Source organism: Terrabacter sp. RAF57 (genome assembly GCF_052113925.1).
GTDB lineage: Bacteria > Actinomycetota > Actinomycetes > Actinomycetales > Dermatophilaceae > Terrabacter.
Map to the genome: position 1 here is coordinate 115,343 of NZ_JBFRDT010000003.1, position 361,994 is coordinate 477,336.

339 protein-coding genes, 2 tRNA genes, 1 pseudogene and 3 riboswitches (1 of these 345 cut by a window edge) are annotated in these 361,994 nt (G+C 71.6%); of the genes and pseudogenes, 116 read left to right on the top strand and 226 right to left on the bottom strand.

Going from position 1 to position 361,994, the window contains the following annotated elements; genetic code table 11:
- The 9 genes from AB4Y83_RS05495 to AB4Y83_RS05535 form a co-directional block, all read left to right on the top strand.
- Positions 1 to 92 carry the end of a small basic family protein gene (locus tag AB4Y83_RS05495; RefSeq protein WP_256795581.1) on the top strand. The gene continues 241 nt to the left of window position 1, outside the view, so only the last 92 of its 333 coding nucleotides appear in the window; its start codon lies beyond the left edge, outside the window; the stop codon is at positions 90 to 92.
- Positions 93 to 376: 284 nt separating this feature from the next.
- Positions 377 to 1,225 (top strand): DUF881 domain-containing protein, encoded by an 849-nt coding sequence (locus AB4Y83_RS05500; protein ID WP_442296249.1) that lies wholly within the window; start codon positions 377 to 379, stop codon positions 1,223 to 1,225.
- A gap of 187 nt (positions 1,226 to 1,412) precedes the next feature.
- On the top strand, positions 1,413 to 1,802 hold the full coding sequence (gene gcvH, locus AB4Y83_RS05505) for a glycine cleavage system protein GcvH (RefSeq protein WP_442273441.1): 390 nt from the start codon (positions 1,413 to 1,415) through the stop codon (positions 1,800 to 1,802).
- A gap of 106 nt (positions 1,803 to 1,908) precedes the next feature.
- Positions 1,909 to 2,379 (top strand): FHA domain-containing protein, encoded by a 471-nt coding sequence (locus tag AB4Y83_RS05510; RefSeq protein WP_056777143.1) that lies wholly within the window; start codon positions 1,909 to 1,911, stop codon positions 2,377 to 2,379.
- Positions 2,376 to 3,101 carry a transcriptional regulator FtsR gene (gene ftsR, locus AB4Y83_RS05515; protein WP_442296250.1) on the top strand — a complete coding sequence of 242 codons (726 nt, stop codon included), beginning with the start codon at positions 2,376 to 2,378 and terminating at the stop codon, positions 3,099 to 3,101. Before AB4Y83_RS05510 ends, ftsR begins: the two co-directional genes overlap by 4 nt.
- A 40-nt stretch (positions 3,102 to 3,141) precedes the next feature.
- Positions 3,142 to 3,660 carry a bifunctional nuclease family protein gene (locus AB4Y83_RS05520; protein ID WP_442273443.1) on the top strand — a complete coding sequence of 173 codons (519 nt, stop codon included), beginning with the start codon at positions 3,142 to 3,144 and terminating at the stop codon, positions 3,658 to 3,660.
- A 214-nt stretch (positions 3,661 to 3,874) separates the two neighbouring features.
- Positions 3,875 to 4,459 (top strand): MerR family transcriptional regulator, encoded by a 585-nt coding sequence (locus tag AB4Y83_RS05525; protein ID WP_442296251.1) that lies wholly within the window; start codon positions 3,875 to 3,877, stop codon positions 4,457 to 4,459.
- A gap of 109 nt (positions 4,460 to 4,568) precedes the next feature.
- Positions 4,569 to 4,668: riboswitch (glycine riboswitch) on the top strand.
- A 76-nt stretch (positions 4,669 to 4,744) separates the two neighbouring features.
- Complete coding sequence (gene gcvP, locus AB4Y83_RS05530; protein WP_442296252.1) at positions 4,745 to 7,672, top strand: aminomethyl-transferring glycine dehydrogenase; 2,928 nt, start codon at positions 4,745 to 4,747, stop codon at positions 7,670 to 7,672.
- A gap of 106 nt (positions 7,673 to 7,778) precedes the next feature.
- The gene (locus AB4Y83_RS05535; protein WP_442296253.1) at positions 7,779 to 9,266 is read left to right on the top strand and encodes a glutamate--cysteine ligase; all 1,488 of its coding nucleotides are present in this window, start codon (positions 7,779 to 7,781) and stop codon (positions 9,264 to 9,266) included.
- An 87-nt stretch (positions 9,267 to 9,353) separates the two neighbouring features.
- Here AB4Y83_RS05535 and AB4Y83_RS05540 read toward each other — a convergent pair whose 3' ends face one another.
- Positions 9,354 to 9,980, bottom strand: a complete 627-nt coding sequence (locus tag AB4Y83_RS05540; protein WP_056777132.1) for a histidine phosphatase family protein — start codon at positions 9,978 to 9,980, stop codon at positions 9,354 to 9,356.
- A 72-nt stretch (positions 9,981 to 10,052) separates the two neighbouring features.
- Between AB4Y83_RS05540 and AB4Y83_RS05545 the strand changes: the two genes are divergently transcribed.
- Both AB4Y83_RS05545 and AB4Y83_RS05550 read left to right on the top strand, forming a co-directional pair.
- Complete coding sequence (locus AB4Y83_RS05545) at positions 10,053 to 10,925, top strand: PhzF family phenazine biosynthesis protein (RefSeq protein ID WP_442273448.1); 873 nt, start codon at positions 10,053 to 10,055, stop codon at positions 10,923 to 10,925.
- Between the two features lies 1 nt (position 10,926).
- Entirely contained in the window at positions 10,927 to 11,466 is a 540-nt protein-coding gene (locus AB4Y83_RS05550; RefSeq protein WP_442273449.1) for a DUF1697 domain-containing protein, read from the top strand.
- Positions 11,467 to 11,476: 10 nt separating this feature from the next.
- Here the strand turns inward: AB4Y83_RS05550 and AB4Y83_RS05555 are convergent, their stop codons facing one another.
- Positions 11,477 to 12,238 (bottom strand): TrmH family RNA methyltransferase, encoded by a 762-nt coding sequence (locus tag AB4Y83_RS05555; protein ID WP_442296254.1) that lies wholly within the window; start codon positions 12,236 to 12,238, stop codon positions 11,477 to 11,479.
- A 108-nt stretch (positions 12,239 to 12,346) separates the two neighbouring features.
- On the opposite strand from AB4Y83_RS05555, the gene AB4Y83_RS05560 reads away from it, so the two are divergent.
- The 3 genes from AB4Y83_RS05560 (at position 12,347) to AB4Y83_RS05570 (ending at position 15,386) form a co-directional block, all read left to right on the top strand.
- Positions 12,347 to 13,441, top strand: coding sequence for an LLM class flavin-dependent oxidoreductase (locus tag AB4Y83_RS05560; protein WP_442273451.1), 1,095 nt, complete (start codon positions 12,347 to 12,349; stop codon positions 13,439 to 13,441).
- Positions 13,438 to 14,061, top strand: coding sequence for a CE1759 family FMN reductase (locus tag AB4Y83_RS05565; protein ID WP_442296255.1), 624 nt, complete (start codon positions 13,438 to 13,440; stop codon positions 14,059 to 14,061). The genes AB4Y83_RS05560 and AB4Y83_RS05565 overlap by 4 nt, the downstream gene beginning before the upstream one ends.
- A gap of 140 nt (positions 14,062 to 14,201) precedes the next feature.
- On the top strand, positions 14,202 to 15,386 hold the full coding sequence (locus tag AB4Y83_RS05570) for a WXG100 family type VII secretion target (RefSeq protein WP_442296256.1): 1,185 nt from the start codon (positions 14,202 to 14,204) through the stop codon (positions 15,384 to 15,386).
- Positions 15,387 to 15,416: 30 nt separating this feature from the next.
- Here the strand turns inward: AB4Y83_RS05570 and lhgO are convergent, their stop codons facing one another.
- Together lhgO and AB4Y83_RS05580 are read right to left on the bottom strand one after the other, a co-directional pair.
- Complete coding sequence (lhgO, locus tag AB4Y83_RS05575) at positions 15,417 to 16,616, bottom strand: L-2-hydroxyglutarate oxidase (RefSeq protein ID WP_442296257.1); 1,200 nt, start codon at positions 16,614 to 16,616, stop codon at positions 15,417 to 15,419.
- A gap of 7 nt (positions 16,617 to 16,623) precedes the next feature.
- Complete coding sequence (locus tag AB4Y83_RS05580; RefSeq protein WP_442296258.1) at positions 16,624 to 17,031, bottom strand: GNAT family N-acetyltransferase; 408 nt, start codon at positions 17,029 to 17,031, stop codon at positions 16,624 to 16,626.
- A 25-nt stretch (positions 17,032 to 17,056) separates the two neighbouring features.
- Between AB4Y83_RS05580 and AB4Y83_RS05585 the strand changes: the two genes are divergently transcribed.
- The 3 genes from AB4Y83_RS05585 to AB4Y83_RS05595 all read left to right on the top strand — a co-directional run bounded on the left by AB4Y83_RS05585 (position 17,057) and on the right by AB4Y83_RS05595 (position 20,949).
- On the top strand, positions 17,057 to 17,677 hold the full coding sequence (locus tag AB4Y83_RS05585) for an L-threonylcarbamoyladenylate synthase (RefSeq protein WP_442273456.1): 621 nt from the start codon (positions 17,057 to 17,059) through the stop codon (positions 17,675 to 17,677).
- Between the two features lie 63 nt (positions 17,678 to 17,740).
- On the top strand, positions 17,741 to 19,702 hold the full coding sequence (locus AB4Y83_RS05590; RefSeq protein WP_442296259.1) for an alpha-amylase family protein: 1,962 nt from the start codon (positions 17,741 to 17,743) through the stop codon (positions 19,700 to 19,702).
- A gap of 59 nt (positions 19,703 to 19,761) precedes the next feature.
- Complete coding sequence (locus AB4Y83_RS05595) at positions 19,762 to 20,949, top strand: Fic family protein (RefSeq protein WP_442296260.1); 1,188 nt, start codon at positions 19,762 to 19,764, stop codon at positions 20,947 to 20,949.
- A gap of 66 nt (positions 20,950 to 21,015) precedes the next feature.
- Here the strand turns inward: AB4Y83_RS05595 and AB4Y83_RS05600 are convergent, their stop codons facing one another.
- The 4 genes from AB4Y83_RS05600 to AB4Y83_RS05615 are packed head-to-tail and all read right to left on the bottom strand — an operon-like array spanning position 21,016 to position 24,080.
- The gene (locus AB4Y83_RS05600) at positions 21,016 to 21,240 is read right to left on the bottom strand and encodes a hypothetical protein (protein WP_442273459.1); all 225 of its coding nucleotides are present in this window, start codon (positions 21,238 to 21,240) and stop codon (positions 21,016 to 21,018) included.
- Positions 21,204 to 22,355, bottom strand: a complete 1,152-nt coding sequence (locus tag AB4Y83_RS05605) for a DUF2332 domain-containing protein (RefSeq protein ID WP_442296261.1) — start codon at positions 22,353 to 22,355, stop codon at positions 21,204 to 21,206. The genes AB4Y83_RS05600 and AB4Y83_RS05605 overlap by 37 nt, the downstream gene beginning before the upstream one ends.
- Positions 22,348 to 22,881 (bottom strand): mycothiol transferase, encoded by a 534-nt coding sequence (locus AB4Y83_RS05610; protein ID WP_442296262.1) that lies wholly within the window; start codon positions 22,879 to 22,881, stop codon positions 22,348 to 22,350. The genes AB4Y83_RS05605 and AB4Y83_RS05610 overlap by 8 nt, the downstream gene beginning before the upstream one ends.
- A complete protein-coding gene (locus AB4Y83_RS05615; RefSeq protein WP_442273462.1) occupies positions 22,878 to 24,080 on the bottom strand; it encodes a methyltransferase domain-containing protein in 1,203 nt (400 codons plus the stop codon). The genes AB4Y83_RS05610 and AB4Y83_RS05615 overlap by 4 nt, the downstream gene beginning before the upstream one ends.
- 283 nt (positions 24,081 to 24,363) lie before the next feature.
- Here AB4Y83_RS05615 and helR point away from each other — a divergent pair, with 283 nt between their 5' ends.
- Entirely contained in the window at positions 24,364 to 26,544 is a 2,181-nt protein-coding gene (helR, locus tag AB4Y83_RS05620; protein WP_442296263.1) for an RNA polymerase recycling motor ATPase HelR, read from the top strand.
- Here the strand turns inward: helR and AB4Y83_RS05625 are convergent.
- Positions 26,531 to 27,067, bottom strand: a complete 537-nt coding sequence (locus AB4Y83_RS05625; RefSeq protein WP_442296264.1) for a MarR family winged helix-turn-helix transcriptional regulator — start codon at positions 27,065 to 27,067, stop codon at positions 26,531 to 26,533. The genes helR and AB4Y83_RS05625 overlap by 14 nt on opposite strands.
- 76 nt (positions 27,068 to 27,143) lie before the next feature.
- On the opposite strand from AB4Y83_RS05625, the gene AB4Y83_RS05630 reads away from it, so the two are divergent.
- From AB4Y83_RS05630 to AB4Y83_RS05640, 3 genes are all read left to right on the top strand, one after another.
- Positions 27,144 to 27,674, top strand: coding sequence for a hypothetical protein (locus AB4Y83_RS05630; protein ID WP_442296265.1), 531 nt, complete (start codon positions 27,144 to 27,146; stop codon positions 27,672 to 27,674).
- Positions 27,675 to 27,892: 218 nt separating this feature from the next.
- A complete protein-coding gene (locus AB4Y83_RS05635; RefSeq protein ID WP_442296266.1) occupies positions 27,893 to 29,269 on the top strand; it encodes an MFS transporter in 1,377 nt (458 codons plus the stop codon).
- Between the two features lie 119 nt (positions 29,270 to 29,388).
- Entirely contained in the window at positions 29,389 to 29,751 is a 363-nt protein-coding gene (locus AB4Y83_RS05640) for an RNA polymerase-binding protein RbpA (RefSeq protein WP_028785601.1), read from the top strand.
- A gap of 283 nt (positions 29,752 to 30,034) precedes the next feature.
- Here the strand turns inward: AB4Y83_RS05640 and AB4Y83_RS05645 are convergent, their stop codons facing one another.
- Genes AB4Y83_RS05645 through AB4Y83_RS05675 form a run of 7 tightly spaced genes read right to left on the bottom strand, consistent with a single transcriptional unit; the run spans position 30,035 to position 37,005 of the window.
- On the bottom strand, positions 30,035 to 30,550 hold the full coding sequence (locus AB4Y83_RS05645) for an FxsA family protein (RefSeq protein WP_442296267.1): 516 nt from the start codon (positions 30,548 to 30,550) through the stop codon (positions 30,035 to 30,037).
- A gap of 53 nt (positions 30,551 to 30,603) precedes the next feature.
- Positions 30,604 to 31,395, bottom strand: a complete 792-nt coding sequence (locus AB4Y83_RS05650) for a polyprenol monophosphomannose synthase (protein ID WP_442296268.1) — start codon at positions 31,393 to 31,395, stop codon at positions 30,604 to 30,606.
- Positions 31,376 to 32,962, bottom strand: coding sequence for an apolipoprotein N-acyltransferase (lnt, locus tag AB4Y83_RS05655; protein WP_442296269.1), 1,587 nt, complete (start codon positions 32,960 to 32,962; stop codon positions 31,376 to 31,378). The genes AB4Y83_RS05650 and lnt overlap by 20 nt, the downstream gene beginning before the upstream one ends.
- A 38-nt stretch (positions 32,963 to 33,000) precedes the next feature.
- Positions 33,001 to 33,477: a hotdog domain-containing protein gene (locus AB4Y83_RS05660; protein ID WP_442273470.1), complete on the bottom strand. Its 477-nt coding sequence runs from the start codon at positions 33,475 to 33,477 to the stop codon at positions 33,001 to 33,003.
- A complete protein-coding gene (locus AB4Y83_RS05665) occupies positions 33,474 to 34,271 on the bottom strand; it encodes an OAM dimerization domain-containing protein (RefSeq protein ID WP_442273471.1) in 798 nt (265 codons plus the stop codon). The genes AB4Y83_RS05660 and AB4Y83_RS05665 overlap by 4 nt, the downstream gene beginning before the upstream one ends.
- On the bottom strand, positions 34,268 to 35,881 hold the full coding sequence (locus AB4Y83_RS05670) for a lysine 5,6-aminomutase subunit alpha (protein WP_442296270.1): 1,614 nt from the start codon (positions 35,879 to 35,881) through the stop codon (positions 34,268 to 34,270). The genes AB4Y83_RS05665 and AB4Y83_RS05670 overlap by 4 nt, the downstream gene beginning before the upstream one ends.
- Positions 35,878 to 37,005 (bottom strand): L-erythro-3,5-diaminohexanoate dehydrogenase, encoded by a 1,128-nt coding sequence (locus AB4Y83_RS05675; RefSeq protein ID WP_442296271.1) that lies wholly within the window; start codon positions 37,003 to 37,005, stop codon positions 35,878 to 35,880. The genes AB4Y83_RS05670 and AB4Y83_RS05675 overlap by 4 nt, the downstream gene beginning before the upstream one ends.
- Before the next feature lie 136 nt (positions 37,006 to 37,141).
- Between AB4Y83_RS05675 and AB4Y83_RS05680 the strand changes: the two genes are divergently transcribed.
- From AB4Y83_RS05680 to AB4Y83_RS05700, 5 genes are all read left to right on the top strand, one after another.
- A complete protein-coding gene (locus AB4Y83_RS05680; RefSeq protein ID WP_442296272.1) occupies positions 37,142 to 38,587 on the top strand; it encodes a KamA family radical SAM protein in 1,446 nt (481 codons plus the stop codon).
- A 160-nt stretch (positions 38,588 to 38,747) separates the two neighbouring features.
- Positions 38,748 to 39,482: a VOC family protein gene (locus tag AB4Y83_RS05685; RefSeq protein ID WP_442296273.1), complete on the top strand. Its 735-nt coding sequence runs from the start codon at positions 38,748 to 38,750 to the stop codon at positions 39,480 to 39,482.
- Positions 39,479 to 40,099: a TetR/AcrR family transcriptional regulator gene (locus AB4Y83_RS05690; RefSeq protein ID WP_442273475.1), complete on the top strand. Its 621-nt coding sequence runs from the start codon at positions 39,479 to 39,481 to the stop codon at positions 40,097 to 40,099. Before AB4Y83_RS05685 ends, AB4Y83_RS05690 begins: the two co-directional genes overlap by 4 nt.
- On the top strand, positions 40,099 to 40,596 hold the full coding sequence (ybaK, locus tag AB4Y83_RS05695) for a Cys-tRNA(Pro) deacylase (RefSeq protein WP_442273476.1): 498 nt from the start codon (positions 40,099 to 40,101) through the stop codon (positions 40,594 to 40,596). The genes AB4Y83_RS05690 and ybaK overlap by 1 nt, the downstream gene beginning before the upstream one ends.
- Positions 40,593 to 41,894 (top strand): multidrug effflux MFS transporter, encoded by a 1,302-nt coding sequence (locus tag AB4Y83_RS05700; protein WP_442296274.1) that lies wholly within the window; start codon positions 40,593 to 40,595, stop codon positions 41,892 to 41,894. Before ybaK ends, AB4Y83_RS05700 begins: the two co-directional genes overlap by 4 nt.
- Before the next feature lie 110 nt (positions 41,895 to 42,004).
- On the opposite strand, the gene AB4Y83_RS05705 is transcribed toward AB4Y83_RS05700, so the two are convergent.
- Positions 42,005 to 42,463 (bottom strand): Lrp/AsnC family transcriptional regulator, encoded by a 459-nt coding sequence (locus tag AB4Y83_RS05705; protein ID WP_442273478.1) that lies wholly within the window; start codon positions 42,461 to 42,463, stop codon positions 42,005 to 42,007.
- A gap of 43 nt (positions 42,464 to 42,506) precedes the next feature.
- Entirely contained in the window at positions 42,507 to 43,289 is a 783-nt protein-coding gene (locus AB4Y83_RS05710; protein ID WP_442273479.1) for an SGNH/GDSL hydrolase family protein, read from the bottom strand.
- Positions 43,290 to 43,425: 136 nt separating this feature from the next.
- Here AB4Y83_RS05710 and AB4Y83_RS05715 point away from each other — a divergent pair, with 136 nt between their 5' ends.
- Together AB4Y83_RS05715 and AB4Y83_RS05720 are read left to right on the top strand one after the other, a co-directional pair.
- Positions 43,426 to 44,346, top strand: coding sequence for a 5'-3' exonuclease (locus AB4Y83_RS05715; RefSeq protein WP_442273735.1), 921 nt, complete (start codon positions 43,426 to 43,428; stop codon positions 44,344 to 44,346).
- A 131-nt stretch (positions 44,347 to 44,477) separates the two neighbouring features.
- Positions 44,478 to 44,702: a hypothetical protein gene (locus AB4Y83_RS05720; protein ID WP_056777046.1), complete on the top strand. Its 225-nt coding sequence runs from the start codon at positions 44,478 to 44,480 to the stop codon at positions 44,700 to 44,702.
- Between the two features lie 209 nt (positions 44,703 to 44,911).
- On the opposite strand, the gene AB4Y83_RS05725 is transcribed toward AB4Y83_RS05720, so the two are convergent.
- The 7 genes from AB4Y83_RS05725 to AB4Y83_RS05755 form a co-directional block, all read right to left on the bottom strand.
- Entirely contained in the window at positions 44,912 to 45,112 is a 201-nt protein-coding gene (locus AB4Y83_RS05725) for a cold-shock protein (RefSeq protein WP_020144233.1), read from the bottom strand.
- Between the two features lie 233 nt (positions 45,113 to 45,345).
- Positions 45,346 to 48,225, bottom strand: coding sequence for a DEAD/DEAH box helicase (locus tag AB4Y83_RS05730; RefSeq protein WP_442273480.1), 2,880 nt, complete (start codon positions 48,223 to 48,225; stop codon positions 45,346 to 45,348).
- On the bottom strand, positions 48,222 to 49,127 hold the full coding sequence (locus AB4Y83_RS05735) for a diacylglycerol/lipid kinase family protein (RefSeq protein ID WP_442273481.1): 906 nt from the start codon (positions 49,125 to 49,127) through the stop codon (positions 48,222 to 48,224). Before AB4Y83_RS05735 ends, AB4Y83_RS05730 begins: the two co-directional genes overlap by 4 nt.
- A gap of 9 nt (positions 49,128 to 49,136) precedes the next feature.
- The gene (tatC, locus tag AB4Y83_RS05740; RefSeq protein ID WP_442273482.1) at positions 49,137 to 49,943 is read right to left on the bottom strand and encodes a twin-arginine translocase subunit TatC; all 807 of its coding nucleotides are present in this window, start codon (positions 49,941 to 49,943) and stop codon (positions 49,137 to 49,139) included.
- Positions 49,944 to 49,982: 39 nt separating this feature from the next.
- The gene (tatA, locus tag AB4Y83_RS05745; protein WP_442296275.1) at positions 49,983 to 50,348 is read right to left on the bottom strand and encodes a Sec-independent protein translocase subunit TatA; all 366 of its coding nucleotides are present in this window, start codon (positions 50,346 to 50,348) and stop codon (positions 49,983 to 49,985) included.
- 203 nt (positions 50,349 to 50,551) lie between these two features.
- Positions 50,552 to 51,544, bottom strand: a complete 993-nt coding sequence (locus AB4Y83_RS05750; protein ID WP_442273484.1) for a helix-turn-helix transcriptional regulator — start codon at positions 51,542 to 51,544, stop codon at positions 50,552 to 50,554.
- Positions 51,541 to 52,572 carry a helix-turn-helix transcriptional regulator gene (locus tag AB4Y83_RS05755; protein ID WP_442273485.1) on the bottom strand — a complete coding sequence of 344 codons (1,032 nt, stop codon included), beginning with the start codon at positions 52,570 to 52,572 and terminating at the stop codon, positions 51,541 to 51,543. Before AB4Y83_RS05755 ends, AB4Y83_RS05750 begins: the two co-directional genes overlap by 4 nt.
- A gap of 78 nt (positions 52,573 to 52,650) precedes the next feature.
- Between AB4Y83_RS05755 and AB4Y83_RS05760 the strand changes: the two genes are divergently transcribed.
- Entirely contained in the window at positions 52,651 to 53,763 is a 1,113-nt protein-coding gene (locus AB4Y83_RS05760) for a DUF3866 family protein (RefSeq protein ID WP_442273486.1), read from the top strand.
- An 85-nt stretch (positions 53,764 to 53,848) separates the two neighbouring features.
- Here AB4Y83_RS05760 and AB4Y83_RS05765 read toward each other — a convergent pair whose 3' ends face one another.
- The 3 genes from AB4Y83_RS05765 to pafA all read right to left on the bottom strand — a co-directional run bounded on the left by AB4Y83_RS05765 (position 53,849) and on the right by pafA (position 56,812).
- A complete protein-coding gene (locus tag AB4Y83_RS05765) occupies positions 53,849 to 54,235 on the bottom strand; it encodes an FKBP-type peptidyl-prolyl cis-trans isomerase (protein WP_442296276.1) in 387 nt (128 codons plus the stop codon).
- Between the two features lie 55 nt (positions 54,236 to 54,290).
- Positions 54,291 to 55,286, bottom strand: a complete 996-nt coding sequence (locus AB4Y83_RS05770) for an FKBP-type peptidyl-prolyl cis-trans isomerase (protein WP_442296277.1) — start codon at positions 55,284 to 55,286, stop codon at positions 54,291 to 54,293.
- 134 nt (positions 55,287 to 55,420) lie between these two features.
- A complete protein-coding gene (gene pafA / locus AB4Y83_RS05775) occupies positions 55,421 to 56,812 on the bottom strand; it encodes a Pup--protein ligase (protein ID WP_442296278.1) in 1,392 nt (463 codons plus the stop codon).
- Positions 56,813 to 57,108: 296 nt separating this feature from the next.
- Between pafA and AB4Y83_RS05780 the strand changes: the two genes are divergently transcribed.
- On the top strand, positions 57,109 to 58,335 hold the full coding sequence (locus tag AB4Y83_RS05780; protein ID WP_442296279.1) for a hypothetical protein: 1,227 nt from the start codon (positions 57,109 to 57,111) through the stop codon (positions 58,333 to 58,335).
- 111 nt (positions 58,336 to 58,446) lie between these two features.
- Here the strand turns inward: AB4Y83_RS05780 and prcA are convergent, their stop codons facing one another.
- From prcA to AB4Y83_RS05805, 5 genes are all read right to left on the bottom strand, one after another.
- Positions 58,447 to 59,277: a proteasome subunit alpha gene (gene prcA, locus AB4Y83_RS05785; protein ID WP_442296280.1), complete on the bottom strand. Its 831-nt coding sequence runs from the start codon at positions 59,275 to 59,277 to the stop codon at positions 58,447 to 58,449.
- Entirely contained in the window at positions 59,274 to 60,107 is an 834-nt protein-coding gene (gene prcB / locus AB4Y83_RS05790) for a proteasome subunit beta (protein ID WP_442296281.1), read from the bottom strand. Before prcB ends, prcA begins: the two co-directional genes overlap by 4 nt.
- Entirely contained in the window at positions 60,104 to 60,310 is a 207-nt protein-coding gene (locus AB4Y83_RS05795; RefSeq protein ID WP_056756869.1) for a ubiquitin-like protein Pup, read from the bottom strand. Before AB4Y83_RS05795 ends, prcB begins: the two co-directional genes overlap by 4 nt.
- A gap of 606 nt (positions 60,311 to 60,916) precedes the next feature.
- Entirely contained in the window at positions 60,917 to 62,437 is a 1,521-nt protein-coding gene (dop, locus tag AB4Y83_RS05800; RefSeq protein ID WP_442296282.1) for a depupylase/deamidase Dop, read from the bottom strand.
- A gap of 78 nt (positions 62,438 to 62,515) precedes the next feature.
- The gene (locus AB4Y83_RS05805; protein ID WP_442296283.1) at positions 62,516 to 65,098 is read right to left on the bottom strand and encodes a lysylphosphatidylglycerol synthase domain-containing protein; all 2,583 of its coding nucleotides are present in this window, start codon (positions 65,096 to 65,098) and stop codon (positions 62,516 to 62,518) included.
- A 105-nt stretch (positions 65,099 to 65,203) separates the two neighbouring features.
- On the opposite strand from AB4Y83_RS05805, the gene AB4Y83_RS05810 reads away from it, so the two are divergent.
- The 3 genes from AB4Y83_RS05810 to AB4Y83_RS05820 are packed head-to-tail and all read left to right on the top strand — an operon-like array spanning position 65,204 to position 67,627.
- Positions 65,204 to 66,202: an alpha/beta hydrolase gene (locus AB4Y83_RS05810; RefSeq protein WP_442273494.1), complete on the top strand. Its 999-nt coding sequence runs from the start codon at positions 65,204 to 65,206 to the stop codon at positions 66,200 to 66,202.
- A gap of 40 nt (positions 66,203 to 66,242) precedes the next feature.
- Complete coding sequence (locus tag AB4Y83_RS05815) at positions 66,243 to 67,232, top strand: ribose-phosphate diphosphokinase (RefSeq protein ID WP_442273495.1); 990 nt, start codon at positions 66,243 to 66,245, stop codon at positions 67,230 to 67,232.
- Positions 67,229 to 67,627: a DUF3054 domain-containing protein gene (locus AB4Y83_RS05820; protein WP_442273496.1), complete on the top strand. Its 399-nt coding sequence runs from the start codon at positions 67,229 to 67,231 to the stop codon at positions 67,625 to 67,627. The genes AB4Y83_RS05815 and AB4Y83_RS05820 overlap by 4 nt, the downstream gene beginning before the upstream one ends.
- A gap of 74 nt (positions 67,628 to 67,701) precedes the next feature.
- On the opposite strand, the gene arc is transcribed toward AB4Y83_RS05820, so the two are convergent.
- From arc to AB4Y83_RS05840, 4 genes are all read right to left on the bottom strand, one after another.
- Positions 67,702 to 69,465 carry a proteasome ATPase gene (gene arc, locus AB4Y83_RS05825; protein WP_442273497.1) on the bottom strand — a complete coding sequence of 588 codons (1,764 nt, stop codon included), beginning with the start codon at positions 69,463 to 69,465 and terminating at the stop codon, positions 67,702 to 67,704.
- 56 nt (positions 69,466 to 69,521) lie between these two features.
- The gene (locus AB4Y83_RS05830) at positions 69,522 to 70,694 is read right to left on the bottom strand and encodes a tRNA (adenine-N1)-methyltransferase (protein ID WP_442273498.1); all 1,173 of its coding nucleotides are present in this window, start codon (positions 70,692 to 70,694) and stop codon (positions 69,522 to 69,524) included.
- 11 nt (positions 70,695 to 70,705) lie between these two features.
- Positions 70,706 to 71,191, bottom strand: a complete 486-nt coding sequence (locus AB4Y83_RS05835; RefSeq protein WP_442273499.1) for a single-stranded DNA-binding protein — start codon at positions 71,189 to 71,191, stop codon at positions 70,706 to 70,708.
- A 238-nt stretch (positions 71,192 to 71,429) separates the two neighbouring features.
- Entirely contained in the window at positions 71,430 to 72,575 is a 1,146-nt protein-coding gene (locus AB4Y83_RS05840) for a site-2 protease family protein (protein ID WP_442273500.1), read from the bottom strand.
- Between the two features lie 105 nt (positions 72,576 to 72,680).
- On the opposite strand from AB4Y83_RS05840, the gene AB4Y83_RS05845 reads away from it, so the two are divergent.
- Positions 72,681 to 73,520, top strand: coding sequence for a RecB family exonuclease (locus AB4Y83_RS05845; protein ID WP_056776992.1), 840 nt, complete (start codon positions 72,681 to 72,683; stop codon positions 73,518 to 73,520).
- A gap of 82 nt (positions 73,521 to 73,602) precedes the next feature.
- On the opposite strand, the gene AB4Y83_RS05850 is transcribed toward AB4Y83_RS05845, so the two are convergent.
- A complete protein-coding gene (locus AB4Y83_RS05850; protein WP_442273501.1) occupies positions 73,603 to 74,985 on the bottom strand; it encodes an aspartate aminotransferase family protein in 1,383 nt (460 codons plus the stop codon).
- A gap of 17 nt (positions 74,986 to 75,002) precedes the next feature.
- On the bottom strand, positions 75,003 to 76,505 hold the full coding sequence (locus AB4Y83_RS05855) for a CoA-acylating methylmalonate-semialdehyde dehydrogenase (protein ID WP_442273502.1): 1,503 nt from the start codon (positions 76,503 to 76,505) through the stop codon (positions 75,003 to 75,005).
- A 60-nt stretch (positions 76,506 to 76,565) separates the two neighbouring features.
- Between AB4Y83_RS05855 and AB4Y83_RS05860 the strand changes: the two genes are divergently transcribed.
- The 3 genes from AB4Y83_RS05860 (at position 76,566) to AB4Y83_RS05870 (ending at position 79,604) form a co-directional block, all read left to right on the top strand.
- Positions 76,566 to 77,918, top strand: a complete 1,353-nt coding sequence (locus tag AB4Y83_RS05860; RefSeq protein ID WP_442273503.1) for an aminotransferase-like domain-containing protein — start codon at positions 76,566 to 76,568, stop codon at positions 77,916 to 77,918.
- A 133-nt stretch (positions 77,919 to 78,051) separates the two neighbouring features.
- Positions 78,052 to 78,375, top strand: a complete 324-nt coding sequence (locus AB4Y83_RS05865; RefSeq protein WP_442273504.1) for a YciI family protein — start codon at positions 78,052 to 78,054, stop codon at positions 78,373 to 78,375.
- Positions 78,372 to 79,604 carry an RNA polymerase sigma factor gene (locus tag AB4Y83_RS05870; RefSeq protein ID WP_442296284.1) on the top strand — a complete coding sequence of 411 codons (1,233 nt, stop codon included), beginning with the start codon at positions 78,372 to 78,374 and terminating at the stop codon, positions 79,602 to 79,604. Before AB4Y83_RS05865 ends, AB4Y83_RS05870 begins: the two co-directional genes overlap by 4 nt.
- Here AB4Y83_RS05870 and AB4Y83_RS05875 read toward each other — a convergent pair.
- Positions 79,601 to 80,068, bottom strand: coding sequence for a DUF1905 domain-containing protein (locus AB4Y83_RS05875; RefSeq protein WP_442273506.1), 468 nt, complete (start codon positions 80,066 to 80,068; stop codon positions 79,601 to 79,603). The two genes, AB4Y83_RS05870 and AB4Y83_RS05875, sit on opposite strands and share 4 nt — an antisense overlap.
- A gap of 4 nt (positions 80,069 to 80,072) precedes the next feature.
- Positions 80,073 to 80,450 carry a DUF5997 family protein gene (locus AB4Y83_RS05880; RefSeq protein WP_442273507.1) on the bottom strand — a complete coding sequence of 126 codons (378 nt, stop codon included), beginning with the start codon at positions 80,448 to 80,450 and terminating at the stop codon, positions 80,073 to 80,075.
- A 176-nt stretch (positions 80,451 to 80,626) separates the two neighbouring features.
- Here AB4Y83_RS05880 and AB4Y83_RS05885 point away from each other — a divergent pair, with 176 nt between their 5' ends.
- Together AB4Y83_RS05885 and AB4Y83_RS05890 are read left to right on the top strand one after the other, a co-directional pair.
- Entirely contained in the window at positions 80,627 to 81,430 is an 804-nt protein-coding gene (locus AB4Y83_RS05885; RefSeq protein ID WP_442273508.1) for a LysR substrate-binding domain-containing protein, read from the top strand.
- A gap of 96 nt (positions 81,431 to 81,526) precedes the next feature.
- The gene (locus AB4Y83_RS05890) at positions 81,527 to 81,775 is read left to right on the top strand and encodes a hypothetical protein (RefSeq protein ID WP_442273509.1); all 249 of its coding nucleotides are present in this window, start codon (positions 81,527 to 81,529) and stop codon (positions 81,773 to 81,775) included.
- Here the strand turns inward: AB4Y83_RS05890 and AB4Y83_RS05895 are convergent.
- Together AB4Y83_RS05895 and metH are read right to left on the bottom strand one after the other, a co-directional pair.
- On the bottom strand, positions 81,738 to 82,445 hold the full coding sequence (locus AB4Y83_RS05895) for an HAD family hydrolase (RefSeq protein WP_442273510.1): 708 nt from the start codon (positions 82,443 to 82,445) through the stop codon (positions 81,738 to 81,740). The two genes, AB4Y83_RS05890 and AB4Y83_RS05895, sit on opposite strands and share 38 nt — an antisense overlap.
- Before the next feature lie 4 nt (positions 82,446 to 82,449).
- Positions 82,450 to 86,232 carry a methionine synthase gene (gene metH / locus AB4Y83_RS05900; RefSeq protein WP_442296285.1) on the bottom strand — a complete coding sequence of 1,261 codons (3,783 nt, stop codon included), beginning with the start codon at positions 86,230 to 86,232 and terminating at the stop codon, positions 82,450 to 82,452.
- Positions 86,233 to 86,469: 237 nt separating this feature from the next.
- On the opposite strand from metH, the gene AB4Y83_RS05905 reads away from it, so the two are divergent.
- Positions 86,470 to 87,324: a PAC2 family protein gene (locus AB4Y83_RS05905; RefSeq protein WP_056777770.1), complete on the top strand. Its 855-nt coding sequence runs from the start codon at positions 86,470 to 86,472 to the stop codon at positions 87,322 to 87,324.
- A gap of 53 nt (positions 87,325 to 87,377) precedes the next feature.
- Here the strand turns inward: AB4Y83_RS05905 and mshC are convergent, their stop codons facing one another.
- From mshC to AB4Y83_RS05925, 4 genes are all read right to left on the bottom strand, one after another.
- Positions 87,378 to 88,634: a cysteine--1-D-myo-inosityl 2-amino-2-deoxy-alpha-D-glucopyranoside ligase gene (gene mshC / locus AB4Y83_RS05910; protein WP_442273512.1), complete on the bottom strand. Its 1,257-nt coding sequence runs from the start codon at positions 88,632 to 88,634 to the stop codon at positions 87,378 to 87,380.
- Positions 88,635 to 88,719: 85 nt separating this feature from the next.
- Positions 88,720 to 89,529, bottom strand: a complete 810-nt coding sequence (locus tag AB4Y83_RS05915) for an SCO1664 family protein (protein WP_442296286.1) — start codon at positions 89,527 to 89,529, stop codon at positions 88,720 to 88,722.
- Complete coding sequence (locus tag AB4Y83_RS05920; protein WP_442273514.1) at positions 89,513 to 90,058, bottom strand: DUF3090 domain-containing protein; 546 nt, start codon at positions 90,056 to 90,058, stop codon at positions 89,513 to 89,515. The genes AB4Y83_RS05915 and AB4Y83_RS05920 overlap by 17 nt, the downstream gene beginning before the upstream one ends.
- Positions 90,059 to 90,068: 10 nt before the next feature.
- Positions 90,069 to 90,800: an MSMEG_4193 family putative phosphomutase gene (locus AB4Y83_RS05925; protein ID WP_442296287.1), complete on the bottom strand. Its 732-nt coding sequence runs from the start codon at positions 90,798 to 90,800 to the stop codon at positions 90,069 to 90,071.
- A gap of 91 nt (positions 90,801 to 90,891) precedes the next feature.
- Between AB4Y83_RS05925 and corA the strand changes: the two genes are divergently transcribed.
- Complete coding sequence (gene corA / locus AB4Y83_RS05930; RefSeq protein WP_442273516.1) at positions 90,892 to 91,893, top strand: magnesium/cobalt transporter CorA; 1,002 nt, start codon at positions 90,892 to 90,894, stop codon at positions 91,891 to 91,893.
- A gap of 59 nt (positions 91,894 to 91,952) precedes the next feature.
- On the opposite strand, the gene AB4Y83_RS05935 is transcribed toward corA, so the two are convergent.
- Together AB4Y83_RS05935 and AB4Y83_RS05940 are read right to left on the bottom strand one after the other, a co-directional pair.
- Positions 91,953 to 92,813: an undecaprenyl-diphosphate phosphatase gene (locus tag AB4Y83_RS05935; RefSeq protein WP_056776949.1), complete on the bottom strand. Its 861-nt coding sequence runs from the start codon at positions 92,811 to 92,813 to the stop codon at positions 91,953 to 91,955.
- Positions 92,814 to 92,953: 140 nt separating this feature from the next.
- Positions 92,954 to 94,051, bottom strand: coding sequence for an LLM class F420-dependent oxidoreductase (locus tag AB4Y83_RS05940; RefSeq protein ID WP_442273518.1), 1,098 nt, complete (start codon positions 94,049 to 94,051; stop codon positions 92,954 to 92,956).
- A gap of 75 nt (positions 94,052 to 94,126) precedes the next feature.
- On the opposite strand from AB4Y83_RS05940, the gene AB4Y83_RS05945 reads away from it, so the two are divergent.
- Entirely contained in the window at positions 94,127 to 95,062 is a 936-nt protein-coding gene (locus AB4Y83_RS05945) for an aldo/keto reductase (RefSeq protein WP_056776944.1), read from the top strand.
- 60 nt (positions 95,063 to 95,122) lie between these two features.
- Here the strand turns inward: AB4Y83_RS05945 and AB4Y83_RS05950 are convergent, their stop codons facing one another.
- Together AB4Y83_RS05950 and AB4Y83_RS05955 are read right to left on the bottom strand one after the other, a co-directional pair.
- Positions 95,123 to 95,536 (bottom strand): hypothetical protein, encoded by a 414-nt coding sequence (locus AB4Y83_RS05950; protein WP_442296288.1) that lies wholly within the window; start codon positions 95,534 to 95,536, stop codon positions 95,123 to 95,125.
- 142 nt (positions 95,537 to 95,678) lie between these two features.
- A pseudogene (locus AB4Y83_RS05955) lies at positions 95,679 to 96,431 on the bottom strand (hypothetical protein); the annotation flags it as partial.
- Positions 96,432 to 96,473: 42 nt separating this feature from the next.
- Between AB4Y83_RS05955 and AB4Y83_RS05960 the strand changes: the two are divergent.
- Positions 96,474 to 96,659 (top strand): DUF5703 family protein, encoded by a 186-nt coding sequence (locus tag AB4Y83_RS05960; RefSeq protein ID WP_034770947.1) that lies wholly within the window; start codon positions 96,474 to 96,476, stop codon positions 96,657 to 96,659.
- A 20-nt stretch (positions 96,660 to 96,679) separates the two neighbouring features.
- Here AB4Y83_RS05960 and AB4Y83_RS05965 read toward each other — a convergent pair whose 3' ends face one another.
- Positions 96,680 to 98,038 (bottom strand): M20/M25/M40 family metallo-hydrolase, encoded by a 1,359-nt coding sequence (locus tag AB4Y83_RS05965; RefSeq protein WP_442296289.1) that lies wholly within the window; start codon positions 98,036 to 98,038, stop codon positions 96,680 to 96,682.
- A 121-nt stretch (positions 98,039 to 98,159) separates the two neighbouring features.
- Between AB4Y83_RS05965 and AB4Y83_RS05970 the strand changes: the two genes are divergently transcribed.
- From AB4Y83_RS05970 to AB4Y83_RS06000, 7 genes are all read left to right on the top strand, one after another.
- Positions 98,160 to 98,246: transfer RNA gene (locus AB4Y83_RS05970), tRNA-Leu, on the top strand.
- A 121-nt stretch (positions 98,247 to 98,367) separates the two neighbouring features.
- Positions 98,368 to 98,913: a MarR family winged helix-turn-helix transcriptional regulator gene (locus tag AB4Y83_RS05975; protein ID WP_442296290.1), complete on the top strand. Its 546-nt coding sequence runs from the start codon at positions 98,368 to 98,370 to the stop codon at positions 98,911 to 98,913.
- Positions 98,910 to 99,719 (top strand): ABC transporter ATP-binding protein, encoded by an 810-nt coding sequence (locus tag AB4Y83_RS05980; RefSeq protein ID WP_442296291.1) that lies wholly within the window; start codon positions 98,910 to 98,912, stop codon positions 99,717 to 99,719. Before AB4Y83_RS05975 ends, AB4Y83_RS05980 begins: the two co-directional genes overlap by 4 nt.
- Positions 99,679 to 100,500, top strand: a complete 822-nt coding sequence (locus tag AB4Y83_RS05985; protein ID WP_056776926.1) for an ABC transporter permease — start codon at positions 99,679 to 99,681, stop codon at positions 100,498 to 100,500. The genes AB4Y83_RS05980 and AB4Y83_RS05985 overlap by 41 nt, the downstream gene beginning before the upstream one ends.
- A gap of 47 nt (positions 100,501 to 100,547) precedes the next feature.
- Positions 100,548 to 101,816 (top strand): MFS transporter, encoded by a 1,269-nt coding sequence (locus AB4Y83_RS05990; protein WP_442273525.1) that lies wholly within the window; start codon positions 100,548 to 100,550, stop codon positions 101,814 to 101,816.
- 4 nt (positions 101,817 to 101,820) lie between these two features.
- Positions 101,821 to 102,591 (top strand): HipA family kinase, encoded by a 771-nt coding sequence (locus AB4Y83_RS05995; RefSeq protein ID WP_442296292.1) that lies wholly within the window; start codon positions 101,821 to 101,823, stop codon positions 102,589 to 102,591.
- Positions 102,588 to 102,965, top strand: coding sequence for a DUF3037 domain-containing protein (locus tag AB4Y83_RS06000; RefSeq protein ID WP_442296293.1), 378 nt, complete (start codon positions 102,588 to 102,590; stop codon positions 102,963 to 102,965). The genes AB4Y83_RS05995 and AB4Y83_RS06000 overlap by 4 nt, the downstream gene beginning before the upstream one ends.
- Positions 102,966 to 102,992: 27 nt before the next feature.
- Here AB4Y83_RS06000 and AB4Y83_RS06005 read toward each other — a convergent pair whose 3' ends face one another.
- The 5 genes from AB4Y83_RS06005 to AB4Y83_RS06025 form a co-directional block, all read right to left on the bottom strand.
- A complete protein-coding gene (locus AB4Y83_RS06005; RefSeq protein WP_442296294.1) occupies positions 102,993 to 103,811 on the bottom strand; it encodes a TrmH family RNA methyltransferase in 819 nt (272 codons plus the stop codon).
- Between the two features lie 98 nt (positions 103,812 to 103,909).
- On the bottom strand, positions 103,910 to 104,680 hold the full coding sequence (locus AB4Y83_RS06010) for a sulfite exporter TauE/SafE family protein (RefSeq protein WP_256795493.1): 771 nt from the start codon (positions 104,678 to 104,680) through the stop codon (positions 103,910 to 103,912).
- Between the two features lie 59 nt (positions 104,681 to 104,739).
- A complete protein-coding gene (locus AB4Y83_RS06015; RefSeq protein ID WP_256795492.1) occupies positions 104,740 to 105,906 on the bottom strand; it encodes an SPFH domain-containing protein in 1,167 nt (388 codons plus the stop codon).
- Between the two features lie 123 nt (positions 105,907 to 106,029).
- A complete protein-coding gene (locus AB4Y83_RS06020) occupies positions 106,030 to 106,479 on the bottom strand; it encodes an NfeD family protein (protein ID WP_369793513.1) in 450 nt (149 codons plus the stop codon).
- A gap of 130 nt (positions 106,480 to 106,609) precedes the next feature.
- Positions 106,610 to 107,395: an ABC transporter ATP-binding protein gene (locus tag AB4Y83_RS06025; RefSeq protein WP_056776906.1), complete on the bottom strand. Its 786-nt coding sequence runs from the start codon at positions 107,393 to 107,395 to the stop codon at positions 106,610 to 106,612.
- A gap of 60 nt (positions 107,396 to 107,455) precedes the next feature.
- Here AB4Y83_RS06025 and AB4Y83_RS06030 point away from each other — a divergent pair, with 60 nt between their 5' ends.
- The gene (locus AB4Y83_RS06030) at positions 107,456 to 108,220 is read left to right on the top strand and encodes a hypothetical protein (protein ID WP_442273531.1); all 765 of its coding nucleotides are present in this window, start codon (positions 107,456 to 107,458) and stop codon (positions 108,218 to 108,220) included.
- A gap of 24 nt (positions 108,221 to 108,244) precedes the next feature.
- Here the strand turns inward: AB4Y83_RS06030 and AB4Y83_RS06035 are convergent, their stop codons facing one another.
- Positions 108,245 to 108,661 (bottom strand): pilus assembly protein CpaE, encoded by a 417-nt coding sequence (locus AB4Y83_RS06035; RefSeq protein WP_442273532.1) that lies wholly within the window; start codon positions 108,659 to 108,661, stop codon positions 108,245 to 108,247.
- Positions 108,662 to 108,716: 55 nt separating this feature from the next.
- Between AB4Y83_RS06035 and AB4Y83_RS06040 the strand changes: the two genes are divergently transcribed.
- Positions 108,717 to 109,451 carry a PIG-L deacetylase family protein gene (locus tag AB4Y83_RS06040; RefSeq protein ID WP_056827023.1) on the top strand — a complete coding sequence of 245 codons (735 nt, stop codon included), beginning with the start codon at positions 108,717 to 108,719 and terminating at the stop codon, positions 109,449 to 109,451.
- Between the two features lie 22 nt (positions 109,452 to 109,473).
- Here AB4Y83_RS06040 and AB4Y83_RS06045 read toward each other — a convergent pair whose 3' ends face one another.
- The 3 genes from AB4Y83_RS06045 to glgA form a co-directional block, all read right to left on the bottom strand.
- On the bottom strand, positions 109,474 to 111,195 hold the full coding sequence (locus tag AB4Y83_RS06045) for an alpha/beta hydrolase (RefSeq protein ID WP_442296295.1): 1,722 nt from the start codon (positions 111,193 to 111,195) through the stop codon (positions 109,474 to 109,476).
- Between the two features lie 112 nt (positions 111,196 to 111,307).
- On the bottom strand, positions 111,308 to 111,883 hold the full coding sequence (locus tag AB4Y83_RS06050; protein ID WP_442273535.1) for a 1-acyl-sn-glycerol-3-phosphate acyltransferase: 576 nt from the start codon (positions 111,881 to 111,883) through the stop codon (positions 111,308 to 111,310).
- A 62-nt stretch (positions 111,884 to 111,945) separates the two neighbouring features.
- Entirely contained in the window at positions 111,946 to 113,148 is a 1,203-nt protein-coding gene (gene glgA / locus AB4Y83_RS06055) for a glycogen synthase (RefSeq protein ID WP_442296296.1), read from the bottom strand.
- 102 nt (positions 113,149 to 113,250) lie between these two features.
- Between glgA and glgC the strand changes: the two genes are divergently transcribed.
- The 6 genes from glgC to cphA all read left to right on the top strand — a co-directional run bounded on the left by glgC (position 113,251) and on the right by cphA (position 121,419).
- Positions 113,251 to 114,510 (top strand): glucose-1-phosphate adenylyltransferase, encoded by a 1,260-nt coding sequence (glgC, locus tag AB4Y83_RS06060; RefSeq protein ID WP_442296297.1) that lies wholly within the window; start codon positions 113,251 to 113,253, stop codon positions 114,508 to 114,510.
- Positions 114,511 to 114,555: 45 nt separating this feature from the next.
- A complete protein-coding gene (locus AB4Y83_RS06065; protein WP_442296298.1) occupies positions 114,556 to 115,413 on the top strand; it encodes an LLM class F420-dependent oxidoreductase in 858 nt (285 codons plus the stop codon).
- 1 nt (position 115,414) lies between these two features.
- Positions 115,415 to 116,146, top strand: coding sequence for a ZIP family metal transporter (locus tag AB4Y83_RS06070; RefSeq protein ID WP_056827021.1), 732 nt, complete (start codon positions 115,415 to 115,417; stop codon positions 116,144 to 116,146).
- Positions 116,147 to 116,256: 110 nt separating this feature from the next.
- Complete coding sequence (serB, locus tag AB4Y83_RS06075; RefSeq protein WP_442296299.1) at positions 116,257 to 117,504, top strand: phosphoserine phosphatase SerB; 1,248 nt, start codon at positions 116,257 to 116,259, stop codon at positions 117,502 to 117,504.
- Positions 117,505 to 117,513: 9 nt separating this feature from the next.
- The gene (locus tag AB4Y83_RS06080) at positions 117,514 to 118,434 is read left to right on the top strand and encodes a cyanophycinase (RefSeq protein WP_442296300.1); all 921 of its coding nucleotides are present in this window, start codon (positions 117,514 to 117,516) and stop codon (positions 118,432 to 118,434) included.
- 93 nt (positions 118,435 to 118,527) lie between these two features.
- Positions 118,528 to 121,419, top strand: coding sequence for a cyanophycin synthetase (gene cphA / locus AB4Y83_RS06085; protein WP_442296301.1), 2,892 nt, complete (start codon positions 118,528 to 118,530; stop codon positions 121,417 to 121,419).
- A gap of 221 nt (positions 121,420 to 121,640) precedes the next feature.
- Here the strand turns inward: cphA and AB4Y83_RS06090 are convergent, their stop codons facing one another.
- The 3 genes from AB4Y83_RS06090 to AB4Y83_RS06100 form a co-directional block, all read right to left on the bottom strand.
- Positions 121,641 to 123,902, bottom strand: coding sequence for a tetratricopeptide repeat protein (locus AB4Y83_RS06090; protein ID WP_442273543.1), 2,262 nt, complete (start codon positions 123,900 to 123,902; stop codon positions 121,641 to 121,643).
- Between the two features lie 39 nt (positions 123,903 to 123,941).
- On the bottom strand, positions 123,942 to 124,703 hold the full coding sequence (fabI, locus tag AB4Y83_RS06095) for an enoyl-ACP reductase FabI (protein WP_442273544.1): 762 nt from the start codon (positions 124,701 to 124,703) through the stop codon (positions 123,942 to 123,944).
- An 81-nt stretch (positions 124,704 to 124,784) separates the two neighbouring features.
- Positions 124,785 to 125,504 carry a beta-ketoacyl-ACP reductase gene (locus tag AB4Y83_RS06100; protein WP_020144159.1) on the bottom strand — a complete coding sequence of 240 codons (720 nt, stop codon included), beginning with the start codon at positions 125,502 to 125,504 and terminating at the stop codon, positions 124,785 to 124,787.
- A 119-nt stretch (positions 125,505 to 125,623) separates the two neighbouring features.
- Here AB4Y83_RS06100 and AB4Y83_RS06105 point away from each other — a divergent pair, with 119 nt between their 5' ends.
- From AB4Y83_RS06105 to AB4Y83_RS06140, 8 genes are all read left to right on the top strand, one after another.
- A complete protein-coding gene (locus AB4Y83_RS06105) occupies positions 125,624 to 125,914 on the top strand; it encodes a DUF3099 domain-containing protein (protein ID WP_056757006.1) in 291 nt (96 codons plus the stop codon).
- Positions 125,911 to 126,159, top strand: coding sequence for a hypothetical protein (locus AB4Y83_RS06110; protein WP_442273545.1), 249 nt, complete (start codon positions 125,911 to 125,913; stop codon positions 126,157 to 126,159). The genes AB4Y83_RS06105 and AB4Y83_RS06110 overlap by 4 nt, the downstream gene beginning before the upstream one ends.
- 231 nt (positions 126,160 to 126,390) lie before the next feature.
- Positions 126,391 to 126,627: an acyl carrier protein gene (locus tag AB4Y83_RS06115; protein WP_442273546.1), complete on the top strand. Its 237-nt coding sequence runs from the start codon at positions 126,391 to 126,393 to the stop codon at positions 126,625 to 126,627.
- A gap of 25 nt (positions 126,628 to 126,652) precedes the next feature.
- On the top strand, positions 126,653 to 128,311 hold the full coding sequence (locus tag AB4Y83_RS06120; protein ID WP_442296302.1) for an HAD-IIIC family phosphatase: 1,659 nt from the start codon (positions 126,653 to 126,655) through the stop codon (positions 128,309 to 128,311).
- Positions 128,304 to 129,518, top strand: coding sequence for an MBOAT family O-acyltransferase (locus tag AB4Y83_RS06125; protein ID WP_442273548.1), 1,215 nt, complete (start codon positions 128,304 to 128,306; stop codon positions 129,516 to 129,518). The genes AB4Y83_RS06120 and AB4Y83_RS06125 overlap by 8 nt, the downstream gene beginning before the upstream one ends.
- Positions 129,515 to 130,705 (top strand): hypothetical protein, encoded by a 1,191-nt coding sequence (locus AB4Y83_RS06130; protein ID WP_442273549.1) that lies wholly within the window; start codon positions 129,515 to 129,517, stop codon positions 130,703 to 130,705. The genes AB4Y83_RS06125 and AB4Y83_RS06130 overlap by 4 nt, the downstream gene beginning before the upstream one ends.
- A complete protein-coding gene (locus AB4Y83_RS06135) occupies positions 130,702 to 130,917 on the top strand; it encodes a hypothetical protein (RefSeq protein ID WP_442296303.1) in 216 nt (71 codons plus the stop codon). The genes AB4Y83_RS06130 and AB4Y83_RS06135 overlap by 4 nt, the downstream gene beginning before the upstream one ends.
- The gene (locus tag AB4Y83_RS06140) at positions 130,917 to 131,348 is read left to right on the top strand and encodes a VOC family protein (RefSeq protein WP_442296304.1); all 432 of its coding nucleotides are present in this window, start codon (positions 130,917 to 130,919) and stop codon (positions 131,346 to 131,348) included. The genes AB4Y83_RS06135 and AB4Y83_RS06140 overlap by 1 nt, the downstream gene beginning before the upstream one ends.
- 3 nt (positions 131,349 to 131,351) lie before the next feature.
- Here the strand turns inward: AB4Y83_RS06140 and AB4Y83_RS06145 are convergent, their stop codons facing one another.
- The 4 genes from AB4Y83_RS06145 to AB4Y83_RS06160 all read right to left on the bottom strand — a co-directional run bounded on the left by AB4Y83_RS06145 (position 131,352) and on the right by AB4Y83_RS06160 (position 134,715).
- Positions 131,352 to 132,266 (bottom strand): class I SAM-dependent methyltransferase, encoded by a 915-nt coding sequence (locus tag AB4Y83_RS06145; RefSeq protein WP_442296305.1) that lies wholly within the window; start codon positions 132,264 to 132,266, stop codon positions 131,352 to 131,354.
- Between the two features lie 92 nt (positions 132,267 to 132,358).
- Positions 132,359 to 133,381, bottom strand: coding sequence for a GTP 3',8-cyclase MoaA (moaA, locus tag AB4Y83_RS06150; protein ID WP_056827012.1), 1,023 nt, complete (start codon positions 133,379 to 133,381; stop codon positions 132,359 to 132,361).
- A gap of 221 nt (positions 133,382 to 133,602) precedes the next feature.
- On the bottom strand, positions 133,603 to 133,959 hold the full coding sequence (locus AB4Y83_RS06155; RefSeq protein WP_442273553.1) for a nuclear transport factor 2 family protein: 357 nt from the start codon (positions 133,957 to 133,959) through the stop codon (positions 133,603 to 133,605).
- Between the two features lie 201 nt (positions 133,960 to 134,160).
- Complete coding sequence (locus AB4Y83_RS06160; RefSeq protein WP_442296306.1) at positions 134,161 to 134,715, bottom strand: hypothetical protein; 555 nt, start codon at positions 134,713 to 134,715, stop codon at positions 134,161 to 134,163.
- A 225-nt stretch (positions 134,716 to 134,940) separates the two neighbouring features.
- On the opposite strand from AB4Y83_RS06160, the gene AB4Y83_RS06165 reads away from it, so the two are divergent.
- The 5 genes from AB4Y83_RS06165 (at position 134,941) to AB4Y83_RS06185 (ending at position 138,946) form a co-directional block, all read left to right on the top strand.
- Complete coding sequence (locus AB4Y83_RS06165) at positions 134,941 to 135,615, top strand: winged helix-turn-helix domain-containing protein (RefSeq protein ID WP_442273555.1); 675 nt, start codon at positions 134,941 to 134,943, stop codon at positions 135,613 to 135,615.
- Entirely contained in the window at positions 135,612 to 136,949 is a 1,338-nt protein-coding gene (locus AB4Y83_RS06170) for an MFS transporter (protein ID WP_442296307.1), read from the top strand. The genes AB4Y83_RS06165 and AB4Y83_RS06170 overlap by 4 nt, the downstream gene beginning before the upstream one ends.
- A gap of 157 nt (positions 136,950 to 137,106) precedes the next feature.
- Positions 137,107 to 137,907 carry an SURF1 family cytochrome oxidase biogenesis protein gene (locus AB4Y83_RS06175; RefSeq protein ID WP_442296308.1) on the top strand — a complete coding sequence of 267 codons (801 nt, stop codon included), beginning with the start codon at positions 137,107 to 137,109 and terminating at the stop codon, positions 137,905 to 137,907.
- Between the two features lie 84 nt (positions 137,908 to 137,991).
- Entirely contained in the window at positions 137,992 to 138,357 is a 366-nt protein-coding gene (locus tag AB4Y83_RS06180) for a VOC family protein (protein WP_442273558.1), read from the top strand.
- 19 nt (positions 138,358 to 138,376) lie between these two features.
- Positions 138,377 to 138,946 (top strand): hypothetical protein, encoded by a 570-nt coding sequence (locus AB4Y83_RS06185; RefSeq protein WP_442296309.1) that lies wholly within the window; start codon positions 138,377 to 138,379, stop codon positions 138,944 to 138,946.
- A 14-nt stretch (positions 138,947 to 138,960) separates the two neighbouring features.
- Here AB4Y83_RS06185 and AB4Y83_RS06190 read toward each other — a convergent pair whose 3' ends face one another.
- From AB4Y83_RS06190 to AB4Y83_RS06225, 8 genes are all read right to left on the bottom strand, one after another.
- The gene (locus AB4Y83_RS06190; protein ID WP_442296310.1) at positions 138,961 to 140,871 is read right to left on the bottom strand and encodes an ABC transporter ATP-binding protein; all 1,911 of its coding nucleotides are present in this window, start codon (positions 140,869 to 140,871) and stop codon (positions 138,961 to 138,963) included.
- Positions 140,872 to 140,979: 108 nt separating this feature from the next.
- Positions 140,980 to 141,753, bottom strand: coding sequence for an enoyl-CoA hydratase/isomerase family protein (locus tag AB4Y83_RS06195; RefSeq protein ID WP_442296311.1), 774 nt, complete (start codon positions 141,751 to 141,753; stop codon positions 140,980 to 140,982).
- 40 nt (positions 141,754 to 141,793) lie between these two features.
- Positions 141,794 to 142,006, bottom strand: coding sequence for a hypothetical protein (locus AB4Y83_RS06200; RefSeq protein ID WP_442273561.1), 213 nt, complete (start codon positions 142,004 to 142,006; stop codon positions 141,794 to 141,796).
- A 90-nt stretch (positions 142,007 to 142,096) separates the two neighbouring features.
- Positions 142,097 to 142,810 carry a hypothetical protein gene (locus tag AB4Y83_RS06205; protein WP_442273562.1) on the bottom strand — a complete coding sequence of 238 codons (714 nt, stop codon included), beginning with the start codon at positions 142,808 to 142,810 and terminating at the stop codon, positions 142,097 to 142,099.
- Between the two features lie 45 nt (positions 142,811 to 142,855).
- Positions 142,856 to 144,454: an ABC-F family ATP-binding cassette domain-containing protein gene (locus AB4Y83_RS06210; RefSeq protein WP_442296312.1), complete on the bottom strand. Its 1,599-nt coding sequence runs from the start codon at positions 144,452 to 144,454 to the stop codon at positions 142,856 to 142,858.
- Positions 144,455 to 144,483: 29 nt separating this feature from the next.
- On the bottom strand, positions 144,484 to 144,804 hold the full coding sequence (locus AB4Y83_RS06215) for a hypothetical protein (protein ID WP_442296313.1): 321 nt from the start codon (positions 144,802 to 144,804) through the stop codon (positions 144,484 to 144,486).
- Entirely contained in the window at positions 144,801 to 145,973 is a 1,173-nt protein-coding gene (locus AB4Y83_RS06220; protein WP_442296314.1) for a MerR family transcriptional regulator, read from the bottom strand. Before AB4Y83_RS06220 ends, AB4Y83_RS06215 begins: the two co-directional genes overlap by 4 nt.
- A gap of 42 nt (positions 145,974 to 146,015) precedes the next feature.
- Positions 146,016 to 147,479, bottom strand: coding sequence for an MFS transporter (locus AB4Y83_RS06225; RefSeq protein ID WP_442296315.1), 1,464 nt, complete (start codon positions 147,477 to 147,479; stop codon positions 146,016 to 146,018).
- 57 nt (positions 147,480 to 147,536) lie between these two features.
- Here AB4Y83_RS06225 and AB4Y83_RS06230 point away from each other — a divergent pair, with 57 nt between their 5' ends.
- The 4 genes from AB4Y83_RS06230 to AB4Y83_RS06245 all read left to right on the top strand — a co-directional run bounded on the left by AB4Y83_RS06230 (position 147,537) and on the right by AB4Y83_RS06245 (position 153,052).
- On the top strand, positions 147,537 to 148,052 hold the full coding sequence (locus AB4Y83_RS06230; RefSeq protein ID WP_442273567.1) for a winged helix-turn-helix transcriptional regulator: 516 nt from the start codon (positions 147,537 to 147,539) through the stop codon (positions 148,050 to 148,052).
- A gap of 45 nt (positions 148,053 to 148,097) precedes the next feature.
- Positions 148,098 to 150,791, top strand: a complete 2,694-nt coding sequence (locus AB4Y83_RS06235) for an MGH1-like glycoside hydrolase domain-containing protein (RefSeq protein WP_442296316.1) — start codon at positions 148,098 to 148,100, stop codon at positions 150,789 to 150,791.
- 110 nt (positions 150,792 to 150,901) lie between these two features.
- On the top strand, positions 150,902 to 152,020 hold the full coding sequence (locus tag AB4Y83_RS06240; RefSeq protein ID WP_442296317.1) for a lipid II:glycine glycyltransferase FemX: 1,119 nt from the start codon (positions 150,902 to 150,904) through the stop codon (positions 152,018 to 152,020).
- Positions 152,021 to 152,026: 6 nt separating this feature from the next.
- The gene (locus AB4Y83_RS06245) at positions 152,027 to 153,052 is read left to right on the top strand and encodes an alanine racemase (RefSeq protein WP_442296318.1); all 1,026 of its coding nucleotides are present in this window, start codon (positions 152,027 to 152,029) and stop codon (positions 153,050 to 153,052) included.
- A gap of 95 nt (positions 153,053 to 153,147) precedes the next feature.
- On the opposite strand, the gene map is transcribed toward AB4Y83_RS06245, so the two are convergent.
- On the bottom strand, positions 153,148 to 153,930 hold the full coding sequence (gene map, locus AB4Y83_RS06250; protein WP_442296319.1) for a type I methionyl aminopeptidase: 783 nt from the start codon (positions 153,928 to 153,930) through the stop codon (positions 153,148 to 153,150).
- A 75-nt stretch (positions 153,931 to 154,005) separates the two neighbouring features.
- Between map and AB4Y83_RS06255 the strand changes: the two genes are divergently transcribed.
- Both AB4Y83_RS06255 and AB4Y83_RS06260 read left to right on the top strand, forming a co-directional pair.
- Positions 154,006 to 154,308 (top strand): helix-turn-helix domain-containing protein, encoded by a 303-nt coding sequence (locus AB4Y83_RS06255; RefSeq protein WP_056776796.1) that lies wholly within the window; start codon positions 154,006 to 154,008, stop codon positions 154,306 to 154,308.
- A gap of 41 nt (positions 154,309 to 154,349) precedes the next feature.
- Positions 154,350 to 154,703: a VOC family protein gene (locus AB4Y83_RS06260; RefSeq protein WP_442296320.1), complete on the top strand. Its 354-nt coding sequence runs from the start codon at positions 154,350 to 154,352 to the stop codon at positions 154,701 to 154,703.
- A 19-nt stretch (positions 154,704 to 154,722) separates the two neighbouring features.
- On the opposite strand, the gene AB4Y83_RS06265 is transcribed toward AB4Y83_RS06260, so the two are convergent.
- Entirely contained in the window at positions 154,723 to 155,481 is a 759-nt protein-coding gene (locus AB4Y83_RS06265) for a DinB family protein (RefSeq protein ID WP_442296321.1), read from the bottom strand.
- Positions 155,482 to 155,631: 150 nt separating this feature from the next.
- Here AB4Y83_RS06265 and AB4Y83_RS06270 point away from each other — a divergent pair, with 150 nt between their 5' ends.
- A complete protein-coding gene (locus AB4Y83_RS06270) occupies positions 155,632 to 156,615 on the top strand; it encodes a helix-turn-helix transcriptional regulator (RefSeq protein WP_442296322.1) in 984 nt (327 codons plus the stop codon).
- Between the two features lie 127 nt (positions 156,616 to 156,742).
- Positions 156,743 to 157,699 (top strand): KPN_02809 family neutral zinc metallopeptidase, encoded by a 957-nt coding sequence (gene ypfJ / locus AB4Y83_RS06275; RefSeq protein ID WP_056826993.1) that lies wholly within the window; start codon positions 156,743 to 156,745, stop codon positions 157,697 to 157,699.
- Here the strand turns inward: ypfJ and AB4Y83_RS06280 are convergent.
- Genes AB4Y83_RS06280 through AB4Y83_RS06325 form a run of 10 tightly spaced genes read right to left on the bottom strand, consistent with a single transcriptional unit; the run spans position 157,692 to position 166,418 of the window.
- A complete protein-coding gene (locus AB4Y83_RS06280; protein WP_442296323.1) occupies positions 157,692 to 158,318 on the bottom strand; it encodes an acVLRF1 family peptidyl-tRNA hydrolase in 627 nt (208 codons plus the stop codon). The two genes, ypfJ and AB4Y83_RS06280, sit on opposite strands and share 8 nt — an antisense overlap.
- Before the next feature lie 19 nt (positions 158,319 to 158,337).
- The gene (locus tag AB4Y83_RS06285) at positions 158,338 to 158,664 is read right to left on the bottom strand and encodes a metal-sulfur cluster assembly factor (protein ID WP_020144129.1); all 327 of its coding nucleotides are present in this window, start codon (positions 158,662 to 158,664) and stop codon (positions 158,338 to 158,340) included.
- A complete protein-coding gene (gene sufU / locus AB4Y83_RS06290; RefSeq protein WP_442273576.1) occupies positions 158,661 to 159,143 on the bottom strand; it encodes a Fe-S cluster assembly sulfur transfer protein SufU in 483 nt (160 codons plus the stop codon). Before sufU ends, AB4Y83_RS06285 begins: the two co-directional genes overlap by 4 nt.
- Positions 159,143 to 160,447 carry a SufS family cysteine desulfurase gene (locus AB4Y83_RS06295; protein ID WP_442273577.1) on the bottom strand — a complete coding sequence of 435 codons (1,305 nt, stop codon included), beginning with the start codon at positions 160,445 to 160,447 and terminating at the stop codon, positions 159,143 to 159,145. The genes sufU and AB4Y83_RS06295 overlap by 1 nt, the downstream gene beginning before the upstream one ends.
- Positions 160,448 to 160,452: 5 nt before the next feature.
- Positions 160,453 to 161,229, bottom strand: a complete 777-nt coding sequence (gene sufC / locus AB4Y83_RS06300; protein WP_020144126.1) for a Fe-S cluster assembly ATPase SufC — start codon at positions 161,227 to 161,229, stop codon at positions 160,453 to 160,455.
- Between the two features lie 3 nt (positions 161,230 to 161,232).
- Positions 161,233 to 162,516 (bottom strand): Fe-S cluster assembly protein SufD, encoded by a 1,284-nt coding sequence (sufD, locus tag AB4Y83_RS06305; RefSeq protein ID WP_442273737.1) that lies wholly within the window; start codon positions 162,514 to 162,516, stop codon positions 161,233 to 161,235.
- A gap of 8 nt (positions 162,517 to 162,524) precedes the next feature.
- Positions 162,525 to 163,946 (bottom strand): Fe-S cluster assembly protein SufB, encoded by a 1,422-nt coding sequence (gene sufB, locus AB4Y83_RS06310; protein ID WP_020144124.1) that lies wholly within the window; start codon positions 163,944 to 163,946, stop codon positions 162,525 to 162,527.
- Entirely contained in the window at positions 163,943 to 164,767 is an 825-nt protein-coding gene (locus AB4Y83_RS06315) for a helix-turn-helix transcriptional regulator (protein WP_442296324.1), read from the bottom strand. Before AB4Y83_RS06315 ends, sufB begins: the two co-directional genes overlap by 4 nt.
- A 44-nt stretch (positions 164,768 to 164,811) precedes the next feature.
- Positions 164,812 to 165,756, bottom strand: a complete 945-nt coding sequence (locus tag AB4Y83_RS06320; protein ID WP_442296325.1) for a CDP-alcohol phosphatidyltransferase family protein — start codon at positions 165,754 to 165,756, stop codon at positions 164,812 to 164,814.
- Entirely contained in the window at positions 165,753 to 166,418 is a 666-nt protein-coding gene (locus AB4Y83_RS06325) for a phosphatidylserine decarboxylase (protein WP_442273579.1), read from the bottom strand. The genes AB4Y83_RS06320 and AB4Y83_RS06325 overlap by 4 nt, the downstream gene beginning before the upstream one ends.
- 138 nt (positions 166,419 to 166,556) lie before the next feature.
- Here AB4Y83_RS06325 and AB4Y83_RS06330 point away from each other — a divergent pair, with 138 nt between their 5' ends.
- The 7 genes from AB4Y83_RS06330 to AB4Y83_RS06360 all read left to right on the top strand — a co-directional run bounded on the left by AB4Y83_RS06330 (position 166,557) and on the right by AB4Y83_RS06360 (position 172,580).
- Positions 166,557 to 167,267 (top strand): ABC transporter ATP-binding protein, encoded by a 711-nt coding sequence (locus AB4Y83_RS06330; RefSeq protein WP_442296326.1) that lies wholly within the window; start codon positions 166,557 to 166,559, stop codon positions 167,265 to 167,267.
- Complete coding sequence (locus AB4Y83_RS06335) at positions 167,264 to 168,043, top strand: ABC transporter permease (RefSeq protein ID WP_442296327.1); 780 nt, start codon at positions 167,264 to 167,266, stop codon at positions 168,041 to 168,043. Before AB4Y83_RS06330 ends, AB4Y83_RS06335 begins: the two co-directional genes overlap by 4 nt.
- A gap of 135 nt (positions 168,044 to 168,178) precedes the next feature.
- Positions 168,179 to 168,661: a DUF2231 domain-containing protein gene (locus AB4Y83_RS06340; protein WP_056776754.1), complete on the top strand. Its 483-nt coding sequence runs from the start codon at positions 168,179 to 168,181 to the stop codon at positions 168,659 to 168,661.
- A gap of 142 nt (positions 168,662 to 168,803) precedes the next feature.
- The gene (locus AB4Y83_RS06345) at positions 168,804 to 169,733 is read left to right on the top strand and encodes a COX15/CtaA family protein (protein WP_442273738.1); all 930 of its coding nucleotides are present in this window, start codon (positions 168,804 to 168,806) and stop codon (positions 169,731 to 169,733) included.
- A 76-nt stretch (positions 169,734 to 169,809) separates the two neighbouring features.
- Positions 169,810 to 170,520 carry a response regulator transcription factor gene (locus AB4Y83_RS06350; protein ID WP_056826987.1) on the top strand — a complete coding sequence of 237 codons (711 nt, stop codon included), beginning with the start codon at positions 169,810 to 169,812 and terminating at the stop codon, positions 170,518 to 170,520.
- On the top strand, positions 170,517 to 171,557 hold the full coding sequence (locus AB4Y83_RS06355; RefSeq protein ID WP_442296328.1) for a sensor histidine kinase: 1,041 nt from the start codon (positions 170,517 to 170,519) through the stop codon (positions 171,555 to 171,557). The genes AB4Y83_RS06350 and AB4Y83_RS06355 overlap by 4 nt, the downstream gene beginning before the upstream one ends.
- A gap of 9 nt (positions 171,558 to 171,566) precedes the next feature.
- On the top strand, positions 171,567 to 172,580 hold the full coding sequence (locus tag AB4Y83_RS06360; RefSeq protein ID WP_442296329.1) for an NUDIX hydrolase: 1,014 nt from the start codon (positions 171,567 to 171,569) through the stop codon (positions 172,578 to 172,580).
- A gap of 40 nt (positions 172,581 to 172,620) precedes the next feature.
- Here AB4Y83_RS06360 and AB4Y83_RS06365 read toward each other — a convergent pair whose 3' ends face one another.
- Positions 172,621 to 173,595: a heme o synthase gene (locus tag AB4Y83_RS06365; protein WP_442273584.1), complete on the bottom strand. Its 975-nt coding sequence runs from the start codon at positions 173,593 to 173,595 to the stop codon at positions 172,621 to 172,623.
- Positions 173,596 to 173,784: 189 nt separating this feature from the next.
- On the opposite strand from AB4Y83_RS06365, the gene tkt reads away from it, so the two are divergent.
- From tkt to pgl, 6 genes are read left to right on the top strand one after another with little or no spacing between them, the layout of a single operon-like run.
- Positions 173,785 to 176,148, top strand: a complete 2,364-nt coding sequence (tkt, locus tag AB4Y83_RS06370) for a transketolase (protein ID WP_442296330.1) — start codon at positions 173,785 to 173,787, stop codon at positions 176,146 to 176,148.
- Positions 176,149 to 176,153: 5 nt separating this feature from the next.
- The gene (gene tal, locus AB4Y83_RS06375; protein WP_442296331.1) at positions 176,154 to 177,266 is read left to right on the top strand and encodes a transaldolase; all 1,113 of its coding nucleotides are present in this window, start codon (positions 176,154 to 176,156) and stop codon (positions 177,264 to 177,266) included.
- On the top strand, positions 177,263 to 178,903 hold the full coding sequence (locus tag AB4Y83_RS06380) for a glucose-6-phosphate isomerase (RefSeq protein ID WP_442296332.1): 1,641 nt from the start codon (positions 177,263 to 177,265) through the stop codon (positions 178,901 to 178,903). The genes tal and AB4Y83_RS06380 overlap by 4 nt, the downstream gene beginning before the upstream one ends.
- Entirely contained in the window at positions 178,900 to 180,441 is a 1,542-nt protein-coding gene (zwf, locus tag AB4Y83_RS06385) for a glucose-6-phosphate dehydrogenase (RefSeq protein WP_442273588.1), read from the top strand. The genes AB4Y83_RS06380 and zwf overlap by 4 nt, the downstream gene beginning before the upstream one ends.
- Positions 180,438 to 181,865 (top strand): glucose-6-phosphate dehydrogenase assembly protein OpcA, encoded by a 1,428-nt coding sequence (gene opcA / locus AB4Y83_RS06390; RefSeq protein WP_442296333.1) that lies wholly within the window; start codon positions 180,438 to 180,440, stop codon positions 181,863 to 181,865. The genes zwf and opcA overlap by 4 nt, the downstream gene beginning before the upstream one ends.
- On the top strand, positions 181,862 to 182,596 hold the full coding sequence (gene pgl, locus AB4Y83_RS06395) for a 6-phosphogluconolactonase (RefSeq protein ID WP_442273590.1): 735 nt from the start codon (positions 181,862 to 181,864) through the stop codon (positions 182,594 to 182,596). The genes opcA and pgl overlap by 4 nt, the downstream gene beginning before the upstream one ends.
- 133 nt (positions 182,597 to 182,729) lie before the next feature.
- Here the strand turns inward: pgl and AB4Y83_RS06400 are convergent, their stop codons facing one another.
- From AB4Y83_RS06400 to uvrA, 11 genes are all read right to left on the bottom strand, one after another.
- Entirely contained in the window at positions 182,730 to 183,080 is a 351-nt protein-coding gene (locus AB4Y83_RS06400) for an RNA polymerase-binding protein RbpA (RefSeq protein WP_081633871.1), read from the bottom strand.
- Positions 183,081 to 183,092: 12 nt separating this feature from the next.
- Positions 183,093 to 183,338: a preprotein translocase subunit SecG gene (gene secG, locus AB4Y83_RS06405; RefSeq protein WP_020144105.1), complete on the bottom strand. Its 246-nt coding sequence runs from the start codon at positions 183,336 to 183,338 to the stop codon at positions 183,093 to 183,095.
- 146 nt (positions 183,339 to 183,484) lie between these two features.
- On the bottom strand, positions 183,485 to 184,297 hold the full coding sequence (gene tpiA, locus AB4Y83_RS06410) for a triose-phosphate isomerase (protein WP_442296334.1): 813 nt from the start codon (positions 184,295 to 184,297) through the stop codon (positions 183,485 to 183,487).
- Positions 184,297 to 185,505, bottom strand: coding sequence for a phosphoglycerate kinase (locus tag AB4Y83_RS06415; protein ID WP_442296335.1), 1,209 nt, complete (start codon positions 185,503 to 185,505; stop codon positions 184,297 to 184,299). Before AB4Y83_RS06415 ends, tpiA begins: the two co-directional genes overlap by 1 nt.
- A gap of 104 nt (positions 185,506 to 185,609) precedes the next feature.
- Complete coding sequence (gene gap, locus AB4Y83_RS06420) at positions 185,610 to 186,614, bottom strand: type I glyceraldehyde-3-phosphate dehydrogenase (protein ID WP_056776721.1); 1,005 nt, start codon at positions 186,612 to 186,614, stop codon at positions 185,610 to 185,612.
- A 199-nt stretch (positions 186,615 to 186,813) separates the two neighbouring features.
- Positions 186,814 to 187,794 (bottom strand): DNA-binding protein WhiA, encoded by a 981-nt coding sequence (gene whiA / locus AB4Y83_RS06425; protein ID WP_028785583.1) that lies wholly within the window; start codon positions 187,792 to 187,794, stop codon positions 186,814 to 186,816.
- A gap of 78 nt (positions 187,795 to 187,872) precedes the next feature.
- Complete coding sequence (locus tag AB4Y83_RS06430; protein WP_056777740.1) at positions 187,873 to 188,841, bottom strand: gluconeogenesis factor YvcK family protein; 969 nt, start codon at positions 188,839 to 188,841, stop codon at positions 187,873 to 187,875.
- 14 nt (positions 188,842 to 188,855) lie between these two features.
- The gene (gene rapZ, locus AB4Y83_RS06435; RefSeq protein ID WP_056776719.1) at positions 188,856 to 189,773 is read right to left on the bottom strand and encodes an RNase adapter RapZ; all 918 of its coding nucleotides are present in this window, start codon (positions 189,771 to 189,773) and stop codon (positions 188,856 to 188,858) included.
- Positions 189,770 to 191,821 carry an excinuclease ABC subunit UvrC gene (gene uvrC, locus AB4Y83_RS06440; RefSeq protein ID WP_442296336.1) on the bottom strand — a complete coding sequence of 684 codons (2,052 nt, stop codon included), beginning with the start codon at positions 191,819 to 191,821 and terminating at the stop codon, positions 189,770 to 189,772. The genes rapZ and uvrC overlap by 4 nt, the downstream gene beginning before the upstream one ends.
- Before the next feature lie 164 nt (positions 191,822 to 191,985).
- Complete coding sequence (locus AB4Y83_RS06445; RefSeq protein ID WP_442296337.1) at positions 191,986 to 192,549, bottom strand: Rieske (2Fe-2S) protein; 564 nt, start codon at positions 192,547 to 192,549, stop codon at positions 191,986 to 191,988.
- On the bottom strand, positions 192,546 to 195,695 hold the full coding sequence (gene uvrA, locus AB4Y83_RS06450; protein ID WP_442296338.1) for an excinuclease ABC subunit UvrA: 3,150 nt from the start codon (positions 195,693 to 195,695) through the stop codon (positions 192,546 to 192,548). The genes AB4Y83_RS06445 and uvrA overlap by 4 nt, the downstream gene beginning before the upstream one ends.
- Before the next feature lie 127 nt (positions 195,696 to 195,822).
- Here uvrA and AB4Y83_RS06455 point away from each other — a divergent pair, with 127 nt between their 5' ends.
- Genes AB4Y83_RS06455 through AB4Y83_RS06465 form a run of 3 tightly spaced genes read left to right on the top strand, consistent with a single transcriptional unit; the run spans position 195,823 to position 199,060 of the window.
- Positions 195,823 to 197,673, top strand: a complete 1,851-nt coding sequence (locus AB4Y83_RS06455; RefSeq protein WP_442296339.1) for a glycoside hydrolase family 15 protein — start codon at positions 195,823 to 195,825, stop codon at positions 197,671 to 197,673.
- A complete protein-coding gene (locus AB4Y83_RS06460; protein ID WP_442296340.1) occupies positions 197,670 to 198,371 on the top strand; it encodes a maleylpyruvate isomerase family mycothiol-dependent enzyme in 702 nt (233 codons plus the stop codon). The genes AB4Y83_RS06455 and AB4Y83_RS06460 overlap by 4 nt, the downstream gene beginning before the upstream one ends.
- 2 nt (positions 198,372 to 198,373) lie before the next feature.
- Entirely contained in the window at positions 198,374 to 199,060 is a 687-nt protein-coding gene (locus AB4Y83_RS06465; protein WP_442296341.1) for an MBL fold metallo-hydrolase, read from the top strand.
- An 86-nt stretch (positions 199,061 to 199,146) separates the two neighbouring features.
- On the opposite strand, the gene AB4Y83_RS06470 is transcribed toward AB4Y83_RS06465, so the two are convergent.
- The 3 genes from AB4Y83_RS06470 to AB4Y83_RS06480 all read right to left on the bottom strand — a co-directional run bounded on the left by AB4Y83_RS06470 (position 199,147) and on the right by AB4Y83_RS06480 (position 202,723).
- A complete protein-coding gene (locus AB4Y83_RS06470) occupies positions 199,147 to 200,550 on the bottom strand; it encodes an ATP-binding protein (protein WP_442296342.1) in 1,404 nt (467 codons plus the stop codon).
- A 19-nt stretch (positions 200,551 to 200,569) separates the two neighbouring features.
- Positions 200,570 to 202,228, bottom strand: coding sequence for an FAD-dependent oxidoreductase (locus AB4Y83_RS06475; protein ID WP_442296343.1), 1,659 nt, complete (start codon positions 202,226 to 202,228; stop codon positions 200,570 to 200,572).
- A 177-nt stretch (positions 202,229 to 202,405) separates the two neighbouring features.
- Entirely contained in the window at positions 202,406 to 202,723 is a 318-nt protein-coding gene (locus tag AB4Y83_RS06480) for a hypothetical protein (protein ID WP_056776698.1), read from the bottom strand.
- Positions 202,724 to 202,861: 138 nt separating this feature from the next.
- Between AB4Y83_RS06480 and AB4Y83_RS06485 the strand changes: the two genes are divergently transcribed.
- Genes AB4Y83_RS06485 through AB4Y83_RS06505 form a run of 5 tightly spaced genes read left to right on the top strand, consistent with a single transcriptional unit; the run spans position 202,862 to position 207,734 of the window.
- Complete coding sequence (locus tag AB4Y83_RS06485) at positions 202,862 to 204,040, top strand: C39 family peptidase (RefSeq protein ID WP_442296344.1); 1,179 nt, start codon at positions 202,862 to 202,864, stop codon at positions 204,038 to 204,040.
- Positions 204,040 to 204,603, top strand: coding sequence for a hypothetical protein (locus AB4Y83_RS06490; protein WP_442296345.1), 564 nt, complete (start codon positions 204,040 to 204,042; stop codon positions 204,601 to 204,603). The genes AB4Y83_RS06485 and AB4Y83_RS06490 overlap by 1 nt, the downstream gene beginning before the upstream one ends.
- Before the next feature lie 33 nt (positions 204,604 to 204,636).
- Entirely contained in the window at positions 204,637 to 205,431 is a 795-nt protein-coding gene (locus tag AB4Y83_RS06495) for a C40 family peptidase (RefSeq protein WP_442296346.1), read from the top strand.
- On the top strand, positions 205,428 to 206,303 hold the full coding sequence (locus AB4Y83_RS06500; RefSeq protein ID WP_442273606.1) for an EamA family transporter: 876 nt from the start codon (positions 205,428 to 205,430) through the stop codon (positions 206,301 to 206,303). Before AB4Y83_RS06495 ends, AB4Y83_RS06500 begins: the two co-directional genes overlap by 4 nt.
- A gap of 57 nt (positions 206,304 to 206,360) precedes the next feature.
- Entirely contained in the window at positions 206,361 to 207,734 is a 1,374-nt protein-coding gene (locus AB4Y83_RS06505; RefSeq protein WP_442296347.1) for an MFS transporter, read from the top strand.
- A 251-nt stretch (positions 207,735 to 207,985) separates the two neighbouring features.
- On the opposite strand, the gene AB4Y83_RS06510 is transcribed toward AB4Y83_RS06505, so the two are convergent.
- Positions 207,986 to 208,915, bottom strand: a complete 930-nt coding sequence (locus AB4Y83_RS06510) for a hypothetical protein (RefSeq protein ID WP_442296348.1) — start codon at positions 208,913 to 208,915, stop codon at positions 207,986 to 207,988.
- Positions 208,916 to 209,172: 257 nt separating this feature from the next.
- Between AB4Y83_RS06510 and AB4Y83_RS06515 the strand changes: the two genes are divergently transcribed.
- Complete coding sequence (locus AB4Y83_RS06515) at positions 209,173 to 209,610, top strand: VOC family protein (protein WP_442273609.1); 438 nt, start codon at positions 209,173 to 209,175, stop codon at positions 209,608 to 209,610.
- 120 nt (positions 209,611 to 209,730) lie between these two features.
- On the opposite strand, the gene AB4Y83_RS06520 is transcribed toward AB4Y83_RS06515, so the two are convergent.
- The 24 genes from AB4Y83_RS06520 to rpsA all read right to left on the bottom strand — a co-directional run bounded on the left by AB4Y83_RS06520 (position 209,731) and on the right by rpsA (position 235,504).
- Complete coding sequence (locus tag AB4Y83_RS06520; protein ID WP_442296349.1) at positions 209,731 to 210,846, bottom strand: TerC family protein; 1,116 nt, start codon at positions 210,844 to 210,846, stop codon at positions 209,731 to 209,733.
- Positions 210,847 to 211,068: 222 nt separating this feature from the next.
- Entirely contained in the window at positions 211,069 to 211,437 is a 369-nt protein-coding gene (locus tag AB4Y83_RS06525; RefSeq protein WP_442296350.1) for an MmcQ/YjbR family DNA-binding protein, read from the bottom strand.
- Positions 211,438 to 211,501: 64 nt separating this feature from the next.
- On the bottom strand, positions 211,502 to 213,616 hold the full coding sequence (gene uvrB, locus AB4Y83_RS06530) for an excinuclease ABC subunit UvrB (RefSeq protein ID WP_442273612.1): 2,115 nt from the start codon (positions 213,614 to 213,616) through the stop codon (positions 211,502 to 211,504).
- Between the two features lie 40 nt (positions 213,617 to 213,656).
- The gene (locus AB4Y83_RS06535) at positions 213,657 to 214,040 is read right to left on the bottom strand and encodes a YciI family protein (RefSeq protein ID WP_056776671.1); all 384 of its coding nucleotides are present in this window, start codon (positions 214,038 to 214,040) and stop codon (positions 213,657 to 213,659) included.
- A gap of 77 nt (positions 214,041 to 214,117) precedes the next feature.
- Positions 214,118 to 215,167 carry a lipoate--protein ligase family protein gene (locus tag AB4Y83_RS06540; RefSeq protein ID WP_442273613.1) on the bottom strand — a complete coding sequence of 350 codons (1,050 nt, stop codon included), beginning with the start codon at positions 215,165 to 215,167 and terminating at the stop codon, positions 214,118 to 214,120.
- A 44-nt stretch (positions 215,168 to 215,211) separates the two neighbouring features.
- A complete protein-coding gene (gene coaE, locus AB4Y83_RS06545) occupies positions 215,212 to 216,420 on the bottom strand; it encodes a dephospho-CoA kinase (protein ID WP_442296351.1) in 1,209 nt (402 codons plus the stop codon).
- 8 nt (positions 216,421 to 216,428) lie between these two features.
- On the bottom strand, positions 216,429 to 216,890 hold the full coding sequence (locus tag AB4Y83_RS06550; protein ID WP_442296352.1) for a PPOX class F420-dependent oxidoreductase: 462 nt from the start codon (positions 216,888 to 216,890) through the stop codon (positions 216,429 to 216,431).
- Between the two features lie 2 nt (positions 216,891 to 216,892).
- Positions 216,893 to 217,555: a TetR/AcrR family transcriptional regulator gene (locus AB4Y83_RS06555; RefSeq protein ID WP_442296353.1), complete on the bottom strand. Its 663-nt coding sequence runs from the start codon at positions 217,553 to 217,555 to the stop codon at positions 216,893 to 216,895.
- 249 nt (positions 217,556 to 217,804) lie between these two features.
- Complete coding sequence (locus tag AB4Y83_RS06560; protein WP_442273617.1) at positions 217,805 to 218,686, bottom strand: glycerophosphodiester phosphodiesterase family protein; 882 nt, start codon at positions 218,684 to 218,686, stop codon at positions 217,805 to 217,807.
- Positions 218,687 to 218,688: 2 nt separating this feature from the next.
- On the bottom strand, positions 218,689 to 219,804 hold the full coding sequence (locus AB4Y83_RS06565) for an ABC transporter ATP-binding protein (protein WP_442296354.1): 1,116 nt from the start codon (positions 219,802 to 219,804) through the stop codon (positions 218,689 to 218,691).
- 155 nt (positions 219,805 to 219,959) lie between these two features.
- Positions 219,960 to 221,261: an ABC transporter substrate-binding protein gene (locus AB4Y83_RS06570; RefSeq protein WP_442296355.1), complete on the bottom strand. Its 1,302-nt coding sequence runs from the start codon at positions 221,259 to 221,261 to the stop codon at positions 219,960 to 219,962.
- 68 nt (positions 221,262 to 221,329) lie between these two features.
- A complete protein-coding gene (locus AB4Y83_RS06575) occupies positions 221,330 to 222,262 on the bottom strand; it encodes a carbohydrate ABC transporter permease (protein WP_442273620.1) in 933 nt (310 codons plus the stop codon).
- On the bottom strand, positions 222,259 to 223,221 hold the full coding sequence (locus AB4Y83_RS06580; protein WP_442296356.1) for a carbohydrate ABC transporter permease: 963 nt from the start codon (positions 223,219 to 223,221) through the stop codon (positions 222,259 to 222,261). Before AB4Y83_RS06580 ends, AB4Y83_RS06575 begins: the two co-directional genes overlap by 4 nt.
- A 46-nt stretch (positions 223,222 to 223,267) precedes the next feature.
- Entirely contained in the window at positions 223,268 to 224,326 is a 1,059-nt protein-coding gene (locus tag AB4Y83_RS06585; protein WP_442296357.1) for an LLM class flavin-dependent oxidoreductase, read from the bottom strand.
- Complete coding sequence (locus AB4Y83_RS06590) at positions 224,323 to 225,093, bottom strand: DUF1684 domain-containing protein (protein ID WP_442296358.1); 771 nt, start codon at positions 225,091 to 225,093, stop codon at positions 224,323 to 224,325. Before AB4Y83_RS06590 ends, AB4Y83_RS06585 begins: the two co-directional genes overlap by 4 nt.
- On the bottom strand, positions 225,090 to 226,226 hold the full coding sequence (locus tag AB4Y83_RS06595) for an LLM class flavin-dependent oxidoreductase (protein WP_442296359.1): 1,137 nt from the start codon (positions 226,224 to 226,226) through the stop codon (positions 225,090 to 225,092). Before AB4Y83_RS06595 ends, AB4Y83_RS06590 begins: the two co-directional genes overlap by 4 nt.
- On the bottom strand, positions 226,216 to 228,156 hold the full coding sequence (locus tag AB4Y83_RS06600) for an FAD/NAD(P)-binding protein (protein WP_442296360.1): 1,941 nt from the start codon (positions 228,154 to 228,156) through the stop codon (positions 226,216 to 226,218). The genes AB4Y83_RS06595 and AB4Y83_RS06600 overlap by 11 nt, the downstream gene beginning before the upstream one ends.
- Complete coding sequence (ssuE, locus tag AB4Y83_RS06605; RefSeq protein WP_442296361.1) at positions 228,153 to 229,325, bottom strand: NADPH-dependent FMN reductase; 1,173 nt, start codon at positions 229,323 to 229,325, stop codon at positions 228,153 to 228,155. The genes AB4Y83_RS06600 and ssuE overlap by 4 nt, the downstream gene beginning before the upstream one ends.
- 9 nt (positions 229,326 to 229,334) lie before the next feature.
- A complete protein-coding gene (locus tag AB4Y83_RS06610; protein ID WP_442296362.1) occupies positions 229,335 to 230,366 on the bottom strand; it encodes an ABC transporter substrate-binding protein in 1,032 nt (343 codons plus the stop codon).
- A 29-nt stretch (positions 230,367 to 230,395) separates the two neighbouring features.
- Positions 230,396 to 231,400 (bottom strand): ABC transporter substrate-binding protein, encoded by a 1,005-nt coding sequence (locus AB4Y83_RS06615; RefSeq protein ID WP_442296363.1) that lies wholly within the window; start codon positions 231,398 to 231,400, stop codon positions 230,396 to 230,398.
- An 83-nt stretch (positions 231,401 to 231,483) separates the two neighbouring features.
- Positions 231,484 to 232,245 carry an amino acid ABC transporter ATP-binding protein gene (locus tag AB4Y83_RS06620; RefSeq protein WP_442296364.1) on the bottom strand — a complete coding sequence of 254 codons (762 nt, stop codon included), beginning with the start codon at positions 232,243 to 232,245 and terminating at the stop codon, positions 231,484 to 231,486.
- Entirely contained in the window at positions 232,242 to 233,321 is a 1,080-nt protein-coding gene (locus AB4Y83_RS06625; protein WP_442273630.1) for an amino acid ABC transporter permease, read from the bottom strand. The genes AB4Y83_RS06620 and AB4Y83_RS06625 overlap by 4 nt, the downstream gene beginning before the upstream one ends.
- A gap of 157 nt (positions 233,322 to 233,478) precedes the next feature.
- Positions 233,479 to 233,562, bottom strand: a complete 84-nt coding sequence (locus AB4Y83_RS06630) for a putative leader peptide (protein ID WP_369791901.1) — start codon at positions 233,560 to 233,562, stop codon at positions 233,479 to 233,481.
- Positions 233,563 to 233,595: 33 nt separating this feature from the next.
- Positions 233,596 to 233,708: riboswitch (SAM riboswitch) on the bottom strand.
- A gap of 284 nt (positions 233,709 to 233,992) precedes the next feature.
- A complete protein-coding gene (gene rpsA, locus AB4Y83_RS06635; RefSeq protein WP_442273631.1) occupies positions 233,993 to 235,504 on the bottom strand; it encodes a 30S ribosomal protein S1 in 1,512 nt (503 codons plus the stop codon).
- A gap of 172 nt (positions 235,505 to 235,676) precedes the next feature.
- Between rpsA and AB4Y83_RS06640 the strand changes: the two genes are divergently transcribed.
- Positions 235,677 to 236,498 carry a class I SAM-dependent methyltransferase gene (locus tag AB4Y83_RS06640; protein ID WP_442273632.1) on the top strand — a complete coding sequence of 274 codons (822 nt, stop codon included), beginning with the start codon at positions 235,677 to 235,679 and terminating at the stop codon, positions 236,496 to 236,498.
- A gap of 88 nt (positions 236,499 to 236,586) precedes the next feature.
- Here AB4Y83_RS06640 and AB4Y83_RS06645 read toward each other — a convergent pair whose 3' ends face one another.
- The 3 genes from AB4Y83_RS06645 to polA form a co-directional block, all read right to left on the bottom strand.
- Entirely contained in the window at positions 236,587 to 239,277 is a 2,691-nt protein-coding gene (locus AB4Y83_RS06645) for a hypothetical protein (protein WP_442296365.1), read from the bottom strand.
- Positions 239,274 to 239,888 (bottom strand): hypothetical protein, encoded by a 615-nt coding sequence (locus AB4Y83_RS06650; RefSeq protein WP_442296366.1) that lies wholly within the window; start codon positions 239,886 to 239,888, stop codon positions 239,274 to 239,276. The genes AB4Y83_RS06645 and AB4Y83_RS06650 overlap by 4 nt, the downstream gene beginning before the upstream one ends.
- 196 nt (positions 239,889 to 240,084) lie before the next feature.
- Positions 240,085 to 242,760 (bottom strand): DNA polymerase I, encoded by a 2,676-nt coding sequence (polA, locus tag AB4Y83_RS06655; protein ID WP_442296367.1) that lies wholly within the window; start codon positions 242,758 to 242,760, stop codon positions 240,085 to 240,087.
- 77 nt (positions 242,761 to 242,837) lie between these two features.
- Here polA and AB4Y83_RS06660 point away from each other — a divergent pair, with 77 nt between their 5' ends.
- Positions 242,838 to 243,275, top strand: a complete 438-nt coding sequence (locus tag AB4Y83_RS06660; protein WP_442273636.1) for a PaaI family thioesterase — start codon at positions 242,838 to 242,840, stop codon at positions 243,273 to 243,275.
- Positions 243,276 to 243,304: 29 nt separating this feature from the next.
- Here AB4Y83_RS06660 and AB4Y83_RS06665 read toward each other — a convergent pair whose 3' ends face one another.
- The 22 genes from AB4Y83_RS06665 to AB4Y83_RS06770 all read right to left on the bottom strand — a co-directional run bounded on the left by AB4Y83_RS06665 (position 243,305) and on the right by AB4Y83_RS06770 (position 270,099).
- On the bottom strand, positions 243,305 to 243,886 hold the full coding sequence (locus tag AB4Y83_RS06665; RefSeq protein ID WP_442296368.1) for a GNAT family N-acetyltransferase: 582 nt from the start codon (positions 243,884 to 243,886) through the stop codon (positions 243,305 to 243,307).
- A gap of 193 nt (positions 243,887 to 244,079) precedes the next feature.
- Positions 244,080 to 244,799 carry an ABC transporter ATP-binding protein gene (locus tag AB4Y83_RS06670; RefSeq protein WP_256795171.1) on the bottom strand — a complete coding sequence of 240 codons (720 nt, stop codon included), beginning with the start codon at positions 244,797 to 244,799 and terminating at the stop codon, positions 244,080 to 244,082.
- Positions 244,789 to 245,793 (bottom strand): ABC transporter ATP-binding protein, encoded by a 1,005-nt coding sequence (locus tag AB4Y83_RS06675; RefSeq protein ID WP_442296369.1) that lies wholly within the window; start codon positions 245,791 to 245,793, stop codon positions 244,789 to 244,791. Before AB4Y83_RS06675 ends, AB4Y83_RS06670 begins: the two co-directional genes overlap by 11 nt.
- Positions 245,786 to 246,934, bottom strand: a complete 1,149-nt coding sequence (locus AB4Y83_RS06680; RefSeq protein WP_442273639.1) for a branched-chain amino acid ABC transporter permease — start codon at positions 246,932 to 246,934, stop codon at positions 245,786 to 245,788. The genes AB4Y83_RS06675 and AB4Y83_RS06680 overlap by 8 nt, the downstream gene beginning before the upstream one ends.
- On the bottom strand, positions 246,931 to 247,920 hold the full coding sequence (locus tag AB4Y83_RS06685) for a branched-chain amino acid ABC transporter permease (protein ID WP_442273640.1): 990 nt from the start codon (positions 247,918 to 247,920) through the stop codon (positions 246,931 to 246,933). Before AB4Y83_RS06685 ends, AB4Y83_RS06680 begins: the two co-directional genes overlap by 4 nt.
- A 112-nt stretch (positions 247,921 to 248,032) precedes the next feature.
- Positions 248,033 to 249,175 carry a branched-chain amino acid ABC transporter substrate-binding protein gene (locus AB4Y83_RS06690; RefSeq protein WP_442273641.1) on the bottom strand — a complete coding sequence of 381 codons (1,143 nt, stop codon included), beginning with the start codon at positions 249,173 to 249,175 and terminating at the stop codon, positions 248,033 to 248,035.
- A gap of 151 nt (positions 249,176 to 249,326) precedes the next feature.
- On the bottom strand, positions 249,327 to 250,028 hold the full coding sequence (locus AB4Y83_RS06695) for an ANTAR domain-containing response regulator (protein WP_442296370.1): 702 nt from the start codon (positions 250,026 to 250,028) through the stop codon (positions 249,327 to 249,329).
- A gap of 103 nt (positions 250,029 to 250,131) precedes the next feature.
- Positions 250,132 to 250,214 (bottom strand) — tRNA-Leu (locus AB4Y83_RS06700).
- A gap of 137 nt (positions 250,215 to 250,351) precedes the next feature.
- Entirely contained in the window at positions 250,352 to 251,809 is a 1,458-nt protein-coding gene (gene pyk, locus AB4Y83_RS06705; RefSeq protein WP_442273643.1) for a pyruvate kinase, read from the bottom strand.
- A gap of 186 nt (positions 251,810 to 251,995) precedes the next feature.
- Complete coding sequence (locus AB4Y83_RS06710; protein ID WP_442273644.1) at positions 251,996 to 253,453, bottom strand: glutamate synthase subunit beta; 1,458 nt, start codon at positions 253,451 to 253,453, stop codon at positions 251,996 to 251,998.
- Positions 253,446 to 258,011, bottom strand: a complete 4,566-nt coding sequence (gltB, locus tag AB4Y83_RS06715; protein ID WP_442296371.1) for a glutamate synthase large subunit — start codon at positions 258,009 to 258,011, stop codon at positions 253,446 to 253,448. Before gltB ends, AB4Y83_RS06710 begins: the two co-directional genes overlap by 8 nt.
- Positions 258,012 to 258,213: 202 nt before the next feature.
- Positions 258,214 to 259,290, bottom strand: a complete 1,077-nt coding sequence (gene lgt / locus AB4Y83_RS06720; RefSeq protein ID WP_442296372.1) for a prolipoprotein diacylglyceryl transferase — start codon at positions 259,288 to 259,290, stop codon at positions 258,214 to 258,216.
- The gene (gene trpA / locus AB4Y83_RS06725) at positions 259,287 to 260,087 is read right to left on the bottom strand and encodes a tryptophan synthase subunit alpha (protein WP_442296373.1); all 801 of its coding nucleotides are present in this window, start codon (positions 260,085 to 260,087) and stop codon (positions 259,287 to 259,289) included. Before trpA ends, lgt begins: the two co-directional genes overlap by 4 nt.
- Positions 260,084 to 261,343 (bottom strand): tryptophan synthase subunit beta, encoded by a 1,260-nt coding sequence (gene trpB, locus AB4Y83_RS06730; protein ID WP_442273648.1) that lies wholly within the window; start codon positions 261,341 to 261,343, stop codon positions 260,084 to 260,086. The genes trpA and trpB overlap by 4 nt, the downstream gene beginning before the upstream one ends.
- A 2-nt stretch (positions 261,344 to 261,345) precedes the next feature.
- Entirely contained in the window at positions 261,346 to 262,173 is an 828-nt protein-coding gene (gene trpC, locus AB4Y83_RS06735; protein ID WP_442296374.1) for an indole-3-glycerol phosphate synthase TrpC, read from the bottom strand.
- 5 nt (positions 262,174 to 262,178) lie between these two features.
- Entirely contained in the window at positions 262,179 to 262,448 is a 270-nt protein-coding gene (locus AB4Y83_RS06740) for an HGxxPAAW family protein (RefSeq protein WP_442273650.1), read from the bottom strand.
- A 58-nt stretch (positions 262,449 to 262,506) separates the two neighbouring features.
- Positions 262,507 to 263,124 carry a Trp biosynthesis-associated membrane protein gene (locus tag AB4Y83_RS06745; RefSeq protein WP_442296375.1) on the bottom strand — a complete coding sequence of 206 codons (618 nt, stop codon included), beginning with the start codon at positions 263,122 to 263,124 and terminating at the stop codon, positions 262,507 to 262,509.
- Positions 263,121 to 264,704: an anthranilate synthase component I gene (locus AB4Y83_RS06750; RefSeq protein ID WP_442296376.1), complete on the bottom strand. Its 1,584-nt coding sequence runs from the start codon at positions 264,702 to 264,704 to the stop codon at positions 263,121 to 263,123. The genes AB4Y83_RS06745 and AB4Y83_RS06750 overlap by 4 nt, the downstream gene beginning before the upstream one ends.
- 180 nt (positions 264,705 to 264,884) lie before the next feature.
- On the bottom strand, positions 264,885 to 265,295 hold the full coding sequence (gene hisI / locus AB4Y83_RS06755) for a phosphoribosyl-AMP cyclohydrolase (protein ID WP_442273653.1): 411 nt from the start codon (positions 265,293 to 265,295) through the stop codon (positions 264,885 to 264,887).
- A gap of 49 nt (positions 265,296 to 265,344) precedes the next feature.
- Entirely contained in the window at positions 265,345 to 267,156 is a 1,812-nt protein-coding gene (locus tag AB4Y83_RS06760; protein ID WP_442296377.1) for an ABC transporter ATP-binding protein, read from the bottom strand.
- A complete protein-coding gene (locus AB4Y83_RS06765) occupies positions 267,153 to 269,018 on the bottom strand; it encodes an ABC transporter ATP-binding protein (protein WP_442296378.1) in 1,866 nt (621 codons plus the stop codon). The genes AB4Y83_RS06760 and AB4Y83_RS06765 overlap by 4 nt, the downstream gene beginning before the upstream one ends.
- 49 nt (positions 269,019 to 269,067) lie before the next feature.
- Positions 269,068 to 270,099, bottom strand: coding sequence for a GNAT family N-acetyltransferase (locus tag AB4Y83_RS06770; RefSeq protein WP_442296379.1), 1,032 nt, complete (start codon positions 270,097 to 270,099; stop codon positions 269,068 to 269,070).
- Positions 270,100 to 270,175: 76 nt separating this feature from the next.
- Here AB4Y83_RS06770 and AB4Y83_RS06775 point away from each other — a divergent pair, with 76 nt between their 5' ends.
- Complete coding sequence (locus AB4Y83_RS06775; RefSeq protein WP_442273657.1) at positions 270,176 to 270,817, top strand: TIGR03085 family metal-binding protein; 642 nt, start codon at positions 270,176 to 270,178, stop codon at positions 270,815 to 270,817.
- A 25-nt stretch (positions 270,818 to 270,842) separates the two neighbouring features.
- Here AB4Y83_RS06775 and hisF read toward each other — a convergent pair whose 3' ends face one another.
- Positions 270,843 to 271,616 carry an imidazole glycerol phosphate synthase subunit HisF gene (gene hisF, locus AB4Y83_RS06780; protein WP_442296380.1) on the bottom strand — a complete coding sequence of 258 codons (774 nt, stop codon included), beginning with the start codon at positions 271,614 to 271,616 and terminating at the stop codon, positions 270,843 to 270,845.
- A 54-nt stretch (positions 271,617 to 271,670) separates the two neighbouring features.
- Between hisF and AB4Y83_RS06785 the strand changes: the two genes are divergently transcribed.
- From AB4Y83_RS06785 to AB4Y83_RS06800, 4 genes are all read left to right on the top strand, one after another.
- Positions 271,671 to 272,258 (top strand): uridine kinase family protein, encoded by a 588-nt coding sequence (locus AB4Y83_RS06785; protein ID WP_442273659.1) that lies wholly within the window; start codon positions 271,671 to 271,673, stop codon positions 272,256 to 272,258.
- 2 nt (positions 272,259 to 272,260) lie between these two features.
- Complete coding sequence (locus AB4Y83_RS06790) at positions 272,261 to 273,457, top strand: MFS transporter (RefSeq protein ID WP_442296381.1); 1,197 nt, start codon at positions 272,261 to 272,263, stop codon at positions 273,455 to 273,457.
- A 175-nt stretch (positions 273,458 to 273,632) separates the two neighbouring features.
- Positions 273,633 to 277,505: an IPT/TIG domain-containing protein gene (locus AB4Y83_RS06795; RefSeq protein WP_442296382.1), complete on the top strand. Its 3,873-nt coding sequence runs from the start codon at positions 273,633 to 273,635 to the stop codon at positions 277,503 to 277,505.
- 71 nt (positions 277,506 to 277,576) lie between these two features.
- A complete protein-coding gene (locus AB4Y83_RS06800; protein ID WP_442296383.1) occupies positions 277,577 to 278,068 on the top strand; it encodes a group II truncated hemoglobin in 492 nt (163 codons plus the stop codon).
- Here AB4Y83_RS06800 and AB4Y83_RS06805 read toward each other — a convergent pair.
- The 9 genes from AB4Y83_RS06805 to pnuC are packed head-to-tail and all read right to left on the bottom strand — an operon-like array spanning position 278,056 to position 284,443.
- Positions 278,056 to 278,607, bottom strand: coding sequence for a flavin reductase family protein (locus AB4Y83_RS06805; protein WP_056776542.1), 552 nt, complete (start codon positions 278,605 to 278,607; stop codon positions 278,056 to 278,058). The genes AB4Y83_RS06800 and AB4Y83_RS06805 overlap by 13 nt on opposite strands.
- Positions 278,604 to 279,116, bottom strand: coding sequence for a PH domain-containing protein (locus tag AB4Y83_RS06810; protein ID WP_056827038.1), 513 nt, complete (start codon positions 279,114 to 279,116; stop codon positions 278,604 to 278,606). Before AB4Y83_RS06810 ends, AB4Y83_RS06805 begins: the two co-directional genes overlap by 4 nt.
- A 29-nt stretch (positions 279,117 to 279,145) precedes the next feature.
- Complete coding sequence (gene hisG / locus AB4Y83_RS06815) at positions 279,146 to 279,991, bottom strand: ATP phosphoribosyltransferase (protein ID WP_056776539.1); 846 nt, start codon at positions 279,989 to 279,991, stop codon at positions 279,146 to 279,148.
- Positions 279,992 to 280,005: 14 nt separating this feature from the next.
- Positions 280,006 to 280,269, bottom strand: coding sequence for a phosphoribosyl-ATP diphosphatase (locus AB4Y83_RS06820; RefSeq protein WP_442296384.1), 264 nt, complete (start codon positions 280,267 to 280,269; stop codon positions 280,006 to 280,008).
- 44 nt (positions 280,270 to 280,313) lie between these two features.
- Positions 280,314 to 280,784, bottom strand: coding sequence for a 6,7-dimethyl-8-ribityllumazine synthase (gene ribH / locus AB4Y83_RS06825; protein ID WP_442296385.1), 471 nt, complete (start codon positions 280,782 to 280,784; stop codon positions 280,314 to 280,316).
- The gene (gene ribB, locus AB4Y83_RS06830; protein ID WP_442296386.1) at positions 280,781 to 282,022 is read right to left on the bottom strand and encodes a 3,4-dihydroxy-2-butanone-4-phosphate synthase; all 1,242 of its coding nucleotides are present in this window, start codon (positions 282,020 to 282,022) and stop codon (positions 280,781 to 280,783) included. The genes ribH and ribB overlap by 4 nt, the downstream gene beginning before the upstream one ends.
- Positions 282,019 to 282,636 (bottom strand): riboflavin synthase, encoded by a 618-nt coding sequence (locus tag AB4Y83_RS06835; protein ID WP_442273666.1) that lies wholly within the window; start codon positions 282,634 to 282,636, stop codon positions 282,019 to 282,021. The genes ribB and AB4Y83_RS06835 overlap by 4 nt, the downstream gene beginning before the upstream one ends.
- A 10-nt stretch (positions 282,637 to 282,646) precedes the next feature.
- Complete coding sequence (gene ribD, locus AB4Y83_RS06840) at positions 282,647 to 283,681, bottom strand: bifunctional diaminohydroxyphosphoribosylaminopyrimidine deaminase/5-amino-6-(5-phosphoribosylamino)uracil reductase RibD (protein ID WP_442273667.1); 1,035 nt, start codon at positions 283,679 to 283,681, stop codon at positions 282,647 to 282,649.
- A gap of 3 nt (positions 283,682 to 283,684) precedes the next feature.
- Positions 283,685 to 284,443: a nicotinamide riboside transporter PnuC gene (gene pnuC / locus AB4Y83_RS06845; RefSeq protein ID WP_056776522.1), complete on the bottom strand. Its 759-nt coding sequence runs from the start codon at positions 284,441 to 284,443 to the stop codon at positions 283,685 to 283,687.
- A gap of 116 nt (positions 284,444 to 284,559) precedes the next feature.
- A riboswitch (FMN riboswitch) is annotated at positions 284,560 to 284,688 on the bottom strand.
- 271 nt (positions 284,689 to 284,959) lie between these two features.
- Between pnuC and AB4Y83_RS06850 the strand changes: the two genes are divergently transcribed.
- Complete coding sequence (locus AB4Y83_RS06850) at positions 284,960 to 285,319, top strand: YciI family protein (protein ID WP_056776520.1); 360 nt, start codon at positions 284,960 to 284,962, stop codon at positions 285,317 to 285,319.
- A 22-nt stretch (positions 285,320 to 285,341) separates the two neighbouring features.
- Here AB4Y83_RS06850 and rpe read toward each other — a convergent pair whose 3' ends face one another.
- From rpe to pyrR, 24 genes are all read right to left on the bottom strand, one after another.
- A complete protein-coding gene (rpe, locus tag AB4Y83_RS06855) occupies positions 285,342 to 285,998 on the bottom strand; it encodes a ribulose-phosphate 3-epimerase (protein WP_442273668.1) in 657 nt (218 codons plus the stop codon).
- A gap of 121 nt (positions 285,999 to 286,119) precedes the next feature.
- Positions 286,120 to 286,527, bottom strand: coding sequence for a hypothetical protein (locus AB4Y83_RS06860; protein WP_442273669.1), 408 nt, complete (start codon positions 286,525 to 286,527; stop codon positions 286,120 to 286,122).
- Between the two features lie 47 nt (positions 286,528 to 286,574).
- A complete protein-coding gene (locus AB4Y83_RS06865) occupies positions 286,575 to 288,110 on the bottom strand; it encodes an RsmB/NOP family class I SAM-dependent RNA methyltransferase (RefSeq protein ID WP_442296387.1) in 1,536 nt (511 codons plus the stop codon).
- On the bottom strand, positions 288,103 to 289,050 hold the full coding sequence (gene fmt, locus AB4Y83_RS06870) for a methionyl-tRNA formyltransferase (RefSeq protein ID WP_442273671.1): 948 nt from the start codon (positions 289,048 to 289,050) through the stop codon (positions 288,103 to 288,105). Before fmt ends, AB4Y83_RS06865 begins: the two co-directional genes overlap by 8 nt.
- Position 289,051: 1 nt before the next feature.
- Positions 289,052 to 289,597 (bottom strand): peptide deformylase, encoded by a 546-nt coding sequence (def, locus tag AB4Y83_RS06875; RefSeq protein ID WP_020144002.1) that lies wholly within the window; start codon positions 289,595 to 289,597, stop codon positions 289,052 to 289,054.
- 39 nt (positions 289,598 to 289,636) lie between these two features.
- Positions 289,637 to 291,007, bottom strand: coding sequence for an MFS transporter (locus AB4Y83_RS06880; protein ID WP_442273672.1), 1,371 nt, complete (start codon positions 291,005 to 291,007; stop codon positions 289,637 to 289,639).
- The gene (locus AB4Y83_RS06885; RefSeq protein WP_442296388.1) at positions 291,004 to 291,540 is read right to left on the bottom strand and encodes an ArsR/SmtB family transcription factor; all 537 of its coding nucleotides are present in this window, start codon (positions 291,538 to 291,540) and stop codon (positions 291,004 to 291,006) included. The genes AB4Y83_RS06880 and AB4Y83_RS06885 overlap by 4 nt, the downstream gene beginning before the upstream one ends.
- A gap of 79 nt (positions 291,541 to 291,619) precedes the next feature.
- A complete protein-coding gene (locus tag AB4Y83_RS06890; protein WP_442296389.1) occupies positions 291,620 to 292,162 on the bottom strand; it encodes a dihydrofolate reductase family protein in 543 nt (180 codons plus the stop codon).
- 50 nt (positions 292,163 to 292,212) lie between these two features.
- Positions 292,213 to 293,481, bottom strand: a complete 1,269-nt coding sequence (locus AB4Y83_RS06895; protein ID WP_442296390.1) for a saccharopine dehydrogenase family protein — start codon at positions 293,479 to 293,481, stop codon at positions 292,213 to 292,215.
- A gap of 55 nt (positions 293,482 to 293,536) precedes the next feature.
- Complete coding sequence (locus AB4Y83_RS06900; RefSeq protein ID WP_442296391.1) at positions 293,537 to 295,573, bottom strand: primosomal protein N'; 2,037 nt, start codon at positions 295,571 to 295,573, stop codon at positions 293,537 to 293,539.
- Positions 295,574 to 295,589: 16 nt separating this feature from the next.
- Entirely contained in the window at positions 295,590 to 296,813 is a 1,224-nt protein-coding gene (metK, locus tag AB4Y83_RS06905; protein ID WP_056776501.1) for a methionine adenosyltransferase, read from the bottom strand.
- 94 nt (positions 296,814 to 296,907) lie between these two features.
- Complete coding sequence (gene coaBC / locus AB4Y83_RS06910; protein WP_442273677.1) at positions 296,908 to 298,146, bottom strand: bifunctional phosphopantothenoylcysteine decarboxylase/phosphopantothenate--cysteine ligase CoaBC; 1,239 nt, start codon at positions 298,144 to 298,146, stop codon at positions 296,908 to 296,910.
- Positions 298,147 to 298,172: 26 nt separating this feature from the next.
- Positions 298,173 to 298,436: a DNA-directed RNA polymerase subunit omega gene (rpoZ, locus tag AB4Y83_RS06915; protein WP_020143994.1), complete on the bottom strand. Its 264-nt coding sequence runs from the start codon at positions 298,434 to 298,436 to the stop codon at positions 298,173 to 298,175.
- Positions 298,437 to 298,537: 101 nt separating this feature from the next.
- Positions 298,538 to 299,158 carry a guanylate kinase gene (gmk, locus tag AB4Y83_RS06920; protein ID WP_442273678.1) on the bottom strand — a complete coding sequence of 207 codons (621 nt, stop codon included), beginning with the start codon at positions 299,156 to 299,158 and terminating at the stop codon, positions 298,538 to 298,540.
- Positions 299,158 to 299,475, bottom strand: coding sequence for an integration host factor, actinobacterial type (gene mihF, locus AB4Y83_RS06925; RefSeq protein WP_020143992.1), 318 nt, complete (start codon positions 299,473 to 299,475; stop codon positions 299,158 to 299,160). The genes gmk and mihF overlap by 1 nt, the downstream gene beginning before the upstream one ends.
- A 189-nt stretch (positions 299,476 to 299,664) precedes the next feature.
- Entirely contained in the window at positions 299,665 to 300,051 is a 387-nt protein-coding gene (locus tag AB4Y83_RS06930; protein WP_442273679.1) for a hypothetical protein, read from the bottom strand.
- A 66-nt stretch (positions 300,052 to 300,117) separates the two neighbouring features.
- A complete protein-coding gene (gene pyrF / locus AB4Y83_RS06935) occupies positions 300,118 to 300,960 on the bottom strand; it encodes an orotidine-5'-phosphate decarboxylase (RefSeq protein ID WP_442273680.1) in 843 nt (280 codons plus the stop codon).
- Positions 300,961 to 300,990: 30 nt separating this feature from the next.
- Positions 300,991 to 301,941 (bottom strand): dihydroorotate dehydrogenase, encoded by a 951-nt coding sequence (locus AB4Y83_RS06940; protein ID WP_056826934.1) that lies wholly within the window; start codon positions 301,939 to 301,941, stop codon positions 300,991 to 300,993.
- Entirely contained in the window at positions 301,941 to 302,831 is an 891-nt protein-coding gene (locus tag AB4Y83_RS06945) for a dihydroorotate dehydrogenase electron transfer subunit (RefSeq protein ID WP_442296392.1), read from the bottom strand. The genes AB4Y83_RS06940 and AB4Y83_RS06945 overlap by 1 nt, the downstream gene beginning before the upstream one ends.
- Positions 302,828 to 306,196 (bottom strand): carbamoyl-phosphate synthase large subunit, encoded by a 3,369-nt coding sequence (gene carB, locus AB4Y83_RS06950; RefSeq protein WP_442296393.1) that lies wholly within the window; start codon positions 306,194 to 306,196, stop codon positions 302,828 to 302,830. Before carB ends, AB4Y83_RS06945 begins: the two co-directional genes overlap by 4 nt.
- A complete protein-coding gene (gene carA / locus AB4Y83_RS06955; RefSeq protein ID WP_442273683.1) occupies positions 306,196 to 307,407 on the bottom strand; it encodes a glutamine-hydrolyzing carbamoyl-phosphate synthase small subunit in 1,212 nt (403 codons plus the stop codon). Before carA ends, carB begins: the two co-directional genes overlap by 1 nt.
- Entirely contained in the window at positions 307,404 to 308,741 is a 1,338-nt protein-coding gene (locus AB4Y83_RS06960) for a dihydroorotase (protein ID WP_442296394.1), read from the bottom strand. Before AB4Y83_RS06960 ends, carA begins: the two co-directional genes overlap by 4 nt.
- Positions 308,738 to 309,736 carry an aspartate carbamoyltransferase catalytic subunit gene (locus AB4Y83_RS06965; RefSeq protein ID WP_056776472.1) on the bottom strand — a complete coding sequence of 333 codons (999 nt, stop codon included), beginning with the start codon at positions 309,734 to 309,736 and terminating at the stop codon, positions 308,738 to 308,740. The genes AB4Y83_RS06960 and AB4Y83_RS06965 overlap by 4 nt, the downstream gene beginning before the upstream one ends.
- Positions 309,733 to 310,335, bottom strand: a complete 603-nt coding sequence (gene pyrR / locus AB4Y83_RS06970; RefSeq protein ID WP_056776468.1) for a bifunctional pyr operon transcriptional regulator/uracil phosphoribosyltransferase PyrR — start codon at positions 310,333 to 310,335, stop codon at positions 309,733 to 309,735. Before pyrR ends, AB4Y83_RS06965 begins: the two co-directional genes overlap by 4 nt.
- Positions 310,336 to 310,522: 187 nt before the next feature.
- On the opposite strand from pyrR, the gene AB4Y83_RS06975 reads away from it, so the two are divergent.
- Positions 310,523 to 311,626 (top strand): DNA glycosylase AlkZ-like family protein, encoded by a 1,104-nt coding sequence (locus tag AB4Y83_RS06975; RefSeq protein ID WP_442296395.1) that lies wholly within the window; start codon positions 310,523 to 310,525, stop codon positions 311,624 to 311,626.
- Positions 311,627 to 311,725: 99 nt separating this feature from the next.
- On the opposite strand, the gene nusB is transcribed toward AB4Y83_RS06975, so the two are convergent.
- Together nusB and efp are read right to left on the bottom strand one after the other, a co-directional pair.
- Positions 311,726 to 312,139, bottom strand: a complete 414-nt coding sequence (gene nusB, locus AB4Y83_RS06980; RefSeq protein WP_442296396.1) for a transcription antitermination factor NusB — start codon at positions 312,137 to 312,139, stop codon at positions 311,726 to 311,728.
- 16 nt (positions 312,140 to 312,155) lie between these two features.
- A complete protein-coding gene (gene efp / locus AB4Y83_RS06985; RefSeq protein ID WP_020143980.1) occupies positions 312,156 to 312,719 on the bottom strand; it encodes an elongation factor P in 564 nt (187 codons plus the stop codon).
- A 274-nt stretch (positions 312,720 to 312,993) separates the two neighbouring features.
- On the opposite strand from efp, the gene AB4Y83_RS06990 reads away from it, so the two are divergent.
- A complete protein-coding gene (locus AB4Y83_RS06990) occupies positions 312,994 to 315,030 on the top strand; it encodes a HelD family protein (RefSeq protein ID WP_442296397.1) in 2,037 nt (678 codons plus the stop codon).
- 7 nt (positions 315,031 to 315,037) lie between these two features.
- Here the strand turns inward: AB4Y83_RS06990 and AB4Y83_RS06995 are convergent, their stop codons facing one another.
- From AB4Y83_RS06995 to AB4Y83_RS07080, 18 genes are all read right to left on the bottom strand, one after another.
- Positions 315,038 to 315,331, bottom strand: coding sequence for a hypothetical protein (locus AB4Y83_RS06995; protein ID WP_442273689.1), 294 nt, complete (start codon positions 315,329 to 315,331; stop codon positions 315,038 to 315,040).
- A 37-nt stretch (positions 315,332 to 315,368) separates the two neighbouring features.
- The gene (locus AB4Y83_RS07000; protein WP_442296398.1) at positions 315,369 to 316,301 is read right to left on the bottom strand and encodes an intradiol ring-cleavage dioxygenase; all 933 of its coding nucleotides are present in this window, start codon (positions 316,299 to 316,301) and stop codon (positions 315,369 to 315,371) included.
- Positions 316,302 to 316,438: 137 nt separating this feature from the next.
- The gene (locus AB4Y83_RS07005; RefSeq protein ID WP_442296399.1) at positions 316,439 to 316,966 is read right to left on the bottom strand and encodes a hypothetical protein; all 528 of its coding nucleotides are present in this window, start codon (positions 316,964 to 316,966) and stop codon (positions 316,439 to 316,441) included.
- A gap of 87 nt (positions 316,967 to 317,053) precedes the next feature.
- A complete protein-coding gene (gene aroQ, locus AB4Y83_RS07010) occupies positions 317,054 to 317,491 on the bottom strand; it encodes a type II 3-dehydroquinate dehydratase (protein ID WP_442273692.1) in 438 nt (145 codons plus the stop codon).
- A 10-nt stretch (positions 317,492 to 317,501) separates the two neighbouring features.
- Positions 317,502 to 318,629 carry a 3-dehydroquinate synthase gene (aroB, locus tag AB4Y83_RS07015; protein WP_442296400.1) on the bottom strand — a complete coding sequence of 376 codons (1,128 nt, stop codon included), beginning with the start codon at positions 318,627 to 318,629 and terminating at the stop codon, positions 317,502 to 317,504.
- Complete coding sequence (locus tag AB4Y83_RS07020; RefSeq protein WP_056826926.1) at positions 318,626 to 319,156, bottom strand: shikimate kinase; 531 nt, start codon at positions 319,154 to 319,156, stop codon at positions 318,626 to 318,628. Before AB4Y83_RS07020 ends, aroB begins: the two co-directional genes overlap by 4 nt.
- Positions 319,150 to 320,370 (bottom strand): chorismate synthase, encoded by a 1,221-nt coding sequence (aroC, locus tag AB4Y83_RS07025; RefSeq protein ID WP_056776446.1) that lies wholly within the window; start codon positions 320,368 to 320,370, stop codon positions 319,150 to 319,152. The genes AB4Y83_RS07020 and aroC overlap by 7 nt, the downstream gene beginning before the upstream one ends.
- A 92-nt stretch (positions 320,371 to 320,462) precedes the next feature.
- The gene (locus AB4Y83_RS07030; protein WP_442296401.1) at positions 320,463 to 321,164 is read right to left on the bottom strand and encodes a prepilin peptidase; all 702 of its coding nucleotides are present in this window, start codon (positions 321,162 to 321,164) and stop codon (positions 320,463 to 320,465) included.
- A gap of 8 nt (positions 321,165 to 321,172) precedes the next feature.
- On the bottom strand, positions 321,173 to 322,033 hold the full coding sequence (locus AB4Y83_RS07035) for a shikimate dehydrogenase (protein ID WP_442273697.1): 861 nt from the start codon (positions 322,031 to 322,033) through the stop codon (positions 321,173 to 321,175).
- On the bottom strand, positions 322,027 to 323,250 hold the full coding sequence (gene mltG / locus AB4Y83_RS07040; RefSeq protein WP_442273698.1) for an endolytic transglycosylase MltG: 1,224 nt from the start codon (positions 323,248 to 323,250) through the stop codon (positions 322,027 to 322,029). The genes AB4Y83_RS07035 and mltG overlap by 7 nt, the downstream gene beginning before the upstream one ends.
- Positions 323,247 to 323,753: a Holliday junction resolvase RuvX gene (ruvX, locus tag AB4Y83_RS07045; protein ID WP_442273699.1), complete on the bottom strand. Its 507-nt coding sequence runs from the start codon at positions 323,751 to 323,753 to the stop codon at positions 323,247 to 323,249. Before ruvX ends, mltG begins: the two co-directional genes overlap by 4 nt.
- A 1-nt stretch (position 323,754) precedes the next feature.
- On the bottom strand, positions 323,755 to 326,427 hold the full coding sequence (gene alaS, locus AB4Y83_RS07050; protein WP_442296402.1) for an alanine--tRNA ligase: 2,673 nt from the start codon (positions 326,425 to 326,427) through the stop codon (positions 323,755 to 323,757).
- Positions 326,428 to 326,781: 354 nt separating this feature from the next.
- Positions 326,782 to 327,834, bottom strand: coding sequence for an ABC transporter ATP-binding protein (locus AB4Y83_RS07055; protein WP_056776430.1), 1,053 nt, complete (start codon positions 327,832 to 327,834; stop codon positions 326,782 to 326,784).
- The gene (locus AB4Y83_RS07060; RefSeq protein WP_442273701.1) at positions 327,831 to 328,901 is read right to left on the bottom strand and encodes an ABC transporter ATP-binding protein; all 1,071 of its coding nucleotides are present in this window, start codon (positions 328,899 to 328,901) and stop codon (positions 327,831 to 327,833) included. The genes AB4Y83_RS07055 and AB4Y83_RS07060 overlap by 4 nt, the downstream gene beginning before the upstream one ends.
- The gene (locus tag AB4Y83_RS07065; protein WP_442296403.1) at positions 328,898 to 329,884 is read right to left on the bottom strand and encodes an ABC transporter permease; all 987 of its coding nucleotides are present in this window, start codon (positions 329,882 to 329,884) and stop codon (positions 328,898 to 328,900) included. Before AB4Y83_RS07065 ends, AB4Y83_RS07060 begins: the two co-directional genes overlap by 4 nt.
- A gap of 113 nt (positions 329,885 to 329,997) precedes the next feature.
- Entirely contained in the window at positions 329,998 to 331,752 is a 1,755-nt protein-coding gene (locus tag AB4Y83_RS07070) for an ABC transporter substrate-binding protein (protein WP_442273703.1), read from the bottom strand.
- A 94-nt stretch (positions 331,753 to 331,846) separates the two neighbouring features.
- Positions 331,847 to 332,878, bottom strand: coding sequence for an ABC transporter permease (locus AB4Y83_RS07075; protein ID WP_442273704.1), 1,032 nt, complete (start codon positions 332,876 to 332,878; stop codon positions 331,847 to 331,849).
- A gap of 270 nt (positions 332,879 to 333,148) precedes the next feature.
- On the bottom strand, positions 333,149 to 334,549 hold the full coding sequence (locus AB4Y83_RS07080) for a replication-associated recombination protein A (protein ID WP_442296404.1): 1,401 nt from the start codon (positions 334,547 to 334,549) through the stop codon (positions 333,149 to 333,151).
- A gap of 20 nt (positions 334,550 to 334,569) precedes the next feature.
- Between AB4Y83_RS07080 and AB4Y83_RS07085 the strand changes: the two genes are divergently transcribed.
- Entirely contained in the window at positions 334,570 to 336,765 is a 2,196-nt protein-coding gene (locus AB4Y83_RS07085) for an MMPL family transporter (protein WP_442296405.1), read from the top strand.
- Complete coding sequence (locus AB4Y83_RS07090) at positions 336,762 to 337,526, top strand: GNAT family N-acetyltransferase (RefSeq protein WP_442296406.1); 765 nt, start codon at positions 336,762 to 336,764, stop codon at positions 337,524 to 337,526. Before AB4Y83_RS07085 ends, AB4Y83_RS07090 begins: the two co-directional genes overlap by 4 nt.
- Before the next feature lie 25 nt (positions 337,527 to 337,551).
- Here the strand turns inward: AB4Y83_RS07090 and AB4Y83_RS07095 are convergent, their stop codons facing one another.
- The 4 genes from AB4Y83_RS07095 to aspS form a co-directional block, all read right to left on the bottom strand.
- On the bottom strand, positions 337,552 to 337,986 hold the full coding sequence (locus AB4Y83_RS07095) for a VOC family protein (RefSeq protein ID WP_442273708.1): 435 nt from the start codon (positions 337,984 to 337,986) through the stop codon (positions 337,552 to 337,554).
- 9 nt (positions 337,987 to 337,995) lie between these two features.
- Complete coding sequence (locus tag AB4Y83_RS07100; protein WP_442273739.1) at positions 337,996 to 338,451, bottom strand: helix-turn-helix domain-containing protein; 456 nt, start codon at positions 338,449 to 338,451, stop codon at positions 337,996 to 337,998.
- 33 nt (positions 338,452 to 338,484) lie between these two features.
- A complete protein-coding gene (locus tag AB4Y83_RS07105) occupies positions 338,485 to 340,194 on the bottom strand; it encodes a peptide-N4-asparagine amidase (protein ID WP_442296407.1) in 1,710 nt (569 codons plus the stop codon).
- Positions 340,195 to 340,318: 124 nt separating this feature from the next.
- Positions 340,319 to 342,148, bottom strand: a complete 1,830-nt coding sequence (gene aspS / locus AB4Y83_RS07110) for an aspartate--tRNA ligase (RefSeq protein WP_442296408.1) — start codon at positions 342,146 to 342,148, stop codon at positions 340,319 to 340,321.
- Positions 342,149 to 342,299: 151 nt separating this feature from the next.
- Between aspS and AB4Y83_RS07115 the strand changes: the two genes are divergently transcribed.
- Positions 342,300 to 343,388 carry an acyltransferase family protein gene (locus tag AB4Y83_RS07115; protein WP_442296409.1) on the top strand — a complete coding sequence of 363 codons (1,089 nt, stop codon included), beginning with the start codon at positions 342,300 to 342,302 and terminating at the stop codon, positions 343,386 to 343,388.
- A 50-nt stretch (positions 343,389 to 343,438) separates the two neighbouring features.
- On the opposite strand, the gene AB4Y83_RS07120 is transcribed toward AB4Y83_RS07115, so the two are convergent.
- Entirely contained in the window at positions 343,439 to 344,935 is a 1,497-nt protein-coding gene (locus tag AB4Y83_RS07120; RefSeq protein ID WP_442296410.1) for an MFS transporter, read from the bottom strand.
- A gap of 111 nt (positions 344,936 to 345,046) precedes the next feature.
- Between AB4Y83_RS07120 and AB4Y83_RS07125 the strand changes: the two genes are divergently transcribed.
- The gene (locus AB4Y83_RS07125; RefSeq protein WP_442273713.1) at positions 345,047 to 345,787 is read left to right on the top strand and encodes a TetR/AcrR family transcriptional regulator; all 741 of its coding nucleotides are present in this window, start codon (positions 345,047 to 345,049) and stop codon (positions 345,785 to 345,787) included.
- A gap of 22 nt (positions 345,788 to 345,809) precedes the next feature.
- Here AB4Y83_RS07125 and AB4Y83_RS07130 read toward each other — a convergent pair whose 3' ends face one another.
- Complete coding sequence (locus AB4Y83_RS07130) at positions 345,810 to 346,733, bottom strand: LysR family transcriptional regulator (RefSeq protein ID WP_442273714.1); 924 nt, start codon at positions 346,731 to 346,733, stop codon at positions 345,810 to 345,812.
- 73 nt (positions 346,734 to 346,806) lie between these two features.
- On the opposite strand from AB4Y83_RS07130, the gene AB4Y83_RS07135 reads away from it, so the two are divergent.
- The gene (locus AB4Y83_RS07135) at positions 346,807 to 347,808 is read left to right on the top strand and encodes an EamA family transporter (RefSeq protein ID WP_442273715.1); all 1,002 of its coding nucleotides are present in this window, start codon (positions 346,807 to 346,809) and stop codon (positions 347,806 to 347,808) included.
- Here the strand turns inward: AB4Y83_RS07135 and AB4Y83_RS07140 are convergent.
- The 13 genes from AB4Y83_RS07140 to AB4Y83_RS07200 all read right to left on the bottom strand — a co-directional run bounded on the left by AB4Y83_RS07140 (position 347,713) and on the right by AB4Y83_RS07200 (position 361,786).
- Positions 347,713 to 348,138: a YchJ family protein gene (locus AB4Y83_RS07140; protein WP_442296411.1), complete on the bottom strand. Its 426-nt coding sequence runs from the start codon at positions 348,136 to 348,138 to the stop codon at positions 347,713 to 347,715. The genes AB4Y83_RS07135 and AB4Y83_RS07140 overlap by 96 nt on opposite strands.
- Positions 348,135 to 348,812, bottom strand: a complete 678-nt coding sequence (locus AB4Y83_RS07145) for an NUDIX domain-containing protein (RefSeq protein WP_442273717.1) — start codon at positions 348,810 to 348,812, stop codon at positions 348,135 to 348,137. The genes AB4Y83_RS07140 and AB4Y83_RS07145 overlap by 4 nt, the downstream gene beginning before the upstream one ends.
- 7 nt (positions 348,813 to 348,819) lie before the next feature.
- On the bottom strand, positions 348,820 to 350,592 hold the full coding sequence (locus tag AB4Y83_RS07150; RefSeq protein WP_442273718.1) for a CTP synthase: 1,773 nt from the start codon (positions 350,590 to 350,592) through the stop codon (positions 348,820 to 348,822).
- Between the two features lie 11 nt (positions 350,593 to 350,603).
- A complete protein-coding gene (locus tag AB4Y83_RS07155) occupies positions 350,604 to 351,746 on the bottom strand; it encodes a glycosyltransferase family 4 protein (protein WP_442296412.1) in 1,143 nt (380 codons plus the stop codon).
- On the bottom strand, positions 351,743 to 353,464 hold the full coding sequence (locus AB4Y83_RS07160; protein WP_442296413.1) for a lipid II flippase MurJ: 1,722 nt from the start codon (positions 353,462 to 353,464) through the stop codon (positions 351,743 to 351,745). The genes AB4Y83_RS07155 and AB4Y83_RS07160 overlap by 4 nt, the downstream gene beginning before the upstream one ends.
- A gap of 68 nt (positions 353,465 to 353,532) precedes the next feature.
- Positions 353,533 to 354,408 carry a hypothetical protein gene (locus AB4Y83_RS07165; RefSeq protein WP_442296414.1) on the bottom strand — a complete coding sequence of 292 codons (876 nt, stop codon included), beginning with the start codon at positions 354,406 to 354,408 and terminating at the stop codon, positions 353,533 to 353,535.
- Complete coding sequence (locus AB4Y83_RS07170) at positions 354,405 to 355,349, bottom strand: copper transporter (protein WP_442273722.1); 945 nt, start codon at positions 355,347 to 355,349, stop codon at positions 354,405 to 354,407. The genes AB4Y83_RS07165 and AB4Y83_RS07170 overlap by 4 nt, the downstream gene beginning before the upstream one ends.
- Positions 355,346 to 356,527: a putative cytokinetic ring protein SteA gene (gene steA, locus AB4Y83_RS07175; protein ID WP_442296415.1), complete on the bottom strand. Its 1,182-nt coding sequence runs from the start codon at positions 356,525 to 356,527 to the stop codon at positions 355,346 to 355,348. Before steA ends, AB4Y83_RS07170 begins: the two co-directional genes overlap by 4 nt.
- A 144-nt stretch (positions 356,528 to 356,671) precedes the next feature.
- Positions 356,672 to 358,465 carry a DNA repair protein RecN gene (gene recN / locus AB4Y83_RS07180; RefSeq protein WP_442296416.1) on the bottom strand — a complete coding sequence of 598 codons (1,794 nt, stop codon included), beginning with the start codon at positions 358,463 to 358,465 and terminating at the stop codon, positions 356,672 to 356,674.
- 9 nt (positions 358,466 to 358,474) lie between these two features.
- A complete protein-coding gene (locus AB4Y83_RS07185; protein ID WP_442273725.1) occupies positions 358,475 to 359,422 on the bottom strand; it encodes an NAD kinase in 948 nt (315 codons plus the stop codon).
- The gene (locus tag AB4Y83_RS07190) at positions 359,419 to 360,219 is read right to left on the bottom strand and encodes a TlyA family RNA methyltransferase (protein WP_442296417.1); all 801 of its coding nucleotides are present in this window, start codon (positions 360,217 to 360,219) and stop codon (positions 359,419 to 359,421) included. Before AB4Y83_RS07190 ends, AB4Y83_RS07185 begins: the two co-directional genes overlap by 4 nt.
- A complete protein-coding gene (locus AB4Y83_RS07195; RefSeq protein WP_442296418.1) occupies positions 360,216 to 360,683 on the bottom strand; it encodes a hypothetical protein in 468 nt (155 codons plus the stop codon). The genes AB4Y83_RS07190 and AB4Y83_RS07195 overlap by 4 nt, the downstream gene beginning before the upstream one ends.
- A 41-nt stretch (positions 360,684 to 360,724) precedes the next feature.
- Positions 360,725 to 361,786: an HAD-IIA family hydrolase gene (locus AB4Y83_RS07200; RefSeq protein WP_442296419.1), complete on the bottom strand. Its 1,062-nt coding sequence runs from the start codon at positions 361,784 to 361,786 to the stop codon at positions 360,725 to 360,727.
- Positions 361,787 to 361,994: the final 208 nt, after the last annotated feature.

Below are 361,994 nucleotides of genomic sequence, written 5' to 3' on the forward strand. Positions count from 1 at the left end.
GCTCGCAGCTCTCGACCGGTGTCGTCGTCGTCCTCGGCGTGCGGATCTTCTCCAACGTGGCCTCGATCCGCCGGCACCTGTTCAAGGCCTGAGCATGGGCAAGCGCAAGAAGGGTCGTCCCGCTCCCACTCCTGTCGACCGGCCGGAGCCGCTCGTCGACGCCGCAGAGGGGAAGACCACCGACAGCGCGCCGGCTCCGGAGACGCCGACCGAACCGCTTCCTGAGTCGCTTCCTGAGTCGCTTCCTGAGTCGCTTCCTGAGTCGCTTCCTGAGTCGCTTCCTGAGCCGACTCCCGAGCCGCCGACCGAGCCCGCGCTCGAATCGCCTGCGGGACCGGCTGTGACGTCGCCCTTGGAGCCGTCAGCGCAACCAGCCGTGGCTCCGGCTCCCGTGCTCGACGCCGGTGCCGCCGAGTCACGGTCGCCCGACGCACCGTCGTCCGAGGCGCCCTCGCCCGAGATCACGCCATCGGGTGCGCCCGAGAACGGGACGAGCCGGGTGCCCGTCGAGGGGCAGGCCGCGTGGACGCGCCTGCTCAAGATGAGCCGCCCGCGCGCGACCCGGGCCAACCTGCTGGCGGCCCTGCTTGCCGTGCTCCTCGGTGCCGGCATCGCGGCCCAGGTGCAGCTGACCAACCAGCGCGGGCTCGACGAGCTGAGCCAGACCGATCTCGTCCGGGTGCTCGACGACATCTCGCTGCGCTCGTCCCGCCTCGACCAGCAGGTGCGCGAGCTCGAGTCCACCCGCGACCGGCTCAAGAACGGCACGGGCACCGCGGCCGAGGCCCTCGAGCAGGCACAGAAACGCGTCGACACCCTCGGCATCCTTGCCGGCACCCTCGCGGCCAAGGGTCCCGGCATCACGCTGCGCATCACGGACCCGACCAACGCCGTGACCGGTCCGATCGTCCTCGACATCATCCAGGAGCTCCGGGACGCGGGCGCCGAGTCGATCGACGTCGGCGGTGTCCGCGTCGTGGCCTCGTCGTTCGTCGGTGACCGGGACGGCGAGATCCTCGTCGACGGGGTGCAGGTGACCCGGCCCCTCGTGATCAAGGTGATCGGTGACTCGAAGACGCTCTCGTCGGCGATGACGATCCCCGGCGGCATCGTCGAGTCGGTGCGGCAGAAGGGCGCCGAGGCCAGCGTCACCGAGTCGAGCCTCGTCGAGATCACCTCGCTGCACCGACCGACCGAGATGACCCACGCGAAGCCCGTCGAGTGACGGCACCGGGGTGCCGGCGACGACGCGCGACCAACCGCTGCGGCACTCGGTGGGGCCCACTTCCTGCGCTCGTCGCGCGGGCATGGCATCCTCTCAGGTGCCACCGCATCACCGGCGACACCAGCGCCCAGCAGCACGCGCATCCACCGCGACCCCGACCGGGGCCGTCCACTGACGAAGGAGCGACATGAGCGACCTGGACTACCCCTCCGACCTGCGCTACACCAGCGACCACGAGTGGGTCCGCGTCGGCGAGGACGGAGTGGTCCGCATCGGCATCACGTCCTTCGCCCAGGACGCGCTGGGCGACGTCGTCTACGTGTCCCTGCCGGCCGTCGGCGACACCGTGACGCCCGGGGACTCGTGTGGCGAGGTCGAGTCGACGAAGTCGGTCAGCGACGTCTACGCCCCCCTCGAGGGCGAGGTGACGGCCACCAACGCCGCCCTGGACTCCTCACCCGAGCTGATCAACTCCGACCCCTACGGTGAGGGCTGGATGTTCGAGCTGCGCCTGGCCGACGCCTCGGCCGTCGAGGGACTCATGGACGCCTCGACGTACACCGCGTCGCTGACCTGACGCCCGACAGCAGCCTGTCCGCCGCCCTGCTGGGGCAGGCTCCGACCCGCCCGGGTCAACTAGAGTGGATGGACCCGAATCCGCCCGCACCACAGAGGAGGACCGCATGTCGAGCGACCTGCCCGACCCCGACGACATGAACGTCGAACCCCGCACCATGCGGTTCCAAGGCGTGCCGTCGCTGGACAGCGACCACGTCGACACCGTCGACGCCCGGGGCCTCACGGCCGAGGACCAGGCCACCATCGAGGCCCTGCGACCCGGGACCGCCCTGCTCGTCGTGCTCCGCGGTCCCAACACGGGCGCCCGCTTCCTGCTCGACGACCAGGAGGTGGCCGCCGGCCGACACCCGGACTCCGACATCTTCCTCGACGACGTCACCGTGTCGCGCAAGCACGCGGCGTTCGTCGCGCAGGGTGGCGGCTACGTCGTCCGCGACGCCGGCTCCCTCAACGGCACCTACGTCAACCGCGAGCGGATCGACGAGGCGCCCCTGCACCAGGGTGACGAGGTCCAGATCGGCAAGTTCCGCCTCGTCTACTACTCGTCCGGAGCGCCCCAGCAATCACCCGCATGACCGCAGCCACGGTGTCCGGCGACGGGGGAGCGCCGGCACCCCGCCGTCTGACGATCGGCAAGGTGCTGGCGGCCCTCTCCGAGGACTTCCCCGACGTCACCGCGTCGAAGATCCGCTTCCTCGAGGCCGAGGGCCTGGTGCTGCCGCACCGTACGGCCTCGGGCTACCGCACCTACACCGACGACGACGTGCGCCGGCTGCACTACATCCTGTCCGCGCAGCGCGACCGCTACTGGCCGCTCAAGGTCATCCGGGAGGCGCTCGACGCGCTCGACCGTGGTCTGTCGGATCCCGGCGGGGAGTCGGGTGGCCGGCCCCGGCCGCCCGCGCCCTCGGCGGACCCCGAGGTCCCGACGCCGCACGACCTGACGGCTCGAAGCGACGTGTCGCTCACGGGCCCGGAGCTGCGCGAGGCGACCGGCATCGACCGCGACACGATGCTCGCCCTCGAGACGTACGGACTGCTCCAGCCCGACGAGAAGGGCCACTTCGGCCACGATGCGCTGGCGATCGCCGCCGCAGCCCGGACCCTCGCCGGACACGGCCTCGAGGCGCGTCACCTGCGTCCGTTCCGCACCGCCGCCGACCGCGAGATCGGCCTCGTCGACCAGGTCCTGGCCACGCGTTCCGGGAGCGGCACGCGGGAGGAGCGAGCGGGCGAGATCGCTTCTGCCTGCATCGCGTTGCACGTCGCGCTGGTCCGCGCCGGCCTGTCCCGCTGAGGCCGTCCCCACCGTCCACGGGCCGGGGTACGGTGGAGGAGTGAGAGAGGTCGATGTCCTGGGCGTACGCGTCGAGATGCCCACGAACCAGCCGATCGTCCTGCTGCGTGAGCGGGACGGCGGGCGCTACCTGCCGATCTGGATCGGCGCGGCCGAAGCCGCGGCGATCACCTACGCCCAGCAGGGTGTCGTGCCGCCGCGACCATTGACCCACGACCTCATGCGCGACGTCCTCGCCGTGCTCGGTCACGAGCTGACCGAGGTGCGGATCGTGGCCCTCAAGGACTCCGTCTTCCACGCAGCGCTCATCATCGACGGCAAGGCCGAGGTCAGCTCGCGAGCCAGCGACGCCATCGCCCTCGCCCTGCGCACGGGCGCCAAGGTCCTCGTCGAACCGGGCATCCTCGACGAGGCGGCCATCGTCGTCTCCTCGGAGGAGGACGACGAGGTCGAGCGCTTCAAGGAGTTCCTCGACCACGTGTCCGCCGAGGACTTCGAGGGCCCCGCGCCCGAGGCAGAGCCGGGCGACCGTCCCGACCTGCCGGATCGGCCGGACTGACCGTCAGAACCAGCACTCCGGTGAGACCCTCACCTTCACGTAGTACCTGAATGTTGTCGACGGCCTCTCGACACGCCGTGGCCTCGTGCCCGTGGTGATTGACCGAACGGGGGTGGCGGCCTACCGTCAGAAGAACGACGTGACTGTAGTTATCCGGTTGTCGTCTGCGCGCACGCACCACCGCGGCTCGCAGCCTGAGCAGGAGGAGGACGGCATGGCCGCCATCGAGGACGYGCACGACGCCGGTCGGGTCATGCCCGCCGGGTCCCAGGGCCTGCTGTTCACCGACGACCTGCCCGAGCTGTCGGAGGACACCGGCTACCGCGGTCCGACCGCCTGCAAGGCGGCCGGCATCACCTACCGACAGCTTGACTACTGGGCCCGCACGGGTCTCGTCGAGCCGTCCGTTCGCAGCGCGACCGGCTCCGGCACCCAGCGCCTCTACGGCTTCCGCGACATCCTCGTGCTCAAGGTCGTCAAGCGACTGCTCGACACCGGGGTCTCGCTCCAGCAGATCCGTGTCGCCATCAGCCACCTGCGCGAGCGCGGCGTCGAGGACCTGGCGCAGATCACCCTGATGAGCGACGGCGCCTCGGTCTACGAGTGCACGTCGGCCGACGAGGTCATCGACCTCGTCCAGGGCGGCCAGGGAGTCTTCGGCATCGCCGTCGGCCGGGTGTGGCGCGAGGTCGAGGGCGAGCTCGCCCTGCTGCCGAGCGAGCGGGCCGACGACGACGCGCCGGCCGACCACCCCGACGACGAGCTGAACGCGCGCCGCCAGGCCCGGCGACTGGCCTGACCCGGGCACCTCGCCGACGACCGTTCGACAAGGCCCGACCGGACACTCCGGCCGGGCCTTGTCCGTGCCGGGACCCCGGCCACCTGCTGGTAGATTCGGGGGTGCCGATCGACCCTGCGTGGGAGAGTCCTCGGGGTGCCCAGCACCTGCGAGGCGCCGAAGGGGCAACATCCCCGGAACCTCTCAGGCGCCAGGACCACGCGGGCGAGGCAACTCTGGAGGCACCCCACGGTGCTCGACAGACGGGGAGCGTGTGTCGTCCGCTCGAACCCGTCAGGAGCCCGCATGTCGATCGACCAGCTCGTGCCCGTCACCACCGGAACGTCCACCGAGACCGTGATGGCCGACTTCGTCAGCCGTCACGTCGGCCCAGCCGGCGACGACGTGCGCCACATGCTCGAGGTCGTCGGCCAGCCGAGCCTCGACGCGATGTGCGACCGCGCCATCCCCGGCGCCATCCGGTCCGAATCGCCCCTGCGCATCGAGGCGGCCGCCAGCGAGAGCGCCGTCATCGAGGAGCTGCGCGGGTTCGCCTCTCGCAACACCGTCCTCACCTCGCTCATCGGCCTGGGCTACTACGGCACCGTGACCCCGCCGGTCGTGCGCCGCAACGTGCTCGAGAACCCTGCCTGGTACACCGCCTACACGCCCTACCAGCCCGAGATCTCCCAGGGCCGGCTCGAGGCCCTGCTCAACTTCCAGACGGTCGTCAGCGACCTGACCGGCCTCGACGTGGCGGGGTCCTCCCTCCTCGACGAGTCGACCGCCGCCGCCGAGGCGATGTCGCTCATGCGTCGCGCGAGCAAGGCGCCGGCCGACGCGGTCGTGCTCGTCGACGAGCGGCTCTTCCCGCAGACGATCGCCGTGATGCGCACCCGCGCCGAGGCGCTCGGGCTGCCCCTCGCCGTGGCCGACCTCCGAGCCGTCAGCGACGGCGACTCGCTCTCTGCAGCAGCAGGCGGGCGCGCCGTCGTGGGGGCGATGGTGCAGTACCCCGACGCCACCGGCGAGCTCGTCGACTGGGCCCCGCTGACCTCCGCCGTCCACGAGGCGAAGGGACTCGTCACGGCCTGCGCCGACCTGCTCGCCCTGACCCTGGCCAGCGCGCCGGGGGAGTGGGGGGCCGACATCGCCGTCGGCAGCGCGCAGCGTTTCGGCGTCCCGATGGGCTTCGGCGGCCCGCACGCCGGCTACATGGCCGTCCACCGCGGCCTCGGGCGCCAGATCCCCGGTCGCCTCGTCGGCGTCTCGGTCGACGCCGAGGGGCACCAGGCCTACCGCCTGGCACTCCAGACGCGTGAGCAGCACATCCGCCGCGAGAAGGCGACGTCCAACATCTGCACCGCGCAGGTGCTCCTCGCCGTCATGGCAAGCATGTATGCCGTGTGGCACGGTCCCGCGGGCCTCGTGGCCATCGCGAGGCGCATCAGCGGTCTGACGGCCGCGCTGCGTGGTGCCCTTCTCGACGGCGGGCTCGACGTCGAGACGACGGCGTTCTTCGACACCTTGACGGTCGTGCTGCCCGGTCGAGCCGACGAGGTCACGACGGCCTTCGCCGACCGGGGCATCAACGTCTGGCGCGTCGACGCCGACCGCGTGTCGCTGAGCCTCGACGAGACGTCCACGCCGGCAACGGTGCTCGCGGTCCTCGACGCCTTCGGGGTGACGCCGTCGGACGACGTCACCGCCGGCGTGAGCACGACCGGGGCACACGGCATACCCCAGGCGCAGACGCGCGCATCCGAGTTCCTCACGCACCCGGTCTTCCACGCGCACCACTCCGAGACGGCGATGCTGCGCTACCTGCGCCGTCTGTCCGACCGCGACTTCGCCCTCGACCGAGGCATGATCCCGCTCGGGTCGTGCACGATGAAGCTCAACGCCACCACCGAGATGGAGGCGGTGACCTGGCCGGAGTTCGCCAACCTGCACCCCTTCGCCCCGGCCGAGCAGACGGTGGGCATCCGCGCCCTCATCGACGACCTGTCGTCGTGGCTGTGCGAGATCACCGGCTACGACGCGGTGTCGCTCCAGCCCAACGCCGGCTCCCAGGGCGAGTTCGCGGGGCTGCTCGCGATCCACGCCTACCACCAGGCCAGGGGTGAGGGGCACCGCCGCGTCTGCCTCATCCCCGCGAGCGCGCACGGCACCAACGCGGCCTCGGCCGTCATGGCGGGCCTCAAGGTCGTCGTCGTCAAGACCGCTGCCGGCGGCACCGTCGACATGGACGACCTGCGCGCCAAGGTCGAGGCGCACCGCGACGACCTCGCCGCGATCATGGTGACCTACCCGTCGACGCACGGCGTCTACGAGGACACGATCACCGAGCTGTGCGAGCTCGTCCACGAGGCCGGCGGCCAGGTCTACGTCGACGGCGCCAACCTCAACGCCCTCGTCGGTCTCGCCCAGCCCGGCACGTTCGGCGCCGACGTCAGCCACCTCAACCTGCACAAGACCTTCTGCATCCCGCACGGTGGCGGCGGTCCCGGTGTGGGCCCGGTAGCGGTGCGCGCGCACCTCGCCCCGCACCTGCCCAACCACCCGCTCGCGGCGGAGGCCGGGCCCGAGTCCGGGGTCGGTCCCGTGTCCGCGGCCCCCTACGGCTCGGCGAGCATCCTGCCGATCTCGTGGGCCTACGTCCGGCTCATGGGCGGCGAGGGCCTGCGGCACGCCACCCAGATGGCTGTCCTCGGCGCCAACTACATCGCCGCCCGGCTGCGCGAGCACTACCCGGTGCTCTACTCCGGCCACGACGACCTCGTCGCGCACGAGTGCATCCTCGACGTGCGCCAGATCACGACCGAGACCGGCGTCACCGTCGACGACATCGCCAAGCGCCTCGTCGACTACGGATTCCACGCGCCGACGATGAGCTTTCCGGTGGCGGGCACGCTCATGGTCGAGCCCACCGAGTCCGAGAACCTCTACGAGCTCGACCGCTTCTGCGACGCGATGATCGCGATCCGCGCCGAGATCGAGGCGATCCGAGCCGGTGAGGTCGCCGTCGGCGACAGCATGCTGCGGCACGCGCCGCACACGGCCCGAGGCATCGCGGGCGAGTGGGACCACCCCTACGAGCGCACCGAGGCCGCCTTCCCCGTCGGCATCAACGCCGCCGACAAGTACTGGCCGCCGGTCAGCCGCATCGACGGCGCCTACGGCGACCGCAACCTCGTCTGCTCGTGCCCGCCGCCGGAGGCCTTCGAGGGCTGAGCGGCCCCGCGCGACACTGGTCACCACGGGGCCGAGGACCGGACCCGTGGTGACCAGTCCGTGCGCGCCTCTCGCGCCGGGACCCCGAGTGTGGTTGTCTCGGCACGTGGGAGCCGATGTCGAACAGGCCAGGTACACGCGTGAGCAGCGGCAGCAGTACCGGGAGAAGGTGCGCCGCGACCTCGACGTGTTCGAACGCATGCTCGGCAAGAGCGAGTTCGAGTTCGACCGACCGATGACGGGTCTCGAGATCGAGCTCAACCTCGTCAACGAGGACCTCGGCCCCAAGCTCGACAACAAGACGGTGCTCGAGCAGATCGCCGACGAGGACTACCAGACCGAGCTCGCGCGCTACAACATCGAGCTCAACGTCCACCCCCGACCCCTGCCCGGCGACTCGGCCATCGAGCTCGAGAAGCTCCTCCGCCAGTCGCTCAACCGCGCCTCGGAGAAGGCCGCCGAGGCGCACGCCGGGATCGTCGCCATCGGCATCCTGCCGACGGTCATGCCCGAGCACTTCGAGGGCGACTGGATCAGCGAGAACATCCGCTACGCGGCGCTCAACAACGCCGTCCTCGACGCCCGGGGCGAGGACGTCTGGCTCGAGCTCGAGGGTCCGACGGGCGAGCGCATCGCGCGCTACTCCGACAGCCTCGCGCCCGAGTCCGCCTGCACCTCGATCCAGCTGCACCTCCAGGTCCAGCCGGAGCGGTTCGCCGACCACTGGAACGCCGCCCAGGTCCTCGCCGGCCCGCAGCTCGCCCTCGGCGCCAACTCGCCCTTCTTCCTCGGGCAGCGGCTCTGGGCCGAGACGCGCATCCCGCTCTTCACCCAGGCCACCGACACCCGGTCGGTCGAGCTGAAGAACCAGGGCGTGCGGCCCCGGGTCTGGTTCGGCGAACGGTGGATCACCTCGATCTTCGACCTCTTCGAGGAGAACGTCCGCTACTTCCCGGCCCTGCTTCCCGAGCTCTACGACGAGGAGCCCGAGGAGGTCTTCGAGCGGGGCGAGGTGCCCGAGCTCCGCGAGCTGCGCCTGCACAACGGCACGGTCTACCGCTGGAACCGCCCGATCTACGACATCGTCAGCGGCCGCCCGCACCTGCGCGTCGAGAACCGCGTCCTGCCGGCGGGTCCGAGCATCGCCGACGTCATGGCCAACGCCGCGTTCTACTACGGCACGATGCGGGTGCTCGCGGAGGAGGACCGTCCGGTGTGGACCCGGATGAGCTTCTCCGCCGCCGAGTCGAACTTCGAGGAGGGCGCGCGGCTCGGCATCGACGCCCGCACCTACTGGCCCGGCCTCGGCGACGTGCCCTCCACCGAGCTCGTCCTGCGGCGCCTGCTCCCGATGGCCCACGAGGGCCTCGAGCGGTGGGGCGTCTCGGCGGCCGTGCGGGACCGCTTCCTCACGATCATCGAGCAGCGTTGCCTCACCGGTGTCAACGGCGCGTGGTGGCAGACCGAGTGCGTGGCCCGCCTCGAGGCACGCGGGCTGACGCGTGACAAGGCCCTGCGCGAGATGCTGCGTCACTACATCGAGGGCATGATGGCCAACGAGCCCGTGCACACCTGGGAGCTCCCCCGGGAGTGACCGCAGCGGCGGGTCCCACTGCGCCACCGCGCAACCCGCGTATGCCGTGTGCCCGGGGACACGGCATACAGCCTCCTCGCGCGGGGTTCAGTCGGAGAGCAGGCGCCAAGGGGAGAGGTTGTACATCCCGAGGCACCGGGTGGACCGGTGGTGCGTCAGCACGCTCATCGAGCCCGCGTCGAGGATGAGCTGCTGGCCGAACCGCGGGTCGAGCCCGAGGTAGGTCGCGGTGAGGACGCGCAGCGCGTGGCCGTGCCCGAAGAGCGCGACGTCGCCGTGCTCGAGGTCGGGCCAGACCTTGTCGATGACCTGCTGGGCCCGCGCCGACACCTGCTCGACCGTCTCACCGGGGGTGACTCCGGGCTGCACGCCGTCGACGAACACCTCCCACGGGTGGCCGATCTCGGCGCTGATCTGCTTCGTCGTGATGCCCTCGTAGGCGCCGTAGTCCCACTCGCGCAGCAGCGGCTCGACCTCGAAGTCCCCGAGGCCGGCGAGCTCAGCCGTGCGCTTGGCGCGCTGGAGGGGGGAGACGAGGACGCGCTCGAACCGGTGCTTGCGCAGCACGTCGGCGAGCTCACGTGCCGCGGCCTCGCCCTCGGGCAGGAGCGGGAGGTCTGTCGTGCCGGTGTGCTGTCCGCTCAGCGACCATTCGGTCTCGCCGTGCCGGAAGAGGTAGATGTTGCCGGGGACGACACCGTCGGGAGAGGCCATGCCGCCACAGTATCGGCGTGGCAGGCCCTTCGACCCTGCCGTCCGGGCCGGCGCTCCGGCACACTCGGGTGCATGGACCTGCCCTTCCACCTGCTCAACGTCTTCTCCATCGAGGGGGAGCCCTTCTCGGGCAACCCGCTGTGCGTCTTCCCCGAGGCGGGTGGACTCTCCGACGACGAGATGCTCGCGTGGGCGCGACAGTTCAACCTCAGCGAGTCGACCTTCGTGACGTCGATCGGCGAGGGAGCCACGACGGGTGACGCGGCCGTGCGCATCTTCACCCCCGGTCACGAGATGCCCTTCGCGGGGCACCCCACCCTCGGCACCGCGGAGGTCGTCGCGACGTTGGGCGGCGGCCTCGACAGCGTGCACCTCAGCATGCCGGCGGGACGCATCCCCGTGGGGCGCGTCGACGGGGGCTGGCGCCTTGCGGCCCGGCCTGCGACAGTGCGCGAGGTGACCTCGAGCGGCGCCGAGCTGGCCGAGGCGCTCGGCATCGACCGCATGCTCGTCGTGCGCTCGGACGCGTCCTGGGTCGATGCAGGCGTCGAGCAGCTGCTCGTGCGTCTCGACTCCGTCGACGCCGTGCGGGCCTGCGACCCCGACGCACACCTCATGGCCGTGCACATGACGTCCCCGCCGCGGGCACCGCACGTGTACGCGTGGGCGTGGACCGGGCCCAAGAGCATCGAGGCGAGGCTCTTCTACACCCAGGGTCAGGCGGTCCTCGAGGACCCAGCGACCGGGTCGGCGTGCGCCAACCTCGGTGGCTGGCTCGTCTCCCAGGGCGCCCGCGACGTCTCGGTGGTCGTCAGCCAGGGCACGGCCGTGGGACGCCCCTCGCGCCTGCTGCTCGACATCGACGCCGACGGGGCCGTCCACGTGGGGGGCCGCGTCGAGACCGTCGGCCGCGGCACCTGCTCCCTCAGCGCGGTGGGGGCCTGACGTGCCGGTGTGGATCGGGTTCCTCCGCGCCGTCAACGTCGGCAAGCGGCAGGTGCGCATGGCGTCGCTGCGCACGCTGCTCGAGGCGGAGGGCTACGAGGACGTCGAGACGCACATCCAGAGCGGCAACCTCAAGGTCCGCTCGTCCACGCGGAGTGCCGCCAAGGTCGAGGCCGACCTGCGCCGGGCCATCAGCGCCGAGTTCGGTTTCGACGTGCCTGTCGTCGTGCGCACCCCGGCGCAGCTGCGGACGCTGGCCGACGAGGCCGAGGCCCTCGACTCGCCCATCGCCGCGGACGCGAAGCGCTACGTGACGTTCATGACGGGCGACCTCGACCCCGAGGGCGTCGCCGCCCTGCACGAGTGGGACGTCGCCACCGAGGGCGCGCGCGTCGTCGGCAACGACGTCGTGCTCTTCCTCTCCGACGGCGTGCAGGCGGCCACGCTGTCGAACACCCGTATCGAGAAGCTGACGGGCGCGGTCGGGACGGCGCGCAACATCACCGTCGTCCGCGCCCTCGCCGAGAAGTGGGGCGGCTGACGCGGTCGCGTCAGAGGCGCGCGCGGCGGACGAGCTCGAAGCAGACGACCGCAGCTGCGGCCGAGACGTTGAGCGACTCGACGCCGGCGGCCATCGGGATCGACACCCACGTGTCGACGAGCTCGGCCACCTCGGGCGTCAGCCCCGCCGTCTCGCTGCCGAGGACGAACGCGACGGGCTCGGGCAGGTGGGCGGCGAAGAGGTCGTCGTCGCCGCCGGCATCGAGCCCGACGACGTGGAAGCCGGAGCGCTTGAGGTCGCTCACGGCCTCCGCCGCGGTGAACGCCTTGAGGATGGGCGCCCGGAACGCGACGCCGGCCGAGGCCTTGACGACGAGCGGGTCGAGGGAGGCGACCCCCTTGCGGGGGACGACGATGCCGTCGACGCCGGCTGCCGTGGCCGAACGCAGGATCATGCCGACGTTGGCAGGTGTCGTCACGCCGTCGAGCACGAGCACGGCGCGCAGCGAGCCGGCGTCCTCGGTGAGCGCCGCCTCGAGGGGGCGCATCCGCGGCGCGACGACGTCGGCGAAGACGCCCTGGTCCTGCCGCCCGTTGCCGGCGAGCTTCTTGACGCGCTCGGCGCTCGCGTACTGCACCTCGACGCCCTGCCGGCGAGCCGCCTGCTGGATCTCGCGCAGGCCGCTGCCACGGGCACCGTCGGCGATGACGACCTTGTCGACGAGGAGGTCACCGTCGAGGAGCACCTCGTGGACCGGATTGCGGCCGTAGACCGTGATGAAGCGGTCCTTGGGGGAGATCTCAGCGCTCACCGCGACAGGATCCCACAGCACCGGCGGCGCGCCGGACCGCCCGGGAATGGGGGAGACCCCCTCGATGTTCAGTATGATTGAATCGTCAATCAAAAGGAGCTGGGACACATGCAGTTCGGGATCTTCACCGTCGGCGACGTGACCACCGACCCCACGACGGGCCGTACGCCGACCGAGCACGAGCGGATCGAGGCCACCGTCGCCATCGCCAAGAAGGCGGAGGAGGTCGGGCTCGACGTCTTCGCGACCGGACAGCACCACAACCCGCCGTTCATCCCGTCGGCCCCGACGACGACGCTCGCGTACATCGCCGCCCAGACGGAGCGGATCGTCCTGTCGACGTCGACGACCCTCATCACGACGACGGACCCCGTGCGGATCGCGGAGGACTACGCCACCCTGCAGCACCTGAGCAACGGGCGCATGGACCTCATGATGGGCCGCGGCAACACCGGCCCGGTCTATCCGTGGTTCGGCAAGGACATCCGCGACGGGATCCCGCTCGCCATCGAGAACTACGCGCTGCTCCACCGGCTGTGGCGCGAGGACGTCGTCGACTGGCAGGGGAAGTACCGCACCCCGCTCCAGGGCTTCACCTCGACGCCGCGCCCGCTCGACGGCATACCGCCGTTCGTCTGGCACGGCTCGATCCGCAGCCCCGAGATCGCCGAGCAGGCGGCCTACTACGGCGACGGTTTCTTCTCCAACCACATCTTCTGGCCGGCCAGCCACACGAAGCAGATGGTCCAGCTCTACCGTCGCCGCTTCGAGCACTACGGCCACGGCAGCGCCGACCAGGCCATCGTCGGGCTCGGCGGGCAGGTCTTCATGCGGAAGAACAGCCAGGACGCGGTGCGCGAGTTCCGTCCGTACTTCGACAACGCCCCCGTCTACGGCCACGGTCCGTCGCTCGAGGAGTTCACGAGCCAGACCCCGCTCACCGTCGGCAGCCCGCAGGAGGTCATCGAGAGGACGCTCGGCTTCCGCGAGTACGCCGGCGACTACCAGCGACAGCTGTGGCTGCTCGACCACGCCGGCCTGCCGCTCAAGACCGTCCTCGAGCAGCTCGACATCCTCGGCGAGGAGGTCGTGCCCGTCCTGCGCAAGGAGTTCGCCGCCCTCAAGCCCGCCCACGTCCCGGACGCCCCGACCCACGCGAGCCAGCTCGCCGCCGCAACCCCCGAGAAGGAGCTCATCCCGTGACCACCTTCCACCTCGCCGTCATCACGGCCGGCGTCACGCAGCCGTCGTCGACGCGCCTGCTCGCCGACCGCCTCACCCAGGCCACCGTCCGGGCGCTCGCCCGGTACGACGTCGGCGAGGTCGTCGTCGAGGTCGTCGACGTGCGCGAGGTCGCGCACGACCTGACGAACCACGTCCTGACCGGCTTCGCCTCGCCCGACCTGCAGGTACGTCTCGACGCGATCACGGAGGCGGACGCGGTCGTCGTCGCCACCCCGGTGTATGCCGCGTCGTACAGCGGATTGTTCAAGATGCTCATCGACGTGCTCCCCAAGGACGCGCTGCGCGACACCCCGGTGCTGCTCGGCGCGACCGGCGGCACGGCCCGCCACTCCCTCGCGATCGACCACGCCCTCCGCCCGCTCTTCGCCCACCTCGGCGCGCTCGTCGCACCGGTGGCGGTCTTCGCGGCCAGCGAGGACTGGGGGAGCGTCGACGCCGGCCGTCTGGGCGACCGGATCGAGCGCGCAGGTGCCGCCTTCGCGGGCCTCGTCAGCGGTTCGCCGCGGGCCGATCGGGTCGACCCGTTCGAGCAGGTCACGCCCTTCGAGGCGATGCTCACCGACCTGCGGGCTCGATGACGGGAGCACCCGGTCGGCCCTCCGGGGCCTGACCGGGCGTCGTCACGTCCGCAGCGACGCGACACGCTGGGGAGTCCTCCCCATGGCCCCGCCGGGCGGCTCCCACCTACCGTGGGGCCCACCGTCGACAGGAGGCCGCCGTGCTCTACCGCAAGGGTGCAGACCCCGCAGTCCTGGAGGGCACCGCTCGCGAGCTCAAGGCGTGCGCCACCGAGGTGGACGGCATCCGTGCGACCGGGACCCGGGCGCTCGCGGTCATCGGCCGCTCCTGGGGTGGCGACGACGCCCAGTCGGCCCAGGAGAGCTGGCGCTCCGCGTCGGCGGCCCTGGCGGACCTCGGATCGACGCTCGAGACGATGTCGCGGCGCCTCACCGACAACGCGCGGGCGCAGCGAGGGACGAGCGGCGCCGACGGGGTGCTGCCCGGCCCGATCGGCTTCCCAGACCCGTTCCCGGGCCTGGGCGGGTCGGGCTCCGTCGGAGCCGACGCCACCGCCGAGCCGATCCCGCTCGGTGAGCAGGTGCGCGGGACGTCGCCACAGGCCATCGACCTCGAGCTCGCCCACGTGGCCGACAACGTCTACCACCCGAGCGCGGTCGACGGCTGGACCCCGCTCGACGCCGGCGCCCTCGAGGGCCTCGGCATCGACCCGGACACCCTCCACCGCCGCGACGGCTTCGACGCGGCCGTCTACCGCAACGACGAGGGCCAGTACGTCCTCGCCTTCGCCGGCACGTCCTCCCTCGCCGACTGGGGCACCAACCTCCAGCAAGGGATCGGGGCCCTCAGCGGTCAGCACCTCGCGGCGATCGCGCTCGCCCGGGGCCTCGCCGGGGCGGTGGGCAGCGAGAACCTGGTGATCACCGGTCACTCCCTCGGTGGCGGTCTCGCGAGCACCGCCTCCGTCGCCACCGACATCCCCGCCGTGACGTTCAACGCGGCGGGCGTGCACCCCAACACCGTGCTGGCCGCGGGCGCCCTCGGCACGGGGGACGCCGGCTACTCCCCGGGCCAGATCCGTAACTACCACGTGCGCGGGGAGCTGCTCACGACGCTCCAGAACCCGCTCGGCTCCTTCGTCGACCACGTGCCCTTCGTCGGCGACGACCCGCTCCCGAACGCCTTGGGCACCCAGATCGCGGTCAACCCCACCCACGGGCCCGAGATCACGGTCTCGAAGTGGGCGGGGCTCGCCGGCACCTTCGCGCCGGCCGTCGTCGGCATCGATGCCGGCCTCGACGTCATCGGTTGGTCCAAGGACGCCCATGGAGGCAACTCCGTCGTCGACGCCATGGAGGCGAGCACCTACTTCGGCAAGCAGTGACCGACGACCGCCGAGGCGGACCGCGGCCCTTCAGCCGAGGTCGAGCCGGTCGACGACGAGGTCTGCGATGGCGAGGGATGCGGTTGCTGCCGGCGACGGCGCGTTGCGGATGCACAGGACGGAGCCGACGCGACTGAAACGGAAGTCCTCGACGAGCGCACCGTCCCGATCCATCGCCTGGGCCCGGACGCCGGCAGCGGCCGGGACGACATCTGCGTCGCCGATCTCAGGAACGTAGCGCCTGACCCGCTGGACGAACGCGTGACGGCTCAGCGACCCCAGGACCTCGTGCACGCCCGTCCGCAGGTTGGCGCGGGCGAACCGCAGGAACCCGCGGGACCATACAAGCTCCCGGACGACGTCGAGGTCGACGTCCCGACGGCGGTAGCCCTCGCGAGCGGTCGCGAGCACGGCGTTCGGACCGAGCAGCACGCTGCCGTCGACGCGCCTCGTCAGATGGACCCCGAGGAACGGGTAGTGGGGGTCGGGTACCGGGTAGACGAGGCCGCGCACGAGGTGCTCGGCCGACGGCACGAGCCGGTGGTACTCGCCGCGGAACGGCACGATCGACGGGCTGGGCCCGTCGCCGGCCAGTCTCGCGAGCCGGTCGGCGTGCAGCCCACCCGCGAGGACGACGCGGTCGGCGACGAGGCGCCGCCCGTCGGCGGCACGCACCTCGACGCGAGTGCCGCGGTGGTCGAGTCCCGTGACCTCGAAGCCCGTGACGACCACGGCGCCGGCGGACGCCGCGTCCGCGAGCAGCGCCGCGGCGACGAGGGCGAAGTCGGTGATGGCCGTCGTGGGGGAGTGCAGCGCCGCGAGCCCCACGACGTGCGGCTCGACCTCACGCAGCTCACCCGGCTCGAGCCGACGCAGACCCGGCACACCATTGGTCCGGGCGCGTGCCTCGATGGTGCGGAGACCCTCGTCCTCGGCCTCGTCGAGTGCGACCACGAGCTTGCCCACCTCGTCGTACGGCAGACCCCGGTCGGCGCAGTAGCGGCGCAGCCGCCGGACGCCCTCACGCGAGAGCGCCGCCTTGGCCGAGCCGGGCGCGTAGTAGAGACCGGCATGGACGACACCACTGTTGCGGGAGGTCTGGTGCCGACCCGTCGCCATCTCCTTCTCGACGAGGGTCACCTCGGGGCGCGGCGTCGACAGGGTGAGCCTACGGGCCACTGCCGACCCGACGATGCCGCCACCCACGACGACGATGTGGGGGCGGGTCACCCGTCGCTCACCCTGCGGCCGCCGCCGCCCGCTCGGCCGCGTCGACGTCTGCCCGCGTCGGCGCGAGCACGTGGGCGGCATACGGCTCCGGGTGACGGCGGAGGTAGACCTTGATGTACGGACACAGCGCGACGATGGACCGGCCCGACGCGAGCGTGGCGTCGAGGGCGTACGCGGCGAGGCGCCCGGCGAGGCCCTGGCCTTCGTACGCCGGACTGACCTCGGTGTGGAAGAAGACGACGCGGGCGGGCACCTCGGGTGTGGCACCCGGGACGACGGCGTAGCTCGCCACCCCGATGACACGGTCCCCGTCGCGCAGCTCGAAGCGCCCGCGGTCGGGGTTGTCGGACACCTCGATGCCGTCGTGCGCGCCGTCGCCGGCGACGATCCGGCCCTCACCCGTCTGCTCGCTCATGGCCCCAGCATGGCAGGGTGGCCCCATGGCGAAGTACTTCGACGTGCACCCGGTGGACCCTCAGCCACGGGCGATCGGCCAGGCGGTCGACATCCTGCGGTCCGGCGGGCTCATCGCCTACCCCACCGACTCCTGCTTCGCGCTCGGCTGCTCCCTCGACAACCCGGAGGGCAAGGAGCGCATCATGCGGATCCGGCACCTCGACGACAAGCACCACTTCACGCTCGTCTGCTCGGACTTCGCCCAGCTGGGCCAGTTCGTGCACCTCGACAACTCGGTGTTCCGTGCCATCAAGGCCGTGACCCCCGGCCCGTACACCTTCATCCTGCCCGCGACGAAGGAGGTGCCACGACGCCTGCTGCACGCGAAGAAGAAGACCGTGGGTGTGCGCATCCCCGAGCACCCCGTCGTCCGCGAGCTGCTCAGGGCGATGGGTGAGCCGATCCTCTCGAGCACGCTGCTCATGCCCGACGACGACGAGCCGATGACCGACGGCTGGGAGATCAAGGACCGTCTCGACCACGTCATCGACGCCGTCATCGACTCGGGGGAGTGCGGCCTGGAGCCGACGACCGTCGTCGACTACTCCGACGGCCTCCCCGTCGTGACCCGCGTCGGGGCCGGGGACCCGAGCCCGTTCGAGTGACCTGCCCGCGATGACGCCAACGTGCCCCTGTCGCGCAGACGCCGGGTGCTGTTCAATCGGGCCATGAGCGACGCTGCGCACGACGTCCGACCGACGACGGAGTCGGTGAACTCGCTGCTCGCGGGGCTCGACGACCACGACCGCGAGACCATCGAGCTGAGGCTCGAGCGCTGGTCCGACGACCTCGTCGCGGCACTCATGGTCCTCTACCCCGAGCACGACGTCTCGGCGCTCGCCCTGCGCCTCGTCGAGAGCGCCGTGGCCGGCTACCAGCAGCGCTCACCCGAGCTGCGACGCCTGGACCAGCGCCGGCTGCTGCGGCCCGACTGGCTCCAGCAGCCGGACATGTTCGGCTACGCGTGCTACACCGACCGGTTCGCCGGCGACCTCGACCGCCTGCGGGGCCGAGTGGGCTACCTCCGCGACCTCGGTGTCAGCTACCTGCACCTCATGCCGCTGCTGCAGCCCCGAGAGGGGGACAACGACGGCGGCTACGCCGTCCAGGACTACCGCACCGTCCGGCCGGATCTCGGAGATGTCGAGGATCTGCGCCGGCTCGCGAGCGACCTTCGGGGGCAAGGCATCTCGCTCGTGCTGGACCTCGTGCTCAACCACGTGGCGCGCGAGCACGAGTGGGCCCGGCGTGCCCAGGCGGGGGAGTCGCACTACCGGGACTACTTCCACATCTACCCCGACCGCGTCATGCCGGACGCGTACGAGCGCACGCTGCCCGAGGTGTTCCCGGACTTCGCGCCCGGCAACTTCACGTGGGACGAGGAGCTTCGCGGCTGGGCGTGGACGACCTTCAACGAGTGGCAGTGGGACGTCAACTGGGCCAACCCCGACGTCCTCGTCGAGTACGCCGACATCGTCCTGTACCTGGCCAACCTCGGCGTCGAGGTGCTCCGGCTCGACGCCATCGCCTTCACGTGGAAGCGGCTCGGCACGAGCTGCCAGAACCAGCCGGAGGTCCACGCCGTCACGCAGGCGCTGCGCACGGTGGCGCGCATCGCGTGCCCGGCGCTCGCGTTCAAGGCCGAGGCGATCGTCGGACCGCGTGACCTCGTGCAGTACCTCGGGCAGGGCGAGCACGCCGGCCGGGTCAGCGATCTCGCCTACCACAACAGCCTCATGGTGCAGGTCTGGTCGATGCTCGCGACGGGCAGCACCGGACTCACCAAGCAGGCCCTCTCGGCGCTCCCGACGACCCCGCCGAGCGGCACGTGGATCTGCTACGTCCGGTGCCACGACGACATCGGGTGGGCCATCGACGACGGGGACGCGGCGTCAGCGGGTCTCGACGGCTATGCGCACCGCCGGTTCCTGTCGAACTGGTACTCCGGCGACCATCCCGGGTCCTGGGCGCACGGTCTCGTCTTCCAGCACAACGCTGCGACCGGCGACAAGCGGATCAGCGGCACGGCGGCATCTCTGACGGGGCTGGCCGACGCGGAGGCACGCGACGACGGGGACGGGATCGGTCAGGGACTCGCCCGCCTCTTCCTGGCCCACGCGGTCGTCGCCGGCTGGGGAGGTGTCCCCGTCGTGTGGAGCGGCGACGAGCTCGGCCTGCCGAACGACCCCGACTGGGCGCGCGAGCCCGGTCACGAGGACGACAACCGGTGGGCGCACCGGGAGCGGCTGGACTGGGCCGTCGCAGCGCGGCGCGGCGACCTCGACACCGTCTCCGGGAAGGTCTTCCAGGGCCTGCGCCATCTGGCGGGCGTGCGCGCGGGGCTGCCGCAGCTGCACGCCTCCGCGCAGACGAGGGTGATCCTCGAGACCGACGACGGGGTGCTGGCGGTCGTCCGCACGCACCCGAGCGGCTCGATGGTCTGCGTCTACAACGTCACGACGTCGTGGCAGACGGTCGAGGTGCGCCACTTCGCCGACGTCGGCATCGCGCACCCCTTCGACGCGCTCGCCGGCTACCCGGTCTTCGGTGGGGCGGACGGGCTGGCGTCCTTGAGCCCGTATGCCGCGTGGTGGATCGTCGAGGCACCCGTGGACGTCGCGCACGCCTGACGACGGAGCACTCTTGGTAAAGGTTGTGCGTTAACCTTTACCAAGGAGGTCTCATCGACATGGACACGACGTGGCCCGCGCTCGGTTCGACGACGGTCCCTTGGCAGTCCGTCGAGGGCCTGCTCGACCTGTCGCGACGCGCCCAGCGGTCCACACCGGCCACGTTCGAGGCGGCCGTCGTGCCCCCGATCGCCGGTGCCGGGCTCGTGCTGCCCGGAGACCTCGCCGCCGACCTCGACGAGGCCACCCGGCTGCTCGCCACCTTCGACGCCGGGGGAGCGGGGGAGATCGCCCCGTTCGCCTCGGTGCTGCTGCGGTCCGAGAGCGCGGCCAGCTCGCAGATCGAGAACCTCACCTCGTCCGCACGGGCCCTCGCCGAGGCCGAGATCGGCGAGGGCAACCGCGCCAACGCCGCCGTCATCCTCGGCAACGTCCGCACCATGCAGGCCGCGCTCGACCTCGCCGGGCGACTCGACGAGGACGCCGTGCTCGCGATGCACCGGGCCCTCATGGCGCAGCAGTCGCTGCACCCGGCCGGCCGCTGGCGTGAGCAACAGGTCTGGGTGGGTGGGTCCCCCCTCCACCCGGGGGAGGCGCAGTACGTACCGCCCGTGGCCTCCGACGTGCCGGCCCTGATGGCCGACCTCGTGACCTTCATGGACCGCGACGACCTGCCGCCGCTCGCGCATGCCGCCCTCGCCCACGCCCAGTTCGAGACGATCCACCCGTTCACCGACGGCAACGGCCGCACGGGTCGGGCACTGCTCCACTCGGTCCTGCTCCACACCGGCGCCATCCGTCGGGTCACCGTGCCGATCTCCGCCGGCCTCCTCGCCATCCGCGACGACTACTTCGCCGCGCTGACGGCCTACCGCGGGGGAGAGGTGGAGCCCATCCTGCGATGCGTGGCCGAGGCCGCGCGCAACGGCACCCACATCGGCGAAGGGCTCGTCGTGACACTCCGACAGGTGCGCGCCGACTGGGCGGCAAAGGTCACGGCGAGAGCCGGCTCCGCGGCCTGGTCGATGCTCGACCTGCTGCTGCGCCAGCCCGTCGTCACGGCGCGGGTCGTCGTGCGCGAGCTCGGGGTCTCGGCCCCCACGGCGCAGGCCGCCCTGCAGCGGCTCGTCGACGACGGCATCCTGCTCGAGTCGACCGGGCACCGACGCAACCGCGTCTACCGCGCCCCGACGGTGCTCCGGGCCCTCGACGCGTACGCGGCAGGGTTGGGTCGCCGCATGCGTTGATGAATTCCTTTGCGGCACAATACAATCCGCCCATAATCGACATTATGCAATCCAGATGCACTCGGGTCACAAGGCCTTCGGGACGAGCAGGATCTTGACCGCCTCGACGCGCTTGCCCTGTCCCACCGTGCCCGCGGTGGCCCCGTCCCTGACCGACAGCTGCCATCCGACGTCCTGCACGTTCGCGCGGTACTCGACGTGACCGGCGCAGGGCAGGCGAGCCGTGGACATCCGCAGGGCCTCGAGAGGCAGGGTCAGCTGGGGGATGGTGGCAGCGAGGCGTCGATCCACGCGCCGTGCGGGTGGCAGGTCCCGAGGACCGTGGGAGGGAGCGCGTGTCCGTGGCGCCAGCGCTGCAAGCCGAGCACGGTGTTCCCTTCCAGGGCGACCTCCGGCTCGTCGAGGCCCGGAACGCACCCGCGCGGCTCGGCGGTGAGCCACGACAGGTGGGAGACGGTCCCGGCCAGCTCGTCGAGGACCGCGGCCAGGTCGCGACGACGCGGTGCGGGGAGGTAGGTCATCGCCCACGAGCTGAGGACCACGACGTGCGCGCCGCCGCCGGCGTCAGTGCGCGCCAGCGTCACCGCGTCCGTCAGTCGGTCGACCATGTCGCCACGGAGCACCGTGGGAGGGTCGGGGCGGAGCAGGTCGGCAGCGGCGCGGAAGCGCTCGATGCGGCCCGGGACCTCCGGCCAGAGGCACGCCTCGAGCCAGCGCACCTCGTCGACTGACGCGAGGTCGACGGGCTCGAGATCCACGCCGACGCGGCCACGCACGGCGGGCAGCGCAGCTCCGGCCGCCGTGAGCAGCGCCCCGACGCCGGAACGGTCCTCACCCGAGCACCGGACCGCAGAGCCGCCGTCGCCCAGGAGTGCCGACCCGGTGGGCGAGGACAGCTCGACGGCGTACTGGTCGACGCCGAGCAGCAGGCCGGCGCTCGCACCGAGCTCGACGATGGCGAGCGGGACGTCGCCGGAGTCGACTGTCGCCGCAGCGAGCCCTACGGCGACATACACGGCTCGGTTCACCTCGTTGGTCTGGGTGCCGTGCGTCGCAATGAGCCGGGTCAGCTCGTCGACGTGGTCGAGGACCGTCAGCCGTACGTCGGGCCACGGGTCGCCCGTCGCGACGCTCGCCGCCCCGGTGACACTCGGATACCACCGGGCCGCAGGCAGATCCGGGTTGCGCAGGACGAGGTGGTGCAGGGCGGCGAGCCAGAGAACGGGCCGAGCCTGCCCGGGCCTGGCCGCGAGCAGCAGCGACGCGGTCTCGTCGTCGTGGGCGACGTGTCGGCAGACGGTCGAGTAGAGCGGAAGAGCGGCATACTCCGTCGCGAACTCGCTGAAGCGCCGCTGGATCCTCGCCAGCCGAATGGGGTCCGGTGACGATCGCACCGGGTCAGGCACCGGTGGCACCGTCGACGCGCTCACGCACGAGGTCGGCGTGGCCGTTGTGCCGGGCGTACTCACCAATGAGGTGGAGGTAGACGAAGCGCAGCGAGAAGGGGTCGTCGCCGGACTCGACGACGTCGTCGAGGCTGCGTCCCGCGACGGCCCGGTCGGCCAGCACCCACTCGGCGAGCAGTGCCTCGTAGTCGGCTCTGGCGGTCGCGGGGTCGAGGTCGTCGAAGTCGAGGTCCCGACCGCTCCCGAAGCCGTGCAGGGACTCGACCTCTTCGCGCGCCACCCGCTGGCGCAACCAGACCCGCTCCACCTTGCGCAGGTGGCGCAGGAGTCCGAGCAGGCTGAGGGCCGAGGGGGCGACCGACCGCTCGGCCAGCTGCTCGCCCGTCAGCCCCGAGCACGTGGACAGCAGCGTCGAGCGGTGCCAGGCGAGCATCTCGGGCAACATCTGCGCCTCGGGCGCGACGAGGGAGCCACCCGGCCGCTCGACGTCCGGCGCCGTCCAGGGAGTCTCGGGTGCACCCGTCACGTCGACACACCTCCTGACGCGTAACCGACTGACTGAGAACCTGATTCACGCTCGAGCAGGACGATGACCTCATGGTGCGACGTCTGGGGGAACATGTCGAAGAGACGCGCCTCGCGAGCCCGGTAGGACGGCATGCGACCCAGGTCACGGGCCAGGCTGTCGACGTTGCAGCTCGAGTAGGTCACGTGCGTGGCGCCGGAGCCCTCGAGCCATCGGGCCAGGTCCGGGCCGATCCCGCGACGCGGCGGGTTGACGACGACCATCGTCCGGTCGGATCCCGGCAGGTCCCGGTCGAGCGCGTCGACGTCCGTGGCGTCGCCGGCACGGAACTCCAGCCGGCCGAGGTCAGGGTGTTCGGCGCGCAACCGGGACGCACTCGTCTCGGCACTGCGCACGGCCTCGGCCGACACCTCGACGCCGAGGACGTGGGAAGCGCCTGCTCGAGCGCAGTGCAGCGCGAATCCGCCCACGCCGCAGTAGAGGTCGAGGACCGTGGTGGGGTCGACGATGCGCGTCCACGCCTGCGCCTGGTGGTAGAGGCCGGCGGCGACGGTGGTGTTGGTCTGGAAGAAGCTGTTGGGGCGCAGGTGGAGGACCACGTCGCCGACGGGCATCGCGAGGTCATCGCTCTCGGTCAGGACGATCTCGGTGTCACCTTCGAGGACGGCCTTGTGCTCCGGCTGGAGGTTCACCGTGACGACCGACACCTCAGGCAGCCGGGCCCGGAGCGACGACAGGCGAGACTCGAGCAGGGCCAGGTGACGGCGGGACCGCAGGACGAGCCGGAGCATGACGTCCCCGGTGGGGGAGAGGGTGAGGATGAGGTGCTTCAGCTCGCCGCGGCGGGAGGCCACGTCGTACGGTTCCAGGCCGATCTCGTCGACGACGGACGCGAGCCGGGGGATGAGGCGCTGGAGCGGCGGCTCGTACAGGCCGCAGCCACGCAGGTCGACGCCGTTCGCGTCGGCGTCGAGGATCCCGACGGTCACCGCGCCGGTGACGCCACCGACGACGAGCTTGGCCTTGTTGCGGAAGGCCGACTCAGCGCTGGGGTAGGGGTCGAGCCAGGCGACGTCCGGGGCCACGTCGGCGAGGACGCGTCGGCAGCGCTCGTCCTTGTCGGCGAGCTGGACGGCATACGGCACACCCATGAGGGCACAGGAGCGGCAGCGGCCGGCGTCGAAGTAGTCGCACTGCATCACGAGCAAGGCTACGGCGCAGCAGCGTGGTCCAGGACCACGGATAGAGCGCGGTCTCCGGGGAGGGCCTTCTCCAGCCAAAGTGACATAATGTCGATTATCGGCGTTATGGGGGAAGTGACGAGAGGCGCATCACCCTGAGCCGACGCAGCAAAAAGGAAGGAAGCGTCGCGCGCTTCCTTCCACTTCCAACGTATAGCGCACCGGGGGTCTTGCGGCAAGACCCCCGTCGTCACCGAGAATCACTGGCCGACACCAGAAACCTCGGGACGGAGCCCACTGCGTGAACCCGCTGACGACCAGCGCCTTCGACCTTCGCGACCACCTGGCACCCAAGGCCGACCCGGCCCTCATCGCCCACGACGACCTCCACTTCGCCGCCATCGCCGAGACCCTCGACGCGACCATCGCCGAGCTGTCCGACCGTCTCGACGTCGCCCGTCGGGCACCGGCACGCACCGGCCAGGCCGCGCTCGACCGCGACCAGGAGGTCCACCGCCTCAGCGCCCGCCTGCGGACGCTGCGCCGCTACGGCATCGACCTCTGCCTCGGGCACATCGTCCCCGAGAACGATTCTCACCCCGTCTACATCGGCCGTCTCGGGCTCACGGACGCCGCCGGGCGCCGGCTGCTCCTGGACTGGCGCTCCCCTGCAGCCGAACCGTTCTTCGGCGCCACCCACGGCAACCCCATGGGTCTCGCGAGCCGCCGCCGCTACCGCTGGACCCGGGGACGCATCAGCGACTACTGGGACGAGGTGTTCACCACGGACGGTCTCGACGGACGCGTGGCCCTCGACGACGAGTCCGCCTTCATCGCCTCGCTCGGCGCGAGCCGCTCGCCGCGCATGCGGGACGTCCTGAGCACCATCGCGGCCGACCAGGACGCCATCATCCGCGCGGGCTCCCGAGGCGCGCACGTCGTCGACGGAGGCCCGGGCACGGGCAAGACGGTGGTCGCGCTCCACCGGACGGCATACCTGCTCTACTCCGACCCGCGCCTCGGCCACCGCCGGGGCGGCGTGCTCTTCGTCGGCCCGCACGAGCCCTATCTCGCCTACGTCTCCGATGTGCTGCCCAGTCTCGGCGAAGAAGGTGTGCAGACGTGCACGCTGCGCGACCTCGTTCCCGAGGGTGACGCGGCGGCCCCGGAGACCGACCCGGAGGTGGCCCGGCTCAAGGCGTCCATGGGCCTCGTCCGGGCCATCGAGCCGGCCGTGGCGCTCTACGAGGAGCCGCCGACCCGCGGCATGGAGGTCGTGACGCCGTGGGCGGACGTGTGGCTCTCCCCCGCCGACTGGGCCGAGGCCTGCACCGCCGCTCTCGGCACGCCGCACAACGAGGCCCGCGACGACGTGTGGGAGGCGTTGCTGACGATCCTCGTCGAGCGGCACGACCTCGAGGACCGGATCGACGACGACGGCGCCGACGTCGAGCTCGAGGCCACCCCCGTCATGGTGCGCCGCTCGCTCGAGCAGAACCGGGAGCTGCGCACACGGTTCGACCGGACGTGGCCGCTCCTCGATGCCGCGGACCTCGTCGGCGACCTCTGGACCGTCCCCGCCTACCTGCGTCGGTGCGCCCCGACCCTGACGGTCGAGCAGGTGCGCCGGCTGCAGCGAGCAAAGCCGGACGCGTGGACGGTGTCGGACCTTCCCCTGCTCGACGCGGCCCGGATGCGGCTCRGCGACCCGGAGGTCTCGAGACGCCGACGACAGCGTGAGGCGGCCCTCGCGGCGGAGCGCGCCGAACGCGCCGCGGTCGTCGAGCACCTCATCGCCTCGGACGACTCCGACATGCACGTCATGTCGATGCTGCGAGGTGACGACCTCCGCAGCGCCCTCGACGACGACGGCGGGCCGACCGTCGACCCCGACCTGCTGGCCGGCCCGTTCGCCCACGTCGTCGTGGACGAGGCCCAGGAGCTGACCGACGCGGAATGGCAGATGCTCCTGTCCCGCTGCCCGTCGCGGAGTCTCACCATCGTCGGCGACCGCGCCCAGGCCCGGCACGGGTTCACGGAGACGTGGCAGGAGCGACTGAGTCGCGTGGGTCTCGACCGGGTCACCCTGTCGTCACTGACCATCAACTACCGCACTCCGGAAGAGGTCATGCTCGAGGCCGAGCCCGTCATCCGTGCCGCGCTCCCCGACGCGAACGTGCCCACCTCGATCCGCGAGAGCGGCGTGCCCGTTCAGCACGGCCCGGCCGCCGACCTCGAGGCGGTGCTCGCGACGTGGCTCGACGCGCACCCCGACGGAACGGCCTGCGTCATCGGCGCCCCCGGCCTCGAGGAGCGGGCTCGGGTGCGGTCGCTCAGTCCGACGCTGACGAAAGGCCTCGAGTTCGACCTCGTCGTACTGGTCGATCCGGACTCCTTCGGTGACGGCATCGAAGGTGCCGTCGACCGCTACGTCGCCATGACACGCGCCACCCAGCAGCTCGTCGTCCTCACTCAGGGGTGACCTCGCCCCGGAAGGCCCGGCCGCCCGGCTCGAGCACGGCGAGCCACGCGCGCAGCAGCTCCTCCAAACCGGCGCGCTGCCGAGGTTCGAGACCGGCCAGCAGGGACTCGTCGCCGGCCATGACGTCCGCGAAGATGCCATCGAGCCGGGCGAGTCCCTCCGGGGCGAGCTGCACGTGCACGGTGCGCCGGTCCGGCTCCTCCCGGACGCGCTCGACGAAGCCGAGCACCTCCATGGCCTGGACGCGCTGCGTCGTCGCCCCGGCCGTGACGCGGCAGCGCCGGGACAGCTCGCCCGCGGTGAGCCGGTACGGCGCGCCACTGCGTCTCAACGTCGCGAGGACGTCGAGGTGGCTCTGCTCGAGGCCGTGGGTGGCCAGCACGTGGGCCCGGTGGTCCATGACGATCGCGGCGAGCCGCACGACCGGCGTGATGATCCCGATCGACGACACGTCCACGTCGGGCCTCTCCCGCTGCCAGGCCTGGATGATCCGCCCGACCTGGTCACCCGACCCGCTTCCCATCCCAATACTTTAGGGCTAAACGAGAGGCCCCGCTCCGATCGACGGTGGGACGATTCCGTGAGGGAAAGGAAGCCGCATGGACCTCTCCACGTTCTATGCCGTCGTCTCGGCCACGTGCTTCACGCTCGTCGGGCTCTGGTGGTCCGCCCTGGACCGCCGGCGTGAGCTGCTCGCCGATGAGGAGACCCGTCGGCTCGTGGGCGGGGTCTACCTCACCTTCCTGCTTCCCGGCCTCATGGGCCTCTTCGCGCAGGTCGCACCCACCCAGCCCTGGCTCTGGCGCTCCACCTTCGGGCTCGTCTCCCTCGTCGGTGCCTGGTCGACCCTGCGGCTCGTCCGCGCCGACCGCGGCCCCCTCGGGTCGGACGGCTCGGGACTCCGGGGCCCCTTCCGGCGGCACCGCTGGGTGGTCGCCATGCTCTACGCCGTCATCGTCCTGGTCGCCGCTGCGCCCGAGCTGGGCGGTGCGGTCGGTCTCAGTGGGCTACAGACGGCCGCCCTCGCCGTCGTCTGCCTCGTCGTGCTCGCCCACGGTCTGGCGTGGGAGCTGCTGACGACGACACCCGACGTCCAGCAGCGCCCCCTCCCCTCCCCTGCCACCGACTGAGCAGGGGAGGTGGAGGGAGCCAGGGGCTCAGGTGGGCGTCAGGGCCGTGTCGTCGATGACGAAAGGACGTCTGTGCCAGCGCGTGACGACCTCCTGACGCCCGCGACGTCGACCGCTGAGAGGGCGTATGCCGTCCGCTGACCCCGGGCGCCCGACGCTGCGGCGTGTTTCGGCCTCTCCCCCTGCCCCTGCGCTGCCCCGTGTGGGACAGTCCTCGCATGTCGAACGCCGTCGTCAACGCCGCGCGACCGGAGACCCGGGAGCAGCGGGCCTGGTACTGGTACGACTGGGCCAACTCGGCCTACGTCACGACCACGGCGACGGTGCTCATGAGCCCGTACCTCACGTCCGTCGCGGAGCAGGCGGCCTGCCCCGGGCTGCCGGACGGCCAGGACTGCACGACGAACCTCTCGGTGCTCGGCATCCCGGTGGCGCCGGGCTCGCTGTGGTTCTTCACCGTGACCTTCACGACGATCCTGTCGGCGATCATCCTCATCTTCATCGGCGCCATCGCCGACCGCAGTCCCCGACCGACCCGGCTCTTTGCCGGCTTCGCGTGGGCGGGCGCCCTGGCGGCGAGCCTCATGTTCTTCGTCGCTGGCACGAACTGGCAGCTGGGCGCCGTCCTCGTCGTCGTGGCCGGCATCTGCCTCGGGTCCTCGCTCGTGATCTACGACTCGATCCTGTGCCGGATCGCCAACGAGAACGAACGCGACCGGGTCTCTTCGAAGGGCTGGGCGTTCGGCTACCTCGGCGGCGGCATCCTGCTCGCGCTCAACTTCGCCCTCGACTTCTTCCACGAGGACCTCGGGCTCGACCGAGCCCTGTCCACACGCATCAGCATCCTGTCCGCGGGTCTCTGGTGGGCTGGCTTCACGATCATCCCGTACCTAGGACTGCGCCACCTGACCGGCACGGTCGAGACCCCCGTCGAGCGCTCGGCCGGCATCGTCCGCGGCAGCATCGCGCAGCTGCGCAGCACCTTCCGCGACCTCGCCAACTACCCGCAGACGAAGCTGTTCCTCGTCGCATACCTCTTCTTCAACGACGGCATCCAGACGGTCATCGGCAGCTCGAGCGTCTACGGCTCCAAGGAGCTCGGCTTCTCCGAGACGACCGTGCTCGGCGTGTTCCTCTTCGTGCAGTTCGTCGCGTTCGCCGGCGCGCGGCTCTTCGGCCGGGTGGCCGCCTCGATCGGGGCGTGGCGCACGATCCTCTACGGGATCGGACTCTGGACGGTCGTCGTCGTCTTCGCCTTCCTCCTGCCGTCGAAGTCGCTCGTCATCTTCCTCGCGCTCGCCCTGCTCATCGGCCTCGTGCTCGGCGGCACGCAGGCCCTGTCGCGGTCGCTGTACAGCCAGCTCATCCCCCGCGGCCGCGAGGCGGAGTACTTCAGCCTCTACCAGGCCATGGAGCGCGGCACGAGCTGGTTCGGGACGCTCATCTTCGGCCTCGTCTACCAGTTCACCCTCAGCTACCGCTGGGCGATCATCGCGCTCATCGTCTTCTTCGCGATCGGCGGCGTGCTCCTGTCGAAGGTGCGGATGCGTGAGGGCATCGTGCAGGCCGGCAACCCGGTTCCCGCCGTCATCTGAGAAACGCCTACACTTCGCCGCCCGCCGGGGAACAAGTCAACCGTTCCGCTCGTTCAAGCGTCTGTGAGGGTAAGACACCAGCGAGGTGTCACAAGGGCATAAGTCTTGGAGGGGTCCACATGGCCGATCGAGCACTACGCGGTTCCAACCTCGGCGCGAGGAGCATGGAGTCCGACGAGAACGTCGTCCCGAGTGAGCGTCAGCTCACCGTCTACGTCTGCGCCGACGGTCACCGCACCGAGCTCCCGTTCTCGATCGAGGCCGACGTGCCTCCCACGTGGGAGTGCCGTTGCGGACTCGACGCGAAGCTGCAGGGCGGCGGACCCGAGCCGGAGGCCAAGCCGGTCAAGCACCAGCGCACGCACTGGGACATGCTCCTCGAGCGTCGTTCCATCCCCGAGCTGGAGGAGCTCCTCGAGGAGCGCCTGACGCTCCTGCGTGAGTCGCGGGGCGAGAAGCCGCGACGCCGCAAGACCGCCTGACCTCCCCAGAGCGCACCACCGAGAAGCCCGCCCCGTTCGTGGAGGCGGGCTTCTCGCATACCCGCACGCTCTGAGCCCGGCCACCACGATCGTGGAGGCGGGCTTCTCGCATACCCGCACGCTCTGAGCCCGGCCACCACGATCGTGGAGGCGGGCTTTTCGCATGCCCGCAGGCTCTGAACCCGACCCCACGATGCCGTCGTCCCGGCTCTAGGTGATCGCGACAGCGAGGTGCGTGCCGTCACCACCTCGAACCCGGGACGCAGAGGGACGAGCGCGGGGCTCAGTCCTCGTCGTCGATGATCTCGCCCTCGACGACCTCGTCACTCGTCGACGAGCGCTGCGGGCCATGGGGTGTCTGCTCCTGCTCCCAAACGGGCGTCGCGGGCTGTCCGGCCACCGTGGGCCCGGCGAAGCGCTCGGTCTGGGCGAGCAGGCGGCGTGAGATGACGGCAGCGAGCATGCTGCGCGCGACGGGCCGCGTGAACGGGAGCACGAGGACGAGGCCGAGCACGTCGGTGACGAAACCCGGCAGGACGAGCAGGCTGCCGCCGACGAGCACGACGACGCCGTCAGCGATCTCGCGGGCCGGCATCCGGCCACTGCGCACGGCCTGCTCGAGCGCGCGCCAGGCCCGGCCGCCCTCGCGACGGATCAGCCACGCCCCGAGGAGCGAGGTCGCGACGAGCAGCAGGAACGTCGGCCAGCCGCCGATGGCCTGGCCGACGGCGACGATGACGACGATCTCGATGACCGGCAGGAGCAGCAGCGCGACGACCGCCAGACGCGTCAGGCGCACTCGTCTGGCCCGTGACGGACCGCGAGACGAGCCAGTGGGACCGGTGGGGCCGCTCACGACTGGTCCCCGACGGGCTCGCGCCCACGCACCCGGCCGGCGACGGAGCGCAGCTGGCCCACGCGGTGCTCGATGCCCCACCTCGTGACGCTGGTCAGCGCCTCACGCACGATGTCCTGGCCCATCTTCGACACGCCGACCTCGCGCTCGACGAACGTGATCGGCACCTCGACGACGGTGAGCCCGGCGCGCACGGCACGCAGCGTCAGGTCGATCTGGAAGCAGTAGCCCTGAGACTCGACGCCCTGAAGCCCCATGGTCCGCAGCGCGCTCGCGCGGTAGACGCGGTAGCCCGCTGTCGCGTCGTTGACCGTCATCCCGAGCAGCACCTTGGTGTAGAGGTTCGCACCGACCGAGAGCACCTTGCGGCGAGCCGGCCAGTTGCGCACCTCGCCGCCCTTGACCCACCGTGCGCCGATGACGAGGTCTGCCTCGCCGAGCGCGGCCAACAGCGACGGGAGTTGCTCGGGGAGGTGCGAGCCGTCGGCGTCCATCTCGACGGCGGCGTCGTAGCCGCGCTCGAGGACGATGGCGAAGCCGGCGAGGTAGGCCTTGCCGAGGCCCTCCTTGGCGGAGCGGTGCACGACGTGGACCTGCGGGTCCGAGGACGCGAGGTCGTCGGCGACCTGTCCGGTGCCGTCGGGAGATCCGTCGTCGAGCACGAAGACGTCGGCGGCGGGCACGTTCGCGCGCACCCGCGCGACGATGCCGGGCAGGTTGTCCCGCTCGTTGTACGTCGGGATGAGCACGGCCACTCGGGTCACCGGCTCACGCTGCGTCGTCGTCATCCTCTTCCTTCGTTGTCTCCGGCGCTGCCGGGCGGCCGCTGCGAAGACCCAGGGCGAGCATCGTCAGCAGTGCGGCGGCGGCGACCCACTCGGGGGCCTCCCCCACCCGGGTCGCCAGCGTCGTGGCGTCCCGCAAGGGTAGTGCTCCTCTGACCACCGCCTGTGTGAACAACGACGTCACCTGGTGGGCGGTTCCGTCGGGCGTGATCAGGGCGCTCTGGCCGACCGTCGACACGTGCACGACGGAGCGGCCGAACTCCATGGCTCGCAGTCGGCTGATGGCCAGCTGCTGGGGCGACTCGGCGGTGTAGCCGAAGGTCGCGTTGTTCGTCTGGACCACGAGGACGTTGGCGCCGGTCTGCACGGCGTCGCGCATGATGTCGTCGTAGGCCACCTCGAAGCAGATGGCGAGGCCGGCCCGGATCTGCTGGCCCGAGGCCGTCGTGACGCGGAAGACGCCGGGCGCGGGGCCCTGGACGAAGTCGCGCGTGACGAGGTCGACCTCCGCGCTGAAGTTCCGCCAGAAGGACCGGTTCGGGATGTACTCGGCGAACGGCACCGGGTGGCGCTTGACGTAGCGGTCGGTGTTGCCCTTTCCGGGCTCGAAGAGCAGGGCCACGTTGGAGACGAACCCGACGGGCTCCTCGAGCAGGCCCCCGACGATGAGGGGTCGCTTCAGCGCGTCGACGGTCTCGAGGATGAGGTCCTTGGCGTCGGCGTTGCGCAGCGGGTCGATGTCCGAGGCGTTCTCGGGCCAGACGACGAGGTCCGGGGCCGGAGCGTGCCCGGCGTCGACGTCGTCCTGGGCCTTGAGCGTCGCCGCGACGTGGTTGTCGAGGACCTGGCGGCGCTCGGCGTTGAAGTCGAGACCGGGCCGCGCCACGTTGCCCTGGACGCCGAGGAACTGGGCCGTCGGGCCGTCGGTCGGCAACGGGACGGCCAGCCCCACGAGGCCGAGCACGAGCGCTCCCACGGCGGGCAGGGCGAGGCGACGGGACGGCATACGCGATCGCGGCGGGGTGGTGGCGCCGCTCCCCCGGCGCTCGGCAACCGCCGACAGCGCGTGCTGGGCGGCGAGCGCGAGCAGGCCACCGCTGAGCGCGATGACGAAGCCGACGAACGGCGCGCCACCGAGTGCCACGAGGCGACCGAACGGCGAGTCGGCCTGTCCGAAGGCCAGCTTGAGCCAGGGAAAGCCACCGTAGGGGGCGCGGGCCCGGAAGCCCTCGGCCACGACCCACACGAGCGCGAACGCCAACGGGCGGACACTCCCCCGGCGGCTCAGCCAGCCGTAGAGGCCGCCGGCCACGCCGACGAAGAGGGCCTGCAGCGTCGCGAGGGCGAGCCACGGCAGCGCGCCGACGTAGATGCCCGACCAGCTGAGCGTCGGCACGAAGAAGACGAGCCCTCCGGCGAGACCGAGCAGGAAGCCTCGACGGCCCCCGGAGCCGGCCCAGGCCCACGCCCACAGCGCGAGGGCCACCGGTGCGGCCACCCAGACGTCGTAGGTCGGGAACGCGAGGCAGAGCAGTCCGCCGCCGAGCAGGGACAGGAGGAGACGCCGCACGGGGTTCACCGTATGCCGTGCGGCCGGGACGTCAGCGCTCAGGGCACGACGACGACGCCACGAGCGGTCGTGGCGACGATCGGCGGGTCGAGCATCTCGGCCGCCGACTCCCCGCGCTCCTGGTTGCCACGCCCGACGACGCGCACCTCGAAGTCCATCTCCCGGGAGCGGGTGCCGACGCGGACGATCTCGGCCGAGATCTCGATGACGTCGCCGGCCGTGATCCGCGAACGGAACTGGACGTCGCTGTACGAGGCGAAGAGGCCCTCGTCACCGTCGGTGACGATGCACATCTCGGTGGCCACGTCGCCGAAGGCCGCCATCGAGTAGGCGCCGTCGACGAGGTTGCCGGCGTAGTGGGCGTGACCGTAGGGCACGTAACGGCGGTGCGTGATGCGCAGCCCGACCTTCGCACGGGTCAGCTTCGCCGGAGTGGCCGAGGCCGTGGCCGGCGTCGTGGGCGCGGTGGCCGAGAGGGGCTCGGGCGCCGTGGGGTCGGTGGTGGTCTCGCTCATGGCTTCTTTCCCTTCCGGAGGCTGATCTCGTGGACCAGGTAGCTGGCGACCTCGCCCGGGGTCGTGCCCCGGCCGAAGATCCGGTCGACGCCCAGGGCCTTTTCGGAGCCGTCCTCGAAGCGCGGTCCGCCGGCGATGAGGATCGGCACCTGCCCGGCCGGGTAGGCCTCGCGGAAGGCCGCGGACATCTGGGTCGTGTTGTGGATGTGGGCGTCCTTCTGGGTGACGACCTGGCTGACGAGGACGGCGTCGGCCTTCTCGGCGCGGGCCCGGGCCACGAGCTCGGGCACGAGCACCTGGGCGCCGAGGTTGACGACCTTGATCTCGCGGTAGTACTCGAGGCCCTTCTCGCCCGCGAAGCCCTTGATGTTGAGGATCGCGTCGATGCCGACGGTGTGGGCGTCGGTGCCGATGCAGGCACCGACGACGACGAGCTTGCGGCGCAGCTGCTTCTTGATCGTCAGGTTGGCGTCCTTGGCGGACAGCAGGGGGTACTCGCGCTCGACGACGTGGACGTCGTCGAGGTTGACGAGGTGCGTCGAGCTGCCGTAGACGACGAAGAAGGTGAAGTCGGGACCCATCGCCTTCGCGTGCACGAGCAGCGCCGGGTCGAGGCCCATCTTCCGGGCGAGCTGGAGCGCGGCGCCCTCGGCCTTCTTGTCGTGCGGCAGCGGCAGGGTGAACGACATCTGCACCATGCCGTCGCCGGTCGTGTCGCCGTAGGGCCGGATGATGTTTCCCTGCGGGGCCGAGGACGTGGCTGCCTGCTCGGGCTGCTGCTTCGCGGCGCTCATCGGCCGGTCTCCTTCGCCGGAGGGGTCCATGCGTCGAGGGCCGTGGTCGCCGGGTTGTCGTAGTCGTCGGCGCGCTCGCTGACCCCGTCGAGACCCTTGCCCCCCGTCGCCGGTCGCTTCATGAGTCCGAAGGTGCCGTCGGCGATGGCCGCGAGGAGCGGCGCGTCGCCGGCGGCGTCGGTGTCGGTGACGATGCGGTCGAGCAGGTCGACGGCCTCGGAGAGCACCTGGCGCGCGCGGGTCTGGATGTAGCCGTCGCGCGGCGGGTGGAAGTCCTCGGTCAGTCCGCTCGCGGCGTTCATGACGTAGCGGACGTTCTGCAGCGCGAGGTCGCGGTCGGAGAGGAACGGCGTCACGACGGCCTCGGTCATCATGCCGACGAGCAGGATGCCCTGACCGGTCATGGCCCCGACGAGGTTGAAGAAGCCGTCGAGCAGGTAGCCGCGGAAGACATCGCCCGTCATGTGCTTCGTCGGCGGCATCYACTTCAGCGGCGCGTCCGGGAAGAGCTGTCGGGCGAGCATCGCGTGGGCGAGCTCCATCCGGAAGCTGTCGGGGATCTCGGGGTTGATCTCGAAGGCGTGGCCCAGGCCCAGCTGCCAGTCCTCGAGGCCGGCCTCCTTGGCGAAGCGCTCGTTGAGCAGCTGGCTCACCGTGACCGTGTGGGCGGCCTCGACCGCGTCGGCGGTCGTGAGGTAGTTGTCCTCGCCCGTGTTGATGATGATCCCGGCACGGGCGTGGACCTGCCGCGAGAAGCGCTGGTCGACGAAGGTGCGGATCGGGTTGATGTCGCGGAAGAGGATGCCGTACATCGAGTCGTTGAGCATCATGTCGAGACGCTCCATGCCGGCGAGGGCCGCGATCTCGGGCATGCACAGGCCCGAGGCGTAGTTCGTCAGCCGGACGTAGCGACCGAGCTCCTTGCTCACGTCGTCGAGCGCCGCGCGCATGAGGCGGAAGTTCTCCTGCGTCGCGTACGTCCCGGCGAAACCTTCGCGGGTCGCGCCTTCAGGCACGTAGTCGAGGAGCGACTGACCGGTCGAGCGGATGACGGCGATGATGTCGGCGCCCTCACGCGCGGCCGCCTGGGCCTGCGGGATGTCCTCGTAGATGTCGCCGGTCGCGACGATGAGGTAGATCCACGGCTTGGTCCTCGGGTCGCCGTGACGCTTGATGAGACGGTCACGCGTGGCGCGCGAGCGGTCGATGGTGCGCAGACCCACACCGACCCCCTTGGCGGCGGCGCTGCGGGCCGCCGTGGCCTCGCGCCCCGAGGGCAGGCGGAAGGAGACGTTGCCGCTCGCCGCCTTCTGGGCGAGCCTGGTCAGGTCGGGCGCCTCGCCGCGGAGCAGGGCGTCGTAGACCGGGGTCGTGACGCCGTGTTCGAGGCCGACCTCGTCGCGGACCGCCGTCACGAGGTGGTTGACCCACGGCACGCGCTCGTGGTCCGCGCCGGCCAGACCGGCCAGGCGCAGGGTCGCGCGCTCCACTGACACCGTGGTGTGGCTGCGCGCGATCTTCACGACGGGGGCGGCTGCCTTGCGGGCGAGCGAGCGGGCCCGGCGCACGACGGCCGGGTCGAGCTCGAGCATGGCGTTGGGGCGGGTCATGCGTCAGATCCTKCCTTCTCGGTGGCGAGGCGGCCCTCGAAGAGCGCCCGCACGGCCGGGACGTCCCGGAGGAGGCGCAGCGCCGTCTCGGCGTGGCCGGGGACGTAGCCGTTGCCGACGAGCATCCGCACGTCGGCGGCGAGGCCCTCGGCCCCGAGGGCGGCCGCGGCGAAGTTCGTGGCCATGCTGAAGAAGATGATGGTGCCGCCCTGCGCGGTCGCGAGGATCGCGGGCTGCTCGCAGCCGGGCACGTCGACGCAGACCACGGTGACGTCGGCCGGTCCCCCGGCGGACTCGACGGCTGCCGCCAGGCCGAGCGGCGACCGCGCGTCGGCGAGGACGACGGCGTCGGCGAGGCCGCTCCCCTCGAGAACCGTGCGCTCGCGCTCGACCGGGACGACGCCGATGGTCCGACCGGCGCCGGCGGCGCGAGCGGCCGCCAGCGAGAGCGAGCCGGACTTGCCGGCCCCGCCGAGGACCGCCACCGTCGGCGCGACGCCGCGGGCGGCATACTCCCCCACGACGCGCTCGACGAGCGCCGGCGCGCCGCACACGTCCATGACCATGAGCGCCAGGTGCGGGTCGAGGTCGGTGGGCAGGGTGGCCGCGATGCTGCGGCCGAAGAGGATCGCGTGGCCTTCGGCCGGCACCTGCTCGGAGAGGCCGTCCCAGCGGGCCAGGCCGTCGGTGATGGCGAGCGGGGTCAGGGACAGCGAAACGAGGGTCGCGACGCGGTCGCCGACCGCGAGACCGAGCGTGCTGTCCGGTCCGACCTCCTCGACCGTGCCGATGAGCATCCCGCCCGAGCCGGTCACGGGGTTCTGCATCTTGCCGCGCGTCGCGACGATGTCGAGGACCTCGGCGCGCACGGCTCCCCCGTCGACGGTGCCGTCGGTGCCGTGCTTCTCGGCGAGCTGCCGGTAGGACGCCGCGTCGAGGTTGAGCGTCTCGACCGCGATCCGGACCTCGTCGGGCCACAGCTTCGGGCTGGCGTCGAGTCGCCGCGCCGCCTGCGGGAGGGTGATGGCGTCGCCGGTGGGCTCGAGCACACGGTGCAGGCCGACGGGCGACGACACGCGGGCGGCGTCCGTGCGATCCGGGGCGGCCGACGTCGGGTCTGACACGTTCACAAATCCTTCTGTATGTACGGACGGAAACCGGAGATCTTGCGTCAGCATAGGGGCACGTCGGCGGTATCTTCACAATTTCGTGAGCTGGACGTGTTTGAGCGAGACCGTCCCTGCCGTTACTGTTCTCCGCATGAGCAAGGTTGAGCAGCCCTACGCGTACCGGCGACGCGAGCTCGTCGAGCCCGACTGGACGCGTTTCCCGGGCTGGGCGAGCATCACCCAGGCCGACTGGGACAGCGCACAGTGGCAGCGGGTCAACTGTGTCAGGAACATCAAGCAGTTGCGAGCCCTCATGGGTGACCTGCTCGACGACCGCTTCTACGACGACCTCGCCAAGGACCAGAGCGAGCGGGCGACGATGTCGATGCTCGTCCCGCCGCAGATGCTCAACACGATGGTCCCGTCGACGGACTCGCCGATGCCGTCGGCCGGGCACGACTTCACCGAGGCCTTCTACGCCGACCCGATCCGCAACTACATGCTGCCGGTCTTCTCCGACCGCCGCACCGACTGGCCGTCACACCCGCACGCGTCGCGCGACTCGCTGCACGAGCACGACATGTGGGTCGCCGAGGGGCTGACGCACCGCTACCCCACCAAGGTGCTCGCCGAGCTGCTGCCCACCTGCCCGCAGTACTGCGGCCACTGCACCCGCATGGACCTCGTCGGCAACTCGACGCCGCAGGTCGCCAAGCTGAAGTTCGACCTCAAGCCGGTCGACCGCTACGCCGCGATGCTCGACTACCTCCGCACGTCGCCCGTCGTGCGTGACRTCGTCGTCTCCGGTGGCGACGTCGCCAACATGCCGTGGAAGAACCTCGAGGCGTTCATCGACCAGCTCCTCGACATCGAGAACATCCGCGACATCCGACTCGCGACGAAGGCCCTCATGGGGCTGCCGCAGCACTGGTTCGCCGAGGACGTCGTCGAGGGCGTGGCCCGCGTCTCGGCCAAGGCCCGCTCGCGCGGCGTCTCGCTCGCGATCCACACGCACGTCAACAACGCCCAGTCGCTGACCCCGTCCGTCGCCCGCGCCTCGAAGGCCATGCTCGACGCCGGCGTCCGCGACGTGCGCAATCAGGGTGTGCTGATGCGCGGCGTCAACGACACCACCGAGCAGCTGCTCGACCTGTGCTTCGGGCTCGCCGACGGCGCCCAGATCACGCCGTACTACTTCTACATGTGCGACATGATCCCCTTCGCCGAGCACTGGCGGCTCTCGCTCGCCGAGGCCCAGCACCTCCAGCACTCGATGATGGGCTACCTCCCCGGCTTCTCGACCCCGCGCATCGTCTGTGACGTGCCCTTCGTCGGCAAGCGCTGGGTGCACCAGGTCGAGGAGTACGACACCGAGCGCGGCATCTCCTACTGGCGCAAGAACTACCGCACGTCGATCGAGGGCGACGACACCGAGGCGATGTCGCGCGAGTACGTCTACTACGACCCGATCTACACGCTGCCCGAGGCCGGCCAGCAGTGGTGGCACCAGTCGGTCGACCACGAGTCGGTTCTCGCCGAGGCGACCGAGCAGGCTGCGACGAGCCGCGCCGCCGCCGAGTCGCAGCTGCTCGTCTGACACCGCGCACGAGCACGTATGCCGTGTGGCCCGGGACCGTCACGGTCCCGGGCCACACGTCGTCCCGGGACCGGACCGAGAACTGCGTTGTCACCCTGACCCGTCGCCACCTAGCGTGGCTCGCGTCCACGTGCATCGACCGAGCGGAGACGAGCGTCCGATGACCAGCAACCTCATCGAGCTCTGCATCGACGCGTCGGACCCGCTCCGCCTCGCAGCCTTCTGGGCGGGCCTGCTGGAGCGGGAGACCGACGCCGACGGCCTCGTGCTCGCGGGTGAGGACCCGGGGATCTCGATTCGGTTCCTGCCGGGGCGTCAGCGCAGGACCGGGCCCCACCAGATCCACCTGCACCTGACCAGCACCACGCCCGAGCAGCAGCAGTCGACGGTCGACCGGGCCCTGCGGCTCGGGGCCCGACACCTCGACATCGGCCAGACACCGGAGGAGGGGCACATCGTGCTCGCGGACCCGGAGGGCAACGAGCTCTGCGTCATCGAGGCGGGCAACACCTTCCTCGCCGACACCGCGTTCCTCGGGGAGCTCGCCTGCGACGGCACCCGCGAGGTCGGCCTCTTCTGGAGCCTGGCCCTGGACTGGCCGCTCGTCTGGGACCACGACGGGGAGACGGCCATCCAGTCGCCCCGCGGCGGCGCGAAGATCGCCTGGGGAGGGCCGCCCGTGCGTCCGAGGTCGGGGCGCAACGTCATGCACCTCCACGTGAGCCCGACGACACGCGACGACCTCGGCGCCGAGGTCGAGCGCCTCCTCTCGCTCGGGGCCACGCGGCTCGACGCCGGCCACGGGGACGCCTGCGGGGTCCCCCTCGCCGACCCCGACGGCAACGAGCTCTGCGTCATGGAGCCGCGCGAGGGCACCCGTAGACTGCGCCGGTGACTTCCCGCTCCCCCGGCACCCGCGTCCGCATGCCTCGCGCCGAGCGGGAGGCGCAGATGCTGGCGGTGGCCGAGCAGGTCTTCTCGGCCCGTGGCATCCAGGCCGCCACGATGGACGAGATCGCCGAGCTCGTCGGCGTCACCAAACCCCTCATCTACGACTACTTCGGGTCGAAGGAGGGCCTGCTGGCGGCGACGATCGAGCGGGCCCGTGGGCAGCTGCTCGCCGCCCTCATCGACTCGTGGGTGGCCCAGCCGGCCGCACCGGCCCGCGACCGGGTGCGTGGTGTCGTGCACGCGTTCTTCTCCTTCATCGACGAGCACGACCAGGCGTTCGCGCTGCTGCGCACCGAGGGAGCCCTCATCGGCGAGGCCTCGGCGTCCGTCGAACGCATCCGCCAGCAGACCGCCAAGGCGTTCGCCGAGGGCCTGCGGACGCTGCCGGCGTTCGAGCCCCTCGAGGCGCGCCGGGTCACCGTCATGGCCGAGATCCTCATCGGCGGCTGCGAGCGCCTCGCGGTCTGGCGCAGCACGCACCCGGGCACGACGGCGGACGAGGCCACCGACCTCGTCGTCACGACGATCTGGGACGGGCTCGCGTCCGTCGGCGACGCCTGATGGCCAGGCAGCGCCCGGCCGACGGTCCGTCGACGCCGGCCACCGTCGCCCTCGACCGCGCCGGCATCCCGTACTCCCGCCACCCCTACGAGCACGACCCCGCGGCGGCGAGCTACGGCCTCGAGGCGGCGGCTTCGCTCGGCGTCGAGCCCTCGCGCGTCTTCAAGACCCTGCTCGTCGACACCGGCGCGACACTGGCGGTGGGCGTCGTGCCCGTCGACGGCCAGCTCGACCTCAAGGCCGTCGCCGCGGCGCTCGGCGTCAAGAGCGTGACGATGGCCGACCCCGCAGCGGCCGAGCGCAGCACGGGCTACGTCGTCGGCGGCATCTCCCCGGTGGGGCAGAAGCGCGCGCTGCCCACGGTCCTCGACGAGACGGCATACGGCTTCGGGACGGTCTACGTCTCCGGCGGCCGACGCGGCTTCGACATCGGCCTGGCGCCCGAGGACCTCGCGTCGGTCACCCGAGCCCGTCGTGCCCGGATCGGTCGCGCATGACGCTGACCCACGAGGCGTCCCGCGACGCCCCGGCGCGAGCGCGCGTGCCGCAGCTGCAGCTCGTCCTCGTCCTCGTCCTCGCGGCGCTGACGATGGTCGGGCCGTTCACGATCGACGCGATCTTCCCGGCGTTCGAGGTGATGACCCGCGACCTCGGCGTCGACAAGGTCGCGATGCAGCAGACCGTCAGCGTCTACCTCGTCGCCTTCGCGGTCGCGAGCCTCTTCCACGGGTCACTGTCCGATGCCCTCGGTCGTCGTCCCGTCATCCTCGCCGGCTGCGCGCTGTATGCCGTCACCAGCGCCCTGTGCGCGCTGGCGCCGAGCATGCCGCTCCTGCTGTGCGCCCGCGGCGCCCAGGGCCTCGTCGCCGGCGCCGGGATGATCGTCGGGCGCACGGTGGTGCGCGACCTCTTCGACGGGGCGCACGCCCAGCGGTTCATGAGCCACATCTCGATGATCTTCGCCATCGCCCCGGCGCTCGCGCCGATCGTCGGCGGTGCCATCCTCGGCTGGGGGTCGTGGCGCACGATCTTCTGGGTGCTCGCGGGCTACGGAGTGCTCCTCGTCGTGCTGACGCTGACGTCGCTGCCCGAGACGCACCCGGCCGCTGAGCGGGTCCCGTTCCGGCCGCGGCCGTTGCTCACGTCGTTCACGTCCGCCGCGGGCGACGGCGCGGTGCTGCGCCTCAGCGCCGCCATCGCCCTCAACTTCGGCGCCCTCTTCCTCTACATCTCCTCGGCGCCCGCCATCGTCGTCGACCACCTGGGGCTCGGCGAGCGCGACTTCGGCGTGCTCTTCGTCCCRCTCGTCGTCACCATGATGATCGGCTCGTTCCTCACGGGGCGCCTGGCCGGTCGCGTGCGACAGGGGGCCTTCGTCCTCGCCGGCTTCCTCGTGGCCCTCGCCGGCGGCGTGTTCGCGGTCGCCTACCAGGCGCTCATCGACGAGCCCACGCTGCCGTGGACCGTCGTTCCCGTGGCCGCCGCTTCGCTCGGCGTGTCCCTCGTCTTCCCGATCCTCACGATCGCGCTGCTCGACCTGCGGCCGCGGGAGCGTGGCGCCGTCTCCTCGTTCCAGTCCTTCCTCAGCACGTGCGTCAACGCGCTCGTGGCCGGGGCGGTCTCACCGCTCGTGAGCGGCTCACTGACGACCCTCGCCGTCGTGGCAGGCTCCATGACGCTTGCCGCACTCGGGCTCTGGTGGTGGCATCGGAGCCTGGCGACGCGGCGGCGCGGTCTCGCCGACGTCACTGTCGTCGTGGGCTCCCCGGCCCTCGAGCCGATCGAGCAGCTCTGAACGCCCCTCCGTGCTGAACCGGACCCGGCCACCACCCTGCCGCGGACGAGAGCGTCGCCATCGTGCGCGGCGGCGTGAACACGGACCCGTCCGACCGGCTGACTCGGGGCTCAGTCGGTCTCGCGGGGCTCGGCCGAGGCGCTGCGGCCCTCCCACGGCGTCGAGAGCACCACGGTCGTGCGGGTCGAGACGCTCGCGGCTGAGCGGATGCGCGCCAGCAGGTCCTCGAGGTCGGCCGGCGTCTGCACCCGCACCTTGAGGATGTAGCTCTCGACGCCGGCGACCGAGTGGCAGTCCTCGATCTCGGTGATGTGGCGCAGCCGCTCGGGCACGTCGTCGGGATCGCTCGGGTCGAAGGGCGTCACCGAGATGAGTGCCGTGAGCGGAAGCCCGAGCGCGTCGGGTGAGACCTGCGCGGTGTAGCCGGTGACGACGCCCCGTTCCTCGAGGCGCCGGACCCGCTGGTGCACCGCCGACGTCGACAGGCCCGTCGCCCTGCCGAGGTCCGTGTAGCTCATCCTGCCGTCCGTGAGCAGCAGGCCGACGAGCCGGCGGTCGAGATCTTCCATGGCCCGAAGGTTAGTGCAGTGGACGACGGCTCGCGCGGACGTCCTAGGGGTGAAGAGGCGCGCGGATGACGGCGACGGTGGCTTCCGCGATCCGTCCGTGTCCCGCGGCGTTCGGGTGGTCGCCGTCCGGGGCGAGGTAGTGCGTCTCGTCGTAGGCGTACGTCGGGCCCTTGAACGCCGCGCGGAGGTCTACGTACCGCCATGTCGAGGCTGCGGCGCGGGACGCGACCACCGAGTTGACCTGGTCGGTGACATACGCCGCCGTGTCGACGTAGGCCTGGCCCTTTGCGGCCGCGTACTGTCCTCCGAGCCAGACGCTCCAGTAGTCCAGCAGCACGACCAGCACGGGCCGCCCCGCCGTCAGCTCCTGGATGCTGGCGGCGATCTCCTGCAGCCGACCGCTCATCGCCGAGACGGCGCCGTCGTAGCAGTGCGCGTCGTACCCGCAGGTCGGGCTGTAGAGGACGTCGTTGGCGCCGACCTCCAGCAGCAGGACGTCGGCCGTGCGGACGTGCGACCTGACCGTCTCGTCCGACCGCAGCTGCTCGAGGACGTCCGACGTCCTGTAGCCGGGGATCGAGTCGTTCGTGGTCAGGGTCTCTGTGCCGGAGACATCCTTCAGCTCGGCGCCGGTCAGCGCAGGGTACGGCGAGCAGTCACAGGCACTTCCGTAGGGAACGGAGTCACCCAAGGCGACGATCTGCCAGTCGCCGACGTGAGTCTGCGTGGCGACCGCCGAGGGAGATGCGGCCGGCGACGTCGAGGCGGTGGCGGACGGGCCCGCGGGGGTCGTGCTGTCGCCCGCCGAGCATGCCAGGAGAGGCATGCTCAGACCGGCGAGGACCAGGAGGAGTCGGGTGAGACGCGTTCGCCCCATGAGTCGACGTTACGGCACCGCCGTCGCCGCGGCGCTCGGCGCCGGGACCGGTACCCTCTCGCGTATGCCGTCCCGAGCCCCCAGGATGCTCCTGCTCGACTCAGCGTCGCTCTACTTCCGCGCTTTCTTCGGCGTGCCCGAGGTGATCGGGCCGAGCGGCGTGCCGACCAACGCTGTGCGTGGACTGCTCGACATGATCGCCTCGCTCGTCGAGCGAGGTCGCCCGACGCACCTCGTCGCCTGCTGGGACAACGACTGGCGCCCGGCGTTCCGAGTCGAGGCCATCCCGTCCTACAAGGCCCACCGCGTCGCCGAGCCCGGGCCCGACGAGCTCGCCGGCGAGACCGTGCCCGAGGCCCTCGGCGTCCAGGTACCCATCATCGTCGACGCGCTGACGGCGCTGGGCATCGCTCGGGTCGGCGTCGACGGCTACGAGGCCGACGACGTCATCGGCACGCTGGCCACCGCGTTCAGCGGCCGGATGCCCGTCGACATCGTCACGGGCGACCGCGACCTCTTCCAGCTCGTCGACGACGCGAACCAGGTACGTGTCGTCTACACGGCCCGCGGCGGCGTGCGCTCCCCCGACCTCGTCGACGAGGCGTTCCTGGCGGAGAAGTACGGCGTGGCCACCGGGCCCGCCTACGGCGACATGGCCGTCCTGCGGGGCGACACGAGCGACGGCCTGCCCGGCGTCGCGGGCATCGGCGAGAAGACCGCGGCCAAGCTCATCACGACCTACGGCACCCTCGAGGCCGTCCGGGCCGCGATCGCTGACGGCGACCCCGCCATCAAGGGCGCCCAGCGCGCCCGACTCGAGGCCGCCAGCGACTACCTCGACGCCGCCCCACGCGTCGTGGCCGTGGCCAAGGACGCCGCAGTGCCCGACGTCGACCTGGCCGCACCAAGCGCCGTGGCCGACCCTGCCCTGATGTCACGCCTGGCCGTCGAGCACGGCCTCACGTCGTCCTTCGACCGGGTCATCTCCGCCCTCGGGATCGACTGACCATGAGCACCGGCACCGGACCGTCCGACCGGTCACGGTACGGTCACCTTTCGGTCGGCCCGACGCACGCCTGAGCGTCCGAGGGCTACCCGCGGGTCACCACCAGGCCCCGGAAAGGCGCATACTGAAGGGTGCCCACCCATGGAACGCCCGACCGCCGTCGCCACCTCTCCAGCAGCCCCTTCAGGCCGGCCCCTGCGCCGGACATCGAGGAGTTCTCGGTCGGAGACCGGGTCTCCCACCTGCGTCACGGACTCGGTGTCGTCGTCTCGTGCAGCCCCGCCACGGTGACCCTGAAGTTCGAGTCCGGCGTGGTCCGCGTCAACAGCCCGTTCGAGCGTGTGACCCGGCTCTGAGCACCACCTGAGCGCGACGCTCACCCCCACGTTCGGCCGCGACTCCGGCGTGGCCCTCGGGCCCAGCTCGGGTGATCGTGGCCGTTTCGGGGTCCTCGGAGGCGCCCGGCAGGCACAGCACGACTCGAACCCGGCATGACGAAAGGCCGGTCCCCGAGGGGACCGGCCTTCGTCGTGCGGACTGTGGGTCCGACGAGATCAGCGAGCGATCAGAGAGCGCGGACGCGCATCGCCTGCGGGCCCTTGGGGCCCTGCTCGACGTCGAACTCGACGGCCTGGTTCTCCTCGAGGCTGCGGTAGCCGTTGCCCGTGATCTCCGAGTAGTGGACGAAGACGTCGGGACCCTCGGTCGGGGCGATGAAGCCGAAGCCCTTCTCCGAGTTGAACCACTTGACGGTTCCCTGTGCCATGTTTTTCTCCTTTGGGTGGAAGTGAGTCGTTGCTTGTCAGCGACCCCCGGTCGGCAGAGACGCGACCACTTTCCAGAAACCCTGAAGAAACAGTTGCGCTCGCAATGGCGTTCCTTGCGAGCGTGTGAAGACACGAGCACCAAAAACGTCGACCGGTGCCCCAACCATAGCCGACCGGGTGCTCGCGACGACAATCGTCCGGCTGCACGGGAGGCGGCTCGGGGCCTCCGCCCTCAGTCGAGCCGGTCGGCCGCCACGACCCCGCGCAGGACGCCGTCACTGGCCCGCCGCGCGGTCGTCGCCAGCTCAGGGTCCGCCGCGTCGGTCAGCTGACCCAGCAGGTCGATGACCTGCTTGCACCGACGCACGAAGTCCCCGGCCGCGAGGTCGGTCCCCCGCAGCACGTCCTCGAGGCGCTGCCCGCTCGCCCACCGGTGCATGGCCCACGCGAGGCCACCGTCCGGCATACCCGTGCGTGGGAGGGTCAGGGCGCCCTCGGCGTCCTCGAGGTCGGACCAGATCCGGATCATCCGGTCGTACGCCTCGCGCACGTCGTCGTTGGGCCAGCGAGGGGTGAGCCCGGTCTCCTCCCGTCGCGGCTCGTGCACGAGCGTCGAGACGACGGCGGCCAGCGACGGTGGGTCGAGACGACGCCAGACCCCTTCGCGCAGCGACTCGGCGGCGAGCAGGTCCTTCTCGGTGTAGAGCTGGCGCAGGCGGTCGCCGTCAGCGGTGACCGTCTGACCGCCGACGCCGAGGTAGCCCATCTCGACGAGCAGCTCGCAGATGCGGTCGAACGTCTTGGCGACGGAGTTGGTGCGGCCGTCGATCTTGCGCTGGATGCCGTCGGTCTCACGCCGGAGGCGCCACCAGCGCTCAGCCCAACGGGCGTGGTTCTCGCGGTCGGGGCAGCGGTGGCACGGGTGCGCCTTCATCTGCCGACGCAGCTCGTCGACACGGTCGTCCGTCGGGTCGCCGTCGGCCGGTCGGCGACGTGGCGGCGGGTCGTGCGGCATCGTCGCGCGCAGGGTCGCCGCCAGGTCACGACGGGCCTTGGGGTTGCGGGCGTTGAACTGCTTGGGCACGCGCATCGACCCGAGCGGCTCCAGGGGCGTCGGCGCGTCGTGCAGGGTCAGCCGGCGCAGCTGGTGGTCCTCGGTGACGACGGCGGGCGACGCCGACTCCCCCTTGCCGCCGCGGTTGGGCATGACGACGACGGCCAGGCCGCTGTGGCGTCCGGCGGGGATGCGCACGATGTCACCGATCTTCAGCGACTCCAAGGAGATCGCCGCGGCCGTACGCATCGACGCCGACCGAGCCCTGGCCCCCTCCTTCTCGACGTCGCGGATCTCGTTGCGGATCGCGGCGTACTCGGAGAAGTCGCCGAGGTGGCACGTCATGTGCTCGGCGTAGCCGGCAAGGGCCTCCTCGTTGCGGCGTACCGTGCGGACGAAGCCCACGACGGCACGGTCGGCCTGGAACTGCGCGAAGGACGTCTCGAGGATCTCGCGGGCGCTGTCGCGGCCGAACTGGCGCACGAGGTTGACGGCCATGTTGTAGGTCGGCCGGAAGCTCGAGCGCAGTGGGTACGTGCGCGTCGAGGCGAGCCCCGCGACCCCCGCAGGGTCGAGGCCACGGTTCCAGAGGACGACGGCATGACCTTCGATGTCGATGCCGCGGCGACCCGCACGTCCGGTGAGCTGGGTGTACTCGGCGGCCGAGATGTCGACGTGGTTCTCGCCGTTGAACTTCACGAGCTTCTCGAGCACGACGGTCCGCGCCGGCATGTTGATGCCGAGGGCCAGGGTCTCCGTCGCGAAGACGGCCCTGACCCGGCCGGCGGTGAACAGCTCTTCGACGATCTCGCGGAAGGTCGGCAGCATGCCGGCGTGGTGGGCGGCGAACCCACGGGAGAGACCGTCGACGAAGTCCCAGTAGCCGAGCACCGAGAGGTCCTCCTCGGCCAGGCCCTGGATGCGCTCCTCGACGAGGCGACGGTTGGCCTCACCCTCGGACTCGGGGATGAGGCGCATGCCGCTCGACAGCAGCTGCCCGACAGCGCCGTCGCAGCCCGCGCGGCTGAAGATGAAGGTGATCGCCGGCAGCAGTCCCTCGCGCTCGAGACGCTCGATGACCTCGGCGCGGGTGGCCCCGCCACCGGGACGACCACCACGGGCGAAGCCGCGTCCGCCGTCGCCGCCACCGGGCCCGCGTCCGGCCGGGGCGTCGGCGCCGCGCCGACCTCGCCCGGCCCAGTCGTCCCGTCCGCCGCGCCCCCCGCCCCCGGACCCGCCCCGCGCGCCCTTGCCGCGCGCACGGCCCTTGTCGCGACCTCCGCGCGAGCTGACCCAGTGCGAGTCCCACGCGCCCCGACCCTCAGTGCCGCGGATGGCGTGCACGAGGTCGGGGTTGACGCTCACCGAGTAGCGCCCCGGTGCGTCCACGAAGTGCTCGTCGTCCTCGCGGCCGTCGCGCTCCTCGACGAAGAGGTCGAAGAGGGTCTGGCCGACCATCATGTGCTGCCACAGAGGCACCGGACGGTGCTCCGAGACGATGACCTCGGTGTCGCCGCGCACCTCCCCGAGCCAGGCGCCGAACTCCTCGGCGTTGCTCACCGTCGCCGACAGCGACACGACGCTGACGTCCGGAGGCAGGTGGATGATGACCTCCTCCCACACCGCCCCGCGGAAACGGTCGGCGAGGTAGTGGACCTCGTCCATGACGACCCAGCCGAGCCCGCGAAGGGTCGTCGAGCCCGCATACATCATGTTGCGCAGGACCTCGGTCGTCATGACGACGATCGGGGCCTCGCCGTTGATCGAGGCGTCACCGGTCAGCAGGCCGACCCGGTCGGCGCCGTGGACGCGCACGAGGTCGGCGTACTTCTGGTTGGACAGGGCCTTGATCGGGGTCGTGTAGAACGCCTTGCGTCCCGTCGCGAGGGCCAGGTGCACCGCGAACTCGCCGACGATCGTCTTGCCGGCTCCCGTGGGAGCCGCCACGAGGACGCCACGGCCCTCCTCGACTGCCCGACAGGCCTCGGTCTGGAAGTCGTCGAGCGGGAAGTCGAGACGGGCGGCGAACTCCGCGAGCCTCGGCCACGTGGCGATCACGCGGGCACCTCCATCGGGGCCACGACGCGCAGGGCACCGGGGACGACCTCGGCGTCGATCGGTAGGTCGGCGAAGGTCTCGCCATCTGCCTGTGAGTGGATACCGCTCGCCTCCAAGCGAACTCGCCGGGCGCGATGGATCTCGACGGCCGGGTGGGTGGTGTGGGTTCCGGAGTAGACCTTGGGGAAGACCCGGAGGAACGACGGGATCGACAGCGCGTGGACGATCATGACGTCGAAGAGACCGTCGGTGACGTCGGCATCGGGACACACGCGCATGCCCCCGCCGAAGGACGTCGTGTTGGCGACGGCCACGAGCATCGCCCGCGTCTCGAGGCGGTGACCGTCGAGCTCGACGGCATACGGGATGGGTCGGAAGACCGGGAGCTCACGCATGACCGCGAGGTTGTAGCGCATCTGCCCCCGCGGCCAGGTCATGCGCTGCGCGCGCGCGTTGACGACGGCGTCGAACCCGGCGCCGAGGACGCCACCGAACCACGTCTCGCCCGCCACGCCGTGGGTCACGCGACCGAGGTCGATCTCGCGCGTCCGGCCATCGGCGAGCAGCGCGACCGCCCCGCGGGGGTCACGGACGGGTAGGCCGAGGTTGCGAGCGAAGTCGTTGCCCGTGCCGGCGGCGACGACGGCGAGGCGCGACGTCGTGCCGGCGCAGAGGTTGACCCCGAGGTGGACCATGCCGTCACCCCCGACGACGACCACCGTGCCGACGCCGTCGGCCACGGCCTCGCGGGCCCGCGTGTGGGCCTGCTGGTAGTCGCTGCCCGACACGTCRACGACGTCATGACCCGCCTCGAGGAGCAGCCGGCGCGTCTCGTCGCCCATCGCTCGGCCGACGCCCTTCCCCGAGGTGGGGTTGACGATCAGGGCGACACGCTGGGACACACCCGAACGCTACAGGGCAGAGGCCTCGTCGTCGGGGACGTCCAACCAGTCGGGCTTGTGCTCCTCCTTGCGCCGGTCGAGCAGGAAGGCGACCCCGACCGAGGCGAAGTAGAGCAGCACCATGGGACTGGCGAGGAAGAGCATGGTGTAGGCGTCGGGCGTCGGGGTCATGATCGCCGCGAAGACGAGGATGATCATGACGGCCGGGCGCCAGCCCTTGAGCATGGCCTGCGCCCGGAGCACGCCGACGAGGTTGAGCGCGACGAGGAACACCGGGAGCAGGAACGCGCACCCGAAGGCGACGATGAACTTGAGGACGAAGTTGAGGTACTGCGAGCCGTCCTGCAGGTTGTAGGCACCCTCGGGAGTGAAGCCGAGCAGCACCGCCACGGCCTTGGGCACCATGATGAAGGCGAAGAAGCACCCCGCGAGGAAGAGCGGCACGGCGGCGACGACGAAGAGCCGCGCGAGCAGCTTCTCCTTCTTCGTCAGGCCGGGGACGATGAAGCCCCAGATCTGGAAGAGCCACACCGGCGACGCGAGGATGAGCCCGACGAAGAGCGACGTCGTCAGCTGGAGCGCGAAGGCGTCCGTCATGCCGGCGAAGTTGATGTTGACGACGCCCTCGCGACCGACCTGCAGGTCACGCAGGGGCTTGGTCAGGGCGTTGATGACCTGGTCGTAGTAGATCCAGCCGAGGACCCCGCCGATGATGATGGCGATGGCGCTGATGGTGATGCGGTTGCGCAGCTCACGGAGGTGATCGCCGAGCGACATCCGCCCCTCGGGGTCGCGCTGGCGTCGCAGTGACGGCATTCAGGGAGCTCCGTGTGATGGGTTCGGGATCCGACCCACTCAGAACGTCGTGTCGCGACGGATGTCGTCGGTGCCCGACGTCGGCGTCGTCGTCGGGCTCGGGGTCGCGGCACGGAGGCGGTCGGCCTCGGCGCGGGCCTCGGCGGCCCAGCGCTCGGCATCGGCGAGACGGGCCTCGGCGGCACGGCGCTCGGCATCGGCGTCCACGACGTCACCCGGCACGGTCGTCTGCGATGCGTCGCTCGGGACGGGCTTGCCGTCCTTCTTCAGCTCGTCGACCTCGGACTTGAAGACCCGGGCGGAACGGCCGAGGCTGCGCGCCATGTCGGGGAGCTTCTTCCAGCCGAACAGGGCGATGAGCACGACCGCGATGATGATGAGTTCGGGGGCACCCAGGTTGGGCATGGTTACGTCTCCTCGTCGAAAGCCGGTCCGGATCCGAACCGTCATGGTGCAGCCTCGGTGCTGCAGGTGTCCAGCATACGTGCGCCCGGTGAACCTGGACCGTCCGCGCCCGTGAGAACGGCCAACTGACCGCTATGTGGGCACCCGTGGTCACCTGATGGACACAGGTTCCCCGGCCTGGACGCCGTCGGCGCGTCGGGTGCTCAGCCGTTCGGGCCGTAGGCCGCCAGCGCGGACCGGGCCTCGAGGGCGACGGCATCGACGAGCTCGGGCGGCTCGAGCACGCGCGCCTCTCCCCCGAGACGCAGCACGAGCCGACGCACGAGCGCGGGGTCGGCCACCTTGAGCGTGACCCGCAGCGACCCGTCCGGGCCGCGCTCCACGCCCTCGTTGGGGTAGTAGTCGGCGATCCACGCCGCCCACCGGCTCGCCTCGATGACGACGGTGACGTCGTTCTCGCCGGGGACGAAGACGTCGTCGAGGTCGCGCGGACGGGCGTCGGCCGGCGGCGTGCCGTCGAGGTCGAGCACCGACGCGTCCTCGATGCGGTCGAGCCGGAAGAGCCGGACGTCCTCGGCGCGGTGGCAGTAGCCCTCGACGTACCACTGCGCGTCGAGGTTGAGGATCCGCATGATGTCGACGTCACGCTCGGTCGACTCGTCACGCGTCGCGACGTAGTAGCGCAGGTGGACCCGACGACCGCGGGCGAAGGCGTCCTTGAGGGTCGCCATGGCTGCGTGCTGGCTCCCGTCGTCGAGGTCGAGGTCGATGCGGCCCGTGGGCTCGCCGACGGTCGTCGCGGCCGCGGCGCGGATCTTCTCGAGGGTGCGCTCGGCGACGTCGGAGCCGACGAGCGTCGACCCCAGGGCCTGCAGTCCGGCGGTGAGGGTGACGGCCTCGTCACGCGTCAGGCGCATCGGGGCCGCGATGTCGTCGGCGTTGTCGAGGTAGATGTGGCCGCTGTCCCACTGCGCGTCGATGAGCTCGGCATGGCCGTAGCCGGGGGTCCCGCAGACGAAGAGCAGCTCGAGGTCCTCGACGACCTGGTGCTCGTCGACCCCGAACTCCTGCGCCGCCTCGGCGATCGACACGCCCCGGTGCTGGAGGAGCCACGGGACCATGTCGAGCAGCCGACCGAGGCGCTGTGTGGCGGTCTCCGGCACGCGGCGTGCCGCCGTGCGTCGTGTGGCGCTCATGCGTGCTCCCCCGTCCGGACCTGCACGTCGTCGGGCCGGCCACCCTGCCCCGCCGGCACCGTCTGTGCGTCCAGCACGGCCCGGAGCGCGGACCTCACCCCGTCGACGAGCTCGGGCGGCGAGACGGCGACGGCGTGCGTGCCGAGGGCCACGACGTCGCGCTCGGTCGTGCCGCGGCGGTAGGGCACCTCGATCTCGGCCCACCGCTCGTCGACCTCGGTCGTGCGCTGGGCGTACCGGCGCAGGGTGTGGCCCCTCCCGTGCCGCACCCTCACGACAGCAGTGCCCTCGGGCTCGGGCAGCTGCGCCTCGAGGGCCACCTCGGGCACGTGGTCGGACGGGACGGCATACGAACCCGGACGTCCCTTGCGACGGACGGCGCCCTCGAAGCGGCTCAGGCGGAAGGCGCGCTCGTCGCCACGGTCGACGTCGAAGCCCGTGAGGTACCAGCGGCCGTGCCAGTTTTTCAGCGCCCACGGCTGCACGTGACGGGTCGTCAGCTCTCCGTCGTTCCTGCGGTAGTCGAAGGTGATCGGCTGCAGGGCCGACACCGCGGCGTGGACGGCCTCGAAGGCCGGCTCCTTGGTGCGGATGCGCGGCTCGGCACCCGCGGCCACGGACTCGTCGATCTCGACGCCCGAGAGGCGCAGCTTGCGCAGGCCCGCGGAGGCGGCACCCGAGATGCTCGCCGTCGACCACGCGCGGGCGGCCAGCGCCAGGGCGGCGACCTCGTCGGCCTCGAAGCTGATCGCCGGCAGCGTGGTCTCGCTCGCGTCGATGCGGTAGCCGACCTCGTCGTCGAAGAGGACGTCGAGGACCGTCGTCGTGATGGGGATGCCCATCTCGCGCAGCTCGTCCTTGTCCCGCTCGAACATCCGGTCGAAGGCCTCGTCGGAGGTCGCGGCGGCGTAGGCCGGCAGCGACTCGCGGATCTTCTGCTTCGACACCGGTCGCCGCGCGGACTTCAGCGCGAGGATGAGGTTGAGCAGCCGTTCGGTCTTGTCGGCCGAGGCAGACGCAGGGCTCATCGAGACCTTCCTGAAGGGGCGCGGCGCGTGGGGGGCAGTCCGACGCTACCCGAACATGCGATCGAATAGGGTCACCCCATGATCCAGTGGCGCCGGGGTGTCGTGGTCGAGGTGCGGTCCCGCTGGGCGGGCGCGGTCGAGTATGCCGTCCGGCTGCCGCCCGGTGACGTCGTCCGGGCGCTCGGCTACGTCGACGTCGTCGGCGACCTCACCCTCGGGACCGCCGTGCTGCTCAACACGACCGCCCTCGAGCGAGGGCTGGGCACCGGCGGGCTGGCCATCGTCGTCGCTGCCCCCGACGCGCTCCCCCGTCCCGTCGCCGACGTCACGGCCGTGCCGGGCCACGTCGTCAAGGCCCGCTACACGCCCTCCCAGACGATGGTCCTCGGCGTCGACGAGCAGGACAGCGAGCACCACGCCGTGCTGGCCGACGCCGACGACGTCGACGGTCTTCCGGTCGTCGTGGCCGACCTCCACTCGGCCCTGCCGGCGGTGCTCGCGGGTGTGCGTGACGCCGCGCCGTCCCTGCGGGTCGCCTACGTCATGAGCGACGGTGGCGCGTTGCCGATCGACTTCTCCCGGACGGTGGCCGGTCTGCGGGAGGCCGGCTGGCTCGAGGCGGCGATCACGGTCGGGCAGGCCTTCGGAGGCGACCTCGAGGCGGTGAACGTCCACACCGGCCTGCTGGCCGCGCACCATGTCGTCGGCGCCGACGTCGTCGTCGTGTCGCAGGGGCCGGGCAACCTCGGCACGGGCACGCGGTGGGGCTTCTCCGGCACGTCGGCTGGCGAGGCCGTCAACGCCGCGGGGACCCTCGGCGGCCGCCCTGTCTGCTCCTTGCGGATCTCGGAGGCCGACCCGCGCGAGCGGCACCGCGGGGTCTCACACCACAGCCTGACGGCATACGGCCGCGTGGCGCTCGTGCCCGGCGACGTGCCGGTGCCCCTGATACCCGGCGAGGTGGGCGTGCGGGTGCTCGAGCAGGCCCGGACCCTGTGCGCCGCGAGCCGGGGGCGGCTGACGCTCCACGAGGTGGCGACCGACGGGCTCGACGCGGCGCTGCGCGACACACCGGTGCCACTGCGCACCATGGGGCGCGGATACGACGACGACCGGGCCGGATTTCTCGGCGCGGCCGTCGCGGGGCGGTATGCCGCCGGGCTGGTTCGGCGCGCGTCACACCTGGACTGACGAGCGGTGCAAGCGCCGCGAGCGAGTCGAGGAGGGAAGGCGTGACGTCAGGCGCGCCCAACCCGGCGAGCGAAGCGAGCCAGTGTCATCTGACGTCGTCGAGGTCGACGACGAAGATCAGCGTCTCACCGGGCTTGATGGCAGCGCCCGCGCCACGCTCGCCGTAGGCGAGGTGGGCCGGGATCGTCAGCTTGCGCCGACCGCCGACCTTCATGCCCTCGATGCCCTTGTCCCAGCCGGGGATGACCATGCCGACGCCAAGACGGAAGTCGAGGGCGCTGCCGCGGTTCCAGGACGAGTCGAACTCCTCGCCCGTCGAGTGCGCGACGCCGACGTAGTGTGCGCTGACCGTGTCACCGGCCTTCGCCTCGCGGCCGTCACCCTCGATGATGTCCTCGACGACGAGGTCGGCGGGCGCGTCACCCTCCGGGAAGTCGATCTCGGGCTTCGTGCGGTTCGGGTCGAGTGCCATGCTGCGTGTTCCCTTTCGTCCGTGAACTCGGTCGGTGGTGCGGTCGGTACCGCGGTCAGTAGGCGTCGAGGATGTCGACGACGAAGACGAGCGTGTCGGTGCCGGAGATCTTGGGCGCGCTGCCGGCCTTGCCGTAGCCGTCCGCCGGCGGGATGACGAGCAGCACGCGGCTACCCACCTTCTTGCCCACGAGGGTCTTGTCCCAACCGGGGATGACGCCGCCGACGCCGATCGGGAAGTCCGCGGCCGCGCCACGCTGCCACGAGGAGTCGAAGACGCTGCCGTCCTTCCAGAGGACGCCGTGGTACTGGGCGCTGATGGTCTGGCCCTTCTGGACCGTCGCGCCGGCGCCCTGGATGAGCGTGGCCTGCTGCGTCGTCGTCGGGGCCGTCGTCTTGGGCACCGTGACGGTGGGCTCCTTGGTCGGGCCGTTCTTGAACTCGACGGTGGGCAGGCCTGCGGGCGCGGCCGTCTGGGTGCCGTCGACCTGCGTCAGGGGCGTGTGGACGTCCTGGATGTCGGCGACGACGACGATGGTGTCGGTGCCCTTGACGCCGAGCTGGTCGTTGCCGGCGGTGCCGAAGCCCTTCTCGGGCGGGATCGTGAAGGCGATGCGGCCACCCTTGGTGGCACCGACGAGGCCCTCGGTGAAGCCGGCGACGATGTCGGTGCGGCCGAGGCGGTAGGCCTCCGCGGACCGGCCGGCGGCATAGCCGTCGTCGATGAGCTTGCCGCTCGTGCCGTTGTAGATCTGGGCGCGCAGGCGCACGGTGTCGGCCTTGGTCGCGGCCTTGCCGGTGCCAGGGGTCAGCACCTTGTGCTCGACGGCCTTCGAGCTGATCGGCGTCGCACCGAGGGCGACCTTCGGGGCCGTCTTGAGGTCGACGGCGCCGGTGGCGGTGACGCTCTTGAGGGCAGCCGAGGCCGCGACGGTCGTCGTGGCGGAGCTTGAGGAGCCGGACGAGCTGGACCCGCAGGCGGCGAGGGTGGTCAGGCCGAGGGCAGCGATCAGGGCAACGGCCGTGCGAGCGGCCGGACGGTTGGGGCGCACAGGGGAAGACTTTCGATCGGGGCGGGCGGGTGTGGAGGTCCCGCAGGGCAAATCCCAGCCACTGTAACGCTCACCCTTGTGCGCGCCTCACAGCGCACTGACAGGTCCGCACAGCTCCGGTGGGCACCCGTGGGTCAGAGCGGGCGCTGGATCGTGGGCGACCTGTCGATGGTCTCCATGAGGCGCTCGACCCGCTCGTCCACCGAGCGGAACGGGTCCTTGCACAGCACGGTGCGCTGCGCCTGGTCGTTGAGCTTGAGGTGCACCCAGTCGACCGTGAAGTCGCGGCCGTGGGCCTGCGCGGCACGGATGAAGTCGCCGCGCAGCTTGGCCCGCGTCGTCTGCGGCGGGCGCACCTTCGCCTCGAAGATCTCGACGTCGGAGGAGACGCGGGCCGTCCGCCCGTGGCGCTGGAGCAGGTAGAAGAGGCCGCGCCGCCGGTTGATGTCGTGGTAGGCGAGGTCGATCTGCTGGATCCGCGCGTCGGTGAGCGCGAGCCCGTGCTTGGCGCGGTAGCGCTCGATGAGGCGGTACTTGATGACCCAGTCGATCTCCGTGTCGATCGCGGCGAGGTCACCCGACCCGATGGCGTCGAGGGCCCGGCCCCACAGGTCGATGACCTGCTTCGTGTCCGGGCTGTCCATGCCCTCGCGGTCGACGAACTCGATGGCCTTGTCGAGGTACTCGCGCTGCATGTCGAGGGCCGACAGCTCGCGGCCGTTGGCGAGCCGGACGGTGGCCCGTCCCGTCGGGTCGTGGCTCATCGTCCGGATCGCGCGGATGGGGTTCTCCATGGAGAGATCGCGCATGACGACGCCCGACTCGATCATCCGCAGGACGAGGTCGGCACTGCCCACCTTGAGCAGGTTGGTCGTCTCGGACATGTTGGAGTCGCCGACGATGACGTGCAGGCGGCGGTACTTCTCGGCATCGGCGTGCGGCTCGTCGCGGGTGTTGATGATGGGCCGACTGCGGGTCGTCGCCGACGACACGCCCTCCCAGATGTGGTCGGCGCGCTGGCTCACGGCGAAGCTCGCCCCGTGCGCGGTGGCGACGACCTTGCCGGCGCCGCACGTGATCTGGCGGCTGATGAGGAACGGGATGAACATGTYGGAGACGCGCTGGAAGTCGCCCGACCTGCCGTAGCAGTAGTTCTCGTGGCAGCCGTAGGAGTTGCCGGCGGAGTCGGTGTTGTTCTTGAAGACGAAGATCTCGCCCTCGACGCCGTCGTCACGCAGCCTGCCCTGGGCGTCCTCGACGAGGCCCTCGAGGATGCGCTCCCCCGCCTTGTCCTGGATGACGAGCTCGCGCACGGAGTCGCACTCGGCGGTGGCGTACTCCGGGTGGGACCCCACGTCGAGGTAGAGCCGGGCGCCGTTGCCGAGGAAGACGTTGCTCGACCGGCCCCAGGCGACGACGCGGCGGAAGAGGTAGCGAGCGACCTCGTCCGGAGTCAGCCGACGCTGGCCCTGCGTGGTGCAGGTGACGCCGTACTCGTTCTCGATCCCGAAGATCCGCCGCTCCATGAACCAACTCTAGGCGGCGGGTCCCGCGGCCGTCGGGCACGACCACCCGTCGGCGCGGCTGCTCTCGCCCACCCGGGCGCGAGTAGACATGCCGAGCCACCCGCCCGAGGCGCCGGCACGACCCTCCCAGGGGGTGCCGACGGGCGCGGGGGCGGTCCGTGTCTCGGTGTCGCGACGATCGTTCCGGCACGGTGTCCCACAGGACGACGTCTGTGATAGTCAGTCTGGTGTGGCTGTCACAATGGCTGCTGTCCCCTCTTGCCGTACCCCTCCACGATCCCCTGCATTGGACGGAAATGATCGACAGACCGCACTTCAAGTTCTCCCGCCGCGGCTACGAGCCCGAAGAGGTTGACTCCTTCATCGAGTCGCAGAACCGCACCCTGCAGGCGGCCAAGAAGGATGCCGCCGAGCGGAGCGTCGAGCTGACCAAGCTCAACGCGGCCCTCACCGACCTCCGGGGACAGCTGGGTCAGCAGTCGCGGGTCATGGCCGACCTCAAGAAGAACAGCTCGCCCGCCCCGGCTCAGACGTTCGCCGACCTCGGTGAGCGCATCGCCCAGATCCTGGCGCTCGCCGACCAGGAGGCCGGCGAGATGCGCACCCGGGCCAACGGCGAGGCCGACGAGATCCGCGAGCGCGCCAACCGGGCCGCCTCCGAGCTCAAGGCGACGACCGCGACCTACGCCGAGCAGGCCCGCGCCCGCGCCGACGAGGAGGCCGTCCGCATCATCGCGCAGGCTAACCGCGAGGCTCAGGCCATCGTGGCCGAGGCCCAGAGCGTCACCGCGGCCCAGCGGCAGGAGGCCGCGGCGGAGTACGAGTCGCACCGCCTCAAGGCCTCCACCGCCTCCGCCGAGCTCGAGGTCAAGCTCGCTGCGCGCCGTGAGTCGGCCGACGCCGAGTTCGAGGCCCGTCGCCAGCAGCAGGAGGCCGCGCTCAACGAGAGCGAGTCCCGCCTGCGTCAGCTGACCGAGCGTGCCGAGCACGACGCGCACGAGATGCGCGCCAGGGCCGAGCGCCTGCTCGAGAACGCCCAGGCCCAGTCCGACCAGATCGTGTCCGAGGCGCGCGACCACGCCTCGCGCCTGCGTGAGGAGTCCGACCGCGAGCTCGCCGCCGCGACGGCCCAGCGCGACAGCATCACCGCGCAGCTCGGCAACGTCCGTCAGATGCTCGCCACCCTCGGTGGCGGTGCCCTCATGGACACGCTCGGTGCCCCGGACAAGCCGGCGCAGCCGCCGCAGGTGGCCGACGTCCAGCAGCCGGTCCCGGCCGTCCAGCAGGCGTCGGATGCCGACGACGAGAGTGCCGAGCAGACCTCCCCCGACGCCGTCCCGTCCGAGGCCAAGCGGGCCGAGCAGGCCGACGAGGATGCTCAGCCCGCGGCCGAGGCCGACGCCGAGCAGGGCGACGAGGAGCAGGACGACCCAGCCGGCAAGAGCTCGTCGTACGGCTCGGACCAGTCGTCGTACTACCAGCGCAGCGCCTCGAGCGACCGGGTCGGCGCGCAGCGCCGCTGACGCGTCGTCGTCGACCCGGAGCCGGGGTCGCGGCACACCGCGCGACACGAAGGCCGCCCACCTCTCGGKGGGCGGCCTTCGTCGTGTGCACCTCGATGCGGTGGTCGGCTGTCAGGAAGGCGGTGTCGGGGATCCGGGACCGTCCGCGGGGCTCGCTGAGCTCGCCGAACCGCTCTCTCCCGCAACGGTCTCCGTCGACCCCGGACCGGCAGTGGCCTCGACGGCCCCAGGCGCCTCGACGGCCCCAGGCGCCTCGACGAGCAAGCGCGTCAGCAGCGGACCGACGATGCGTCGGAACGAGCGCCGGGGACGGTCGCGGTCGAGCACGGCCACCTCGAGCTGGCCCTCGTCGAGGGCGCGGCGCTCGCCGTTCTCGCCGGCGCCGAGCACGTCGACGGCCAGTCGCAGGACCTCGGCCAGGGTCATGCCCGGCCGCCACCCGGTCCCGAGCCGCTCCTCGGCGGCGTCGCTGGCGCCACCCATCGCCACGAAGCCCTGCTCGTCGGCGACCGACCCGTCGTAGGTGAGCCGGAAGATCTGGTCGGTGTCGCTGTCGACCCCGACCTCGGCCACGACGATCTCGATCTCGAACGGCTTGGACTCCTGGGTGAACACCGCCCCGAGCGTCTGGGCGTACGTGTTCGCGAGGGCCCGAGCCGTGACGTCGGTGCGGTCGTAGGAGTAGCCGCGCAGGTCGGCATACCGGATGCCGGCGACCCGCAGGCTCTCGAACTCGTTGTAGCGACCGACCGCGGCGAAGGCGATGCGGTCGTAGATCTCCGACACCTTGTGCAGGGCTCGCGAGGGGTTCTCGGCGACGAACGCGATGCCGCGGTCGTAGCCGACGACGATGACCGAGCGTCCACGCGCGATCCCCTTGCGCGCGAAGTCGGCCCGGTCCTTCATGACCTGCTCGGGCGGGACGTAGAACGGCATGCTCATCGGGCGCCTCCCGGGTTGTCACGACGGGCGGCCACGACGCGCTGCACGTGTCCCTCGAGGACGTCGGACGCGACGAACCGAGCGCCGGAGTGGTCCACCACGGCGACGGTCGGCCAGATCTGGCGGCCGAGGTCAGGGCCACCGGTGGCGGAGTCGTCGTCGGCGGCGTCGTAGAGCGCCTCGATGGCGACCGACACCGCCTGCTGCTCCTCGAGACCCGGCCGCCACAGCTTCTTCAGGGCGCCGCGGGCGAAGACGGATCCCGAGCCGGTCGAGTGGTGACCACCCTCGATGTAGCAGCCACCCGTGACGTCGTAGGAGTAGATCCGCCCGGTGGCCGACTCGAGGTCGAAGCCGGCATACGTCGGGACCACGGTGAGGCCCTGCATGGCGAGGGAGAGGTTGCCCCGGATCATCGAGGCGAGGCGGTTGGCCTTGCCCTCGAGCGACATGATGGCGCCCTCGATCTTCTCGTAGTGCTCGAGCTCGACCTGGTAGAGCCGGACGAGCTCGATCGCGATCCCGGCCGTGCCCGCGATCCCGACGACGCTGTAGTCGTCGGCGGCGAAGACCTTCTCCATGTCCCGGTTGGCGATGACGTTGCCCATCGTGGCGCGGCGGTCGCCCGCCATGACGACTCCCCCGTCGAAGAGCAGCGAGACGATGGTCGTGCCGTGCGGCGCCTCGATGCTCGCACCTGAGGGCAGGCGCCGACCCGAAGGCAGCAGCTCAGGACGGTAGGCGGAGACGAACTCGCTGAACGACGAGGATCCCGCGCTGAGGAAGGCGTCGTCGAGCCGGCGAGGCCGCCCCGTGGACCACTGGGTCACTGGCCGCCCTTCTGCACGAAACCGCGGACGAACTCCTCGGCGTTCGACTCGAGGACACCGTCGATCTCGTCGAGGACGCTGTCGATGTCGTCGGACAGGCCCTCCTTGACGGCAGCGCCGGCGGGCGCGGTCGGCGGTGCCTCCGGTGTCTCCGGCGGCTCCTCGTCACGACGCTGCGGCTTGACGTGCTCCTGACCCGGCATGGCTACCTCCCAGACGTGAACGACCTCGTCCCCCGACCCTAACCCGTGTGCGCCCCGCGGTCCGAGCACCCACCGCCGACGGTGGACACGCCTCTCCCCCGGCGCTGCTCATGACGGCGCCCGGGAACCGACGGCTGCCGGCGGGTGGCGCCGACCGACACGGTCGGCCGCGGCTCGGCGAGATGGCTCCAGGACACCCCGGGTGGGGCCCGGACGAGCTCGGACTCGCACCGTGCCTTGCGGGGCTGGGATGCGGGCGGTCGTGCTGCTCGGCCGCGACGCCGCGCACACGGCCGCTCCACCACGCGTTGCTCGAGGCCGCCGCCGAGCCGGCTCCGGGGCTCCGGGGCTCCGGACGTGCGCACGGGCTCCGGAGCAGGTATGCCGCCCACGGCACCCGGGCGGTCACGCGGGGCCACGTGCGCGCCGCGGTGGCCGGACGGCATCCGCACGCATGACGGCGCAGTCGTGCTCGTCGGGACCGACCCGGTCCGGCTGGGCCCTCTCGGGCTCACGCTGTGGGACGAGCTGCCGGTCTCGAGGACCGCGCCGTGGAGGCACTCGTGCACGCTGGGGTGCTCAGGGCCGAGTAGGCCGTGGCGTTGCCTACTCGGGCGTGGCCAGGCCGCGGAGCAGCTCGCCCACGTCGGCGCTCTGCTCGAGCAGCGTGCCGACCTGCGCCCGGGTGCCGCGCTCCGGCTCGAGGATGGGGACCCGCTGCAGACTGGCCCGACCCGGCACGTCGAAGACGACCGAGTCCCAGCTGGCCGAGAAGACCTGGCCGGTGAAGCGGCGGACGCACTCGCCGCGGAACCAGGCGCGGGTGTCCTCCGGTGGCGTCGTCTGGGCCGCCTTGACCTCCTCGGGCGTCACGAGGTCACGGAGCAGCCCGCGGTCACGCAGCCGGTGCACGAGCCCCTTCTCGGGGCGCACGTCGGCCCACTGGATGTCGATGGCCGCGAGCCGGTGGTCGTCCCAGGCGAGGCCGTCACGGGCGCGGTAGCCCTCGAGGAGCTGCAGCTTGGCGACCCAGTCGAGCAGGGGCGCACACGACATGACGTCGCGCCCGAGACCGGTGAGGACCTCCTCCCACAGGCCCATGACCTCTGCGGTCGCCTCGGCCTCGGGGTCGTCGCCGCGCCGGTCGAGCCAGACGCGGGCGGCTTCGAGGTACATCCACTGGAGGTCGAGCGCCGTGATGCTGCGTCCGTCGACGAGCTCGACGGTGGCGGTGAGCGTCGGGTCGTGCGAGACGGTCTGCAGGGCGGCGACCGGTCGGCGGACCGACCAGTCCGCGGTGAGGTGGCCGTCCTCGATCATCCCGAGCACGAGCGACGTCGTGCCGGTCTTGAGCAGGGTCGCGACGTCGAGGTGGTTCGCGTCGCCGATGATGACGTGGAGGCGCCGGTAGCGGTCGGCCACGGCGTGGGGCTCGTCGCGGGTGTTGATGATCGGGCGCTTGAGGGTCGTCTCGAGGCCGACCTCGGTCTCGAAGAAGTCGGCGCGCTGGGAGATCTGGTAGCCCGCTCCCCTGCTGTCGACGCCGATCCCGACCCGGCCGGCACCGCAGACCACCTGACGCGTCACGAAGAACGGGATGAGGTGCCGCACGATGTCGGGGAACGCGGTGCGCCGTGGCATGAGGTAGTTCTCGTGCGTGCCGTAGGACTGGCCCTTGCCGTCGGCGTTGTTCTTGTAGAGGTTGACCGGCGGCTGCCCTGGACGCGCGGCGAGCAAGCGCACCGACTCGAGCGCGATCGCGTCGCCCGCCCGGTCCCAGGTCACGGCGTCGCGCGGCAGTGTGACCTCTGGAGAGCTGTACTCGGGGTGGGCGTGGTCGACGTAGTAGCGGGCGCCGTTGGTCAGCACGACGTTGGCGAGCGTCGGGTCCTCGATGTCGGTCAGCTGGCTCGGGTCGGCGGTCTGCCGGTCGAGCTGCCAGCCGCGCGCGTCGCGCAGCGGGTCCTCGAAGGCGTAGTCCCAGCTCGACTGGTTGGACCGGATCCCCTGCGCGGCGGCGTAGACGCTGATGACCTGGCCCGACAAGAACATCGGGTTGGCCATCGGGTCGCCGGGCACGGAGATGCCGTACTCGGTCTCGAGCCCCATGATCCGCCGCACCGTCATGGCCCGACGATAACCGTCCCGACCGCGCGCGCCGCGTCCGGTCTCGTCCGGACCGAGGGCGTACGCCGTCCGACCCGGCTAGATGGCCCCGACCTTCTGCAGCCGGTTGAGCGAGAACCACCCGAACGGGATCGGCAACCAGTAGGTCGCGAGCCGGTAGAGCAGGACGGACGAGACGGCGGTGCCGCTGTCGACGCCGATGGAGATGAGCCCGAACGACATCGCGGCCTCGATGCCGCCGAGGCCACCGGGCGTCGGGACGGCCGAGCCGACGATGGCGCCGGCGAAGTAGACGACAGCGATGGATGCGACGGGCGCATCGGCACCGAAGGCCCTCGTGGCGCACACGAGCGCGGCGACGAACGACATGTCGAGCAGGAGCGCCCCGGCGAGCAGCTGGGTGAGCTTGGCCGGGTGCTGGAGGACGGCGAGGACCTGCGGGACGGCCGACTTGACCTGCGGGAGCACGCGGTCGGTGAGCAGGGCCCGGACCTTCGGCAGCGCGAGCAGCCCGAGGGCGAGGATGACGACGACGAGGATCGCCGCGACGAGCACCGGGGACGGGCTGAACGAGACCGCCGGGCCGGTGCCGGCCAGGACACCGGAGATGACGAGCAGGACGAAGTACGAGCAGAACTGGGCCACCTGCGCGACGCCGACGCTGGCACCGGCGATCGTCGGGGACAGGCCGGAGGTCTGCAGGTAGCGGGTGTTGAGCGCGATGTTGCCGACGGCGGCCGGGGCGACGAGGCCGCTGAACGCCACGGCGAGCTGCGTCATGTAGGTCCGGATGAACCTGAGGTGGATCTGGACGGCGCCGGCGAGCGCGATGGAGGCACCGGCGAAGGTGGCGGCCGCGAAGAGCAGCAGCAGGGCGGCCCAGCGCCAGTCGGCCGTGCTGACGACCTGGCCGATGTCGACCTGGGCCAGCTGCGTCAGGAGCAGGTAGCCGGCGATGCCCCCACCGAGCAGCGTGACGACGCCGCGCGCCGAGATGCGACGCAGCTGGACGGGCTCGACGGCCTCTGCCTTGGGGCGCAGGGCGACCAGCCGCTCGCGCAGCTCCCCCATGACCGACTTGGACTCCTTGAGCGCCACGCGCGCGTCGGGACTCAGCGCGACCGGCTGGAGCACGGGAACGGCCCGTAGGACGGCGTCCTCGCCGAGGGCTGCGACGGCCGAGTCCACGGTCCGCTCGGGGCCGACGGCCAGGGCCACGGTCGTGAGCAGCTGGGCGAGGTCGATGCGCAGGCTGATGTCGTCGGCCGCGACGTCCCCGCTGCCGAGCCGGGACAGGGCGACCCGCCCGTGGTCGTCGACGAGGATCGTCGACGGTCCGAGCTGCCGGTGCACGAGGCGACGTCGGTGCAAGGTGGCGGCCAGCCGCCAGATCGCGGCGAGCCGGGCGTCGTCGAGGTCCCCGTCGACCTCGGTGAGCGGGGTGCCCTGCGGCTCGTCGTAGGCGATGACGGCCGAGAAGGGACCGACCTCGGACACGGCGACGGGCCGTGGGGCGCGGATGCCGGCGTCGTGCAGGGCCAGACCCATCAGGGTCCGGTGCTCGATCTCGGAGCGCAGCGTCAGCGCGGGGGGTCGGGTGAAGCCGCTCCGCAGCCGCAGCACGCGCAGCAGGCGCCGACCCGAGGCGAGCCCGAAGGTGTCGCGGTCGATGACGTGGACGTCGAGCGTCCCGTCGTGGGTGGTCCCGATGTAACGGCGGTCACCGGCGTCGTTGGCGTCGATGAGCTCGAGGCGGGTCAGGGGCACACCGCCCGCGACGAGCACCGCGGCGACCTCCACCCCCGGTGGACGGGTGGAGTTCACGCCGAACACCAGGCGGAAGGTGAGGCCGACGATCCAGCCGAGCAGGAGCGAGCTGACGAGGGCCGCGAGGGTCATGGCCCCCGAGAGCAGGGTCGTGACGAGCGTCGCGATGACGACCACCGTCGCGATCGGCGAGATCCACTTGCGGCCGGAGATGTCGGCGACGGTGAGCAGCGCGACCATCGAGACGATGACGATGTCGAGCGGACCGGTGCGGCCCGTCGCGGTGGGTCGGGTCAGCACGTCGGTGACGAAACCGCCGTTGCCCGAGTGGACGAGCACGGCGAGGACGATGACGAGGACACCGCCGACGACGGCGGCACCGAGCGCCTGGATGAGCTGCATGGGGCGACGGCGCACGAGCAGGTCCGCGCCCACGCCGATCGGCAGGAGCAGGACGCCGATGCCGCTCATCCAGCCGAGCAGCGTGAGCAAGAGCCGGGGAAGCCCGCTCGTCGCGTCGGTGAGGTCCTGCTCGACCGCACCGCGCGTGCCCGAGGCGACATCGGCCGCGACGAGACCGAGCACGAGCAGGACGACGGCAGCGGCCAGGCGGACGCCGTCGACGGGACGGCGCACCCGTTCGGGGATGGGTGGCTCGATGACCTCGACGCCGGGCAGGCCGTCGTCTCCGGTCGTGGCTCCGGCCTCGGCTGCCGCCTCGACGACCGGCTCCGCCGCCGTCGCGTCTGCGCGCTCCTCACGCTCCCCGGCCTGCTCCTGCACGTGCTCCGCCGTCCGGCGCATGGTCTCCCCCGTGGTGTCGTCCGATGCCTCGGTGGGTCGGGAGACGGCCCCGTCCGTGGGGGGCTGCGTCCTCTCCGAGTCGCCGGGCATGGGCCAATCCTGCCCGAGGCGCGGCCCGAATGGCCGCAGCGTCGCCGTGCGGGCGTGCGTGCGCCCGGTGCGCCGACCATCAGGAAGCGGTGCGAGACTGACGCCGTGACGGTCACCGACTCGTGGGACATGCCCCTGCGCACCAAGCTGCTCGCTCGCGTGCTGAGCCGCACCCGCGACGGTTCCCGGATGCTCTCCGGTGACGAGATCGCCCGCAGCAGAGCGTGGTTCGCCCCTGCGCGGCTGCCCTTCACGTGGGTCACGGGTCCGGTACCGGCGGGGGTCGAGATCGCGGAGACGAGCTTCGCCGCCCGGGACGGCCACCCCGTCGCCGTACGCACCTACCGTCCGAAGGACGCCGCGGGTGAGGCCCTTCCCGCGATGCTGTGGTTCCACGGAGGTGGCTGGGTGCTCGGCAACACGCGGGGATACGACCCGATCTGCGCCTGGATCGCCGACCGCGCCCGGGTGGCCGTGCTCAACGTCGACTACCGCCTCGCCCCGGAGCACCGGGCACCCCAGGCCGCCCACGACTGCATCGACGCCGCCCGCTGGGCCGCGTCCGACGCCGCCGGTGACGGCGTCCGGCACACCGGTCTCGGTCTCGCGGGCGACTCGGCCGGCGGTAACCTCGCGGCCGTGGCCGCCCAGGTGCTCCGCTCCGAGGGTGGTGCCGACGTCGCCTACGAGGCCCTTGTCTACCCGGCCGTCGACGCGACGATGAGCTCGCCGTCCGTGGCCCAGCACTCGGCCGCACCGATCCTCACCCGCAGCGACATGGACGCGTTCCTCGCGCACTACCTCGGCGACGGCGACGATGCCCTCGACCCGCTCGACCCCCTCGTCTCCCCGCTGCACGCCCACGACCTCACCGGACTGCCCGCCACGCTCGTCCAGACGGCCGACCTCGACCCGCTCCGCGACGAGGGGACGGCCTACGCCGAGGCCCTCCGCGCAGCTGGCGTCGAGGTGCAGCACACCAACTACCCTCGCGTCCCGCACGGCTTCATGAGCTTTCCCGGGGCCACCCGGGTCGGCGGCGCCGCTCGCGCGGAGCTCGCCCAGTGGGTCGCCCGGCACGCGCGACCGGGAACGGTCGGATAGTCTGCGAACGCACGCGAGTCTCGTGAGGGATGGTCTCGAAGTGAACGATGTCGTCGTGTTCAGCGGCTCGGCGCACCCCACCCTGGCCGACCGGATCTGCTCCCATCTCGGGGTGACCCGGTCCCCCGTCGACATCAAACGGTTCAGCAACGACTGCCTGCAGGCACAGCTGCTCGCCAACTGCCGCCAGCGCGACGTCTACATCGTCCAGCCGCTCGTGCCGCCGACGCAGGAGCACCTCATGGAGCTGCTCCTCATGATCGACGCGGCGCGTGGCGCCTCGGCGGCTCAGATCACCGCGGTCATGCCGCACTACGCCTACGCCCGCTCGGACAAGAAGGACGCCTCGCGCATCTCCCTCGGCGGACGGCTCGTGGCCGACATGATCTCGACGGCCGGCTGCCACCGGGTCCTGACCATGGCCCTCCACGCTCCCCAGGTGCACGGCTTCTTCTCGACGCCCGTCGATCACCTGACCGCGATCGGGGTCCTCGCGGACCACTTCCGTGACAACGACCTCGACAACTCGATCGTCGTCAGCCCCGACCTCGGCAACGCCAAGGTCGCGACCCAGTTCGCCCGCCTGCTCGGGCTGCCCGTCGCGGCCGGCTCGAAGCAGCGGGTGGCCGACGACCGCGTCGTCATCGACTCGATCGTCGGCGACGTCTCGGGTCGCCGGGCGATCATCCTCGACGACGAGATCGCGACGGGCGGCTCGATGCTCGAGCTGATGGACCGCCTCAAGGACGCCGGCGCGACCGAGGCCGCGATCGTCTGCACCCACGGCCTCTTCGCCGGCAAGGCCGTCGAGCGGCTGCGTGACCACCCCTTCGTCACCGAGGTCGTCACGACCGACACCGTCCCGGCGCCCGACGGCTGGCCCGAGCTCAAGGTGCGGTCGGTGTCGGCCCTCTTCGCCGAGGCCATCAGCCGCATCCACCACGGACGCTCGGTCAGCTCGCTCTTCGAGGGCGTCGACCCCACCCACGCGCCGCCGCAGGCCAAGCTCCCCTTCGACACGCCCTCATGAGCCGACCCGTCTGGTGGCGCCGCCCTGCGGTCGCTCTGCTCCTCGACGTCGCGCTCGTCCTCGTCTTCGCGGCGGTCGGTCGGGCGAGCCACGACGAGTCGAGCCCGGTGCTCGGTGTCCTGTCGACAGCCTGGCCCTTCCTCGTCGGGACCGGCCTCGGCTGGCTCGTCGTGCGGGTGGTGCGCCGGTCATGGCCGCTCGACGTCGCCCCCGGCGTGACCGTGTGGTTCGCGACCGTCCTCGTCGGCATGCTGCTGCGGCACGCGGTCGGGTCGGGCACGGCCGTCAGCTTCGTCGTGGTCGCCTCGGTCGTGCTGGCGCTCTTCCTGCTCGGCTGGCGTGCCCTCGGGGCGTATGCCGTCCGCCGCGCCCGCTCGTCGCTGCGCCGCGCCTGACCCCACCCGTCCCAGACCGTCGAGAGGCCACGTGTGGCCGGGACGCGTCCCGGCCACACGGCATACGACTCGGGTCAGAGGTACTGGCCGGTGTTGGCCGTCGCGATGGACCGGCCCGGCTCGGTGCCGTCCTTGCCCTTGAGCAGCGTGCGGATGTAGACGATGCGCTCGCCCTTCTTGCCGCTGATCCGCGCCCAGTCGTCGGGGTTGGTCGTGTTGGGCAGGTCCTCGTTCTCCTTGAACTCGTCGACGCAGCTGTTGAGCAGGTGCTCGACGCGGATGCCCTTCTGGCCGGTCGTCAGGAAGTCCTTGATCGCGAGCTTCTTGGCCCGGTCGACGATGTTCTGGATCATCGCGCCCGAGTTGAAGTCCTTGAAGTAGAGGATCTCCTTGTCGCCGCCCTGGTAGGTCACCTCGAGGAAGCGGTTCTCCTCCATCTCGGAGTACATCCGCTCGACGGCGGCCGTGATCATCGCCTCGACGGTCGCGTCGCGGTCACCGCCGTTGACGGCGAGGTCGTGCTCGTGGAGCGGCAGCGACTCGGTGAGGTACTTGCTGAAGATGTCGCGCGCGCTCTCGGCGTCGGGGCGCTCGATCTTGATCTTGGCGTCGAGACGGCCCGGTCGCAGGATGGCGGGGTCGATCATGTCCTCGCGGTTGGAGGCGCCGATGACGATGACGTTGTCGAGGCGCTCGACGCCGTCGATCTCGGCGAGCAGCTGCGGCACGATCGTCGTCTCGACGTCGCTGGAGACGCCCGATCCGCGGGTGCGGAAGAGCGAGTCCATCTCGTCGAAGAAGACGACGACGGGCGTGCCGTCGGAGGCCTTCTCACGGGCCCGCTGGAAGATGAGCCGGATGTGCCGCTCGGTCTCGCCGACGTACTTGTTGAGCAGCTCGGGGCCCTTGATGTTGAGGAAGTAGCTCTTCTCGGTCTGCTTGCCCGTGCGAGCGGCGACCTGACGGGCGAGGGACGCGGCGACCGCCTTGGCGATGAGCGTCTTGCCACAGCCGGGAGGACCGTAGAGCAGCACGCCCTTCGGCGGCTTGAGCGCGTGCTCCTTGTAGAGCTCGGGGTGCAGGAAGGGCAGCTCGACGGCGTCCCGGATCGCCTCGATCTGGCCGGCGAGGCCACCGATGTCCTCGTACTCGACGTCGGGCACCTCCTCGAGGACGAGCTCCTCGACCTCGAGCTTGGGCACGACCTCGTGGACGAAGTTGGACCTCGGGTCGAGGGTGAGGGAGTCGCCGACGCGGAAGTGCTCGCCGAGCAGGGGCGTGGCGATGCGGCACACGCGCTCCTCGTCGCCGTGCGTCACGACGACGACGCGGTCGTCGTCGAGACGCTCCTTGACCGTGACGACCTCGCCCACGCGCTCGTAGCCGTGGACGGAGACGACGTTGAGGGCCTCGTTGAGCATGACCTCACGACCGAGACCGAGCTCCACCTGGTCGACCGACGGGCTGATCGCGACGCGCATCTTCCGGCCACCGGTGATGATGTCGATCGAGCCGTCCTCGGGCGGGTCGACGACGAGGCCGTAGGTGCTCGGCGGCTGCGCGAGACGGTCGACCTCCTTCTTCAGCGTGACGATCTGCTCGCGCGCGTCCTTGAGCGTGCGCACGAGGCGCTCGTTCTGGGACGACAGCGTCGACAGGCTCGTCTGGACGTGGGCCAGCCGCGCCTCGAGCTCACGGGTGCGCTGGGGCGAGTGTCGCGCCACCTGGCGCAGCGACTCGACCTCGGCGCGCAGGGCTGCGAGCTCGCGGTCCCCCGCTCCGGGGACTCCGGCGCCGGCGGCACCTTCGGGGTCTGGGTTGCGGACGTCATCAGACATCTCGGCCTCCTCAATCCGTCACTCGCACATAGTGACGATTCGACCCTAACCCCGTGTCAGCCGATGTCGTCGGACGTTTCAGCCAGTGATCGGCGGACGCGTCGGATCGTCTTGTCGCTCTTGACGCGTTCGCCGAGCGCCTCGGGTGTCCACGCGTCCGCAGGAATGTCCGTCGAGGCCGTCGAGCCGGCGACGGGCGTGGGGGCACCCGCTGGGGCGTCTCGGTCGTCGACGGACGTCGTGCCGGCGTCACCCGCGTCGCCGTAGGCGCCCTTGGCCGGACGACGCTTGCGCTCGGGCGGGACGACGCCGGGAGCGAGGCGACGGGTCGTGATGAGGAAGCCGGTGTGTCCGTGCATCCGGTGCTGGGGACGCACGGCGAGCCCCTCGAGGTGCCACCCGCGCACGAGCGACTCCCAGGCCGACGGCTCGGTGAAGCCGCCGTGGGCGCGGATGCCCTCGGCCACGCGGCTCAGCTGGGTCGTCGTGGCGACGTAGCAGATGAGCACGCCGCCGGGGATGAGCGCGTCGGAGACGGCGTCGAGGCACTCCCAGGGCGCGAGCATGTCGAGCACGACCCGGTCGACGGTCCCGGCCTCGGCGACGAACGGGAGCGACTCGACGAGGTCACCGACCGTGACGGTCCAGGCCGGGTGGTCACCGCCGAAGAACGCGCGGCCGTTGCCGCGGGCGATCTCCGCGAAGTCCTCGCGACGCTCGAACGACAGCAGGCGGCCGCGCTCACCGATGGCGCGCAGCAGCGACATCGACAGCGCACCGCTGCCGACGCCGGCCTCGACGACCGTCGCCCCCGGGAAGATGTCGGCCATCTGCACGATCTGGCCCGAGTCCTTCGGGTAGACGACTGCCGCGCCGCGCGGCATCGACATGACGTAGTCGCTGAGCAGCGGCCGCAGGGCGAGGTACTCGACCCCGGCGGTGTTCGTCACGACGGAGCCGTCGTGGGAGCCGATGAGGTCGTCGTGGCGCAGGAAGCCGCGGTGCGTGTGGAACTCGCGCCCGGGCTCGAGCGTGATCGTGTGCAGGCGACCCTTCGGGTCGGTCAGCTGGATGCGCTCCCCCACCTCGAAGACGCCGCGGCGGTCGTGCGCGCCGGGGACGTGGGACCGCTCCGGACCCGCGCTCGCGTCGGGCTCGGCGTCGGGCTCGGCGTCGGGCGTGGCGTGCTCGGCGTCGGGCTGCTCGGCGTCGGTCGTGGGAGCGCTCATGGGAGCACAGTCTAGGTGCCGGCGCGACCTGCTCCGGACACCCTGCGGAGGGCCGTCGCCTCCACCTCGTAGCGGCTCTGGCGACCTGCCGCGCCGCCGAAGAACCGCCGACGGAGCGCGCCCTCGACCTCGACGACGTCGCCCCCGCGCAGGCGGAGCGCGCTCCGACGGGTCGCCGCCGTCCAGCACACGACGTCGATGGTGTCGACCGTCGCCCGCCTGGGCTCGTCGGCGGTCGCGCGGCGGCGCCCGGACGGCGGCTCGCGAGGCACGACGACGCGCAGCGTCGCGATGCGGTCACCGCTCGGCAGCTCGCGCTCCTCCGCCTCGGCGCCGAGCCGCCCGCTCAGGACGACCTCGTTGCGCCCCGGCACCGACGCGGCGTCCGGCGTCGCCTCGTCGGCGGTCCCCTCGGGCGCCCGTCGACGTGGGCTCCTCGCGGACCGGGACGCGACCGCGCCAGTGCCCGTCGTCGTCTCGCTCCGGCTCGTCCTCATGGTGCCTCCCTCCGGCCCGCTCGTCGGGCCCTGCGCCAACGGTGACGCGTCCGTGCCGGGCTCGCTGCCGAGCGCGGCACCCTGTGGACGACCGGCCGAGCCGACGAGGGGGTGTGGACAGCGAACGGCATCGAGGTGCTCGCCGGGAAGACGAGCATCACGGGACATGCCTCGGGAACCGCGCCCGACGGCATACGCCGTCGGCACCGGCGTGCAGCGGCGACTTCGTGGACGCGCGTCAGCGACGACCGCGACGGGCCAGCTCGGCGCCGACGACCGCGTTGATGCGCTCCGCGCTCGCCAGGCCGCGGATGTCGCGGGTGGCCTCGTCGACGACGACGGCGAGCGAGAGCTCGCGCTCGCTCATGACCCGGATGAGGTCGGTGAGCACGGCCTCCGGCGGCAGGGCGACGACCCACGACGCGGGCTGGGCCAGCGTGACCGACGCGATCGCCGTCCGGGCCCGGCTGTCGACAGGCACGCCGGCCGCGGAGTCGGCGTCGACGACACCGAGCGGCCACCCCGTCGGGTCCGCAGCAGCCACCCACGCCCCCGAGGCCACCGCGGTCTCGACCTCGGCCACGGTCGCCGTGCCCGCGACGAGGGACAGCGGCTCGAGCACGTCGGTCGCGCGGCCGGCGGTCGCCTCGTGGATGTGACCGGCCCGGATCGCCCCCGTCGCGCCCTGCCAGAGGAAGAAGGCGATGGCGAACGGCCAGACGAGGTCGAAGATCTCGGGTGCCCGGCCCTCGGCGAGGGGACGTAGGGCGAACCACGCGACGGTCAGCACCGCGACGACGCGTCCGAGCCACCCCGCCGTGACGAGGCCGCGCCCCTTGCTGCCCGTGGCGCGCCACACGAGGGCGCTGACGATCTGGCCGCCGTCGAGGGGCAGGCCCGGGAGGAGGTTGAAGACGCCGACGAGGACGTTGGCGAAGGCGACGATGCCGAGGAGGGTCAGCGCGGTCTCGTTCGTCGTCAGGGCCCGCAGGCCCCAGACGACCCCGGCGAGCGCGAGGTTGGACAGCGGCCCGACGACGGCGACGATGGCCGTCGTGCTCGGCGAGGTGCGGGTCGCGTCGTAGACGGTGTGACCGCCCCAGACGTCAGCGACGATCCGGCTGACCGGGTGTCCCCGCCACCGGGCCGCGAAGGCGTGGGCAGCCTCGTGCACGAGCACCGAGACGAGCAGCAGCACGGCGTAGGCCGCGGCGAGCAGGTAGCCGTAGGACGCACCGCGGTCGGACCTCGACAGGTTGGGCCCGAAGACGACGACGATGAGCACGGCGATGACCGGCCAGGACCGACCGAGGTAGACCGGGGTCCCCGCGAGACTGCCGATCCGCCACCCGTGGGAGGTGTCCGGGCGGGCGGGAGTGCTCATGGGCTCGACCCTATGCCCTGCCTGACCCGCCTCCCTGTGCCGGTCCCGTGCGTGGGCTGTGGGTGCCGGCCGTGCGGTGTCGGCCCCGCGGCATACAGTCGCCCCATGGTTGCAGCGCTGTCCCCGAGTCGGGCCTCCGACTTCATGTCGTGCCCGATGCTCTATCGCTTCCGGGTCATCGACAAGCTCCCGTCGGCGCCGACGCAGGCGACCGCCCGGGGCACGCTCGTCCACGCCGTCCTCGAGCGGCTCTTCGACCTCCCCGCGACCGAGCGCACCATCGACGCCGCGGTGGGGCTCGTCCCCCAGGAGTGGGAGCGCCTCGCCGAGGAGGAGCCGGCGATGCTTGACCTGCTCGCCGAGCACGGCGGTCGCACCGACGAGTGGTTCGCCGGCGCGGCGACCCTGCTCCAGACGTGGTTCGGTCTCGAGGACCCGACGCGGCTCGAGCCGGCCGAGCGCGAGCTCTACGTCGAGACCGAGGTCGACGGGCTCGTCCTGCGCGGCTACGTCGACCGGCTCGACGTGGCCCCGGGCGGAGCGATGCGCGTCGTCGACTACAAGACGGGCCGCTCGCCTTCCGAGCACTTCGAGGCCAAGGCCCTCTTCCAGATGAAGTTCTACGCGCTCGTGCTCTGGCGCCAGCGCGGCGTCATCCCCAAGCGCCTCCAGCTCGTCTACCTCGGCAACGGCGAGATCGTCGCCTACGAGCCCGACGAGCAGGACCTGCTCGGGACCGAGCGCAAGGTCAAGGCGCTCTGGCAGGCCATCGAGCGAGCCGCGTCGACGGGTGACTGGCGTCCCAGCCCGAGCCGGCTGTGCGACTGGTGCGACCACCGCGCGCTGTGCCCGGCATGGGGTGGCACTCCCCCGCCGCTGCCCGTCGACGCCGCCCAGCGCGCCGTCGACCCCTCCGTCACCGGACTCGTCGAGCTCGACGCCTGACCCCACTCGACGACCGAGCACGTATGCCGCCGGGCGGGCCCGGCTGCATACGTGCGCCTTGGCTTCGGCCAGAGGCCAGCCTTCAGACGGTGAACTCGTCGGCGACGTCGAGAGCCTCGTCGAGCACCGCCAGCCCCTCTTCGACCTCTGCCGGGGTCGTCGTGCACGGGGGCACGACGTGGGTGCGGTTGAAGTGGGTGAACGGCCAGAGCCCGCGCTCCTTGCAGGCCACGGCGAAGGCCGCCATCGGCACGGCCGCCTCACCCGAGGCGTTGTAGGGCACGAGCGGCTCACGCGTCTCGCGGTCGCGCACGAGCTCCACGGCCCAGAAGACGCCCAGGCCGCGGACGTCGCCGACACTGGGGTGCTTCGCCGCGATCTCGCGCAGGCGCGGGCCGATGACGTCGGTGCCGAGGCTCCGGGCGTTCTCGATGATGCCTTCCTCGCGGAACGCGTTGATCGAGGCGACGGCCGAGGCGCAGGCGAGCGGGTGGCCCGAGTAGGTCAGTCCGCCCGGGAAGGCCCGCTGGTCGAAGGTCGCCCGGATCTCGTCCGAGATGACGACGCCGCCGAGCGGGACGTAGCCGGAGTTGACGCCCTTGGCGAAGGTGATGAGGTCGGGGCGGATGCCCCAGCGGTCGACGGCGAACCACTCGCCACATCGCCCGAAGCCGGCCATGACCTCGTCGGCGATGAGGATGATCCCGTGCTCGTCGCAGAGGTCACGGACGCCCTGGAGGTAGCCGTCCGGCGGGACGAGGATGCCGTTGGTGCCCACCACGGTCTCGAGGATGATCGCGGCGATCGTGTGCCCACCCTCGACCATGATCGTGTCGCGCAGGTGCGACAACGCACGGTCGCGCTCCTGCTCCTCGGACTCGGAGTGGAAGGCCGAACGATAGGTGTAGGGGCCCCAGAAGTGGACGATCCCCGACAGGCCGGGCTCCGAGGGCCAGCGCCGCGGGTCGCCGGTCAGGGTGATCGAGCCGCCGGTGGCGCCGTGGTAGCTGCGGTACGTCGCGAGCACCTTGTGCCGGCCCGTGTGCAGCCGGGCCATCCGGATCGCGTTCTCGTTGGCCTCGGCCCCACCGTTGGTGAAGAAGACCGCGGACAGCCCGTCGGGCGCGACCTCGGTGATGAGCCGGGCGGCCTCGCTGCGGGCGTCGTTGGCGAAGGACGGCGCGATCGTCGCGAGACGGGCCGCCTGCTCCTGGATCGCGGCGACGACCTTCGGGTGGTTGTAGCCGATGTTGACGTTGACGAGCTGGCTGCTGAAGTCGAGGTAGCGCTTGTCGTCGTAGTCCCAGAAGTAGGAGCCCTGGGCCCGGGCGATGGGCAGCGGGTCGATGAGTCCCTGGGCTGACCACGAGTGGAAGACGTGGTCGCGGTCGAGGGTGCGCACCTGCTGCTCCGTCATCCCGTCGAGGAGGTCGGCGATGACGCTGCGCTGGTCGAGGTCGGTCATGGGTGGGTCCTTCTCTCTCAGCGGGTGCGCGGGAAGCCGAGGTCGACGGACGAGGTGGCCGGGTCGGGCCACCGCTGCGTCACGACCTTGCCGCGCGTGTAGAAGTTGATGCCCTCGGGTCCGTACATGTGGGTGTCGCCGAAGAGCGAGTCCTTCCAGCCGCCGAAGGAGTAGTAGGCGACCGGGACGGGAATCGGCACGTTGATCCCGACCATGCCGACCTCGACCTCGTTCTGGAAGCGGCGGGCGGCGCCACCGTCGCGGGTGAAGATCGCGGTGCCGTTGGCGTACGGGTTGCGGTTGATGAGCGCCAGACCCTCGTCGTAGGTGGCGACGCGCACGACCGACAGGACCGGCCCGAAGATCTCGTCACGGTAGACGGTCATGTCCGGCGTCACGTCGTCGAGCAGGGTCATGCCGAGGAAGAAGCCGTCCTCGGGGACGTCCTGCTCGCGTCCGTCGACGACGACCGTTGCGCCGGCCTCGGCGCCGGCCGCCACGTAGCCGGCCACCTTGTCGCGGTGCTCGCGGGTGATGAGCGGACCCATGTCGGTGCCCTCCGCCGCGCCCGGCCCGACGGTGAGCTTCGGCAGGCGGCTGGAGATCGCGGAGACGAGGTCGTCGCCGACGTCACCGACGGCGACCGCGACGGACAGGGCCATGCACCGCTCACCCGCGGCGCCGTACGCGGCGGAGACGATGGCGTCGGCCGCCATGTCGATGTCGGCGTCGGGCAGCACGAGCGCGTGGTTCTTCGCGCCGCCGAGAGCCTGGACCCGCTTGCCGTTAGCGGTGCCGCGCTCGTAGATGTACTTCGCGATGGGGGTCGAGCCGACGAAGCTGACCGCCGCGATGTCGTCGTGGTCGAGGAGCGCGTCGACCGCCTCCTTGTCGCCGTGCACGACCGTGAAGACGCCGTCGGGCAGGCCGGCATCCTTCCAGAGCTCGGCGAGGAAGAGCGCGGCCGAGGGGTCCTTCTCGCTGGGCTTGAGCACGAAGCTGTTGCCGCAGGCGATGGCGTTGGCGCACATCCAGAGCGGCACCATGACGGGGAAGTTGAAGGGCGTGACGCCGGCGACGACGCCGAGTGGCTGGCGGATGCTGTAGACGTCGATACCGCTCGCGGCCTGTTCCGAGAAGCCGCCCTTGAGCAGCTGCGGCACACCGGTGGCGAACTCGACGTTCTCGAGGCCGCGGGCGATCTCGCCCACCGCGTCGGAGAGCACCTTGCCGTGCTCGGCGGTGACGATCGCGGCCAGCTCGTCGGTGCGCGTGTGCAGCAGCTCGCGGAAGGCGAAGAGGACGGCGGCCCTCCGCGACAGGGAGCTGGTGCGCCAGTCGCGTCCGGCGGCGACCGCGGTCTTGACGGCGTCGTCCACCTCGGAGGTGGAGGCGAGCGGCACCTCGCCGGTCTGGCGGCCGGTCGCCGGGTCGTGCACCGGGGCGGTGCGCCCGGAGGTGCCGGGCACGCGAGCGCCGGAGATCCAGTGGTCGATGGACGTCACGGTGGGGGTCGTCATGCACCTCACGGTACGTGCCACTTCGACCCCATACAAAGCATCGATTGCTATGTTACGAACATGCGCGCCGTCATCTCCTCCATCGAGGAGCGCCTCGACGCCCCCACCGCCAAGGGCCTCGCCCAGGCCGTGTCCCGGGCGATCCGCGACGCCACCCTCGTGCCGGGCGACCAGCTGCCCCCGATCCGCCGGGTCGCCGAGGAGCTGATGATGTCGCCGACGACCGTGAGCGCGGCCTGGCAGCTGCTCGCCCGGTCGGGGACCATCCGGTCGGACGGCCGCCGGGGCACGACCGTGGCGCCCACGGCCCGAGGCGGCGAGCGCTACACCCGGGCGCTGCGGCACGAGTCGCCGGTGAGCCTCGACCTGTCGACCGGCATCCCCGACAGCACCCTGCTGCCCCCGCTCGTGCCGGTGCTGTCCGCACTGACCGACCCGACGACGCCGAGCAGCTACCTCGACGACCCCGTGCTCGACGACCTGCGGCAGGAGCTCGTGCGCGACTGGCCGTATGCCGCCGACGACCTCCTCGTCGTCGACGGCGCGATGGACGCGCTGGACCTGCTCACCCGGGCGCTGCTGCGCCCGGGTGACCTCGTGCTCGTCGAGGACCCGGGGTTCCCTCCCCTGCTCGACCTGCTCGAGGACCGGGGGGTCGCGGTCGTCGGCGTCCCGCTCGACGAGACGGGCCTCGACCTGGACGCCGTCGAGTCCCTGCTGCCGCGCCGACCCGCGGCGGTCGTCATCCAGCCTCGAGGACAGAACCCGACCGGCGTGTCCATGTCGCCGACCCGGGCGCGACGACTCGCTGCGCTGTTCGAGGGTCGTGACTGCATCGTCATCGAGGACGACTCGAGCGGCCCGATCTCGACGTCGGCCGCGACCAGCCTCGGTCGGTGGATCCCCCACCAGGTGCTTCACATCCGCAGCTTCAGCAAGTCGCACGGTCCGGACCTGCGGATCGCCGCGCTGAGCGGCCCGGACGCGCTGCTCGCCCCGGTGCGGCACGCGCGGGCCATCGGGCAGGGCTGGACGAGCCGGCTGCTCCAGCGGGTCCTCGCCGGCCTGCTCCGCGACGAGGCCTGCGCGCGCGGGATCGCATCGGCCGGTGCCGAGTACGCCCGTCGTCGGGAGCTCGTCGTCGGTCGCCTCGCCGAGCACGGCATCGAGGTGCCCGGCACCGACGGGCTCAACATCTGGGTGCCGGTGCGCGACGAGGCCGCCGCAGTGCTCCGGCTCGCGAGCCAAGGCATCGCGGTCACCCCGGGGTCACCGTTCTCGGTCGAGCACGTCGCCGGACCCGAAGGCCACGTGCGCGTGACGACCGGGCTCGTCCGTGAGAACCACGCCGAGGTCGCCGACCTCATCGCCGAGGCGGCGAGAGCCGGGGCCTGGACAGCCCAGCACCGCTGAGCTCGGCACGGAGTCCCTGCCACCCAGCAAGAATCAGTTCCCGGCCGCGCTGTCCGATCCGGACCGAGGTGTTCGTAGCAGAGGTGAGAGCCCGCCCGCGAAGGGCGGCCCGAGGCACAGGAGATGATCCGACATGCAGTACCTCGTATCCGTGATCGACGACGGCACCGGCCCCGAGACCGCCACCGAGGAGGCCGCCGTCGACGCCTTCAACGACCGGCTCCGGTCCGAGGGGTACTGGGTCTTCGCCGGGGGCCTCGGCTCCCCGGACCCCGCCACGGTCGTCGACAACCGAGGGAGCGAGGCGGTCTTCACCGACGGGCCCTTCGTCGAGTCGAAGGAGTACCTCGTCGGCTTCTGGATCCTCGAGGCGCCGGACCTCGACGTGGTGCTCAGGCTCGCCGCCGAGGGCTCCAGGGCGTGCAACCGCAAGATCGAGGTGCGTCCGTTCCTGTGARCCCACCCGACGTCCGCGATGAGCTCACCCGGGCCCACCACGACGAGTGGGCCCGGGTCGTCGCCTCCCTGACCCGGCGGTTCGGTGATCTTGGCCTCGCCGAGGACGCTGCGGCCGAGGCGTTCGCCACCGCCGTCGAGCGGTGGCCGTCCGAGGGCACACCCCCGAACCCCGGCGCGTGGCTGACGACGACCGCCAACCGCAAGGCGATCGACCGGGTCCGGCGCGAGAGCAAGCGTGACCACAAGCACCGGGAGGCAGCCATGGTGCACGACCACCACGAGACCGAGCCGCTCGGCGTCCTCGACGACGACCGGCTCCGACTCGTCTTCACGTGCTGTCACCCCGCCCTCGCGATGGAGGCGCGGGTCGCCCTGACGCTGCGAATGGTCGGTGGCCTGACCGTGCCCGAGATCTCGAGGGCCTTCTTCGTGCAGGAGTCCGCGATGGCTCGGCGCCTCACGCGGGCCAAGGCCAAGATCGCGGCCGCGCGCATCCCGTACCGCGTGCCGACCGCGGAGGACCTGCCGGCTCGGGTGTCCGGCGTGCTCGCCGTGCTCTTCCTCGTCTTCAACGAGGGCTACCTCACCTCCGGCGCGGACACCGATCCGATCCGCCAGGACCTCACCGGCGAGGCGATCCGGCTCACCCGGATGCTCCGCGACCTCCTGCCCGACGACGGCGAGGTGGCCGGCCTCCTCGCCCTGATGCTGCTCACCGACGCCCGCCGGAGTGCCCGGGTCTCACCGGGCGGTGAGCTGGTCCCCCTCGACGAGCAGGACCGCAACGTCTGGGACCGGGCCCTGGTCGCCGAAGGCCACCGTCTCGTGCGTGAGCGGCTCGATGCGGGGGCGGCTCCGGGTCGCTACCAGATCATGGCCGCCATCAACGCCGTGCACACCTCGGCTCGCACCATGCGCGACACCGACTGGTCACAGGTCGTCGCCCTCTACGACCAGCTCCACCATCTGGAACCCTCGCCGGTGGTCGCCCTGAACCGGGCGGTCGCCCTCGCCGAGCTCGACGGACCGCAGGTGGCGCTGGCCGTCGTCGAGCCTCTCGGGGAACCCTTGTCCGGCTATCACGCCTACCATGCGGTCCGGGCCGACCTGCTGCGCCGGGTGGGTCGCGGCGAGGAGGCGCGGGCGGCCTACACTCGGGCGATCGAGCTCGCGGGCAACACGGCCGAGTCGGCCCACTTGACGCGTCGCCGCGACGAGCTGGACTAGGGCCGGCCACCGTCCCGGAGGGTCTCGACCACCTGCGACAGTCGCCGCTCGCGGGTCTCGTCGGTCCTGGCCGAGGACACGGTGAGGGCATGGGCCTTCCGCTTGCTGGCGGACAGAGCCGTCCAGGCGGCCGTGAGAGCGGGGTCGGGGTCGAGGACCGCCCGGAGCGCCTGGGGCACCTCGACCTCGCGCGGCGCGTCGTCGACCTCGAGCCGGACCTCGACCTCGTCACCGGCGCCACGCCCGGTCGCGGCCCGCGTCTCGGCGTTGAAGGACACGAGGAAGCGACCGCCCATGGAAGCGACCGAGGTCCGGTACGTGTACCCGCCGTCCACGGTCACGGATACGGGCACCCGCTTGCCGCGAGCGAAGGCCGCCATGACCTCGTCAGGGACCACGATGCCCACGTTGTTGCCGCCCGTGGCCTCGAGGGTGGTGCGGAACGTCCGGACCGTCTCGCTCATGCGATCAGGGCCGTCCGGTGTCGCGTGCCTTGAGGCGCGCGTCCTCGGCGCGGACCTGCGCGAAGATCTCGCGCTCGGCCACGAGCCAGGCGGGCATCTCGTCGATGACGGCCTTGATCTCGTCGGTCGTCAGGTGCTCTCCGACCCCGCCGCGGGTCAGGCCCGAGTTGGAGATGCCGAGTCGCCGTGCCGTCTCCTGGCGCGTGTGGGGTCCGTTGCGGCGCAGCGTCGCGAGCCACTCCGGCGGCTCGGCCTGCAACGCGTTGAGCTCGGTGCGGCTGACGACACCCTCCTGGAAGTCCGCGGGGGTCTCGGACAGCAGGACGCCGAGCTTCTTCGCGGCCGTCTGGGGTTTCATGGTCTGCGGCTTCGGCGTGGGCATGGGTCCAGCCTAGGGCGTCGCCCGACCACGTCTGCCCGCGCTCGCCCGGCCTGTCCCCGGCCCGTGGCCCGCCACGGGTGTCGCCCGGCGTTCCGGCGGTGTCCCCTCCGCACGGCGGCGACATGTCCACGTGGACTAGCCTCGGGAGCGACCTGCCCCGACCGCGAAGGCACACCATGACGGATCCGTTCCGCGTCGAGTTCGTGCCCGGCGTGACGCCGGACAAGTGGCTGCGCGTGTGGGGCCAGCGCCTGCCGGACTCTCCCCTCGAGGCGGCACCCGTCGAGGACGCCGATGCCCTGGCCCACCTGCGCGACGGGACATCGTCCATGGTGCTCCTGAGGCTGCCGGTCGACCGCGACGGTCTGCACGTCATCCCTCTCTACGAGGAGGTGCCGGTCGTCGTCGTGGCCAAGGAGCACGTCATCGCCGCGTTCGACGAGGTCGACGTCGCCGACCTCGGCGAGGAGGTCCTCATGCAGGACCCCGCGCTCGTGCCCGAGTGGACGGCCGTCGCGGCGCCAGAGATCCGAGCCCGGGCCACAGCCATGCCACCCATGACGACGAAGCAGGCGGTGTCCGTGGTGGCCACCGGCTCCGGGATCGTCGTCGTGCCGATGTCGGTCGCCCGCCTGCACCACCGCAAGGACGTCGTCCACCGCCCCGTGACCGGGGTCGCACCCTCACGGGTCGCCCTTGCCTGGAGGATCGACGACGACGACCCGCGCATCGAGGACTTCATCGGCATCGTCCGCGGCCGCACGGAGCGCAGCACCCGTGGCGGCCCGTCCGACGCGGCCTCGCCGTCCGGCTCGGACGGGCCGACCGAGCAGCGTGGCCACGCCAAGCCCGCCAAGACCTCGAAGACCGCCAAGAGCTCGGCCACGTCCCGCGCCCACGGCGCTTCCCGGCGCGCCCAGCAGACCGGGCGCAAGGGCGCGGCGCGCGGAGGTGGCCCGAAGCGCAAGGGGCGCCGGTGAGCGCCGGCCCCGCCGGCGGACCCACGGAGCGCGACGGGCTCCCTTGGCGCTGGGGCGAGTTCGGCGCATCAGCCCTCCCGGCCCACCTGGTACGCCATGCCCGCGCCGACCGGCATACGCCTCTTCGGGCGGCTGCCGCTCGTCTACCAGACGGTCCCGCTCCCGGGCGGTCCGGAGGGCAGGACGACCCTGCGCGGCGACATCGCACTCCCCCGGGCCGAGTCGGCCCTCGCGTGGGCGCGGTCGACCGCGCTCGCCTGGGGCGACCTCGTGATGATGCGGCGTCAGCTGCGGACGCTGGCGCGCCTCAGCGAGGAGAGCGCCGGCGCGACACGATCGTCGTGAGGTCGGCCGCACCGACCCCGGCGAGCGTGTCGAGGTGGACGGCGCCGTCGATCGAGGGCACGGGTACGACGTGCGGGATGGCGATCGTCGGCACCCCGGCGGCGGTCGCGGACCGCACCCCGGCAGGCGAGTCCTCGATGGCGATGCAGTCCGCCGGGTCGGCCCCGACGAGGCGGGCCGCCGCGAGGTAGGGCTCCGGGTGCGGCTTGCCGTGGCTGACCTCGTCGCCGGTCACGAGGTGGTCGAAGGCGCCCTCCGGCAGGCGCCTCACGACCGTGTCGGCGAGCGAGCGCCACGACATCGTCACGAGCAGGGACGGCACCCCGAGGGCGCCGAGCTCGAGCAGCAGCTCACGCGCTCCGGGACGCCACGGGACGCGCCGCTCGACTTGGGCGATGACCCGCTCGAGCAGGGCATCGATGATCTCGGGCACCGTCAGCGAGATCCCCGACTGGTCGATGATCAGCTGTGCCGAGACCTCGAGTGCGTTGCCGACGAGCTGGTGGGCGAAGTCGTCGTTCCAGACACCCCCGTGGCCCGCGACGAGCTCGTGCTCCGCCTGGATCCAGTAGGGCTCGGTGTCGACGAGGGTGCCGTCCATGTCCCACAGGACGGCCGCCGGCAGGGCCGGCACCGTGCGGTCGGGGTCGGCGGTGTGCGAGAGGGTCACCGGGTCAGTCCTCCGGGTCGTAGGCGAGGTTGGCGGACAGCCAGCGCTCGGCCTCGGCCAGCGTCCAGCCCTTGCGGTCGGCATAGTCCTGCACCTGGTCGCGGCCGAGCCGGCCCACGACGAAGTACTGCGACTGCGGGTATGAGAAGTACCAGCCAGAGACCGAGGCGCCGGGCGCCATGGCCATGCTCTCCGTCAGGGTCATGCCCGTGTTGGCCTCGACGTCGAGCAGGCGCCAGAGCGTCTCCTTCTCGGTGTGCTCGGGGCAGGCGGGATAACCGGGCGCCGGGCGGATGCCGGCGTACTGCTCCTTGATGAGCGCGACGTTGTCGAGGTGCTCGTCGGGCGCGTAGCCCCAGAACTCCTTGCGGACCCGCTCGTGCATGCGCTCGGCGAACGCCTCGGCGAGGCGGTCCGCGAGCGACTCGAGCAGGATCGCGTTGTAGTCGTCGAGGTCGGCCCGGAACGCCGCCACCCGCTCGGCGCCGCCGAGACCGGCCGTGACCGCGAAGCCACCGATCCAGTCCTGCGTCCCCTTCGGGGCGACGTAGTCGGCGAGCGAGCGATTGGGCACACCGGCGCGGTGGTCGCCCTGCTGGCGCAGGTGGTGCAGCACGGCGAGGGGTTCGGTGCGGGCGTCGTCGAGGTAGACCTCGACGTCGTCGCCCACGGAGTTGGCAGGGAAGAAGCCGATGACGCCGTTGGCGGTCAGCCACCGCTCCTCGATGAGCTGGTCGAGCATGGCCTGCGCGTCGTCGTAGAGCTTGCGCGCTGCCTGGCCGCTGGCCGGGTTGTTGAGGATGTCGGGGAAGCTGCCCTTCATCTCCCACGCGTTGAAGAACGGCTGCCAGTCGATGTAGCGACGCAGCTCACCGAGGGGGTAGCTGCGGAACACCTTGACGTGCTGCGAGATCCGGTGCGAGCGGGTGATCGAGGAGACGTCGTGGTCCTGCTGGAGCAGCAGGTGCGGGTGCGGCGGACGGTAACCGGACCAGTCGACCGGCGTGCGTCGCGCCCGGGCGTCCTCGAGCGCGAGCAGCGGCCGGTCCGCCTTGCCCGCGTGACGGGCCCGCAGCGAGTCGTAGTCCTCCTTGACCTTGGCCATGAGGGCGGGCCGCAGCTCGTCGCTGAGCAGGGCCGCGGCGGTCGGCACCGAGCGAGAGGCGTCCTTGACCCAGACGACCGGACCGTCGTACTTCTGGTCGACCTTGACCGCTGTGTGCGCGCGCGAGGTCGTCGCGCCACCGATGAGGAGCGGGATGGTCAGGCCCTGGCGCTGCATCTCGGCGGCGAAGCCGACCATCTCGTCGAGCGAGGGCGTGATGAGCCCCGAGAGCCCGATGATGTCGGCGTCGTGCTCGCGCGCCGCGTCGAGGATCTTCTGCGCCGGGACCATGACGCCCAGGTCGATGACCTCGTAGTTGTTGCACTGGAGCACGACCCCGACGATGTTCTTGCCAATGTCGTGGACGTCGCCCTTGACCGTGGCCATGACGATCGTGCCGTTGGTGTCCTTCTGCGTCGCCAGGGAGGGGTCGTCGATCTTCTCCTGCTCGATGAACGGGATGAGGTAGGCGACGGCCTTCTTCATGACACGCGCGCTCTTGACGACCTGCGGGAGGAACATCTTGCCGGCGCCGAAGAGGTCTCCGACGACGTTCATGCCGTCCATGAGCGGACCCTCGATCACCTCGATGGGCCGGCCGCCGCGCTCGGCGATCTCGGCGCGGAGCAGCTCGGTGTCCGCCTCGACGTGCGCGTCGATGCCCTTGACGAGCGCGTGCGTGATGCGCTCGCCCAGCGGCAGGGCGCGCCACTCCTCCTCGCTGACCTCCGCCGCMTGACCGACCTTGTTGTACTCCTCCGCGATCTCGAGCAACCGCTCCGCGGCGTCGGGGCGCCGGTTGAGCACGACGTCCTCGATGCGGTCACGCAGCTCCGCGTCGACCTCGTCGTAGACCGCCAGGGCGCCCGCGTTGACGATGCCCATGTCGAGGCCTGCGGCGATCGCGTGGTAGAGGAAGACGGCGTGGATCGCCTCGCGCACGGGGTTGTTGCCGCGGAAGCTGAACGACACGTTGGAGATGCCACCGGACACCTTGGCCCCGGGGAGGTTCTCCTTGATCCAGCGCGTCGCCTCGATGAAGTCCAGGCCGTAGGAGGCGTGCTCCTCGATGCCGGTCGCGACGGCGAAGACGTTGGGGTCGAAGATGATGTCCTCGGCCGGGAAGCCGACCTCCTCGGTGAGGAGGCGGTAGGCCCGCGAGCAGATCTGCTGGCGCCGCTCGAGCGAGTCGGCCTGGCCGTCCTCGTCGAAGGCCATGACGACCGCGGCGGCGCCGTACTTGCGGACGAGCCGGGCCTGCCGGAGGAACGGCTCCTCGCCTTCCTTGAGGGAGATCGAGTTGACGATCGCCTTGCCCTGCACGCACTTGAGCCCGGCCTCGATGACCTCCCACTTCGAGGAGTCGACCATGACGGGCACGCGGCTGATGTCGGGCTCGCTCGCGACGAGCTTGAGGAAGCGGTCCATGGCCGCGACACCGTCGATCATCCCCTCGTCCATGTTGACGTCGATGACCTGGGCGCCGTTCTCGACCTGCTGCGCGGCCACGGACAGGGCGGTGTCGTAGTCGCCGTCCTTGATGAGCGTGCGGAAGCGAGCCGAGCCGGTGATGTTGGTGCGCTCTCCGACGTTGACGAAGAGGCTGTCGTCGGTGATGGTGAACGGCTCGAGCCCGGACAGCCGCATCGCGGGAGCGTTGGTCGCGAGCTCGCGGACGGGCTTGCCGTCGACGGCCCGCGCGATGGCCGCGATGTGGTCGGGGGTCGTCCCGCAGCAGCCGCCGACGAGGTTGACGAGCCCCGCCTCGGCGAACTCGCCGACGATGCCCGCGGTCTCGTCGGGCGCCTCGTCGTACTCGCCGAAGGCGTTGGGCAGACCGGCGTTGGGGTAGCACGAGACGAACGAGTCGGCCAGACGGGCCATCTCGGCGATGTACGGGCGCATCTCCTTGGCACCGAGGGCGCAGTTGAGCCCGACGGCCAGCGGTGACACGTGCCGGATCGAGTCCCAGAACGCCTCGGTCACCTGGCCGGACAGGGTGCGCCCGGACGCGTCGGTGATGGTGCCGGAGACGACGACCGGCCAGCGGCGACCCTGCTCCTCGAAGAGCGTCTCGACGGCGAAGATCGCTGCCTTGGCGTTGAGCGTGTCGAAGATCGTCTCGATGAAGATGAGGTCGCTGCCGCCGTCGACGAGCCCGCGGGCCGCCTCGAGGTAGGCCGCGACGAGCTGGTCGTAGGAGACGTTGCGCGCGCCGGGGTCGTTGACGTCGGGTGAGATCGAGGCCGTACGCGTCGTCGGCCCGAGCGCCCCGGCGACGTAGCGCGGCCGGTCGGGCTCGCGCTCCGTCATCGCGTCGGCTTCGCGGCGGGCCAGCGCGGCGGCCTCGAAGTTCAGCTCGTAGGCGAGCTCCTCCATGCCGTAGTCGGACAGCGAGATCGCGTTGGCGTTGAAGGTGTTCGTCTCGATGATGTCGGCACCGGCCTCGAGGTACTCGCGGTGGATCCCGGCGATGATCTCTGGCGCAGTCAGCGTCAGGAGGTCGTTGTTGCCCTGGACGTCGCTCGGCCAGTCCGCGAAGCGCTCCCCGCGGTAGCCGGCCTCGTCGGGCCGGTCGCGCTGGATGGCCGTGCCCATGGCGCCGTCGAGGATCATGATGCGCTGACCGAGGGTGGCGGTCAGGCTCTCGGTGGCGTCGGGTCGCTGCTGCGACTGGGACAACGTGGCTCCTCTCGGCGGCACGGGTTTCGTGCCGAGTGACGGGACCGGCCCGATTCTACGGACCTGCCGTGTCCGGCGCGTCGCCGCCCGCACTGYGGGCACGCGACGCGTGCACACGGCATACCCCGTCCGGCTCACGCGTGGGGCGCGCCCGCCGGCGGGACTCCGGCGCATCGGTGGCGGCAGGTCCTAGGCTGGAGGTGTGGACGCGAGCGCGCCCACGGTGAAGGAGACATGGTGCTGGAGTTCGAGGATGTGCCGGAGCTGACCGATCCGGTGCTCATCGCGGCCTTCGAGGGCTGGAACGACGCCGGCGAGGCCGCCACGAGCGCGGTCCGCCACCTCGCGGAGGTCTGGGACGCGGAGGTCGTCGCGGCCTTCGATCCCGAGGACTACTACGACTTCCAGGTCAACCGCCCCCGCGTGTCGCTCGAGGAGGGTCGGCGCATGCTGGCCTGGCCCACGACGCGCATCCTCGTCGCGACCGAAACCGGCTTCGACCGCGACGTCGTGCTCGTGCAGGGCATCGAGCCGTCGATGCGCTGGCGGGCCTTCTCGATCGAGCTGCTCGAGCTCGCCGACCAGCTCGGCGTCACGACGATCGTCACCGTCGGCGCCCTGCTCGCCGACGTGCCGCACACGCGACCGATCCCGGTCACGGCCACGGCCGAGGACGAGGCGGCGATCCACCGCTTCGACGTCGAGGCCTCACGCTACGAGGGCCCCACCGGCATCGTCGGCGTGCTGACCCACGCGGCCTCCGACGCGGGCATCCCGACGGTCTCCGCGTGGGCCGCGGTGCCGCACTACGCCGGTGGCGCCCCGTCGCCCAAGGCGAGCCTCAGCCTTCTGCGCCGCATCGAGTCGCTCCTCGGCATCACCGTGCCGCACGGCGAGCTCGAGGAGAACGCCCGGGCGTGGGAGCGCGGCGTCGACGAGCTCGCGCAGTCCGACGAGGAGGTCGCCGAGTACGTCCAGTCCCTCGAGGAGGCGCAGGACACCGCCGAGCTGCCCGAGGCGAGCGGCGACGCGATCGCGCGCGAGTTCGAGCGCTACCTCCGCGGGCGCGACGACGACCAGACCGGCCGCTGACCGACCGCTGACCGGCCGCTGACCGGCCCGCCCGGGGTGTGGCGGGGTCCGGGCTAGATCCGGATGCCGAGCAGGGCGTCCAGCGCCCGGCCGAGCACACCGGGAGCACCCGGGTCGTCGCCCCCGCGGGTCAGCGACTGGCTGGCCCAGCGGTCGACGGCCTCGAGGGCCCGGGGGCTGTCGAGGTCGTCGGCGAGGGCCGCCCGGATGTCGTCGACCGTCTGGTCGGCGACGGGTCCGCCGTTGCCCGACAGCGCCTCGCGCCACGTGGCGAGCCGCTGCTGCGCCTCGACGAGCTGGCCGTCGGTCCACATCCAGTCGTGCGCGTGGTGGCGGGCGAGCAGCGCCAGCCGGATCGCCATCGGGTCGACCCCGTCGCGACGCAGCTGTGAGACGAGGACGAGGTTGCCCTTGCTCTTGCTCATCTTCTCGCCGTCGAGGCCCACCATTCCCTGGTGCACGAAGGACCCGGCGAACGACTCGGAGCCGCTGAGCGCACGACCGTGCGCCGAGCTCATCTCGTGGTGCGGGAAGACGAGGTCGGTGCCGCCACCCTGGACGTCGACGGGGATGCCGAGGTGGTCGAGCGCGATGCAGGCGCACTCGATGTGCCACCCGGGACGACCCGAGCCGAGGCTGCCGCCGTCCCACTCGGGCTCGCCCTCGCGGTGCGCGCGCCACAGCAGGGCATCGAGGCGGTTGCGCTTGCCTTGACGGTCGGGGTCGCCGCCGCGCTCGGCGAAGACCTCCATCATGCCGGCCTCGTCGAGGTGGCTGACCGAGCCGAACCGAGGGTCCCGGGCCACGTCGAAGTAGTGGTCCTGCGCACCCTCGCGGGAGGCATCCGGCGCCGGCACGGCATACGCCCAGCCGTCGGCGACGAGCTTCTCGATGGGGCCGACGAAGGTGGGGATGCTCTCGACGGCGCCGAGGTACTCGTCGGGCGGGATGACGGCCAGGGCGGTCATGTCCTCGCGGAAGAGCGCGATCTCCCGGGTCGCGAGGTCTCGCCAGTCGACGCCGTCGCGCTCGGCCCGCTCGAGCAGCGGGTCGTCGATGTCGGTGATGTTCTGGACGTAGCGCACCGCGTGCCCGCTGTCGCGCAGGACCCGACCGAGCAGGTCGAAGGTGACGTACGTCGCCGCGTGACCCATGTGGGTGGCGTCGTAGGGCGTGATGCCGCAGACGTAGAGGGTGACGAGGTCACCGCGGGCGGCGGGCACGAGCTCTCCGGATGCCGTGTCGCGGACTCGCACCTCGGGTGCACTGCCGGGAACCTTGGGGACGAACGGCATCGGCCAACTTCTCACGCGCAGACTCTATCCCGGCGCGAAGGACCCGTCGGGGCCGGTCGGACGGGGCGCGGTCGACCACGCACACGGCGACGCGCGCACCTCACAGCGGCGGCCACGGGACCGAGGGCCAGTCGGGGCTGGGAGAGGGGTGCACGCCGCGGTCGAGAAGCCGCCGGACGCGCTGGGCCAGCGCGTCCACGTCGCCCTCCGGGAGCAACGCGAGGAGCCGCTGCCGCGGCTCGTCCTCGGCGAGCGCGTCCCGCAGGCGCTTCAGGCGCAAGAGGTCGTCCTCGACGATCGGCTCCCCGGCCCAACCCCACAGCACCGTGCGCAGCTTCGGGGTCGGCGAGAACGTCACGCCGTGGTCGATGGCCCAGAGGCGTCCCTCCCGGTCCCGGAGGCAGTGCGAGCCCTTGCGGTCGGAGTTGTTGAGGGCGGCGTCGAGCACGGCGAGGGACCGCACGTCGTCGGCGCCCGAGTGCACGACGGTCACGGCCGAGCCGCCGGGTGTCTCGCCGTCGAAGACCGCGTGCCAGCCGTCGGGTGTGCGCCCCTCGGGCACGAGGTCCACGACGACGTCGTCGTCGACGGGGTCGAACGGGTCACCGATCCACAGCTGCACCGACCCGGGACCGAGCGGGCCGTCGCGCAGCACGGTCGAGGGCACGACGTGCCAGCCGCCGAGCTCCGAGACCACCTGCGCCGCCACCTCCCGGCCGGCCAGGGTGCCGTCGGGGAAGTCCCACAGCGGTCGCTCGCCCCGGACCGGCTTGTAGATGACGTGACCGCCGGGGACGCTCGCGATACGGGCGACGACAGCGAGGTTCGAGGACTCGGTGATGCGCCCGAGGACCTCGAGCTCGCCGGTCAGGTCGACCGACGGCGGGGTGCCGTCAGCGCTTGTAGCCATTGGCCCGCGGGCAGATGTGGCCCGTGGGATCGAGTGGGCTGCCGCAGAAGGGGCACGGCGGGCGGCCGGCAGCGACGAGCGCGTTGCTGCGCCGTGCGAAGGCGCGGGCCTCGGCCGGCGTCAGGGCGACCCGGATCGAGTTGCGCCCGAGCGGACCCACCTCGTCGTCGGCGTCCTCGTCGACCTCGTCGGGGTCGTGGTCGTGGCACTCGATGACGACCTTCTGCGCCTCCTCGTCCCAGGCGAGGGAGAGGGTCTGCACGTGCCAGTCCTCGTCGAACGGCGTCTGCAGCGGGTCGGTGTCCTCGGGCGCCCCACCGGGCTCGCCCGGCTCGACGGCAGCGACGGGCGCGAGCTGGTCGAGCACGTCGTTGACGCGGTCGGCGAGGATCGAGACCTGCTGCTTCTCGACGCCCACGGTGACGACGAGAGGGCCGGTGCTCGCCTGGAGGTAGAAGGCCCGCTGGCCGGCCGGGCCGACCGTCCCGGCGACGAACCGGTCAGCGGGATCGAAGTCCTGGACCGTCATGCGCTCGACCCTATCCGACACTTCCCGGTGTCCCGGCGCCCCCGCCCACGACGGCGTCGCCCTCCTCGGCGGCAGGCTTCTCGGGCGGTCGCAGCCCCGTCAGGTCGCCCCCGACGTCGTTGAGCCGCAGCACGAACGGCTTGCGGCTCGTGTAGCGCACGGCGCTCACCGAGGCCGGGTCGACGTTGATCCGCTGGAAGTCGTCGAGGTGGGCGCCGGTGGCGTGCGACAGGATCGACTTGATGACGTCACCGTGCGACACCGCGACCCAGACCGCGTCCTTGCCGTGCGTCTCGAGGATGCGTGCATCGATCTCCCGCACCGCGCGCAGCGCCCGGTCCTGCATCTCCACCATGGACTCGGCGGGGTATGCCGCCGAGTCGGGGAAGCGCGCCTCGCTCGGTCGGTCCTGCACGACCTTCCAGAGCTCCTCCTTGGCGAGCTCCGCGATGGGTCGCCCGGTCCACGCGCCGTAGCGGCACTCCCCCAGTCCCTCGTGGATGCTGCGGGCCACGTGGTCCGGGAGCGGGGCGGCCAGCAGGTCGGCGGTCTGCACGCACCGGTCGAGCGGTGAGCTCACGACCTCGACGATGGGCAGCACTGCTGCGGCGAGCCGCTGGCCGACGGAGGCGGCTTGCGCCTCCCCGGTCTCGTCGAGGAGGACCCCCGGCATCCAGCCGGCGAGCGTGCCTGCGGTGTTGGAGGTGGAGCGCCCGTGGCGCACGAAGATGACGGTGGGCACGGTCGCCACCCTAGCCCGCCCCTGCACCCTCGCCCGGCGGCATACGCCAGCCTGCGAGACGTCGGCGAGCGGACGTGGTGAAGTAGGAGATGTGATCGTGGACAAGGCCATCTACCGCAACGGGCGGCGGCAGGGTTGCGGCGACCTCAGCGATGAGCTCGACGTCTTGCGCCTCACCCAGGACGGCTTCCTCTGGATCGGTCTCAAGGACCCGACCGACCAGGAGTTCGACCTCGTCAACGAGGAGCTGCACCTGCACCCGCTCGCCGTCGAGGACGCGGTCAACGGCCACCAGCGGGCCAAGATCGAGAAGTACGAGTCGTCGGTGTTCGTCGTCCTCAAGACGCTGCGCTACATCGAGCCGACGAGCGACATCGAGACCGGTGAGGTCATGCTCTTCATCGGCGATCGCTTCGTCGTGACCGTCCGTCACGGTGAGGGCAACCCCTTGGCCGGCGTGCGCCAGCGCCTCGAGACCGAGCCCGAGCGCCTCGTCCACGGCGCCATGACCGTGCTCCACGCCGTCATGGACTCCGTCGTCGACAACTACCTCGTCGTCGACCGGGAGGTGCGCCGGGACCTCGAGCAGATCGAGGAGCAGGTGTTCGCCTCCCACCTCGGCGGTGACGCCAACACGATCTACCGCCTCAAGCGTGAGGTGCTCGAGTTCCGCCGGGCCAGCCAGCCGTTGGCCGACACCCTGACGCAGTTCATGGAACGCGCGCGGGGCCGCGGCCTCACGGAGGAGATGCTGCCCTTCTTCCGTGACGTGGCGGACCACCTGCGCCTCGTCAACGACCACGTCGAGTCCTACGACCGCCTCCTGACCGACGTGCTCTCGGCCCACCTCGCGAGCGTCTCGGTCAAGCAGAACGAGGACATGCGCCGGATCTCCGCGTGGGTGGCGATCGCAGCCGTGCCCACGATGATCGCCGGCATCTACGGCATGAACTTCGAGCACATGCCCGAGCTGACCGCGAGCGTCCATCTGGGGCACGGAGAGTTCCAGTACGGCTACTTCCTCGTGCTCGGGGTCATGGCGGCCGCGTGCATCGGCCTCTATCGCGCGTTCAAGCGCTCAGGCTGGCTCTAGCGACGCGAACGGCCGGCTCCCCCGCGGGGAAGCCGGCCGTTCGTGGTCTGCGAGGGACGTCAGGTCGCGGTGATGACACCGCCCGCGAGGACGCCGGCGAGCACCACGGCGAGCGCGATGCGGTACCAGACGAAGGGCAGCAGGGTGTTGCTCGCGACGAAGCGCAGCAGCCAGGCGATCGTCGCGTAGGCCACGACGAAGGCGACGACGACCCCGACGACCACGGGGCCGACCCCCAGCGCCGAGAGGCCGTCCTTCTCCTCCACGGCCTGGAAGAGGCCCGCGGCCGTCAGTGCCGGGATCGCGAGGAAGAAGCTGAGTCGGGTGGCCGTGACGCGGTCGATGCCGCGGGCGATACCCGCGGAGATCGTCGCGCCCGAGCGAGAGACGCCGGGGATGAGCGACAAGCACTGGACGAGTCCGATGACGACGCCGTCGACGGGACGCACCGAGTGCTCACCCCGGATCTCGCCGCGGGCCTCGTGGCCGGCGTAGATCCGCTCCGCGACGACCATGGCGATGCTCCACAGGAGCAGCGCGACGGCCACGACCCAGAGGCTGCGCAGCGCGCCCGAGATGAGGTCGCGCGCAAGGAACCCGACGATGCCGACCGGGATCGAGCCGATGACGACGGCCCACGCGAGGCCGTAGTCGGGATCCTTGCGCGCACCCGTGGACGTGAGGCCCCGGAACCAGGCGACCGCGAAGCGGACGATGTCGCGGAAGAAGTAGAGGAGGGTCGCCGCGATCGCGCCGAGCTGGATGACGGCGGTGTAGGCCGTCACGGCGGGGTCGTTCACCTCGAGCCCGAGGAGCTTCTCGGTGATGGTCAGGTGGGCGGTCGAGGAGATCGGAAGGTACTCGGTGAGGCCTTCGACGACGCCGAGGATGATGGCGTCGAGGTAGCTGAGGTCAGCCATGGGTCAGGGTGGGCCTTCTGCGCAGGAGGGACGGGACGGGTCGCCACCCGAAAGGGTGCGACGGCCGCTGGGCACAATGTCGCACCCTATCGACAACGCCGGCTGGGAGGCCTCGAGGAGGGCGGCGCGGAGACGAATCCCTAGGGAACGTCCGGGGCCGCCTCGTCCGACGCCCCGGATGGTTCGAGCCCCGCGATCCCGGCGACCACCTGCAGCGTGGCGAGGGCCTGGTCACGGGTCATGCCCCCGCCGACGGCGACGGCGAGCGTCGTGACTCCGGCCTCCTCGTAGCGACCGAGTCGTCGGGCGATCCGCTGCGGCGAGCCGAGCAGCGCCGTCTCGTCGATGAACTCGAGCGGCACGGCAGCGGCGGCCTCGCGGTGGCGGCCGGCGAGGTAGAGGTCCTGGATGCGCGCCGCGTCCTCCTCGAAGCCCATCCGGCACGCGAGCTGGTTGTAGAAGTTCTGCTCGCGCGAGCCCATGCCGCCGATGTAGAGCGCGCAGTAGTCACGCACGTGGTCCGCCGCCTCCGCGACGTCGTCGACGAGGACGACGGGCGTCGTCGCCACGACGTCGAAGCCCGTCATCGGTGCGTCGGCTGGGCCTCGCACACCCCGTCGCCGTCCCGTCTCGAGGGTGGCGAGCAGGTCGGCGGCGTGCTCGGGGCTGAAGAAGATCGCGAGCCAGCCGTCGGCGATCTCGCCGGTCAGCTCGAGGTTCTTGGGACCGACCGCCGCGAGGTAGATCGGGAGGTCGGGGCGCACGGGCCGCGCGGAGAGCTTGAGCGGCTTGCCCGGTCCGCCCGGGAGCGGGAGCGGGTAGTGCGGGCCGGCGTGGGTCACCGTGTCGCGGCGGAGCGCGGCGCGCACGATCTCGACGTAGTCGCGCGTGCGGCCGAGCGGGCTGCGGAACGGTACGCCGTGCCAGCCCTCGCTCACCTGCGGACCGGACACCCCGAGCCCGAGCCGGAACCGGCCGCCGGACATCGTGTCGATCGTCGCCGCCGTCATGGCCGTCATCGCCGGGGTCCGTCCCGGGATCTGCATGACGGCCGAGCCGAGGTCGACGTGCTCGGTCAGCGCCCCGATCCACGCGAGCATGGTCGGGCTGTCCGAGCCGTACGCCTCGGCCACCCACACGCTGTCGTAGCCGAGCCGGTCGGCGGCCTGCGCCACCGCCACCTGGTCCTGCCCCGTCGTGCCGCGTCCCCAGTAGCCGAGATTCACACCGATCCTCATGGATCGCAGGCTATCGGCGCGGTCGCCGACGTGGCGGCCGCTCGGGGTGCGGCGTCGCCCACTACCGTTCGAGGCATGCGCAGGCGTCTCGGCTCGTCCGGTCTCACGGTCACCCCTCTCGCCCTCGGGACGATGCTCTGGGGCAACGCCGTCGACCGCCACGAGGCCGGCGACCACCTGCGTGCGTTCGTCGAGGCGGGCGGCAACCTCGTCGACACGGCCTACGGCTACGGCGGCGGAGACGCCGAGACCATCCTCGGGGGCCTGCTGGACGGCACGGTCCCTCGCGACGACCTCGTCATCTGCACCAAGGCGGGCATCTCCCGGGCGGGTGGCGAGCGACGGGTCGACGTGTCGCGGCGCGGGCTCATGGCCCAGCTCGACACGTCACTGCGCCGCCTCGGCACCGACCACGTCGACCTCTGGCTCGCGCACACGTGGTCCGACGACGTGCCGCTGGCCGAGACGCTCTCCGCGCTCGAGTGGGCGGCCGCGTCGGGCCGAGCCCGCTACGTCGGCGTCTCCAACTACTCCGGCTGGCAGTCCGCGCGCGCCTTCAGCCTGCTCGAGTCGGCCCGAATCCCTCTGGTGGCCAACGAGATCGAGTACTCCTTGGTATGCCGTACGCCCGAGCACGAGGTCGTGCCGGCCGCGACGTCGCTCGGCTTCGGGCTGCTCCCGTGGTCACCGCTGGGACGCGGCGTGCTGACCGGGAAGTACCGCAACGGCATACCGTCGGGATCGCGCGCGGCGTCGAGCGACTTCCCGGGATTCGCCGAGCGCTTCCTCGACGAGCAGACCACGCGCGTCGCCGACGCGGTGGCGATGGCCGCCCGAGGCCTCGGGGCCAAGCCCGGGGAGGTTGCCCTGGCGTGGCTGCGCGACCGGCCCGGCGTGGCGGCGCCCATCGTCGGCGCCCGCACGGCAGCTCAGCTGCGCTCCGCGCTCGCAAGTCTCGAGCTTGCCCTGCCGTCGGAGATCGTCGCCGCCCTGGAGGACGTCTCGGCCTGACGCCGGGACCCTGCTCGCGACCAGGCGCGGTGACCGCTCCCGCCGGAGCGTCGCGACGGATCAGGCTCGCGTGTCGGAGCTCTCGGTCACGCCGCGTTCGGCGTGGCCCTCGTCGTCGTCGTCATCGTCCTCGTAGTCGTCGTCATCGTCATCGTCATCGTCATCGTCATCGTCGTCGTCGTCCTCGTCGTCGTCCTCGTCGTAGTCGTCCGAGTCGAGCCCGGCGTAGACGCGGCCCTCGGTCCCGTCCTCGTCCTCGTGCCCGTCGAAGTCGTCGCCGTAGATCGCGAGGGGCGTCGCGACCTCGGTCGCCTCGTAGAGTGCCTCGTCGTAGTCGTCGAAGGCCTCGGCGAGGTCCTGCGCCGCCGCCATCACCATGGGGTGGTCGGGGTCTCGGCTCGCGTTCGCGGCCTCGAGGTGGCGTTCGAGGGCGACGATCAGCTGCTCGAGGGCGGAGCGGGGGTCGACGGTCATGCCTCGACCGTAGTCGACCCGCACGACCGAACGCACCGAATCCGGGCCCGGAAACGCCCGGAAACACAGCGGTCCCGCGCAGCTGGTTCTTCTCGTCGAGCCACGCGGTGTACGTGATGGTGGCCGGCATCTTCGTCTTCTCGGCCGCGGGCAGCTGGGCCTGCATCGCCGCGGTGTCGAGCGTCAGGTCGTACTTCCACGTCTTCTCGCCGTCGACGGTGTCCTCACCGACGTACTTGACGTCCTGCACGGCCGCGCCGAACTGGTCGTACATCTTGGTCGGGTCGGCCTGGTCGAGCGACTGCGAGAGCTGCTTGCCGAGCGTCGAGCTGCTGTCGATGACGGCCCACTTGCCTGCGGCGAGGCCCGGGAAGCCCTTCATGTAGACCTTCTTGTCGACGAGGACCATGTCGAGCTTCATCGAGGGGCCCATGTCCATCGTCATCTTCATCGCCGGGTTGCTCGCGTCGACCTTCGTGTCACCGGTGATGGCGATCTTCTGGCCGGCGGCGTCCATCGCCATCGTGACGTGGGCGGTCGTGGCGTTCTTGCCCGCGGCCTTCATGGCGGCGACGAACGACGCCTTGTCCTTGTACGGCTGACCGGCGGCCGGCGCATCGCTCGTCGCGGCGGCCGAGCTGGCCTGAGTCTGCCCCGTCGCGGGTGCTGGGGTCTCGCTCTTGCCACAGGCCGCGACTCCGAGGACGGCCGGAAGGACGATGGCTGCTGCCGCGATGCGGCGGGTGTTCCATTTCATGCGTGTTGACCTCCTGGGCCCTTGACGCCGGGCTGTGCCAGGCGGTTCCCCTGCTCGCCGCGCGGACCACGCAGGTCCGGTTCGCGGCCGGATGACCCAGCGACGGTACCGCGGTCGCGTGACCGCCACGCCGCGCATACGGTCTCGGAGGGGTCACGGTTGGTGTCAGAATGGACGGCGATGACGGAGTACGAGTACCGGGTCCTCACGTTCGACCGCCACACGTCGAAGGCCCAGGCCAGACAGGCGGTGCGTGAGCACGCCGAGTACGGCCGTTGGGAGCTGTCGCGCACGGTCATCTACGAAGGTGGCGTGCGTCGGATGTGGCTGCGCCGCCGGATCATGCGCGTCGAGCGCACGGCCTGACCGACGGGGCCGCGCGACCCTCAGCAGGAGCGCAGGAAGTCCCCGAGCACCCGCGCCCCGAAGCGGAGCGACGCCGTGGGCACGCGCTCGTCGATGCCGTGGAACATCGGCGCGAAGTCGAGGTCTGCCGGCAGCCGCAGCGGCGCGAAGCCGTAGCCGCTGATCCCGAGGCGACCCAGCGCCTTGTTGTCGGTGCCGCCCGAGAGGCAGTAGGGCAGCACGACGGCCTCGGGGTCCTCACGCAGCAGCGCCTGCTTCATCGACTCGACGAGGTCACCGGAGAACGGTGCCTCGATGGCGACGTCACGGTGCACGACCTCGACCTCGACGTGCTCGCCGGCCAGCTCGCGGATCGTGGCCATGAGGGCGTCCTCGTGGCCGGGCAGGAAGCGGCAGTCGACGGCGGCCGTCGCCGTCTGCGGGATGACGTTGTGCTTGTATCCGGACTCGAGCATCGTGACGTTGGCGGTGTCGCGCAGCGTGCCCCGCACGAAGCCCTGGGCCCCGCCGAGGGTGGCGAGCAGCGGCTCGAGGTCGTCGTCGGTCGACGAGAGCCCGGTCAGGCTGCCGAGCGTGTCGAGCAGCTCACGGACCGAGGCGATGTACTCACGCGGCCACTCGTGGGCGGCGACCCGGCCGATGGCAGCGGCGAGGCGGACGATGGCGTTCTCGTCGTTGGGTACCGACCCGTGCCCGGCACGTCCGTGTGCGCGCAGCCGCAGCCAGGCGATGCCCTTCTCCGCGGTCTGGAGGAGGTACGCGCGCTGCTGGCCCCCCGGCGTCGGCACGGTGACGCTGTAGCCGCCGACCTCGCTGATCGCCTCGGTCACGCCCTCGAACCAGTGCGGGTGGTGGTCCACGAGCCAGTGGCTGCCGTAGGTGCCACCGGCCTCCTCGTCGGCGAAGAAGACGAACGTCGTGTCGCGGGCGGGCTTCGTGCGGGTGCGGGCGAAGTGACGGATGTTCGCGAGGATCATCGCGTCCATGTCCTTCATGTCGACCGCTCCGCGACCCCAGATGCAGCCGTCGCGCTCCTCCGCGGCGAAGGGGTCGACCTGCCAGTCCGCGGCGTTCGCCGGCACCACGTCGAGGTGGCCGTGGACCGCGAGCCCGGGGCGCGAGGAGTCCTCGCCCTCGAGGCGGACGACGACGGTCGCACGGCCCGGCTCGCTCTCGAGCAGGGTGCCCTCGAGGCCGACCTCGTCGAGCTGCGCCATGACGTACTCGGCCGCCTTGCGCTCCCCCGGACCCGACCCGTCACCGTAGTTGGAGGAGTCGATCCGGATGAGCTCGGCGCAGATCCGCGCGACCTCCTCCTCGGGCGTCACGGCAGTCTGTGCCGAGGTCGTCACGGTGCGGTCGGCGTCGTCGTGGCTCATGCCGATCAGCGTATGCCGCCGCCTCCCGACGCCAGCAGCCGCCCGTTTGGTCTTTTGGTCAGGCCCCGTGTAACGTTTCGCCTCGCCGCAAGGGATTCCCACGAGCCCCTTGCAACACCTTGTCGGGGTGGCGGAATGGCAGACGCGCTAGCTTGAGGTGCTAGTGCCCTTAACGGGCGTGGGGGTTCAAGTCCCCCCCTCGACACCACGAGACCCCCGGGTTCCTGCAGGCCAGGATCCGGGGGTCTTCTGCTGCCCGGGCGGCTGCGTCCGGAGGTCCACCTCCGGTTTCTCTGGTCACCCCTCTGCGACAGACGTAATCTTCGATCGTGAGCGACGAGAAGGTGGCTGGGCTGGCGGACGACCTCTACGACGTCATCGGGCTGCTCCGACGCCGGTCGCGGCGTCTCGTCGGCGCTCCGCTGCCCGAGCTCGCCCTGTCCGGCGCCCAGCTCGAGCTGCTCCGCGTCGTGCGGCGCAACCCCGGGATCACCGTGGCCGAGTCGGCCCGGGTCCTCGGTCTCGCCGCCAACACCGTCTCCACCCTCGTCGGCCAGCTGCTCGCCCTCGGGGTGCTCGTGCGTGAACGCGACACGAGCGACCGGCGTGTGGCGCGGCTCGACCTCACGCCCTCGGCCCGCGCGGGCTTGGAGCAGTGGCGCGACCGTCGCGCGCAGTCCACCGCAGTTGCGCTCGCGGGGCTCCCGGCCGCCGACCGCGCCCGCCTGGCTGCGGCGCTGCCGACCATCGCCCGCATCGCCGCGAACCTGCCGGAGGCGCACGACGTCGCCGCGCCGCACACCTCCGAGCCGGCCGTCATCGTGGCCGCGGCCCTCGACCTCTCGGACGGGTCGGCTGCCGGCGACCGACCATGACCTCGGCCATCGACATCCGGGGCCTGGGCTACAGCTTCGGGACGCACCGCGCGGTCGACGACCTCACCCTGGGCGTCGAGCCGGGTGAGTGCTTCGGCCTGCTCGGGCCCAACGGGGCCGGCAAGACGACGACGATCCGCCTGCTCAACACCCTGCTGCCACTGCAGGCCGGACAGGTCGAGATCTTCGGCCGCTCGGTGCGCACCGAGGCGATGGCCGTGCGGCGGCTGCTCGGCTACGTGCCCCAGCAGCTGTCGATCGAGGGCGCTCTCACGGGTCGCGAGAACGTCGAGTGGTTCGCCCGTCTCTTCGACGTCCCCCGGCGCGAGCGCAGGACTCGCGTCGACGAGGTGCTCGACATGGTCGACCTGCGCGGCGACGAGTCACGCCTCGCCTCGACCTATTCCGGCGGCATGGTGAGGCGTCTGGAGCTCGCCCAGGCCCTGGTCAACCGCCCAGCACTGCTCGTCCTGGACGAGCCGACGGTGGGCCTCGACCCCGTCGCCCGCGACAGCGTCTGGCTGCGGGTGGCGCAGATGCAGCGAGACCACGGCATGACCGTGCTGCTCACGACCCACTACATGGAGGAGGCGGACGCGCTGTGCGACCGCGTCGCCCTCATGCACCGCGGGGCCCTGCGCGCCCTCGGCTCCCCCGACGAGCTCAAGGCCGCCGCTGGGGAGGGTGCCAGCCTCGAGGACGTCTTCCGTCACCACACCGGCGAGGCGCTCGACGAGGTCGAGGGCGAGAAGGGAGGGCTGCGCGGTGTCCGAGCAACTCGTCGAACCGCCCGCCGTCTGGGCTGACCGGCGCAGCCGCACCGGGGTGCGGCTCCTCGTGTCGCGCATCGCGACGTTCTGCCTCGTCGAGCTCCAGAAGCTGCGCCACGACCGCAGCGAGCTGATCACCCGGGCGATCCAGCCGATCCTCTGGCTCGTCATCTTCGGCACGACGTTCAGCCAGATCCGGGCCATTCCCACCGGGGGCCTCGACTACCTCGACTTCCTCGCGCCGGGTGTCATCGCCCAGTCGGCCCTCTTCGTCTCGATCTTCTACGGCATCCAGATCATCTGGGAGCGCGATGCCGGTGTGCTCACCAAGCTCCTCGTGACGCCGACGCCGCGAGCAGCGCTCGTGGCCGGCAAGGCGTTCGCCGCCGGGGTCAGGTCCGTCGCCCAGGCCGTCATCGTCGTCGTCGTGGCCGCGCTGATGGGCGTGGCGATGACGTGGAATCCCGTGCGGCTGCTCGGCGTGGTCGTCGTCGTGATGCTCGGCGCCGCGTTCTTCTCGTGCCTGTCGCTCAGCATCGCCGGCGTCGCCCTCAAGCGCGACCGGCTGATGGGGATCGGCCAGGCGATCACGATGCCGCTCTTCTTCGCCTCGAACGCGCTCTACCCGATCGAGATGATGCCGGGCTGGCTCCAGGTCATCAGCCACGTCAACCCGCTGACCTACGAGGTGTCGGCCCTGCGCGGCCTGCTGCTGGGCACGCCGACGAACTACTGGGTCGACTTCGGGGTCCTCGCCGGCAGCGCGATCGCCGGCATCGTCTGCGCCGCGGCCCTCATCGGGCGACTCGCGCGCTGACCGCTCCCGTCGCCGGGCACCGCACGGGTGACCGTACGCTGTGCCGCGTGACCTTCCTGCGCGCCCTGTTCACCCTGCTCCGGGGGCGCGGGTTCCGTCGGCTCTTCGTCAGCCGGGTCACGTCGTCGTTCAGCGACGGCATCTTCCAGGTCGCCCTGGCCAGCCACATCCTCTTCAACCCCGAGAAGGCCGCCGACGCGCGCGGGATCGCCATCGCCTTCGCGATCGTGCTGCTGCCCTACTCGGCGCTGGGGCCGTTCGTCGGAGTGCTCCTCGACCGGTGGCCGCGCAAGCGCGTCATCGTCGTCAGCCAGGTCATCCGGGCCACGGCGATCCTCGGCGTCTCCGTCCTCGTCACCGGAGCCGAGACCGGTCCGGCGTTCTTCGGCCTCGTGCTCCTCGTCTTCTCGGTCAACCGCTTCATCCTCGCCGGGCTCTCCTCGGCCATGCCGCACGTGGTGCCGCGCGAGGACCTCGTGAGCGCGAACTCCGTCGCTCCCACGTGCGGGTCCCTGGCATACCTCCTCGGTGGCGCGGTCGGCACCGGGATCCGGGCCCTCGGCGGCAGCGATGTCGTCGACGTGCTCCTCGCCGCCGCCGGCGTCCTCCTGGCCGCCTGGGCGGCGACCCGGCTGCCGTTCATCGGCCCCGACGACACGAGCGGCGCGCCCTCGGTCGGGCAGATCACCCGGTCCGTCGTGACGGGCCTCGTCGAGGCCGTGCACACCCTGCCGCGCCGCGCACGCCTCCTGCTCGCCCTCGTCTTCATCACCCGGCTCCCGTTCGGCTTCCTCCTGCTGCAGACCCTGCTCCTCTTCCGCGGCCCGTTCGAGTCCGGCCACGGCGCGCAGGGCTTCGGCATCGCCGCCGGCGCGTCCGCCCTGGGATTCGCCTCCGCGGCCTTCGTCACCCCGTGGCTGGCCCCACGCCTGACCGCCGTGCCGTATGCCGCCCGGATGCTCGCGCTGGGCGCGGTCGTGTGCGCCGTGCTGGGACCGTTCCTCACGCCGTGGAGCATCGTCGTCGTCGGCTTCGTCGTCTCCTTCACCTCGCAGTGCGTCAAGATCACCGTCGACTCGCTCCTGCAGGCCCACGTCGACGACCACCTGCTCGGCCGCGCCTTCTCCGCCTATGACGTCGTCTACAACGCCGGCATGGTCGCGGCGGCGGCCCTCGGCGCGCTCGTCCTCCCCGAGAGCGGGCTCGCCTGGTGGCCGCTCGTGGCCTTCGCATGCCTCTACGGGGCGAGCGCGATGCTGCTCGGCCGGCTCTGGACGCGGGCCACGGTGCTCGACCACGAGCGGCCACTAGGCTGACGGCGTGCTTCCCGAGCTGACCGCCACCCGCTACGTGACGCCGCTCAAGGAGGGTGGGTCGCTGCCCGGCATCGTGGAGGCCGACGACGACGGCACCTACGTCCTGAAGTTCCGCGGCGCCGGTCAGGGGCTCAAGGTCTTGGTCGCCGAGGTGCTCGTCGCCGGGATCGCCCGGCTGCTCGAGGTGCCGGTGCCCGACCTCGCCGTGGTGCGCCTCGACCCGCGCATCGCGAAGTACGAGGCCGACGAGGAGGTCCAGGACCTGCTCACCGCCTCGGTCGGGACCAACCTCGGCGTCGACTTCCTGCCGGGTTCGCTCGGCTACGACGGCTCGAGGCCGCCCGACGCCGACCTCGCCGAGCGGATCATCTGGCTCGACGCGCTGACCGCCAACGTCGACCGCACGTGGTCCAACCCCAACCTGCTCGTCTGGCACGGACGCACGTGGGCCATCGACCACGGAGCCGCCCTCTACTTCCACCACGCGTGGCCGAGCAAGGCACCGGCCCCGGAGCGCTTCGCGGCCCAGCCGTTCGACGCGAGCCGCCACGTCCTGCGCGACGTCGCGGGCGACGTGGCCGCGCGCCACGACGAGCTGGCGGCGCTCCTCACGCCCGAGGCCATCGAGGCCGTCGTCGCCGAGGTGCCCGACGAATGGATCGAGCCCACACCCGACCTCGCCGACGCACCCGCGGTGCGCGCGGCGTACGCCCGGATGCTGCAGGCCCGCCTCGAGGGGCCACTCACCTGGGTACCCACGGGTGTCGCCGCGTGAACGCGTACCAGTACGTCCTGCTCCGGCTCGTCCCCCGCGTCGACCGGGAGGAGTTCATCAACGTCGGTGTCGTGCTCTACTCGCAGGACGCGGGCTTCCTCGACGCTGCATGGGAGCTCGACGAGCGCCGTGCGGACGCGCTGTCGCCGACGTGCGACCTCGAGGGCGTGCGCTCGATGCTCGAACGTGTCCGGGCCGTGTGCCGCGGCGAGACGGGCCGCGGCCTGCCGACCCTTGACAAGCCGGGCCAGCGGTTCGGCTGGATCATCGCACCGCGCTCGACCGTCGTGCAGCCCGGACCGGTCCACGGGGGCCTGTGCGACGACCCCGCCGTCGAGCTCGAGCGCCTGCTCGACCGGCTCGTCCGGACCTGACGGACCCGACGGGCTCGACCGGCCCGGTCAGCCCTGGGGGCGCGGGCGCAGCGCCCACATCGCGACGGCGCTGGCCGCGGCGACGTTGAGCGAGTCGACGCCGCCCGCCATGGGGATGCGCAGGGTGAGGTCGGCGTCGGCGACGGTCCGGTGAGACAGGCCGTCGCCCTCCGTGCCGACGACGAGCGCGAGCCGCTCGGGTGGACCGCTCTCGAGGTCGTCGAGCGAGACCGAGTCGTCCGACAGTGCCATGGCCGCGACGGTGAGACCGGCGTCGTGGAGCAGGGCCATGCCCTGCGGCCACGGGTCGATCCGGGTCCACGGCACCTGGAAGACCGTGCCCATGGAGACGCGGATCGAGCGGCGGTAGAGGGGGTCGGCGCACCGGGGCGTGATGAGGACGGCGTCGACCCCGAGCGCCGCGGCCGACCGGAAGATCGCACCGACGTTCGTGTGGTCGACGACGTCCTCGAGGACGATGACGCGGCGCGCGGCGGCGATGAGCGACTCGACGGTCGGCAGGGCGGGGCGCTGCATCGCAGCCAGTGCGCCGCGGTGGAGGTGGAAGCCGGTCAGCTGCTCGATGACGTCGTGCTCGGCGAAGTAGACCGGCACCCCGTCGGCCTCCGCGTCGGCGACGATGTCGGACAGGTCGTCGAGCCAGCGCCTCGCCATGAGGTAGGACCGCGGTCGGTGCCCGGCTCGCAGCGCACGGCGGATCACCTTCTGGCTCTCCGCGATGTAGAGTCCGCGCTCTGGCTCGTGCCGCCTCCGCAGCACGACGTCGGTCAGCGACACGTAGTCGGTCAGCCGCGGGTCGGTGGGGTCGGTGATCTCGATCGGCACGCCCGACAGGCTAGTGCCGGTCGCACCTTCACCCGGCATCGTGGCCCGGGGGCCGGGGCCGGGGCCGGGGCGAGGCCGGGGCGAGGCTGCGAAAGGCGTCAGGGGAACCAGACGAGCTTGACGACGGCGACGAGGCCGATCGCGATGATGAGGCCCCGCAGGACGTTCGGCGGGATGCGTCGGCCCACCCCTGCCCCGATGATGCCGCCCACGAAGGCACCGACGCCGATGAGGAGGACGATGAGCCAGTCGATGTGGTCGCGCGCGAAGAGGATGAACACCCCTGCCGCGACGACGTTGACGACGAGGGCGAGGACGTTCTTGTAGCCGTTGAGCCGCTGCAGTGGCTCGAGGCTGAGCGCGCTGAGCAGGCCCATGAGCAGGACCCCTTGGGCCGCCCCGAAGTAGCCCCCGTAGACGCCGGCGGCGAAGACCCCGGCCGCCATCGCCGGCGCGTGCCACCGGGGCACCGCCCCCTCGACCCCCTCCCGGTGGACCCTGGCCTGGATGTGCGGGCCGGCGACCACGAGCACGAGCCCGATGAGGATGAGCACCGGGACGATCGCCCGGAACGCCGCGGCGGGCAGGACGAGCAGCAGTCCAGCCCCCACGACCGAGCCGAGGAACGACATCGGCATGAGGCGGCGCAGGGTGCGCGCCTGGCCGTCGAGCTCCCTGCGGTAGCCCCACGCCCCGGTCACGCCCCCGGCGACGAGGCCGATGTTGTTCGAGACGTTGGCGACGAGCGGGTTGACCCCGAAGAAGAGCAGCGTCGGGAACGTGATGAGCGTGCCCGACCCGACGATCGTGTTGATGATGCCGGCCCCGGTCCCGGCCAGCGCGATGGCGACAGCGGACCAGAACGACACCCGGTCACCCTACAGAGGGCGACCGGGTGTCGTCGGGGCGGTGTCGCCGGAAGTGTCGGTCAGCGTCCGGTCGGGGGCTCCGGCGGTGCGCCGGGCAGGTCGTCCGCGGATGCCGGAGGCATGACCGGCGGCGTGGCGGCGGGCGGCGGGGGCACGTCGGCGCCTGAGTGCAGCGGTGGCTGCTGGCGACCCATGGGAGCGGCGTGCTCGGTCGACTCGGCGCTCGCCTGCGCGGCCTGGCCACGGGCCTCGGCCAGCGCCTTGGCGGGATCCTCGAGCACCGTCTCGGCAAAGGCGTTGTCCACGGCGTCGCCGGTGTCGACCCACTGCTCCTCGTCGTCGACCATCGGGCCCTGCTCGCTGCCGCCGAGTGCGTTGCCGATGCCCTTGAGCGCATCGGTCAGCTCGGACGGGATGATCCACATCTTGTTGGAGTCGCCGCGAGCGAGCTGCGGCAGCACCTGGAGGTACTGGTAGGCGAGCAGCTTCTGGGTGGGCTTGCCGCGATGGATCGCCGCGAACACCTGCTGGATGGCGCGGGCCTGGCCCTGGGCCTCGAGGATGCGGGCCTGCGCCGAGCCCTCGGCCCGCAGGATCTGGCTCTGCTTCTCACCCTCGGCGGTGAGGATGGCCGACTGCTTGAAGCCCTCCGCGGTGAGGATCGCGGCACGACGGTCGCGCTCCGCGCGCATCTGCTTCTCCATCGTCTCCTGGACCGAGTGCGGCGGGTCGATGGCCTTGAGCTCGACACGGTTGACGCGGATGCCCCAGTTGCCCGTGGCCTCGTCGAGGACGCCGCGCAGCTGGCCGTTGATCTGGTCGCGGCTCGTCAGTGCCTGCTCGAGGTCGAGGGATCCGATGACGTTGCGCAGCGTGGTGACCGTCAGCTGCTCGATGCCCTGGATGAAGTTGGCGATCTCGTAGACGGCGGCCTTCGCGTCGGTGACCGAGTAGTAGATGACGGTGTCGATGTTGACGACGAGGTTGTCACTGGTGATGACGGGCTGCGGCGGGAAGGTGACGACCTGCTCACGCAGGTCGATGTTCGCGCGGACCTTGTCGACGAACGGGATCAGGAAGTGGATACCTGCCGTCAGCGTCTTGTTGTAGCCGCCGAGTCGCTCGACGATCTGTGCCGTCTGCTGCGGCACGATGCGCACGGTGCGCAGCACGACCACGAACGCCACGACGACGATGAGTATCGGAATGATGAGTACCGGGTCCACGACCTTCTCGACCTTCTCCCTGTGCGGTCCGTGCTCCCCCGGGGAAGCGCGGTTGGTGCGGGCGGATCGGACGATCCGCTCGTTGGTTCGGTGGCGTCGCCGGGCGCGGGGCCGGAGGCCGGCTCAGCTCCCCACGACGCGGGCGCGGCTCACGATCGCGGTGGCGCCGTCGATGGAGTCGACGACGACCTCCTCGCCGGGCTCGATGTCGTCGCCGAGCGTGCGCGCCGACCACGTCTCGCCGGAGAGCTTGACCCGCCCTCCTGCTGGGTTGACACGGTCGATGGCGACGGCCGAGCGACCGACGTGGGCCGCAGCGCCCATGAGCTGTTGCGGCGTGCTGGCCGAGAGGCGGTTCTTGAGCCACGGACGCACGATCGCGAGGAGGGCCACGGCAACGAGGGCCGCGACGATGGCCTGCACCACGGGGGGCGCCCCGAAGGCCGCGGCGATCGATGCGCCCACGGCACCACCGGCGAGCATGAGGAAGGTGAAGTCGACCGTGACCGCCTCGATGGCGACGAGGACGAGAGCCACTGCCACCCAGACCATCCAAGCCTGTCCCTCGACCACGTGCCCCCACCCTGCCTTCGTCCACCTCGGCGACGGGCCCCGATGTCCCGTGCGTCACTCCTGTGACGTTCTCGATTCTGCCTCAGTTCCCTCTCGGGACCTACGGATCAAGGGGTCGGGACGGTTGCGATCAGGACTCGGCCCGTGCCGACCAGCGCTCGCCGTGCTGCTCGAGCACGAGGGGCAGACCGAACGTCGCGCTGAGGTTCTCGGCCGTCAGTGTCAGCGGGATGGGGCCGGCGGCGACGACCTTGCCGTCGCGGATCATGAGGACGTCGGTGAACGACGGGGGGATCTCCTCGACGTGGTGCGTCACGAGCACCATCGCGGGCGCCTCCGTGTCGGCGGCCAGGTCGGCGAGCCGGCGCACGAGGTCCTCGCGACCGCCGAGGTCGAGACCGGCGGCCGGCTCGTCGAGGAGCATCAGCTCGGGGTCGGTCATCAGCGCCCGGGCGATCTGGACGCGCTTGCGCTCGCCCTCGCTCAGCGTGCCGTAGGCCCGGTCGGCGAGGTGCTCGGCGCCGAGCGTCCTGAGCAGCTCCATGGCGCGCACGTAGTCCACGTGGTCGTACGTCTCGCGCCACCGGCCGATGATGCCGTAGGACGCCGTCACGACGACGTTGCCGACGAGCTCGTCGCCGGGGATGCGCTCGGCCATCGACGAGCTCGCGAGGCCGATGCGCGGCCGCAGCTCGAAGACGTCGACGGCGCCGAGCACCTCACCGAGGACGCCGGCGACCCCCGCGGTCGGGTGCAGCCGCGCCGCAGCGATCTGGAGCAGCGTCGTCTTGCCGGCACCGTTGGCGCCCAGCACGACCCAGCGCTCGCCCTCCTCCACCTCCCACGTGACGTCGTCGAGGAGCGTCGAGGCACCGCGACGAACGGTGACTCCGGCGAAGGCGAGGACGTCGCTCATGGCTCGACCCTATGACAAGGCCTCCGGAGCCGCCGCGGCGGCGCACCCTACGATGACGGGGTGTCCGAGCTGCCCGCGTCCGTGCGCCTCGCGCTGTGGGTGACGGCCTCGTGGCGTGGCGATCTCGCGACCACGGAGGCGTTGGCCCGGGCCTTCCCGGACCTCGACCACGTCGCCGGTGACCTGGCCCGGCTCGACGTCTGGCGGGACCTCGGCGAACGCGCCCTGTTCGTGGCGCTCCCCCGTCCCGGCGACCTGAGCCGTATGCCGCGTGGCTCGTCCGCGGCGACCGCGCACGCTGCGGACGCCGGCGAGTGCGTCTTCGTCGCGGGCATCGGCGGGGTCCTCGTGCCGACGCTCTCGGAGTTCGGCCCCGAGGGCGACGTGGGCGTCCGTGCGGACTGGACGGCCTACGAAGCGGACCCGCTCCCCCGGCACCGGATGGAGATGCTGGACCTCCGGGACATCGAGCGCGACCTCATGGGCCGCCTCCGCGACCACACGACGCGCTTCGACGAGGTGGGGGGCCACCCCTGGGGTGACGAGGCGCGCGCCGAGGCGCAGGCCGACCTCGACACGACGCTGTGGGGCATCCCGCCGGCGACGTCCGGACGCGCCCTGCGGATCATGGCCTTGTCGGCCAACCTCTCCCGCGTCGCCCACCGCAACGCCGGCCGGACCTCGCTCGGGTCGAGTGGTCTCGACGCGGTGACCACGGCGAACCGGACGCGGCTGTTGCGCGACCTCGCCGCGGACGCCGACGCAGCACTGGCCGACGCGACCAACGTCGCCGTCATGTCCATCGCCGGCTGGCGCCCCGCCTGAGTGCCGCTGCGGTCGGCCGCGCGGCTACGCCTCGGGGGCGGACGTCTCGAGCCGCGCGAGCACCGCTCGCGCGTAGGCGCGTTCGGCGTCGATGTCGGCATGGCGCTCGACCGCGCCGTCACGCCCGCGGGACGACACGGCATACCCGCCCTCGAGCTGTTCGAGCGAGACGAAGGACTCACCGAGCAGGTCACGCAGCTGGTCCTCCCTCGGGAGCCACACGGCCTTGTCCTGCTCGACGCTGTCGAGGGCCCACTCGGTCGTGCCGTTGAAGCCGATGACGTCGCCGGTCGTGAAGTGGTGGACGTCGACCGTGATCTCGCTGATCACGAAGACGTCGTCCTCCATGCCGCTGACGGCCACGACGAAGCGGTCGCCCGAGCCGGGCTTCCACGTCAGTCCCGCGTCGGAGAGCCGGCGGGCGAGCTCGAGGGTCAGCATGTTCCCCATCGTCACATCCCCCCGGGACTTCGCCAAGCAACCCTAGATTTGGTCCATGACGGAGCACCCGGACCTGCAGCCACTCGACGAGAGCACCTTCGAGACCGTTCTGTGCGTCGTGGCGCATCCCGACGACCTCGAGTACGGCACGGCCGCTGCCGTCGACCGGTGGGTGCGGGCCGGCAAGACCGTGACCTACCTGCTGGCCACCCGCGGCGAGGCGGGGATCGACACCCTGCCGCCCGAGCAGGCGGCCCCGCTGCGCGAGCAGGAGGAACGGGACGGGGCTGCCCAGGTCGGCGTCGACGTCGTGGAGTTCCTCGACGGGTTCACCGACGGGGTCGTCGAGTACGGCCTCCCGCTGCGGCGCGCCATCGCCCGCGAGATGCGGATCCGCAGGCCCGACCTCGTCATCACGTCGACGTACGCCGACCGTTTCCCGGGCGGCTTCGCCAATCAGGCCGACCACCGGGCGGTGGGTCTCGCCGTCGTCGACGCCAAGGCTGACGCGGGCAACCGCTGGATCTTCCCCGACCTCGTCGACGAGGGACACGAGCCGTGGCAGGTCGCCCGGTTGCTCATCGTGGCCGACCCCGAGCCGACGCACTTCGTCGACGTCTCGGAGCACTTCGACGCGGCGGTGGCGTCGCTGTCGGCGCACGATGCCTACCTCGCGGCGCTCGGACCGGACTACCCGAAGCCGGCCGAGCTGCTCGGCATGATCCTCGGCGGCCCCTCGGAGGTCGTCGGGGTGCCGTATGCCGTGACGGGCCGTCTCGTCGGCGGCTGACCGGCGCGGCGGGTCAGAACACCTAGCCCAGCGCTCCGACAGCCGTCCGGATGGCCGTCAGGTCGTCGGCGGTGACGCCCTCCGGACGCATCACGGCATTCCAGGCGTCGACGTACTCCGTCGTGTACTTGTGGCCGTGACCGGCAGGGACCCCCGTCGAGAACGGGAGGTCGGCCGTCACCTGCCAGAAGGTGACGAACGGCATCCAGAACATCCCCTGCAGCACGTCCTTGCCGGCCGCCTCACCGATCCAGTCGGGCTCGTTGAACACGAGGTGGGGGCTCCACCACACGATGGGGTCGGACGGGTGCATGAGGTAGAGGACGCGGGTGCCGTCCCACGGCTGGCCCTCGGGCGGGATCGAGGCGGCTGGATCGGTCGCGAACCGCACCGTGCGACCGTTCTTGTAGACCGGCTGGATCTCGGGGCTGCCCGGGTCGCGGTGGTCGCTGAACTCACGGAACAGCGTGTTGAAGTTCGGCGGCCCGGCGAAGACCGTGCCGGCGGTCCGGTTGCGCAGGTCGTACTCGCCGCTGAAGGCGGTCTCACCGCCGAACGTCCCGAGGCTCTCGCCCGACACGTACAGCTTCGGCCGGGAGTCCTGCGGCAGCCGGGACCAGCGGTCGTAGACGGCGTCGAAGAGTGCCCGTCCCGCCTCGCGGGCCTTGGACTGGTCGACGAGGAAGGAGAGCCAGGACGGCAGGTACGAGTACTGCATCCCCACCGTGGCTGCGTCGCCGCCGGTCAGGTACTCGAACGGGGCGACCAGGGCCGGGTCGACCCAGCCGCTGCCCGTCGTCGTCACGACGAGGAGGTTCGTCCGCTCGAACCCTCCGGCCCGCTCGAGGTCGTCGACGGCCAGGGCCGCCCGTTGCTCCGTGTCGTCGGCCGAGTCCAGGCCGGCGTACGCGCGGATGGGCTCCTGCGCGGGCTGGTGCACGACCTTCTCGATGTCGCTCGCGGTAGGCCCCGTCGCGGCGAACGTCCGTCCTTCCCGTCCGAGCGACTCCCACGGGATCTTCGAGCCGGGCCCGCCCGAGCGGAGCCCCGTCGTCGGCTTGACGACGCCCTCCTGCGTGATCGTGTTGCTCACCGAGAAGGCCTCGTCCATCGCGCCGACGAGCCCGTCGATGAGGACGCCGCTGACGACGAGGTAGGTCATCGTCGTGACGAGGACCCAGCCCGTCGCCCCCGCGGCCCGCCGTCCGAATCTCCGGCTCAGCAGGTCCGCGACCCAGTGGTAGACGCGTCGGATGCCGCGGCCGATGAGGAGGAACAGCGCGAAGAAGAACACCGCGACGAAGGGAGAGAGGACGACGAGGGCGATGTTGTAGTCGGTCACCCCCATGAGGCTCCGGATCTCGTGCTGCCAGTACTGGCCGAGACCGAAGAAGACGACGAGCAGCACGCCGCCGGCGATGAACAGGACGCGCCAGGACGAGGGCTTGGGCTCTCGAGGCTCCCGATCCGCGAAGGCGCGCCACAGCCATGCGCCCAGGACTCCGAGCCCGTAGCCGATGGATGCGGTGATCCCACAGACCAGACCCTGGATGAAGCCGCCACGCGGGAGCAGGGAGGGGGTGAACGACAGGGCCGCGAAAAGGACCGCGCCCCAGCACCCCGGGACGGTGAAGTGGAGCAACCCCCGGAGGCGTCCGGGGCGCCGCTCCAGCCCGTCCGCCTCGTCGACCGACCCGTGGTCGCCGGCGGTCAGCGCATCGTTGCCAGCCACGTCAGTTGCCATCTCAGCTCGTTCCGGTCAGCGGGACGGGGTGCACTCACGTGGAACGCTCCCACACGTGGCGGTCGCGAGCACGCGAAACGCCGTACGCGCGACCGGACCCGAGCCCCCGGGATCAGCGCCGGACGTCGGGTTGCGACTCCTCGCGGAGTCGAGGCTCCGTGCGTCTCTCGGGGTGTATGCCGCGCTTGTCGCGGTAGAACGCACGCACCGTGTCCATGTCGGCGACCACGTCGGCCGTGGCCCTCATGGTGGGGCCGAATCCGGCGGTGCGAGAAGGTCCGTCGATGAAGGCGAGGGCGATGGGCAGACGGGTCGACCGCCCGATCCGCCAGAAGCCGGACTTCCAGTAGCCGCCCTTCGAACGGGTGCCTTCCGCAGCCAGGATCAGCAGGAACGGCTCCCCGCTCCGGGCCTCCCGCACGAGTCCCCGCACGACCTCGCCGGGGTTGTCGCGGTCGATCGGGATGCCACCGAGCCGCAGCAGGAGCCACCCGAGCGGGCCACGGAAGAGCTCCTTCTTGATGAGGACCCGTGGTGTGACGCCGCCCCGCCACATGACGAGGAGCATCATCACGAAGTCCCAGTTGGACGTGTGCGGTGCACCGACGACGATGCCGGTGCGAGGCACGTCGCCCACCGCGGTCCACCCGATGAGGCGCAGCACGAGGCCGGCCAGTCGACTCCTCATGGCGTTTCCTCTCGGGCTGTGGCGGTGGTCCGCCTCCACCAACCTACGCGAGGCGCCGTGCGTCAGATGTCCAGGACCGAGCGGTAGACCTCCAGCGTGCGGTCGCCGATGGAGGCCCACGAGAACGAGTCGACCGCCCGCTGCCGGCCGGCGCGACCGAACGCGTGGGCCCGGTCGACGTCGGAGACGGCGTCGGTGAGCGCGGCGGCGAGGTCGGCGACGAACCGGTCGGCGTCGACCGGCGTCCCGGTGCCGTCCTGGACCTGCTCGATCGGCACGAGCCACCCGGTCTCGCCGTCGACGACGACCTCGGGGATGCCGCCGGTGGCGGTGGCGACGACGGCGAGCTCGCACGCCATCGCCTCGAGGTTGACGATGCCGAGCGGCTCGTAGACGGACGGACAGGCGAAGACGGTGCCGTGGGTCAGCAGGGCGACGACCTCGTTGCGCGGCAGCATGTCGGGGATCCAGACGACCCCCTCACGCTGCGACCGCAGCTCGTTCATGAGTCCCTCGACCTCGGCGAGGATCTCCGGCGTGTCGGGGGCACCCGCGCAGAGGACGATCTGGACGTCGGGGGGCAGCAGCGCGCAGGCCCTGAGCAGGTAGGGCAGGCCCTTCTGGCGGGTGATGCGGCCGACGAAGACGACCGACCGCTGGTCGGGGTCGACGCCGTGGCGCCGGACGATCTCGGTGGCCTCCGGGGAACGGTCGGCCGACCACAGCTGCGAGTCGATCCCGTTGTGCACCACGTGAACCCGCGCTGGATCGAGCGAGGGGTAGCTCTTGAGGATGTCCTCGCGCATGCCCGCGCTGACCGCGACGACGGCGGCAGCCGACTCGTACGCGGTGCGCTCGGCCCACGAGGACACGCGGTAGCCGCCGCCCAGCTGCTCCGCCTTCCACGGGCGCATCGGCTCGAGCGAGTGCGCGGTCACGACGTGTGGCATGCCCCCGAGGAGCGACGCGAGGTGGCCGGCCATGTTGGCGTACCAGGTGTGCGAGTGGACGAGGTCGGCTCCAACGCAGTCGCCGGCCATGCTGACGTCGACGCCGAGGGTCTGCATCGCGGCGTTACCGGTCGCGAGCTCGGGGAGATCGGCGTACGCCGTCGTCCCGTCCTCGTCACGCGCGGCGCCGAAGCAGCGCACCCGGACGTCGATGTCGCCGCGGTCGCGGAGCGCCCGGACGAGCTCTGCCACGTGAACACCCGCGCCTCCGTAGATGGCCGGCGGGTACTCCTTGCTGAGGATGTCGACGCGCACGTTCCGACCCTAGTGCTGCAGTCATCCCGCGGAGCGGAAAGCTCGGCCGATCTTGCGTGCTGAACCTGTCGGCGACCGGACGCCTGCCCTAGGGTGGCGCTCATGGCCCGACGAAGCCCAGCTGCTGGTCCGAAAGTCCTCGCGATCGTGCTCGCTGGCGGTGAGGGCAAGCGGTTGATGCCGTTGACCGCCGACCGGGCCAAACCCGCCGTGCCGTTCGCCGGCATCTACCGCCTCATCGACCTGGCCCTGTCCAACGTCGTCAACTCCGGCTACCTCCAGGTCGTCGTGCTGACGCAGTACAAGTCGCACAGCCTCGACGCTCACGTGACGAAGACGTGGCGCATGTCGACGCTCCTCGGCAACTACGTCACGACCGTCCCGGCGCAGCAGCGCGTCGACAAGAACTGGTACCTCGGCAGCGCCGACGCGATCTACCAGAGCCTCAACCTCATGCACGACGAGCGGCCCGACATCGTCGTCGTCGTCGGCGCCGACCACGTCTACCGCATGGACTTCAGCGCGATGGTCGAGCAGCACATCGAGACGGGTGCGGCCTGCACCGTCGCGGCCATCCGCCAGCCGATCTCTCTCGCCGACCAGTTCGGCGTCATCGAGGTCGACGACGCCGACCCGTCCAAGATCGCCGCCTTCCTCGAGAAGCCGAACGACCCCAAGGGCCTGCCGGACAACCCCGACGAGGTCCTTGCCTCGATGGGCAACTACGTCTTCACCGCCGCAGCCCTCGAGGCGGCTGTCATCGCCGACCACGACAACGAGGCGAGCAGCAACGACATGGGCGGCGACATCGTGCCCTACTTCGTCGGCCGCGGAGAGGCCGGCGTCTACGACTTCAAGGACAACGAGGTGCCCGGCGCCACCGACCGCGACCGCGGCTACTGGCGCGACGTGGGGACCATCGAGTCCTACTACGACGCGCACATGGACCTCATCTCGATCCACCCGGTCTTCAACCTCTACAACTACGACTGGCCGATCTACACGAGCCACAGCCCCTACCCGCCGGCGAAGTTCGTCCACGGCAGCGGYGACCGCATCGGCGAGGCCCTCAACTCGGCGGTCTCTCCGGGCGTCGTCGTGTCGGGTGCGCACATCTACGCCTCGGTGCTCTCTCCCCTCGTCAAGGTGCACTCCTACGCGAGCATCCAGGGGTCGGTCCTGCTCGACGGCGTCGAGGTGCACCGGCACGCCCAGATCCGCCGGGCCATCATCGACAAGAACGTCGTCATCCCGGAGGGCTGCCAGATCGGCATCGACCACGAGCACGACCGGGCGCGCGGCCTCCACGTCACCGAGACCGGCATCGTCGTCGTGGGCAAGGGCCAGATCGTCACCCGATGAGCACCCCGATGAGCCCCGCCCGATGACATCTGCGAGGGTCTTCCCATGACGTCCACCGCCACGAATCCCCCGGTCAGCGCGACGGACTCGCGGTCGGCGCGGGTCGGGATCCAGATCCCGCCGCAGCACGCGACGTGGGCCCAGATCCGACGCACGGCGTCGACGCTCGAGGAGATGGGTGTCGACGTCCTGCTCAACTGGGACCATTTCTTCCCGCTCAGCGGCGACCGCGGCGGCCAGCACTTCGAGTGCTGGACGATGCTCGGCGCGTGGGCCGAGTCGACCGAGTCCGTCGAGATCGGCGCCCTCGTGACGTGCAACAGCTACCGCAACCCGAGCCTGCTCGCCGACATGGCGCGCACCGTCGACCACGTGAGCGAGGGACGCCTCATCCTCGGGATCGGCTCGGGGTGGGCGCAGCTCGACTACGACGAGTACGGCTACGAGTTCGGCACCGCGGGCGGGCGTCTCGACGACCTGGCGCGCGACCTGCCGGTCATCCGCGACCGGTGGAGCCGGCTCAACCCCGCCCCGACGCGCGACATCCCCATCCTCATCGGCGGCGGCGGCGAGAAGAAGACGCTCCGGATCGTCGCCGAGCACGCGGACATCTGGCACGGCTTCGGCGGCCCCGAGGAGATCGCGCACAAGCACCGCGTCCTCGACGAGTGGTGCGCCCGCCGAGGCCGGGACCCCCTCGAGATCGAGCGGTCGGCCGGTGTCGCCTTCGTGCCGGGCCGCAACCCCGACCAGTCGGGCGACTACGCGAGCAACGCCCAGCAGCTCCACGACGTCGGGACCCGGCTGTTCACGGCGAGCGTCGCCGCGGCCGACCCCGACCTCGCCCGCGTGCGCGACCTGCTCCAGTGGCGCGACGAGGTCAACGGGGTCAGCGCGTCGTGACGTGCTGACCGCGACCTTCTGGGGACTCGTCGGTGGCGCCGCCCTGCTCGTCGGCGCGCTCCTCGGGCTCTACGCCAGAGCCTCGTACCGCGTCATCGGCCTCGTCATGGCCTTCGGCGCCGGCGTGCTCATCAGCGCGGTCGCCTTCGAGCTGACCGAGGAGGCGTTCCACTCCGCCGGCGCGGCGCCCGTCGTCGTCGGGCTCGTCAGCGGCTCGGTCGTGTTCTTCGTCGGCGACTGGTTCATCGACCGTCGAGGTGGCCACCGGCGCAAGAGCCCGACCGGAGGCCCGCAGCAGGGTGCGGGCGCGATGGCGCTCGTCCTCGGGGCCCTGCTCGACGGCATACCCGAGTCGGCGGCGATCGGCGTCAGCGTCCTCGGCGGCGGTGAGGTCGGGATCGCGATGGTCGCGGCGGTGTTCCTCTCCAACGTGCCCGAGTCGATGTCGGCGAGTGCCGGCCTCAAGCGGGCCGGGCGCTCCGCGCGCCAGATCCTGCTGCTGTGGCTCGTCGTCATGCTCGTCTCCGGCCTGGCCGCCGGTCTCGGCTACGTCCTGCTCGAAGGCGCCTCCCCCGCCGTGGTGGCCGGGATCCAGACCTTCGCGGCCGGCGCCATCATCACGATGCTCGCCGACACGATGATGCCGGAGGCCACCGAGCACGCCGGCCGCCTGGTGGGTCTCGTGACGATGCTCGGCTTCGCGCTCGCGTTCCTGCTCAGCGCCCTCGGCTGACTCCCGCACGACCCCGGCGGGGGGCATACACCCTCCGGCATGACGGACGTCACCGGCCGCATGCCGGAAGGTGACGCGGGAGCGCGCGCGCGCTCACTACCCTGACGCGGGTGACCGAAGTGAACAGCACGGACGGAACGGACATCCAGACCCTGAGCGTCACCGTGACGGGCGACGACCGACCAGGTGTGACGGGGACGCTCCTCGGGGCGCTGTCGGGAGTCGACGCGGAGGTCCTCGACATCCAGCAGGTCGTCGTGCACGGTCACCTCACCCTGACCGTCCTGCTGAGACCCGGCGCCCACGTCGACCAGCTGCGCGACGCCGCCGCCGTCGCCGCCCACCGCCTCGGCCTCGCCCTCACGGTCGTCGAGGGCACCGGCGTCAACGCGCGCTCGCGGCAGGGACGGGCGGCCGTCGTCGTCCTCGGCGCCCCGCTCAGCGCCGACGCCGTCTCGCTCGTCACGACCCGGATCGCCGACCACGGCGCCAACATCGACCGCATCCGCCGGCTCTCGCGCTACCCCATCACGACGGTCGAGTTCGACATCTCCGGCGCCGACCTGCCGTCCCTGCGCACCGAGCTCGCCCTCGTGGCGACGTCGGAAGGCATCGACATCGCCGTCGCACCCGGCGGGCTCGCCCGGCGCGGTCGGCGACTCGTCGTCCTCGACGTCGACTCGACGCTCATCCAGCAGGAGGTCATCGAGCTGCTCGCCGCCCGGAGCGGCCGAGAGGAGGAGGTGGCCGAGGTGACGGCGCGCGCGATGGCGGGCGAGCTCGACTTCGAGGAGTCCCTGCGCGCCCGGGTGGCGACCCTCGCGGGTCTGCCCGAGTCGGTCCTCGACGAGGTGCGCGAGTCGGTCCAGCTGACCCCCGGCGCCCGGACGCTCGTGCGCACACTCAAGCGGCTCGGCTTCACCGTGGGTCTCGTCAGCGGCGGGTTCATCGAGATCGTCGGCGAGCTCGCGGACGACCTCGGCATCGACCACGCCCGTGCCAACCGGCTCGAGATCGAGGACGGCCGCCTCACCGGACGTGTCGTCGGCGAGGTCGTCGACCGGGCGGGCAAGGCGCGGGCCCTGCGCGAGTTCGCCGAGCAGGAAGGCCTTCCGCTGAGCCGTACCGTGGCCATCGGCGACGGTGCCAACGACCTCGACATGCTCGACGTCGCCGGCCTCGGCGTCGCCTTCAACGCCAAGCCGATCGTCCAGGAGCAGGCCCAGACCGCGGTCAACGTGCCCTACCTCGACTCGGTGCTCTACCTGCTCGGCATCACCCGCGAGGAGATCGAGGAGGCCGATCTCGACGACGGCACGCCGACCCAGGCTCCGCCGGTCCCGCACGCCGGTCACTAGGCTGGCGCGATGCAGTCCGTGGCCCCTTCGTCCGTAACCCCGAACGCGAACGGCGTCCGCCGGACGCTGCTCATCATCGGCGGTGCCGAGGACCGGATCGGGCGGTCGGTCGTGCTCAAGCGCTTCGTGAAGCTCGCGGGCGGCCGGCGGTCGCACATCGTCCTCATCCCCACGGCGTCGTCGTACGCCGACGAGGTCTCCGAGGCCTACCGCGACGTCTTCACCCGGCTGCGGGGCGGCGACTACTCCGTCGTCCACCCCGCGACCCGCCGCGACGCCAACGACCCGGCGATGGTCGAGGCGCTCGACACCGCGACGGGCGTGTTCATCACCGGTGGCAGCCAGGTCAAGCTGGCGCAGAACATCGTCGGCACGCCTGTGGGCGACGCCGTCGTGCGCGCCTACGATCGCGGCGCCGTCGTCGCCGGCACGTCGGCCGGCGCCTCGATCATGAGCCGCTACATGATCTCGCTCGGCGAGGAGGGGCTGACGCCCAAGCAGCGGGCGAGCCAGATCTCGGCCGGCCTCGGGCTCGTCGAGGACGTCATCATCGACCAGCACTTCGACCAGCGCGGCCGCTACGGCCGGCTCATGTCGATGGTCGCCGCCTCGCCGAACCTGCTCGGCATGGGGATCGACGAGAACACCGCGGCCGAGATCCGTGGCGGCACGGTCATGTCGGTCATCGGGGCCGGCTCGATCTTCGTCGTCAACGCCCGCAACGCCATCACCGACGCCCCCGACGCGCGTCGCGGTGCGCCCCTGCTCGTTTCGGGTGCGGTCGTGCACTCGCTGCCCACGGGCAGTACGTTCGACCTGGACCACGTCGAGCTGACCGCGTTCGTCGAGCGTCATCCCGACATCGAGGGTGCGGTCGTCCCGGCCAAGGTCCGCGCGGCGCGCTCGTCGACGGGTAGCGCCGCTCACTGAGTCCCGTTCGTCCAGCCGCACCGCACGCACCGCACCAACGGTCGACGGGTATGCCGCACGGCACGTCCCGCACGACCCCGTAGGAGGAGATCCATGGCCGTCGAGGTACCCACCCCCACAGGCCCGGCCCGACCGGACCTGAAGATCCTCGAGACCCGGATCTACCGCGGCCCCAACGTCTGGTCCTACCAGCAGGCCGTCCACCTCGTCGTCGACCTCGGCAGCCTCGAGGAGTACCCCACGGTCTCGCTGCCCGGCTTCACCGACCAGCTCGTCGAGCTCGTCCCCGGGCTCGAGCGCCACACCTGCTCGCTCGGCCGACGCGGCGGGTTCATCGAGCGGCTGCGCGAGGGCACGTGGCTCGGCCACGTCGCCGAGCACGTCGCGCTTCAGCTGCAGACCCTCGCAGGCCACGACTCCCGCCGGGGCAAGACCCGTGCGGTCAAGGGCAAGCCGGGCCAGTACAACGTCGTCTACAGCTACACCGACGAGACCGTCGGGGTCGCCGCAGGCAAGCTCGCGGTGCGCCTCATCAACCACCTCGTCCAGCCCGAGGACGGCTTCGACTTCGAGACGGAGTTCAACGCCTTCCTGCGCCAGGCCGAGCGGGTCGCCTTCGGTCCCTCGACGGCCGCCATCCTCGAGGAGGCGGCCTCGCGCGACATCCCGTACATCCGCCTCAACTCCGCCTCGCTCGTCCAGCTCGGCCAGGGCGTGCACGCCCAGCGCATCCGGGCCACGATGACCTCCAAGACGGGCGCGCTCGCCGTCGACATCGCGAGCGACAAGGACCTCACGACCAAGCTCCTCGGGTCCGCCGGCCTGCCCGTGCCCAAGCAGGAGGCCGTTCGCACCCTGCGGGGAGCCGTCGAGGCAGCGCGCCGCATCGGCTTCCCGGTCGTCGTCAAGCCGCTCGACGGCAACCACGGCCGCGGCGTGTGCCTCAACCTGATGAGCGACGAGGACGTCGAGAAGGCGTACGACATCGCCAAGGCCGAGTCGCGTCGCGGCACGATCATCGTGGAGTCCTTCGTCACCGGTCGCGACTACCGCTGCCTCATCGTCGGCGGACGGATGCAGGCGATCGCCGAGCGCGTCCCCGCGCACGTCATCGGCGACGGCACCCACACGGTCGCCGAGCTCGTCGAGATCACCAACGCCGACCCGCGTCGTGGCGTCGGGCACGAGAAGGTGCTGACGAAGATCAAGGTCGACGCCAACGCGCTCGAGATCCTCGCGGGACAGGGCCACACGACCGAGTCGGTGCCGGACGAGGGCGAGATGGTCAAGCTGGCCCTGACCGGCAACATGTCGACCGGTGGCATCTCGATCGACCGCACCTTCGACGCCCACCCGGACAACGTCGAGATCGCCGAGGAGGCGGCCCGCATGGTCGGGCTCGACGTCGCCGGCATCGACTTCATCTGCCCGGACATCACCTATCCCGTGCGTGAGACGGGTGGCGCGATCTGCGAGGTCAACGCGGCTCCCGGCTTCCGCATGCACACGCACCCCACCGTCGGCGAGCCGCAGTTCATCGCCAAGCCGGTCGTCGACCTGCTCTTCCCACCGGGCGCGCAGTCACGCGTGCCGATCGTCGCCGTCACCGGCACGAACGGCAAGACGACGACGTCGCGCATGATCGCCCACATCTTCAAGGGTCTCGGACGCAAGGTCGGGATGACCTCGACCGACGGCGTCGTCATCGACGAGCGGCTCGTCATCAAGGCCGATGCCTCGGGTCCGCGCTCGGCCCGGATGGTGCTCCAGAATCCCCGCGTCGACTTCGCCGTCATGGAGGTCGCCCGGGGTGGCATCCTCCGCGAGGGCCTCGGCTACGACCGCAACGACATCGCGGTCGTCACCAACGTCGCCCCGGACCACTTGGGACTCAAGGGGATCGACACCCTGCGCCAGCTCGCCGACGTCAAGGCCGTCATCGTGGAGGCCGTGCCGCGCGACGGCTTCGCGGTGCTCAACGCCGACGACCCGAACGTGCGCAACATGCGCCGACGCTGCTCGGGCGGCATCGTCTGGTTCTCGATGGCCGAGCCCGGCAGCGAGACGCGTGAGTTCGTCGACGACTACTGCCGCCGCGGCGGCCGTGCCGTCGTGCTCGAGCCGAGCGAGCGGGGCGAGATGATCGTCATCAAGCACGGCCGGCGCAGCATGCAGCTCGCCTGGACCCACCTGCTCCCGTCGACGTTCGGTGGCGCGGCACGCTTCAACGTCGCCAACTCGCTCGCCGCCGCGGGCGCCGCCTTCGCCGCAGGAGCCCCGCTCCACGACATCCGACAGGGCCTGCGGACCTTCGCGACGACGTACTACCTCTCCCCCGGTCGCCTCAACCTCGTCCAGGTCAACAACGCCGACGTGTTCGTCGACTACTGCCACAACGCGGCCGGCATGAAGGAGCTCGGCGCCTTCGTCGACCGCTACGCCGACCAGAAGCAGCGCCAGGCCGACCTCGGCAAGACCTCGCGCATCGGCATGATCGGCGCCGCGGGCGACCGACGCGACGACGACATGCGCGAGCTCGGAGCGGTTGCGGCCCAGCACTTCGACGTCATCGTCATCCGCGAGGACGAGCGCCTGCGCGGCCGCAAGCCCGGCGAGACGGCCGAGCTCGTGGCCGAGGGCGCCCGTGCCGCGATGAAGGAGGGCGCCCGCTGCCGTCAGGTCGAGATCGTCCTCGACGAGCTCGACGCCACTCGGCACGTGCTCGCCCGCACCAACCCGGGCGACCTCGTCGTCATGTGCGTCGACCAGCACGCGCTCGTCGTCGCCGAGCTCGAGGAGCGCACCAAGCACGCCCAGGCGGGTGCCCGCATCGGCACGGCCGCGTCGGCCACGAGCGACCCCGACCTCGACCCGAGCACTCTCACCGAGACCGCCGAGGCCGAGGGCGACGAGGCCGAGGAGGAGGCGCTCGGCGCCGTCCCGTCGGAGTCGCAGCCCGACCAGGCCGACGACACCGCCATCTGACGCGGGTCGAGGCCCGCACGCGATACGGCTGGGAAGTGAGCCACGGCGCACTTCCCGGCCGCGTGGGCGTTCGAGGAGCGACACGAGTGCGCCATGGCGCGGTTGCCGACCTGGCCCAGGGCCGGAACCGGGCACAACTGCGCCGTGGCGCGGTTGCCGATGGTGCCCGGGCGCATATCCGGCAGAAGTTCGCCCTGGCGCGTCTGCAGCCGTGCTCCTGACTAGTCGGTGACGGGGGCCAGCTCGTCCGCGTACGCCCGCAGGGCCCGGCGGTAGGCCTGGGTGTCGACGTCGGTCGTCGCCTCGAGTGTCGCGCGGATGAGGTCGGCGAGGGCCTGCCGCTCCTGGCCGAGATCGGCCTGCACGAGCGCTTTGAGCATGAGCGCCGCCGTGTTGTGCGGTCGTGCCTCGAGGACGTCGGCAACGAGGCCCTGCGCCTCGGCGGTCCGGCCCACGACGCGCAGGCTGGAGGCGAGCTGGAGCTGCGCCCGGTGCCGGTGCGGCTCGCGCAGGCCACCGGCCAGCGCCTCCTCGTAGAGACCGATGGCGCCCTGCTCGTCGCCCATCGCGTCCTTGACGCCGGCGAGCTCGAAGACGAGGCGCGGGTCGCCCGGGTGGCCGTCGACGAGCTCCTGGGCGGCCGCGAGCCGCCCCGACTCGCCGTCGCCCTCCCACAGGGCCGCGATCTCCGCCTCGAGCTCGTGCTCGCCCCGCGCGGCGACGACCTTGCGGCGGATCGCGCGGGCGTCGTCGACCTTGCCGCCGTGCTCGCGGATCCAGCCGTTGACCTCGGTGCGCTCGGCGTGGCACATGAGCGCGATGACGTCGCCGTCGAGCGCGTGCGGCACGAGCGCCTCGAAGGACTCGAGCTCGGTGTCGTAGCCGGGCACGTCCAGGACGCCGACCTTGGCCAGGCCGTCGCGGAAGAGACCGAGCAGATCCTCGGGCTCGCGCCCGCGCAGGTAGTGGAGCGCGACCTTGAGGACGACCTCCTCGGCGCCGCGGCCGGCGATCTCGCCCATCGCGACGATCGCCTCGTCGGCGCGGTCGCCCGCGCAGCCGAGGCCGAGGCGCACGGCTCCGCCCGGCGCGGCGAGCCCACGGGCGACGTCGAGCAGGGCCTCGAGGCCGGCCTCGTTGTGGGCCATGTCCATGATGACCGTCGCCTTGCCGCCGCTCGGCAGCGGCAGCGAGTACGTGTTGAGCCGGCCCCAGTTGTGCTCGGGGTCCGGCGCGAAGGTCCGCAGGCCCTCGACGACCGCCGAGCGCGGGACACCGAGCCCCAGCGCGGCCGCGGCACCGGCCAGCGCGTTGGCGATGTTGTTGCGGGACAGTCCGCTCAGCGTCATGGGGACGTCGACGATCTTGACGAGGCGGTCCGGGTCACCGTTGGGCGACAGGACGACGATCTCGCCGTCGAGGACGGTGATGCCGCGGCCACCGGAGTTGATCGACTCCCAGAGGGCGGGCGACGCGGGGTCCAGGCTGAAGGCCCACGGCTTGGCCTTGATGCCGAAGCGCATGGCCCACACGCGGGGGTCGTCGCCGTTGAGCACGACCCAGCCCTGTGGCTTCGTGACGGTCGTGACGATGGCCTTGACCTCGGCCAGCTGGTCGAGGGTGTCGATGCCCTGCAGGCCGAGGTGGTCGGCGCTGACGTTGGTGACGACGCTGACGTCGTTGGCGGTGACCCCCATGCCCTTGAGGAGCATGCCGCCACGGGCGGTCTCGAGGATCCCGATCTCGAGGCCGGGCGTCTCGAGCACCCCCCGCGCACCCGCCGGGCCGGAGAAGTCGCCCTCCTCCTTCGTCTCGCCCATGACGACGACGCCGTCRGTCGAGCTCCAGGCGGTCTTGAGACCGGCGCTCATGCACATGTGCGCCATGAGGCGGGTCGTCGTCGTCTTGCCGTTGGTGCCGGTGACGGACGCGACCGGCACCGTCGGCGTCAGCACGCTGGGGCCCGGACCGTCGGGCGCGGCCAGGATGACGGCCGCGGCCGCCTCGATGACCTCGTCGGCGCTCCGGGAGCGGTCGAGCAGGCCAGCCATGACGGCACCGAACTGCTCCCCCGCGACGCGGCCGCGGGTGCGATGCACCCACGGGAAGGCGAGCACGACGTCCTCGACGGTCTGACCCGCCCGCACGCGTACGCCCAGGCGTCCGGCGCCGATCTCGGTGCCGACGCGACGCGTCACGGTGCGGATCACCCGCATGACGAACCGCTGGCGCAGAGCCGTGCCCCGCTTGCCCGGGCGGGCCGAGCGCATGCCCAGTCGGCGGGCCAGGGCCTCGGCGTCGGTGCGCTTGAGCTCGAGGAAGCCGGGCACGTGCAGGATGACCTTGATCGCCGGGCGGGCGAAGTAGAGGTTGGGCCCGTCGAGCACCCTGACCTCGTCGACCCGCACCTGTTCGGCAGGCACCGACGCGGCCTCGGGGTCGGTCGTCGTCAGGGGGCTGGACTCGGTCCCGGCGTGAGGCATGGGCAGGACTCTAGCGAGAGGATCAGTGGACCTGCGCCCTCACTGCCCCATCGCGTGGACGCCGCCGTCGACGTGGACGATCTCACCGGTCGTGGCAGGGAACCAGTCGGAGAGCAGCGCCGCACAGGCCCTCGCCGCGGGCTCCGGGTCGTTGACGTCCCAGCCGAGCGGTGCGCGGTCGTCCCAGACCTTCTCGAACTGCTCGAAGCCCGGGATGGACTTGGCCGCCGTCGTGCGGATCGGCCCGGCAGCGACGAGGTTGCAGCGCACGGCCTTGGGGCCGAGGTCGCGGGCGAGGTAGCGGTTCGTCGACTCGAAGGCGGCCTTGGCGACGCCCATCCAGTCGTAGACCGGCCATGCGAACTTCGCGTCGAAGGTGAGCCCGACGACGCTGCCGCCCTCGGACATGAGCGGCAGGGTCGCGACCGCGAGCGACTTGAGGCTGTACGCCGAGATCTGGAGGGCCGTCGAGACGTCCTCCCACGTGCCCTCGAGGAAGTTGAAGGCGCCCTGCGGCGCGAAGCCGATCGAGTGCAGCACTCCGTCGAGGCCGTCCACGTGCTCGCGCAAGCGGTCGGCGAGGGTGTCCAGGTGCTCCTGGTCGGCGACGTCGAGCTCGATGACGACGGGCGTCTCGGGCAGCCGCTTGGCGATGGTCTGGGTGATCTTCATCGTCCGGCCGAACGAGGTGAGGATGACCGTCGCACCCTCCTGCTGGGCGATCTTCGCGACGTGGAACGCGATCGAGCTGTCCATGAGGACACCGGTGATGAGGAGCTTCTTGCCTTCGAGGATTCCCATGCCTGCGACTTTCTCGTGTGGGTGGGCACGCTTGCTGCACAACGCTCGTGACGGCATACCAACGTATGCCGTGGGGTGGGCTCAGTGCCCCATGCCGAGGCCGCCGTCGACGGGGATCACCGCGCCGGTGATGTAGCCGGCGTCGTCGCTCGCGACGAAGCGCACGACCGACGCGACCTCCTCCGGGGTGGCGAAGCGACCGGCCGGGATGTTGGCGAGGTAGGCCTTCTTCTGCTCGTCGGGCAGGACGGCCGTCATCTCGGTGTCGATGAAGCCGGGCGCGACGACGTTGGCGGTGATGCCGCGGCCACCGAGCTCGCGCGAGATCGAGCGGGCGAGCCCGACGAGGCCGGCCTTGGACGCGGCGTAGTTCGTCTGGCCGGGCGACCCGTAGAGGCCGACGACGCTGCTGATGAGGACGATGCGGCCTCGGCGCTTGCGGATCATGCCGGTGGCCGCGCGACGCGCGCACCGGAAGGCGCCCGCGAGGTTCGTGTCGATGACGGAGTCGAACTCGTCGTCGCTCATCCGCATGAGCAGGGTGTCGCGGGTGATGCCGGCGTTCGCGACGAGGACCTCGACGGGGCCACCGAAGATCTCCTCGGCGGCGGTGAAGGCCGCGTCGACGGAGGCCGAGTCGGTGACCTCGCAGATGACGCCCTGCAGGCCCTCGGGCGGCTCACCGGAGCGGTGGGTGATGACGACGTTGTCGCCCGCGTCGGCGAAAGCCCTGGCGATCGCCAGGCCGATGCCGCGGTTGCCTCCGGTCACGAGCACGTTGCGCGCCTCGGTCGTTGACACTGTGCGTTCCTCCGTCCGTCCGGACTCTGCCGGGTCGCTGCCTTGCCCCGAAACCTAACGGACTACCGAACGGTAGACAGCACGGTGCCGCGGGCGTGGGACGGGCTTATGGTTGAAGGGTGCCAAGAGCCAAGAACGAACCGGTCGTCTACTCCGTCACCTCGGCGTCGACCTCCACGACGGACGACCAGGACCAGCGCGTCCGCCGCTACCTCACGATGATGGGCATCCGCATCGTGTGCTTCGGCCTGGTCTTCGTCACCTCGGGCTGGCTGCGCTGGACCGCCATCCTGGCCGCGGTCTTCATCCCCTACGTCGCCGTCGTGCTCGCGAATGCCGTGAGCCCGCGCCAGCCGGGCAGCATCCAGTCGGTCGTGCCCCGCGACGACACGCAGCGCCTCGAGCAGTGAGCGGTCCGCTCTCCCTGTCGCCCACGGGCGACGCTGACGTCGAGCACGTCTGCAGCGCCAAGGGCTGCCGTGCGACGGGCGTTCACGCGGTCATCTGGAACAACCCGAAGCTGCACGCCGCGAACCGACGCAAGGTGTGGCTGGCCTGCGACGACCACGAGAAGTCGCTCGCTGACTTCGTGGCGCTGCGGGGCTTCCTCATCGAGGTCGTCCCCGTCGAGGCCCTCACCGACGCCGACGGCTGAGTGCCGCGTCCTCCCCGGAGCGGGTCAGTGCGGGGGGGTCCAGGCTGCCCTGCAGGACCAAGCGTCCCGCCGGTCCCGGTCTCCGAGGCGTTCCAAGCCTCCGTCGCGGGCGTCGCCGTCCACCACGCGGGCGCGCGTCGAGGCAGGGCAACACACGAACCGTCTATCCGGCCTCCGTGATCCCCCGATGGTAAGTTGCGCCGAAACGCTGCCCGACCGAGGAGCTCGCACATGTCGGATCGACTGCTGGACGTCTTCTCCAAGGGGCTGAACCTCCCCGTGTCTCAGCTCAGCGACGAGACGAGTCCGTCCAACACGCCCACGTGGGACTCTCTCGCCGCGATGGAGATGGTCGTCCTTCTCGAGGACGCCTTTGACGTCCGGCTCAAGACCTCCGAGATCATGAAGATGCGCTCCATCGGCCTCGCGCGGAACGTCTTGCGCAGCAAGGGCGTCGAGGACATCTGAGTCACCGGCGACGGGCGAGCCCACCATGATCGGCATCATCGCGAGCTTCACCCCGCACCTGCTGGTCGCGCCGCTGCTCGCCGCCGCACCAGCAGGGTCCGAGGTGTGCCTGGCCGACTTCAACCAGGTGCACCAGTCGCTCCTCGACGTCGAGTCCAGCTTCGAGCAGCCGCCCGACCAGCTCGTCGTGTGCTGGCGCATCGAGGACGTCTTCGGACCGGCGCTCGTCGACTGGGTCGTGCGCGAGTCCGACCCCGTGGGGCTGCGTGAGGACGTCCGCCAGCTGGGACTGCTCGTCGGGCAGGCGGCCGCCACACACGGCATACCGGTCGTGGCGTGCACACCGCCGACGCCGACGTTCGTGTGGCTGGACCCGCTGGACGCCCGGAGCAGCGTGCGGCTCGCCGTCCTGCACGGCCAGCTCGTCCAGGCGTTCGTGGAGGGCATCGGCCAGGCGCCTGTCACCCTCGTCGACCTCGCCGCCCTGCTTCAGCTGCACGGGACCGAGCGCGCCTACGACTCCCGCAACGACCTGATGTACCACCAGCCGCTCACGCGCCCGTTCGCGCAGGCGCTCGGCACTCTCCTCGGCGAGGCCCTGGGCTCGCTCGGTCGCCCGACCCCGAAGGTGCTGGCCGTCGACGCCGACAACACGCTGTGGCTGGGCATCGTCGGCGAGGACGGACCCGACGGCGTCGTCATCGGCGACAGCTTCCCGGGCAGCGGCTACCGCGCGTTCCAGCAAGGTCTGGTCTACCAGGCCGCCCACGGCGCGCTCATCGCCCTGGTCAGCAAGAACAACGCCGCGGACATCGAGGAGATCTTCGCCCGCCGTGGCGGCGACATGGTTCTCAGCTCGGAGCACCTCGCGGCACAGCGGGTTGACTGGAACAGCAAGGCCGACAACCTCAGCGCCATCGCCGACGAGCTAGGCCTCGGCGTCGACAGTTTCGTCTTCATCGACGACAACGACGTCGAGCTCGACGAGGTACGCCAGCGCTTGCCGCATGTCGACCTCGTCAAGGTCAGCGACGAGCCGGAGGAGGTGGCCGAGATCACCCGACGACTCACCGCTTTCCGCTTCGCACGCGTCTCCGGCGAGGACCGCGTTCGCACCCAGATGATGAAGGGCGAGAGCGATCGGCGTGCCGCGGCCGCGGGCGCGCCGTCGCACGCCGACTTCCTCGCCTCTCTCGGGATCAGCGTCCACGTCTTCGAGCCGGGGCCCGCGCACGTCGGTCGCGTCACCCAGCTCATCAACAAGACGAACCAGTTCAACCTCACGACCGTGCGCCGCGACGAAGCCGCGGTAGCCGCGCTCGTGACCTCGCAGGCCCACCGGGTGTATGCCGCCGAAGTGACCGACCGTTTCGGCGGCTACGGCCTCGTCGCCGTCGCCGTGGTTGATTGCGGCATCGACGTCTGGGAGATCGAGACGCTGCTCATGAGTTGTCGCGTCCTGCGTCGGGGCGTGGAGGACGCCATCCTCCAGTGCATCGGCGACGACGCGGTGACGGCGGGGGCGTCGAAGCTGCGCGGGTCCTACCGTCCGACCCCAAAGAACGGCCAGGTCGCCGCCTTCTACCCCGACCGCGGCTTCACGGCTACGGGCGAGGGCCTCTACGAGGTATCGCTGCCGTTGTCAGTGGCGCCCGAGCACGTTGTGGTGTTGCGAGATGCTTGACGGGGATCCCTTCGCCTACTTCTCGGACCTGCTGGTCCTCATGGTGGTGGCGGTCCCGCTCTACTTCCTGCTGCCGTGGGCATGGGCACGCCGTCTCCTGCTCGGCCTGGCGGGCGCCTACCTCCTCTACCTCATCGCGCCGCGGCTGCTCGCCTTCTACGTCCTCTTCTGGCTCGGCGTCTACGTCCTGCAGCTCGCCGCGACCCGATGGCGCGACCGCCCGTCGAGCTGGGTCCTCACGACCACGCTCGTCCTGCTGACCCTGGCCCCGCTCGTCGTGTGGAAGTTGCGCCCCGAATGGGCGGTGGTCGAGTTCAACGTCGGTATGAACGGGCTCGTCGACGGGCTCAGCCCATGGGTCGGAGCCGTCGATCGGGTCCGCGACCTCATCCTGCCCATCGGGCTCAGCTTCGCCACGTTCCGGGCCATCGACCAGATCGTCAAGGTGCGCCTCGAGATCGTGCCGCCACTGCGGCCGCTCCACCAGCTCGCGTACGGCTTCTTCCCCACCGTGCTCATCATCGGTCCCGTCATCGAGTACACCGAGATCGACCGGCGCCTCGACGAGCGGGCCCGGTGGGACCCGAACGACACCCTGAGCGGGATCCTCACCATCGGCATCGGCGCGCTCAAGGTCTTCGTCCTCGCCTACCTCCTGCGCGGTAGCCAGGACGTCTTCTCCCTCTCCACGCGCAGCGGCTCGCCACTCGACTACTGGCTCGAGCTCGTGATGTTCGCCTTCTACTTCTACTTCAACTTCTCCGGCTTCTCCGACATGGCCATCGGGTCGGCCCGCATCTTCGGCTTCCGGCTCGCCCCCAACTTCAACAACCCCTACCTCAAGACGAACCCCCAGGCGTTCTGGAATGCCTGGCACATGAGCGTGACGAGGTTCGCCCAACGCAACGTCTTCGTGCCGCTCGGGGGAATGCGCGCGCGGACCCAGTACGTCGCCATCGTCGCGACGATGATGGTCATCGCCCTGTGGCACGACCTCACCATCCCCCTCGTCATCTTCGGCCTCTACCACTCCGCGGGGCTCATCGGTCATCGTTGGTGGGTGGCCCGCCACCCAGTACCCGACCATCGCGGCCTGGCACGCCGGGCGGGTGCCAACGTCCTGCTCTTCGTCTTCTACCTGCTCAGCCTGCCCCTGCTCATGGTCGAGCTCGGGTCTCTGGGCGACTTCTACGGGAGGTTGCTGTGATCCTCGCCGACCGTCTGCTCGCGTTCCTGCACGACCGGGTCGGCTTCGACGTGACCCGCTGGTCGATCGTGCGCATCGCGGCGTTCGCCGTCGCCGCCCTCGTCGTCGCCGGCATCGTCGTCGAGCCCCGCCCCGGACAGCGGGACGACCAGGCTCTCGCGACCCGGCAGGTGCGCAACGTGTCCCTGGCGTTCGGTGACCCCCGCGGCTTCGATCCGACGCCGAAGGGCAAGAACTTCAAGGTGGCCTGGATCGGCGGTTCGGAGACCCAGGCGGTCGGGCCCAAGACCCGCGCCTTCATTCCGGGACTGGTCAGCGAACGCATGGGGCGCGTCGACGGCAAGGTCGTCTCGACCGACCTCTACTACCTCGACGCGATCAGGCTCGTCGATGAGGTCAGCGCGCTGTCGTCGGCTCTCGCGAGCAAGCCCGACCTCGTGGTCATCAGCCTCAACCCCGTCTGGGTGCTCAACGATCTCGCACCGCAGCAGTGGGACTACCTCGACGGCGCACTCGCCCGGGGCAGCCTCTGGCCCCCGTCGCGATGGGTTCTCGCAGCGTCCTTCCTCAGCCCCGGTGACGTCGGGTGGCGCGTGCTGTCCGCCGCCAGCCCGCCATTGGTCGGCGACCGCTTCGAGTGGGGCCTCGACCTGACGGAGCAGACCTCCACGCTCTCGTTCCTCGACGTCGTCCAGACACCGAAGTCACGCGCCACCGGGCTCGCCGCACTCGCGGAACGCCGGCCCGTGGACTTCTGGGCCTCGCGCTTCGCCTCCAGCCGACCGACGAAGGATCTCGCGAGCATCCAGCTCAACACCATCGAGCGCGAAGTGGTGTCACGGTCGTCACTGAACACCGCCGCCCTCCAGCAGATGTTCGAGATGGTGCGCACGGCCGGCGTCCCGACGTACTTCTACGTCCACGGCATCAACCCGACGGTCTACGCACAGCCCGACGCCCGTGGCTACGTCGATCAGCTCCGTGCCCAGCTCGCCGCGGCGACGGCCGGGCAGACCACGAGCCGCGTGCGCTTCGACCCGCAGGGACTCCAGGACCGGGTGCCGCCGACGAAGTACCGCGACATCGTCCACGTCTATGACGGCCGCAACGAGGCTGCCGTCCTCAGCACCGACCTGTGCGCGCTGCTGCGCTCCACGGGCCGGCAGGCAGACTGTGAGGCACCATGAGCGACACCCCGACCCCCGAGGCGCCGGACACTGACCCGGTGGACGACGGTGGCTCCGAGACCGCCGTACCCACCGGGGGTAGCGGCCGCGCTACCCGGCTCGCGAGCCGACTGGCCGTCGAGCTGGCGATCGGACTCGGCATCGCCGCCGTGCTCGTCGTCGTGGCGTGGGCCTCGAGCAACGCGATCCGCTTCGTCTACGGCGGCTACTGATGGAGCGCGACGTCTCACAGGGCCTCGACCCGACGCCGCGACTGCACCACGTCGGCTATGTCGTCGCCGCGATGAAGGGTGCGATCAGACGCTTCGAGGAGGCCGGGGGCCGGCTCGTCGTCGGCCCGACGGACGACCCGACCCTCGGCGTCATCTGCGCACTGATCCGGCTTCCCGAGGGGGTCGACATCGAGCTCGTGTCCCCGCTCGAGGGCGCGGACTCGCCGGTCACCTCACGGCTCCAGCGCGGTGGGGGTCTCGACCACCTGTGCTTCTGGGTCGAGGACCTCGACGCCTCACTCGCCCGCGAGCTCGACAACGACGCGCTGCTGCTCGTCCCGCCGACGTATGCCGTGACGTTCGATGCCACCATCTCCTTCGTCCAGCGCCGGACCGGTCTCGTCGTCGAGCTCATGGGCGCCAAGCGGTGACGGTCAGGCGCCCGCCTTGGCCAGGACGTACGCCACGTTGATCGGCAGCTGCTCGTCGCGGGACTGATCGAGGGTCTTGCCCTCGTAGGGCAGCCGCAGCGGCTCGACGATCGAGAGCCCGCTGTCGGAGATCATCGACTCGAGCTCGTCCGTCGTGCGCCACAGGTAGATGTGGTCGACCGCCGGCGCGTTGACGCACGTCGTGACGAAGACGAACGCTCCCGGTTTCGCAAGGTCCGCGATCCGCCGGAGGAACACCTCGGGCTGCTCGACGTGCTCGAGCACCTCACCCATGACGACTGCGTCGAAGGACGACGGCGCGAGGTCGTCGGCGGTGAGGAAGTCGCGCAGCTCGACGCGCACCGGGGCGTCGGGGTGGAAGTGTTCGACGATCGTCCGGGTCTGCTCGACGCTCGCGGGCGACAGGTCGACACCCAGGAAGTCGTCGAAGGACCCGGTCTCGATGGCGGCCATGAGCAGGAACCCGTGGCCCGGACCCACCTCCAGGTAGCGGCCGCCACGGTCGCGGGGCAGCGACCGCCGCAGGAAGCGCGACATCTCGACGTGGTTGGGCCAGAGGAACGTGGTGATGGCCAGGCCGTACATGTAGCGGTCCATGTAGTCACGGTCGTGGTAGACCGACTCGGCCACGTCGGCGAACGTCGAGTGTCGGTAGTGCCCGTGCCGGCGGAAGTACTCCTGCTCGTCGAGGGTGTCCCCGAGGATCGTCAGGTAGCTCTCGGCGAGGTACTCGAGCGACAAACCCTTGGACAGGCAGAAGTGAAGGTAGCTGCCGAGGCGGTCGCGCTCGTCCTCGGTGGCTCCCTCGACCGCCTGCTCGAGGAAGCCCCGGTGGACGGGGAACTGGTCGATGACGCTGTCGACGAGCTTGCTGACCAGCTGTTGTGAGTCACTCATGGACGGTCACGCTAGCGTCGTCCGGCTCGAAATCGGGGCCGACGCGACCGCTCCACGTGCCACGCCCATAACGGGGACCGGAGCAGGTCCCGTCAGCCGCCGATGGCGGACATGGGTCGGTCGGGCTGGACGAAGTCCGGGTCGCCGATCCCGTGGCCGCGGCGCTTGCGCCACATCTCCCCCCGGATCAGGCCGAGCAGCTCGTCGTCGGTCGCGCCCTCACGCAGGGGCCCACGCAGGTCGGTCTCGGTTGTGGAGAAGAGGCAGTTGCGCACCTGTCCGTCGGCGGTGAGCCGCGTCCGGTCGCAGGCCGCGCAGAACGGCGCACTGACGCTGGCGATGATCCCGACGGTCTCGGGGCCGCCGTCGACGAGGAACCGCTCGGCGGGGGCACTCCCCCGGTCGGCGGCCGGCAGGGGCGTCAGCTCCCAGCGCTGCGACAGGCGCTCGCGGATCTCGTCGGCGGAGATCATCTGCGTGCGGTCCCAGGCGTGCTGGGCGTCGAGCGGCATCTGCTCGATGAAGCGCAGCTCGTAGCCGCGCTCGAGGCACCACGCGAGCACGTCGGCGACCGACTCGTCGTTGATGCCGCGCATCGCGACCGCGTTGACCTTGACCGGCGTCAGGCCGGCGTCCGACGCGGCCTTGAGGCCCGCCTCGACGTCGGCGAGGCGGTCGCGACGGGTCAGCTGCGTGAAGGTCTCGGAGTCGATGGTGTCGAGGCTGACGTTGACCCGGTCGAGGCCGGCCTCCTTGAGCCCGATGGCGACGCGCTCGAGGCCGACGCCGTTCGTCGTCATCGCGATCTTGGGACGCGGCTCGAGGGCCGCGATGCCGGCGACGAGCTCGACGAGCGATCGGCGCAGGAGCGGCTCGCCACCGGTGAGGCGGACCTGCGTGATGCCGTCGCGCACGAAGACGCCGATGACCCGCAGCATCTCCTCGTCCGTCAGCATCTCGGTCTTGGGCATCCACGGCAGGCCCTCGGCGGGCATGCAGTAGGTGCAGCGCAGGTTGCAGCGGTCGGTGACCGACACGCGCAGGTCGCGGGCCCGGCGCCCGAACTGGTCGGCCAGCCCTGCCGGTCGGACGCTCGGGTCGGGAAGGCGGGTCATGTGCTCCACTCTAGGCCGGGTAGCGCTGCGACCCGGTCTGCTGGTGATGCCGATGTTGCCCCACGCCTCTGAACTGCGGTGATGTGACGTCTGGCTTGTTGGTCAGGACGACGGGGCCGGACCTCCTGCGGACTCGTCGCGGACTGCACGGTGCGTCAGCCCGAGACCAACGGCGCCGCTGCCGTCATGGCCCAGCGTCCCTGAGTCCTGGTGGAGCTCTGCTACGGCGACGGGGGCATGAGCGAGGCGATGTTTCCATAGGCGCGCATCGCGTCGATCCGATCCGCCGACAGGTCGTAGGCGACGCAGAAGGGAATGCGTTCCCCGCCGTCGGTGCCGGCGCACGTTCCTTCGAGGTAGGCGACGCCCTGGGCGGACACCAGTCGACGTGTGCTCAGATCCGGCATGTGAGCGTGCAACCCGTTGATGGCCTCTTCCACGCACTCAGCACCGCGGACTACCGCGCCGCTCTGAATCGTGGTCCACGTGACGTCGTCGGTGAAGAACTGCTGGAAGCGGCCCGTACCGAGGGCTGTGAAGTAGGCGGACATCGTCTGGCTCGTGTCGTCGGTCGACATCCGGGCTCCCTGCTTCGGGAAATGATGGAAGGGCCCACTCAGTGTGCTCCGGCTACTGCTGCTCCGCCACAGTCCGCTGCGCCCGAATCCATCTGGGGGTGCCTGACCACGTACCGATCGTCGCGCGTGCGATCGCGACGGACGAGAGGCGGCGATGTGCTCGTGTCACGTCGGTCGTCCGCTGAACAGCACCGGCTGGTGCTACGGCTGCCAGTCCGCACGTGGCGCGCTGTGGTCCCCGCCTGTCAGCCGAGGGACGGAGTGTGTCGGGTTGATCTGCGCAGCCTCCAGCGACGTGTCAAACCCGAGCAGCGCCTCCGCAGCGGCCGGGGACGCAGCGGCCGTTCGCGCCGCGGCTTCGAGCACGGAAGCACCATACGTGGTGGTGTCCGCACGATGCTTGCCCGCGGGCTCGGGCGCGCGTCCAGGTGCTCCGCCCGGCCGTCGGAGAACTCGCAGCAGGTACACCGGGTCGTCGTCCTGCGCGCGGGCGGCGGCGCGGGCCAGCTCTTCCGGGTCAGCGCTCGTCGGCCGGTGCTCTTCGGGCACGTCACGACACAGGCGCCGGTACACCGCTTCACGCGTGGCGACGGGGAGCTGAGCGAACACCTCGGCGTGGACGAGGTCGAACACCTGCGGCGTCGAGACTCGGAGCAAGTACTTGTACCTGGCCATGTCCAGGGCCACCTCGGCCTCTGATCTGCTGTCGTCGGACTGGTGCGGAATCAAGCGCCGCAGCCTGCCTTGAAGGTTCATGACCGCTCCTTCAGCTCGTCGTGCCAGCCTACCCGCGCGCCTCTGACGACGGGCCTCGATCCACGGCGCGGCATCGGTGAGCTGCGCGTCCGAGCTCGGTCTCGGCCGGGTCGAGGTCATCCGCCGACCTCTCTGACTAGGAGCGGGCGCTCAGACGTGAACACGCCGAGAACTCATCGAAAGGAAAGTATTGAAAGACGCCTTTCGAAAGAGTAGTTTCATCACATGCCACCGACCCGCCGCCGCGTCACCGACGCCGACGCCCTGAAAGCGCTCGCCCACCCCCTTCGGATGGCTCTGCTGGGCGCCCTGGTCACCGAGGGGCCGCTCACTGCCAGCCAGGCGGCGGCGCTGCTCTCGGAGTCGCCGTCCAACTGCTCCTGGCACCTGCGCAAGCTCGCCGAGCACGGCTTCGTCCGCGAGGCCCGCGGCGGCACCGGCCGCAACCGGCCCTGGCAGGCGGTCAGCGACGGGCTCGAGTGGGGCGACGACGTGGAGGGCGTGACGGACCCCGACCCCACGGACCGGATGGCCGCGGACGCCCTCACCGACATGGTCCTCGAGCGGGAGCTGCAGCGCTTCCGGGCGGCCCGCGCGGCCCGAGACAGCGAGCCGGCGCCCTGGCGCGAGGCCACCGGGCTGGTGCAGTCCCAGCTCTGGCTGACGGCCGAGGAGGCGCAGGGGCTCAAGCGGGAGCTCAGCGACCTGCTGCAGCGGCACCTCGAGCGGTCCGGCCATCCCGAGCACCGACCCGACGACGCCCGGTTGGTGTCCCTGGTCGGCTGGCTGGTGCCGAGCGGCCCGCACCGTCTCCGGCCGGTCCCGGCCGACGGCGCCACGCCGCCCGAACCGTCCCGCACCACCGCACACACCCACTCGAGTGAGGAGACCACGCGATGATCCGGACCACCTTCCGCACACCCGGGTTCGGCCGGCTCTTCGCCGGTCTGACCGCCAGCATGTTCGGCGACTCGCTGATGCTGATCGTGCTGAGCATGTGGGTGAAGACCCTCACCGGCTCGAACGGAGCAGCCGGGCTGACCTTCCTGTGGATGACGGCCCCCGCCTTGCTGGCACCGCTGTTCGGGTACATCGTGGACCGGGTCGCCCGGCGCACGTTCCTGGTGGTCGCCAACGTCGCGTCGGCCGCGATGATGCTGCCGCTGCTCCTGGTGCACGACGCCGGCGACGTGTGGATCGTGTACGCCGTCGCCTTCTGCTACGGCACCTCCTTCGTCGTGGTGCCCGCCGCACTCAACGGCCTGCTCAAGGAGATGCTCGCCGAGGACGTGCTGGTGGAGGCGAACGCCTCGCTGAGCGTGACCCGCGAGGCGCTGCGTCTGGTCGGTCCGCTGCTGGGAGCCGCCACCTTCGCGTTCGTCGGGGGCGGGGCGGTGGCGATGGTCGACGCGGCCACCTTCCTGTGCGCGGCCGTGGCCATCGCCGGGCTCCGGGCGGGCGACCGGCCCGAGCCGGCAGGACAGCCGCAGCACTGGCGCGCGGAGGTCGTCGAGGGGGCGACCTTCATCCGCCGGACCCCGGTGCTCCTGCACACGACGCTCGCGCTGGCCCTGGCGCTGCTGGTGATCGGGTTCGCCGAGTCCGCGGTGTACGCCGTCGTGGAGGCCTTCGACAAGCCGGTCACCTTCGTGGGCCCGCTGCTCACCGTGCAAGGGGCCGGCGCGGTCGCCGCCGGACTCGTGGCCAGCAGGATCGTCCGACGGTTCGGCGAGCCGGCCACCGTGATCGTCGGTCTGCTGGTCACCTCCCTGGGCCTCGCCGGGGTCGTGGCGGCGCACCAGACCTGGGAGCTCATGGTGACCGTCGCGGTCCTCGGTGCCGGTCTCCCGCTGGTCATCGTCGCGTTCAACACCTTGCTCCAGAAGCGCACCCCAGGCCGGCTGATGGGGCGGGTGAGCACGTCGGTGGAGGTGCTGACCACCACCCCACAGGCCCTCTCGATCGCGACGGGTGCCGTGCTCGTGACGCTGCTGGACTACCGCACCATCTTCGCGCTGATGACCCTTGGCACGTTCGTCGCCGCCGGGTACCTCGCCCTCACGTTGCGGGGCCGGCTGACCACGACTGCGGGTTCCGAGGCGCCCACGGACCCGGACGTCGTTGCGGGCACGGTCCTGGCGAACCCGCCCACCGTCACCGCGCCGCTGCCGGACCAGGAGGTCGTCGACGAGATCAGCCGGGCGATCGGCCGGCATCCAGAACCCTCGCGCTGAGCGCCAGACTCCGGCGACCGGACGCGTGACACCGTCGACGTGCCCGTTGGCCCTCCTGGCGACACTCTGCGGACCGGGGAGGCGGCCACGTGACGTCACCGCAGGGCAGCGACGGGCCGGTACTCGGGTCCGCCCCTGGGCCGGGTACCGTCGATCCGTGCTTCGACTCTGGCTGACGCGGCGCTGGCTGCTCTGGACCCTCGTCGCGGTCCTCTTCGGGGTCGCCTGCTTCTACCTCGGCCTGTGGCAGTGGCACCGCCATGTCGAGCAGCGGACCAAGGTCGATGCCATCGCCCGCAACTATGGCGCCGCACCGGTCCCCTTCGCTCCTCCCATGGTCGAGACGCCGATCCCGGCGGAGCAGCAGTGGACCCGGGTCATGCTGACGGGCACGTATGCCACCGGCGCCGACCTGCTCGTCCGCAACCGGACGCTCGAGGCAACAGTGGGTTTCGAGGTGCTGACGCCGATGCAGACGGGCGACCTGACGCTCCTCGTCGACCGGGGCTGGGTGCCCAACGCGGATGACGCCGAGACCAGTCCCCCCGTCGACCCGCCGCCCTCCGGCCCGGTGCAGATCACCGGGTGGCTGCGCACCGGCGAAGTGAGCCTCGGCCGCGACCTGCCTCGGCCCCAGATGGCGAGCATCAACATCGCCGACGCGCGGACGCAGGTGCCGTCGCTGAGCCCGGTGGACGCGTACGTCGTCCTCGGCGCGCAGGTGCCGACCCCAGCCGCGGGCGAGCACCCGCTGCGTCTGCTGCCTCGCCCCGAGGAGGACCTGGGTCCCCACCAGGCGTATGCCTACCAGTGGTGGCTCTTCATGCCCGGCGGGGTCGTCTTCATCTTCTTCGCCATCCGGCGGGAGGCTGCGACCCGGCGCGCCGAGTCGGCCGGACCCGACGCGGCTCCGGTCAAGCCGAGGAAGGTGCGCATCTGGGACGAGGAAGACGCCTGAGGACGAGCCCTCCCCCGCGCGGACCCCTCCCGGATGAGAAGGTCGACGTCCGAGCACGCCGTCACACCTGCAGAGGAGCCACGCATGGACATGCGCCTGGAACTCGTCCCCCTCCCGACCACCGACGTCGAGGCGAGCCTGGCGTTCTACGCCGAGGGCATGGGCTTCGTCCTCGACCACGACGTCGAGCCGGGCAACGGCATGCGCGTCGTGCAGCTGACGCCGCCGGGGTCGAGCTGCTCGATCGTCATCGGCGTCGGGATGAGCGCGCCTGACGCGCCGCGCGTGCAGAACCTGCACCTCGTCGTGGATGACATCGACGAGGCGCGGGAGATGCTGACCGGCAACGGGGTCGACGTCTCAGAGGTCCAGGACATGGGGGGCGTCAAGTACGCACACCTCAGCGACCCGGACGGCAACACGTGGGCGCTCCAGCAGCTCTCGCGATGAGCGGCCCCGCGGCACGACGATGACCACGGGCGACTCCGCGCCCGACCACCTCCGGCTGCTCGCCCGCCCGACCGTCGCCGAGCGGCGGGCCCAGCTGCCCGGCGACCTCCTCGGGCCTGCCGACGTCGTCATGGACCGGGCCTTCACCGTGTCGGGCCCGCCCGAGCGGGTCTGGCCGTGGCTTCTCCAGCTCGGCAAGCGGCGCGCCGGCTGGTACCTCCCGCGGACCGTCGAGCGAGCCGTCCCGCGGTCACGCCGGGCTCTCCGTCACCTCGACCCAKCCCTCCAGACGCTCGCGGTCGGCGACGTCATCCCCGACTGGGGCGGTGCCGACGCGACCTTCACGGTCGTCGAGCTCGAACCGGCCTCACACCTGCTCTTCGCCTCCACCCGAGGCCGCACCGACCTGACGTGGTGCCTCCGGCTGCAGCGGACCGACGGCGACCGGACGCGGGTCCACCTGCGGCTCCGACTCGGCCCGGTGCGTCACCGGCGGCTGGCCCGAAGCCTCGGCGGCCTCGTGGACCTCGTCACCGTGGCCGGTCTCGCCGTCGGACTCGAGGAGCGGCTGGCGCGCGACCGCGCCTGAGCCGACGGCAGTGCTCAGACGTGGTCGAGCGCGTCGCGCTCCAGCGCCGTGAGCTCACGCTCGGCTCGCCCGGGCCGCTCGACGGTCTGGTCGTCGAACTGCGTCGCGTGGAGGTCGGCGTACAGGCCACCCGCCGCGAGCAGCTCGGAGTGCCGGCCGGTCTCGACGACGCGGCCGTGATCGAGCACGACGATGAGGTCGGCCTGGCGGATCGTCGACAGCCGGTGGGCGATGACGATCGAGGTGCGCCCCTCGAGGGCCGCGTCGAGCGCCCGCTGCACCGCGACCTCCGACTCGGAGTCGAGGTGGGCCGTCGCCTCGTCGAGCACGACGACGTCGGGCGCCTTGAGCAGCAGGCGCGCGATGGCGAGCCGCTGCTTCTCGCCGCCGCTGAGCCGGTGGCCGCGGTCGCCGACGACGGTGTCGAGACCCTCCGGGAGCTCCGCGACGAGGTCGCTGATCTGGGCGGCCCGGAGGGCCGCGTGGATCTCGTCGTCGGTGGCGTCGGGCCGGGCGTAGAGCAGGTTGGCCCGGATCGTGTCGTGGAAGAGGTGGGCCTCCTGGGTCACGACCCCGACGCGGTCGCGCAGCGAGGTCATCGTGACGTCGCGCAGGTCGACGCCACCGATGCGCACGACGCCCTCGCTCGGGTCGTAGAGCCGGGACACGAGCGACGTCAGGGTCGTCTTGCCGGCACCCGAGGGTCCGACGAGCGCGACGAGGTGGCCGGAGGGAGCCGAGACGGTGACGTCGTGGAGCACGACGCCGCTGCCGCGGCGGTCACCCGAGGCCACGGACTCGAGGGAGGCGAGCGACACCTCGTCGGCGGACGGGTAGCGGAACGCGACGTGGTCGAGCTCGACCCCGAGGGGTCCGCTGGGCAGGTCGACGGCACCGGGCCGCTCCTTGACGAGCGGCTCGAGGTCGAGCACCTCGAAGACGCGCTCGAAGGAGATGAGTGCCGTCATGATGTCGACCCGGACGTTGGACAGCGACGTGAGCGGGCCGTAGAGGCGGGCGAGCAGCGCGGCCAGGGCCAGCAGCGTGCCGACGGAGAGCGTGCCGTTGACGGCCATGACGCCGCCGAAGCCGTAGATCATCGCGGTCGCCAGCGCCGCGACGAGGGTGAGGGCGGCCATGAAGATCGTGCGGTTGAGCGCGATCTGGATGCCGATGTCGCGGACCCGGCCGGCGCGCTCGGCGTACTCGGCCCCCTCACGGGCGGGATTGCCGAAGAGCTTGACGAGCAGGGCACCGGCGACGTTGAAGCGCTCGGTCATCCGCGTGCCCATGTCGGCGTTGAGCGTCATCTGGCGGTGCGCAAGGCTCGCGAGCCGCTGGCCCATGAGCTTGGCCGGGATGAGGAAGAGCGGCACGAGCAGCAGCGAGCCCAGCGTCAGCTGCCACGACAGGGCGAGCATCGCCGCGATGACGAGCGCCACCGACACGATGTTGGAGACGACGTTGGACAGCACGGACGTGAACGCCTGCTGCGCGCCGACGACGTCGTTGTTGAGGCGGGAGACCAGTGAGCCTGTCTGCGCGCGGGTGAAGAAGGCGATCGGCTGGCGCAGCACGTGTGCGAAGACCTGGGTGCGGAGGTCGTTGATCAGACCCTCACCGATGCGCGAGGAGTACCACCGCGAGATGACCGTCAGCACGGCGTCCGCGATGGCGATCACCGCGACGACGAGCGAGAGCCGGACGACGACGGACGAGTCCTTGGGGATGACTCCGTCGTCGACGAGGCTCTTGATCAGGAGCGGCACCGTGACCACGAGCACCGAGTCGACGACGACGACCGCGAGGAAGGCGATGATCGCCCGACGGTACGGCGCGGCGTACGTCAGGACGCGGCGGCGGGTGCCCGGCGACAGGCTCCGCTCGGCCACCGACGAGTCGCGCGACATCGATCGCATCGCCATCCACGGCTGCATGCCCACGGCACAGACCTCCTTCAGTCCCTTGATCCAACCCCGAGGGACCGACAGCGATTCCCCTGGGGCGGGGATCAGCCGGGGCTGGGGCGCGACTCAGGCGCCGAAACCGCCGAGCAGCGCCTGGAGCAGCCCCGTCTGGGCCTCCCGCTCGCGGGCGAGCTGCCCGTCGCGGTCTCCGTCCATCGCGCCCCGCAGCAGCGGCTTGAGCGCTCGCAGCGCGGGTGCCGGCGCTGCGAGCAGCGCCTCGACGAGCGAGGCCGTGGCCTCCTCGAGATCGTCGGCGGGAGCGAGCGACCCGACGAGGCCGATGCTGAGCGCCTCGGGCGCAGACACCCGGCGTCCCGTCGCACAAATCTCGAGCGCCCGGGCGTAGCCGACGAGGTGGACGAGCGGCCCGGTGCCGCCGAGGTCGGGCACCAGACCGAGGCTCGTCTCGCGCATGGCGAACCACGCGTCGAGCGCCGCGACGCGCAGGTCGGCCGCGAGCGCGAGCTGGAAGCCTGCGCCGATCGCGTAGCCGTGCACCTGCGCCACGACGACGGCCGGGCACTCCGCCCATGCGGTGAAGCCCTCCTGATAGGCCGCGATCCCACGCTGGACCGCCTCCGGGCCTCCCGCGGCGAGCTGGGCCACGCTCTCCTCCCCGGGCACACCCTCCGGGGTGAACATGGCGGTGTCGATGCCGGCGGAGAAGGCGTCACCGGCCCCGCGGAGGACGACGACGCGTACGTCCTCGGGGACCGACCGCGCCTCGTCGGCGAGCGCCGCCCACAGCGACGGGGTCTGCGCGTTGCGCTTCTCCGGGTGGTCGAGCGTGAGGGTGCGGACAGGTCCGTCGGTCTCGACAACGAGGTGCGGATGCGTCATGGACGCAGGCTACCCGTGGGTCACGGCGAGGCCGTCGGGCTCAGGCCGCCACCGCCGGAACGACCGCGCGACCGACCGTCGCAGGCGGGACGACGCGCAGGACGCCCCATCCGGTCACGGACGCAGGCTGGACCAGCTCGACCCGGAAGACGCGCGCACAGTCCAGGCACGACCACGCGGAGGTGGGGTCCGGGAACGGCGTCAGGTCCTCGCCCGAGCAGTACGGGCAGGTGAGGTGGTGGTCGGTGGGCATGGGACACAGTGTCCCGATCGACCCACTCAGATACAATAACCGTCCATTATGTGAGCCCAACTATTTGCTTATGTATGCCGTCGGGCGGGCTCACTGTCCCAGGGAGCCCACCGCTCGGGCGACGACGAGCAAGGACGTGAGCAGCGCGGCCGTCGCCTCGAGACCCATGAGGGCCTTGGCCCGCGCCGACAGCGGCATCGTGTCGGTGGGGCTGAACGCGCTCGAGTTCGTCAGGGACACGTAGAGGTAGTCGACGAACTCCGGCCGCCAGTTGCTCCGGGCGCTCGAGGTCGCGGCGACCTCGGTGATCGCGTCCTGGTTCTCGTCCTGCGAGAAGCGCCAGTCGGCCGGCGGGAGCCGGTCGCGCACGACCGTGTGCCGCGCGACCGGTCCCCCACGGTCGATCTCCCAGAAGAGCAGGCCGAAGCCGATGACGTTGGTCAGCCACACCTGCATGCCGGCCAGCAGCAAGGGCATGCCGCCCGGCTCGGACGAGGTGAGGCTTCGCACGAGCATGCCGAGCGCGAAGAGGTTCGTCGCGATGACCACGCACGCGAGGGCGATGGAGACGACGCGGGACCAGCGCGTCTGACGGACCAGTCGGCGCGGGTTCGTCACGACGAGCGCGCCGAGCAGCACGAGCTCGAGGGCGGGGATGGCCAACCGTGGCCCGACGAGAAGGCTCTCCGGCAGCACGGCATACGCCAGCGCTGCCACGACGACCGCGAGCGCCGGCCACAGGCGGTTCTCGCCGGCGCTCGAGCGTGGCTCACGGCGCCGTCGTCGCCCCGCGCTCGATGTCATGGCGCCAACGTAGCCAGTGGAGCCTCGCGACGGGTGCCGACAGGCTCAGGCGAGCGAGATGAGGTCGAGGTAGTCCGGTCCCCAGAGGTCCTCGACGCCGTCGGGCAGCAGCAGGATGCGCTCGGGCTCGAGTGCCTCGACGGCCCCCTCGTCGTGGGTGACGAGCACGACGGCACCCTCGAAGGTCGACAGGGCCCCGAGGATCTCGGCCCGCGACGCCGGGTCGAGGTTGTTCGTGGGCTCGTCGAGGAGCAGCACGTTGGCCGCGGAGACGACGAGCAGGGCGAGCGACAGACGCGTCTTCTCGCCGCCCGAGAGCACGCCCGCGGGCTTGTGGACGTCGTCGCCCGAGAAGAGGAAGGAGCCGAGCACCTTGCGCACCTCGGTCTCGCCGAGCTCCGGCGCGGCCGACTTCATGTTCTCGAGGACCGTGCGACCGACGTCGAGGTTCTCGTGCTCCTGGGCGTAGTAGCCGAGGCGCAGCCCGTGACCGGGCTCGACCTCCCCGGTGTCGGGGGTGTCGACGCCGGCGAGCATCCGCAGCAGCGTCGTCTTGCCGGCACCGTTGAGGCCGAGCACCACGACCTTGCTGCCGCGGTCGATGGCGAGGTCGACGTCGGTGAAGACCTCCAGCGAGCCGTACGAGCGGGAGAGCCCCGACGCGCGCAGGGGGGTCTTGCCGCAAGCGGCCGGCTTGGGGAAGCGGAGCTTGGCCACCTTGTCCTGGACCCGCTCGCCCTCGACGCCGGCGAGGAGTCGCTCGGCGCGCTTGGCCATGTTCTGGGCCGCCGTCGCCTTGGTGGCCTTGGCGCGCATCTTGTCGGCCTGCGCCATGAGGGCGCCGGCCTTCTTCTGGGCGTTCTGCAGCTCGCGGCGGCGGCGCTTCTCATCCGTCTCGCGTGCCTGGAGGTAGGTCTTCCAGCTGACGTTGTAGACGTCGAGTGCGGAGCGGTTCGCGTCGAGGTGGTAGACCTTGTTGACGACGGCGTCGAGCATCTCGGCGTCGTGGCTGATGATGATGAGCCCGCCCTTGTAGGCACGGAGATACTCCCTCAGCCAGATGATCGAGTCGGCGTCGAGGTGGTTCGTCGGCTCGTCGAGGAGCAGGGTCTCGTTGCCGGAGAAGAGGATCCGCGACAGCTCGACGCGGCGACGCTGGCCACCCGAGAGGGTTCCGAGCGGTTGGCCGAGGATGCGCTCCTCGAGGTTGAGGGCGTTGGCGATGGACGCGGCCTCGGACTCGGCGGCATACCCGCCCTGGGCCTCGAACTCCACCTCGAGTCGGGTGTAGGCCCGCATCGCCTTGTCGCGAACCTTCTCGTCGTCACTGCCCATCCGCGCCTCGGCCTCGGACCGCTGGCGCACGATGGCGTCCAGGCCGCGGGCGGAGAGGATGCGGTCGCGGGCGAGCATCTCGAGGTCGCCGGTGCGGGGGTCCTGCGGCAGGTAGCCGACGGCGCCCGTTCGGGTCACCGTGCCCGCGGCCGGCTGGCCCTCCCCGGCGAGCACCTTGGTCAGGGTGGTCTTGCCGGCCCCGTTGCGTCCGACGAGGCCGATGCGGTCGCCCGCGTCGATCCTGAAGCTGGCGTCCTCGACGAGCAGGCGCGCCCCGGCGCGCAGCTCGATCCCGGTGGCGACGATCACGGCATTCCTCCTATCGGTGCCGCACTACGTCAGCGGCCGGACAACCCCTCCAGTCTAGGAGCCGCGAGGGGGTGCTCTCGACGCGTTATCCGTGCGGCGACCTCGTGGCACGCAGCACAGTCGCACGTACGGGAGGCGTGCATCGTGCCGACGTTCCGCTGGGTGCCGGGCTCCCAGAGCTGCTCGCGTATGCCGCCGGGCGAGGTGACGGTCGGCAGCAGCGTCGGGGTCGGGTCGGGGTCGGCCGAACCGGCGCGGCAGCACCGGCACGGCGTGTAGCCGCCGTTGCCGGACTCGTGCCACGCCTGCTGGTGGCCGCAGCCGCGGCACAGGTGGACGAGGACGCTCATGCCGGGTCGGCACCCTCTCCGTTCGAGGTGATCGCGTCAGGCACGTCCGTGACGCCGTCACCACGAACCATGGGCGCGACGGGCATGAGGACGGAGAAGCCCGCCCCGTCACCGCGGATCGCCAGGGGGCGGTGCGGACCGTCGAGCACGAGCGTCGGCCGGGCGCCCGCGACGGCGAGCGCCTCGTGGAGGAACTCGGGATCGACGACGACGGCTGCGTCACCGGCACCGGCACCACGCGGCTCGGCCACGTGGACCGAGCCGTCACGCACGACGAGGCCGACCGTCTGCGCCTCCACCGGCAAGCGAGCCTGCAGGCCGTCGGCGTCGACGGCATCCCGACCCGGCGCGGTGGCCACGATGCTGCGGCAGTCGGGGAACGAGCCGGGGACCACCGGGGTCGCGACCAGCTCACCGTCGACGAGCACGCCCACCCGCCCCGGGCGCACTTCGAGCTCGACGGCGGAGTCCGCGTCGATGCCGCCGCACCTCGCGGCGACCCGGTCGGCCCAGCCGAGCGGGACGACGGCGGCCACCGGGTTGTCCGGCGAGGCCGTCGATGGGACGACGACGGGAGCGCACCCGACGGCGAGGCGGTAGCGGTCGGTGGCGACGCACCGCACCTCGGCGCCGCACACCTCGACGAGGATCCCCGTCAGGACGCGCAGGTCAACCCCGTCGGGGGCGCCCGCAACCGGCTCCCCCGGCGCCACGGCGAACCGGACCGCGCCCAGGGCTGCGGCAAGATCACCGGCACGGACCGTGACCCGACAGGCCTCCGAGCCCGGGTGGTCGCGCTCGGCGAGGAGGGCCAGGGTGCGCACGATCTCGCGCCGGGCATCCGCCAACCCGTCGACGAGGCGCTGCTCGTGGGCGACGACGACGTCCGCGGCAGCTCCGGACGCACCCCGCGCGTCCTCGTCGAGCACGAGCGCGACCTCGGCGAGCGGCATACCGACCCGGCGCAGCGACGCGAGGAGACGGGCGGCGCGGACCTGAGCGACGGCATACCTCCGGTAGCCCGTCAGGGCGTCCACGTCGGCCGGGACGAGGACTCCCTCCCGGTCGTAGAAGCGCAGCGCGCTGGCGGTGAGGCCACTCCGACGGGCGACCTCCCCGATCGTCAGGAGGCGGTCGTCGACGGCAGCGGGCTCGGGCTCGGCGGGCATGACGAGAAGACTGGGCCCTCGACCGGGTCGAAGGTCAAGCGGTCAGTGGGTCGGGTCGGCGACGGCGTCCGCGACGGTCCGTCGTCGATCCGTCACCGACGTGGCCCCCACGACGACGGCCCCGACGAGCGAGATGCCGGCGGTAACCCATACCGCGACATTCCAACCGGCCACGAGCCCGGACACCCCCGAGCCGGTCCCCGCGTGCGCCGCGACGACGACGGCGACCACCGTGACCCCGATGGACGAGCCGAGGTAGCGGGCCGTGTTGTTCGCGCCGCTACCCATCCCGCCCCGCCCCGGCGGCACGCTCGCGACGGCCTCACGCCCGAGAGCGGCGTTGAGGACCCCACTACCCACCCCGGCGACGAGCAGCCCGGGCAGGAACCGGGCCCAGGAGGACCCGGGCGTGATCCCCGACAGCGCGAGCTGACCTGCGGCCACGACGACCAGCCCACCCGCCAGCTGCGCCCTGCCGGACCACCCGGCCGGCAGCCGCCGGGCCACGAGGGCGAACACGACGCTCGTCCCGGACCAGGCGAGGAAGAGCACGGCGGAGGTCGTCGGGGGCAGACCGAGAGCCAGGGCGAGGAAGCCGGGGAGGAACGACAGCAGCCCGATCGCGCCGGCACCGGTCGCGAGCGCAGCCGCACTCGCGGCGACGAACCGGCCGTCACGGAAGAGGGACGGGTCGACCATCGGGAAGGACGTGCGCCGCTCGGCCACCACGAACGCGGCAGCCGAGGCCGCGCCCACACCGAGCAGGACGAGGACCTCCGGCCGGCCCCACCCGCTGCGCCCTTCGACGAGCGCCGCGAGGAAGCCCGTGGTCGCAACGGCGAGCAGCGTCGCGCCCCACGCGTCGAGCGGTCGACGTTCGTGCGACCGGGTCTCGTCCAGCCGGCGTCGTGCGACCACGGCCAGCACGAGGGCCGCCACGGCGAGGACGACGTACGTGTCGCGCCACGACGCCCAGCGGTCTAAGGCGCTCGCGACGAGCGGGCCGAGGGCGATGCCGCCTCCGACACTCGCACCCCACACCCCGCTCGCGGCCGCCCGGGCCGGCCCGGGCTCGAACCAGTGGGCGACGAGGCCCAGGCTCGCCGCGATGACCGCCGCGGCGCCGATGCCCTGGCCGACCCGGGCGAGGACGAACACGAGCGTGCCTCCGGCGAGGGCGGCGGCGAGGCTCGATGCGGCAAGGACGACCAGGCCGCCCACGAGGACGCGACGCCGACCGCGGTCGTCGGCCAGGGTCCCTGCCGTCAGCAGTGCCGCCCCGAGCCCGATGCCCATCGAGCTGAGGATCCACGTGCGTCCGGGGACGTCCGACCCGAGCGCCGCGGTGACCGAGCCGACCGTGGCCAGAGGGGCCGTGAAGGCGACGAGGGCCAGGACGGTGCCCACCGCGGCCACGGCGAGCGCGCGCCGGGCCTGCTCTCCGGTTCGGGGAGCGTTCGCCCCGCGCGTCGTCGTACCGGGTGCTACCTGCCAGGTGCGGCTCATGACGTCCTCCGTGGTCTCGGTTGGTCTGTTGAACAGACCACGGCGTACCTTCATTCCATGGCGCTCGGAACGGACTACAGCGGACAGGACTGCTCGCTCGCCAAGGCACTCGAGGTCGTCGGCGAGCGGTGGTCGCTGCTGCTCGTGCGCGACGCCTTCCTCGGCGTCACCCGGTTCAGCGACTTCCGGCGCCGCCTCGACATCTCCAAGGCGGTCCTCACCCAACGGCTCGGATCGCTCGTCGAGGCCGGCGTCCTCGAGCGCCGGATGCACGGCGGACACGACTCATACGTCCTCACCCCCTCCGGCGAGGCGCTCTGGCCGGCCGTCCACGCCCTCATGCGCTGGGGGGACGCCACGACGTCCACGCGGGGGCCGCGGCGGCTCTTCCGCCACGTGTCCTGCGACGCCGACGTCGACGTGTCCGGGCGCTGCCCCGTGTGCGGAGCGACACCGCCCGCGGCCGAGCTCGAGACCCGGCCCGGACCGGGAGCCGGCACGGACCCGCCCGCCAACCCGCTGTCCGCGAGGCTCCGGGAGCCCCACCGCCTGCTGGCGCCGCTGCGCGAGTGAGGGGGCGTAACGCGGGAGACACATCGATGCAGCACGATGTTCCCCATGAACAGCCCCCTGCCCCCGGGTGAACCGCTCAGTGCGGAGCACGCGCGGCTCATCGACTCCCCCGGCCACGACTCCCCGTGGCGCCTCTGGGGCCCCTACCTCTCCGGCCGGCAGTGGGGCACGGTCCGCGAGGACTACTCGGCCGAGAGCAACGCGTGGTCGGAGTTCCCCTTCGACCAGGCCGTGTCGCGCGCCTACCGCTGGGGCGAGGACGGGCTGGGCGGCATCAGCGACCGCTTCGGCTTCCTCAACGTCTCCGTCGCCCTGTGGAACGGCAAGGACCCGATCCTCAAGGAGCGCCTCTTCGGCCTGACGAACGAGGAGGGCAACCACGGCGAGGACGCCAAGGAGTACTGGTGGGCCCTCGACGGCACCCCCACGCACTCGTGGATGCAGTGGCTCTACCGCTACCCGCAGGCCGAGTTCCCCTACGAGCAGCTGCGGCGCGAGAACCGCGAGCGCACCCGCGACGAAAGGGAGTTCGAGCTCGGCGACACCGGCATCCTCGACGACCACGAGTTCTTCGACGTGACGATGACGTATGCCAAGGCCGGGCCCGACGACATGTGCATCCGGATCTCGGCGACCAACCACGGGCCGGCTGCCGCGCCGCTCCACGTGCTGCCGACGATCTGGCTGCGCAACACCTGGTCCTGGGGCGTCGACGACCGCGTCACCGAGCTGCGCGAGATCCGCCGCAACGGACGCCCGACGCGTGGCTACCGCGCCGCCGAGGTGACGCACGGCTTCCTCGGCCGCTACGTCCTTGCCGCGTCCGGCTCCCCCACGACGCTCTTCTGCGACAACGAGACGAACGCGCGGCACGTCTTCGGCGACCAGGCGCTCGCGAACCAGTCGCGCTACCCGAAGGACTCGATCAACGAGCGGGTCGTCCACGGCCGCACCCAGGCCGTCAACCCCGACGGCTACGGCAGCAAGTGCTCGTTCTGGTACCGGTTCGACGCCGTCGAGCCGGGTGAGACCGTCACGGTCGACCTGCGCCTCGCGACCGGCGACCCCGGGCTCGAGTGGTTCGGCGAACCGTTCGAGGAGGTGCTCGGCTCCCGGTCGGCCGAGGCCGACGAGTTCTACGGGCACGTCATCGACGCCTCTCTCGCCGAGGCCGACCGCCACGTCGCGCGCCGGGCCTACGCCGGCCTCCTCTGGGGCAAGCAGCTCTACCGCTACGACGTGCGCCAGTGGGTCGACGGCGACCCCGTCGGCCCGGCGGTGGCCGAGTCGCGCAGGAAGGGCCGCAACGAGCACTGGAAGCACCTCGCCCTCGCCGACGTCATCTCGATGCCCGACGAGTGGGAGTACCCGTGGTTCGCCGCGTGGGACCTCGCGTTCCACACGATCCCGCTCGCCCACGTCGACCCGGAGTTCGCCAAGGAGCAGCTGCTCCTCATGTGCCGCGAGTGGGCCATGCACCCCAACGGCCAGCTCCCGGCGTACGAGTGGGAGTTCGGCGACGTCAACCCGCCCGTCCACGCGTGGGCGGCCTGGCACGTCTACCGCATCGACGGCTACCGCGACCGCGAGTTCCTCGTCCGCGTCTTCACCAAGCTGCTGCTCAACTTCGCGTGGTGGGTCAACCGCAAGGACGCCAACGGCTCCAACCTCTTCGAGGGCGGATTCCTCGGGATGGACAACATCGGCCTGTTCAACCGCTCCGCTCCCGTGCCGCCGGGCTTCCGCCTCGAGCAGTCCGACGCGACGAGCTGGATGGCCTTCTACTGCCAGCAGATGCTCAAGATCGCTCTCGAGCTCGCGCGCACCGACAAGGCGTGGGACGACGTCGCGACGAAGTTCCTCGAGCACTTCCTCTCGATCGCCCAGGCGATGCGGCACTTCGGGTCCAGCGACAAGTCGCTGTGGCACGAGGAGGACGGCTTCTACTACGACGTCCTCGTGCAGCCCGACGGGCGCGCGCCGCACATGCGGGTGCGCTCGATGGTCGGTCTGCTGCCGATCCTCGGTGCGACGGAGATCCCCTCGTGGGTCGTCGACGAGTGCCCCGACGTGACGAGCCGCTTCCAGTGGCTCCAGCAGCGCCGGCCCGAGCTCGTCAAGCCGATGCTCGCCCGCGAGGACGGCAAGATGCTCCTCACGCTCGTGCCGCCGAAGCGCCTGCGCCGCATCCTCGAGCGGATGTTCGACTCGGAGGAGTTCTTGTCCCCCTACGGGATCCGGTCGCTGTCGGCCGCGACGCGTCAGGCTGTGACGGCGACGCTCGGCAGCGAGACCGTCTCGATCGAGTACGAGCCGGGCGAGTCGCGCACCGGCATGTTCGGCGGCAACTCCAACTGGCGCGGGGCGGGCTGGTTCCCCACGAACGTCCTGCTCGCCGACAAGCTGCGCACCTACGGCCGCTACTTCGGTGACGACTTCCGGATCGAGATCCCGACCGGTTCGGGCGACTGGCGCACGCTCGACGAGGCGGCCGACGTCATCGACGGCGGCCTGACGGCGCTCTTCCGCCCCGTCGACGGCCGCCGCCCCTCCGACGGCAAGCGCATCGAGTCCTCGCCGGACCCGCTGTGGTCAGCTCACCCGACGTTCTCGGAGTACTTCGACGGCGACACCGGCGAGGGCCTCGGCGCGACGCACCAGACCGGGTGGACCGCCCTCGTCGCGCACCTGCTCAACCCGCGGCTGCCCCCCGACCCGCGCACCATGGGCTGGGCCTGAGCGACACGGCATACGTCCTCGCTCGGTCCGGGCGGGTCGCAGAGGGCGTATGCCGTCCGGCGGGCGAGGCGTGTCGGGTGACCCGCCGCGCTCGGGTAGCGTGAGCCAGCGTGAACGCGCCCATCTCCGTTCGTGACATCTCCGCAGCCCAGCACCTCGCCTGGCTCCGGTCCCAGCCCTCGGCGAGCTTCCTCCAGACACCGGCCTGGGCCGACGTCAAGAAGGAATGGCGCGCCGATTCGGTCGGCTGGTTCGAGGGCGAGGAGATGGTCGGCGCCGCGCTCGTGCTGCACCGCTCGCTCCCACGCCTCAAGCGGTCGCTGGCCTACGTGCCCGAGGGGCCGTGCATCGACTGGGCCTCACCTCGTCTCGTCGAGCTGCTCCGCGCGCTCCGCGACCACCTCAAGGCCAAGGGTGCCTTCGCGCTGCGGCTCGGGCCGCCCGTGGCGACGCACCGCTGGCGCACGGCCACGATCAAGGCGGCCATCGGCGACCCGGCCGTCCGTCGCTACGACGACGCGACGCCCGACGTCGTCGAGCCGGTGGGCACAGCGGTCGTCGCCGAGCTGCAGCGGCTGGGCTTCCGCCACCTCAGCCCCGACGACGGCTTCGCCGCCGGTCAGCCGGAGTACGTCTTCCAGGTGCCGCTCGCGGGCCGCACCGAGGCCGACGTGCTCGCCGGTATGAACCAGCTGTGGCGCCGCAACATCAAGAAGACCGCGAAGAACGGCGTCACGGTCCGGGTCGGGGACGCCTCCGACCTGCCGGCGTTCCACCGCACCTACGTCGAGACCGCCGAGCGCGACCGTTTCACGCCGCGTGGTCTCGCCTACTTCGAGCAGATGTACGCCGCGCTGTCGGCCGAGGACCCCGAGCGGATCCGCGTCTACCTCGCCGAGCACGAGGGCGACGTCCTCGCGGCGACGATCTTCATCCGGGTCGGCGAGCACGCCTGGTACTCCTACGGCGCGTCGACGTCGGCCAAGCGCGAGCTGCAGGGCTCGACGGCCATCCAGTGGCGGATGATGCAGGACTCGATCGCCGCCGGCGCCGGCGTCTACGACCTGCGCGGCATCACGAACACGGTCGACGAGGCCAACCCGCACATCGGGCTCATCCGCTTCAAGGTCGGCACCGGTGGCGAGGCCGTGCGGCTGGCCGGCGAGTGGGACCTGCCGCTGAACCGCTTGCTCTACAAGGCTTTCGACCTCTACATGAAGCGGCGGTGATCGGCCGTGTCCTTCGTCCTCCACGTCGACGGTGAGCGCTGGCGTGCCGGCCACGACCGTTTCGTCGCCGAGCACCCCGGCGTCGTCCCCGTCGTCAAGGGCAACGGCTACGGCTTCGGTCGAGACCTCCTCTGCGCCGAGGCCGCCCGCCTCGGCGTGCCGATGGTCGCGATCGGCACCTACGCCGAGCTGCCTTCTGCGCTGGGCGCGTTCGGCGGTGACGTGCTCGTCATGGAGCCCTACCGTGCGGCTATCCACGCCGACCTGCCCGACCTCGCGAACCGCCGCGTCGTGCACACCGTGACGACCGAGTCCGACCTCGGGAGCCTTCGCGAGGTGGTTTCGGACGCACGGGTCGTGGTCGAGGGCCTGACGTCCATGAACCGCTACGGCACGCCTGTCGCCGACGTGGCCGGTCTGGCCGGCGCCGCCGACGCGGTCGGGGTCACGCTGCACCTGCCGCTCGGGACCGGCCACGTCGAGGAGATCTCGCGCTTCATCGCCGCCGTGCCCGGCGTGCCCGGCGTGCGCACGTGGTTCGTGTCGCACGTCTCACCCGCCGAGCTCGCCACTCTCGCAGCGCGTTTCCCCGAGCACGAGTTCCGGCCGCGCATCGGCACCGACCTCTGGTACGCCGACAAGGGCTCCTACGACGTGCGCGCGCACGTGCTCGACGTGCGCCCCGTCACCAAGGGCACGCGGGTCGGCTACCGACAGCGAGCGGTCGCCGCGGGCCACCTCGTCGTCGTCAGCGGCGGCACGTCGCACGGCGTCGCCATGGAGAGCCCGTCGTCGGCCGCCACGACACGGTCGCGTGCCATCGCCGTCACCGAGGGCGTGCTCGAGGCAGCACACCGGGTGCGGTCTCCCTTCACGGTGTCGGGCGTCATGCCGCGCTTCGCCGAGCCGCCGCACATGCAGTGCAGCCTCCTCGTGCTGCCGGCCGGCGTCGCTCCCCCACGGATCGGCGACGTCGTCCCGGTCCGGATGCGCCTGACGACGACGACCCCGGACGCCGTCGTCGTCTCCTGACACAGCACAGCGACGGCAGGAGGGACGTCCCTCGGACGTCCCTCGGACGTCCCTCGGACGTCCCTCGGACGCCGACGGGTCCAGGCGGGTCGGAACTAGAGCCGCGCTGTCGTCGGGACGGTGAGGACCTCGGCGCCGTCGTCCGTGATGGCGATCGTGTGCTCGCTGTGGGCCGTGTGGCTGCCGGTGGCGCTCCGGAGCGTCCACCCGTCGGCATCGGTCACGAGCTCGGCGGTGCCGGCCATGACCCAGGGCTCGAGGGCGAGCAGGAGTCCGGGGCGCAGCGTGTAGCCGCGGCCCGGCCGCCCGGTGTTCGACACGTGCGGGTCCTGGTGCATCGTCGACCCGACGCCGTGGCCGCCGAACTGCGTGTTGATCGGGTAGCCCGCGTCGGAGAGGACCGAGCCGATGGCATACGAGAGGTCCCCCACGCGGGCGCCCGGCCGGGCCGCGGCGATGCCGGCTGCGAGCGCGCGCTCGGTGGCCTCGATCATCGCGACGCTCTCCGGAGGCCGGCACCCGCCCACGACGAAGCTGATCGCGGAGTCGGCGACGACGCCGCCCAGGTTCACGGCGAGGTCGAGCGACAGCAGGTCGCCGTCGGCGAGCGACCGGTCGTGAGGCAGCCCGTGGAGCACGGCGTCGTTGACCGAGGTGCAGATGTAGTGGCCGAACGGGCCCCGTCCGAAGGACGGTGCGTAGTCGACGTAGCAGGATGCGGCTCCCGCCTCGAGGATCATGGCCTTCGCCCAGCCGTCGATGTCCAGGAGGTTCGTGCCCACGGCAGCGCGGCCCTTCAGGTCTTGCAGGATGTCGGCGACGAGAGCTCCCGCGGCCCTCGCGCGGGGCAGCTCGGAGGGGCTGAGGATCTCGATCATGCGGCGCCTTTCGATGCGGCTGCGGTGTGACCAATAACTATCCCGGCCATGTTATCCCGGTCTAGGATCGTGGTCATGGTCAGGTTGCCGCTCACACCCGCGGAGGTCGAGCGCGGACAGCGCCTCGGCGCCCTGCTGCGTCGGGCCCGCGGGGATCGCACGATGCTCGAGACCGCGCTCGAGGCACGGATCTCCCCCGAGACCCTTCGCAAGATCGAGTCCGGCCGCGTGGCCACCCCGGCCTTCCCGACGATCGCAGCGATCGCCGAGGTCCTCGGCCTGTCCCTCGATGCGGTGTGGGCCGAGATCAGCCCGCCCGAGGCCGGCGCGGCCCCACGGGGCTCCGGTCCCGACCGTCGGGACCGCATCGCCTCGTAGGACCTCCGGCCGACGACCACCGGCCCTGCCATGCTGTGGGCATGGAACGCGTCCTCGGCATCGGCGGCTACTTCCTCAGGGCTGCGGACCCCACGGCCCTCAGCACCTGGTACCGCGAGGTCCTGGGACTGGACTTCGACGCCAACGGACTGTGGCAGCAGGAGGCCGGGCCGACCGTGTTCGCCGCGTTCCCGGCCGACACGGACTACCTCGGCGCCCGCGCCCAGCAGACGATGCTCAACGTCCGGGTCGGCGACCTGGACGCCATGCTCGCCCAGCTGCGCGCCGCCGGGGCGGAGGTCGACGCCGAGAGCCAGGACCTGGCGGGCGTCGGGCGGTTCGGCTGGGTCACGGACCCGGAGGGCAACAGGATCGAGCTGTGGCAACCCAGCTGACGACGGCTCCGGCCACCGGTCAGGCGCCCTCGCTCCCCTCGATGACGTCGAGGTCGCGCACGGCGTAGCGGTGGTGCTCCCACTCCTCCTCGAGGATCGTGTGCAGGCACGAGAGCACCGTCTCGGGGTAGTCGGGGTCGTGCGGGTTCGGTCGGTCCGACGCGAGCAGCTCGGGCGTGACGCCCGCGATGACGTCGCGCACCATCGCGACGCGGCCTGCCCGCACCTCGAGGACCTCGTCGTAGGACGGCGCGTCCTGCGCGAGCACCGTCACGTCGAAGCCGTCGTCCGCGGTCGCAACGTCGATCAACCCGTAGGGGTGGTACGGCTGCTCCTCCCCGAGGATCGCCTTGCGCAGCCACGTGTCCGTCGCCAGCACGAGGTGCCGCAGCGTCTGGGCGAACGACCACTCGCCGGCCACCGACACGTCCACCGTGCCGGACGGCAGGGTGCCGACACGCGCGAGCGTGGCGGCCCAGGTGCGCTCCAGCCGGTCCCAGGCAGTGGCGAGTCCCTCCGGATCGGTCGCCCGCCGGTCGGCACGTCCCGGGAAACGACGGTTGAGCTCGGCATCGACGAGCGGGACCACGTCGACGCCGTTGACGAGCAGGACGTTCTTGCCGTCGAAGAGCCACGGCGCATCGATCTCCACGCCCTCCGCCTGCACGCCGCGCATGACGACGCCGGAGATGTCGGCGCCGACGAAGCGCGCGCCGCGCAGGTCCGTGTCGACGAACTCCGCTCCCTGCAGGTCGTCGCTCGAGCCGAAGGTTGCCATGACGTCTCCTCGTCGTACGCCGCGCAGGACGGCTCAGACTACCGATCGAGCGCGGCTCGGGTCGGGATCGGACCCACGTCGACGAAGCTCGACCGTCGCCGCCGGGCGATATCGTCGTCCCGGACGGTCGGCGTCCGGGAGGTGAGAGGTGTGCGGTACGACACGAGTCCCACGGCGCGGGCTCTTCTCGCCCTCGAGGCCATCCAGGACAGCCCCGGCATCACGGCGGAGCGGCTCGGCGACCACCTCGGGGTCTCCGAGCGGGCCGCCCGCCGCTACGTCGCGATCCTCCGCGAGGCCGACCTGCCCATCGAGTCGGTCACCGGCCCGCACGGCGGCTACCGGGTCGGCCGTGGGCTCCGTCTGCCCCCACTGATGTTCACGGCCGCCGAGGCGCTCGGCCTCGTCATGGCCGTGCTCGAGGGCCATCGCGGCGCCGCTGACCCGACCGAGCTCGTCGGGGCCGCCCTGTCCAAGATCCTGCGCGTGCTTCCCCAGCAGGTCGCCGAACCGGTGCGGGCGGTCCGCCGGGTCACCGGGCCACCGTCGGACCCGAGCCTGCGCGTCGACCCTACCGTGACGGCCCAGCTCGTCGAGGCGTGCACGAGGTCGCGTCGGGTGCGCCTCGACTACCGCCTCGAGGACGGCCGGGAGCGGCCCATGGAGGTCGACCCCTGGGCCGTCGTCCTGCGTCACGGCCGGTGGTACCTCCTCGGGTGGTCACAGACGAGCGACGCCCAGCGCGCCCTGCGCGTCGACCGGGTCCGGTCGGTCTTCACGACGTCGGTGGCCTTCGAGCCCCCGGAGGACCTGGACGCCCTCCGGACGCTGGAGGAGCACCTCTCCCAGGGCTGGCGCCACGACGTCGACGTCCTCCTCCGGGCCGACCTCGACGAGGCCACGCGATGGATCCCGCGCAGCCTAGGACGTCTCGAGCCGGTCGACGGCGGGGTCCGGCTGAGGGCCACGACCGACGAGCCCGAGTGGTACGCCCGCCAGCTCGCCGTCACCCCGCTGACCTTCGAGGTGCTCGGGTCACCCGCGCTCGTCCAGGCCACCGAGGACCTCGCCGAGCGGCTCGTGAAGTCGGCGGGCGCCGTCGACGCCAGCCGCGATGATCCCGCCGATCGCTGACCCGGCCCCAGCGGGTACGACACCGTCACGGCGGCCTGTGCAGCAGCCGACGTCCACRGGTCCCCGCGCACTAGGGTGATCTCGACCGGACCGGGGAGGCCCCCGGTCCCAACCCGAGGAGCGGCAGATGAGCTTCAACGACAGCGCCCAGCTCGACACCTCCCAGGTGCAGAGCGGCGGCAGCGGAGGTGGCGGCGGAGGCGGAGGCTTCCCCGGCGGCATCCAGGTCGGCGGAGGCATCGGCGGCCTCATCCTGCTCGTGCTCATGCTCATCTTCGGCGGAGGCAAGATCCTCGGTGGCGGCGGTGACTCCGGCACCGGCGCCGGCGGCCTCCCGTCCCAGCAGCTCGAGAGCAGCCAGGTCGCGGCCGCGGGCCAGGTCGACCAGGGCGAGTTCTCCCAGTGCAAGACCGGCGCCGACGCCAACAAGAACGATGTCTGCCTCATCATCGCGACGGTCAACAGCGTCCAGGACTACTGGGGCAAGACGCTGCCGAAGTACCAGATGAACTACGAGCCGGTGAAGACCGTCATCTACCAGGGCCAGACCCCGTCGGGCTGCGGCACCGCCAACTCGCAGGTCGGCCCGTTCTACTGCCCGCTCGACGCCAAGGTCTACGTCGACGCGAGCTTCTTCGAGGAGCTGCAGAGCAAGTTCGGCGCCGACGGCGGCCAGCTCGCCAAGGAGTACGTCATCGCGCACGAGTACGGCCACCACGTGCAGGACCTCCTCGGCATCCTCGACCGGGCGCAGCAGGACCCCCAGGGCCCCAACTCCGGCGCCGTCCGCATCGAGCTCATGGCCGACTGCCTCGCCGGCACGTGGGTCAAGCACGCGACCGAGACGACCGACGCCGACGGCACCCCTCTGCTCAAGCCCATCACCGAGCAGGACATCACGTCCGCGCTCTCGGCCGCGTCAGCCGTCGGAGACGACCGCATCCAGAAGAAGATGCAGGGTCGCGTCACTCCCGAGAACTGGACGCACGGCTCGTCGGAGGCCCGCCAGAAGTGGTTCCTGCAGGGCTACCAGACCGGCGACCTCAACCAGTGCAACACCTTCGGCGTCGACACCGTCAGCTGACGCCACCCGGCGGCGCCTCGTCCAGCTCGATGCGCACGGCTCGGCCACGGCGCAGCGCGGTCTCGAGCACGTCGCGCTTCGGGTCGGGCAGGTCGTAGAGCTCCCGCATCGGCAGCCCCGCCAGGGCCCGCAGGGCTCCGGCGTCGAGGACCTCGCGCACGAGCGTGCGGTCCCCACCGACGACCAGAGCATGAGGTATGCCGTCCGCTCCCGTCGCCGGTGACTCGTCGTCCCCGAGGAGCACCCGTCGCGCGTGGCCGACAACGGCACCGACGAGCTCGTCGGCCTGCTTCCCCCGTCGGCGGGCGAAGCGCTGCTGGGACCAGCCGCCCGCTGCGGTGCGTGACTGCACGTGGCGCGTCCCGACCTTCGAGGCGGTGAAGGCACCGGTCGAAGCCAGCCCCACGGCATACCCACCGCGCCTGACGAGGATGACACCGAGGGGCTCGTGGGCGAACGGCGTTGCCACGACGGTGGATCCGTCGGCAGCGCGGGCGGACACGACGACGCCGCCGGGAGTGGACTCCTCGGCGGCGTCGTAGGTGCCGTGCCGCTCGGCGAAGCCCGTCATCCAGCGGTCGAACCGCCCGGGGTCGACCTCGATGACGCGCGTCGTCACGAGCGCGGGTGCTGCTGGCTCAGAGGTTGAAGCCGAGGGCGCGCAGCTGCTCGCGGCCGTCCTCGGTGATCTTGTCGGGACCCCACGGCGGCATCCACACCCAGTTGATGCGGTGCGTGGTGACGAGGCCCTCGAGCGCCTGAGCGGTCTGGTCCTCGATGACGTCGGTGAGGGGGCACGCGGCAGACGTCAGCGTCATGTCGATGACGGCGTGCGACTGGGCGTCGACGGTGATGCCGTAGACGAGGCCGAGGTCGACGACGTTGATGCCGAGCTCGGGGTCGACGACGTCGCGCATGGCCTCCTCGACGTCAGCCACGTTCGGCGGGGTGGTGGTCTGGGTCATGACGAAACTCCTTGGGGGGAGGTGGAACTCGTGGAAGAGATGTCGACACCGGCTCGGGCGAGGGCATCGGTGAAAGCGGTCCAGCCGAGCAGGGCGCACTTGACGCGCGCGGGGTACTTCGAGACGCCGGCGAAGGCGACGCCGTCACCGATGACGGTCTCGTCACCGGCTACGTGGCCTCGGGAGGTCAGCATGGCGCGCATCGCCTCGAAGGTCTCGAGGGCCTCGTCGACGCGGTGGCCGATGACCTCCTCGGCGAGGACGGATGCGCTCGCGACGGAGATCGAGCAGCCCTGCGCCTCGTAGGAGACGTCGGTCACGACGGCCTCGGCACCCGTGCCGGAGACGTCGACCCGAAGGGTCACCTCGTCCCCGCACGTCGGGTTGATGTGGTGCACCTCGGCGTCGAACGGGTCGCGCAGGCCCGCGTGGTGCGGGCGCTTGGAGTGCTCGAGGATGAGCTCCTGGTAGAGGTCCATCAGCTCGCCTCCCTCTCGGTGTCGAGCCCGAAGACGACGGGCACCCGGTCGAGCGCCGCGAGCAGCGCCTCGACCTCGGCGACGGTGTTGTGGACGGCGAACGACGCACGGGTGGTCGCGGTGGCCCCGAGAGCCCGGTGCAGCGGCCACGCGCAGTGGTGCCCCACGCGTACGGCCACGCCGGCGTCGTCGAGCACCTGGCCCACGTCGTGGGCGTGCACGCCGTCGACGACGAACGCGACGGCACCGCCGCGTGGCGTGCCGACCGCAGGACCGACGACACGCACCCACGGGCGCTCGGACAGACCGCGCTGGAGCAGGTCGACGAGAGCGGCCTCGTGGGCGTGGATGCGGTCGATGCCGAGACCCTCGATCCACCGGACGGCGGCCGCGAGCCCGACCGCCTGGGCGGCGTTGGGGACGCCGGCCTCGAACTTCTGGGGCGCCGGGGCGTAGGTCGACCGTTCCATCGTGACGAGCTCGATCATCGAGCCGCCCGTGAGGAACGGTGGCATGACCTCGAGCAGCTCGCCGCGACCCCAGAGGACGCCGACCCCCATCGGGCCGTACATCTTGTGGCCGCTGAAGGCGATGAAGTCCGCGCCGAGCGTGGCCACGTCGACCGCGAGGTGCGGCACCGACTGGCACGCGTCGACGACGACGAGCGCCCCCACGGCGTGCGCACGGGCGGCGAGGTCGGCGACCGGGTTGACCGTCCCCAGCACGTTGGACACGTGCGTGAACGCGAAGACCTTGGTGCGCTCGGTGAGCAGCTCGTCGAGCCCGGACAGGTCGAGTGCGCCGTCCGTGTCCACCGGGACCCAGCGCAGGGTCGCACCCGTGCGACGGGCGAGCTCCTGCCAGGGCACGAGATTGGCGTGGTGCTCCATCTCGGTGACGAGGATCTCGTCACCGGCACCGAGCACGAACCGCTCGTCCTTGGGGTCGTCGGTCGGGGCCGCGTTGGAGAAGGCGTACGCGACGAGGTTGAGCGCCTCGGTGGCGTTCTTCGTGAAGACCACCTCGTCGGCGGGCGCCCCGATGAACGACGCGACGGTCGCGCGGGCGGCCTCGAAGTCGTCGGTCGCCTCCTCCGCGAGCTGGTGCGCGCCGCGGTGTACCGCGGCGTTGTGCTGCTCGTAGAACGCGCGCTCGGCGTCGAGGACCGGCGTCGGCTTGTGCGACGTCGCCCCCGAGTCGAGGTAGACGAGCGGCCTGCCGTCGCGCACCGTGCGCGTGAGGATGGGGAAGTCGCCGCGGATCGCGGCGAGCTCCCCGTCCGTGAAGGGCAGGACGTCGACCATTCGGCTCAGGCCTCGACCGCCGCGGCCGGGGCCGCGGTGAGGTAGCGGTCGTAGCCCTCGTCCTCGAGGCGGTCGGCCAGCTCCGGGCCACCCTCCTCGACGACCTTGCCGTCGACGAAGACGTGCACGAAGTCGGGCTTGATGTAGCGCAGGATGCGCGTGTAGTGCGTGATGAGCAGGACGCCGAGGTCGCTCGAGTCCTTGGCCCGGTTGACGCCCTCGGAGACGATCTTGAGCGCGTCGACGTCGAGGCCGGAGTCGGTCTCGTCGAGGATGGCCACCTTCGGGCGCAGCAGCTCCATCTGGAGGATCTCGTGGCGCTTCTTCTCGCCACCGGAGAAGCCCTCGTTGACGTTGCGCTCGGCGAATGCGGGGTCCATGCGCAGGTTGCCCATGGCGGCCTTGACGTCCTTGACCCACGTACGCAGCTTGGGCGCCTCGCCGTCGATGGCCGTCTTGGCGGTGCGGAGGAAGTTGCTCACCGTGACGCCGGGGACCTCGACGGGGTACTGCATCGCGAGGAAGAGGCCGGCACGGGCGCGCTCGTCGACCTTCATGGCGAGGACGTCCTCGCCGTCGAGCGTCACGGTGCCGCCGGTGACGGTGTACTTCGGGTGGCCGGCGATGCTGTAGGCCAGCGTCGACTTGCCGGAGCCGTTGGGCCCCATGATCGCGTGCGTCTCCCCCGACTTCACGGTGAGGTCGACCCCGCGCAGGATCTCCTTGGGGCCGTCCTCGGTCTCGACCGAGACCGTCAGTCCCTTGATCTCGAGCGTGCTCATGGGTCAGTTCTCCTTGTTCGTGATGCTGGGCGTGTGCTGGGTGGGAGCGGCGTAGGCCGTCGACGCGAGCTCGTCCTCGATCGCCGCGGTGATCTCGTCGCGCAGGTCGGCGAGCGGGATCTCGCGGATGATGTCGGCGAAGAAGCCGCGCACGACGAGGCGCTTGGCCTCGTCCTCGTTGATGCCGCGCGACTGGAGGTAGAAGAGCTGCAGGTCGTCGAACCGGCCTGTCGCAGAGGCGTGTCCGGCGCCCTCGATCTCGCCGGTCTCGATCTCGAGGTTCGGCACCGAGTCGGCGCGGGCGCCGTCGGTCAGCACGAGGTTGCGGTTGAGCTCGTAGGTGTCGGTGCCCTCGGCCTCGGCGCGGATGAGCACGTCGCCGACCCACACCGTGCGGGCGGTCTCACCCTGGAGCGCACCCTTGTAGGTGGCGCGGCTCTTGCAGTGCGGTGCGTTGTGGTCGATGTACGAGCGGTGCTCGAGGTGCTGGCCGGCGTCGGCGAAGTAGACGCCGAGCAGCGTCGCGTCGCCACCCGGGCCGGCGTAGCGCACGTTGGCGTTGACCCGGACGACCTCGCCGCCGAGCGACACCGAGAGGTGCTTGAAGCGGGCGTCGCGTCCGACGAGGGCGTCGTGCTGGGCCAGGTGCTGGGCGTCGTCGGCCCAGCGCTGCACCGACACCACGGTGAGGTCGGAGCCGTCACCGGTGACGACCGAGACGAGCTGGGCGTAACGGGCCGAGCCCGTGTGCTCGACGACGACGGTCGCCTTGGAGAAGCGACCGGCGCGCACGACGAGGTGACCGTGCACGGGCTCACCGCCGTGGCCGACGAGCGACAGGCGTACGGGCTCGTCGAGCTCGGCCTCGGCCGGGATGTCGAGCAGCACGGCACCGCCCGCGGCCGCGCCGGCCACGACGGCTGCGCGGTCCTGCGGCGGCAGGATGCCGAGGGCCTGGGCCTGCTCGGAGGTGATCGTCGACGTCGTGACGTCCTCGGGGAGCGACGTGCTCCAGTCGAGGCTGCCCGTCGCGCCCTCGGCCAGCAGGCCGGCGAGCTTCTTGACGGGCGTGAAGCGCCAGTCCTCCTCGCGACCCGACGGGATCGGGAAGGCGGCGACGTCGAAGGACGCCGTGCGCTCGGCACGCGACTGGTCGGGCACGAAGGCCGCGGCGGAGTCGGTGTGGGCGGCCGCGCCGGGGGCGGCGACGGTGGTGGTGGGGGCGGCGTCGGGCACCGGGGTCTCGCTCTGCTGGGTCTCGGGGATGTCGGTGGTCGTGTCAGCCAGAAGGCTCATCAGCCGACGGCTCCTTCCATCTGCAGCTCGATGAGGCGGTTGAGCTCGAGGGCGTACTCCATGGGCAGCTCGCGCGCGATGGGCTCGATGAAGCCGCGCACGATCATGGCCATGGCCTCGTCCTCGGCCATGCCGCGCGACATGAGGTAGAAGAGCTGGTCCTCGGACACCTTCGAGACCGTGGCCTCGTGACCCATCGAGACGTCGTCCTCGCGGATGTCGACGTAGGGGTAGGTGTCGGATCGGCTGATCGTGTCGACGAGCAGGGCGTCACAACGCACGGTCGAGGCGGAGTGCGACGCGCCCTCGAGCACCTGCACGAGGCCGCGGTAGCTCGCACGGCCCCCGCCACGGGCGACCGACTTGCTGATGATCGAGCTCTTCGTGTTGGGAGCCGCGTGGACCATCTTGGAGCCGGTGTCCTGGTGCTGGCCCTCGCCGGCGAAGGCGATGGAGAGCGTCTCGCCCTTGGCGTGCTCGCCCATGAGGAAGACGGCGGGGTACTTCATCGTCACCTTGGAGCCGATGTTGCCGTCGACCCACTCCATCGTCGCGCCGGCCTCACAGGTCGCGCGCTTCGTGACGAGGTTGTAGACGTTGTTGGACCAGTTCTGGATCGTCGTGTAGCGCACGCGGGCGTTCTTCTTGACGATGATCTCGACGACGGCCGAGTGGAGCGAGTCCGACTTGTAGATCGGGGCGGTGCAGCCCTCGACGTAGTGCACGTAGGAGCCCTCGTCGGCGATGATCAGCGTCCGCTCGAACTGACCCATGTTCTCGGTGTTGATGCGGAAGTACGCCTGGAGCGGGATGTCGACGTGGACACCCTTGGGGACGTAGATGAACGAGCCCCCCGACCACACGGCGGTGTTGAGCGCGGCGAACTTGTTGTCGCCGGCCGGGATGACGGTCGCGAAGTGCTCGCGGAAGAGGTCCTCGTGCTCCTTCAGGGCCGTGTCGGTGTCGAGGAAGATGACGCCCTGGGCCTCGAGGTCCTCACGGATCTGGTGGTAGACGACCTCCGACTCGTACTGGGCTGCGACACCGGAGACGAGGCGCTGCTTCTCGGCCTCCGGGATGCCCAGACGGTCATAGGTGTTCTTGATGTCCTCGGGCAGGTCGTCCCACGTGGCGGCCTGCTTCTCGGTCGACTTCACGAAGTACTTGATGTTCTGGAAGTCGATGCCGGTGAGGTCCGAGCCCCAGGAGGGCATGGGCTTCTTGCCGAAGAGGCTGAGGCTCTTCAGGCGCAGCTTCGTCATCCACTCCGGCTCGCTCTTGCGGGCCGAGATGTCGCGCACGACGTCCTCGTTGAGCCCTCGACGCGCCGTGGACCCGGCCACGTCGCTGTCGGCCCAGCCGTACTCGTAGGTGCCGATGCCCTTGAGGCCGGGGTTCAGCTCTTCGATGTGCGTGGTCATGAGGAACCTTCCTTGACGTGCGTGAGCGTGTCGGTGGTGCTCGAACGAGGTGGGGCAGCCTCCGGGTCAACACCCGAGGGCTGCGTGGTCTTCCGGGGGCGGGAGCCGATCCCACCGGTCGGGACGAACGTCGTGCAGACGTGGTGTCCGCCCGCGAGGGTCGCGAGGCGCTGGACGTGCACCCCGAGCAACCGGGAGAACGCGTCGGTCTCGGCCTCGCAGAAGGCCGGGAACTCGGTGGCGACGTGCTGCACCGGGCAGTGGCCCTGGCACAGCTGGACGCCGGTCAGGCCCCCGGCGCCGACGGGCCGGGCGGTGGCGGCGAAGCCGTCCTCGCTCAGCGCCTCGACGAGGGCCTCGGTGCGCGCGGCGGGGTCGTCGCCGGCGGCGGCGAGCCGGGCGGCATACCGCTCCTCGAGCGCGCCGACGCGGCTGCGGGCGAAGTCGCCGACGGCCGCGGGTCCCGCATGCTCCTGGAGGTAGCGCAGCACCTCGACGGCGAGCGAGTCGTAGTCGGCCTCGAGGGCGTTGTGGCCGGCGTCGGACACGACGTAGGCGCGAGCAGGGCGTCCACGGCCGCGGCGACCACCGGTGGGCTCGTGCGGGACGACAGCGCCCTGCTCGACGAGCGCGTCGAGGTGACGACGCACGGCAGCCGGTGTCAGGTCGAGATGACGCCCGAGCTCGGCGGCCGAGATCGGGCCGTCGGCAGAGACCATGTGGAGCACCCGCGAGCGCGTGCGCGACTCGAGCGGCGAGACGTGCTGGCCGTCCTCGCCGTCCTTCGTCTCACGCGGGGTGTGCGCTCCGATAAACACCACACCATTGTGACGTAATTGGGGCTGCGACTCCAGTTAGGTCGTCCTTACCGCCAGGTAGCGCCATCGGCGTCGTCGTCCCCGTCGTCATCGTCGTCGTCGTCATCCAGGTCGGGCGGCATGATGACCGACGGCATCCGCGTGCGCGGCGGCGCGACGGCGCCCTCCCCGAACCAGCGCCTCCGCAGCGGGGCCGTGACCCAACCCAGCGGGCAGGTGAGCACGTAGCCGTATGCGAGCGCCATGCCCGTCGCGCCGGGGAAGAGCGCGAGTCCCAGCGCGATGACGATGCCGAGCGGGATCGTGATCCGCAGGTGGCGCGGCGACAGCAGGTCGCGGAAGGAGCGGAACCGGAACGACGAGGCCATGAGCGCGGCTGGGACCACCCCGGCCGCGACCGGCACGAGGGGCGCCCAGTCGTAGAGGGGCTCGCCGATGGCGAGCACCGTCGAGATGACGACGCCCGCGGCACCGGGGCTCGCGAGACCGACGAAGTAGCGCTTGTCGGCGAGGGGGTCGATGGTGACGTTGAAGCGGGCCAGCCGGTAGGCCGCGCAGGCCAGCCAGAACATCGCCCCGGCCCAGGCCCAGACCGGGTAGGCCGGCAGCGCCCAGGTGTAGACGAGCACGGCGGGTGCGATCCCGAACGAGATGAGGTCGGCGAGGGAGTCGAACTGCAGGCCGAACGGTGTGATGGCACCGACGGCGCGGGCCACCGCGCCGTCGCAGATGTCGAGGACGATCGAGATGCCGACGAGCACCGCGGCCGCGCGGAAGTGCCCCTGGAACGACAGGAGCACCGACGAGAAGCCGCACAGCATGTTGCCGAGCGTGAAGAGGCTGGGCAGGGTCGCCCGCGCACGGACGCGCGGGTTGAGCCGGTCGAGCGGGATGACCCGGGCGCCGGTGGCCGACACGAGCCGGATGCGCCGGCTCACGCGGTCGCGCCGGCGGGGCCGATCGTCGGAGGCGGGGGCCGCGTCGCCGCTCACGAGGCGTCCGCCGCCGGGAAGCGGCCCAGCACGGTCTCCCCACCGACGGCGCGCTTGCCCTTGCTGACCTCGAGCTGCACCTCCGGCGGCACGAAGACGTCCATGCGCGAGCCGAACTTCATCAGGCCCATGCGCTCGCCGGTGCCGATCTCGTCGCCGGGCTCGATGCGGGTGACGATGCGGCGCGCGAGCTGGCCGACGAGCTGGCGGTAGACGATGCGGCGCGGGCGGCCCGCGACGACGCGCTCGACGATGATCTCGCTGCGCTCGTTCTTCGTGGCGCTCTCGGCGCGGTAGGCGGCGAGGAAGCGGCCCGGCGTGTGGGTGACGTCGATGACGCGGCCGCCGTAGGGCGACCGGTTCATGTGCACGTCGAGCAGCGACAGGAAGATGCTGACCTGCTGCCACTCGCCGGGCGGGGCGATGCCCGGCTGCGGCTCCCCCACGTGCATGACGATCCCGTCGGCCGGGGCCAGCACCACGTCGGGGTCGGACACGGGCGAGCGGTCCGGGGTGCGATCCGGGTCGCGGAAGAAGAGGGTCACCCCCGCAGTGAGCAGGCCGAGGGCGGCGGTCGTGCGCGGTCGGCGGGCCAGCGCGGCGATCACCGTGGGCACGGCGGCCATCGCGGTGAAGGGCTTGGCGGCTGGGTCGATCTTCACGGGTCGGGGTCTCCGTCAGGGTCGAGTGTGGTGAGCAGGTCGAGTGGGGCGGGCGGAGCGGGACGGCGGAGGGGTACGCCGGTGGCGACCGAGGTGCGGTGACCGGGGTCGTCGGCACCGAGCCTAGACTCATGAGCCATGACCGATGCGGTGACACTGTCCGACCTCCACCGCACTTTCGGTCAGGTGGCTGCCCTCGACGGCCTGACGTGGAGGGCCCCCGCCGGCCGCATCACCGCGGTGCTCGGTCCCAACGGTGCGGGCAAGACGACCGCCATCGAGTGCGCGGTCGGTCTCGGGCGGCCCGACGGCGGCAGGGTTCGCGTCCTCGGCACCGACCCGTGGCAGGCGGACGCCGACCACCGCGCCCGCGTCGGCGTCATGCTCCAGGCCGGCGGTCTGCCCAACGGCACGAAGCCGCTGCGACTGCTCCACCACCTCTCCCGCCTCTACGCCGACCCGCTCGACGTCGATGCCGTCGCGCGGCGGCTCGGCGTCACGGACTTCGCCTCGACGACGGTGCGTCGCCTCTCGGGTGGCCAGAAGCAGCGCCTCGCCCTCGCGGCGTCGCTGCTCGGGCGTCCCGAGGTGCTCTTCCTCGACGAGCCGGCGGCCGGGCTCGACCCGCACGGACGGCTCGACGTGTGGGAGCTCGTGGCCGAGCAGCGTGACGCCGGCACGACCGTCGTCGTGACGACCCACTCGTTCGAGGAGGCCGAGCGTCTCGCGGAGCACCTCGTCATCATGAACGCGGGACGCACCGTCGCCGAGGGGACGCCGGCGTCGGTGACCGGCGGCCGCTCCCTCGAGGACGTCTACTTCAGCCTGACCCGCAAGGGAGCCGCGTGAGCACCTCAGCCACCCCGTCGACGCCGACCGCCGCTGGAGCGGCCGCTCCGCGCCGTCGGGTCCTCGCCCAGGCCGGCTTCGAGGTCGGCAGCCTGCTGCGCAACGGTGAACAGCTGCTCGTCTCGCTCGTCCTGCCCGCCCTGGCGCTCGTCGGTCTCAGCGTCACGACGTCGCCGTCGCTCGGCCCGGGCACGCGCATCGACGTGGCGACACCGGGCATCATCGCGCTCTGCGTCATCTCGGCCGCCTTCACGTCCCAGGCGATCTCGACCGGCTTCGACCGCCGCTACGCCGTGCTGCGCTACCTCGGCGTCACCCCGCTCGGGCGCGGTGGGCTCGTCGCGGCCAAGGTGGCGGCGACCCTGGCCGTCGAGGCGATCCAGATCGCCGTCATCGCCGTGCTCGGTCTCGCGCTCGGGTGGCGGCCGGAGGTCGCCGGGATCGCGTATGCCGTCCTCTTCGTCGTCCTCGGCACGTGGGCCTTCGTGGCCCTCGCCCTCCTGCTCGCCGGGACCCTGCGGGCGGAGGCGGTGCTCGCGATCGCCAACCTCGTGTGGGTGCTGCTCCTCGCGGTCGGCGGTGTCGTCGTCCCGCGGAGCGAGCTGCCGGCCGGGGTGTCGCACGTCGTGGCCTTCCTGCCGTCGGCAGGCCTGGCGGACGGGCTGAGGTCGGCCCTGGTGGACGGGACGCTGAACCTGCTCGCGCTCGGGGTCGTCCTCGCGTGGGGAGTGGTCGCAACGGTTCTCGCGGCGCGTCTCTTCCGCTTCGACGACTGAGCGGACGAAACTGGCCGCAGCACCACCGCTTCCACCGCCCGACCGCACGACCGCACGACCGCCCGACCGCACGACCGCACGACCGCACGAAGAAGCCGCACCACACCCCACGACCCCGACCGGCCTGGAGGCGACGTGTTCGACTACATCTTCGGTCTTCCGATGCACGCCCTCGTGATCCACGCGGTCGTCGTCCTCGTCCCCCTCTCGGCGCTGTGCGCGATCGCCTACGTCGTGCGCCCCGGGTGGCGGCGGCTGCTGCGCTGGCCGACGGCTGCCGGTGCCGTCATCTCGGGTGTCTCGGCGTTCGTCGCCGCCGAGAGCGGTGAGGCCCTGCAGCGCCGGGTGTCGCAGGTGCGTGCCAGCACGACGGACTTCGACCTGTTGCGCAACCACACCGAGTGGGGCGACCGCGCCAAGCTCATCTGCGTGCTCTTCATGGTCCTCACCCTCCTGGCCCTGTGGTTCGTCCGACCTCCGGAGGAGGAGTCACCGCAAGGCCACGCGTTCGACGTGCTCATCGGCACCCTCGTCGTGCTCTCCGCCGTGGCCGCGATCATTACCGTCGTGCTGGCCGGTCACGCGGGATCCCTCGTGGTCTGGAACGGCCTGGCCTGACCCCTGCCACGCGGGGCACGGTCCCGGCCGGGGAACGGCCCGTCTCAGGGTCCCGACGACACGGGGCGATGCGGGATGACCCGGCTCGGCGGCATACCCTTGCGGGGTGTCCTCCACGCCTCCCGTGACCGACGACGCCCCCGTGACCGGCGCGAGCCGTCTCGCCCGGGCCACCGGTCGCCTCCCCGCCGTCCGGCCCAGCTGGGTGCGGCCCCTGCTGCTCGCCAACCTCGTCGGCGAGGTCGGCATCGTCGTGACCGGCGGCATCGTGCGCCTCACGGGCAGCGGTCTCGGCTGCAGCACCTGGCCGGAGTGCCAGCCCGGCTCGTTCACCCCCGTCCGGACGCCCGCGAGCGAGTTCCACGACCTCGTCGAGTTCGGCAACCGCACCCTGACGAGCGTCGTCACGGTGCTCGCCCTCGCCTCGCTGTGGGTCGTGCTCACGCACTGGCCGGAGCGCCGTCGGCTGCACCGGGTCGCCTTCGGCGTCCTCGCCGGCATCCCCGCGCAGGCCGTGCTCGGCGGCATCACCGTCCTCACGGGGCTCAACCCGTGGACCGTCATGTCGCACTTCCTCCTCTCGATGGTCCTCGTCTCGTTGTCGACCATGCTCGTGCGCGGCGCCCGGGACGACGTCTCGGGCCCGGGTGAGCTCGTCGTGCACCCGCTCGCACGAACGCTCGCCCTCGGCACGAGCGCGGTCGGCGCGGTCGTGCTGCTCCTCGGCACGATCGTCACCGGCTCGGGGCCGCACTCGGGCGACGCCGACCGGCCCGCGCGCACGGGCTTCGACCCGCGGTTCGTCTCGTGGATGCACGCCGACGCCGTCATGCTCTTCTGCGGTCTCGTCATCGCGACCCTCGTCGCCGTGAGCATCACGGCGACCACCGACGAGGCCCGCCGCGCCTGGACCATGGTGCTCGTCGTCACCCTCGCGCAGGGGCTCATCGGCTACGTCCAGTACTTCACGAAGCTGCCCGAGCTGCTCGTGCTGCTCCACATGCTCGGGGCCAGCCTGCTCGTCGTCGCCCTGACCTTCGGGGTCCTCGCGACGAGGCGCCATCCGGTCTGACCGCGGTCCGTCGACGTCACCGGACCGCAAGGACTTTCGCCGTCGCCGACGACCCGTCACTGCCTAGGCTGGGGACGTGCCCACCGTCCTCGTCGTCGACGACGACCCCACCCTGCGCGAGGTGGTCTCCGGCTACCTGACCCGCGCCGGGCTCGACGTCCTCGAGGCGCAGGACGGCCATGCGGCGCTGTCCGTGGCCCGCGACCGCTCCCCCGACCTCGTCGTGCTCGACCTCACGCTCCCCGGTCTCGACGGCCTCGAGGTCTTCCGCCGGCTGCGCGCCGAGCGCGGCGACCTGCCGGTCGTCATGCTGACCGCCCGGGGCGAGGAGTCCGACCGGGTCCTCGGCCTCGAGATCGGTGCGGACGACTACGTGACCAAGCCGTTCAGCAGCCGTGAGCTCGTGCTGCGCATCCAGTCGATCCTGCGCCGTGCCGCACCGCCCGCCGCACCGCCCGCCGCGACGACGCTCGTCGACGACGACCTGCGCGTCGACACCCGACGCCACCAGGCCTGGCTCGCGGACGGTCTGCTCGCCCTGACCAGCCGCGAGTTCGACCTGCTCGCCCACCTCATGGCCCACCCGGGCACCGCGTTCTCCAGGCGCGAGCTGATGGAGCAGGTGTGGGGGTGGGAGTACGGCGACGAGTCGACGGTCACCGTCCACGTCCGCCGGCTGCGCGAGAAGGTGGAGACCGACCCCGCGCGGCCCGTCCGGCTCCAGACCGTGTGGGGTGTCGGCTACCGGTGGGACGGCGCGGCCCCCGCGACGGCGGCAGGGACGTGATCGCCGAGGCCGCCCTGCTCGCCGCGCTCGCGGCCGTCGCCGTCGGCACGGTCGGGGCGCTGGTCGTCCGGGCGCTCGCCGCCCGCTCGCTCGTCGCCGCCGCGGTGCTGGCACCTGTCGTCGTCATCCTCAGCGTCGCCCTCGGCGTGGTCGTCACGGCGCACGCGATGTTCATCAACGAGCACGACCAGGCCGTCGTCCTCGTCGTGACGGCGACCTCCCTGCCCATCGCGGCGGTCTTCGGCTGGCTCATCGCCCGGCGCGTGCAGGGGCTGATGCGCGCCTCCGCCGAGGAGGCCGCCGAGCGCGACCGCGACCGACAGGTCGAGGAGAGCCGCCGCGAGCTCGTCGCCTGGGTGTCGCACGACCTGCGCACCCCGCTCGCCGGCATCCGCGCGATGGCCGAGGCCATCGAGGACGGCCACGCGCCCGCCGACGGCAGCTATCCCGCACGCATCCGGTCCGAGGCCGACCGCATGTCCGACATGGTCGGTGGGCTCCTCGCGCTGTCGCGGCTCCAGTCCGGCACGCTGCGACTCGATCGTGCCCCCGTCGACCTCGGCGACCTCGTCTCCGACGCCCTCGCATCAGCACGCGTCCTCGCGGATCGCCGGGGGGTGCACGTGGGCGGCTCCGCCCCGGCCGAGTCCGTCACGGCCTCCGCCGACGCGGGTGAGCTGTCACGCGCTCTCGCCAACCTCGTGACGAACGCGCTGACCCACACGGACCCGGGCGGCCGGGTCGACATCTCGCTCACCGCCGACCACGACGTGGCCCGCGTCAGTGTCGCGGACGGCTGCGGCGGCATACCACCCGACGAGCTCGGCCGGCTCTTCGACCCGGGCTGGCGCGGGACGAGTGCGCGGACGCCGGCCGCGGGCGTGGGCGCCGGTCTCGGCCTCGCCGTCGCGCGCGGGATCGCCCGGGCCCACGGGGGCGACGTGACCGTGGCCAACGCAGGCCCCGGCTGCCGGTTCGAGCTGGCCCTGCCCCTCGCCGGCGCCCTCGGCGAGCCCGTGCCCGGCGGTCATCCCTAGGCTGGGGAGGTGACCGACCAGCCGACGCTCCGTGAGGGCGAGCTCGTGCTGCGACCGTGGACGATCGACGACAGCGACGAGACCCGGCCCCTCCACGACCGCGAGATCGCCCGGTGGTTCGACTTCCCCGCCGTCGAGCCACCGGCCGACGAGCACCGGATCTGGATCGAGCGCACCCACGCCGAGTGGTCCGACCGGTCCAAGGTCACCTACCTCGTGCAGTGGCGCGGGCGGGCCGCCGGGACGGTCGACGTCCGCGTGCAGGACCCCGGTGTCGGTGTCCTGTCCTGGGCGGTCTTCGCCCCCTACCGCGGACAGGGTCTCGCGTGGCGGGCCGTGCGCCTCCTCGTCGAGTGGGCCTTCGACGCACTCGACCTCGAGCGCGTCGAGGCGCACGTCAACCCCGACAACCGGGCATCCGTGCGCACCGCCCTGCGAGCCGGGCTGCGCCGGGAGGGACGGCTGCGCGGGAACGCGACCCTCGCGGGCGTGCGCCAGGACACCCTCGTGCTCGGGCGACGGCGCGACGACGCACACCCGGACACCCGTGAGGGCTTCACGGCGATGCTCGACTCGACCCTCCCGACCAAGCGCGCCATCGCCCAGGGCGTCCTGCGCTCCCCTGCGGGTCACCTGCTGCTGTGCGAGCTCGTCTACAAGCGCGAGTGGGACCTCCCCGGCGGCGTCGTCGACCGGCACGAGTCCCCCGCCGCGTGCGTCGTCCGCGAGGTCCGCGAGGAGCTCGACCTCAGCGTCACCGCCGGTCCGCTGCTCGCGGTCAACTGGCTCCCTGCCCTGCACGGATGGGGCGACGCGACGGTCTTCGTCTTCGACCTCGGCACCGTCGACGCCGACGTCGTCGAGCGGGCGCACCTGCAGCAGCGCGAGATCCTCGGCGTCCACTGGGCCGGCCCCGGGGACTGGACGGGGYGGGTCGCCGCCTACAACGAGCGGCTGCTCGACGCGCTGCACGCGCACGACGGCGGGACGCTCTACCTCGAGGACGGCCTGCCGACCCTCTGACCGCGCCACACGGCATTCGCCCTGGGTGGGGCGTCCCCGGTCAGGAGAAGAACGGCAGCGGCAGGTGCCAGATGGGGTCGAGCGCGACTCCCACGAACAGGATCGTGAGGTACGTGATCGAGAAGTGGAACAGACGCATCGGCTTGAGGACGTCCTCGGCCGCACCGGCCTTCGCCCTGGCGAGGAGGCGGTGTGCCTCGGTGAGGAAGAGCGCCCCGGCGACCACGGCAGCGGTGGTGTAGACCCAGCCGACCTGCTGGACCGGCACGAGCGCCAGTGACGTCAGCACCATGGCCCACGAGTAGGCGACGATCTGGCGGGCGACGACGACGAAGCGCTCGACGACCGGCAGCATCGGCACGTGCGCCGTGGCGTAGTCGTCCTTGTAGCGCATCGACAGCGGCCAGTAGTGCGGCGGCGTCCAGAAGAAGATGACCATGAAGAGGATGAACGCCGACCAGCTGAGCGAGTCGGTGACGGCCGACCAGCCGATGAGCACCGGCATGCAGCCTGCAGCGCCGCCCCAGACGATGTTCTGGGTCGTGCGGCGCTTGAGCAGCAGGGTGTAGCCGAAGACGTAGAAGAGCAGTGCACCGAGGGCCAGCCAGGCGCTCAGCCAGTTGACGAGCAGGCCCAGCCAGACGGTCGATCCGACGGCCAGCGCCACCCCGAACACGAGGGCGCCCCGTGGGCTGACCGTGCCCGTGACGAGAGGCCGACGACTCGTCCGGTGCATGACGGCGTCGATGTCGCGGTCGATGTAACAGTTGAGGGTGTTGGCCGCACCGGCGGACAGCGTGCCACCGACGACGGTGACGACGACGAGCCAGAGGTCCGGCACGCCCTGCTCCGCCAGGAACATCACGGGGATGGTGGTGATGAGGAGCAGCTCGATGATCCGCGGCTTCATCAGCGAGACGTACTGTCCGAGGAGGAACTTCAGCCCACTGCCGTCGGGACCGTGCAGCGCCGAGAGGTCGGCGCGGGGGTCCACCGTTGTCACTGAGATCCTCACCGCTGGTACGTCGCTCCGACCCGCTGGGTACGTGAGCATTGCGTCGCAAGTCTAGACCGTCGCCGCCGACGGCCGGCACCGCACCGGCAGATGGCCGTTCCGACCGCCGGGCGAGGTGTCGTCCCTCACAGCGCGGGCACTAGGCTCGTGGCCGTACGTGATCAACCCTTGTTGAAGGAGACCCGTTCCGTGCCCACTGCTGCGTCCAGCACCGCCACGAAGGCGAAGAAGCCCACCCGATCCGGCACCACTCGGACCGCGAAGACGAAGGGCCTGCTGGCACAGCGCGACCCGGGTCTGCCGCTTCCCGTGGCGAAGAAGGCCGGCTGGAGCGATCTCGACGTCCGCGCGGTCGACACCACGCGACTGCTCGCCGCCGACGCCGTGCAGAAGGTCGGCAACGGCCACCCCGGCACGGCCATGTCGCTCGCGCCGCTCGCATACCTGCTCTACCAGAACGTCATGACGCACGACCCGTCCGACCCGGCCTGGCTCGGGCGCGACCGGTTCGTGCTCTCCTGCGGGCACTCGAGCCTCACGCAGTACATCCAGCTCTACCTCAGCGGCTACGGCCTCTCACTCGACGACCTCAAGTCGCTGCGCACGTGGGGCTCGCTCACGCCCGGCCACCCCGAGGTCCACCACACCCCCGGCGTCGAGATCACGACCGGCCCGCTCGGTTCGGGCCTGGCCTCGGCCGTCGGCATGGCCATGGCGCAGCGTCGTCAGCGCGGCCTCTTCGATCCCGACGCCAAGCCGGGCACGAGCCCCTTCGACCACCACGTCTACGTCATCGCCTCCGACGGCGACATGCAGGAGGGCGTCTCCCACGAGGCCTGCGCCCTGGCCGGCCACCAGGAGCTCGGCAACCTCACCGTCGTCTACGACGCCAACCAGATCTCCATCGAGGACGACACCGACATCGCGTTCAGCGAGGACGTCGCGGCGCGCTTCGAGGCCTACGGCTGGCACGTCGTGGAGGTCGACTGGCGCAAGGACGCCGACGGCGCCACCTACGTCGAGGACGTCGACGCACTCCTCGCCGCGATCCGCTCGGGCGACAAGGTGACGGACAAGCCGACCCTCGTCGTGCTGCACACGATCATCGCGTGGCCCGCGCCGACGAAGCAGAACACCGGCAAGTCCCACGGCTCGGCACTCGGCGACGAGGAGATCAGCGGGACGAAGGAGCTGCTCGGCTTCGACCCGAAGAAGACCTTCGCCGTCGAGCCCGCCGTCCTCAAGCACGCCCGCGACGTCGTCAAGCGCGGCAAGGCCGCCCACCGCGAGTGGGACAAGGCGTACAAGGCGTGGCGCAAGGCCAACCCCGACCGTGCGGGCCTGCTCGACCGCATCCTCGCGGGCCAGGCTCCGGCCGGCCTCGCCAAGGCGATGCCGACCTTCCCGGCTGACGAGAAGGGCGTCGCGACCCGCGCCGCCTCCGGCAAGGTCCTCACGGCCATCGCCGACGTCATGCCCGAGCTCTGGGGCGGCTCTGCCGACCTCGCCGAGTCCAACAACACGACGATGGAGGGCCAGCCGTCCTTCATCCCGAGCTCGAAGCAGACGTCGACGTGGAAGGGCGGCCCGTTCGGTCGCACGCTGCACTTCGGCATCCGCGAGAACGGCATGGGCATGATCCTCAACGGGATCGCGCTCGAGGGCCTGACCCGCCCCTACGGCGGCACCTTCCTCGTCTTCTCCGACTACATGCGCCCCGCCGTGCGCCTCGCCGCGATCCAGCAGGCGCCCGTCACGTACGTCTGGACGCACGACTCCATCGGCCTCGGCGAGGACGGCCCGACGCACCAGCCGATCGAGCACCTCGCAGCCCTGCGCGCCATCCCCGGCCTCGACGTCGTCCGCCCCGCCGACGCCAACGAGACCGCCGCCGCCTGGGCCCAGATCCTGACGAAGACGGACGGGCCGGCCGCCCTCTGCCTCACGCGCCAGCCGGTCCCGACGTGGGACCGCTCGGCGTACGGCAAGGTGAGCGGCGTCGCCAAGGGCGCCTACGTCCTCGTCGAGGAGTCGCGTGCCGGTGACCCCGACGTCGTCGTCGTCGCGACCGGCTCCGAGGTGCAGCTGGCGGTCCAGGCCGCCGAGCGCCTCGAGAAGTCGCGCATCGCGACGCGCGTCGTCTCGATGCCCTGCCGGGAATGGTTCGAGAAGCAGACCCGTTCCTACCAGGACAAGGTTCTGCCGCCGGCAGTCCGGGCCCGCGTCAGCGTGGAGGCGGGGATCTCGATGGGCTGGCACGACGTCGTCGGCGACGCCGGGCGCATCGTCAGCATCGAGCACTTCGGTGCCTCTGCCGACCAGGCCACCCTGTACCGCGAGTTCGGCATCACCGCCGACGCCGTCGTCAAGGCCGCGAAGGACTCCATCAAGGCAGCCAAGGGCTCCGCGACGAAGGCCCCGGGGGTCACCGAGACCAACCCGGCCCGCGCCGCCCAGAGCGCCTCCACCGACGTCATGGGTGGCGACGCGCAGACCGGCAGCGGCAAGGCCGCCCACGCGGCCGCCGCATCCGCTACGAGCAAGGGGAAGTGACCAGCATGACCAACCCGAACACCCAGGCCCTCTCAGAAGCAGGCGTCTCCATCTGGCTCGACGACCTCTCCCGCGAGCTCATCGAGACCGGCCAGATCTCCGAGCTCATCACCGAGCGCAACGTCGTCGGTGTCACCTCGAATCCCTCGATCTTCCAGGCGGCGCTGTCGAAGGGCGACCGCTACAACGACGACCTGGCCGCCCTGACGAAGGCCGGCAAGGACGTCGAGGAGGTCGTCCACGAGCTGACGACGGAGGACGTCCGCGACGCGTGCGACCTCTTCCTGCCGCTCTACGAGTCGACCAAGGGTGTCGACGGCCGCGTCTCCATCGAGGTCGACCCACGCCTGGCGCACGACACCGACAAGACGGTCGAGCAGGCGAAGCAGATGCACGGTGACGTGGCCCGCCCCAACGTCCTCATCAAGATCCCCGCGACGAAGGCCGGCCTCCCGGCGATCACCGCCACCATCGCCGAGGGCATCAGCGTCAACGTGACGCTGATCTTCTCCCTCGAGCGCTACCGCGCCGTCATGAACGCCTACCTCGAGGGCCTCGAGAAGGCGCACGCCAACGGGCACGACCTGTCGACGATCCACTCGGTCGCCTCGTTCTTCGTCTCCCGCGTCGACACCGAGATCGACAAGCGGCTCGACGCCATCGGCACCGACGAGGCCCGCGCCCTCAAGGGCAAGGCCGGCCTCGCCAACGCCCGCCTCGCCTACCAGGCCTTCGAGGAGGTCTTCTCGACGCCGCGCTGGGGCTCGCTCGCCGAGGCCGGCGCCAACGTGCAGCGCCCGCTCTGGGCGTCGACCGGCGTCAAGGACCCGGCCTACCCCGACACGATGTACGTCACCGAGCTCGTCGCCGCCGACGTCGTCAACACGATGCCCGGCAAGACGCTCGAGGCGACCGCCGACCACGGCGACATCCACGGCGACACGGTGACCGGCGGCTACGAGCTGGCCGGCAACGTCCTCGACGACCTCGAGGGCGTTGGTGTCTCGTACAACGAGGTCGTCGACCTGCTCGAGACCGAGGGCGTCGACAAGTTCGAGAAGGCGTGGGGCGAGCTGTTGGACGGCGTCACCGCGGAGATGGAGAAGGTGACGGCATGAGCTCGCTGTCCGTCAGCGCAGCAGGAGCAGCGGCGGACGCGATCGCGAGGCACGTGCCGAGCCTCGTCGACGACTCCGTCGCGAGCCGCCTCTTCGCCCGGGACGCCACGCTGTGGGGTCCTGACGCCGAGTCCGAGTCGCGGGTCCGCCTGTCCTGGGTGGGCCTCCCGCGATCCTCGCGCCCCCTCGTCGGCGAGATCGCGGCGCTGCGCGACTCCTTCGCCGAGCAGGGCCTGACCCACGTCGTGCTCTGCGGCATGGGCGGCTCCTCGCTCGCGCCGGAGGTCATCTGCGCCACGGCCGGCAAGCCGCTCGTCGTGCTCGACTCGTCCGACCCCGACTACGTCCGGCGTGCCCTCGGCGACGACCTCGACCACACCGTGGTCGTCGTCTCGAGCAAGTCCGGCTCCACGGTCGAGACCGACTCCCAGCGCCGTGCCTACGAGCAGGCGTTCACCGACGCCGGCATCGACCCCGCGTCGCGCATCGTCATCGTCACCGACCCGGGCAGCCCGCTCGACAAGGAGTCCCGCGCCAAGGGCTACCGCGTCGTCAACGCCGACCCCGACGTCGGTGGCCGCTACTCGGCGCTGACCGCCTTCGGTCTCGTGCCGAGCGGCCTCGCCGGCGTCGACGTCGAGGCCCTCCTCGACGAGGCCGAGTCCGTCGCCGACCTGCTGGCCGCCGACGACGACGCCAACCCCGGTCTGCGCCTCGGCGCCGCCATGGGTGGCACCGACCCCCTGCGTGACAAGCTCGTCCTCGTCGACGACGGCTCCGGCATCGTCGGGTTCGCCGACTGGGCCGAGCAGCTCATCGCCGAGTCCACCGGCAAGAACGGCACCGGCGTCCTGCCGGTCGTCGCCGGTGGGGACGAGGACCCCGAGGTGGCCTGGCCCGCGGCCGACGTCACCGTGGCGCGTCTCGTGGACGCCGACAGCGAGGCGGCCCCGTCGGGCGACGTCGCGTCGGAGGTACGCGTGGGCGGCGCCCTGGGTGCCCAGCTGCTCCTGTGGGAGGTGGCCACCGCCGTCGCCGGGCGCCTGCTCGGCATCAACCCCTTCGACCAGCCCGACGTCGAGAGCGCCAAGAAGGCCGCCCGCGCCCTGCTCGACCAGGGAACCGGCTCGAGCACGGACCCCGCCGCGACGGACGGCGCCATAGAGATCCGCACGCTCGGTGGGTCGCGCGACTGGCTCGGCGACGCACGCACCGTGCCCGCGGCCCTCGACGCGCTCTTCGCGCAGCTCGACCGCGAGCACGGCTACGTCGCCGTCATGGCCTACCTCGACCGGCTGGCCGACGCCGACCTCGCCGAGTGCCGCGTCCCGCTCGCCCGTCGCACGGAGCGTCCGACGACGTTCGGCTGGGGCCCGCGCTTCCTGCACTCGACCGGCCAGTTCCACAAGGGCGGCCCGGCGGTGGGCGTCTACCTCCAGATCACGACGGCACCCAAGGAGGACCTCGCGATCCCCGGACGCGAGTTCACCTTCGGTGACTTCATCGCCTCGCAGGCGGGCGGCGACGCCGCGGTCCTCGCCGACCACGGACGCCCCGTCCTCCAGCTGCACCTCACCGACCACGACGCAGGTCTCGCGCAGCTGCGCGAGGCGCTGCTGGCAGGAGGCCGCGCATGAGTCCTGCGCGCATCTCGCACGGGCACAACCCGCTGCGCACCGCCGAGGACAAGCGCCTCCCCCGCATCGCCGGACCGTGCGGTCTCGTCCTCTTCGGCGTGACCGGTGACCTGGCCCGCAAGAAGCTCATGCCGGCGATCTACGACCTCGCCAACCGCGGGCTGCTGCCGCCGGGCTTCTCGCTCGTCGGTTTCGCCCGCCGTGACTGGGCGGCCCAGGACTTCGGCCAGGTCGTCCACGACGCCGTGAAGCAGCACGCCCGCACCCCCTTCAGCGAGGACGTGTGGCGCAACCTCTCCGAGGGCTTCCGTTTCGTGCCCGGCACGTTCGACGACCCGGCGGCGTTCGACCTGCTGGCCAAGACGGTCGACGAGCTCGACCAGGACCGCGGCACCGGCGGCAACCACGCCTTCTACCTCTCGATCCCCCCGGGCTTCTTCGCGACCGTGTGCGAGCAGCTCGAGCGGTGCGGCCTGACCAAGGCCGAGGGCGACAGCTGGCGACGCGTCATCATCGAGAAGCCCTTCGGGCACGACCTCAAGAGCGCCCAGGAGCTCAACGAGATCGTCGAGGGCGTCTTCCCACCTGACTCCGTCTTCCGCATCGACCACTACCTCGGCAAGGAGACGGTCCAGAACCTCCTGGCCCTCCGCTTCGCCAACCAGCTCTTCGAGCCGGTGTGGAACGCCAACTACGTCGACCACGTGCAGATCACGATGGCCGAGGACATCGGCATCGCGGGCCGCGCCGGCTACTACGATGGCATCGGCGCGGCGCGCGACGTCATCCAGAACCACCTGCTCCAGCTCCTCGCGCTCACCGCGATGGAGGAGCCGGTCTCCTTCGACGCCAAGGACCTTCGCGCCGAGAAGGAGAAGGTGCTCTCGGCCGTCCGCCTCCCTGCTGACCTCGACAAGGGCGCCGCTCGCGGGCAGTACGGCGGTGGCTGGCAGGGCGCCGAGGAGGTCGTCGGCTACCTCGAGGAGGACGGCGTCGACCCCACGTCGGTCACCGAGACCTTCGCCGCCGTGACTCTCGAGGTCGACACCCGCCGCTGGGCGGGCGTCCCGTTCTACCTGCGCACCGGCAAGCGTCTCGGCAAGCGCGTCACCGAGATCGCGGTCGTCTTCAAGCGTGCGCCGCACCTGCCCTTCGAGCACACCGCGACGGAGGAGCTCGGGCAGAACGCCATCGTCATCCGCGTGCAGCCCGACGAGGGCGTCACCATCCGCTTCGGCTCCAAGGTGCCCGGTGCGCAGATGGAGGTCCGCGACGTCACGATGGACTTCGGCTACGGCTCGTCGTTCACCGAGGCGTCGCCAGAGGCGTACGAACGCCTCATCCTCGACGTGCTGCTCGGTGACCCGCCGCTCTTCCCGCGGCACGAAGAGGTCGAGTCGTCCTGGCGGATCCTCGACCCGCTCATGAAGCACTGGGCCAAGTCCGGCAAGCCGGAGCAGTACACCGCGGGAACGTGGGGACCGCCCTCGGCCGACGAGATGCTCGAACGCGACGGACGTACGTGGAGGATGCCGTGATCCGCGACCTGACCGACACCACGACCACCGGCGTCAGCAAGACGCTGGTGCGCCTGCGCAACGAGGTCGGCGCGATGGCGCTCGGCCGCGTGCTGACGCTCGTCGTGGTCGTCGAGGACACCGACGCCGGCAACGCCATCGACGTCGCCAACCAGGCGAGCCGCCAGCACCCCTGCCGCATCATCGTCGTCATCTCCGGCGACCGCCGCGGCAAGAACCGTCTCGACGCGCAGATCCGTCTCGGCGGTGACGCCGGCGCGAGCGAGATCGTCGTGCTCCGGCTCTACGGTGCGCTGGCCAACCACGGCCCGAGCGTCGTCGTGCCGCTCCTGCTGCCCGACTCCCCCATCGTGGCCTGGTGGCCCGGTGAGGCACCGGCCGACGTCGCGAAGGACCCCATCGGCGCGATGGCCCAGCGCCGGATCACCGACGTCGCCGAGCACCGCAACCCGCGGCTCATGCTCAAGAAGCGGGCGGCGAACTACGCACCGGGCGACACCGACCTCGCGTGGACCCGCCTGACCCGCTGGCGTGGCCTGCTCGCCGCCGCGCTCGACCAGCCGCCCTACGAGCCGATCACCGGGGCCGTCGTCAGCGGCGCGCCCGACTCCCCGTCGAGCGACCTGCTCGCCGGCTGGCTCTCGCGTCGGCTCCGGGTGCCCGTGCACCGGGTCTCGACCCCGCGGGGGTCGGGCATCAGCTCGGTCCGCCTCGAGCGCAAGAGCGGCCCCATCGACCTGGTGCGTCCCGGCGACGTCGTCGCTACGCTCTCGCAGACCGGTCAGCCCGACCGCCGGATCAGCCTGCCCCGGCGCGAGCTACCGGAGTGCCTGGCCGACGAGCTGCGTCGCCTCGACCCGGACGACGCCTACGAGGACGCGCTGCTGCACGGCCTCGGGGCGCTCCAGCCGGTGCGTCTCACCGCGGCCGCAGCCGCCAAGGCAGGCAAGGCTCCGGACCCCGCCGAGTCGCGTCGCCTTGCGGCCCGCCTCGGCCGTGACGAGTCGGCGCAGGAGGCCAGCGCGATGATCACGGCTCCCCCGGCGCCCGAGCACGCCGAGACCGCCGACGTGCACGCGGCCACCGTCCGCAAGCTCGCGGGCAAGCGGACGCCCCGCGAGAAGCAAGCCGCCAAGAACCGGAAGACGGCGGCCGGGACCGAGTCGACGACCCCAGCCAGGACAGCCTCCCCGACCAAGCGAGCCACCGCCAAGCCAGCCACCGCCAAGCGGGCGACGACGAAGGCGGCCGCGACGTCGGCCACCCGGAGCGCCGCGACGAAGGGTGCATCGAAGACGGGCGCGGCCAAGAGCACGACGAAGGCCGCGTCGCGGACGACGGCGGGCACCCGCAAGGCGACGGCTCGCAAGGCCACCACGGCCACCACGGCCACGAAGGCGGCGAGCGGGACGGCGACCTCGTGACCGCCGAGCCGCGCGTCGTCGTCCACCCGGACAAGCAGTCCCTGGCCGACGCCGCCGCGGCCCGGTTCGTCACCGCGTTGGTCGACGCCCAGACCCGCAAACCCGAGGCCCAGGTGGCTCTCACCGGCGGGTCCATGGGATCGGCGATCATCGCCTCCGTCCTGACGACGCCGGGCCGCTCGGCCGTCGACTGGTCACGGGTACGCGTGTGGTGGGGCGACGAGCGCTACCTCCCGGCGGGTGACCCCGACCGCAACGACACCCAGAACGACGAGGCGGGTCTCAGCACGCTGGGACTCGACCCGGCGAAGGTGCACCGGGTGGCCGGTCCCGACGCCTCGGAGAGCGCCGAGGCCAGCGCCGAGGCCTACGCCCGCACGATCCGCGAGCACGGCCAGAAGGCGTGGGACGTCGTGCTCTTCGGCGTCGGCCCGGACGGTCACGTCGCCTCGCTCTTCCCGCACCACCCGGCCCAGCGAGTGACCGACGCGATCGCGATCGCCGTGCACGACTCGCCGAAGCCGCCGCCGGACCGGGTGAGCCTCACCTTCGAGTGCTTCGAGCGCTCCCACGAGGTGTGGTTCCTCGTGTCCGGAGCCGACAAGGCCGAGGCGGTCGAGGCCGCGCTCGTCCCGGGTGCGGACCGCTGGGACGTCCCCGCGGCCGGACCCGCGGGCACGGACGCGACCCTGTGGCTCGTCGACGCCGACGCGGCCTCGGCCCTCGACTGACCGACGCGGCCGACCGACGCGACTGACCGACGCGGCCGGCCGCGCGGCACCGGACGGCATACGAAACGACGAAGGGCCCGGGAGGATCTCCCGGGCCCTTCGTCGTCAGGTCACCCACCGGTGACCCGGGGGGTCACTGGATGAGGCCGCGCTCGCGCAGCGTGCTCAGGGCCTCGTCGAGGATGGCGGCGCCGTCGGCGTCGCTGCGACGCTCCTTCACGTAGGCCAGGTGCGTCTTGTAGGGCTCGACCTTCGGCGGGGCCGGGGGGTTGTCCTTGTCCTGGCCGGCCGGGAACCCGCAGCGCGGGCAGTCCCACGTCTCGGGCAGGACCATGCCGGGCTCCTCGGCGAAGCTCGGACGGGTCTCGTGCCCGTTGGAGCACCAGTAGGAGATGTGGACGCGAGGGGCGGCGTCGCCGCGCTCCGCCTCGCCCATCGGGCCGGCGCCGACCCGGCTTCCACGAATGGCGTTACCGCTGGCCATCTGTTCCTTCTCTCAGCTCGCGAAACGGGCCAGGAGGCCCAGACCGATGATCGCCGTCGCCCAGACGAGCGCCACGGCCACCGTGAAGCGGTCGAGGTTGCGCTCGGCGACCGATGAGCCACCGAGCGACGTGGACATGCCCCCGCCGAACATGTCGGACAGGCCGCCACCCTTGCCCTTGTGCAGCAGGATGAAGAGGGTCAGGACCATGCTGGACAGCACCAGCAGGACCTGAAGCACGATGCGAACCGCATCCACGTGGTCACTCCAAATCGTCGGGATCTCGGGGGTCGTCGGGCCGGACGGCCACTCCCCCGCGTGTTCCGGGGCTCGGGTAAGGATACCTGCCCGAGGGCCCTTCGGCCGAACGGCCCCGTGGGATCCGTCCGGCCGAAGGGAAGGTATCAGGACGTGCCGACGTGGTCGCGGTAGCGACAGATCGACGCGAACTCCGTCGGGTCGATCGACGCACCACCGACGAGGGCGCCGTCGACGTCCTCCTGGGCCATGATCGCCGCGACGTTGCCCGACTTGACGCTGCCGCCGTAGAGGACGCGTACGCCGTCGGCGACGTCGCCGCTGTAGAGCTCGGCGAGCAGCGTGCGGATGGCCGCGCAGACCTCCTGCGCGTCGTCGGGCGTGGCGACCTCGCCCGTGCCGATGGCCCAGATGGGCTCGTAGGCGATGACGACCGATGCCGCCTGCTCCTTGGTCACCCCGTCGAGGTTCTCGCGCAGCTGGGCGACGACGTGCTCGACCTGACGGCCCTCCTTGCGCACGTCGAGCGCCTCGCCGCAGCAGAGGATCGGCGTCAGGCCGTGGGCGTAGGCCGCCTTGACCTTGGCGTTGACGACGGCGTCGGTCTCGCCGTGGCCCTCGCGCCGCTCGCTGTGCCCGACGGTGACGTACGTGCAGCCGAGCTTGGCGAGGAAGGCGCCCGAGATGTCACCGGTGTAGGCACCCGAGGTGTGCGGCGACAGGTCCTGCGCGCCGTACCTGAGGTCGAGCTTGTCGCCCTCGATGAGCGTCTGGACCGAGCGCAGGTCGGTGAAGGGCGGCAGGACGGCGACCTCGACGGCCGCGTGGTCGTGCTTCGCGTCGCGCAGCGTCCAGTCGAGCTTCTGCACGAGGTGCGTCGCCTGGAGGTGGTCGAGGTTCATCTTCCAGTTGCCGGCCATGAGCGGGACGCGCCCGACCGGCTTGGTGTCCTTGGCCATCAGGCGTCGCCCTCCTCGAGCACGGTGAGTCCGGGCAGCTCCTTGCCCTCGAGGTACTCGAGGCTGGCGCCGCCGCCGGTGGAGATGTGGCCGAAGTCGGAGTCGGCGAAGCCGAGCTGGCGCACGGCCGCGGCGGAGTCGCCGCCACCGACGACGGTGAGGGCGCCCTGGGCGGTGATCTCGACGAGCGCCTGGGCCAGCGCCTTGGTGCCGGCGGCGTAGGGCTGCATCTCGAAGGCGCCCATCGGGCCGTTCCAGAAGACGGTGCGGCAGTCGGCGAGCTTCTCGGCGAAGAGCGCGCTCGACGCGGGCCCGATGTCGAGGCCCATCCGGTCGGCCGGGATGGCGTCGGCCGGGACGACCTCGTGGGCCGCGTCAGCGCTGAACGCGTCGGCGGCGACGACGTCGACCGGAAGCACGATCTCGACGCCCTCCTTCGCGGCCCGCTCGAGGTAGCCCTTGACCGTGTCGATCTGGTCAGCCTCGAGCAGGCTCTTGCCGACCTCGTGGCCCTGCGCGGCGAGGAAGGTGAAGACCATGCCGCCACCGATGAGGAGACGGTCCGCCGTGCCGAGGAGGTTGCCGATGACGCCGAGCTTGTCGGACACCTTCGCGCCACCGAGGACGACGGCATACGGGCGCTCGGGGTCCTTCGTCAGGCGGCGCAGGACGTCGACCTCGGTGGAGACGAGGTCGCCCGTGGCATGCGGCAGCAGGCGCGCGACGTCGTAGACGGAGGCCTGCTTGCGGTGCACGACCCCGAAGCCGTCGGAGACGAAGACGTCGGCGAGAGAAGCGAGCTCGCCCGCGAAGCCGGCACGCTCGTCGTCGGTCTTGCCGGTCTCGCCGGCGTTGAAGCGAAGGTTCTCGAGGAGCAGCACCTGGCCGTCCTCGAGCGCCGCTGCCTTGGCCTTGGCGTCGTCACCCACGGTGTCGTCGGCGAAGACGACGCCGGTGCCGAGCACCTCGCTGAGTCGCCGCGCGACCGGCGCGAGGGAGTACTTGGCCTCCGGGGCGCCCTTGGGGCGGCCGAGGTGGGCGCAGACGATGACGCGGGCGCCGGCGTCGGCCAGGCCCTTGATCGTCGGGGCCGAGGCACGGATGCGGCCGTCGTCGGTGATCGTCGAGCCGTCGAGCGGCACGTTGAGGTCGGACCGGACGAGGACGCGCTTGCCGCGCAGGTCCCCGAGATCGCTGGTGGTCTTCACGCGGGATGCCTCTTCGTCAGTTGGGAATGGGCGGGCACGGGTGACAAGGGTGCGGCCACCGCCCGGGGTGCTCGGGAGAGCGCCGGGGGCGGTGGCCGAGTGGCTCAGAGCGACGAGCCGACGAGCGCGACGAGGTCGACGAGCCGGTTGGAGTAGCCCCACTCGTTGTCGTACCAGCCGACGACCTTGACCTGGTTGCCGATGACCTTGGTGAGACCGGCGTCGAAGATGCACGAGGCGGGGTCGGTCTCGATGTCCTTGGAGACGATCTCGTCCTCGGTGTAGACGAGGAAGCCCTTCATCGGGCCCTCGGCCGCCGCCTTGACGGCGGCGTTGACCTCTTCGACGGTCGTCTCGCGACCGGCCTCGAAGGTCAGGTCGGTGGCCGAGCCGGTCGGCACCGGCACGCGGAGCGCGTAGCCGTCGAGCTTGCCCTTGAGCTCGGGCAGCACGAGGGCGACGGCCTTGGCGGCGCCGGTCGTGGTCGGGACGATGTTGAGGGCGGCGGCGCGGGCCCGACGGAGGTCCTTGTGCGGGGCGTCCTGGAGGTTCTGGTCCTGCGTGTAGGCGTGGATGGTCGTCATGAGGCCCTTGACGATGCCGAACTCGTCGTTGAGGGCCTTGGCCATCGGCGCGAGGCAGTTCGTCGTGCACGAGGCGTTGGAGATCACCGTGTGCGCGGCGGGGTCGTACAGCTCGTGGTTGACGCCCATCACGATCGTGATGTCCTCGTTCTTGGCCGGGGCCGAGATGATGACCTTCTTGGCGCCACCGTCGATGTGGGCCTTGGCCTTCTGGGCGTCGGTGAAGAAGCCGGTGGACTCGACGATGATGTCGGCGCCGACGCCGGCCCAGTCGATGTTGGCGGGGTCGCGCTCCTCGAAGACGCGGATGGCCTTGCCGTCGACGATGATCGACGTGTCGTCGTAGGTGACCTCACCGGGGAAACGGCCCAGGATCGAGTCGTACTTGAGCAGGTGGGCGAGGGTCTTGTTGTCCATGAGGTCGTTGGTGGCCACGACCTCGATGTCGGCTCCGGACGCCACGATGGCGCGGAAGAAGTTGCGGCCGATGCGGCCAAAGCCGTTGATACCAACGCGAACGGTCACTGCTGTGCACCTCTTCGGTGAGACTGTGTCGGACGAAAATGCCAGACCTTGGGCCGCCCCGTTGCGACCTCGATCACACCACACCCTAGTGCGTCGCCTCCGACGCCGAAGCGGCAGTCTCAGGGCTTGGTGAGCACGCGCTCAGCACGCGCCGCCCCCGCCGCGCGGGCACCCGAGCGACGGCGTCGGACGCCCCGGTTCAGCTCTCGAGCATGTCGGCCGTGAGGTTGGCGTCGGTGCCGGCGACCCCGAGCTCCTCGGCCCGCTTGTCGGCCATGGCGAGCAGGCGCCGGATGCGACCGGCCACGGCGTCCTTGGTCATCGGCGGCTTGGCCAGCTGGCCGAGCTCCTCGAGGCTGGCCTGCTTGTGCTCGAGGCGGAGCACCCCGGCCTCACGCAGGTGGTCGGGGATCTCCTCGCCGAGCAGCTCCATGGCGCGCTCGACCCGGGCCCCGGCAGCGACGGCGGCCCGTGCGGAGCGGCGCAGGTTGGCGTCGTCGAAGTTGGCCAGGCGGTTGGCCGTCGCCCGCACCTCGCGGCGCATCCGCCGCTCCTCCCACGCCATGACGGCGTCGTGGGCCCCGAGACGCGTCAGCATCGCACCGATGGCGTCGCCGTCGCGGATGACGACCCGGTCGACGCCGCGGACCTCGCGGGCCTTGGCCTGGATGCCGAGGCGGCGTGCGGCGCCGACGAGGGCGAGGGCGGCCTCGGGACCGGGGCACGTCACCTCGAGCGCCGACGAGCGCCCCGGCTCGGTGAGCGAGCCGTGCGCGAGGAACGCGCCCCGCCAGGCGGCCTCGGAGTCGCACGTCGCGGCGCTGACCACCTTGGGCGGCAGGCCGCGGACGGGACGCCCACGCGTGTCGATGAGCCCGGTCTGCCGGGCAAGGGTGGCGCCCTCCTCGACGACCCGGACGACGTAGCGGGAGCCACGACGCAGACCGCCGGCGGCGAGGACGAGCACGTCGCTCTTGTGCCCGTAGACCTCGGCGATGTTTCGGCGCAGGCGACGTGCGGCGTTCGCGGTGTCGAGCTCGGCCTCGACGACGATCTGTCCCCCGATGATGTGCAGCCCGCCGGCGAAGCGGAGCATCGTCGAGACCTCGGCCTTGCGACAGCAGGGTTTGGTCACCTCGAGGCGTGAGAGCTCGTCCTTCACCTTTGCTGTCATGGCCATGGGCGACATCCTGCCACCCTGATCAAGCACCCTCGCGCCGGAGCCCCGGCCCGCTCTGCGAACGGCAGCGCCACGAGCTCAGGAGATGACGTCGCGCAGCGCCGCCGCGAGCCGCAGCGGGTCGTGGACCCCGGGCTCGCCCCGGGCCGCCACCGGCGCGACGACGAGCTCGGCCCCGAGCTCGGCGGCCGCCGCCCGCAGCGACGCACCGTCGGGGACGACGCTCGGGTCGGCGAGCACGACGTCGAGCCGGAGGTCGGGAGCGTTGGCGGCGAAGGACGCGAGGTGGTCCTCGGCCCGGAAGTCGCGGGTCTCCCCCTTGTGCACCTCGAGGTTGAGGTTGAGCAGTCGCTTGGCCGGCGTCGAGACGAGTGCGTCGACGAGGTCGGGCACGAGCAGGTGCGGCATGACGGACGTGAACCACGACCCGGGTCCGAGCATGACCCAGTCGGCGTCGCGGACGGCGGAGAGTGCCTCGTGGCAGGGCTCCGGACACGTCGGCACGATGCCGATCGACGACACGATGCCCGGCGACGACGCGACGCGGTGCTGTCCGCGCACGTCGACCGTGGCATCGGGGCGGGCCGGGTCGTGGCCGCGGATCTCGGCCACGATCTCGAGCGGCTCGGCCGCCATCGGCAGCACCCGGCCCCGCGCGCCGAGCAGACGCCCCACGAGGTCGAGCCCCTGCACCGTGTCGCCGAGCAGCTCCCAGATCGAGACGATCATGAGGTTGCCGAGCGCGTGGCCCTTGAGGTCCCCCGTGCCGGCGAAACGGTGCTGGAGCACGTCGCGCCAGGTGTGGCCCCAGTCGCTGTCGTCGCACAGCGCCGAGAGCGCCATCCGCAGGTCGCCGGGGGGCAGCACGTCGAACTCCTCGCGGAGCCGCCCGCTCGACCCGCCGTCGTCGGCGACGGTGACGACGGCGGTGACGTTGTCGGTGAGCAGCCGCAGCGCGGTCAGCGCCGCGGCCAGGCCGTGACCACCACCGAGCGCGACGATGCGCCGGTGGTGCGAGGAACCGAGGGGCAGTCGCTGGGTCGTCACCGCAGTCGTCCCGGTCACTCCCGACCCAGGTCGCGGTGGACGACGAACGTGTCGACGCGGTCCCGGCCGCCGAGCCGCCCGCTCAGCGCCTCCGCGATCGCGACGGACCGGTGCTTGCCGCCGGTGCAGCCGACGGCCACGGTGACGTAGCGGCGCCCCTCGCGGACGTAGCCGTCGATCATCGTGTCGAGCAGGTCACCGGCGCGGTCGAGGAACTCGTCGGCGCCCTCCTGCTTCATGACGAACTCGCTGACGGGAGTGTCGCGCCCGGTCAGCGCCCGCAGCTCGGGCACCCAGTAGGGGTTGGGCAGGAAACGCATGTCGAAGACGACGTCGGCGTCGAGCGGCAGGCCGTACTTGAAGCCGAACGACATGACCGCGATGCGCAGCTGGACGCGCCGGTCGCCCGCGAAGAGCGAGGAGAGCTTGGCGCTCAGCTGGTGGACGTTGAGGCCCGAGCTGTCGATGACGACGTCAGCCGACGAGCGCAGGTCGAGGAGCAGCTCGCGCTCGCGCTGGATGCCGTCGAGGAGCCGACCCTCGCCCTGGAGCGGGTGCGGTCGGCGCACGCTCTCGAAGCGGCGGACGAGCGCCTCGTCGGTGGCGTCGAGGAAGACGAGGCTGGGACGCTCGCCGCGCTCGCGGGCCGCACCGATGGCGCCCTCGAGCTGGGCGAACCAGCCACGCGAGCGCACGTCGACGACGACGGCGACCTGCTGGAGGTGGGCCTCGGGGTGCTGGGCGCGGGCCTCGTCGCGCAGCTCGGCGAGGTGCGTGAGCAGCTGCGGTGGCAGGTTGTCGACGACGAGCCACCCGAGGTCCTCGAGGACGTTGGCGGTCGTGCTGCGTCCGGCCCCGCTCATCCCGGTGACGATGACGATCGGAGCATCGGCCAAGGGCGTCTGCGGTGTGCGCCTGGTGTCGGCGGTCATTCGAGCACTTCTCCCGTCGTGAGGTTCACGGCTGGCTCCTGGGGTGCTCCCTCAGCCAAGTGGTTGACGACGGCCGACGCAAGCGACCGGCCGAAGCCGGGTACGGCCATGATGTCCGTTGTGTCCGCCGCGCGAAGGCGTTTGACCGAACCGAAGTGGCGCAGCAGCGCCTTCTGACGGCTCGCGCCGAGCCCGGGTATGCCGTCGAGCTGGGAGGTCGTCATCGCCTTGGACCGCCGCTGCCGGTGGAAGGTGATCGCGAAGCGGTGGGCCTCGTCGCGCAGCCGCTGGAGCAGGTAGAGCCCTTCGCTCGTGCGGGGCAGGATGACCGGGTGGTCGTCGCGCGGGACCCACACCTCCTCGAGGCGCTTGGCGAGCCCGACGAGCGCGACCTCCTCGATGCCGAGCTCGTCGAGCACGGCCTGGGCGGCGTTGACCTGCGGCAGGCCGCCGTCGACGACGACGAGGCTGGGTGGGTAGGCGAACCGTCGAGGCCGTCCGGTCTCGGGGTCGATCGGACCGGAGGCGGACGGCCCGTCGTCGTCCGACGGACCCGTCGCGTCGGGGCCGGCCGCGCCGTCGGTCGCCCCGCCGACGACCCCCGTCGAGAGGTCGAGGTCGCCCGCTCCCTCGGCGTCCTCGAGGTAGCGCCGGAACCGGCGGGTCAGCACCTCGCGCATCGCGGCGGTGTCGTCGACGGTGACCGGCTCGCCGTCCTCGGTGGCCGCGCCCCGGACGATGAAGCGGCGGTACTCGCTCTTGCGGGCCAGTCCGTCCTCGAAGACGACCATCGACGCGACGACGTTGGTGCCCTGGACGTGGCTGACGTCGTAGCACTCGATGCGCAGCGGTGCGTCGTCGAGGCCGAGGTAGTCCTGCAGCTCCTGCAGCGCCTTGCTGCGCAGCGTCAGGTCGCCGGCGCGGGCCACCTTGTGCCGGGCCAGCGACTGCTCGGCGTTGCGCCGGACCGTCTCGCTCAGGGTGCGCTTGTCGCCGCGTTGCGGCACGCGGACGCTGACCGCGGAGCCGCGCACCGACGACAGCCACTCGGTGACGGCCTCGGGGTCGGCCGGCAGGCTCGGGACGAGCACCTCGCGCGGGATCGCGTCGCGCTCGGCGTCGCCGTAGACCTGCAGCAGCAGGTGCTCGACGAGGGTCGGGATGTCCTCGCTCTCCTTCTCGACGACCCAGCCCCGCTGGCCGCGGATGCGTCCACCCCGGACGTGGAAGACCTGGACCGCGGCCTCGAGGTCGTCGTCGGCGAGGGCGAAGACGTCGGCGTCGGTGGCGTCACCGAGGACGACGGCCTGCTTCTCGAGCGCCTTGGTCAGGGCCCCGATGTCGTCGCGCAGCCGGGCGGCCTGCTCGAAGTCGAGCTCCGCGGCCGCCTCCTTCATGCGCGTCTCGAGGCGCTTCGCGAAGCGCGTCGTGTTGCCCGCCATGAAGTCGCAGAAGTCCTCGGCGATGGCTCGGTGCTCCTCGGCGGTGACGCGGCCGACGCACGGGGCCGAGCACTTGTCGATGTAGCCGAGCAGGCACGGTCGACCGCTCGCCGTCGCGCGCTTGAACACGCCGGACGAGCACGTGCGCACGGGGAAGACCCGCAGCAGCAGGTCGAGGGTCTCGCGGATCGCCCAGGCATGGCCGTAGGGCCCGAAGTAGCGGGTGCCCTTGCGCTTGGCGCCGCGCATGACCTGGGCCCGCGGGAACTCCTCGCCCATCGTCACGGCGAGGAAGGGGTAGGACTTGTCGTCGCGGTACTTGACGTTGAAGCGCGGGTCGAACTCCTTGATCCAGGAGTACTCGAGCTGCAGGGCCTCGACCTCGGTGCGCACGACGGTCCACTCGACCGAGCTCGCCGTCGTGACCATCGTCGCGGTGCGCGGGTGCAGGGCCGTGATGTCCTGGAAGTAGGACGACAGCCGCGGGCGCAGCGACTTGGCCTTGCCGACGTAGATGACCCGGCCGTGCGCGTCGCGGAAACGGTAGACGCCCGGGTCGGTCGGGATCTCTCCCGGCTTGGGTCGGTAGGTCGTCGGGTCCGCCACGTTCCCACCCTATGTCGACCCGCCGACGCCGCCGCAGGGCGTCCTCGCGTATGCCGTGTCGGCGGATCCGTGACCCCGCCCGGAAGGTGCCGGGCCCGGACGCACGACGCCCGGCCGGGCGCCGAGGAGGCACCGACCGGGCGGCATACGACAGCGGGTGACGCTCAGCTGACGGTGAACGTGTCACCGGTGACGGTGATGGTCTTGGCGGTCAGGCCGGTGGGCGCCGGGCCGGACACCCGGTCGCCGGTCGTGGCGTCGAAGTGGCTCTGGTGGCAGGGGCAGATGATCTGGCCGCCCTCGACGGAGGTGACGGTGCAGCCCTGGTGGGGGCACACCGCGTCGAACGCCTTGAACGTGCCGGCCGCCGGCTGGGTGACGACGGTCTTGGTGTCCGCGAAGATCTTGCCGCCGCCGACGGGGATCTCGGACGTCGGGGTGCCACCGGCGGCGGCCGAGCTCGCCCCGGAGGACGGAGCCGCCCCAGCGCTGCTCGACGCCGATTCGGCGGGAGCCGTCGGGACGGGCGGGCTGCTGCAGGCGACGAGTGCCCCGGCCCCGACGACGACCCCGGCGACCCGGAGGACGCCGCGGCGGTCGGTGAGCACGGAGATGCGGTCGCCGAGGCTCGGCTCGGCGGTGCCGCTGGACGGGCCGGTGGGCGGAGTGTCGGAGGTGCTCGTGCTGCTGGTCGGCTCGGTGGTGCTGGAGTGCGTGCGCTCAGTCATGCGTTCCTCTTCCGGGTCGTGGTCGACCTCGTCTTGCTCACGGTGGTGCTCGACGTGGTCTTCTTCGCAGCGGCGGTGGTGGCACCTCCTCGTGCGCGTCCGCTCGCCTTCGGTGCCGTGGCTGCCTTCGTCGTCGTCTTTGCCTTCACGGTGCGCGTCGTCGATGTGCCCGCGCCGTCAGCGGGCTGTGAGCCAGCCGAGCCCGCAGAGGCCGGGGCCTTCTTCGCGCGGGTGCGGGCCGGGCCGCGGCTCGTCGTGCGGGCCGTCCGCTCGAGGATCGGCTTGAGGAACCGCCCGGTGTGGCTGGCGGCCACCTCGGCAACGTCCTCGGGCGTGCCCTCCGCGATGACCATGCCACCGCCGGAGCCGCCCTCGGGCCCCATGTCGATGATCCAGTCTGCGTTCTTGATGACGTCGAGGTTGTGCTCGATGACGATGACGGTGTTGCCCTTGTCGACGAGGCCCTGGAGCACGTCGAGGAGCTTGCGGATGTCCTCGAAGTGCAAGCCGGTGGTCGGCTCGTCGAGGACGTAGATGGTGCGTCCGGTGGAGCGCTTCTGCAGCTCGCTGGCGAGCTTGACGCGTTGGGCCTCACCACCGGAGAGGGTCGGCGCCGGCTGGCCGAGGCGCACGTAGCCCAGGCCGACGTCGTTGAGGGTCTTGAGGTGACGCGCGATCGCGGGGACCGCCTCGAAGAACGTGGCGGCCTCCTCGATCGGCATGTCGAGCACGTCCGCGATCGTCTTGCCCTTGAAGTGCACCTCCAGCGTCTCCCGGTTGTACCGGGCCCCGTGGCACACCTCGCACGGGACGTAGACGTCGGGCAGGAAGTTCATCTCGATCTTGATCGTGCCGTCGCCGGAGCACGCGTCACAGCGGCCGCCCTTGACGTTGAAGGAGAACCGGCCCGGCTGGTAGCCGCGCACCTTGGCCTCCGTCGTCTCGGCAAAGAGCTTGCGCATGTTGTCGAAGACGCCGGTGTAGGTCGCGGGGTTCGACCGGGGGGTGCGCCCGATCGGGCTCTGGTCGACGTGCACGACCTTGTCGAGATGGTCGAGGCCCGTGACGGACTTGTGCCGTCCGGGCACGTGGCGGGCACCGTTGAGCTTGTTGGCGAGGACGTTGTAGAGGATGTCGTTGACGAGCGTCGACTTGCCGGAGCCCGACACGCCGGTGACGGCCACGAGGTTGCCGAGCGGGAAGTTCACCGAGACGTTCTGGAGGTTGTTCTCGCGGGCGCCGTTGACGGTGATCTGGCGCCCGTCGTGGCCGCGGCGCACGTCCGGAGACGGGATCTCGCGACGGCCCGAGAGGTACATGCCGGTCAGCGAGTCGGGATGCTCGAGCAGTCCCTTGACGGTGCCGGAGTGCACGACGTGGCCGCCGTGCTCACCGGCACCCGGGCCGATGTCGACGACCCAGTCGGCCGTCGCGATGGTGTCCTCGTCGTGCTCGACGACGATGAGCGTGTTGCCGAGGTCACGCAGGCGCGTCAGCGTCTCGATGAGGCGGTGGTTGTCGCGCTGGTGCAGGCCGATCGAGGGCTCGTCGAGGACGTAGAGCACCCCGACGAGGCCGGAGCCGATCTGGGTCGCGAGCCGGATGCGCTGGGCCTCGCCACCGGACAAGGTGCCGGCGGGGCGGTCGAGCGAGAGGTAGTCGAGGCCGACGTCGAGCAGGAAGCCGAGCCGCGCGTCGATCTCCTTGATGACGCGCTCGGCGATCTGCTTCTCGCGCGCCGTGAAGTCGACGGTGTCGAGGAAGCCGGCCGCCTCGTTGATGGCGAGCCCGCAGACCTCGGAGATGTTCTTGCCACCGACGAGCACGGCCAAGGACTCGGGCTTGAGGCGCGCGCCCTTGCAGACCGGGCACGGGACCTCGCGCATGAAGCCCTCGTAGCGGTCGCGGCTCCACTCGGAGTCGGTCTCGGAGTGGCGGCGCTTGATGAAGGGCACGACGCCCTCGAAGCCGGTCGTGTAGGAGCGGTCGCGGCCGTAGCGGTTCTTGTACTTGACGTGGACCTTGTAGTTCTGGCCGTGCAGCAGCGCCTCCTTGGCGCGGGCCGGCAGCGCCCGGAACGGCGCGTCCATCGAGAACTTCATGTCCTCGCCGAGCGCGCCCATGACGCGCTGGAAGTACTCGGCCGAGCCCGACCCCTGCGCCCAGGGGGCGATGGCGCCCTCGGCGAGCGACAGGTCGTCGTCGGGCACGACGAGCTCGGGGTCGACCTCGAGCTCGGTGCCGATGCCGGTGCACTCGGTGCAGGCGCCGAACGGCGAGTTGAAGGAGAACGATCGCGGCTGGATCTCGTCCATGCCGAGCGGGTGGTTGTTGGGGCAGGCCATCTTCTCGGAGAAGCGGCGCTCGCGGTCCTTGTCCTTGGCGTCGCGGTCGACGAAGTCGATGATGACCACGCCGCCGGCGAGGCCGAGGGCCGTCTCGACGGAGTCGGTGAGGCGACGCTTCGAGCCGGCGTCGTCGCCCTTGGCGACGAGGCGGTCGACGACGACCTCGATCGTGTGCTTCTTCTGCTTCTCGAGGGCGGGGGGCTCGGCGAGGGACACGACCTCGCCGTCGACCCGGGCACGCGAGAAGCCCTTCGTCTGGAGCTCGGCGAAGAGGTCGACGAACTCGCCCTTGCGGCCCTGCACGACGGGCGCGAGCACCTGGAAGCGGGTGCGGTCCTCGAGGGTCAGGAGCTGGTCGACGATCTGCTGCGGCGACTGCCGGGTGACGGGCTCACCGCAGACGGGGCAGTGCGGCCGGCCCGCGCGGGCGAAGAGCAGGCGCAGGTAGTCGTAGACCTCGGTGATGGTGCCTACGGTCGAGCGAGGGTTGCGGTTGGTCGACTTCTGGTCGATGGAGACCGCGGGCGAGAGCCCCTCGATGAAGTCGACGTCGGGCTTGTCCATCTGCCCGAGGAACTGCCGGGCGTACGCCGACAGCGACTCGACGTAGCGACGCTGCCCCTCCGCGAAGATCGTGTCGAACGCGAGGCTCGACTTGCCCGACCCCGAGAGCCCGGTGAAGACGATGAGGCTGTCGCGTGGGAGGTCGACGGACACGTCGCGCAGGTTGTGCTCGCGCGCGCCGCGGACGACGAGGGAATGGGCGTTGCCGGTGGGCGTAGCAGTCACGCGCAACATGCTAGGTGGGGTGACCGACAGTCCCCCCATCGGCGGCTCAAGGCTGGACATGACTCGGACGTACCCACCCCGCCACACGCCCGGGCGACGGGAGCGCCGGACCCGGCAGGACGGCATACTCGCAGTCATGAGTGAGCCCGTGCCCACCCCGATCGAGGACTACGCCGTGCTCGGCGACCTCGGCACCGCCGCCCTCGTGAGCCGCAAGGGCTCCGTCGACTGGCTGTGCCTCCCCCGCTTCGACTCGCGCGCCTGCTTCTCGGCGCTGCTCGGCACGCCGGACCACGGTCGCTGGCTCATCACGCCGGTCGACCCGGACGCGGTCACGACCCGCCGCTACGTCGGCAACTCGTTCGTCCTCGAGACGATCCACGAGACGCCCACCGGCCGGGTCCGCGTCACCGACGTCATGCCGCTCGGCGACGGTCGCTCCGACCTCCTGCGCCGCATCGAGGGCGTCGAGGGCACGGTACGGATGGTCCACGAGTGGACGGTGCGCTTCAACTACGGCCGCACCCGCCCGTGGGTGATGCGCCACACCGAGGACCGCGAGGACCACACCGACGAGATCATCACGGCCATCGCCGGCCCCGACATGCTCGTCCTGCGCGGCGCGCGGCTCCCCCACGCCCAGGACGGCCACCACGTCGACGAGTTCGACGTCGTCGCCGGGCAGACGTTCACCTTCTCGACGACGTGGTTCCGCAGCCACGAGGAGATTCCGCCGCCGCTGCGGGTCCGCGCCCGGATCGACGAGACGATCGCGCTGAGCGAGGAGTACGCCTCCCGCAGCGACTACGCCGGCCCCTACGAGGACGCGGTCACGCGCTCGCTGCTCGTGCTGCGCGGCCTGACCCACCAGTCGACCGGTGGGATCGTCGCCGCCGCCACGACGTCGCTGCCGGAGGAGTTCGGGGGCGAGCGCAACTGGGACTACCGCTTCTGCTGGCTGCGCGACGCCGCGCTGACGCTGGAGGCCCTCCTCGGCTGCGGCTACGTCGAGGAGACCGAGCTGTGGCGGGCGTGGCTGCTGCGCGCCGTCGCCGGTGACCCCGAGGACATGCAGATCATGTACCGCGTCGACGGCGGCCGTGACCTCCCCGAGCGGGTGCTCGAGCACCTGCCCGGGTATGCCGGGTCGCGCCCCGTGCGCGTCGGCAACGCGGCCGTCGAGCAGCGCCAGACCGACGTGCTCGGCGAGGTGATGATCTCGCTCGACCACGCGCGGTCGAAGGGACTCGAGGAGAACGACGACTCCTGGCACCTGCAGCGGGCGCTCGTCAACCACCTCGCCCAGCACTGGGAGGAGGCCGACAACGGCCTCTGGGAGATCCGGGGCCCGCTGCGGCACTTCACCCACTCGCGCGTCATGGTGTGGGCCGCCTTCGACCGTGCGATCCGCGCCGTCGAGCAGCACGGCGTCGAGGGGCCCGTCGAGCACTGGCGCGAGCTGCGCGACCAGGTGCGCGAGGAGGTCATGACGAAGGGCTTCGACACCGAGCGCAACACCTTCGTCCAGCACTACGACACCACCGAGGTCGACGCGTCCCTGCTCACGCTCTCGTCGATCGGCTTCGTCGACGGTGACGACCCGCGGATGCTCGGCACCATCGCCGCCGTCGAGTCCGACCTGCTGCGCGAGGGACTCGTCATGCGCTACCGCACCGACACGGGGGTCGACGGTCTCGCGGGCGACGAGCACCCCTTCCTGGCGTGCTCCTTCTGGCTCGTGACCGCCTACGCGAAGGCGGGTATGAGGACGGAGGCCACCGAGCTGATGGACCGGCTCGTGGGCCTGACCAACGACGTCGGACTGCTCTCCGAGGAGTACGACCCGATCGCGAAGCGCATGGTGGGCAACTTCCCGCAGGCGTTCTCGCACCTGACGCTCGTCGGCGCCGCCCTCGCCCTCGCCAAGGCCTCGGGCGCGGCGTCCGACTCGGAGACGGAGAAGCAACCAGGGAGGGCCACGGCATGAGGCACGCTGACGTGACACCCGCGCTCGTCGCGGCCGAGACCGACCGGGTCGCCTCGACGGCGGCCTCCTTCCGCAACGACGCGGTGCTCGCGCCGTCGCTCTGCGCGGGCTGGTCGCGCGGCCACGTGCTCGCGCACCTCGCTCGCAACGCCGACGCCCTCGCGCGCGTGTGCGACGTCGCGCTGACCGGCACCGCCGACACGATGTACGACGACGTCGAGTCGCGTGACACCGACATCGAGCTCGGCGCCCGACGGTCGGCGCACGACCACGCGACCGACATCCGCGACACGGCGGCCCGCCTCGCCGAGCGGCTCGAGGCCCTCCGCCCCGAGCACGCCGAGGTCCGCGTCGAGCGCACCCCGGGCGGCTTCCCGATCCCGGTCGGGATGGTCCCGTTCATGCGGCTGCGCGAGGTCGTCTACCACCACGTCGACCTCGACGCCGGCTACACCTTCGCGAGCGCCCCGCCAGGGGTCGTCTCGCTCTTCCTGCGCGACGCCGCCAACCGCCTCGCGCACGACGACGCTCCCCCGTCGCTGCACGTCGTGACGGCCGAGGGAGACGAGCACGTCGTCGGTGACGGTGCGACGCGGGTGACCGGGTCAGCCGCCGACGTGCTGCTGTGGCTCGCCCGCGGACACACCGACGGCGTGACCTTCGACGGCCCCGTCCCGACCCTGCCCTTCGGAGGCTGACGATGACGCACACGCCCCCTGACGCCTACTCCGGTCACGTCACCGCGGGCGGGCCGGCCGGTGTCCGGGAGCTGCCCGACCTCACGATCCGCAAGCTCGAGGTCGGCGGCTTCGGCAACAACGCCTACCTGCTGACCTGTCGCGCCACCGGGGCACAGCTGCTCGTCGACGCGGCGGCGGAGCCCGAGCGACTGCTCGACCTCGTGTCCACCGGAGGCGGTGGCCTCGACACCGTCGTCACGACGCACCAGCACCACGACCACGTCGGTGCGCTCGCCGAGGTCGTCGCGGCGACGGGCGCCCGCACCGTCGCCGGCGCCGACGACGCTGACGCGCTGCCCGTGCCGGTCGACGAGCGCGTCGGCCAGGCCGACACCGTGTCCGTCGGCGACGTGACCCTCGACGTCGTCCACCTGCGGGGACACACGCCGGGGTCGATCGCGCTCGCCTACGCCGACCCCGCGCCAGGCGGGCACACCCACCTCTTCACCGGCGACAGCCTCTTCCCCGGCGGCATCGGCAACACGAAGAACCCCGGGCAGAGCTTCGACTCGCTCATCGAGGACGTCACGACCCGTGTCTTCGACGTCTACGACGACGACACGTGGTTCTACCCCGGCCACGGCGACGACTCCACCCTCGGCGCGGAGCGGCCGCACCTGGGCGAGTGGCGCGCCCGCGGCTGGTGACCGCCTGACCCCGGCGGGACGGCACACGCCCTCGGTGACCACCCGCTGACGACGCGATGGCGTATGCCGTCCGGCCGGGCCGGTGGTCAGGGCGCGGGAGCGTGGGCGGCGTGGACCGGGAGGCGCACGCGCATGCGGGTGTCGCCCGGCCGGGACTCGATCTCGATCGCCCCGCCGTGGCGATCGACGACGATGCGGTGGGCGATGTCGAGGCCGAGGCCGGTCCCGCGGCCGACGTCCTTGGTGGTGTAGAACGCCTCGAACGCGCGCTGCTGCACCTCCGGGCTCATCCCCGCGCCGGTGTCCGCGACCTCGACGACGACGGACTCCGCGTCCAGGCGCGTCGTGACGGTGAGGGTGCCGGCGCCGTCCATGGCGTCCACGGCGTTGTCGACGAGGTTGGTCCAGACCTGGTTGAGCTCGCCCGGCATCCCGTCGACGAGCGGCACGTCAGCGCCCCAGTCGCGCACCACCGTGATGCTCGGACGGAGCCGAGGACCCATGACGAGCAGGGTGCTCTCGAGCCCCTCTCGGACGTCGACCCGCTGGTGCGAGGCGCGGTCCATCTGCGAGTAGGACTTGATGCCGGCGACGAGCTCGGACACGCGGCGGGTCGACTCGCGCACCTCGCCGAGGAGCGAGGAGACGTCGATGGTGCGGGCCACCCAGCCGAGACACGCGCCGAGCCCGTGGGACGGTGCCGCGGCGGCGGCCCGCTCGACCCAGCCGACGTCGGCGCCGGCGGAGACGAGGGACGCAGCGAGCTCCCACGGCCGTTCGACCCCGGCCCGGTCGAGCCACTCTCCCAGGTCCTCCTCGCGGTCGGCCGTCTCGAGCGGGTCGGGCAACGTCGTCGGCGGCACGAGCTCGCGGCGCAGCGCGTCGAGCTCACCGAACTGGGTCGCGGTCAGACCGGCCGTCGCCATCTGGCGCAGGGCGTCGAGCAGACCGTCGCAGGCGTGCTCCAGCTCGGCGGACGACCGGGCCGCGGCAGCCGCGGGGTTGTTGATCTCGTGGGCCAGCCCGGCCGCGAGCGTCCCCAGGGTGACGAGCCCGCTGCGCTGGCGGGCCGTCGCCTCGATCGACCGCGCCGTGCCGTAGAGGCCGGCGACGAGGTGCGCGGCGAAGGGGAACCACACGTTCGCGAGCTCGTGGAGGCGCTCGGCCGGGACCCGCAGCAGCCGCCCGGGCGCGACGCCACGGGCCGTCGCGAGGTAGACCCCGTGCTCGTCCCAGGCCCGGAACCCACCGGCCCAGCGACCCGGGACGTCCATGTGGCCGACGACGACGTCCTCTCGCCCGATGTGGCGCGAGAGGTCCAGCGTCCCGTCGACGACGACCCACCAGAAGTCGGCTCGGTCACCCTCCAGCCAGACCACCTCGCCGGGGACGATCGGCACCTCGGCGCCGCCGTCGAGCAGCTGCAGCAGCTGGTCGTCGTCCAGTCCGTCGAAGAGCGGCACCGTGCGGAGGTCGGAGAGCTCGAGCATCGCGGGTCCCGTCTGCCGGTCAGATCGTGGCGAGGTAGCGGTGGACGAAGTAGACCGACATCGAGCCCTCGCCGACGGCGGAGGCGACGCGCTTCATCGAGTCCGAGCGCACGTCGCCCGCCGCGAAGACCCCCGGCAGGCTCGTCTCCAGGGCGAACGGCGGGCGGGCCAGCGGCCAGCCGTGCGCCTGCTGCCCGGTGACGAGGTCGTGGCCGGTGACGACGAAGCCGTGCTCGTCACGTGCGACGTCGGCGCCGAGCCAGTCGGTGCGCGGCGACGCGCCGATGTAGATGAAGAGCCAGGCGGCCTCGACCTCCGTCGTGGCGCCGGTGTGCCGGTCCGAGAGGGTCAGCCGCTCCAGGTGGCCGTCGCCGTCCGCGCCGACGACCTCGGTGCGACACAGGACGCGGATGCGCTCGTCGGCGCGGATCCGCGTGACGAGGTACTGCGACATGCTCGCCTCGAGCGACTCGCCGCGGACGACGAGGGTGACGCGCCTGGCGTGGCGGGCGAGGTTGAGCACCGCCTGGCCGGCCGAGTTGGCGGCGCCGACGACGTAGACCTCGTCCCCCGCACACGCCGCCGCCTGCCCGGCGTTGGACCCGTAGTGCACGCCACGTCCCGAGAGGGCGTCGACGCCACGGGCCTCGAGGCGTCGGTAGGACACGCCGGTCGCGAGGACGACGCTACGGGCTTCGATGTCGTCGGCTCCGTCGAGGCGGACGGCACGGACCGGTCCGCGCTGCTCGAGCGCCATGACGTCCCGGGCGAGCACCATCTCGGCGCCGAAGCGGCGGGCCTGCGCGATCGCCCGCTGCGCGAGGTCGGCACCGGAGAGGCCACGCGGGAAGCCGAGGTAGTTCTCGATCGCCGCGCTCTGCCCGGCCTGCCCGCCGGGGGCGTCGTGCTCGACGACCACGGTGCTCAGGCCCTCGGACGCGGCGTAGACCGCGGCGGCGAGCCCTGCCGGTCCGCCGCCGACGATGCAGAGGTCGTAGAGGGCGCGCTCGGCCCGCGTGCGCAGCCCCAGGGCCGTCGCGACGGCGACCGGTGTCGGGGCGCGGAGGGTGTCGCCGTCGGGGACGAGGACGAGGGGGAGGTCCTCCGGCCCGGCGCCCGCGAGGTCGCGCAGGCGAGCCCCCTCCTCGTCGCGCTCCACGTCGAGCCAGACGTACGACACGTGGTTGTTGGCGAGGAACGTCTTGACGAGGTGGCTCGCCTCGGACCACCGGTGGCCCACGACGCGGACGTCGAACGCGCGCTCCGGGTGGGCGTTGTGCCAGTCGGAGAGCAGGTCGTCGACGACGGGGTAGAGCCGGTCCTCCGGGGGGTCCCACGGCTTGAGGAGGTAGTGGTCGAGCCCGATGTCGTTGATGGCCGAGATCGCGACGTCCGTGTCGGCGTACGCCGTGAGCAGCAAAAGCTTGGCGTCCGGGACGTCGACCCGCACCCGGGCCAGCAGCTCGATGCCCGTCATGCCGGGCATCCGCTGGTCGGACGCGACGAGCGCGAGGGGCTGGCCGCGCAGGACGAGACGGGCCACGAGGTCGAGCGCCTCGGCCCCCGAGGAGGCGCGCAGGATGCGGTGCTCGGCGCCGTAGCGGGCCCGCAGGTCCCTGGCGATCGCGGCCGAGACCGGCGCGTCGTCGTCCACGGTGATGATCGCGGGTCTCGCCACGCGCTCAGCGTACGAGCGGGATCCGGCGTGCGGGGGCGAGTTGGGGCGGTTCACCCCGTCGAGGTGAGCGGGACGAGACGGGCGGACCGGGGCAGGGTGTCACGAACCGGGCACAGGCGAACCGGGACCGGCGGCCGCGTCGGGCGACGCCCGGTGTCGCGGCCACGGGGCGTCCGGCTACTGGGCGTCCTCGAGGTCCGACGTCGCGTCGGGGTCGAACTCCGCGATGAGCGACTCGAGCTCGGACCGGAGGAAGTCGAGGTCCGGCGGGACGTTGGTCAGCAGGAGGTGGCGGCGCGGGTTGCCCGCGACGGAGAGGCCGACGCCGAGACGCGAGCGGCCGTGGCGTTCGCGCCAGGCCCGCTCCAGGCGGGGGCCACCGATCCAGTCGACGGGGGCGTGGAGCCAGCCCTGGACGTCGACGAGGTCGCCGTCGGGGCCGTGACGGCGGTTCTTCGGGGGATCGAATCCCTCGAGGGTGATTCGCTCTTCCATACTCCTGACGGTACGGCTCCGGGAGCCCGCGGACCAGTACCTCACCGAGGTCCACACCGATTCGTGAGGGAAGAGTCAGGGAGGTATCAGCCAGCGGACCGCCGGCCACTGACCGGCAACCCTGCGAAGGAGTCACCCATGTCCGTCACCACCCCTGCCGTCAGCCAGGAGTCCGAGCGCTACGTCGCGCTCGCCGCCACCCACGCCAGCCTGCTGCTCAGCGTCGACGCGCTCCCGCGCTCGCTCTCGGGCGCGGAGGTCGAGTCGGCAGCGACCCCGGTGCACGACCTGTCGGGAGACGTCCTCTTCTGGCGGGCCCGTCTCGGGGGCAGGAAGGCTCGCGGCTACCTCGACGTCGCGGCGAGTCCCGCGATGGGCGCCGTCCTCGTCGCCGCCTCGCCCGATGCCGTCTGGGAGCCCGAGCGCCTCGTCGAACAGGCCCTCGAGGTGCTCGCCAAGCAGAACGACGGCACCCAGGTGGAGGTCGACGAGGTGCGCTTCGTGGACTACAGCCACCCGAAGCTCGCCCTCCAGCTCCTCCGCGAGGGGCGCGAGGTCGCGATGCTCGAGCTGCACACGTGGGAGGTCGTGCCGCCGGCGAGCAAGCGCGAGCGCGGCGCGCCGCCGGCCGACTTCGAGCGCTGGTCCTTCCTCGGCAGCCTCACCGCGAAGGCTCGCGAGTCCCGGGCCGCGCGCTACGACACCGCGGTCGGCGAGCTGTCGCGGCTCGTCGAGCGCCTCGACCGGGACCGCTTCACGGTCTCCGTCGTCGACACCGTCGACATCCTGCTGCGCACGCGGCGCCGGGACCTTCACTACGGCACGCGCAACAGCGACCACCAGGTCTGCTACGAGCTGCGGGGCCAGCAGACGAACGTGTGGTGCGTCGCGGCGAGCGTGCAGATGGTGCTCGACTTCTACCGCTATGAGTACGACCAGGTGCGGGTCGCCGCCGAGCTCGGTCTCGGCACGCCGTCGAGCCCGACGGGTCTGCCCTACGCGAACGACGCACTCGTCGTCACGGTCCTCGAGCGGCTCAGCGGCAACGCGCTCGACGCGACGATGTTCACGACGAACCCGTTCTCGCGTTTCGTCAACGAGATCAACGCCAACCGGCCGCTCGTCAGCTTCGTGCCGGGCCACTCGCGCACCGTCGTCGGCTACTCCGAGACGGGGTGGCTGCTGCTGACGGCCACGGACCGCGGGCTCACCGTCTTCGACCCGTGGCCGCCGAGCTCCGGCGTCGTGACGCGGTGGGAGAACTTCGACGTGACGACCTACCGCCGCACCTTCACCGCGCAGGTCACACTGGCCTGATGGAGCGCGACGCCGACCGGCCGGGCGAGACACCCGACGACGGGTCGGGTCTCGCCGATCGCGCCCGGGGGGCGACCCAGCAGCTCGTCGCGGACGCGACCCGGGTCGGTCCACTCGTGCACCGCCGGGGTGTCGTCGGCCGCCCGGTGCCGGTCCGGGCACCGGCTCCGCCAGGCGCGTCGACCGACCCCGTGGCCGAGGTCGGCCGGTGGTTCGTGCCCGTCACCACCGGCGAGCGCCTCGTCGGTTTCGCGCTCGTCGACGTCGCGACGTCTCCGCCACGCACGGACGGCGCCGACGTCCGCGAGCCAGCTGCACGCGTACGCCGGTGGTCGACGTTCCAGCGTCACGAGGGCGACCTCGAGTCGTGCCCGCCGGCGCTCCTCTGGACCGACCCGACGACCATCACCGCCACGGCGATGGCCGCCACCGGTGCCGGCGAGGGCGCCCGCACGGCCGAGCCGGTCCTCACGTGGGAGCGGACACCGGAGCACCTCGTGTGGGAGGTGACCGTCGACGGTCGGCCCGTGCACGTCGCAGGGTCCAGCGCCTGGCCGGCCTGAGCGAGGCCCGGAGCCGGGTGCGAGGATGACGGCGTGAGCTCGTCCGTCGCCGTCCACGCCGTCACCGCCACCCACCTCGTCCGCGTCCCCGTGACGACGGTCTGGTCCAGCCCGGGGAGCCCGCGCCCCGTCGACGCGCCCGTCGTCGCCGACGAGCCCGATGCCGCGGCGTGGCTCGCCGCGCTCGACGCAGGTTCCGCCGACGACGAGTCCGGCGACGGAAGGCTCGGCCTGCACGGCCGGGTCGAGTCGCAGCTGCTGGCCGGGGAGCCCGTCGTCGTGACCGAGACCAACGAGTCGGGCACGTGGTCCCACGTCGTGGCACCGTGGCAGCTCTCCCCCAAGGACGACCGCGGCTACCCGGGGTGGGTGCCCTCGGCGCACCTGACGCCGGCGGCCGAGACCCTCGTGGAGGGGCCGACGCCCGTCATCGACGCGTCCGCCGGGGCGGACGGCGACGTCACGCACCCGTCCGTCGCCGAGGCCCGCCGCCACCTCGGGCTGCCCTACCTGTGGTCCGGCGTGTCCCCCCTCGGCTTCGACTGCTCTGGACTCGTGCTGCACACGTGGCGCCTCCTCGGCGTCGTCGTGGCCCGCGACGCGTACGCCCAGGCGGAGCTCGCGACGTCGGTCGCGGTCGACGCCGTGCAGGCGGGCGACCTCTACTTCTTCGCCCGGCCGGGCAGGCGGATCCACCACGTTGGCATCGTCGTCCGACCCGGGCGGATGGTCCACGCCTCGGAGACCGGAGGTGTGCTCGTCGAGGAGGACCTGCCCGCCGAGCGCCTCGCCACCCTCGTCGCCGCCGGGCGCCTGCCGATGCCGTGAGCGTCGACCACCGCAGCGCTCCCCTGCTCGTCCTCGGCGGTGTCGTCTCCGTCCAGTTCGGTGGCGCCTTCGCCGCCACGCTCGTCCCCCGCATCGGGGCGCCCGGCTCGGTGCTGCTGCGCCTCTTCTTCGCGATGGTCATCCTGTATGCCGTCGCGCGGCCTTCGTGGCGCGGTCGCAGCCGGTCCGACTGGGGCACCGTCGTGCTCTTCGGGCTGGCGCTCGCGGCGATGAACACCTCGTTCTACGCCTCCCTGGCCCACCTGCCCATCGGTGTGGCCGTGACGATCGAGTTCCTCGGCCCGCTGGGCCTCGCGGCCGCACTGAGCCGTCGGCCGCGGGACGTCCTGGCGGTCGCCGCGGCAGCCCTCGGCGTCGTGCTCGTCTCCGGCGTGCTGCACACGTCGTGGGACCGGCTCGACCTCGTGGGCGTCGGTTTCGCGGCGCTCGCGGGCGTCTTCTGGGCGGCCTACATCGTCCTCAGCCAGCGCACCGGGAAGGCCTTCGGGGGGCTCGACGGGCTCGCCCTCGCCCTCATCGTGTCGACGGTCGCGGTCGCGCCGCTCGGGCTGACGTCCGTCGACCGCTGGACGCCGCAGGACGTCGCGCTCGGTCTCGGCATCGCCGTCCTGTCCTCCGTGCTGCCCTACTCCCTCGAGCTCGTCGCCCTGCGCCATCTCGCGCAACGGGTGTTCGGCATCCTGCTCAGCCTCGAGCCCGTCGTCGCGGCCCTCGCGGGTTTCGTCGTCCTCGACCAGGTGCTCGACCGAGGGCAGGTGGCCGGTATGGCGCTCGTCGTCCTCGCCAGCGTCATCGTCCTCGGCGCCCAGTCGCGTCCAGAGTCACCGGACGCCGCGATGGGCCCGGGCTGATGGGCCACGGCATCTTCCGCTTGACCTCAAGTCCACGTGAGGTCCTACCGTCGCCGGATGACCTCGAGCACGATGCGCCCTGACACCGACGCGGCCGTCCCCGACGCAGGCGGCGGCATCCTGGCCCCCGCGCTGCGGGCCACGACCATCGGCGTCATCGCCCTCGTCTCCCTGCACGCCTTCGAGGCACTCGCCCTGACGACCGTCATGCCGACGATCGCCCGCGAGCTCGACGGCGCGTCCCTGTATGCCATGGCCTTCACGGCCACGCTCGCGTCGGGGATCGTCAGCATCGTGTGGTCCGGCAACCTCGCCGACCGTCGCGGACCCCGGCCGCCCCTGCTCATCGGGCTGGTGCTCTTCGCCGCCGGTCTCGTCGTCGCGGGTCTGGCTCCGTCGATGGGACTGCTCGTGGCGGCCCGTGTCGTGCAGGGCCTCGGGGCAGGCATGACGAGCACCGCGCTCTACGTCCTCGTGACCCGGGTCTACCCGCAACGGCTGCACACGGCGATCCTCGCCGGCTTCTCGGCCGCCTGGGTCGTGCCGTCGATCGCCGGGCCCTTCGTGGCCGGTCTCATCACCCAGACGATCGGCTGGCGCTGGGTCTTCGGGCTGGCCCTCGTCGTCCTCGTCGTGGCGGCCGTGCTGCTCGGCCGCATCATCACGGGACTGCGGCAGGACGTCGTGGACGTGCCGTGGCGGTGGCGGTCGATCGCCGCGTCGGTCGTGCTCGCCGTCGCCGTGCTCGGTCTCAACGCGGTCGCCGACCGGCTCGACCCGTGGGGCATCACCCTTGCCGTGATCGCCCTCGTCGTCGTGGGCCTCACCCTGCTGCCGCTCACGCCGCGGGGGACGTTGCGGGCCGCACGGGGGCTGCCGACCGACGTCGCGCTGCGTGCCCTCGCCTTCGCCGCGTTCAGCGGCGCCGAGGTCTACCTGCCGCGCCTGCTGACCGAACGCGACGGCCTCAGCCCCAGCCTCGCCGGCGTCGCCCTCACCGTCACGGGTGTCACGTGGTTCGCCGGGTCGTGGGTCCAGGGCCGTTGGGACCGCCGTTTCGAGATCGGTCGCACCGCAGCCGTCTCCCTCGCCGCGATCGCCCTCGCCCTCCTCGCACTCGCCGGTGCCGTGGCACTCGACGCGCCGACGTGGGCCGTCATCGCGCTCTTCCCCGTCGTCGGTCTCGGGATCGGGACCCTCTACCCACGCGTGACGGCCCAGGCTCTCTCGCGCGCCGGGTCCACCGAGCAGGGCTTCGTCAGCTCGGCCCTGCAGATCGGCGACTCGTCGGGGGCCGCGACGGCGATCGCCCTCTCGGCCATCGTCTTCGTCGGGGCCGGCTCGGCCGTCCCCGGGGCGTATGCCGCCGTCTTCGCCGTCATGGCCGTCCCCGCCCTGCTCGGCTGGGGCGTCGCGCACCGCGTCCGCTGACGACTCCGGGCTGTCGGAGCTGTCGGAGCTGTCGGAGCTGTCGGAGCTGTCGGAGCTGTCGGAGCTGTCGGAGCTGTCGGAGCTGTCGGAGCTGTCGGAGCTGTCGGAGCTGTCGGAGCTGCCGGAGCTGTCAGAGCTGCCGGAGCTGTCGGAGCGGTCGGACGGTGGACGTCCTTCAGCCGCGGCCGATCCCGGATCCGGTGAGTCCCCCTGTCACACGTGCGGACGGCGACAGGCAGACGCGCCGCAGGTCAGAGGATGTAGCCGCTGGAGGCACTCCAGATGGCGTGGGTGCGGCAGTTGGAGTCGGCGTACTCCTTGGACGTCGACTCGAAGACGGAGTAGAGACGGTTGACCGAGGAGCCCGCCGACTGCGGCGCCCAGACGATCCCTTCCATCATCGGCAGCGTGTTGTGGCTCGTGCGCGCACCCGTGGACCGCACCTGCGTCGTGACCTTGCTCAGGTTGTCCCGGCCCCACGAGCGGCTGAAGACGAATCGGCTGCTCGTGACCTGCACGCCCTGGACGATGGTCGGGGTGGAGTAGGACGCGTTGGGGGTCAGCGTCACGACGCCCGCGGCGGACGTCGGGTAGCGACGCATGACGTTGGTGTAGAAGTCGCCGACGAAGAGGGAGCCACCGTCGTAGTCGACGTACGACGCCCGCGTCAGGCTGTTCACGGTGTAGCGCGCGGCGTAGCTGACGGCCTTGCGCGCGCCGGCGGGCACGGCACGGATGCGGTCGATCGGGATGCGGTAGATCCGCGCCCCGCCGACGCTGTCGGCGACGTAGAGGTTGCCGCGCCCGATCGTGAGACCGCCTGCATGCCCCGTCTTGGGGACGCCGCTCAGCTCGATGGTCTTGACCCACGCGGACGTCGAGCGCTTGTAGACGACGACGCGCGGCACCTCGGCGGCGTCACGGTGGTACATCGAGACGTACAGGTAGTCGCCGGCGGAGTCGTACGTCATCCCCTGCGGCACCCAGTTGGTGTCCTTGTAGGCGCCGAGCGTGTGGCCCGACCAGTTGTCGAATGCGTTGAGCTGCGGATCGGCGCAGCTGCTGACCTTGGCGAAGCCGACCGGGTCGGCAGCCGTGGCCGGCGATGCGGCGACGACGCCGAGCGTCGATGCGAGCGTCAGCGCGAGCCCAGCGGCGGCGGTGCGCAGTCGTGTCCTCATGAGGTTCCCCTGTCGTCGTCGGAGGACCTCTTCCCCCGATGCTCGGACCCTACCCGCGGCCCACGCCCACGGGCGGGAACGTCAGGAGGCAATCCCGGGAGCGGTGGTCACGGACGGTGGTCCACCTGCTGGACCTCCTCCGGCGGCAGGCTGCGTCCGGCCCGCTCGGCTGCCGACGAACGCAGGAGCCGCGTCGATCTCGACACCGTCGGGCTCGGCGCGACGATCGCGACAGCGCGCTTCGGTACCGTCGCATCATGCCCATCAAGCTCGAGAACGTCGGCATCGCCGTGGACGACCTGGAGGCGGCGATCGCCTTCTTCACCGACCTCGGACTGACGGTGCTCGGTCGGGACACGGTCAGCGGCGAGTGGACCGACACCGCCGTGGGACTCGACGGCAACCACGCCAGGATCGCCATGCTCCAGACACCGGACGGGCATGGTCGGCTCGAGCTCTTCGAGTACATCCACCCCAGCGCCATCGCGACGACGCCCACCCTGCCCAACGAGATCGGGATGCACCGGGTCGCCTTCTCGGTCGATGACATCGACGAGGCTCTCGCGATCGCTGCACGGCACGGGTGCCACCCACTGCGCGGCGTGGCGACCTACGAGGACGTCTACACGCTCACCTACGTCCGCGGACCCAGCGGCATCATCGTCATGCTGGCCCAGGAGCTCAAGGGCACGTGATGCCAGCGTCCTTCCCGTCGACGCAGGCGGCTGCCGCTGCACGACGGAGGAGGCGTCCGGCGCCCCCGACGTGACGCGCCCGCCGACCGGGTGGTCGACGGCGCGTCGTGCCGGCATACGTCAGCGCTGGTCGTGCGTGGCGCGGGGAGGGGTCATGCCTTCCTCGGCCGGGAGCCCGGCGGAGGCGTCCCGGGCCACCTCGGGAGCCTCGGTGTCGCCCTCCGCGACGCCGTCCACGGCGGCAGTGCCGTTCGCGGCCTCGAGCTTCGCGTCCCGGCTGGACTTCCAGAGGCTCGCGACGGTGGTGACGCCGAGGATGAGGACGATCGCACCGAGCGAGACGATGATCGGGATGTCGGGGACGCTCTCGATCGGCTGGCCGCCGTTGATGAACGGCAGGTTGTTCTCGTGCATCGCATGCATGACGAGCTTGACGCCGATGAAGGCGAGCAGGACCGCGAGGCCGATGCTGAGGTAGACGAGCTTCTTGAGCAGGCCGCCGATGAGGAAGTAGAGCTGACGCAGTCCCATCAGGGCGAAGATGTTGGCCGTCAGGACGAGGTACGGCTCGTTGGTCAGCCCGTAGATCGCCGGGATCGAGTCGAGTGCGAAGAGCAGGTCGGTCGTGCCCAGGGCCAGGATGACGATGAGCATCGGGGTGATGAGGCGCTTGCCGTTCTCGATCACCGTCAGGCTCGTGCCGTGCCACTCCTTGGTCGCCGGGAAGCGCTTCTCGACCCAGAGCAGGAAGCGGTTCTCGTGGTACTCGTCGTCGTCGCTCTCCCCGCCGGTCGCGAGCTTGATCGCCGTGTAGACGAGGAAGGCGCCGAAGATGTAGAAGACCCACGCGTACGCGTTGATGACGACTGCGCCGAGCCCGATGAAGATGCCGCGCAGGATGATCGCGATGACGATACCGACCATGAGCGCCGACTGCTGGAGCTTCTTCGGCACCTTGAAGCTGCCCATGATGAGCAGGAAGACGAAGAGGTTGTCGACGGACAACGAGTACTCGGTGAGCCAACCGGCGTAGAACTCCCCGGCGTACTGCGCGCCCCACTCGAACCAGATGAAGAGTCCGAAGAGCACGGCGAGGGCGACGAAGAAGGCCAGGTGCCTCCCGGCCTCGGCCATCGACGGGACGTGGGGTCGCCGCGCGATGACGAAGACGTCGACGGCGAGGAACACGGTCATCAGACCGATGGTGAGGAACCAACCCCACACGGGAACATTCATGGGCACAACCTTCCGGTCACCAGAGCAGTAACCGGAGGTCTCTCCCGCCCGGCGTGGTGCCGGACCGACGGGACCGGGAGCGGCGGTGAGACCCACTCCGTGATGACGAGCCCGTCGTGTCGGGGATACTCCCCTCCGTGAACGCCTGAGTCTTTCACTCCGAGCGGCGCGCCTCAAATCGGTCCGCCCCGTGAGCACGACGGGTGGCGGGTCGCATGGCGCTCAGCCGACCGTCCCGGGGCGCTTGCCGCGGGGCAGGCCCGAGACGACGATCTCGTAGGAGGTCTCGATCGCCTCGAGGAGCTCGTCGGGGTCGATCGCCCCCGTCGTGCGCAGGGTGTTCCATCCGTGCCGGCCGATGTAGGCCATGACCGAGGCGTCGTCGGGGTAGCGGAGCAGCCACTCGTCGGCCTCGGTGCGGCTGCGAGCGCTCTTGACCCCGATCGAGTCGTCGCCGAGGAAGACGAAGATCTTGTCGCCGACCTTGGCGACGGTGTCGCCGTCCCACGGCGAGTCCTCCCACGCCCCGGGCAGCGCGAGGGCGGCGGCGCGGAGCCGTGCCGCCAGGCTCCTGCCGGAACCCTGGGCCATCACGGGGCCGTCACCGAGCCATCACCGAGCCATCACCGAGCCATCACCGCGCCTTCATCGGACATCACCGCGTCGCGGCACTCATCTGCCGCAGCTCCTTCTTGAGGTCGCCGATCTCGTCGCGCAGGCGCGCGGCGAGCTCGAAGTGCAGCTCGGTCGCCGCCTGGTGCATCTGGGTCGTGAGCTCCTGGATGAGCCCGGCGAGGTCGGCCGCCGCCATGTCGGCGGGGCGGTTGGTCGTGCCACCGGCGGACACCCCGACGTCGGCGGCCATGGCGCCACGACCGGCGCCGCTCTTGCCGCGGGACTGCATGCGCCCGGAGCCGAGCAGCTCCTGCGTGTCGGCGTCCTCACGCTCGAGCAGGTCGGTGATGTCGGCGATCTTCTTGCGCAGCGGCGTCGGATCGATGCCGTGCTCGGTGTTGTAGGCGATCTGCTTCTCGCGGCGCCGGTTGGTCTCGTCGAGGGCCTGCTCCATCGACGGCGTGACCTTGTCGGCGTACATGTGCACCTGGCCGGACACGTTTCGGGCCGCGCGTCCGATCGTCTGGATGAGGGACCGGGCCGAGCGGAGGAAGCCCTCCTTGTCGGCGTCGAGGATCGAGACGAGCGAGACCTCGGGCAGGTCGAGGCCCTCGCGGAGCAGGTTGATGCCGACGAGGACGTCGAAGACGCCGCTGCGCAGCTCGCGGAGCAGCTCGACCCGCCGCAGCGTGTCGATGTCGCTGTGCAGGTAGCGGACCCGGATGCCCTTGTCGAGGAGGTAGTCGGTGAGGTCCTCGGCCATCTTCTTCGTCAGGGTCGTGACGAGGACGCGCTCGTTGCGCTTGGTGCGCTCCTGGATCTCGTGCATGAGGTCGTCGATCTGGCCCTTGGTCGGCTTGAGCACGACCTCGGGGTCGATGAGACCGGTGGGTCGGATGATCTGCTCTACCGGCGGTCCGGACTTGGCCAGCTCGTACTCCCCCGGTGTCGCCGAGAGGTAGACCGTCTGCCCGATGCGCTCGAGGAACTCCTCCCACTTCAGCGGCCGGTTGTCCATGGCGCTCGGGAGACGGAAGCCGTGCTCGACGAGCATCCGCTTGCGGGACATGTCGCCTTCGTACATCGCGCCGATCTGCGGCACCGTCTGGTGCGACTCGTCGAGGACGAGGAGGAAGTCCTCCGGGAAGTAGTCGATGAGGCAGTTCGGGGCCGAGCCGGACGTGCGGCCGTCGATGTGGCGGCTGTAGTTCTCGATGCCGTTGCAGAAGCCGACCTGCCGCATCATCTCGAGGTCGTAGGTCGTGCGCATGCGCAGGCGCTGGGCCTCGAGGAGCTTGCCCTGCTTCTCGAAGAGGGCCAGCTGGTCCTCGAGCTCGAGCTCGATGCCGCGGATCGCCCGCTCCATCCGCTCGGGGCCGGCGACGTAGTGCGACGCCGGGAAGACGTACATCTCCTGCTCCTCGTTGACGACCTCGCCGGTCACGGGGTGGAGGGTGTAGATGCGCTCGATCTCGTCGCCGAAGAACTCGATGCGGATCGCGAGCTCCTCGTAGACGGGGATGATCTCGACGGTGTCGCCCCTGACGCGGAAGGTGCCGCGGGTGAAGGCGAGGTCGTTGCGGGTGTACTGCATCTCGACGAAGCGGCGGAGCAGGTCGTCGCGCACGACCTCCTGGCCGACCTTGAGCCGGGCCATCCGGTCGACGTACTCCTGGGGAGTGCCGAGGCCGTAGATGCACGACACCGAGGCGACGACGATGACGTCACGCCGGGTCAGCAGCGAGTTGGTCGCCGAGTGCCGCAGCCGCTCGACCTCGTCGTTGACCGAGCTGTCCTTCTCGATGTAGGTGTCCGTCTGCGGGATGTACGCCTCGGGCTGGTAGTAGTCGTAGTAGCTGACGAAGTACTCGACGGCGTTGTTGGGCAGCAGCTCGCGGAACTCGTTGGCCAGCTGCGCGGCGAGCGTCTTGTTGGGGGCCATGACGAGGGTCGGTCGCTGGACCTGCTCGATGAGCCAGGCCGTCGTCGCCGACTTGCCGGTGCCGGTGGCGCCGAGCAGCACGGTGTCGGTGTCGCCCGCCCGGACGCGCTTCGCGAGCTCGGCGATCGCCGTGGGCTGGTCACCGCTCGGGGTGTACTCGGAGATCACCTCGAAGGGTGCCACCGTGCGCTGGAGGTCGGTCGTGGGACGCATGGCTCAACCGTACGTCGCACGACCGACAGCGCCCACTCGCCTACTCCTCCCAGACGTAGGCGGGGCGGAGCTCGACGGTGTCGCCCGGCCCCGCGAAGTTCACGGCGAGCTCCTCCGCGCGCTCCCGGGACGCCACGTCGAGCAGGAAGAAGCCCGCGAGGTGCTCCTTGCTCTCGGCGTACGGCCCGTCCGTCGAGACGGTCCCGCTCTCCGACCAGCGGTAGATCCGTGCCGAGGCGGGGGCGCCCAGCGCCTCGCCGCCCTTGAGCTCACCGCTCTTCGACAGCTCCTCGAGCATCGCGTCGAAGGCCGCACCTCCGGCGTCGCGCTCCTCCTGCGGGCGGGCGAGCGCCTCGGGCATGAAGGCACCCGTCGGGTGGCCCCAGGGCTGCGGGTTGGAGTGGATGAGGATGACGTACTTCATGGGGTGTCCCTTCGGTTCGCGGGCGGCCAGTCTGCCGCCTCGGGTGGGACGTCGGAGCGGACACGCCGGTCTCGACATCACGGGACGCGGTGGGTCCACCCCGGGGTCGCGAACTTCTCGTCGACGAGCCGCTGGGCCTCGGCGAGCTCGGCGTCGGTGTAGTCGGAGACCGTCGTCCGGTAGCGGCGGGCGAACGACGCCGCGAACGACTCGAGGATCGCGTCCCGCGTCATCCCGGTCTGCGAGCGCATCGGGTCGACGCGCTTGTTGGCCGACTTCGTGCCCTTGTCGCTCATCTTCTCGCGGCCGATCCGCAGCACTTCGAGCATCTTGTCCGCGTCGATGTCGTAGGCCATCGTCACGTGGTGCAGGACGGCCCCCGACGCGAAGCGCTTCTGCGCGGCCCCGCCGATCTTGCCGCGATCGCTAGCGATGTCGTTGAGCGGCACGAAGTGGGCCGTCACGCCGACGTCGGCAAGCGCCTCGATGACCCACTCGTCGAGGAAGGAGTAGGACCGCTCGAAGCTCAGTCCCTCGACGAGGGAGGTGGGCACGACGAGCGAGTACGTGATGGTGTTGCCGGGCTCCATGAACATGGCGCCACCCCCGGACACGCGACGCACGACGTCGATGCCGTGGCGTTCGGCCCCGTCGGGGTCGACCTCGTTGCGGACCGACTGGAACGAGCCGATGACGACGAGTGGGCTGTCCCAGTCCCAGAAGCGCAGCGTCGGCGGCCTCTCCCCGGCCGCGACCTCGCGGGCGATGACCTCGTCGAGCGCGACGTGCAGCGCCGGGTCGAGCACGCGCGCCGGGATGACGTCGAAGGCGTGGTCGTCCCACCCCGTCGCCTTGCCGAGGGCACGGCGGATCGCGATGCCGATCGACTCGGCCGTGAAGCCGATGAGCGACACATCGTCGGCGAGGGCGCCCGTGACGGCGCCGGCCAGCTGCTCGACACCGGCGTCCACGGGCATGCCCGTCAGCGCTGCGTTGATGTCGCCGAGCGCCTCGTCGGGCTCGAGGAAGAAGTCGCCGGACACGCTCACCCGCGCGAGTCTGCCGTCCACCTCCTCGAGGTCGACCGCCACGAGCTTGCCACCGGGGACCTTGTACTCACCACGCATGTCACGCTCAACACCGCACACCCCCTGCGTATGCCGGCTGCTCCCTACCGCGGCTGCCAGCCGGTGCGCTCGGCCCAGTCCGTCGCGCGCTGCCACGCGCCCTCGAACCACACCTCCTTGGCCACGACGTAGTCCGAGGTGGCCTCGTGCAGGCCGACCAGCCGGTGCTTCTCCGCGGCATACGCGTCCCGCTCTCCGGGCTCGTGGCGCAGCCAGTCGCGGAAGAGGAGCGCGAATCGCCAGCCCACGGAGCCGTGCTCGCGGACGTGGACGTGGACGTGGCTGCCCGGGTCGCAGCCGCCGAGGAAACGCTTGGTCCATCCGGCCGGGTCGGACCCGACCGGGTGGGGCGTGTCGTTGTGGATGCCGTGGGAGAAGACGTAGCCGGCGTCCCGGAGCGGCCGCAGCACATCGTCCCGGTCGGCGTCGGCGAGGTGGCGGACCCCGACCTGGACGTCGATGACGTCCTTGGCGAGGAGTCCCGGCACGGACGTGGAGCCGATATGTGACACCTCGGTGGCGACGCCCGTGGGCGCGAGCGCCGCAGCGAGACGGGCGACGACCCGCTCGGCGCGTGGCTCCCAGTCCGCGCGGGGGTCGACGACGCACTCGCGCGAGAGGTCCGGCCGGCGTGACCGGGTGCCGGTCACGAGGTTGCCCTCGTAGGGCACGAGCCTCYCGTGCCAGAGGGCGTCCACGGCGCGGGCGAGGTCGTCGGGCGTGCCGGAGTTGTCGAGCACGACGTCGGCCACCGCACGGCGCTGGGCGTCGGTCGCCTGGGCGGCGATGCGGTGCCGGGCGTCGGCCTCGTCGAGCCTGCGCTGGTCGACGAGCCGGCGCACCCGCGTCTCGACGTCGGTCTCGACGACGACGGTGAGGTGCTCGTGCACCCAGAGCCCGCGCTCGACGAGGAGGGGCATGTCGTAGACGGAGACGGTGTCGTCAGGAGCGGCGGCCCGACGTTCTGCGACGCGGGCCGCGATCGCGGGTCCGGTGATGGCGTCGAGCGCGTCGAGGGCCTCGCGGTCGGGGAAGACGATCGCGGCCAGGGCAGCCCGGTCGAGGCTCCCGTCGTCTCGGACGACCGCGTCCCCGAAGCGCGCCCGGATCCGTTGCAGGGTGGGCTCCCCCGGCTCGACGACCTCGCGGGCGACCGCATCCGCGTCGACGACGTGGGCGCCCAGCTCGGCCAGCCGTCGCGACACCGTGGACTTGCCCGACCCGATCCCTCCGGTGACTCCGACGCGCAGCACGGGCGACCTCAGGCGAAGCGGGCGGGGAAGCCGCCCTGGGCGACCGGACCCCATCGGGTGGGCGTGACACGAAGGAGGGACTTGCCCTGGTCGCGCATCGCCTGGCGGTACTCGTCCCAGTCGGGGTGCTCGCCCGAGATGGCGCGGAAGTAGTCGACGAGGGGCTCGACGGAGTCCGGCAGGTCGATGACCTCGCAGTCGCCGTCGACCTGCACCCACTCGCCGCCGAAGTCGTCGGACAGGACGAGGACGCTGACCTGCGGTCGGCGCCGGGCGTTCGTCGTCTTGGCGCGCTCGGGGTAGGTCGAGATGACGATACGTCCCTGCTCGTCGACGCCGCCCGTGACCGGCGAGGCCTGCGGCCGCCCGTCGGCGCGCTGCGTCATGAGCACCATCGAGTGGCGCGGACGGACGAAGTCGAGCATCGCGTCGCGGTCGACCTCGGTGTTGGTCGCGATCTGGCGGGGCATCGTCAGTCCTCCTGCTCGGCGCTGCTGGCGCGGTCGAAGATCGCGACGACCGCCTCGGCCAGCCAGGCGGCATACATCGCGTGGGTCCACCCGCAGCGTCGCACGAAACGGTCGTAGATCTCCGGCGAGGTCACGGTCCAGACGATGTCGATGAACCGCTCGCGGTCGAGCTGTGGCGGCAGCCCGTGAGCCGCATCGAGGGCGTTGAGGGCGTTCGTGTTGCCGGCCCGACGCTCGCGGTCGATCGTCGCGACGAACTCCTGCAAGCCCGTGTCGCCGCCGGCGCCCTGGGCGAGGAGCACGCCGAGAAGCGGTCCGACCCGCTCGTAGATCGTCGCGCACAACGCGGCGTAGGCCCGGACGAAGGCCTCACGGTCGGGGGCCGTCGACATGGCGCGGAACTCCGGCCGGTCCTGCATCGCGACGGGCGCGTCGTCACCGACGAGGAGCACGTCGTAGACCGCTTTGACGACGGCCGCCTTGCCGCCGATGGCGTTGTAGACGGTCTGCGCGCTGACCCCGGCGTTCGCGGCGAGCGCGCTCACGGACATGGCGTGGTAGCCGTCGCGCAGGAGCATCTCGCCCGCGGCCTCGATGATGCGGCGCCGGGTGGCCAGGGCTGCTTCCGCACGCGAGCTGTTGTCGTACGCCCGGTCTGTTGACATCGGAGCCCTTCGAACGCATCATGAGTTCGCTGGAACGGCGTTCTAGCGAATGGGCGGGGTCCAGGGGTCCCCACCCAGCTGCTGCACCGGACGGTGACAGCGTCGACATCGGCGCCTGTCGACCGCACGAGTGTGCCACGGGCGCCACGGCTCCCGCCCCGGAGGGGCACCGGAGGGGGAGCGAGGGGCCGGACCACGGGGTCCGGCCCCTCGCTACGGCACGCAGCCGGGCCGCATCGGCCCACCGGGTCAGGCAGGCGTCGGCGCCAGCACGGAGACGGCGCGGTCGGGGTAGTCCGACACGAGGCCGTCGACTCCCGCCTCGACGAGCTCGACCATCCGCGCCGGCTCGTTGACCGTCCACGGCAGCACGGCGAGTCCGGCGGCGTGCGCGCGCTGGACGAAGTCCGCGTCGACGAGCACGTGCTCGGGCGAGATGACGCCCGCCCCGACGGCGGCGGCACCGGCACACACGTCGTCGTGCGACTCCCCCACCCTCACTCTGCCCGTCCACGGGCTGCCCGGGACCCACGTCACCGAGGCCTCGACGAGAGCCGAGCGGATGACGTCGGGCGCGAGCTCTGCCGAGAGCTCGAGCACGGCCCAGTCGAACGAGTGCATGAAGCACTGTCGTTCGAGGCCGGCCTCGTGGACGCTTGCCAGGACCCCCTCGAGGAGTCGACGCCGTCCGGCGGACTCCCCCGGGTCGAGCGGGTTGACCTTGAGCTCGATGGTCCACCACACGTCCGGCGCGCGCTCGACCCCGTGGGCGAGCACCTCGTCCAACGTCGAGATGCGGGCGCCCGGCGACGGTCGCTGCTCCGGGAAGCCGGCGAGCGTCTGGCTGCCGACGTCCACCGTGCGCAGCTGCTCGAGGGTCAGGTCGGCGACCCGGGCGCCGACGAGGTCCGGACCGGTCGGTCGGCACTTGAGCGGCAGCAGCACCGGGTCGTGCCAGACGACGACGTCCCCGTCGGCGGTGAGCCGGACGTCGAGCTCGACGCCGGTCACCCCGGCGTCGTAGGCGGCGGCGAAGCTGGCCAGCGTGTTCTCGACGACGAGCCCCTTGGCACCGCGATGCCCCTCGACGTCGAAGCGGCCCGAGGCCCAGGGACCGGGGCGAGACGCCATGCTCAGGCCTCGATCCGCTCGCCGGAGGCAGCATCGAAGAGGTGGACCTCGCCACGGTTGGGCTCGACGTGCACGGTGTCACCGACCGTCAGGTGGGTGCGCTTGTCGAGGCGGACGGTGACGCGGTCGGCGCCCTCGTCGGCGCCGACCGGGCGGCCGTAGACGAACGACTCCGAGCCCAGCGACTCGACGAGCTCGACGGTGAGCCCGAGGGCGGACGGGTCGGCCCCGTCCCGGCTTTCTCCGGCGGGCGTCTGCACGACGTGCCACGACTCCGGGCGCAGCCCGACGACGACCTTCTCCCCCGCGCGGCCGGCGACCGCACGGTCCAGGGGCACCGGGACGCCGTGGACCCGCGCCACGCCCTCGCGCACCTCGGACTCGACGAGCGTGATGGCCGGCGAGCCGATGAAGGCCGCGACGAAGGTGTTGACCGGGTGGTCGTAGAGCCGCTCCGGCGTGTCGACCTGCTGGAGCTTCCCGTCGCGCAGCACCGCGACCCGGTGGCCCATCGTCATCGCCTCGACCTGGTCGTGGGTGACGTAGACCGTCGTGATGCCGAGCCGTCGCTGCAGACCCGCGATCTGCGAGCGGGTGGAGACGCGCAGCTTGGCGTCGAGGTTGGACAGCGGCTCGTCCATGCAGAAGACCTTGGGGTTGCGCACGATCGCGCGTCCCATGGCGACGCGCTGGCGCTGACCGCCCGACATCTGGCCGGGCTTGCGGTCGAGGAGCGGCTCGAGCTCGAGGATCTTGGCGGCCTCGGCGACCCGCTGCTTCGTCTCGGCCTTGCTCACCTTCGCGTTGTCGAGGGCGAAGGCCATGTTCTGCGCGGCCGACATGTTCGGGTAGAGCGCGTAGCTCTGGAAGACCATGGCGATGTCCCGGTCACGCGGGCGCACCCCCTTCTGGTCGTGGCCGTCGACGAGGATGCGCCCGCCGTCGACCGGCTCGAGACCCGCGAGCATCCGCAGGGTCGTCGACTTGCCGCAGCCCGAGGGGCCGACGAGGACGAGGAACTCACCGTCGGCGATGTCGAGCGTGATGCCGTCGACCGCCGGGGCGGCGTCGTCCTTGGAGAACCGACGAGTCGCCTCGTCGAAGTACACGGTTGCCATCGGTGGCCTCTCGGGTCGTTCTGGTTCGGGGTCCGGGACCGGGGACGTGGGAGGGCGCGAGCGTGCTCGCCGCCTCCCACGTCACTCCGGAGCCGTCCGGCAGGTCCGTGCGGGGCCCGCCGGACGGCATACGACCGGGGTGATGCGGCAGCGCGTCAGGCGCCGAGCTTGCTCTTGATCTGCGAGTCGAAGACCTGCTGGCTCTCGGCGTCGAGGCCCTTGAAGACGGTCGCGACGTCCTGGCCCTGGACGATCTGGTCGAGGCCCTTGCCGATCCGGGCGCCACCGCCGGGCAGCAGCACGCGGACGTTGTCCTGCGACCGGGTCTTGGGCAGCTGCTCGATCGCCGTCTTGGCGTTGGGGTTCTTCTCGAGGAACGCCTTCTCCTCCGGAAGGTCCACGGCCGACTTGCGCACGGGCATGTAGCCGGTGGCCTGCGTGAAGGTGACGGTGTTCTGGGCGTTGGTGAGGAACTCGATGAACTTCAGCGCGTTCTTCTTGCGGTCGTCCGAGATGTTGGCCGGGATGCCGACGCCCGCGCCACCCGTCGGGCAGTTGCCGTCGGTCGGCAGGAACGCCGTGCCCACCGGGAACTTCGCGTCCTTGGCCACGCCGCCGAGCGACCCGGTCGACATCATGCTGCAGCCGACGATGCCGGCCGTGAAGTCCGGCGCGGGGTCCTTGGACAGCTTGAGGTAGCCGTCCTTGGCGAGGTTCTGCAGGTAGGTGCCGGCCTTGACCGTGTTGGGGTCCGAGAACGTCGGCGTCCACTCCTTGGAGTAGGCACCGCCGTAGCCCCACACGATGTTCTGGAAGACCCAGTCGAGGTAGTTCGAGCCGTCGGGCAGCTCCATGACGATCTTGTCGGAGCCGGCGGCGGYCTTGAGCTTCGGTGCCCACGTGAGGAACTCGTCCCAGTCCTGCGGGCCACGGTCCTCGAGACCGGCGGCCTTCCAGAGGTCCTTGTTGTAGTAGAAGAGCGGTGTCGACCGGGAGAACGGCAGCGCGTAGTGCTTGTCGTCGAGGTTGTAGTCGTTGTAGAGCGCATCGACGTAGTCGGACGTGTCCATCTTGGCCGTCGACAGCAGCTCGTCGAGCGGGCTCAGCTGCTTGTTGAGCGCGAAGTTGAACCACGTGACGTCCGAGACGACGACGACGTCGGGCAGCGAGCCGCCGGCGAGCGAGGCGTTGAACTTCTGCGCGACCTCCTCGTAGTTCTTGCCGGCGTCGACGAGCTTGACCTTGAGGCCCGAGTTGGCCGCCTCGAAGGCCTTGATGATCTCCTGCTCGACCGGCTTGCTGTTCCCGGGGTGGTTGCTCCAGAACTCGATGGTGTTGCTCGAGCCGCCACCGCCGCCCGTCGTCGGGGACGTGCCGGTGCCCGCGCAGGCCGCGAGACCGGCGACGCCGGCCGCGCCGGCGAGGCCGAGGAAGCCTCGACGTGAGAACTCGTTCATGGATGGTGCCTTTCCCTGTGGTGGTGGGTGGGGTCGTGGGAATGGATCGGTATGCGACAGAGCCGGGTTCAGCTCTTCACGGCCCCCGCCGTGAGGCCCTTGATCATCTGTCGTTGGAGGAAGAGGAAGAGGACGAGGATCGGCAGCATGGCCAGGACGGTGCCCGCCATGACCGGCCCCCAGTTCGTGACGCCGTCATTGTTCTGGAGGAACGTCAGGCCGACCGGCAACGGCGCCGTCGTCTCGTCGTCGGACATGAGGAACGGCCAGAGGTACTCGTTCCACTCGTTGACCACGGTGATGAGCGCGAAGGCCACGAGGGTCGGCCACGACATCGGCATGACGACGCGCCACAGCAGCTTCATCGGTCCGGCCCCGTCGAGGCGCGCGGCCTCGATGATCTCGCCGGGCAGGCTGAGGAACTGGTTGCGCATGAGGAAGGTGCCGAAGGCGACGCCCGCGAGCGGGATGATGATGCCCTGGAAGGTGTTGCGCCAGCCGAGCTGCGCGACGAGCGCGTAGTTGCTGATGACGGTGATCTGGTTGGGCACCATGAGTGCTGCGATGACGACGAGGAAGACGACCGAGCGTCCCGGGAAGCGCAGCAGCGACAGGGCGTACGCGCTGATGACGCCGAGCACGATCTTGGCGACCGAGGTCGCCGACGTGATGATGACCGAGTTGCGGACGTAGTCGAAGAACGGGATGCGGGTCGTCAGCTCACTGTAGTTCTGGCCCGTCGCCGGGTCCGGCCACCACTGGGCCGGCCGGACGTAGATGTCACCGCGCTCCTTGAACGAGGTGAGCAGGATCCAGAAGAGCGGGACGGCGATGACGAGGACGACGAGGACCATGCCGGCGTAACCCGCTGCGGTCCACATCGGTCCGCGGTGGTGCGCCGAGGCCTCGACCTGGTGCGACGTCCGTCGCCGCCGTCGCTGCCCGCCGGTCGTCGGGACCTGCTCGTCGTCGCGGGTCCCGACGATGGTGGACGTGCTCATGCCTGCTTCCCCCTGTCCATGAAGCGCACCTGGACCACCGTGACGGCGAGCAGGATGACGAACATGACGGTGGCGACGGTGGCGCCGTAGCCGGCGCGCTGGTTGACGAACGTCTCCTGGTAGACCTGGTAGACGAGGGTGGTCGTGCCGTTGCCCTGCGGCCCGCCCCGGGTCATGACGTTGATGATGTCGAAGACCTGGACCGAGCTGAGCAGCACCGTGATCGACAGGAAGAACGTCGTCGGGCGCAGCTGGGGCATGAGGACGCGTCGGAAACGGGTCCACGCAGTGGCGCCGTCGATCTCGGCCGCCTCGTCGAGGTCGGCGCGCCGCCCCTGCAGGGCGGCGAGGTAGATGACGAAGGTGTAGCCGAGGTTCTTCCAGATGTAGGTGACGGTCACCATGAAGAGCGCCCAGCCGGGCTGCTGGTAGAAGTCCGGCGAGGCGACACCGATCCGCGCGAGCAGGTCGCGGACGAGGCCGAACTGCGGGTCGAAGACGAACTGGAAGGCGATGCCGATCGCGGCGCCCGAGATGACGAACGGCGCGAAGACGACCGAGCGGACGATGTTGCGCCCCTTGAGCTTCTGGTCGAGCAGCAGGGCGAGGCCGAGCCCGACCGCCATGGAGATGCCGACGGTGGCGACGGTGAAGACGAGGGTGTTGCGCACGATGATCTTCGTGTCGTCACGCCCGAACCACTCGATGTAGTTCGACAGGCCCACGGGGTTGGCGATGGGCGAGGAGATGTTCCAGTCGGTGAACGACAGCCTGATGTTGTCGAGCAGCGGGCGGTACGTGAAGACGATGAGCAGCACGAGGTTGGGCAGCAGCAGGAGCGCCGCGAGCGACCATTCCCAAGCCCGCCCGCTCGACCGTCGCGGGGGTGGACCCACCTCGGGCGGGGGTCCCCCGGACCCGGGCGTGGCGCTCTGGGGTTGGGTCACCGATGACTGCACCCGGCAAACCTAGCCGCGCAGGTGCACCGATTGCGGCTTTGGTGCGTCAGGCATTCAACGCGTGTCTGAACTCCTGTCGCGACGGGTGCTCGCGTCGCACGACCGGGGCCACGTCTGCGAAGAACCGCTCGACGCTGCGCCGGGTCACGCTCTCCGGCAGGCCCGGCACGTCGAGCGAGACACCGGAGAGCTCGTGGCCGAAGGCCTCTCGGTAGCGCCCGATCTTGTCGACGACCTCGGCCGGCGAGCCGATCAACGCGGAGCTGTCGCGGGCGTACTCCTCCAGCGTCGAGAAGGGCAGGCGGTTGTGCACGGCACCCGGCGAGCGCCGGAACGCCTCGAACGCCGGCTCGTACAGGCGCAGCGCCTCCTGTGTTGTGTCGGCGACGAGGAGCCCGAGGAATCCGGCACCGACGACCGCGTCGGCCGGGTCGTGGCCGTGCAGCTCCCACCGCTCGCGGTAGTGCCGCACGAGGGCGGCGTAGGTCTCCAAGGGGTGGAAGCCGTTGGCGGAGAAGAGCGGGTCGCCCCAGCGCGCGGCGAGCTCGGTCGACGCGGTCGAGCTCGCCGAGCCGTGCCAGACGGGGATGGGCTGCTGGAGCGGCCGCGGCTGGGTCGTCGCGTCGACGAGCGGGGGACGGAAGCGTCCCGACCACGTGACCCGCTCCTCGCGCCACAGCCGTCGCAAGAGCTCGTACTTCTCGGCGTTGCGCTCCCACTGGCCGTCGAGGTCGTAGCCGAAGAGGGCGTTCTGGTCGGGGTCGTTGCCCTTGCCGATGACGACGTCGAGCCGTCCACCGCTCAGGTGGTCGAGCGTCGCGTAGTCCTCGGCGACGCGGACGGGGTCGAGGAGCGAGAGCACCGTCACGGTCGTCATGAGGCGGATGCGGGACGTGCGCGCCGCGACGTGCGCGAGGACGACGGGCGGCGAGGACGAGACGAAGCGCTGGGCGTGCCGCTCCCCCACCCCGAACGCGTCGAAGCCGAGCTCCTCGGCCCACACGGCCTGGCGCGCGACGTGCTCGAAGGCCTCCGTCTGGGAGCGGGCGACCCCGGTGACGGGGTCGGGGCTCGTGTCGAGCAACGTGTACGTGCAGAACCTCATGTCGGCCGCTTCTCACCCGCTGTGACGGGCACGGCGATCCGGTTGCCCGTGACCGGCCCCGGGCAGGTGCCGTACGCCGTGAAGGCGAAGGGGAGGTTGATGGCCCGGTTGAAGTCGACGACGACGTTGCCGTCGGGGTCCGGGGACGACGTCGTGACGGTGCGCCAGGGCGCCGAGAGCGAGCCGTTCGTCGTGTCGTGGAAGAGGAGTCCGAGGCCCTCTCCGGCATCGACCGCGCTGAGCCGGTGGCGCACGCCGTCGATGTCGACGTCGACGGTGCCGACGACCGTGGAGTGCTGGACGAGGTCGTCACGGGCGGTGCGCACCTCCACCCGCGCCGGGGGGTCGGCGGCCGTGAACCGTCCGGGGCGCACCCAGTCCGGATCGTGCTCCCACGTCGGCACACCGGCGAAGTCCCGGCGCGTCGTGGCCCGCGGGTCCCGGGTGCGCACCGCGAGCCGCCCGCCCCTCCGGAGCAGCTCGACGACGCGCTCGCCGTGCTGCACCCAGAGCCGCGACCCAGCTTCCTCGACGTCCGCCGTGGCCCGCCCGGCGACGGGCTCGCCGTCGACGCCCAGCCCCTCGCTCACGGTCGCCTCGACGTGGGCACCGGAGGCGTCCGTCCACCAGAGGCCGGGGAGACCGGGCAGGCTCGTCGGCCGGTCCGGCAGCCAGGCGAAGCCGGTCAGCGAGAGCCAGCCGTGCTCCTGGGCGAGATCGCCCTCGCGAGCGGCGCGCCACGCGAGCCACTCGTCCCGGGCGCTCACGCGACGGCCTCGTGGTCGGCAGGCGTCGTCGCGGCGGTCGCTGCCTCCCGACGCGCGACCTCCTCGCGCACGAGCGGGATGACGTGCCGCCCGACGTCCACGGCATCGTCGTAGAGGTGGTAGCCGCGGGCGGAGAAGATCCGCACGCCGAGGTCGTAGTAGTCGAGCAGCGCCGCCGCAACGGTCTCGGGCGTGCCGACGAGGGCCGTGGAGTTGCCGCCGCCACCGGTCGCGGCGGACGTCGCGGTCCAGAGGGCGCGGTCGTGGCGCTCCCCCGCCTCCGCGGCCGCGAGCAGCCGCYGCGAGCCGGCATTCTCGGGCTGGGAGCCGCTGCGGCGCAGTCGGCCCCGCGAGACGGAGGCGCCTTCGGCCTGGAGCGCGTGGATGTCGCCGAGCGTGCGCTCGGCCTTCTCCCAGGCCAGCTCGTCCGTGGCCCCGAGGATCGGTCGGAACGCGACCTGGATCGTCGGGAGCGCGCGCCCGGCGGCCGCGGCAGCGGCGCGGATCGTCTCGATCTGCTCCGCCGTCCCGACGAGCGGCTCGCCCCAGAGCGCGAAGACGTCCGCCTCCTGCGCCCCGACGGCGTATGCCGCCGGGCTCGACCCGCCGAACGAGATCCGTGGGCGCGGGGTCTGGAGCGGCTTGATGTCCGCGAGGAAGTTCTCGAACCGGTAGTGCTCGCCGTCGAAGTCGAACGGCTCGTCGCTCGTCCACGCCTGCTTGAGGATCCGGATGAACTCCCGGGTGCGGGCGTAGCGGGCGTCCTTGTCGAGGTGGTCACCCTCGGCGGACTGGTCCGCCGCGCTGCCACCGGTGATGACGTGCACCTCGAACCGGCCGTTGCTGATGTGGTCGAGCGTGGCGAAGGTCTTCGCCGTCAGGGTCGGGTAGGCCGTGTTGGGTCGGTGCGCGACGACGAGGTTGAGCCGCTCGGTGTGGGCCGCGACGTGCGCGGCGACCTGGGCGGGGTCGGGCGATCCGGAGTGGTAGGCGAAGAGGACGCGGTCCCACCCGTTGTCCTCGTGGGCTCGGGCGAGCTTGACGGCATACGGCAGGTCGAGGGCGCCGGCGCTCCGGGCTCTCGTCTCGGTGCCGTCGTGGTTGGCGGCGATGCCGAGGAACTCAACTGGCATGGCGGTGGTCCTTGTCTCTCGTGGTGGGAACGGGATGCGGGGCGAGTCGGAGGCGGGCGGTGGCTCGGTCGCTCACGGCGACGGTGAGCAGGTCCCGGGCGACGGCGTCGTTCTGGCGGAAGCCGGGCCCGTTGAAGCGGGGCCGGGAGAAGCCTCCGGCGCCGGCGGAGCCCGACACGGCGGGCCCGAGGAGGTAACGGCGTGGGTGCACGGTGCCGTCGGCGCGGACGGCGCGGGCCCGGGCGTCGGCGACGAGCTGCCCCGCGCCGAGGGCAGTTCCGTCGGCGGCCATGACGGGTCGCGAGCGCAGCTCGCCCGCGGCCAGCAGCCCGGCGACGAGGGGGTCGGTGACGAGGGCGCTGTCGGGGCGGGGCAGCCGGGCGTCCACGGCGGCCCGCGCCCGCACCACGCGGTCTCCGGACCTCCCGACGAACGCACCCTCCTCGATCGTGAGCTCGAGGTCGGGGCCGAGGAAGCGGACGACGCCCGCCCGGTGCAGCGCGAGCAGCTCGGCGAGGCGGCGAGGCGGCGGACCGCTCGCGAGGAACGAGAAGAGCCCGTGGAAGTGGCCCTCGACGTGACGCACCCGGTCCTCGTCGAGGAGGCGACCAGACACGACGAGCTCCGCCAGGGCCGCATACACCCCGAGCAGCGCGTCGAAGACGGCGCGGTCGCTCGATCGCGACGCGTCGGCGCGCCGGACGACGTCGAGGCGGATGTGCTCGGCGACGACGCGCTCGACGTCGGTGGGCCGCGTGGTGTGGTCGATGACAGCACGGAGGGGGCGGTCGATCCGCTCGATGTCGAAGACGTCCTCGGGGTCTGCGAGGTGCGTCAGGGCGACGGCAGTGAGCTCACCGCTGGTGACGTCGGCCGTGACCAGGGCGCGCTCGAGCGCCTCGAAGGTGCCGCGTGTGCGCTCGGGATGGGCCTCGAAGAGCCGGCGGTAGTGCGCCACCGCGAGCTCGAGCACGACGAGGGGCCAGACCTGGGTCCGGTAGTCGAGCGCCGCCGTGCCCGCACCGAGGGCCGTGAGGCGCTCACGGGTCAGGTGTCGCTTGGGCGCCGGTCCGGAGGCGGCCGCTCGCACCTCGTAACCGAGCTTGGCGTGGTACGGCACGCCACGACGGGACCCGACGTGCAGGACCGGCTCGCGTCCGCTCGGGTGGTAGGTCAGCTGCGTGCCCTCGCCGGTGAAGGTGCCGCCGCGGCCCTCGCCGAGGAGGACGACGAGATCGATGAAGGCCAGACCCATGCCGCGGACGACGACGGGCTCGCCCGCGCGCAGGCCCTCGAGCTCGAGGTCGGCCGTGTGACCCGGCGGGACGTAGGTGAGCCCCCGTGACGCGGCGTCGTCGAGCAGCCGCTGCTCGTTCGGCGCGTGCGCCTGGTCGAGATAGCCCTGGGCGAGCACGACGAGGTCGCCCTCGAGCACCGCACCACGAGCGAGGGTGACCTGCTGGTGTCCACCCTCGGCGCCGGTCCCGTGCAGCTCGACGGCCCGGTCCGCATGGGCGTGGACGGTGACGTGCTCCGGCAGGGTCGAGACGACCCGTCGCCAGGCCCACTCGAGGTAGTCGGCCTGGACGACGCGCGGCGCGAAGTGATGCGCCGACAGGGCCGCGGCGGCTGCGCTCGCGTCGGGGCCGGCCGCCCACTCGGCGAGGGACGGCCCGGGCACGACCGGGCCGTCGCACGTGACGGACGCGTCGGTGAAGACCGTGACGTCCTGCGCCTCGGAGTTCATCCAGAGCAGGGGCGACTGCGCCGACCGCCAGATGCGCCCGCCGCCCGGCGGGTGCGGGTCGACGACGTGCACCTCCACCCGCTCCCTCGGGCTGCCGACCACGCGGGCATTGGCGCCGATCCGCTCGACGAGGCCGAGCGCCCGCGGTCCGGCGCCCACGACGACGATCCGTCGGTCGGTCACGCCGCGCCCCAGTCCCGGTAGGAGCGCAGACCCGCGGCCGCCCCGGTCGCTCCGGTTGCTCCGTCGGGCGCGGTCGGCGCGGCGCCGTTGACGATCGCGGGGCCCGGTCCGCCTGCGGCTGAGGCAGATCGGACGGTGCCGGCCGGCAGTTCCTTGTCGAAGGCGTGCGGGCCGATCGACTCCGGGTCGGCGTGCAGGTCGAAGGCCGGCAGGTAGCCGGCTGCGAGGTAGAGGGCACGGGCCTCCGGCTGGCGCGGACCCGTGGTGAGGTGGATCCTCCGGTAGCCCAGGCCCGCGGCGGCCTTCTCGAGCTCGAGCAGGACGCGGCGGGCGAGCCCCTGCCGCCTGAACTGGGCGTTGGTCCAGACCCGCTTCACCTCGGCCGTGGTGTCGTCGTAGCGGCGGATCGCACCGCCGGCGATCGTCTGCCCGCCCCGAAGGATGACGACGAACGCCCCGTGGGGTCCCTCGAAGTCGCTGACCGGGACCTCCGTCAGCTGCGTGTGCGGCGTCGACAGGCCGTAGCGCGTGCCGTACTCGACGACGAGGTCCTCGAGCAGCGGGGCCGCGACGTCGTCGTGCGGGGACACCCGCAGCACGACGTCGTCGTCGAGGGCGGGCACCTCGTCGCGGCGGTGCCGTGCGACGTGTGACAGGAACGACTCCGTCACCTGGTGCAGGGCTCGGGAGGCGGCCTCCGAGAGCAGCACGCCCCCGTCGGCCGGAAAGACCTGCACGTCGGAGGCGAGCACGAACCAGCCCTGGGTGACGTGCTCGGCGCCGAGCGAGACGAGGACCGGCCGAAGCGCGTAGTCGACCGCGAGCACGTGGGCCGCGCTGCCGCCGGTGGCCACGGGGAGCACCGACTTGCCGCGCAACGCGTACTGCGGGAGCACGTCGAGCAACGTCTTGAGCAACCCGGTGTAGGCCGCCTTGTAGACGGGGGTCGTGACGACGACCGCATCGGCCGCCTCGATCTGCGCCACGACGGCGGCGATCTGCGGATCGGCCACGTCGGCGCGCAGCAGCGCCTCGGCGGGCAGGTCACGGATGACGACACGCTGGACGTCGTGGCCGCGGACCGTGAGACGGCGTTCGATGTGGCCGAGGACGGCATCCGTGCGGGACGCCGCGGACGGGCTCGAGGCGAGGGTGACGATGGTGGCCATGTCAGTCCCTCACTGGTCCGAGGTCTCGGTCGGCTTGGGCAGCCCCGCCGGGTTGACCTCGGAGGCCGGCACCGCCTCGGCGGTGAGGCCCCAGCGGGCGAGGACCTTGCCGTAGCTGCCGTCCGCGATGGCAGCGTTGATGGCGTCCGAGATGGGCTTGACCAGGCCGTTGTCCTTCTTCGTCACGACCCCGACCTTCCCGGGGATCGGGAAGCTCGACGACACGGAGCCGACGATCTGCGTCTTGCCGGCCGTGACGACGTGGTAGGTCGCGGTGGGGTTCGGGCCGAGGTAGAGGTCGATGCGTCCGGAGTCGAGGGCGAGATAGTACTCCGTCGTGCCCTGGTAGTAGACGAGCTCGGCGGGGGGCCGTCCGGCCTTCTCGTTCTCCTCGTTCCAGCGCAGCAGGATCGCCTCCTGCAGGGTGCCCGACCCGACGGCCACCTTCCTGCCCGAGACGTCGGCCGGCCCCCGCACCCGCAGCGTCGAGCCCTTCTTGGCCTCGAACGCGTGCAGCCCGAGACGGTACGTCGCGAAGTCGTACTTCTCCTTGCGCTCCTCCGAGACGCCGACGTTGGAGATCGCGACCTGGTACTTGCCCGAGTCGATGCCGATGAACAGGTTCTCCCAGCTCGTCGTCTGCACGTCGGGCTTGAGGCCGAGGACGTCCGCGACGAGGTGGGCCACGTCGACCTCCACCCCGATCGGGGTCTTGTTGTCGTCGGCCGTGAACGCCAGAGGAGGTATGCCGCCGCCCGCGCCGCCGCTGCCGATGACCAGGGTGCCCCTGGCCCTGACGTCGGCCGGCAGGGTCGCCGCGATCTCCTTGTGCAGGGTGCCCACCGGGCGCTTAGCGTCGGCCGACGTGTCGAAGGAGACCGGGAGGACCTTCGAGTCGCCGAGAGCCTTGGGATCCACCTGCGTCGTCCCGGTGCTGACCGGGTCGGCGCAGGCTCCGAGCACACCGACCGTCGACAGGACGGCGGCCGCGACGACGAGCGCACGGCGACGAGCAGGCGCGTGGGTCTTGCTGTGGTGCATGGTGATTCGTCTCCTGGATGGTTGCGGGCTCAGTCGGTCTTGGGCAGGCCGGGCGGGTTGATCTCGGACTTCTCGAGGCCCTCGGTGCTGAGGTTCCAGCGCTTGAGGACCCTCGCGTAGCTGCCGTCGGCGATCGCCGAGTTGATGGCGGCGGCGTAGGGCGCGGCGAGACCCGAGCCCTTCTTCGTGAGCACGGCGATGAGTCCCTGGAGGGAGTCACCGGCACCCGAGAAATGGCCGATGGCCTCGGTCTGGCCGGCCGTGGCGACGTGGTAGGCGACGCTCGGGTTCGGGCCGAAGTACGCGTCGATCCGGTGCGACGACAGGGCCAGGTAGTAGTCCGTCTGCGACTGGAAGTACTTCACCTCGGCAGGCGCGAGGCCCGCCTTGACGTTGGCCTCGTTCCAGTCGAGCAGGATCTTCTCCTGGTTGGTGCCGGACCCGACGGCGATGGTCTTGCCGGCGATGTCCCTGCCGCTCGTCACCTTCCACGTTCCGCCCTTCGGCGCCTCGAAGGCGAGGTCGTCCTTGCGGTACGTCGCGAAGTCGTACTTCTCCTTGCGCTCCTCCGTGACCGTGACGTTGGTCAGGGCGACGTCGTACCGCCCCGAGTCGATCCCGAGGAAGACGTTCTCCCAGCTCGTCGCCGGCGTCTCGACCTCGAGGCCGAGCTTGTCGGCGAAGAGGTGCGCGAGGTCGACCTCGACGCCGATGACGGTCTTGTCGTCGTCGGCGGTGAAGACGAGCGGCGGCGTGCCGCCACCCGCTCCGGCGTTGGCGGCCGTGATCGTGCCCCGCTCTCGGATGCCCGCGGGCAGCAGGGCCGCGGCCTTCTCGTCCGTGGTGGCGGTGATGCGCTTCTGGTCCGGCGAGGTGTTGACGGCCGGGCCCGCCGGCGCGGTCGAGCCGGCCGCCGCGCCCGACCTGGCCTCGGCGGCTCCGGAGCAGGCGGTGAGCGCGACGGCGGCGGCGGCGGCGAGGACCGTGACGGCATACGTCGTCGGGCGGTGGACGGGGTGGGGACGTGCGGGCATGAGGACTCCTCTCGGCACCCGAGGGGTGCGAGTCATGGGTGGCCGGGACGGCCTGAGGGGCGTGGGGTGGTGGGGTGGTGGGGTCAGAGGACGCGGTCGAGGAAGGCTCGCGTGCGTTCGTGGGCAGGGTGGTCGATGACCTGCTCGGGCGGTCCCTGCTCGACGACCCTGCCGCCGTCGAGGAAGACGACGGTGTCGGCGACCTCGCGGGCGAAGCCGACCTCGTGCGTGACGACGACGAGGGTGGTCCCGTCGCGGGCGAGCTCCTTGATGACGGCGAGGACCTCGCCGACGAGCTCGGGGTCGAGAGCCGACGTCGGCTCGTCGAAGAGGATGACGTCGGGCTGCAGCGCGAGGGCTCGGGCGATGGCGACCCGCTGCTGCTGACCACCGGAGAGCTGGCGCGGGTAGGCAGCCGCCTTGTCCGCCAGCCCGACTCGCTCCAGCAGCGTCCTGGCCTCGACCTCGACCTCGGAGCGCTTGCGGCGCTGCGCCGACACCGGCGCCTCGACGACGTTCTCGAGGACGGTGAGGTGCGGGAAGAGGTTGAACTGCTGGAAGACGAAGCCGATGCGGCTGCGCTGGCGCAGGATGTCGCGCTCGGGCAGCTCGTGGAGACGGTTACCCACCTGCCGGTAGCCGATGAGCGTCCCGTTGACCCGCACCTGACCCCGGTCGATCTTCTCCAGGTGGTTGATGGTGCGCAGCAGCGTGGACTTGCCCGACCCCGACGGTCCCAGGACGACCGTGACGGTGCCCTCCGCCAGCTCGAGGTCGACGTCGTCGAGCACCCGGTGGGCCCCGAACGACTTCGTCACACCGCGGAGGTCGACGGCGGCGGTCATCGGGCGACCTCCTCGGGACGACGCGCTGCCTGGGTCGCGATGCCGGCCCACCGGGCCCGGAGCCGCTGGAGCGGTGTGGGGGGCAGCGACCGGGCACTGCCACGGGCGAAGTGCCGCTCGACGTAGTACTGCCCGATCGACAGGAGCGTCGTGAGGATGATGTACCAGACCGTCGCCACGAGGAGCAGCGGCACGACGCGGGAGTTGCGGCCGTAGATCACCTGCACCTGGTAGAAGAGCTCCGGGATCGCGAGCACGGAGACGATCGAGGTGCCCTTGAAGAGGCTGATCACCTCGTTGGCGGCGTTGGGCAGGATCGAGCGCATCGCCTGCGGCAGGACGATCCTCGCGAACTGGCGGCGCCGCGGGATGCCGAGCGCCGAGGCCGCCTCGCGTTGCCCCTCGTCGACGGAGAGGATGCCGCCGCGGATGATCTCGGCCGCGTAGGCCGCCTGGTGCAGGGCGAGCCCGAGCACCGCGGCGCCCAGGGCCCCGAAGAGGTCGTTGGTCTCGACGCTGCCGAAGGACGGCCCGAACGGCAGCCCGACGCTGATCGTCTGGTAGAGGTAGGCGATGTTGAACCAGAAGAGCAGCTGGACGATGAGCGGGATCGACCGGAACGCCCAGATGTAGGCCCACGCGACGGTCCGCAGGAACGCGTTGGACGACAGTCGCATGGCCGCGAGGACGAGCCCCAGGGCGAAGCCGGCCACGGTCCCGAGGACGGTGAGCTGGATCGTCGTGCCGAGAGCCCGAATGACGGTTTCGGTGGCGAAGTAGCGACCGAAGGTCGCCCAGTCCCAGCCGGGGTTGGTGACGAGGCCGTTGACGAACATCGCCACGAGCAGTCCGACGCCGGCGACGCCGACCCATGTCCACGGGTTGCGCCGCGGGACGACGGTGAGGACCGGCCCGCCTCCGGACGGCGGGACCGAGTGGGTTGCCGGCGCCGGGGCGGCCGAGAGGGCGGACGTCGACGCTCCCGCCGTGGGCTCGGCCGGCGAAGGCGGCGAGGACGACGATGACGACGTGGTGGTCGGCGGCGCTGAGCGCCGGACCGTGGAGAGGGATGGCACGTGAGGCTCCTGGAGGGATGGCTCGGGCACCCGTCACCGGACGGGTGGCAGGGCGCGGCGGCGGCCGCGGGGGTGCGTGCTGGCGTCCGAGCCCCACGGGGTCACCGCTGGGCCGGGCGCCGACCGGCCGGCCGAGGTCTCGGCGGCCAGGACGTCGTCAGGGACGACAGAGCGCGCTGGACACGCGGAGCAGGTCGACGTGGCGGCGGAGCACGAGGTGGGTGCTCGTCGTGCGCGCCATGTCGGCTCCTCGGTCCTGGACCCGACCACTTCGAGTCCGCGCTTGCCGTCGCCTGCTGGCGACGGCCTGGTCCTCACCCGGAGCACCCCGCCGCGGTGGAGGGTTGCTGTCCAGCGAGCCGGGGCTTGACGCTGGAACTCTTGACCTGTCGACGACACTACGAAGGCGCTGGGCAGCCCGTCAATCGTCGAAATGCGTGCTTTCTCCTCAGTGCGACAGGCTCTTCCACCACGCGCAGCAACGCCGGTTTGTCTGTGCCGCAAGGCAATCCGCGGGCAACGACGCTCCTACGCAACTCGGAATTCCTAGTGATTCAGTCGGAAATGAGTCCTGAGCCTTCTTGCATCCTGAGACGCAGGACGCGAAAGAGCCCCGGACCACAGGGGTCCGGGGCTCTTTCAGAGCGTGTCGCTCCGAGCAGTGACTGGCGTCAGTTGCCCGTCAGCTTCTCGCGAAGCGCAGCGAGCGCCTCGTCCGAAGCCAGCGTGCCCTCGACCGGGGCCGGGGCGTTGCGCGGGGCGCGCTCGCCGCGGTCGGCGTCGCCGGCCTCGGCGACGTCACCGGTCGCGGACGAGTACGACGTCGCGGAGCCGGCGTTGGCCGCAGCCTCGGCGTCGGCCTTCGTCGCGGCGTCGACCTGGGCCTTGTGGGACTCCCAGCGAGCGTGGGCGTCGGCGTACTGACGCTCCCACTTCTCGCGCTGGGCGTCGAAGCCCTCGAGCCACTCGTTCGTCTCCGGGTCGAAGCCCTCGGGGTACTTGTAGTTGCCCTGCTCGTCGTACTCGGCGGCCATGCCGTAGAGGGTCGGGTCGAACTCCGACGCCGCGACGGCCTGGTCGTTGGCCTGCTTGAGCGACAGCGAGATGCGGCGACGCTCGAGGTCGATGTCGATGACCTTGACGAAGATCTCGTCGCCGACGTTGACGACCTGCTCCGGCAGCTCCACGTGGCGCTCGGCCAGCTCGGAGATGTGGACGAGGCCCTCGATGCCGTCCTCGACGCGCACGAACGCACCGAAGGGGACGAGCTTGGTGACCTTGCCGGGGACGACCTGGCCGATGGCGTGCGTGCGAGCGAAGTGCTGCCACGGGTCCTCCTGCGTCGCCTTCAGCGACAGGGAGACACGCTCACGGTCCATGTCGACGTCGAGCACCTCGACGGTGACCTCGGTGCCGACCTCGACGACCTCGGACGGGTGGTCGATGTGCTTCCACGACAGCTCCGAGACGTGGACGAGACCGTCGACGCCGCCGAGGTCCACGAACGCACCGAAGTTGACGATGGAGGACACGACGCCCGAACGGACCTGGCCCTTCTGGAGCTCCTTGAGGAACGTCGTGCGCACCTCGGACTGCGTCTGCTCGAGCCAGGCACGGCGCGACAGGACCACGTTGTTGCGGTTCTTGTCGAGCTCGATGATCTTGGCCTCGATCTCCTTGCCGACGTACGGCTGGAGGTCGCGGACACGACGCATCTCGACGAGCGAGGCGGGCAGGAAGCCGCGGAGGCCGATGTCGAGGATGAGACCACCCTTGACGACCTCGATGACGGTGCCGGTGACGACGCCGTCCTCCTCCTTGACCTTCTCGATCGTGCCCCAGGCGCGCTCGTACTGCGCACGCTTCTTGGACAGGATCAGACGGCCTTCCTTGTCCTCCTTCTGGAGGACGAGGGCCTCGACCTCGTCACCGACCTTGACGATCTCGCCCGGGTCGACGTCGTGCTTGATGGACAGCTCGCGCGAGGGGATGACGCCCTCGGTCTTGTAGCCGATGTCGAGCAGGACCTCGTCCCGGTCGACCTTGACGATGCGACCCTCGACGATGTCGCCGTCGTTGAAGTCCTTGATGGTGGCGTCGATCGCCGCAAGGATGTCTTCCTGAGAGCCGATGTCGTTGATGGCGATCTCAGGCGCGGTCTTCTCGACCGTGTTGGCAGTCATGTAGTAGGAACTCCGATTGTGGACAGTTAGATTGGGGACCTCGGGGCGGTGGGCCTGACGGCCTGCGCCTCGATGCCTTGTGGACAGGTGCAACATTGATCGTGCGCACACGGATGTGCTCGGCAATCCTATCCGCGCTGTCACCAGCCGGTCAAAAGAGAGCACGTATGCCGTGAGCACACCCACCGAGGCCACCCGTCGTCCCGCTCCCCCGGACGAGACGGCCGCCGCGAACCGCACGTGGTGGGACGGCGAGGCGGCGTCGTACTACGTCGAGCACGGGTCGTTCCTCGGCGACACGGACTTCGTCTGGGGGCCGGAGCGGTTGCGCGAGGAGGAGGCGCGGCTGCTCGGCGACCCGGCCGGCCAGGTCGTGCTCGAGATCGGCGCCGGCTCGGGGCAGTGCTCCCGCTGGCTCGCGGCCCACGGCGCGACCGTCGTGGCCACCGACCTGTCGGCCGGCATGGTCGCGACCGGCGTGGCCGTCAACGCGGCGCTCGGCGACAGCCCCGACGCGGTCACCCGCGTGCCGTTCGCCCAGTGCGACGGACGCGCCCTCCCCTTCGCCGACGCGTCCTTCGACACCGTCTTCACGGCATACGGCGTCGTGCCCTTCGTCGCGGACTCCGACGTCGTCATGGCGGAGGCCGCCCGCGTGCTGCACCCCGGTGGGCGCTTCGTCTTCTCGACGACCCACCCGGTGCGGTGGGCCTTCCCCGACGACCCGGGGCCGGCCGGGCTGACGGCGCGCCACTCCTACTTCGACCGCACGCCCTACGTCGAGCAGGACGACGAGGGCCACGCGACCTACGTCGAGCACCACCGCACGGTGGGCGACCGGGTGCGGGAGGTCACGGCCGCCGGGCTCGTCCTCGTCGACCTCGTCGAGCCCGAGTGGCCGGAGGGCCACGAGGAGCCGTGGGGCGGATGGTCTCCCCTGCGCGGACGCGTCATCCCCGGCACGGCGATCTTCATCTGCCGCAAGCCTGCCTGACGGCTTCGGCCCGCGACGACGGCGCCGCGACGCACGACGACGGCCACGGACCCGAGGGATCCGTGGCCGCCGCTGTCACACTGTGCCGTCAGAGGAAGCGGCGGCGCAGCAGAACCGGGCCACCGGCGAGACCGAACACAGCGGCCGCGCCAGCGGCCCGACCCAGGTTCGCCGAGCCCTGCCCGTCGACACCGGCGAGCTCATACGAGTACGCCGTGGCGCCCATGGCGCCTGTGGGCGCGCCGTAGGCCATCCCCTCGGCCTTGGCGCGCTGGGCACCGACCTCGATGAGGGCGTACTTCTCGCCGTAGTCGGCGGCCGTGGCCTTGCCGGCAGCGACGAGCTTCTTCGTGCCCTCGTCGGAGAGACGCTGCGCGCCGTCCTTGAGCTGGGGCGCACCGGCCGCCGCGTCGGTCAGACCGGCCGCGAGCTGGCTAGTTCCGTCCGCCGCGTCGGCGAGACCGTCGGAGAGCTGGCCGGCACCGTCGCTGAGCTTGCCCGCACCGTCGTCGAGCTGCCCCGCGCCGTCCGCGAGCTTGCCGACGCCGGCATCGAGCTGGCCCGCACCCGTGGCGACCTGGCTCGATCCGTCGGCGAGCTTCGAGGCGCCCGCGCCGAGGTCCTTCGCACCCTGGGCCACCTGGGACGTGCCCCCGTGCACCTGGTCGGCCCCGACCGTGAGCTGGTCGATGGCATCGAGCAGGTCGAGGCCACCGAGACCGAGGAGGTCCACGCCGTACTGGAGGTCGTTGACACCCCCACGCAGCGTCTTGTTCTTGGCCGTGTCGGTCGGGCTGCCGATGCCGCCCTGGATCTTGGTGACCACCCCGTCGACGAGCGTCGACACGCCGGCGTCGACGAGGTCGACGCCCTCGAGCAGGCCGGGCACCTTGGGGTCACAGATCCCCTTGAGCGTCGTGCTGCTCAGGCCGCACTCGACCTTCGCGAGACCGAGGGCCGCGTCGCTCAGCTTGCCCTTGAGCAGACCCAGACCACCCGACACCTGGCCGAGGCCCGTCGACACCTGACCGAGGCCACCGGAGACCTGACCCAGACCGTCCGATACCGAGCCGAGCCCGCCGGACGCGGCCGTCGTCTTCGTCCGAAGGTCTCCGATTCCTGCCTGCACCTGGCCGAGGATCTCCTTGCACACCGCGCCACAGTCGGTGGTCTTGGCAATCGCCACTCCACCGTCCAGCTGGTCGATGCCGCCGCCCGGCTTCAGGGCGTCCTGGAGGCCGGCTCGGACCTGGTCGACCCCGCCCTTGGACTGGTCGACCCCACCCTTGGACTGGTCGACCCCACCCTTGGACTGGTCGACCCCGCCCTTGAGCTGGTCGAGGCTCCCGCCGTCCTTGGTGGCCTCGGCCAAGCCACCGCGGATCTGGTCGACACCGTCGATGAGGGTTCCGGTCCGGCCCTTGTCACCCAGCCCGGCGCGCAGCTTCGCGATGCCCGCGTGCAGCGGCTTCGCCTGGTCCGGCAGCCCGCCGACGCCGTCGTAGAGCTGGGTGAGGCCGGCATCGACCTGGTCGAGACCGTCGGCCACCTGCGCGAGGCCATCCAGCAGGGCCGGCGCGTTCTCGCCGACGAGGTGCAGACCACCGGCAACCTGACCGGCTCCGTCGTCCACCTGGGAGGCGCCACCGCTCAGCTTCTGCGCGCCCGCGTCAAGCTGCTGGTTGCCGTCCGCGACCTGGGTCGCCCCGTCGGCCAGCTTGGCCGAGCCTGCCTTCGCGTCGCCCGCTCCCGAGCGCAGCTTGGACGTGCCGTCCTTGAGCTGGCCCGCGCCTGTGGCGAGCTCGCGCGAGCCGGGCAGCGCCTGTGCGCCCATCCCCGCGTCGAGCTTCTTGGCACCATCGCGCAGCTGGATCAGCCCCGCGAGGAGCGTGCCCGCGCCGTCGCGCAGCTTGAGGAGGTTCGCGTCGATCTCGGTGGCACCGGCGGTCAGGGTGGCACCCGTGGCCGCACCGCCCTTGTAGCTCTCGGCGCCTCCCTTGAAGGACGGGCTGTCGAGAGGGCTGACCGGTAGGGCCGAGACGGAGGCCTTGGGCAGCGTCCCGTCGACGATGTCGGCGGCGTAGCCGAACGTCGCGGTCGGGGTCCCGATGGGTCCGAACAAGGTCATCGTGAACGTGAGCTTCGTGCCGCCACGGCCGTCACCGGCGAGGTTGGCCTCCTTCGAGCTGACGTTCGTGAAGGTGCCCGGCAGCGTCGTGGTGAGCGAGCCCACCATGGGGATGACGACGTCCTCCGTGGCCGACGCCTGCTTGCCCGTCCCGTCGTCGAAGGTGACGACCTGGGAGGAGCCCGTGACGTTCTTGACCGTGTAGCGCACCTCGAGACGGCCGCTGCGGCCGAGGAGGTCACCGGGCTGGACCGGCTGCCCGTCCAGGGTGTACATCGCCTGGACCTCTAGGGGCAGCTTCCTCGTGAAGTCGCTGACGGTCCGCAGCTGCTGCTCGCCGTCGACGTCGTAGCTGCCGACCATGACGCCGTCCTTGACGTCGAACCCGCTGAAGCCGTCGAGGTTGCGCAGGCCCTGGGTCTCGATGGGGTTCTGCAGGTCGACGGTGCCGCGGCCCTTCATGGCCACCTGCTCGTAGACGCGGGCGACGTCCACCTTGCCCGTCGCGTCGAGGTAGGCCTGCACCGTCTCGGTGTTGGAGACCTGGACCGAGCCGTCCCCGGCGGCAGCCGCCGGCGACGCTGCCAGCAGCAGCAGGGTGGGCATGGTCGCCAGGCCGGCGACGATGGTGGCGAGGGTCCGCTTGCTCACTGTGCTGCTCCCGTCACGAGGTCATCGAGGTCTGTGGTGCTGGAGGAGTCGTCGCGCTGGTCGCGCTGGGCCCGCTCCGTACGCCTCGCATCGACGGCCGGACGCGGCCGCGCAGACGCGTGCGGTTCCGACTGTGCTGCAAGCAGGTTCGTGGCGAGATAGCCCAGGCCCACGGCGAGGAGCACCGTCGTGGCAGCCGCGGGCGACTCGGTGAGGAACTGCGAGGGTGCGTTGGTGTAGACCGACTCGTAGGCGCCGACGATCGAGGCGGCCCCGAGCAGCCCGCTCCACAGCGGGAGACGGCCACCGCTCACAGCGGCGACGACGGCGATGAGCGCCACGACGACGAAGGCCGCGACGGCCCGCCCCGCGGACGAGTCCGGGAGGACGGCGGCACGCAGCGCGAAGCCGAGCCAGGCCAGGAGGAAGCCGGCGAGGAAACCCGCCACCTTGCCCCAGGCTGGACGGTGCGGGACGAGCCCGAGAACACCGCCGAGAGCTGCGCCGAGAAGGGCGACGTGCTCGAGGTCGAGACCGAGCAGGTTGCTCAGTCCGATGATGACCGCCGCAAAAACGGCGAGACACAGACCTGTGACCAGGCTTCTGACCATGTCCACCTCACAGTAAAAGCACCCGTCTCCGATGACGGGTGCAAGTTACCGAGCAGTATGCAGGTGCGGCGGAGTCCGTGGCGTGTCAAGTGGTGGACACCACGTCGCCGTTGCCAGAACGTGACCTAACGGACACCGCCCAGTGGGTACACGTCCCCGAGTCCCGGCGGACGACGCCTGCCCGGCCCGCGGGCGGTCAGTGGGCCGCGTCGTGCCAGGAGTGACCGACGCCGACGTTGACGTCGAGCGGCACGTCGAGCTCGGCGGCGTGACCCATCTCGTGACGCACGAGCTTCTCGACGTCGTCACGCTCGCCCGCGGCGACCTCGAGGACGAGCTCGTCGTGCACCTGGAGCAGCACCCGCGACGTCGCGCCCGCGTCGGTGAGCGCACGGTCGACCCCGATCATGGCGACCTTCATGATGTCGGCGGCCGAGCCCTGGATCGGGGCGTTGAGGGCCATCCGCTCGGCCATCTCGCGGCGCTGGCGGTTGTCGGACGTCAGGTCGGGCAGGTAGCGCCGGCGGCCGAACATCGTCGCGGTGTAGCCGGTCCCCCGCGCCTCGGCGACGACCTCCTTGAGGTAGTCGCTGACGCCGCCGAACCGCTCGAAGTAGCCGTCCATGAGGCCGCGGGCCTCCTCGGTGCTGATGGTCAGCTGCTTGGACAGCCCGAAGGCCGACAGGCCGTAGGCGAGGCCGTAGGACATGGCCTTGACCTTGGAGCGCATGGCCGACGTGACGTCGTCGGGCTCGACCCCGAACACCTTGGAGCCGACGAAGTTGTGGAGGTCCTCGCCGGTGCGGAAGGCCTCGATGAGGCCCTCGTCGCCGGAGAGGTGAGCCATGACGCGCATCTCGATCTGGGAGTAGTCGGCCGACATGAGCGCCTCGTAGCCCTCACCGACGACGAAGAGCTCGCGGATGCGCCGCCCCTCCTCGGTGCGGATCGGGACGTTCTGGAGGTTGGGCTCGGTCGAGCTGAGCCGCCCCGTGGCGGCGATGGTCTGCAGGTACGTCGTGTGGATGCGCCCGTCGTCGGCCACCGACTTCTGGAGGCCCTCGACCGTGACCCGCAGGCGAGCGGAGTCGCGGTGGCGCAGCAGCGCCTCGAGGAACGGGTGCTCGGTCTTGGCGTAGAGGTCGGACAGCGCATCGGCGTCGGTCGTCCACCCGGTCTTCGTCTTCTTCGTCTTGGGCAGGTTGAGCTGGCCGAAGAGGACCTCCTGCAGCTGCTTCGGCGACCCGAGGTTGACGTCACGGCGCTCGATGGCGTCCCACGCGTCCTCCTGCGCCTGGGTGACCTTGGCGGCGAAGTCGCCCTCGAGGGACTCGAGCCCGGCCACGTCGACGGCGATGCCGGTGCGCTCCATGCCGGCGAGCACCCCGACGAGCGGGATCTCCACCTCGGCGAGCAGCTGCTCGCCCCCGGTGGCGGCGACCTGCTCGTCGAGGACCTCGGCGAGGTCGCGCACGGCGGTCGCGCGCACCATCTCCTTCTGGGCGGCCACCTCGTCGGCGTCACCGCCGAAGTCGAGCATGCCCTGGCCGTCGGTCGGCGCGGCACCGCTCAGCTCACGGTGCAGGTTGCGCAGCACGAGGTCGTCGAGGTGGTAGGTGCGCTGGTCGGGCTTGACGAGGTATGCCGCGAGCTGGGTGTCGCTCGTCAGCCCGCCGAGCGTCCAACCGCGGGCGCCGAGCGCCTCGATCGGCCCCTTGGCGTCGTGCATGGCCTTGGGTCGGGCCGCGTCCTCGAGCCAGCCGCCGAKGGCGGCCTCTCCCTCGGGGGTCAGGGTCTGCAGGTCGATCCATGCGGCGCTGCCGTCGGGCGCGGCCACCGCGACGCCGCTCGCGTCTCCGGTCCCCCGGGCCCACGTGCCGGCCACGGAGAGCCCTGCGCGCTGGTCGGTCGCGAGGTGCGCGGCCACCCAGGCCGGCACGGCCTCGGGCGCGACGACCTCACCGTCGACGTCGAAACCCTCCTCGGCCTCGGGGGCCGCGGCCTCGACGGTGGCGAAGAGGCGGTCGCGCAGCACGCGGAACTCGAGGCCGTCGAAGACCGTGTGCACGTCCTCGCGGCTCCACTGGGAGCGCTGGAGGTCCTCGACGCCGACCCCGACGGGGCTGTCCTTGACGAGCTGGTTGAGCCGGCGGTTGCGCAGGACCTGGTCGAGGTGGTCGCGCAGCGACTGCCCCGCCTTGCCCGGGATCTTGTCGATGCTCGCGACGATGCCGTCGAGGTCGCCGTACTGGGTGATCCACTTCGCCGCGGTCTTGGGGCCGACACCGGGCACGCCCGGGAGGTTGTCGGAGGTCTCGCCGACCATGGCGGCGAGGTCGCTGTAGCGGGTCGGGGGGACGCCGTACTTCTCCTCGACCTGGGCCGGGCCCATCCGCGACACCTCGGACACGCCGCGGATCGGGTAGAGGATCGTCACCTTGTCGGAGACGAGCTGGAAGGTGTCGCGGTCGCCCGAGCAGATGAGGACGTCGATGTCCTGGGCCTCGGCCTGCGTCGCGAACGTCGCGATGATGTCGTCGGCCTCGTAGCCGTCGAGCTCGACGTAGCGGATGCGGAGCGCGTCGAGGATCTCCTTCACGAGCGGGATCTGGCCCTGGAACTCGTCGGGCGTGCGCGCACGGCCCGCCTTGTACTCGGCGTACTCGTCGGTGCGGAACGACTGGCGGGCCTTGTCGAAAGCCACGACGACGTGCGTCGGCTCCTCGTCGCGCAGCATGTTGATGAGCATCGAGGTGAAGCCGTAGACGGCGTTCGTGTGCTGCCCCGTGCTCGTCGAGAAGTTCTCCGCGGGGAGCGCGAAGAACGCGCGGTAGGCCAGCGAGTGTCCGTCGAGGAGGAGAAGTCGGCTCACACGGCAACCCTAGTGGCGGCCACCGACGGGGTGAGCCGGGGCACCGGGTGCGCGGGAGGGCGGCATACGATCCCGGCATGACTGACTCTTCGACGCAGGCGCCCGGCCAGACCCTCGACGACATGCGGTCGATGGCCGAGGGGACCCTCATCGAGCGGATGAACATCGAGATGACCGAGGTCTCCCCCGAGCGCCTCGTCGCGACGATGCCCGTCGCCGGCAACACCCAGCCGTACGGGCTGCTCCACGGCGGCGCCAGCGTCGTGCTGGCCGAGACACTCGGTTCCATCGGCGCACAGATCCACGCCGGCCCGGGCCGCGTGGCCGTCGGGCTCGACATCAACGCGACGCACCACCGGGCCGCGCGCTCGGGCATCGTGACGGGGACGGCGACGCTGCTGAGCGCCGGCCGCACCCTCGTCAGCTACGACGTCGTCGTCACCGACGAGGAGGGCAAGCGCATCTGCACGTCGCGCATCACCTGCCTGCTGCGCGACGCGGCGCCGGGGGCCTGAGGCCCGGCGCGTCCGCCCCGGGAAAGGGCTCAGCCGGCGATCTTCGGGTCGTGCCGCGGCGCCCGCGCGCGCAGGTCACGACGGCGCTGGAGCAGGTCGAGCGAGACCCGCTGGGGCCGCGGCTCCCCGGCCAGCTTGCGCTGCATCGTCGCGGAGGTCGCGACGCGTCGCACGGTCTCGGGCGCGAACCCGAGCCGGGCGAAGAAGCGGTTGGCCTCGCGGTCCCCCGCCGGCACCGAGCTGGCCAGGTGCTCGCAGCCCTGGCGGTCGGCGTAGCGGCCCGCGGCCGTGAGCAGCGACCGTCCGACGCCCTGACGGCGGAAGTCGGGGTGGACGAAGAGCATGTCGATCGAGACGCACGGAGAGTCGACGAGGAGGCTCCGCGTCGAGTCGGCGAGGACGACGTAGCCGGCGGGGCGTCCGTCGACGAACGCCACGAAGGCGCAGATGTCATTGCGCTGCAAGGCATTTCGCAGGGTTCCGTCGAGCGCCAGCCGCTGGGCCGCTTCCGGGGTGGTGCCACCCTCGATCCGGTGCGTGATCCACAGCTCGATGAACTGCGAGTGCAGGCCTTCGTCGACCCGCTGCACCGAGACCAGTGCTCGACCCATCATCCCTCCCGTTCCTGCCCCGAGGTCACCCGGCAGACACTACGACCAACGAGGTCGCGGCGGAAGAGCAACGCGAAGGTGCACAGCAAGCGGACGGGGTGCCACGACCGTGGTCGTGACGCCCCGCCTTCGGATTCCGTAGCCGGCGCTCCCTCCGCGGAACGCCGTGCCGACCGTCGCCGGGAGGCTCCCCCTAGACGTCGCCGCCGAGGTAGGCGGCCTTGACGGCCGGGTCGTCCGCGAGGTCCTTGCCCGTGCCCTCGCGGACGATCTCGCCCGTCTCGAGGATGTAGGCACGGTGCGACCGCTTGAGCGCCTGCGCGGCGTTCTGCTCGACGAGCAGCACCGTGGTGCCCTGGCTGTTGATCTCCGTCACGATGTCGAAGATCTGCTTGATCAGCTTGGGCGCGAGGCCCATCGACGGCTCGTCGAGGAGCAGCAGCTTCGGCTTGGCCATGAGCGCCCGGCCCATGGCCAGCATCTGCTGCTCGCCACCCGACATCGAGCCGGCAGCCTGGTTGCTGCGCTCCTTGAGCCGCGGGAAGAGCTCGAAGACGCGCTCGAGGTCGTCCTTGACGGCCTTGCTCTTGCGGTCCGGACGGGCGTACGTGCCCATCTCGAGGTTCTCCATGACGGTCATGCCGACGAAGCACCCACGGCCCTCGGGCGACTGCGAGATGCCGAGGACCGGCCGCTCGTGCGACGGCATGTGCGTGATGTCCTTGCCGTCGAAGACGACCGAGCCGGCGCGCACCGGGCGCAGCCCGGAAACCGTCTTCATCGTCGTCGTCTTGCCGGCGCCGTTGGCCCCGATGAGGGTGACGATCTCACCCTCCTCGACCGTGAAGCTGATGTCGCGGATGGCCTCGATGCGCCCGTAGTTGACGCACAGGCCCTTCACCTCAAGAAGCATCTTCCTCATCAACTCCCAGGTAGGCGGCGATGACCGCGGGGTTGTCGCGGATCTCCGCGGGCGAGCCCTCGGCGATCTTGCGGCCGAACTCGAGCACGACGATCCGGTCGGTCACGCCCATGACGAGCTTCATGTCGTGCTCGATGAGCAGGACCGTGTAGCCCTGGTCGCGGATCGTGCGGATCAGCTCCATGAGCTTGGCCTTCTCGGCCGGGTTGAAGCCCGCCGCCGGCTCGTCGAGGCACAGCAGCTGCGGGCTCGTGGCCAGGGCACGCGCGATCTCGAGGCGACGCTGGTCACCGTACGGGAGGTTGCGGGCCAGCTCGTCGGCCTTGCCGTCGAGCCCCATGAAGGTCAGCAGCTCGATGGCGCGGGCATAGCCCTGCGCCTCCTCCCTGCGGTGCTTCGGCAGCCGGAACATCGCCGAGACGACACCGGTCGAGTGGTGCGCGTCGACCCCGACGAGGACGTTCTCGAGCGCCGTCATGTTGGCGAACAGACGGATGTTCTGGAACGTGCGCGCGATGCCCAGCTTCGTGATCTGGAACTTCTTGCGCTTGCCCAGCGGCTTGCCGAGGTAGCGGACGCCACCCGAGGTGGGCTGGTAGACGCCGGTCATGACGTTGAAGCACGTCGTCTTGCCGGCACCGTTGGGGCCGATGAGACCGAGGATCTCGCCCTTGTTGATGTGGAAGCTCACCTCGTTGAGGGCCACGACGCCGCCGAAGCGGAGGGTGACCTCGTCGACCTCGAGCAGTCGCTCGCCCTCGGACACGACGGGAACACCGATGTCCTCGGGCGCGATGTCGACGTCGGGGTTGATCTCGGTGACCTCGTCTGCCGGGTCGGCGAGCGTGCGCTCGCCCGTCGGTTCGACTCGACCAGAGCTCGTGCCGGCACTCGTGCCGGCGGGGCCGGCCGGGCCGGCGGGGCTGGGCGTGCCCGCGGGTGCGGTCGGGTCGTCGCCGGTGGTGGGCTGAGTGGGATCAGACACTGGCTTCTCCTTCCTCGAGGACGGCCTGTCTGTCGTCCGCCCGCTTGGCACGGACCGTGCGCCGCGGGGGCAGCAGACCCTGCGGACGGAAGATCGCGAGCAGCATGAGCGCGAGACCGAAGACGAGCACGCGGAAGTCCGCGAACTCACGGAAGCGCTCCGGGAAGTAGCTGACCACGATCGCACCGACGATGACACCCCAGCGGTTGCCGGCGCCACCGACGACGACCGCCGCCAGGAACAGGATCGAGAGCAACAGCTGGAAACTGTCGGGCGAGATGAAGCCCGCCTTGGTCGCGAAGAGCGCACCCGAGAGGCCACCGATGGCCGCGCCGAGCGCGAAGGCGAGCAGCTTGAACCGGAAGGTCGGCACGCCCATCAGCTCGGCGGCGTCCTCGTCCTCACGCGTCGCCTCCCAGGCTCGACCCACCCGGCTGCTCTTGACGAGGATGTCGAAGAGCAGGACGAGCGAGATGACACCGAGGGCGAGCCAGTAGTAGGGCACGAAGTCGTTGATGCCGAACTTGAGGAAGGTCGAGGTCGTGTCGAGGTCGACGACCGGGGCTCCGCTGCTCCAGTCGATGCTCGGGACCTCGAACAGCTCGAAGCCGGGCGGCTTGGGGATGTCGGAGATGCCCTGCGCACCACCGAGCCACTCCGAGTTGACGAGTGTCAGACGCACGATCTCGCCGAAGCCGAGCGTCACGATGGCGAGGTAGTCGCCGCGCACGCGCAGGGTCGGGGCACCGAGGATGATGCCGGAGATCATGGCGACGACGATCGCGATCGGGACGACGACGACCCACGACATGTGGGCGTGCTCCGAGGTCAGGACGCCGATCGTGTAGGCGCCGATCGCATAGAACCCGACGTAGCCGAGGTCGAGCAGTCCGGCGTAGCCGACGACGATGTTGAGGCCGAGGGCGACGAGGACGTACGTCGCGACGGTGAAGAGGACACCACCGAAGTCGGAGCCCTCCGTCGTGATGAACGGGATGTTGAGCAGCGGGAGGAGGAACAGGAAGATCGCGAAGACCACCCAGAGGGCGATCTTGACGGCCTTCGGCAGGTTGTCGACCCGCTGCCTGAACCCCGGGGAGGACTTCTTGGGGGCCGCCGGGGCGGACGTCGTGGTGCTCATGCGCGCGCCTTTCCGAGGGACTCACCGAGCAGGCCGGTGGGTCGGAAGAGCAGGATGAGGATGAGGAGCACGAACGCCACCACGTCCTTCCACTGCGAGCCGACGACGGCGGAGCCGTAGTTCTCCGCCAGCCCGAGGATGAAACCACCGAGCAGCGCGCCGCGCAGGTTGCCGATGCCACCGAGGACGGCGGCGGTGAACGCCTTGACGCCGAGGATGAAGCCGGCGTCGTAGCGGGTGATGCCGATCTTCAGCATGTAGAAGACGGCAGCCGCACCGGCCATGAGGCCACCGACGAGGAACGTCACCTGGATGACGCGGTCGCGGTTGACACCCATGAGGGCGGCGGACTCGGGGTCCATCGCCACGGCGCGGATGCCACGACCGAGGCGCGAGCGCTTCACGAACTGGTCGAGGATGATCATGATGACGATGGCTCCGACGATGACGAAGACGTCGACGTTCGTGACGTGGTAGCCCCCGACCGTGAAGATCGGCTGGGGCGCGATGATCGTCGGCATACCGGCGTTGTTGCGCGAGTTGCGGACGTAGTCACGCAGGTTGTCGTCGAGACCCACCCAGCCGGTGATCCGGCTGCGCAGACCCATGATCTCGGCGAGGACGAACGAGGCGCCGATGGCCGAGATGAGCGCGATGAGCGGTGGTGCGTTGCGTTTGCGGAGCGGTCGGTAGGCCACTCGCTCGAGCAGCACGGCGATGAACCCTGACATCGCCATGGCCGCGACGAACATCATCGCCACCCAGAAGACGACCTGTCCGACGCCCGCCCCGGGACGGCCGCCGAGGAGCATGACCACCCACAGCGCTGCGAAGGTGCCGTACATGAACACCTCGGAGTGGGCGAAGTTGATGAGGCGCAGGACGCCGTAGACGAGCGTGTAGCCGAGCGCGACGAGCGCGTACACGGCGCCGATCGTCAGGCCCGTGATGGTGTACGCGAAGAAGTTGTCGATCAGGTTCTGCATCCAAGACCTCCTGGGCCGGGTGCGGTGGACGGGACCAGAGCTCGCGCGTCAACCGAACGGAGGGGCGGTCGGAGCGTACTGCCCCGACCGCCCCCCTTCGTTGACGATCGCGCTACTTGATCTCGCCGGTGCCGACGATCTTGCCGCCCTCGACCTTGTAGGCGAAGACCTTGATGTCGGCCGACTCGCCCTTGGCGTCGAACTTCAGCTGCTTCGTGACGCCCTTCTTGTCGTAGGACTTCACGAAGTCGACCATGCTCGAGCGGTCCTTGCCGGCGGCGATGCCGTCGAGCAGGATCGTGGCGGAGTCGTAGCCCTCACCGGAGTAGGTGTTGGGGTCCTCGTTGTACTTCGCCTTGTAGGCGGCCTGGAACTCCGGCGCCACGTCGGCGGGGACGCACGGGCAGGTGATGATGGTGCCCTCGGCGGCGTCCTTGGCGTTGTCGATGAAGGACTGGTCCTTGACACCGTCGGCCACGACGAACGTGCCCTTCCAGCCGGCGTCGCGCAGCTGCTTGATGAGCGGCGCGGCCTCCGGCGAGTAGCCACCGAAGAAGAGCGCGTCGGCGCCGGAGCTCGTCACCTTCGTGACGGAGGCGCTGAAGTCGGTCTGCTTCTGCTGGATGGTGTCGTTGCCGATGACCTGCGAGCCGAGGTCCTGACGGACGATGTCGGCCAGGCCCTTGCCGTACTCGGACGCGTCGTCGATGACGAAGGTCTTCGTCGACTTGACGGTGTCCTTGATGTACTTGGCGGCCGCGGGGCCCTGGGTGGCGTCGTTGCCGAGGGCGCGGAAGAAGGTCTTCCAGCCGTTCTCAGCGAGCTTAGGGTTGGTCGCGGACGGCGTGATCGTCACGAGGCCGGCCTCGTTGAACGCCGGGTCGGCGGCCTTGGACTCACCGGAGAAGGCGGGGCCGACGATGCCGACGACCTTCTTGTCGTCGATGGCCTTCTTGGCCAGCGCCGGAGCCTGCGTCGGGTCACCCTGCGAGTCGTAGTTCTCGAGCGTGACCTTGCAGTCACCGTGCTTCTTGTTGTAGTCGTCGAGGGCGAGGTTCACGCCGTTCTGGATGTAGATGCCCAGGTTGGCGTTCGGGCCGGTGAGGGCACCGAACATGCCGATCTTGTAGTTGCCGCAGGCTGCAGCACCACCGCTGGCGGCAGGTGTAGCAGTGTCGCCACCCTTGGTGCCACAGGCGCCGAGGGCAAGCGCTGCGACCGCGAGCGGCACAGCGAACTTGAGGGTAGAACGCACGGGTGTCCTCCTGATGTCACACATCCCTCGGTCGAGGGCTGTCTGGAGACTAAGCCCCACCCTGCGCCGGGGTCACGAGAAACTCGCGATGAGTGACCGTGTCGTGACCTGTTCGGACCGGGCTGCCGGACGATGTGCGGCCGAGCGTGCGTCAGGACGCCGGAAAGCCGTTGATGACGGCCTCGGCGACCTCCTTCATCCCGAGTCGGCGGTCCATCGCGGTCTTCTGGATCCAGCGGAACGCGTCGGACTCGCTCAGCTTGAGCTGGCTCATCAGCACGCCCTTGGCGCGGTCGACGAGCTTGCGCGTCTCGAGCCGCTCGCCGAGGTCGGCGATCTCGGCCTCGAGGGCCTTGAGCTCCTGCCAGCGCGACGTCGCGATGTCGATGGCGGGCCGCAGGTCGTCGGCCGTGAACGGCTTGACGATGTAGGCCATGACACCGGCGTCGCGGGCCCGCTCGACGAGCTCGGTCTGCGAGAAGGCGGTGAGCATGATGACGGGGCACAGCTTGGCCTCGTGGAGCTGCTCGGCGGCCGAGAGCCCGTCGAGGACGGGCATCTTGACGTCCATGATGACGAGGTCGGGCCGGACCTCCTTGGCGAGCTCGACGGCCTGCTCGCCGTTGCTCGCCTGGCCGACGACGTCGTAGCCCTGCTCCCCCAGCATCTCGACGAGGTCGAGACGGATGAGCGCCTCGTCCTCGGCGACGAGGATGCGGGTGGCGCCGCTGACCGGCGCGGCGTTGCCGGTGTCCTCGGCTGCCGGAGTCGCCTCGGGGGCAGCCGGGGCAGCCGAGGCCTCGGCTGCGGTGGCGGGGGTCGGCCTGGGGGTCGTGCTCTCGTCTGTGCTCACGGGCAAAGCGTAGCCGGGGCCACGTTTCCGGCGCGTTTCGGGACCGTCGGCCCCACGTCACGGTCGGCCCGGGCCGGACGTGGGGGCCGCGGGCGACCAACGGTGCCGAGGGCGGGACTCGAACCCGCACGGCCTTGCGGCCAGAGCATTTTGAGTGCCCCGTGTCTGCCATTCCACCACCCCGGCCGGAGTGCCGCGCCAGCATACCCGTGACGACGCGGGAGCCGTGGCCGGTGGCCGCCGACCCTCCCCGGGGACGCACGTGTGCCGCCGGGCCGGGCCGGCGGCACACGTGGTCTCTCGATCGCGGGGGTCGGACGAGCTCAGCTCGTGACCTCCTCCGGCCGGTAGGCCGGGGCGGCCCGGTTGACCGCGTCGCCCACGCGGTGGACGCGCAGCGCGTTCGTCGAGCCGGGGATGCCGGGGGGCGAGCCGGCGACGATGACGACGCGGTCACCCTCGGCGATGCGGCCCTCCGGCATGAGCTTGAGGTCGACCTGCATGGCGAACTGGTCGGTGTGGAACATCCGCGGCACGAGGTAGGTCTCGATGCCCCAGACGAGCGCGAGGCGCGAGCGGACGCGGGGGTCGGAGGTGAACGCCAGCATGGGCAGCCGCGGGCGGATGCGGGCCATCCGCGTCGCCGAGCCGCCGGTCTCGGTGAAGGTGATGAGGAACTTCGCCCCGACGACCTCGCCGATCTCGGCCGCCGCCTTGGTGACGGCACCCCCGACCGTCTTGGGGTTGGTCTTCATCCGGGCGATCTTGTCGTAGCCGTGGACCTCGGTGGACTCGATGATGCGCGCCATGGTGCGCACCGAGTCGATCGGCCAGGCGCCGACGGACGTCTCGCCGGAGAGCATGAGCGCGTCGGCGCCGTCGAGCACCGCGTTGGCCGCGTCGGAGGCCTCGGCGCGGGTCGGGCGGGGGTTCTCGATCATCGACTCGAGCACCTGCGTGGCGACGATGACCGGCTTGGCCTCGCGGCGGGCCAGCTCGATGGCGCGCTTCTGCACGAGCGGCACGTCCTCGAGGGGCATCTCGACGCCGAGGTCGCCACGAGCGACCATGATGCCGTCGAACGCCGCGACGATGCCCTCGAGGTTGTCGACGGCCTGCGGCTTCTCGATCTTGGCGATGACCGGGATGCGCTCACCGAACTCGTCCATGATCGCGTGCACGTCGACGATGTCGTCGGCCGAGCGCACGAAGGACAGCGCGATCATGTCGACGCCGAGGCGCATCGCGAAGCGGAGGTCCTCGCGGTCCTTGTCGGACAGGGCAGGGACGCTGACGGCCACGCCGGGCAGGTTGATGCCCTTGTTGTTGCTGACCTGGCCGCCGATGACCGTCTCGGTGAGCACGTCGGTGTCGGTGACCTCGACCGCGCGCAGCATGACCTTGCCGTCGTCGATGAGCAGCACGTCGCCCGGGGTCACGTCACCGGGCAGCCCGTCGTAGGTGGTGCCGACGATGCTGTCGTCGCCGTCGACCTGGCGGGTGGTGATGGTGAAGCGCTGGCCGGGGCTCAGCGTCACCGGACCGCCGGAGAAGCGCCCGGTGCGGATCTTGGGTCCCTGGAGGTCGACGAGGATGCCGACGGCACGTCCCGACGCGTCGCTCGCGGCGCGGCAGTCGCGGTAGACCTGCTCGTGCACGGAGTGGTCACCGTGGGAGAGGTTGAGTCGGGCGACGTCCATGCCGGCGTCGACGAGGGCGCGGAGCTGGGTGGGCGATGAGGTCTTGGGTCCGATCGTGCAGACGATCTTGGCGCGACGCATGCTTCAACCTTATGGGTGCTGTGACGTGGGTCACCACATGGGTTCGTCCTGTGGGACGCCCCGCGGCGTCGTCGGCGCGGGCTCCGTTGTGGCTCAGGGTGATCATGAGCGTATGCCGTGTCGCCGAGGTGGCGACACGGCATACGTCCGGGTGTGGCGGGGTGGCCGGATGCGGGGCCGGTGCGGTCAGACCGTGACCGGGCGGTCGCTCGGGCCGATCGGACGCGGCAGCGAGCTCGAGCCGGTCAGCCACGCGTCGACGCCGGCGGCGGCGGCGCGCCCCTCGGCGATGGCCCAGACGATGAGCGACTGGCCGCGGCCGGCATCGCCGGCGACGAAGACGCCCGGGACCGAGCTCATGAAGTTCTTGTCCCGCTGCACGTTGCTGCGCTCGTCGAGCGTGACACCGAGCTGCTCGACGACGCCCGGACCCTGCGGGCCGAGGAAGCCCATCGCGAAGAGGACCAGCTGGGCCGGGATCTCGCGCTCGGTGCCGGGCTTGGACGTCGGGCGGCCGTCGACGAACTCGACCTCGGTCAGGCGCAGCGCTGCGACGTTGCCGTCGTCGTCGCCGACGAACTCCGTCGTGCTGACGGCGTAGAGGCGCTCGCCGCCCTCCTCGTGGGCGCTCGCGACGCGGTAGAGCATCGGGTAGGTCGGCCACGGCTGGGTGCCGGGGCGGTCCTCCCCCGGTTGCGGCATGATCTCGAGGCTCGTGACGGACGCCGCGCCCTGCCGGTGGGCGGTGCCGATGCAGTCGGCACCGGTGTCACCACCGCCGATGACGATGACGTGCTTGTCGGTGGCCAGGATCTGGCCCTCCACCTGCTCGCCGAGCGCAGCCCGGTTGCCCTGCGGGAGGTAGTCCATCGCCTGGTGGATGCCGCCGAGCCGGCGACCCGGGACGTCGAGGTCGCGCGGGACCGTGGCCCCGAGCGCGAGCACGACGGCGTCGTAGCGGTCGCGCAGCTGGCGACCCGTGATGTCGACCCCGACGTCCATCCCGTTGCGGAAGCGGGTGCCCTCGGCCGTCATCTGGTCCAGACGCCGGTCGAGGACCGACTTCTCCATCTTGAACTCGGGGATGCCGTAGCGCAGCAGACCCCCGGGCTTGTCGGCGCGCTCGAAGACGGCGACGGTGTGGCCCGCGCGCGTCAGCTGCTGGGCGGCCGCCAGGCCGGCCGGGCCCGACCCGACGACGGCGACCGTCTTGCCGGACAGGCGCTCGGGCGGGAGCGGCTTGACGAGGCCCTCGTCGAAGGCGCGCTCGATCGTCGTGACCTCGACCTGCTTGATCGTCACGGCCGGCTGGTTGATGCCGAGCACGCACGCCGTCTCGCACGGCGCCGGGCAGAGACGGCCGGTGAACTCCGGGAAGTTGTTCGTCGCGTGGAGCCGCTCGATGGCGTCGGACCAGTCCCCGCGCCAGGCGAAGTTGTTCCACTCGGGGATGAGGTTGCCGAGGGGGCAGCCGGAGTGGCAGAACGGGATGCCGCAGTCCATGCAGCGGCCGGCCTGGCGCTGGAGCTGGCCGAGCTCCTGCTCCTCGTAGACCTCCTTCCAGTCCCGGATGCGCACGGGGACGGGACGGCGGGCCGGGAGCTCGCGCTCGCGGGTGGTGAGAAAGCCTTGGGGGTCAGCCACGGGAAGCCTCCATGATCCGGTTCCACACTTCGGGTCCGTCGAGGTCGAGGCCCTGCGCCTCGGCCTCGGTCCGGACGTCGAGGACACGCTGGTAGTCGCGCGGGAGCACGAGCGTGAAGCGCTCGCGCGCCGCCGCCCAGTCGTCGAGCAGCGCCCGCGCGACCGGCGACTCGGTCCACCTGACGTGGCCCTCGAGCAGCTCGCGGAGCGGCCCCTCGTCGTCGGGCCGCAGCGGCAGGAGGTCGACCATCTCGCGGTTGACCAGGTCGGCGTCGAGGTCGAGGACGTAGGCGACGCCACCGGACATGCCGGCCGCGAAGTTGCGCCCGGTCCGGCCGAGCACGACGGCCGTGCCCCCGGTCATGTACTCGCAGCCGTGGTCGCCGACCCCCTCGACGACCGCGTGGGCGCCGGAGTTGCGCACGCAGAAGCGCTCGCCGACGATGCCGCGCAGGAAGATCTGGCCGGTCGTCGCGCCGTACGCGATGACGTTGCCACCGATGACGTTCTCCTCGGCAACGAGGGTGGCCTCGCGGTGCGGCCGGACGGCCACGCGGCCACCCGACAGTCCCTTGCCGACGTAGTCGTTGGCGTCGCCGAAGAGCTGCATCGTGACGCCCGCCGGCAGGAAGGCGCCGAAGGACTGCCCACCGGACCCGGTCATCGTCAGCTCGATCGTGTTGTCGGCGAGACCGTGCGGGTGCGCCTTGGTCACGTGGTGACCGAGCATCGTGCCGACGGTGCGGTTGACGTTGCGCACCGCGATCTGGGTGCGCACCGGCTCGCCGGACTCGATGGCCGACAGGGCGCGGCTCAGCAGCTCGTTGTCGAGCGCCTTGTCGAGCCCGTGGTCCTGCGTGGCCGACTGGTGGAGCGTGCCACCGGTCGGGTTGTCGGCGACGGCGAGGATCGGGCTGAGGTCGAGGCCGGACGCCTTCCAGTGCGCGATGGCCTTGTCGAGGTCGAGGCTGCCGACCTGGCCGACGGCCTCCTCGATCGAGCGGAAGCCGAGCGAGGCCAGGTGCTCACGCACCTCCTCCGCGATGTACTCGAAGAAGGTCTCGACGAACTCCGGCTTGCCGGAGAAGCGCGAGCGCAGCTCGGGGTTCTGGGTCGCGATGCCGACCGGACAGGTGTCGAGGTGGCAGACGCGCATCATGATGCAGCCGGAGACGACGAGCGGCGCGGTGGCGAAGCCGAACTCCTCGGCACCGAGCAGCGCAGCCACGACGACGTCGCGACCGGTCTTGAGCTGCCCGTCGACCTGGACGACGATGCGGTCGCGCAGGCCGTTGAGCACGAGGGTCTGCTGGGCCTCGGCGAGGCCGAGCTCCCACGGCGCGCCCGCGTGCTTGAGCGAGGTGAGCGGCGAGGCGCCCGTGCCGCCGTCGTGGCCGGAGATGAGCACCACGTCGGCGTGCGCCTTGGACACGCCGGCCGCGACCGTGCCGACACCGATCTCGGAGACGAGCTTGACGTGGATGCGCGCCGCCGGGTTGGCGTTCTTGAGGTCGTGGATCAGCTGCGCCAGGTCCTCGATCGAGTAGATGTCGTGGTGCGGGGGCGGCGAGATGAGCCCGACGCCGGGCGTCGAGTGCCGCGTCTTGGCCACCCACGGGTAGACCTTGTGCCCGGGCAGCTGCCCGCCCTCGCCGGGCTTGGCGCCCTGCGCCATCTTGATCTGGATGTCGTCGGAGTGGGTGAGGTAGAGGCTCGTGACGCCGAAGCGTCCGGACGCGACCTGCTTGACGGCCGAGCGGCGCTCGGGGTCGAGCAGGCGGTCGATGTCCTCGCCGCCCTCGCCGGTGTTCGAGCGTCCGCCGAGGTGGTTCATCGCGATCGCGAGGGTCTCGTGCGCCTCCCTGGAGATCGAGCCGTAGCTCATCGCCCCCGTGTTGAAGCGCTTGACGATCTCGCTGACCGGCTCGACCTCCTCGATCGGCACGGGCAGCCGGCCCGTGACCCCGGTCGGCCGGAAGCCCATGAGGCCGCGCAGCGTCATGAGCCGGGACGTCTGGTCGTCGATGCGCCCGGTGTACTGCTTGAAGATGTCGTAGCGGCGCTGGCGCGTCGAGTGCTGGAGGCGGAAGACCGTCTCGGGGTCGAAGAGGTGCGGCTCGCCCTCGCGGCGCCACTGGTACTCGCCGCCGACCTCGAGGGTGCGGTGCGGCTGGTGGACGCCGTCCGGCGGGTAGGCCCGGGCATGGCGCTCGGCCGCCTCGCGGGCGATGACGTCGAGGCCGACGCCGCCGAGCTGGCTGACGGTGCCCGTGAAGTAGCGGTCGACGAGCGGCTGGGCCAGGCCGATGGCCTCGAAGACCTGGGCGCCGCGGTAGGAGGCGACGGTCGAGATGCCCATCTTGGACATGACCTTGAGGACACCCTTGCCGAGCGCCTTGATGAGGTTGGCCACGGCCTTCTCGGCCGTGACGCCCTCGATCTCGCCCGCCCGGACGAGGTCCTCGACGGTCTCCATGGCCAGGTAGGGGTTGACGGCGGCGGCACCGAAGCCGATGAGCAGGGCCACGTGGTGGACCTCGCGCACGTCGCCGGCCTCGACGAGCAGACCCACCTGGGTGCGGGTCTTCTCGCGGATGAGGTGGTGGTGGACGGCAGCCGTGAGCAGCAGCGACGGGATGGGCGCGAGGTCACGGCCCGAGTCGCGGTCGGAGAGCACGACGAAGCGGGCTCCGCGGCGGATCGCCTGCGAGACCTCGGCGAAGATCTCCTCGAGGCGGTCGCGCATGGCGGCCGCTCCCCCGGTGACGTCGTAGAGGCCGCGGACGACGTGCGTGGCGTAGCCGGGCAGGTCGCCGTCGGCGTTGATGTGCACGATCTTGGCGAGCTCGTCGTTGTCGATGACGGGGAAGTCGAGGACGAGCTGCCGGGCGTGGCTCGGGGACGCCGACAGCGCGTTGCCCTCCGGGCCCATGTACGTGCCGAGCGAGGTGACGAGCTCCTCGCGGATCGCGTCGAGCGGGGGGTTGGTGACCTGCGCGAAGAGCTGGGTGAAGTAGTCGAAGAGCAGGCGTGGCCGCGACGACAGGACGGCGATGGGCGTGTCGGTGCCCATCGAGCCGAGCGCCTCGCCACCCGACCGGGCCATCGGCGTCAGCAGGATGCGCAGCTCCTCGGCGGTGTAGCCGAAGGTCTGCTGACGACGGGCGACCGAGGCGGCCGTGTGCACGATGTGCTCGCGCTCGGGAAGGTCCTCGAGGCGGATGAGACCGGCGTGCAGCCACTCGGCGTACGGCTTGGCGGCCGCGAGCTGGCTCTTGATCTCCTCGTCGCTGACGATGCGGCCGTGCTCGGTGTCGACGAGGAACATCTTCCCGGGCTGCAGCCGGCCCCGCTGGACGATGGTGCGCGGGTCGAGCTCGAGCACGCCGGACTCCGACGCGAGCACGACGAGCCCGTCGTCGGTGACGGTGTAGCGGCCCGGACGCAGGCCGTTGCGGTCGAGGACCGCCCCGACGAGCGTGCCGTCGCTGAAGCAGACGTTGGCCGGGCCGTCCCACGGCTCCATGAAGGTCGAGTGGAACTCGTAGAAGGCCTTGCGGGCGGGGTCCATCGTGGCGTGGTTCTCCCACGCCTCGGGGATCATCATGAGCACGGCGTGCGGAAGCGAACGGCCACCGAGGTGGAGCAGCTCGAGCACCTCGTCGAAGCTCGCGGAGTCGGAGGCCTCCGGCGTGCAGACCGGGAAGATCCGCTCGAGGTCGCCCGGGATGATGTCGGACGTCAGCAGGCTCTCGCGGGCGTGCATCCAGTTGCGGTTGCCCTTGACGGTGTTGATCTCGCCGTTGTGGGCGATGAACCGGTACGGGTGCGCGAGGGGCCACGACGGGAACGTGTTGGTCGAGAAACGCGAGTGAACGAGGGCGAGCTCGCTCGCGAAGCGCGGGTCCGACAGGTCGGGGAAGAACGGCTCGAGCTGGCCGGTCGTCAGCATGCCCTTGTAGACGATGGTGCGGGAGCTGAGCGAGGCGAAGTAGACGTCGACCTCGTGCTCGGCGCGCTTGCGCAGGCAGAAAGCGAGGCGGTCGAGTCCCAGGGCCACCTGGCGGCCGATCGAGCTGCTGACGAAGAGCTGCTCGAAGAACGGCATGCAGTCGCGCGCGACGGTGCCGACGAGGTCGGCCTCGACGGGGACCTCGCGCCAGCCGAGCACCTTGAGGTTCTCGGCGACCGCGATCTCCTCGATGCGGGCCTTGGCGGCGGCCCGCTCGATGGGGTTGGGGGGCAGGAAGGCGATGCCGGCGGCATACGCCCCGCTGTTGGGGAGCGTGAAGGGGACGTTCGCCCGGAAGAACTCGTCGGGGATCTGCGTCAGGATGCCCGCGCCGTCACCGACGAGCGGGTCGGCGCCCGTGGCACCACGGTGGTCGAGGTTGCGCAGTGCCGTGAGGGCGTGGTCGACGATGTCGTGACCGGCCGTCCCCCGCATCGTCGCGATGAGGGCGACACCGCAGGCGTCGTGCTCGAACTCGCGTCGGTAGAGACCGGAGTTCTCCGGGTGTGCACTGAAGAGGGCACGGGTGCGGGTGTGCGGCGGCATCTTCACCGTCCTTCTGCTGGGTCCCAGGCGGGCGACCGCGACGGGGCCACGCGACATGACTGAGGGCATGTGGACGGCACTGGCCACAGGCGTTGCTGACGACGATATCGGAGGGACCGCTCGTCCTACCTGTTGATACGGCGGATTCCGAATCGTGAGACGCCGTGCTCACGGCCACGGTCGGGACGTGATGCAGACCGCATCAGGACTGCGCCGGACGGTCCACCTTCGCGTCGCTGCCCACGGTGTCGTTCGGCCGGTCCGAGCCGGTCTGCACCGAAGGATCTTCGGGGTCGTCGGCGCCCGCCTCGTCGCTCGGCACCTGCGCCGACTCGCGACCCGCCGCGTGGTCCTTCTCGTCGGGGTGGTCGCCCGCCCCCTCGAGGGTCGGGTCGTCCGGCGACACCGGGACCGGGGGCTGCTCCATCCGGGCGAAGCGCCGCCACAGGTAGACGCCGAGCAGGAACACGAGGATCGAGACCCACGTGTTGACGCGCTGACCGAGGATGAGGTTGGCCGAGTCGGTGCGCATGTTCTCGATGACGATGCGGCCGATCGGGTAGCCCATGACGTAGGCGGCGAAGACCTGGCCCGCCTTGAGCTGGCGATGACGGCCGAGCCAGATGAGGAAGGCCGCGAGCAGCAGGCACCAGAGGGCCTCGTAGAGGAACGTCGGGTGGAAGTAGCCCTTGACGACGGGGTTGCCCTGGCCGTCGACGACGGCCCGGCCGAGGGAGGTGTCCCACTCGTAGATGCGCAGCCGCCACGGCAGGTCGGTCGGCGCGCCGTAGATCTCGTTGTTGAACCAGTTGCCGAAGCGGCCCATGGCCTGGGCGATCGCGAGCCCGGGAGCGGCGGCGTCGACGAAGTCGCGGAAGGCGACGCCGTTCTTGCGGCAGCCGATCCACGCGCCGACGGCGCCGAGCGCCACGGCGCCCCAGATGCCGAGGCCGCCCTCGTAGATGGCGAACGCCTTCAACGGCTGGCCGTTCTCGCCGAAGTACGGCTGCGGCGTCGTGATGAGGTGGTAGATGCGTCCGCCGACGATGCCGAACGGCACCGCCCACGCGGAGATGTCGATGGCGACGCCCTTGCGGTGCCCGCGGGCCTCGAGCCGCTTCTGCGTCAGCCAGACGGCGACGACGATGCCCGCGAGGATGCACAAGGCATAGCCGCGGATCGGCAGCGGGCCCAGGTGCCAGACCCCGACGCTCGGCGACGGGATGTCGGTGGGCAGGAATGCGCCCAGCGCGGCCGGGACCCCGGCGAGCAGGCTCATGACCGGCCCCGACGGACGCCGTCGGCGAGCTCACGGGCGAGGCCGCCGAGCGCCTCGAGGCCMTGCTCGTCGGAGTCGGCCTCGGTGAGGCAGCGCACGAGCGCCGAGCCGACGATGACCCCGTCGGCGTAGCGGCCCACCTGGGCCGCCTGCTCGCCGGTCGAGACACCGAGCCCGACGCAGACGGGCAGGTCAGTGTGCTCGCGGGTGCGTGAGACGAGGGCGTCGGCGGCCTCGCCGACGCTGGCTCGCGCACCGGTGACGCCCATGACGGCGGTCGCGTAGACGAAGCCACGGCACTGGGAGGTCACGGCCTCGAGGCGCTCGGGGGTCGAGCTCGGCGCCACGAGGAAGACCTTGTCGAGGTCGTGGGCGTCGGCAGCGGCGATCCAGTCGCCGGCCTCRTCGGGGATGAGGTCAGGGGTGATGAGCCCGGCTGCCCCGGCGGCGGCGAGGTCGGTGGCGAAGCGCTCGACGCCGTAGCGCAGGACGGGGTTCCAGTACGTCATCACGAGCGCACCCGCGCCGGCGGCCGAGACCTCACGCGCCGCCGTGAAGATGTCGGTCAGGTGCACGCCGGCCGCGAGGGCCCGCACGGCGGCATCCTGGATGACGGGGCCGTCCATGACCGGGTCGCTGTAGGGCACCCCGATCTCGATGATGTCGACGCCGGACTCGACGAGGACCTTCATCGCCGCGATCGACCCCTCGACCGAGGGGAAGCCGACGGGGAGGTAGCCGATGAGGGCCGCGCGGTTGTCGGCACGGCACTTCTCGATGATGGTGGCGACGCTCACTGCTGCTCCCCCATGCCCTTGGCGCCGTCGTCGTCCGGCAGACGCGGCGAGCCGTCGTCGCCGATGAGGCCGAACCACTCGGCCGCCGTGTGGACGTCCTTGTCGCCGCGCCCCGAGAGGTTGACGAGCAGGACGGCGTCGGGTCCGAGCTCGCGGCCGACCTTCATCGCACCGGCGAGCGCGTGCGCGCTCTCGATGGCGGGCAGGATGCCCTCGGTGCGCGAGAGCAGCGAGAAGGCCTCCATGGCCTCGACGTCGCTGATCGGGCGGTACTCCGCGCGCCCCGACTCGAGCAGGTGGGCGTGCTCGGGTCCGACGCTGGGGTAGTCGAGACCCGCCGACACGCTGTGCGACTCGACGGTCTGGCCGTCCTCGTCCTGCATGACGTAGGTGAAGGCGCCGTGGAGCACGCCGGGGATGCCGGCCGAGAAGCGCGCCGCGTGCTTGCCGGACTCGACGCCCTCGCCGCCCGCCTCGAACCCGATGAGCCGGACCGAGCGGTCGTCGATGAAGCGGTGGAAGATCCCCATCGCATTGGAGCCGCCGCCGACGCAGGCGAGGACGGCGTCGGGCAGCCGACCGACGAGGTCGAGCACCTGCTGGCGCGCCTCGACACCGATGACGCGGTGGAAGTCGCGGACCATCTCCGGGAAGGGGTGCGGCCCGGTGACGGTGCCGAGCACGTAGTGCGTGGTCTCGACGTTGGCGACCCAGTCGCGGAACGCCTCGTTGACGGCGTCCTTGAGCGTCTTGCTGCCGTTGTCGACCGCGACGACCTCGGCGCCGAGCAGGCGCATCCGCGCGACGTTGAGCGCCTGGCGCTCGGTGTCCTTGCGGCCCATGTAGACGACGCAGTCGAGGCCGAGCAGGGCGGCCGCCGTGGCCGTCGCGACGCCGTGCTGGCCCGCACCGGTCTCGGCGATGACGCGCGTCTTGCCCATGCGCTTGGTCAGCAGGGCCTGGCCGAGGACGTTGTTGATCTTGTGCGAGCCGGTGTGGTTGAGGTCCTCGCGCTTGAGGATGACGCGGGCGCCGCCGCAGTGCTCGGCGAAACGCGGCACCTCGGTGATGATGCTCGGGCGCCCGGTGTAGGTGCGCTGGAGACGCTCGAGCTCGCCGACGAACTCCGGGTCGACGACGGCCTTGCGCCAGACCTCCTCGAGCTGCTCGAGGGCGGGGATGAGCGCCTCGGGGACGTAGCGTCCGCCGAAACCCCCGAAGCGGCCGTATGCCGGCACGTTGGATGTCGTGGTCATGCTCACTCTCCTGCCGCGCCGGGTCGGGCCGAGGCCCGGACCGCGGTCGCGGCGTCGATGAAGCCGCGGATCGCGGCCTCGGGGGCGCCGTCCTTGACGAGGGCCTCGCCGACGAGCACGGCACCGGCTCCCGCCCGCACGTACGCGGCGACGTCGGCCGGCCCGCTGACCCCGGACTCGGCCACGCCGACGACGCCCTCGGGGACGCGCGGCAGCAGGTCGGTCACGGTGCGGGGGTCGACCTCGAGGGTCTTGAGGTTGCGGGCGTTGACGCCGACGAGGACGGGGTCGAGCGCGAGGGCCCGGTCGAGCTCGGCGGCGTCGTGGACCTCGACGAGCGCGGTCATGCCGAGCTCGCGGGCCTGGTCGTTCAGGTCGCGCATGAGGGCGTCGTCGAGAGCCGCGACGATGAGCAGGATGAGGTCCGCGCCGTGGGCCCGGGCCTCGGTCACCTGGTAGGCGTCGACCATGAAGTCCTTGCGCAGCAAGGGAGTCCGGACCGCTGCGCGCACCTCGTCGAGGTCGGCGAGGCTGCCGGAGAACCGGCGCTCCTCGGTGAGCACGCTGATGGCGCTCGCTCCCCCGGCGGCATACGACCGCGCCAGCAAGCCGGGCTCGGGGATGTCCGCGAGCGCGCCCTTGCTCGGGCTCGACCGCTTGACCTCGGCGATGACGGCGACGCCTTCTGCGGAGCGGATGCCCGGCATCGGGTCGAGCGCCGGGGGCACCGACGCGAGTCGCGCCTCCAGGTCAGCCGGCGACAGCGCGGCGCGACGGCGTCCGAGATCCTCGCGGACGCCGCTGATGATCTCGTCGAGAACCGTCGGCACTGCTCTCAGCTCTTGCCGAGGGTCTCGGCACCCGTCTCGTCGGGGGCGTCGACGATCGAGCCCGCCTGCGCGTGGTGCCCCTTGTTGCCGTAGCCGGCCATGGACATCGTCTTGCCCGCGGCGACACCGGCCACGATGACGACGGCACCGATGATGCCGAGGACGAGGCTGGGGATGATGACCGCGACCGACGCGATGGCCGTGCCGAGCAGGATGACTCCGACCCCGGTCCAGGCTGCGGTGCTGTGACCGTGGTCCTCGTGCTGCTCTTCCATGGCGTCCTCTCTGGTCCGATCGGCGCCACTCGCGTGCGGGCCGACGACGTTCATTCTGTCAGGTCTCGTCGGGGGCGTCGCGCAGGGTCGGGTCCCGGCCCTCGGACAGCTCGTCCCACGTCGTGCGGACCTCTCCACGCGGCCCGCTCGCGGGCTTGTCGCCCCGCTCGTAGCGACCCGAGAGGCCGGCCCACCTGCGGCTCGACACGGCTGCCGAGGCGGACCCGAGGGCCAGCAGGACCGCCGCGGCGACGGCCAGCCAGACCCACACGGTGCTCGCTCCGGTGGCGGCCGGAGCCGTCGTCCGGGCGAGCTCGCGGGCGACCGCGTCGGCGACGGTGTCGACCGGGCGCAGCGCGACGAGGACCGTCATGCCCAGGGCACCGAGCGAGGCCAGCACGAGGACGATCGCGGCGACGGCCCGGATGATGCGGCCACCCGTCATGAGGCCGAGCAGGGCCACGACGCAGACGGTCGTGAGACCGACGACCCCGGGTGCCGCGGTGCCGCCGGTCACGTCGGTGACCGCCTGGCTGAGGACGTCCTTGGACTCACCGCTCGCCCACGTGCGCGTCGTGAGGCCGAGCAGCAGGGCGGCGGGAACGAGGACGACGAGGGCCGCGCGCTTCTTGTCGAGGGCGCCGGGCCGGGTGCCGGACGGGGCTACGGACGTCATGGGCGGTGGTCTCCCAGCGGTCGCAGGCCCGCGGCGGCTGCCACGGCGCGCAGGGCGGCAGCGGCCTTGTTGACCGTCTCCTCGTACTCGAGGTGCGGCACGGAGTCGGCGACGATCCCCGCGCCGGCCTGGACGTGCGCGCGGCCGTCCTTGATGAGCGCCGTGCGGATGGCGATGGCCATGTCGAGGTCGCCGGCGAAGTCGAGGTAGCCGACGACGCCGCCGTAGAGACCGCGCCGCAGTCCCTCGTAGGCGTCGATGAGGGCCATGGCCCGCGGCTTGGGGGCCCCGCTCAGCGTGCCGGCGGGGAACGTGGCGACGAGCGCGTCGTAGGCGCTCTGGTCGTCGCGGAGGTCACCGACGACGGTCGACTCGATGTGCATGATGTGGCTGTAGCGCCGGATCGACATAAAGTCGACGGTGTCGACGGTGCCGGCGCGGCAGATGCGCTGGAGGTCGTTGCGGGCGAGGTCGACGAGCATGAGGTGCTCGGCCCGCTCCTTCGCGTCGCCGAGCAGCTCCTCGGCGAGGTGCGCGTCGTGGTCGGGACTCTTGCCCCGCGGGCGCGACCCGGCGATGGGGTGGGTGATCGCCTGACGTCCCGTCACCTTGATGAGCGCCTCGGGGCTCGAGCCGACGATGTCGTAGGCCGTGCCGTCGGGATGAGGGAGCCGCAGGAGGTACATGTAGGGGCTCGGGTTGCTGACCCGCAGCGCGCGGTAGACGTCGAGGGCGTCGGCCCGGCAGGGCACCGTGAAGCGCTGGGAGACGACGATCTGGAAGGCCTCGCCGGCCCGGATCGCCTCCTTGGCCTCCTCGACCATCTCCTCGTACTCGGCCTGCGTGTGGCTGCTCGTCGGGTTGCTGTGGGTGGGCTCGATCGTGGCGACGGTGCTCGGCGCGGGGGCCGCGAGCTCGTCGGTCATCCGGTCGAGACGGCTCACGGCATCGGCCCACGCGTCCTCGATGCGCTCGTCGGTCGCGTCGTGGTTGACGGCGTTGGCGATGAGCAGCAGTGAGCCGTCGCTGTGGTCGAAGACCGCGAGGTCGGTGGCGAGCATCATCGCGACCTCGGGCAGGTCGAGCTCGTCGCGGCCGCCGTCGGGGACCTTCTCCCAGCGGCGGACGGCGTCGTAGGTGATGGCCCCGACGAGTCCACCGGTCAGGGGCGGCAGACCCGGCGTACGAGGCGTCGCGAGGGCGGCCACGGTGTCGCGGACGGCCGCGGTCGGGTCCCCGTCGGTGGGCAGCCCGACCGGCGGCTCGCCGATCCAGTGGACCCGGCCGTCCTTCTCGGTCAACGTCGCCGCGCTGCGCGCCCCGACGATCGAGTAGCGCGACCAGACGCCGCCGTGCTCCGCGGACTCGAGCAGGAACGTGCCCGGGGCGTTTTTGGCGAGCTTGCGGTAGACGCCGACCGGCGTCTCCGCGTCGGCGAGCACCCGGCGTACGACCGGGATGACGCGACGGTGCTCGAGCGCCAGCTCGGTGAAGACCTCGAGGCTCGGCCACGTGCGTCCCCACGCGAGGTCGGCGTGTGGCGCGGGCGCGGCGGCGAGCGAGGTGTTCGAGTCGGGCACCGAGCCATTCTGGCCCACGCGGTCGTATGCCGTGTCCCCGCCTCACCCGTCGAACACGCCMGGCCGCTCCCCACCACCCTCGAGTGAGCGCCCAACCCCACTCGAGTGAGCGCCGGGTCACAGGACGACCTGAGACCCCCGTCACTCGAGTGGGACGGAGCGCTCGCTCGACGTGGGGGCTCAGGCGCTGGGCGTGGGCTCGCCGACGGTGGCGGGGAGGACGCGAGCGTCGAAGCAGGTGCGGTCCCCCGTGTGGCAGGCCGCACCGACCTGGTCGACGCTCACGAGAAGGGCGTCGCCGTCGCAGTCGAGACGCACGCCCTTGACCCACTGCACGTGGCCGCTCGTGTCGCCCTTGCGCCAGTACTCCTGACGGCTGCGCGACCAGAACGTCACCCGGCCCTCTCCGAGCGTGCGGCGCAGGGCCTCGTCGTCCATCCAGCCGACCATGAGGACGTCGCCCGTGTCGTGCTGCTGCACCACGGCGGCCACGAGGCCGTGCTCGTCGCGCTTGAGCAGCTCGGCGATCTGCGGGTCGAGCGTCGAGGGGTCGGGCGTGGCAGCTGGCGTCGGGTCGAGGGCGTCGGTCACCCGCCCATTCTGCCGCCGCCCGGACCGAACCCGGCACTCGGTCTCGCGGTCAGAGCGCCTGCTGCTGGGCGACCCAGGACTCGTGGAGCCGTGAGTAGACGCCTCCGAGCCGGACGAGCTCGGTGTGGTGGCCGCGCTCGACGATGCGACCCGCATCGACGACGATCACCTCGTCGGCGGCCTGGGCCGTCGAGAGCCGGTGCGCGATCGCGATGGAGGTGCGCCCGCGGGTCAGCGAGTCGAGGGCGCGCTGGATCCGCACCTCCGTGCTCGGGTCGACGGCCGACGTCGCCTCGTCGAGGACGAGCAGGTCGGGGTCGGCGAGGTAGGCGCGGGCCAGCGCGACGAGCTGGCGCTCGCCGGCCGACAGCGACTCGCCACGCTGGCCGACGTCGGTCGCCAGACCGAGCGGGAGGGTCGAGACCCACGGGTCGAGACCGAGCTCGGTGAGGGTGAGGCGCACGACCTGCTCGCTCGCCTGCGGACGGCCGAAGCGGATGTTGTCGAGCAGCGTGCCGTCGAAGAGGAAACCCTCCTGGGGGACGAGCACGACGCGGGAGCGCAGCGACGAGAAGCGGATCGTGCGCAGGTCGACGCCGTCGAGGAGCACCTGCCCGCTGCTGGAGTCCATGAGCCGGGTGAGCAGCTTGGCGAGGGTCGACTTGCCCGACCCGGTCTCACCGACGATCGCGACGCGGCTGCGCGGCGCGATCGTCAGGTCGATGTCGTGGAGCACGGGCGCGCCACCGGGGTAGGCGAAGCCGACCTCGTTGAACTGCACCGTGATCGGTCCGCGCGGCAGGGTGACGCCGGAGTCGCCCGGGTCGGAGACGTCGGCGGGGGTGTCGATGATGCCGATGACCCGGCGCCAGCCGGCGACGGCGTTCTGCATCTCGTTGAGGATCTCGGTGGCCTGTTGGACCGGCTGGGTGAAGAGGTTGACGAGGAAGAGGAAGGCGAGCAGCTCGCCCAGCGTCAGGCTGCCGCGGGCCGCGAGCACGGTGCCGACGACGAGGACGACTGCCGTGGTGAGTCCGGAGACGAGCTGCCCCGACGTGAACGCCACGACCGAGCGGGCCTGGGCGCCGATGGCCGCCTTGCGGTGCGCCTCGACCGCGGCGTCGATGCGCTCGGCGGTGCGGTCCTCGACGCCGTAGGCGCGGATGGCCTGCGCCCCGACGACGGCCTCCGAGATGGCTCCGAGCATGTCGCCGACGCGTTCGCGCACCTTCGTGTAGGCCCGGCCGACGATGCCCTGGAACTTGCGGATGATGACGAAGAGCGGCACGAAGCACAGCCACACGACGAGGCCGAGGAGCGGGCTGTAGACGACCATGAGCACCGTCGCGAGGGAGATCTGCGCGATGTTGATCATGAGCATGAGCCCGCCGAACTGCACGAACATCGAGATCGTGTCGACGTCGGACGTGACGCGGGAGACGAGCGACCCGCGCCGCTCGGTGTTCTGGGTGAGCATCGCAAGGTCGTGGATGTGCCGGAAGGCCCTGAGCCGCAACGTCGCCAGGCCGTTCTCGGACGACCGGAAGAGGCGGATGTTGACGAAGTAGGCGGAGACCGCCGTCACGGCGACGCCGACGAGCGCGATGCCGATGTAGATGGCCACGACCTGGGTGTCGGGACCGCCCTCGGCGAGGAGGCCCTCGTCGGTGATGCGCTGGACGACGAACGGCACGAGCACCCGGCCGAGGGTCGAGAGCACGGCGAGCAGCACGGTGACCCAGATGCCCTTGCGCAGCTCCGGTGAGAGCTCGACACCACGACGCAGGGTCTGCCACGTCGTCATCTCCTTGCCGGTGGCGACGCCGTGGTGCTCGACGAGGACCTGGGACCGCATGCTCATCGGGAGACCTCCTCGGCGGCGTCGACACCACGCCCGTGGTCGTCGTGCTCCTCGGCGGCCGCGATGGCCTGGCGCTCGGCGGCCTCGCGGGCGTATGCCGTGACGAGCCGCTCGTAGCCGACGCACCGGCCGAGGAGCTGGTCGTGGGAGCCGTGGTCGACGACCCGACCGCCCTCGAGGTAGACGACCTCGTCGGCGAGCAGGATCGTGGCCATGCGGTAGGCGACGACGAGGACCGTGGTGCCCGAGCTCGCCTCGCGCAGCCGGGCCAGGATGGCCTGCTCGACGCTGGGGTCGACGGCCGACGTGGCGTCGTCGAGGATGAGCAGCTGCGGCTCCCGGATCACGGCGCGCGCCAGGGCGATGCGCTGGCGCTGCCCACCGGAGAGGCTCGCCCCGCGCTCGCCGACGTGGGTCTCGAGACCGTCGGGCAGCTTCTCGACGAAGCCGGCGCCCTGCGCCACGTGCAGCGCGCGCCACACGCTCTCGTCGTCGTGCTCGGCCCCGAGGGTGATGTTGCCCCTGACGGAGTCGTCGAACATGAAGGTCTGCTGCGCGACGAGCGCGGCGACGTCGCTGATGCCGCCGCGGCGCACCTCGCGCAGGTCGACGTCGTCGACCAGCACGGCTCCCGAGTCGGGGTCGACGAGCCGCATGACGAGGTTGGTCAGCGTCGACTTGCCGCTGCCCGTGGGTCCGACGATCGCGACCGTGGCCCCGGGTGCCACGTCGAGGGTGACGTCGACGACCGCGGGGTTGCGGTCGGCCTCGCCCGTCTCGGTCTCGATCTCGTAGGCGTACGCGAGTCGCTCGGCCTGCAGGTGGCTCGCGGCGCCCCGGGGCAGCGCCCGGTCACCGAAGGTCATGCTGCCCGTCGCGTCGAGGACCGCCGAGACGCGCTTCCATCCGACGACGGCGCGCGGCAGCTCGGCGAGAACCCAGCCGAGGGCGCGGACGGGGAAGGCGAGGATGGAGAAGAGGTAGGCGACCTGGATGACCTGACCGGCCGTGAGCACGCCACTGCTCACGCGGAGCGTGCCGACGAAGAGCACGGCGAGGGTGCCGATCGTGGGGATCGCCTCGATGGCAGGGTCGAAGCGGCCACGCGTGCGGCCGACCTCGATGTTGGCGTCGCGCAGCTCGTGGGTGACGCCGCGGAAGCGCTCGGCCTCGTGGTCCTCTCGGCCGAGCGACTTGACGATGAGCGCCGCCTCGAAGCTCTCGTGGGCGACCTCGGAGACGTCGGCGCGCAGCTGCTGCGCTCGAGTGACCCGCGGCGACATGGCTCGCTGGAAGGCCACGTTGGCCAGGAAGAGCATCGGGAAGACGGTGAGCCCCACGAGCGCGAGCCAGGGGTCGACGATGACCATCTGGACGATGCCGAACACGAGCATCACCACGACTCCGAGGGCCATCGGCAGCGGCGCGAAGATGTTCCACGTCGCCTCGACGTCGGCGTTCGCGTTGGAGAGCAGCTGACCCGACGGGTGCTTGTGGTGCCAGCTGAGCGGGAGCCGGAGGTACTGGCGGGTGACCTGGCCGCGGTACATCGCGCCGAGGTTGTACATGGCGACGCCGCCGGCGATGCGACGGCCGATGACACCGATGATCGTCGTGAGCACGACCGCCGCCATGACGCCGCCGATGAACCACAGCTGGGACGCCGTGACGTACCCGGCCTCGATGGCGGGCGACACGGCGTGCTGGACGACGAAGCCGATGGCCGCCGCGGTCAGGCTCGTCATGACGCCGTAGACGACGCTGCCGACCACGGCGAGGGAGAACCAGCGAGGCTGGCCCTTGATGCCCCGGCCGATGACGGCGAGACCCTCCCGAAGGGTCGAGGTGGGCGGGACGTTCACGGTGTGCTGCTCCCCTGGTGACGTGCTCTGTGGTCGACCCCTCAGCCTCTCACGTGCCGGCGACACCCTCGGCACCAGTCCCTCTGACCCAGAGCCACTCGGCGCCGTCCGCAGCGTCCTGCGCTTCGCGCCGCAGGAAGCCGAGGCGCGCCAGGACCCGGTGGCTCGCGACGTTGTCGGGCTCGGTGTGCGCGACCACGGAGAGTCCGGCCGCCTCGAGCGAGCGCACGAAGCCGGACAGGACGTCGGTCATCAGGCCCCCTCGTCGGGCGTCCGCGACGAGGCCGTAGCCGACCTCGACGACGCCCTGCTCCGGTGGCCCGAAGCAGCCGATCGAGCCGACGACGAGCCCGTCGCTCCTGCGCACGATGTGGCGCGGGGACCACGCGTCGGGGCCGGAGGGCATCATCCCGATGGCGTCGAGGTCGTCCTCACGCGGGTAGCCCTTCGCCCACTCGGCCCGTCGCTCCCCCGCGCGCATCGCCGCGGCCTCCTCGGCCGTCACCGGCACGAGCCTGGCGTCCCGTGTCTCGATCGGTCCGGGGCCGATCGGCTGCGCCGGGGCGTCGGTCCGGACCCAGTGCCGCAGGACGCCCTCCCGCTCGTCCTCCAGGACGCCGCCGCACGACGTGATGGTCCGCGCGGAGGCCGTGTTGGTCGCGTCGCACGTCACGAGGACGGGGTCGATCCCGCGGGACGCGGCGAGGCGGAGCGCGAGACCCAGCGCGGCGCGGGCGATCCCCTGGCGTCGGGCAGCCGGCGACACGGCATACCCGATGTGCCCACCCTCGGCGACGAGGGACGGGGTGAGCGCGTGGCGCACGGCGATCGTGCCGACGACGCGACCGTCACGGACGACCCACCGGTTCGACGACGGCACGCGGCCCTCCGGGAGCGCCGCGTCGGACCGCTCCATCCGGCCGAGCCAGTCGACCCACTCCTCGAAGGCCTCGCGGTCGCGCAGCAGGTCGCGGTCGCCCGAGCGGTAGCTCGAGCCGTGGATGGTCTCGCCGGCGAAGTCGTCGACCATCTCCCACCACGAGTCGGACAGGTCGACGGTGGGGCGCACGAGCTCGATCACCGTCCGACCCTAGGCACAGACCCTCGCCCCGGCCACCGAGATTCGGTCGTGGCCGACGCCCTGAGAGGATGGCGTCATGACGCGCCACGCCCAGTCCGAACGCCTCCTGCTCTGCGACGAGCTCGACCGGCTCGGACCCGACCAGCCGACACTGTGCGAGGGGTGGGAGACGCGTGACCTGGCAGCCCACCTGCTGGTCCGCGAGCACCGGCCCGACCTGACGGCCGGGCGCTTCGTCCCGTTCCTCGCGGGTCACCTCGAGAAGGAGCAGGGCAAGATCGCGCACGGCGACTACTCGGCGCTGGTCGACCGCGTCCGCCGGGGCGCCCCGGTGTGGAACCCCATGGCGCACCCCAAGGTCGACGAGGTGACCAACCTCATCGAGTTCTTCGTCCACCACGAGGACGCCCGCCGCGCCCAGCCCGGCTGGGAGCCGCGCGAGCTGTCGCCCCAGCTGTCGGGCAAGCTCTGGTCGGCGCTCAAGCGCTCGTCACGCCTGATGTTCCGGAAGGCGCCGACGGGGATCGTGCTCATCGCCGAGGGCCAGGGCCGCTACGCCGCCAGGCTGCCCGACGAGCACGGCACCGTCGTGCTCCGCGGGACGCCTGCGGAGCTCGTGCTCTACGCCTACGGCCGCAAGAGCGTGGCGCGCGTCGAGTTCGAGGGCGACGCGGACGACATCGCTGCGCTCCAGAAGACCGCCCTCGGCATCAGCTGACCCACCGGCAACCGGCCGGACGGCATCAGCGGACCGTCACACCGGCTGCGCGCAGGGCGTCCTTGACGTCGCCGACGGTGAGCTCGCGGAAGTGGAAGACGCTCGCGGCGAGCACGGCGTCCGCCCCAGCGGCGACCGCGGGTGCGAAGTGCTCGACGCGTCCGGCGCCCCCGCTCGCGATGACGGGCACCGACACGGCTGCGCGCACGCGCCGGATCAGCTCGAGGTCGAAGCCGTCCTTCGTGCCGTCGGCGTCCATCGAGTTGAGCAGGATCTCGCCCGCCCCGAGCTCCGCGGCCCGCGCGCACCACTCGACGGCGTCGAGGTCGACCGGCGTGCGGCCCCCGTGCGTCGTCATGACGAAGTCGTCGGTGGGCCGGCCGTCGTCGCCGAGTCGCCGGCGGACATCGGCCGACAGGACGAGCACCTGTGCGCCGAACCGTGCCGCGATCTCGGAGATCAGCTCGGGTCGGGCCAGGGCGGCGGTGTTGACCCCGACCTTGTCGGCGCCGGCGCGCAGCAGGCGGTCGACGTCGTCGACGGTGCGCACGCCACCTCCGACGGTGAGTGGGATGAAGACCTGCTCGGCCGTCCGGCGCACGACGTCGTAGGTGGTCTCTCGGTCACCGCTGCTCGCCGTGACGTCGAGGAAGGTCAGCTCGTCGACGCCCTGGTCGTCGTAGAGCTTCGCGAGCTCGACGGGGTCGCCGGCGTCACGGAGGTTCTCGAAGTTGACGCCCTTGACGACGCGCCCCGCGTCGACGTCCAGACAGGCGATGACTCTCGTGGCGACCGGCATGCGACAAATCTAGGCCAGCCCGGGTGACCATCACTGGTCGGTAGGGTCACGCCCATGTGGGACGAGGTGACGCGGCCGCCGCGCGAGGACCACGTCGCCGCCGTCGTGTCCCTCGCGCTCGTGGCGGAGCCCCGCTGCGGTGACGTCGTCGTCATCGCCCTCGACGGGCCCAGCGGCGCCGGCAAGACGACGCTGGCCCGCGGGATCGAGCTCGCGCTGGCGCCGAGGGGTCCCGTCGCCGTCGTCCACATGGACCACCTCTACCCGGGCTGGGACGGGCTGGCCCAGGCACCCGGGCTGCTCACGGTGCAGGTGCTCGAGCCGATGGCGCGCGGCGAGCGGGCGACCTACCGGCTGTGGAGCTGGGTCCGCGAGCAGTGGTCGGGCACGCGCGACGTGCCTCCGTGCACCTTCCTCGTCGTCGAGGGGTGCGGCTCCAGCGTGGAGCCTGCGGGGTCGTATGCCGCCGTGTCCGTCTTCGTGGACGCCGACACCGCGTTGCGGATGCGCCGCGGGATCGACCGCGACGGTGAGGCCTACCGACCCCAGTGGCAGCGCTGGGCCGACCAGGAGTCGGCGCTCTTCAGCGCCGACGCGACGAGGGAGCGCGCGGACCTCGTCCTCGACACATCTAGTCTCTGATGGTGCTTCGACGAGACCGACCGCTCCGCCCCCTGCCGCCCGTCTGGGTCATGGCCCTCGCGCTCGTCGCCGTCGCCGCGAACCTCCGGATCGCGATCACGAGCGTCCCTCCGCTGCTCGACGCGATCTCCGCCGACCTCGGCCTCAGCCACGCCGCGGCCGGGGCACTCACGACCCTGCCGGTCCTCTGCATGGGGCTCTTCGCGCCGGTCGCGAGCCGGATCGCCCACCACACCGGGGCGGCCGCTGCGGTGCTCGGAGCGGTCATCAGCATCCTCGTCGGCACGGCCAGCCGCTTCGCCGGCGACCACGTCGTCGTGCTCTACGCGGGGACCTTCCTCTGCGGCGTCGGGATCGCCGTCGCCGGCACACTGCTGCCGAGACTCGTCAAGACCTTCTTCCCACCCGAGCGCACCGGTCTCGTCACGGGCCTCTACATGCTCGCGATGATGGGTGGGGCGGCCCTCAGCTCGGCGCTCGCCGTGCCGCTCGCCGACCGACTCGGCAGCTGGCAGGCCTCGCTGGGTTCGTGGTCGGTCATCGCCCTCGTCGGTGCCCTCGCGTGGGCGCCGTTCACCATGCGCGCCAACCCGCACCACACGCCGGACGAGGAAGGCCCGGGCCGGCTGCCGTGGCGGCACCACACGGCCTGGCTCGTCGCGGGCTACCTCACCCTGCAGTCGTGGTGCTTCTACTCGGCCGTCACGTGGCTCGCCCCGACCTACGTCGAGCACGGCTGGTCGCGCGGCTCGGCGGGCTATCTCGCGGCGGTCTTCAGCGGGGCCCAGATCGTCTCGGGCCTGCTCGGTCCGGTCGTCAGCGACCGCACCCGTGACATGAGGCGGCTCCTGTGGCCGGCCGCGGTGCTCGGGATCGCCGGCTCCGTCGGGATCTGGGTCGCACCACTCTCGGCGCCGTGGGTGTGGGCGGTCGTCACCGGGCTCGGTCAGGGCGCCGCCTTCTCCCTCGCGCTCGTGCTCCTCGTGCGCTACGCCCGCACCCCCGAGGCGAGCGGGCGCCTGACCGGCATGGCGTTCCTCATCTCCTACGGCCTCGCCTCGATCGGACCCCTGGCGATGGGGCTCGTGCGCGACGTCACCGGGAGCCTGTCGCTCGTCTGGGGCATCCTCGCCGCCATCGGGGTCGTCCAGCTCTTCGTCGTCCAGCGTCTGCGGCCCGACCTGCGCCGCGTGGAGTGAGCGCCGCGTGAGGGTCGGGTGACGCCGGGACCGAACCGGTCGTTCGCCTCCCGACCCCCACATCTGGGGCTCGTGGTGCGCTTGGGACGAGCCAATTAGGGCGAAACGGCGTACAAAGGACGATTTGCCTGTGCAGAATGCTCGCCGGACGTGCTGACTGCAAGGAGACGGACGAATGCTGCCCCGCCCCACCCCGCTGCCCGAGCGAGACCGCGACGTCGACCGCAGGACGACCGGGCGCCTGCTCTCCGGCCTCGTCGTGACGGCCCTCCTCGCAGCAGTGCCGGGACTCGCGACCGCGCCGACGGCATCCGCGGCCTCCGTCACCGCCGTCGCGGCGGCACCGTCCCTCGCCGCCGTCACCGGCACCGCCCCCACGGCGATCAGCCTGTCCGTCGTGGCGGGCCCGACCCGGGGCGGCACGACCGTCGAGCTGTCGGGCACCGGCGTGGGCGCGACGACGACGGCTTGGTTCGGCTCGACCGCCGTCACCCGCATCACGAAGGTCTCGAGCACCCGCGTCCGGGTCGTCACCCCCGCGCACCCCTTCGGCGTGGTCAACGTCCGCGTCGCCACCCCGGCCGGCACGTCGCCCGTCTCGTCACGCGCGACCTTCGCCTTCGACGCCGTCCCGTCCGTGTCCTCCCTGTCGTCCCGCTCCGCCACGACGCGCGGCGGCACCACCGTGACGCTGACCGGCACCGGGCTCTACCGCACGAGCGCCGTGCTCTTCGGCGCCACCCCCGCGGGGGGCCTCACCCGCCTGTCGGCGACGCAGGTCCGCGTCACGGTTCCGGCACACGCGGCGGGCGCCGTCGACGTCCGGGCCACGACGCCGGGCGGCACCTCCCCGGTGGCCTCCGGCGCCCGCTTCACCTACACCGCTCCCCCCGTCGTCACCCCGCCGGCGGTGACGGGCCTCTCCGTCTCCGCCGGTCCGCTGCGCGGGGGCACGGTCGTGACCCTGACGGGCACCCGGTTCACGGGCGCGACCGCGGTGACCTTCGGCGCGACGACGGCCCGCTTCACGGTGCTGTCCGCGACCCAGGTCCGCGTCACCTCACCGGCCCGCCCCGCCGGCCTCGTCAACGTGCACGTCCGGACCGCCGCCGGCATCTCGTACGGCTACTCCGCGAACAGCTTTGCCTACGAAGCGGTCCCGACCCTGACGGGGATCTCCTCCGCCTCGGGCCCCACAGCTGGTGGGGTCACCGTGACCCTGACGGGCACCGGTCTCAGCCGGGCCACGCGCGTCGCGTTCGGCTCCACGGCCACGACGAAGGTCGTGCCGGTCTCGGCGACCGCGCTCCGGGTCACGACGCCGGCCCGTCCCGTGGGGACCGTCGACGTACGCGTGACCACCCCGGGCGGCACCTCGGCCGTGACCTCACGAGCCCGTTACGGCTACCAGGCACCGCCGGCCGTCGCGTCGCTGTCGGCCACCGCCGGACCGGTCCGTGGTGGCACCGTCGTCACGCTCACCGGGACCCGGTTCACGGGCGCGACCCGTGTCGACTTCGGCGGCACGCCCGCACGCTTCACCTTCGTGTCGGCCACGAGCATCCGCGCCACGACACCCGCCCACGCTGCCGGGGTGGTCGCCGTCGCCGTGACGACCCCGTACGGCACGTCGCCCGAGCACACGTCGAGCACCTTCGCGTTCGACCCGGTCCCGGCCATCACCGCCCTGTCCCCTCAGACGGGTCCTCCGTCCGGGGGCACCGTCGTGACGCTGACCGGCACGGGTCTGAGCCGGGCGACCGCCGTCCGCTTCGGCTCGGTCGCGGCGACCAACCTCGTCCGCGTCTCAGCAACGACGCTGCGCGCCACGACGCCGCGCCACGCCTCCGGACCCGTCGACGTCCAGGTCACCACCCCGGGGGGCACCTCTGCCACCGGGGTCGGCGCCCGCTTCGCCTACGGCTCGCCTCCGGTCGTCGGCGCGCTGTCCACCACGGCGGGCCCGCTCCGCGGCGGCACGGTCGTGACGATCACCGGCGCCCACCTGTCCGACGCCACCGCGGTCCGCTTCGGCAACGTCGCCGCCACCGGTCTCGTGCGGGTCTCGGACACCAGCCTCCGGGTCACCGCCCCGGCGCAGGCCGAGGGGACGGTGTCCGTACGCGTCACCAATCCCAACGGCACGAGCCCCGAGTCCGCCGGCGGGCGGTTCACCTACGTCGGCGTGCCCGCCGTGTCCGCCCTGTCCGTCCCGGCGGGGCCGCTGCGCGGCGGCACCGTCGTCACCGTCACGGGCACCCGCCTCGGCCTCGCGACGGGCGTGGACTTCGGCGGTGTGGCCGGCACCGGGCTCGTCCGGGTTTCCGATACGACGCTGCGGGTCACGGCACCCGCCCAGGCCGTCGGCACGGTCGACGTCCGCGTCACGACTCCCGGCGGCGTGTCACCGGCTGCCGCTGCCGTCCGGTTCACCTACCAGGCCGTGCCGACCGTCACCTCGGTCTCCCCCACCCTGGCACCCACGAAGGGCGGCGGCACCGTCGTCCTCAGCGGGACGGCCTACGACCGCGTCTCGTCCGTGACGTTCGGAGGCGTCGCCGCCACCGCGGTGACGCGCCTCTCGGCGACCCAGCTGCGGGTCACCCTGCCGGTCCACGCCGAGGCTGACGTGGACGTGCGCGTCACGACTCCCGGTGGCACCTCGCCCGTCGTTCCCGGGGGCCGCTTCAGCTTCCAGGACCCGCCGGTCGTCGCCTCGGTCTCGCCGGCCTCAGGTCCGCTGGCCGGTGGCACGGTCGTCACCCTGCGCGGCACGTCGTTCACCGACGTGCGCGACGTCCTCTTCAACGGGGTCGCGGCGAGCTCGTTCACCCGGGTCTCGGCCACCCAGCTGACCGCGGTGGTCCCGGCCCGCATCGCCACCGGCCCGATCCCGATCCGCGTCACGACACGCGCCGGCACCGTCGTGCGCACCGACGGCTTCACCTACGTCGCCGGCGCGACGCTGCAGTCCGGACAGTGGCTCTCCTCCGGCACGGCGCTGCGGTCATCCACCGGCGCGTACCTCGCAACGATGCAGGCGGATGGCAACCTCGTCGTCACGACCTCGGCGGGTGTCCGACGCTGGACGAGCGCCACGCCGGGCGCCGGCAACCGCCTCGCGGTCCGGGCCGACGGCAACGTCGTCATGCTCCGCACCAACGGCACGGTCGCGTGGTCGAGCGGGACCACCGGCTGGACGGGCGGCCTGCTCACGCTGACCAACGACGGCCTGCTCCAGGTGCGCCAGGGCACGACGACCGTGTGGGACCACCGTGGCTACCGCTACGACCGGATGCTGCCCGGCCAGGTGCTGCGCTCGGGCGAGTCGATCCTGTCGACGAGCAAGGCGTGGCTGCTGACGATGCGCACCGACGGCAACCTCGTGCTGACCTCCGCCGCCGGAGTGCGCCAGTGGGCGGCCTTCACGACGGGCGCCGGGAGCACGGCCACGATGCAGACCGACGGCAACTTCGTCGTGCGCAACTCGCGCGGGGTGACGCTGTGGTCGACCCGGACGAGCGGGAGCGGGTCGGTGGTGCGCGTGCTCGGCAACGCCAACGTCGCCATCTACCGCTCCACCACCGTCACCTGGGCCATCACCGGCGGGCCGGCACCCACCGGCTGGAAGTGCTACTCCCGTGCGACCCAGGACTGCATCGAGCGGTTCGGCTACTACGGCCAGCGCGCGTGGAACTACCCCGTCGACCCGTGGGGCAACAACTGCACGAACTTCTCCGCGTACCGCCTCTCGCGTGACGGGGTCAAGAACCCCGGCAACCTCGGCAACGCGACGAACTGGGACACGAACGCCCGGGCCAAGGGCTTCGCCGTCGACCAGAAGCCCCGCGTCGGCGACATCGCCCAGTGGAACTCCAACCACGTCGCGTACGTGGACTGGGTCAGTGCCGACGGCGACACCGTCGCGATCTCCGAGAGCGGTTACGGCGGAACGGTCCTCGGCGCCACGTACACGTCGATGAGCGGTCGGCGCATCCTCGAGCGAGGCAGCTACTCCTGGCCTTCGAACTTCATCCACTTCCGTTGACAGAGAGCCCTCGGGACCCCGTGCGGTCCCGAGGCCTTGTCGCGTTGCCCGCGGGATGGGAGCCTGCGACGGTGACACGGACCATCTACGACGCCGTCGGCGGGATGCGCGCCCTCGTCGCCCTTGCGCACGCCTGGCACGAGCGCGTCCTCGCCGACCCGGTCGTGTCGCACGCCTTCTCGCACGGCTTCCACCCCGACCACACGACGCGGCTCGCGGCGTACTGGGGCGAGGCGCTCGGCGGGCCGCCCACCTACACGGGGTCCGTGGCGACCGAGTCGACGGTCGTGCGGCTGCACTCGGGCAACGGTCCGCACCAGGAGATGGACGAGCGGGCGCTCGAGTGCTTCGAGCGAGCCGTCGAGGACGCCGGACTCTCCGACGACCCGGACGTGCGCCACGCGCTCGTCGCGTACTTCAGCTGGGCAGTGGGCTACATGGGCACCTACCACGGGTCGGCCGACGACGTCCCCGACGGCCTGACCGTGCCGCAGTGGTCGTGGGACGGCCTGGTGGACGGCACCGACTCCCGGGCGACGGCCTCGTCGGCTCAGCCCCAGTAGTCGTCGATCGCCGCGGGTCCCTCGTCGCCGCCGGCAGACGTACGCCGCTCGGTGACCGTGAGACGACCCCGGTAGAAGAGCATCGGCCGGCCCGACTCACCGTCCTCGAGGTCGAGGACCCGGCCGACGACGACGTCGTGGTCCCCGGCGACGTGCACCTGCTCGACCGAGCAGTGCACGCGCATGAGCACGCCCGGGAGGCTCGGGCCACCATGGTGCGACGGCTCCCAGTCCAGGGAGTCGAACCGGGCCCCGCCGGCCGAGCCGAAGCGCGCGATGAGGTCGCGCTGCTCGTGCCCGAGCACGTTGACGGTGAAGCGCCCGTCGTCGCGCATGCGCGGCCACGACCGGCCGCGGTGGTCGGCGCAGAAGAGCACGAGCGGCGGGTGCAGGGAGACCGACGCGAACGACTGGCAGGCGAAGCCGACGGGCTCACCGCCCTCGGCGAACCCGGTCACGATCGTCACCCCCGTGGCGAAATGGCCGAGTGCGTGGCGCATCCGCTCCGGCGTCGGCTCACCCGTCTGCCCAGCCGTCATGCCGGATCCTGCCGCGGACCGGGCTCACGCGCCTCGCCGAACGCCTGGACGAGCGCCGCGAGACGAGAGGCCTCCCGGCCGGCGAGCGGACCGTCGGCCTTCTGGATCGCCATGACCGCGACGGTGTCGCCGTCCTCGAGGTCGAGGGTGACCCAGGGCTCTCCCCCGCCGAACTGGATGCCGACGACCTCGGGCCACTCGAGCGTGCGGGTGAGCACGAGGTTGCGCACGACGAGCCCGGCGCGGCTCGGCACCGCGCGGATCGACGCGTACCGCCAGGCGAGGAAGGCGATCGCGACACCGAGTCCGAAGAACATGAGGCGGTCGCCGAGCCCCCACCGGCCGTCGACCTGCGCCGGCATGACGACGGCGATGATGCCGAAGACGGCGAGCGAGGACCAGACCACGCCGAGGGCGACGCCCCGTCCCCGCTTGGGCCGGAAGGGCGCCCACGCGGCGGAGTCGGCGGCCGGGTCGTGCTCCGGCCGGGAGGAGGGCTGCTGCGTCATCGGTTCACGTCCGTCGTCCCCGTCGTGCGTCACAGCCGGCAGGCGGCGATGTCGGTCACGAGGATCGCCCGCGCGCCCAGGTCGTAGAGCTCGTCCATGAGTCGGTTGCGCCCGATGCGAGGCACCATGGCACGCACGGCGACCCACGCCTCGTCCTGCATCGGCGAGACCGTGGGCGACTCGAGGCCCGGGGTCAGCCGGCAGGCCCGGTCGACGAGGTCCTTCGGGCAGTCGTAGTCGAGCATGACGTACGTGCGGGCCGTGATGACGCCGGCGATGCGCCGCTGGAGCACCTCGATGGCCTGGTCCTCGCCTGGGCGGTCGCCGCGGATGAGGACGGCCTCGGACTGCAGGATCGGCTCGCCGAACACCTCGAGGCCCTGCTGGCGCAGGGTCGTCCCGGTCTCGACGACGTCGGCGATGCAGTCGGCGACCCCGAGGGTGATGGCCGTCTCGACCGCACCGTCGAGGCGCACGACCTCCGCGGCGAGCCCACGAGCGGCGAGGTCGGAACGCACCAGACCGGCATACGACGTGGCGACGCGCTTGCCCGCGATGTCGTCGACGGTGGCCACGTGGCCGGGCTTGCCGGCATACCGGAAGGTCGAGGCGCCGAAGCCGAGAGACATGACCTCGACGGCGCTCGAGCCCGAGTCGAGCAGCAGGTCACGACCGGTGACGCCTGCGTCGACCGTGCCGGACCCGACGTAGACCGCGATGTCGCGGGGGCGCAGGTAGAAGAACTCGACGTCGTTCTCGGCGTCGGCGACGACGAGCTCCTTGGTGTCACGGCGTACGCGGTAGCCCGCCTCGCGCAGCAGCTCGACGGTCGCGTCGGAGAGAGAGCCCTTGTTGGGCACGGCGATTCGCAGCATGGAGTGAACAGTCCTCAGAGGTGGGAGTAGACGTCGTCGAGCGAGATGCCCTTGGCGAGCATGAGGACCTGCAGGTGGTAGAGGAGCTGGCTGATCTCCTCGGCGGCCTCGTCGTTCGACTGGTACTCGGCGGCCATCCACACCTCGGCCGCCTCCTCGACGATCTTCTTGCCGATCGCGTGGACGCCGGCGTCGAGCTGCGCGACGGTGCCCGAACCCTCGGGTCGCGTCTGCGCCTTCTCGGCCAGGTCGGCATACAGCTGCTCAAAGCTCTTCACGGTGCCCCAGCCTACGGGCCGTGCAGCCGTGTCCCGGACGGTGCTCACGTCGTGGCGACGCCGCGGAGGGCGACGACGGTCGCGACGGCCGCCGACGCGGCCTCGTGGCCCTTGTCCTCGGCGGAACCGGGGAGCCCGGCGCGGTCGAGCGCCTGGGCCTCGTCGTCGCACGTGAGCACGCCGAAGCCGATCGGCGTGCCCGTGCGCACCGAGACGTCGGTGATGCCGACGGTCGCGGCCTGGCAGACGTAGTCGAAGTGTGGCGTGCCGCCGCGGATGACGACCCCCAGCGCGACGAGCGCGTCGTAGCGGTCGGCGAGGGTCGCGCACGCGACCGGCAGCTCGAACGTCCCGGGGACGCGGACGACGTCGACGTGCGTGACCGCGGCATCCGCGAGGCCACGACGCGCGCCGTCGAGGAGGCCGTCCATGACCACGTCGTGCCAGCTCGCCGCGACGACGGCGACCCGCAGCCCGGTGCCGTCGGTGCTGTTGGTGGGGGCGCCGTCCTTCATGCCGTCTCCTTGCCGTGCCGGTCGGTGGGGACCGGGATGTCATGGCCCATGCGCTCGCGCTTGGTCGTGAGGTACTGCTCGTTGTCCGCGCCCATCGGTCCGTGGAGCCGCTCGATCGCGACGACGTCGAGCCCGAGGTGGCGCAGCGCCGAGACCTTGTTGGGGTTGTTCGTCAGGAGGACGACCTGCGTCGCACCGAGGTCGTGCAGGATCGCCGCACCGGCGGCGTACTCCCGCGCGTCGACCGGAAGGCCGAGAGCCGTCTGGGCATCGACGGTGTCGGCGCCGGCGTCCTGCTGGGAGTACGCGCGGAGCTTGTCGACGAGCCCGACACCCCGGCCCTCGTGACCGCCGAGGTACACGACGACGCCGCCGTCGCGCCCGACGCGCGCCAGCGATGCCTGCAGCTGGGGTCCGCAGTCGCAGCGCAGCGACCCGAACGCGTCGCCGGTCAGGCACTCGGAGTGCAGGCGCGTGACGACGGGGCCGCCGCGGCCGCGGCCCTGCAGCCCGCGCGGGCTGACGAGGGCGACGTGCTCGTCGCCCGTCAGGGTGTCGCGGTATCCGTGGGCGGTGAACGTGCCGTGCACCGTCGGGATGCGGGTGGTCGCGAGGCGCTCGACGCGGTCGAGGCGCTGCCGGTGGTCGATGAGCTGCTCGATGGTGATGACGGGCAGGCCGAACTCGCGGCCGAGCCCGACGACGGCGTCGAAGCGCATCATCGTCCCGTCGTCGTGGACGAGCTCACCGATGACCCCGACCGGCGAGAGGCCCGCGAGCCGGGTCAGGTCGACCGCCGCCTCGGTGTGGCCGGGACGGGTCAGCACGCCTCCGTGGCGGGCGCGCAGCGGCAGGATGTGCCCGGGTCGGATGAGGTCGGCGGGCACCGAGTCGACGTCGGCGAGCACCCGGACGGTGTGCAGGCGGTCGGCCGCGCTGATGCCCGTGGTGACGCCTGACGCCGCATCGACGGACACGGTGTAGGCGGTCCGCAGCGGGTCGCGGTTCTCGGCGACCATGAGCGGCAGCTCGAGCCGGTCGGCGATCTCGTCGGGCATCGGCGCGCAGAGGTAGCCGGACGAGTGGCGGATGGTCCATGCCATCCAGTCCTCGGTGGCGGTCTCCGCCGCGAGGACCAGGTCGCCCTCGTTCTCGCGGTCCTCGTCGTCGAGGACGAGGACGGGCCGGCCGGCCTGGAGGGCCTCGAGGGCCTCCTCGACGGTGGAGAGGGTGGTCATGACTCGACCTCCTGTCGGTCGGTCTGTCGGTGGCTGAGCAGTCGCTCGACGTACTTCGCGATGACGTCGACCTCGAGGTTGACGACGTCGCCGACCCCCTTGTGCCCGAGCGTGGTCAGGTCGAGCGTCGTGGGGATGAGCGAGACGCCGAACGCGTCGTCACCGACGTGGGCGACGGTGAGCGAGACCCCGTCCACCGTGATCGAGCCCTTCTCGACCACGTATGCCGCGAGGCCCGGTGGGAGCGTGAAGTCGACCGTCTCCCAACGGTCCCCGGGCGTTCGCGCCGTGATGGTGGCAGTCCCGTCGACATGGCCCTGCACGACATGACCACCGAAGCGACCGTCGGCCGGCATCGCGCGCTCGAGGTTGACGCGGTCACCGGGGGCCAGGACCCCGAGACTGCTGCGGTCGAGGGTCTCGGCCATGACGTCGACCGTGAAGCCCGCGGCGTCGTGCTCGGTCACGGTGAGGCAGACGCCGTTGACGGAGATGGAGGCGCCGTGGGTGGCGTCGCTGACGACGAGGGGGCCGTCGATGCGCAGCACGGCCGAGTCGGCGCCGTGCTCGATGGCGGCCACGGTGCCGAGCTCCTCGACGATTCCGGTGAACATGACTGTCTCCTCAGGGTTCTGCGTGCACTCGCGGGTGGGCGCCGGCGTGGATGCGGACGTCTCCCCCGACGACCGTCACGTCGACGAGATCGAGGCGTCGGACGTCCGCGATGGAGATGATGCCGAGGTCGGCCACGGCAGCGCGGCCCGACCCGAGCAGCGCCGGGGCGACGTAGGCGTAGACGTCGTCGACGAGACCGGCGCGGAGGAACGCCGCGGCGAGCGTGGGGCCGCCCTCGAGCCAGACATCACGGATTCCGCTGTGCCACAACCGGTTCAGTGCCTCGCTAGGGTCGCGAGTTTTCAGGTGCAGCACCTCCCCAGGAGCGTCGTGGAGGCGCGCTCCGGCCGGAAGTGGACGCTCTCCCATGACGACGCGAAGGGGCTGCTGCGGCGCCAGCCCGCCACCCGGCATACGCACGGTGAGACGGGGGTCGTCGGCGAGCACGGTGCCCGTGCCGACGAGGACGGCGTCTCGGGTCGCACGCAGCGCGTGGACGTCGGCGCGAGCCGCCTCTCCCGTGATCCACTGGCTGCTCCCGTCGGCGGCCGCGCTCCTGCCGTCGAGGGTCGTGGCGAGCTTCCACGTGACGAGCGGTCGGCCGAGGGCCACGCTTCGTGCCCACCGGTCGTTGAGCGTGGCCGCCTCGTCGGCGAGCACACCTCCGGTCACGTGGATGCCGGCGGCGTGCAGCACCTCGGCGCCTCCCGCGGCGTCCGGGTTCGGGTCCGACTGAGCGAAGACGACCCGCGCAACACCCGCCTCGACGAGGGCCTCCGCGCAGGGACCGGTGCGGCCCGTGTGCGAGCACGGCTCGAGCGTCACGTAGGCGGTCGCCCCCCGGGCCGCGGAGCCTGCGGAACTCAGGGCCTCGATCTCGGCGTGCGGCGTCCCGGCCCCGTGGTGGTGGCCCTCGCCGACGACCAGGGCGCCGTCGGCCGCGACGATGACGCAGCCGACCCGCGGGTTGGGGTCGGGCCACGGCCCGGACGCGGCGAGCTGGAGGGCTCGTCGCATCCATGCCGGGGCGGCCGTGTCACCCATGGGTCAGCTCGACGTCCCGGTCAGCTGCGGCTCGACGTCGCGTTCGGCGACCCGTGACACCTTGACCCACTGGGTGAAGCCGTAGATGACGAAGAGGCCGTAGAAGGTGTAGAGCACACCGGTCGGCACGTAGTCGGTCGCGAAGGCGAACGGCACGCCGACGAGGTCGACGGCGATCCAGGCCAGCCAGAACTCGTTCCAGCCGCGCGCCATGGCGTACGTCGCGACGATCGAGCCGACGAAGATCCAGGCGTCGCACCAGTAGAACCACCACTCGGGCGTGAAGAACGGGTTCGGCGAGAGGTTCCACAGCCAGACGAAGGCCTGGTGCACGACGACCGTGCCGACGAGCCAGAAGACGACGACGGCGACGCGCTCGCGGCTCGTGGCCCAGCGAGGCGTGATCGCCACGCCGCTCGAGTCGTCGGCGTGGTTGAGCCTGCGGACCTGCGACCAGCGCCACCAGCCGTAGATGCTCGTGATGATGAAGAAGACCTGCCGGCCGGCCTGACCGAACAGCGGGATGCGCTCGTCGGCCCCGAAGACGGCACCGAGGTAGACGAAGAACAGCATGATGTTCGCGAGGATCCCCACCGGCCAGGCCAAGACCCACCGGCGCATGCCGAGGTAGGCGGACGCGAGCCCGATGAGGACACCGATCAGCTCGAGCCAGTGCAGCTGGTACTGGCCGATCGGGATGGTGGCGTCGATGGCCTGTTGGAAGACGTTCTTCGTCTCGTCGGCCAGAGCAAGAGCCTGCATGTGGTGTTCGTCCTTGGTCGTTCGTCGTGGCACGGACGAACTCCGGGGTGACTCCACACGCCACGCGGTCCGGACCCGGCCGGACGATGCCGACGGCCCAGGCCACGACGGCCTGTTTCGTGCTGCCTCCCATCCGGACTTTCACCGTCGGTCCCGGAATTTCACCAGGTCAACCGGCCGCTGGATGCGATCGGGTCGCGGACTGTAACCGCCGGCTCGGAATTACACCGACCCCGGAGCACGTAGAGCCAGTATGCACCCGCGTCCGTCGGCCGCGCACGCCGCGACCGCGTGATGGCCGCCACGGCAGCGGCGCCAGCCGTCCGTGACGGCGGCGCCCACGCGGTCAACGGCGTGGTCGTCGGCCACCGGGCGACAGGCCCCTCTGAGGCCACGACGAAAAGCTACGGCCGCGACGGAGAATCGCTCCCGGACCCCGTGTCGAAATCGCCCGTCGCCGTTCGTGTAGTAGGCATGACGCGGACAACAGGGTCCGCCGGACAGAAGGAGCCAGTCGTGGCCGAGTACCTCCTCTACTTCAACCAGCAGTGGGTGGGCGACCACTCCGAGGACTGGTTCCGCGGTCGCGGACCTCTCGCGATGGCGACCGTCGACGAGATGAAGGCTGCCGGCGTGTACGTCTTCGCCGGGGGTCTCGAGGAGGAGGACGGTCCCGTCTACCACGCCGATCCCTCCAGCGGCAGCGTGATGATCACCGACGGTCCCTACGTCGAGACGAAGGAGTTCCTCGGTGGCTTCGCCATCGTGGACGTGCCCGACGACGAGACCGCCAAGATGTGGGCCGGGAAGATCGCCGAGGCCTGCGGCTGGCCGCACGAGGTCCGCCGCTTCAAGCCGCAGCCGAAGGTCGACTGACCCTTCCGGGGTCACCGCCGCGTCAGTGCCGGTGCGTGAGAGCCAGCGCGCGCAGCTCGTCGACAGCGGCCGAGGCGTCCTCGGCGCCGTAGACGGCTGAGCCGGCGACGAACACGTCGGCTCCCGCCTCGGCGCACTGCTCGATCGTTTCGGCGCTGACGCCACCGTCGACCTGGATCCAGATCTCGCCGCCGTGGCGGCGCACCGCCTCGCGCACCTGGCGCACCTTGGGCATCTGGTCGGCCATGAAGGACTGCCCGCCGAAGCCGGGCTCGACCGTCATGACGAGCACCATGTCGAGGTCGGGCAGCAGGTCCTCGTAGGGCGCGAATGCCGTCCCGGGCTTGAGCGCCATCGACGCTCGAGCACCCGCGGCGCGCAGCGTCCGCGCCAGCGCGCGAGGGTCGCGTGCCGCCTCGACGTGGAAGGTCACCGACTGGCACCCCGCCTCGGCGTAGGCCGGCGCCCACCGGTCGGGGTCCTCGATCATGAGGTGCGCATCGATCGGGATCGGGCTCACCCCGAGCAGCGCCTCGACGACGGGCAGCCCGAGAGTGAGGTTCGGCACGAAGTGGGCGTCCATGACGTCGACGTGCGCCCAGTCGGCGTTCGAGATGCGCCCGAGCTCCGCCTCGAGGTTGGCGAAGTCGGCGGACAGGATGCTCGGTGAGATCTGCACGCGCACAGCCTAGGGGCGGGTGGCGGGCGTCAGGCACCGCCCTTGGTCGACACCGAGACGTGCGACTCCGACTCCGCCGTGAAAGGAGTGCGGTCCCAGTCCGCCCAGCGGTGCGTCAGGGTCAGGCTCGCGATGCACGCCATGAGGTCGAGCTCTGACGGCTACACGTAGCGGTGCGCCGAGGCGGCATACCTCGCCAGCTCCGACCCTGAGCGTCCTGCTGCCCCTTCCGGACGTCGTGGTGCGAGACCGACAGCTGCGACACGACGTCGACGGTGTCGAAGCCGACGCGGCGACTCCCGACGTGGAAGGGTACGGCGGTCTGGCCCGGCGGCATCCGACGCAGCTGCGGCACGAAGACCTCGACGACGAAGAGCGCCGGACCCTCCCCGGCGAGCTCGTGGAGCACGTCGACCGTGGGACCGAGGACGGCCGGCGCGAACATGTGGGCCGACCCCGCGTCGTACGTCGGTGCCACCCTCTCGTCGATGGGGCTGGGCTCGAGGTCGTCGGTCGCGTATGCCGTCACGGCCCCACCCTGCCCATCGCCAGGTCCGCGCGCGAGCGTTTTCGGGCCTACCGCTTGCGCAGCAGGGCGAAGAACATGGCGTCGGTGCCATGGACGTGCGGCCAGAGCTGGACGTAGGGCCCCTCGCCGAGACCCGGCAGCTCGCGTCCGGAGGCGTCGACGAAGAGCGGCCGCGCGTCGACGAGCTCGACGTCGTCGCGCCGCTTGAGGATGTCGGTGACGACGAAGCGCGTCTCGTTGAGGTGCGGGCTGCACGTCGCGTAGCCGACGAGGCCTCCGGGCGCGGTGGCCTCGATGCCGGACTCGAGCAGCTCGCGCTGCAGCCCGGCCAGGGCCGCCACGTCGCCGGGGCCACGCCGCCAGCGCGCCTCGGGTCGTCGGCGCAGGGCTCCGAGACCCGTGCACGGAGCGTCGATGAGGACGCGACTGAAGCCGCCCGGTTCGAGCTCGCCGAGCTCCCGGCCGTCCCCGTGTCGCACCTTGAGGCTCGTGTCGAGCTCGCGTGCCTCGGCACGGGCCGCGGCCAGGGTCTGCCAGACGAGGTCGGCACGGTGCTCGCTGATCTCGTTGGCCACGAAGGGGATCCGTCGCTCGATGGCGAGCGCTGCGAGCAGTCCCGCCTTGCCGCCAGGGCCCGCGCAGAGGTCGAGCCACCGCTCGTGCTCGGCGGCCTCACCCTCGGTGTCGGCGGCCGCGAGGGCGAGGACGAGCAGCTGCGAGCCCTCGTCCTGGACCGCGGCCCGCCCGTCGCGTACGGCAGAGATGGCTCCCGGGTCGCCCTCCGGCAGCGTCGCACCGACGGGGCTGAGCCCCGAGCGCTCCGCGCCGGCGTCCTCGAGCTCGTCGAGCGAGGCGAGGCCGGGTCGCGCGACGAGCGACACCTTGGCGGCGGCGTTGTCGCTCTCGAGCAACGCCGTCAGCGACTCCTCGACGTCGTCCGGACCTGCGGCGCCGTGCCCGATGAGGGCGGCTCGGAGGGCCTTGGCGATCCACACGGGGTGCGACGTGCGCAGCGCGAGACGCTCGACCGGGTCGACGACGCCGCGGGTGACCACGTCGATCCACTCGTCCGGCTCGCGTTCGCTGATGCGCCGCATGACGGCGTTGACGAAGCCGGCCGCGCCGGCCCCGTTGACCTGCCGGGCCAGGGCCACGGTCTCGTCGACGGCCGCGTGGCTGGGCACACGCATGCCGAGCAGCTGGTGCGCACCGAGCCGCAGGGTGTCGAGCACGTTGGCATCGATCTTGTCGACGGACCGACCCGCGGCGGACGCGATGATCGCGTCGTAGAGGCCGGAGAGTCGCGTCGCCCCGTAGACGAGCTCGGTGGCGAAGCCGGCGTCCCGCCCGCTGATCCGCTTGTCGCGCAACAGCTTCGGCAGCGTGAGGTTGGCGTAGGCGCCGTCGGCGACCTCACGCATCGCGGTGTAGGCGGCGAGCCGGGGCGCATCGGTGCGTCGGGCCCGCTCGGACGGTCGTTGCTCGGAACGGTGTCCGGCCGACCGCTCGCGAGCCTGCGGCCGCTGGCGCTCTCCGCGGCGCCCGTCGCCCGGTCGACCGTCGCCCCGTCGCTCGTCACTCATCGCCGACCCCCTCCCCTGCCCCGATGCGCGTGCCTCGGGCCCAGTCTGCGGCCGCCATCGGCTTCTTGCCGTGCGCCTGGACCGTGCCCAGACGGATCGGGTCGCTGCCCGTGCCGACGAAGACGGCCCTCTTCGTCACGAGGAGTGTGCCGGCTCCGAGCCGGGCGGAGTCGGGGACCTCTCCGGCGTCGACGACGCTCACCGGCGAGACCTTGAGCCGCTCGCCGCGGAAGGTGGTCCACGCGCCCGGCGCGGGCGTGCAGCCGCGCACGAGCCGGTCGACAGCGGTCGCCGGACGCGTCCACACGATGCGGGCGTCCTCGACCTCGATCTTCGGTGCGAGCGAGACGCCCTCGGACGGCTGGGGGACGGCTACGAGGTCGCCCGACTCGAGGCCGTCCAGGGTCGCGACGAGCAGGCCGGCCCCGGCTCCCGACAGCCGACCCAGCAGGTCGCCGGCGGTGTCGGTGGGCCTGATCGTCTCGGTCATGACGCCGAGCACCGGGCCGGTGTCGAGACCGCGCTCGATGACGAACGTCGACGCACCGGTCACCTCGTCGCCGGCCATGATCGCGTGCTGGACGGGTGCCGCGCCACGCCAGGCGGGCAGGAGCGAGAAGTGCAGGTTGATCCAGCCGAGACGTGGGATCGCGAGAGCGTCGGATGGGATGAGGTTGCCGTAGGCCACGACCGGGCACGCGTCGGGCGCGAGAGCCGTGAGGGCGTCGAGGAAGTCGGGGTCCTTGACGCGCGTCGGGGTGAGCACCCGGATCCCGAGCTCCTCGGCCCGGCGACGGACGGGCGAGGCCTCGAGCCGTCGACCGCGGCCCGAGGGTGCGTCGGGGCGGGTGACGACGCCGACGAGCTCGTGGCTCGAGGACGCGATGGCATCGAGGCTCGGCACCGCCGCGTCGGGGGTGCCTGCGAAGACGACTCTCATCTCACATCGCCCGGCCGAAGGTCGAGTGCGGGCTGATCCGCACCTCGGGTGGGTCCTCGGCGAACCACTCCGCCGCACGGATGGCCCGCATCGCCTCACGGCGCGCCTCGGGGTCGAGCCGGTCGAGGAAGAGGATGCCGTCGAGGTGGTCGGTCTCGTGCTGGACGCAGCGGGCGAGCAGCTGCGTGCCCTCGAGCACGACGGGTTCGCCCCACATGTTCTGCCCCTTGGCCACGACCGACAGGGCCCGCTTGGTGTCGAACGCCAGACCGGGGATCGAGAGGCACCCCTCGGGACCGTCCTGCTCGTCGTCGGAGAGGTCGAGGACGGGGTTGACGAGGTGGCCGAGCACGCCGTCGACCCAGTAGGTGAAGACGCGGAGGCCGACACCGATCTGGGGGGCCGCGAGGCCGGCGCCGGGGGCGTCGAGCATCGTGTCCTCGAGGTCCTTGACGAGCACGCGCAGCTGCTTGTCGAAGTCGGTGACCTCGGCGGCGGCGGTCCGCAGGACCGGGTCACCGAAGAGTCGGATGTCCTTGATCGACACAGGTCTCCAGGGGTCGGGAAGGCGTGGGGCGCCGCCAGTCTAGGACCGCGAGGGCTCGTCGGCCGCCGCACCGGTGGCGTCACGGGTCGCGTCACGCGTCGCGTCACCTGTCGCGTCACGCGTCGCGTCACGGGTCGCGTCAACGGTCGCCACGCCCCCCGCGGGTCCGACCGCGGCTGGGTCCTCACTGCTGCGCCCCAGCTCACGCACGGACCGGGACAGCAGGGCGGAGAGGGAGACGACGACGTAGACGCCGGCGCTGACGAGCATCAGCACCTCGGTGTCGACGGTCGTCGCCAGCCAGCCGTAGAGGAACGTCCCGATGGGGATGGCGACGAACGACCCGAGGGCGTCGTAGCTCGAGACCCGCGAGAGCACCTGGACGGGGACGTGCTCGTGCAGGGCCGTGCTCCACCCGACGCCGAAGACCTCCACCGCGGCCCCGGCGAGGAAGAACCCGATGGCGACGGGCACGATCGCCGGCGCGACGCCCAGGAGCACCATGGGGACGGCGAGCACGCAGATGGCGAGCATCCCGGCGCGCAGGGGGCGCCGCAGCTGCAGCCGCAGCATGACGAGGGTCATCAGGACGGTGCCGACGGCTTCGGCGCTGAGCACGATGCCCCACCCCGCCTCGCCGATCGAGGCCGTCGACTTGGCGATGAGCGGACCGAGCACCCCGATGACGCCGGCGTGGATGGCGTTCGTCAGCCCGAAGGCGAGGACGATGACCCACAGCCACTCGCGGCGGGTGAACTCGCTCCACCCTTCGCGCAGCTCGCGGACCATCGAGTGGCGCGGCGCGCCGGCCTCCTGCGACCGGCGGGGCAGACCGACGCGCGTCAGGCAGACGATGGCGACGGCATACGTCAGGGCGTCGACGGCGAGGGCCCAGCCGGGCCCGACGCCGACGACGAGCAGGCCGGCGACCGCCGGTCCGATGATGGACAGGCCGCTGCGGCTGAAGGACAGCAGGGCGTTGGCCTGCTGGAGCCGGGAGCGGTCGACGACGAGGGGGACGATGCCCATCATCGCGGGCATGGTGAACGCCGACACGGCGCCGTTGACGCCCTCGATGACGGTTAGCTGGGTCAGGGTCGCGTCGCCGCTGATGATGAGGTACGCCGCGAGCGCCTGGGTCAGGCAGGTCAGGACGTGCGAGACCTGAAGCACGACGATCCGCGAGAAGCGGTCGGCGACGACGCCACCGACGAGGAGGAAGACGACCATGGTCAGGGTGCGCACGCCGAGCACCTGCGCGAGCGCCGCCGCCGACTGGTCGATGTGGAGCACGGCGAAGGCCAGGGCGACGGGCACCATGACGGAACCCGCCGTCGACACCGTGCGCGCCGTGAAGTACCACGCGAACCTGCTGTCGGACAGGGCTCCCAGCGACTCCCGGACCTTCATGAGCTCTCCCTCCCGTCCCGGAGCCGGAACGCGGCCACGGACAGGGCGGCTCGGACGGTGCCCTCGGTGCGCGGCGGGCGGGCCGAGGCGTGCAGCAGGGCGCTCGCCTCGTCGACGAGCGCGGTGACCTTCTCCCAGACCTCCGGCTCGACCCAGAGGTCGGCGTCGGTGAAACGGCTCGGCGCGCCGGGAGCGAGCTCGAGGTAGCGCCGCGGGATCATCTCGGCGAACACGCGCACGTAGGCGAGCCGGTCCTCGTCACGAGTGCCCGGCGGACGCACGACCGGCGCGTCCCACGGGTGGCGATACTTCTTGGCCTTGCCGCCGCGCACGGTCTCCTCCCCTGCCACCTCGAGCAGGCCCGCCGCGTGCAGCAGGCGCAGGTGGTAGCTGGCGTTGGCCTGGGTGACGTCGAGCTCGCGCGCGACCTGGGCGGCGCTCAGGTCGGCGCCGGTCAGCAGCGAGAGCATCTGCAGCCGCAGCGGGTGGGCCGTGGCGCGCAGGTCGCTGATCCGCTCTTCCTCCAAAGACATGTTTGGGAGTATGCCGTCCGGCCGGGTCAACCGTCAAGCATTCCTTTGGAGGTCGTTCCCTGACGTGGGTCGGAAGACGTCAGCCCTGACCGTAGGCCAGATGCACGACGCCGCTGTCGTAGGCCTCGGTCTCGAGCAGGCGCAGTCCCGAGACGGCCTCGTCGGTGAAGAGCCGCTCCCCCGCGCCGAGGACGACGGGGAAGACGAAGAGGTGCAGGCCGTCGACGAGCCCGTCCCGCAGCATGGCCCGGACGAGCGTGCCGCTGCCGCTGACGTAGAGCGAGCCCTCGACCTCGTCGCGGAGCGAGCGGAGGGCGTCCGCGTCGTACGGGCCGATGACGCGGGAGTTGTTCCAGTCGGGGTCGCGCAGCGTCGAGGAGACGACGTTCTTGCGGGCACCGTTGAAGAAGGCCGCTCCGGGGTCGTCGTCGTCGCTGCGCGCCGACCAGGCCGGGGCGAACATCTCGTACGTGCGCCGCCCGAGGAGCAGCTCGGATCCCGGGCCGGTGAGCCGCGCGATGGCCTCGCCCATCCTCGGGTCGAAGGGGAACTCGGCCGTCCAGCTCGGGCTCTCGTACACCCCGTCGAGAGAGATGAACTCGTGGACCTCGATGCGTCCCATGTGGTGCCTCCTGTCAGTCGGTGCCGGTCGGTCGTGCTCTTCGGTGGTGCTCAGCCGTTCGGCTGGTCGTCGCGCTCGACGTCGAAGGTGAAGCCCTGGGCCCGCAGCCGCTCGACGAGGACCTCGCCGAGGGCCGTGGCGGGCGTGCAGACACCGGCACGGCGCGGCAGGCCCTCGTCGAGCGCCAGGGCGAGCGCGGTCTGTCCGAACATGACCGCCGTGCCGCCGTAGCCCGGGTCGTAGTCGGCGCCGACCCGCGTGCGGTAGCGCGCACCCGTCGTCGTCGTGGAGCGGATCTCGAGGCGGAAGCGTCCGGCGGCCTGCGCCTCGGGGCTCGGGCCCTCGCCCGGCTTGGGCAGGAAGCGGTCGATGACGGCCCGCGCCGGACGGAACGCCATACCGGCCACGACGCCGCCGAGTCCGACCGCCATCCCGCCGGCCAGGACCGGCGACATCGGGCCCGAGCCGAAGTCGGTCGCCTCGCGGTAGCGCAGGTCCCGACCGTAGGACCAGTCGGTCAGGGTGTTCGACAGTCGCACGATCCGGGTGTTGAACGACGCCATGACGAACGGCCCGGTCCATCGTCCCGTCGACGGGTTGCGGTCGACGGGCACGAGCCGGCGCAGCCGGCCGAGGACACCGCTGGGAGCCCGGCGACCCGAGGACGGCTCCTCCGAGCGTCGGGGGCTCAACGCGTACGAGTCGCCGAGCACGCGACGGGCGTCGGCGTCGGCACGAGCCGTGATCGCCTGCTGGCGGACGGAGTCGATGGTGCCGCCCGAAAAGCCACCCCTGAGGGACCGGACGAGCAGCGTCGTCTCGGCGAGCGTGCCCTCGCCGTCCGCGGCCACGCGCTGGGCCGTCGTCAGGACGCCGAGGTCGGAGGGGATGGAGTCGAAGCCGCACGCGTGCACGACGGCGGCGCCGGTCTCGCGGGCCCGGGCGTCCAGCTCGTCGAGGGACCACCGCACGAAGAGCACCTCACCGGTGAGGTCGGCGTAGTGCGTCCCCGACGCGGCGCAGGCCCGCGCCACCTCCTTGCCGTACGTCGCGTACGGGCCGACCGTCGTGGCGAGCACGCGCGTGCGCCCGGCGAGGGAGCGGAGGGCGGGAGCGTCCGTCGCGTCCACGGCCACGAGCTCCCAGGAGGCCGCGGCCCGCCCGAGCTCGACGCGCAGCGCCTCGAGCTTGGGACGCGACCGGCCCGCCAGAGCGATCCGCACGTCAGGCCCCGCATGGGCGGCGAGGTGGGCGGCGGTCAGTGCCCCGACGAAGCCGGTGGCGCCGTAGAGGACGATGTCGAGCTCGCGATCGGGCATGCCGTCACTCTGTCACGGCGGCGTGCCCGTGACGCCTCGGAGACGCGACGGCTGGTCAGAACGTGTCGAGCGGGTCGACCCGCACGGCCACGACGTCCGTCTCCTTGCGAGCCGAACGGAAGGCCTTGAGCGCCAGCAGGGCCCGGGTCAGCGACTCGGTCTGGGAGGCCGGCACGCGGACGAGCACGTGGTGGTCGGCGGCGGCACGTTCGGGCTCCCCGTCAGCCGGGGCACGGCGGGGAGGTGCACCCGCGTGCGAGAGCCGGACCGGGCCGAGCACCTGGGCGACGTCGGGCAGGTCGGCCTGTCCGAGCGCCTCCTCGAGCGGCCGCCGGCCACCGGTCAGCTGGGCCACGCGCACGGCCGGCGGAAGACCCAGCTCACGCCGCTCCGCCAGCTCGCGGGCCGCGAGCCAGGCAGGGTCCCACCGCACGAGCGCCTCGACGGCCGGCAGCGCCACGGCCTCCGGGGCGCCGCTCAGCACCACGGCACGCCCCTCGCGGGCCAGTGCCGCCGCAGCCATCCACCGGCGCACTGCCTCGAGCGGCGCGTCGAGCACCGGCAGGTCGAGGCTCGCCCACGCATCGAGGAGCAGCACGGCGGTGTAGCCGCCGTCGGCGACCGGCTCGGCCCCCGGCGTCGCGATGACGAGGGACGGCTCGCGCCCGACGACGGCGAGCACCTCCCCGGAGCCCGACGTGTGGACCGGGAAACCCGGGAAGGCGCGCCCGATCTCCTCCGCCGTGCGCCGCGCGCCCGTGATCGAGGAACGCAGCCGACGCGAGCCGCAGTGTCCGCACTCGAAGCCGTGGCCGCTCAGCGCCAGGCCGCACCACCGGCAGGCCGGGGCCGTCCCGGAGGCTCCGAGCGCCACCGGCCCTTGGCAGCGCACGCACCGCACCGGCGTGCGGCACTCGGCGCAGCTGAGCGACGGCAGGTAGCCGCGGCGCGGCACCTGGACGAGGACCGGTCCGTCGACGAGGGCGTCCTTGGCGACGCGCCACGCGCGTGAGGGGATGTGGGCCCGGGCCGCCGGGCCGTCGCGCTCCTCGTCGACCCCCTCACCGGCGATGGTGACGCGTGGTGCAGCCGCCCGCACGGTCGCGGCATCGGCCTCGACCGGCACGAGCGCGCCCGCCTCGACGGCCACCTGGACGCGCAGGCTCCGCCCGAACCCTCCGGTGAGCAGGGCGGCGCCGGTCGCGGACGCCCTCAGCCCGAGCACGACGCCCACGTGGTGGTAGGGCGCCCGCGGCTCGGCCAGCAGGTCGTCGCCGTCGTCCCACCACGCGACGAGGCCGAGGTCGTGGACGGGGGCGAAGGCGGCCGCGCGCGTGCCGATGACGACGCGGACGTGGCCGCGGAGCACCTTGAGCCACGCGGTGTAGCGCGCCTGCGGGCCCTGGTCGGAGGTGAGCCGAACGTGGCGCCCCTTGCCGAGCACGGCGGTCAGCGCGGCGTCGAGCCGGTCGACGTCCCGGTGGTCGGGCACGACGACGAGCGCGCCCCGGCCCGCGGCCAGCGCCGTGGCCACGGCGACGGCGAGCGCGGCCGGCCAGTCCGCGTCTCCTGCGCGTCCCGGCAGGGCGGTCCACGCCGCGGCGGGCCCCTCCCCGGAGGCCACCCGACGCAGCCACGCCGGCCCGGCCGGGTAGGCCGCCCACGCGCCGGGGTCGGGTGCTGCGACCTCGTCCTGGGGCGGGCACTCCATCGCGAGGTTGCGCTCGGCCGTGGCGTGGCGCTTGGGCACCGCGAGGCGCAGGACGTCGCTCAGGGTGCCGGCATACCGGTCGGCGACGGCGCGGCAGAGGGCGAGGACCTCGGGGGTCAGCACCGGCTCGGGGCTGACGACCCGGCGCAGCGGCGTCAGCCGGCCGTCGTGCTGCGGCTGGTCCCGGCGCTCGACGACGAAGCCGTCGAGCTCGCGACCCGAGAAGCGCACCCGCACGCGTGCGCCGGGCACGGCGTCGGCATCGAGCTCCTCGGGCACGGCGTACTCGAAGACGCGGTCGAGGTGCGCGAGCGGGGTCTCCACGACGACGGCAGCGACCGGCCGTCCGGCCGGTCGCTGCTTCGTCTCGTCGTCGCCCACGGGGGCGAATCTAGCCTCAGCCGGAGACGGCCGTGCGCAGGGCCTCGATGCGGTCGGTGCGCTCCCACGTGAACGGGTTCTCGACCCCGTCGGCCTTGGTGCGGCCGAAGTGGCCGTAGGCCGCGGTCGGGCGGTAGATCGGGCGCAGCAGGTCGAGCGCGTCGACGATGGCGGCCGGGCGCAGGTCGAAGACGTCGCCGATGGCCTGCTGGATCTTGTCGACCGGGACGGTCTCGGTGCCGAAGGTCTCGATGTAGAGGCCGACCGGCTGCGCCTTGCCGATGGCGTAGGCGACCTGGACCTCGCAGCGACGGGCGAGGCCCGCGGCGACGACGTTCTTGGCGACCCAGCGCATGGCGTAGGCGGCCGAGCGGTCGACCTTGCTCGGGTCCTTGCCCGAGAAGGCACCGCCGCCGTGGCGGGCCATGCCACCGTAGGTGTCGACGATGATCTTGCGACCGGTCAGGCCGGCGTCGCCCATCGGGCCGCCGATCTCGAAGCGACCGGTCGGGTTGATCAGGGCCCGGTAGCTCGACACGTCGAGGTCGGTGCCGCTCTCGCGCAGCTCCGCGAGGACGGGCTCGATGACGTGGGCGCGAATGTCGGGCTCGAGCATGCCCTCGAGCGAGACGTCGGGGGCGTGCTGGGTCGAGAGCACGACGGTGTCGAGGGAGACGGCGCGGTCGCCCTCGTAGGCGATCGTGACCTGCGTCTTGCCATCGGGGCGCAGGTAGGCGAGCTCGTCGCTCTTGCGCACCTGCGTCAGGCGCTCCGAGAGGCGGTGGGCCAGGTGGATCGGCAGCGGCATGAGCTCGGCCGTGTCGTCGCACGCGTAGCCGAACATCAGGCCCTGGTCGCCGGCGCCCTGCTTGTCGAGCAGGTCGTCGACGTCACCCGTGCGGTGCTCGTGCGCCGTGTCGACGCCCTGGGCGATGTCGGGCGACTGTGCACCGATGGAGATCGAGACGCCGCAGGTCCGCCCGTCGAAGCCCTTCTGCGAGCCGTCGTAGCCGACCTCGAGGATGGTCTCGCGCACGATCTTCGGGATCTCGACGTAGGCCGTGGTGGACACCTCGCCGGCGACGTGGACGAGCCCGGTCGTGACCATCGTCTCGACCGCGACGCGCGCCTGCGGGTCGTCGGTGAGCAGCGCGTCGAGGATCGAGTCGCTGATCTGGTCGCAGATCTTGTCCGGGTGTCCCTCGGTGACGGACTCGGACGTGAACAGACGTGCGGACACTTGCTCTCCCTCGGTCGGGTGCGGAGTTGGTGCGGGTGGTTCGGCGGCCCCGGTCCTGCGGATGGCAGGCCATGCTGGGGCGAGAGTCTAGTGCTCAGTCGAGCAGGGGCGAGATGGTGTCCCACAGCGCGGTGGCGACGGTGTCCTTGGAGGTCGGTCCGACCGTCGTCGCCTCCTCGCTGCCGCGGCGGAGCAGGTGCACCGTCGTGTCGTCCTTGCCGAAGGTCAGGCCGGCGCCGACCTCGTTGACGACCTGCAGGTCGCTGCCCTTCCGGGCGAACTTCGCCCGCGCGTGGTCCATGACGCTGCCGTGGGCATCGCCCGTCTCGGCGGCGAAGCTGACGATGAACGGCGTGCCCGTCCCACGGGCGTCGCGCTCCGCGACGAGCCCACGGACGATGTCGGGGTTCTCGACGAGCTCGACCCTCAGGCCGGCGTCGGGGTCGGAGGACTTCTTGATCTTGCTCTCGCTCACGAGCGCCGGGCGGAAGTCGGCCGGAGCCGCGGCCATGACGACGACGTCGGCATCCGACGCCGCCTCCTCGACCGCCCGCTGCAGCTCGAGCGTCGTCTCGACCCGCACGACGTCGATGCCCTCGGGCACCGGGACCGCGACGTTGGCGGCTACGAGGATGACCTTCGCCCCGCGGTCGGCGGCGGCTCGAGCGATGGCCACGCCCTGCTTGCCGGACGAACGGTTCCCGAGGTAGCGCACCGGGTCGAGCGGCTCGCGCGTGCCACCGGCGGACACGACGACGCGGCGGCCCTCGAGGTCGCGCAGCGGCGGCCCGGCCACCGCAGTCCCGTCACCCCAGACGATCGCGAGGCATGCGGCATACAACGCCTCGGGCTCGGGGAGGCGGCCGACGCCGGAGTCCTTGCCCGTGAGGCGACCCACCGCGGGCTCGATGACGTGCGCTCCGCGCGAGCGCAACGTGGCGACGTTGGCCTGCGTGGCCGGGTGCTCCCACATCTCCGTGTGCATGGCCGGCGCGAAGGCCACCGGGCACCGGGCGGTGAGCAGGGTGTTGGTCAGGAGGTCGTCGGCCAGGCCGTGTGCGGCCTTGGCGAGCAGGTCGGCCGTGGCCGGTGCGACGACGACGAGGTCGGCCGACTGGCCGATGCGCACGTGCGGGACCTCGTGCACGGACGTCCACACCTCGGTGCTGACGGGCTTGCCCGAGAGGGCGGACCACGTCGGCGCCCCGACGAACTGGAGCGCCGCCGCGGTGGGCACGACCGTGACGTCGTGCCCGTGCTCGGTGAAGAGCCGGAGCAGCGAGCACGCCTTGTAGGCGGCGATGCCGCCACTCACCCCGAGGACGACGCGCATCGGCTGCTCCGGACCCGTCGGGGTGCTCAGGCCTCGGTGGGCGTCGAGGTCAGCAGGCCCTCGTTGATCTCGCGCAGTGCGATCGACAGCGGCTTCTCGTGGACCTCGGTCTCGACGAGCGGGCCGACGTAGTCGAGCAGGCCCTCCTGCAGCTGGGAGTAGTAGGCGTTGATCTGACGGGCGCGCTTGGCGGAGTAGATGACGAGCGCGTACTTCGAGTCGGCGGCGGTCAGGAGGTCGTCGATCGGCGGGTTGGTGATGCCGATGGGAGCAGCCTGGGTACCGGACACAGTGATCTCGTTTCGTTGGTTTCAGCGGGCTTGAGGTGCGTGCCGCGACGTCGACGGCGGTGCGGTCGTATGCCGTCGGCTGGCACACATCACGTCGGGACTCACCGGTCGGTGCGTCCCGATCTCATCAATGATACGAGTTCTTCGCTGGCCCGACGAACATCGTCGTTGACGATGACCTCGTCGAACTCGCTCTGGGCCGCCATCTCGCCCCGTGCGGTGGACAGGCGACGCTCGCGCTCGGCCTCGTCCTCGGTGCCGCGGCCGACGAGCCGGCGCACCAGCTCGTCCCAGCTCGGCGGTGCGAGGAAGACGAAGAGTGCCTCGGGCCACGTGTCGCGCACCTGGCGCGCGCCCTGCAGGTCGATCTCGAGCAGGGCGTCGCGGCCCTCGCGGATGACACGCTCGACCGGACCCCGCGGCGTGCCGTACTTGGCGGCGCCGTGGACGACGGCGTACTCGAGGAACTGCCCCGCCTCGACCAGACGGTCGAACTCGTGGTCGTCGACGAAGTGGTAGTGCACGCCGTCGACCTCGCCCGGTCGCGGCCGGCGGGTCGTCATCGAGACGGAGAACCAGACGCCCGGGAAGTGCGTGCGCACGTAGGCCGCGATGGTGCCCTTGCCGACCGCGGTGGGGCCGGCGAGCACCGTGAGCCGACCACGCCGGGGGGCAGCTGCGTCGTGCTGGGGCTCCGCGGGCGACGTCGGGTCAGCCGACATCACGGCTTCTCGAAGCGGTGGAGCAGGGCTGCGACCTGGTTGGCCCCGAGCCCACGCACGCGTCGCGACTCGGCGATGCCGACCTCGGCCATGATCGCCTTGGCGCGGACGCGGCCGACGCCGGGCATCGACTCGAGCAGCTCGGTGACCTTCATCTTGCCGATGACCGGGTCGGCCTTGCCGTCCTCGAGGACCTCGGAGAGGGAGCCGCTGGAGTACTTGAGCCGGTTCTTGACCGCTGCTCGCTCCCGACGTGCGGCTGCAGCCTTCTCGAGTGCTGCGGCCCGTTGCTCAGGGGTGAGCGGTGGAAGCGCCACGGTCTTCGGTCTCCTCGCTGCCTGCGGGGAGCGCCCTGCGCCCCCTGCCGTTCTTCACGTCTCGCGTGTTGTCTCCGCCGAACCTAGCGATCCGGCCGTGCGCGCCGCAACGCGGGGGCCGTGCCGGGACGCCGCCCGCTGCCCTCGTGCCGCCCTCCCGCTGCCGTTCAGCCGACGTTCGGACGCTGCTCAGCTGCCGAGGTCGATCCCGCACGTCTCCTTGGCGTGGGTCTCGATCCGCTTGGCCGAGCTCTCGAAACCCTCCATGTGCTTCGTCAGCTCCGTGAGGTCGGGCTTGGCCACCGTGAACTTCGCGACGAGGACCCGCAGCGAGGCCCAGTCGGTCCTGACCTCCTCGGGGGCACTCGCCTCGACCGAGGTGATGGTGGCGACGAAGCGCGCCGCCGCAGCGGGGTCCTTGAGGGTCGCGCCCGCATCCTTCCAGTCTGCCTCGGCGGCCGTCAGGGCGTCGCAGTAGGAACCGGTCGACCCCGACGAGCAGGCCGCGACCGAGGTCGCCGTGAGGAGCAGCGAGAGGGCCACCGAAGGGCCCTTGCGCAAGGCGGTCGTTCGCATCACCACACCGTATGCCGTGTCGTCGGCGACGTCCCGCGACTGCACGATGCGACGTGGTGAGCGGGGTCAGCCCCGCAGCATGTCCTGGACCTGGTTCGTCCGGACCACGAGACGGCTCGGGTCCGGACCGGCGGCGAGGATCTCGCGGCTCGATGACGCGAGCACCTGGCCGCGGGCCGCGCCGAAGGTCGAGGTCAGCGAGTCGACGGTGCCGCCCTGGGCACCGAAGCCCGGGGCGAGCACCGGCGTCGCGGCACTCACGAGGTCGAGCCGGAGGTCGTGCACGGCACTGCCGACCGTGGCACCGATGACGAGTCCGATGCTGCCCAGCTCGCCGCGGCCTCGCGCCGAGGCGTTGTCACCCGCAGCGCCCGCGACGACGGACGCAGCTACGGACCGGCCGTCGCGCACCGCGTGCTGGACGGTCGCGCCTTCGGGGTTCGACGTCAGCGCGAGGACGAAGAGCCCGCGCCCCGTCTGCTCGGCGAGGTCGATCGCGGGGCGGAGGGACTCGTACCCGAGGTACGGGCTGACGGTGAGCGCGTCCGGAGGGGCGACGGCGTCCGGGCCGAGGTAGGCCTCGGCGTAGGCACCCATGGTCGAGCCGATGTCGCCGCGCTTCGCGTCGAGGATCGTCAGCGTTCCGGCCTCGCGCAGGTCGGTCAGCACGCGCTCGAGCACGGCCAGGCCCCGACTGCCGAAGACCTCGAAGAAGGCGGACTGCGGCTTGACGGCGGCGACCCGGCCGGCGAACGCCTCGACGCAGGTCAGGGCGAAGCGCTCCAGGCCGGCGACGTCGTAGGACAGGCCCCACGACTCGACGAGCGCCCGATGGGGGTCGATGCCCACACAGAGCGGGCCGTGGGTCGCCATGGCGTCATGGAGGCGGGCTCCGAAGGGCTGGGTCATCGTTCGGTCTCCGTTCACGGGTCGGGTGGCTCAGCGGCCGTGGGCCACGGCGACGGCGTCGGTGAAGCGCTCGAAGCCCTTGGCGTCGAGCAGCTCGCAGAGCTCGCGCAGGACACGGACCGGCGCCGACGGATCGTTGAAGACCGCGGTGCCGACCTGGATTGCGCTCGCGCCGGCGGCGACGAGCTCGAGGGCGTCACGACCCGTGCGCACRCCCCCGACGCCGATGATCGGCACGGTGGGGATGCGGCCCTCGAACATCGCCTGACGCACCTGCCAGATGGCCCGCACCGCGACCGGTCGGATGCCGGGTCCCGACAGGCCGCCGGTGACCCCGCCGAGCTGCGGACGCATCCGGTCGGTGTCGATGACCATGCCGAGCAGGGTGTTGATCATCGTCAGGCCGTCGGCGCCGGCCTTGACGCAGGCGGCCGCGATGGCGGTGATGTCGGTGACGTCCGGGCTCAGCTTGGCGAACACCGGGATGTCGCGCGGGAGCTGCTCGCGCACGAGGGCGATGACCTTGGCCGACGCGAGCGGGTCGCAGGCGAAGACGAGGCCGCGGTTGGCGACGTTGGGACACGAGATGTTCACCTCGACGCCGATGACGGCGTCGAAGGCCCGGCTCGCGCGCAGCGTGGCTGCGACGTGGGCGTACTCGGTGCTCGAGCTGCCGGCGATCGAGGGCAGCACGCGCGCGCCGACGGACTGGAGCCACGGCAGGTCCTCGTCGACGAACGCCTCGATGCCCGGACCCTGCAGGCCGATCGAGTTGAGCATCCCCGATGGCGTCTCGGCCATGCGGGGGGTGCCGCGGCCGGACCGCGGGTCGGCCATGACGGACTTGGTGACGAACGCGCCGAGGTCGGCGACGTCGAAGAAGCGGTGCAGCTCCCTGCCGTTGGCCGCGCAGCCCGAGGCGGTCATGAGCGGGTTGGGCAGCCGGTGTCCGCCCCCGAGGTCGACGGAGAGGTCCACCATCAGTGACCACCCACCTTCGGGGCGCCGACGGCATCGTCGGGGACGCGGGCATGGCCTCCGTCGAAGGCGTCCCACCGGACGCGGTCGCCGCGGAAGACGGGCCCCTCGACGCACGAGCGCACCATCCGGGTGCGGCCGTCGGAGCCGACGACCGGCATGACGCACGTCATGCAGACGCCGACACCACAGGCCATGGACTCCTCGACGGCAACCTGTGCGACCGCGTCGTGCGCCTGGGCGACGCGGGTGATCGACTTGAGCATCCCCATCGGGCCGCAGCCGTAGACGACACCTGCCTTCGTGCGCTCGATGATCTCGGGCAGCGGGTCGCTGACCCAGCCCCGCTGACCGGCCGAACCGTCGTCGGTCGTCACCGTGACGCCGTCGCAGCTGCGGCGGGCCTCGACCACGCCGAAGAGACGGTCCTCGCTCGCAGCACCGAGCACCATCTCGACGTGGCAGCCGCGCTCGCGCAGCTCGGCCGCGAGCCAGAAGAGCGGCGCGCTGCCGTAGCCGCCGCCGACGAGGACGCAGGCCACGGGGTCGGTCGGCAGCGGGAACGCCTTGCCGAGCGGACCGACGACGTCGATCGTGTCGTGCGGCGCGCGGTCGACGATCCACCGGGTGCCGGTGCCGACGGCCGAGACGACGATCTCGACGGTGCCGCCGTAGGTGCCGCTCGGGCTGACCTTGTGGATCGAGAAGGACCGGCGCAACAGGGTGCCGGACGTCTCGCCCCCGACGGCGAGCGCGACGAACTGACCCGGGCGGGCCAGCTCGGCGACGCCGGGGGCGACGAGGGTGAGGTGCTGGTACGCGCCGACCCGCCGGGTCGCGATGACCTCCGCGACCTCCTGCGTCACCCGGGCGCGCAGCTGGCGCTCGCTCATGCGGTCGCTCCAGCCGTCGCCGTAGCCGTGGCCGTAGCCGTCGTGGTGGATGGCGCCGCTGCCGTGCCGCGACCGTAGAGGTCGAGGTCGCGCGCGTGGTCCTGCAGCGACTTGACGCGGATCTCCTCCGTGAGTCCCGCCTCGATGCCGAGCACGGCGGCGGCGAGCGTCGCGATCGTCGTGATGATCGGCTTGTCGGCGCTCGTCGTGGCCGCGCGGATCGCGTAGCCGTCGGCACGGGCGTCCTGGCCCGACGGCGTGTTGACGACCATCTGCACCGTGCCCTCGCGGATGAGGTCGACGATCGACTTCTCCCCCGGGGCGTCACCGTCGCGCTCGGTGATCTTGCGGACCAACGTCGCAGGGATGCCGTTGCGCTTGAGCACCGCGGCCGTGCCGCTCGTCGCGAGGATGGTGAAGCCGAGGTCGACGAGGCGCTTGACCGGGAAGAGCATGGCGCGCTTGTCCCGGTTGGCCACCGACACGAAGATCGCCCCGGAGCGTGGCAGCGCCGACCCACCGCCCTGCTGGGCCTTGGAGAAGGCCGAGCCGAAGTCGACGTCGATGCCCATGACCTCGCCCGTCGATCGCATCTCCGGGCCGAGCAGCGAGTCCACCGCGACGCCCTCCTTGGTGCGGAAGCGCTTGAAGGGCAGAACGGCCTCCTTGCACGAGACGGGAGCGTGGTCGGGCATCCGTCCGCCGTCGCCGGTCGGGGGCAGCATGCCCTCCTCGCGCAGCTCCTTGATCGTGGCGCCGAGCATGACCCGGGCCGCGGCGCTCGCGATGGGCACGCCCGTCGCCTTGGCGACGAACGGCACCGTGCGCGACGCTCGGGGGTTGGCCTCGATGACGTAGAGGATGTCCTGGGCCAGCGCGAACTGGACGTTCATGAGGCCGCGGACGCCGATGCCCTCGGCGAGCTTGCGCGTCGCGACGCGCACGCGCTCGAGCTCACCGTCGCCGAGCGTCGCGGGCGGCAGCGTGCACGAGCTGTCGCCCGAGTGGATCCCGGCCTCCTCGACGTGCTCCATGATCCCGCCGAGGTACATGTCCTCGCCGTCGAAGAGCGCGTCCACGTCGATCTCGATCGCGTCGTCGAGGAAGCGGTCGATGAGGATCGGGTGGTCGGGCGAGGCCTCGGTCGCCTTCTCGACGTAGGTCACGAGCGAGTCGTCGTCGTAGACGATGACCATGCCGCGACCGCCGAGCACGTAGGACGGGCGCACGAGCACCGGGTAGCCGATCTCGCGCGCGACGACGAGGGCCTCGTCCGAGCTGTAGGCCGTGCCGTGCTTCGGGGCGATGAGGCCCGCCCGGGCGAGCACCTGGCCGAAGGCACCACGGTCCTCGGCGAGGTGGATCGCGCTCGGCGACGTGCCGACGATGGGCACCCCCTCGTCCTCGAGCGCCTGCGCGAGACCGAGCGGCGTCTGACCGCCGAGCTGCACGATGACGCCGGCGATCGGGCCGGCCTGGCTCTCGGCGTGGATGACCTCGAGGACGTCCTCGAGCGTCAGCGGCTCGAAGTACAGGCGGCTGCTCGTGTCGTAGTCGGTCGAGACCGTCTCGGGGTTGCAGTTGACCATGACGGTGTCGAATCCCTTGTCGCGCAAGGAGAACGACGCATGCACGCAGGAGTAGTCGAACTCGACACCCTGCCCGATGCGGTTGGGTCCCGAGCCGAGGATGATGACGGCCGGACGCTCGCGCTGCGCGACTTCGGTCTCCTCGTCGTACGAGCTGTAGTGGTAGGGCGTCGTCGCGGCGAACTCGGCCGCGCACGTGTCGACGGTCTTGTAGACCGGGCGCACCCCGAGGGCGTGGCGCACGCCGCGGACCACGGCCTCCGGCATACGCCGGACCGAGGCCACCTGGGCGTCGCTGAAGCCGTGGCGCTTGACGAGGCGGAGCAGCTCCGGCGTCAGCTGGGGGGCGTCGGCGAGCATCGTCGCGACGTCGTTGACGAGCGCGATCTGGTCGAGGAACCACGGGTCGATGCCGGTGGCGTCGTGGACCTCCTCGACGGTGCACCCGCCGCGCAGCGCCTGCTGCACGAGCACGATGCGGCCGTCCGTCGGGATCCTGGCCTCCTCGAGCGCGCGCTCGGCGGCGGCCTTGGTGATCTCGCCGTCCCAGTGGAAGCTCGCGCCCTTCTTCTCGAGCGAGCGCAGGGCCTTCTGCAGCGCCTCGGTGAAGTTGCGCCCGATCGCCATGGCCTCGCCGACCGACTTCATCGTCGTCGTCAGCGTCGGGTCGGCCGCCGGGAACTTCTCGAAGGCGAAGCGCGGCACCTTGACGACGACGTAGTCGAGCGACGGCTCGAAGCTCGCCGGGGTCTCGCGGGTGATGTCGTTGGGCACCTCGTCGAGCGTGTAACCGATGGCCATCTTCGCCGCGATCTTGGCGATCGGGAACCCGGTCGCCTTGGAGGCCAGGGCGCTCGACCGCGAGACGCGCGGGTTCATCTCGATGACGATGATGCGTCCGTCGTCGGGGTTGACGGCGAACTGGATGTTGCAGCCGCCGGTGTCGACGCCGACCTCGCGGATGACGGCGATGCCGATGTCGCGCAGCCGCTGGTACTCGCGGTCGGTGAGCGTCAGCGCCGGCGCGACGGTGATCGAGTCGCCCGTGTGCACGCCCATCGGGTCGAGGTTCTCGATGGAGCAGACGACGACGACGTTGTCGGCGTGGTCGCGCATGACCTCGAGCTCGTACTCCTTCCAGCCGAGGATCGACTCCTCGAGCAGCACCTCGGTCGTGGGGCTGTACTGGAGCCCGGCACCGCCGAGGAGGCGCAGGTCGGCCTCGTCGTAGGCGAACCCTGACCCGAGGCCGCCCATCGTGAACGACGGGCGCACGACGACCGGGTAGCCGAGCTCGTCCGCGGCCGCGAGCAGCTCGTCCATCGAGTGGCAGATGAGGGACTTCGCCGACTCCGCACCACACCGCTCGACGACGCCCTTGAACTTCTCGCGGTCCTCGCCGAGCTGGATCGCCTCGACGTTGGCCCCGATGAGCGGGCAGCCGTACTTCTCGAGGACTCCGTTCTCGTGCAAGGAGATCGCGCAGTTGAGCGCCGTCTGCCCGCCGAGCGTGGCGAGGACGGCGTCGGGGCGCTCCTTGGCGATGATCGCCTCGACGACCTCGGGCGTGATCGGCTCGACGTAGGTGGCGTCGGCGAACTCGGGGTCGGTCATGATCGTCGCTGGGTTGCTGTTGACGAGGATGACGCGGATGCCCTCCTCGCGCAGCACGCGGCAGGCCTGGGTGCCGGAGTAGTCGAACTCGCAGGCCTGGCCGATGACGATCGGCCCCGACCCGATGACGAGCACGCTCTTGATGTCGTCGCGCTTGGGCATCAGGCGTTGACCTCCGTGGTCTGGTGGGCGGTCTGTCTGGTGGTCATGAGCTCCACGAAGCGGTCGAAGAGGTAGGCGGCGTCGTGCGGGCCGGCCGCGGCCTCGGGGTGGTACTGCACGGAGTACGCGGGACGGTCGAGGCACTCGAGCCCCTCGACGACGTCGTCGTTGAGGCACACGTGCGAGACACGGACGCGGCCGTATGCCGTGTCGCTGTCCTCGTCGAGGGGCGCGTCCACGGCGAAGCCGTGGTTGTGGGCCGTCACCTCGACCTTGCCGGTCGTGCGGTCCATGACCGGCTGGTTGATGCCGCGGTGGCCGTACTTCAGCTTGTACGTGCCGAAGCCGAGGGCGCGACCGAGCAGCTGGTTGCCGAAGCAGATGCCGAAGAACGGGATGCCGCGGTCGAGCACCTGACGCAGCAGCGCGACCTCGCGCTCGGCGGTGGCCGGGTCTCCGGGACCGTTGGAGAAGAAGACGCCGTCAGGGCCGGACTCCCCCACCGCCAGGACGTCGTCGATCGTCGCGGTGGCCGGCAGCACGTGCACCTCGATGCCGCGCTGGGCCATGAGCGCCGGGGTCATCGCCTTGATGCCGAGGTCGACGGCCGCGACGGTGAACCTCGTGTCGCCGAGGGCCGGGACGGCATACGGCTCGGAGGTGGTGACCTCGGCGGCGAGCGCGGCCCCGGCCATCTGCGGGCTCGTGCGAACCGCCTCGACCAGCTCGGCCTCGGGGCGCTCGGCGGCGTCACCGCTGAAGATGCCGACCCGCATCGCCCCGCGCTCGCGCAGGTGGCGGGTCAGGGCGCGCGTGTCGATGTCGCAGATGCCGACGACGCCCTGGTCGACGAGCTCGTCCTCGAGGTCGCGCGTGGCGCGCCAGTTCGACGCCCGGATGGCGGGGTCGCGCACGACGTAGCCGGCGACCCAGATGCGGCTGCTCTCGTCGTCCTCGGTGTTGACGCCCGTGTTGCCGACGTGCGGCGAGGTCATGACGATGACCTGCCGGTGGTAGCTCGGGTCGGTCAGCGTCTCCTGGTAGCCCGTCATGCCGGTGGAGAAGACGGCCTCGCCGACGGTCTGCCCCAGTGCACCGTAGGACGACCCGTGGAAGGTGCGGCCGTCCTCGAGCACGAGGGTCGCCGCCACGCGGGTGCGTGTGGGCCACCCGTCACGGGTGGGCACGGTCAGGGGGGTCTGGGTGGTCACAGGTCTGCTCCCGAGGTCGTCGCGTTCGTCAGTTCTCGTCGGGTGCCCGCGCCGTTGCGGACGTCGTGGGTGACGCGCCCCGCGTGAACCGTCGCGAGGACGGCTCCGTGCAGGGTGCGCCCGTGCCACGGGTTGTTGCGCGAGCGGCTGCGGCTCGCGGCGGCGTCGACCGTGACCTCGCGGTCGGGGTCGACGAGGGTGATGTGGGCGGGGCTGCCGACGGCGAGCTCCCTTCCCTGGTGGGCGAGCCCGCCGATCCGTGCCGGCGCGGTAGACATGACCCGTGCCACGTCGGCCCAGTCGAGCAGGCCGGTTCGCACCATGACGTCGCTGACGACCGAGAGGGCCGTCTCGAGGCCGAGCATCCCGAAGGCCGCGTCGACGAAGGCGTGCTCCTTGTCGTGGCGAGCGTGGGGGGCGTGGTCGGTGGCGACCGCGTCGATGGTGCCGTCGGCCAGGGCCGCGCGCAGGGCCTCGACGTCCTCGGTCGGGCGCAGCGGCGGATTGACCTTGTAGACGGGGTCGTAGCCGAGCAGGAGGTCGGTCGTCAGGACGAGGTGGTGGRGCGTGACCTCGGCCGTGACGTCGATGCCCTGCGCCTTCGCCCAGCGGATGACCTCGACGCTCCCGGCGGTCGAGACGTGCGCGACGTGGATGCGGGATCCGGTGTGTCGGGCCAGCATGACGTCACGCGCGACGATCGACTCCTCGGCGATGCCGGGCCAACCGGGCAGGCCGAGCCGACCGGAGACCTCGCCCTCGTGGCAGCAGGCCTCTCGGCCCGCGAGGCGCGGGTCCTGCGCGTGCTGGCTGACGACGCCGCCGAAGGGCTTGATGTACTCGAGTGCCCGGCGCATGATCCGCGCGTCGTGCACGCAGTGGCCGTCGTCGCTGAAGACACGCACCTTCGCCCGCGAGCGGGCCATGAGACCGAGCTCAGCGAGCTCGGCGCCCTCGAGGCCCTTGGTCACGGCGCCGACGGGGACCACCTCGGTGAGCCCGCACGCGCGCCCGAGGTCGAGCACGCGTTCGGCGGCCTCGGCGGTGTCGGTGACGGGGCTCGTGTTGGCCATGGCGAAGACGGCGGTGAAGCCGCCGGCGGCAGCGGCAGCCGAGCCGGTGGCGATCGTCTCGGCATCCTCGCGGCCCGGCTCGCGCAGGTGCACGTGCAGGTCGACGAGGCCGGGAAGTGCGACGAGGCCGTCGGCGTCGAGCACCTCGGCGTCCGAGGGCGCCGAGACCGAGCCGACTTCGGTGATGACGCCGTCCTCGACGAGCAGGTCGGCCGGGTCGGCACCGAGCAGCCGGGCGCCGCGAATCACGAGGCGGGTCATCGGACGGCTCCTTCGGTGGCACTGGCGGGCATCGGCGCGGGCGTGTCCTCGCCGGCGAGCAGGTGGTAGAGGACGGCCATCCGGACCGCCACGCCGGCCGAGACCTGGTCGAGCACGACCGACTGCGGGGAGTCGGCCGCCTCGGGTGCGATCTCGAGGCCGCGGTTCATCGGGCCGGGGTGGAGCACGAGGACGTCGTCGTTGCGGGCGACGAGCCGCTCGAGCCGGTCGCGCGTCAGGCCGTAGCCGACGGTGTACTCGCGCGCCGTCGGGAAGTAGCCGCCGCTCATCCGCTCGCGCTGGACGCGGAGCATCATGACGGCGTCGACGGGCCCGTGCTCACCCTCGCCGTCGAGGACGGGGTCGAGGTCCCAGCTCGTCGCGAAGCCGTCGGCCGCGCTCCACGCCCCGATGCCGCTCGGCATGAGCGTCGGCGGCGCGACGACCGTGACGCGGGCGCCGAGCGTCTTGAGCGTGATGACGTTGCTGCGGAAGACGCGGGAGTGGGTCAGGTCGCCGACGATGACGACGTGCTTGCCGTCGAGGTCACCGAGCCGGGTGCGCAGGGTGTACGCGTCGAGCAGGGCCTGCGTCGGGTGCTCGTGGGTGCCGTCGCCCGCGTTGATGACGCTGCAGCGCACCCACTGCGCGACCTGGTGGCAGGCACCGGACGCGTGGTGCCGGATGACGAGCGCGTCGACCGCCATGGCGTCGACGGTCATCGCCGTGTCCCGGAGGCTCTCGCCCTTGCTCGTCGAGGAGCCCTTGGCCGAGAGGTTGATGGTGTCGGCCGACATCCACTTGCCCGCGATCTCGAACGAGCTGCGGGTGCGGGTCGAGTCCTCGAAGAAGAAGTTGATGACCGTGCGCCCGCGCAGGGTCGGCACCTTCTTGACCTCGCGTCGCTGGAGGTCGTGCATCGAGGCCGCGGTCTCGAGGATGTCCTCGACCTCGGCACGGCTGAGGTCGGCGGAGGAGATGAGGTGCTTGGTCATCGCGCGTCACCGCCGCTGATCCGCACGATGTCGAGGCCGTCGACCTCGGCGACCCGGACGTGCACCCGCTCGGCGCTCGAGGTCGGCAGGTTCTTGCCGACGTGGTCGGCGCGGATCGGCAGCTCGCGGTGGCCCCGGTCCACGAGCACGGCGAGGCGCACGGCGCGGGGTCGGCCGAGCTCGGAGAGCGCGTCGAGGGCGGCGCGGATGGTGCGCCCGGAGTAGAGGACGTCGTCGACGAGGACGACGACCTGGTCGTCGATGCCTCCGGCCGGGATGCGCGAACGATGAGCCGTGCGCACCGGGTTGCGGCGCAGGTCGTCGCGGTGGAGCGTGATGTCGAGCTCGCCGACGGGGACCGCGGTCCCCTCGACCTCCTCGATGCAGGCCGCCAGGCGGCGGGCGAGCGGGACCCCGCGCGAGGGGATGCCGAGGAGGACGAGCCCCTCGCTGCCCTTGTTGCGCTCGAGGATCTCGTGACCGATGCGCCGAAGCGCCCGGGAGATGTCTCCCTCGCTCATGACGTCGCGAGCGTCCTCAGGGATGCTCGAGCGGTCCGTCGATGACTGGTCAGGTGCGCTCAGGTCAGGGCAGGGCATCGCCGCTGGACCTCCTTCCCCGCCTCACAGGACGGTGGTTAAAGGATGTCTACGGCGCCGAGTGTAACGTCCGGCTCACGACGCCCCGACACCGCGCCACACCGTGAGAACGTCCCGAGCGGTCGCAACGACGGGTCGGTCCGAGACCCGGACCCCGATCGTCCGCCACCGCGGCTAGCCTCCGAGGGTGTCGATCACCTGGGCCGGGGCCCTCTCCTGGCGGCTGCAGCAACAGCTCCTCGATCCCGTGGGTGGAGTGTCGGTCGCCGAGGTCGTGCGGCGGCTCGGGGCCGTCCCGGCCAAGGAGGAGCGTCTCGCCGAGCTCACCGTGCGCCTGAGGCGCGCTCAGTCACGCCCCGACGAGGTGGCCCGGGCGCTCGTCGACGGTCGTCTCGTCAAGGTGTACGCGTTCCGCGGGGGCACCCACTACCTCACCCCGGAGGACGGCGGCGCCTACCTCGCGCTGCGCGCGGCCGGCCGCCAGTGGGAGCGCAAGAGCTGGCAGGAGTACTACCGGCTCGGCCCGAAGGACTGGCCGGGGTTCCGCGCTGCCGTGCGCGAGGCCCTCGCCGACGGACCGCTCACCGTCGCCGAGCTCGGCGCGGTCGTGACGCGGGGCTCCGCCTACCGCCACCTACGCCCCGTCTTCGACGAGGGAGCCGTCACCCTCAGCAAGGCACTGACGTGGCAGGGCGACATGGGGTTCGGGCCGCCACGCGACGGACGTGCGACGTTCCAGCGGCTCGAGGCCAACCCCCGGTGGGCGGGCGTGTGGGACCTCGCTGAGGCGGGCCCGCACGCCGTCCGCGCCTACCTGCACGCGTACGGCCCTGCGACGCCCGAACACGTCCACTACTGGCTCGGCGACGGCCTCAGCGCCGGACGCCGGCGGATCGACGGCTGGCTGGCGGACCTGCGCGGGCACCTCGAGCCCGTCGAGATCGCGGGCGCGACAGCGTACGTGCTCGCGGAGGACGCCGACGGCCTGCGCGCGACCCAGCCGACGGACGCCGTGCGGCTGCTCCCCGGCCACGACCCGTGGGTCATGGGCGCGGGCACGAAGGACGCGCGTGTCGTGCCCCCGGCGTTGCGCACCGCGGTGACGCGGGGAGCCGATGTCGTCCTGCGCGGCGGGGTCGTGTGCGGCACGTGGTCGGTCGTCCGCGGAGAGCTCCGGGTCACGTGGGCCGCCGGTCACGGATCGCCCCCGAGGACCTCGCTCGACGAGGAGGCCGCGCGGTTGGGCGAGGTCCTCGGGCGCTCGCTCGAGCCGGTCGTGACGACCGCCTGACCGACCCTGACCGACCCTTACCGACGGAGCACCGACGGCGAAGGGCACCCACCGGCCGCGGTGGGTGCCCTTCGCTCGCAGGTGCGTGCGCCGTCTGCGTCAGACGATGGTGGCCTTGACCTCGGCGATGCGCGCGAGCAGTCCGTTGACGAAGGCCGGCGACTCGTCCGTCGAGAGGTCGGTGGCGAGCGCCACGGCCTCGGAGATCGCCACGCCGTCGGGGATCTCGTCGTTCCAGAGGACCTCCCACGCGCCGAGGCGMAGGATCGCGCGGTCGACGGCAGGCATCCGGTCGAGGGTCCAGCCCTGGCTGTAGTCGGTCAGCGCGGCGTTGATGTCGTTCCAGCGCCCGACGACGCCGCGCACGAGGTTCGCGGTGTACGGGTTGTTCGCCGCCCGCGACTCGCGGTCGCCGAGGCGCTCGTCGAGGAGCGTCTCGGCGTTGAGGCCGCGCTGGTCCGCCTCGAAGAGGATGTCGAGCGCCCGGGTACGGGCCTTGCTGCGTGCTGCCAAGGGAATTCGCGTCCGCTCAGTCGTTGACTCGGCCGAGGTACGAGCCGTCGCGGGTGTCGACCTTGACGCGGGTGCCGGACTCGAGGAAGAGCGGCACGTTGATCTGGGCGCCGGTCTCCAGGGTGGCCGGCTTGGTGCCGCCGGTCGAGCGGTCGCCCTGCAGGCCCGGCTCGGTGTGCGTGATCTCGAGGACGACCGACGCGGGCAGCTCGACGTAGAGCGGCAGGCCCTCGTTGGTGGCGACGAGCGCGTTCTGGTTCTCGAGGAGGTAGTTGGCGGCGTCGCCGACGACGGTCTCCGACACGTTGAGCTGGTCGTAGGTGTCGGTGTCCATGAAGACGAAGTCGGTGCCGTCCTTGTAGAGGTACTGCATCGTCCGCTTGTCGACGTTGCTCGTCTCGACCTTGGTACCGGCGTTGAACGTCTTGTCGACGACCTTGCCCGAGAGGACGGCCTTGAGCTTGGTGCGCACGAACGCAGGGCCCTTGCCGGGCTTCACGTGCTGGAACTCGACGACGGACCAGAGCTGTCCCTCGATGTTGAGCACCATGCCGTTCTTCAGGTCGTTGGTCGAAGCCATCGTCACAAACCACTTTCGTATGCCGGCCGGTCGGGGCGCGCGCCTCTGGGCACGCCGGATCGCCGGGCGTTCACTGTCTTGGGGAGTTGCCGCACGAGTCTAGCCGGGACGCCACCGGATCGCGGAATCGCGCACACCCGTCGCCGTCCTCGCCGGTGTACGCTGACCCGTTCCCCCGCCCGCAACGCACCGAGCAGGTCGCCAGCCACCGCCTCGAAGTTCGGGTGGGTCCGCACCTTCTCGGCGTGCTGCCCTGCACGGAAGGCTGCTGCGCGTGACCTCGCTCGACTCCGAACTCGCCCGGGAGCAGGCCTACCTCGACGACGCGCGGGAGCAGCTGGCCCGGATGCGCCGGCTCGCGGAGTCGCTCGACGCGTCGAAGGCGAGCGATGCGATCTCGGGCGAGGTCCTCGGCTGGGTGCTGGCCCGACGCATCGCGTCGCTGCAGGACGACCCGCGCACGACCCTCTTCTTCGGCCGGATCGACCTCGACCCCACCGACGGGCCGGCGGAGCAGTTCCACATCGGCCGACGGCACGTCTCCGACGAGGCGGGCGACCCCGTCGTCGTCGACTGGCGCGCCCCGATCTCGACCGCGTTCTACCGGGCGTCGCCGCTCGAGCCGATGGACGTCGTGCTGCGGCGTCGGTTCGGCGTCGACAGGGGTCGCCTCACCGCCCTCGAGGACGAGCACCTGCGCGAGCCCGAGCAGTCCGGCTCGCCGRCAGGCTCGCTCCTCGCGGCCGAGATCGAGCACCCCCGCACCGGTCCGATGCGCGACATCGTCTCGACGATCCAGCCGGAGCAGGACGAGATCGTCCGCAGCGACGTGGCCGTCAGCGTCTGCGTGCAGGGTGCGCCGGGCACGGGCAAGACGGCCGTCGGGCTGCACCGTGCTGCGTGGCTGCTCTACTCCTTCCGCGACCGCCTGGACCGCGCCGGTGTGCTCGTCGTCGGCCCCAACCGCGCCTTCCTCGACCACATCGGCGCCGTCCTGCCGTCGCTCGGCGAGGTGCGAGTCGGCCACGCGACGATCGAGAGCCTGCTCGACCACGGTCGGGTGCGCGCCGAGGAGCCGGCCGACGTCGCCGCCCTCAAGGGAGACCCCCGTCTGGCGTCGGTGCTGCGCCGGGCCGTCTGGTCGAGCATCCTGCGGCCGACGGAGGCCGTCGTCGTGCCGCGCGGTGTGCGCAAGTGGCGCGTGCCGGCCTACGAGGTGGCCGACATCCTCGACGAGCTGGCCGCCCGCGGCGTGCGCTACTCCGCCGCACGCGACCTCCTCCCCCAGCGGCTCGCCCACCACGTCCTGCTCGAGATGGAGCGTGCCGGCGAGGCGCCCGACGACCGGGTGCAGGACGCCGTGGCCCGGTCGGCCGCTGTCAAGACGTACGTCTCGTCGGTCTGGCCCGCGCTCGACCCGCAGGGGGTGCTGCACCGGTTGTGGTCCGACGCGGACGCGCTGCGGGCCGCTGCCGCCGACGACCTGACCGACGCGGAGCAGTCGATGCTGCTGTGGGACAAGCCGGCCCGCACCAAGGGCGCCGCCCGCTGGTCGCGGGCCGACATGGCGCTGCTCGACGAGCTCGCCGACCTGCTGCGTCGCGTGCCGAGCCTCGGCCACGTCGTGCTCGACGAGGCGCAGGACCTCTCCCCCATGCAGCTGCGCGCCGTCGGACGGCGGTGCTCGACCGGCTCGGTCACCGTCCTCGGCGACATCGCCCAGGGCACGACGCCGTGGGCGACCGCGTCCTGGGACGAGGCCATGCGTCACCTCGGCAAGGAGGACCACGACCTCGTCGTGCTCGACCGCGGCTTCCGGGTCCCGGCCGTCGTCATCGAGTATGCCGCGCGCTTGCTGCCCGTCATGGCGCCCGGCCTCGGCGCACCGGTGTCGGTGCGCGACAACCCCGGACGGCTCGAGATCCGACCCGCCGCGGCAGGCGAGCTCGACGTCGAGGTCGTGCGGGCGGTCGAACGCGCTGCGGGCGCGGCCGGCTCGGTCGGCGTCATCGCGCCGGACACCGACGTCGACCGGGTCTCGGCCGCCCTCGCGGCTGCCGGTGTCTCCCACGGCCGGCTCGACCGCGACCACGGCGACGACGAGGACCACCAGGTCGAGGTCGTGCCGGCCAGCGTCGCCAAGGGTCTGGAGTTCGACCGCACCGTCGTCGTCGAGCCGGCCGCGATCGCCGCGGCCGAGCCCGATGAGCGCACCGGACTGCGGCGCCTCTACGTCGTGCTGACCCGCGCGGTCTCGGAGCTGACGATCGTGCACGCCGAGCCGCTCCCCGAGGCGCTCGGCGCCGCCTGACGCCGGCTCAGCCGAGCCCCTGGTGGGCCGCCCACCTCTCAGCGGCCCGGTCCGCGGCGGCCGCGACGAGTGCAGCGAGCTCTGGGCGGTCCGGCACGGTGAACGACACGTAGGCCCCGCGCCCGCCCTCGAGGGGTCGGCCGTACGCCTTGGCCGCGAGGTGGCCGTCGGGGAGCATCCGGACGTTGAGGGTGTCCAGCCGGAACTCCTGACCCCGGCGGGAGTCGTTCCAGCGCAGCGGCTCCGGGATCGTCACGTTGACCGCCATCGCGCTGATGACGAGCTCCTCGTTGTCACTCATCGGATCAGGCTCCCACTCGTCCCGGGCTCATCGCGGCTCAGACGCCGATCGTCAGCGCCGCGGTGTAGCCGGACGACGCGCTGCCCGACATCGTCGCGAGCTGGTGGATGCCACCGTCGTCACCGAAGACGTTGTCGCGCTGGAGACTGACCTGGGAGAGGTTGCCGACGCTCTGCTCGTAGCCCGTCGTGGCATAGACCGCCTCGCAGGTGGCCTGGGGCAGGGCGATCTGTGAGGTCTTGACGATGGGGCCGCTCGACGTCGCGTCGCTCACCTTCGAGTAGACCTCGAAGTGGATGTGCGGCCAGCGACCCGGGTAGCAGGCCGGGAAGATCGACGTGAAGGTCGCCGTGCCCGACTCGTCGGTGGCCTGCACGCCGCGCAGGTAGTTCTCGTCGGCCGCGGGCCGGCTGTACAGCGAGTAGTTGCCGTCGCGGTCGCAGTGCCAGACGTAGACGGCGGCGCCGACGAGCGCCGAGCTCGTCGCGAGATCCTTCACCCTCAGCTTGACCGTGAGGGGCACTCCCTCGGCCGTCGTCGCCGACGAGCCGAAGCTGCTGCGGATGTCGCGGCGCACGATGCCCGAGTCGTCGAGGACGTTCTGGCCGTTGGAGCCGTCGCCCGGGTAGGGACCCGCCGTCTCGTCCGGCGCCTCGACGAGGTCGGCGTCGGCCGTGTCGCCGGAGGTGGCCGCGGACGTCCCGGCTGCGGCGCTCGTCGTGGACGCCGAGGACGTGCTCGCACTCGTCGAGCTGCTCGTCGCCGATCCGGTCGAGGCCGCGGACGGCGTCCCGGTGCTGCACGCCGCGAGCGCGCCGGCGACCCCGAGACCGCCCAAGAGGGTCAGGGCACGACGCCGGTCGACGAGCGTCTGGAGGTCGTAGACGAGACCCCGGTCGTGGTCCTCGATCTCGTTGCCGTGCTCGTCGAGCCACTCGTGCGGAGGAGCCGAGGGAGTACGCGGTGCCATGGGCCGACCCCTTCGTCGCGGGACCCGGCGGTCCCTCCTGAGAAGACTCTGGAAGCCGCCTCCGTGCTGAGCCGTTGCGCCGTCTGTGCGGCCGCTGTGAGAGCGGCTGTCATCGTGGGGCACACCGGTCCCGGGCATCACGAACGCGCGTCCTGCGTCCACCGGCCGGAGACGAGCGCACACTCCTTGACCCGCGAGGCGTCGGGCGTGTCGACCGTGGCGAGGTAGACGTACCACCTGCCGTCGTGCTGGGCGGCGAGGCGACAGGCCGCCGACCATCCCTTGAGCTCGAACACCGGTGACCGGGCCGGGATGAAGCCGGCCGAGTGCTCAGTGGCCTCCGGCAGCTCGGACTGGGTGAGCTCGTTGAGACTCGAGTAGGTGCATGAGACCCGGAACACCTCCGGTCCGAGCTGGGCGGGTGCGAGTGCCTGCGGCCGATCAGGGCGCGAGCTGTAGGTGACCCCGTCGTGCACGACGAAGTCGGTGAAGTCGATGAGTGCGCGCCGCACCGGCGTGACCACCACCGGCGGGCAGCCGGGCACCACCACGGTGGTCGCTGCCGGGGACGCTGCCGGATGCCGGACCGGCTGCACGCATCCCGACAGCGCAGCCGCGGCGACGAGCGCCGCGCCGCTGGCTGCACGCCGCCCTGCGTGGGTCACGACAGCAACGTACGACGTCCGGAGTCGAGCCGGACCGCCAGCGTCGGGCTCCGTCACCACATCGTGACGGGGCGTCCGTCCGTGGCGTCAGACGAGGGCGCGCAGCGCCAGCAGGTAGGACTGCAGGCCGAAGCCGGCGACGGTACCGGTCGCGACGCCTGCGACGACGGACGTGTGCCGGAACTCCTCGCGCGCAGCCGGGTTGCTCAGGTGCACCTCGACGAGGCTGCGACCGCTCGTCGTCACGACGGCACACGCGTCGCGGACGGCATACGAGTAGTGGGTGAAGGCGCCCGGGTTGAGCACGACGTCGGCGCCGACGTCGACGGCCTCGTGCAGCCAGTCGATGAGCTCGCCCTCGTGGTTGGTCTGACGGCAGTCGGCGACGAGCCCGAGCTCGCGCGCCTCGCGCTGCACCGCGGCGTGGACGTCGTCGAGCGTGTCGGAGCCGTAGACCTCCGGCTCGCGGCTGCCGAGACGGTTCAGGTTGGGGCCCGACAGGACGAAGACCGTGGGTGCCGTCATGGCCGTGAGTCTAGTGAGCCCTCGCGTCGGGGCGCCGCGACACGAGGCCGTAGGCCGCCTGGAGCAGCGCGTCGTCAGGCCCGGCCAGGCGGCTCGGCCGGCCCAACCCGTCGAGCACGACGAAACGCAGCGTCGAGCCGCGGGACTTCTTGTCGCGTCGCATCGCGGTGAGCAGCTCGTCCCAGCGACCCGCGGCATACGCCGTCGGGAGGCCGAGCGACTCGAGGACCGAGCGGTGTCGCGCGACGAGCGCGTCGCCCTCGGGACCGGTCAGGTGACCGGTGAGGCGGGCGAGCTCGGCGACGTAGACCATGCCGACCCCGACTGCCTCGCCGTGCCGCCACGAGTAGTGCTCCACCTGCTCGATGGCGTGGCCGAAGGTGTGGCCGTAGTTGAGGATCTCGCGCAGCGAGCTCTCGCGCAGGTCCGCGGCGACGACCTCGGCCTTGACCCGGACGGCGCGCTCGATGAGCTCACGCAGGTGCGGGTTGGCGGCGCTGCGCGCCTGCTCCGCGTCGTCGGCGACGGCCGCCTCCACGAGGTCGAGGATAACCGGATCGGCGATGAAGCCGCACTTGACGACCTCGGCCAGTCCCGCGACGAGGTCGGCCTCGGGCAGGGTCGAGAGGACGTCGACGTCGCAGAGCACCCCGGCCGGGGGGTGGAAGGCACCGACGAGGTTCTTGCCCTCGGCGGTGTTGATGCCGGTCTTGCCGCCCACGGCCGCGTCGACCATGCCGAGGAGGGTCGTCGGCACCTGGACGACGCGCACGCCGCGCAGCCAGGACGCCGCGACGAAGCCGGCGAGGTCGGTCACCGTGCCGCCTCCCACTCCCACGACGGCGTCGGTGCGGGTGAAGCCCGCCCGGCCCAGCTGGGCCCAGAGGGCTGCCGCGACCTCGGCCGTCTTGGCAGCCTCGGCGTCGGGCACCTCGGCGACGTGGACGGCATACCCCTGGCTCTCGAGGGTCGCGGTGAGACACGAGGTCAGCTCTAGCAGCGTCGGGGGGTGGACGACGAGGACGCGCTCGACGTCGTCGCCGAGCAGGTCGCCGACCCGGTCGAGGACGCCGGACCCGATGACGACGTCGTAGTCGTCGCCGACGGGGATCGTCGTCGGCTCGGCCGCACCGCTCACGCGCGGGCCGCCTCGAGCTCGGCGACGACGACGTCGACGACCTCCTCGGGCGTGCGTCCCGCGGTGTCGACGCGCACGGTCGCGACGCGCTCGTAGGTGGGGCGACGGTCGTTCATCATCCGCACCCACGACGCGCGGGGGTTGACCGACAGCAGCGGGCGCGAGCGGTCGAAGCCGATCCGCTTGCTCGCGTCGGCGATGGCGACGTCGAGGAAGACGACGGCGTGGCCGGCGAGGGCCACCTCGGTGAGCGGGTCCATGACGGCTCCGCCACCGAGCGAGAGGACGCCCGGCTCCTCCGCGAGGGCACGCGCCACCTCGGCGCGCTCGAGGTCGCGGAAGACCGACTCGCCGTCGTCGACGAAGATGTCGGAGATCGAGCGTCCCTGCGCGGCCTCGATGGCCGCGTCGACGTCGTGGAACGGCACGCCGAGCCGTGCCGCGAGGGCCTGGCCGACCGTGGTCTTGCCGGCGCCGGGCGGCCCGACGACGACGGCGACCGGTCGGGTCACGTGGTCGTTCACCATGTGCGCAGCCCCTCCCGGATGCCGTCGAGGTATGCCGTGTGGTTGCGTGACGTCTCGGCCACCGAGTCGCCCCCGAACTTCTCCAGGCAGGACTGCGCGAGCACGAGCGCGACCATCGCCTCGGCGACGACGCCCGCTGCGGGCACGGCGCACACGTCGGAACGCTGGTGGATGGCGGTGGCGGCCTCGCCCGTCGCGACGTCGACCGTCGACAGGGCGCGGGGCACCGTGCTGATCGGCTTCATCGCGGCGCGGACGCGGAGCACCTGACCGGTCGACATGCCACCCTCGGTGCCACCGGCGCGACCGGTGCGACGGGTGATGACGCCGTCGACCATCTCCATCTCGTCGTGCGCCTCGGAGCCACGACGGCGGGCCGTCTCGAAGCCGTCGCCGACCTCGACGCCCTTGATCGCCTGGATGCTCATGAGGGCCTGGGCGAGCTGCCCGTCGAGCTTTCGGTCCCAGTGGACGTGCGAGCCGAGGCCCGGCGGCACGCCGTAGGCGAGCACCTCGACGACGCCGCCGAGGGTGTCACCGTCCTTCCTCGCCGCGTCGACCTCCGCGACCATGGCCGCGGACCCCGACGGGTCGAAGGCGCGCACCGGGTCGGCGTCGAGACGCTCGACGTCGTCGGGCGTCGGCAGGGCCGCGCCTGCGGGCACACCCGCCGTCCCGATCGAGACGGTGTGCGAGACGAGGCGGATGCCGTAGGACTGCTCGAGGAACCGGGCGGCGATCTCTCCGAGGGCGACCCGCGCCGCCGTCTCACGGGCCGACGCGCGCTCGAGCACGGGGCGGGCGTCTTCGTGGCCGTACTTCTGCATGCCGACGAGATCGGCATGACCCGGCCGCGGGCGGGTCAGCGGCTTGTTGCGCGCGACCTCCTTCTCGGCATTGACGTCGTCGGAGGCGGCGAACGCCTCGTCGCTGACGGCCTCGGGGCTCATCACGGTCGTCCACTTGGGCCACTCGCTGTTGCCGATGCGCACCGCGATCGGCGAACCGAGCGTCAGGCCGTGGCGCAGCCCGCCGAGGAACTCGACCTCGTCCTGCTCGAACTTCATCCGCGCGCCGCGGCCGTAGCCGAGTCGGCGGCGGGACAGGGCGTCCTGCAGGTCCTTCGCGCCGACCTCGACGCCGGCGGGGAGCCCCTCGATCATGGCGACGAGTGCGGGACCGTGCGACTCACCGGCCGTCAACCAACGCAACATGACCCGATCCTCCCACGGGGTCCGTCGTCGCCCCCGACGCGCCCGCTCCGCGGGACCGCGGGCCGGGGCCGGCTCCCTCGGGTTCGGGTCGGTCAGACGAGCGGGCGCATCTGGACGAAGAGCGAGATGAGCAGGCCGAGCAGCATCCACGGGCCGAAGGCGATGTCGTCCTTGCGGGTGCCGCGCCGGAGGACGAGCCGCACGAGCCCGTAGACCCCCGCGAGGATGAACGCGGCGTACGACGCGACCAGCGACGTCGACACGCTCACGTAACCCGTCGCGAGACCGACGAGTCCGGCGAGCGTCACGTCGCCATAGCCGAAGCCGCTGCCGAGCAGCGCGGCCACGAGGGCGAGGACGAAGTAGATCGTCCAGAGGACGGCGCCGGCGATCGCCGCCCGCCGCAGCGCCTCCCAGTCTCCCGAGGCGAGGGACGCCAGCGCGAGCTGGGCGACGAGCAGGGGGTATGCCGGCCGCGTCAGTCCGCGCGGGAGGCGGTGCACGTCGGCGTCGATCCAGGCGAGGGCGACCGCGACGAAGGCGAACGCGAGGTAGGCCGGCGTCAGCGCCCAGTCCGACAGCGGACCGAAACGCCAGCCGAGCAGCCCCCAGAGCAGGGCGAGCGCGACGGGGACGGCCACCGAGGGCACCCGCGGCAGCGGCCCCGTCTCGTCGTCGAGCCGGTAGCCACCCGTCGCGACGCGGCGTCGGAGCACCTCTCCGACGAATGCACCGGCGACGGCGAGCGCCAGGACGAACCACCACGGCGCACCGGGGGCCTCGGCCCACGTCATCGGCGGGATCACGGCTCGTCACGCCGATCGCGCAGCGCCACCCGGAGGGCGTCCGACATGGCGCCGAGCGGTGCGTCGTGACCCGTCATGAGGCGTACCTGCTCGGTGGCCTGGTGCAGGAGCATGTCGGTGCCCTCGGCGACGCTCCAGCCACGCTCACGGGCTGTGCGCTGGAGGCGCGTCTCGCCCGAGCCGTAGACGACGTCGAGGACGACGGGGCGGTGGTATCGGTGGGTCGCGACGGGGAAGCCGTCGAGGTCGGGCACCGACGCCGGTGGGACGGTGCTGACGACGGCGTCGACCTCGGCCCCTGCGGCCCACTCCCCCAGTCCGACGGTCTCGACGGTCAGTCCGGCGGCCTCGGCCTGTGCCAGCGTCTCGGGGCGGACCCGGTCGCGGACCATGAGGACGACGCGCCCGCCAAGTGCCAGCGTCGCGATCGCCGAGCGGGCGGTGGCGCCCGAACCGACGATGAGCAGGCTCGTGGGGTCGGTGCACCCGGCGAGGCGCAGCGCCGTCGTGAGGCCGTGGACGTCGGTGTTGTGGGCCGTCCAACCGGACGTGTCGTCGGCGTCGCGCACGAGGGTGTTGGCGGCCCCCGTCGCCGCCGCGACCGGCGTCACCGTGGTCGCAGCGCGCAGCGCGACCTCCTTGAGCGGCATCGTCAGCGACAGGCCGACCCAGGTCTCGTCGAGCCCTGCGAAGGCGTCGGCGAACCCGGCCTCGTCGACCTCGCGCCGCTCGTAGGACCAGTCGTGCAGGGCCAGGGCCGCATACGCCGCCCGGTGCAGCACGGGCGAGAGCGAGTGCCCGATCGGGCTGCCCCACACCGCACAGTGTCGGGCGACGCCGCGCCCCTCGCTCAGCACTTGCCCTTGTTGTCGGTGCACCACTTCTGGAACTGCGCCACGTTGCGCTGGTGCTCCTGGTACGTCGCGGCGAACTTCGTCTCGCCGGTGTCGAGGTTGACCGTCACGAAGTACAGCCACGGTCCGGCCACCGGGCTGGCTGCTGCCTCGAGGGCGCTCTCGCCGGGGTTGGAGATCGGGCCGGGAGGCAGGCCGGTGAACCGGCGCGTGTTGTAGGGGTTGTTGCTGTCGAGCATCTCCTGGGTCGGCACGCCGCGCTTCTTGAAGATGTAGTTGACCGTCGAGTCGAAACCGAGCGACATCTTGGCCGCGAGACGGTTCTCGACGACTCGGGCGACCTTGGGGCGGTCGGAGTCGAGCTGGGCCTCACCCTCGACGAGGCTCGCGACCGTGACGACACGCTCCATCCGGTCGGGTGTGATGCCGAGTGCGTCCAGACGCTTCGTCGACTCGGCGACCATCTGCTTGAGCTGGTCGAGCGCCGTGGCCGTCGGGCCGAACTCGTAGCTCGCCGGGAAGAGGTAACCCTCGAGGTTGCCCTTGGCCGACGGCGGCAGGCCGAGCTCGTCGACCTTCTTGGCCGCGGCGGTGTACTGCGCCACCGGGATGCCCGACGACGTGGAGAGCTTGGTGTAGATCTCGGTTGCCCAGAGCCCCTCGGGGATGGTGACGCGGGTGACGAGGCGGTTCTTCGGGTCGACGAGGATCGAGAGGGCGTCGGACGCCTTCATCTGCTTCTTCATCTCGTAGACGCCCGGCTGGATGCCCGCGCTCTTCGGGTCGTTGTTGGCGGCCTCGATGAAGGCCTTGCTCGACTTGACGACGTCCTGCTCGGCGAGGGTCTTGGCGATCGCGCTGCCGCCCGCACCCTGGTCGACGGTCACGCGGATCTCGCCCGTGCCCGGTCCCGGGTAGTCGTTGGACTCGAGGAAGCCCTCGACGACGGGCTTGAGCGCCTTGTAGGCGACGGCCACGCCGCCACCGATGACGGCGAGGGCGAGCACGATGACGACGAGCCGCCGGAAGACGGACGGCCTTCCCTTCGGCGCACCGGAGGAGCCGCCCTTGCCGCCGCGACGGCTGCTGCGCTTGCGAGCGGCGAGCTCCTGATCGCGCATCTCGCGTCGGCTCATCGGGGGCGCGGCGTGCGTCTCCTCGACGTGCTCGACGGTCTCCTCGTGGTCGCCGAAGATCGATGCCTCGAGATGGTCCTTCATCGGCGACGTTCCTTCTTCCGTTTGCCCCCCGGCGTGACGGTCTCTCCGGGCGGCCTGCCCGACAACGCTTCGGTGTCGAGGGCCGACTGCAGGATGAGCACCGCAGCGGCCTGGTCGACGACGGCCCGTTGCCCCCGACCCGGGACGCCGCTGTCGCGTAGTCTGCGGTGTGCGTCCACGGTGGTCAAGCGTTCATCGACCATCCGCACCCCCACCGTACCCAGACGGGCCGCGAGCCGACCGGCGTAGTCGCGCGCGATGCGGGCGGCCTCGCCCTCGTCGCCCGACAGCAGCCGCGGCAGGCCGACGACGACCTCGATCGCCTCCAGCTCCAGCGTCAGGGCGACGATGGCCTCGACGTCGCTGTCGGAGGCGACGTCGCGGGGCAGGGTGCGCACCGGGTGGGCGAGCACTCCCGAGGCGTCCGACGCCGCGACGCCGACGCGGGCACTGCCCACGTCGACGCCGACGCGTGCACCGGGACGGGTGCGGAGGTCGGTCAAGTCACGCGCTCCGGTTTCGGAGCTGGTCCTCGACGGTGCCGAGCGCCACCGAGACACGGGTCGCATCGGTGCCTCCGCCCTGGGCCAGGTCGTCCTTGCCGCCGCCACCGCCGCCGAGCGCCTGGGCGGCCGACTTGACGAAGGCCCCGGCCTTGAGCCCGGCCTCCCGGGCGCGCTCGTTCGTCGCGACGATCACGACCGGACGGCCGTTCGCCACGGAGGCCATCGACACGAGCACCGGCCGGTCGTTGCCGAGACGGCCCCGCACGTCGGTGACGAGCTTGCGCAGGTCGTCGCCGGTGACCCCGTCGCCCGCGTCGTGGCTGACGAACGTCACGCCGGCGATGTCGCGAGCCGACTGGACGAGACCGGACGCAGCCCCGAGCACCCGGCTCTGGCGCACGGCTGCGATCTCCTTCTCGGCGTCGCGCAGCCGTGCGAGGATGGTCGCGATGCGGTCGGGGAGCTCGTCCCGGCGGACCCCGAGCGTGTCGGTCAACTGGCTGACGATCGTGGCCTCGCGGGCCAGGTGGGAGTACGCGTCGGCACCCACGAGCGCTTCGACGCGTCGCACGCCGGAGCCGATCGAGCTCTCACCGAGCAGCTTGACGACACCGATCTGGCCGACGCGAGGGGTGTGCGTGCCGACACACAGCTCACGCGACCACTCGCCGATCGAGACGACCCGGACCCGTTCGCCGTACTTCTCGCCGAAGAGCGCCATGGCGCCGAGCTTCTTCGCAGCGTCGATGTTCATGACGTCCGCCGTGACGGGCAGGTCGTCGAGCAGCACGGCGTTGATCCGCGCCTCGATCTCACCCATCGCCGCGGCCGGGGGGGCCTGGAGCGACTTGAAGTCGAAGCGCAGGCGGCCCGGGGAGTTCTCGGACCCGGCCTGAGTCGCCGTGTCACCGAGCTCGTCGCGCAGGGCCTGGTGCACCATGTGGGTCGCCGTGTGGGCGCGCGAGATCGACCGGCGGCGCACGACGTCCACCTCGGCCTCGGCGTCCTCGCCCAGGCCGGCCTCGCCCTCGAGCACCGTCGCGCGGTGCACGACGAGGCCGGTGATGGGTCGCTGGACGTCGGTGACCTCGATGAGGGCACCGTTCGCGAGGCGGATGTGCCCGTGGTCGGCCTGCTGACCACCGGACTCCGCGTAGAGCGGCGTGCGGTCGAGCACGACCTCGATCTCGTCGCCGGGACCGACCCGGTCGACGACGGCGCCGTCGCGGATCAGCCCCCGGATGCGGGTGTCGGTCAGTGTCTGGTCGTAGCCGGTGAACTCGACGTCACGCCCGAGGGTGTCGGACAGCTGCCGGTAGACGCTCGTGTCACCGTGCGCCGACTTCTTCGCCCGCGCATCGGCCTTGGCCCGGTCGCGCTGCTCGCCCATGAGCCGGCGGAAGCCGGGCTCGTCGACCTGCAGCCCCTGCTCCGCGGCCATCTCGAGCGTCAGGTCGATCGGGAAGCCGTAGGTGTCGTGCAGCGCGAACGCCTCGGCTCCGCCGAGGCTCGTCGCACCGGACGACTTGGCCCGCGCCACCGCCGTGTCGAGGATCGTCGTGCCCGAGCTCAGGGTGCGCCGGAAGGCGTCCTCCTCGGCGTACGCGACCTGGCTGATCCGGTGGAAGTCGGTCTCGAGCTCCGGGTAGGAGGCCTTCATCCGATCCATGCTGACCGGCAGCAGCTGCTCGAGGGTCGGCGCGTCGACGCCGAGCAGGCGCATCGAGCGGACCGCACGGCGCAACAGTCGGCGCAGGACGTAGCCGCGACCCTCGTTGCCGGGCGTGACGCCGTCACCGATGAGCATGAGTGAGCTGCGCACGTGGTCCGCGACGACGCGGAAGCGCACGTCGTCCTCGTGGTCGGCGCCGTAGCGACGGCCCGTGAGGTCCTCCGCGGCGGCGATGACCGGAAAGACCTCGTCGGTCTCGTAGATGTTGTCGACGCCCTGCAGCAGGAACGCGACGCGCTCGAGCCCCATGCCGGTGTCGATGTTGCGCTTGGGCAGCTCGCCCGCGATGTCGAAGTCCTCCTTCGACCGGACGTTCTCGAGCTCGTACTGCATGAACACGAGGTTCCAGAACTCGAGGTAGCGGTCGCCCGCCTCCCAGTCGCCGTCGGCGCCGAACTCGCGGCCGCGGTCGAGCAGGATCTCGGAGCACGGGCCGCCGGGACCGGCGACGCCCATGTTCCAGTAGTTGTCCTTGCGCCCGAGGCGCACGATGCGGTCGTCGGAAAGGCCCGCGACCTTCTTCCAGAGCGCGATCGCCTCGTCGTCCTCGTGGTAGACGGACGCGTAGAGGTCCTTCTCGTCGAACCCGAGGCCACCCTCGGCCTGGCTGCGGGTGATGAGCTCCCACGCCAGCTCGATGGCGCCTTCCTTGAAGTAGTCGCCGAAGCTGAAGTTGCCGTTCATCTGGAAGAACGTGCCATGCCGGGTGGTCTTGCCGACCTCCTCGATGTCGAGGGTCCGCACGCACTTCTGCACGCTCGTGGCGCGCGAGAACTGCGGGGTCTCCTGACCGAGGAAGTACGGCTTGAAAGGGACCATGCCGGCGTTGACGAACAGCAGGTTCGGGTCCTCGTGCACGAGCGGGGCGCTCGGCACGACGGTGTGGCCGCGGCTGCCGAAGTACGAGAGCCAACGACGCCTGATCTCAGCGGTTTCCATGATGAGTCCTTGGGGTCGACGGGTGTGGTCTGCGGGAGCCCGTCGCGCGTGCGGGCGCGGGCGGGCGGGGCGGGGTCAGCGAGGCGCCTCACTCGGGCGCGGCTGACCCCCGGGGAGCTCGCCTCGCCGGCTGCAGGCCGCCGCTCCGGGTCGGCCTGGGTCCCTTGTGGGCCACGGTCATCGTCCTTCGGTCGTCGGCGCACACTCGCGCCGAGGTGCTTCAACCCTAACGGACCGCGTGAGACTCGTCCCACCACCTTTGCCGGGGTATGCCGCCGGGCCGGCCCCCCCGTGCGGGAGCCGGCCCAGCGGCACACGTCGTGCTGCGTCGCGCCCTCGGCGCTCACTCCGTGCTCAGGCGGAGTGCTCGACCTCCGCGACGAGGTCGGTCTTGACCTCCGGGAAGTGGCACGCCTGGAGGTGGACGCCACCCTCGCGGAAGGTCCGGGTCGACTCCTCGGCTGTCGCCGAGACGAGCGGCGGCTCCTGCTGGGCGCAGATGTCCTGCGCCTTCCAGCACCGGGTGCGGAAACGGCAGCCGCTCGGCGGGTCGATCGGGCTCGGCACGTCGCCGACGAGGCGGATGCGCTCCTTGGGGGCGATGCCGCGCGCGACGTTGATGTCGGGCGCCGCCGAGAGCAGGGCCTGGGTGTAGGGGTGCTCCGGGGCCTCGTAGATCTTCTTCTTGTCGCCGTACTCGACGATCTTGCCGAGGTACATGACCGCGACCTGGTCGCAGAAGTGGCGCACGACGCCGAGGTCGTGGGCGACGAAGATGAACGCGAGGTCGAGCTCGTTGCGCAGCTTGGCCAGCAGGTTCATCACCTGCGCCTGGATCGACACGTCGAGGGCCGACACCGGCTCGTCGGCGATGATCAGCTTCGGCTCGACCGCGAGGGCCCGCGCGATGCCGATGCGCTGGCGCTGGCCGCCCGAGAACTCCGACGGGTAGCGGTTGATGTGCTCCGGGTTGAGGCCGACGAGCTCGAGCAGCTCCTGCACGCGAGCCTTCTCCTTGCCCTTGTGCAGGCCGTGCACGCGCAGCGGCGTGCTGAGGATCGCCCCGACCGTCTGCCTCGGGTTGAGCGAGGAGTAGGGGTCCTGGAAGATCATCTGCACGTTGCGACGGATGTCGCGCAGCTCGTGCTCCTTGAGGTGCGTGATGTCGCGCCCCTCGAACTCGACGGTGCCGCCGGTGGGCTCGTCGAGCCGCGTCACGAGCCGGGAGGTCGTCGACTTGCCGCAGCCGGACTCTCCCACGAGTCCGAGGGTCTGGCCCTCGTTGACCGTGAAGCTGATCCCGTCGACGGCCTTGACCGTCGCCTTGACCATGCGCAGGCCCTGGACCTCGCGGAACGGGAAGTGGCGCTGGAGGTCGGTGACCTTGAGCAGCGTCTTGTCGCTCATCGGACTCCCTCGTCGTGCTGCAGCGTGGCCACGGGGTCGGCCAGGTGGCAGCGGATCTCACGGTTGGACAGGCCCGGCGTGGGGCGCCACTCGGGCAGCTGGGTCCAGCAGGCGTCGCCCTCGACCTGCGTCTTGAACTCGCAGCGCGGGTGGAACGAGCAGCCCGACGGCAGGTTGAGCAGGCTGGGCGGCGTGCCCTTGATCGCCTTGAGCTCCTCGAGGTCCTCGGAGTGCGAGGGCAGCGACTGGAGCAGTCCGTAGGTGTAGGGGTGCGACGGCTGGGCCAGCACCTCCTTGGCACTGCCCTTCTCGACGCCGCGACCGGCATACATCACGAGGATGTCGTCGGCCGTCTCGGCGACGACCGCGAGGTCGTGCGTGATGAGGATGACCGCCGAGCCGAACTCCTTCTGGAGGTCGTTGACGAGGTCGAGGATCTGCGCCTGCACCGTGACGTCGAGAGCCGTCGTCGGCTCGTCGGCGATGAGCAGCTTCGGGTTGTTGACGAGTCCGAGCGCGATCATCGCGCGTTGGCGCATGCCGCCCGAGAACTCGTGCGGGTAGGAGTTGGCGCGCCGCTGCGGGTTCGGGATGCCGACGAGGTCGAGCATCTCGACGGCACGCTTGAGGGCCACCTGCTTGCTCACCTTGTTGTGGGCCTGGTAGGCCTCGGCGATCTGTCGGCCCACCTTGTGGAACGGGTGGAGCGAGCTCTGCGGGTCCTGGAAGACCATTGCGGCCTTGGTGCTGCGGATCTTCTGGAAGGTCGAGTCCGGTGCACCGACGAGCTCGAGGCCGTCGAGCTTGATGCTGCCGGTGATCTGGGTGCGCTTGGGGTTGTGCAGGCCGAGCACCGCCATGCTGCTGACCGACTTGCCGGAGCCGGACTCGCCGACGATGGCGAGCGTGCGGCCCAGGCGGGCCTGGTAGGTCAGGTTGGAGACGGCCTTGACCACCCCCTCCTCGGTGGGGAAGGCCACCGAGAGGTCGTTGACGTCGAGGACGACGTCGCCGGCGTTGCGGGCTTCTGTGGTCTGGGTCGAGATGGTGTTGACGGTCGCGGTCACGAAAGCCTCACTCGCGGGTCGATGAAGGAGTACGCGATGTCGACGACGAGGTTCATGACCACGACGACGACGGCTCCGATGAGCACGGTGCCCATGATGACGGGCAGGTCGAAGGACCTGAGGGCCGCGAGGCCGCGACGGCCGATGCCGTCGACACCGAAGATCTGCTCGGTGATGAGCGTGCCGGTCAGCAGCGCGGCGATGTCGAGGCCCAGGATCGTGGCGATCGGGCTCATCGCGGCGCGGAAGCCGTGCTTGAACAGGACCGTGCGCTCGTGGATGCCCTTGGACCGTGCCGTACGGATGTAGTCCATCGACAGCGTCTCGATCATCGAGTTGCGGGTGTAGCGGACGTACGACGACGCCGTGACGAGCCCGAGGATCAACGCCGGAGCCAGCATGCCCGCGAAGTAGGGGCCGACTCCTGCGGATATCGCGGAGTACTGCGGAAGGACGTTCCACAGGATGACCGGGTAGAGCGCGACGAGGAGCGCGAGGACGTAGTACGGGATCGAGCCGAGCACCTGGGAGGCGCCGACGAGCCCGCGGTCGGTCGCGGAACCGCGGCGGACCGCCGCGATGATGCCGAGCGTCACGCCCACGGTCACGAACACGACGGCGGCCATCAGGGCCAGCACGACGGTGTTCGGGAAGCGGGTGAAGAGCTCCTCGTTGACGGATCGACGCGTCACGAACGAGAAGCCCAGGCACGGGGCGCCGCAGTGCACGGTGTCGCCTGCGTAGACGAAGTCGCGGCCGACGAAGAGTCCCTTGAAGTAGGTGAGGAACTGCTCGATGAGGGGCTTGTCCAGCCCGATGCTCTTGGTGATGGCCTCGAGCCGCGCGGGGTTGCACTTGGTCTCGGGGCACATGGCCTGTGCCGGGTCGGACGGGCCCGCGAAGAACAGCAGGAACGCCGAGACCAGGGTGGCCATGATGACGCTCAGGGCGAGAGCCGACCGCCTGAGGATGTACGTGAGCACGTTTTGCCTTCCAAACGAGGTGGGCGCCGGTGGTGGGGGCCCGGGAAACCCGGACCCCCACCACGGCTTCAGTTCAGATCTTGCTCCCYTTGCGGGGCGCTGTCACTGACGACTTACTGGTCGAGCCACACGTCAGTGAGGTCCGGCATGCCCTTGTTCGGGTTGTTGTGGACGTTCTTGACCTTCGTGCCGAAGACCGAGTTGCCCTTGTCGTTGTTGTCCGGGATGGCCAGCAGGTAGTTCTCCGTCAGCCACTTGTCCATCTTGCCCCACTCCGGGCCCTGCTCCGTGATCGACAGCTGCTGGATGCGCTTGATCTCGGCGTCGATCTTGGCGTCGGAGAAGTTGCCGAAGGTCGTACCACCCTGCGAGAGGGCGATCGTGCCGAAGGTGGGCGGGATGATCGAGTCGGCGGACGGCCAGTCGAAGCACCAGCCACGCGGCGACTGGAGCATGTTGTACTTGCCCTTGGGGTCGCTGACGATCTTGCGACGCTCAGCCCCCGGAACGCCGATGTCCTGCACCTTGAAGCCGGCGGCCTCGAGCTTCTGCTTGCGGACCTGGTTGACCTTCTGCGCGATGTCGTCGTCGTTCGTGTAGTAGTAGATGAGCTCGAACGGCTTGTCGGGGCCGTAGCCGGCCTTGGCGAGCATGTCCTTGGCCATCGTCGGGTTGCCGTCGCCCTGGCCGTTCATCTTGACGCCCGGGGCCGCCTCGGCCGTGTAGTCGAGGTGACCGGCGATCTGCGGCGGGATGATCGTGCTGGCGGGCGAGAACGAGTGCGTCGTCTCACCGCCGGCCTTGTGGATCGAGTCGAAGGGCCACGCGACGGCGATGGCCCGGCGGATCTCGAGCGGGATCTTGCGGGCGTCCATGTTGACCATGAGCACGCAGGAGGAGGGGCCCTCCTCGAACTGGGCCTTCTTGTCGCCCTCGATCTGGGGGATCAGCGAGGAGTCGATCGGGTCCCAGTTGAGGGTCGTGGCGTCGTCGCCGTTGGAGGCGAGGATGGCCGTCTGCGTCTTGATGGTGTCGACGCCCCACTTGAAGTGGAAGCCGTCTGGGTAGTTGTGGCGCGCCGGGTCGGTGGCGGGGTCCCAGTTGGGGTTGCGCTTGAGGACCAGCTCGGTGCCCGGGGTGTACTTGTCGAACATGTACGGGCCGGTGGCGAGCGGGTGCAGCTGGTAGTCGGCCTTCTTGTCCTTCGCCTCGGGGATCGGCGTGAACTGGTTGAAGGAGACGAAGTAGGGCAGCGTCTCGAAGCGCTTCTCGAGGTGGAAGATGACCGTCTTGTCGTCGGGTGCCTCGACACCCTTCCAGTTCTTGTCGCCCTTGTAGGGGCCCTGGTAGTCGGCGCCACCCTTGAAGAACTCGCGCTGGTACGTCGGGCCGTTGGCCGCGAGGTCGGGGTCGAACGAGCGCTTCGCGGCAAAGACGATGTCCGCGGCCTTGACCGGGCTGCCGTCCTCGAACTTGATGCCGTCCTTGAGCGTGAAGGTCCACGTCAGGCCGTCCTCGGACTGCTTGCCGAGGTCGGTCGCGAGGTCCGGGACGAGCACCTGCTTGCCGTCACGCGAGACGTAGGTCGTCAGGGCGCGGTGCGTCAGCGAGAAGATGACGGCCGTGTCCTGGAAGAACTGGTCGCTCGGGTCCATGTTCGCGGGCGTCGAGGCGTAGGGCACCGTGAGGATGCCACCCTTCTTCGCGCCGGGGACCTCAGGCGCGGGGCCCTTGGCGTTCGGGTCGAGGGCGGCACCCGCCTGGTCGACCGGGGCGTTTCCGCCGTTGGTGCCGTTGCCGGCACCGCCGTTGTTGGCGGCAGGGGCGCCGCAGGCCGCGACGAAGCCGAGGGAAGCCGCGGCTCCCACGGTCAGGACTTTGGTCCAGCGCATTGTTGTTTGCTCCCTTTGTGCTTGTCCCGGCGCTTTGCCGAGAACATCTGGTGACCGTGACCCGGTGGGGTCAGCGGCGGCTGGTGGGGTCGAACGCGTCGCGGATCGAGTCGCCGAGCAGGCTCAGGGCGAGGACGAGGAGCGACAGGCCGATGACCGACGGCCAGAGCCACAGGGGGTACGTGGCGAAGAGGTTCTGCGCGTCGGCGATGGTGCGACCCCACGACGCGGTGGGCTCGACGAGACCGGCACCGAGGTAGCTCAGCGTCGCCTCGTAGGTGATGTAGGCCGGGACGGCGATCGAGGCGGAGACGATGATCGGACCGACGAGGTTGGGCAGGATCTCGCGGAAGAGGATCGAGCGGGTCGGCACACCGATGGCGCGGGCCGCCTGGACGAACTCACGCTCGCGCAGGCTCTTGACCTCACCACGCACGAGGCGTGCCAGACCCATCCATCCGAAGACGACGAGGATGACGATGAGCACCCAGAAGCGGATCGCTGAGGTCTCCTCGGGAGTCAGGTCGCTGCCGGCGGCGATGCGCTTCTGCATGATCGGGATGATCGCCAGGACGAGCAGCAGGATCGGCAGCGACAGGAAGAAGTCGATGACCCAGGAGATGACCTTGTCGGAGGCGCCACCGAGGTAGCCGCCGACGAGGCCGAGGGCCACGCCGACGACGGTGGACGCGAAAGCCGCGACGAAGCCGATGATGAGCGAGGGGCGAGCGCCGTAGGCCCAGCGGGCGAAGAGGTCGCGGCCGAGGCGCGGCTCGACCCCGAGCCAGTGGGCCGAGCTGGCCCCGACGGTCGGCAGACCGTTGAAGTCGACGAGCTCGGTGTGCACGGTGCTCGGGTCGGCTTTCGCGCCGGTGATGGGGTCGACCGCCTCGAGCGAGACGAGGAACGGGGCGAAGATCGCGACGAGCAGGAAGAACAGGATGATGGCGAAGCAGATGATCGCGACCTTGTCCCGCTTGAGCCGGGCCCAGGCCACCTGGCCGGGAGAACGTCCGGTACGGACCTCCTGGTGCTCACGGGCGGTCGTCGAAGACGTCTCCTCGGATTCCTCGGTCAGCGTTGCTGCTGAGGGCTCCGGCATTGCGTTCAACGCGTTGTCTCCATCCTTGTGGGATCACATCCGACCCGGGGATTCGTCACCCGAGCCGCCCTCGGGAGCGCACCAGTTGATCCGGATGCCACCCCCGCCGGGACGACGTGAGCCTGCCACACAGTTTCGCGCTGTCCAAGCATCGAGACGTGCATGGATGACAAATCGTTACCGAGTACCGCGTCCCGCGACACAATGTGCGTCCACGCGCGGCAGGCCCGAAACAATCCCCGACACGCGCCCGCTGACACGTCGCTCCGGTCACTCTCCGCGCGTGCGCCCCAGACGTCCCGAGAGCCATTCCCAGCGCGCCCGGAGGCGCTCCTCGAACCCGCGGTCCGTGGGGCGGTAGTAGCTGACGGCGTCGTGGAGGTCGTCCGGGAGGTACTGCTGCGCGGCGACCCCGTCGGGCTCGTCGTGGGCGTAGACGTAGCCCTTCCCGTGGCCGAGGCGCTCGGCCCCGGCGTACCCGCTCCCCCGCAGGTGCGCGGGGACGACGCCGCCGCGCCCCGCGCGTACGTCGGCGATCGCCTCGTTGATGCCGAGGTATGCCGCGTTGGACTTGGGTGCCATGGCGTTGTGCACGACCGCCTGGGCGAGGATGATCCGCGCCTCCGGCATGCCGATCTGCGCCACCGCGTGCATCGCTGCCACGGCCGTCTGGAGGGCGGTCGGGTCGCCCATGCCGACGTCCTCGCTGGCGGAGATGACGATGCGGCGGGCGATGAAGCGGGGGTCCTCCCCCGCCTCGAGCATCCGCGCGAGGTAGTGCAGGGCGGCGTCGACGTCGCTGCCTCGCATCGACTTGATGAGCGCGCTCGCCACGTCGTAGTGCTGGTCGCCGGCACGGTCGTAGCGGACGGCCGCCTGGGCGACAGCCTGCTCGACGTGCGCGAGGGTGATCTCGACGGGGTCGTCGGAGATCCGGCCCGCCGGCTGCGCGTCGAGCGCGACGCCGGCGGCGGCCTCGAGCGAGGTCAGCGCCCGGCGCGCGTCGCCGCCGGCGATCCGGACGAGGTGATCGGTCGCGTCGACGACCATCGTGTGTGCGCCACCGAACCCGCGCTCGTCCGCGAGCGCGGCGGCGAGCAGCTCGGCGATCTCCTCGTCGGACAGGGACTCGAGCGTGACGAGCACCGAGCGCGACAGCAGCGGCGCGATGATGCTGAACGACGGGTTCTCCGTCGTGGCGGCCACGAGGATGACCGTTCGGTTCTCCACGCCCGGGAGCAGGGCGTCCTGCTGGGCCTTGGTGAAGCGGTGGATCTCGTCGAGGAAGAGCACGGTCTGGCGGCCGTACAGGTCGCGCTCGCGCACGGCCGACTCCATGACCGAACGGACGTCCTTGACGCCGGCCGTGACGGCCGAGAGCTCGACGAAACGGCGCTCCGCCGCGGTGGCGACGAGGTGGGCGAGCGTCGTCTTGCCGGTCCCGGGCGGCCCCCAGAGGATCGCGGACAGCGGTCCGGCGGCCCCGCCTGAGCCCTCGATGAGCCGGCGGAGCGGGCTGCCGGGGCGCAGCACCTTGGCCTGGCCCCGGACCTCGTCGAGGGTGCGGGGCCGCATCCGGGCGGCGAGCGGGGCGACGCCTGCCGACGCCGGCTGCTCGCCGCGCTCGGCGGCGGAGGCCGCCCCGAAGAGGTCCTCCGTGCTGTTCGACATCACTGTGGAAGGCTATCCGCGTGCAGAACCCCTCAGCGGTGGGCCCGGCGCCGCGCACCCGTCTGGCTCGCCTCGGCGCACTCATCGCCCGCCACCCGCGCACGTGGATCGTCGCCTGGGCCGTCGTCGCGATCGCGTGTTTCGCCGTCGCGGTCGGTGGGGTCACCGGCGAGTCGCTCTTCGAGCGCCTCCACTCGGGTGCGCCGACCGTCGAGTCCGAGTCGTCGCGCGCCCAGGAGGTCATCGCCGAGAGCCAGCCGGCGCTCGAGACGCTGACGATGCAGGTGACGGGTGCCGACCTCGCCGACGCAGCGACGGTCGAGGCCGGGACGGCGGCGACGCGCGAGGTCGCGCAGGTCCCCGGGGTCAAGAGCGTGCGGTCGCCGCTGCTGGCGCCGGGCGGCGTCACCGACCCGTCGGTGGCTCCCCTGCTCAAGGGCGGCACGCCGACCGCGGGCGGCTTCGTCACCGTCGTCGACTTCGCGCCGGGTCTCGACAAGGCGGCACAGGACGCGGCCGAGACCCAGGCGGAGGCCCGACTGCTCGGTGTCGCCACGGCCATGCACGCCCAGGGCTCAGTCGGCAGCACGAGCAAGGTCATCGAGGCCATCACGACGACCGTCGAGCGGGACCTGCTGCGGGGCGAGGGCATCGCCCTGCCGCTCACCTTCATCGTCATGTTCTTCGTCTTCGGCGGCTTCGTCGCCGCAGGCATGCCCATCGTCGGGGCCGTCGTCTCGATCGGTGGTGCGCTGCTGTCGCTCTTCGGCTTCTCGCACGTCGTCGAGCTCGACGCGACCGTCGTCAACATCGTCACCCTGCTCGGGCTCGGGCTGTCCATCGACTACGGCCTGCTCACCGTCAGCCGCTTCCGCGAGGAGCTCGCCCACCGGGAGCACGACGTGCCGACGCGCGCGGAGATCGCGCACGCGGCCGAGCGCACGGTGGCGACCGCGGGCCGCACCGTCCTCTTCTCCGGACTGACCGTCGCCATCGCCCTTGCCGGCCTGCTCATCTTCGAGGCGTCGATCATGCGCGCCATCGGCGTGGCCGGGGTCAGCGTCGTGCTCGTCGCGATGGTCGTCGCCATCACGCTCGTGCCGGCGCTGTGCGTGGTGGGCGCAAAACGGCTGTCCCGCAAGGCTGTTGAGAAGCCGTCCGACGTCGGCCTCTTCTCTCGCCTGGCTGTCGGCGTGCAGCGGCGCCCCGTTGCCGTCATCCTCGGTGTCGTCGTGGTGCTCGTGACGCTGGCCCTGCCCACCCTGTCGATGAAGCTGACGTCGTCCGGGACCGAGCTGCTCCCCAAGGACGCTCCCCAGCGGGTCTTCTTCGAGCAGCTCGACCGCGACTACCCGGCCCTCTCCGCCCCGGAGGTCACCGTCGTGGCCCGCACGGCCGACACTGCCGCCGTCACGGCGTGGTCCCAGCAGTTCCGCTCGCGTCCGGGCGTCGAGGGTCTCGTCGTCCGTCCGCTCGGCAGCGGCGACCAGCGCGTCGACATCCGCGTCGCCGGGCGGCCCACCTCCGACGAGGCGCAGGACCTCGTGACGACGATCCGCGCGACGAGCGCCCCCTTCGAGACGCTGACGACCGGCCAGGCCGCCGGACAGATCGACTTCCTCGACTCGATGTCGGCCCGCGCCCCGTATGCCGTCGCGCTCGTCGTGCTCGGCACGTTCGTCCTGCTCTTCCTGATGACCGGGTCCGTCGTGCTGCCGGTCAAGGCGCTGCTGCTCAACGTCATCTCGCTCGGTGCCGCCCTCGGCGTCGTCGTGTGGATCTTCCAGGAGGGCCACCTCGAGGGGCTGCTCGGCTTCACCTCCGTGGGAGCCCTCGAGTCGATGGTCCCCTTCCTCGTCCTCGCGTTCGGGTTCGGCCTGTCCATGGACTACGAGGTGTTCCTGCTCTCGCGGATCGTCGAGTTCCACCGGCACGGCGCCGGCAACGACCGGGCCGTGTCGCTGGGCCTCCAGCGCACCGGCCGCATCATCACGTCGGCCGCCCTGCTCATCGTCATCGTCTTCGGCGGTTTCGTCGCCGGCGACATCCTCATCATCAAGGAGATGGGGGTGGCTCTCGTCGCGGYCGTCGTCATCGACGCGACCCTCGTGCGGATGCTGCTCGTGCCCGCGACGATGACGGTGCTCGGCCGGTGGAACTGGTGGGCGCCTGCACCGATGCGTCGCCTCCACGACCGCTTCGGGATCACGGAGTGACCACCGTCGTCGCGGCGCACGGACTCGACGGCCTGCTGGCCGCGACCGGCGGCCATCCCTTCGTGCGGTGGGAGGTGACGGACGAGCTCGCCGCGACGTGGTGGGCCACGACCGACGCGGTCGCCTTCCAGCGCACCCGCAAGGCCGTGCGGCGCACCGTCAACGTCCTCGGCGGAGACGACGGCGTGACGGCGCTCCTCGACCACCTGCCGGAGATCGCGGCGACCGTCTCGCCCGACCGTCGCGCCTTCTCGGTCAGCGTGCCGCAGCACCTCGAGCCGCACCTCCGGGAGCGCTACCGGGTCATGGACGGCGGCGACTGGGAGTGGTTCCACACGACCACCCCTCCCGACGAGCACCCCTCGCACGAAAGGGTGGTCGTCATCGACGACGTCGCGCGCGCCGACGAGGTCCGGGCCTTCCTCGAGGCACAGTCCCCCACCGCCGACACCGAGCCCGGCTCCGGGGAGCGGTGGTTCGCCGTGGAGGACCTCGACGGCTCCCTCTGCGCGGTGGCCGCCTGGGGCACCACCCGGGCCGGCGCGCCGCACCTGTCGTCCGTCGCCGTCGACACGCGCCTGCGGGGACAGGGGCTCGGCCGCACGATCGTCGGCGCCGTGACCCGCCTGGCCGTCGCCGAGACCGGCGTCTGCACCCTCGGGATGTACTCCCACAACACCGTCGCCCGAGAGCTCTACCTGTCGCTGGGCTACGACCGGTTGTGCGCCTGGTCGAGCCGCCCGGTCGTCATCGACCGCTGACCGGGCGGCGCACCGCGCTGCGGCGTCAGGCGAAGTCGGACGCGGTGACGGTCCGGTCGGCGGGCTCCACGAGCACGACCCAGTTGCCCGAGTTGTCGCGGCAGACCGCCTCGGTCCCGTAGGGACGGGCCGACGGGGGCTGGAGGAACTCGACCCCCTTGGCCGACAGGTCGGCATACGTCTGCTCGCAGTCGTCGACCGTGAGGCCGAGACCGTTGAGCCCGCCGGCGTCCTGCGCTCGCTTCATCGCGGTGACGAGCTCGTCCGGGAAGGGCGGGCCGGGGATGGCGAGGCTGACCTGCAGCTCCGGCTGGCTCGGGTGCACGACCGTGCACCAGCGGTAGCCGTCGCCGAGGGTGATGTCGTCCTTCTCCTCGAACCCGAGGACGTCGACGTAGAAGCGCTTGGACTCGTCGATGTCCTTCACGAAGACACTGACGATGGAGATGTTGGTGATCATGTGACCACGCTAGGACGGGTCCGCCGCCTCGTGCTTCTCCTGGGTTGCGGAGCCTGCGGGCGCGCTCTCCGCCAGGCCCCACATGAACAGGACGCAGCCCGGGATGTGCGGCGCACCGGTCGCGGCGTACCTCGCCTGGTACTCGCTGGGGCTCTGCCCCACGACCGTGCGGAACCGGCTGCTGAACGAGCCGAGGCTCGAGAAGCCGACGGCGTGGCACACCTCGGTGACGGTGAGGTTCGTCGCACGCAGCAGGTCCTGGGCGCGTTCGATGCGGCGGCGTGAGACGTACCCGGCCGGCGTCACGCCGTACGTCGCGCGGAAGAGCCGGAGGAAGTGGTACTTCGACAGCCTCGCTTCGGCCGCAAGCGCGTCGAGGTCGAGGGGCTCCGCGTAGTGCCGGTCGGCGTGGTCGCGAGCGCGGCGCAGGTGGACCAGCACGTCGTCGGGGGCGCGTCGCTCCATCGTGGTCACCCGCTCATTGTCGCCCTCCGCGCCTCAGCCGACGGCATCCGTCACGAACGTGCCGTTGACGGCGCGCAGCCGGTGCTCCCAGGAGGTCGCCGGCCGGCCGAGGACCTTCTCGCTCAGGATGGCCCGGGCACGGGTGTCGGCGGTCGCGTGCCGCTGGTCACGCGGCACCCCGTAGATCCAGCTCGCCTGCCCCTCGTAGGACGAGGTCTCCGACCGGCTCGACAGGTGCGCTCCGCCGCGAGTCAGCGACTCGTCACGCGACCACGTGATGGCGAGATCGCCCGTGACGTCGTACGCGCCGGCGACGTCGCTGCGCGGGTGGAAGCCGAGGACACCGTCCTTGTCCCAGCGCTGCTCGGTGCGCTCGAGGGTCGGAGCTCCCCGTCCGTGCCCGGTCGCGACGACCTGGGTGTCGGTCCACGACGCCGTCAGGGTGTCGTCGGCCTCGTCGTCGGTCCACGAGTGCCTCGACGTGTTGGAGAGAGTGCGCGTGACCGTCGTCGTGACCGGTCCGCGTGAGGTGGACAGCGTTCCCGTGACGCGGAGCTCACGTCGCGCGTCGAGATCGACGTGGCCCGCCCGGTCCCCCGCCCCCGACACGCTGCTGTCGACGACGGGATCGCTTGCGTATGCCGTCCCGGTCGTTCCCGACACCACGCTGCGGGCCGCGTCGCGCCAGATGCGGAAGCGGGGCGCGAGGGTCCAGCCGCCCTGGCCTGCCGGAAGACCCACGACGGAGATGCGGACGTCGTGGGGCCGCCCGTCGTTGAGCCTCGCGAGGTAGGGCGTGAGGTCGTAGCCGAGCGGCGGGATGTCGAACGCCTTGGGCGAGGGGATGGTGTACCAGAGGAACGGGTTGCTCCAGCCGCCCGTGTAGACGACGGGGTACGGCGCGGCGATGCCTGCGAGCTGCCCGTCGATGTGCACGTCGACCTCGCGGTAGGGCAGACCGTCCGGACACGAGTAGCCGGTGCTCGCAGGCGCGCTCGTGTCCCAGAACTCCTCACAGCCACCGCCGGACCCGGTCGCGAAGACGTCGGCGAGCAGCCGGGTCGAGTTGCGCGGCACCGTGAGGGACCCGACGAGGTCGCTGCCGTCGCGGGCGGTGTCGGTGAGGGGCACGACGGCATCGGACGTCCTGGCCGCAGGCGCTCCGCGCCCGGTCGTGGAGAAGTCGAGGTCGACCGTCACGTGGATGACCCCGGTGTAGGTGCCGTCGACGACGTTGCCGATGAAGGCCTGCACCTGCTGCGGGTCCGCAAGCAGCGGAGCGAGGTCCGTGACGTCCTTCTCGACGTGCCAATGGATCCCGTCGACGCTCGGCTCGGGCGTCGAGAGGGTCAGCATCCGCACTCCCCCGACGTCGACGTAGCCGAAGCGGTCGAACTGTCGCCCGGCCACCGACCCCTCGAGCCGCATGACGACCTTCGACCACGGACCTGCGCAGCCGACCGGCGGCCTGTAGGCCTTGGCGTGGACGTCGAAGTCGTCGAACGCGTCGTCGACGACGCGAACGGTGCAGTGGTGCGTGGCGGGTACCGGGACGCTCGGCTCCGGTGTGCGCGGGTCGTCCCAGTCGGTGCCGAACTCCTGCGGCGGGGTGGCCGCGGGCACCGCCGAGGGACTCGGCGCGGGCACGGCGGCGGGCAGGCTCGACGCGGAACTGGCTCCGGTCATGGCGAGGACCGCACCCAGGAGGACCGCGGTGACCGGACGTCGACGTGGTGATCGCATGCCTTCGACCGTAGGACGGCCCGAGTCAAGGATGGGCAAAGCGCACGGCAGGTGACGGCATACGCGTGGAGGGCCGTCCTCGCTCTCGCGACGACGACCCTCCACGGTCGGCTCCTGCCGGAGGTCAGCCCTGCTTCGGCTCGACCTCGGGGGCACCCTGTGCGGCCGGTGCCGAGGCCGCGGGCTTCGCGTCCACGCCGGCCTCCTTGCGCTGGGCGGGCGTGATCGGGGCCGGCGCCGCGGTCAGCGGGTCGTAGCCGCCACCGGACTTCGGGAACGCGATGACGTCGCGGATCGAGTCGGTGTGCGCGAGCAGCGAGACGATGCGGTCCCAGCCGAAGGCGATGCCGCCGTGCGGCGGGGCACCGAAGGCGAAGGCCTCGAGGAGGAAGCCGAACTTCTCCTGGGCGTCCTCCTCCGACAGGCCCATGACCGAGAAGACGCGCTCCTGCACGTCGCGGCTGTGGATACGAATCGAGCCGCCGCCGATCTCGTTGCCGTTGCAGACGATGTCGTAGGCGTAGGCGAGCGCCGGACCCGGGTCGGTGTCGAAGGTGTCGAGGAACTCGGGCTTGGGCGAGGTGAAGGCGTGGTGGACGGCCGTCCACGCACCGGCACCGACGGCGACGTCGCCCGAGGCGACGGCGTCGGCGGCCGGCTCGAAGAGCGGGGCGTCGACGACCCAGAGGAAGCTCCACGCCTCCTCGTCGATGAGCTCGCAGCGACGGCCGATCTCGAGACGGGCCGCCCCGAGCAGCGCCCGCGACGGCTTCGCCGCACCCGCGGCGAAGAAGATGCAGTCGCCGGGCGTGGCGCCGACGTGCTCGGCCAGGCCGGCGCGCTCGGCGTCCGTGAGGTTCTTCGCGACCGGGCCGCCGAGCTCGCCGTCCTCCTGGACGAGGACGTAGGCGAGGCCACGGGCGCCGCGCTGCTTGGCCCACTCCTGCCAGGCGTCGAGCTGCTTGCGCGGCTGGCTCGCACCACCGGGCATGACGACGGCACCGACGTAGTCGGTCTGGAAGACGCGGAAGGTCGTGTCGGCGAAGTAGCCGGTGCACTCGACGAGCTCGTTGCCGAAACGCAGGTCGGGCTTGTCGGAGCCGTAGCGGGCCATGGCGTCGGCGTAGGTCATCCGCTGGAACGGGGCGTCGAGCTCGACGCCGATGAGGCGCCAGAGCGCCTGCACGATCGACTCGCCCAGCTCGATGATGTCGTCCTGCTCGACGAAGCTCATCTCGATGTCGAGCTGGGTGAACTCCGGCTGGCGGTCGGCGCGGAAGTCCTCGTCCCGGTAGCAACGGGCGATCTGGTAGTAGCGCTCCATGCCGGCCACCATGAGCAGCTGCTTGAACAGCTGGGGGCTCTGCGGCAGGGCGTACCACGACCCGGGCGCGAGACGCGCCGGCACGAGGAAGTCACGGGCACCCTCGGGCGTGGAGCGGGTCAGCGTCGGCGTCTCGATCTCGACGAAGTCGCGGGCCCCGAGCACGGCGCGGGCGGCAGCGTTGACCTTGGAGCGCAGGCGGATCGCAGCGCCGGCAGAGCTCGCGCCGGGGCGGCGCAGGTCGAGGTAACGGTGCTTGAGGCGTGCCTCCTCGCCGACGGTGACGCGCTCGTCGATCTGGAACGGCAGCGGGGCGGCCGGGTTGAGCACCTCGAGCTCGCTGACGATGACCTCGATGTCGCCGGTGGGCAGGTCGGGGTTGGCGTTGCCCTCCGGACGCTCGCGCACCTCACCGGTGACCTTGACGCAGAACTCGTTGCGGACGTCGTGGGCACCGCCCTGGGCGAGCACCTCGTCACGCGCGACGACCTGGGCCACGCCCGAGGCGTCGCGCAGGTCGAGGAAGGCGACCCCGCCGTGGTCTCGACGCCGCGCCACCCAACCGGTGAGGGTGACGGTCTGGCCTGCGTGGTCGGCGCGGAGAGTGCCGGCCTCGTGAGTGCGGAGCACGGAGGGTCCTTCCGGGACGTGGTTCCCGCGGCACGAGGGCCGCCGGGGCTGAGCGAGGTGGTGAGCGAGTGTCGTGCGCAGGTGCCCGGCCGCTGGTCGGCCGTGGGCACCGAGGACCAATCCTAGACCGCCTGCGCCTAGGCTCTTCGCCGTGCAGCACTCCCGCAACCGCGACCTCGACGGCGTCCGAGGTCTCGCGATCGTCCTCGTCGTCGCCGCCCACTCCGGGCTGCCGGCGCGCTGGGGTGGGCTGTCCGGGGTGACGCTCTTCTTCGTCCTGTCGGGCTACCTCATCACGAGCCTGCTCATCCGGGAGTGGGACCGCTGGGGGTCGGTCAGCCTGTGGCGCTTCTGGGGACGGCGCGCCCTACGCCTCCTGCCCGCCCTCGTGCTCCTGCTCCTGCTCGCTCCCCTGCTGCTCTGGGCGACGGGCGACGACCGGCTCTCGACCTACCCGACGGCGGCGCTCGCATCGCTCTTCTACGTCGGCAACTGGGTGCGCATCGCCGGCACGGACCTCGGGGTGCTCAACCACCTCTGGTCGCTCTCGGTCGAGGAGCAGTTCTACGTCGTCTGGCCGGCGATCTTCATCGTCCTCATGACGTGGCTTCGCAGCCGAGCGCTCGCGGTCGTCCTCAGCCTCGCGGCGCTCGCGACCTTCTACTCCGTCTGGACGGTAGGGAGCGCGATCCGCCTCGACATCTCGACCGAGACGAACGCGTTCGCCCTGCTGCTCGGCGTGGCGCTCGCCTTCTCACTGGCCGCCGTACGGTCCCGTGGCTGGGAGCTGCCGGCCACGAGCCCGCTCGTCCCCTTCGTCGTCATGGTCGCCGTCTCGGCCTTCCCCGGGCACGGGCTCGAGGTGGACCACCCGCTCTTCCGACCTCTCGGCGCCGTCTACGCCGTCGTCGGGGTGTGGCTCGTGTATGCCGCCGTGTCGGGTCACTCGCGCACCGTGGGCTCCCGCGTCATGGTCTTCTTCGGCACCATCAGCTACGCGCTCTACCTCTGGCACCAGACGTTCATCAACAGCCAGCTCCTCGGTGAGCACACGACACCCCGCAACCTGCTGCTCATCRCGGCCGCCGTGCTCGTCTCGTGGCTGTCGTGGGTGCTCGTCGAGCGGCCCGTGGGTCGCCTGCGCGGACGCCTCCGCCTCGACCAGCCGTCACGCCGCCAGCAGGAGTTCGTCGACGCCCGCGACCCGCAGGCCGCTCCGCGCGCCACGCCCACGACGTAGGGCGGTCCGGCCGGTCGTGGCCGCCACGTCCGCGGCGCGGCCTCCTCGGTCTACGCGGTCTGTCGCGCTCCCGCACCCACCGCGTCAGCCGGGGCGTCCGGCACGTCGTGCTCCTCGACGCTGCGTGAGTCGGTGAGGGTGAGGGCACCCCACGTGGTCACGACCCCGACGATGACGGCCAGCACGGCATACGTCACCCGCTCACCGTGGAAGAAGGACGACGCGAGCTCAGGACTCCACGTGCCGGCGGGCAGCGTGGTCGTCACGAGCACGGCGACGAGGGTGCCCACGACGGCGGTGCCGACGCTCGTGCCGACCTCCTGGGCCGTGTCGTTGAGCGCCGTGCCGATCGACGTGCGGTTGGCGGGCATCGCCTCGACGAGGGCCACCGCGCAGATCGTCATGACCGTGCGGAGGCCGAGGGTCATGACGACCATCGCGACGGCGACGGCCGGGTAGCCGCGGTCGACACCCCAGGCCATCCCGACGAGCGCGACGACGAGCAGGCCCGCTCCGACGAGGCACGCGACCCGGTGGCCGAAGCGGCGGGCGAGCCACTCCGAGAGCGGGGTCGCGAGGACCATCGTCATGATGAGCGGGAGGTTGGCGAGCCCCGCACGCACGGGGCTCCACCCCCACGCGTACTGGAAGTGCAGGATGAGGCCGAACATGACGCCGGCCATGGCGACCGAGGTGCCGGCCTGCGCCAGCGTGGCCCCGCGCACGGTCCCCGACGAGAAGAGCGTCAGGTCGAGCATCGGGGACGCGGCTCGCCGTTCGTGGCGGACGAACCCGACGAGCGCGAGCGCGGAGCCGACGACGGTCGAGAGCGTGGTCGCCGACGTCCATCCGTGCTCGACGCCACTGGTCAGGGCGTAGCAGCCGAGCCCGATGGCCGCGATGCTCAACAGGGCACCGGGCAGGTCCAGCCGGTCGGTGGTGAGGTCCTCGGGCCGGTCTGCCGGCACCCCCAACCGGACGCCGACCCAGGCCACGAGGGCGATGGGGGCGTTGACGAGCAGGAGCCACTCCCAGCCGACGTGGGCGAGGGCCGTGCCCCCGAGCAGCGGACCGAGGACGAAGCCCGACATCCCGACGACGATCATGACGGTCATGGCCCGCATCCGCAGGGCCTGGTCGTCGAAGAGACGGAAGACGAGCGAGTTGGTGATCGGCGCCATCGCTGCCGCCGCCACCCCGAGGGCGGCGCGCAGGGCGATGAGCTCGCCCGTCGTCGTCACGGCGGCCACGGCGAGGCTGATGATCCCGAAGCCGGCGAGCCCCCAGAGGAGCACCCGGCGGCGGCCGAGCCGATCCGCCGCCGAGCCGGCGGTGAGCAGCAGTCCCCCGAACGTCAGCGAGTAGGCCCCGGTGACCCACTGGAGAGCGGTGGTGCCGCTCCCGAGGTCGCGGCCGATCGTCGGCAGCGCGATCGTCAGGAGGGTGTTGTCGACCATCTCGACGAAGAAGGCGAGACAGAGCGCGAGCATCGGGATCCACGCCGCGCGGAGCGACGGATAGGTGCGGGTCGGCGTCGTGGTCGTCATGTGCCGTCTCCTCTCATCGAACACCGTTCGACTATCGAACGTGGTTCGATGTTATAGAACGTTGTTCGATGAACGCAAGTCCGCCCGGGGATCGTGTGATGGGATGGGCACATGAGCCCCCAGCGACAGCACGCCGCTCGGCCCTCCCGCGAGGCTCGGGCAGTGCGTGAGCGCCCCGCACGGGGCCGCCGACGGGCCTCGCACTCGCTCGAGGCCGTCCTCACGGAGGCGGTCGCCCTCCTCGACACGAGTGGCGAGCAGGGCCTGACGTTCCGTGCCCTCGCGGCCCGTCTCGGCGGTGGGGCCGCGAGCATCTACTGGTACGTCTCGAGCAAGGACGAGCTGCTCGACCGAGCGGCGGACCACGTCCTGGCCGACGTGCTCGCCACCGTCGAGGACGTCGGGGCGGGCGACCCCGTCGACGACCTCCGAACCATCGCCTTGGCCCTCTTCGACGCGATCGTCGAGCGGCCCTGGCTCGGTGCCTACTTCATGCGCGACACGGGCGTCCAGCCCAACGGCCTGCGCCTCTACGAGCGACTGGGGCAGCAGGTGCTGCGGCTGGAGCTCACTCCGCGCGAGAGCTTCCACGCGGTCTCGGCGGTCGTCGGCTTCGTCGTCGGCACGGCGGCCGACATGGGTCAGCAGCCACCCGAGGCGGTGCTCTCCGGTGAGGTCGACCGTGACGCGTACCTCGCCCGTTACGCCGCCCAGTGGCGCGCCCTCGACGCGGACGACTTTCCCTTCATCCACCACGTCGTCGACGAGTTCGCCGGCCACGACGACGCCGAGCAGTTCCGGGCCGGTCTCGACCTCATCCTGGCGGGGCTGCGCCTCCAGGCCGCCGGCTGACGCGTCGCGCAGGCACGCCCGATCAGTCTCCCGAAAGGGGCCGGAGGTCCCGGGAGGCTTCTGCCGCAAGGCAGTCCACGGCCACGGCGAGCGCGGGGCTTGCCGTCATGGTGCTCCGCCAGACGAGGCTCACGGTGCGCTCGGAGATCGGGTCGACGATGGGGACCGCGACGACTCCCGCGGGCAGCGGTCCCCGGCCGAGGCGTGGCACGAGGGCGATGGCCTCCCCCGCCGCGACGAGGGTAACGTGCGTGGCGAACTCGAGCGCCACGTGCGCGATCCGAGGGGACCGACCGACGTCGGCATACATCTTCTGGAGCCACTGGTGGCAGATGGAGCCGGGCGCGACGCTGGCCCAGTGCTCGTCGAGCACGTCCCGCACGCCGATGCTGCGCCGGGCGGCGAGCGGGTGGCTCTCGTGGACGAGGACGTCGGCGCGGTCCCGGCCGAGGTCGCGCACCTCGAGGTGGTCGGGGATGGCGAGCGGCAGCGGCTCCCAGTTGTGCACGAGGGCGAGGTCGTGGGTGCCGGCCGCGACCGCGTCGACGGCGTCCCAGGGGTCGATCTCGTCGGGCCGCAGGACGACGTCCGGCGCGGTCGATCGCAGGCGGCCGATGGCGCCCACGACGACCCCCCGGTACGCCGTGGCGAACGTCGCGAGTCGCACCGTCCCGACCGTCTCTCCGCTGTCCCCGTGGAGCCGGGACTCGAGTCGCTCCATGTCCGCGAGCAGGGACCGCGCAGCCTCGGAGAGCGTGCGACCGGCCTCCGTGAGCAGGACACCGCGCCCCTGCCGCTCGAGCAGCTGCACCCCCGTCTGGGTCTCGAGGCGCTTGATCTGCTGGGACACCGCGCTCGGGGTGTAGTCGAGCGCGGCCGCGGCGGCGCCGACGGAGCCGTGCGCCTCGACGGCGACGAGCGAACGCAGCGCGACGGGATCGATCATGCAGCGATGCTACACAGTCATGGCCACAACAGTTTGATGGACGTGAACGGTGTACGGCGCCCACGATGAGCACATGCGCCGCCGTGACACCGCCCTCGCCGTCCTCGTCGCCCTGATCTGGGGCACGAACTTCGTCGCCATTCGCACCGGCATCGACTCGGTGCCGCCGTTCCTCTTCCTCGCGGTGCGCTTCGTCGTCGTCTGCGTCCCCGCGGTCTTCCTCGTCCGGCGCCCGGGGCTCCCCTGGCGCGACCTCGCCCTCATCGGGCTCTTCACGAGCCTCGCCCAGTTCGCCCTCATGTACCTCGCGCTGCACCTCGGCATGCCACCCGGGCTCGCCTCGCTCGTGCTCCAGGCGCAGGTGCTGCTCACCGTCGTCATCGCGGCGGCCTGGCTGCGCGAGCGCCCGTCCACGGCACAGCGCCTCGGCGTCGCCCTGGGCGGAGCGGGGCTGCTGACGATCGCGGTCGGACGCGGGCTGTCGGCGCCGCTGCTCCCACTCGTCGTGCTCGTCCTGGCCGCCGTGTCGTGGGCGGTCGGCAACGTGCTGACCCGCCGGGCGGGGGCCCTCACGGGTCCGGGCGCCGGGCTCGGGGTCACGGTCTGGTCGGGGCTCGTCGTGCCGCTGCCGGCCCTCGCCCTCTCGTTCGTCTTCGAGGGGCCGACGGCCATCGGGGCGGCCCTGCGCCACCTCCAGTGGCAGGCCGTGGCCTCGACCGCCTACACGGCCTACCTCTCGTCGCTCGTCGGCTACGGGATCTGGAACACCCTGCTCAGCCGCCACCCGGTGGCGAAGGTGACGCCGTTCGCGATGCTCGTCCCGGTCTTCGGGATGGTCGCGGCCGCGGTCGCGTTCCACGAGCGACCCAACGCCTTCGAGCTGGTCGGGGGGCTCGCACTGCTGGCCGGTGTCGGCGTAGCGGTGATCCGCCCACGTGGCGGTGTGACGGCGCCCGCTCCGGCCGTCCCTGCCGACGCGTCACCCGTGCTCGCCGTCGACGTAGAGCCAGCGGCCGCCCCGGCGGGCGAAGCGGCTCATCTCGTGCAGCTCGCCCCGACGCGTGGCGCCCGCTGACGGCTCCGTCCAGCGCGCCACGAACTCGACGACGCCGTCGTCGTCACCGAGCCCGCCGCGCTCCGTGCGCAGCACCGTCAGGCCCGTCCACCGCGTGTCCGGATCGAGTCCCACCCGCTCGGGGCGCGTCCGTGGGTGCCAGGTGCGCAGGAGGTACGCCTCGTCCCCCACGGCGAACGCCGCGTAGCGCGAGCGCATCAGCTCGCCTGCGGTCCCGGCCGGGCGGTCGCCCGCGTGGAGCGGGCCGCAGCACGCGGCATACGCCAGGTCTTCCGGGCCTCCCCCACAGGGGCACGACCCCGAGAGGCCTGTACCGAACGCCCCGCTCACGACCGCTGGGCGCGCTGGGCCTCGCGGGCGGGCCACGGCGCGTCGTGCGGCCGCAGCGTGGACCACCCACGTCCGCGCGACAGTCCCGCGGAGAGCAGGCCGACGAGCGTCGCCGAGTTGCTGATGCGTCCGTCGAGCGCTGCGTCGACGGCGTCGTCGAGGGACACCCAGAGGGGCCGGATCCCGAGCTCCTCCGCAGTGCGTTGGTGGGCGTCGGCGGCGGCGACCTCGTGGAGGTCGCGCGCGAGGAAGATCCGCACCGTCTCCGGGAAGGCCCCGGGAGACGTGACGTCGTCGGCGAGGACGTGCCACTCGTCGGCCGTCAGGTCGACCTCCTCGGCGAGCTCACGCGCGGCGGCCTCCCACGGCGGCTCGCCGTCGACGTCGAGCAGGCCGGCGGGCAGCTCCCACACGTGGCCACCGCTCGCGTGGCGGTACTGCCGGATGAGCAGCACGTGCGAGGCACCCTCGAGCTCGCGCAGGGCGAGCACGGCGACAGCGCCGGGGTGCGTGACGAAGTCACGTGTCACGACACCCCCGGCGCCGAGGTCGACGCGCTCGCGCACGACGTCGAAGATGATCCCCTCGAACGGGGTCGTCGTCTCGACCACCGGCTCGGCGGTCCACTCCTCGACGAGGTCGGCAGCGGTGCCCCGCGGCGCGTCCAGGCTCACCCGCGGCTCAGTCGGCGTCCGGGGCGGCGCCGGACGCGGACACCGAGGCGAGCTCGTCGTGCCCGGTCCGTGCCTCGGCGTCCCGCTCGGTCTGGCCGGCGTCGACCGCGGCGCGGTGGCGCTCGACCTCGACGAGGCGCTCGCTGCGCTGGCGCTCCAGGGCGGCCCCGACGAGACCCGCGAAGAGCGGGTGTGCGCGGTTGGGGCGCGACAGGAACTCCGGGTGCGCCTGGGTCGACACGTAGTACGGGTGGACCTCGCGCGGCAGCTCGACGAACTCCACGAGGTTGCCGTCGGGCGAGGTGCCGGAGAAGACGAGACCCGCCTGCTCGAGGTCGGCCCGGTAGGAGTTGTTGACCTCGTAGCGGTGGCGGTGGCGCTCCTTGACCTCGGCCTCGCCGTAGGCCCCACGGATGACGCTGCCCTCCTTGAGGGCGGCCGGGTAGAGGCCGAGGCGCATCGTGCCGCCGAGGTCGCCGGCGCCCTCCACGAAGGCCTTCTGCTCCTCCATCGTGGCGATGACGGGGTGCTCGGTCTCGGGGTCGAACTCCGTCGAGCTCGCGTCCTGGTTGCCGAGGACGCTGCGGGCGTACTCGATGACCATGCACTGCAGGCCGAGGCAGATGCCGAGGGTCGGCACCTGCTTCTCGCGGGCCCAGGTCAGCGCGCCGAGCTTGCCCTCGATGCCGCGCACCCCGAACCCACCGGGGACGAGGACGGCGTCGACACCGCCGAGCGCCTTCTGGGCGCCTGCCGGGGTCTGGCACTCGTCGCTGGCCACCCAGCGGATGTTGACCTTGGCGTCGTGGTGGAAGCCACCGGCGCGCAGCGCCTCGGTGACCGAGAGGTACGCGTCCGGCAGGTCGATGTACTTGCCGACGAGGGCGATCTCGATGTCGTGCTCCGGGTCGTGGACCCGCTCGAGCAGCTCGTCCCACTCGGTCCAGTCGACGTCGCGGAAGTTGAGCCCGAGCCGGCGGATGACGTAGGCGTCGAGGCCCTCACGGTGGAGCACCTTGGGGATGTCGTAGATGCTCGGGGCGTCGACCGCCGCGGCGACCGCGGTGACGTCGACGTCGCACATGAGCGAGATCTTGCGCTTGATCGGGTCGGGGATCTCGCGGTCGGCGCGGAGCACGAGCCCGTCGGGCTGGATGCCGACCTGGCGCAGGGCGGCGACCGAGTGCTGGGTCGGCTTCGTCTTCAGCTCGCCGCTCGGCGCGAGGTAGGGCACGAGCGAGACGTGCAGGAAGAAGCTGTTGTCGCGGCCGATGAGGTGGCGCACCTGGCGCGCGGCCTCGAGGAAGGGCAGCGACTCGATGTCGCCGACCGTGCCGCCGATCTCGGTGATGATGACGTCCGGGGCGTCCGGACCTCCGGTGGCGAGGGCGCGCATCCGGGCGACGATCTCGTTGGTGATGTGCGGGATGACCTGGACGGTGTCGCCGAGGTACTCACCGCGCCGTTCCTTGGCGATGACGTTGTTGTAGACCTGCCCGGTCGTCACGTTCGCGCTGCCGACGAGGTTGACGTCGAGGAAGCGCTCGTAGTGACCGATGTCGAGGTCGGTCTCGGCTCCGTCGTCGGTCACGAAGACCTCGCCGTGCTGGAACGGGTTCATCGTCCCGGGATCGACGTTGATGTAGGGGTCGAGCTTCTGCATCGTGACCCGCAGGCCCCGCGATCTGAGAAGTCGTCCGAGGCTCGAGGCGGTGAGCCCCTTGCCGAGAGAGGAGGCGACGCCCCCGGTCACAAAGATGTGCTTCGTCGTATCCACCACGGGCTTTGAGTCTACGTCACTCCGCGGGTCTCCGTGACGTAGCGTTCCACCCACCGGCGCGTCTCGTCGTCGGGAGTGGGCCATCCGGCGGCCCGGGCTCGTCCCGCGTCACCCTCTCGGAGCCTGGCGTCGGCGTCGGTGAGCAGGCGGTCCACCTCGGCTGCTACGGCGGCCGGGTCCCCCACGGGGAGAAGAGAACCCGCGTCCCCGACGAGGTCGGGCAGACCGCCCGTACGGGTCACGACGACCGGGAGCCCAGCCGCCATCGCCTCCTGCACGACGAGTGCCCGGGCCTCCCAGCGGCTCGTGAGGACGAAGACGTCCGCCGCCCGCAGCCACTCCGACACATCGGTGCGCGCCCCCACGAACCGGACCTTTGGCCTCGCGTCCTCCCCCTGCCGTATGCCGTCCGTCTCCTCCTCGAGACGGGCACGGAGCCGCTCGTCGCCGTCGCCGACGACGACCCACGTGGCGGCGGCGTCGGAGCGCCGCGCGGCCGCGAGGAGGGTCGGGAGGTCCTTCTGGGGCGCGATGCGCGAGACCGTGAGCACGACGGGGCGGTCGGTCGGCAGGCCGGCTCCGGCCAACAGGGCGGCGCGTTCGGTCGGTTCGAGTGCAGGACGCTCCAGCAGGTCGGCGACCGCGGCGGAGGGCACGAGGGCGAGCTCGGTGCGCCGGGCGCCGAGGGCGTCCGCGAGCTCGACGAGGTCGGCGCTCGCGCCCGTCACGAGGTCGGCTCGGTGCAGGGACCACGCGACCAGCCGCCGGGCGGCGGACGCCGCGGCGCGGGCGACGGCGGAGCCCGGGACCGGCGGGAGGTCGTTGTGGAGAGAGACCACGAGCCGCGGGCGTGGCCGCGCGCGGGCGACGGCCACGGCAGCGACGACGGCGGCCTGGTGGCCGTGCGCGTGGACGACGTCGACCGTGCCCGCCAGGCGCATGATGCGGTGCCAGTCCACGAGACCCCGGGGTGCGCGTACCCCGCCGTGGACCGGCCAGAGCCGGTGGGCGTCGGCCCAGTCGAAGGCCCGCGCCGTCGACTCCGCCGTCACGACCTGGACGTCGTGCCCCTGCCCACGAAGTCCCGTGAGGAGGGCGTCGACGTGCGCACCCACACCACCGGCCGCGTGTCCGAGCACCATGAGCACCCTCATCGCGTCTCCGGAGGCGCGGCCGGGTGCGGGTCCTGCTCGCCGGCAGGGGCGGACATCGGCGCGGACGAAGGGGCGGTCATGGACGTCGGCGAGGTCGCGGCGGTCGGTGACGGCCGCCGCAGCCGGGCCACGACCGAGCGGTCGACGAGGAGCACGACGACGACGAGGGTCACGGTGGCCGCGAGCGCCACGGCGACGCCCTGCGCGGCGGCGACGAGGAGTCCGTCCGCGGTCCAGAGGCCGCCGAGCCACCAGCCGAGGATCGCGGCTGACGCGGCGCCGAGCAATCCGGCTGCGACGGGGCGCGCCGGTACGGTCAGGGCCGCGCGGCCCCAGCTCCGCGCGACGAGGACCGCGAGCGCGACGGCCCCGGCCACGAGCCCGACGCTGGTGCCGAGGGTGAGAGCGCGCACGGTCGTCGCGGGTCCGGCCGCGCCTCCGAGGGCCACGAGCGGGACGACGGTCGTCGCGAGCCACGCGACGGCGACCACGGCGCCCGCGACCCGGGCACGGCCTCGCACGTAGGAGGCCCGGGTCAGCAGCCCGATCGCGCAGAGGCCGACGATGCCCGGGGCCACGAGCACGAGGGCGTCGGGGATGGCGGACAGGGCCACGGCCCCGTTGCCGTCCGCTCGCCCGGCGTCGAGCAGGGCGAAGAAGGCGCCGACCGGTCGGGCGACGGCCACGAGCAGACCCCCGGCCAGCAGACCGGCCAGGAGGGTGGCGAGCCACGTCCGCCGCAGCACRTCCACGGCCGCGGACCCCGGCGCGGAGGTCGGCGCGGAGGCCGGCGCTGCTGCTCCCGCGTCGGGCTCGGGCCCGCCGGCTTGCGCGTTGCCCGCCAGCGTCGGGAAGGCCGCGGTGGCGAGCGGGACGGCGAGGACGGCATACGGAAGCAGGGAGACGGCCTGGACGTAGGTGTACACGTTAAGCGTCCCGGGGCCGCCGCGGTCGTTGGCGAGGCGGATGAAGACGAGCGTCGCCAGCTGCTGTCCGGCGACGGCGAGGAGCCCGGCGACCGCGAGCCGCCGGACGCGGGCGGCGACGCCGTGCGGGAAGTGTGTCGTCACCGTGAGGTGGACCCCGGCGCGACGCACCGGAACGAGGAGCGGCAGCGACAGCGCGACGACCCCGAGGGTCGTGCCCACGGCCAGGATCGTGGTCGCGCCCGCCGGGACCTGCGCGATCGGGGCGGCCGGGTCGGTGGCGACGGCGGCGTAGGCCACGTAGGTCGCGATGACGACGAGGCTCGACATGAGCGGGGCGATCGCGGCCGCGACGAACCGGTGGTGAGACTGGAGCACACCGCCGAGCACGATGCCGACGCCGTAGAGCGGGATCTGGATCGCGAAGACCCGCAGCAGGTCGGCGCCGAGGCCCACCGCGCCGGGACAGGTGTCGCCGGCTCCGAGCAGGCCCCGCGCGATCGGCTCCGCGGCAAGGGCCACGACCAGGCCCAGCGGCACGAGCACGACGACCACCCACGTCAGCAGCGCGGAGGCCGTGTGGTCGGCCTCGATCCGGTGGCCGCGGGCCAGGGCGCCGGCCACGAGAGGCACGGCGACCGCCGCGAGCACTCCCCCGGCCGCGATCTCGAAGAGCACGTTGGGCACCGCGTTGACCGACTGGTAGACGCTCCCGACGCAGGTCGCACCGACGGAGTGGGAGAAGACGAACCATCGTCCGAAGCCGACGACCCGGGCGACGAGCGTGATCACCGCGATGGTGCCTGCGGCGGCGAACAGCCCGCGCCGTGAGACGGGCCCGCCCCCTGCACTCCGGTCGGTCATCGGGGGGCCCGGCCCCACTCGTCGAGCCGGCGCAGGGCGGGGTGGGCCTCGATGACCCGGGTGAAGCTGACGCGCTCCGAGGCGAGCGTCAAAGCCGCGAGGCCGGCCACGGCGACGACCCGGCCCACGAGCCCGGTGCGCTCGACGAGCGCGAGACCGACGAGCGCCCCGGCGGCGTTGGCACCCGTGTCGCCGAGCATGGCGGTGGCGCGGAGGTCGTCCCGGACGACACCGAGCGAGGACCCGACGGCGGCGGCCGCGGGCACCCCTCCCACCAGCGGGAGACCTGCGGCCACCGTGACCTTGAGCGCCCGTCCAGGGCGCAGGTCGAAGAGGTTGACGGCGTTGGCGGCACCGGCGACGACGGCCCCGCCGACGAGGGTGGCCAGCAGTCCGGGACGGGAGGGACGGCTTGCGTCGGAGAGCGCCGCACCGACCAGCCCGGTGACGCCGAGACCCACGATCTTGACCGCGCCCGTCGTGACCTCGCCGCGTGCCAGCGCACCGAGGTGGCCCTTGAGACCCTTGTCGGACGTGCCTCCGGCGAGGTCGTCGAGCGCCCCGAGGGCACCTGCGGCGAGGGCGACCAAGCCGGAGCTCATCGACCCGCGGCTCGGTCCCTCGGTCGGACGCGAGGCGACTGCCGCTGCAGCGGCACCGGCAACAGCGCCTGCCACGGCGCCGCCGACCCAGGCCGGCCCCTCGAGCAGGGTGACCGGGTCGCCGGCATGGTTGGTGCGCTCCCAGGCCTGGCGGAGGGCGGGGGGCGCCGTTCGGCCGAGACGCAGCACCGCCCAGGAGGCCGTGGCCGAACCGAGCAGGGCAGCCAGTGACGCGGCGGAGATCGAGTCCGCGCGGCGGCTCGACCTCACGGAAGCACCCGCGGGACGGTGGCGGTGGCGCCGGCCGCGACGCCGTAGTGTCCGACCCGCTCGTCGAGGGCGTCCTCGACGGCGAGGACCACCGTGGCAGGTCCGTCACCGGCCCGGGCGTGGTCGACGGTGGAGACGATCCCGGCCGTCTCGGACTTCTCACGCACGGCCTGGACGGCGTTGGAGGTCACGGGCTGGCCCGCCGCTGCAACTGTCTCGCCGCTGGCGACGACGGTCGACCGGGTCGAGCCGGCGAAGGAGGTGACCAGCGCGCGGATGGCGTCGGAGCGGGACTCGACGACGGACTCGGTGCCGGCGTAGTCCGCGGACACGACGACCGCGATGTCGGCCGGCGCGAGGTCGGCCACCGAGCTGTCGACGAGGTTGGCGTCGACGAGCACCTTGAGCGCGGCGGTGCGCTGGGCCGAGGTGCCGGCGTCGCTCGTCGAGACGAGGAGGTCGGTGAGCACCTGCACGAGCAGCTCGTCGCCCGTCGCGGTCGACCCGACCCCGAGGGCCGACGCGGCTTCCTTGGCCGCCTGTGCTCGGTCGGAGGCCTGGCTGGGGTCGAACCAGTCGGGGCTCAGGGTCACCGTGCCCGTGAGGCCGGCGCCGCTCTGGGTCACGACACCCTCGAGGTTCGTGGTCATCGTGCCGTCGGCGGAGGGCAGCACGACGACGACCGCGCGGTGACCGGACAGTCGGCTCTTGACGACCCGTTGCTGCACGGCGGTCGCGTACTCGTCGGACGCGTCGGCGAGCTTCTCGCTCGTCGTCAGCTTGTCGTTGAGGGCCTGCTTCTCGGTGCGCAGCGCGGAGACCTGGTCGCTCAGCTGGTTGCCGAGGTTGGCCTGCAGGGGGCCGGCCCCGAGCACGATGCCCACCGCGAGGGCGAGGAACACCGAGATGATCGAGACGAGGTGGTAGCGGAAGTCGATCACGTGAAGATCCCAACGATGGCGGTCCAGAGGTCGTCCCAGCGGGYGGCGAGGACCTGCAGCCACGCCTGCCCGGCCGGTGTCGACGCGAGGGCTGCGAAGAAGGCGAGCACGCCGGCGAGCAGCATCGTCACGAGCAGCCGGCCCGGGATGCGGGCGCGGTAGAGCTGGCTCACGCCCTTGGCGTCGACGAGCTTGCTGCCGACGCGCAGGCGCGTGAGGAACGTCGACGCCTGCCCGTCGCGACCCTTGTCGAGGAACTCGACGAGGGTGACGTGGGTCCCGACGGCGACGATGAGCTCGGCACCGGAGTCGTCGGCGAGGAGCATCGCGACGTCCTCGCTCGTGCCCGCGGCGGGGAAGACGACCGGGGTGATCCCGAGAGCCTCGACCMGGGCGAGGCCGGGGGCACGCCCGTCGCGGTAGGCGTGCACGACGATCTCGGCGCCGCAGCGCAGGGCCTTGTCCGAGACGGAGTCCATGTCGCCGACGATGAGGTCAGGCTGGTGGCCGGACTCGAGGATGGCGTCGGCGCCGCCGTCGACCCCGATGAGGATCGGGCGGTACTCACGGATGTAGGGCCGCAGGGTCTCGAGGTCCTCGCGGTAGTGGTAGCCGCGCACGACGATGAGGCAGTGCCGGCCGTCGAGCTCGGTGGTGATGGGGGGCACGCCGATGCCGTCGAGGAGGAGGTCGCGCTCCTTGCGGATGTACTCCATCGTGTTCGTCGCGAAAGCCTCGATCTGCACGGCGAGCCCGGCCCGCGCCTCGTGCATCTGGGCCTGGACCGCCTCGACGTCGAGCAATGTGCCCGTCGCGACACGGGTCTCCCCGGACCACAGGTCGGCACCGTCGAGCCGTAGCGTCTGCCCGTCCGTGAGCGCCATGACGTCCGGGCCGGCGGCGTCGAGCACGGGGATGCCGGCCTCGACGAGGATCTGGGGTCCGAGGTTCGGGTAACGACCGCTGATCGAGGCGCTCGCGTTGACCACGGCGGCGGGGCGCACGGTGACGAGGGCGTCCGCGCTCACCTTGTCGAGGTCCGCGTGGTCGATGACGGCGATGTCGCCCGGCTGCAGCCGCTTCGTCAGCGCCTTGGTGCGCCGGTCGACGCGCGCGGTGCCGACCACGCCGGGACCGGTGTCCCGGGCGCGCGAGCGACGTCGGATGGAGAGGGCCATGATGGCCTCAATCGTGCCACGTCGGTGGGTCGGCGACCCCATCGGTCCGGGCCGTGACGCACGGCTCGGGACGACACTCGGGACGGCCTTCGGGAGCGAGGTCCAACGGCTGGGCGGACCGCAGGACGGTGCCGCGGACGGGACTCAGACGCGTGAGCCGCTGCGGGCGGCCGGCCGCGTGCCGACGCGGGCACCGCTCGTCTGCTCGAGCAGGTCGCCGGCGTGGGCCAGCCCCGCCTCGGAGTCGGGGTCGCCGCCCATCATCCGCGACAGCTCCCGCAGCCGGGCGTCACCGTCGACGACGCTGACGCTGCTCGAGGTGATGCGGCCGTCGTCGGCCTTGTGCACGACGAGGTGGCGGTCGGCGAACGCTGCGACCTGGGCGAGGTGGGTGACGACGATGACCTGGGCGTGCTCGGCGAGGGCAGCCAGCCGGGCACCCACGTCGAGGGCCGCCCGCCCGCCGACACCGGCGTCGACCTCGTCGAAGACGAACGTGGGTGGTCCGCTCGCCGCCTCGCCCGAGGCGTTGCGTGAGCCGACGACCTCGAGCGCGAGCATGACGCGAGAGAGCTCACCGCCCGAGGCGGCCCGCGCGACGCTGCGCGGCGTGGCTCCGGGATTGGCCGCGAGCAGGATGTCGACGTCGTCGATGCCGTGTCGGGCCAGCCGCACTCGGTCGCCGACCGGCAGGGCCACACCCTCGGGGTCGGTGCGTCGGCGCAGCTCGACGTGGACGACGGCCTTGCCCATGGCCAGGTGCGAGAGCTCCTCCGAGACGCGGGTGCCGAAGTCGTCACCGGCGGCCCGGCGAGCCTCCGACAGCGAGAGGGCGGCCGCGACGACGGACGACTCGAGCTCGGCCACCTCGACGCCGAGTCGCTCGACGCGGTCGTCGGCGGTCACGAGCTCGTCGAGGCGAGCGGCCCCGCGGCCCGACCACTCGAGCACCTCGTCGACGGTCTCGCCGTACTTGCGCGTGAGGACCCCGAGGGCGGCCCGCCGCTCCTGCACGTAGCCGAGCCGCTCGGGGTCGAGATCGACGTCCTGGAGGTATGCCGTGAGGTCGGCCGACAGGTCGGTCACGAGCGTGCCCACCTCGTGCAGGCGCTCGTCGAGCCCGGCGAGGGCCTGGTCGTGCGCCGTGGCCGGACCGAGCGCACCCCGCGCCGACCCGATGAGGTCACGGACGTTCGGAGCCGGCTCGGCGGCATACTCGTCACCGCTGAGATCTGCGAGCGCCTGGGCTGCGGCCAGGCGGAGCGTGTCGGCGTGCGCGAGGCGCTCGTCCTCGACACGCAGCGCCGCGTCCTCGCCCGGCTGGGGGTCGACGGCCTCGATCTCCTCGAGCGAGGCGGTCAGCGAGTCGATCTCGCGGGCGCGCTCGCGCGCCTCCGAGACGAGGCGCTCGTGCTCGCGGGCCGACGCACGCCAGCGGTCGTAGAGCTCGCCGACGCGGTCGCGGAGCGCCGTGAGGTCGGGACCCCCGAAGTCGTCGAGCACGACGCGGTGGGCATCGCCCTGCTTGAGACGCCACTGATCGGCCTGCCCGTGCACGGCCACGAGCATCTGGCCGAGCTCGGCGAGCACGGAGACCGGTGCCGTGCGACCTCCGACGTGGGCGCGCGACCGGCCGGCCGCGGCGATGGTGCGGGCGATGACGAGCTCGCCGTCCTCGTGGTCGGCGCCCGCCTCGTCGGCCCGGACGAGGGCCGGGTGGTCGGGGGGCAGCTGCACGACACCCTCGACGAGCGCCGAGGCCGAGCCGGTGCGCACGAGGCCGGAGTCGGCGCGCTCGCCCAGCAGCAGGCCGAGCCCCGACACGACCATGGTCTTGCCGGCGCCGGTCTCACCGGTGAGCACGTTGAGCCCGGGGCTCAGGTCGAGGACGGCGTCGTCGATCACACCGACGCCCCGGATCCTCATCTGGCTGAACACGGGTCCACCTTAGGGCCCGGCACCCTCACCGCCGTCGACGTCGTCCACGGGCGAGGCGGTGTCGCCGTTGCCGCGCCACCCGGCGACCGAGAGGTCGAACTTCGCGACGAGACGGTCGGTGAACGGTGCGCTCGTCAGCCGGGCGAGGCGGAGCGGGCGCAGCCCACGGCGCACCTCGATGCGGGCTCCCGGAGGGAGGTCGACGTGGCGCCGGCCGTCGCACCACATGACTCCTGCGCCCTCGGTGGCCGCCTTGATCTCGACGGCCAGGTGGGTGTCGGGGCCCAGCACCAGCGGCCGGGCGAAGAGCGCGTGGGCCGCACTCGGGACGAGGAGCATGGCCTCGACCTGCGGCCAGACGACCGGCCCGCCGGCCGAGAAGGCGTATGCCGTCGACCCCGTCGGCGTGGAGACGATGACGCCGTCGCAGCCCCAGCTCGACAGCGGTCGACCGTCGACCTCGACGGTGACCTCGAGCATCCGCTCGCGGGCGGCCTTCTCGACGCTGACCTCGTTGAGGGCCCAGCTGCTCGCGATGAGGTCGCCGTGCAGCTTCGCGTCGACGTGGAGCGTCATGCGCTCCTCGACGGCGTAGTCGTTGCTCGCGATGTGCTCGACCGTGGCGTCGAGGTCGTCGCGCTCGGCCTCCGCGAGAAAGCCCACGTGGCCGAGGTTGACCCCGAGGAGCGGCACGTCGACGCTGCGGGCGAACTCGGCGCCGCGCAGGATGGTCCCGTCGCCGCCGAGCACCACGACGAGGTCGCACCCCTCCGCGACCTGCTCCTCGGCAGACGCGATGTGCACGCGCGAGCTGTCCTTGAGGTCGAGGGCCTCGGCCTCGTCGGCCTGGAGGGACACGTCGATACCGAGATGGGTGAGGCGTTGCACGACGCCCTTGGCGACCGTCAGCGCCTCGGGGCGCCTCGGGTGGGCCACGAGCAGGATGCGGCGCGTCACGGGACTCCTTCCAGGTCGACGGCCTCCAGCATGTCATCCACCGCCGTCACCGAGGCGCCCGGGACGGGTCTCGGGGCGAGCCAGAAGAGGAACTCCCGGTTGCCGTCGCCCCCCGCGATGGGGCTGGCCGTCGCACCGTGCAGGTGCAGGTGGAGGTCGGTCGCGACCTGGGCCACGTCACGCAGCACGCGGCGGCGCTCGTGCGGCGAGGTGACGACTCCTGTGCGGCTGAGCCGCTCGCGCCCCACCTCGAACTGCGGCTTGACGAGGACGACGACGTCGCCGTCGTCGGTGACGAGAGGTCGCATGGCGGGCAGGGCGATGGCGAGCGAGATGAAGCTGAGGTCGGACACGACGAGGTCGAAGCGGCCGCCGAGCGCCTCGGCGTCGACGTCACGGATGTTGGTGCCCGGCAGGTCCCGGACCCGCGGGTCGGAGCCGATCGACGCGACGAGCTGGTCGTGCCCGACGTCGAGGGCCGTCACGTGGGTGGCACCGCGCTCGAGGAGCACCTGGGTGAACCCACCCGTGCTCGCCCCGACGTCGAGGCACCGTCTGCCGTCGACAGGGACCGGCCACGTGTCGAGGGCGTGGAGCAGCTTGACGGCCGCGCGCCCCACCCAGCGGTCGGGCTCACGCGTCAGCTCGATGGCCGACGAGCCGTCGACGGGCAGGGCGGGCTTGCCGGCCGGGCGACCGTCGACGAGCACCACGCCGGCGGTGACGAGCTCACGGGCCTGGGTGCGCGATCGGGCCAGGCCGCGGGCGACGAGCTCGACGTCGAGACGTCGCGTCACGCGCCACCCAGACCGCCGAGGCGGCTCTGCAGGCTCCGGTGGGCGTGCTCGCCCGACTCGATGCGCTCGGCGAACGACCCGGCCTGCGACTCGGCCAGACGCATCATCGCCTCGTCGACCGCCTGGTCACCCGTCAGGGGCGGGGTGGGCACGTCTGGCGTCGCGTCCAGCGGGGCGTAGGGCACCTCGGCCGTCGCGGCGTCGTCGTCGGTCCGGCGCTCGTCGTCCACGCTGTCGTACACGCCGTCATCGTCCGCGCCGTCCTCATCGGTGAGGTCCTCGAGGTCGTCTCCCGACACGTCCGCATCGCTGACGTCGTCGGACTGGTCGTCTGAGTCGTCCCACTCGTCGACGGCGTCGTCGCTCGCGTCGGCGTCCGAGTCCATCGGGTCGAGCTCCTCGGCGACCTCGAGCGGTTCGCCGGACCCGAGATCGTCGCGTCGAGGGTCGCTGTCGCCGAACATGTGCTGCCTCCGTGCCGAGTGGTTGGTTCGCTGCGGTCACGCTACCGGGTCGAGGTCGGTGAGTCGTCGAGCAGGCCGTCGAGGGTCGCCGCCGCTCGACCGAGGTGCGCGGAAGACGCTCCCTCGTCGCGCGACGTCAGCAGGGCCGCCAGGCCCGCTCGCACCACCTCGATGGGGTCCGCGCTCCCCCGCTCGATGACGAGGTCCTCGCCGTCGAGGGCCACCCGGGCGGCGCCGCAGCGCCAGCCGCCGACGTCGGCCACCGGGGCGGCATACGGCCTCAGGAGCTCGGCGAGGGAGGCGATGACGTAGGTGGGCGACGACTCGCTCGCCACGACGTCGGAGGGTCGGTCGACTCCCGTGAGGACCCACGCCGAGTCGAGGCCGGTGGCCTCGGCGCCGACGATGTCGGTGCCGATCCGGTCGCCGACCGCGAGCGTCCTGGCAGCGACGGTGCCGAGGCGCTCGAGGGCGAGCTCGTAGAGCGGGGGGTGCGGCTTCCCGACGACGTCTGGGCGTCGCCCGAGCGCGGCGACGAGCAGCTCGATGTAGGCGCCGTTCCCCGGGGACTGCCCCCACGGCAGCGGCAGCGTCGCGTCGTCGTTCGTCGCGACCCACGGCAGGCCGGAGGAGAGGAGACGGGCCGCCGTCTCGAAGTCGCGCACGCGCAGCTCCTTGCCGAAGCCCTGGAGGACGGCCGCGACCTCGTCGGGTCCGGAGCGGGCGTGGTCACGGGCGGCGGCCACGGGGACGAGGCCTGCGTCTCGGAGCGCCTCGACCACGCCCTCCCCACCCAGCGCGAGGACGGCCGCTCCGGGTGGGAGGTCGGTGGCGAGCCGGGCGGCCCCTGCCTGAGCGCTCGACACGACGTCGGATGCCGTCGCGGGGGCACCGAGGCCGGCGATCTGGGTGGCCACCTCGGTCGGGACGCGGGATGCGTTGTTCGTCGCGTAGACGACTCGGATCCCCCGAGCCACGATGTCCTGCAGCGCTTTCGGCGCACCCGGGACGGCATCCGCTCCGCGGTAGACGACACCGTCGAGGTCGCACACCACCCCGTCGTAGCCAGCGATCAGGGGTTGCGTCGATGTTTCCGTGTCCATGCGTCCTCCTGGGCCAGACCCTACGTCGGGAGCCGTCAGCGAGACCCGTCGGTCCGGAACGCAGAACGGGCCCGACCATGCAGGTCGGGCCCGTTCCGGGTGGGGTACTCAGCGCTCGTCGACGTCGTCCTCGTCGTCCGCGTCCTCGTCGTCCGCGTCGTCCGCGTCGTCCGCGTCGTCCGCGTCGTCGGCGTCGTCGGCGTCGGCG

What these genes read in the sequence shown, in the direction of transcription:
- sufC (WP_020144126.1), bottom strand. Translation starts at nt 161,229, where the DNA reads ATGAGCACGCTCGAGATCAAGGGACTGACGGTCTCGGTCGAGACCGAG.
- AB4Y83_RS06180 (WP_442273558.1), top strand. Translation starts at nt 137,992, where the DNA reads ATGGACATGCGCCTGGAACTCGTCCCCCTCCCGACCACCGACGTCGAG.
- AB4Y83_RS06380 (WP_442296332.1), top strand. Translation starts at nt 177,263, where the DNA reads ATGAGCTCGCTGTCCGTCAGCGCAGCAGGAGCAGCGGCGGACGCGATC.
- AB4Y83_RS06145 (WP_442296305.1), bottom strand. Translation starts at nt 132,266, where the DNA reads ATGAGTGACTCACAACAGCTGGTCAGCAAGCTCGTCGACAGCGTCATC.
- AB4Y83_RS06745 (WP_442296375.1), bottom strand. Translation starts at nt 263,124, where the DNA reads ATGACGTCCGTAGCCCCGTCCGGCACCCGGCCCGGCGCCCTCGACAAG.
- AB4Y83_RS05835 (WP_442273499.1), bottom strand. Translation starts at nt 71,191, where the DNA reads ATGAGGACGAGCCGGAGCGAGACGACGACGGGCACTGGCGCGGTCGCG.
- AB4Y83_RS06805 (WP_056776542.1), bottom strand. Translation starts at nt 278,607, where the DNA reads ATGACGGCTGGGCAGACGGGTGAGCCGACGCCGGAGCGGATGCGCCAC.
- AB4Y83_RS06510 (WP_442296348.1), bottom strand. Translation starts at nt 208,915, where the DNA reads ATGAGGACACGACTGCGCACCGCCGCCGCTGGGCTCGCGCTGACGCTC.
- AB4Y83_RS06140 (WP_442296304.1), top strand. Translation starts at nt 130,917, where the DNA reads ATGGAGCGCGACGTCTCACAGGGCCTCGACCCGACGCCGCGACTGCAC.
- AB4Y83_RS05860 (WP_442273503.1), top strand. Translation starts at nt 76,566, where the DNA reads ATGCGCGCCGTCATCTCCTCCATCGAGGAGCGCCTCGACGCCCCCACC.
- AB4Y83_RS06520 (WP_442296349.1), bottom strand. Translation starts at nt 210,846, where the DNA reads ATGAATGTTCCCGTGTGGGGTTGGTTCCTCACCATCGGTCTGATGACC.
- AB4Y83_RS05510 (WP_056777143.1), top strand. Translation starts at nt 1,909, where the DNA reads ATGTCGAGCGACCTGCCCGACCCCGACGACATGAACGTCGAACCCCGC.
- AB4Y83_RS06665 (WP_442296368.1), bottom strand. Translation starts at nt 243,886, where the DNA reads ATGGGTCGAGCACTGGTCTCGGTGCAGCGGGTCGACGAAGGCCTGCAC.
- AB4Y83_RS06035 (WP_442273532.1), bottom strand. Translation starts at nt 108,661, where the DNA reads ATGCTGACCCTCGAGCTCGCCCGCCGGCTCTCCGACGCGGGACTGACG.
- AB4Y83_RS05710 (WP_442273479.1), bottom strand. Translation starts at nt 43,289, where the DNA reads ATGCCTCTCCTGGCATGCTCGGCGGGCGACAGCACGACCCCCGCGGGC.
- AB4Y83_RS05665 (WP_442273471.1), bottom strand. Translation starts at nt 34,271, where the DNA reads ATGAGCGCCGCGAAGCAGCAGCCCGAGCAGGCAGCCACGTCCTCGGCC.
- AB4Y83_RS06525 (WP_442296350.1), bottom strand. Translation starts at nt 211,437, where the DNA reads ATGGCCCAGGGTTCCGGCAGGAGCCTGGCGGCACGGCTCCGCGCCGCC.
- AB4Y83_RS05760 (WP_442273486.1), top strand. Translation starts at nt 52,651, where the DNA reads ATGATCCAGTGGCGCCGGGGTGTCGTGGTCGAGGTGCGGTCCCGCTGG.
- AB4Y83_RS06460 (WP_442296340.1), top strand. Translation starts at nt 197,670, where the DNA reads ATGAGGCACGCTGACGTGACACCCGCGCTCGTCGCGGCCGAGACCGAC.
- dop (WP_442296282.1), bottom strand. Translation starts at nt 62,437, where the DNA reads ATGACGGTGCGGCGGATCATGGGGCTCGAGACCGAGTACGGCATCTCC.
- gcvH (WP_442273441.1), top strand. Translation starts at nt 1,413, where the DNA reads ATGAGCGACCTGGACTACCCCTCCGACCTGCGCTACACCAGCGACCAC.
- AB4Y83_RS06610 (WP_442296362.1), bottom strand. Translation starts at nt 230,366, where the DNA reads ATGCACCACAGCAAGACCCACGCGCCTGCTCGTCGCCGTGCGCTCGTC.
- AB4Y83_RS07130 (WP_442273714.1), bottom strand. Translation starts at nt 346,733, where the DNA reads ATGATCGATCCCGTCGCGCTGCGTTCGCTCGTCGCCGTCGAGGCGCAC.
- rpsA (WP_442273631.1), bottom strand. Translation starts at nt 235,504, where the DNA reads ATGACTGCCAACACGGTCGAGAAGACCGCGCCTGAGATCGCCATCAAC.
- AB4Y83_RS07135 (WP_442273715.1), top strand. Translation starts at nt 346,807, where the DNA reads ATGCGCCGCCGTGACACCGCCCTCGCCGTCCTCGTCGCCCTGATCTGG.
- AB4Y83_RS05715 (WP_442273735.1), top strand. Translation starts at nt 43,426, where the DNA reads ATGCTCCTGCTCGACTCAGCGTCGCTCTACTTCCGCGCTTTCTTCGGC.
- AB4Y83_RS05560 (WP_442273451.1), top strand. Translation starts at nt 12,347, where the DNA reads ATGCAGTTCGGGATCTTCACCGTCGGCGACGTGACCACCGACCCCACG.
- AB4Y83_RS06630 (WP_369791901.1), bottom strand. Translation starts at nt 233,562, where the DNA reads ATGGCGCGCACGACGAGCACCCACCTCGTGCTCCGCCGCCACGTCGAC.
- AB4Y83_RS05755 (WP_442273485.1), bottom strand. Translation starts at nt 52,572, where the DNA reads ATGAGCCCTGCGTCTGCCTCGGCCGACAAGACCGAACGGCTGCTCAAC.
- AB4Y83_RS05890 (WP_442273509.1), top strand. Translation starts at nt 81,527, where the DNA reads ATGCCCGCGCCGACCGGCATACGCCTCTTCGGGCGGCTGCCGCTCGTC.
- AB4Y83_RS06155 (WP_442273553.1), bottom strand. Translation starts at nt 133,959, where the DNA reads ATGTCGACCGACGACACGAGCCAGACGATGTCCGCCTACTTCACAGCC.
- AB4Y83_RS06895 (WP_442296390.1), bottom strand. Translation starts at nt 293,481, where the DNA reads ATGCCCGATCGCGAGCTCGACATCGTCCTCTACGGCGCCACCGGCTTC.
- AB4Y83_RS05585 (WP_442273456.1), top strand. Translation starts at nt 17,057, where the DNA reads ATGGCGAAGTACTTCGACGTGCACCCGGTGGACCCTCAGCCACGGGCG.
- AB4Y83_RS06050 (WP_442273535.1), bottom strand. Translation starts at nt 111,883, where the DNA reads ATGAGGAGTCGACTGGCCGGCCTCGTGCTGCGCCTCATCGGGTGGACC.
- AB4Y83_RS06215 (WP_442296313.1), bottom strand. Translation starts at nt 144,804, where the DNA reads ATGAGCGTCCTCGTCCACCTGTGCCGCGGCTGCGGCCACCAGCAGGCG.
- AB4Y83_RS05950 (WP_442296288.1), bottom strand. Translation starts at nt 95,536, where the DNA reads ATGACCGTCGACCCCCGCTCCGCCCTCGAGCAGCTGATCGTCGCCCTC.
- AB4Y83_RS06025 (WP_056776906.1), bottom strand. Translation starts at nt 107,395, where the DNA reads ATGAGCGACGTCCTCGCCTTCGCCGGAGTCACCGTTCGTCGCGGTGCC.
- AB4Y83_RS06080 (WP_442296300.1), top strand. Translation starts at nt 117,514, where the DNA reads ATGCAGTCCGTGGCCCCTTCGTCCGTAACCCCGAACGCGAACGGCGTC.
- AB4Y83_RS06485 (WP_442296344.1), top strand. Translation starts at nt 202,862, where the DNA reads ATGTCCGTCACCACCCCTGCCGTCAGCCAGGAGTCCGAGCGCTACGTC.
- AB4Y83_RS06225 (WP_442296315.1), bottom strand. Translation starts at nt 147,479, where the DNA reads ATGAGCCGCACCTGGCAGGTAGCACCCGGTACGACGACGCGCGGGGCG.
- AB4Y83_RS05915 (WP_442296286.1), bottom strand. Translation starts at nt 89,529, where the DNA reads ATGGCTACAAGCGCTGACGGCACCCCGCCGTCGGTCGACCTGACCGGC.
- rapZ (WP_056776719.1), bottom strand. Translation starts at nt 189,773, where the DNA reads ATGACCGCCGACACCAGGCGCACACCGCAGACGCCCTTGGCCGATGCT.
- AB4Y83_RS05795 (WP_056756869.1), bottom strand. Translation starts at nt 60,310, where the DNA reads ATGCCGGGTCAGGAGCACGTCAAGCCGCAGCGTCGTGACGAGGAGCCG.
- AB4Y83_RS06125 (WP_442273548.1), top strand. Translation starts at nt 128,304, where the DNA reads ATGCTTGACGGGGATCCCTTCGCCTACTTCTCGGACCTGCTGGTCCTC.
- ftsR (WP_442296250.1), top strand. Translation starts at nt 2,376, where the DNA reads ATGACCGCAGCCACGGTGTCCGGCGACGGGGGAGCGCCGGCACCCCGC.
- AB4Y83_RS05580 (WP_442296258.1), bottom strand. Translation starts at nt 17,031, where the DNA reads ATGAGCGAGCAGACGGGTGAGGGCCGGATCGTCGCCGGCGACGGCGCG.
- sufU (WP_442273576.1), bottom strand. Translation starts at nt 159,143, where the DNA reads ATGGACCTCTACCAGGAGCTCATCCTCGAGCACTCCAAGCGCCCGCAC.
- AB4Y83_RS06535 (WP_056776671.1), bottom strand. Translation starts at nt 214,040, where the DNA reads ATGAAGTACGTCATCCTCATCCACTCCAACCCGCAGCCCTGGGGCCAC.
- AB4Y83_RS06195 (WP_442296311.1), bottom strand. Translation starts at nt 141,753, where the DNA reads ATGACGCATCCGCACCTCGTTGTCGAGACCGACGGACCTGTCCGCACC.
- AB4Y83_RS06190 (WP_442296310.1), bottom strand. Translation starts at nt 140,871, where the DNA reads ATGGCGATGCGATCGATGTCGCGCGACTCGTCGGTGGCCGAGCGGAGC.
- lgt (WP_442296372.1), bottom strand. Translation starts at nt 259,290, where the DNA reads ATGAGCCTGCTCGCCGGGGTCCCGGCCGCGCTGGGCGCATTCCTGCCC.
- AB4Y83_RS07020 (WP_056826926.1), bottom strand. Translation starts at nt 319,156, where the DNA reads ATGGTGAACGACCACGTGACCCGACCGGTCGCCGTCGTCGTCGGGCCG.
- AB4Y83_RS06480 (WP_056776698.1), bottom strand. Translation starts at nt 202,723, where the DNA reads ATGGAAGAGCGAATCACCCTCGAGGGATTCGATCCCCCGAAGAACCGC.
- AB4Y83_RS06445 (WP_442296337.1), bottom strand. Translation starts at nt 192,549, where the DNA reads ATGACTGAGCGCACGCACTCCAGCACCACCGAGCCGACCAGCAGCACG.
- fmt (WP_442273671.1), bottom strand. Translation starts at nt 289,050, where the DNA reads ATGAGAGTCGTCTTCGCAGGCACCCCCGACGCGGCGGTGCCGAGCCTC.
- AB4Y83_RS06235 (WP_442296316.1), top strand. Translation starts at nt 148,098, where the DNA reads ATGAACAGCCCCCTGCCCCCGGGTGAACCGCTCAGTGCGGAGCACGCG.
- tal (WP_442296331.1), top strand. Translation starts at nt 176,154, where the DNA reads ATGACCAACCCGAACACCCAGGCCCTCTCAGAAGCAGGCGTCTCCATC.
- AB4Y83_RS05845 (WP_056776992.1), top strand. Translation starts at nt 72,681, where the DNA reads ATGGTTGCAGCGCTGTCCCCGAGTCGGGCCTCCGACTTCATGTCGTGC.
- AB4Y83_RS06285 (WP_020144129.1), bottom strand. Translation starts at nt 158,664, where the DNA reads ATGACCCAGACCACCACCCCGCCGAACGTGGCTGACGTCGAGGAGGCC.
- AB4Y83_RS07155 (WP_442296412.1), bottom strand. Translation starts at nt 351,746, where the DNA reads ATGAGGGTGCTCATGGTGCTCGGACACGCGGCCGGTGGTGTGGGTGCG.
- AB4Y83_RS07055 (WP_056776430.1), bottom strand. Translation starts at nt 327,834, where the DNA reads ATGAGCGACAAGACGCTGCTCAAGGTCACCGACCTCCAGCGCCACTTC.
- AB4Y83_RS07105 (WP_442296407.1), bottom strand. Translation starts at nt 340,194, where the DNA reads ATGCGATCACCACGTCGACGTCCGGTCACCGCGGTCCTCCTGGGTGCG.
- AB4Y83_RS05590 (WP_442296259.1), top strand. Translation starts at nt 17,741, where the DNA reads ATGAGCGACGCTGCGCACGACGTCCGACCGACGACGGAGTCGGTGAAC.
- gltB (WP_442296371.1), bottom strand. Translation starts at nt 258,011, where the DNA reads ATGCCGCCGCACACCCGCACCCGTGCCCTCTTCAGTGCACACCCGGAG.
- alaS (WP_442296402.1), bottom strand. Translation starts at nt 326,427, where the DNA reads ATGGAAACCGCTGAGATCAGGCGTCGTTGGCTCTCGTACTTCGGCAGC.
- gcvP (WP_442296252.1), top strand. Translation starts at nt 4,745, where the DNA reads ATGTCGATCGACCAGCTCGTGCCCGTCACCACCGGAACGTCCACCGAG.
- AB4Y83_RS05960 (WP_034770947.1), top strand. Translation starts at nt 96,474, where the DNA reads ATGACGGAGTACGAGTACCGGGTCCTCACGTTCGACCGCCACACGTCG.
- AB4Y83_RS06680 (WP_442273639.1), bottom strand. Translation starts at nt 246,934, where the DNA reads ATGAGCACCACGACGTCCGCCCCGGCGGCCCCCAAGAAGTCCTCCCCG.
- AB4Y83_RS06120 (WP_442296302.1), top strand. Translation starts at nt 126,653, where the DNA reads ATGATCGGCATCATCGCGAGCTTCACCCCGCACCTGCTGGTCGCGCCG.
- AB4Y83_RS06650 (WP_442296366.1), bottom strand. Translation starts at nt 239,888, where the DNA reads ATGGTCAGAAGCCTGGTCACAGGTCTGTGTCTCGCCGTTTTTGCGGCG.
- AB4Y83_RS05880 (WP_442273507.1), bottom strand. Translation starts at nt 80,450, where the DNA reads ATGCCCACGCCGAAGCCGCAGACCATGAAACCCCAGACGGCCGCGAAG.
- AB4Y83_RS06040 (WP_056827023.1), top strand. Translation starts at nt 108,717, where the DNA reads ATGACGGAGCACCCGGACCTGCAGCCACTCGACGAGAGCACCTTCGAG.
- AB4Y83_RS06965 (WP_056776472.1), bottom strand. Translation starts at nt 309,736, where the DNA reads ATGACCAAGCACCTCATCTCCTCCGCCGACCTCAGCCGTGCCGAGGTC.
- cphA (WP_442296301.1), top strand. Translation starts at nt 118,528, where the DNA reads ATGGCCGTCGAGGTACCCACCCCCACAGGCCCGGCCCGACCGGACCTG.
- AB4Y83_RS06930 (WP_442273679.1), bottom strand. Translation starts at nt 300,051, where the DNA reads ATGCGAACGACCGCCTTGCGCAAGGGCCCTTCGGTGGCCCTCTCGCTG.
- AB4Y83_RS05750 (WP_442273484.1), bottom strand. Translation starts at nt 51,544, where the DNA reads ATGAGCGCCACACGACGCACGGCGGCACGCCGCGTGCCGGAGACCGCC.
- AB4Y83_RS07095 (WP_442273708.1), bottom strand. Translation starts at nt 337,986, where the DNA reads ATGATCACCAACATCTCCATCGTCAGTGTCTTCGTGAAGGACATCGAC.
- carB (WP_442296393.1), bottom strand. Translation starts at nt 306,196, where the DNA reads ATGCCCAAGCGCGACGACATCAAGAGCGTGCTCGTCATCGGGTCGGGG.
- AB4Y83_RS06455 (WP_442296339.1), top strand. Translation starts at nt 195,823, where the DNA reads ATGAGTGAGCCCGTGCCCACCCCGATCGAGGACTACGCCGTGCTCGGC.
- AB4Y83_RS05885 (WP_442273508.1), top strand. Translation starts at nt 80,627, where the DNA reads ATGACGGATCCGTTCCGCGTCGAGTTCGTGCCCGGCGTGACGCCGGAC.
- fabI (WP_442273544.1), bottom strand. Translation starts at nt 124,703, where the DNA reads ATGGGAATCCTCGAAGGCAAGAAGCTCCTCATCACCGGTGTCCTCATG.
- ypfJ (WP_056826993.1), top strand. Translation starts at nt 156,743, where the DNA reads ATGAGCTTCAACGACAGCGCCCAGCTCGACACCTCCCAGGTGCAGAGC.
- arc (WP_442273497.1), bottom strand. Translation starts at nt 69,465, where the DNA reads ATGTCTGATGACGTCCGCAACCCAGACCCCGAAGGTGCCGCCGGCGCC.
- prcA (WP_442296280.1), bottom strand. Translation starts at nt 59,277, where the DNA reads ATGAGCATGCCGTTCTACGTCCCGCCCGAGCAGGTCATGAAGGACCGG.
- AB4Y83_RS05615 (WP_442273462.1), bottom strand. Translation starts at nt 24,080, where the DNA reads ATGCAGTGCGACTACTTCGACGCCGGCCGCTGCCGCTCCTGTGCCCTC.
- ybaK (WP_442273476.1), top strand. Translation starts at nt 40,099, where the DNA reads ATGGCCAGGCAGCGCCCGGCCGACGGTCCGTCGACGCCGGCCACCGTC.
- AB4Y83_RS05765 (WP_442296276.1), bottom strand. Translation starts at nt 54,235, where the DNA reads ATGGCACTCGACCCGAACCGCACGAAGCCCGAGATCGACTTCCCGGAG.
- AB4Y83_RS06260 (WP_442296320.1), top strand. Translation starts at nt 154,350, where the DNA reads ATGGAACGCGTCCTCGGCATCGGCGGCTACTTCCTCAGGGCTGCGGAC.
- AB4Y83_RS07075 (WP_442273704.1), bottom strand. Translation starts at nt 332,878, where the DNA reads ATGCCGGAGCCCTCAGCAGCAACGCTGACCGAGGAATCCGAGGAGACG.
- zwf (WP_442273588.1), top strand. Translation starts at nt 178,900, where the DNA reads ATGAGTCCTGCGCGCATCTCGCACGGGCACAACCCGCTGCGCACCGCC.
- AB4Y83_RS06615 (WP_442296363.1), bottom strand. Translation starts at nt 231,400, where the DNA reads ATGCCCGCACGTCCCCACCCCGTCCACCGCCCGACGACGTATGCCGTC.
- AB4Y83_RS06575 (WP_442273620.1), bottom strand. Translation starts at nt 222,262, where the DNA reads ATGAGCACGTCCACCATCGTCGGGACCCGCGACGACGAGCAGGTCCCG.
- pyrR (WP_056776468.1), bottom strand. Translation starts at nt 310,335, where the DNA reads ATGCCCTGCCCTGACCTGAGCGCACCTGACCAGTCATCGACGGACCGC.
- AB4Y83_RS06205 (WP_442273562.1), bottom strand. Translation starts at nt 142,810, where the DNA reads ATGACATCGAGCGCGGGGCGACGACGGCGCCGTGAGCCACGCTCGAGC.
- AB4Y83_RS05935 (WP_056776949.1), bottom strand. Translation starts at nt 92,813, where the DNA reads ATGGCTGACCTCAGCTACCTCGACGCCATCATCCTCGGCGTCGTCGAA.
- AB4Y83_RS05830 (WP_442273498.1), bottom strand. Translation starts at nt 70,694, where the DNA reads ATGAGCGCTCCCACGACCGACGCCGAGCAGCCCGACGCCGAGCACGCC.
- AB4Y83_RS06470 (WP_442296342.1), bottom strand. Translation starts at nt 200,550, where the DNA reads ATGCTCGAGCTCTCCGACCTCCGCACGGTGCCGCTCTTCGACGGACTG.
- AB4Y83_RS06880 (WP_442273672.1), bottom strand. Translation starts at nt 291,007, where the DNA reads ATGAAGGTCCGGGAGTCGCTGGGAGCCCTGTCCGACAGCAGGTTCGCG.
- AB4Y83_RS06785 (WP_442273659.1), top strand. Translation starts at nt 271,671, where the DNA reads ATGTGGGACGAGGTGACGCGGCCGCCGCGCGAGGACCACGTCGCCGCC.
- AB4Y83_RS05980 (WP_442296291.1), top strand. Translation starts at nt 98,910, where the DNA reads ATGACCTCGGCCATCGACATCCGGGGCCTGGGCTACAGCTTCGGGACG.
- tpiA (WP_442296334.1), bottom strand. Translation starts at nt 184,297, where the DNA reads ATGGCCAAGGACACCAAGCCGGTCGGGCGCGTCCCGCTCATGGCCGGC.
- gmk (WP_442273678.1), bottom strand. Translation starts at nt 299,158, where the DNA reads ATGTCGGCTGACCCGACGTCGCCCGCGGAGCCCCAGCACGACGCAGCT.
- pyk (WP_442273643.1), bottom strand. Translation starts at nt 251,809, where the DNA reads ATGCGTCGCGCCAAGATCGTCTGCACGATCGGACCCAAGACCTCATCG.
- AB4Y83_RS05965 (WP_442296289.1), bottom strand. Translation starts at nt 98,038, where the DNA reads ATGAGCCACGACGACGCCGACCGCACCGTGACGACCTCGGCACAGACT.
- AB4Y83_RS06255 (WP_056776796.1), top strand. Translation starts at nt 154,006, where the DNA reads ATGGTCAGGTTGCCGCTCACACCCGCGGAGGTCGAGCGCGGACAGCGC.
- efp (WP_020143980.1), bottom strand. Translation starts at nt 312,719, where the DNA reads ATGGCTTCGACCAACGACCTGAAGAACGGCATGGTGCTCAACATCGAG.
- ribD (WP_442273667.1), bottom strand. Translation starts at nt 283,681, where the DNA reads ATGGGTGACACGGCCGCCCCGGCATGGATGCGACGAGCCCTCCAGCTC.
- AB4Y83_RS06620 (WP_442296364.1), bottom strand. Translation starts at nt 232,245, where the DNA reads ATGACCGCCGCCGTCGACCTCCGCGGTGTGACGAAGTCGTTCGGGGCC.
- AB4Y83_RS07100 (WP_442273739.1), bottom strand. Translation starts at nt 338,451, where the DNA reads ATGGAGCGACGCGCCCCCGACGACGTGCTGGTCCACCTGCGCCGCGCT.
- AB4Y83_RS06550 (WP_442296352.1), bottom strand. Translation starts at nt 216,890, where the DNA reads ATGCCCCGCCAGATCGCGACCAACACCGAGGTCGACCGCGACGCGATG.
- AB4Y83_RS06685 (WP_442273640.1), bottom strand. Translation starts at nt 247,920, where the DNA reads ATGCAGAACCTGATCGACAACTTCTTCGCGTACACCATCACGGGCCTG.
- AB4Y83_RS05640 (WP_028785601.1), top strand. Translation starts at nt 29,389, where the DNA reads ATGGCCGATCGAGCACTACGCGGTTCCAACCTCGGCGCGAGGAGCATG.
- AB4Y83_RS06135 (WP_442296303.1), top strand. Translation starts at nt 130,702, where the DNA reads ATGAGCGACACCCCGACCCCCGAGGCGCCGGACACTGACCCGGTGGAC.
- hisF (WP_442296380.1), bottom strand. Translation starts at nt 271,616, where the DNA reads ATGCCGGTCGCCACGAGAGTCATCGCCTGTCTGGACGTCGACGCGGGG.
- AB4Y83_RS06490 (WP_442296345.1), top strand. Translation starts at nt 204,040, where the DNA reads ATGGAGCGCGACGCCGACCGGCCGGGCGAGACACCCGACGACGGGTCG.
- AB4Y83_RS06585 (WP_442296357.1), bottom strand. Translation starts at nt 224,326, where the DNA reads ATGAGGTTCTGCACGTACACGTTGCTCGACACGAGCCCCGACCCCGTC.
- ribH (WP_442296385.1), bottom strand. Translation starts at nt 280,784, where the DNA reads ATGAAGGACGGCGCCCCCACCAACAGCACCGACGGCACCGGGCTGCGG.
- AB4Y83_RS05595 (WP_442296260.1), top strand. Translation starts at nt 19,762, where the DNA reads ATGGACACGACGTGGCCCGCGCTCGGTTCGACGACGGTCCCTTGGCAG.
- AB4Y83_RS05850 (WP_442273501.1), bottom strand. Translation starts at nt 74,985, where the DNA reads ATGACCGACCTCGACCAGCGCAGCGTCATCGCCGACCTCCTCGACGGG.
- AB4Y83_RS06400 (WP_081633871.1), bottom strand. Translation starts at nt 183,080, where the DNA reads ATGGCCAGCGGTAACGCCATTCGTGGAAGCCGGGTCGGCGCCGGCCCG.
- AB4Y83_RS05660 (WP_442273470.1), bottom strand. Translation starts at nt 33,477, where the DNA reads ATGAGCGAGACCACCACCGACCCCACGGCGCCCGAGCCCCTCTCGGCC.
- AB4Y83_RS05705 (WP_442273478.1), bottom strand. Translation starts at nt 42,463, where the DNA reads ATGGAAGATCTCGACCGCCGGCTCGTCGGCCTGCTGCTCACGGACGGC.
- AB4Y83_RS06515 (WP_442273609.1), top strand. Translation starts at nt 209,173, where the DNA reads ATGCCCATCAAGCTCGAGAACGTCGGCATCGCCGTGGACGACCTGGAG.
- AB4Y83_RS06995 (WP_442273689.1), bottom strand. Translation starts at nt 315,331, where the DNA reads ATGAGTGACAACGAGGAGCTCGTCATCAGCGCGATGGCGGTCAACGTG.
- AB4Y83_RS06065 (WP_442296298.1), top strand. Translation starts at nt 114,556, where the DNA reads ATGACGTCCACCGCCACGAATCCCCCGGTCAGCGCGACGGACTCGCGG.
- AB4Y83_RS07200 (WP_442296419.1), bottom strand. Translation starts at nt 361,786, where the DNA reads ATGGACACGGAAACATCGACGCAACCCCTGATCGCTGGCTACGACGGG.
- AB4Y83_RS07195 (WP_442296418.1), bottom strand. Translation starts at nt 360,683, where the DNA reads ATGTTCGGCGACAGCGACCCTCGACGCGACGATCTCGGGTCCGGCGAA.
- tatA (WP_442296275.1), bottom strand. Translation starts at nt 50,348, where the DNA reads ATGCCCAACCTGGGTGCCCCCGAACTCATCATCATCGCGGTCGTGCTC.
- AB4Y83_RS06890 (WP_442296389.1), bottom strand. Translation starts at nt 292,162, where the DNA reads ATGGGACGCATCGAGGTCCACGAGTTCATCTCTCTCGACGGGGTGTAC.
- AB4Y83_RS06835 (WP_442273666.1), bottom strand. Translation starts at nt 282,636, where the DNA reads ATGTTCACCGGAATCGTCGAGGAGCTCGGCACCGTGGCCGCCATCGAG.
- AB4Y83_RS06775 (WP_442273657.1), top strand. Translation starts at nt 270,176, where the DNA reads ATGACGCGCCACGCCCAGTCCGAACGCCTCCTGCTCTGCGACGAGCTC.
- uvrB (WP_442273612.1), bottom strand. Translation starts at nt 213,616, where the DNA reads ATGCGTCCCACGACCGACCTCCAGCGCACGGTGGCACCCTTCGAGGTG.
- AB4Y83_RS06115 (WP_442273546.1), top strand. Translation starts at nt 126,391, where the DNA reads ATGTCGGATCGACTGCTGGACGTCTTCTCCAAGGGGCTGAACCTCCCC.
- coaBC (WP_442273677.1), bottom strand. Translation starts at nt 298,146, where the DNA reads ATGCGCGTCGTCCTCGGGGTGAGTGGCGGCATCGCCGCCTACAAGGCG.
- AB4Y83_RS05945 (WP_056776944.1), top strand. Translation starts at nt 94,127, where the DNA reads ATGCGCAGGCGTCTCGGCTCGTCCGGTCTCACGGTCACCCCTCTCGCC.
- AB4Y83_RS07120 (WP_442296410.1), bottom strand. Translation starts at nt 344,935, where the DNA reads ATGACGACCACGACGCCGACCCGCACCTATCCGTCGCTCCGCGCGGCG.
- AB4Y83_RS06740 (WP_442273650.1), bottom strand. Translation starts at nt 262,448, where the DNA reads ATGGAAGAGCAGCACGAGGACCACGGTCACAGCACCGCAGCCTGGACC.
- AB4Y83_RS05940 (WP_442273518.1), bottom strand. Translation starts at nt 94,051, where the DNA reads ATGAGGATCGGTGTGAATCTCGGCTACTGGGGACGCGGCACGACGGGG.
- AB4Y83_RS05780 (WP_442296279.1), top strand. Translation starts at nt 57,109, where the DNA reads ATGATCGACAGACCGCACTTCAAGTTCTCCCGCCGCGGCTACGAGCCC.
- AB4Y83_RS07080 (WP_442296404.1), bottom strand. Translation starts at nt 334,549, where the DNA reads ATGTCGAACAGCACGGAGGACCTCTTCGGGGCGGCCTCCGCCGCCGAG.
- AB4Y83_RS06555 (WP_442296353.1), bottom strand. Translation starts at nt 217,555, where the DNA reads ATGTCAACAGACCGGGCGTACGACAACAGCTCGCGTGCGGAAGCAGCC.
- AB4Y83_RS06540 (WP_442273613.1), bottom strand. Translation starts at nt 215,167, where the DNA reads ATGCGTGGTGAGTACAAGGTCCCCGGTGGCAAGCTCGTGGCGGTCGAC.
- tatC (WP_442273482.1), bottom strand. Translation starts at nt 49,943, where the DNA reads ATGCCGTCACTGCGACGCCAGCGCGACCCCGAGGGGCGGATGTCGCTC.
- AB4Y83_RS06170 (WP_442296307.1), top strand. Translation starts at nt 135,612, where the DNA reads ATGATCCGGACCACCTTCCGCACACCCGGGTTCGGCCGGCTCTTCGCC.
- AB4Y83_RS05545 (WP_442273448.1), top strand. Translation starts at nt 10,053, where the DNA reads ATGGACCTGCCCTTCCACCTGCTCAACGTCTTCTCCATCGAGGGGGAG.
- AB4Y83_RS06865 (WP_442296387.1), bottom strand. Translation starts at nt 288,110, where the DNA reads ATGAGTGACGAGCGACGGGGCGACGGTCGACCGGGCGACGGGCGCCGC.
- AB4Y83_RS05875 (WP_442273506.1), bottom strand. Translation starts at nt 80,068, where the DNA reads ATGAGCGAGACGGTCCGGACGTTCCGCACCACCCTCGAGGCCACGGGC.
- AB4Y83_RS06505 (WP_442296347.1), top strand. Translation starts at nt 206,361, where the DNA reads ATGACCTCGAGCACGATGCGCCCTGACACCGACGCGGCCGTCCCCGAC.
- AB4Y83_RS06265 (WP_442296321.1), bottom strand. Translation starts at nt 155,481, where the DNA reads ATGGCAACCTTCGGCTCGAGCGACGACCTGCAGGGAGCGGAGTTCGTC.
- AB4Y83_RS06945 (WP_442296392.1), bottom strand. Translation starts at nt 302,831, where the DNA reads ATGAGCGAGCGCCAGCTGCGCGCCCGGGTGACGCAGGAGGTCGCGGAG.
- AB4Y83_RS05855 (WP_442273502.1), bottom strand. Translation starts at nt 76,505, where the DNA reads ATGACGACCCCCACCGTGACGTCCATCGACCACTGGATCTCCGGCGCT.
- AB4Y83_RS05805 (WP_442296283.1), bottom strand. Translation starts at nt 65,098, where the DNA reads ATGCCCGGCGACTCGGAGAGGACGCAGCCCCCCACGGACGGGGCCGTC.
- AB4Y83_RS07125 (WP_442273713.1), top strand. Translation starts at nt 345,047, where the DNA reads ATGAGCCCCCAGCGACAGCACGCCGCTCGGCCCTCCCGCGAGGCTCGG.
- AB4Y83_RS06295 (WP_442273577.1), bottom strand. Translation starts at nt 160,447, where the DNA reads ATGGTCGACGTCCTGCCCTTCACGGACGGGGAGCTCGCCGCGATCCGC.
- pyrF (WP_442273680.1), bottom strand. Translation starts at nt 300,960, where the DNA reads ATGACCCAGCCCTTCGGAGCCCGCCTCCATGACGCCATGGCGACCCAC.
- AB4Y83_RS05865 (WP_442273504.1), top strand. Translation starts at nt 78,052, where the DNA reads ATGCAGTACCTCGTATCCGTGATCGACGACGGCACCGGCCCCGAGACC.
- AB4Y83_RS07000 (WP_442296398.1), bottom strand. Translation starts at nt 316,301, where the DNA reads ATGGCACCGCGTACTCCCTCGGCTCCTCCGCACGAGTGGCTCGACGAG.
- AB4Y83_RS05635 (WP_442296266.1), top strand. Translation starts at nt 27,893, where the DNA reads ATGTCGAACGCCGTCGTCAACGCCGCGCGACCGGAGACCCGGGAGCAG.
- aroQ (WP_442273692.1), bottom strand. Translation starts at nt 317,491, where the DNA reads ATGACGGCACCCACGGTCTTCGTCCTGTCGGGCCCCAACCTGAACCGT.
- AB4Y83_RS05650 (WP_442296268.1), bottom strand. Translation starts at nt 31,395, where the DNA reads ATGACGACGACGCAGCGTGAGCCGGTGACCCGAGTGGCCGTGCTCATC.
- AB4Y83_RS05685 (WP_442296273.1), top strand. Translation starts at nt 38,748, where the DNA reads ATGACCAGCAACCTCATCGAGCTCTGCATCGACGCGTCGGACCCGCTC.
- trpB (WP_442273648.1), bottom strand. Translation starts at nt 261,343, where the DNA reads ATGACCACGACATCCAACGTGCCGGCATACGGCCGCTTCGGGGGTTTC.
- AB4Y83_RS06885 (WP_442296388.1), bottom strand. Translation starts at nt 291,540, where the DNA reads ATGTCTTTGGAGGAAGAGCGGATCAGCGACCTGCGCGCCACGGCCCAC.
- AB4Y83_RS06465 (WP_442296341.1), top strand. Translation starts at nt 198,374, where the DNA reads ATGACGCACACGCCCCCTGACGCCTACTCCGGTCACGTCACCGCGGGC.
- AB4Y83_RS06045 (WP_442296295.1), bottom strand. Translation starts at nt 111,195, where the DNA reads ATGGCAACTGACGTGGCTGGCAACGATGCGCTGACCGCCGGCGACCAC.
- AB4Y83_RS06565 (WP_442296354.1), bottom strand. Translation starts at nt 219,804, where the DNA reads ATGGCAACCGTGTACTTCGACGAGGCGACTCGTCGGTTCTCCAAGGAC.
- pnuC (WP_056776522.1), bottom strand. Translation starts at nt 284,443, where the DNA reads ATGCAGGCTCTTGCTCTGGCCGACGAGACGAAGAACGTCTTCCAACAG.
- mltG (WP_442273698.1), bottom strand. Translation starts at nt 323,250, where the DNA reads ATGAAGGACCATCTCGAGGCATCGATCTTCGGCGACCACGAGGAGACC.
- AB4Y83_RS06660 (WP_442273636.1), top strand. Translation starts at nt 242,838, where the DNA reads ATGACTGACTCTTCGACGCAGGCGCCCGGCCAGACCCTCGACGACATG.
- uvrA (WP_442296338.1), bottom strand. Translation starts at nt 195,695, where the DNA reads ATGTTGCGCGTGACTGCTACGCCCACCGGCAACGCCCATTCCCTCGTC.
- AB4Y83_RS06810 (WP_056827038.1), bottom strand. Translation starts at nt 279,116, where the DNA reads ATGACGCAGCAGCCCTCCTCCCGGCCGGAGCACGACCCGGCCGCCGAC.
- aroC (WP_056776446.1), bottom strand. Translation starts at nt 320,370, where the DNA reads ATGTTGCGTTGGTTGACGGCCGGTGAGTCGCACGGTCCCGCACTCGTC.
- AB4Y83_RS05625 (WP_442296264.1), bottom strand. Translation starts at nt 27,067, where the DNA reads ATGGGAAGCGGGTCGGGTGACCAGGTCGGGCGGATCATCCAGGCCTGG.
- AB4Y83_RS05820 (WP_442273496.1), top strand. Translation starts at nt 67,229, where the DNA reads ATGAGCCGACCCGTCTGGTGGCGCCGCCCTGCGGTCGCTCTGCTCCTC.
- AB4Y83_RS06165 (WP_442273555.1), top strand. Translation starts at nt 134,941, where the DNA reads ATGCCACCGACCCGCCGCCGCGTCACCGACGCCGACGCCCTGAAAGCG.
- AB4Y83_RS06230 (WP_442273567.1), top strand. Translation starts at nt 147,537, where the DNA reads ATGGCGCTCGGAACGGACTACAGCGGACAGGACTGCTCGCTCGCCAAG.
- map (WP_442296319.1), bottom strand. Translation starts at nt 153,930, where the DNA reads ATGATCGAGATCCTCAGCCCCTCCGAGCTGCCCCGCGCGAGGGCCGCG.
- AB4Y83_RS06670 (WP_256795171.1), bottom strand. Translation starts at nt 244,799, where the DNA reads ATGCTTCTTGAGGTGAAGGGCCTGTGCGTCAACTACGGGCGCATCGAG.
- AB4Y83_RS06200 (WP_442273561.1), bottom strand. Translation starts at nt 142,006, where the DNA reads ATGCCCACCGACCACCACCTCACCTGCCCGTACTGCTCGGGCGAGGAC.
- AB4Y83_RS06560 (WP_442273617.1), bottom strand. Translation starts at nt 218,686, where the DNA reads ATGGCGTCTCGCCCCGGTCCCTGGGCCTCGGGCCGCTTCGACGTCGAG.
- AB4Y83_RS06760 (WP_442296377.1), bottom strand. Translation starts at nt 267,156, where the DNA reads ATGAGCATGCGGTCCCAGGTCCTCGTCGAGCACCACGGCGTCGCCACC.
- AB4Y83_RS05920 (WP_442273514.1), bottom strand. Translation starts at nt 90,058, where the DNA reads ATGACGGTCCAGGACTTCGATCCCGCTGACCGGTTCGTCGCCGGGACG.
- AB4Y83_RS06220 (WP_442296314.1), bottom strand. Translation starts at nt 145,973, where the DNA reads ATGCCCGCCGAGCCCGAGCCCGCTGCCGTCGACGACCGCCTCCTGACG.
- AB4Y83_RS06160 (WP_442296306.1), bottom strand. Translation starts at nt 134,715, where the DNA reads ATGAACCTTCAAGGCAGGCTGCGGCGCTTGATTCCGCACCAGTCCGAC.
- moaA (WP_056827012.1), bottom strand. Translation starts at nt 133,381, where the DNA reads ATGACCCGCCTTCCCGACCCGAGCGTCCGACCGGCAGGGCTGGCCGAC.
- AB4Y83_RS06330 (WP_442296326.1), top strand. Translation starts at nt 166,557, where the DNA reads ATGACCGATGCGGTGACACTGTCCGACCTCCACCGCACTTTCGGTCAG.
- AB4Y83_RS06795 (WP_442296382.1), top strand. Translation starts at nt 273,633, where the DNA reads ATGCTGCCCCGCCCCACCCCGCTGCCCGAGCGAGACCGCGACGTCGAC.
- AB4Y83_RS07030 (WP_442296401.1), bottom strand. Translation starts at nt 321,164, where the DNA reads ATGACGTGGGCCGAGGCCCCCGGTGCGCCGTGGTGGTTCGTCCTGGCG.
- ssuE (WP_442296361.1), bottom strand. Translation starts at nt 229,325, where the DNA reads ATGGCCACCATCGTCACCCTCGCCTCGAGCCCGTCCGCGGCGTCCCGC.
- ribB (WP_442296386.1), bottom strand. Translation starts at nt 282,022, where the DNA reads ATGACCACCCTCTCCACCGTCGAGGAGGCCCTCGAGGCCCTCCAGGCC.
- AB4Y83_RS05725 (WP_020144233.1), bottom strand. Translation starts at nt 45,112, where the DNA reads ATGGCACAGGGAACCGTCAAGTGGTTCAACTCGGAGAAGGGCTTCGGC.
- hisG (WP_056776539.1), bottom strand. Translation starts at nt 279,991, where the DNA reads ATGCTGCGAATCGCCGTGCCCAACAAGGGCTCTCTCTCCGACGCGACC.
- whiA (WP_028785583.1), bottom strand. Translation starts at nt 187,794, where the DNA reads ATGGCCATGACAGCAAAGGTGAAGGACGAGCTCTCACGCCTCGAGGTG.
- sufB (WP_020144124.1), bottom strand. Translation starts at nt 163,946, where the DNA reads ATGACCACGCACATCGAAGAGCTGAACCCCGGCCTCAAGGGCATCGGC.
- AB4Y83_RS05540 (WP_056777132.1), bottom strand. Translation starts at nt 9,980, where the DNA reads ATGGCCTCTCCCGACGGTGTCGTCCCCGGCAACATCTACCTCTTCCGG.
- AB4Y83_RS05630 (WP_442296265.1), top strand. Translation starts at nt 27,144, where the DNA reads ATGGACCTCTCCACGTTCTATGCCGTCGTCTCGGCCACGTGCTTCACG.
- AB4Y83_RS05840 (WP_442273500.1), bottom strand. Translation starts at nt 72,575, where the DNA reads ATGAGCACTCCCGCCCGCCCGGACACCTCCCACGGGTGGCGGATCGGC.